General features: G+C 31.1%; 428 protein-coding genes, 1 other RNA gene, 1 pseudogene, 12 riboswitches and 1 other annotated feature (2 of these 443 running past the window's edge). Of the genes and pseudogenes, 125 read left to right on the forward strand and 305 right to left on the reverse strand.

Annotated features, from left to right (window positions below; translation table 11 throughout):
- Together ACWJJ7_RS07910 and ACWJJ7_RS07915 are read right to left on the reverse strand one after the other, a co-directional pair.
- Positions 1–483 carry the 5' portion of an alpha/beta hydrolase gene (locus ACWJJ7_RS07910; RefSeq protein WP_462964695.1) on the reverse strand. 450 nt of this gene lie to the left of the window's left edge, so the window shows 483 of its 933 coding nt (coding positions 1–483); it begins with the start codon at positions 481–483; the stop codon falls past the left edge of the window.
- Positions 484–715: 232 nt separating this feature from the next.
- On the reverse strand, positions 716–1,078 hold the full coding sequence (locus tag ACWJJ7_RS07915; RefSeq protein ID WP_462964696.1) for a hypothetical protein: 363 nt from the start codon (positions 1,076–1,078) through the stop codon (positions 716–718).
- 176 nt (positions 1,079–1,254) lie between these two features.
- On the opposite strand from ACWJJ7_RS07915, the gene ACWJJ7_RS07920 reads away from it, so the two are divergent.
- Positions 1,255–1,857 carry a flavin reductase family protein gene (locus ACWJJ7_RS07920; RefSeq protein WP_462964697.1) on the forward strand — a complete coding sequence of 201 codons (603 nt, stop codon included), beginning with the start codon at positions 1,255–1,257 and terminating at the stop codon, positions 1,855–1,857.
- A gap of 28 nt (positions 1,858–1,885) precedes the next feature.
- Here ACWJJ7_RS07920 and ACWJJ7_RS07925 read toward each other — a convergent pair whose 3' ends face one another.
- Both ACWJJ7_RS07925 and ACWJJ7_RS07930 read right to left on the reverse strand, forming a co-directional pair.
- Positions 1,886–2,854, reverse strand: coding sequence for an SPFH domain-containing protein (locus tag ACWJJ7_RS07925; RefSeq protein ID WP_462964698.1), 969 nt, complete (start codon positions 2,852–2,854; stop codon positions 1,886–1,888).
- A 30-nt stretch (positions 2,855–2,884) separates the two neighbouring features.
- Positions 2,885–3,313, reverse strand: a complete 429-nt coding sequence (locus ACWJJ7_RS07930) for an NfeD family protein (protein WP_462964699.1) — start codon at positions 3,311–3,313, stop codon at positions 2,885–2,887.
- 315 nt (positions 3,314–3,628) lie between these two features.
- Between ACWJJ7_RS07930 and ACWJJ7_RS07935 the strand changes: the two genes are divergently transcribed.
- Positions 3,629–5,539 carry an NAD(+) synthase gene (locus ACWJJ7_RS07935; protein WP_462964700.1) on the forward strand — a complete coding sequence of 637 codons (1,911 nt, stop codon included), beginning with the start codon at positions 3,629–3,631 and terminating at the stop codon, positions 5,537–5,539.
- A gap of 69 nt (positions 5,540–5,608) precedes the next feature.
- Here ACWJJ7_RS07935 and ACWJJ7_RS07940 read toward each other — a convergent pair whose 3' ends face one another.
- Positions 5,609–6,031, reverse strand: coding sequence for a YaaR family protein (locus tag ACWJJ7_RS07940; RefSeq protein ID WP_462964701.1), 423 nt, complete (start codon positions 6,029–6,031; stop codon positions 5,609–5,611).
- Positions 6,032–6,338: 307 nt separating this feature from the next.
- Here ACWJJ7_RS07940 and ACWJJ7_RS07945 point away from each other — a divergent pair, with 307 nt between their 5' ends.
- Genes ACWJJ7_RS07945 through ACWJJ7_RS07955 form a run of 3 tightly spaced genes read left to right on the forward strand, consistent with a single transcriptional unit; the run spans position 6,339 to position 10,090 of the window.
- Complete coding sequence (locus ACWJJ7_RS07945; RefSeq protein ID WP_462964962.1) at positions 6,339–6,857, forward strand: chromate transporter; 519 nt, start codon at positions 6,339–6,341, stop codon at positions 6,855–6,857.
- Positions 6,858–7,382 carry a chromate transporter gene (locus tag ACWJJ7_RS07950; RefSeq protein ID WP_462964702.1) on the forward strand — a complete coding sequence of 175 codons (525 nt, stop codon included), beginning with the start codon at positions 6,858–6,860 and terminating at the stop codon, positions 7,380–7,382.
- A 44-nt stretch (positions 7,383–7,426) separates the two neighbouring features.
- Entirely contained in the window at positions 7,427–10,090 is a 2,664-nt protein-coding gene (locus ACWJJ7_RS07955; protein WP_462964703.1) for a cation-translocating P-type ATPase, read from the forward strand.
- Between the two features lie 67 nt (positions 10,091–10,157).
- Here the strand turns inward: ACWJJ7_RS07955 and ACWJJ7_RS07960 are convergent, their stop codons facing one another.
- A complete protein-coding gene (locus ACWJJ7_RS07960) occupies positions 10,158–10,997 on the reverse strand; it encodes a CvfB family protein (RefSeq protein WP_462964704.1) in 840 nt (279 codons plus the stop codon).
- Positions 10,998–11,177: 180 nt separating this feature from the next.
- Positions 11,178–11,696 carry a gamma carbonic anhydrase family protein gene (locus ACWJJ7_RS07965; protein ID WP_462964963.1) on the reverse strand — a complete coding sequence of 173 codons (519 nt, stop codon included), beginning with the start codon at positions 11,694–11,696 and terminating at the stop codon, positions 11,178–11,180.
- A gap of 348 nt (positions 11,697–12,044) precedes the next feature.
- Here ACWJJ7_RS07965 and ACWJJ7_RS07970 point away from each other — a divergent pair, with 348 nt between their 5' ends.
- A complete protein-coding gene (locus ACWJJ7_RS07970; protein WP_462964705.1) occupies positions 12,045–15,077 on the forward strand; it encodes a vitamin B12-dependent ribonucleotide reductase in 3,033 nt (1,010 codons plus the stop codon).
- Between the two features lie 392 nt (positions 15,078–15,469).
- Here the strand turns inward: ACWJJ7_RS07970 and ACWJJ7_RS07975 are convergent, their stop codons facing one another.
- On the reverse strand, positions 15,470–15,856 hold the full coding sequence (locus ACWJJ7_RS07975) for a hypothetical protein (RefSeq protein ID WP_462964706.1): 387 nt from the start codon (positions 15,854–15,856) through the stop codon (positions 15,470–15,472).
- A gap of 422 nt (positions 15,857–16,278) precedes the next feature.
- Between ACWJJ7_RS07975 and ACWJJ7_RS07980 the strand changes: the two genes are divergently transcribed.
- On the forward strand, positions 16,279–16,500 hold the full coding sequence (locus ACWJJ7_RS07980; RefSeq protein ID WP_165411517.1) for a DUF378 domain-containing protein: 222 nt from the start codon (positions 16,279–16,281) through the stop codon (positions 16,498–16,500).
- 72 nt (positions 16,501–16,572) lie between these two features.
- Here ACWJJ7_RS07980 and ACWJJ7_RS07985 read toward each other — a convergent pair whose 3' ends face one another.
- Positions 16,573–17,013, reverse strand: coding sequence for a hypothetical protein (locus ACWJJ7_RS07985; protein ID WP_462964707.1), 441 nt, complete (start codon positions 17,011–17,013; stop codon positions 16,573–16,575).
- A 59-nt stretch (positions 17,014–17,072) separates the two neighbouring features.
- Between ACWJJ7_RS07985 and ACWJJ7_RS07990 the strand changes: the two genes are divergently transcribed.
- Positions 17,073–17,381, forward strand: a complete 309-nt coding sequence (locus tag ACWJJ7_RS07990; RefSeq protein ID WP_462964708.1) for a hypothetical protein — start codon at positions 17,073–17,075, stop codon at positions 17,379–17,381.
- 142 nt (positions 17,382–17,523) lie between these two features.
- Here the strand turns inward: ACWJJ7_RS07990 and ACWJJ7_RS07995 are convergent, their stop codons facing one another.
- Complete coding sequence (locus ACWJJ7_RS07995) at positions 17,524–18,246, reverse strand: lysophospholipid acyltransferase family protein (protein WP_462964709.1); 723 nt, start codon at positions 18,244–18,246, stop codon at positions 17,524–17,526.
- Between the two features lie 190 nt (positions 18,247–18,436).
- Between ACWJJ7_RS07995 and ACWJJ7_RS08000 the strand changes: the two genes are divergently transcribed.
- Positions 18,437–19,303 (forward strand): ComEC/Rec2 family competence protein, encoded by an 867-nt coding sequence (locus ACWJJ7_RS08000; RefSeq protein WP_462964710.1) that lies wholly within the window; start codon positions 18,437–18,439, stop codon positions 19,301–19,303.
- A 126-nt stretch (positions 19,304–19,429) separates the two neighbouring features.
- On the opposite strand, the gene ACWJJ7_RS08005 is transcribed toward ACWJJ7_RS08000, so the two are convergent.
- From ACWJJ7_RS08005 to pckA, 3 genes are all read right to left on the reverse strand, one after another.
- Positions 19,430–20,257, reverse strand: coding sequence for an undecaprenyl-diphosphate phosphatase (locus ACWJJ7_RS08005; protein WP_462964711.1), 828 nt, complete (start codon positions 20,255–20,257; stop codon positions 19,430–19,432).
- 53 nt (positions 20,258–20,310) lie between these two features.
- Positions 20,311–21,423 carry a transglutaminase domain-containing protein gene (locus ACWJJ7_RS08010; RefSeq protein WP_462964712.1) on the reverse strand — a complete coding sequence of 371 codons (1,113 nt, stop codon included), beginning with the start codon at positions 21,421–21,423 and terminating at the stop codon, positions 20,311–20,313.
- A gap of 123 nt (positions 21,424–21,546) precedes the next feature.
- On the reverse strand, positions 21,547–23,124 hold the full coding sequence (gene pckA, locus ACWJJ7_RS08015) for a phosphoenolpyruvate carboxykinase (ATP) (RefSeq protein ID WP_462964713.1): 1,578 nt from the start codon (positions 23,122–23,124) through the stop codon (positions 21,547–21,549).
- Between the two features lie 603 nt (positions 23,125–23,727).
- On the opposite strand from pckA, the gene ACWJJ7_RS08020 reads away from it, so the two are divergent.
- Positions 23,728–25,086, forward strand: coding sequence for a MurT ligase domain-containing protein (locus ACWJJ7_RS08020; protein WP_462964714.1), 1,359 nt, complete (start codon positions 23,728–23,730; stop codon positions 25,084–25,086).
- A 32-nt stretch (positions 25,087–25,118) separates the two neighbouring features.
- Positions 25,119–25,844 carry a type 1 glutamine amidotransferase gene (locus ACWJJ7_RS08025; RefSeq protein WP_462964715.1) on the forward strand — a complete coding sequence of 242 codons (726 nt, stop codon included), beginning with the start codon at positions 25,119–25,121 and terminating at the stop codon, positions 25,842–25,844.
- A 66-nt stretch (positions 25,845–25,910) separates the two neighbouring features.
- Here the strand turns inward: ACWJJ7_RS08025 and ACWJJ7_RS08030 are convergent, their stop codons facing one another.
- From ACWJJ7_RS08030 to ACWJJ7_RS08050, 5 genes are all read right to left on the reverse strand, one after another.
- Positions 25,911–27,215 carry a helix-turn-helix domain-containing protein gene (locus ACWJJ7_RS08030; RefSeq protein ID WP_462964716.1) on the reverse strand — a complete coding sequence of 435 codons (1,305 nt, stop codon included), beginning with the start codon at positions 27,213–27,215 and terminating at the stop codon, positions 25,911–25,913.
- 67 nt (positions 27,216–27,282) lie between these two features.
- Positions 27,283–28,581 carry a helix-turn-helix domain-containing protein gene (locus ACWJJ7_RS08035; RefSeq protein WP_462964717.1) on the reverse strand — a complete coding sequence of 433 codons (1,299 nt, stop codon included), beginning with the start codon at positions 28,579–28,581 and terminating at the stop codon, positions 27,283–27,285.
- Between the two features lie 197 nt (positions 28,582–28,778).
- Entirely contained in the window at positions 28,779–28,955 is a 177-nt protein-coding gene (locus ACWJJ7_RS08040; RefSeq protein WP_462964718.1) for a YtxH domain-containing protein, read from the reverse strand.
- A 207-nt stretch (positions 28,956–29,162) separates the two neighbouring features.
- Entirely contained in the window at positions 29,163–31,550 is a 2,388-nt protein-coding gene (locus ACWJJ7_RS08045) for an ATP-binding protein (protein WP_462964719.1), read from the reverse strand.
- 23 nt (positions 31,551–31,573) lie between these two features.
- Positions 31,574–32,503, reverse strand: a complete 930-nt coding sequence (locus ACWJJ7_RS08050; protein WP_462964720.1) for a ribonuclease H1 domain-containing protein — start codon at positions 32,501–32,503, stop codon at positions 31,574–31,576.
- A gap of 493 nt (positions 32,504–32,996) precedes the next feature.
- Here ACWJJ7_RS08050 and ACWJJ7_RS08055 point away from each other — a divergent pair, with 493 nt between their 5' ends.
- Positions 32,997–34,754, forward strand: a complete 1,758-nt coding sequence (locus ACWJJ7_RS08055; protein WP_462964721.1) for an ATP-dependent metallopeptidase FtsH/Yme1/Tma family protein — start codon at positions 32,997–32,999, stop codon at positions 34,752–34,754.
- A gap of 194 nt (positions 34,755–34,948) precedes the next feature.
- Here the strand turns inward: ACWJJ7_RS08055 and ACWJJ7_RS08060 are convergent, their stop codons facing one another.
- The 9 genes from ACWJJ7_RS08060 to ACWJJ7_RS08100 form a co-directional block, all read right to left on the reverse strand.
- Positions 34,949–35,953 carry a rhomboid family intramembrane serine protease gene (locus ACWJJ7_RS08060; RefSeq protein ID WP_462964722.1) on the reverse strand — a complete coding sequence of 335 codons (1,005 nt, stop codon included), beginning with the start codon at positions 35,951–35,953 and terminating at the stop codon, positions 34,949–34,951.
- A gap of 28 nt (positions 35,954–35,981) precedes the next feature.
- Positions 35,982–37,040 carry an HD-GYP domain-containing protein gene (locus tag ACWJJ7_RS08065; RefSeq protein WP_462964723.1) on the reverse strand — a complete coding sequence of 353 codons (1,059 nt, stop codon included), beginning with the start codon at positions 37,038–37,040 and terminating at the stop codon, positions 35,982–35,984.
- Between the two features lie 69 nt (positions 37,041–37,109).
- Positions 37,110–37,508, reverse strand: coding sequence for a DUF6762 family protein (locus tag ACWJJ7_RS08070; RefSeq protein WP_462964724.1), 399 nt, complete (start codon positions 37,506–37,508; stop codon positions 37,110–37,112).
- A gap of 15 nt (positions 37,509–37,523) precedes the next feature.
- On the reverse strand, positions 37,524–37,931 hold the full coding sequence (locus ACWJJ7_RS08075; RefSeq protein ID WP_462964725.1) for a Fur family transcriptional regulator: 408 nt from the start codon (positions 37,929–37,931) through the stop codon (positions 37,524–37,526).
- Positions 37,932–38,099: 168 nt separating this feature from the next.
- Positions 38,100–39,560, reverse strand: coding sequence for an aminoacyl-histidine dipeptidase (locus ACWJJ7_RS08080; protein WP_462964726.1), 1,461 nt, complete (start codon positions 39,558–39,560; stop codon positions 38,100–38,102).
- A 17-nt stretch (positions 39,561–39,577) separates the two neighbouring features.
- Positions 39,578–40,126: a manganese efflux pump MntP gene (locus tag ACWJJ7_RS08085; protein WP_462964727.1), complete on the reverse strand. Its 549-nt coding sequence runs from the start codon at positions 40,124–40,126 to the stop codon at positions 39,578–39,580.
- Between the two features lie 285 nt (positions 40,127–40,411).
- Positions 40,412–40,825 carry a hypothetical protein gene (locus ACWJJ7_RS08090; RefSeq protein WP_462964728.1) on the reverse strand — a complete coding sequence of 138 codons (414 nt, stop codon included), beginning with the start codon at positions 40,823–40,825 and terminating at the stop codon, positions 40,412–40,414.
- Between the two features lie 47 nt (positions 40,826–40,872).
- Positions 40,873–42,639 (reverse strand): DEAD/DEAH box helicase, encoded by a 1,767-nt coding sequence (locus tag ACWJJ7_RS08095; protein ID WP_462964729.1) that lies wholly within the window; start codon positions 42,637–42,639, stop codon positions 40,873–40,875.
- 62 nt (positions 42,640–42,701) lie between these two features.
- Entirely contained in the window at positions 42,702–43,781 is a 1,080-nt protein-coding gene (locus ACWJJ7_RS08100; RefSeq protein ID WP_462964730.1) for an SNF2 helicase associated domain-containing protein, read from the reverse strand.
- A gap of 437 nt (positions 43,782–44,218) precedes the next feature.
- Here ACWJJ7_RS08100 and ACWJJ7_RS08105 point away from each other — a divergent pair, with 437 nt between their 5' ends.
- Positions 44,219–45,283, forward strand: coding sequence for a 3D domain-containing protein (locus ACWJJ7_RS08105; protein ID WP_462964731.1), 1,065 nt, complete (start codon positions 44,219–44,221; stop codon positions 45,281–45,283).
- 97 nt (positions 45,284–45,380) lie between these two features.
- Here ACWJJ7_RS08105 and ACWJJ7_RS08110 read toward each other — a convergent pair whose 3' ends face one another.
- Positions 45,381–46,406 (reverse strand): PTS sugar transporter subunit IIC, encoded by a 1,026-nt coding sequence (locus ACWJJ7_RS08110; RefSeq protein WP_462964732.1) that lies wholly within the window; start codon positions 46,404–46,406, stop codon positions 45,381–45,383.
- A gap of 500 nt (positions 46,407–46,906) precedes the next feature.
- Between ACWJJ7_RS08110 and ACWJJ7_RS08115 the strand changes: the two genes are divergently transcribed.
- Positions 46,907–47,926 carry a 2-hydroxyacyl-CoA dehydratase family protein gene (locus ACWJJ7_RS08115; RefSeq protein WP_462964733.1) on the forward strand — a complete coding sequence of 340 codons (1,020 nt, stop codon included), beginning with the start codon at positions 46,907–46,909 and terminating at the stop codon, positions 47,924–47,926.
- 108 nt (positions 47,927–48,034) lie between these two features.
- Positions 48,035–48,793, forward strand: coding sequence for an acyl-CoA dehydratase activase (locus ACWJJ7_RS08120; protein WP_462964734.1), 759 nt, complete (start codon positions 48,035–48,037; stop codon positions 48,791–48,793).
- A gap of 93 nt (positions 48,794–48,886) precedes the next feature.
- On the opposite strand, the gene ACWJJ7_RS08125 is transcribed toward ACWJJ7_RS08120, so the two are convergent.
- Positions 48,887–50,395 (reverse strand): DUF1846 domain-containing protein, encoded by a 1,509-nt coding sequence (locus tag ACWJJ7_RS08125; protein WP_462964735.1) that lies wholly within the window; start codon positions 50,393–50,395, stop codon positions 48,887–48,889.
- A 368-nt stretch (positions 50,396–50,763) separates the two neighbouring features.
- Between ACWJJ7_RS08125 and queD the strand changes: the two genes are divergently transcribed.
- Genes queD through queC form a run of 4 tightly spaced genes read left to right on the forward strand, consistent with a single transcriptional unit; the run spans position 50,764 to position 53,131 of the window.
- Positions 50,764–51,195, forward strand: a complete 432-nt coding sequence (queD, locus tag ACWJJ7_RS08130) for a 6-carboxytetrahydropterin synthase QueD (RefSeq protein WP_462964736.1) — start codon at positions 50,764–50,766, stop codon at positions 51,193–51,195.
- A 1-nt stretch (position 51,196) separates the two neighbouring features.
- Positions 51,197–51,862 carry a putative 7-carboxy-7-deazaguanine synthase QueE gene (queE, locus tag ACWJJ7_RS08135; protein ID WP_462964737.1) on the forward strand — a complete coding sequence of 222 codons (666 nt, stop codon included), beginning with the start codon at positions 51,197–51,199 and terminating at the stop codon, positions 51,860–51,862.
- 4 nt (positions 51,863–51,866) lie between these two features.
- Entirely contained in the window at positions 51,867–52,457 is a 591-nt protein-coding gene (folE, locus tag ACWJJ7_RS08140) for a GTP cyclohydrolase I FolE (RefSeq protein WP_462964738.1), read from the forward strand.
- A 17-nt stretch (positions 52,458–52,474) separates the two neighbouring features.
- On the forward strand, positions 52,475–53,131 hold the full coding sequence (gene queC, locus ACWJJ7_RS08145) for a 7-cyano-7-deazaguanine synthase QueC (RefSeq protein WP_462964739.1): 657 nt from the start codon (positions 52,475–52,477) through the stop codon (positions 53,129–53,131).
- 54 nt (positions 53,132–53,185) lie between these two features.
- On the opposite strand, the gene ACWJJ7_RS08150 is transcribed toward queC, so the two are convergent.
- From ACWJJ7_RS08150 to ACWJJ7_RS08160, 3 genes are all read right to left on the reverse strand, one after another.
- The gene (locus ACWJJ7_RS08150; protein ID WP_462964740.1) at positions 53,186–53,509 is read right to left on the reverse strand and encodes a thioredoxin family protein; all 324 of its coding nucleotides are present in this window, start codon (positions 53,507–53,509) and stop codon (positions 53,186–53,188) included.
- A 400-nt stretch (positions 53,510–53,909) separates the two neighbouring features.
- Positions 53,910–54,803 carry a GNAT family N-acetyltransferase gene (locus tag ACWJJ7_RS08155; RefSeq protein ID WP_462964741.1) on the reverse strand — a complete coding sequence of 298 codons (894 nt, stop codon included), beginning with the start codon at positions 54,801–54,803 and terminating at the stop codon, positions 53,910–53,912.
- A gap of 98 nt (positions 54,804–54,901) precedes the next feature.
- A complete protein-coding gene (locus tag ACWJJ7_RS08160) occupies positions 54,902–55,564 on the reverse strand; it encodes a hypothetical protein (protein WP_462964742.1) in 663 nt (220 codons plus the stop codon).
- Between the two features lie 340 nt (positions 55,565–55,904).
- Between ACWJJ7_RS08160 and ACWJJ7_RS08165 the strand changes: the two genes are divergently transcribed.
- Positions 55,905–57,992 (forward strand): helix-turn-helix domain-containing protein, encoded by a 2,088-nt coding sequence (locus ACWJJ7_RS08165; RefSeq protein ID WP_462964743.1) that lies wholly within the window; start codon positions 55,905–55,907, stop codon positions 57,990–57,992.
- 146 nt (positions 57,993–58,138) lie between these two features.
- Positions 58,139–59,557, forward strand: a complete 1,419-nt coding sequence (locus tag ACWJJ7_RS08170) for an MATE family efflux transporter (protein WP_462964744.1) — start codon at positions 58,139–58,141, stop codon at positions 59,555–59,557.
- Positions 59,558–59,646: 89 nt separating this feature from the next.
- On the opposite strand, the gene ACWJJ7_RS08175 is transcribed toward ACWJJ7_RS08170, so the two are convergent.
- Positions 59,647–60,297 (reverse strand): Type 1 glutamine amidotransferase-like domain-containing protein, encoded by a 651-nt coding sequence (locus tag ACWJJ7_RS08175; protein WP_462964745.1) that lies wholly within the window; start codon positions 60,295–60,297, stop codon positions 59,647–59,649.
- A gap of 514 nt (positions 60,298–60,811) precedes the next feature.
- Between ACWJJ7_RS08175 and gltX the strand changes: the two genes are divergently transcribed.
- Positions 60,812–62,467 (forward strand): glutamate--tRNA ligase, encoded by a 1,656-nt coding sequence (gene gltX, locus ACWJJ7_RS08180; RefSeq protein ID WP_462964746.1) that lies wholly within the window; start codon positions 60,812–60,814, stop codon positions 62,465–62,467.
- Positions 62,468–62,500: 33 nt separating this feature from the next.
- On the opposite strand, the gene ACWJJ7_RS08185 is transcribed toward gltX, so the two are convergent.
- The 7 genes from ACWJJ7_RS08185 to ACWJJ7_RS08215 all read right to left on the reverse strand — a co-directional run bounded on the left by ACWJJ7_RS08185 (position 62,501) and on the right by ACWJJ7_RS08215 (position 68,403).
- Positions 62,501–63,400, reverse strand: a complete 900-nt coding sequence (locus tag ACWJJ7_RS08185) for a sensor histidine kinase (protein ID WP_462964747.1) — start codon at positions 63,398–63,400, stop codon at positions 62,501–62,503.
- A gap of 39 nt (positions 63,401–63,439) precedes the next feature.
- Entirely contained in the window at positions 63,440–64,177 is a 738-nt protein-coding gene (locus tag ACWJJ7_RS08190; protein WP_462964748.1) for an ABC transporter permease, read from the reverse strand.
- On the reverse strand, positions 64,170–65,093 hold the full coding sequence (locus tag ACWJJ7_RS08195) for an ATP-binding cassette domain-containing protein (protein ID WP_462964749.1): 924 nt from the start codon (positions 65,091–65,093) through the stop codon (positions 64,170–64,172). Before ACWJJ7_RS08195 ends, ACWJJ7_RS08190 begins: the two co-directional genes overlap by 8 nt.
- A gap of 19 nt (positions 65,094–65,112) precedes the next feature.
- The gene (locus ACWJJ7_RS08200; RefSeq protein WP_462964750.1) at positions 65,113–65,826 is read right to left on the reverse strand and encodes a hypothetical protein; all 714 of its coding nucleotides are present in this window, start codon (positions 65,824–65,826) and stop codon (positions 65,113–65,115) included.
- 91 nt (positions 65,827–65,917) lie between these two features.
- Positions 65,918–66,679 carry a hypothetical protein gene (locus tag ACWJJ7_RS08205; RefSeq protein ID WP_462964751.1) on the reverse strand — a complete coding sequence of 254 codons (762 nt, stop codon included), beginning with the start codon at positions 66,677–66,679 and terminating at the stop codon, positions 65,918–65,920.
- A 1-nt stretch (position 66,680) separates the two neighbouring features.
- Positions 66,681–67,583: an ABC transporter ATP-binding protein gene (locus tag ACWJJ7_RS08210; protein WP_462964752.1), complete on the reverse strand. Its 903-nt coding sequence runs from the start codon at positions 67,581–67,583 to the stop codon at positions 66,681–66,683.
- A 127-nt stretch (positions 67,584–67,710) separates the two neighbouring features.
- Positions 67,711–68,403, reverse strand: a complete 693-nt coding sequence (locus ACWJJ7_RS08215) for a response regulator transcription factor (protein WP_462964753.1) — start codon at positions 68,401–68,403, stop codon at positions 67,711–67,713.
- 292 nt (positions 68,404–68,695) lie between these two features.
- Between ACWJJ7_RS08215 and ACWJJ7_RS08220 the strand changes: the two genes are divergently transcribed.
- Positions 68,696–69,130 (forward strand): cation transporting ATPase C-terminal domain-containing protein, encoded by a 435-nt coding sequence (locus tag ACWJJ7_RS08220; protein WP_462964754.1) that lies wholly within the window; start codon positions 68,696–68,698, stop codon positions 69,128–69,130.
- Between the two features lie 123 nt (positions 69,131–69,253).
- Here the strand turns inward: ACWJJ7_RS08220 and ACWJJ7_RS08225 are convergent, their stop codons facing one another.
- The 4 genes from ACWJJ7_RS08225 to ACWJJ7_RS08240 all read right to left on the reverse strand — a co-directional run bounded on the left by ACWJJ7_RS08225 (position 69,254) and on the right by ACWJJ7_RS08240 (position 76,885).
- A complete protein-coding gene (locus tag ACWJJ7_RS08225) occupies positions 69,254–71,086 on the reverse strand; it encodes an ABC transporter ATP-binding protein (RefSeq protein ID WP_462964755.1) in 1,833 nt (610 codons plus the stop codon).
- A 15-nt stretch (positions 71,087–71,101) separates the two neighbouring features.
- Entirely contained in the window at positions 71,102–72,904 is a 1,803-nt protein-coding gene (locus tag ACWJJ7_RS08230; RefSeq protein WP_462964756.1) for an ABC transporter ATP-binding protein, read from the reverse strand.
- Positions 72,905–72,957: 53 nt separating this feature from the next.
- A complete protein-coding gene (locus ACWJJ7_RS08235; RefSeq protein WP_462964757.1) occupies positions 72,958–73,770 on the reverse strand; it encodes an SWIM zinc finger family protein in 813 nt (270 codons plus the stop codon).
- An 85-nt stretch (positions 73,771–73,855) separates the two neighbouring features.
- Positions 73,856–76,885, reverse strand: coding sequence for a DEAD/DEAH box helicase (locus ACWJJ7_RS08240; RefSeq protein WP_462964758.1), 3,030 nt, complete (start codon positions 76,883–76,885; stop codon positions 73,856–73,858).
- A 237-nt stretch (positions 76,886–77,122) separates the two neighbouring features.
- Here ACWJJ7_RS08240 and ACWJJ7_RS08245 point away from each other — a divergent pair, with 237 nt between their 5' ends.
- Positions 77,123–78,028, forward strand: a complete 906-nt coding sequence (locus ACWJJ7_RS08245; RefSeq protein ID WP_462964759.1) for a chemotaxis protein — start codon at positions 77,123–77,125, stop codon at positions 78,026–78,028.
- 80 nt (positions 78,029–78,108) lie between these two features.
- Here the strand turns inward: ACWJJ7_RS08245 and ACWJJ7_RS08250 are convergent, their stop codons facing one another.
- The gene (locus tag ACWJJ7_RS08250) at positions 78,109–79,260 is read right to left on the reverse strand and encodes a Rossmann-fold NAD(P)-binding domain-containing protein (RefSeq protein ID WP_462964760.1); all 1,152 of its coding nucleotides are present in this window, start codon (positions 79,258–79,260) and stop codon (positions 78,109–78,111) included.
- 392 nt (positions 79,261–79,652) lie between these two features.
- On the opposite strand from ACWJJ7_RS08250, the gene ACWJJ7_RS08255 reads away from it, so the two are divergent.
- Entirely contained in the window at positions 79,653–80,435 is a 783-nt protein-coding gene (locus tag ACWJJ7_RS08255; RefSeq protein WP_462964761.1) for a hypothetical protein, read from the forward strand.
- A gap of 230 nt (positions 80,436–80,665) precedes the next feature.
- Here ACWJJ7_RS08255 and ACWJJ7_RS08260 read toward each other — a convergent pair whose 3' ends face one another.
- Positions 80,666–82,021 carry an MATE family efflux transporter gene (locus ACWJJ7_RS08260; RefSeq protein WP_462964762.1) on the reverse strand — a complete coding sequence of 452 codons (1,356 nt, stop codon included), beginning with the start codon at positions 82,019–82,021 and terminating at the stop codon, positions 80,666–80,668.
- Between the two features lie 186 nt (positions 82,022–82,207).
- Here ACWJJ7_RS08260 and ACWJJ7_RS08265 point away from each other — a divergent pair, with 186 nt between their 5' ends.
- A complete protein-coding gene (locus ACWJJ7_RS08265) occupies positions 82,208–83,428 on the forward strand; it encodes an amidase domain-containing protein (RefSeq protein ID WP_462964763.1) in 1,221 nt (406 codons plus the stop codon).
- A 291-nt stretch (positions 83,429–83,719) separates the two neighbouring features.
- Here the strand turns inward: ACWJJ7_RS08265 and ACWJJ7_RS08270 are convergent, their stop codons facing one another.
- Together ACWJJ7_RS08270 and ACWJJ7_RS08275 are read right to left on the reverse strand one after the other, a co-directional pair.
- Complete coding sequence (locus tag ACWJJ7_RS08270) at positions 83,720–85,036, reverse strand: ABC transporter ATP-binding protein (RefSeq protein ID WP_462964764.1); 1,317 nt, start codon at positions 85,034–85,036, stop codon at positions 83,720–83,722.
- Between the two features lie 23 nt (positions 85,037–85,059).
- Positions 85,060–86,778, reverse strand: a complete 1,719-nt coding sequence (locus ACWJJ7_RS08275) for an ABC transporter permease (RefSeq protein ID WP_462964765.1) — start codon at positions 86,776–86,778, stop codon at positions 85,060–85,062.
- A 388-nt stretch (positions 86,779–87,166) separates the two neighbouring features.
- Positions 87,167–87,356: riboswitch (M-box (ykoK) riboswitch) on the reverse strand.
- Between the two features lie 235 nt (positions 87,357–87,591).
- Here ACWJJ7_RS08275 and ytaF point away from each other — a divergent pair.
- Together ytaF and ACWJJ7_RS08285 are read left to right on the forward strand one after the other, a co-directional pair.
- On the forward strand, positions 87,592–88,206 hold the full coding sequence (gene ytaF, locus ACWJJ7_RS08280) for a sporulation membrane protein YtaF (RefSeq protein ID WP_462964766.1): 615 nt from the start codon (positions 87,592–87,594) through the stop codon (positions 88,204–88,206).
- Positions 88,207–88,726: 520 nt separating this feature from the next.
- Positions 88,727–91,225: a cation-translocating P-type ATPase gene (locus ACWJJ7_RS08285; protein WP_462964767.1), complete on the forward strand. Its 2,499-nt coding sequence runs from the start codon at positions 88,727–88,729 to the stop codon at positions 91,223–91,225.
- A 125-nt stretch (positions 91,226–91,350) separates the two neighbouring features.
- On the opposite strand, the gene ACWJJ7_RS08290 is transcribed toward ACWJJ7_RS08285, so the two are convergent.
- Both ACWJJ7_RS08290 and ACWJJ7_RS08295 read right to left on the reverse strand, forming a co-directional pair.
- Positions 91,351–93,054: a putative bifunctional diguanylate cyclase/phosphodiesterase gene (locus tag ACWJJ7_RS08290; protein WP_462964768.1), complete on the reverse strand. Its 1,704-nt coding sequence runs from the start codon at positions 93,052–93,054 to the stop codon at positions 91,351–91,353.
- 147 nt (positions 93,055–93,201) lie between these two features.
- Positions 93,202–93,366, reverse strand: coding sequence for a zinc-ribbon domain-containing protein (locus ACWJJ7_RS08295; protein ID WP_165413014.1), 165 nt, complete (start codon positions 93,364–93,366; stop codon positions 93,202–93,204).
- 312 nt (positions 93,367–93,678) lie between these two features.
- Here ACWJJ7_RS08295 and ACWJJ7_RS08300 point away from each other — a divergent pair, with 312 nt between their 5' ends.
- From ACWJJ7_RS08300 to ACWJJ7_RS08340, 9 genes are all read left to right on the forward strand, one after another.
- On the forward strand, positions 93,679–94,056 hold the full coding sequence (locus ACWJJ7_RS08300; RefSeq protein ID WP_462964769.1) for a GntR family transcriptional regulator: 378 nt from the start codon (positions 93,679–93,681) through the stop codon (positions 94,054–94,056).
- 2 nt (positions 94,057–94,058) lie between these two features.
- Positions 94,059–94,958 (forward strand): ABC transporter ATP-binding protein, encoded by a 900-nt coding sequence (locus ACWJJ7_RS08305; protein ID WP_462964770.1) that lies wholly within the window; start codon positions 94,059–94,061, stop codon positions 94,956–94,958.
- Positions 94,933–96,879, forward strand: a complete 1,947-nt coding sequence (locus ACWJJ7_RS08310; RefSeq protein ID WP_462964771.1) for a DUF6449 domain-containing protein — start codon at positions 94,933–94,935, stop codon at positions 96,877–96,879. Before ACWJJ7_RS08305 ends, ACWJJ7_RS08310 begins: the two co-directional genes overlap by 26 nt.
- A gap of 192 nt (positions 96,880–97,071) precedes the next feature.
- Positions 97,072–98,571 carry a spore germination protein gene (locus ACWJJ7_RS08315; protein WP_462964772.1) on the forward strand — a complete coding sequence of 500 codons (1,500 nt, stop codon included), beginning with the start codon at positions 97,072–97,074 and terminating at the stop codon, positions 98,569–98,571.
- Positions 98,568–99,728, forward strand: a complete 1,161-nt coding sequence (locus ACWJJ7_RS08320; protein ID WP_462964773.1) for a Ger(x)C family spore germination protein — start codon at positions 98,568–98,570, stop codon at positions 99,726–99,728. Before ACWJJ7_RS08315 ends, ACWJJ7_RS08320 begins: the two co-directional genes overlap by 4 nt.
- 18 nt (positions 99,729–99,746) lie before the next feature.
- Positions 99,747–99,962, forward strand: coding sequence for a hypothetical protein (locus ACWJJ7_RS08325; protein ID WP_462964774.1), 216 nt, complete (start codon positions 99,747–99,749; stop codon positions 99,960–99,962).
- 50 nt (positions 99,963–100,012) lie between these two features.
- Positions 100,013–101,113: a GerAB/ArcD/ProY family transporter gene (locus ACWJJ7_RS08330; protein ID WP_462964775.1), complete on the forward strand. Its 1,101-nt coding sequence runs from the start codon at positions 100,013–100,015 to the stop codon at positions 101,111–101,113.
- Positions 101,114–101,224: 111 nt separating this feature from the next.
- Positions 101,225–101,620, forward strand: a complete 396-nt coding sequence (gene mscL / locus ACWJJ7_RS08335) for a large-conductance mechanosensitive channel protein MscL (RefSeq protein WP_462964776.1) — start codon at positions 101,225–101,227, stop codon at positions 101,618–101,620.
- Between the two features lie 121 nt (positions 101,621–101,741).
- Positions 101,742–102,836, forward strand: coding sequence for a DUF3810 domain-containing protein (locus ACWJJ7_RS08340; RefSeq protein ID WP_462964777.1), 1,095 nt, complete (start codon positions 101,742–101,744; stop codon positions 102,834–102,836).
- An 81-nt stretch (positions 102,837–102,917) separates the two neighbouring features.
- Here the strand turns inward: ACWJJ7_RS08340 and ACWJJ7_RS08345 are convergent, their stop codons facing one another.
- Together ACWJJ7_RS08345 and ACWJJ7_RS08350 are read right to left on the reverse strand one after the other, a co-directional pair.
- Positions 102,918–104,171, reverse strand: coding sequence for a C40 family peptidase (locus ACWJJ7_RS08345; RefSeq protein ID WP_462964778.1), 1,254 nt, complete (start codon positions 104,169–104,171; stop codon positions 102,918–102,920).
- Between the two features lie 178 nt (positions 104,172–104,349).
- Positions 104,350–105,546 carry a serine/threonine-protein kinase gene (locus ACWJJ7_RS08350; protein ID WP_462964779.1) on the reverse strand — a complete coding sequence of 399 codons (1,197 nt, stop codon included), beginning with the start codon at positions 105,544–105,546 and terminating at the stop codon, positions 104,350–104,352.
- A gap of 487 nt (positions 105,547–106,033) precedes the next feature.
- On the opposite strand from ACWJJ7_RS08350, the gene ACWJJ7_RS08355 reads away from it, so the two are divergent.
- Both ACWJJ7_RS08355 and ACWJJ7_RS08360 read left to right on the forward strand, forming a co-directional pair.
- On the forward strand, positions 106,034–106,474 hold the full coding sequence (locus ACWJJ7_RS08355) for a cell wall hydrolase (protein WP_165413026.1): 441 nt from the start codon (positions 106,034–106,036) through the stop codon (positions 106,472–106,474).
- 65 nt (positions 106,475–106,539) lie between these two features.
- Complete coding sequence (locus ACWJJ7_RS08360; protein WP_462964780.1) at positions 106,540–106,986, forward strand: hypothetical protein; 447 nt, start codon at positions 106,540–106,542, stop codon at positions 106,984–106,986.
- A 166-nt stretch (positions 106,987–107,152) separates the two neighbouring features.
- On the opposite strand, the gene ACWJJ7_RS08365 is transcribed toward ACWJJ7_RS08360, so the two are convergent.
- Genes ACWJJ7_RS08365 through ACWJJ7_RS08375 form a run of 3 tightly spaced genes read right to left on the reverse strand, consistent with a single transcriptional unit; the run spans position 107,153 to position 109,213 of the window.
- The gene (locus ACWJJ7_RS08365) at positions 107,153–107,839 is read right to left on the reverse strand and encodes a peptidylprolyl isomerase (protein ID WP_462964964.1); all 687 of its coding nucleotides are present in this window, start codon (positions 107,837–107,839) and stop codon (positions 107,153–107,155) included.
- A 28-nt stretch (positions 107,840–107,867) separates the two neighbouring features.
- Complete coding sequence (locus ACWJJ7_RS08370; RefSeq protein WP_462964781.1) at positions 107,868–108,698, reverse strand: type I phosphomannose isomerase catalytic subunit; 831 nt, start codon at positions 108,696–108,698, stop codon at positions 107,868–107,870.
- Between the two features lie 20 nt (positions 108,699–108,718).
- Complete coding sequence (locus ACWJJ7_RS08375) at positions 108,719–109,213, reverse strand: hypothetical protein (protein ID WP_462964782.1); 495 nt, start codon at positions 109,211–109,213, stop codon at positions 108,719–108,721.
- A 239-nt stretch (positions 109,214–109,452) separates the two neighbouring features.
- Between ACWJJ7_RS08375 and ACWJJ7_RS08380 the strand changes: the two genes are divergently transcribed.
- Positions 109,453–109,596 carry a hypothetical protein gene (locus ACWJJ7_RS08380; RefSeq protein WP_462964783.1) on the forward strand — a complete coding sequence of 48 codons (144 nt, stop codon included), beginning with the start codon at positions 109,453–109,455 and terminating at the stop codon, positions 109,594–109,596.
- An 83-nt stretch (positions 109,597–109,679) separates the two neighbouring features.
- Here ACWJJ7_RS08380 and cysS read toward each other — a convergent pair whose 3' ends face one another.
- The 4 genes from cysS to ymfI all read right to left on the reverse strand — a co-directional run bounded on the left by cysS (position 109,680) and on the right by ymfI (position 112,972).
- Entirely contained in the window at positions 109,680–111,086 is a 1,407-nt protein-coding gene (gene cysS / locus ACWJJ7_RS08385; protein WP_462964784.1) for a cysteine--tRNA ligase, read from the reverse strand.
- A gap of 369 nt (positions 111,087–111,455) precedes the next feature.
- Complete coding sequence (locus ACWJJ7_RS08390) at positions 111,456–111,587, reverse strand: hypothetical protein (protein ID WP_411955877.1); 132 nt, start codon at positions 111,585–111,587, stop codon at positions 111,456–111,458.
- 177 nt (positions 111,588–111,764) lie between these two features.
- Positions 111,765–112,094: a hypothetical protein gene (locus ACWJJ7_RS08395; protein WP_462964785.1), complete on the reverse strand. Its 330-nt coding sequence runs from the start codon at positions 112,092–112,094 to the stop codon at positions 111,765–111,767.
- Between the two features lie 137 nt (positions 112,095–112,231).
- Positions 112,232–112,972, reverse strand: a complete 741-nt coding sequence (ymfI, locus tag ACWJJ7_RS08400; protein ID WP_462964786.1) for an elongation factor P 5-aminopentanone reductase — start codon at positions 112,970–112,972, stop codon at positions 112,232–112,234.
- A 272-nt stretch (positions 112,973–113,244) separates the two neighbouring features.
- Here ymfI and ACWJJ7_RS08405 point away from each other — a divergent pair, with 272 nt between their 5' ends.
- The 4 genes from ACWJJ7_RS08405 (at position 113,245) to ACWJJ7_RS08420 (ending at position 118,187) form a co-directional block, all read left to right on the forward strand.
- The gene (locus tag ACWJJ7_RS08405; protein WP_462964787.1) at positions 113,245–113,970 is read left to right on the forward strand and encodes a DUF624 domain-containing protein; all 726 of its coding nucleotides are present in this window, start codon (positions 113,245–113,247) and stop codon (positions 113,968–113,970) included.
- A 162-nt stretch (positions 113,971–114,132) separates the two neighbouring features.
- The gene (locus ACWJJ7_RS08410) at positions 114,133–115,479 is read left to right on the forward strand and encodes a chloride channel protein (protein ID WP_462964788.1); all 1,347 of its coding nucleotides are present in this window, start codon (positions 114,133–114,135) and stop codon (positions 115,477–115,479) included.
- A 133-nt stretch (positions 115,480–115,612) separates the two neighbouring features.
- Entirely contained in the window at positions 115,613–117,604 is a 1,992-nt protein-coding gene (gene tkt, locus ACWJJ7_RS08415) for a transketolase (protein ID WP_462964789.1), read from the forward strand.
- A 412-nt stretch (positions 117,605–118,016) separates the two neighbouring features.
- Complete coding sequence (locus ACWJJ7_RS08420; RefSeq protein WP_165414303.1) at positions 118,017–118,187, forward strand: DUF362 domain-containing protein; 171 nt, start codon at positions 118,017–118,019, stop codon at positions 118,185–118,187.
- A gap of 390 nt (positions 118,188–118,577) precedes the next feature.
- Here ACWJJ7_RS08420 and asnS read toward each other — a convergent pair whose 3' ends face one another.
- From asnS to ACWJJ7_RS08440, 4 genes are all read right to left on the reverse strand, one after another.
- Complete coding sequence (gene asnS / locus ACWJJ7_RS08425) at positions 118,578–119,969, reverse strand: asparagine--tRNA ligase (RefSeq protein WP_462964790.1); 1,392 nt, start codon at positions 119,967–119,969, stop codon at positions 118,578–118,580.
- A gap of 66 nt (positions 119,970–120,035) precedes the next feature.
- Positions 120,036–120,309 (reverse strand) — a binding site (T-box leader).
- 370 nt (positions 120,310–120,679) lie between these two features.
- Positions 120,680–120,931 carry a hypothetical protein gene (locus tag ACWJJ7_RS08430; protein ID WP_462964791.1) on the reverse strand — a complete coding sequence of 84 codons (252 nt, stop codon included), beginning with the start codon at positions 120,929–120,931 and terminating at the stop codon, positions 120,680–120,682.
- Positions 120,932–121,015: 84 nt separating this feature from the next.
- A complete protein-coding gene (locus ACWJJ7_RS08435; RefSeq protein WP_462964792.1) occupies positions 121,016–121,879 on the reverse strand; it encodes a YitT family protein in 864 nt (287 codons plus the stop codon).
- Between the two features lie 244 nt (positions 121,880–122,123).
- Positions 122,124–122,873, reverse strand: a complete 750-nt coding sequence (locus ACWJJ7_RS08440) for an MBL fold metallo-hydrolase (protein WP_462964793.1) — start codon at positions 122,871–122,873, stop codon at positions 122,124–122,126.
- Between the two features lie 184 nt (positions 122,874–123,057).
- Between ACWJJ7_RS08440 and ACWJJ7_RS08445 the strand changes: the two genes are divergently transcribed.
- Entirely contained in the window at positions 123,058–123,426 is a 369-nt protein-coding gene (locus ACWJJ7_RS08445; protein ID WP_462964794.1) for a VOC family protein, read from the forward strand.
- Between the two features lie 72 nt (positions 123,427–123,498).
- Here the strand turns inward: ACWJJ7_RS08445 and clpA are convergent, their stop codons facing one another.
- Both clpA and ACWJJ7_RS08455 read right to left on the reverse strand, forming a co-directional pair.
- Positions 123,499–125,796 carry an ATP-dependent Clp protease ATP-binding subunit ClpA gene (clpA, locus tag ACWJJ7_RS08450; protein ID WP_462964795.1) on the reverse strand — a complete coding sequence of 766 codons (2,298 nt, stop codon included), beginning with the start codon at positions 125,794–125,796 and terminating at the stop codon, positions 123,499–123,501.
- A gap of 2 nt (positions 125,797–125,798) precedes the next feature.
- Entirely contained in the window at positions 125,799–126,116 is a 318-nt protein-coding gene (locus ACWJJ7_RS08455; RefSeq protein ID WP_462964796.1) for an ATP-dependent Clp protease adaptor ClpS, read from the reverse strand.
- Between the two features lie 405 nt (positions 126,117–126,521).
- Here ACWJJ7_RS08455 and ACWJJ7_RS08460 point away from each other — a divergent pair, with 405 nt between their 5' ends.
- A complete protein-coding gene (locus tag ACWJJ7_RS08460) occupies positions 126,522–127,388 on the forward strand; it encodes a hypothetical protein (RefSeq protein ID WP_462964797.1) in 867 nt (288 codons plus the stop codon).
- 128 nt (positions 127,389–127,516) lie between these two features.
- On the opposite strand, the gene ACWJJ7_RS08465 is transcribed toward ACWJJ7_RS08460, so the two are convergent.
- The 13 genes from ACWJJ7_RS08465 to ssnA form a co-directional block, all read right to left on the reverse strand.
- Positions 127,517–128,668 (reverse strand): CsxC family protein, encoded by a 1,152-nt coding sequence (locus ACWJJ7_RS08465; protein WP_462964798.1) that lies wholly within the window; start codon positions 128,666–128,668, stop codon positions 127,517–127,519.
- Positions 128,669–129,059: 391 nt separating this feature from the next.
- Positions 129,060–129,851 carry a CsxC family protein gene (locus ACWJJ7_RS08470; RefSeq protein ID WP_462964799.1) on the reverse strand — a complete coding sequence of 264 codons (792 nt, stop codon included), beginning with the start codon at positions 129,849–129,851 and terminating at the stop codon, positions 129,060–129,062.
- A 517-nt stretch (positions 129,852–130,368) separates the two neighbouring features.
- Positions 130,369–131,199 carry a CsxC family protein gene (locus tag ACWJJ7_RS08475; RefSeq protein WP_462964800.1) on the reverse strand — a complete coding sequence of 277 codons (831 nt, stop codon included), beginning with the start codon at positions 131,197–131,199 and terminating at the stop codon, positions 130,369–130,371.
- A gap of 663 nt (positions 131,200–131,862) precedes the next feature.
- Entirely contained in the window at positions 131,863–132,675 is an 813-nt protein-coding gene (modA, locus tag ACWJJ7_RS08480) for a molybdate ABC transporter substrate-binding protein (RefSeq protein WP_462964801.1), read from the reverse strand.
- A 94-nt stretch (positions 132,676–132,769) separates the two neighbouring features.
- On the reverse strand, positions 132,770–133,555 hold the full coding sequence (locus tag ACWJJ7_RS08485) for an ABC transporter permease (protein WP_462964802.1): 786 nt from the start codon (positions 133,553–133,555) through the stop codon (positions 132,770–132,772).
- Positions 133,556–133,607: 52 nt separating this feature from the next.
- Positions 133,608–134,630 carry a molybdopterin-binding protein gene (locus ACWJJ7_RS08490; protein WP_462964803.1) on the reverse strand — a complete coding sequence of 341 codons (1,023 nt, stop codon included), beginning with the start codon at positions 134,628–134,630 and terminating at the stop codon, positions 133,608–133,610.
- 150 nt (positions 134,631–134,780) lie between these two features.
- Positions 134,781–135,590, reverse strand: a complete 810-nt coding sequence (gene yqeB, locus ACWJJ7_RS08495; protein WP_462964804.1) for a selenium-dependent molybdenum cofactor biosynthesis protein YqeB — start codon at positions 135,588–135,590, stop codon at positions 134,781–134,783.
- Positions 135,583–136,179, reverse strand: coding sequence for a molybdenum cofactor cytidylyltransferase (mocA, locus tag ACWJJ7_RS08500; protein ID WP_462964805.1), 597 nt, complete (start codon positions 136,177–136,179; stop codon positions 135,583–135,585). Before mocA ends, yqeB begins: the two co-directional genes overlap by 8 nt.
- 38 nt (positions 136,180–136,217) lie before the next feature.
- Positions 136,218–136,979, reverse strand: coding sequence for a selenium cofactor biosynthesis protein YqeC (yqeC, locus tag ACWJJ7_RS08505; protein WP_462964806.1), 762 nt, complete (start codon positions 136,977–136,979; stop codon positions 136,218–136,220).
- A 116-nt stretch (positions 136,980–137,095) separates the two neighbouring features.
- A complete protein-coding gene (gene xdh, locus ACWJJ7_RS08510) occupies positions 137,096–139,654 on the reverse strand; it encodes a selenium-dependent xanthine dehydrogenase (RefSeq protein ID WP_462964807.1) in 2,559 nt (852 codons plus the stop codon).
- Positions 139,647–141,020 (reverse strand): dihydropyrimidinase, encoded by a 1,374-nt coding sequence (gene hydA, locus ACWJJ7_RS08515; protein WP_462964808.1) that lies wholly within the window; start codon positions 141,018–141,020, stop codon positions 139,647–139,649. Before hydA ends, xdh begins: the two co-directional genes overlap by 8 nt.
- Before the next feature lie 20 nt (positions 141,021–141,040).
- Positions 141,041–144,043: a putative selenate reductase subunit YgfK gene (ygfK, locus tag ACWJJ7_RS08520; protein ID WP_462964809.1), complete on the reverse strand. Its 3,003-nt coding sequence runs from the start codon at positions 144,041–144,043 to the stop codon at positions 141,041–141,043.
- 30 nt (positions 144,044–144,073) lie between these two features.
- A complete protein-coding gene (ssnA, locus tag ACWJJ7_RS08525) occupies positions 144,074–145,405 on the reverse strand; it encodes a putative aminohydrolase SsnA (RefSeq protein ID WP_462964810.1) in 1,332 nt (443 codons plus the stop codon).
- 262 nt (positions 145,406–145,667) lie between these two features.
- Here ssnA and ACWJJ7_RS08530 point away from each other — a divergent pair, with 262 nt between their 5' ends.
- The 6 genes from ACWJJ7_RS08530 to ACWJJ7_RS08555 are packed head-to-tail and all read left to right on the forward strand — an operon-like array spanning position 145,668 to position 151,918.
- Entirely contained in the window at positions 145,668–146,306 is a 639-nt protein-coding gene (locus ACWJJ7_RS08530) for a helix-turn-helix transcriptional regulator (RefSeq protein WP_462964811.1), read from the forward strand.
- A 19-nt stretch (positions 146,307–146,325) separates the two neighbouring features.
- Positions 146,326–147,537 carry a diaminopropionate ammonia-lyase gene (gene dpaL, locus ACWJJ7_RS08535; protein WP_462964812.1) on the forward strand — a complete coding sequence of 404 codons (1,212 nt, stop codon included), beginning with the start codon at positions 146,326–146,328 and terminating at the stop codon, positions 147,535–147,537.
- 57 nt (positions 147,538–147,594) lie between these two features.
- Positions 147,595–148,794, forward strand: coding sequence for a YgeY family selenium metabolism-linked hydrolase (locus ACWJJ7_RS08540; protein ID WP_462964813.1), 1,200 nt, complete (start codon positions 147,595–147,597; stop codon positions 148,792–148,794).
- A gap of 36 nt (positions 148,795–148,830) precedes the next feature.
- Positions 148,831–150,024, forward strand: coding sequence for a knotted carbamoyltransferase YgeW (gene ygeW, locus ACWJJ7_RS08545; RefSeq protein WP_462964814.1), 1,194 nt, complete (start codon positions 148,831–148,833; stop codon positions 150,022–150,024).
- Between the two features lie 29 nt (positions 150,025–150,053).
- Positions 150,054–151,406, forward strand: coding sequence for a uracil-xanthine permease family protein (locus ACWJJ7_RS08550; protein WP_462964815.1), 1,353 nt, complete (start codon positions 150,054–150,056; stop codon positions 151,404–151,406).
- A gap of 47 nt (positions 151,407–151,453) precedes the next feature.
- Complete coding sequence (locus tag ACWJJ7_RS08555) at positions 151,454–151,918, forward strand: nucleoside deaminase (protein ID WP_462964816.1); 465 nt, start codon at positions 151,454–151,456, stop codon at positions 151,916–151,918.
- A gap of 90 nt (positions 151,919–152,008) precedes the next feature.
- Here ACWJJ7_RS08555 and xdhC read toward each other — a convergent pair whose 3' ends face one another.
- The 6 genes from xdhC to proB form a co-directional block, all read right to left on the reverse strand.
- Positions 152,009–152,497: a xanthine dehydrogenase subunit XdhC gene (gene xdhC, locus ACWJJ7_RS08560; protein ID WP_462964817.1), complete on the reverse strand. Its 489-nt coding sequence runs from the start codon at positions 152,495–152,497 to the stop codon at positions 152,009–152,011.
- Positions 152,490–153,377, reverse strand: a complete 888-nt coding sequence (gene xdhB / locus ACWJJ7_RS08565) for a xanthine dehydrogenase subunit XdhB (RefSeq protein ID WP_462964818.1) — start codon at positions 153,375–153,377, stop codon at positions 152,490–152,492. The genes xdhC and xdhB overlap by 8 nt, the downstream gene beginning before the upstream one ends.
- Before the next feature lie 19 nt (positions 153,378–153,396).
- Positions 153,397–155,676, reverse strand: a complete 2,280-nt coding sequence (gene xdhA, locus ACWJJ7_RS08570; RefSeq protein ID WP_462964819.1) for a xanthine dehydrogenase subunit XdhA — start codon at positions 155,674–155,676, stop codon at positions 153,397–153,399.
- 63 nt (positions 155,677–155,739) lie between these two features.
- Positions 155,740–157,083, reverse strand: a complete 1,344-nt coding sequence (locus ACWJJ7_RS08575; protein WP_462964820.1) for a nucleobase:cation symporter-2 family protein — start codon at positions 157,081–157,083, stop codon at positions 155,740–155,742.
- 505 nt (positions 157,084–157,588) lie between these two features.
- The gene (locus tag ACWJJ7_RS08580; RefSeq protein WP_462964821.1) at positions 157,589–158,845 is read right to left on the reverse strand and encodes a glutamate-5-semialdehyde dehydrogenase; all 1,257 of its coding nucleotides are present in this window, start codon (positions 158,843–158,845) and stop codon (positions 157,589–157,591) included.
- Positions 158,846–158,927: 82 nt separating this feature from the next.
- A complete protein-coding gene (gene proB / locus ACWJJ7_RS08585; protein ID WP_462964822.1) occupies positions 158,928–159,746 on the reverse strand; it encodes a glutamate 5-kinase in 819 nt (272 codons plus the stop codon).
- 315 nt (positions 159,747–160,061) lie between these two features.
- On the opposite strand from proB, the gene ACWJJ7_RS08590 reads away from it, so the two are divergent.
- Positions 160,062–160,475 (forward strand): hypothetical protein, encoded by a 414-nt coding sequence (locus ACWJJ7_RS08590; protein ID WP_462964823.1) that lies wholly within the window; start codon positions 160,062–160,064, stop codon positions 160,473–160,475.
- Positions 160,476–160,802: 327 nt separating this feature from the next.
- On the opposite strand, the gene ACWJJ7_RS08595 is transcribed toward ACWJJ7_RS08590, so the two are convergent.
- Complete coding sequence (locus ACWJJ7_RS08595; RefSeq protein ID WP_462964824.1) at positions 160,803–160,961, reverse strand: hypothetical protein; 159 nt, start codon at positions 160,959–160,961, stop codon at positions 160,803–160,805.
- Positions 160,962–161,239: 278 nt separating this feature from the next.
- On the opposite strand from ACWJJ7_RS08595, the gene ACWJJ7_RS08600 reads away from it, so the two are divergent.
- Both ACWJJ7_RS08600 and ACWJJ7_RS08605 read left to right on the forward strand, forming a co-directional pair.
- Positions 161,240–161,419 (forward strand): asparagine synthase, encoded by a 180-nt coding sequence (locus ACWJJ7_RS08600; RefSeq protein WP_462964825.1) that lies wholly within the window; start codon positions 161,240–161,242, stop codon positions 161,417–161,419.
- Between the two features lie 257 nt (positions 161,420–161,676).
- Complete coding sequence (locus ACWJJ7_RS08605; protein WP_462964826.1) at positions 161,677–162,852, forward strand: amidohydrolase; 1,176 nt, start codon at positions 161,677–161,679, stop codon at positions 162,850–162,852.
- Between the two features lie 81 nt (positions 162,853–162,933).
- Here the strand turns inward: ACWJJ7_RS08605 and ACWJJ7_RS08610 are convergent, their stop codons facing one another.
- The 3 genes from ACWJJ7_RS08610 to ACWJJ7_RS08620 all read right to left on the reverse strand — a co-directional run bounded on the left by ACWJJ7_RS08610 (position 162,934) and on the right by ACWJJ7_RS08620 (position 166,850).
- Positions 162,934–164,370: a carbon starvation CstA family protein gene (locus tag ACWJJ7_RS08610; protein WP_462964827.1), complete on the reverse strand. Its 1,437-nt coding sequence runs from the start codon at positions 164,368–164,370 to the stop codon at positions 162,934–162,936.
- 100 nt (positions 164,371–164,470) lie between these two features.
- Positions 164,471–165,172: a LytR/AlgR family response regulator transcription factor gene (locus ACWJJ7_RS08615; protein ID WP_462964828.1), complete on the reverse strand. Its 702-nt coding sequence runs from the start codon at positions 165,170–165,172 to the stop codon at positions 164,471–164,473.
- Between the two features lie 4 nt (positions 165,173–165,176).
- The gene (locus tag ACWJJ7_RS08620) at positions 165,177–166,850 is read right to left on the reverse strand and encodes a LytS/YhcK type 5TM receptor domain-containing protein (protein ID WP_462964829.1); all 1,674 of its coding nucleotides are present in this window, start codon (positions 166,848–166,850) and stop codon (positions 165,177–165,179) included.
- A 269-nt stretch (positions 166,851–167,119) separates the two neighbouring features.
- On the opposite strand from ACWJJ7_RS08620, the gene ACWJJ7_RS08625 reads away from it, so the two are divergent.
- Positions 167,120–167,728 (forward strand): 3'-5' exonuclease, encoded by a 609-nt coding sequence (locus ACWJJ7_RS08625; RefSeq protein WP_462964830.1) that lies wholly within the window; start codon positions 167,120–167,122, stop codon positions 167,726–167,728.
- A gap of 30 nt (positions 167,729–167,758) precedes the next feature.
- Here the strand turns inward: ACWJJ7_RS08625 and ACWJJ7_RS08630 are convergent, their stop codons facing one another.
- Positions 167,759–168,184 (reverse strand): acyl-CoA thioesterase, encoded by a 426-nt coding sequence (locus ACWJJ7_RS08630; protein ID WP_462964831.1) that lies wholly within the window; start codon positions 168,182–168,184, stop codon positions 167,759–167,761.
- A gap of 43 nt (positions 168,185–168,227) precedes the next feature.
- Complete coding sequence (locus tag ACWJJ7_RS08635) at positions 168,228–168,953, reverse strand: hypothetical protein (RefSeq protein WP_462964832.1); 726 nt, start codon at positions 168,951–168,953, stop codon at positions 168,228–168,230.
- Positions 168,954–169,187: 234 nt separating this feature from the next.
- Here ACWJJ7_RS08635 and ACWJJ7_RS08640 point away from each other — a divergent pair, with 234 nt between their 5' ends.
- On the forward strand, positions 169,188–169,352 hold the full coding sequence (locus ACWJJ7_RS08640) for a hypothetical protein (RefSeq protein ID WP_462964833.1): 165 nt from the start codon (positions 169,188–169,190) through the stop codon (positions 169,350–169,352).
- A gap of 235 nt (positions 169,353–169,587) precedes the next feature.
- Here the strand turns inward: ACWJJ7_RS08640 and ACWJJ7_RS08645 are convergent, their stop codons facing one another.
- Positions 169,588–169,755: a zinc-ribbon domain-containing protein gene (locus tag ACWJJ7_RS08645; protein ID WP_165412632.1), complete on the reverse strand. Its 168-nt coding sequence runs from the start codon at positions 169,753–169,755 to the stop codon at positions 169,588–169,590.
- Between the two features lie 248 nt (positions 169,756–170,003).
- Entirely contained in the window at positions 170,004–171,233 is a 1,230-nt protein-coding gene (locus ACWJJ7_RS08650; protein WP_462964834.1) for an aminopeptidase, read from the reverse strand.
- Positions 171,234–171,607: 374 nt separating this feature from the next.
- On the opposite strand from ACWJJ7_RS08650, the gene ACWJJ7_RS08655 reads away from it, so the two are divergent.
- The 3 genes from ACWJJ7_RS08655 (at position 171,608) to ACWJJ7_RS08665 (ending at position 173,679) form a co-directional block, all read left to right on the forward strand.
- Positions 171,608–172,162, forward strand: a complete 555-nt coding sequence (locus ACWJJ7_RS08655) for a hypothetical protein (RefSeq protein ID WP_462964835.1) — start codon at positions 171,608–171,610, stop codon at positions 172,160–172,162.
- Between the two features lie 367 nt (positions 172,163–172,529).
- Entirely contained in the window at positions 172,530–172,829 is a 300-nt protein-coding gene (locus ACWJJ7_RS08660) for a hypothetical protein (RefSeq protein ID WP_462964836.1), read from the forward strand.
- A gap of 295 nt (positions 172,830–173,124) precedes the next feature.
- Complete coding sequence (locus ACWJJ7_RS08665; RefSeq protein WP_462964837.1) at positions 173,125–173,679, forward strand: sugar O-acetyltransferase; 555 nt, start codon at positions 173,125–173,127, stop codon at positions 173,677–173,679.
- Positions 173,680–173,766: 87 nt separating this feature from the next.
- On the opposite strand, the gene ybaK is transcribed toward ACWJJ7_RS08665, so the two are convergent.
- Positions 173,767–174,237: a Cys-tRNA(Pro) deacylase gene (gene ybaK / locus ACWJJ7_RS08670; protein WP_462964838.1), complete on the reverse strand. Its 471-nt coding sequence runs from the start codon at positions 174,235–174,237 to the stop codon at positions 173,767–173,769.
- A gap of 233 nt (positions 174,238–174,470) precedes the next feature.
- On the opposite strand from ybaK, the gene yjeM reads away from it, so the two are divergent.
- Positions 174,471–176,000 (forward strand): glutamate/gamma-aminobutyrate family transporter YjeM, encoded by a 1,530-nt coding sequence (gene yjeM, locus ACWJJ7_RS08675; RefSeq protein ID WP_462964839.1) that lies wholly within the window; start codon positions 174,471–174,473, stop codon positions 175,998–176,000.
- A 395-nt stretch (positions 176,001–176,395) separates the two neighbouring features.
- A riboswitch (SAM riboswitch) is annotated at positions 176,396–176,507 on the forward strand.
- A 112-nt stretch (positions 176,508–176,619) separates the two neighbouring features.
- Positions 176,620–177,537: a homoserine O-acetyltransferase MetA gene (gene metA / locus ACWJJ7_RS08680; protein WP_462964840.1), complete on the forward strand. Its 918-nt coding sequence runs from the start codon at positions 176,620–176,622 to the stop codon at positions 177,535–177,537.
- A gap of 42 nt (positions 177,538–177,579) precedes the next feature.
- On the opposite strand, the gene ACWJJ7_RS08685 is transcribed toward metA, so the two are convergent.
- Entirely contained in the window at positions 177,580–178,443 is an 864-nt protein-coding gene (locus tag ACWJJ7_RS08685) for a polysaccharide deacetylase family protein (RefSeq protein WP_462964841.1), read from the reverse strand.
- A 341-nt stretch (positions 178,444–178,784) separates the two neighbouring features.
- Positions 178,785–178,889, forward strand: a riboswitch (TPP riboswitch).
- 87 nt (positions 178,890–178,976) lie between these two features.
- On the opposite strand from ACWJJ7_RS08685, the gene thiT reads away from it, so the two are divergent.
- Entirely contained in the window at positions 178,977–179,618 is a 642-nt protein-coding gene (thiT, locus tag ACWJJ7_RS08690) for an energy-coupled thiamine transporter ThiT (RefSeq protein ID WP_462964842.1), read from the forward strand.
- Between the two features lie 202 nt (positions 179,619–179,820).
- Here thiT and ACWJJ7_RS08695 read toward each other — a convergent pair whose 3' ends face one another.
- The 11 genes from ACWJJ7_RS08695 to ACWJJ7_RS08745 all read right to left on the reverse strand — a co-directional run bounded on the left by ACWJJ7_RS08695 (position 179,821) and on the right by ACWJJ7_RS08745 (position 192,630).
- Positions 179,821–181,011, reverse strand: a complete 1,191-nt coding sequence (locus ACWJJ7_RS08695) for an L-lactate MFS transporter (protein ID WP_462964843.1) — start codon at positions 181,009–181,011, stop codon at positions 179,821–179,823.
- Positions 181,012–181,153: 142 nt separating this feature from the next.
- Positions 181,154–181,516 carry a Na-translocating system protein MpsC family protein gene (locus ACWJJ7_RS08700; RefSeq protein WP_165412621.1) on the reverse strand — a complete coding sequence of 121 codons (363 nt, stop codon included), beginning with the start codon at positions 181,514–181,516 and terminating at the stop codon, positions 181,154–181,156.
- 125 nt (positions 181,517–181,641) lie between these two features.
- Positions 181,642–183,087 (reverse strand): FAD-dependent oxidoreductase, encoded by a 1,446-nt coding sequence (locus ACWJJ7_RS08705; RefSeq protein WP_462964844.1) that lies wholly within the window; start codon positions 183,085–183,087, stop codon positions 181,642–181,644.
- 298 nt (positions 183,088–183,385) lie between these two features.
- Positions 183,386–184,804, reverse strand: a complete 1,419-nt coding sequence (gene hydG / locus ACWJJ7_RS08710) for a [FeFe] hydrogenase H-cluster radical SAM maturase HydG (protein WP_462964845.1) — start codon at positions 184,802–184,804, stop codon at positions 183,386–183,388.
- Between the two features lie 72 nt (positions 184,805–184,876).
- Positions 184,877–185,140 (reverse strand): TM1266 family iron-only hydrogenase system putative regulator, encoded by a 264-nt coding sequence (locus ACWJJ7_RS08715; RefSeq protein ID WP_462964965.1) that lies wholly within the window; start codon positions 185,138–185,140, stop codon positions 184,877–184,879.
- A gap of 236 nt (positions 185,141–185,376) precedes the next feature.
- Positions 185,377–186,174, reverse strand: coding sequence for an alpha/beta hydrolase (locus tag ACWJJ7_RS08720; protein ID WP_462964846.1), 798 nt, complete (start codon positions 186,172–186,174; stop codon positions 185,377–185,379).
- A gap of 592 nt (positions 186,175–186,766) precedes the next feature.
- Positions 186,767–187,606 carry an HNH endonuclease signature motif containing protein gene (locus ACWJJ7_RS08725; protein ID WP_462964847.1) on the reverse strand — a complete coding sequence of 280 codons (840 nt, stop codon included), beginning with the start codon at positions 187,604–187,606 and terminating at the stop codon, positions 186,767–186,769.
- Between the two features lie 208 nt (positions 187,607–187,814).
- Positions 187,815–189,059 (reverse strand): group II intron reverse transcriptase/maturase, encoded by a 1,245-nt coding sequence (gene ltrA, locus ACWJJ7_RS08730; RefSeq protein WP_224578743.1) that lies wholly within the window; start codon positions 189,057–189,059, stop codon positions 187,815–187,817.
- A 508-nt stretch (positions 189,060–189,567) separates the two neighbouring features.
- Entirely contained in the window at positions 189,568–190,449 is an 882-nt protein-coding gene (locus ACWJJ7_RS08735; protein WP_462964396.1) for a reverse transcriptase/maturase family protein, read from the reverse strand.
- Positions 190,450–191,872: 1,423 nt separating this feature from the next.
- Entirely contained in the window at positions 191,873–192,061 is a 189-nt protein-coding gene (locus ACWJJ7_RS08740) for a hypothetical protein (protein ID WP_462964848.1), read from the reverse strand.
- Positions 192,062–192,213: 152 nt separating this feature from the next.
- Positions 192,214–192,630, reverse strand: a complete 417-nt coding sequence (locus ACWJJ7_RS08745) for a hypothetical protein (protein ID WP_462964849.1) — start codon at positions 192,628–192,630, stop codon at positions 192,214–192,216.
- Between the two features lie 452 nt (positions 192,631–193,082).
- On the opposite strand from ACWJJ7_RS08745, the gene ACWJJ7_RS08750 reads away from it, so the two are divergent.
- Positions 193,083–193,280: a hypothetical protein gene (locus ACWJJ7_RS08750; RefSeq protein ID WP_462964850.1), complete on the forward strand. Its 198-nt coding sequence runs from the start codon at positions 193,083–193,085 to the stop codon at positions 193,278–193,280.
- A 449-nt stretch (positions 193,281–193,729) separates the two neighbouring features.
- Here the strand turns inward: ACWJJ7_RS08750 and ACWJJ7_RS08755 are convergent, their stop codons facing one another.
- Positions 193,730–193,978, reverse strand: coding sequence for a hypothetical protein (locus ACWJJ7_RS08755; RefSeq protein ID WP_462964851.1), 249 nt, complete (start codon positions 193,976–193,978; stop codon positions 193,730–193,732).
- A 654-nt stretch (positions 193,979–194,632) separates the two neighbouring features.
- On the opposite strand from ACWJJ7_RS08755, the gene ACWJJ7_RS08760 reads away from it, so the two are divergent.
- Positions 194,633–194,881 (forward strand): hypothetical protein, encoded by a 249-nt coding sequence (locus ACWJJ7_RS08760; protein WP_462964852.1) that lies wholly within the window; start codon positions 194,633–194,635, stop codon positions 194,879–194,881.
- Positions 194,878–195,270: a transposase gene (locus tag ACWJJ7_RS08765; protein WP_462964853.1), complete on the forward strand. Its 393-nt coding sequence runs from the start codon at positions 194,878–194,880 to the stop codon at positions 195,268–195,270. The genes ACWJJ7_RS08760 and ACWJJ7_RS08765 overlap by 4 nt, the downstream gene beginning before the upstream one ends.
- A 34-nt stretch (positions 195,271–195,304) precedes the next feature.
- On the opposite strand, the gene ACWJJ7_RS08770 is transcribed toward ACWJJ7_RS08765, so the two are convergent.
- The 20 genes from ACWJJ7_RS08770 to ACWJJ7_RS08865 form a co-directional block, all read right to left on the reverse strand.
- Complete coding sequence (locus ACWJJ7_RS08770; RefSeq protein ID WP_462964854.1) at positions 195,305–196,384, reverse strand: HlyD family secretion protein; 1,080 nt, start codon at positions 196,382–196,384, stop codon at positions 195,305–195,307.
- Complete coding sequence (locus ACWJJ7_RS08775; RefSeq protein WP_462964855.1) at positions 196,371–196,754, reverse strand: hypothetical protein; 384 nt, start codon at positions 196,752–196,754, stop codon at positions 196,371–196,373. The genes ACWJJ7_RS08770 and ACWJJ7_RS08775 overlap by 14 nt, the downstream gene beginning before the upstream one ends.
- 583 nt (positions 196,755–197,337) lie before the next feature.
- Positions 197,338–197,526, reverse strand: coding sequence for a hypothetical protein (locus ACWJJ7_RS08780; protein ID WP_462964856.1), 189 nt, complete (start codon positions 197,524–197,526; stop codon positions 197,338–197,340).
- 8 nt (positions 197,527–197,534) lie between these two features.
- The gene (locus ACWJJ7_RS08785; protein WP_462964857.1) at positions 197,535–197,672 is read right to left on the reverse strand and encodes a hypothetical protein; all 138 of its coding nucleotides are present in this window, start codon (positions 197,670–197,672) and stop codon (positions 197,535–197,537) included.
- Between the two features lie 107 nt (positions 197,673–197,779).
- Positions 197,780–198,889, reverse strand: a complete 1,110-nt coding sequence (locus ACWJJ7_RS08790) for an HlyD family secretion protein (protein WP_462964858.1) — start codon at positions 198,887–198,889, stop codon at positions 197,780–197,782.
- A complete protein-coding gene (locus ACWJJ7_RS08795; RefSeq protein ID WP_462964859.1) occupies positions 198,876–199,148 on the reverse strand; it encodes a hypothetical protein in 273 nt (90 codons plus the stop codon). Before ACWJJ7_RS08795 ends, ACWJJ7_RS08790 begins: the two co-directional genes overlap by 14 nt.
- Positions 199,149–200,234: 1,086 nt before the next feature.
- On the reverse strand, positions 200,235–201,080 hold the full coding sequence (locus ACWJJ7_RS08800; protein WP_462964860.1) for a hypothetical protein: 846 nt from the start codon (positions 201,078–201,080) through the stop codon (positions 200,235–200,237).
- Positions 201,081–201,238: 158 nt separating this feature from the next.
- On the reverse strand, positions 201,239–201,586 hold the full coding sequence (locus ACWJJ7_RS08805) for a hypothetical protein (RefSeq protein ID WP_462964861.1): 348 nt from the start codon (positions 201,584–201,586) through the stop codon (positions 201,239–201,241).
- 181 nt (positions 201,587–201,767) lie between these two features.
- Complete coding sequence (locus ACWJJ7_RS08810) at positions 201,768–202,877, reverse strand: HlyD family secretion protein (protein ID WP_462964862.1); 1,110 nt, start codon at positions 202,875–202,877, stop codon at positions 201,768–201,770.
- Entirely contained in the window at positions 202,864–203,361 is a 498-nt protein-coding gene (locus ACWJJ7_RS08815; protein ID WP_462964863.1) for a hypothetical protein, read from the reverse strand. The genes ACWJJ7_RS08810 and ACWJJ7_RS08815 overlap by 14 nt, the downstream gene beginning before the upstream one ends.
- A complete protein-coding gene (locus ACWJJ7_RS08820; protein ID WP_462964966.1) occupies positions 203,348–205,015 on the reverse strand; it encodes a peptidase domain-containing ABC transporter in 1,668 nt (555 codons plus the stop codon). The genes ACWJJ7_RS08815 and ACWJJ7_RS08820 overlap by 14 nt, the downstream gene beginning before the upstream one ends.
- Positions 205,016–205,174: 159 nt before the next feature.
- On the reverse strand, positions 205,175–205,471 hold the full coding sequence (locus ACWJJ7_RS08825) for a hypothetical protein (protein WP_462964864.1): 297 nt from the start codon (positions 205,469–205,471) through the stop codon (positions 205,175–205,177).
- Positions 205,472–205,500: 29 nt separating this feature from the next.
- Positions 205,501–206,655 carry a thioredoxin domain-containing protein gene (locus ACWJJ7_RS08830; RefSeq protein WP_462964865.1) on the reverse strand — a complete coding sequence of 385 codons (1,155 nt, stop codon included), beginning with the start codon at positions 206,653–206,655 and terminating at the stop codon, positions 205,501–205,503.
- Positions 206,656–206,774: 119 nt separating this feature from the next.
- On the reverse strand, positions 206,775–207,359 hold the full coding sequence (locus tag ACWJJ7_RS08835; protein WP_462964866.1) for a thioredoxin domain-containing protein: 585 nt from the start codon (positions 207,357–207,359) through the stop codon (positions 206,775–206,777).
- Positions 207,349–207,630 carry a hypothetical protein gene (locus tag ACWJJ7_RS08840; protein WP_462964867.1) on the reverse strand — a complete coding sequence of 94 codons (282 nt, stop codon included), beginning with the start codon at positions 207,628–207,630 and terminating at the stop codon, positions 207,349–207,351. The genes ACWJJ7_RS08835 and ACWJJ7_RS08840 overlap by 11 nt, the downstream gene beginning before the upstream one ends.
- A gap of 19 nt (positions 207,631–207,649) precedes the next feature.
- Positions 207,650–208,528: a hypothetical protein gene (locus ACWJJ7_RS08845; RefSeq protein WP_462964868.1), complete on the reverse strand. Its 879-nt coding sequence runs from the start codon at positions 208,526–208,528 to the stop codon at positions 207,650–207,652.
- The gene (locus tag ACWJJ7_RS08850; protein ID WP_462964869.1) at positions 208,521–209,981 is read right to left on the reverse strand and encodes a hypothetical protein; all 1,461 of its coding nucleotides are present in this window, start codon (positions 209,979–209,981) and stop codon (positions 208,521–208,523) included. Before ACWJJ7_RS08850 ends, ACWJJ7_RS08845 begins: the two co-directional genes overlap by 8 nt.
- Positions 209,956–210,702: an ABC transporter ATP-binding protein gene (locus ACWJJ7_RS08855; RefSeq protein ID WP_462964870.1), complete on the reverse strand. Its 747-nt coding sequence runs from the start codon at positions 210,700–210,702 to the stop codon at positions 209,956–209,958. Before ACWJJ7_RS08855 ends, ACWJJ7_RS08850 begins: the two co-directional genes overlap by 26 nt.
- A gap of 164 nt (positions 210,703–210,866) precedes the next feature.
- Positions 210,867–211,082: a hypothetical protein gene (locus ACWJJ7_RS08860; RefSeq protein WP_462964871.1), complete on the reverse strand. Its 216-nt coding sequence runs from the start codon at positions 211,080–211,082 to the stop codon at positions 210,867–210,869.
- 305 nt (positions 211,083–211,387) lie between these two features.
- Entirely contained in the window at positions 211,388–211,537 is a 150-nt protein-coding gene (locus tag ACWJJ7_RS08865; RefSeq protein WP_462964872.1) for a cyclic lactone autoinducer peptide, read from the reverse strand.
- Positions 211,538–211,710: 173 nt separating this feature from the next.
- On the opposite strand from ACWJJ7_RS08865, the gene ACWJJ7_RS08870 reads away from it, so the two are divergent.
- On the forward strand, positions 211,711–212,313 hold the full coding sequence (locus ACWJJ7_RS08870; RefSeq protein ID WP_462964873.1) for an accessory gene regulator ArgB-like protein: 603 nt from the start codon (positions 211,711–211,713) through the stop codon (positions 212,311–212,313).
- Positions 212,314–212,526: 213 nt separating this feature from the next.
- Here the strand turns inward: ACWJJ7_RS08870 and ACWJJ7_RS08875 are convergent, their stop codons facing one another.
- The 3 genes from ACWJJ7_RS08875 to ACWJJ7_RS08885 form a co-directional block, all read right to left on the reverse strand.
- Positions 212,527–212,742, reverse strand: coding sequence for a hypothetical protein (locus tag ACWJJ7_RS08875; protein ID WP_462964874.1), 216 nt, complete (start codon positions 212,740–212,742; stop codon positions 212,527–212,529).
- Between the two features lie 562 nt (positions 212,743–213,304).
- Positions 213,305–214,621 carry a sensor histidine kinase gene (locus ACWJJ7_RS08880; RefSeq protein ID WP_462964875.1) on the reverse strand — a complete coding sequence of 439 codons (1,317 nt, stop codon included), beginning with the start codon at positions 214,619–214,621 and terminating at the stop codon, positions 213,305–213,307.
- Between the two features lie 2 nt (positions 214,622–214,623).
- Positions 214,624–215,364 carry a LytR/AlgR family response regulator transcription factor gene (locus tag ACWJJ7_RS08885; protein ID WP_462964876.1) on the reverse strand — a complete coding sequence of 247 codons (741 nt, stop codon included), beginning with the start codon at positions 215,362–215,364 and terminating at the stop codon, positions 214,624–214,626.
- Between the two features lie 273 nt (positions 215,365–215,637).
- On the opposite strand from ACWJJ7_RS08885, the gene ACWJJ7_RS08890 reads away from it, so the two are divergent.
- Complete coding sequence (locus ACWJJ7_RS08890; RefSeq protein ID WP_462964877.1) at positions 215,638–216,669, forward strand: DUF3048 domain-containing protein; 1,032 nt, start codon at positions 215,638–215,640, stop codon at positions 216,667–216,669.
- 50 nt (positions 216,670–216,719) lie between these two features.
- On the opposite strand, the gene ACWJJ7_RS08895 is transcribed toward ACWJJ7_RS08890, so the two are convergent.
- Complete coding sequence (locus ACWJJ7_RS08895; protein WP_462964878.1) at positions 216,720–217,154, reverse strand: hypothetical protein; 435 nt, start codon at positions 217,152–217,154, stop codon at positions 216,720–216,722.
- Between the two features lie 548 nt (positions 217,155–217,702).
- Between ACWJJ7_RS08895 and ACWJJ7_RS08900 the strand changes: the two genes are divergently transcribed.
- Complete coding sequence (locus tag ACWJJ7_RS08900) at positions 217,703–218,830, forward strand: ABC transporter ATP-binding protein (RefSeq protein WP_462964879.1); 1,128 nt, start codon at positions 217,703–217,705, stop codon at positions 218,828–218,830.
- Positions 218,830–220,422 (forward strand): ABC transporter permease/substrate-binding protein, encoded by a 1,593-nt coding sequence (locus ACWJJ7_RS08905; RefSeq protein WP_462964880.1) that lies wholly within the window; start codon positions 218,830–218,832, stop codon positions 220,420–220,422. Before ACWJJ7_RS08900 ends, ACWJJ7_RS08905 begins: the two co-directional genes overlap by 1 nt.
- 121 nt (positions 220,423–220,543) lie before the next feature.
- On the opposite strand, the gene ACWJJ7_RS08910 is transcribed toward ACWJJ7_RS08905, so the two are convergent.
- A complete protein-coding gene (locus tag ACWJJ7_RS08910; protein WP_462964881.1) occupies positions 220,544–222,019 on the reverse strand; it encodes a 4Fe-4S dicluster domain-containing protein in 1,476 nt (491 codons plus the stop codon).
- A 909-nt stretch (positions 222,020–222,928) separates the two neighbouring features.
- Here ACWJJ7_RS08910 and ACWJJ7_RS08915 point away from each other — a divergent pair.
- Positions 222,929–223,858, forward strand: coding sequence for a polysaccharide deacetylase family protein (locus ACWJJ7_RS08915; RefSeq protein WP_462964882.1), 930 nt, complete (start codon positions 222,929–222,931; stop codon positions 223,856–223,858).
- Between the two features lie 28 nt (positions 223,859–223,886).
- On the opposite strand, the gene ACWJJ7_RS08920 is transcribed toward ACWJJ7_RS08915, so the two are convergent.
- From ACWJJ7_RS08920 to ACWJJ7_RS08935, 4 genes are all read right to left on the reverse strand, one after another.
- A complete protein-coding gene (locus ACWJJ7_RS08920) occupies positions 223,887–225,356 on the reverse strand; it encodes a hypothetical protein (protein WP_462964883.1) in 1,470 nt (489 codons plus the stop codon).
- Between the two features lie 38 nt (positions 225,357–225,394).
- A complete protein-coding gene (locus tag ACWJJ7_RS08925) occupies positions 225,395–226,780 on the reverse strand; it encodes a HAMP domain-containing sensor histidine kinase (RefSeq protein WP_462964884.1) in 1,386 nt (461 codons plus the stop codon).
- 4 nt (positions 226,781–226,784) lie between these two features.
- Positions 226,785–227,474 carry a response regulator transcription factor gene (locus ACWJJ7_RS08930; protein ID WP_462964885.1) on the reverse strand — a complete coding sequence of 230 codons (690 nt, stop codon included), beginning with the start codon at positions 227,472–227,474 and terminating at the stop codon, positions 226,785–226,787.
- A gap of 422 nt (positions 227,475–227,896) precedes the next feature.
- Positions 227,897–229,342 (reverse strand): amino acid permease, encoded by a 1,446-nt coding sequence (locus ACWJJ7_RS08935; protein WP_462964886.1) that lies wholly within the window; start codon positions 229,340–229,342, stop codon positions 227,897–227,899.
- 379 nt (positions 229,343–229,721) lie between these two features.
- On the opposite strand from ACWJJ7_RS08935, the gene murI reads away from it, so the two are divergent.
- Positions 229,722–230,537 carry a glutamate racemase gene (murI, locus tag ACWJJ7_RS08940; protein WP_462964887.1) on the forward strand — a complete coding sequence of 272 codons (816 nt, stop codon included), beginning with the start codon at positions 229,722–229,724 and terminating at the stop codon, positions 230,535–230,537.
- A 60-nt stretch (positions 230,538–230,597) separates the two neighbouring features.
- Here murI and ACWJJ7_RS08945 read toward each other — a convergent pair whose 3' ends face one another.
- Positions 230,598–230,825, reverse strand: coding sequence for a hypothetical protein (locus ACWJJ7_RS08945; RefSeq protein ID WP_462964888.1), 228 nt, complete (start codon positions 230,823–230,825; stop codon positions 230,598–230,600).
- Positions 230,826–231,195: 370 nt separating this feature from the next.
- Here ACWJJ7_RS08945 and ACWJJ7_RS08950 point away from each other — a divergent pair, with 370 nt between their 5' ends.
- Positions 231,196–231,651 (forward strand): DUF441 domain-containing protein, encoded by a 456-nt coding sequence (locus tag ACWJJ7_RS08950; RefSeq protein ID WP_462964889.1) that lies wholly within the window; start codon positions 231,196–231,198, stop codon positions 231,649–231,651.
- Between the two features lie 73 nt (positions 231,652–231,724).
- On the opposite strand, the gene ACWJJ7_RS08955 is transcribed toward ACWJJ7_RS08950, so the two are convergent.
- The 10 genes from ACWJJ7_RS08955 to ACWJJ7_RS09000 form a co-directional block, all read right to left on the reverse strand.
- Complete coding sequence (locus ACWJJ7_RS08955; protein ID WP_462964890.1) at positions 231,725–232,582, reverse strand: DUF1186 domain-containing protein; 858 nt, start codon at positions 232,580–232,582, stop codon at positions 231,725–231,727.
- 74 nt (positions 232,583–232,656) lie between these two features.
- Positions 232,657–234,369, reverse strand: a complete 1,713-nt coding sequence (locus ACWJJ7_RS08960) for a bifunctional diguanylate cyclase/phosphohydrolase (RefSeq protein WP_462964891.1) — start codon at positions 234,367–234,369, stop codon at positions 232,657–232,659.
- Positions 234,370–234,437: 68 nt separating this feature from the next.
- The gene (locus tag ACWJJ7_RS08965; protein WP_462964892.1) at positions 234,438–234,572 is read right to left on the reverse strand and encodes a cyclic lactone autoinducer peptide; all 135 of its coding nucleotides are present in this window, start codon (positions 234,570–234,572) and stop codon (positions 234,438–234,440) included.
- Between the two features lie 7 nt (positions 234,573–234,579).
- Complete coding sequence (locus tag ACWJJ7_RS08970) at positions 234,580–235,233, reverse strand: accessory gene regulator ArgB-like protein (RefSeq protein WP_462964893.1); 654 nt, start codon at positions 235,231–235,233, stop codon at positions 234,580–234,582.
- The gene (locus ACWJJ7_RS08975) at positions 235,217–235,702 is read right to left on the reverse strand and encodes a hypothetical protein (protein ID WP_462964894.1); all 486 of its coding nucleotides are present in this window, start codon (positions 235,700–235,702) and stop codon (positions 235,217–235,219) included. Before ACWJJ7_RS08975 ends, ACWJJ7_RS08970 begins: the two co-directional genes overlap by 17 nt.
- A gap of 95 nt (positions 235,703–235,797) precedes the next feature.
- Entirely contained in the window at positions 235,798–236,370 is a 573-nt protein-coding gene (locus ACWJJ7_RS08980; protein ID WP_462964895.1) for a DUF5317 family protein, read from the reverse strand.
- Between the two features lie 50 nt (positions 236,371–236,420).
- Entirely contained in the window at positions 236,421–237,065 is a 645-nt protein-coding gene (gene ppaX / locus ACWJJ7_RS08985; protein WP_462964896.1) for a pyrophosphatase PpaX, read from the reverse strand.
- A 398-nt stretch (positions 237,066–237,463) separates the two neighbouring features.
- Positions 237,464–237,670, reverse strand: a complete 207-nt coding sequence (locus ACWJJ7_RS08990) for a helix-turn-helix domain-containing protein (RefSeq protein WP_462964897.1) — start codon at positions 237,668–237,670, stop codon at positions 237,464–237,466.
- A gap of 36 nt (positions 237,671–237,706) precedes the next feature.
- Positions 237,707–238,201, reverse strand: a complete 495-nt coding sequence (locus ACWJJ7_RS08995) for a DUF2975 domain-containing protein (RefSeq protein WP_462964898.1) — start codon at positions 238,199–238,201, stop codon at positions 237,707–237,709.
- A gap of 525 nt (positions 238,202–238,726) precedes the next feature.
- Positions 238,727–239,482, reverse strand: coding sequence for a DUF975 family protein (locus ACWJJ7_RS09000; protein ID WP_462964899.1), 756 nt, complete (start codon positions 239,480–239,482; stop codon positions 238,727–238,729).
- 247 nt (positions 239,483–239,729) lie between these two features.
- Here ACWJJ7_RS09000 and ACWJJ7_RS09005 point away from each other — a divergent pair, with 247 nt between their 5' ends.
- Positions 239,730–241,178 (forward strand): DEAD/DEAH box helicase, encoded by a 1,449-nt coding sequence (locus ACWJJ7_RS09005; protein ID WP_462964900.1) that lies wholly within the window; start codon positions 239,730–239,732, stop codon positions 241,176–241,178.
- Between the two features lie 255 nt (positions 241,179–241,433).
- Here ACWJJ7_RS09005 and mgtE read toward each other — a convergent pair whose 3' ends face one another.
- Positions 241,434–242,765, reverse strand: coding sequence for a magnesium transporter (gene mgtE, locus ACWJJ7_RS09010; RefSeq protein ID WP_462964901.1), 1,332 nt, complete (start codon positions 242,763–242,765; stop codon positions 241,434–241,436).
- Positions 242,766–243,099: 334 nt separating this feature from the next.
- Between mgtE and ACWJJ7_RS09015 the strand changes: the two genes are divergently transcribed.
- Positions 243,100–243,297 (forward strand): cold shock domain-containing protein, encoded by a 198-nt coding sequence (locus ACWJJ7_RS09015; protein WP_165413285.1) that lies wholly within the window; start codon positions 243,100–243,102, stop codon positions 243,295–243,297.
- Between the two features lie 337 nt (positions 243,298–243,634).
- Here the strand turns inward: ACWJJ7_RS09015 and ACWJJ7_RS09020 are convergent, their stop codons facing one another.
- The 6 genes from ACWJJ7_RS09020 to ACWJJ7_RS09045 all read right to left on the reverse strand — a co-directional run bounded on the left by ACWJJ7_RS09020 (position 243,635) and on the right by ACWJJ7_RS09045 (position 249,819).
- On the reverse strand, positions 243,635–243,892 hold the full coding sequence (locus tag ACWJJ7_RS09020) for a DUF6143 family protein (RefSeq protein ID WP_462964967.1): 258 nt from the start codon (positions 243,890–243,892) through the stop codon (positions 243,635–243,637).
- Between the two features lie 139 nt (positions 243,893–244,031).
- Positions 244,032–244,658 (reverse strand): group II intron maturase-specific domain-containing protein, encoded by a 627-nt coding sequence (locus tag ACWJJ7_RS09025; protein WP_462964968.1) that lies wholly within the window; start codon positions 244,656–244,658, stop codon positions 244,032–244,034.
- Positions 244,659–245,180: 522 nt separating this feature from the next.
- Complete coding sequence (locus tag ACWJJ7_RS09030; RefSeq protein ID WP_462964902.1) at positions 245,181–245,336, reverse strand: hypothetical protein; 156 nt, start codon at positions 245,334–245,336, stop codon at positions 245,181–245,183.
- Positions 245,337–245,553: 217 nt separating this feature from the next.
- Positions 245,554–247,566: an ABC transporter ATP-binding protein gene (locus ACWJJ7_RS09035; RefSeq protein ID WP_462964903.1), complete on the reverse strand. Its 2,013-nt coding sequence runs from the start codon at positions 247,564–247,566 to the stop codon at positions 245,554–245,556.
- Positions 247,563–249,338, reverse strand: coding sequence for an ABC transporter ATP-binding protein (locus ACWJJ7_RS09040; protein WP_462961825.1), 1,776 nt, complete (start codon positions 249,336–249,338; stop codon positions 247,563–247,565). The genes ACWJJ7_RS09035 and ACWJJ7_RS09040 overlap by 4 nt, the downstream gene beginning before the upstream one ends.
- A 40-nt stretch (positions 249,339–249,378) precedes the next feature.
- A complete protein-coding gene (locus tag ACWJJ7_RS09045) occupies positions 249,379–249,819 on the reverse strand; it encodes a MarR family winged helix-turn-helix transcriptional regulator (protein WP_462961826.1) in 441 nt (146 codons plus the stop codon).
- A 195-nt stretch (positions 249,820–250,014) separates the two neighbouring features.
- On the opposite strand from ACWJJ7_RS09045, the gene ACWJJ7_RS09050 reads away from it, so the two are divergent.
- From ACWJJ7_RS09050 to ACWJJ7_RS09060, 3 genes are all read left to right on the forward strand, one after another.
- On the forward strand, positions 250,015–250,281 hold the full coding sequence (locus tag ACWJJ7_RS09050) for a hypothetical protein (protein WP_462961827.1): 267 nt from the start codon (positions 250,015–250,017) through the stop codon (positions 250,279–250,281).
- A 297-nt stretch (positions 250,282–250,578) separates the two neighbouring features.
- Positions 250,579–250,950, forward strand: coding sequence for a CoA-binding protein (locus ACWJJ7_RS09055; RefSeq protein WP_462961828.1), 372 nt, complete (start codon positions 250,579–250,581; stop codon positions 250,948–250,950).
- Between the two features lie 260 nt (positions 250,951–251,210).
- Positions 251,211–251,558: a hypothetical protein gene (locus ACWJJ7_RS09060; protein ID WP_462961829.1), complete on the forward strand. Its 348-nt coding sequence runs from the start codon at positions 251,211–251,213 to the stop codon at positions 251,556–251,558.
- Between the two features lie 135 nt (positions 251,559–251,693).
- On the opposite strand, the gene ACWJJ7_RS09065 is transcribed toward ACWJJ7_RS09060, so the two are convergent.
- On the reverse strand, positions 251,694–251,897 hold the full coding sequence (locus tag ACWJJ7_RS09065; RefSeq protein WP_462961830.1) for a hypothetical protein: 204 nt from the start codon (positions 251,895–251,897) through the stop codon (positions 251,694–251,696).
- A 134-nt stretch (positions 251,898–252,031) separates the two neighbouring features.
- On the opposite strand from ACWJJ7_RS09065, the gene ACWJJ7_RS09070 reads away from it, so the two are divergent.
- On the forward strand, positions 252,032–252,418 hold the full coding sequence (locus ACWJJ7_RS09070; RefSeq protein WP_462961831.1) for a thioesterase family protein: 387 nt from the start codon (positions 252,032–252,034) through the stop codon (positions 252,416–252,418).
- 53 nt (positions 252,419–252,471) lie between these two features.
- Here ACWJJ7_RS09070 and ACWJJ7_RS09075 read toward each other — a convergent pair whose 3' ends face one another.
- Complete coding sequence (locus ACWJJ7_RS09075; RefSeq protein ID WP_462961832.1) at positions 252,472–254,136, reverse strand: ribonuclease J; 1,665 nt, start codon at positions 254,134–254,136, stop codon at positions 252,472–252,474.
- Positions 254,137–254,479: 343 nt separating this feature from the next.
- On the opposite strand from ACWJJ7_RS09075, the gene ACWJJ7_RS09080 reads away from it, so the two are divergent.
- Positions 254,480–254,941 carry a DUF3842 family protein gene (locus ACWJJ7_RS09080; RefSeq protein ID WP_462961833.1) on the forward strand — a complete coding sequence of 154 codons (462 nt, stop codon included), beginning with the start codon at positions 254,480–254,482 and terminating at the stop codon, positions 254,939–254,941.
- An 87-nt stretch (positions 254,942–255,028) separates the two neighbouring features.
- On the opposite strand, the gene ACWJJ7_RS09085 is transcribed toward ACWJJ7_RS09080, so the two are convergent.
- From ACWJJ7_RS09085 to ACWJJ7_RS09180, 20 genes are all read right to left on the reverse strand, one after another.
- A complete protein-coding gene (locus tag ACWJJ7_RS09085) occupies positions 255,029–255,421 on the reverse strand; it encodes a GntR family transcriptional regulator (RefSeq protein ID WP_462961834.1) in 393 nt (130 codons plus the stop codon).
- Positions 255,422–255,514: 93 nt separating this feature from the next.
- Positions 255,515–256,366 carry a YitT family protein gene (locus ACWJJ7_RS09090; protein WP_462961835.1) on the reverse strand — a complete coding sequence of 284 codons (852 nt, stop codon included), beginning with the start codon at positions 256,364–256,366 and terminating at the stop codon, positions 255,515–255,517.
- A gap of 200 nt (positions 256,367–256,566) precedes the next feature.
- Positions 256,567–256,754: riboswitch (cobalamin riboswitch) on the reverse strand.
- Between the two features lie 419 nt (positions 256,755–257,173).
- Positions 257,174–257,947, reverse strand: a complete 774-nt coding sequence (locus ACWJJ7_RS09095) for an ABC transporter ATP-binding protein (protein ID WP_462964969.1) — start codon at positions 257,945–257,947, stop codon at positions 257,174–257,176.
- A complete protein-coding gene (locus ACWJJ7_RS09100; protein ID WP_462961836.1) occupies positions 257,947–259,035 on the reverse strand; it encodes a FecCD family ABC transporter permease in 1,089 nt (362 codons plus the stop codon). The genes ACWJJ7_RS09095 and ACWJJ7_RS09100 overlap by 1 nt, the downstream gene beginning before the upstream one ends.
- A 2-nt stretch (positions 259,036–259,037) precedes the next feature.
- Positions 259,038–260,048, reverse strand: a complete 1,011-nt coding sequence (locus ACWJJ7_RS09105) for an ABC transporter substrate-binding protein (RefSeq protein WP_462961837.1) — start codon at positions 260,046–260,048, stop codon at positions 259,038–259,040.
- Positions 260,049–260,294: a GntR family transcriptional regulator gene (locus ACWJJ7_RS09110; RefSeq protein ID WP_462961838.1), complete on the reverse strand. Its 246-nt coding sequence runs from the start codon at positions 260,292–260,294 to the stop codon at positions 260,049–260,051.
- A gap of 33 nt (positions 260,295–260,327) precedes the next feature.
- A complete protein-coding gene (locus ACWJJ7_RS09115) occupies positions 260,328–261,605 on the reverse strand; it encodes an acetyl-CoA hydrolase/transferase family protein (protein WP_462961839.1) in 1,278 nt (425 codons plus the stop codon).
- 199 nt (positions 261,606–261,804) lie between these two features.
- Positions 261,805–261,992, reverse strand: a riboswitch (cobalamin riboswitch).
- Positions 261,993–262,160, reverse strand: a complete 168-nt coding sequence (locus ACWJJ7_RS09120; protein WP_462961840.1) for a hypothetical protein — start codon at positions 262,158–262,160, stop codon at positions 261,993–261,995.
- Between the two features lie 30 nt (positions 262,161–262,190).
- Positions 262,191–262,319 (reverse strand): hypothetical protein, encoded by a 129-nt coding sequence (locus tag ACWJJ7_RS09125; RefSeq protein ID WP_462961841.1) that lies wholly within the window; start codon positions 262,317–262,319, stop codon positions 262,191–262,193.
- Positions 262,320–262,352: 33 nt separating this feature from the next.
- A riboswitch (cobalamin riboswitch) is annotated at positions 262,353–262,540 on the reverse strand.
- Between the two features lie 116 nt (positions 262,541–262,656).
- Positions 262,657–263,196, reverse strand: a complete 540-nt coding sequence (locus tag ACWJJ7_RS09130; protein ID WP_462961842.1) for a cob(I)yrinic acid a,c-diamide adenosyltransferase — start codon at positions 263,194–263,196, stop codon at positions 262,657–262,659.
- A 45-nt stretch (positions 263,197–263,241) separates the two neighbouring features.
- On the reverse strand, positions 263,242–263,424 hold the full coding sequence (locus ACWJJ7_RS09135; RefSeq protein WP_462961843.1) for a helix-turn-helix domain-containing protein: 183 nt from the start codon (positions 263,422–263,424) through the stop codon (positions 263,242–263,244).
- 34 nt (positions 263,425–263,458) lie between these two features.
- Positions 263,459–263,647, reverse strand: a riboswitch (cobalamin riboswitch).
- A 40-nt stretch (positions 263,648–263,687) separates the two neighbouring features.
- Positions 263,688–264,011 (reverse strand): energy-coupling factor ABC transporter substrate-binding protein, encoded by a 324-nt coding sequence (locus tag ACWJJ7_RS09140; protein WP_462961844.1) that lies wholly within the window; start codon positions 264,009–264,011, stop codon positions 263,688–263,690.
- Positions 264,011–264,763 carry an energy-coupling factor ABC transporter permease gene (locus ACWJJ7_RS09145; protein WP_462961845.1) on the reverse strand — a complete coding sequence of 251 codons (753 nt, stop codon included), beginning with the start codon at positions 264,761–264,763 and terminating at the stop codon, positions 264,011–264,013. The genes ACWJJ7_RS09140 and ACWJJ7_RS09145 overlap by 1 nt, the downstream gene beginning before the upstream one ends.
- 63 nt (positions 264,764–264,826) lie before the next feature.
- The gene (locus ACWJJ7_RS09150; protein ID WP_462961846.1) at positions 264,827–265,654 is read right to left on the reverse strand and encodes an energy-coupling factor ABC transporter ATP-binding protein; all 828 of its coding nucleotides are present in this window, start codon (positions 265,652–265,654) and stop codon (positions 264,827–264,829) included.
- 12 nt (positions 265,655–265,666) lie between these two features.
- The gene (gene cbiQ / locus ACWJJ7_RS09155) at positions 265,667–266,434 is read right to left on the reverse strand and encodes a cobalt ECF transporter T component CbiQ (protein WP_462961847.1); all 768 of its coding nucleotides are present in this window, start codon (positions 266,432–266,434) and stop codon (positions 265,667–265,669) included.
- Positions 266,435–266,773: 339 nt separating this feature from the next.
- Positions 266,774–266,952: riboswitch (cobalamin riboswitch) on the reverse strand.
- Positions 266,953–267,121: 169 nt separating this feature from the next.
- Positions 267,122–267,895: an RNA polymerase sporulation sigma factor SigG gene (gene sigG, locus ACWJJ7_RS09160; protein ID WP_462961848.1), complete on the reverse strand. Its 774-nt coding sequence runs from the start codon at positions 267,893–267,895 to the stop codon at positions 267,122–267,124.
- 269 nt (positions 267,896–268,164) lie between these two features.
- Positions 268,165–268,731, reverse strand: coding sequence for a hypothetical protein (locus ACWJJ7_RS09165; RefSeq protein WP_462961849.1), 567 nt, complete (start codon positions 268,729–268,731; stop codon positions 268,165–268,167).
- Between the two features lie 84 nt (positions 268,732–268,815).
- Positions 268,816–269,520, reverse strand: coding sequence for an LrgB family protein (locus ACWJJ7_RS09170; RefSeq protein WP_462961850.1), 705 nt, complete (start codon positions 269,518–269,520; stop codon positions 268,816–268,818).
- Positions 269,513–269,866, reverse strand: a complete 354-nt coding sequence (locus tag ACWJJ7_RS09175) for a CidA/LrgA family protein (protein ID WP_462961851.1) — start codon at positions 269,864–269,866, stop codon at positions 269,513–269,515. Before ACWJJ7_RS09175 ends, ACWJJ7_RS09170 begins: the two co-directional genes overlap by 8 nt.
- A 584-nt stretch (positions 269,867–270,450) precedes the next feature.
- Positions 270,451–272,001, reverse strand: coding sequence for a nitrite/sulfite reductase (locus tag ACWJJ7_RS09180; RefSeq protein ID WP_462961852.1), 1,551 nt, complete (start codon positions 271,999–272,001; stop codon positions 270,451–270,453).
- A gap of 121 nt (positions 272,002–272,122) precedes the next feature.
- On the opposite strand from ACWJJ7_RS09180, the gene ACWJJ7_RS09185 reads away from it, so the two are divergent.
- Both ACWJJ7_RS09185 and ACWJJ7_RS09190 read left to right on the forward strand, forming a co-directional pair.
- Entirely contained in the window at positions 272,123–273,010 is an 888-nt protein-coding gene (locus ACWJJ7_RS09185) for a LysR substrate-binding domain-containing protein (protein ID WP_462961853.1), read from the forward strand.
- A gap of 74 nt (positions 273,011–273,084) precedes the next feature.
- On the forward strand, positions 273,085–274,599 hold the full coding sequence (locus ACWJJ7_RS09190; RefSeq protein WP_462961854.1) for a metallophosphoesterase family protein: 1,515 nt from the start codon (positions 273,085–273,087) through the stop codon (positions 274,597–274,599).
- Positions 274,600–274,645: 46 nt separating this feature from the next.
- Here the strand turns inward: ACWJJ7_RS09190 and ACWJJ7_RS09195 are convergent, their stop codons facing one another.
- Positions 274,646–274,849 (reverse strand): hypothetical protein, encoded by a 204-nt coding sequence (locus ACWJJ7_RS09195; protein WP_462961855.1) that lies wholly within the window; start codon positions 274,847–274,849, stop codon positions 274,646–274,648.
- Between the two features lie 280 nt (positions 274,850–275,129).
- Here ACWJJ7_RS09195 and ACWJJ7_RS09200 point away from each other — a divergent pair, with 280 nt between their 5' ends.
- The 3 genes from ACWJJ7_RS09200 to ACWJJ7_RS09210 all read left to right on the forward strand — a co-directional run bounded on the left by ACWJJ7_RS09200 (position 275,130) and on the right by ACWJJ7_RS09210 (position 277,725).
- Entirely contained in the window at positions 275,130–275,252 is a 123-nt protein-coding gene (locus ACWJJ7_RS09200; protein ID WP_263492332.1) for a hypothetical protein, read from the forward strand.
- Positions 275,253–275,476: 224 nt separating this feature from the next.
- Positions 275,477–276,178, forward strand: coding sequence for an ABC transporter ATP-binding protein (locus ACWJJ7_RS09205; protein ID WP_462961856.1), 702 nt, complete (start codon positions 275,477–275,479; stop codon positions 276,176–276,178).
- Positions 276,175–277,725, forward strand: a complete 1,551-nt coding sequence (locus tag ACWJJ7_RS09210) for a putative ABC exporter domain-containing protein (RefSeq protein ID WP_462961857.1) — start codon at positions 276,175–276,177, stop codon at positions 277,723–277,725. The genes ACWJJ7_RS09205 and ACWJJ7_RS09210 overlap by 4 nt, the downstream gene beginning before the upstream one ends.
- A 126-nt stretch (positions 277,726–277,851) precedes the next feature.
- Here the strand turns inward: ACWJJ7_RS09210 and ACWJJ7_RS09215 are convergent, their stop codons facing one another.
- The 4 genes from ACWJJ7_RS09215 to ACWJJ7_RS09230 all read right to left on the reverse strand — a co-directional run bounded on the left by ACWJJ7_RS09215 (position 277,852) and on the right by ACWJJ7_RS09230 (position 282,006).
- A complete protein-coding gene (locus ACWJJ7_RS09215; protein WP_462961858.1) occupies positions 277,852–279,063 on the reverse strand; it encodes a YgeY family selenium metabolism-linked hydrolase in 1,212 nt (403 codons plus the stop codon).
- Positions 279,064–279,294: 231 nt separating this feature from the next.
- The gene (yedF, locus tag ACWJJ7_RS09220; protein WP_462961859.1) at positions 279,295–279,891 is read right to left on the reverse strand and encodes a sulfurtransferase-like selenium metabolism protein YedF; all 597 of its coding nucleotides are present in this window, start codon (positions 279,889–279,891) and stop codon (positions 279,295–279,297) included.
- Between the two features lie 192 nt (positions 279,892–280,083).
- Positions 280,084–281,061, reverse strand: a complete 978-nt coding sequence (locus ACWJJ7_RS09225) for a 2-hydroxyacid dehydrogenase (protein ID WP_462961860.1) — start codon at positions 281,059–281,061, stop codon at positions 280,084–280,086.
- A 234-nt stretch (positions 281,062–281,295) separates the two neighbouring features.
- Complete coding sequence (locus tag ACWJJ7_RS09230; RefSeq protein ID WP_462961861.1) at positions 281,296–282,006, reverse strand: hypothetical protein; 711 nt, start codon at positions 282,004–282,006, stop codon at positions 281,296–281,298.
- 164 nt (positions 282,007–282,170) lie between these two features.
- On the opposite strand from ACWJJ7_RS09230, the gene ACWJJ7_RS09235 reads away from it, so the two are divergent.
- Positions 282,171–282,662 carry a metallophosphoesterase family protein gene (locus tag ACWJJ7_RS09235; protein ID WP_462961862.1) on the forward strand — a complete coding sequence of 164 codons (492 nt, stop codon included), beginning with the start codon at positions 282,171–282,173 and terminating at the stop codon, positions 282,660–282,662.
- 180 nt (positions 282,663–282,842) lie between these two features.
- Here the strand turns inward: ACWJJ7_RS09235 and ACWJJ7_RS09240 are convergent, their stop codons facing one another.
- Together ACWJJ7_RS09240 and ACWJJ7_RS09245 are read right to left on the reverse strand one after the other, a co-directional pair.
- Entirely contained in the window at positions 282,843–283,055 is a 213-nt protein-coding gene (locus tag ACWJJ7_RS09240) for a heavy-metal-associated domain-containing protein (protein WP_462961863.1), read from the reverse strand.
- A 256-nt stretch (positions 283,056–283,311) separates the two neighbouring features.
- A complete protein-coding gene (locus ACWJJ7_RS09245; RefSeq protein ID WP_462961864.1) occupies positions 283,312–285,057 on the reverse strand; it encodes a methyl-accepting chemotaxis protein in 1,746 nt (581 codons plus the stop codon).
- A 424-nt stretch (positions 285,058–285,481) separates the two neighbouring features.
- Between ACWJJ7_RS09245 and nuoE the strand changes: the two genes are divergently transcribed.
- The 4 genes from nuoE (at position 285,482) to ACWJJ7_RS09265 (ending at position 291,290) form a co-directional block, all read left to right on the forward strand.
- Positions 285,482–285,961, forward strand: a complete 480-nt coding sequence (gene nuoE / locus ACWJJ7_RS09250) for an NADH-quinone oxidoreductase subunit NuoE (RefSeq protein ID WP_462961865.1) — start codon at positions 285,482–285,484, stop codon at positions 285,959–285,961.
- Between the two features lie 14 nt (positions 285,962–285,975).
- Positions 285,976–287,871, forward strand: coding sequence for an NADH-ubiquinone oxidoreductase-F iron-sulfur binding region domain-containing protein (locus ACWJJ7_RS09255; protein WP_462961866.1), 1,896 nt, complete (start codon positions 285,976–285,978; stop codon positions 287,869–287,871).
- 50 nt (positions 287,872–287,921) lie between these two features.
- Positions 287,922–289,655 (forward strand): NADH-dependent [FeFe] hydrogenase, group A6, encoded by a 1,734-nt coding sequence (locus tag ACWJJ7_RS09260; RefSeq protein ID WP_462961867.1) that lies wholly within the window; start codon positions 287,922–287,924, stop codon positions 289,653–289,655.
- A gap of 174 nt (positions 289,656–289,829) precedes the next feature.
- The gene (locus ACWJJ7_RS09265; protein WP_462961868.1) at positions 289,830–291,290 is read left to right on the forward strand and encodes an IS1182 family transposase; all 1,461 of its coding nucleotides are present in this window, start codon (positions 289,830–289,832) and stop codon (positions 291,288–291,290) included.
- Positions 291,291–291,439: 149 nt separating this feature from the next.
- On the opposite strand, the gene ACWJJ7_RS09270 is transcribed toward ACWJJ7_RS09265, so the two are convergent.
- The 4 genes from ACWJJ7_RS09270 to hydF form a co-directional block, all read right to left on the reverse strand.
- Entirely contained in the window at positions 291,440–292,612 is a 1,173-nt protein-coding gene (locus ACWJJ7_RS09270) for a SpoIIE family protein phosphatase (protein WP_462964970.1), read from the reverse strand.
- A 1-nt stretch (position 292,613) separates the two neighbouring features.
- Positions 292,614–294,329: a [Fe-Fe] hydrogenase large subunit C-terminal domain-containing protein gene (locus ACWJJ7_RS09275; protein ID WP_462961869.1), complete on the reverse strand. Its 1,716-nt coding sequence runs from the start codon at positions 294,327–294,329 to the stop codon at positions 292,614–292,616.
- Entirely contained in the window at positions 294,322–294,576 is a 255-nt protein-coding gene (locus ACWJJ7_RS09280; RefSeq protein ID WP_462961870.1) for a (2Fe-2S) ferredoxin domain-containing protein, read from the reverse strand. The genes ACWJJ7_RS09275 and ACWJJ7_RS09280 overlap by 8 nt, the downstream gene beginning before the upstream one ends.
- A gap of 68 nt (positions 294,577–294,644) precedes the next feature.
- The gene (gene hydF, locus ACWJJ7_RS09285) at positions 294,645–295,847 is read right to left on the reverse strand and encodes a [FeFe] hydrogenase H-cluster maturation GTPase HydF (protein ID WP_462961871.1); all 1,203 of its coding nucleotides are present in this window, start codon (positions 295,845–295,847) and stop codon (positions 294,645–294,647) included.
- A 275-nt stretch (positions 295,848–296,122) separates the two neighbouring features.
- On the opposite strand from hydF, the gene ACWJJ7_RS09290 reads away from it, so the two are divergent.
- Both ACWJJ7_RS09290 and ACWJJ7_RS09295 read left to right on the forward strand, forming a co-directional pair.
- Complete coding sequence (locus tag ACWJJ7_RS09290; protein ID WP_462961872.1) at positions 296,123–296,893, forward strand: polysaccharide deacetylase family protein; 771 nt, start codon at positions 296,123–296,125, stop codon at positions 296,891–296,893.
- 308 nt (positions 296,894–297,201) lie between these two features.
- Positions 297,202–298,662 (forward strand): IS1182 family transposase, encoded by a 1,461-nt coding sequence (locus ACWJJ7_RS09295; RefSeq protein WP_462961868.1) that lies wholly within the window; start codon positions 297,202–297,204, stop codon positions 298,660–298,662.
- A gap of 191 nt (positions 298,663–298,853) precedes the next feature.
- Here the strand turns inward: ACWJJ7_RS09295 and pssA are convergent, their stop codons facing one another.
- The 20 genes from pssA to ACWJJ7_RS09395 form a co-directional block, all read right to left on the reverse strand.
- Positions 298,854–299,372, reverse strand: a complete 519-nt coding sequence (pssA, locus tag ACWJJ7_RS09300; protein ID WP_462961873.1) for a CDP-diacylglycerol--serine O-phosphatidyltransferase — start codon at positions 299,370–299,372, stop codon at positions 298,854–298,856.
- Between the two features lie 226 nt (positions 299,373–299,598).
- On the reverse strand, positions 299,599–300,777 hold the full coding sequence (locus tag ACWJJ7_RS09305; protein ID WP_462961874.1) for an acetyl-CoA C-acetyltransferase: 1,179 nt from the start codon (positions 300,775–300,777) through the stop codon (positions 299,599–299,601).
- 392 nt (positions 300,778–301,169) lie between these two features.
- On the reverse strand, positions 301,170–302,882 hold the full coding sequence (locus ACWJJ7_RS09310; protein ID WP_462961875.1) for a sigma-54 interaction domain-containing protein: 1,713 nt from the start codon (positions 302,880–302,882) through the stop codon (positions 301,170–301,172).
- Between the two features lie 219 nt (positions 302,883–303,101).
- Complete coding sequence (gene gltS / locus ACWJJ7_RS09315) at positions 303,102–304,310, reverse strand: sodium/glutamate symporter (RefSeq protein ID WP_462961876.1); 1,209 nt, start codon at positions 304,308–304,310, stop codon at positions 303,102–303,104.
- A gap of 449 nt (positions 304,311–304,759) precedes the next feature.
- The gene (gene gltS / locus ACWJJ7_RS09320; protein WP_462961877.1) at positions 304,760–305,968 is read right to left on the reverse strand and encodes a sodium/glutamate symporter; all 1,209 of its coding nucleotides are present in this window, start codon (positions 305,966–305,968) and stop codon (positions 304,760–304,762) included.
- 157 nt (positions 305,969–306,125) lie between these two features.
- Positions 306,126–306,995: a response regulator gene (locus ACWJJ7_RS09325; protein ID WP_462961878.1), complete on the reverse strand. Its 870-nt coding sequence runs from the start codon at positions 306,993–306,995 to the stop codon at positions 306,126–306,128.
- 2 nt (positions 306,996–306,997) lie between these two features.
- Positions 306,998–308,236 carry an ATP-binding protein gene (locus ACWJJ7_RS09330; RefSeq protein WP_462961879.1) on the reverse strand — a complete coding sequence of 413 codons (1,239 nt, stop codon included), beginning with the start codon at positions 308,234–308,236 and terminating at the stop codon, positions 306,998–307,000.
- Between the two features lie 142 nt (positions 308,237–308,378).
- Positions 308,379–309,278, reverse strand: coding sequence for a triphosphoribosyl-dephospho-CoA synthase CitG (gene citG, locus ACWJJ7_RS09335; protein WP_462961880.1), 900 nt, complete (start codon positions 309,276–309,278; stop codon positions 308,379–308,381).
- Positions 309,271–309,780, reverse strand: coding sequence for a citrate lyase holo-[acyl-carrier protein] synthase (citX, locus tag ACWJJ7_RS09340; RefSeq protein ID WP_462961881.1), 510 nt, complete (start codon positions 309,778–309,780; stop codon positions 309,271–309,273). The genes citG and citX overlap by 8 nt, the downstream gene beginning before the upstream one ends.
- 6 nt (positions 309,781–309,786) lie before the next feature.
- Complete coding sequence (gene citC, locus ACWJJ7_RS09345) at positions 309,787–310,830, reverse strand: [citrate (pro-3S)-lyase] ligase (protein WP_462961882.1); 1,044 nt, start codon at positions 310,828–310,830, stop codon at positions 309,787–309,789.
- A 168-nt stretch (positions 310,831–310,998) separates the two neighbouring features.
- Positions 310,999–312,537 (reverse strand): citrate lyase subunit alpha, encoded by a 1,539-nt coding sequence (gene citF, locus ACWJJ7_RS09350; protein WP_462961883.1) that lies wholly within the window; start codon positions 312,535–312,537, stop codon positions 310,999–311,001.
- Between the two features lie 50 nt (positions 312,538–312,587).
- Complete coding sequence (locus ACWJJ7_RS09355; RefSeq protein WP_462961884.1) at positions 312,588–313,460, reverse strand: HpcH/HpaI aldolase/citrate lyase family protein; 873 nt, start codon at positions 313,458–313,460, stop codon at positions 312,588–312,590.
- Positions 313,461–313,472: 12 nt separating this feature from the next.
- Entirely contained in the window at positions 313,473–313,736 is a 264-nt protein-coding gene (citD, locus tag ACWJJ7_RS09360) for a citrate lyase acyl carrier protein (protein WP_462961885.1), read from the reverse strand.
- A gap of 32 nt (positions 313,737–313,768) precedes the next feature.
- The gene (locus ACWJJ7_RS09365) at positions 313,769–314,326 is read right to left on the reverse strand and encodes a Fe-S-containing hydro-lyase (RefSeq protein ID WP_462961886.1); all 558 of its coding nucleotides are present in this window, start codon (positions 314,324–314,326) and stop codon (positions 313,769–313,771) included.
- A gap of 24 nt (positions 314,327–314,350) precedes the next feature.
- On the reverse strand, positions 314,351–315,193 hold the full coding sequence (locus ACWJJ7_RS09370; protein WP_462961887.1) for a fumarate hydratase: 843 nt from the start codon (positions 315,191–315,193) through the stop codon (positions 314,351–314,353).
- A 96-nt stretch (positions 315,194–315,289) separates the two neighbouring features.
- Positions 315,290–316,531 (reverse strand): methylaspartate ammonia-lyase, encoded by a 1,242-nt coding sequence (locus tag ACWJJ7_RS09375; protein ID WP_165414720.1) that lies wholly within the window; start codon positions 316,529–316,531, stop codon positions 315,290–315,292.
- A 52-nt stretch (positions 316,532–316,583) separates the two neighbouring features.
- Positions 316,584–318,041, reverse strand: a complete 1,458-nt coding sequence (locus ACWJJ7_RS09380; protein ID WP_462961888.1) for a methylaspartate mutase subunit E — start codon at positions 318,039–318,041, stop codon at positions 316,584–316,586.
- Between the two features lie 20 nt (positions 318,042–318,061).
- A complete protein-coding gene (glmL, locus tag ACWJJ7_RS09385; protein ID WP_462961889.1) occupies positions 318,062–319,456 on the reverse strand; it encodes a methylaspartate mutase accessory protein GlmL in 1,395 nt (464 codons plus the stop codon).
- A 20-nt stretch (positions 319,457–319,476) separates the two neighbouring features.
- Entirely contained in the window at positions 319,477–319,890 is a 414-nt protein-coding gene (glmS, locus tag ACWJJ7_RS09390) for a methylaspartate mutase subunit S (protein WP_462961890.1), read from the reverse strand.
- A 34-nt stretch (positions 319,891–319,924) separates the two neighbouring features.
- Positions 319,925–320,908 carry a GntR family transcriptional regulator gene (locus ACWJJ7_RS09395; protein WP_462961891.1) on the reverse strand — a complete coding sequence of 328 codons (984 nt, stop codon included), beginning with the start codon at positions 320,906–320,908 and terminating at the stop codon, positions 319,925–319,927.
- 296 nt (positions 320,909–321,204) lie between these two features.
- On the opposite strand from ACWJJ7_RS09395, the gene ACWJJ7_RS09400 reads away from it, so the two are divergent.
- A complete protein-coding gene (locus ACWJJ7_RS09400; protein ID WP_462961892.1) occupies positions 321,205–321,651 on the forward strand; it encodes a DUF2383 domain-containing protein in 447 nt (148 codons plus the stop codon).
- A gap of 46 nt (positions 321,652–321,697) precedes the next feature.
- Here the strand turns inward: ACWJJ7_RS09400 and ACWJJ7_RS09405 are convergent, their stop codons facing one another.
- The 9 genes from ACWJJ7_RS09405 to ACWJJ7_RS09445 all read right to left on the reverse strand — a co-directional run bounded on the left by ACWJJ7_RS09405 (position 321,698) and on the right by ACWJJ7_RS09445 (position 330,624).
- Positions 321,698–322,054 carry a NifB/NifX family molybdenum-iron cluster-binding protein gene (locus tag ACWJJ7_RS09405; RefSeq protein ID WP_462961893.1) on the reverse strand — a complete coding sequence of 119 codons (357 nt, stop codon included), beginning with the start codon at positions 322,052–322,054 and terminating at the stop codon, positions 321,698–321,700.
- 18 nt (positions 322,055–322,072) lie between these two features.
- Complete coding sequence (locus tag ACWJJ7_RS09410; protein ID WP_462961894.1) at positions 322,073–322,900, reverse strand: Mrp/NBP35 family ATP-binding protein; 828 nt, start codon at positions 322,898–322,900, stop codon at positions 322,073–322,075.
- A 114-nt stretch (positions 322,901–323,014) separates the two neighbouring features.
- Positions 323,015–323,467 (reverse strand): DUF134 domain-containing protein, encoded by a 453-nt coding sequence (locus ACWJJ7_RS09415; protein WP_462961895.1) that lies wholly within the window; start codon positions 323,465–323,467, stop codon positions 323,015–323,017.
- Positions 323,468–323,773: 306 nt separating this feature from the next.
- Positions 323,774–326,254, reverse strand: a complete 2,481-nt coding sequence (locus ACWJJ7_RS09420) for a CoA-disulfide reductase (RefSeq protein ID WP_462961896.1) — start codon at positions 326,252–326,254, stop codon at positions 323,774–323,776.
- A gap of 98 nt (positions 326,255–326,352) precedes the next feature.
- On the reverse strand, positions 326,353–326,676 hold the full coding sequence (locus ACWJJ7_RS09425) for a rhodanese-like domain-containing protein (protein ID WP_462961897.1): 324 nt from the start codon (positions 326,674–326,676) through the stop codon (positions 326,353–326,355).
- Positions 326,677–327,313: 637 nt separating this feature from the next.
- Positions 327,314–327,700: a YmaF family protein gene (locus ACWJJ7_RS09430; RefSeq protein ID WP_462961898.1), complete on the reverse strand. Its 387-nt coding sequence runs from the start codon at positions 327,698–327,700 to the stop codon at positions 327,314–327,316.
- Positions 327,701–327,985: 285 nt separating this feature from the next.
- The gene (locus ACWJJ7_RS09435; RefSeq protein WP_462961899.1) at positions 327,986–329,308 is read right to left on the reverse strand and encodes an IS3 family transposase; all 1,323 of its coding nucleotides are present in this window, start codon (positions 329,306–329,308) and stop codon (positions 327,986–327,988) included.
- 203 nt (positions 329,309–329,511) lie between these two features.
- The gene (locus tag ACWJJ7_RS09440; protein ID WP_462961900.1) at positions 329,512–330,180 is read right to left on the reverse strand and encodes a YczE/YyaS/YitT family protein; all 669 of its coding nucleotides are present in this window, start codon (positions 330,178–330,180) and stop codon (positions 329,512–329,514) included.
- A 375-nt stretch (positions 330,181–330,555) separates the two neighbouring features.
- Complete coding sequence (locus ACWJJ7_RS09445) at positions 330,556–330,624, reverse strand: helix-turn-helix domain-containing protein (RefSeq protein ID WP_462964971.1); 69 nt, start codon at positions 330,622–330,624, stop codon at positions 330,556–330,558.
- Positions 330,625–330,753: 129 nt separating this feature from the next.
- Between ACWJJ7_RS09445 and ACWJJ7_RS09450 the strand changes: the two genes are divergently transcribed.
- Entirely contained in the window at positions 330,754–331,161 is a 408-nt protein-coding gene (locus tag ACWJJ7_RS09450; RefSeq protein ID WP_462961901.1) for a VOC family protein, read from the forward strand.
- Between the two features lie 469 nt (positions 331,162–331,630).
- Here ACWJJ7_RS09450 and ACWJJ7_RS09455 read toward each other — a convergent pair whose 3' ends face one another.
- From ACWJJ7_RS09455 to ACWJJ7_RS09470, 4 genes are all read right to left on the reverse strand, one after another.
- A complete protein-coding gene (locus ACWJJ7_RS09455; protein WP_462961902.1) occupies positions 331,631–332,056 on the reverse strand; it encodes a HepT-like ribonuclease domain-containing protein in 426 nt (141 codons plus the stop codon).
- On the reverse strand, positions 332,053–332,472 hold the full coding sequence (mntA, locus tag ACWJJ7_RS09460; RefSeq protein ID WP_462961903.1) for a type VII toxin-antitoxin system MntA family adenylyltransferase antitoxin: 420 nt from the start codon (positions 332,470–332,472) through the stop codon (positions 332,053–332,055). Before mntA ends, ACWJJ7_RS09455 begins: the two co-directional genes overlap by 4 nt.
- Before the next feature lie 114 nt (positions 332,473–332,586).
- On the reverse strand, positions 332,587–334,005 hold the full coding sequence (locus ACWJJ7_RS09465) for a sensor histidine kinase (RefSeq protein WP_462961904.1): 1,419 nt from the start codon (positions 334,003–334,005) through the stop codon (positions 332,587–332,589).
- The gene (locus tag ACWJJ7_RS09470; RefSeq protein ID WP_462961905.1) at positions 334,002–334,721 is read right to left on the reverse strand and encodes a response regulator transcription factor; all 720 of its coding nucleotides are present in this window, start codon (positions 334,719–334,721) and stop codon (positions 334,002–334,004) included. The genes ACWJJ7_RS09465 and ACWJJ7_RS09470 overlap by 4 nt, the downstream gene beginning before the upstream one ends.
- Before the next feature lie 225 nt (positions 334,722–334,946).
- Here ACWJJ7_RS09470 and ACWJJ7_RS09475 point away from each other — a divergent pair, with 225 nt between their 5' ends.
- A complete protein-coding gene (locus tag ACWJJ7_RS09475) occupies positions 334,947–336,395 on the forward strand; it encodes an alpha/beta hydrolase (RefSeq protein ID WP_462961906.1) in 1,449 nt (482 codons plus the stop codon).
- A gap of 86 nt (positions 336,396–336,481) precedes the next feature.
- Here ACWJJ7_RS09475 and ACWJJ7_RS09480 read toward each other — a convergent pair whose 3' ends face one another.
- The 6 genes from ACWJJ7_RS09480 to ACWJJ7_RS09505 form a co-directional block, all read right to left on the reverse strand.
- Positions 336,482–336,844: a YccF domain-containing protein gene (locus ACWJJ7_RS09480; protein WP_462961907.1), complete on the reverse strand. Its 363-nt coding sequence runs from the start codon at positions 336,842–336,844 to the stop codon at positions 336,482–336,484.
- A gap of 52 nt (positions 336,845–336,896) precedes the next feature.
- Entirely contained in the window at positions 336,897–338,312 is a 1,416-nt protein-coding gene (locus ACWJJ7_RS09485; protein WP_462961908.1) for a sensor histidine kinase, read from the reverse strand.
- 2 nt (positions 338,313–338,314) lie between these two features.
- On the reverse strand, positions 338,315–339,034 hold the full coding sequence (locus ACWJJ7_RS09490) for a response regulator transcription factor (RefSeq protein WP_462961909.1): 720 nt from the start codon (positions 339,032–339,034) through the stop codon (positions 338,315–338,317).
- Between the two features lie 174 nt (positions 339,035–339,208).
- Entirely contained in the window at positions 339,209–339,964 is a 756-nt protein-coding gene (locus tag ACWJJ7_RS09495) for a hypothetical protein (protein ID WP_462961910.1), read from the reverse strand.
- Between the two features lie 3 nt (positions 339,965–339,967).
- Positions 339,968–340,855, reverse strand: a complete 888-nt coding sequence (locus tag ACWJJ7_RS09500) for an ABC transporter ATP-binding protein (RefSeq protein WP_462961911.1) — start codon at positions 340,853–340,855, stop codon at positions 339,968–339,970.
- Between the two features lie 23 nt (positions 340,856–340,878).
- Complete coding sequence (locus ACWJJ7_RS09505; protein ID WP_462961912.1) at positions 340,879–341,898, reverse strand: hypothetical protein; 1,020 nt, start codon at positions 341,896–341,898, stop codon at positions 340,879–340,881.
- Positions 341,899–342,194: 296 nt separating this feature from the next.
- Between ACWJJ7_RS09505 and ACWJJ7_RS09510 the strand changes: the two genes are divergently transcribed.
- From ACWJJ7_RS09510 to ACWJJ7_RS09525, 4 genes are all read left to right on the forward strand, one after another.
- A complete protein-coding gene (locus ACWJJ7_RS09510) occupies positions 342,195–342,524 on the forward strand; it encodes a PadR family transcriptional regulator (protein WP_462961913.1) in 330 nt (109 codons plus the stop codon).
- 1 nt (position 342,525) lies between these two features.
- Positions 342,526–343,494 carry a permease prefix domain 1-containing protein gene (locus tag ACWJJ7_RS09515; protein ID WP_462961914.1) on the forward strand — a complete coding sequence of 323 codons (969 nt, stop codon included), beginning with the start codon at positions 342,526–342,528 and terminating at the stop codon, positions 343,492–343,494.
- A gap of 76 nt (positions 343,495–343,570) precedes the next feature.
- Positions 343,571–343,681, forward strand: a riboswitch (SAM riboswitch).
- A 134-nt stretch (positions 343,682–343,815) separates the two neighbouring features.
- A riboswitch (SAM riboswitch) is annotated at positions 343,816–343,927 on the forward strand.
- Between the two features lie 112 nt (positions 343,928–344,039).
- Entirely contained in the window at positions 344,040–345,326 is a 1,287-nt protein-coding gene (locus ACWJJ7_RS09520; protein ID WP_462961915.1) for an O-acetylhomoserine aminocarboxypropyltransferase/cysteine synthase family protein, read from the forward strand.
- A 115-nt stretch (positions 345,327–345,441) separates the two neighbouring features.
- Complete coding sequence (locus tag ACWJJ7_RS09525) at positions 345,442–346,731, forward strand: homoserine dehydrogenase (RefSeq protein ID WP_462961916.1); 1,290 nt, start codon at positions 345,442–345,444, stop codon at positions 346,729–346,731.
- A 99-nt stretch (positions 346,732–346,830) separates the two neighbouring features.
- Here the strand turns inward: ACWJJ7_RS09525 and ACWJJ7_RS09530 are convergent, their stop codons facing one another.
- The 20 genes from ACWJJ7_RS09530 to ACWJJ7_RS09625 form a co-directional block, all read right to left on the reverse strand.
- Entirely contained in the window at positions 346,831–347,172 is a 342-nt protein-coding gene (locus ACWJJ7_RS09530) for a zinc ribbon domain-containing protein YjdM (RefSeq protein WP_462961917.1), read from the reverse strand.
- A gap of 190 nt (positions 347,173–347,362) precedes the next feature.
- Positions 347,363–348,238, reverse strand: coding sequence for an alpha-amylase family glycosyl hydrolase (locus tag ACWJJ7_RS09535; RefSeq protein WP_462961918.1), 876 nt, complete (start codon positions 348,236–348,238; stop codon positions 347,363–347,365).
- A gap of 870 nt (positions 348,239–349,108) precedes the next feature.
- Positions 349,109–350,002: a metallophosphoesterase gene (locus tag ACWJJ7_RS09540; RefSeq protein WP_462961919.1), complete on the reverse strand. Its 894-nt coding sequence runs from the start codon at positions 350,000–350,002 to the stop codon at positions 349,109–349,111.
- A gap of 364 nt (positions 350,003–350,366) precedes the next feature.
- On the reverse strand, positions 350,367–351,359 hold the full coding sequence (locus ACWJJ7_RS09545) for a tRNA dihydrouridine synthase (RefSeq protein WP_462961920.1): 993 nt from the start codon (positions 351,357–351,359) through the stop codon (positions 350,367–350,369).
- Between the two features lie 13 nt (positions 351,360–351,372).
- Complete coding sequence (locus tag ACWJJ7_RS09550) at positions 351,373–352,467, reverse strand: sensor histidine kinase (RefSeq protein ID WP_462961921.1); 1,095 nt, start codon at positions 352,465–352,467, stop codon at positions 351,373–351,375.
- On the reverse strand, positions 352,448–353,152 hold the full coding sequence (locus ACWJJ7_RS09555; RefSeq protein WP_165413564.1) for a response regulator transcription factor: 705 nt from the start codon (positions 353,150–353,152) through the stop codon (positions 352,448–352,450). The genes ACWJJ7_RS09550 and ACWJJ7_RS09555 overlap by 20 nt, the downstream gene beginning before the upstream one ends.
- 74 nt (positions 353,153–353,226) lie before the next feature.
- A complete protein-coding gene (locus ACWJJ7_RS09560) occupies positions 353,227–355,188 on the reverse strand; it encodes a serine hydrolase domain-containing protein (protein ID WP_462961922.1) in 1,962 nt (653 codons plus the stop codon).
- 223 nt (positions 355,189–355,411) lie between these two features.
- Complete coding sequence (locus ACWJJ7_RS09565; RefSeq protein WP_462961923.1) at positions 355,412–356,284, reverse strand: DUF1002 domain-containing protein; 873 nt, start codon at positions 356,282–356,284, stop codon at positions 355,412–355,414.
- Positions 356,285–356,751: 467 nt separating this feature from the next.
- Entirely contained in the window at positions 356,752–356,934 is a 183-nt protein-coding gene (locus tag ACWJJ7_RS09570) for a hypothetical protein (RefSeq protein ID WP_462961924.1), read from the reverse strand.
- 190 nt (positions 356,935–357,124) lie between these two features.
- The gene (locus ACWJJ7_RS09575; protein ID WP_462961925.1) at positions 357,125–358,591 is read right to left on the reverse strand and encodes a glycoside hydrolase family 1 protein; all 1,467 of its coding nucleotides are present in this window, start codon (positions 358,589–358,591) and stop codon (positions 357,125–357,127) included.
- Positions 358,592–358,762: 171 nt separating this feature from the next.
- Entirely contained in the window at positions 358,763–360,181 is a 1,419-nt protein-coding gene (locus ACWJJ7_RS09580; RefSeq protein WP_462961926.1) for a PTS transporter subunit EIIC, read from the reverse strand.
- 200 nt (positions 360,182–360,381) lie between these two features.
- Positions 360,382–361,185 (reverse strand): MurR/RpiR family transcriptional regulator, encoded by an 804-nt coding sequence (locus tag ACWJJ7_RS09585; RefSeq protein ID WP_462961927.1) that lies wholly within the window; start codon positions 361,183–361,185, stop codon positions 360,382–360,384.
- 166 nt (positions 361,186–361,351) lie between these two features.
- Positions 361,352–361,705, reverse strand: a transfer-messenger RNA (tmRNA) gene (gene ssrA / locus ACWJJ7_RS09590).
- Between the two features lie 225 nt (positions 361,706–361,930).
- On the reverse strand, positions 361,931–362,401 hold the full coding sequence (smpB, locus tag ACWJJ7_RS09595; protein ID WP_462964972.1) for an SsrA-binding protein SmpB: 471 nt from the start codon (positions 362,399–362,401) through the stop codon (positions 361,931–361,933).
- Positions 362,402–362,607: 206 nt separating this feature from the next.
- Complete coding sequence (gene rnr / locus ACWJJ7_RS09600) at positions 362,608–364,803, reverse strand: ribonuclease R (protein WP_462961928.1); 2,196 nt, start codon at positions 364,801–364,803, stop codon at positions 362,608–362,610.
- 487 nt (positions 364,804–365,290) lie between these two features.
- A complete protein-coding gene (locus ACWJJ7_RS09605; RefSeq protein ID WP_462961929.1) occupies positions 365,291–366,007 on the reverse strand; it encodes a pseudouridine synthase in 717 nt (238 codons plus the stop codon).
- Complete coding sequence (locus ACWJJ7_RS09610) at positions 365,916–366,107, reverse strand: hypothetical protein (protein WP_462961930.1); 192 nt, start codon at positions 366,105–366,107, stop codon at positions 365,916–365,918. The genes ACWJJ7_RS09605 and ACWJJ7_RS09610 overlap by 92 nt, the downstream gene beginning before the upstream one ends.
- A 32-nt stretch (positions 366,108–366,139) precedes the next feature.
- Positions 366,140–368,146, reverse strand: a complete 2,007-nt coding sequence (locus tag ACWJJ7_RS09615; protein WP_462961931.1) for a triple tyrosine motif-containing protein — start codon at positions 368,144–368,146, stop codon at positions 366,140–366,142.
- 325 nt (positions 368,147–368,471) lie between these two features.
- Entirely contained in the window at positions 368,472–368,918 is a 447-nt protein-coding gene (locus ACWJJ7_RS09620) for a YaiI/YqxD family protein (protein ID WP_462961932.1), read from the reverse strand.
- An 18-nt stretch (positions 368,919–368,936) separates the two neighbouring features.
- Positions 368,937–370,286, reverse strand: coding sequence for a glucose-6-phosphate isomerase (locus ACWJJ7_RS09625; protein ID WP_462961933.1), 1,350 nt, complete (start codon positions 370,284–370,286; stop codon positions 368,937–368,939).
- A gap of 386 nt (positions 370,287–370,672) precedes the next feature.
- Between ACWJJ7_RS09625 and ACWJJ7_RS09630 the strand changes: the two genes are divergently transcribed.
- Both ACWJJ7_RS09630 and ACWJJ7_RS09635 read left to right on the forward strand, forming a co-directional pair.
- A complete protein-coding gene (locus tag ACWJJ7_RS09630) occupies positions 370,673–371,953 on the forward strand; it encodes a LysM peptidoglycan-binding domain-containing protein (RefSeq protein WP_462961934.1) in 1,281 nt (426 codons plus the stop codon).
- A gap of 188 nt (positions 371,954–372,141) precedes the next feature.
- Positions 372,142–372,333 (forward strand): hypothetical protein, encoded by a 192-nt coding sequence (locus ACWJJ7_RS09635; RefSeq protein WP_462961935.1) that lies wholly within the window; start codon positions 372,142–372,144, stop codon positions 372,331–372,333.
- A 180-nt stretch (positions 372,334–372,513) separates the two neighbouring features.
- Here the strand turns inward: ACWJJ7_RS09635 and ACWJJ7_RS09640 are convergent, their stop codons facing one another.
- The 27 genes and pseudogenes from ACWJJ7_RS09640 to ACWJJ7_RS09770 all read right to left on the reverse strand — a co-directional run bounded on the left by ACWJJ7_RS09640 (position 372,514) and on the right by ACWJJ7_RS09770 (position 399,102).
- Positions 372,514–374,121, reverse strand: coding sequence for a hypothetical protein (locus tag ACWJJ7_RS09640; protein ID WP_462961936.1), 1,608 nt, complete (start codon positions 374,119–374,121; stop codon positions 372,514–372,516).
- Positions 374,114–374,824 (reverse strand): ABC transporter ATP-binding protein, encoded by a 711-nt coding sequence (locus ACWJJ7_RS09645; protein WP_462961937.1) that lies wholly within the window; start codon positions 374,822–374,824, stop codon positions 374,114–374,116. Before ACWJJ7_RS09645 ends, ACWJJ7_RS09640 begins: the two co-directional genes overlap by 8 nt.
- 206 nt (positions 374,825–375,030) lie before the next feature.
- Complete coding sequence (locus ACWJJ7_RS09650) at positions 375,031–375,459, reverse strand: hypothetical protein (protein WP_462961938.1); 429 nt, start codon at positions 375,457–375,459, stop codon at positions 375,031–375,033.
- A 580-nt stretch (positions 375,460–376,039) separates the two neighbouring features.
- Positions 376,040–376,489, reverse strand: coding sequence for a GTP pyrophosphokinase (locus ACWJJ7_RS09655; protein WP_462961939.1), 450 nt, complete (start codon positions 376,487–376,489; stop codon positions 376,040–376,042).
- A gap of 608 nt (positions 376,490–377,097) precedes the next feature.
- Positions 377,098–377,277: a hypothetical protein gene (locus tag ACWJJ7_RS09660; RefSeq protein WP_462961940.1), complete on the reverse strand. Its 180-nt coding sequence runs from the start codon at positions 377,275–377,277 to the stop codon at positions 377,098–377,100.
- Positions 377,278–377,482: 205 nt separating this feature from the next.
- A pseudogene (locus tag ACWJJ7_RS09665) lies at positions 377,483–377,584 on the reverse strand (GMP synthase (glutamine-hydrolyzing)); the annotation flags it as partial.
- Between the two features lie 320 nt (positions 377,585–377,904).
- Entirely contained in the window at positions 377,905–378,126 is a 222-nt protein-coding gene (locus ACWJJ7_RS09670) for a BhlA/UviB family holin-like peptide (RefSeq protein ID WP_462961941.1), read from the reverse strand.
- 16 nt (positions 378,127–378,142) lie between these two features.
- Entirely contained in the window at positions 378,143–379,015 is an 873-nt protein-coding gene (locus ACWJJ7_RS09675; protein ID WP_462961942.1) for a hypothetical protein, read from the reverse strand.
- Between the two features lies 1 nt (position 379,016).
- A complete protein-coding gene (locus ACWJJ7_RS09680) occupies positions 379,017–379,364 on the reverse strand; it encodes a hypothetical protein (protein ID WP_462961943.1) in 348 nt (115 codons plus the stop codon).
- 758 nt (positions 379,365–380,122) lie between these two features.
- Positions 380,123–381,478, reverse strand: coding sequence for a phage portal protein (locus ACWJJ7_RS09685; protein WP_462961944.1), 1,356 nt, complete (start codon positions 381,476–381,478; stop codon positions 380,123–380,125).
- 102 nt (positions 381,479–381,580) lie between these two features.
- Complete coding sequence (locus ACWJJ7_RS09690; RefSeq protein WP_462961945.1) at positions 381,581–383,143, reverse strand: terminase large subunit domain-containing protein; 1,563 nt, start codon at positions 383,141–383,143, stop codon at positions 381,581–381,583.
- Complete coding sequence (locus tag ACWJJ7_RS09695) at positions 383,143–383,547, reverse strand: hypothetical protein (protein WP_462961946.1); 405 nt, start codon at positions 383,545–383,547, stop codon at positions 383,143–383,145. The genes ACWJJ7_RS09690 and ACWJJ7_RS09695 overlap by 1 nt, the downstream gene beginning before the upstream one ends.
- A 591-nt stretch (positions 383,548–384,138) precedes the next feature.
- Positions 384,139–384,393, reverse strand: a complete 255-nt coding sequence (locus ACWJJ7_RS09700) for a helix-turn-helix transcriptional regulator (protein ID WP_462961947.1) — start codon at positions 384,391–384,393, stop codon at positions 384,139–384,141.
- 108 nt (positions 384,394–384,501) lie between these two features.
- Entirely contained in the window at positions 384,502–385,326 is an 825-nt protein-coding gene (locus tag ACWJJ7_RS09705) for a hypothetical protein (RefSeq protein WP_462961948.1), read from the reverse strand.
- A gap of 203 nt (positions 385,327–385,529) precedes the next feature.
- A complete protein-coding gene (locus ACWJJ7_RS09710; protein WP_462961949.1) occupies positions 385,530–386,048 on the reverse strand; it encodes a hypothetical protein in 519 nt (172 codons plus the stop codon).
- An 80-nt stretch (positions 386,049–386,128) separates the two neighbouring features.
- Positions 386,129–386,287, reverse strand: coding sequence for a hypothetical protein (locus ACWJJ7_RS09715; RefSeq protein ID WP_462961950.1), 159 nt, complete (start codon positions 386,285–386,287; stop codon positions 386,129–386,131).
- Positions 386,284–387,240 carry a hypothetical protein gene (locus ACWJJ7_RS09720; protein WP_462961951.1) on the reverse strand — a complete coding sequence of 319 codons (957 nt, stop codon included), beginning with the start codon at positions 387,238–387,240 and terminating at the stop codon, positions 386,284–386,286. The genes ACWJJ7_RS09715 and ACWJJ7_RS09720 overlap by 4 nt, the downstream gene beginning before the upstream one ends.
- Positions 387,241–387,421: 181 nt before the next feature.
- A complete protein-coding gene (locus ACWJJ7_RS09725; protein WP_462961952.1) occupies positions 387,422–387,622 on the reverse strand; it encodes a hypothetical protein in 201 nt (66 codons plus the stop codon).
- A gap of 18 nt (positions 387,623–387,640) precedes the next feature.
- Positions 387,641–388,567 carry a hypothetical protein gene (locus ACWJJ7_RS09730; RefSeq protein ID WP_462961953.1) on the reverse strand — a complete coding sequence of 309 codons (927 nt, stop codon included), beginning with the start codon at positions 388,565–388,567 and terminating at the stop codon, positions 387,641–387,643.
- Between the two features lie 427 nt (positions 388,568–388,994).
- Positions 388,995–389,186 carry a hypothetical protein gene (locus tag ACWJJ7_RS09735; protein WP_462961954.1) on the reverse strand — a complete coding sequence of 64 codons (192 nt, stop codon included), beginning with the start codon at positions 389,184–389,186 and terminating at the stop codon, positions 388,995–388,997.
- Positions 389,187–391,044: 1,858 nt separating this feature from the next.
- Complete coding sequence (locus ACWJJ7_RS09740; protein WP_462961955.1) at positions 391,045–391,425, reverse strand: hypothetical protein; 381 nt, start codon at positions 391,423–391,425, stop codon at positions 391,045–391,047.
- A 779-nt stretch (positions 391,426–392,204) separates the two neighbouring features.
- Positions 392,205–392,363, reverse strand: a complete 159-nt coding sequence (locus ACWJJ7_RS09745) for a hypothetical protein (protein WP_462961956.1) — start codon at positions 392,361–392,363, stop codon at positions 392,205–392,207.
- 132 nt (positions 392,364–392,495) lie between these two features.
- Positions 392,496–393,443, reverse strand: coding sequence for a tyrosine-type recombinase/integrase (locus ACWJJ7_RS09750; protein ID WP_462961957.1), 948 nt, complete (start codon positions 393,441–393,443; stop codon positions 392,496–392,498).
- 133 nt (positions 393,444–393,576) lie between these two features.
- Positions 393,577–395,106 carry a glutamine-hydrolyzing GMP synthase gene (guaA, locus tag ACWJJ7_RS09755; protein ID WP_462964973.1) on the reverse strand — a complete coding sequence of 510 codons (1,530 nt, stop codon included), beginning with the start codon at positions 395,104–395,106 and terminating at the stop codon, positions 393,577–393,579.
- A gap of 55 nt (positions 395,107–395,161) precedes the next feature.
- A complete protein-coding gene (gene guaB / locus ACWJJ7_RS09760) occupies positions 395,162–396,616 on the reverse strand; it encodes an IMP dehydrogenase (protein WP_462961958.1) in 1,455 nt (484 codons plus the stop codon).
- A 153-nt stretch (positions 396,617–396,769) separates the two neighbouring features.
- Positions 396,770–396,867: riboswitch (purine riboswitch) on the reverse strand.
- A 200-nt stretch (positions 396,868–397,067) separates the two neighbouring features.
- Positions 397,068–398,696 (reverse strand): chaperonin GroEL, encoded by a 1,629-nt coding sequence (groL, locus tag ACWJJ7_RS09765; RefSeq protein WP_462961959.1) that lies wholly within the window; start codon positions 398,694–398,696, stop codon positions 397,068–397,070.
- Between the two features lie 118 nt (positions 398,697–398,814).
- A complete protein-coding gene (locus ACWJJ7_RS09770; RefSeq protein WP_462961960.1) occupies positions 398,815–399,102 on the reverse strand; it encodes a co-chaperone GroES in 288 nt (95 codons plus the stop codon).
- Positions 399,103–399,384: 282 nt separating this feature from the next.
- Between ACWJJ7_RS09770 and ACWJJ7_RS09775 the strand changes: the two genes are divergently transcribed.
- Positions 399,385–400,095, forward strand: coding sequence for a TIGR01906 family membrane protein (locus ACWJJ7_RS09775; RefSeq protein ID WP_462961961.1), 711 nt, complete (start codon positions 399,385–399,387; stop codon positions 400,093–400,095).
- 58 nt (positions 400,096–400,153) lie between these two features.
- Here ACWJJ7_RS09775 and ACWJJ7_RS09780 read toward each other — a convergent pair whose 3' ends face one another.
- From ACWJJ7_RS09780 to ACWJJ7_RS09835, 12 genes are all read right to left on the reverse strand, one after another.
- Positions 400,154–400,867 carry a TVP38/TMEM64 family protein gene (locus ACWJJ7_RS09780; RefSeq protein ID WP_462961962.1) on the reverse strand — a complete coding sequence of 238 codons (714 nt, stop codon included), beginning with the start codon at positions 400,865–400,867 and terminating at the stop codon, positions 400,154–400,156.
- 77 nt (positions 400,868–400,944) lie between these two features.
- Positions 400,945–401,826 (reverse strand): DNA-3-methyladenine glycosylase family protein, encoded by an 882-nt coding sequence (locus ACWJJ7_RS09785; RefSeq protein ID WP_462964974.1) that lies wholly within the window; start codon positions 401,824–401,826, stop codon positions 400,945–400,947.
- Between the two features lie 14 nt (positions 401,827–401,840).
- Positions 401,841–402,260 (reverse strand): C-GCAxxG-C-C family (seleno)protein, encoded by a 420-nt coding sequence (locus ACWJJ7_RS09790; protein ID WP_462961963.1) that lies wholly within the window; start codon positions 402,258–402,260, stop codon positions 401,841–401,843.
- A 113-nt stretch (positions 402,261–402,373) separates the two neighbouring features.
- Positions 402,374–403,756, reverse strand: a complete 1,383-nt coding sequence (gene gltA / locus ACWJJ7_RS09795) for an NADPH-dependent glutamate synthase (protein ID WP_462961964.1) — start codon at positions 403,754–403,756, stop codon at positions 402,374–402,376.
- Positions 403,756–404,625, reverse strand: coding sequence for a sulfide/dihydroorotate dehydrogenase-like FAD/NAD-binding protein (locus tag ACWJJ7_RS09800; protein WP_462961965.1), 870 nt, complete (start codon positions 404,623–404,625; stop codon positions 403,756–403,758). The genes gltA and ACWJJ7_RS09800 overlap by 1 nt, the downstream gene beginning before the upstream one ends.
- 298 nt (positions 404,626–404,923) lie before the next feature.
- The gene (locus ACWJJ7_RS09805) at positions 404,924–406,090 is read right to left on the reverse strand and encodes an iron-containing alcohol dehydrogenase (RefSeq protein WP_462961966.1); all 1,167 of its coding nucleotides are present in this window, start codon (positions 406,088–406,090) and stop codon (positions 404,924–404,926) included.
- Positions 406,091–406,291: 201 nt separating this feature from the next.
- Positions 406,292–407,140 (reverse strand): 3-hydroxybutyryl-CoA dehydrogenase, encoded by an 849-nt coding sequence (locus ACWJJ7_RS09810; protein ID WP_462961967.1) that lies wholly within the window; start codon positions 407,138–407,140, stop codon positions 406,292–406,294.
- Positions 407,141–407,258: 118 nt separating this feature from the next.
- Complete coding sequence (locus tag ACWJJ7_RS09815) at positions 407,259–408,266, reverse strand: electron transfer flavoprotein subunit alpha/FixB family protein (RefSeq protein ID WP_462961968.1); 1,008 nt, start codon at positions 408,264–408,266, stop codon at positions 407,259–407,261.
- A gap of 20 nt (positions 408,267–408,286) precedes the next feature.
- Positions 408,287–409,069: an electron transfer flavoprotein subunit beta gene (locus tag ACWJJ7_RS09820; RefSeq protein ID WP_462961969.1), complete on the reverse strand. Its 783-nt coding sequence runs from the start codon at positions 409,067–409,069 to the stop codon at positions 408,287–408,289.
- 14 nt (positions 409,070–409,083) lie between these two features.
- A complete protein-coding gene (locus tag ACWJJ7_RS09825) occupies positions 409,084–410,223 on the reverse strand; it encodes an acyl-CoA dehydrogenase (RefSeq protein WP_462961970.1) in 1,140 nt (379 codons plus the stop codon).
- Between the two features lie 82 nt (positions 410,224–410,305).
- Positions 410,306–411,085, reverse strand: coding sequence for a short-chain-enoyl-CoA hydratase (locus ACWJJ7_RS09830; protein ID WP_462961971.1), 780 nt, complete (start codon positions 411,083–411,085; stop codon positions 410,306–410,308).
- Between the two features lie 194 nt (positions 411,086–411,279).
- On the reverse strand, positions 411,280–411,918 hold the full coding sequence (locus ACWJJ7_RS09835; RefSeq protein ID WP_462961972.1) for a redox-sensing transcriptional repressor Rex: 639 nt from the start codon (positions 411,916–411,918) through the stop codon (positions 411,280–411,282).
- A gap of 474 nt (positions 411,919–412,392) precedes the next feature.
- On the opposite strand from ACWJJ7_RS09835, the gene ACWJJ7_RS09840 reads away from it, so the two are divergent.
- Positions 412,393–414,318 carry an ABC-F family ATP-binding cassette domain-containing protein gene (locus ACWJJ7_RS09840; RefSeq protein WP_462961973.1) on the forward strand — a complete coding sequence of 642 codons (1,926 nt, stop codon included), beginning with the start codon at positions 412,393–412,395 and terminating at the stop codon, positions 414,316–414,318.
- Positions 414,319–414,380: 62 nt separating this feature from the next.
- Here the strand turns inward: ACWJJ7_RS09840 and ACWJJ7_RS09845 are convergent, their stop codons facing one another.
- Positions 414,381–415,652, reverse strand: a complete 1,272-nt coding sequence (locus ACWJJ7_RS09845) for a M14 family zinc carboxypeptidase (RefSeq protein WP_462961974.1) — start codon at positions 415,650–415,652, stop codon at positions 414,381–414,383.
- Positions 415,653–415,924: 272 nt separating this feature from the next.
- On the opposite strand from ACWJJ7_RS09845, the gene ACWJJ7_RS09850 reads away from it, so the two are divergent.
- Both ACWJJ7_RS09850 and ACWJJ7_RS09855 read left to right on the forward strand, forming a co-directional pair.
- Positions 415,925–417,274: a TIGR00366 family protein gene (locus ACWJJ7_RS09850; protein ID WP_462961975.1), complete on the forward strand. Its 1,350-nt coding sequence runs from the start codon at positions 415,925–415,927 to the stop codon at positions 417,272–417,274.
- 194 nt (positions 417,275–417,468) lie between these two features.
- A complete protein-coding gene (locus ACWJJ7_RS09855; RefSeq protein ID WP_462961976.1) occupies positions 417,469–418,815 on the forward strand; it encodes a TIGR00366 family protein in 1,347 nt (448 codons plus the stop codon).
- Positions 418,816–418,908: 93 nt separating this feature from the next.
- On the opposite strand, the gene kamE is transcribed toward ACWJJ7_RS09855, so the two are convergent.
- The 15 genes from kamE to ACWJJ7_RS09930 form a co-directional block, all read right to left on the reverse strand.
- The gene (gene kamE, locus ACWJJ7_RS09860; protein ID WP_462961977.1) at positions 418,909–419,697 is read right to left on the reverse strand and encodes a lysine 5,6-aminomutase subunit beta; all 789 of its coding nucleotides are present in this window, start codon (positions 419,695–419,697) and stop codon (positions 418,909–418,911) included.
- Positions 419,697–421,253: a lysine 5,6-aminomutase subunit alpha gene (gene kamD, locus ACWJJ7_RS09865; protein WP_462961978.1), complete on the reverse strand. Its 1,557-nt coding sequence runs from the start codon at positions 421,251–421,253 to the stop codon at positions 419,697–419,699. Before kamD ends, kamE begins: the two co-directional genes overlap by 1 nt.
- A gap of 1 nt (position 421,254) precedes the next feature.
- On the reverse strand, positions 421,255–422,724 hold the full coding sequence (kamC, locus tag ACWJJ7_RS09870) for a lysine 5,6-aminomutase reactivase ATPase KamC (RefSeq protein ID WP_462961979.1): 1,470 nt from the start codon (positions 422,722–422,724) through the stop codon (positions 421,255–421,257).
- Position 422,725: 1 nt separating this feature from the next.
- Positions 422,726–423,733 (reverse strand): lysine 5,6-aminomutase reactivase subunit KamB, encoded by a 1,008-nt coding sequence (gene kamB / locus ACWJJ7_RS09875; protein WP_462961980.1) that lies wholly within the window; start codon positions 423,731–423,733, stop codon positions 422,726–422,728.
- A gap of 37 nt (positions 423,734–423,770) precedes the next feature.
- Positions 423,771–425,024 (reverse strand): lysine 2,3-aminomutase, encoded by a 1,254-nt coding sequence (kamA, locus tag ACWJJ7_RS09880; RefSeq protein ID WP_462961981.1) that lies wholly within the window; start codon positions 425,022–425,024, stop codon positions 423,771–423,773.
- Positions 425,025–425,165: 141 nt separating this feature from the next.
- A complete protein-coding gene (kdd, locus tag ACWJJ7_RS09885) occupies positions 425,166–426,203 on the reverse strand; it encodes an L-erythro-3,5-diaminohexanoate dehydrogenase (protein WP_462961982.1) in 1,038 nt (345 codons plus the stop codon).
- A 15-nt stretch (positions 426,204–426,218) separates the two neighbouring features.
- A complete protein-coding gene (locus tag ACWJJ7_RS09890) occupies positions 426,219–426,884 on the reverse strand; it encodes a 3-oxoacid CoA-transferase subunit B (RefSeq protein ID WP_462961983.1) in 666 nt (221 codons plus the stop codon).
- A 1-nt stretch (position 426,885) separates the two neighbouring features.
- Positions 426,886–427,539, reverse strand: coding sequence for an acetate CoA-transferase subunit alpha (atoD, locus tag ACWJJ7_RS09895; protein ID WP_462961984.1), 654 nt, complete (start codon positions 427,537–427,539; stop codon positions 426,886–426,888).
- 48 nt (positions 427,540–427,587) lie between these two features.
- The gene (kce, locus tag ACWJJ7_RS09900) at positions 427,588–428,412 is read right to left on the reverse strand and encodes a 3-keto-5-aminohexanoate cleavage enzyme (protein WP_462961985.1); all 825 of its coding nucleotides are present in this window, start codon (positions 428,410–428,412) and stop codon (positions 427,588–427,590) included.
- 147 nt (positions 428,413–428,559) lie between these two features.
- Complete coding sequence (gene kal / locus ACWJJ7_RS09905) at positions 428,560–428,940, reverse strand: 3-aminobutyryl-CoA ammonia lyase (protein ID WP_462961986.1); 381 nt, start codon at positions 428,938–428,940, stop codon at positions 428,560–428,562.
- 203 nt (positions 428,941–429,143) lie between these two features.
- Positions 429,144–429,324: riboswitch (Lysine riboswitch) on the reverse strand.
- A 145-nt stretch (positions 429,325–429,469) separates the two neighbouring features.
- Complete coding sequence (locus tag ACWJJ7_RS09910) at positions 429,470–429,721, reverse strand: cysteine-rich small domain-containing protein (protein WP_462961987.1); 252 nt, start codon at positions 429,719–429,721, stop codon at positions 429,470–429,472.
- 38 nt (positions 429,722–429,759) lie between these two features.
- The gene (locus tag ACWJJ7_RS09915) at positions 429,760–430,863 is read right to left on the reverse strand and encodes a hypothetical protein (protein ID WP_462961988.1); all 1,104 of its coding nucleotides are present in this window, start codon (positions 430,861–430,863) and stop codon (positions 429,760–429,762) included.
- A 350-nt stretch (positions 430,864–431,213) separates the two neighbouring features.
- Positions 431,214–433,541, reverse strand: coding sequence for a methyl-accepting chemotaxis protein (locus ACWJJ7_RS09920; protein WP_462961989.1), 2,328 nt, complete (start codon positions 433,539–433,541; stop codon positions 431,214–431,216).
- Positions 433,542–433,583: 42 nt separating this feature from the next.
- Entirely contained in the window at positions 433,584–435,689 is a 2,106-nt protein-coding gene (locus tag ACWJJ7_RS09925) for an efflux RND transporter permease subunit (RefSeq protein WP_462961990.1), read from the reverse strand.
- Positions 435,690–435,713: 24 nt separating this feature from the next.
- Positions 435,714–436,337 (reverse strand): TetR/AcrR family transcriptional regulator, encoded by a 624-nt coding sequence (locus ACWJJ7_RS09930; protein WP_462961991.1) that lies wholly within the window; start codon positions 436,335–436,337, stop codon positions 435,714–435,716.
- Between the two features lie 323 nt (positions 436,338–436,660).
- Between ACWJJ7_RS09930 and ACWJJ7_RS09935 the strand changes: the two genes are divergently transcribed.
- Positions 436,661–437,767 (forward strand): AI-2E family transporter, encoded by a 1,107-nt coding sequence (locus ACWJJ7_RS09935; RefSeq protein ID WP_462961992.1) that lies wholly within the window; start codon positions 436,661–436,663, stop codon positions 437,765–437,767.
- Between the two features lie 105 nt (positions 437,768–437,872).
- On the opposite strand, the gene tsaD is transcribed toward ACWJJ7_RS09935, so the two are convergent.
- Positions 437,873–438,895, reverse strand: a complete 1,023-nt coding sequence (tsaD, locus tag ACWJJ7_RS09940; protein WP_462961993.1) for a tRNA (adenosine(37)-N6)-threonylcarbamoyltransferase complex transferase subunit TsaD — start codon at positions 438,893–438,895, stop codon at positions 437,873–437,875.
- Between the two features lie 256 nt (positions 438,896–439,151).
- Here tsaD and ACWJJ7_RS09945 point away from each other — a divergent pair, with 256 nt between their 5' ends.
- The 3 genes from ACWJJ7_RS09945 to ACWJJ7_RS09955 all read left to right on the forward strand — a co-directional run bounded on the left by ACWJJ7_RS09945 (position 439,152) and on the right by ACWJJ7_RS09955 (position 441,346).
- Complete coding sequence (locus tag ACWJJ7_RS09945) at positions 439,152–439,790, forward strand: RusA family crossover junction endodeoxyribonuclease (RefSeq protein ID WP_462961994.1); 639 nt, start codon at positions 439,152–439,154, stop codon at positions 439,788–439,790.
- 126 nt (positions 439,791–439,916) lie between these two features.
- Positions 439,917–440,060: a hypothetical protein gene (locus ACWJJ7_RS09950; protein WP_462961995.1), complete on the forward strand. Its 144-nt coding sequence runs from the start codon at positions 439,917–439,919 to the stop codon at positions 440,058–440,060.
- A 257-nt stretch (positions 440,061–440,317) separates the two neighbouring features.
- Complete coding sequence (locus tag ACWJJ7_RS09955; RefSeq protein WP_462961996.1) at positions 440,318–441,346, forward strand: branched-chain amino acid aminotransferase; 1,029 nt, start codon at positions 440,318–440,320, stop codon at positions 441,344–441,346.
- 56 nt (positions 441,347–441,402) lie between these two features.
- Here the strand turns inward: ACWJJ7_RS09955 and glgP are convergent, their stop codons facing one another.
- Positions 441,403–443,022: an alpha-glucan family phosphorylase gene (gene glgP, locus ACWJJ7_RS09960; RefSeq protein ID WP_462961997.1), complete on the reverse strand. Its 1,620-nt coding sequence runs from the start codon at positions 443,020–443,022 to the stop codon at positions 441,403–441,405.
- A 318-nt stretch (positions 443,023–443,340) separates the two neighbouring features.
- Between glgP and ACWJJ7_RS09965 the strand changes: the two genes are divergently transcribed.
- From ACWJJ7_RS09965 to ACWJJ7_RS10035, 15 genes are all read left to right on the forward strand, one after another.
- Positions 443,341–443,940, forward strand: coding sequence for a DUF4230 domain-containing protein (locus ACWJJ7_RS09965; RefSeq protein WP_462961998.1), 600 nt, complete (start codon positions 443,341–443,343; stop codon positions 443,938–443,940).
- A 238-nt stretch (positions 443,941–444,178) separates the two neighbouring features.
- Entirely contained in the window at positions 444,179–444,385 is a 207-nt protein-coding gene (locus ACWJJ7_RS09970; RefSeq protein ID WP_462961999.1) for a DUF1657 domain-containing protein, read from the forward strand.
- Positions 444,386–444,398: 13 nt separating this feature from the next.
- Positions 444,399–445,259 (forward strand): DUF421 domain-containing protein, encoded by an 861-nt coding sequence (locus ACWJJ7_RS09975; RefSeq protein ID WP_462962000.1) that lies wholly within the window; start codon positions 444,399–444,401, stop codon positions 445,257–445,259.
- A gap of 11 nt (positions 445,260–445,270) precedes the next feature.
- The gene (gene spoVAC / locus ACWJJ7_RS09980) at positions 445,271–445,750 is read left to right on the forward strand and encodes a stage V sporulation protein AC (RefSeq protein WP_462962001.1); all 480 of its coding nucleotides are present in this window, start codon (positions 445,271–445,273) and stop codon (positions 445,748–445,750) included.
- A complete protein-coding gene (gene spoVAD, locus ACWJJ7_RS09985; RefSeq protein ID WP_462962002.1) occupies positions 445,751–446,752 on the forward strand; it encodes a stage V sporulation protein AD in 1,002 nt (333 codons plus the stop codon).
- 21 nt (positions 446,753–446,773) lie between these two features.
- Positions 446,774–447,127, forward strand: coding sequence for a stage V sporulation protein AE (gene spoVAE / locus ACWJJ7_RS09990; protein WP_462962003.1), 354 nt, complete (start codon positions 446,774–446,776; stop codon positions 447,125–447,127).
- Between the two features lie 25 nt (positions 447,128–447,152).
- Positions 447,153–447,353, forward strand: coding sequence for a DUF1657 domain-containing protein (locus ACWJJ7_RS09995; protein ID WP_462962004.1), 201 nt, complete (start codon positions 447,153–447,155; stop codon positions 447,351–447,353).
- A gap of 504 nt (positions 447,354–447,857) precedes the next feature.
- On the forward strand, positions 447,858–448,751 hold the full coding sequence (locus tag ACWJJ7_RS10000; protein ID WP_462962005.1) for an ABC transporter permease: 894 nt from the start codon (positions 447,858–447,860) through the stop codon (positions 448,749–448,751).
- On the forward strand, positions 448,714–449,469 hold the full coding sequence (locus ACWJJ7_RS10005; RefSeq protein WP_462962006.1) for an ABC transporter ATP-binding protein: 756 nt from the start codon (positions 448,714–448,716) through the stop codon (positions 449,467–449,469). The genes ACWJJ7_RS10000 and ACWJJ7_RS10005 overlap by 38 nt, the downstream gene beginning before the upstream one ends.
- 13 nt (positions 449,470–449,482) lie before the next feature.
- Positions 449,483–450,442, forward strand: coding sequence for an ABC transporter substrate-binding protein (locus ACWJJ7_RS10010; protein ID WP_462962007.1), 960 nt, complete (start codon positions 449,483–449,485; stop codon positions 450,440–450,442).
- Between the two features lie 510 nt (positions 450,443–450,952).
- Positions 450,953–451,675, forward strand: a complete 723-nt coding sequence (locus ACWJJ7_RS10015; RefSeq protein ID WP_462962008.1) for a MurR/RpiR family transcriptional regulator — start codon at positions 450,953–450,955, stop codon at positions 451,673–451,675.
- A gap of 156 nt (positions 451,676–451,831) precedes the next feature.
- Positions 451,832–454,396 carry a glycoside hydrolase family 38 N-terminal domain-containing protein gene (locus tag ACWJJ7_RS10020; protein WP_462962009.1) on the forward strand — a complete coding sequence of 855 codons (2,565 nt, stop codon included), beginning with the start codon at positions 451,832–451,834 and terminating at the stop codon, positions 454,394–454,396.
- A gap of 68 nt (positions 454,397–454,464) precedes the next feature.
- Entirely contained in the window at positions 454,465–456,087 is a 1,623-nt protein-coding gene (locus ACWJJ7_RS10025; protein WP_462962010.1) for a PTS transporter subunit EIIC, read from the forward strand.
- A 20-nt stretch (positions 456,088–456,107) separates the two neighbouring features.
- The gene (locus ACWJJ7_RS10030; protein WP_462962011.1) at positions 456,108–457,430 is read left to right on the forward strand and encodes a 6-phospho-alpha-glucosidase; all 1,323 of its coding nucleotides are present in this window, start codon (positions 456,108–456,110) and stop codon (positions 457,428–457,430) included.
- Between the two features lie 61 nt (positions 457,431–457,491).
- Positions 457,492–457,656 (forward strand): hypothetical protein, encoded by a 165-nt coding sequence (locus tag ACWJJ7_RS10035; RefSeq protein ID WP_462962012.1) that lies wholly within the window; start codon positions 457,492–457,494, stop codon positions 457,654–457,656.
- 130 nt (positions 457,657–457,786) lie between these two features.
- Here the strand turns inward: ACWJJ7_RS10035 and ACWJJ7_RS10040 are convergent, their stop codons facing one another.
- From ACWJJ7_RS10040 to ACWJJ7_RS10050, 3 genes are all read right to left on the reverse strand, one after another.
- The gene (locus ACWJJ7_RS10040; RefSeq protein WP_462962013.1) at positions 457,787–458,650 is read right to left on the reverse strand and encodes a TPM domain-containing protein; all 864 of its coding nucleotides are present in this window, start codon (positions 458,648–458,650) and stop codon (positions 457,787–457,789) included.
- Between the two features lie 10 nt (positions 458,651–458,660).
- Positions 458,661–459,230 (reverse strand): LemA family protein, encoded by a 570-nt coding sequence (locus ACWJJ7_RS10045; RefSeq protein WP_462962014.1) that lies wholly within the window; start codon positions 459,228–459,230, stop codon positions 458,661–458,663.
- Between the two features lie 328 nt (positions 459,231–459,558).
- Positions 459,559–460,575: a MarR family transcriptional regulator gene (locus ACWJJ7_RS10050; protein WP_462962015.1), complete on the reverse strand. Its 1,017-nt coding sequence runs from the start codon at positions 460,573–460,575 to the stop codon at positions 459,559–459,561.
- A 573-nt stretch (positions 460,576–461,148) separates the two neighbouring features.
- Between ACWJJ7_RS10050 and ACWJJ7_RS10055 the strand changes: the two genes are divergently transcribed.
- Positions 461,149–461,373: the start of a SulP family inorganic anion transporter gene (locus tag ACWJJ7_RS10055; RefSeq protein WP_462962016.1), read on the forward strand. Its footprint extends 1,449 nt past the window's final position; only the first 225 of its 1,674 coding nucleotides appear in the window; it begins with the start codon at positions 461,149–461,151; its stop codon lies beyond the right edge, outside the window.

Raw genomic sequence — 461,373 nt, forward strand, 5'->3', positions numbered from 1 at the left:
TTTCTTAATCTCCCCTTTTGCTATTAGTCTTGCTATGTCTATAATAATTCCCTGCTTGCCGCAAGATCCTGAAATAATTGCACCCTTTAATCCACTTCCATATAAACAAATATATCTTTGTGTTAAAAAAGATCCCATACTATGCCCAAATAAAAATATAGGTAAATTTAAATTTTCTTCTTTAATTCTCTCATTTAGTTCATGCATATTTTCAACCATCGAATTAAATCCATCCTCACCTAATTCTCCTAGTTTTTGGACTTCCCCTGCAGTTTTTCCATGCCCTCTATGGTCATTAGCATAGACAATAAACCCATCATTTGTTAGCGCACTTGCAAAATTTTCGTACCTAGCTGCTGTTTCTGCCATTCCATGAGCTATCTGAACTACCCCCTTAACTTGTACGTTTACATCAGGTAGCCATTTGTATACAAATAACTCTAAATCACCCTTATCCTTAAACTTAAAATTTTCTACTATCATAGCTTCATCCCCTATTTATATTTTGAAATATCGTTAAACACAAAAAGCCACACTAATTAACCCATTATTCAACAGATTTGTTAGTGTGGCTCTCATTTTTTAGCAATATTTCATATTTCACATTTACTCTCATACAAATTATATCACTAAAATATATATTTGCAAAGTAATATTATTTAAATAATTAATTAATTATTATTGCATTAAAGTATCTTTTTTAACACATTGCCATTTATTTCTCCAGAACCTTATAGTCAACCTCTATATATTTATCTTCATCATAGAATTTCTCTGATTGCCCATAAATTCTCACCTTTGTTTCCACAGCATTTTCAGCAATATATTGCGCAGTATTTAAAGCTACATCAATAGTTTTATCTATAACAACAGCGGTTACTGCTGCTGTTATTTTCACAGTTTTATCAACCCCTTTAGAAGCTATCGTAGCATACTTCTTAGTGTTTACGGCTAATTTTTCATTACCTGAAATTTCAGCTATAGATGATATAACATTACCCGTTAGTTTAATACTATATCCCGCGGTATTTCCAACTAATTTTCCAAAACCATATATTATTTTTCCTGTCATCGTCATAATTATCACCATACCTATATTTATATACACTTATTATACCATATTATCAAAAAATTATTATTAGTAAACTTTTTTAAATACTTCTTTAAATGAATTTACTCTCATCTGTATAAATCTTTTAAGGTATTGTATAATGGGTAATGTTATACAATATAAAGATATAGGAGTGAAAATATATGACAAAAACTATATTTAAAGGCAGTGCAATGTTAAATCCTGTTCCCGTAGTATTAATTACCTCAAAAAATAAAGAGGGAAAAACAAATGTTTTTACAGTAGGTTGGATAGGAATGGCTTGTACAAAACCACCAATGATTACTGTAGCCATAAGACCCGACAGGCTTTCTTATGAATATATAAAAGAAAGTGGTGACTTTGTAGTAAATCTACCTAATTCTAGAATGGTTCGCGAAGTTGATTATTGCGGGGTACGCTCTGGTAAGCAAATAGATAAAATTCACGAAATGAACTTCACTATTGAAAACGGCAAGGATGTCATAGCGCCTCTAATTTCTGAATGCTCAATAGCTTTAGAGTGCAAAGTTAAAAGCATTACATCTTTAGGTACCCATGATTTATTTTTAGCTGAAATTGTGAATACTCATGTAGATAATAATTTAATAGATGCTTTTGGGAAAATTCATTTTGAAAAAGCAGATCTTATTACATATTCTCATGGTGAGTATTTTAGTGTTAATTCTAAACCTCTTGGTAAATTTGGTTACTCAGTTCAGAAAAAAAACAATAAATCTCATTCAAAAAATAAAAAGAAAGCCTGATTATATTTATCAGACTTTCTTCTTATTTTTATTTTTTTTCTAATGTTATATTTTCACAGTTCTTATTCATTTTTAACATATCAGCTATAGCTGCTATACTGCCTAAACTCGACAATGTTTCATTTGGAAGTATAAGTTTATTAGCTGGATTCTTTGCCATTTCTTTAAGAGCCTCTATCTGTTTTAATGCTATTACTGTTTCATTTGTACCTGACTCTATAATAGCTGTATTTATTTTCCTTATTGCATCTGATTCTGCAATTGCAATAGTCTCTATAGCACGAGCTTTACCTTCTGCTTCAAGAAGTTGAGATTCTTTAAGTCCTTCTGCACGTCTAATATTCGCTTGTTTTTCAGCCTCAGCATTTAGTATTTGAGCTTGTTTATGTCCTTCTGCTTTTTCAATTGAACTTTGTTTTTCACCTTCTGCTGTAAGAATAAATGCTCTCTTATCTCTCTCTGCTCTCATTTGTTTTTCCATAGCATTTTGGATTTCAGCTGGTGGAACTATATTTTTAATTTCTACAGATAATATTTTTATTCCATAAGCATCAGTGATTTCATCGATTATTTCAAGAAGTTTAGAATTTATTCTATCTCTTCCTGATAATACTTCATCTAAAGTCATGTCTCCCACTATATTTCTCATATTAGTAATAGTTGAATACACAATACCTGATTTATAATCTTCAATATTATACACTGCGTCCCTTGAGTTAATAACCTTATAAAATATAACATTATCAATCGATATATTAACATTATCCTTAGTTATAACATTCTGTGGCTGTATGTCTAATATTTGTTGCTTAGTAGAAATTTTTCTTCTAACAAAATCTACGAATACAATTGTAAAATGCCAACCTGGCTCTAGTATCCTTTGAAACTGACCAAATCTTTCTATTAAATACACGGATCCAGTATTAACAATTTTAATAGATGATACAACCATAATAACTATTATTAACAATATACCCAAACCTATAAATGATCCCATTATAAATTCCTCCTTAAATTTTAATACAACTTATACTTTAGATATTACTAGTTTATTTCCTTCAATACCAGTAATTCGAACCAAATCACCTTTTTTCAATGGTTTCCCAACATTTTTTACAGTCCAATAAATCCCTTCGAACTTAATATTTGCTTTTTCATCAATATCTTTTGTTATTGTAAATTCTTTTCCAATATACCCTTCCTCCATAGTTAACGTTTTTTTCACAGTTTTTTTTATAGTTTCCTTAACTATAGGATAACCCACAGCCATAACCACTACACTAACTGCTACAAAAACAACCGCTTGAACAACTACTGATGCGCCTATCCCAATAGCAATTATTGCCGCCATTGCACCTACAGAAAACCATACAAACATAAAACTACTAGTTGTAATGTCAATAACTAATGCTGCTAATGCTACAACTATCCAAAATATCATCGGCGTCCAGTCCATGTTGTGCCCCCCTTTCAAATATCAATTACTATTATACTCTCTTCTCACTTATAAAATTGCTAATTTATATTATAAATACCGTTCACACAATAATATTATACCAAAAACTTTTTATATTGTTGTTACTACATTATAGTGTATATTTAAAACTTAATAAAGACTTATTTTAACATATATTATATTATAACTGCTGCAATATTAACTGTCCCTACTAATCTACCTAAAATAATGCTATAATTCTAGTAAATATTTGTTATATAAAGTTTTTTTTGCATATACTATATTTGAAAAACTAAAGAAAGGTCGTGAATTAGTTTGGAAACTTCTTTTATAAAGGTTTCTGTTGCTTGTCCAATTGTAAATGTGGCAGATATAGAATTTAACTTAATCAACATACAAAACTGCATTAATCAGGCTTATGATGAGAAATCAAAATTCATAGTTTTCCCAGAACTTTGTATAACAGCTTATACATGTGCGGATTTATTTTTACAACATCAGCTAATTGAAAAATCTGAAAAGGCAATTAAATCTCTATGTGAGTTTTCTAAAAATAAAGATATGCTAATTGCTGTAGGGTCTCCTTTATATTATAATAATTCTCTATATAATTGTGCTTATGTAATATTTAACGGTAAACTTTTAGGAATAGTACCAAAAAGCTATATTCCAAATTACTCTGAATTTTATGAAAAAAGATGGTTTACTGAAGGTCTTGGCCTCATAAACAAAACTGTAAATCTTTCTTTTGCAAAAGGCATCCCTTTTGGGACAAATTTATTATTTACCAGTGGCAATATTAAATTTGGTTTTGAGGTTTGTGAAGATCTTTGGGTAACCATTCCTCCAAGTAGCTATTTAGCCCTTCAAGGCGCAAATATAATTGCTAATCTATCTGCATCTAATGAATTAGTTAGCAAAGCTGATTATAGAAAATCATTAGTTTCATCTCAGAGCGCAAGATGTATGTGTTCTTATTTATATGCATCCTCTGGTGTTTTTGAATCCTCTACAGATTTACTTTTCAGTGGCCATCTTTTAATAAGCGAAAATGGTTTAATATTAAAAGAAAATAATAGATTTCAAAGAGAAAATGAAATTGTTACTTCAATTATTGATATAGATAAATTAAACAGTGAAAGATTAAAAAATACCAGTTTTAGAAATAGTATTTCTATATGTCCTTTTGAAGCATGCGAAATTGCTTTTGAATTTGGAAGTGCAGATTATGGCGTTTTTGATAGAAATATTGATAAGCATCCTTTTGTTCCTTCTAATTTATATCAACGTGAAATACGTTGCAAGGAAATATTTAATATCCAATCCTCAGCCCTTGCTAAAAGATTCTCATATACTGGCCTTAACAAAGCTATTGTTGGGATTTCTGGTGGGCTTGATTCAACTTTAGCACTACTCGTTATAGTTAAAACCTTCGACATGCTAAAAATACCAAGAAAAAATATTGTTGCTATAACTATGCCTGGTTTTGGAACTACAGATAGGACCTATATGAATGCAATAAACCTATGTAAGAATTTAGGAACAGAACTTAGAGAAATTAACATAGTAGATGCATGTCTGAAGCATTTTAAAGACATAGATCATCCAGTGGAAAAACATGATATAACTTATGAAAATGTTCAAGCAAGAGAAAGAACTCAAATTCTTATGGATATTGCTAATAAGGAAGGTGGACTATTAATAGGTACTGGAGATTTATCAGAACTCGCCTTAGGCTGGTGCACATATAATGGTGATCATATGTCTATGTATTCCGTAAACTGCTCACTCCCTAAGACTTTGGTGAGATATTTAGTTAAATATGTAGCAGATAAAGAAGCTTCAAAGGAAGTAACAGACATTCTTTTAGATATCCTTAACACTCCTATAAGTCCTGAACTTCTACCCAAAGATAAGTTTGGTCAAATAACTCAAAAAACTGAAGACATAGTAGGACCATATGAACTACATGACTTTTTCCTTTATTATTTTATGAAGCAAGGTACTTCGCCAAGTAAAATATTATTTTTAGCTAAAGAAGCCTTCAAATCTGATTACTGCGAAAAAGATATACGCAAATGGCTAGATAAATTTATAAAAAGATTCTTTACTCAACAATTTAAGCGTTCCGCTCTACCAGACGGTCCAAAAGTAGGAACTATAAGTGTATCCCCAAGAGGAGATCTTAGAATGCCGTCAGATGCTAGTTTTAATTCTTTCCTTTAGACTTTTCAAAAAAAGTACATGTATTTTGTGAAGTTTATAGAACAAACTTTACACCATATGTGTATTTTTTTATTTATATATATCTACAATTAATCCTGAAATTTCATCAATAGTGTTTGCAATATCCAAATTTTCTTTTTCTTGATTCAACAACATTTGCGTAAGTTCTTCTAGTTTAACGTCTACAGTATCTACCGTTATGAAATATTGCGTTTGCCAAAAGCTAATATCCTTTTTAACCTCATACATGTGTTGCAAAACAGAATCCAAGTATTCTCTAATTAAATTTTTATACGCTTTTACATCTGAAAAACATTTTGTAATACTTAATCTATTTCCTTTCTTTTTTATGACATCCATCATATCTCTTAGCTGCTGCTCTGAGTTTTGCTGCCTAGCAAAACTAAAATTTTGTGAAAAATCTTTTTTACTAGATACAGTTTTTTTATCAGATGTGACAGTTGACTTTCTTCTAGCTCTTGATATTTCCATATTTTTTTTTCACCCCCTAATTTGTCAATATTAATATTATAAAAGTTTTCATGTCTTTCTTTTATTCTTATATATATTATATCGAACTTTCCACAAAAAAATATACACAAAAGAAAATTAATTCTTGTCACTTATGAGGATTTAATTCTATTTGATTATATATTTGCCAATTTTTTTTTATAATAGTATACTTATATGGTAAATATTATAGATTATAAGTATATGTTTATACTTTTAAGGACATTTCTGTTGATATAACCAAAAATTCAAACTATTTGAGGTGAGAAAAACGAAAAGATTACTGAATATGTTTTGGACTTTCTTTAAAATAGGAGCTTTTACCTTTGGCGGAGGTTATGCAATGATACCACTCATTGAGACTGAAGTTGTAAGTAAAAAACATTGGCTTTCAAAAGAAGATTTCATGGATATAATTGTTATTTCCCAAACCTTTCCTGGAGCTTTAGCAGTTAATAGTAGTATATTTATTGGTTATAGAATTAGCGGCCTACTTGGCGCTATCATTGGGCTTCTAGGTGTGATTTTACCTTCATTTTTCATAATATTATGCATTGCCGTTTTCTTTATGCAATTTAGAAGTTATTATTATGTTGATTTAGTTTTCAAAGGCATCTCTGCTGCAGTACCAGTTCTTATACTCATAGCTGTAGTAAGCTTATCCAAATCTTTAAAGAAAAGCTATGTAAATCTTATTATAATTTTAATTTCTCTGGTAAGTATATTATTTTTTAATGTGCATCCTGTTATAGTTATACTTTTATCTGGTTTGTACGGGATTATATTTCTTGGAAAGAAGGTGAAGTAAATGTCTATTTTAATTAAAATTTACCTATCCTTCTTTAAAATAGGTGCCTTTAGCTTTGGTGGAGGCTATGCTATGCTTCCACTTATCAAAAGAGAAATTGTATCCACTAATAATTGGATTACCTTTAAAGAGTTTGTTGATATTATTGGTATATCACAAATGACTCCGGGACCTATAGCAATAAATTCAGCTACTTTTGTAGGTTATAAAGTTTCTGGAGTACTCGGTGCTATTTCTGCAACCCTAGGTGTAGTTTCATTTTCTTTTATCTTAGTTTCCATAGCTAATCACTATATTTTAAAATTTAAGGAATCCTATATAATGAAGGCTGCACTATCCGGTATGAGGCCTGCACTAATTGGCCTTATAATCTCTGTATTCTTATCCATGGGAAGGGAATCATATAAAGATATTAAAAGTATAATAATTGGAATTATAATTTTAGGAATATTATTAACTAATAAACTCCATCCAATTTTAGTAATAATAATTTCAGGGATATTAGGTATTGTATTTTATTTTTAATAAATTAAACTGTAACAACATACACTATAGTCGAGGTGGTATTCATGTTTTTTAACAAACCTATAGATGAAGTACTAAAAGAATTAGATTCCAATCCAATAACAGGACTTTCCCAAAAAGAAACAGAACTAAAAAGAGAAAAATTCGGACTAAATCAGTTAGAAACTAAAAAGCCTAAAACTCTAATATCTATGTTTTTTTCTCAATTAAATGATATTTTAATTTACATTTTAATTGCAGCTGCCGTAATTTCTGCCCTCCTTGGTGAAACAAGTGATGCAATTATAATTGCTATTGTAATTGTTATTAATGCTACAGTAGGAATTATTCAAGAGTCAAAAGCTGAAAAAGCTCTTGATGCATTAAAAAAATTATCTACGCCCAAGGCTGTAGTTAGACGCGATGGACAGTTGAAAGAAATTCCATCGCAGGAAGTTGTGCCTGGCGATATTATAATTATTGACGCAGGAAGATATGTTCCTTGCGATTTACGCCTTATTGAAACTGCTAATTTAAAAATTGAAGAATCTACACTTACAGGAGAGTCTGTGCCAGTAGATAAAGATGCTTCCCTAGTCTTAACTGGCGATAATATCCCACTAGGTGATCAAAAGAATATGCTCTTCATGTCTACACTCGCAACTTATGGTAGAGGTATAGGCATCGCTGTATCTACTGGAATGAATACTCAAATAGGTAAAATTGCTAAAATGTTAGATGAAAAAGTAGACGACCAGACCCCCTTACAAAAAAAACTGGCTGAACTTGGCAAGTACCTAGGAATAGGCGCCCTACTCATATGTGCTCTTATGTTTATAGTAGGCGTTCTTCAAAAAAGAGATATTTTTGAAATGTTACTTACGTCGATCAGTTTAGCTGTTGCTGCGATACCTGAGGGTCTTCCTGCTATAGTCACTATAGTACTTGCTATGGGTGTTCAAAAAATGATAAAAAAGAATGCCATTGTACGTAAATTACCCGCAGTTGAAACTTTAGGTTCAGTAAACATTATATGTTCAGACAAGACAGGAACATTAACTCAAAATAAAATGACTGTAACAAAATTCTATGCAGATGGTCTCTTAGGCAATATAGACACTTTAAACATTAATGACAATGAGCATAAGCTCTTACTTGAAAATCTTATTTTATGTAATGATGCTACGTACTCTGAAAGTTCAAAAACTGGTGACCCCACTGAAATTGCTTTACTAGTAGCTGGGGTAAACTACAATATATTTAAAGACGACTTAGAAAAAAACCATAAAAGAATTGATGAGATTCCTTTTGAATCAGATAGAAAATTAATGACTACTGTAAATAAATATGAAAATGAATATTACGTAATGACAAAAGGGGCTATTGATAATCTGTTAAAACTATGTACTAAAGCCTGTATTAAAGGCAATATAATAGAAATTACTCCAGTCATAAAAAAAGAGATATTAGATGTGTCTAATAAAATGTCTGATGATGCTTTAAGAGTTCTAGGTGCAGCTTATAAAATTCTTCCAACTTCTCATGTGGATATTGATTCTTTAGAAAGTAATTTAATACTTATTGGCATGGTAGGTATGATAGATCCACCTAGACTGGAAGTTAAGGATTCTATTTCTGAGTGTACGAATTCCGGAATAAAAACTGTAATGATAACCGGGGACCATCAAAACACAGCTTTTGCTATAGCCAAAGACCTTAATATTACTAAAGATTCTCTAGCAGTTATGTCTGGCTCTGAGCTTGATAAACTTTCGGATGTTGAACTAAGTAGTAAAATTGATAATATAAGGGTATTCGCAAGAGTGTCCCCAGAACATAAAGTAAAAATTATAAAGGCTCTTAAATCCAAAGGAAACATTGTATCAATGACCGGTGATGGAGTAAATGACGCACCATCTTTGAAAATGGCAGATATAGGTGTAGCCATGGGTATAACTGGTACTGATGTATCTAAAGGTGCTGCTGATATGATATTAATAGACGATAACTTTTCAACAATTGTTTCTGCTATAAAGGAAGGAAGAAACATATTCACGAATATCAAGAAAACTGTAGTATTTCTTATTTCCTGCAATGCTGGAGAAATTATAGCGTTATTTCTTGCAATACTTTTAGGTTGGGCATCGCCACTTAGACCTATCCATATATTGTGGGTTAACTTAATTACAGATACGCTTCCAGCTTTAGCTTTAGGTGTAGATCCTGGTGACCCTGACGTAATGAAATATAAACCACGTAACCAAAATGATAGTTTATTTAAAGGTGCAACATTAAGTTTACTTCTTAACGGATTGTTAATCGGTGTAGTAACTTTAACAGCATTCATAGTAGGTGCAAAATATTATAGTGGAACAACTAATTTATTCCCACTATTCCCTAAAAACATTTCACAAGATGCTTTAAGGCATGCGCAAACTATGGCCTTTGTAGTACTTAGTGTTTCTCAGCTTGTTCATTCTTTAAATATGAGAAATGAAAAAAAATCCATATTCCAAATAGGTTTATTTTCAAACAAATATTTAATTGGGGCTATAGTTCTTGGTATACTGCTACAAGATTTGATAATAACTATTCCACCTCTAGCAAATGCTTTTAGTGTTCATGCTTTAAGTTTAGCAGATTGGGGTATCGTTACTATTCTAGCCTTAATGCCATTACTCTTTAATGAAATCACAAAAATATTTAAACGTAGCTCATCTAATGTATAAGTCACATTAAATAGTAAAAGGCTGATGAATTAATTCATCAGCCTTTTACTATTTTATAAAAATCTAATTATTTCAATTTAGTACCTTCTTCATCTTGAACAATTAGGTTACTTTTCATAAGGCCACCCAATGCCCTTTTAAAGGCGTTTTTGCTGGTTTTAAATGTTTTCTTTATATCATCTGGAGAACTTTTATCATTATATGGCATAAAGCCATCGTAACTCTTTAAATATTCTAATATTTGTTCCTCAACTACATCTCTTTCTTCTAGTCTTGGCTTTCTTGCTGTTACGTCCATTTTGCCATCTTCATAATATTTTTTCACTCGTACACTTAGTCTATCTCCTGGAATTATACTCGTATAATTCTCATTTCTTAGAATAACCGCTCTATAAATATCATCAATAGCTATCATTACGGTACCATTAGTCTGAATTCCGTATACTGTTCCTTCCACTTCATCATCAATATCATATGAATCTGTATCATATAAATATTTATCAATAAAAGTAGTGGCCGCTATTCTTCCAGTCTTATCTAAATATATATAGAAAAGATATTTTTTACCTGTTTCTAATTTGTAATTTTCTTCCTTAAAAGGAACTAATACGTCTCTTTCTAACCCGATTTGTACAAAACTCCCTATTGTAGTCATGTCAATTACCTTAAGGTAAGCTAAATCACCAACCTTTGCAAGAGGTTTTTTCAAAGTTGAAATTAACCTATCACTTGAGTCTCTATATACGAAGGCTTCAACTTCATCATCAATATTAAGTGCTCTACCTAAAGTGCTTTTCATTGGCAATAATATGTCATCACTAGTGTTTTCTGTCTCAGCGCCCAAATAGTACCCAAATTCTGCTCGTCGTACTACTTTTAAATTATTAAATTCTCCTATGTTTATCATTTACTATCTCCTACCTTTTTTAAACTTTTGACCAATCTATATATTTGTTAAATTTATCAACATATTGTACTGAATATTTTCTATGAACATATATTTATATTTCTGCTCATCCGTTATCTTTCCTATTCCATTTAATCTTATCATTTTTTGCACTCCATAACAATCTAAATTAAGGTATGATTATTCATTTATTTGTTTTGTACTATATTTCATTGAAAGCTCTACATAATGCTGAGCTGATTTTTTTAATCCTTCTTTTTCTTCTGTAGTTAGTTCACGAATGACCTTTGCCGGCACTCCCATACAAAGAACCCCGGTGGGTATTTTCTTGCCTTGAGTGACTAAGCTACCAGCGCCGATTATAGTATACTCCCCTATTTCAGCTCCATTTAGTATAGTGCTTCCCATTCCAATTAGAGTATAACTTGAAACTTTACAACCATGTATTATAGCATTATGTCCTATAGTTACATAATCTCCAATATTAACTGAAAATTCATCATCATTATGTACTGTACAATTGTCTTGAATATTTGTATATGCACCTATAGACAAAGAATTCAAATCACCTCTTAATACAGCTCCAAACCAAATGTTACTGTACTCTCCTATAGATACATTTCCTATAACGTCTGCACTGCTAGCAATATAAGAATGTTTATGTACATTAGGTATTTTTCCATTAAATTGATGTATCATAATTTCATCATCACCTCTTCCAAAATAATAAATAATATATATATATTTATTATACCCCTTTTTTATATAAATTTGCCGTTTATTCGTCATATTGTTGGTTAATATTTAATGTTGATTTTCATTTGATTTTATTATATAATACCATCTGTAGTAATAAACTTTTCTCAAATTACTACATATGGTATTACACTATTTTAACACATAATATTAAACTAGATAATCAAGAAAATTTTTTAGTGTAGTAATATAGACCATACAGAAGTATGTTTTACATAATTTAGATTTAATCTTAATTATTATGCAACTAATAGGAGGTGAATATACTAGCTTTTTAAGCTAGTATTAATTATGGCGGAGATAAAAAATTTAATCAAAAGATTTTACACAACGGAATTAGAAAAAGATAAAACTATTACTGTTTTTGATTTATTTAAATGGAAAAAGGTAAATGTTTTTTTAAAAGACCATAAAACTAATAAAGTACTTCTAGATATGAAGGATTTAGAATTTCCAGAGCATTACTCACAAAATTCTTGCGATATTATTGCTTCAAAATATTTCAGGAAATCTGGTGTTAATAATAAACAAGGTTATGAAGATAGTATGAAAATGGTAGCTCATAGGCTTGTTAATTTTTGGTGTGAATCCTTGACTGATGAGACCATTATTAAATCTCAAGAGGAAAAAAGCATTATTTATGATGAATTAATATATGCATTTTTAAATCAAATGTTTGCACCAAATTCTCCTCAATGGTTTAATACAGGCCTTAACCTATCCTATGGTATAAAAGGCGAATCCTTAAATAATTTTTATTATGATGAAAAAGAAAAGATGCTAGTTAAAAGCGAAGATGCTTATACAAGGACTCAAGCTTCAGCTTGTTTCATTCTCTCAATCCAAGATAAACTACTTGGCAATCATTCAATCTCTGAGCAGTATGTAACAGAGACTAAATTATTTAAAGGTGGCTCTGGCACCGGAACTAACTTCTCCTCCATAAGAGGTATAGGTGAAAGATTATCTAGTGGTGGTGTTTCATCAGGTCTTATGAGCTTTTTAAGAGGACTTGACAGAAATGCTGGAGCTATAAAATCTGGTGGAACTACAAGACGTGCTGCTAAGATGTTATGCCTTGATATCAATCATCCTGAAATAATGGAGTTTATGACTTGGAAAGCTAAAGAAGAAGATAAAGTACGTGCTCTTACTAAAATGGGTTATGATGGTAGCTTTGAAGGAGAGGCTTATGAGACTGTGTCTGGCCAAAACGGAAACAACTCCATAAGATTCTCAGATGAATTTATGATGAAAGTTGATACCTTATCAAAAAGTCCTAATCAGACTATTACTCTTAAAGGAAGATGTGATTCCTCAGTTGATGAAGAAATAAGTGTTAAGAAGCTATGGGATACCTTTAACAACGCTGCTTGGCAATGCGCTGACCCGGCTCCCCAGTTTGATGACACCTTTAATGCATGGCATACTTGCCCTGGTGGAGAAGATGGAGTAGTTAATGCTAAACATAATAGAATTAATTCGACTAATCCTTGTGGAGAATATGCTTTTTTAGATGATACATCTTGTAATTTAGCTTCTATTAATATTTATAAATTTTATGATGCTTTGACTAAGAAATTTGATGTAGATGGATATGTCCATCTAATAGGACTTACTCAATTAGTCCTTGAATCCTCCATTCATTGGGGCCAGTTTCCAACTGAAGATATAGCAAGGAAAAGTTATTTATTTAGAACCACAGGCCTTGGGCTTTCAAATTTAGCTTCTTTATTTATGGTAATGGGCTATGCCTATGACTCAGAAGATGCTAGAAATATAGCTGCATCTCTTAGTGGAATAATGACTGCACAGGCTTATTATGTTTCATCACTACTTGCAAAAGAACTAGCCCCTTTTGAAAAATATGAAATCAACAAAAAATATATGCAAATAGTTATAAGAAATCATGCAAGAGCTGCTGGAGCTCTAAATAGTAAATACGAACATTTAAATTATGATCCTATAAAAGTTAACCATGATATTTTAAGTAATGATTCCCTAGGGAATATAAGTGAAACCTTAAAAAACTGTTGGTCAAAAGTACTAAGCAGTGGTGAAAAATATGGTTTTAGAAATGCTCAAGTTACAGTTTTAGCTCCTACTGGTACTATTTCTTTTGCAATGGATTGTGGTGCAACCTCAGTAGAGCCATATTTTAGCCATTTTATTTATAAAAAATTATCTGGTGGTGGATTTATGACCATCGTAAACCCTGTAATTAAAGATTCATTGGATAATCTTGGATATTCCGAAATTGAAACAAATGATATTCTTGATTATATTCTAAGAAAAGAAAAGGTTGATGAAAACGGCTTTGAATATGAAAAAATTATTGATGGGAAAATCGAGGGTGCTCCCCATTTAAAGGTAGAACATTTGCCTATATTCGATACAGCAAACAAATGTGGTAGTGGAAAAAGATATATTTCATTTATGGGACATGTTCTCATGATGGCAGCAATAACGCCTTTGATATCAGGTTCTATATCAAAGACTGTAAATTTACCTAAAAATGCTACTATAGGAGACTTTAAAGAAGTAATATTAACTTCTTGGAGGCTAGGCGTGAAAGGAATCTCCTTATATAGAGATGGTTCAAAGGCAAGTCAACCTTTAAACACTACTTTATCTGTTGATAAAGAACTGTTACTTGAGGATTTATCATATGATGATCTTTTAAAGAAAGCAAAGTCATTACAAGAAACTTCAAATCAATCTACAAGAGAAAAGCCAATTGGGATACGTTATGGAACCACTCATCCTGCTCAAATTGATGATGTAAAAGTCTATACTACGGTAAACAGGCGTTCAAATGGAGAAATTTCTGAAATATATATAACTACAGATAGGGAAGGTACTATTATTACTGGATTGTTGAATTCTCTTTCGAAGGCAATTTCAGTAATGCTTCAGCATCATGTACCTGCGGAAGCTATTTCTAAAATGCTTCGCGGACAAAAATTTGAACCTTACGGCTTTGTACAAAAGCATCCTTATATTAAATCTGTTTCTTCTATATCTGATTTAATTAGTAAGATTATTGATATAGAACTAGGAGATTATAGTAGATGTCAAATTAAACCTGAAAATTACGGCAACACTAATATACCTAAAAATCCACTAATGCCTGATGAGACTGAAATTTCAACTGGCCTAGCAGAAGCTGAGAATGTTCTCTCCCCTACTAACATAAGCACAGGCACTATCCAAGGAGAAAGATTATACTCTGAAACCTGCTCTCATTGTTCAAGTACTAGGCTTGTTAGAAACGGTACTTGTAAAGTTTGCCTTGAATGTGGAACTACTACTGGATGTAGTTAACCGCGTCAAATCAAAATTTCACAATAGTACAAATACAATTAACTTATGTTATAAGACACTTAAGTTGTGTTCTGAAACAATTAATTTATGCTTTAATACAATCAGGTTACGTTCTATAAAAAAAATATGAAATCACTATTTATAATTTAAAAATAAATAGTGATTTTTTTATTTATTGCCGTTTTAAAATTTGTAGCAATTATAATTGTTCTAGAAATAAGTGATCCCAATGCCCATTTTTCTTTTTCAGAGAATAAACCTACAACTACTAGGATTGATCCATATATTTAAAAGAATAATAAAAACTTCTGAACATTTAAAAACATTCAAAAGGAGTACAATTTCCCTATGGGAAATTTGTACTCCTTTTTATTACTTTTTATTACTTTTTGTTACTTTTTGTTATTTTTATTCCTATTAGGTTTAGCCTTCGGCCTAATTACTATATCGTCCTTATTATCTTTTTTAGCATCAGTCTTTCCAGAACTTATGCTTGTTGAATTTTTTTTAAAAATACTTGTATTTTTTAAAAAACCTGATAAATCCGTAAACCATAAAATCATAATAGCAGATATTCCAGTCATTATATAGTAAACTGCATGATTTATAATATTAGGCCATATGAGCACAGGAACCACATATATTGCCATAGCTAATAAAAGCACTATCCACTTGTTAATATTTATCTTATCTAGTACATAATTTTTTAAAACATTATATATTACAATGACAATAATTGCAAATGCCACAACGCTAAGTATTTGTATTAAGATATTCATATTTTATCCCTCCCTTTTCTATAGATAGTGTTTAACTATCTTTCTATAAATAAATGTATACTATACATTATCAAACATATTTTAATATATATCAATAGCTTATGCATTAATTTATCTATTTATATTTGTATTAAAAAAAGTTTATGTTAAACAATTATTATATAATGCGATAAAGTGTTTTCTATGCTCATATCTTTATTAATGAGACAGTTATACAGGAATATCAGGCTCTCAGTTACTTGGGGTGTTTTTTAAAACCTTATTAAATTGGAGGCGATATTATGATTATCTGCTTTATAGGATCAGGGAAGGTAATCCACTGTGAAATACATGGTGAAATAATTTTTTTTTTTAATTTAGTAATAATTTTTTTAAAATTGTAAACAATAATACTAAGACTTATGAAAGAGGAGATGTTTACAATGAAAGCATTAGATGGTACTGCATTAGTATTAGTTATTATAGGCGCTATAAATTGGGGACTAATTGGATTTTTCAAATTTGACCTAGTATCAAGCCTATTTGGTACTGGAACAGCATTTACGAGAATTATTTTCGCTCTAGTAGGTTTATGCGGTCTATACTCTTTATCTTTCTTAGGAAGAGACAGAGCTAGCGACAGCGATAGAACTGAGGTTAAATAATTTTCAAATAAATATTTCTATACAATATAAAAGAAGCTGAAGTTTCAAATTCAGCTTCTTTTATATTAAGATTTAATTAAATCTTAACTGAACCAAAGATGTTTTATCTGTAACTCTTATCACAATTAAACTATAGGAATCTCTTTTCTTTATATCTTGTATAATACTTGAAAATTTTTCATCTAGCATTATTAAGCTACTTCCTGCTTTAGTTTGAATTTCATATCCCTTTGACGCTTTTATAATAAGTAAATTTTCCCATTGATGAGGCGTATATTTACTAAAATTCACCTCAAAAATTATTCCCTCTTTTTCAAGCAATGTTATTAGACTATTATATTGATCATGTAAAATACTATTTTCAAATTTTAATTTTTGGTTATCATAATTATTTTTCTCCAGACACTTGTTTTGCTGGACTAGTTGTACTTCATATTGCTTTTTTCTAAGGTCCAACCTATCAATTTTACTTTTAATACGCTCTAAATAATAATTTTTATTATTTTTATCCATTATTATTACCTTGCCTTTCGTAGTATTCTTTAGGTAGAATGTAATTGAGGTGATTATAGATGAATAAATTTATAGATTTTATTATTTCTAGCTTAAATTACATATGTAAAAAAATCAAATTATATATAATTGTATTTTATAATGAAATATACTTATTAATCAATAAGAATTTTACTCTAAGCAAAATATATAAACCAATTATCAAAGAAAAAGCAAGTACAAACAGGAAATTACAGAAAACTTTAAATGTTCTATCTCGTAAACATAAAGAAGGAGACAACGATATACTAAAACTAGAAAATGAAAACGCATTACTACAATGTAAAATATCTATTATTGAGGATTTAATAACCAAAAGACACGATTAATCATCACTTGCAGTGTGCTTATCTATTTTCAAGGCTACAATTATGCTAATAAATCTATAGCATAATTTAAAGAAGCAGCATTATGCTGCTTCTTTCTTTAGAAATATTTAAATAAATAACAAGTAATCATGTAAATCTATTTTTAATCACGTTCCTTATTTAAATTATTTTGGATTATATTTTGTACTACCTCTGAAATATTTGCTTTTTCTTCCTTTGACATACCCTCAAGATATATAGGTTTATCTATTATAAGCTTAGCATTTGCCTTTTTAATTTTCCCATTGTTACCTTCCATCGCTTTATAAGTATCATAAAATGTTATAGGAACAATAGGTACCCCTGCCTTTATTGCTAGCCTCATACTACCTTTTTTAAATTCCCCCATATCGTTACTTCTACTTCTAGTACCTTCCGGAAAAATAATCATAGAATATCCATTCTTTAAATTTTCAACACCTTCTGCAATTGCCTTCAAAGCCTCTCTTGGATTTTCTCTATTCATAAATACACAATGTATTTGCCTCATCCAATAGCTCATTATTGGTATTTTTTGCATTTCTTTTTTAGCAACTGCACCAGTAAGTCTATTCATATTAGATAATATCACCGGTGTATCAAAATTACTTTGGTGATTTCCCACAAAAACACAAGGCTCATTTGGTATATTTTCTTTTCCTACGACTGTTAAATTTAATCCTGCAACCCTCAGTACAAAATTAGACCAATCCGTAGCTACTTTAAATATATACCCATCTGCCTCTTCTCTAGTTTTATGTTTTTTTATGCTATTAAATTTTATTTTCTCAAAGCTTTTAGCGATCAAATTGATAATAAAACACAAATAAAAATATATATTTCTCATATCTCTGTTCCTTTCATTTCACGATTTAATTACAACTATAATTATACTAGTTTGTAAGACTTATTTCAAATTTCTCCTTGGATATTGATATTTTTTTATATAATTGGATAAAATCATTTATATGCTTCAATTACATACATGCATAATATTTTACATATATCTTTCAAATATTATATAGGAGATTAATCATATGCCAAAGAAAACCTGGTTAAACTGTATTTTACTTTGCACCATCTTAGTTTTTGTATCTGTCTGTGTAACTATAAGTTATAAATCTACTATAAAAACTAACTTAAATTTAGAAAATAATATGGTTACTCATTTTATTGATGTAGGACAAGGTGATTGTATACTTGTTCAAGTAAATAACAAAAACTTACTAATTGACAGTGGCACCGTTGATTCAACTCAAAAGTTAATTAGATATCTAAAAAAAAATAATGTTAAAAAACTTGACTATGTAGTTGCAACTCATCCCCATGAAGACCACATAGGCGGTATGGCTAAGATAATTAAAACCTTCGATGTAGATGAATTCTATGCCCCTAAAGTCATATCTTCCTCGCAGTCATTTGTTGATATGATCAATTCTCTAAGAAATAAAAATCTTAAAATAAAAGTATCTACCCCTAATATCTCTTTAGATTTAGGCCCTAATACAACCTGTGTTATGTTATCACCCAATAAAACAACTTATGAAAATACTAATAATTACTCCTGTACAATAAAGGTATCTTATAAAAATTCAACTTATTTATTTACGGGTGATATAGAGTCCCTAGCTGAGCAGGAACTACTAGACAATGGTTACGATTTAAAATCTCAGGTGCTTAAAGTAGCTCATCATGGCAGTAAGTCATCAACCTCACAAGAATTTCTAAATAAAGTTTCTCCAAAAATTGCTGTAATAAGTTGTGGAACTTACAACACTTATGGTCATCCAAATAAAGGAACCTTAACTAAATTAAAAAAGATAAATTCTATTGTCTATAGAACTGATTTAGATAAAAATATTATACTTATAAGCGATGGCATGAATACAAATAAAAAAAACTAGTTACCTAGTTTTTTTTATTTAAATCAAGAAAATATTAATATAAAACTCCTTCTGAAGTCATCAATTCATCTTCTTTTAAGCTATACAGCTCCGCAGGTGATGATCTAATTGCCATAATATTATTATTTATAATGAAATAGTACCAATTTTAATTAAAAATAGCAAAACTACACCAACAATTATTCTATAAATAGCGAAAACCTTCATAGGTTTTTTCTTTAAATAAGAAACAAATTTTTCAACCACAATTAATGCAACTAAAAAAGCTGTTATAAATCCAATAACCAAAGTTATGGTTTCTCCACTACTAAAATTCATTCCGCTTTTAAATAAAGTTAATGCTGTAGCTCCAACCATAGTTGGTATCGCTAAAAAGAATGAAAACTCAGTTGCAGCAACTGTAGAAACACCACAAACCCAACCTCCCATTATTGTAGATGCTGATCTTGACATACCTGGCCATAGTGCTAAACATTGAAAACAACCTATTTTAAATGATTGCTTAATATTTATTTTCTCTATACTTTCGGTTGTATACTTGTGCCTAAATCTACCTTCTATAATAACCATTAAAATCCCGCCAACTATTAACCCCACCGCTACAGTTCCTGAATTAAAAAGATATTCATTTATTTTATCATTTAGAAGAAAACCAAAGACTACAGCTGGTATAAATGCAACTATAATATTACTCCAAAACTTAATACCTGAGGGTTTCCCTTGAAAAAACTCCACAACTGATTTCCATATTTTATTCCAATATAAAACTATAATTGCAAGAATAGCTCCTAATTGAATGACTACCTCAAATTGATTTGCAAATGCCCCTTTGAAATTTATAACATCTCCTACAATGATCATATGTCCAGTAGAAGAAATAGGAACAAATTCTGTTACCCCTTCTACTATAGCTATTATTATAGCTTTTAGCACCAATATAATATTTAAATCCATTTAATGTCTGCTCCCTTCTAACCATAATTTATTATTTTTCTATGTTGATATGTTTATTTTTCTATGACTACTTCCCTAGATAAAGTTTCACCATCTTGTGATAATTTAATAGAGTTTGTCCCTTCCATGATTTGTAAATCATAAAAAGTATCTACTTTTATGTAATCGGAACCGTTAACGCTTACGAAATAATTGGAAAGCATATAGCTATTCATAAACGCTCCAATAGTAAAATTTTCCACTCCTTTAGGATCATTTTTCAAGTCTCTCTTTGCAAATATCAAAGTGGGAGTTTTATCCTTACCTGTATTTACATATTCAACCGTAGGGGATGTATTAAATACTTGCGGATTATTAACAAAAATAGTAGGCTCAATAAATCCCTCCTTTGTTTCTATATTAGGAAGCTGTTTCTCTTTCAAATAAGTAATTTTGGAATTACTTTTTAGCTTACCATATTTATTATTATCCACAGATATACTATAACTTTCATAGTAGCTTGACATGTTTTTTATATATTTACTAGTATTTTTTAAGTAGGCAATTTCAACTTTTCCTATTCCCTTGTTTAATATTTCAATAGCACTAAGTGGAATATCTTTTTCTCTCATATAACATCCATTGACACCATCTATCATTATCCACTTATGGTATTTATCACTCCATATTTCACATACATTAAAATATGTTTTACCTTTAATTATTTTATCAGTGCTTCGTAATACCCCACGCCTAACCCTTATTCCAATAGAAGCTAAACACTCTTCATACATAATTGTATAATCACTATCTGATATTTCATTTCCATCTAAAGCTACTTCCATTATTTCTAATGCATTTTTATCACTAGTCATTGAGGCAGTTCCTGCTTTTACTTTTTCATTAATAAATTGCATGATCTTTATGGAGTTATCAAATTGATCATCCTTATTATCTATAAGTTTATTTAGTCCATACTTGGTTTTAAGTTTTGATAAGTTCTCATTCTGAGAATTTAAGTAATAAAAATGAATATTATCTCCAATAAAAAAATTATCCCATTTAGTAATTTTCAAACCTGCATCCTTACTGCTCAAATCAGTTCTAGCTTTAAAATTCAAAAAAACTATAACTACTGTTATAATAGCAAAAATTAAAATTCTATAAAAAATACTATTCTTTCTCATTATTCCTCCTTGTTTGAAATGCCTAATGAATACTCATTTATTTAATGAGTATATCATATTTGCGCCAAAAATCACATAAAAACCCGACGGATTGTAAGACTTTCTACCCGTCAGGTTTTTATATTATTTATATATAGGTCCAGCTTTTTTTATGCTTTCTGGAACTCCTTTAAATTTGCTAAAGTTCTGAGAAAATTTGAAGGCTAATTCTTTAGCTTTTAAAGCATACTTTTCTTTATCCCCCCATGTATTTTCTGGATTCAATATTTTTGTTGGAACATTTGGCACCGCCACCGGCACCGCCACTTTAAATATTGGATGCTCTATATACTCAACTTCCTTAAGCTTACCTTCAAGAGCGGCTTTTACCATAGCCCTCGTATACGATAGTTTCATTCTTGAACCTACCCCATATTCTCCACCAATCCAACCTGTGTTTATCAAAAACACCTCCGTGTCATGTTTGTCTATTCTCTCACCTAAAAGTTTTGCATAAACTGAAGGTTTCATTAGCATAAAAGGTTCTCCAAAGCAAGATGAAAAAGTTGCTTTTGGCTTTGTAATTCCACGTTCTGTACCCGCAAGCTTACTTGTGTATCCCGAAATAAAATGATACATTGCAGCTTCTTTTGAAAGCTTTGAAATTGGGGGAAGAACGCCAAAAGCATCTGCTGTTAAAAATATTATAGTGCTTGGTTGTCCACCAATCCCACTTAACTGCGCATTTTCAATATATTCTATAGGATATGCTCCTCTAGTATTTTCTGTTAAGCTAGCATCATCATAGTTAGGCATATTATTATCATCAAGCACAACATTTTCAAGCAATGCACCAAATTTTAATGCTGAGTAAATTTCTCTTTCATTATTTTTATTGAGCTTTATAGTTTTGGCATAGCATCCACCTTCAAAGTTAAACACTCCTTCGTCACACCAACCATGTTCATCATCGCCGATAAGCTTTCTTTCTGGATCTGCTGACAATGTAGTTTTTCCTGTACCTGAGAGACCAAAAAATACTGCTGTGTCACCATTTTTACCTATATTGGAAGAACAATGCATTGGAAATACACCTTTTGCAGGCAATAAAAAATTCATTATTGAAAAAATCGATTTTTTAATTTCTCCTGCATATTGTGTTCCACCAATTAAAATAATTTTCTTTTCAAAATTTATTATAATAAAAGCTTCAGAATTTACTCCATCTACTGCTCCCTTTGCTTTAAATCCCGGAGCCGCAATTACTGTGAATTCAGCCTTATGATTCTCAAGCATTGTTTTATTTGGTCTTCTAAATAATTGATTAGAAAGTAGTGCCTCTGAAGCAAATTCATTTACTACTCTAATAGGTAGTCTATATTCTTCCATAGCACCAACATAACCATCAAACACAAATAAATCTTTATCACTTAGATATTTACACACCTGACTATATAAGTTATCAAAGATTTTTTCTTCAATCGGTAAATTTATATCTCCCCAATTTATTAATCCCTCAACACTTTCTTGTGAAACTATAAATCTATCCTTAGGCGATCTCCCTGTATATTTCCCGGTGTTTACAACCAATGCACCCGTCTCTGATAAAGTACCCTCTTCTCTTTGAACTGCAAAACTTACTAGATCAGATACAGGTAAATTCCTATATATTTTTTTTGATGTCCTTATGTTTAAATAATTTAAGTTTTCTATGTAAACCATAACATTACCCCCAATTACAGAATATAATTATTTTTATAGCTGATAATTTAAAAATAATTAGTATATTTAACATGCCTATAATAATATACTACAACATTCCAATAAAAATGCAAGGTGAAAATCATAAAAAAATTCTTTCGGTACTTTTCACGCATGAATTCCTTCATCATAGTGATCTATTATTGTTACAGCATATCTAAATCATATTAATATGCAAAAATATTTTCGGCCTCTGTTACTAAATTACTTAAATCTGACGTTTTGTGTGCTATAGTTATATTCTAACAAATTCATAACTAAAAACCCAAATTATTTAATTTTGAGTTACATTAATATGTAGACATTTATGCAACTATGTTATAATTATATATCGGCTTAAATATATAATTATTTAACATCTGTAGGTGTAAGTGTTATACCTTGCAGTATATCGCCAGTAAATTATACAAATGATTATTGCCCACCGCCTCTAAATGGCGATGCTAAGCTAGCCTTACTAAGTAGCTTAAATAACCTCTCCAAAGATTCAGGTTTTAAAATAAGTGATGAGTTTTTCTATATAAATGTCAATAATAACTAAGTGCATAAGTACAATTAAAGGATGTGTTCAACATTAAAATTCAGTCATTACTCAGTATATTAGTTTCAAAGTTTATTATGAAATTATCAAAATTTTTATTTCAAGGTGGCACAAATTTCCCTGGCAAAATCGCCTTAAAGCTTGATAAAAATATTTTAAAAACAATTGCTAATAATTATGAGGTTATACTCGTAACCGGTACAAATGGAAAAACCACAACAACAAGTATGATTTACAGCATCGTAAAAGATAGCAATAAGCAAGTAATTACTAACAATACTGGAGCAAATATGTATACAGGCATAGTTGCGTGTTTTATTTCAAATTATTCTTTTAAAAAGTCTTGCGAGAAAAAAATCGCTGTTATAGAAGTAGATGAGGCCAATGTAAAGTTTGTAACTGAATATATATCTCCGCGTGTAATTACTGTCACCAATTTATTCAGAGATCAATTGGACAGATATGGCGAGGTGTATACAACACTCAAGAAGATACTAGAAGGTGTAGAAAAAGTTCCCGCGACAACGCTTCTTCTTAATGGGGACGAATCTTTATTCGGAAACTTAAACCTTAAAAATGATATGGTATACTATGGTTTCGGTACTAAAGTTAATGATAACAACATTGTAGATATCAACGCTGATGCTAAATTTTGCACAATCTGCAAATCTCCTTATGAATATAATTTTATTACCTATAACCATCTAGGGGACTTCTATTGTAGCGGTTGTGGCTATAAACGTCCAAAACTTACATACTCTGTGGATAAAATTGTTGATTTAAACACAAGCGGTTCCACTGTTCATATTAATAATAAAGAGTATTACATAAACCAACCAGGTACTTATAATATTTATAATGCCCTGTGTGCATATTCCGTAGCTAAGTTATTAGGCCTTGAAGATACAACTATAGAGCACTCTCTTAAATCAGTAGCTAGCAGCTTTGGCAGACAAGAAACCCTAAATATTGAAGGCAAAGAGGTTAAAATAATATTAGTTAAAAATCCAGCTGGCTATGACGAAGCAGTAAACACTATTAATCTTGACAAAAGGAAAATAAATTTATCTCTTCTGTTAAATGATAATTATGCTGATGGGAAAGATGTTTCATGGATTTGGGATGTCAATTTTGAACGTTTAACTAGCCTTAATATTAACAAAATTATGATATCAGGAATACGTTTGTACGATATGGCCATAAGACTTAAAGTAGCAGGTTTTACATCTGAGTCCTTTCTCTTATGTAAAGATGAAGACTCCTTACTACATGAAATTAAAGCTTGTGATGGTGAAATAGTTTATATACTAGCTACCTATACTGCTATGATAAATTTAAGAAAATTTTTACACGCTAAAGGATACATAGATAAAATTTGGTAACATAAAAAAATTTTAATTAGAAGGTGAATATTATGGAAATTAACATTTGTCATTTATATCCTGATTTATTAAATGTATATGGGGATGTAGGGAATATTTTAATATTAAAACATAGAGCTGAGCTACGTGGCATTAGTGTAACTATTGTTAATGTATCTATGGGTGATAATTTTGAAGCAGAGGATTATGATATTGTATTTTTCGGCGGAGGACAAGATTATGAGCAAGCAATAGTTTCCCCTGATTTAATAGAATTCAAAAAATCTGCTATAGACGAATATATACAAAGTGGAAAAGTGTTTTTAGCCATTTGTGGTGGATATCAATTGCTTGGTAAATATTATACTACTCCCGACGGCCAAAAGCTTGAGGGCCTTGGTATTTTAGATATTTACACTGAAGGCGGAGATAAACGTTTCATAGGCAACACAGTTATTCATAATGAATCTTTTGATGAAACCTATGTAGGGTTTGAAAATCATTCTGGAAAAACTTATATTAACAACTTAGAACCACTTGGCACAGTTAAAGTTGGCTATGGTAACAACGGAGAAGACGGTCATGAGGGTTGCGTTTACAAAAATACCTTCTGTACTTATTTCCACGGCTCTCTTTTATCTAAAAATCCTGAGCTTGCAGACAGGATACTTACACTAGCATTAACTAATAAATATAATGAAGTAGCTTTAACCTCTTTAGATGATAGTTTAGAAATTAAAGCTAAGGAATTTATAATAAATAGAGAAACTTCTAAATAAAAGTCAAGAATACCTTTTATCAATATTAAGAATAAAAAAAGATGTAGGACTTGGATAATTCCAAACCTACATCTTTTTTTCTAATTGCACTGCTAAACTGAAATACTTTATAGAATCAGCCACATTACCCAGTTTATGGTACATGCTTCCCATTTCTAAGTAACGTGTATATATATTTTGCTTCGCACCGAATTTCAATAGTGAATCTAAAGATAAATTCATATACATCTCTGCATTAGATGCCTTTCCTTGTCTGTCAAGAATAATAGCTTTATAATAATAGCTTTTTTCAATTAATTTAATGTCATCTAAATTAATTGCATAGTTTAACACTTCATCAGAAATAGACTGTGCGAGCCCTATTACATCATTTTTAATAAGTTCTTTAACGATATCTAGCATAAATCTAACTAGTCCTATCTTATCTCCCCTAGGATATACGCTTAGACCCTTATTAATATATTCAACTGCTCTATCTTTCATATTACAGTCAAACATTGTTGATCCATAGTTAAAAATAGCTATTGCCTTACTAGAAGCTTCATCTTTATACAGCTTATATGACTTTTCTTCATATTCTTGAAACTTGCCAATGTTCATTCTTATGGATAGCATAGCCAACATATGATATATCTCTGCTGCTTTAAATTCTGTATCCACGTGTTTAACCAAATCTAATAATCTTAGCCCCACACCATAGGCGCGTTCAAAATTTTTCAGCATAATATTACAGGCAGCCTCATTATAAGTGACTATTATTAATTTTTTATAATTGGGCATCTTACTAGTTTTTAACCCTTTTCTCACATTACAATAATAGCTCGAGGCTTGAAGATAATCTTCTTTTATATATAAGTGTCTTGCCATATCTATATAGTAATTTAATTGATTATCCTCTATGGATGTTTTTAAGTGCAAATCATAATACTTTGAAGTAATTGATTGCGTCTTCTCAAAGTCTTTTTTGTCCAAGTAATAATTAAACAACATATGTATTAGTTCAATTGCTAAATCATAGTAATTATAATTTTCAGCAAACTTCAAATTATAAGACACATTAGCTTCAAATTCATCATCATTGATATCTTTTGTATCATTTGCATTCATGCCATCCTTGCCATGAATGGCATCCTCTTTCAAACCCTTAATATTTCCCTCAATTTGATCAAACACATTTTCATTTAAATATTCAAGATCTATGTCCAATTTATTACTAATCAGTTCTAGTACCCAATGTTCCGCCATGACCTTGTTGTTTTCTATACAGCTCATTTTAGACACTGAGATCTTGTCATCACATATTTCTCTCAAGGTAAACCCTTTATATATCCTAGTCCTTTTTATCTTTTCTCCCGTTGATACTATTTCCATCCTCATCACCTATCCACAAGTTAAATAACTAATTTATGAAGCTAACCATAAAATAGCTTTACTTAAACTACTTAATTACTCCTAGTTTTTTAAATAACTCTACACCTTCATTTAGATATTTAGCTGCGTCCGTTCCTCTACCACCTTCAATATAGAACTTTCCAATCATTATAGATATCTCAGCCGCTTCCTTTATTTGCCCTTGCTCTTTTACGAAATTTAGTGCCTTTAATAAAGTGTTTTCTGCCTCATTCTTATTGTCTTCTAATAAATCAACTCTATATTTTAATAAATAGTAGTGGCATAACTCCTTATAATTACCATCTTCTATATATTCTATGATACGCTCTAAAGCTTCCTTAGCTTCATTTACAGACTTAAGTTTAATATGATTTTCACAAATATTTGCTAAGGTCTCTATTAACTTTAAGTCATTAGTCTTTTGCCTTATTTCCTTGGCTTTATTTAAATGTATAAAGGATTCTTCCATGTTTTCAAACTCATAGAATAATCTTCCTAAATTATTTTCTATCTCTGACACATAAATTAAATTGTTAATTTCATAAAAAAATTTCAAAGTAATCTTCGAATATTTTATAGCATTCTTAATATCACCTTTTTTATTATATTCGTGTGCTAATAATAAAAGTGAATTAGCATATTCTTTCTTATTATCTATTTGCTTAAACTTTTCTTGAGCTAAATATGAATATTCTATAGCCTTTTCTATATTTTCTAATTTGAAATAAGTGAAACCTATATAATAATATATTTCACCTAATAAAAAATCATTTCCAATTTGATTATCCATAAAAACCTTTTCGGCTTGCTTAAAATAACTCGAAGCTGACTGATAACCCCTAAGTTCAAGTGTTATTTTCCCAAGTTTCAAAAAAGTTGTAATTATTTCTTCATAAGAGTTGTTTTTAATAAATATAACATTTGAGGAAATAAACACCTGTTGAGCTGATGCGATCTCTTCCCTAGCCATGTATATATCTCCTCTTAATGATAAATTTCTGGCTTTTCTATATTCCAATTTGTATTTTTCAGAATAATATATAGATTTTTCGATATTTTGCTCAGCTTGTATTAAGTCGCTATTTAGAATATATGCTTCAGCAATATTTTCATAAAACAAACATATTTTCTCAGCTTGAGCTTCCTCTGACTCCATTAGATATTCAACAGATGTATTTAAGGTATTGGACAAATATTCTAATAAGTCCATGCTTGGATTAGATTTTCCAGATTCAACCAGGCTAATTTGTCCTGGAGTTATTCTGTTTCCTGCAAGATCTTTTAATGTCATATTAAGATTTTTTCTTTTTCTCTTTATTTTTTCTCCTAAAGACAATATTTCCATAATCACTCTTCCTTTACAACATGGTAATATCTATATAATATTATTAATTTAAACAATCTTAGACAATTTTAATTCAATTATAACATAGTTTACCTATAAAATTAAAATTTTATGAACGATTCTTTAATTCTCATTAACAAAATTAAAAACTCCAAACTATATATTTATTAATATAGTTTGGAGTTTTCTAATTGTGTTTATAAAATATAATCCTTTACGCTATCATACATATCTCCTGCCATATTCATTACCATTTTACCAGTTTTTTTAGCTCTTCTTTTTGTGCTTCTGTCCATATTAGGAATTAGCATAACACCCGCTGCTACTCCAATTATTGCTCCTGCTGTAATTGTTGATATAAATTTACTACGCATAAGTTACACAACCTTTCCTTCTTTATTTTATTTACTCTTTATAGGATGTGCATTTTTAAAATAATTAATCTCTTTTTTTAAACTTTATCTTTATATCTAATACTAAAAAAGCTAATAATTCGCAAATATTTATGTCATAACTTAAATCTTTTATAAATTTTCACTAAGTTTAACGACTTCAGCTCCGCATGAGATGATTTAACGACATTAGGAATAAATATCTGAAAGTTCTACTTGTATACTTTCGTTTTTACTTCTCACGTTGCTACTATATATCATATTTTCATGAAGTACCTTTTTTGAAGGAAGCATAACTGTAAACTTACTTCCTTTTCCAAATTTACTTTCAACATATATATTACCACCATGTAATTCTACAATCGACTTAACTAAACTTAAGCCAATACCCGTGCCTTCTGCATTTCTTGATAGCGATTTATCTACCTGCTTAAATCTATCAAATATCATATCCAGGTGCTCTTCTTCAATACCAATACCATTATCCCTCACTGATATTTCGACGTATTTATTCTTTTCCTTAATATCCACAAATATTTCATCACCTTCATCTGAAAATTTTATCGCATTTGATATAAGATTCAATACTATTCTTTCTACCTTTTCTGTATCACAAGCAATAATTTTTTCTTCTATATCCGTATCGAAAATAATATTTAATCCTTTACTTTCAGTAAGTGCAGTTACAGACATAACTATTTCTTCTACAACTTCAACTATATTGCTATTTGATAGATTTAGTTTAAAGAATCCTGCTTCAATTTTTGACAAATCGACTATATTATTAATAATTTTAGATAATCTATAGGAATTTTGCTTAATTGATTCAATATATTTAATAATTGAATCCTTCTTTTCGTTCAGGGACCCACTAGTGCAATACATATTAAATAACTGAGCTGTTGCAAATATAACATTTAGCGGTGTTTTAAGTTCATGTGATATATTAACAAGAAATTCTCCCTGTAATTTCAATGCTTTTTCCATGATCATATTAGACTTTATTTCATTAGTAACATCTATTATTAAAATTAATATTTCTCTAACCTCTCCATTTAATTCAATCATGGGCTCAAAAATAATATTCCAATATACTTCGTTTCCATTTATTAAAAGATTTTTTTTATTCAAGTACTTAATTTTCTTTTCTTTTAACACTTCACTAATACACTGGTAATATTCTGTTGTTTTTAATATTTTAAATAACTCTTCAATCCCATTAGCTTTTATTTGCTCCATTGATTTAACGTTAGGTCTGAGCAACTTAATTATATTAAATGCCTTTTTATTAATATCCACAATCTTTAAATCAGGACATGATAATCTGACAAGAGGTAAATCAAAGGTATTTACCATTCTGTTCAAAAATTCATATCGGCTTCTTATAGCTTCTTCATGCTTTAAATAGGTTGTCATATCTTTGCTGCAAATCACACCTAAAGTAAATTTCCCTTCGCGGTCATATACAGGCGTTCCACTAACATCTAACTGCAATGTTTTATGAGACGACTTTACTATAATTCTCATATTTTTAAATTTTTCACCCCTCATAACTCTATGGGATGGAATATTTTCCGGGTCAATTTTTTCTCCAAAAGTATCATAAAACTCAGATGTTTTATACCCATCACCCATATTATCCATGCAATTATAAGATTGGAAAAACATTTCCCTTGATGCTTTGTTAATTAATACATATCGTTCTTTATTGTCAAAAATAGCAATAGAGTCAGATATATTTTCTATGATAGCTTCTAATTCTTTTTTCTGTTCTTCAATTTTTCTAGATTGTTTAATTGTTTCAGTAATATCATGAAAGCATGATACTATCATAGTTAGCTCTCCACTCGCATTATAAATTGGAACTGAACTAATTTCCGCAAAATACTCTTTATTAGGATGGCGTACGAATATCTTAATATTTTTTACTCTTTCACCTCTTAATGCTCTAACTGAAGGGAAATTTTCAAATGGTATCTCATTGCCTTTAATATCAAATGCTTTAGTGTTTTTATAAGCATCACCTAAGGTAATTCCTATGTCCGATTGACAAACTAACCTCTTCGCTTCTGCATTCACCATTATAACTTCACCTTTATTATCTGCAAACATTACCCCCTCAGATAAATTTTCAATTACGCTAATTAACTGTATATTCTGTTGTTCTAACTCCTCATTTTGCTGCTCTACTATCTTGTTTTGTCGTTCTATACTTTTTATCTCATCTACAAATGTTTGTTCTACAAAAATTAGCTTTTCATCAAGTCTAGAATTTGGTTTCTCAACAAAAGTATATTTTTTTGCATTTGCCTCGGTATCATGAAAAAGTGATATATTCACTTCTCTTGTACTGAGGAATTTTGTGAATATATATCCCGAATACTTACTACTTATATTATCAAGAAGTATTTGTGAATTGATTTTCAGCATTTCCCCTATTTCTATAAGTGATTTACCTAACAATTCATCCAATGCATATCCCGTAAAATCAAGAAACTCTTGATTAACCTCTGTTATAATACTATCACTACAATACAAATATGGTTCTATTATTCTATTATTAAAAGTATTTTCCAATGTATTCCTCCCCCATATTTCTATTATATTTGTGTTTTTTTAATTTGATCTAATAAATAAGTAATAAAATTTCTTTTATCGAAACTACTTAGATTATCTATTACCATATTTATATCTTCTGAGTTTAAAATATATTCACTAACAATATCGTTAAATCCATATGATTTAATTTCTTCTTTATTTTTTTCATCATTAGAATTTATAACAATTATATTCGCATCTCCACTAGTCGCTATTTTTAGAATTTCTTCTTTTACATCATCACTGGCTACATTTATAATGTTTTTAAGCAACCATTTTTCTATAACTTTATCTGATTTTATACCTAACCTTTCTTTACATTTTTCATCAACAAGTTCATTAAACAAATCTCCCGTGTGACTATCCACCTTAACAAATATAACTTCTATTCCTCTACTCATTAATTCTTGCATTTTCGTGTAATACTCTTTTGATGATTCTTCTTTTCTATCCCAAAATCCTGTAGCATGGTAACAAATCCCTACATAATCATGAAATATTACTACTTTTTTTTCACCTTTGTTCAGAGCATACTGCACACCTTTTAATGCACCTTCTAGTTCTCCCGCTATTTGTCTTATATTTTTTGCTGAATCACTTTTTCCTGCACCACTCTCTATATGTAGAACTACACCACTGCGCGTAGCTACCATTCCATAACTATACTCCTCCGTGGCAGAATTATAGCTGCCATCAACATAAATATGAAGACAATTTTCGGGATAATTATTATCTGTTTTTTTTAATACATCTCCTGCACCATTTAAGAACTTTTTAGCTTCATTTATATCCTCAAAACTCTTATATTTAGCGCCTTTTACACCTTTTACATATTTTAAGCACTCTGCCCAAGTGCCAACTATTTCATTCACTATTTTTTCATTAGTACTAAAATTAAATCCTTCCTTTATTGCATAAACTTTCTTTCCCATTTTAGACCTTCTCCTTTTTCAAATCTATTCCATTTAAACCATAACCTACGGTTCTGTTTATCTTCTCCTAAGCTGAAATTACGCTAAATTTTAGAAGTATTATAGATTACCCCTAAACCCATCATAAATAAATTATACAACAAATAATGAATTTATCAATTAATTTTTACATTATTTACATTTCCAAATTCTATTAGGTTCAATGGACAAGGCCTTATAAAAATATTATAATAGCCATTATAAGTTGATATTTCTTCAATACAATTCTGTATAACATTCAAAATTCACAAACTACTAAACAGATATATTAGTATAACATTTAAATATTAGAAATAAGAAAAAATATATTAGGCACATTCAAATAAATGAACTAGCCCAGTATAGTCCCCTATATTGACTTATTGTTTATTTGAATGTGACTTACACGAAAGGATGGTGAATGAGGCGATTCCACGATTGCTTTAAAAACATAGTGGTTTCTCGCTTCTATCATATGATTAAACTTAAGAACAAATATATTTTGCTTCCTGTTATCACCGCAATTTGTTCGTTAATATTTCTTGTTTTTGTGAGTAATACCTTTAAAACATCTACAAATAAACAATATACTGATTTTCTTAAAGATGCCTCGCTAAGGACTGTTTCAACTGTATACGTAACAAGCTCTCCTAAAATTCAAGTTAAACTTAAAGATGGCACTGTTTATGAAACTGATAATCCAAGAACTGATAATTTCAAAGAAGGTTTGTTAAAGAATGGTATAGATGTTTCTGAGCAAACTTTAACAAATCCTGCTGAAATAGCATCAATTGCAGGATTTGTACTTTCGCTTATAGCACTTGGAATTATGTCCTTAAAACATACAAAGATAAAATCTAAAAGTATGTTTTCATCTACAAATCTTGATGTTGCTGCAGTAAAGGATATAGGTTTTAACTTTGATAGTGTAGCAGGTAATGAGGAGGCTAAAGATAGTGTACAGGATGTAGTGGATTTTCTTAAGAACCCTGAAAAATATTCCGCATATGGTGCTAGAATGCCAAAAGGAGTAATTTTATATGGAGATCCTGGAACTGGTAAAACCTTACTTGCAAAAGCCGTAGCTGGAGAAGCAAACGTTCCATTTTATGCAGTATCCGGTTCTGATTTTGTTCAGATATATGTAGGGGTTGGAGCTGGGAGAATTAGAAGCTTATTTAAGAAAGCAAGAAGTCATGGCAAAGCAGTTATCTTTATTGATGAGATCGATGCTATTGGTAAAAAAAGGGATAACGGACGTGGTGGTGGCTCTGACGAAAAAGATCAGACACTTAACTCTCTTTTAACGGAGATGTCTGGTTTTAATGAAACAGAGGGAATAATTATAATTGCAGCAACTAACAGACTTGATATGCTAGATGAGGCTCTACTACGACCTGGACGTTTTGATAGGCATATTGAAGTTACTTTGCCTGATGTATCTGCCAGAGAGAAAATTTTAAAACTTCACCTTAAAAATAAACCTATTAAAGATATAGATTATAGTGAATGGGCACATAAAACTTCATCTTTTTCAGGTGCAAAGCTAGAGAACTTAACTAATGAAGCCGCTATTATTGCATGCAAAGACAATTCTGTGTTCATTGGAAATGAACATTTAGATAAAGCTTATTCAATAATGCTTGCTGGTTATGAAAAAGTTGATAGGGACTATATTAAAGATGAGGATAGAAAAATTACAGCTTTCCATGAAGCAGGACATGCTTTTGTTTCACTTAAGATGTTACCAAAGGATAAAGTATCTAAAGTAACTATAATTCCAACTACCAAAGGTGCAGGCGGTTATACTTTAAGCATTCCTCAAGACATGCTATATCAGAACAAGGAACATTTAAAGAAAAAAATAATGGTACTTTTAGGTGGTAGGGCTGCTGAAGAAATTATTTTTGGAGCAGACCACGTAACCACCGGCGCTTATAATGATTTACAAAGGAGTACACAACTTGTAACAAATATGATAACAGAATATGGTATGGGTGAATCTTTAGGACTACTTACTATGGACAAATTAAAGGACTCAGGCTTTACAAATCAAGAAGCAGTCTTTTCAGAATGTAAAAATTTAATCTCAGAGCTATATGAAGAGGTTAAAACTATCCTTTTAGGTGATAAAGAAACTTTAGAGGCTATGACTGCTTTATTAATTGAGAAGGAAACTATAGATCATGAGGATTTAATGACATTTCAGAAGGAAAGTTTCCCTCTTCTCTAAGTTGGAGTTAACTACCCTAGCAAAAATAAAACTTCATCGTGAGTATAAATCTCCTTCTGAAGTCATTAATATACTGCTCCGCAGGAGATGATTTAATTAATATTATCAGAGATAGACATAATAACGAAGTTGCCTAAAATTTTCAAGACCCTCGAAGTTAAATCTTCGAGGGTCTGTTTATTTAAGAGTGCCTATTAGATTTCTGCTCTAAAACTAATCAAAAATGATGTAATCATTCCACCAAGTAGTCCACCTATATGACCAAAATTATCAATATTTGGTAGAGTAACTCCTATAAATATATTTATAAATATAACTGATAAAATACTTCTTATAAAAGCATTTCCAGTTTTGCCTTTAGACTTAATTGCTAAAATAAGTACTGCACCGAGTAGTCCAAAGATTGCACCGGAGGCTCCAATAGAAACGCTTGTTGAAAATATATAACTAAGTATTGATGAACATATTCCAGAAACAAAATAAATAGCAATATACTTTGCCTTTCCATAAACCTTCTCAACCATTGGCCCAATGGCATAAAGTGAATACATATTGACCCCTAAATGCACAAGTCCACCATGTAAAAACATACACGAAATGAGCCTAAAATACTGACCTTGTGCAATTAGCTCATTAACCTTAGCCCCAAGCAAAATTAGAACTCTGGTATCACTATTAAATATGCTACTTTTCGCATAAACATAACTCAAATAAGCTGTAATTATATACATTATTACATTTACAGCTATAATTACCATAGTAACCCAAGGTTTATCTCTTGCACTTATTTTTTCACTATCGCTATGTAAATTTGCATTATTCATTACAGAAGCTAAATCTTGAAGCACTTGTGAATTTACATCCCCGGAATAATTTACTTTTTTTTCCGAAACATTCACTCTAATTAAGGATTTTTCTAATAAATTATTTATTGCAAGTTCTTCTGCAACTTCTTCCTTATTGAATTCATCATCAGAAAATAGTATGTATATATTGTTTTTGTCATCTGGAATGTCATATTGTATTAATTGATGCAGGCTAAGCGACATCATAAATATTAATCGATATGACGCCCCACTTATATCTTTGCTCACTGTCCACATATTCGAATTGTTATTCTTACTTCTTATTTCCTCTAAAAAATATTCATTTTGCTGAGTAAAACCATTTATAATGGTTTTTATATTTTTTTCTTTCATATTTTACTCCTACTCAAATTTATATTTTTTATATTATTGACTGCACTGAAATGTTATTGCATTTCAACAAATCTATTTCATAAAATTTAATAGGTTCCCTAGTTTCTATTTCATAAAGCACTCTTATTACAGGTCTATCAGGGAAATTCTTGTTTTGCTTAATCACATATCCTTCAACTCCGTTGGATAGTTTTAAACAAACCCCTAATGGAAATACTGAAAATGTTTTTTTGAAGTTTTTTACTATTTCTTCATCAAAGGCATTCCCACAACCTGCCAAAATTAGTTCATAAGCATCGCTAGGATTTAATTTTTCTCTATAACATCTATCATTACTTATAGCATCATAAACGTCACAAACACCAATTATTTTTGCAAACTTAGAAATTTGATTTTTAGTAAGTCCATAAGGGTATCCATTGCCATCAACTCTTTCATGGTGATGTTCCACTGCTTTTAAAATTTTATTAGACATAGAAAAATTCTTTTCCAAAATCTCTTTTCCATATATTGGATGCTGCTTGATTTCTTCAAATTCTTCAGTTGTTAGTTTTCCCGGTTTAGTTATGATGTCTTTATCAATTTTAGTTTTTCCTATATCATGTAGGATTGCTCCAATGCTTAGTTCTTTTAATTCACTTTCATTAAGTTTCATTGAAATACCTAGAAAAATCGCCATAATTCCAGTATCTATAGAGTGAATATAAGTATAGTTGTCAAATGTTTTAATATCGTACAAACTTTTATTTACATCACCCATCGCAACAATATGATTAACTAAGTCCTCCACAACTGATAATGAATCCTTGGTGCCTTTTTTATTTCCCTCAGTTACGTTTTTCATTATTTTAGACATATTTTTCATGGCTATTGATTTTAAATTACTTAGCTTTTCATCTTCTATTGATACATCATCTAATCTAGTATCTTCTACATATACGTAAAAAACACCTAACTCTTTAAGTTTTTCAATATATATTTCAGTAAATTTAACACCTGTTCTTAGCCATACACTTCCGTCATTTGTAAGTATATTTTTCCCTAAAATCTCGCCAACCTTTATCTTATTAATAAACTCAAGTCTCATGTCCACCTCTAAAAAGTTTTTTTACATTGCACTTTTTTATATATGTTTATAACATATTTGTTTACATCTCTATTTGTACTCTGCTTCTTTTTCTTTGATTTTAATAAAAACTTCTTTAAGTTCTTGCTTTATTAATTCACATATTTCGATTAAAGCTTCCCTAACAACCATATGGTCGTCAGAATATTTGAACTTAACTAACCAAGTTGGGTTATACTCATCATCTACCGCTTCAATAGAATAACCTTTAGACCTGAAAATTTCTTCATTAAAACAATCATAAATTGCTGTAAATTGCCACTCTTCCACATCATCATGAGTATCAAACGTCAAGTTAATCAGTTCTCCAGAATAATTTAATTTTGTAACAAATTCTGACCCTTCAGAAGTTTCATAACTTCCAAGCTCCTTAACAAATTGATTAGTTTCTTTATCTACTTCCATTAGTACCAATGAAGAAAATTGCATAAACCTCATCCTCCCTTATTTTTTACATTCTCTACATATGCCTTTTAAATAAACATGGCTTTCTGTAAGAGTTATTCCCGTCTTTGCTTTTATTTGTTCTTCTATTTGAGGTATTGGACAATCTATGACCATTTTCTTATGACATAAATCACACTCAATTACATGTTCGTGAGAATTATTATTTATAGTATAATTATACATATTATTTCCCAAATCAAATTTATTTAAAATCTTTTTACCCTCTAGCAAATCTAGAGTTCTATATACCGTGGACAAATCTATTTTTATACTCTCTTTTTTAAGTAGCGCATATATTAGGTTTGCATTTATAGCATCTTTACTGCAAATTATAATTTCTAATATGCTTTTTCTTGCATTAGTAACTTTAATATTATTCTCTTTTAAATATGAAATTATATTCATCTATATACATCACCTTACTACATTATTATAACAATTATAATATACCTCAATATGGTCATGAATACAAGCAATGCTTATAAAAAGGCTTCTACAAAAGTAGGAGCCTTTTTGAAATCCACTAAAGTAGCTTTATCCACTAAAGTGGCTTTATCTATTTCATGTACCTAATCATTTTATTTCTTTTAATATTGCTACTAAGTAATCCCATGTTCTCTCTGTTGATGAGATACTTAGGTGTTCACTCGGTGTGTGTACATCATACATATTAGGTCCAAAAGATATTTGATCAATATCGCCTCCAAATTTTTCACTAAATAATCCACACTCAAGGCCTGCATGAATAGCTGCTATTTCAGGCATTTCACCATATAAATCTGTATATGTCTTCTCCAGTATATTCCTTATTTTAGAATCTGGATTGTATTGCCACTCTGGATATTCAGCTTCAAATTCAATAGTTGCTCCTGCCATTTCTGCAAGCACTATAGTTTCATCACATATTGCTTTCTTTAAAGTCTTTACAGAACTTCTTATTGCAGAGTCAAATACTATGTTTTCATCACTCGTCGTAAGAATTCCTATATTTGTTGAGCTTTGCACTAATCCACCAATCGCCATACTCATACTTTTAACTCCATTTGGAATCAAGAAAAGTATTTGAAGTGCTTTTGTAGCAGTGTCATCAGAGAAAATCTTATCTACTTTATTTCCCAATATTTCAATAGTTAAATTAACATCTGGATCAATAGTATTTAATTCATTTTTCAATGTAGAATTCCACTGTGATATTTTTTCATTAACTATTTTTTTATCATTTTCTCTAAACAATATAATGGCATCAGCATCACGAGGAATTGCGTTATTTTTAGCTCCTCCATTTATAGAGTTTATTTTAAAATCTATAACTGATCTTAAATCCATTAAGAAACGTCCCATAATTTTGTTAGCGTTTCCTCTTTCTTTGTTTATTTCCATTCCAGAATGGCCGCCTTTTAATCCTCTTAATCTTATTGCACAGCTTATAAAGCTTTTATCTGCTTCTTTCCAAATTATTGGAAGCTTTATTTTTTCACGTACTCCGCCTGCACAACTTACTAAAAGTTTTCCTTCTTCCTCTGAATCTATATTTATTAATATTCTTCCATCTAAATTCTTAGGGTCTATTGCCTGCGCTCCTCCCATGCCCGTTTCTTCCTCTGTAGTTACTAATAACTCTATTGGTGGATGTGATATATCATTAGATGCAAGTACTGCAAGACTTAATGCTACTGCAATCCCATCGTCCGCGCCAAGGGTTGTTCCATTTGCCCTTAAAAAATCATCCTCTACAATAAACTCAATAGGGTCTCTTAAAAAATCATGCTTTATTCCTATATTTTTTTCACAGACCATGTCCATATGACCTTGAATTATTATCTTTGGAGCATTTTCTTGCCCTGTAGTACCGGGCTTTTTAATTATAATATTTAATGCGGTGTCTTGGATAACTTTCAAATTATGTTCTTTTGCAAAGTTTACTAACCAATCACTTACAGCTTTCTCATTACCAGAACCTCTTGGAATCTCATTCATCTCTTTAAAATATTTAAATGCCTTAAATGAATTTAAATCCTTTAATTTGTTTAACATTTTCATCATCCTTTCTTTTAAAAAAACATCATTTTTAGACCGAAAATTATTAAGATTATTCCTCCAATGTAGTCTGCATATTTCCCCACAATTTCTATTTTTTTTAAATATCTAGAAATTAGAAAGGCCATTGTTGACATTACTAGAGTTATTCCACCAATGAATAATGTATTTTTTAATAATATAACGTTGGTTATATTATTTAATACCGTAAATCCTACCACCATTGCATCTATACTTACGGATATTCCTAAAATAAAATACATTTTAGGTTTAAGTAGTGGACACTTTCCTTGATTTTCAAAACCTTCCTTAATCATAATCACTCCAACGAAAGATATAATCATACCACCAATTATGGTTGGCATTGAAGCTACATATGTATTGAATATGAATCCTGCATAAGCTCCTATATATGATAATAAAAATTGAAATAGTCCAAAAGAAATTGTAAAACCAACCTTATTTATAAATCTAGTTTTATTGTTTAATCCTATACATAAAGCTACTCCAAAAGCATCTAAAGATAGCGCTAAAGCTATCATAAATAATGGGTATTTATCCATAAATTACCGAACCCCCAAATAATACTTTACAATATGTTTAGTCTAATCTCTATACTATTATTCAAATTTTTTTAATTTTATGTTAATAACTTTATATATATTATTATCGATTATCCAAGCTTTCTTGTCAACTGTGATTTAGTATTCCAATACAGCTTAAGTAGCTGAGTTATATTAGCCAACAAATAAGATAAAGCCTCATACTAGATTCATAGTATGAGGCTTTATAATAAATAAGAATCACATCGTCTTATTTACTACTTACTTTCATTAGTTTATTTGTTACTACTCCACTTGTGTTATAAGTTTCCTCATAATATCCTTTAATTTTAATTCTGTAGTATCTTCTGAGGCTATAATTATAACTAACTTTATCCCATCATCTGATTTATCCCATTTATAAGCTTTAATGTCCATAATAGCACCGTCAGGAACGTATTCTTCAATATCCATTGCAATTTCTTCTGCCAGTGATAAGTATTCATCAAATAATTCATCTTCTGTTAATTCATTTAAATTACATTCACCTTCCATTAAGTCATTTAAAGTATTTATTTCTACACTTAAATTAAAAGCTAATATATCATTTCTCTTTGAACCTTTACTCATGTCTTTAACTACTTTAAATTCTGTATTTTTTTCAATTATATCTTTTATATCTTTGCTATCTACAATTTTATTATTAAACTCTACGTACATTTTTATATCTCCTTTTGGTGCTATATTTAGCGCGTGGCACCATCACTCTAAAATCTAAAAATCTCCAGAAGTTCTTTCTTTGTAAGTTTCCCTAGAATATCACTACTCGTAAGTTCCCCTGTAATTACACTGTCTATTAAATGTTTTTTGTTTTCTTGGAGTAGAATGATTTTTTCTTCTATAGTCCCCTTAGCAACTAACTTAATTACTTCTACTACATTTCTTTGACCAATTCTATGAGCTCTATCTGTTGCTTGATTCTCTACTGCGGGATTCCACCAAGGGTCAAAATGAATAACTAGGTTTGCAGAGGTTAAGTTTAGACCTGTTCCCCCTGCCTTTAGTGAGATTAAAAAAACTAATGATTCACAACTGTTATTAAATTCATCTACCAGTTTAATTCTATCCTTAGCTTTTGTTTTTCCATCTAAATAAAGGTACCGAATTCCCTTTTCATTTAAATTATCTCCTATATTTTTAAGTACTGACGTAAATTGAGAAAATAATAACACTTTTCCGTCTGTTTCTATATGCTTTTCTATAAGCTCAGTTGCAATTTTTAGCTTTCCACTTCCACCTTTGTATTCATCTATTACAAGTGAAGGATCTAAACAAATTTGTCGTAACTTAGTTAAATAAGAAAAAATCTCTATTTTACCATCACCGTTATTTTTCATTTTGTCCCGGGCAACTTTAATATAAGATTTATATACAGCCTTTTGAACTGATGTCATCTCAACTATAAATTTCTTTTCTATTTTATCTGGTAGCTCTTTCAATACCTCTTTTTTAGTCCTTCTTAAGAGAAAAGGCTTAATTAGCAATTTAAGTTCTTCTAAATCACCTTCTTTATTAATTATAAATTTTGATTCGAAAATTTCTTTAGAGTATAAATAATCTGGCATTATAAAATCGAAAATAGACCAAAGTTCTGTTAGATTATTTTCAATAGGAGTGCCTGTTAATGCGAATCTTACCTTAGCTTTAACTTCTTTAATAACCTTTGTATTTTGTGCTAAATAATTTTTTATGTTTTGGGCTTCATCTATAATACAATAATCAAAACTAATATCCTCATATAACTCTATGTCCATTCTTAAAGTTCCATAGGTTGTTAGTATTATATCATAATCCTCTAAATCATGAATCAATTTAAGTCGCTGGCTTTTTTCGCCATGTACAATAGCCACCTTTAGACTAGGTGCAAATTTTTCTAGTTCAGCCCTCCAATTATAAATAAGGGAAGTTGGACTAATAATAATAGATTTTTTATTTTCTTCTGATAATAGAAGAGCTATTGTTTGAATAGTTTTACCAAGTCCCATTTCATCGGCTAATATCCCTCCGAATCCTAACGTACTTAGACTTTTAAACCATCTGAAACCATCGATTTGATATTCACGAAGCGTGGCTTTTAAGTTTATTGGTACCCTTATATACATATTATTTATGTCCAATAAAGCGTTTTCTATATCAGTTAATACTTCAGTACCTTTTACAAACTGAATATCCTTATTTTTCATCTTTTCATTTAAATATAATGCCTTACCTTTATCCATATGTAGTAATCCATTTTCTATTTTTTTATTAGTATTAAATAATTCTATTAAATCAAAGAAATTTTTAACTCCCGCATCTTTAAAATCTAAAAAATTATTATTCTTAGTTTTGTAAAACCTTCTTTTTTGCTTAAATGAAGAGAGTACACTATTCAATTCTTTATTTTCGATATCATGTATCCCATAGGAAAAATCATAGTAGCCATCATTTTCTTTAATTTCTGCTTCAATAGCCGTGAAATCATATATTTCCATGTCTTTAATCCCTTTTCCAAATGTAACATTGCCAAGAGAATGTAGATTATTCTCGCTCTTACTTAAATCCTCTCATTTCTTTTTATAAACCTATACTTCTCTAGTTCCATAAGTATTTTGTCTTCTTTTTTATAGTTCCGTGTAATTATATTTTTACTTTTATCTTTCTTTAGTATATTTATTTTGTCATTACCGTAAATCACTTCTATATCACAATAAATATCACTGTCTATCTCATATATGTGAAACTCAGGTTTTATGAAATTTGCCGCAAAATCTTTTATCTCTTCACTAATATTAATATTATTTGAAATACTACTTAAAAATAAGATAATTTTGTTATAGTTTTCTATTCCGGCGAGGTATAGAATTTCACCATTTCTTTTTAACTTTTCACATAGCGTAACATATTTTCGAACTTGATTTTTTGATGGTATATAAAGTTTCCAATTAAATAAATACACATCATTTTTATCATTTAATGATACTGGAAACTGCCTATGAGTTGTTAAAACAAAATATTCATTTCTAATCTTTAATGTAAAGTTTAGCGGTAAATCTTTTAGCACTATTGGAGCTTCAAACTCAAAACTATCATAGTTTAACTTAATTTTCTTATGGTAAGTCCCAGTTAAAAAAGCTCTCAAGTCATTAGGCTCAATCTTTGTTTTTTCCTTACCTATTGCATACTGTGCTTCATAATAAGTTGGTCCTTTTGAAACCTTTCGAACTAACTTTATAATACTCTCAATTCCCTGATTATTCGAATTATTTCCTTTTAACTTTTCCAATTTTTCATTTTTGTCACAAATTTTTTTTTCAGTTATGCTAAAAAATCTATATGCCGTAGCCGTTAAATGGCTACACATAAATAAATATCCCACATTCGATGCTTCTTTGAAATCCTCACAAGTACATTTTATACCATCTAATTTTTTCTTTAATAAATCTATTTTTATATGTGTGTTTAATTCACTCCATCGAGTATTGCTCTTTACGCGACCATAAATATGATATATATTATCTATTTTTTTGCCTTTAATCTTAATAACTAATCCACTATTAAACGCATTTTCTCCCTCACTTCTCATAAGCTCTGAAGATGATTTAAATACTATATTCTCAAGCTCTTTTAATTTCATAAATGCCCCTCACTAATTATTTCTAACGTTTCTTGTCATATTTTTCCCAAAATTTTTAAGCACCTCGAAGAATAACATTTCTTTTGATTAATAGAATATATAAAAATCTAATATTTATAGTCATATTATATCATGGTGCCGCTCACGCTACAAATGAGTTGCTTGCACTCTACAAACTACTTGCAATAAAAAAATAGTTGCCTCTCACAAATAAACGTGCTACAATATAATTTATCATTCCATATATTGGTACAGACATAAGCGATTCCCCTACTTCTCATGCATCTTTTGAGAGTGATTTTAACTATAATATGTTTAGATTACTGTATTTTGGGCATCTGACACCAGTAGTTAAACATCAAAAAAATAGACTAAAATGATTAGTATTTATTTTTTAAAGATGCTTTCTACTGAATTTTATAATAGGAGATGATATTATGCTTAAATTTATGAAAGATAAGCGAACGAAAATTGTAATTGGATCTGTTCTTATCACCATAATTGCAACTTTAACTGTTTTCATGTGCTTTATCAGAAAAAATATTACAGTGGTTGTAGATGGCAAACCTACTAAATTAATAACTTACCAAAAAACTTTTGACAGTGCTTTAGAAAAAGCGGGTATAAATATAGCAGTAAAAGATAAGATTGATAAATCTTTAAATTCAAAAATAACTACTAATGATGTTATAACTATAGATCGCGCTGTAAATATTAAAGTCTTGGTAGACAATAAAGAGCTTAATGTAAAGTCTGCTGAAAAAGATGTTGCTCTAATGTTAACTACAGAAAAAATCGTTTTAAGTCCTACTGATAAAATTTCACCATCAGTAAAAACGAAGTTATCTAAAGGCATGGATGTCACCATAACTAGAGTTAAAATAGAAACACTAAAACAAACAAAACCTATTGATTTTAAAACTGTTATTAAAAATGATAGCGATACATTAAAATCTCAAAGGAAGGTTGTACAAAACGGAACAAAAGGCGAAAAAAGCATTACTTTAAATGTAACTTATGAGAATGGAAAAGAAGTAACTAGAAAAGTTGTTAAAGAAGCTGTAGTTAAAGAGCCTCAGAGTAAAATTATAGCTCAGGGCACTTTGGCACCCATAACCCCTTCAAGAGGAGACTCTTCAAAAATTTCTGGAAATCATCAAAATATTTCAGCTTCTTCAAGGACTGCTAATCTAAAAACTACTGCACCTTCTGGTAAGTCTTTTAGTGTAAAGGCTACTGCTTATTCGGCAGATAGTGGGAGTAATACCTATACTGCCTCTGGAAGAAAGACTGAGCGAAATCCAAATGGCTATAGTACCATAGCTGTAGATCCTAATGTTATTCCACTTGGAACAAGGTTATATGTTGAAGGTTACGGCAATGCAATTGCTGCGGACACTGGTTCTGCAATAAAAGGCAACTTTATAGATGTATTTTTCAACACCGGTGAAGAAGCTAGCAGCTGGGGCGTTAAATACTTAAACGTACAAATACTAGATTAATTATTTTGTAAATACTTCATATGTGATTAATGAGTATCTATCATAAGAACGGCCACAGAAATTATTTCTGTGGCCGTTCTTATTTTTCTATTTTAAGCTATAGCGTCTTCTTTTCTACTATTTTATTCCTTTTATTTCTAATATTAAGAACTACAGTAGAACCAAAGAGTCCACCAATAATTCCACCACATATAGCAAATAATACAGCAAAAATAACTGATTTAGGTTCGTTGAAACCAAACGGTGCTAACAATCCAGGAATAGGTGCAGCTGTACCTGGAGCATTATTTATTATTTTAAAATAAGCAGCACTTAAACCAGCTAGTGCACCTCCTATGAAGTTTGAAAAAAATATAGGAGGCGCATTTGAAGTTACTATATCAGCTTGTGTTAGCGGTTCAAGCATCACGCCTATTATGTTACTTTTATCACCAAGTTTAAGTCTTTTAAATACTATACCATCCGAAAAAGCTCCACCAACACAGGCAATAGATGCTATGCCCATTGCAAGACCTTGTAACCCAAGCATTGCGGTTAGTGCCATAGCACTTAAAGGAGATGTACATATCATTTTCATAATTCCACCTAATAAGAACCCCATAATATAAGGGGATTGATTAGCAGCGACAGTTATCATACTTCCAATACTAAGTAAAGTTGAATTTACTATTGGATCTATCCCTAAAGCGATACCCCTAGCAAGTGGTGCAATCAAAATTGCACCAACTATTATATCTAGTCCTTTGGGTAGCTTTTCCTCTAAAATTGGTCCGATAAATGCAATTATATATCCAGCTACAAAGCCTGGAAGAATACCATACCCAAATACTGCAGCACCCGCTGTTACAGCATATATAGGATTTAACCCCATATTTATACTAACTAATATTACAGCAGCGACTCCACCCATACTTCCAGAAGAAGCACCTACTTCACCTAAAAATTTAATATTTAATAAATTTCCGCTTATATATTTATGTATCGCTTCCACTAAAAATGTTGCTACAGCAGCATTTGCAAGTCCTGACATAGCTTTTTGACCTTTAGGCATTTTTAAACTGAAAAGTGAAAACAAGAACAATGTAAAAAGTAATAATCCTATACCTTTAATTAATACAAACATAATTTCCTCCTTTGCATTTTAGCATTTTTCATGCTATCTTCTAATATATTAATAATATCTTTAAAATACATACCTTTATCTTGAGTCTTATTTTCTGTTATGTCTTCAACTCCTCATACAACAAGACCATATTCTTTCTTTATTTCATGATCATCTTTAGCAATATTTATAGATATTATAATCATTCTTTTAGTTTGTTAGTTTTTATATTCGTCATATTTATCCTCACAACAAAATTCAAAGTTTTATATTTTAATAATAACATTGCGATATATATGTTACAATCTATTTTGTTCTTTCCGAATTTATAAAACAAAAACTTTATTATAATCTATTTGACATACTGAGTAACATATAGTAATGTTTATAAATATAAAACTTAAATAAGACAGTTCTAAACCATCCTGTCTATAAACAAAACTAGGACGTAACTACCGTTTTAGGTAGTTTTTTGTTTTAGGGTGGTTTATGCCCTTTTTTATTTTTTAGGAGGATTCATAATGAAGAAAATAGGCTTAACAACTACGGTACCAATAGAAGTCCTCATTGCAGCAGGTTATACGCCTCTAGATTTAAATAATATTTTTATAACCTCCAAGGATTATTTGAAATATATAGACATTGCAGAAAGAGATGGTTTCCCCAGAAGCCTGTGCACTTGGATAAAGGGGATTTATGGAGCATGCTTAGCAAACGGCATCAAAGAGATAATTGGAGTTGTGGAGGGCGACTGTTCTAATACCAAAGCCCTTATTGAAGTACTTACGTTAAGAGGAATTAAAGTTTATCCCTTTTCCTTTCCACACAGTCACAAATTAGATGATGTAGAACATGAAATAAATAAATTTATGAATGTCTTTAATGTAACAATTGAAGAAGTTGAAGTAGTTAGAAAAAGACTAAATGAAATTAGAGCCTTAGCTAAAACAATTGATGAATTAACATATATCCATAATAAAGCAACGGGCTTTGAAAATCACCTATATCAAGTAAGCTTAAGTGATTTCAATGGAGATATAGATGCCTTTGAAGTCGAACTAAAAAAGACTATTTGCGAAATGAAAAATAAAAAACCAGTAATTAGAAAGCTTCGACTTGGATACATAGGTGTCCCCCCTATGACCTCTGATATATATGAATTTGTTGAGAAGTTTAATGCTAATTTTGTATACAATGAAGTTCAAAGAGAATTTGCTTTTCCAAGAGCAGATAAATCACTAAATATATTTCAGCAATATTATGACTACACTTATCCTTATGATACTGACTTTAGGATCAAAGAGTTACAAAATCAAATTGACGAGCGTAAATTAGATGGAATAATTCACTACACTCAAGCCTTTTGCTATAGAGCAGTCGAAAATATTATTTTAAAAGAAAAATTAGATATACCCATATTAAATATCGAAGGTGACAAGTTAAATATCTTAGATGCAAGAACAAAACTTAGGTTAGAAGCCTTTCTTGATATGCTACTAGATTTAAAGACATTTCAGAAGGAAAGTCCCTCTCTTCTATAGGTGCGGGATCCATACTATAACAAATAGAAAGGTTTAATGTGAATATAAATCTCCTTCTGAAGTCGTTAATATTACAGCTTCGAATAAGATGATTAAAGGGGGCCAAAAATGCGAGTGTTAGGAATTGACCTTGGAAGTCGCGAAGTTAAAATTGTCTTAATGGAAGACAATAAAATAATACAGAAGGTGAAAGTAAGTACCATGACCTTTTACAGAAATTACTGCGACTTTGATGGTAAGATTATTGTAAATTTAGATAAGCTTGATATTAGGCGAATTGATAGGGCAGTGTCTACAGGCTACGGAAGAAATAATATTGATTTATTGTTGTTCACACCAATAAATGAGATAAAAGCCCATGTGTATGGAGGATTCTATCAAACTGGCTTAAAGGATTTTATTCTTTTAGATGTAGGTGGCCAAGATGTTAAGGTTGTAAAAGTGGAAAAAGGCATCACCACCGACCTAGAGCTTAATGAAAAATGTGCTGCTTCCTGTGGTAGATATTTAGAGAATATGGCAAATGTACTTGAAATATCACTTGATGACATGAGTGTGCATTATGAAAATCCTGTAGAACTTAATTCAACCTGTGCGGTGTTTTCTGAGTCAGAGTTAATTGGAAAAATAGCTGAAGGTGTAAGTATAGAAAACTTGTGTTCCAGTGTTAACTACTCACTATACAAGAGACTTCAACCTCTTTTAAGTAGATTTAAAGGTAAAAAATTAATTTTAACCGGCGGTGTTGCTAATAATACCTCACTAAAAAAATATTTAAAAGAAGATTATGAAGATATCGTATCCATTGAGCAGCCACAATTCAACGGAGCCATTGGATGCTGCTATTATGGGAGTAAGTTTTTATAAGACTTATTTCTTTTTCATCATAATAAGCCCACCCTATCTTTTGATAGCGGTGGGCTTATTATTCTATTAGATATAAGGAATCAAAAAAATAACTTAATTATTATAGTAAAGACTTTCAGTTGCATATTCTGCATCACAGGTTATATCTATTCCAAGTTTTCTGAAAGTTTGTTCGTCATTTGTACTTATAATTGTAGTTGAGTGTGCTTGACATCCTTTTATCATTGTTAACTTATCCATAGCTACCTTAGCTATCGGATTTGTAACAGCACATATACTAAGTGCAATTAACACATTTTCACAATCTAAAGCTGGTTTCTTACTACCTAATGTTTTTGATTTCAGATTTATAATTGGCTCAAGTATAACTGGAGAAATAAGATGAATTTCGTCATCTATATTTGCAAAATATTTAACAGCATTTAAAATTATTGCAGCTGTTGCATCCATTACAGCTGAACTTTTACTAGTTAATATTGTTCCATCATTAAGCTCCATTGCCATTGCCGGGCAAGTTTCATTTTTACTCGAACATTGTTTTAAAGCAGCCGAGCGTTCTCTTGCAGGAATAACAACCTTTCTATCTTGCTGTTTTAAATTAAGCTCTTCCATAAGAAGCTTTACCCGCTCGAAGGTTTCTTTATCTATGTAACCTTTTTTATACTCACATCCTGTTTTGAAATACCTTCTTATTATCTCTTGTCTAGATGCTTCTTTAATAACCTCATCGTCAATAATTCCAAAGCCTACTCTGTTAACTCCCATATCTGTTGGAGATTTATAAACAGCTTCTTCATTTGTTATCCTTTCTATAATTCTCCTAAGTACAGGGAAGGTTTCAATATCACGATTATAGTTTACAGATATCTTATTATAAGCATCAAAGTGGAATGAATCCAACATATTTACATCATTAAGATCTGCCGTTGCAGCTTCATAAGCTATGTTTAGAGGATGCTTTAAAGGAATATTCCATACTGGGAAGGTTTCAAATTTTGAATAACCAGCTGCTCTGCCTTGCTTATGTTCATGATAAAGCTGGCTAAGGCAAGTAGCTAGCTTTCCACTTCCTGGTCCTGGTGCTGTTACAACTACAATAGATTTTGTTGTTTCAATATATGGATTTTTGCCATATCCCTCATCACTTACAATTGCATCTACATCTGTAGGATATCCTTTGGTTGCCCTATGTTTGTATACTTTTATTCCTCTACGCTCTAGCTTATTTATAAAAATCGTAGTTGCTGGTTGCCCGTCATATCTGGTTATTACAACACTATTTACATCAAGATCATATTCACGTAAATCATCAATTAATCTTAAAACATCCACATCATATGTAATACCGAAATCCCCTCTAATTTTGTTTCGCTCGATATCTCCTGCATATACACAAATAATGACTTCAACTTTTTCTTTTAATTTATGTAGTAACTTGATCTTTGCATTTTCATCAAATCCTGGTAAAACTCTTTTTGCATGAAGGTCATTGAAAAGCTTCCCACCAAATTCTAAATATAACTTATCATAATTATTAACTCTTTCTAAAATATATTTTGATTGCTCTTCCAAATATTTTTTCTGATCAAATCCTATTTTCATTTTTACTCCTCACTAACAACATTATTTTTTAGATATATTATACCCAATATTTCTCCATAGTACTATAATTGAATATGCTTTTACAACTTTCTATTATTACACAATTTCAGTTTAAAGTAAACTTTATATTGATTTGACATACATCATAACTTATAGTAAAATTTATAATTATAAAACCTAATAAGACAGTTCTAAACCATCCTGTCTATAAACAAAACTAGGACGTAACTACCGTTTTAGGTAGCTTTTTTTTGTATGAGGGTAGATTATGCCCTTTTTTATTTACAAAAAATTATAAAATATAAAAATTTAAATGATTTTTTCGAAATATTAAGGATATTAACATAAATTTTGAGAGGAGTGAACACATGTATATTTTAAAGGCTGAACATAGCTTTGACAGCGCACATTTTCTTTCTGGTTATGAAGGTAAATGTTCGAATATTCACGGACATAGATGGAAGGTTGAAGTTTACGTGCAATCAGAAACCTTGGTACACGGCGGACAACTTGATGGCATGATAATAGATTTTGGTGATTTAAAAAAAGATGTTAAAGCTATGACGAATTTTTATGACCATGCCTTAATAGTGCAAGAAGGCACCATGAGATGCGAGACATTAAATTGTATAAATCAAGATGGCTTTAATGTAATTGAGGTTGATTTTAGACCGACAGCAGAAAACTTTGCAGCATTTTTCTTTAAACTAATGAAGGATAAAGGATATTCGGTAAAGAGGACTACAGTTTATGAAACACCTACTAATAGTGCAACATATGAAGAAAGTGAGGTAATTTAAAGTGAAATTTAAGGTAGTAGAAAAGTTCATAAGTGTTAACGGAGAAGGTCCTCTATCAGGGCAGCTAGTAGTATTTATAAGATTTGCAGGTTGTAATTTACATTGTAGCTACTGCGATACCACTTGGGCTAATAAGGAAGATGTTTGTTATGACTTAATGACGTCTGTTGATATATATAAATATGTAAAATCTACTGAAATTCAAAATGTAACCTTAACCGGTGGTGAGCCCCTATTACAAGAAGGAATTATAGAATTATTAGAAATGCTTTCTAAAGATATATCGCTTCATGTTGAAATTGAAACTAATGGCAGTATTCTTTTAGATAAATTTTCAAGTGTAGAAAATCCACCAAGCTTTACTATGGATTATAAACTACCCTCAAGCAATATGGAAGATAAAATGACTTTAAATAACTATAAGTATTTAAGTTATAAAGACACAGTTAAATTTGTTGCAGGTAGCATGGAGGACTTACATAAGTCCAAATTCATAATAGATAAATATGATCTAACTGGCAAAACGAATGTGTATATTAGTCCAGTATTCGGACAAATCGACCTAGAAGAGATTGTAGAATTTATGAAGGATAATAAAATGAATGGTGTTAATCTTCAAATGCAACTTCATAAAATCATTTGGGATCCAAATAAGAGAGGTGTATAAAATTATGGCAATTGATACAAAAGCAATTGAAGAACACATAAAAGGCATTTTAATAGCTTTAGGTGATGACCCATCAAGGGAAGGCCTTAAAGATACCCCAACACGTGTAGCTAAAATGTATGAAGAAGTATTCGCTGGCATGTGTTATAGCAATGACGAGATTGCAGAAATTTTTAACACTACATTTGTTGATGATTTAATAGTTAAAGAGGATTCCTCTGATATGGTTATAATGAAGGATATTCAAATCTTTAGCCATTGCGAACATCATTTAGCTTTAATGTATGATATGAAAGTTTCTGTTGCATACATTCCTACTAAAAAAATTATTGGTTTAAGTAAAATTGCAAGAATAGCTGATATGGTAGGTCGCAGATTGCAGCTTCAAGAAAGAATAGGAACAGACATAGCTGAAATTATGCAGATAGTAACTAACTCACGCGACGTGGCTGTTATTATAGAAGGTGAACATGCCTGCATGACAACTCGTGGAATAAAAAAACCAGGCACTAAAACATTGTCAACTACTTTTAGAGGAAGATTTAATACCGATGTAATTCTAAATAATAAATTAATGATGCTTTATACTAAATAAAAGGAGGCACGTGAATTATGAATAGAGAAAAAGCAGTGGTAGTATTCAGTGGCGGACAAGATAGCACTACTTGTTTATTTTGGGCGCTCGCGAAATATAAAGAGGTTATAGCTGTATCTTTTGATTACGGTCAAAAGCATATATTAGAACTCGATTGTGCAAAGGATATATGTAAAAAGCACGGCATTGAGCATCATTTTTTAGACTTAAACCTATTAAACCAGCTTGCACCAAATTCATTAACAAGGAAAGATATAAAAGTGGACAGGTCAGCACCTAAAGATAATGTACCTAATTCCTTCGTAGATGGAAGAAACTTATTATTCTTAAGTTTTGTAGCTGTGTTTGCAAAGCAAAGGGGTATAAGTAATATTATAACTGGCGTATCTCAAAGTGATTTTAGTGGATACCCAGATTGTAGAGATGTATTTATAAAATCTTTAAATGTTACCTTAAATTTAGCTATGGGCTATGATTTTGTAATTGAAACCCCTTTAATGTGGATTAACAAGGCAGAGACTTGGAAAATGGCTTATGATTTAGGTGTACTTGATATAGTTAAAGAGGATACTTTAACTTGTTATAATGGAATAAAAGGTAATGGTTGTGGAGACTGTCCTTCTTGTAAATTAAGAAAAAAGGGATATTTAGAATTCAAAGAAAAATATCTGTAAAAAAGAAAAGAGCGTTGGTAAATTCACTAAATTTGCCAACATTTTTTTAGTTTTTTAAAACAAAATATCATAATACCTTCCTATAGTTGTTTCTAGCATTTCAACACTAATAAATCTTGCCTCTCGAATAATCTCTTTACCTTCAATATAAACCAAAATTGCAGGCAATGTAAATATTGAGTACTGTCCCGCTGCCTCTGTAAATTCATCAATCTTAATTTTACTTATATTAAGTTTTGGAAATTTAGTAATCATTTTTTCAATTTTAGGAAGCAATGCACTGCACACACTGCAGCCTTCTGATGCAAAGTAAATCATAGCTATGGTATTGTTTTTTATGAACTCATCCATTTCATCTAAAGTATTTAACTCTATCATTTTCTTCTCCTTTTTCAACTAATTAATTAAGTATCTCTATGAATTGTTATCGTTAATCACCTTTCCATCAGAATTTTTCTCATCCGAGCATAATTACTTGCTATTATATATTATTAACTATAAAATCACCTTGCTGCGGCATTCCCACCTCGTCCATTGTACGTAAAGCTATTTATGACGCAAAACTTTTTTATTACATCCATTTATGTTTTCCCCCTATTCTTAATCAACTTAATATTTTAAAATACCTAGATTATAGATAATCTCCGCATTTGAATATATGTATGTACTAAATTATAGTTTATTACACCACAATTATAAACCTGTGTATAGTCGGTGGCAGCATATTTAATATAAAAAAGGACCTTCATCAATTCATCTGATGACAGTCCCTAATGTTTTAAGATATCACATAATAATCCATTACAGAAATCTCTTCAAAGCCACAGGATTCATAAAGGTCAAGTGCATTATTATTTTCTGTAGCAACTTCAAGAAAGATATTATCTACGTCTTTTTCCTTTAATATATTAAGGGTAGAACTTAAAATTTCTCGTCCATATCCCTTTCCACGGAAATCTGGAAGCACTCCAAACCCGTAAATAAAACCCTCATTATCAGTTATGCTAATATGAATTTTACCTATAATTTCGCCCTTAAGCTCAGCCAGATAGCTAATAAAACTATCATCTAACTGAATGGATGGTCTTTCTACGTCCTCTTTATCATCCTCTTCTACGGAAGCTCCAAAATAAATAGAAGTTTGCCTCTCAATTTCAGCCGAATCTTCACTAGTTGCCAATCTAAGTTTAATGACATAGTCATGAGTATCGTCTAAAACTTTTTTACTTAAGCACATTTTATACTCTGCGTAAGCATATTCAGCTCCAATAGAGTTTATAAAGGCTAAACCTAAAGTCGATGTATGGTCGCATAGCACTAACACCTCTGGAGCGCTTGTTCTTCGCCATTCTTCCTTAGCAATCAAATATAGTTTTTTGAAAATTCCTTTTCTGCGAAACTTAGGATGTACCATACCGCTGACTTCTACTGTATCTCCTCCGAAATTACATAAACCTAAATAACCTACTAAAATTCCATTTTCATAATAGAGAAACTCTGTCATAATTTTATTTTTTATGGGATTTTTTTCCCGGTGCATTTTAAAATCAAGTTCTAATTTTAAATTAGTTTTTTGCTTTTCATAGCAAACGGCTTCTAGATTTTTAATAGCTTCATATTCTTCTTCATTTAATTCTAACTTCATAGAAATAGTATGCTGCTGATTATCCATTGTTTTTCCCCCTAATTTTGAAATTCATATTTAAAATATAACTTATATTTTATCAAAGCTAAACATAAAAAACAATTATACTTCTCAATAACTCCAATCTAAACCCTACCCCTTTTGCTATGCCTATCTCTAGACATAACCTTCCAAAAGTGTCTAAGAGTATGTAACCCCTCATAAAGAAAGCCTGTTTTACAAAAGAAAAGCTCATCATCTTTTGTTTTTAACTTCTGTTTAAATGGATAGTCGTTGAGATTTCCCGAATAACAAATAAATTTTTCCATTATATCACAAATTTCTGTTGGTGTTATCTGATAGGGTTCTAATGAAGTAAGCTTGATTCCGCCTTGTATTAATGCTTCCATGACAAATTCAGAGCATATATATGTCTTGTAAACAGCATGCTTTTTATTAGAAATAATTCCAATAGCTTGGAGGAAATTATAGTAATATATCTCATCATCATTATATATATCATATATGAATTTACTTATTAATTCATATTTTCTACCAGTTACAGGTATCCGATATACATTAATAGGAACATCTTTTTCAAGTCCTATGGTAAGAGTAAATGCACTTTCTCTCACTATACCTCCTACAAGAGGGTTGCTAATTGAAAACCTACAAAAGGAATACATTTGAATTAAATTTTTATCCAGACTGATTGATGCATGATTATATTTTTCTTTTAAAAATTTTCTAACTATCTTACCTGTAGAAGTTGGTGTTCTTGAAATAACAATATAAATATATTTCCCCATTCCACTCCTCCTTACAACTTCAAATACATTTCAATTATTGAAGTATTACTATAGTATCGTTTCCATATTATTCATTTATTATGTAATTTTTCATTGACAAAACTTACAATTAAACATACCATCTCTTTATTGGCTATAATATAAAACTCAAATAGCTATTTTAAATAAAGGGGTGTGAACGACAAATAGAGCCCATAGAAAAAGTTAGGGAAGTTTAATAATTTTTCAGTAAATTGCTAACCATTCCTATTTATTCCTGCAACTTGCCATGTGGGTATAACTTTTAAATTCATGATGTATAATATATATATACATAATAATTAATGAAGAGGTTAATACAATGAGAAAAGAATACATAAGTTATATAAACGATTTACCTATAAGCATTTTCCTTGAGAATATAAAGGACTATCCATTCCATTGGCATAATTCTATAGAAATAATTTTTGTGCTTGAGGGTACCATTAATGTACTTATAGAATCAGGCAATTATGAAGTATACGAGCGTGAACTTAAGATTATAAATTGTGATGAAGCTCATAGAATTTACTCAGAAGTTGAAAATAAGGTTTTGATTTTTCACTTAGACCCCACATTTTTCGAAAAATATTATGATGATATGAAAAATATTTATTTTTATACAAACTCAAGTGAAGAAGGCGCACAAAGGGAAGAAAAGTACGATGCTCTCAGGAAATATTTATCTATTTTAGCTTGTGAAGTAATACAAAAGAGCGAGAATTTTGATGATCAAATAGAGGCTATTCTAGTAACGTTATTATTCCATTTAATAAACAACTTTCACTATCTTACCTATGATGAGAAAGATATAAAAGAAAATGTAATACAATTCCAAAGATATCATAGAATCAGCAAGTACATTTATAATAATTACATGAACAAAATTAGTTTACAGGATATAGCGAGTCTGGAATATTTAAGTTCTTATTATTTATCCCATCAAATAAAAGATATGACTGGAACAAATTTTAGTGAGTTAGTAAATATTGTACGAGTAGATGAATCTATTAAATTACTATTAGATACAGATAAAACTATCTCAGATATTGCTCTGGATGTTGGTTTTTCTCATGCTAGGTATTATAATAAGAGCTTTAAAGACCACTACAAATGTACTCCACTACAATTCAGAAAAAAACATCATATACCAGAGGAAGAATTTGATAGCTTTAAAAAAGTACAAACTTATGATTTATCTGGATCACTTCAGTATTTATCTTATTATTTAGAAGACTATGATAGATTTAACTATACCAACAAAATTATAAAACTCCAAACAGATTTTGTGCTTCCAAGTACAAAATTACAACATAAATGGAAGGAAAAAATAAATTTAGGGCAAGCAAAAGAACTTATTAAAGCGCGAGAACAGGGATATTTAAGAGCTATTCAAGAGTCTATAGGCTTTGAAAATGGTATAGTTCAAAACCTGTTTGGAAAAGAAATGAAAATATATTTCAATGAAAACGTAAAGTTTTTAAACTGGAATGAAGTTGAAAAGCTTTTAGAATTTTTAATGGATATATCCCTTGTACCATTAATAATTTTGAACCAGACTTTTGAAGATAAAAGTTCTTTCATAAAACTTTTAGAAAGCTTTATACTATATTTTGCTGATATATATGGAATTGAGGTAGTAAAGCTATGGAAATTCCAAGCCTCAATGGATTTATCTATAGAGTATATAAATATTACTCGGGAAATTTTCGAAAAATATAAATTGCAAAATTTAATAGAGGATCCGTTTAATGTTCCTAAAGCTATAAATACTATTTATGATTCTTCCTATATGCTTCCATATATAATTCATAATTTTATTAACAACAATAGCAGTCTGCTCACCCTAAAAGCTTTTGATACCGTGGAGGAAAACTCAATTTTAAACAACGAATTGTTTTTTGGTTCACCAGGCTTGCTTACTTTAGATGGGATAAAGAAAGCTTCCTACTATGCTTATTATTTATTATCAAAACTAGGAAATGAGGTTATAGACCAAGGTGATGGATATATTATCACAAGGCAAGATGAAGATATCCAGGTCTTGCTTTACAGTTACAGTGATGAACTTAATACCCTGATTAAGCTTGAGGATTTATCCAAAGGTAAGGGTATTAAAAATATTACTGAGAGAAAAATATCATTATCCATTAAAAATTTAGTGCATGACTATAAAGTTATTAAATATGAAATTGGAGAAAAAGTTGGCTCAGCTTATGATATTTGGTTACGCATGGGTAAGCCAAAAAGACTGGGTTATGATGAATGGAAAATTCTAACTAAGATTTCCGCTCCCAATATTTCTTTATCTTTTGCTAAAAAAACTGCAGTTTATAATAACATACTAAAGATTGAAGGCTATGGTTCTACCTTAATAGTTCTTCAAGAAGTACAAAAACACCTGTTTTAAGGTGTTTTTGTGTTATTTACGCATAATGTGTTCTCACATGTTAGCAACTTTGTACTTTTTATGTAGCAATTGCGTGAATGTTAAAATATTCATAATGGCGTATAATAATATTAAGGAAACAAATTGATTAAGGAGAAGTGGATTTCATGACAATGAGTAGCGTCACAGAAAGCAATAAAATGTTTGGCGAGGAAAAAATCGGGAAACTGTTATTAAAATTTTCCGTGCCAGCAATAATTTCTTTAATGGTAGCAGAAATGTACAACATGGTAGATTCCATGTTTTTGGGACAATCAATAGGAGCTAATGCTATCGGTGCTTTAACCATAGCATTTCCAATTCAAAGATTATTTTTAGCTATATCTATGCTTATAGCCATTGGTGCTTCCACCGCCGTTGCAAGAAGCTGTGGAGACGAAGATTTTGAAAATTTAAGAATTATTATACCTAATGCTATAGTTCTAATGTTTATAATCGTATCTGTGGTTAGTTTTAGCATCTTTATTTTTCAAGATAAAATTTTACTTAGCTTAGGTGCTTCACAAAATACATTTCCTCTTTCAAAAGATTATGTAAGTATAATATTAATGGGCGTTTTATTTCAATCCTTTACATTAATTGCATCTTATATTATAACTGCTTTTGGAGACACTAAAATAGTTTTATTAAGTACTTCTATTGGAGCAATTTGTAATGTAATTATAGATTATTTCCTAGTAAATGTATTTTCATATGGAGTAAAAGGAGCTGCTATAGCAACAGTAGCATCTCAGATAATAGCTTTTATATATGTTTTAATTGTATTTATGAAAATAAAGAAGGGATTAAAATTTTCTTTTAAATTAACTCTTAATAAAGCAGTATCAATTGGAATAATATGTATTGGATTTTCAACCTTTATAATAGAGATATCAGATGCAGTAGTCGCTGCTATATTAAACAATTTACTAGCCTCTTATGGCGGAGATTTGGCCATCGTAACAGTTGGTTTAACTACAAGAGTTTCAATGTTTTTGTTTATGACGATTATGGGTATAAGTTCAGCTATGCAACCCATAGCCGCCTATAATTATGGTGCTGGAAATTATACGAGATTAAAAGAAGTTGTTAAAACATCTATAATTGCAGTATCTGTAAGTTCAACTATATTGTGGGCAATATTCATGATCTTTTCAAAACAGCTTATAGGATTATTTATAAATGATCCTGCCATTATACAGCAGACAGCAAAGGCTTTCAGAGTAGTTATAGCTGTATTCCCTTGCATTGGAGTATATTATTTATCAATCTCCTATTGCCAAGCTATAAATAGAGTTAAAGCCTCTTTAAAATTATCTATTTTTAGACAGTTAATAGTATTTATACCACTAGTGTATGCCTTTGTAAGTGGTTTGGATATGGGTGTATTTGGAGCATGGCTTGCTTATCCTGTATCGGATATGATATCCTTCATTACAGCTGCTATATTCATTAAATATACTTATATTTCTTTAGAAATACTAGAGATGCATCAAATTTTCAAGAAGAATAAGGCTAAACTTAAACTTGCTAATGCAACTATTTAATTTGCACAATAAAATTTTATATTTCCAGTAAAAGTCGATGTACAAATTATTACATCGACTTTTAACGACTTCAGAAGGAGATGATTTAACTAAGCTTTCCTTATTTCACCCTCTTTTATCATTTTTATATCGCCATAAAAGTGCACTTTATTATCCATCACAATAATTCCATCGCCATCATTACATGTATAAACTGTATTACCCGTATTATTAGAATATTCCTTTAACTCATCTAAATAATGGCTGTGATGATTCCAATGTGGCATAAAGTCAAAATCAACTAGATCTAAAGATGATAAATCTGATAATCCAACTATATCTTCATCACTAAATTGTGCGGCTGATATGTCTTTTGCCATCATTATTGCACCTGCGCTTAATCCTATAACATAACCTCCATTTTCAACATACTTTCTAAGTCTAGTTATAAAATATCTTTTCTTTAAGCTATTTAAAAAGTAATAGGTATTCCCTGATGATAGATATATTACTTCCGATTTAAATATTTTATCTATTTTTTCTATATTACAAAAATAATCTATATCAAAATAATTAAATTCGAAATTTCCATATTCACTTAACTTATTTTTTGTTTTTTCAAAACACTTTAAATTTCTATCGGTCATTGAAGGTATATAGCTTAAAGTATATTTTTTATCTAAAAACATTTCTTTCATCTTTTTTCTCAAATTAACATTATCTTTTTCAGTAAAATCACTTAGCAGAACCAATGCTCCCATATTATCATCTCACTTCCATATTTTTTTTCTTAAGTCTTTACTTTTGATAACTTCTAATTATATGTTTCATTCATTTTATATATTATACCTTCTTTTCCAAAACCTAGACATCAGTATAGATTTATTGCTTTTTTCATTACCCTAGCTACACTTATAAAGCTTTGAGTTCTTGTAATTTTCCACTCGTGATGCTATTCTATTCCGTATAACTTCATCTTGACACCTTATATAATTTCTAAATGCTAGCCTTATTATAAAATTCACACCCAAATTTTCGCCTAATATATATATTGGTTGTTAATTTATGTTTAAAATATAATTTGTTTCATGTTGACATTCTAGATAATATATGTATAATTAATGTTAACTATAATGGAAAAGAAAAGTAATTGTAATTTCAATTTAAAGATAACCAATAAGTTTACCTTTCGTCCTATTATAGGATGATAGGTTTTTTATTTTTAATTAAATTATCACATACATTGCTTCACTTTTATAAGAAAGGATGATTAAAATGGATTATATAAAACTATCAGATTTACTGCTACCTAACATAACCACCACTCCAGAACACTATAGAGAATTTTATCCAAAAAGAAATCTCAACCCTAATGCTATGGTTACGAGATATGCGCCAAGTCCTACTGGATTTCAGCACCTTGGAGGTGTATTTGCGGCCCTTATATCTGAAAGACTAGCTCATCAAAGCGAAGGAATATTTTATCTTAGAGTAGAGGATACTGACAAAAAGAGAGAGGTCGCTGGTGCCATTGAAGACACCACTAACACTCTAAGGGATTTTGGAATTCTATTTGATGAAGGAGTTGTAGATTCGGATAATGAAAAAGGTGCATATGGACCTTATAAACAAAGCGTTCGAATTAGTATATATCATACTTTCGTAAAATCACTAATAAAAAAAGGCTTAGCTTACCCTTGCTTTTGCACTGAAGAATCTTTAGATAATACAAGGAAAATTCAACAAGAACTTAAAATCAATACAGGTTATCATGGAAAATGGGCTATTCACAGAAATTCTAGTCTTGATGAAATTAATTCTGAGTTATCAAAGGGCACACCTTATGTTATAAGACTTAGAGCTCCTGAAGAATCAGGTCGAAGAGTAGTTTGTAATGATTTAATTAAAGGTACTATAAGTATGCCAGAAAATGATCAAGACATTGTTCTCCTTAAAACTAACGGGATTCCAACATATCATTTTGCACATGCAGTAGATGATTATTTAATGGGAACAACCCATGTAATACGTGGCGAAGAGTGGCTTTCATCTCTTCCTATACATTTGCAATTATTTGAAATGTTAGGCTGTACTCCTCCAGAATATGCTCATATACCTACAATTATGAAAATGGATGGTACATCAAAACGTAAGCTCAGTAAGAGAAAAGACCCTGAAATTTCCGTAGATTTTTATAAATCTCAAGGTTATCCTTTTATAGCTGTAACTGAGTACCTTGTAAATCTTATTAACTCTAATTTTCAAGAGTGGAGAGATACTCATGAAAATGAACCTTGCACAAACTTTAATATCACCCTTGAAAACATGAGCAAAAGTGGAGCTCTATTTGATATTTTAAAACTTAATGATATTAGTAAAAATGTTATAGCTACTATGGACGCATCCACCGTATATGACCTTTATCTTAATTGGGCTAAATATTATGATACTTCAATTGCAAATGAGCTAATAGAAAATGAAGATTATTCGAAAAAAATATTTAATATTGAAAGAGAAAATGAAAAGCCAAGAAAAGATTTTGTAAAATGGTTAGATGTAAAAGAGCATATTGAATACTTCTTTGATGATCTTTATAAAAACAGCATAAAAGGTAGTTATAATTTCCCTACTCATATACCAATGGATGAGGTAAAAAGAGTTCTTACTAGCTATATAGATGTATATAATCATTCCCATGATAATGACACTTGGTTTGCAACCCTTAAAGAGCTAGCACTCGAACTTGGGTATGCGAAAAATGCGAAAACTTATAAAAAGAATCCAGATCTATTTAAAGGTCAACTATCTGATGTTGCCACAATTGTCAGAGTTGCACTAACTAATAGAACACAAACTCAAGATTTACATGAAGTAATGCAAGTTATGGGTGAAACCCGTGTAATTAAAAGATTAAGTCAAAACTTTATTTAAATAAAATTGCCACCTACATGTAGGTGGCAATTTTTATAGTCTTTTAAATTCACAACAAATACTTAACACATCATCATTAATATCCGCTGTTATGACTGCATTCATTTTTTCTACTAGTGTTTTTACAATAGAAAGTCCAAGTCCTGTTCCTTTTTCTGAGCGGGTTTTGTCTGCCATGTAAAATCTATCAAAGATTTTTTCTACATCTTCTGAAGATAAATTTATTACTGTATTGGTTATTTTTAATAGTACCACATTTGATTTAGCTTCTAAGTAAATCGATACATTATCTCTTGCGTATTTAATAGCATTACTTAACAGATTTTCAATTATTCGCTCTAAAGATTTTTTTTCGGCTATTATATAGATATTTTCATTTGGTATTTGTATATTGGACTTCAAATCTCTACTTATAAAATCATTATATTTACCAAGCAACATTTCTTGCAATATATTCGTAATGTTTGTTTTTTCAAGATTCAATTCAAAATCTTGGGATTCAACTAAAGATAGTTCATAAAAATCATTTAATAAGCTTTCAAGAGATTTAGTCCTCTGCTCCGCTATGTTTAAATATTCCACTCTTTCTTCATCACTTATATTATCTAGTTTTAAAAATTGAATATATCCCTTTATTGATGTTAATGGGGTTCTAAGGTCATGTGACATATTTGAAATGTTTTGTTTTTGCTCATTTTGAAATTTAATTTTGCTTGCTTCACATTGTTTTCTCATATTTATAGTGTCATTTATAACTTTAGTTAATACTTCAATTTCTGGATTTATAAGACCTATAGTTATTTTTTTATCTATATTATTTTCATTAATATCTATAAGTTGATTTGTTACACTTATTACTTGCTTTTTCATATAAAATAAGCGTGCAAACAAAATTACTGATATGATTATTAGTACTACAATTATAAATATCACTTTATCACCCACCTTTGCTATATATGTTTTTTTCTAAAATCACTTAATCTCTGCTTTGTTAAAAAAATACACACTTAATAATGTTGAAACTACTATTGTTGTTATAGCGACTCCTATTATTTTAAATCCCTGTGAAAATTCAACATACTTCGTGTCCAAAAACAATGATTGACCAAATATAGTTCTAGTGTAAATTTCACCACTAAGGTATTTTTGAAAAACTAAACTCCTGCAAACCCTATCAACTGTATCTATTAAAAAAAAGGCTACCACTGTAATTATGCCATTTCTACATATAAATGATATTAAAACTGCAATACTCCCTATGCCAATATATATAAGTACCATAAGAAATGATACTTTAAGTATAAATGCAAGTGAATTCAAAGTAAATACCTCACCATATCCGTTCATAATCGTATTTATTATTGTAATTAAAATTGGAGATATCAAACTAATACTTGCGATTCCAACATAATAAGATATACCTTTTGCTATAACAATGTCGCGTCTTTTATGTCCATAAGCAATTAAATTTTTTATACATCCTGATTTAAATTCATCTCCTATATAACATGCTGCAAACGCGCCTATTATCATTAATAAAGCTAGAAATTCTTGTGCCGCAAACACCTGTATTAATACTTGTTTTCCAGTCATTTCCCTACTATATAATACAGGACATAAAATTGATTGAAGTACCATAAGTACTAATATTAACTTAAATATTTTTGATGTTTTCAATTTATAAAATTCAACTTTTAATAAGTTAAGCATCTAATGCGCCCCCTATTACTTTAGTAAAGTAATCTTCTAAGTCATCTCCCATAGGCATAATTTCTTCTACTGAAATCCCTTCTCTTGAAAAGGCTTTAGACACTTTACCTGCATTATCTACATAATCATATAATTTAATAATATTATTAGGCAAAATTTCAAAATTTCTTGTTTGTAACTTTGTGTTGAGCACTACTGCTGCTTTAGCCGCATCGTCTACTTTAATGTGAAGAAGTTTTTTACATTTATCCTCTAATTCACTATCTGTAATTTGTTCTATGAGTTTACCATTATGAATTATTCCATAGCAATTTGCCAGTTGATGAAGTTCTGCTAATATGTGACTGGATATTAACATTGTAACTCCATTTTCAATGTTTAGCTTTTTTAATAACTCCCTTATCTGTATTATTGCAATAGGGTCTAATCCATTAATAGGCTCATCTAGCATTAAAAATTCTGGTTCACTAAGAAGTGCCATTGCTATGCCTAATTTTTGTTTCATGCCTTGAGAAAAATTCCTCACCTTTTTATTCTTTAAATCTACTAGTCCTACATCCGCTATAACTTTTTCTATACACTCTTTTCCTGGTATACCCTTTTGAATTCTTTCAATTTCTAGATTATCATAAGCAGTCTTATTAACATAAATCCCAGGTGTTTCTATCAAACACCCCATACGCTTTCGATTAGCTTCAACAGTCATTTCATCATTTTTACCAAATAACTCCACTCTTCCACTATCCTTTACGCAAAGGCCAGCTATAACCCTCATTACTGTAGTTTTACCGGCTCCATTTAATCCGATAAGTCCATATATCTGCCCCTTCTTAATAGTCATATCCACTGTATCTAATACCTTTATTCCTTTATATATCTTTGAAACTGCTGTAGTTTTTACTATTACATTATTCATAATGAGCTGCGCCCTTTCTTTATATATTTTTTTTATTAATTATAATGCAGGTTACTATAAGAAATATAGACCCACTGATAAGCATCACCATTGACTGATTAAAATTGTATTTCAAATGATAAAATCCCATATTAGCATTGTAAAATGGTGAATTTCTTATAGCACATTTTAATGTTTCATTTTTGCTTGATGATAGTGCCTGTGCCAGTAGTTCCAAAATCAAATCAAAATACAAGACATAAGTAATTATGCCCGTAAATATCCCATTAGCTGTACAGGCTGAAACCATCAATATAAAGGAACCTAATGTAAATGCATAAATTAAAAACACATACAAATTATTTCCTAAGATTTTAATATTTAATAAATTTGAAGAGTCTTGTCCACCATAAATGCTAAATATAACTACCATAATTTCATAAAATATGAAATAAACTAAAGCCATCATGCAAAAGCTAATCAATTTTGAAATAATTATTTCACTTCTACTAAATATACCAGTAAAAATTATTCTATCAGTCTTATTTTCAAATTCCTGTGCTAATGAAAAACAGAAACTAGTCAACCATATATATGGAATAACCGCAATTACTACAAAAGAAATATCTGTTGATTTATCTATTATTAAAATCAAAAGTAATATAGGTATAAGGATAACCACACTAATTACTATGTTTTTAATGAAGTTTTTTCTTTTCATTTCCAAGGTAAGAACCTTTAATATTCTTTTCAAATCTAATCCCTCCATAATTATAACATTTGACGAAAATAGCCATCAAAATATATCCTTTATTAAATGCTATCTTCATCAAACAATACTAAATTTATTTAATCTCTCTTTTATTTATAATAAACATTGAAAAAGCTAAAAAAACAACACCATAACCTACAGCTATTAATAATCCGTGTATATTGGCTCCTCCCCCTGTTAATCTCATTGTGCAATCTGTCCAAATGTAAAAAGGTGTTTTAGCGTAAACTGAAATTTTTTTAATAAATAATGGTTCCCTAAAGACTTTAACTACCAGTGCAGCGTTGTAAAAATTTATAGTACTTAAAGATAGTATGACAAACAAAATGCTTTTCTTTTTACTAAAGGTGATAGAAATTATAAAAATCATTAGTGATCCCATTGAAAATGTTACCACACTATAAGTGATAATTGTTTGTAAATGATCCATGCTTAGAAAGCCAGAAATCCCTATTTTTCTATATTGTAATATAGATACCAATAAACAATTTAATTCAACTAATATTGAAATAAATGCTGATAACATAATTAGTGATATTATCTTAGAAAACATTATTTCAATTCTTGTAAAAACTCCTGTAAAAAAAGTTCTAGTAGTATTAGCTCTTATATCATTTCGAAGAATTGACACACTCATATATAATATTGCAATAAATAGAAAGCGCCCAAATTCAGAAGTATGATCCATAATTTGAAATGATTTCATTGATCTTATCTGAACTAAAACAACCCACATAATAGAATAAGCATATGCAGACATAATGAGTAATATGGATTCTCTTGAATTTACTATATTTTTAACATTAAGGTACGATAACTTTAATAACTTAATCATTTTACTCATCTCCTATAGTCCTCAAATATTTTTCTTCTAAACTTTCCTTCACCTCATATACTCCTTTAAAAGGTATTTTTGCAGCACTTACCTCTAAAATCAAGTTTTCTAATTCTCCAGATTTTATAATTACATGAATAGTATCTTCCTTTAATATTTTATAATCTAGTTTTTTATTTTCAAAAAATACTTTCAGCTCTTGTAGCCTACTGGTTTCAAAAGCGACAATGTTATTACCTTTTTTTATTCCCTTTAAATTTTCCACCTTAATGAGCTTACCTTCTTGTATAAATGCAACTTTATCACACATAAGCTCGATCTCTGAAAGAATGTGACTTGACATCAATACAGCTGTTTGTTTTTCCTCAGCTATATGCTTTATAAATTTCCTAAGCTGAGGTACTATTGCAGGATCTAATCCATTAGTAGGTTCATCTAATATTAATATAGGTGGATATGATAAAACTGCTTGAGCCACTCCTAATCTTTGCTTCATTCCCAAAGAGTATTTTTTAACTTTCTTATCCATATATCCCTCAATACCTAATTTCTTAATAATTTCATCTATTTCTTTTTTATCATCGAGCCCTGATACTAGTGCAAAAAAAAGCAAATTTTCATAACCCGTTAAATCTGGATAAAAGCCTGGTGTTTCTATAACACACCCAATTTGTTTTGTCGTGCTTCTTTTAACACTTTTTATATTTTCGCCTTTTATATAAACATTGCCATCATATTTTTTAACAAGGCCAGTAATAACTTTCATTAACGTGGTCTTTCCTGCACCATTGGGCCCTACAAGTCCTATAATTTCTCCTTCATTTATTGATAAATCTACTTTATCAAGAACCTTTTGCCTTCCATAAACTTTACTTATTTTACTTAATCTTAAAACTTCACTCATCTTAACTCCCCCAAATATTTTATTTCTTATATATTTATCTTAATACCCAATACATAAGAGGAGTTAAAGAACTCCTTAAGAAAACCTTAAGAATAAAAAAATAACCAGCATATTCACTAGTTATTTTTTATGATACCTTATATCCCATACCCCATATTGTTTCTATGTATTGTTCATTAGGATTTGCCTTATGTAATTTATTCCTTAGATTGCTCATGTGAACATTAATTGTATTGTCATCTCCTAAATACTCACTTTCCCAAACACTTTCAAATAAATTAGCTTTACTAAATACTTTTTTAGTGTGAGATAAAAATAATTCAAGTATTGTAAATTCTCTAGCTGTTAATATTAACTCCTGATTATTTACAATAACTTCTTTAGTTTCTTTATTTAGAATTATATCTTTATAAGTTAAATTTTGATCACAATTATCGCCATTATTAAAAGCCATATATCTTCTAATATTTGCTTCAATTCTAGCTGAAACTTCATCTATATCAAATGGCTTAGTAATGTAATCATCTGCTCCAAGCTTTAGCATATCTATTTTATCTTGTTTATCTATTTTTGCTGAAATTACAATTACAGGCATTTGCTTAGTTTTTCTTATACACTCTAATACTTCGCATCCATTCATTCCAGGTAACATTAAATCAAGTAGTACCAATTGAAAATCATTGGTTTCAATATACATCATAGCCTCTGTACCTGAATAAGTTTGTCTTACATTATATTTATCTTTTTGCAAAAGTCTAGCTAACATATTATTTATATAATTATCATCTTCTACCACTAATATATTAATATTTTTATTCATACTCCCCCCCTAATTTGCAACCTTTATACCACCTATTTCATTATGTATTTATTTTTTTAAGGGTAGCCGAAAGGTTACTCTTATACTATATCATTATTTATACTTTTTTATTTTAAATATTGCCATTAAATCATCTCCTGCGGAGCTGTAACATCTTCTAGATAGTGTTTACACTATCCTACTCGAGAAGGGGGACAATAATGAAAATATTTTATAATCAAACATCAGAAGAAGTGATGAATGCTCTGGATGTTAATGTCAAAGGACTAAATGACCTTGCAATAAAAATATAATGGATGAAAAACCTAGAAATATAAACTCACCTATATTAAATAAATCCTTTTCAATAGGAGTACTACTTGAAGGACTCCTCATTGCATTAGGTACAATGACAGCATTCCATATAGGATTATCAACCGGCGATGCTGTGGTGGCAAGCACAATGGCATTTTCAACACTATGTTTATCAAGACTGCTCCATGGATTTAGCTCTAGGTCACAACAATCCATATTTAAAATAGGAGTTTTCTCAAATAAATACTTATGGATTGCCACTATATTAGGTTATTTACTTTTAGAATTTGTTTTAGGCTTTAAGCCTATTATGGAAGTTTTTGAAGTAGCTCCTTTAACAATAAACCAACGTGCTAAAATATATGGACTTTCTCTTATGCCTCTAATTCTTATTCAAATATATAAACTATTATTTGTAAAATCCCATAAGTAATATACTAAACTCTATAGCAGGGACGGTTAATAACTTCTAGTAAAGTTATTAACCGTCCCTTGCATTTATCATTTATTCCAGCCACGTAAGCGGCAGCCATTCAGTTCTAAACTGTGCTTTCTCTTAATAAAGCACCGTTTTACTATCCATTTCCTTATCTTCTAAGAGTTGATTTGTATATAGGGTATAGTAGTAACCTTTTCTTCTTAGCAATTCTCTATGAGTTCCTGATTCCGTAATCTTTCCATTTCTTATAACAAGAATTCTATCTGCAGATACAATAGTCGAAAGTCTATGAGCAACCACAAAACTAGTTCTGCCATTTAGAACCTTTTCTATAGCATTTTGTATTATTCTTTCTGTTTCCGTATCTATAGAAGATGTAGCTTCATCAAGAACAAATAGTGCTGGATCTGCTACAACAGCTCTAGCAAATGAGATAAGTTGTTTCTCTCCTGTGGATAGATTTCCTCCCCCTTCACCAACCTGCGTATCGTAGCCTTTTTCTAGTTTACTTATAAAACTATGAGCATTTACAAGCTTTGCTGCATTTTCAATTTCATCGGACGTTGCATTTAGCTTTCCATATCTAATATTTTCTCTGATATTTCCACTAAATAAATGTGGGCTTTGAAGCACATATCCAATACTAGATTGAAGCCACAACAGTGATCTTTCTCTATAATCTTTTCCATCAATTAATATTTCTCCACTATTTGGTTCATAAAATCTACAAAGTAAGTTTACTAAAGTGCTTTTACCAGAACCTGTTTCTCCAACTAATGCTATAGTTTCACCTTTTTTCACTTTTAGGTTAAAGTTTTGAAACACCTTTTCTCCATTTTTATAGGAAAAACACACATCTTTAAACTCAATATCTCCATGTATTTCTTCAAAGTTTTCTTGTTTTGCATTAAATAAATCTCCGTACTTTTCAATTACATCATTTTTATCCCATATATCTGGCTCAGTTTCTATTAAAGCTATAATCCTCTCTGCAGATGCTTGAGCATTCTGAAGTTCTGCGATGGTTCCAGCTAGCTGACTTACAGGGTCGAAGAACTGCACAGTATAAGCAATAAACATCACAAAAGTACCATAAGATAGCGATTGTGATATAACACTTTCCCCTCCTAGCCATAAAGCAAAACCTGCTCCTACGCTACCCATAGATATAACAATTGGAAGAAACAGAGCAGAGAACATAGCTGCCCTAACTGAAGAATTTCTCATATTTCCTGCATCTTGTTTAAATTCGTTTAAGTTTTCTTCTTCGCGAACAAGAGTTTTAGTAGTTTTAGCTCCAGATACCTCTTCACTAAAATCCGCAGTTAAATGTGAATTTAATTTTCTAACATTTCTATAGGATTTCAAGATTTTTTTTTGAAAAAATATCCCTATTAAAAATAAGAATGGCACCACACTCATACTTATAATGGTTAGGCGTACATTATTATAAAGCATTACTCCTATAAATCCAGTCATCATAACTATTGCCCATACCATATCAATTAATCCCCAGGATATTATTTCACTAAGCCTTGTTACATCTGAGGTCATTCTTGCCATAAGCCATCCCACTGATGAGTTATCATAATATGAAAAAGATAGCTCTTGAAGCCTTTTAAACCCAAGCTTTCTTATATGATAAGCCAGGTGTGTTTCAATTTTACCTGCATGCATTATAAATAATCTTACATTTAATGCTTGGAAAACAATTATGCAAAAGTAAACTAATGCAAATGTTGTAAGCCCATCTATAGTTTTCTTTGCTATAAAATTATCAATAGCATACCTTGTAAGTAATGGCATTACTACATCTACGCCTGCTACACCTACCATTAGAAAAGCCAAAAATATAAGTCCATTTTTGAATTCTGTAAGGTATTTAAAGAGCTTTGTCCATATACCTATATCTATTTTTTTAGTAGATTTATTTTCATCTATCCTATCCATAATATCACCTGCCTTTTACTCATTAAGCACCTGCTTCTCATCCTTTATAGAATCAAGTGATGTCTGTATATCCCATATTCTTTTATAGATACCATCTTTTTTAATGAGTATTTCATGGGTTCCTATGTCTTCAATCTTTCCATGATTTATTACAATAATTTTATCCGCAGCCATAACTGTAGAAATTCTGTGAGAGATTATGAAGGTAGTATTATTTTCACTTTTCTTTTTAATTTTTTGCCTTATAACTCTATCAGTCTCAGTGTCCACCGCACTTAGGGAATCATCAAATATCAATATAGGCATATTGTTTATAAGTGTCCTTGCTATGGCAACCCTTTGCCTTTGTCCTCCTGACAAGGTAACACCCTTTTCTCCTACAATAGTGTCATAACCCTTTTCAAAAGAAGATATAACATTATGCACATCAGCTACTGTAGCTGCATCATGGATTTCTATATCTTCAGAGTCTCTCTTTGCCATTTTGATATTTTCCTTTATAGTTCTTGAATAAAGAAAAGGCTCCTGAAGCACTATTCCAACATTACTTCTCATATGCTTTCTTTCAATATCCTTAAGCTCTACTCCATCAATCTTTATAGATCCACTATTGTAGTCATAAAGTCTCAATAACAGATGTACTAACGATGATTTACCTGAACCTGTTGGTCCAACAATAGCCACTGTTTCGCCTTTCTTTATCGAAAAAGTTATATCTCTTAAAATTTCATTATCTTTCTCGTATTCAAATTTTACGTTTTCAAAGCTTATATCACCTTTAATTTGTGGCTTAAGAGCTTTTCCATATTCCTGTTCCACGTGTGCTTCAAGAATATTCGTTATTCTCTTAAGAGAAACTGACATTTTTCCCATATCTGAAAGAATTCTACCCAGCTGCCTTACTGGCCATAATAACATTCCTTCATATGTGTTAAATACCACCAAGCTGCCCAAACTTATTTCTCCATTAACTGCAAAATATATGCCCGCTACTAAAACTAGACCAATTTGAGTCATACAAAGTATGTCTGATGTAGACCAATAAATTGAATGTAGCTTTACTAATTTGTAATTTAAATCTCTATATTTCATATTCTCTTTTTCATATTTTTCAATTTCAAACTTTTGCCTTCCAAAAGCTTTTACCACGCGGACTCCGCTTAAATTTTCTTGAAGTACTGAGGTTAGTACCCCCTCTTGTGCATCTGAGTTTTCAAAAGTGTCCTTTATTTTATAAAAGAACACATATGAAAATATAAATATAATTGGTACTATCATCATGGCAATAACCGTCATCTTTTTATTAAGTGATAACATCATTAAAATTGCAAATGTTACTATAAAAAATGCTCTTCCTATTTCCACCATTTGCGTCGCAAAGAATTTTCTAACGGTATCTACATCTGACGTACATCTTTGAATAAGATCACCTGATTCTGCTTTTACATGATATCCATATGGCAAATTCTGAATATGATCATACAGCTTAACTCTCATATTTCTTGCAATATTTTCAGCTGCACGAGCAGAAAGATTTCCTCTTAAGAATAAGAAAACCCCTCTTATACATGTTAGTATTACAAGACCCAAAGCACATATCCATAGATTTCTCGAAAGAACACCTGTGCCACCTAATAGCATAACCAATTTTTGCATAGGTAAAGGAACGTCCATTGGTTTATTTCCTATTATTGAATCTATTGTTACTTTTATAACCATAGGCTCCAGCATTGCTATGAAAGTAGCTACTGCTATAGAAATTATTGCTGCAATATATAATAATCTATTTCCTTTAGTTAACTTTAAAAGTTTTTTCATATAATTTATCTCCTTGTAGCTGGGCCTATTTGATAGTGATTATTAATCATTTTTCAATTTCCATGTATATACTTTCTAGTCTCCTCTTCTGTGCTAGTATATGCAGTCGCCATTTTGCACTTAAATTCATCTGTGCTTGTGCAAAAGTCTGGAATGCCCAACGTTTTTATAACTCCATGCTTAACTTCGGGTGTTGCATAAGAAAATGTCATGTTTGATACCTTATCATCTATTTTACTTAAATTTTCAAATTCTCTTTTTAAATCTTCGATAGTTTTTCTTGACCTACGGTGTATTTTTGCTTTTCGTTTAACCTTTTCACCTTCATTACCACTTCTTAAAGTTCTCAAAGCTTGCAGAAATTGTTCTTTGTCCATACCCCTCAGTTTCAAAATTACAAATGGATCCTTATCAAACTCAATCCCAAGCATATAATGAACTGCCGCAATATGTTTACATGGATTTGCAACGTCGTCACATGAACACTGAGTTACTAAATGTATTTGTTTTTTAGGAAAAAGAGAAACTCCGGCTTCTTTAAAAGCTTCCTCTATATTTTCAGGCATTTCTCCATTTAAAAGTTTAGCGCAAAATATAGCTTTTTGTGACATAATCTTCATGATTTTTTCCCATTCCTGCTTCGAAAAACTATCAAGCTCCATACTCACTTTATAAGGTGTTAAGCTACTGCCCTGAACTTCTGCCTCAATTTCTCCCTTTGAAACTTCTATGCTCAGTACATTTCCACCTCTTGCATATTCTCGTCCGCTGTCAACTCTAGAACTTATAGTAAAGCTCGAAATTGCATTATTCCATTTTTTAGACCACCAATTGCTACCAAATTCATTTCTTATTCTTCCAGCCACAGGTTTCCATCTCCTTGCCAATATCTATGTTTAGGTAACAATTACTAATTATCACCTTTCGTGTTATCATCTTCGATGTTATCTGTCAATTATAATCTTTGTTGCCCTGCTCTAATGTAAAGAGTTCGTGAAGCTCCTCATTGCTCATCTCTGATATCCAATTTTCATTTGTTGAAACTACACTTTCAGCAAGTGCCTGTTTCTTTTCTAGCATAACATCAATTTTTTCCTCAAGAGTTCCCATACATATAAATTTATGAACATGAACATTCTTAAGTTGCCCTATTCTAAAGGCCCTATCTGTTGCTTGATTTTCTACAGCAGGATTCCACCATCTATCAAAATGAAATACATGATTAGCCTTCGTTAGGTTTAGCCCAAGTCCACCAGCCTTTAAAGATAATATAAATACCATAGGCTCATTACTCTCATCTTGAAAAATATTAATTAGTTCTTCTCTTTTCTTTCTGCTGGTTCCACCATGTAAAAATAGTGTTCTTACCCCTAGTTTTCTCCCGATCTCTGATTTTAAAATATATCCCATTTCTGCAAACTGCGTAAATACAAGCGACCTATCCCCTTCTTCTATAACAATTTCCAACATTTCTAGAAGCCTTTCAAGTTTTCCAGAGCGTCCTTCAATGTCGCCATCGTCCTTTAAAAATTGCACAGGGTGATTACATATTTGCTTGAACTTTGTTAATGATGAAATAATAAGGCCCCTACGCTGAATACCTTCTGATTCATCAATTTTATTTATGCAATCATTTACCACAGCTTGATATAAAGTAGCCTGTTCCTTTGTTAAAGATGCATATTCCTTAGTCTCTATTTTTTCTGGCAAATCTTTGATAATGTTTGTATCAGTTTTCAGTCTTCGTAGTACAAACGGGGCAATTATTTTTTTTAGTTTATTACTTTTTTTAGGATCTCCATCCCTCTCTATAGGAACTGCAAATTCACTCCTAAATGTTGACCAATTATATAGATATCCTTTATTTAAAAAATCCATAATAGACCACAAATCTGAAAGTCTATTTTCAACTGGCGTTCCTGTTAATGCAACCTTATATTCTGCTTTTAGTTTTTTTATATATTGAGTTTGTTTGGACTCACTACTCTTAATATTTTGAGCTTCATCTAATATAATTCCTGCCCATTCTTCCTTTTGGAATAACTCCTTATCTCTTACTATTAGCGCATAGGTTGTAATCACAACCTCATTTTTATGTATTTCCTCGCTAAAAGTTTCATAACTCCACCTACTATTTCCGTGATGGATTGCTGATTTAAGATTAGGTGCAAACTTTTCAATTTCTTTTTCCCAATTTCCCACAACAGACGTAGGACATATTATTAAAGTAGGTTTATCCGTTAACCTCTTTTCTCTCTCATAAAGCATAAGGCATATGCTTTGTACAGTTTTTCCAAGCCCCATATCATCAGCAAGGCATGCTCCTATACCATGATTTCGCAAAAAAGTTAACCAGTAAAACCCTCTTTTTTGGTATTCACGAAGAGTACCTCTAAATCCTAATGGGATATCAACTTCTTCTATATTATTCAAATTAAATAATTTTTCAAAAAAATGTCCCACAGCTTCTTGATTATCTATATTATCAAGAGTAACTCCTGGAATTATTTCCTCATCACTTAAGTTGAGCCTTAATAATTCTCCGACAGGAATCTTCCCATTTAACCCCTTATTCATTTTCATCTTGGAAAGTGTTTTAATTTGATGTATATCAACCTGTACCCACTGACCCCTTAATTGAATAAATGGTATTTTTAAATTTGAAATTTTTTCAAATTCTTTCTCACTTATCTCATTCCCATTTAATGCCAATTTCCAGTCATATTCAAGAATAGTATCCATATTAAATGTACTCTTTACTGCTAAATTAGTATTTGCAATGTGCTTTTTATCCTTTAGTTTAACAGAGATCCTTGAAGGTTTTTTCCACCAAGCTGGTGCAATAATACCAAATCCTTTTTCTTTCAAAAAACAAGCTGATTCTCTTAAAAATGAATAGGCTTCCTCCATAGATAGCTTGCACTCTATGGGTACTGCATCATAAAGACTCCTTTCAATAGGAATAAATACTTTTGATGCAATTGCTAAATCCTCTAGAAGCCTTTCTTGGGGATTATTAAATTTTTTATTTAAATAAGTTATTGTATCCACAGATTCTTCAAAAATCATTTTTGCTGGTAGCACAAGGCTAAGATCATCCTTTGCTTGAAGCAAATATTCAATTGTCCAATCCTCTTCTCTTGTAGGTGGAATAACTTTGAAACATGTACGAAATTTAAAATTATTGTTTTTGATTTTTATTGGTTCTATCCATTTCTTATACTCATTTAGCATTTTAATCTGGTCACTTGTGTCTATTGGTATCTCAGGCAATTCTGAAAAAAGAGAATGCATCCAAGTACTACTTAAGTTATTAAAATCATACTCTAAGTAAGCATTATCTTTGTTTATTTCGCTACAACTGCTTCTTACCATACTGTCAATCATAGAATCCATAAAATTACTTACCAGTTTAGTACTATTTGTGTATATGAATTGCTGATCATCTAAATGAAAATATGCCTTACACTCTGTAGGCATATTGCTGCATAAACCTTTCTTTTTTTCAATATACTCAGGGTCGCTTGTGTGCCATCTCCACTGAGAATTCACTTTATTCTTTGCTCTATCGATGGTTAAAGAAGGTAAATATTTATGCTTTATAATTAGCTCAGCAGTAAACTTTGCCACTGTAATCCAAAACTTTATTTCCCCTGATAACTCTACCTGATTCGTGCAATTTCTTTCTATATTCAAAATCATATTAAATGCATCTAAATTATTAAAAGCAATACCTCTAATTTCTCTCTTGAAAAGCTCCTTTTTTATTGCATCATATTTATATTTCCCATGTTTTATGTCTATTGCTGAATTATTTGTTTTGCTACGCAATTCTACAACTGAAGCCATTTTTTCATATAGTGGAAGTGCATTTTTAGGTTTTCTACCTAGTCTTGTGCACTTAGTCTCTCCACTCTCGCCCCACAATATAAATGTGTGCATGCCTTCTGTAGTTTCTATCCATCCGCCATTTAATATCAATTTTACTTCACCCTCTAAATAATGCCGTTAACATTTTATTACATACTATATAGTTTACCATATTTTACTGTAAAATTTCACTTTTATATTCTGTTTTACTATTTTTAAATTTGACTTATTCCTTAAAGTTTTATTTTAACATTTAAAAGTAAAGTTATGGACATTTTGTTCGAAATATAAGTATAAATATTTTTAATACAATGCTATGTTTATATCTATTTGAAAGTGAGGAAAAATATGAGTAATAATATACTATTAGAATCTGGAACTGGCGAACTCGAAATACTAGAATTCATCATAAACAATAAACACTATGCAATTAATATTATAAAAGTTAAAGAGGTAATCCACACAACCAACTTAACGAAACTCCCTGAATCACATCCTGCCATAGCAGGACTTACATTATATAGAAATAAAATCATAACCTTAATAGACTTAAAATATGTTTTGGAAAAGCAGCATAAAAATGAAATCGAGGCAAAAATTATTCTTTGTCAATTTAACAAAATTGAAGTAGCATTTAGTATTGATAATATTGTAGGTGTCCATCGTATTCAATGGGAAGAAATAACTAAGCCTGATGACATCTCTATCAATTCACTAGTTATCGGAAATATTATTTTAGACAATAAAATAATATTATTGCTGGATTTCGAAAAAATAGTTACTGATATCAGCCCTTCTACAGGGATTACTGAGGATAAAATTCTTGATATAGCTTGTAAAGATAGATCTAAGGTTAAACTTGTTTTAGCTGATGATTCTCCATTAATCAGAAAATTATTAAAGGATACCCTTATTAAAGCTGGCTTCAATAACTTAAAAATATTTGATGATGGAAAGCAAGTTTTAGATTATTTATTAAATTTAGCTCAAGAAAAAAACGAAAAATTTATTGAAGATGTCAATGTACTTATAACCGACATTGAAATGCCCCAAATGGATGGTCATACTTTGACAAGAAAAATTAAAGAACATAATATTCTTAAAGCATTGCCAGTTATACTATTCTCATCATTAATTACAGGTGATTTGAAACATAAGGGAGAATCTGTTGGTGCAAATGCACAGCTGAGCAAACCGGAAATAGGAGAGCTCGTGACTTGTATTGATGGATTCGCTAACATTTGTTATAAGTAAAAAGTTTTTTGTAAATTACCCCTTTAAACTAAATCAAATAATAAAAGCTATTGAATGCTACCTGCATTCAATAGCTTTTATTACATTACCACATCTGCTATTTCATCCCCATAGCCAATTAAACTTTCTTCAAAATATTCAATAGTTCCTCTGTATATTGCTCTATTAAAATAGTCACTATTATATAAATTAAAATCATTAACAGAATATCCTATAAGATTTTGTGCAATATATATAAGCTGTTTACCATATAAATCCATGCAGCCTTTTGGGTTAACTCCCGGCCATGCATTACAACTTACTACTGTTCTTTGATTAAGTGATTTGAAACACTTTGGTATATTACTATACTCATCATCACCAGGATAAATAATAATTTTATCCAGTGTTCCATGCGGTATTCCTTCTATTGCCTTTACCTGCATAGGATAAATATCTGTTAAATATGGATCTGATGTTAAATCTAAAATTATAGAATGCTCCTTTAAATGTTCTAATAATTCATTGCTGACAATATACTCTGTTGCATCATCCCTAGTAGTTGCATCTACTAAAATATCCGTATTTTTTAGGATTTCTATCATATGTTTTTTATCATCAGTTATATTTCTAGGTAGCATCTTAACAAGAACACCTTTAGTTTTTCCCTTAAGTATATCCTCATTTGCTTTGTTATTCCCATATTTCCCTGCCAGTCTTGCTGCTGTTAAACCAACCCGTCCCATTCCCATTATACTCACAATTATAGGTTTTCTTTCTTCAATACAATTATTTTTATAGTTTTTTGCCAGCTCAGTAAATGCTGCATTAATTCCATTTCCTGAAGTTCCCTCATAATCTACAACAATTCTTTCCGAAAAATCATTTCTAATAGAATCCATAGAAACAGCAAATATGCCTTTTTCTTTAAGCTTTTCTACTCTGGTAGCTCTAGTTGGATAATGGAGCATACTTAATAAAGTACTTCCTTCTTTCATATAATCAATTTCCTCAAATTCTGGAGATCTTAAAACTACAACTATATCTTTTTCATAAGATTCTTTGTTAGATACAAATTGTATTGTATTATTCTTCTTTAAATAATCTTCTTCTGTATAACCTAAAGCCGAGCCATATCCTTCTTCAAGAAATATTTGTACTTTTCCCTCTTGAAGTAACTCAAAAAATGATGGCAAAAAATCTCTTTTTTCATTTATTTCTTTGTGCATTCTTGGAAAACCTATAGTTTTCAATATTATCATCCTCCCCGTCTTTCTTTAGTGTAGATAACAATTATTAATTATTATCTCTCCTAATACTTATCTGTTTTTATTTCATTATTGGTTTTCAAAAAATTGCAGCACCAAAATAGTTGTTATTTTAAAAATAACACCATTAACCTGCTTATTTTTAAATTTATTTGAAAATTAGATGTAACAATAATTGAATTATATTCTGAAATGTCGTTTAAAATTTGAAAGTGTTTATCTTTAAATTGTATTGTGAAGCAGTGTGACCCCGATTGTTACTAACTTTTTGACAAGTAACAATCTGCATTGTATAATTAAGTTGTTGCTTGCTATAATCTGATTATACAATGCAAATCGCAAGTTTGCAATATTATCTTAGGAGGTTGTGTTAATTTATGAAATGTTTTTTAGATGAGTATATAAAAAATCCAAATTTTGATTTTATTTTAACTATAGATTGTGAAGGATACAATTTCGATAAAAACTTAAAAAACAATGTAATGAATTTAGAAAGACTATTAAAGCTAAATTCCGATAATAATATATATACGCTTTTATTTATAACTCCATTTTTTGCGGAAATGATGAATGAACTAAATCTGGTAGAAAAGATAAAAAATAATTATAAGGTTATATTTGGCCTTCATATCCATCCAAATAATTTGCCAGAACATATTGAAAAGCTTTGTCCATTTATAAAAAGTGATGAAGATTTAATATCATACTACTCTTATGATCAGCAAAAACTTATTATAAAGCATTGTTACGAATATATTTTAAAACTAGGAATTGACCCTATTGAGGCTTTTCGTGGAGGATATTTTTCAATAGACGATAATACAGCAAAAATATTAAAAGAGTTAACTCCTATAAAGTATGAATCTAACAATATTCATAGACCAGAATATAAAGTGCGAAATAACATGTTAACTTCTTTACCAGTTTACGCACAAAATGAAAATGAAGAGTTAAGACTCGAATACTTTAATATTAAAAAGCTTTCAGAAATACTTGAGAAAGGTATTAAGGAAGATAAAAAAGTGTTTGGAATAACTCATAGTTATTTATTAGATCCATTTGATTTTCATTATACACGTGATAACATAGAACTAAATATCCATGAGAGAATGAAGATTTTAATAGATATTATAAATAAAAATAAGAGTTCATCTGTATAAACTTTCTGCGGCGTTACTCAAAATAAGAGCTTGAAACGTGAAATTCCATTAAATAATTCTAATCTTTTGCCAATATAAGAACTACTAAATGGAATTTCAATGTTTCTGCACTTCTTTTTTTGAATCACCGACTACTAAAATAAATGCTATAACCCCTACTGCTTCGTCTCTGCCTTCTTTAAGTAATAAAGTTTTTTCACCTGAAGCGTCAATAATATAATTTTTGTTATCTACAGCCTTATTGACTTTTTTGATAATTTACTAAATCTGTATTTAAAAAGGATAAACATAATCAATGCATCAATTCCCCATTGTAGCGCTGTAATCCACCATACCGCTGTAATTGGATATTTTAAAATATAAATAAAATAATATGTTAGTGGTAATCTTATAATCCAGCTTGTAAAACAACAAATAAAAAACGGACTCTTAACGTCTCCTAACCCTTTTAATGCACCAGCGAAGACTAGCGATATACCTATAAATGGTTGCTCTACTGCTCCGATTGCAAGACATTTCCCTGCTAAATAAGCAACTCTCTTTTCATTTCCATTCACAAAAAACTTTACCAGAATGTTGGACATAAATAAGAATATTATTGCAAATATACTCATCATAAATACAGCATAAAAAACACAATTGTAAGCAATTTTTTTTGCTTTTTTATAATCTTTTTTCCCTATATTTTGTCCTACTAAAGTAATAATTGCGATGCCAAATCCAGCACTGGGCATAACTGAAATTCCTTCTATCATATTAGCTATTTCATCAGCTGCAAATGAAACACTGCCAGAATGAATTATAATGGCAACGCACATCAATTTGCTAATGCTAAAAACTGCTTCTTCCAATGAACAAGGAATAGCAAGTGTTAATATCTTTTTCACATCTTTAAAATTAATGCTGAAAACAAAAAAAGGTTTAAACTTAATTTCCGCCTTGAAAACAGTATAATAAAATGAAAAAACAAATCCACATAAATAAGCAATTATAGAAGCTATAGCCAATCCTTCTATCCCCCTTGCTTTAAACACAATACCAAAAATCAACAAATAATTAAAAATCATTTTAAAAAAAATTACAATTAAGGAACATACGAATGGTATAAAAGTGTTTCCGTACCCTATTAAAATTGAATTTAAAAGCCTCATATTCATACAAAAAAACATAGCTATAGAGTTAATTCTTATAAATGAATATCCTATTTCTAAAATTTTATTCCTAGCTCCAAGTATATAAAGAAGCTCTTTTCCAAAGATGAAAATAAAAGCTGTAATAATTAAACAAAATCCAACACCTAAAATCAATCCTATCGCCGCTAATTTTTCAGCAATTTTATACTGCTTTGCACCTACCAGTCTAGAAACTATTGAAACAATACTTATACAAAATCCTCCTGAAATAAATATATTTATAAATGCATTTGTTAAATTATTACTTAACCCCACAGCACTTACTGCTATATTCCCGCCATATCTTCCAATCATCATTAAATCGAAAATAGACATTACCGTATATATTGTTATCTCCGCAACTACAGGTAAAGAAGTATTAAGGACTTCATTTGTTATATCCCTATTTGCCATACATATCCTACCTCACAAAAATTAATTGCCATTATTAAGTATATTAGATAACTTTATTTTGATGAATAATTTTCCAATATTTCAAATTAATTTTTTTTTAGTTTTGCAAGAAATCTTATTAATGTGGAATACTAAATTAGTGCTTATTTTAATATTGCTTTAAAAAGATTGGAGGTATATCAATTCATGAGAAAAAATATTCACCGAATTCGTATTTCTATTATCATTTTCCCTTTTATTTTATTGTTGTGTTTATTTTTCTATAAACCGGATAATTTTCACACCAATAAAGATATGGCTATTTCTACAATAGCTTTAGTAGATTCTGATAAAACTGAAATTACAAAAGTAATCGAAAATATTTATAAACAACGTTGCTCAATGTTTATTACTAGAGATCTTGCTAATCTCCCTAATTATTATGATACCTCTCAAAAGCTTGGAAAATGGAGTTTAGAACATGAGGTGAAAAGATTTAGTTATTTTAATGATTGGTCAACTCAAAGAGGTATGAATTTTATAAAAGTTGAATCTACTCCCAAAGTTAGAAAAATAACTAGTACCAAAAGAGGTTTTCGCTTGTTGGTGGATGAATATTATAAATTTCAGTATAATTACAAAAATGATATAGCGCCCACTACAAATATTTTTGGAGTAGGATTAACACACTCTATGGAACTGATAAAAAAAGAAGGAAAATGGATAATTTATTCTGATTGGTATTTAGATTGCTTTGAAGATGCATTAAAATCTTATTTAGGAGAAATAAAAGACGTCAAACTTAATGCTGATAAAAAGCCTATTTATAAACTTGAAAATTGTCCTAAAATACCATCCGAACACAAGACTGTTACCAATGGTCGTTATAACAAAATAAATGCTGTTAAATATGCGGACAAATACTGTGGGATACCGTGGGCAAGTGGAAATTCAACAAAATATAATAAAAGATACACAAACTATACCGGCATTGGTGGAAATTGCACCAATTACGTATCTCAATCCATGGGAGATAAAGAAGGTGGTGGTCTAAGATTTGATGGCACTTGGAACTGTACTTACAAAAAATATGATGGAGCTGATGGAAGCTCAGCCTGGGTTAATGCTGATGCCTTTAAAAATTATTTGCTTTATAGTGGTAGAGGAAAATTACTAGGAAAAGGGACATTTAAGGAATTAATTTCTCCCCTTCCGGGCTATCCATGTGGAGCAGTACAAAAATTGGATATAGGTGATCTTATATGTTATGCCAAAGGTAATGATATAGATCATTTTGCAATGGTTACTGGCTTTGATTCTCATGGCTATCCTCTTGTTAATACTCATACTATTGACCGATATCATGTGCCTTGGGATTTAGGCTGGGGAGATAAAAACATTAATTTCTACTTAATACATGTTAAATAGTAACTTCACCCCATGAAATGGACACAGCTAAAGAATAGTTGTAAAGTCCATTTGATGGGGTGTTTTTATATGTTAAAAAATCAACAATTTTATGCAACATAAATTAATATGAGAATAATATAAAGTAAAATATTATTCTCATTATCTAATTGATATTATTTAAAAAATATTAAATTTCATTATATGATGATACATTCTAATTCTTGCCAATAGTCCTTCTATTGCAAATGGCTTTGTAAGACCACTTTCGCTATATAATTAAATAGTGAGCTAGTAGCCCACTATTTAATACTAATTGATATAACCGTCATTATCCTCATTTTCTAAAAATAATTCTTCGGAGTCATGATCGTAATTAAATACCTCTGCATACCTACCCCAATCAATTATTGAAACCATTGTATTTTCTACTTCATAAGTTGAAAAATGCTGCATAAATAATTCCTTAAAAAATTCTTCTTTCATAGTCTTATTTCTCTTACTATTTAACACATTTTCAATAACTCTAAACGTTGAAATATTTTTAATTTGGTTCTTAAATATGGTTTTACTATCTTCTATATCAGCTTCAACGAATTCTTTTCCAAGTGTTGTAATAATTATATCTCCCTCTTTTATCTCAGCGAAATTAAGCATACATGTACCTTCAATATTTGGAAGTAAATCATCACTTTCCATCATTAAATCACGTCCAAGCTGATAGATATCCATTTTGCCATCATTATCGTCAATAAGTTCAAGAAGACCTGACATAACTCCTATAGGAGCTTTTGGTATTAGAACAGGTTTTTCTTTATTTTCATTTATAGCTTCAGTTACTTCTTTGTCTTCAATCTTTTCTTCTAATTTCCCACTGGTCAAAATCTTATAGATATTATCTACAATACTTTCAAATTCAGGAGACTTCCTATTTCTTGGGTGAGGAAGGTCTACCTTTAATTCTGCAATTACCCTTGCAGGATTTTTACTAAGTATTATTATTTTATTAGCCATAAGTACTGCCTCTTCAATATTGTGAGTTATCATTATCACACTTTTCATTGGCATTCTTTTATCTGTCCATAAATCTATAAGTTCAGTTCTTAAATTTTCAGCCGTTAAAAAATCTAGTGCAGAAAAAGGTTCGTCCAAACACAGAAGTTTAGGCTCAACGGCGAGTGCCCTAGCAAATCCAACTCTTTGTCTCATACCACCTGATAGTTCTTTAGGATAAGCCTCTTCAAATCCATCTAGTCCTATAAGATTTATTAAATCTTCTGCTTTCTCTCTTGTATATTCTTTAGGAAATTCTTTAGCTTTAAGCCCAAGTTCTACATTTTCAAGTACAGTTAGCCATGGATATAAAGCAAAGGTTTGAAATACTATAGATGCATAGGGATTAACGCCGTTAACTCTTTTACCATCAAATAAAACTTCACCTTTATCAGGTTGAATTAGACCTGTTATTGTTCTTAATATAGTGGATTTACCAGAACCAGATGGTCCGAGTATTCCAACAAAGTCCCCTTCATTAATATCTATATTTATATTTTCAATAGTAGGTTTATCCGAACCCCCAAAATATTTAGTTATTCCATTCACTTTAATAAACTCTTTTACCTTTTGCATTACTAACACCTCTTTCTATCTTACTATAGTTCTATTTTATACTTCACTTCTGCTAATTTATACAACGGTTTCCAAATCAACTTATTGAATGCAACTACCACTATACACATAACAATTGTACTAAGAATAAGCATTGGAAAATCTCCTTTATTAGTTGCATCTGATATTAATGCACCAAGTCCAATAGTGCTAAATGTTTTGTTACCAAAATCCACATATTCAGATACTATACTGGCATTCCAGCATCCACCTGTAGCTGTAATCATTCCAGTTATGAGATAAGGAAATATTGCTGGTAGTATTAGTGTCTTCCACTTCTTAAAGCCTTTAAGTCCAAAAGTCTTACTAGCTGATATCAAATCATCTGGTATTGCCATTGCTCCTGCAATTACATTAAACAATATATACCATTGTGTTCCCATTAACATTAGAAAGACTGATGCTATACTTAATCCACCAACAGCACTCATAAAGAAGCCTAGTACTACAGGAAATAGTGCTGTAGCTGGAACTGATGCTATAACTTGGATAATCGGTTGAAATATATTTGCTAACTTTTTATTCATCCCTATAGCAACTCCAACTGGTACTGTCCATATAAGTGCTATAACTTGTGCAGCAAGTACTCTTAATAATGAAGCTCCTACTGCTGGAAGCAGTTTGGCAAGTTCACTCGTAGAAACGGTAGCTATAAGTTTTAAAGCGTTAAATAACGAATAACAAAGTAAAATACCTATTACAATTCGTACTATTAAGCTTATAAATTTCCCTAAAATACCAACCTTCAAATATTTTTCATTACTAAATCTTTCTATTAAATTTTCAATAATATTATTAACAAAAAAGTTAATTTTGCTAAATACCTTTTCTGATATAAATTCAATAATCACTGAACGTCTTATCATTGTAAGAATGAAGGAATGGGATTTTTCATCATTTCCGGTAAGTTCTACTTTAAATTTATCAGCCCATACAATTACAGGTTTCCAAACCAATTCATTTAGCAGTACAATTACCATTATTAATGTAAATACTCCCCATAAAAGTGCTTTTGTATCTCCCTGATTAGCTGCTGTTTGAAGGTAAGATCCTAAACCCTCAAGTCTAAAATTTCTACCCTTTAAGGTAAACATTTCACATGCCATTAAAAAGAACCAACCACCAGCCCAAGACATCATGCTATTCCAAACGAGACCTATAGCTGAAAATGGAAGTTCCAGGGTTTTAAATTGTTGCCATTTACTTAATTGAAAAACTTCAGTTGCTTCTTTTAAATCTCTTGGAATATTCTTAATTGAATGATAAAAGCTGAAGGTCATATTCCATACCTGCCCGGTAAAAATCAAAATAATTGAAGCAATTTCAATTCCTATATTACTATGAGGGAATACTGCAACTAATCCCAAAACAACAGCTGGTAAGAATGAAAGTACAGGGATTGATTGCAAAATATCAAGTATAGGTACCAGAACCTTCTCTGCCTTTTCATTATGGGCAGCCATATATCCGTATATAAATGTAAATATCAATGATAAAATATATGCTACTGTCATCCTTCCAACTGACTTAAGCGCATAAATTGGAAGTTTTGATAAACTTGTTGAAATTACCACGTTTTGGCCGGTTGAAGCATGGTTGCTATTTGGTGACACTAAAATATACAATAATGCTATTATTGATGCAAATATTATAATATCAAATAGTCCAAATTTTCTTTTAATAAAATTCACTGTATGTTTCATTTTAAAACCTCCTATGATTTGTATTATGAATTAACACATCTCGTAGTAATCTAAATAAACTTATACTTCTACCATAGCTAATATCTATTTAATAAAAAACACCTTTTAAATAGTAGTTGGCTATGGTGAGGATATAAAATCCCTTAAATTCGTTTATTAAATCACTATCCGCAGGGCCATCATCCATGCCAATCACCTCCTTAAATCATCTTCTGCGAAGCTGCAATATCACTGACTTCTTGACGGATATTTAGACTCCCACTGAAGTTTTTTCTTTGTTATAGTATGTAACTTCCACTTATAGAAGTGGGATACTCTCCTTCTAAAATGTCATTAAAAGAATAAAATCTCTCCACAACAAGTGAAGAGATTCAATACGAATCAAATAATGCCTTCTCCACTCGTTGAGTTTTAGCACTGTAAAGCGTAGAACATAATCATTCATATTATCTATGAAAGTTGTCAGCTACATTAGGTAAAACCTTAATCCGGTAGTACCTGCTGACCCATTGGCGTCTCTCGACGTTTCTGGGCAGTAGCATATTTCTATACAGTAACCTCACCTAACAAGAATATTAAATTATTATTCCCAATTAGTTTTAATCTTATACTTTTATACTATGCGTAAAACTAAAGTATGTCAATGATTTTCAACAGTTTCCAATTAATGTTATCAATTGAAAACCGTTATCTTCATTTCACACAGATACTTTCTATCATTAACTGTTAAATAAGTTTTCCAGTATAGCTTAATCACCATATAAGTTTACAACCCATATATTGAAATATAACTAATAAAAGGAGAGAACATATATGGCATTAATTTTATCAGCATTATCATTTAGCTTATCCAATAACCTAGATAATGCAGTTGTAGGAATAGCTTACGGAATAAAGAAAGTAAAGATAGGGAAAATTGCAAATCTTATAATAGCAATTGTATCATCTATAGGAACACTTTTATCAATGCTCGTTGGAGTATATATATCAAAATTTTTACCTCACTCTGTAGCTAATGCTTTAGGTGCTATAGTTATTATTACCTTGGGAGTATATTTTGTAATCCAGAGCATAATAAAATTTGCAAATAAAACCAAGTCAAAGGAGCTCGCCTTAAAAAACATTACTGATATGATTAATTATGCTGAAAAATCAGATTTAGATAACTCTGGTGATATAGATATGAAAGAGGCTTTCGTTTTAGCATTAGGATTAACCTTTAACAATTTAGGAACCGGAGTAGCTGCAAGTATAACAGGAGTTAGTATTAAATTAACAGTCATATCTACATTTATATTAAGTATCCTTACAATTAAATTTGGTGTAGCTATAGGTGATCATATGTTAGGTGAAATTCTAGGTAAATATGCACCATTATTTTCAGGTATATTGCTAATAATACTTGGTATTACTGAATTCCTTAATTAACATTTTTACATTTGTAAATAAGACTTTGTTAAACTAAAATACGAAAATAAGAATATTAAAATTTGGTATTCTTATTTTTCGTATTTTTCTTATAACAGTTAATATAGCTATGGTTAAATCCGAGATACTGATAAATATGTGTATAAAAGTGCCTCTTTTGAAAAGTGGATAATTCGTAAGGCTTAATAAACATACAAAATATTACGCTAAATATAATTTGCATTCTGTTATAGGATATTTAGTTCAGCAAATGTCCATTAAACAGATAGGTCCAAGCAAAACTTCAATTTTTATTAATTTGGTACATATGGCAAAAAAACTAGCACTGAAAGTGATAATTAATAAGGACTATCATATGTTAATGCATGTTATTCACAATTAATTCCCATTAATAACTATATTTGATTCTCAATTGATAATATTTTCTTGTATAATATTATTCAAAACTGCTTAACATTTCTATGTTTATAGCATATAATAATTAATGTATTAGTTATTAATTGATAATGAGGTGTAATAAATGCAAAATAATTCATTAAAGGGTTTGAGTAAGGTCGAGGTAAAAACTCTTAGAGAAAAATATGGTTTTAATGAGCTTGTGAAAGTTAAAAAGTCTAATCCCATAATGAAATTTTTAAGTGTATTCAAAGAGCCTATGTTTTTATTATTAGCAGGAGCAGCAACCTTATATTTTATATTAGGTGAACCTCGCGAAGGTAGTATAATGCTTATTTTTGTTGTTTTTGTAGCAACTATAACTTTTGTTCAGGAATGGAAAACTGAAAAAACTATGGATGCTTTAAAAGATTTGACCTCGCCCCATGTTATAGCCCTTAGGGATGAAAAAAAACAAGTAATCAAAAGTTGCGAGCTTGTACCCTCTGATATAATTTTTTTATCAGAGGGAGATCGTATTCCAGCAGATTGTGAAGTGGTCGAAGAATCAAATTTCTCAGTGGATGAATCTTCCCTTACTGGAGAAAGCGAACCTGTATATAAGGTGCCTACTGGAGCTATAGATTACTCAAATGAATACTGGAAACAAGATCATTTATATGCAGGTACTTTGTCTAATTTTGGGAAATGTACTGCTAGAGTAAAGACAATAGGCTTTGAAACAGAATATGGTAAAATAGGAAAAACTATAAGTGAAACAAAGCAGGAACCCTCTCCTCTTCAAAAGAAGGTATCTCATTTAGTAAAAACATTAGCTATTGCTGGTTTTATTTTATGCATTATAGTAATAGTTTTTTCCTATATGCATACTGGTGAGTTTGTTAAGAGTATATTAGATGGTGTAACCTTGGCTATGGCCATTATTCCAGAGGAGTTCCCCATGGTACTTACAATATTCTTATCCCTAGGTGCATTTAGGTTAGCTAAAAAGAACACCTTAATTCGCAGCATACCTGCTGTGGAAACTTTAGGTTCTACCACCGTTCTTTGCGTCGATAAAACAGGAACAATCACACAAAACATTATGAGGGCAAAAGCTATATATAGCAATGAATTTATAGACCCAGATAAACTTCAGGATAAAGATTTAGCTAAGCTTTTAGTTTTAGCTTGCGAAAAGGATCCCTATGATCCTATGGAAAAAGCAATCGTTGCAGCTGGCAATGATAAAACAGATGTAAATGAACTTTACAATCTTGAGCTAGCTAAAAAATTTACTTTTGATTCTAAAACCAAAAGAATGGCAAACATTTATAAAGAAAATAATACCTATTATATAGCAGCTAAAGGTTCCCCAGAAACTACATTACCACTATGCAATTTAGGTCCAAATGAAGAAACAAAAGTTTTAAATATTATCGATAATATGGCTAGCAAAGGCTTAAGAGTTATTGCCCTGGCAGATTTAGTAACTTGTACTCTTAAGGATGATTTAGAACAGTATAGTTTATGTTTTAAGGGATTAATCGGACTTCAAGATCCACCGAAAGAAGGCGTACAAGATGCTATAAATATATGTAAAAAAGCTGGAGTAAGAGTAATGATGATAACAGGAGATTATTCTAAAACAGCTATAGCCATAGGAAATGAAATAGGTCTTAATTTTAATGACTCTGCTATTACTGGAGATGAAATTGATGCTATGACTGGCGATGAACTTTGCGAGGCAGTGAAGCATTGTGATATTTTCTCAAGAGTAATTCCAGAACATAAAATGAAGATAGTTAAGGCACTTAAAAAGAATGGTGAAATTGTTGCAATGACCGGCGATGGCGTAAATGATGCCCCAGCCCTAAAAAATGCTAATATAGGTATTGCAATGGGCAAAAGAGGAACAGAGGTTGCGAAAGAAGCCGCCGATATGATTCTAATGGATGATAATTTCACAACTATAGTTCATTCCATAGAAGATGGAAGGAGGGTTTTTGATAACATTCGCAAAGCTATGGTATATATAATGATAATTCATATTCCCATTATGGCCTTAGCATTATTTTCACCTATTTTTAACTTACCACAAATATTGTTACCTGTTCATATTGTACTTTTAGAGTTAATTTTGGATCCAACCTGCTCTATAGTTTTTGAGGGTGAACCAGCAGAAGATTATATAATGGAGGAGCCTCCTCGCTTGCCGGATGAACCTCTACTAACAAGAACATTAACAAAAAAAGTTTTATTACAAGGTACAACAATGTTTTTAGCAGCATTTTTACCTTTCCACTATATGGTTGATTCAGGTCTAAGTGCAGACTATGCAAGAACTTTTTCTTTAATGAGCTTGATAGTCGGAAATGTAATTTTAGTCTTAGTTAATAGATCCAACACTAAGTATCTAATTAGTGTTTTCAAGGACAAAGGTAGCAAAGCTAGATTTTACATTAATAGTTTAGCCTTGGTAATGTTATTTTCAATAGTGTATATTCCAGCTGCTCATCCTATTTTTAAAACTGTAGCGCTGAATTTTAAAACCGCTATACTAGCCTGCATCCTTGGTGCTGCTTCTACTGGTTGGTGGGAAATCGTTAAATTTTTTAACAATTCAAAGTGCAATAAAATATAGGAAAATACTACAATTAAGATAATTGAAAATTTAAATAAAATGCCTTAAATCATAACCCGTGAGGCTGATATATTAAAAACACCAAACACTTAAATCATTTAAGTGTTTGATGTTTTCCTTACTTACTATTTTTCCTTAAAATGCTCTTTTCTAAGCATTTTTTCAAATTTCTCGGGCAAAACTGGAGGGCTAAAATAATACCCTTGAATTTGGTCACATTTATTTCCCCTTAAAAAATCAATTTGTTCCTCTGTTTCTGCACCCTCTGCTATAACTTTAATTTCTAAACTTTTAGATAAATTTATAATTGTTTTTGCTATAGTACCATCATCATCTTCCGGATAATCTTTAATAAATTCTCTATCTATTTTTATCTTATCAAATTTAAATTTTCTTAAATAGCTTAAAGAAGAATACCCTGTACCAAAATCGTCCATCACAAGTCTTACCCCAATATTATTAAGGCTATTGAGCTGTGCCATTAAATCCAGATCATTACCTAGTAGTAATCCCTCTGTAACCTCTATTTCTAGTGATTCACCTAATAAGTCATACTTCTTTAACTTATCTTGTATCATTTTAAAAATATCCACTTTTTTAAATTGCACAGGAGAAATATTTACTGACATTAAAATAGGTTTAAGCTTCTCATCGGTCCAATTTTTATTTTGCCTTAAAGCTTCATCTAATACCCATTCACCAATTGGCAGAATAAGTCCTGTTTTTTCGGCAATAGGAATAAATCTAACTGGTGATATATTTCCGAGTTCTGGGCTTTTCCATCTTATTAAAGCCTCTGCTGCCACTATTTCCTCAGATTCCAAATCCACTTGAGGTTGATAAGTTAAATATAACTCACCTCTTTCTAATGCTCCGCTTAGTAGATGTTTCATTTTAATATTTTCTAAATACTTTTCCTTAAGATCAGTCTTATAAAATTGAACACTACTCTCTGTTTCCTCTGCTGCACATGCCTTTGCTATATTAGCATTTTCAATTGTTAATTCTACAGTATCTAAATAATTATCATAGCTTGCAACTCCTATAGCTAATTGAACATATATTTCTAGGTCCTCTATTACAAAAGGATTTTTGAATTCATTTAATACATTATTAACAAACTCCAATATATTATTATCACTTTTACTATATTCTAAAAGAATCATAAATTCATTTTTCCCTGGAGAACCTATAACAAAATTATCCTTCATATGACCTTTTATTCTTTTTAGTGTAGTTATTATTAAGCAATCAGCCTTTTTTAGGCCTAAACCAGCCTTTACAATATCGTAATTTGTAATTGTTAATGATACTAAACTATATTTATAATCTTTCTTATTAGAATTTTCACTGATTTTTTCACTGATTAACTCTTTCATTAAAGATAAATTAGGAAGTGAAGTAAGCCCATCATAATTTTTTAGAATATTAATCCTTTCTTCCCTTTCTTTTAATAAAGTTAAGTCTTCAAATATACCTACATATTGCATATCCTTATCATTATCACCTTTTATTTGTAGTATGTTTAACCACTTAGGATAAATTTCTCCAGTTTTCTTTCTGTCCCAGATTTCACCCTGCCAATTTCCATAGACTTCTATAGTTTGCCACATTTTTCTATAAAATTTACCGTCATGCTTTCCTGATTTAAAGGCTGAGGTTTTTACATTTAAAACTTCTGCTTCTTTATACCCTGTAATATGTAAAAAAGCTTTGTTTACATATCTAATACGAGTTTCTGCATCTGTAATTAATATTGCTTCCTTAGAATTTTCAAAAACATTCACTACTATTTTCTTGTACCAATTTTTACTTTTCTTTTTAATCATTTAGCCCCACTCCCTAATGATTATTATATTATTCTTCAATAATTAGTATACTATATATACCACTATTGGAAACATATATTTTATAATTTTCTACAAAAAAATAAACCCTATAGGTTTAATCCTATAGGGTTAATAATACGTTTTTTACTAGTTTCTGAATCCTCTGTCATTTTGTTGTTTTCTTGCTCTTCTGCAATCAACACATCTTTGAGGTTCATTGTCGAATCCTTTTTCTTTGTAGAATTCTTGTTCGCCTTCAGTGAACACGAAGTCTTTACCACAGTCTTTACAAACTAAAGTTTTATCTGCCATTTTAAATATTCCTCCTTTTTCAAATATTAAGATCTAACAACCGATTAACAATTATATTCTAAAAAGAGGATATGTTGTTATCTAGTTTAATCTCAATAATAACTGGTATTAACCAGTTATTATAAATGTATCTTACCATATATATTAGTGAATAACAATACATTTTTGATTGTTTGCGGTGAATTAAACTATTTATAACTTTACAATGTATTATTTATCCTTTATACTATAACTGTATTGTGTTCAATAATACAGTTGACACACTAATGTTATACCTTTAAAGTTTTAAATAAGAAAGAAAGGAGGAATAAGATGTTTGAATTAGATTTAAGAAGTCGTCTGCCCCTTTACGAACAACTTGTAGAAAAGTTTAAGCAACTTATAATTAGTGAAATATTGAAGCCTAATGAACAGTTACCTTCTGTACGCACTATCTCAATGGAGCTTACTATGAATCCCAATACTATTCAAAAAGCGTATAAAGAACTAGAAATACAAGGATATATACACTCCATAAAAGGAAAAGGCAGTTTCGTTACTCCCTCAGCACAAGTAGCAGATTCTGAAAAACTAAAGAAAATAGAAAATGAATTAACAAAAATACTATCTGAGGCAATGTATATGGGGATGACAAAAGAATATATTTTAAAAATAATTTCACAAATACAAACTAATAAAAAGGAGGAATAAATATGATTTCAGTAAAAAATGTTTCTAAATCCTTTGGTGATTTAGAAGCATTACAAAATGTAAACTTAAATGTTAATAAAGGCTCTATTTATGGCCTTGTCGGTTCAAATGGCGCCGGTAAAACAACCCTTTTAAAGCTTTTAGCAGGTATCTATAAGCAGGATAATGGAGAAGTTCAAATAGCTGGTGAAAATGTATTTGAGAATGTATTAATCAAATCAGAAACTGTATTTATACCAGATTCTCTTTATTTCTTTTCCCAATATACAATAACTAATATGGCTAACTATTACAAAAATATTTATCCATCATGGAACAATGAAAGATTTGAAAAGCTAATAAAAATATTTAATATAGATGTAAATAAAAAAATAAATAGTTTATCTAAAGGCATGCAAAGACAAGTTGCCTTTTGGCTTGCACTATCAACTATGCCTAAGGTTATGATTTTAGATGAGCCACTTGACGGTTTAGATCCAGTTATGAGACAAAAGGTTAAAAACTTAATAATCCAAGATGTTGCAGACAAAGAAATGACTATTATTATTTCTTCCCACAATTTAAGAGAATTAGAAGATATATGTGACCACATAGGAATTCTTCATAAAGGAACTCTCATAGTAGAAAAAGATTTGGATGAGTTAAAATCTGATGTGCATAAAATACAAATTGCCTTTAATGATAAAGTACCAGAAGAACTTTTTAGTGGTGCTGATATACTACACAGAGAAGAACGAGGAGTAGTACTTCTTCTAATCGTTAGAGGAAATAAGTCTGATGTTATTAATTACTTTAATAAATTTAATCCTGTTATTATGGATGTTCTTACTCTCACCTTAGAAGAAATATTTATATATGAAATGGGGGACGTTGGCTATGAAATTGAAAACATCATGCTTTAATAAAGGGATACTCGTAAATGATATAAAGCGATTTGGCTGGATAGGCATATGTTACACAATATTTTTATTATTCGAAGTACCTTTTAAAATATTAATGATCAATGCTAGTAATGCTTCTCATCCAGAGACTTCTACCTCAATGCAAAATATTTTTAATAATGGGGTGTTAATGACCTCAATAGCAGTTATACCAGTTTTAACTGCTATACTATTATTTAGATATATACAAAACAAAAAATCTGTAGATATGATTCACGCTCTTCCTATAAAAAGGGGAAAGTTATATGATAACCATATATTTATTGGAATACTGCTTCTTGTAGTCCCAGTAATTATCGCTGCACTTTCTGCATTATTACTTAAAGGTGCTTTAAATTTAAGCACTACAGATATTCACTATACGGTTAAAAATGTCACTTCCTGGGCTGGAATAACAATTTTATTTAATATAGTTATTTTTCTTTCAAGTGTTCTGGTTGGTATGCTCACAGGACTTTCAACTGCACAGGGAATACTTACGTATATATTTTTATTTTTACCGATTGGATTAACTGCCTTAATTAATTATAATCTTAAATTCTTTATTTATGGTATTGCCAGTGACTATTACATAGGCAATAGGATAGAATTTTTTTCTCCAATTACAAGATTTCTAGAGAATAGACCAATGACTTCAATGGAAATATTTATATATATAATTTTATGTATTATTCTTTACCTTGTAGCTAGATTTGCATACCACAAAAGAAATTTAGAAGCTGCATCTAATGTTGTTGCTTTTAAACATCTACAGCCTGTATTTAAATATGGCATAACCTTCTGCTTTATGCTAGTAGGTGGAATGTATTTTAGAGGACCTAAATATGGTGTCCGCTTTTTAATACTCGGATATGCTATAGCCTCTCTAATTGGATATATTATTGCAGAAATTATAATAACTAAATCCCTAAGAATCTTTAGAAATCTGAAGGGGTATTTCATGTATGCAGGTATTATTGCCCTAATCGCACTTGTTATTAATTCTGATATTATTGGATATGAAAGACGGATTCCTGCTCTAGAAAATATAAAGAGCATCTATCTGGATAATAACTTCTATCCTTTAAATGATAAGGAGAACAACCCAATACCAGCTTATTCCGAAATACAAAATCTTAATAACATTGAAAGTTTGCATAAGAAGATTATAGAGGATAAAAAAACTTTAAAGTACTATTCAAATTCAGATAAGCAAGTTGCTATTTTATATAATTTAAAAAATGGAAAACAAATAAAAAGACAATATAATATTCCAAAACAAATGTATGGAAAATATCTAAAACCTATATATGAATCAAAAGAATATAAAAAAATGAATAACAGTATTTTAAATACTGATTATAAATCCATTGATAAAATTTCAATTGGATCAAGATATTTAAATAAAGATGGATTAACAATAACAAATCCAATAAAAATTAAAGAGGCAATAAAAATTTTAAAAAATGAAGCCTTGAATGAAACTTATGAAAGCATCATAGATTCAAGGGATACATGGGCAGATATTGATATATTACTATCAAATGATAAAAGAATAGATTTATCTTGGAAAAGATCCTATAAGGAATTTGAAAACTGGTTAAAACAAAATGGATACTATTCTAAGGCTAGAATAATGCCTGAAGATATAGATTATGCTATTATACAAAAGAGAAATCCTAGTAACCTTAACGGTGGAATTACTCCTTTGGAAGAAAACAAAAATGTAAAAACACTTAAAATTACTGATAAAAACAAGCTTGAAACCTGTTTAACAAACTACTCACAAAATAGTGACGGACAGTATGTTTTAGGTCTATATGCGAAAAATGGTCAGGATATTACTTATTTAAATATTGAAGACGCATACGTTCCTGATTTTGTTAAGGCGTATTTCAAATAAGTAAGTAAGTAAAAACAATGGGACGGTTAATAACTAATTGTACTTAAAGGCAATTAGTTATTAACCGTCCCTCTTTGTTTCATATCCATACTTTTTTATAAACTTGATCTAAAAATGTATGTGAATAAAGCATTTACAAGTTGGCTAAAATATCTATATGTGGTCAATTATAATATAAAGGATGTTTAATTTATGAATACAAATGACTTTTCAAATATAAAACTAGTAAAATCATTAGATGAAAATATTAATATGATAAAAAATATTTTTATTAATGACATAACAGTCGTATATAGAGAGCTATCAGTTGGAAAACCTACTAGCACTAAGTGTACGCTTGTTTATATTGATGGAATGGCAAATTCCCAAATAATTAATGAGAATATTATAAAGCCAATTTTGTTAAGTGATATATCTGATATTAACAATAGTAACATTATGGATGTTTTAATGCAAAAATTACTTTTAACCGGCAGCAATAAAAAAACCTCCATTATTGATGATATTATAAGTGAAATTATATACGGAAAAACTATGCTTTTCATAGATGGTTTGGCCGAATTAATTTCTATTGATACTATCGGATGGGAAAAAAGGTCAATTTCAGAACCTCAATCAGAAACTATAGTTAGGGGTCCTCGGGAAGGCTTTACTGAATCAATGAATTTAAACCTTACACTTATTAGACGGAAGCTTATTAATCCTAACTTAAAATTCGAATTCATGAGAATTGGGAAACAAACTAAAACTCAAATATGTGTATGTTATATTGAAGGCATAGCAATGGAACCTATACATGAAGAGCTAATGGCTCGGCTTAATAATATTGATATTGATGGTATTTTAGATACTGGTTATATAGAAGAATTAATTAAAGATGCTCCTTATTCTCCCTTTAGGACTATTATTAATACGGAAAGACCTGATGTGATAGCAGGTAACCTTCTAGAAGGAAGATTTGCAGTTCTCTGCGATGGAAGTCCCGTTGTTTTAACTCTTCCAACTCTCTTTGTTGAGGTTTTTCAAAGCAATGAAGACTATTATAATAACTTTATATATTCCTCCATTGTCAGATCTCTTCGATGGTTATGTTTTTTTATTAGTACTAGTATTCCAGCCATATATGTAGCACTTGTTACCTTCCATCAAGAACTTATTCCAACTCCACTTCTTCTAAGTATATATTCTGCGAGACAAGGATTACCTTTTCCTTCAATTATAGAAGCCATGGGTATGATGATTGTGTTTGAGATACTTAAAGAAGCAGGTCTTAGAATGCCTAAACATATTGGTGGAGCAATTAGTATAGTAGGTGCCTTAGTGCTTGGTGATGCCGCTGTTAACGCAAGACTAGTCAGTGCTCCTATAGTAATAATTACTGCACTAACTGGAATTTCAAGCATTATGCTACCTAAAATGTTAGGAGTAGTAGAGATACGAATAATTTTTTTATTATTATCTTCCTTCCTAGGTTTATATGGTTACATTTTTGGCGTAATGGGTTTAGTTCTTCATATGATGTCTATTCGTTCCTTTGGTATACCTTATATGACTAACATCCCTTCTTTTTCCACTCAGGATATAAAAGATTCGGTAATTAGAGCTCCCTGGTGGGATATGTATTTAAGACCGAAGCTGTTTACAAAAAACAAAAAGCGTCAAAAAAAGTGCAGAAAGAGGGACTTCAAATGAAAAAAAAAAAAAAAATTGTAATCATAGTTTTTATTATAGCTATGTGTCCTATTATATTATGTGGGTGCTGGAACTATAGCGAAATAGACACACTTGCAATAGTAGCTGGTGTTGCTATAGATAAAGATATATCAACAAATAAATATATTGTTACAACAGAAATTATAACCACGCAACATCAAGGGGGCTCCCCAACCATCGGTTCTGAACTTTACAGCTCCGAAGGTGACAGTATATTTAACGCGGTGAGAAATATGATAGAAAAAACCGGTTTAATGCTTTTTTGGGCTGATGAAAAAGTGCTAATTATAAGTGAGCCAGTCGCAAATGAAGGGGTAATTCCGGTAATTGATTGGGCCCACAGAGACCCCAGCCTTAGATCAGATATGTGGATACTAATAGCAAAAGGTGATAGTGCTGCCAAAATTTTAAAAAATAAGGTTAATCTTAATGCCGTATCTTCCTTTCATCTTAATGATGCCATGACTTCATGGAACACACTTTGTAAATTTCCTGATTCAATGTTATGGTCATTTGTCGATGGAATATCTTCGGGAGGTAAGTCTGAAGCAGTAGCTACAGTTGAAGATAAGCTTAATGCTGGCACTATAGTCCCTAATTTAAATGGCTCTGCTATTTTTAAGTCAGATAAGCTTGTAGGATATATAGACGGGGACGAAACCCTATACATGCTTATGGTTCAGAATAAAATAAAACAAGGATTAATTACTTTGAAAAATGTTTCAGGTTCTGACACCAGCATAACCTTAGAAATACATGAAAATAAAACTAAATTTACCCCCATTTATAACAATGGAACATCATCGCTTAAAATTGATATATACCCAGTTGTAAGTATAGCTGAAGTTGGAGGAACTAAAGATTTTATTAAAGAGGAAAATTTAAAAATACTTAAAAGTGAAGCAGAAAAAAAAATTGAAGATAATATACAATCTTTAATTAGTAAATTACAGAAAAATTACCATAGCGACGTTTTAGATTTTGGAGAGATTTTCAAAAAAGAAAAACCAAAAGTAAGTGAGATTTACAAAAATAATGGAGAAGATATTTTGCTAAGTCTAAAGACTGAAGTTAACGTGCACCTAAAAATAAAGGGTAGTGGTACAATAACAAATCCTATTCCAATAGAAAAATAATTAAAGGAGAATTTATAAATGTTTTTACTTGTAATAATTTTTTATATCATAGTAATATTATTTGAAACTGTCGTACTATTAAAAGAAAAAAAAATTGGTAAAATAGCACTATATTTTTCTCTGATTATATTTTCAATGATAATTAGCATTCTTCTAACTTTAGGAGTACAGTTACCAAGTCCATCGAATAAAATAAAAGATATTGTAGTTGCAATATTTGGTAAAATGAATTAGTTTTTTTTATTTACTGTTTATCATTACAGTAAATAGTATGGGAGGCATAAATGAAAAATGAAGTTATTTCTGAAAGACAAGCTACAATACTTATAATACTTTTTATAATTGGAACTAGTTTCTTAAATGGATCTGGAGGCGCTGCAAAACAAGATGCCTGGATTGCAATAATTATCGCCATTTTATGGTCTATTATATTGTTACTTATGTTTTCTAAGATTTTATCTTTATATCCTGGAAAAGATTTATTTGATATACTTCAAATCGTTATGGGGAATTTTATAGGAAAAACAATAAGTATACTAATGATATGGTTTGCCTTTCATGATGGATCCTTAGTTCTTAGAAGCATATCAGAATTTACTGATACCTCAGTGTTACCTGATACACCAGTTGTAGTGCCTATGATTTTTTTTACTATACTTCTTATATGGAGTTTAAAAGAAGGTATTGAAGTCTTAGGAAGGTGGTCTGAGTTCTTCATTTGGATTGTAATTCTAATATTTTTTACTATCTCTATATTTTCAATTTCACAAATGGACATAAGCAGATTAAAACCAATACTAAGTAGCGGTGCCGCTCCACTTCTAAGAGGTGCTTTCTCAAGTTATACTTATCCATTTGGTGAAATCATAATTTTTACAATGGTATTTTCTAATATATCTAAAGTTAAGAATTATAAAAAAACATTTATGGTAGGGTTACTTGTGGGTGGAGGTCTTGTATTTTTAGCAACATTAAGAAATATTTTAGTATTAGGTAGTGAAACCTTATCAAGATTATATTTCCCTTCTCCCATGGTAATAAGCATTATCCACCTAGGTAATTTGATTCAAAGACTTGAAATGACAGTAGCTATTGAATTTTTAGTATGCGTCTTTATTAAAGTAAGTATATGTATTTTTGCAGTTTGCAATGGAATTTCCAAGGTTTTTGGATTTGATGATTACAAGTTTATTGCAACACCTATAGCTCTTCTGATGCTTAGCTTCTCTTTTTTTGTTTACGAAAGTAACATGGAAATGGCATACTGGACTTTGAATATATGGCCATATTATTCCTTTGTATTTGAAGTTATAATACCTTTATTTATTTTTATTGTGGCGGAGATTAGGAATAGAAGTTCAGTAGATACAATCGTAACTAAATAGTTTTTTAGTATTTCTTCACCTAAGGTACATAAAACTAAATATACATTCTGATATATTTAAAAATCCATCTGAAACTTGATAGACTATACGTTGAAAGGAAGTGTTACATATATGTTGAAAGAATTTAAAGCATTTGCTCTTAAGGGCAGTATTTTTGATTTAGCAATAGCTGTTGTTATAGGTGCGGCATTTTCTAAAATAGTTACCTCTTTAGTAAATGACCTTATAATGCCTATACTTGGCATATTAGTAGGTGGTATTAATTTTAGTAGTTTACAATATTATATACCTTCATCTATAGCTGGTGGAGTAGGATTATCAATTAAATACGGTTTATTTATTCAATCTATCATAGACTTTTTAATAATTGCATTTTCGCTTTTTATATTTATAAAAGCTATATACTCTGTTAAAAAGAAAGAAACCAAAGAAGTTATTGTGCCTTCGCTCTCAAATGAAGAAGTGCTATTAAGTGAAATTAGAGACTTACTACAACAAAAAAAATAATATAAAAAGGCTCCAAGTAAATATTTCACTTGGAGATTTTTGTATAATTAATTATATTTATATTCAATTTATACAAATAGCTAAAATAAAAAATTATAAATATATAAAGAAGGTGCTTAATTTGAAGACATTTTTCTCTAAGAAGCAATCTTTTTTGATCTTGCTTTTACCATTAGGTATTCTCCTTACTCAATTGTCTAGAATATTTCCGAATTTTATAGAAAAATCCTATTCATCATTTTTTTATAAAATAATTGCTAGTATTTTAAGTACAATTACTAGATGTTTGCCATTTTCTCTTGCAGAACTTATAATTGTGTTTTTTGCAACTTTCGCATTATTGTATATTTCAAAAACAATTTTTGACTTATATAAATACGAAAATAAAAGATTAAGTATTTTTAACAATTTTGTTTTAAATATACTTGCTGCATCCGGACTAATATATTTTTCATTCCAACTTTTATGGGGATTTAATTATCAAAGACTTACACTTAATAAAATATTTCAGTTAAATATTCACACGTCATCTTCAAATGAACTTACTTTGCTTTGCTCGAGCCTTATAAATAGTTCAAATTCTCTAAGAAAAAAAACAAACGAAAATCAATATGGCGTAATGAAACTTTCTTGCAATAAAAAGTATATCCTAAAAACTGCTCAATTAGGATATAATAAAGCTTCTCTCCAATATGCTACATTAAAAGGTAACTATGGGATACCTAAGGGTATATTACTTTCAAGTCCAATGTGCTATACAGGAATTACAGGTTTTTATTTCCCTTTTACAGGCGAAGCAAATATTAATATGGCAGAACCTGATTCATTCCTTCCATTTACCACTGTTCACGAAATGGCTCATCAAAAAGGCTTTGCCAAAGAAGATGAAGCAAACTATATTGCATATATAGCTTGTATAAATCATCCGTATATAGATTTTCAATACTCTGGAACACTTGCAGCATTATCTTATTCATTAAATGCATTACAAAAAAGTGATTCTCAAAAATATAAAGAATTGATTTCAACTTGTAGCACAGGTGTAATTAATGACTTGAAGTACAACCAATCTTTTTGGGAAATGTACTCTGGTCCTATAGAAAAAATAGAAGATAAAATTAACGACACTTATCTTAAATCTCAAAATCAACAATCTGGAACAAAAAGCTACGGTGCAATGGTCGACTTACTTCTTGCTAATTACAGAAAAAAATGATTTTATAAACACCGTGTTTAAAATTAAACATGGTGTTTATAAAATCATCAATCAAACATACTTATATTATTAAATCATCTGTTATCTAACCCTTCTTGCGGACATGTAATCAGTTCTTGTTAATTGTGATATTTTAACCACATCCCCTGTGTGTGGTGCATGTATGTATGAATTATTTCCTACATACATACCAACGTGGTGAGGACTTCCTGAACCAAAGAATATCAAATCTCCTGGTTGTAAATTTTCTCTAGACACGTATGATCCTTGAGTTATCTGATCATATGTGGTCCGTCCTGTACTAACTCCAAAATGTGCATACACATATTGAGTAAAACCTGAACAATCAAATGAACTTGGACCCGTTGCTCCGTACACATATGGTGTTCCCAGGAAAGTTTTAGCATATTCTATTACTTCATTTGAACCAACTGGTGAATTTGGTTTTGGTAAAATTGGTTTTGGTACATTTGGTTTTGGTATATTTGGATTTGGTTTACTTATCTCTTCTACTATTTCTTTTTCAACATTTGCTTCATTTTTTACTACATTGCTCACATTACCTCTTGACGGAGTAATTTCTTGAGTTTTTTTAGTAGCTATTGCCATATCATCTTTACGTTTTTGATCTGCTTCATCTTTTATTTGATTCGTAGTACTATCTAATGAAGCCTGTGTTTTTATCATTTCATTTTTATTCAATTCTTGCTGTTTATTAGCTTCTACTACTAGTAGTTCTTGTTCTTTTTTCTTTGCACTAAGCTTGTCCAATTTAATTTCATTATTAGCTTTTAATGCTAAAACTTTTGCTTTGTTGTCATTAAGAACTTTTTTTCTATCATCAATAATTTTCTTTTTCTCATTTAATTCTTTAATAATTTTGTTATCATATTCTACAATTTTCTTAACATTTTCTACTCTTGAGATAAGGTCTTCTATTCCTTCAGAATCAAGTAATATCTCTAGATAACTATCTGCTCCGTTCATATACATAGCTCTCATTCTTTCATTAAATAAAACTTCCTCGCCCTTTATATTGTTCTGCGCAACTACTATATCTTTTGTAGTCTGTTCTATTTTTTTCTCAGTACTATGTATCTCATTTTTGGCTTTATCAATTCCTGCGTTCATATTTCCAATATCTGAATCTAACATTTCAATAGATTCCTCTAATTGGTCAGAATTCTTTTGTGACAAACTATATGAACCCTGTTGTTCTAGGAGCTGCTTCTTTTGATTATTTAACTGCTGTGTTAGTGACACAGCGAAAATCGGCTTACTTACTGACATAACTAGTCCAATAGCTATAAGTAAAGGTAATATTCTTCTTTTCATTGTTACTCCCCCCACATCTTATGTTGTAAAATCATTATTATTTCTATTAATATTATAGCACTATATTAGGCAATTGGAACGATTAATATGAATTAACCCTTATTAACAGTCCAAATTAATTTAAATTATTATTACCTGTCCATCTCTATACATCTACATCCATTTCTAACCATATCATTTATTTAATCTTTTTTACTATGTTTGTTTGTTTGTTTTTTCGTTTTTCTTTATCCTTTGCTTTAGATAATTGCGGCGTTTTTTCTTTTATTGAGCTATCTTGTGTAATAGGACTAGTTGCTACCTTTAGAGGGCTTATAATAGGTGTCTTAACAGACTCCTTAATAGCATCTTTCTCTATACTTGATGAACCTACTACGGGACTCACTATTTCGGTCCTCTCTACAGTGTTCATAACTGTACTTTCTTTTTTATTCCCATGCAAAATATAAATGCTTGCTAAAGTTACAACTAGACAACAGAAAAACCCATTTTTAATTATTGTTAGCTTACCTTTATTTGTGATTTTTGTTTTAGCTTTTTTAGTCCCCATATTTGTGCTAATATTATAGTCACTCAAACCTGCTGTTTTTTCATATTTATCTTTTTTTAATACCTCTAAAATTTCTTTTTTTAAATCTTTAACCGAAATATATCTATCCTTAATATCAATCTTAACGCATTTCTGTATTATTATTTTTAATTTATCATTAATATCAGTCCCATAATTTTCGTCCAAAAGAGGCTCGATACCTGTGAAAGGTGTTTTCCCTTTCACCATAAAGTATACTAACATTCCGATGCCATATATATCTGTTTGCGTACAACATTTCCCTAAGCCGTATTGCTCTGGAGCCGCATATCCATTAGAACCTGCACACACTGTGTCTTGCGACTTGTCACCTTTGTAAATTTTCGAAATACCAAAATCAATCAAAACAACTTTTTCACTGATTGTTATAATTATGTTCGACGGTTTTATATCTCTATATATAATAGCTGGCTTTTGATTATGTAAATATCCTATAATATCACATAAATCAGATGTAATCCGACAAGTTCTTTCTGTCTGTATTCTACCATTTACCTTAACATACTCCTTTAGTGTTTGACCCTCTACGTAGTCTTGAACCATATATAGATTGTTATTTTCATAAAATGTATCAACTATTCTCCGAATACCTGGATGGCTTAGATTTTTTAAAATGTTAGCCTCTGTTAAAATATCTATATTTTTTGTATTTTTTATTACTTCTTTTATAGCCCAAAAATTACCATGAATTATATTTTCGCATAAATAAACGGTGCCCATTCCACCCTTGCCTAAAATTTTAATTACTACATATTTTTTGTCTAATATATCTCCACTATTTAGCATAATTCACCTCTTGTATAAATGTTTCATAACTTATTCATCTAATAACATATGTATAAATATAAAATTTTAAGTGATATTTTCTTTTTATAGTCATACCTTATCCAATAATAATATATATATAAATATAGGTATATTGGGTATCTAATATCCTTTACGCGAAAGTATATACAAAATATAAAATGCATTTGCTATTATTGTTTTACCACAAATAATAATAGCTTAACAAAAGAGAACACAAATACAAGGCAATTATATCAAACTTCCCATTGATTTACCATATATTCATGTTAAATGTTACTAAGAATATGACAATAGGATTTTTATTAGAGTTTCTTTAATGTTATATAGCTATCTCTCACAATTTATTAAATACCCAATAAATCTTATAATTTCCTTGTAAATAAAAAATTTCTTTGTTTTTTTAAGTACCATTATTAACTCCCTGAATATAATAACACTGTAGAGCGAATTAAGGAGATGACTATTTATGGCTTTCAGTGCTAGGGAGTTATTGGCTAGAATACTACAATGTGAGGCTGGTGGAGAAGGCGAAAATGGGATGAAAGCTGTTGCCTCTGTAGTTATGAACAGAGTGCACGTAGCAGATGGTGAATATCTTAGGATAGGTCAAGGTGATTTAAGAAGGATTATATTTCAGGAAGGACAATTTGATTGTGCAAGATCTGAAATTCGTGGCGTGATTAACCCACAAACCATTTGGGCAAGTCGACCAGAGCAGATACATTATGATATTGCTGATTGGGCTTTAGCTGGCAATAGATTATATACAACAGGTGAGTCCTTATGGTATTTTAATCCCTATGCACCATGTCCAGATGAATTCCCTTTCAATGGTAGTGGTATCTATCAAGTCAGTGTAGGTCTACATTGCTTTTACAATCCCACAGCGAAGTATTTTACTACTTAATTAAAAAGCATTATTAACAATACCTTTAGATAATGATTTAATATAATTTTTAAGGAGGATATTTTATGTTTATAGCACCACCTAACAATTTTAATCAAATTCCAATGTGGGACAGTGTTCCTGTGTTTTCTGAACCCCCAATGACACCTATTCCAAAATTTGGTACAGATGATAATACAAGAGAAAGACCTGCGATGCCAACCCCTGATAATAACCAGCACCGTGAAATGCCACCTGTCTCACCCATAGTAGATAATCCACTTTATAATCAAGGTTGGTTATCTGCCCAAATAGGCAAATATATAAAAGTAGAATTTTTAATTGGAACTGGTATGTGGATTGATCGCGAAGGCATATTAAAAGAAGTTGGCATTAGTTTTATTGTCATTCAAGAAAGTGGTTCAAATGATATGGTAATGTGTGATATATTCTCTATTAGATTTGTAAGAATTTTTAAAAACCAGTCTAAATGTACAGATAATTATGAAAAACAGACAAAATCCTCGTATTAATGTAATTTAAAATCACGAAACATATAAATTTATAAAGCTTTGAACTATTAAATATAGATTTGATTACTGTTTATATTATTGCTTACCTTATCATTCAGATGGTGAGGTGGAGTAAAATAAAATATGCCTCTAGTGAGTTTGACTTACTAGGGGCATTTCATATGCTTTATTTTACCTTCTCAACTTCACCATACTTTACTCCAAACGTGTCCACAGTAACTTTTTTCATCTTTTGATCTTTTTTAGGTTTATCATTACTCCCAGTCTCAACAGCTACTATTTTATCCACTGTTTCCATACCTTCTGTAACCTTACCAAAAGCAGCATAATCACCATCTAAGTTGCCACTTTCCTTAATCATTATAAAAAATTGTGAACCAGCTGAGTCTCTATCAGCACTTCTAGCCATAGATATTACTCCTCTTTCGTGTTTTAAAGGGTTATCAAAACCATTATTACTAAGCTCGCCACTTATTGTATACCCGGGTCCGCCCGTACCTGTTCCTTCTGGGTCCCCCCCTTGTATCATAAAATTTGGTATTACCCTATGGTAAATTAATCCATTATAAAAACCACTCTGAACTAAAGAAACAAAATTTCTAACTGTATTCGGTGCAATTTCTGGATATAATTCTACCTTAATAATCGAGCCATCTTCCATTACTATAGTAACTATTGGATTTTTGTCATTAGCTCCTTTTTCTGTTTGTTTTTTAGCTACTACGGAAGGTTCTTCCTTTTGCGCTACCTTAGGTGTACTATCGACCTTGTCTTTTTCTTTATTAGCACATCCAGCTGCAAAAAATACAAAAATCACTGTACCAAATATCATTGTGTTTTTTAAAAACTTCATTCTTTTCACTTTTAAACGCTCCTTTATACTACACACTAGATTTAATTAATTCCATATTACCTTCAAGTGTATACCCTATTCCTTTTGATATATAAATTGTTTCTTCTTCTTTTAATTCTATTTGACCATTATTAGCTTTTATTACTCCCTCACCGCATATTACAGTGTAGCTATGGAAACTATCATTAACCTTATCTATATAATTGTTATTGACAATAATTTTTTCCACTTTAAAATAAGGTGTCTCTAATTTATTAAAATTATCAATTCTTCCACCTTTATTTTCACCTTCATAATCTATCACGTCTAAGGATTTTTCAATATGCACTTCGCGACCACGTCCCCAGTCATGAAGTCTATAAGTAATATTGCTGTTTTGTTGCACCTCAATGAGCTTCACCCCAGCTTCTATAGCATGTACCGTACCCGCTGGTATGTAGATGAAATCCCCCCTACTTATATTGATTCGCTCTAAATAATCTTCTAGTTTACCTTCTTTTATAATTTGCCTTAGCTTTTCTTTATTTAAACCTTTCTTTATTCCTGATACTAAAGTCGCTCCCTCTTTCGCTTCCAATATATACCAACATTCTGTTTTTCCATTAGCATTTTCAACCCTTTTAGCATAATCATCATTTGGATGTACTTGTACTGATAAGGTATCTTCTGCTTTTATAATTTTATTTAGTATAGGAAAATCACTACCACATCCTAATATTTCAGACAATTCTCGTCCTTCATAAATCCCTTCTTGCACCGTAGAATTTCCCTCTTCATGACATGAAAGTACCCATTTCTCCCATCCCCATATTTTTTCACTTAAGTATGGCTTTAATTTTAAAATTAATTCTTTAGACAATACACTTCCTCCAATACACGTTAATTATTTTTTCCCATATTTGATATTATACCTTTTGCCTCTTTCACAGTACTACTTGGCCCACAAATATCAAATTTACCATTATATTTGTTATCTACTTCAGCTACTCTTATAAGTATTTCATTGAAGTTCTTTGATGTATTAAGCGTTCCAGTCACTTCATATTGCCCTGTTTTACTATTTTTAGCTTCTATAAAAGTGCTATATCCCGTAGTTTTAAAAACATTGTTCTTCGCCCATATTCTCTTTAGAATAACCTTCTCTTTAATACCATCTACTTCTACACTTCCAGTAAATTCATAATTCAAAGATAATTTCTTTTTTAATTCTCCAACAAGTTTAATTTCAGTTGATTTGTTAAATTCACTATTCTCATCATACATATATCCACCATAGTTTCTTTCAATGCTCACTGGTCTAAAATATATAACTGATATTAAAATCATACCAATAACTGCAATTACTATTGACGCTTTTAAAGCTGCTCTATCCATATTTATCACCTCAGATTTTAATTGTTTTATTTAAAAATATTACTTTCTACCTTAATGTACACATAATATAATAAACTAAATTTTCTTATCACTTCCTTTTTTAAAATTTTATCACATTATTAATTTAATTTCTATTATTTTATAAAAACATTGGAAATTTAGTAATAATTTAGATGCATTATACTATGAATATTGGAGAAACTAATATCTTATTAAACTTTAGAAAGGTGGGAATATACATGGCAAGAAAAGATTCAAAAAACTACAATTTCACTACCCAGGAGCAAATTATGATTAAGAAAAATGATGATGCTAGATTACCAAAACGACTTGGCAGCGATGAAAAAATCCAGGCTGCTTCAGAGAGAAGTAAAATAGAATAATTTCTACTCGGCCCATCCTATTTCTTTAATTTAGATAAAACAAGGCATCTATTATTACTCATAGATGCCTTGTTAATTCATACTTATTTAACTTTCCAAGTTGTTCCTTCCTTAGTATCAAGAAGTTCAATATTCATAGCTATAAATTCATTTCTTATCTCGTCTGCTCTTGCCCAATTTTTACTTGCTCTTGCGTCAGTTCTTTCAATTATAAGCTTATTTATAAGCTTCTCATCTATATTTGTATCTTCCTTTTCAATTGTCATAAGACCTAATGAGAATATTTTATCAAAATCTTCTATAAGTATAGCCTTTTCACTATTATTAAGTTCAGCATCTTTTAAAACATCAAAAAGTACAGTGAAAGCATTTGCTATGTTTAAATCATCACTGATATATGATGAGAATTTTTCTTTGTATGCTCTAACCTTCTCATCACTAGTTACATCATTTTTATTAATAGAAATTAGAACAGTAGCAATTCTCTCTTTAAGTTTTTTGTAGCCATTCCTAGCGTCATTTAAACTCTCGAAACTAAACATTAACTGTTTTCTATATTTAGATTGAAGACAGAAATATCTATAATCAAGAGGACTATATCCTTCTTCTTCAAGTCTTGATACAGTTAAGAAATCACCAGTAGATTTTGACATTTTACCACTATCTACTACTAGGAATTCTCCATGCATCCAGTATTTTACCCATTTATGTCCTAGTACTCCTTCTGATTGAGCTACTTCATTAGTGTGATGTATCGCAATATGATCTACTCCACCACAGTGAATATCTAAATATTCACCAATATATTTAACAGACATTGACGAGCATTCTAAATGCCATCCTGGAAACCCCTTGCCCCATGGTGACTCCCACTGCATAATTTGATTAGAAAACTTAGAGTTTGTAAACCATAATACAAAATCAAGTGGGTTTTTCTTATTATGATCTATTTCTATTCTACTTCCTGCTTTCAGTTCATCTATACTAAGGTTTGCAAGCTTAGTGTAATCTTCAAATTTTTCAATTTCAAAATACACATTTCCATTAGAAACATAGGTGTATCCTTTTTCTTCAAGTTTTTTTATAAAATCTATCATATCTTGTATATGATCTGTAGCTCTACATACAATAGTTGGTCTTTTTATATTAAGTTTTTTACAATCTTCAAAAAAAGCATCTTCATAAAACTTAGCAATTTCCCATACTGTTTTATGCTCACGGCTTGCACCTAAAGCCATTTTGTCTTCCCCTTCATCCCCATCCGATTGAAGATGCCCTACGTCAGTGACATTCATTACATGCTTAACTTTATAATTAAAATACTCTAAGGATTTTTTAAGTACATCTTCAAAAATATATGTCCTTAAATTGCCTATATGTGCATAGTTGTACACTGTAGGTCCACAAGTATACATTCCCACCTTACCTTCTTTATAAGGTATAAACTCATCTTTATTTCTAGTCATAGTATTATAAACATTAAAACTCAATATATTCACTCCTTCTTAAATAGTACAAAAGTATCCAAAGCTTTCCGGAAACTCTTACTAATAATCTAATCTTTGCATTTAAAATATAAAAAGCTACAGGCATGCTGCAGCTTTAAACTTCAAAGTATAAACAACCACAGATTTTCAAGTACAAAATTAACTCTAATTATTTATAATCTTAAAACAATAATATATATATAAATTCTAACATAATAATAAGATAATGCAATAAATTATGTTAATAATCTTTTATTTGCTTCAAAATTATAAAATTGTAGATACTTTTATTAATTTATTTATAATTCTACAATTTCCTATAAAATAAAAGTAACAGAGCATATAAACAAAAGTTTATATGCTCTGTTCTTTTTATTTCCTGTCTGCAGACTGTTTTTTTGTTGTAGCATTTTGGTTTTTTGCAGATTCTCTAGTTATAGGAGTATCATAGTTACTCTTAACTAATCTAGAAAATTTATTATCAGGTTGGCTATCTTTAGGCATAAAAACATCTCCCTTATCTGTATTGATATTTATATGTTTTGCTATTTTTAAAAAAATATTCTACTTACCTATAGAATTTAGAAAACAAAAACCAATCTAAAATATAGACTGGTTTTTAAAACTTCATTTATATACTTCATCTCCGCAAGATATGATTTAACTTCATTAGTATGTGCCTTATCGTACCTCTTCATAATCCACATCAACAATAACACTATCATCATAATTAATATCAATGGAATCTGAAGTGTCTGTATCACTTCTAAACATATCAGCTTTTGCAGCAAAATTTTTCTTTGTACTTAATTTGTAGATCAAATTTTTAATACCCTTTATTAGTTTGAAACTATACCATACTAAAGCTCCAAAAACTACAATTGCAAATAAGGCTTTAATAACAAAGATAGCTATATAAGGTAATGTTATTATTAAAACAATAAATGTACCAATTGATAAAGCTGATTTAAATAACTTTGAAATTATATTTCTGCCCTTTGTATATTCCATGATAACACTAGCCTTCTTTCATTTCATACGATTTATTTATTAAATATTAATCTAATTATAACATATAAATAGAATCTAATATTAGAGATTCCTTAAGAAAGTATTAATAAATTATTAATAAATTTATTTTTAAATAACTATTGCATTCCTCCGTCTATTGTTATAACTTGTCCCGTAATGTATTTTGAATTTTCACTGGCTAAAAAGGTTACAAGCATGCCAACATCGCGCACTTCTCCAAATTTCATCATAGGTATTTCATTAGCTAAAGATTCGCGTTCGTCCTGCGTTAACCAACCATTCATTTCTGTATCTATAACCCCTGGTGCTATTGCATTAACCCTAATATTAGATGGGGCCAGTTCCTTAGCTAGTGCCTTTGTAAAAGAGTTAATTGCGCCCTTAGATGCTGAGTAAATCACTTCACAAGAAGCACCCACATTCCCCCACATTGAAGATATATTTATTATGCTTCCACTTTTTTGCTTTATCATCTCTTTAACTGCACTATGCGAACAATTAATTGCACCCTTAAGATTTACGTTTAAAATATTGTCCCATTCTTCTGGCGTAGCATCCATAAACAATCCTACCTTGGATATTCCTGCATTATTTATCAAAATATCTATTTTACCTAATTTTTCAACAGTAGTTTTTATCATCCCATTTGAAAATTCATAATTACTTACGTCACCTTTAATTTTCAAGGCATAAGCTCCTAGCTCTCTAATTTCCTGCAAGGTTTTTTCAGCTGCTTCATCGTTGCTTTTATAATTTATAACCACGCAAGCTCCAGCCTTAGCTAGTTCTATAGCAATACCTTTCCCAATTCCTCTAGATGCTCCTGTAACTATAGCTACTTTACCTTTTAAATTCATAAATATCGCCCCTAACTTAAAATGTTTTCATTTTTATTTATTATACCGCTAATTTACTAAATATTAAAACATCCCTTCATTTAATATCTTGTAAATAATTATCCATTATTCAATTACTCTGTTCAGAATTCCAAAATTCAATCAACTTTTATATGGCTTCTACCTATTTGCATTTCACACAATTTATGTTACATTTTAGTTAGTTATAAAAAATTTCAAATTATTATATCTATTTACACAGTAGCATTTGATAAATGCAGTTGGAGGAAAAAATGGCTAAATTAAAAAGAGAATTTGGCGAAGGACCTATATATACGATAACTAATTATATATTTTGGTTTTTCTTGGGCAATTTGTACTTTCTACTTCTCAATATTCCACTACTTTTCATATTAATTGCACTTTTATCTAATGGTGCAAATACAATTCCACAGGGGTTTATTCCTATTATTATTATTATTATTATATGTTGTATCCCGATAGGACCTGCCGCAACGGCTCTTCTTAGTGTGATGGGAAAACTTATCCGGGAAAAAGATATAAATATTACGAAAGACTTTTTTAAGGCTTATAAAGTTAACTTTTTTCAATCATTATTCTTTTGGTCTCTAGAAATAATTATATTATCTATACTATTTATTGACATCAAATTAATTATTTTAAGTAGTTACCCAAAATTTTTAACTGTTTTTATTTTTATAGTTATAGCTTTTATTTTTTCAATGAGTCTTTATGTATTCCCAATAATCTCAAGATTTTATTTAAGTACAAAAGATATTCTTAAAACTGCTGCATACTATACTATTCGTAAATTTCATATTACAATTTTGAATTTCACTAGTTTTTTGGTTGTAATACTCATATTTTTTAAAGTTTCTACCTTTATATTAGTATTTATATCAAGTATTTTCTGTTATTTAATAATGTTATATCAACAAAAAATACTATTAGAAATTGAATGTAATCTTAAAAAAAATACTGAGAAAATTCAAGAATAGAGCATTTTCTAAATATAAAAATAGGGGACGGTTCATTACTATTTAGCAAAACAGTAATGAATTGTCCCCTCAATTTTCTTTCATATGTACGTTTATATATGCTAAAATATATAATACAAGGTAAGTAAATGTTTGTCACCTTAAAACAGGAAGAAGGCCAAAATGGATAAAAACATTAAAAAATACTTCAAATCAGAATCAATCTTTTTCATAAGTGCTGTAAAATGGATAAGTATTTCAACTTTAATTGGCGTTATAGTAGGAACTGTAGTAGCTCTTTTTATAAAACTAGTTTCATTTGGAGTTAAATATGTGTCAAGTATAAATTATTATTATCTCTTCCTTCCTATCGCCTTATTTTTAAGTTCTTTTATAATAATAAAACTTGCCCCTAATGCTAAAGGGCACGGAACAGAAAAAGCAATTGAGGCTGTTCATAAAAATTCAGGAAGAAGTGATTTTAAAATTGTACCAGTTAAACTTGTTTCCACTTTAGTCACTATCATTTTTGGTGGCTCAGTAGGAATGGAAGGACCTGGAACTCAGATAGGAAGTGGAATCGCATCACTTGTGAGTAAACTTTTTAAAATGGATGACATAGACACAAAGCGACTAGTAGTCTGTGGGATAAGTGCAGGGTTTGTTGCAGTTTTTGGTGCCCCTATTGGTGCTGCAGTATTTGCAGCTGAAGTTTTATATATTGGAAAGATTTCATATGTGTCCCTTCTACCATCAGTTATAGCATCTTATGCCAGCTATTTTACGGGCTTATATATAGGGACTAATGTATTGAATTATTCAATAACATATATCCCCAAAATTCATATGTTAATGTTTTTAAAGATAGTTGCATTCGGTATATTCATTGGGATCGCCGCAAGATTATTTATTACCTTTATAAATTTTACAGAAAAGATATTTGGAAGAATAAGATTTTTAAATCCTCTTAAGGGCATAGTAGGTGGAGTAATTATTGTTATATTTGTACTCCTTGTGGGATCTAATGACTACATTGGAATAGGCGAAAATGTTATAGATAAGGCCCTTTCTGGTGGAAAACTAAATAATCTTTCGTCTTTATTTAAGGCCTTTACCACTTCTATAACCCTTTCAAGTGGAGGAAGTGGAGGAATTTTAACACCTATGCTTTACATAGGCGCCTCACTTGGTAATACATGGGCGGTTATTTTCAACCAAAACATAGCATTTTTCTCGGCTATTGGCATGGTAGCGTTTTTTGGTTGCTGTGCTAATACTCCTATTGCCGCGATTATAATATCCTTAGAACTTTTTGGACATTCCACTAGTATATATACATCTGTAGCATGTATGGTTGCGTATTTGATTATGGGACATATGAGTATTTATCCAACTCAAATTCTTGTAACAAGTAAATCGCCATCAATTAAATATGATGCTAACAAAGAAATTTGCGATTGCAAAAACAGGGATGTTAAATTAAAGTATGGGTTCCAGAAAATAATGTTTGGAGATAAAGATAAGGATTAAACTAAATTCTTTTAAAAAACAATATATCCTTGCAATACAGAGAGTAATCTTTTATATTAAATATAGGACATACATCTATTATAAATAATTTAAAATATCATAAGAATTAAGATATATAAAGGAGGAATTTACATTGAGTAAAATTGAACAACTAACCGTAGATACTATAAGGATTTTATCAGCTGAGGCAATAGAAAAAGCAAAATCGGGACATCCAGGGCTTCCGCTCGGATCGGCACCGATGGCATATACGTTATGGGCGAAGCATATGAAGCATAATCCTTGCAATTCAAAATGGCAGGATAGAGATAGATTTGTATTGTCAGCAGGACATGGATCAATGCTAGAATATTCTCTACTTAATCTTTTTGGATATGGTCTAACTATTGAAGATTTAAAGAATTTTAGACAATTGGGAAGTTTAACACCCGGTCATCCAGAGTATAGTCATACAAATGGTGTTGAAGTTACCACAGGGCCACTCGGGCAAGGTATTGCTAATGCAGTAGGTATGGCAATAGCTGAAAGCCATCTTGCGGCAAAATTTAACACAAAAGAACATGCTATTGTAGATCATTACACCTATGCTCTATGTGGTGACGGATGTAATATGGAAGGAATCTCTGGAGAAGCAGCATCCCTGGCAGGTACCTTAGGCCTTGGAAAGCTTATTTTAATGTATGACTCAAATAGTATAACTATAGAAGGAAATACCGATATTGCTTTTAGAGAAGATGTGGGTAAACGATTTGATGCCTATGGATGGCAAGTTTTATCTGTAGAAGATGGCAATGATATGGACGCAATAAGTAGTGCCATTGAAACTGCAAAACTTGAGTTAAATAAACCTTCCTTTATTAAAATTAAAACTATTATCGGATTCGGTTGTGCTAAAAAACAAGGTACTGCCTCAGCACATGGAGAACCATTAGGAGAATCTAATATAACTGAAATGAAAAAATGCCTAGGCTGGAACCTCGATCCATTTACAATTCCCAATGAAGTAACTACTCATATGGAAACTATAAAGTCAGATCTTAGGAAAAAAGAAGAAACTTGGAACACACTTTATGCGCAGTATAGTGAAAAAAATCCTGAACTTGCTAAGGAATATGAAGCATGGCAAAGCGGAGAACTTTCTGTTGATTTACTTAAGATCGAAGATATGTGGAAGTTTGATGGCACAGCAGCAACAAGAAACTCTTCTGGCGCAATAATAAATATATTAGCAAAACATGTACCAAACCTTATAGGCGGTTCAGCAGATCTTGCTCCTTCTAATAAAACATATATGAAGGGTAAAGGTGATTTTTCTATGGAAGATAGAACTGGCACTAACCTTCATTTTGGAGTAAGAGAGCATGCAATGGCTGCTATTGCAAATGGAATATATGTTCATGGAGGTCTTAAACCCTTTGTTTCAACTTTCTTTGTATTTAGTGATTATATGAAGGGTGCAATGAGATTGTCTTCCCTTATGAGTCTTCCAGTAGTTTATGTTTTAACTCATGATAGTATAGCAGTTGGTGAAGATGGTCCAACTCATGAACCAATTGAACATCTTGCAGCTTTGCGATCTCTACCAAACTTTACGGTGTTTAGACCCGCTGATTCAAGAGAAACAGCTGTTGGTTGGTATGCTGCACTGACTTCAAAAACAACTCCTACTGCGTTAATACTAACAAGGCAGAATCTTCCTTTGTATGAAGAAACCTCAATCGAAGCTTTAAAGGGTGCATATGTATTAAAAACCTATGAAGAAAAAGGCAGAACTCCTGATATAATTTTAATGGCTTCTGGTTCTGAGGTAGAATTTATTTATGAAGGAGCTAAGATATTAAATGATCGTGGTATCAAGGCTAGAGTGGTAAGTATGCCATCCTTAGATTTGTTTGAAGCACAATCAAGAGGGTACAGGGAATCTATATTACCATCAGACATAAGAGCCCGCTTGGCAGTTGAAGCCGCTTCTTCCTTTGGTTGGCATAAATATGTTGGAATAGACGGAGATGTAATCTCTATTGATAGATTTGGAGCTTCAGGTAAAGCCGACGATTTATTCAAAGAATTCGGATTTACAACAGAAAATGTTGTTAATAGAGCAATTAAATTGCTATGTAAATAATTTAATTAAGTTATAATTTTATACTGAATAATTTTTTAAATTTTACACATAATATTATTAATAGTTATTAACTCTCAGCTAGATAGATGAGCTCATCATTAATATATATACAGCTAAAAGTTACTAACTACCATATGTATTAAATGAACTGTTTTAAATTTAGTTCTAGCTGTAACTATTATTTAATACAGTTCATTTAATATTGTATTTTAAAAACATTTATAAATTAATAATAAATATTTATTTAATTTAACATATAAAAATAAGCAGAATGGTTATGCTATATAGAATTACTAATAAACGTGTCAATTATGAGATATGTTCCACCATCTTCTATTTCTAAAAAACTCTTTATTTATTAGCTTAATTATGATATTATGTAGTAAATTAGTTAAAAAGGAGGTTGATTATTATGTCATATAAAATTACTGATGCATGTGTAAGCTGTGGAGCTTGCGAACCTGAATGCCCAGTTAACGCTATAAGCCAAGGAGATTCACTATTTGTTATCGATGCTGATACTTGTATCGATTGTGGAGCTTGTGCAGGTGTTTGTCCTACAGGCGCTCCAGTTGAGGCTTAATTAGAACATATATCTTATGATTACTGTACAAGCTACTGACTTTTGTCAGTAGCTTGTATTTTTTTATTCTGTTATATCATGAAACCCCTCCCCAAGGGTTTCATGATTTTTACAATATCCGAAACATCTCTTAAATATCATCCATGGGCGTTGTTAACGCCAAATAACTTAAACATATTCCTGATGACAAGGTATGCTGCTGCTAAAAATACTGATTATAAATAAGGCATGTTTAGCCTGTTATTTTTTCAGATTTCTAAATTAAAAGCAGAAAAGCAGCTCCTATTCTACACATAAGGAGCTGCTTTTAAGTATTATAATTTACTATTAAATTATCACCTGCGAAGCTGCAATCGCTCCGCAGGTGGTCACCTTCCTTCTGAAATGTCGTTAAAACTCAGCAGACCCAGTTGTTCTTGGGAATGGAATAACGTCTCTTATGTTGCTCATACCTGTAATATACATAATAGCTCTTTCAAATCCTAGTCCAAATCCAGCATGCTTAGTTCCGCCGTATTTTCTTAGCTCTAAATACCACCAGTAATCTTCTTTATTAAGACCACATTCTTCCATTCTAGCTTCTAAAATATCTTGTCTTTCTTCTCTTTGGCTTCCACCGATAATTTCTCCTATTCCCGGTACAAGTAGGTCCATTGCTGCAACTGTCTTATTATCATCATTTATTCTCATATAAAAAGATTTTATTTCCTTTGGATAATCCGTTACAAATAATGGTTTTTTAAACACTTCTTCTGTTAAATATCTTTCATGCTCAGTTTGAAGATCGCAGCCCCAAGTTACCGGATATTGGAATTCATTTCCTGATTTTTGTAGGATATCCACAGCCTCAGTATATGTTACCTGACCAAACTCTGCATTTACAACACCATTTAATCTTTCAATTAAACCTTTATCTACAAAACTATTGAAAAACTCCATCTCTTCTGGAGCGTTTTCCATAACATAATTTATTATGTATTTCATCATGTCTTCTGCGAGTTCCATATCATCTTTTAAATCCGCAAATGCTATTTCAGGCTCTATCATCCAGAACTCAGCTGCATGTCTTCCTGTATTAGAATTTTCTGCTCTAAATGTTGGCCCAAAGGTATAAACATTTCTAAAAGCTAAAGCAAAAGCCTCTGCTGCTAACTGTCCACTTACAGTTAAGCTAGTTTCTTTACCAAAGAAATCCTTTGAATAATCAACTTTTTTATCTTCTCCTAGTGGCATGTCATTTACATCAAGAGTAGATATTCTGAACATTTCACCCGCACCTTCGCAATCGCTACCAGTAATTATTGGTGTATGGGTATATACGAATCCTCTCTTTTGAAAAAACTCATGGATAGCAAAAGCCGTTAGTGAACGCACCCTAAACACTGCTGAGAAAGCATTACTTCTTGGCCTTAAGTGTGCAATAGTTCTTAAATACTCAAAAGAATGTCTTTTCTTTTGCAATGGATAATCAGTATTTGACATCCCTTCTAAAACTATTTTAGTAGCTTTAATCTCAAATGGCTGCTTAGCTTCTGGCGTTACAACAAGTTTCCCTTCTATAGTCAAAGATGAACTTATAGGTAATTTAGCTATTTCAGCAAAATTTTCTAAGCCTTCCTCAAAAACTACCTGAATGTTTTTGAAGAAACTTCCATCATTAACTTCTATAAACCCGAACGCTTTAGAAGATCTTAAAGTTCTTATCCATCCAGAGATAGATACTACTTCATCTGCATATTTTTCTTTTTCTCTATAAATTTGTTTTACTAACAATTTTTCCATAAAATTGCCCTCCTTATAATTTTATATTTACCTTAATAATAAAAAAAGCCTTCCATCCCCTAATAATAAAGGGACGAAAGGCTATAATTTCGCTATGCCACCCAGTTTGTCATATAATATGACCAATCTAATCAGTACAGAATTATACATTCGTTGCTACGAATTATATATTTGATACTGCCCAACAGTTAACGGATTGGAACCGTCTAAGCCTACTTTCTTAAAGATTTCGGTTAGAAACTCTGAGATGTTCTTCAATATAACCCTCGTATTGGTCTTTCACCATCACCAAATCGCTACGACTACCTTTTATATCTACTCTTCTCTTCACAGTCTTTATATTTAAATATTAGTATATGTATCAATTATTTTTATATTCAATTAAAATTATAATATTTTAAATAATAAATGTCAAATATTTTTATAATCTAATTGCCATTGACGCATCTACAACAATCAATAGAGAAGTTTTTAGTTATTTTCCTAAAATTAATTAAATCATCTTCTGCGAAGCTGCAATATTGATGACTTTAGGAGGATATTTATACTTCCACTGAATTTTTATTTTTGTTATAATACGAAACTCTCTTTCCGTAATATCGTTAAAAATAGGTGCCTAAAATAATTTTCCAATCATTTTAGGCACCCCTTAAGTAAGTATTTTCTTTTAATTAAATAGAATTATAATTCTTTTTAACAAGGATATCTATTTAATCAAATTCTTCATCTTCATCTTCATCTTCATCTTCATCTTCATCTTCAACTATCTCACCAATAACTGCATCTCTCTTTGCCATTTTTCCAGTAGCCTTATTTTCAATAACGATGTTAGATTTTACACATCCATCTTCTTCATTAATGAAAGCCTTTGCTACAACATCGCCTTCTTCTAAAGATACACCCTGTGTAAGTTTCTCTGGGTGATCAAATATAATAGGTTTACTATTTAATTCGTCATTCATGTATAAGCACTTCCTTTCTAAATTTAGTCTTTGCATGAAGACTTCGAAATATACTCTGAAAATGTTTCCTATTATACTTCCTTTTTATTTAGTAAATCCTTCTCCTAATACTTCCCTTACATCTGCAACAGTTATAAATGCGTTGGCATCAATTGATTTAACAATTTTTTGAAGAGGTACTATTTCATTTTTACCCACTACTATATATAGTACCTGTTTGGGCCCATTTGTATACATTCCAGTAGCATTTATTCCTGTAACACCTCTCTCTAAATCCTTCATTAATATTTCCGCTATTTCTTTAGACTTATATGAAATAATAAATACCTCTTTAGAATAATTTATACCTTCAAGTATACCATCTATAACTTTAGTAACAATATACGTGGCTATTAACGCGTACATAGCTTTTTGAACACCAAATAGAAAAGCACCTATTAGTATTATAATTGAATCAATAGCTAATATAATTTTAGCTATTGAAATATCCTTTAAATAAACCTTTATAATATTTGCAGCTAAATCAGTTCCGCCAGTGCTAGCAGATGCTCTTAATACAAGTCCTAACCCTGTGCCAACAAGCACTCCACCAAATATACTAACCAACAAAATATCAACCTTTGGCGCTGGTATAAAGCTTGTATAAAACAGTGCAAAAGATAGATATGCTGAAGCAAACATAGATTTACCCACAAATTCTCTGCCCTTAAGTTTTCTAGCAATGATAAGCAATGGTATATTTATCACAATATTAGTAAACCATAAAGGCACTCCTATTCCATAATATTTTTCTGCGATATATTGGATAACAATAGCAATACCTGCTACTCCACCTGTTACTAATTTAAACTTTGCAAAAAACACATTTATGCCTGCTGCAAGTATTGTAGTCCCGATAATAATGTAAATATAATCTAAAACGTTTTCATTTTTAGTTTTTCTTCTCATTTAATCTACCCTACTTTCTATTTCATAATAATAAAGCTATCACAATTATCAAATTATGTAAATAGAAATTTCACTTTTAATTACAGTTTTAGTGATTTTATAAGTTTTGCATCATAACTCCATCTAAATATAAAAAGCATCACATGTAATATTAATTTAGGGGGACTAAAAAATACTGCATGTGATGCTTTTTTATTTGGTTATTTAAATTATAGACATAAATGACTATTTCTATCCATATATATTAAAAATATTTTTTATATATTATCTCTTGCCTAGGATGATTTATTTCGACTGCTTTTATGTTAATTTTTCTCATTATACTAGCAAATTCTTTAGTAATAGCTACTTCATCTCCGAAATGCATAGGTATAAGCAGTTTAGGCCTAATTTCTTCTGCAAAATATTCTCCGCCTATATAATAAAACTCTTGCAGTCTTGGATCTACAGGAAAAAAAGCTATGTCGATAGATTTTTCTTCTTTTAATTTCTCTATGTGAGTTTTAAATGAAGCCTCTGCTTCAGATTGCTCCTCTGGACTATCCTCTTTCCAGTGCCACCAATTAAGATCCCCAGCATGAAAAATAGTTAATCCATCAACTTTTACTAAAAAAGATATTCCAATATCAGTTGAACCATAAGCTTTTACATAAACGCCTTTAAATAATTTATCTTCACCTTCCTCTATAAAGCTATAATTCGATTTATTTTTATCTACTTTTATATCACTACTAAGTATATATTGTATATCACTATTATAATTTTCCCAATCCAAAATACAAGAATTAAAATGGTCCTCATGACTATGTGATGAAAACACATAAACATTTTCCATGTCTTTAATATTTTGAGGTAATAACAACGCTGACTGCTTATGGGCTTTATCATTTATTACAGGTTCTTTATAGTAATCAAATATTAAAAAATGATTTTTAGTTTTAATGGCAAACCCACTATGGTATATATAGTATATTTTTGTTTCTATCTCTTTCATATATTTTCACTCCTTCATATTTCTCTGATAGTAAAATAATATCATACATTCTATGTAAATATAAATATATTCCAAGTCGGATATTTTTATTTTCAAACTTCTATGAATAAAATTTAAGTAAGCATATAATGATTCTATGGCATATGTGATATATTAAATTTTTTAGAAAAGGTGGTTATATTAAATGAAGTTTTCTTTTGATCATAATAATATAAATGTATTGAATTTAGAAAAAAGCGTGGAATTTTATAAAAATGCTTTAGGATTTATAGAAACTAGGCGATTTCATTCATCAGATGGTAGTTTTACTCTTGTATTTTTAGGTGATGAAACAACTAATCATAAGTTAGAGCTTACTTGTCTTAAGGACAGAACGCAATCATACAATTTAGGGGAAAATGAATTCCATCTTGCTGTAGTTACAGATGATTTTGATGAAGCCTACGCATACCATAAAAAAATGGGTTGTATTTGCTATGAAAATAAATCTATGGGAATATATTTTATTATAGATCCAGATGGTTACTGGACAGAGGTTATTCCTAAAAAATAAAAATAATATAATACAACTTAACACTAATTCAAATAAAAAGATGTCGCTATTTTTATTAGCAACATCTCTTTTTTAATTTCCTTTAATAATTGTAAGTTTACCATCCACAATATCAACTGTTGCACTCCCGCCTGTGCAAAGGTCTCCAAACAGCACTTCATCTACAAAATAAGCCTTTATTTCTTTTTGGACCACTCTATTGATTTCTCTCGCGCCATACTCCTCGGAAAAACCCTTTTTACTTAACCAATCATATAAATTATCTGTAACCTTTAATTTTATATTTTTAGTTAAAAGTTTTTCTTCAAACTGTTTCATTGCCTTCTTAGCTATTTGAAGAGCCATAGCTTCATCAATTTTATTAAATGCAATTATGTTATCCAATCTATTCCTAAATTCGGGTGAGAATACTCGCTCCACTTCTTTAGTAATTACTTGCCCAGACTCCATTTTGTCTCCAAACCCAATTATATGTTTGCTAGCCTCTCTCGCTCCTGCATTAGAAGTCATTATTAAAATCACATTTCTGAAATCCGCCTTTTTACCAGTATTATCTGTTAAAGTTGCATAGTCCATAACCTGCAATAACACATTAAATATATCAGGGTGAGCTTTTTCAATCTCATCTAGAAGTAGCACGCAATAAGGATTTCTTTTAATAGCCTCAATTAGCATTCCACCCTCTTCATAACCTACATATCCCGGTGGTGCACCGATAAGCCTTGCAACAGTATGTTTTTCCTGGTATTCACTCATATCAAATCTAATAAGTGGAATAGCTAAGCTAATCGACAATTGTTTACTTATTTCTGTTTTCCCAACCCCTGTAGGACCAACAAAGAGGAGAGACGCTATTGGCTTATCTTCTTCATTAAAACCTGCCCTAGATCTCTTTATAGCCCTTACTAAAGTGTCTATAGCGTCTCTTTGCCCAAAAACTTGTTTCTTTAAATTGTTGTCTAGATTTTTCAGTATATCTATTTCATTATTTGATACACTTTGCTCTGGAATTTTTGCAATAGAAGCTACTATTTTTTCCACTGCACCCACCGTAATAATAATAGTTTCTTCATTGTCTTCAGCATAAAGCCTTGCATAAGCACCTGCTTCATCCATAATATCTATAGCCTTATCTGGAAGAAATCTGTCCTTAATGTACTTGCTAGATAATTCTACTGCTGTTTTTAAAGCTTCATCTTTGTATGTAACATTATGGTAAGTTTCGTATTTATCTTTTAACCCCATAAGAATATCGAAAGTATCCTCAATTGAAGGCTCTGGCACCTCAATTTTTTGAAATCTTCTAGCCAGTGCACTATCTTTTTCAAAATGCTTCTTATATTCATCATAAGTAGTCGATCCAATAAATCTTACTTTACCATCCGCAAGAAAGGGTTTTAAAATATTAGAAGCATCCATAGAACCTCCAGAAACTGCACCTGCTCCAACTATAGTATGGATTTCATCTATATAAACTATAGGTTTTTCTTCTTTACTAATTTCGCTTAACACTTTTTTAATACGTTCTTCAAAATCTCCTCTATACTTTGTACCTGCGAGAAGAGCGCCCATATCCAAATAATATATTCTACTCCCTTGCAATAATTTTGGCACTTTATTTTCTACAATTAATTGTGCAAGCCCCTCGGTAATAGCAGTTTTTCCTACTCCAGGTTCCCCTACATGTACCGGATTATTTTTAAGCCTCCTGCACAATACCTGTAAGGTTCTTAGCAGAATATCTTGTCTCCCTATAAGAGGATCCATCTCTCCTTTGCCCGCTTGTTCTGTTAACTCTACAGTAAAATCACTTAAAAAATTTTCATTATCATTTGGATTTTCAATTTCCTCTTCATAGGTGTATTCTATATCTTCTTCATTTTCAGTAAATCTCACCGGCTCTTCTATCTCATTATTTGTTGTAGACGCAAAATCAAAAGTATCTACTACAGAGATACCATGAGCTATATAATTAAGAAGATCTCTTCTCTTTATTTGCTGTTTACGCAAAAAATAAGAAGCAAAGCTTTCATCATCATCATACATGGCCACAATCACATCGCCTATCTTAACTATCTCTTTACCCGAAAGCATAACGTGATCTGCAGCCGTTGATAGGATGGTTTGAATTCCAATTGTTTGGATTGGCTCTGCATCTTCAACGATTTCTATATTTTCCTTTAAAAATTTTGTTATTTGTTTTTTAAGTCTTTTAACATTACCACCACTATTCTCTACTATTTCAATTCCCTCTTCAAAAAATAAAGAAGCGTAAAGAATATGTTCTGGTGTAAAATATTCATGTTTTGACATTTGAGCTTCATTAAAAGCCGCAGTAATAATCTCATTTACTATATTATCTAATTGCATAATTACTCCTCTTCTAAGGTTAGTTTCAGTGGAAAGCCACTTTCCTCACACATCTCCATAGCTTGATCAATTTTTGTTATACCTACATCATAACTATATATTCCTGCAATGCCGCTACCTTTTTTATGGACTTCAAACATGATTTTTGTGGCTTCCACAACCTGTTTTTTAAAAACTCCAACTAAAACCTGCACAACAAATTCCATGCTTGTATAATCATCATTATGAATGATTACCATGTACTTACTAGGCTTCTTAACCTTCATTTCTGTTTTTTCTTTAATACTAATTTCCTCATCAAATGTCCTTTTTTCTGACATAATTAACAACCCCACCGTTTTAATCAAAATTTATATTTATGCATCTAAAAAAAATAGCTAGCAAGCGTGCTCGTCTATTTTATTTTCTATTCTTGCTCCAATACTATTATATCCTACTTGTTTATATATTACTGCATTTACCTATACTATTTCAACTATTTTAAACTTTTATATTTCATATCTAGAATCTAAGATTACCGATGTTTAAAGTAACACTTTTTTTATTTTCCACATATTATATAATATGTCTTAGGACACAAAAAATAAGAAAAATTACGGTTGAAAAATAATCAAATTTTTCGCCCTAATGATATTTAAATACATAAGACATCTTAAAAATAAAAAGTCAGTATCTCGTCTATTTTACTTCTATGCCTAATCTCTATAATAAAGGAGTATTTTTCTATGATACCAAACAATAATTGTGACAAATTAAACTTGCTGAAATTGTCTATAATCATTACAATTTTACAAGAATCATGTTGTAATGAAAATATTAATAAAACATATAAAAAAAACTCAACAAATGTTAAGCATAAAAATAATGTAATCCCACATAATTTAAGCGTGAAAAAAAATGCAAAAGACAAAATGAATACAGAATGTATACATCCAGTGCAACAAGTAAATGTTGAAGATGATTCAGAATGTATACCTCTAGTGCAACAAATAGATGTTAAAGATGATCCAGAATATATACTTCTGGTGCAACAAGTAAATGTTAAAGATGATTCAGAATGTATACCTCCAGTGCAACAAATAGATGTTAAAGATGATTCAGAATATATACTTCCGGTGCAACAAGTAAATGTTGAAGATGATTCAAAATATATACTTCCGGTGCAACAAGTAAATGTTGAAGATGATTCAGAATATATACTTCCGGTGCAACAAGTAAATGTTGAAGATGATTCAAAATATATACTTCCGGTGCAACAAGTAAATGCTAAAGATAATTCAGAATATATACTTCCGGTGCAACAAGTAAATGTTGAAGATGATTCAGAATATATACTTCCGGTGCAACAAGTAAATGTTAAAGATGATTCAGAATATATACTTCCGGTGCAACAAGTAAATGTTGAAGATGATTCAGAATGTATACCTCTAGTGCAACAAATAGATGTTAAAGATGATTCATACTTCATATCAACACTTCCCATAATAATATCAGAAAAAAGCCACATATATTTAACTAGTAGTAAGGTACTACCTATGTATGAAAATCATGATAATAAATCTTTTATTAACATACAAAAAACAAGAACATAAGATTTACTCTTATGTTCTTGTTTTTTGTATGTTAGCATATAGGCTCATTACCAGTTAGCATTCCTTGTAGGGTAGCATAACCTCATAAAACTTTATAGAAGTTACACTCTTTAGTTATTTCATTATCGCTACTGATGTTTTTTGGGAATTTCCACATGCTGATTTTGCAATAATTTTATTGTTAGAAATAGTACTACCTTTTCAGTAATATCATGAAATCCTTGCTCTAAAGGTATTCTACACTCTTTATTTATTGGATTTTCAAGAATGTCAGATTCAACAATTTCAGCACTAACTAATTCACAGAATACTTTTTCATTAAAGAATTCAATCATTTTAAAACCTTGCTCTCGAATATCTCTTCCAGTTATATCTGCTCCGCAAGGATCGAAAACTTTAATGCTAGTTTGTAGTATTTCCACTTCATCTTGATAAGTATTTGGTTTAAATTTAGGGTAAGTGTTGAACGTGACTCTGGTAGTGCATTTAAAAGGAACTTTAACTGTAGCATGTTTAACCTTTCCGCATGATACTCCTTCATCATTATGGTCTTTAGTGATGTATTCTATATTCTTCCTAATAAAGCCATCTATAAATAGTATTCCGGTATTCGGCTTGCCATTTTCAGAATTAGGAATAAGTTCGCACTGATTTAAATATACATTTTTTTTAATGTGTTTAATTTGTAATACAACATCATCTAGCTTAAGAGAAGACTCAATAGTAATAGCTATCGTACTTTCTGTTAACACCACCGGAATTTTTACCGTTACAGCCTCCACAGTGACTTCAGAAGTATGAGGGATATTCTCACAAAGAGGTAGCATTTCAGAAGTAACCGTTGTTTTACAATTTTTAATTGTAAGCTCATCCACTTGATCTTTATAGGTTTCTTTAGATAACTCTTCTTTTTCAATGGTATTATGGTTTTCTTCTAGTAAATCTTCATTATATACATCTTCAAACCTAGTATAATTCTTATTTTCTAAGCCATCATCCTTGGATACATCTTGGTCTTTATTTTGCACATTATTTTTTAAGGAAACATACTTGAATAAATCTTGCTTTTTATCTTCTACATTATTTTCTAAGGGAATATAGTTATTGATTTCCGCAATAAAGGTTTTAAAAGAATTAAGAAAATCTTTTTCTGGATGATAATTTTTATCATATTTTCTTTTAAGTCGCTCATCATTATGTTCCTTTTTATGATGTTCTTCATCATATTTTCTCTTATGTCGATTATTATCATATTCTCTTTGATTGCGTAATCTGGACACAGCCTCTCCTCCTATTAAAAATGTTATAAATTAAAGTATTTGAAAGATATTATTACTTTTAAAACAAATCGGTAATAGGTCCTTTGGGATTAATAATATTTTTTATGAAGTTTTTCGTCGTAACTAAAATTACATTATTAATTTTATGTTGTACTTTTTTATGTTTTATTTTAACTAAGGGTAAGCTATATCTACATAATAATTCTAGTTATTTCCTTCGTATGTCCAATATTTATCTCATCCTAAAAACAGACCCAAAACCACTCTTAGTAAGCTTTGGATCTACAGCATGTAAATTAATTAATATCTAATAGAATGATTATGATATTAAATTCAGTTATCAATTTAAATTTTAGTGCTAATAACCTTATATAATTATGGTGGATATGGATTAGATTGCTGTAACTCTTACCTGCTGGTTTTGTAATACTTTTAGTGTTAAATTTACTACTATTTTCTCAGTGAGTTGTGTGAACGTTTGTTCTGTTGTAGTTTCAGTTGGATTTGTGTGAATATCAATTTCAGTAATATCTGCCTTTACTAATTCAACATAAGGTTTTTCATTAAAGAATTCTGTTAAGAAGAAATTCTGATCGCAAGGATTACGTCCAAGTACTGAATCTGCACAATTATCACAGCCTTCAAGTTTATCTGCAAAGAATTCTAGTTCACTTGGAGTAGTGTTTTCATTAAAAACAGGTGCCCTAAGGAAATTAACTCTAGTAGTGAAATTAAAAGGGACTTGAACTGTACAGTGCCTTATATCTCCACATACATTTACGCTTGTACCTACCGGACAAGTTTGAGTTGCATACTCAATATTCTTTCTAACAAAACCTGCTATAAATAATATTCCAGTGCAATTATGGCTGTCTTGAGAAAATGGAATAAGACGAGATTGAGTTAAAAATACATTTTTTTTAATACGTTTAATCTCCATGACTGTTTGGTCTAATGTGATAGTAGCCTCAACAGGAATTGTTATATTGGTCTCTGCTAGTACAACTGGGATCTTAACTACTACAGGTCCAGCATTAATAACGTCAGGCGATGAATCAATTTGTTCAGTTATTGATTCAGATTGAGTAGTAACGTTTGCACAAGGATCGCTTGGTTTATAACAATCTTCAGTAAACACATCATCTATTTGCCTTTCTTGATCTGGTTCAGAGTCAATATTCATAATAATGGAATCCTCCTTTTTATCTAACCAAATTATAAGTATAATCAGTGAATCTTGTATATATAGATTACACTAAATTTATTACATTCTGCCCTCTATTCTCCCGGTTGAAGCTTTCGTTAGCTACTCAATAAAATGTAAGATTTTTAGCATGACCTTTATAGTATATACTATACTAATTTATGGTTTTGTGTTACTGAAAAAGGGGTTAAAAAATAAAAATAAACTATTATATCCTTTGGAGATGAAATTTAAAATTGTTTTAAGACAAAAAACACCGGACTATTTTTGTCCCATTCACTTAAAAAAGCACTCCTTTTATATATTTATAATAAAAAAAGTAATTATAAAATTTAGTATATAATACTCGAGAATTATTTAATAAACAAAGAGTGAATTTTAACCATAAATATGGGATAAAATCCACTCTTAATCCAAAAATCATAATATTACTTAAATTCAGTTTCTAATTTAAATTTTATTTCTAACAACCCTATGCAGTTATGCTAGATATAGATTAGATGTCGATTGCTGTAACTCTTACCTGCTGGTTTTGTAATACTTTTAGTGTTAAATTTATCACTATTTTTTCGGTGAGTTTTGTGAACTTTTGTTCTATTGGAGTTTGGCAGTTTGAAGTTGGATTTGTGTGAATATCAATTTCAGTAACATCTGCCCTTACTAATTCAACATAAGGTTTTTCATTAAAGTATTCTGTGAAGAAGAAACTCTGATCGCAAGGATTACGTCCAATTACTGGATCTGAACAAACATCGCAGTCTTGTATTTTATCTGTAAAGAATTCTAGTTCACTTGGAGTAGTGTTTTCATTAAAAACAGGTTTCTTAAGGAAAGTAACTCTAGTAGTAAAATTAAAAGGAACTTCAACTGTACAGTGCCTTATATCGCCACATACATTTACACTTGTACCTACCGGACAAGTTTGAGTTGCATACTCTATATTTTTTCTAACAAAACCTGCTATAAATAATATCCCAGTGCCATGACGGCTGTCTTGAGAAAATGGAATAAGACGGGATTGAGTTAAAAATACATTCTTTTTAATACGTTTAATTTCCATGGCTACTTGGTCTAATGTGATAGTAGCTTCAACAGGAATTGTTATATTTGTCTCTGCTAATACAACTGGGACCTTAACTACTACAGGTCCATCTTTAATAACAATAGGTTTTACATCCATTTGTTCAGTTATTGATTCAGCTTGAGTAGTAACTGTTGCACAAGGATGACTTGGTGTACAACAAGCTGCAGTATAAGAATCATTACTCGTAATTTGATTTTCTTGATTTTCTTGATTTTCTTGATTTGATTTATAATTAATATTCATAAAAATATTATCCCCCTTATTATCTAACGAAAGTATTGGTAAATCTTGTATATATAGATTGCACTAAATCTATTACATTCTGACCTCTACTCTCCCTGTTGAATATTACGCTAGCCGATCGGTTTAATGTAAGATTTCCTGTGCAATCTTTACTGTATATACTATTACGATTTATGGTTTTGTGTTACTGAAAAATGGACAAAACCATAAATTCTATCATGATTAAATAAAAATAATATGGCAAAACTATCAAACCATCTACAAGCAATATATTGTCAATATCAACCATTTTGAAATCTTTATTTTTTTGATTATGCGCATCACAAATTCTGAGGTTTAAATTCTTTTCTTTTTTATCACCAGTCTTAATTAAGAGTAGTACATTTCCTTGTAAATCAATATTAAACAACTAATAATCCATCGAGGCTTATTCTTGTTTACATACTCCATTTTGTATGATAAAAACTTTAAAATACCGATTTCTAAATTCATTTACCAACTAATTTAAATGAATATTTATTCGTATATTTGCATGTTTTTTTATTGATAAATTAAATATAGTGCATTATAAAATGAGCAACTTAAATACCCCTTAATAACCTTATCCTATCATTAGTTAATAATTTATTCTTATATCAAATAAAAAACAGCCCTATAAACTTATTAAGGCTGCTGCTTTGCACTATTAAATCCATATTTTCGAAAAATTTCCTTACCTTCTTTACTCAATAAAAATGAAAATAAATCCTCTGCATATTTATTTTCTTCTTCATTCTTTAATTTAGAAGTCCAGTACTCTGCCTTTACATTATATTTAGGATCAATATCAATTATCTTAACTTTATCCTTCACTCCTTTGGTAATATCTGATGAATAAACAAATGCTGCATCTGCTTCTCCTATTACAACCTTATTTACTACCTGTTTTACGTTACTCTCCTCTGATACTATGTTGCTTAGTACTTTTCCCTCATATTGTGTTCCTAATTGCTGATTTAGAGAATGAATTATCTTTCTCGTGTACTCTCCAGCTGGCACCTCCTTTTGAGCTATAACAAATTTACATTTATTCTGTAAATCATCAAGCTTTTCAATCTCAGCTGGATTACTTTTTGGAACAATCAGAACCATGGAATTATGTAAAAAGGCTTCTCCTTCTGAAATATATCCTTCTTCTTTTAAGGCATCATAATGCTCTTTATTTGCTGATAGAAACAAGTCAGCTTTTATTCCCTGCTCTATCTGAACTCTTAATCTACTTGTACTGTCCAGATTCAGCGTTACTTTTACCTTAGGATTTTCTTTTTCAAATAATTTAATAATTTCTTCAAGGCTTTCTGTTAATGAAGATGCTGCTAAAACAATAATTTCTCGTTTTGAGGCTTTATCTGTCTGTTTTGCTTTGCATCCCCCGCTTAACATAATTAATAACAAAGTCATCACTATTAATATTGTTCTCACTAACTTCTTTTTCATTATTTTCCTGCCCCCCCGACTTAACAATTCTATATATCTCATTTAAAGTCAAATTCTAAATCAATCAATTTTTCTCCCGTATTGATAAATCCTCTTAATCCTTCTCAGTTCTAGTGATATATTTCAATATACCCAAAACTCCAATTGATACAATAACCAACAATACGGCCATTCCCATAGATAAGTTTAAATCCTTTTCCATTGCCGTATATATAGCTAGAGGCAGTGTCTGTGTTTTTCCTGCCAAATTTCCTGCGAATAAGATAGTCGCTCCAAACTCCGCAAGGGCTCTTGCCCAAGAAAGAATAGCACCAGTTAACAATGCATTTTTAGATAACGGGAGTGTAACATAAATAAAAATCTGAAAATACGAACCTCCCAAAACTGCTGCTGAGTTCTCTAGTTCCCTATCCACCTTTTTGAATCCAGCCCGTGCTGCTTGAATAAATATGGGCATTGCTATAAACACCTGCGCTGTAACCACAGCTATAAAAGTGAATGGTAGCTGAATACCAAATGGAGATAGATATTTTCCTATAAGTCCATTTCTCCCAAAAGTAACTAATAATAGTAAACCAGCCACTGCTGGAGGCAGTACAAGAGGCAACTGTACAATGATTTCAACAAGCCTCTTTCCCCAAAATGAGTACCTTTCCATATAATATGCTGTTGGTATACCTAATGCAATAATTATTAGTAAAGAAAGAAAAGTGCTTTTCAAGCTTATTATAAGTGCCTGTAAGACAAATGAGTCTAAAATCAACTCTAAAGATTTCTCCCATGGAAATATAAAAAGTGCAATGATAGGGCTTAATAAAAACAAAACACATATACTGCATGTTAAAGCTAAAATTACCTTGAATAATCCTTTATCCTTCATAAAAAACCTCTATTCATTATAAGTCCATGTGTCACTCTTAATTTTAAATTTATTATACTCCCTTTCCAAAGGTACAATCAGGATATCTACATTCCTCACACTCCATACAAAGTCCCCCATGACCATATGCTGCTATATCAGCAAAACTCAATTTTTCCTTTACGAGTACCCTTGGTAATACCAAATCAAATATAGTTCTCTTAGAGTACATTACACAACCCGGCAGTCCTAAGATTGGAATATTACCTTTATAAGCTAGCAAGAACATTGCGCCTGGAAGCACGGGCGATCCATATGTTACAATTTCTGCCCCTGTATTTTGAATTGCCGTAGGCGTAACATCATCTGGATCTACTGACATTCCACCGGTACAGATTACCATTTCAGCCCCCTGCTCTATCCATGCGTCTACTGCTTCTGTTATCTTATTCTCATCATCTGAAAGTATAGCTTGTCCAAGTATTTCACAACCGTATTCTTCCACCTTACTTCTTATTACAGGACCAAAAGCATCCTTTATTCTACCATGATATACTTCATTCCCTGTAGTAACAATTCCAACTTTCATTGGTGCATACGGTATGATGCTTACAATTTTCGCGTCACCGATTAAATCCTCTGCTTTTTTTATCTTATCCTCCTCAATTACAAGTGGAATAACCCTTGTTCCTGCTACCTTCTGTCCCTTTTTTACAGGATAGTTATTATGTAATGTAGCTAAAATTATCTCACCTAAGGAATTAAGTCCATATAACAATTTTGTATTAATTATAAGAAGTCCATCGTATTCTGCTATGAAATTAATTTTACCTTCTTTTACTTCGCTAAATGTAAGTCCTACTCCTGCTGTAAGGCGTCGCAATCGTTCTGCTGCATAATTTTCATGAAGGTATCCTTGTTTCTCCTCCCATACATATATGTTGTCTTTTCCTAATGAAAGCAATAATTGAATATCTTCTTCTTTAATTACATGTCCCTTTTTAAATGCTCTATCCTTTACTACTCCTGGGACAATTTGAGTAATATCATGACATAAAACGGACCCGACTGACTCTCTTACAGGTATTTTTTTCATATCAATCACCTCTAATTTATATTTTAAAATAAATTTTATTTAATCCAAACTCACCAGTATGCCCAAGAAGAATTTGTAATCCATGATGAACACTATCTAATATACACTTTAAAGATTCTCTAACTAATTCTGTCTTTTTCTTCCATAATATTAGCCCTCCTTCTGAAATGTCGCTAAATAAAGTACCGCCTCTAATACTCCACCTGCTATATTTCTTGCTTTATCAGAAATAGTATAACAATTCATTTTTTCTGACACCCTTGGATCGATATCTGCAATCTTAAATCCCTCTTTTACAGTGCTTCCACTACGTATAATTCCTCTTAATAATCCTGATATTGTTGCTTTTATTGGCATCTCTCCTATATAGGCAATAACTTCATCTTTTTCAACCACAGCACCAATATCAAGAACATTCTTAATTATTCCAGAGCAGGTTGAATGTATAACTCTTTCTTTAGAGTACCCCATGATATTTCCTGGAATCCCTGTGTTTTTAGCAGCTTGTCCATAAAAAATAAGTCTACCAAGATTATGTCCTCTAGTGGTCTCTATTACAGCATCTACATCTTTACCCGCTGTAAACCCAGGCCCAATAGCAATAGTTATATCTGCCATATTCTTTGTTGTTCCCATATTTTTCTTAGCAATAATAGCATCAACTACAATTGTAGGTTTTATTTTTTGAATATATTTACCTTCTTCATCTATAATCACTGGAATTTTTTTATTACTCCAGGCATTTTCTACTCCACTTAAAGAGCACACATGTACAGCTATAATTCCTTCTATTTCTACTTCTCTTTCATATACCGCTTCACTAAAAGAGACACTTCGTCTAATAGCAGTAGGTTTTGCTACTTCTAAAACTAATACCCTAAATCCACTTCTATACAATTTTTGAATTATGCCAGATGCTAAATCTCCTCCTCCACGTACAATCACAATATCATTAAACATACTCATTATTCTCCTCTAGTTTTAGAATATACTCATAATTTTCATTAGTATCAATATCAAATAATTTTGCACTATCATGTATTTCTACAAATTTAACTTTCTCTAAATTCTTATTTATTATTATTTTCCCACCAACATCTCCCTCTAACTGCAAAAAGTCTTCCTTAAACACATATGGAAATATTACAGGATTACCACGTCTACCCTCACACCTTGGAACAATTATATAATTTGAATTTTCTCTAAATTCGTCAATTAATTCTTTTATCGTATCTACATCTAAAAAAGGCTGATCTGCCATAAAAAACATATATCCATCTGTTTCTGTTGTGTGAATTACACCTAATTTAATAGATTCACTTATTCCTTTAACTGCATTTTCATTTTTAAAAACCTTTAAACCATTTTTATTGCCAATTTCTATTATTTCTTCTTCTCTAGCTACAATAATTACTTCTGAAAAATCACATTGTGTAATTACTTCTATAGTGCGTTCAATTAGCATTTTACCTCTATATTGTAAAAAAAGCTTATTTTTTCTCATTCTCCTTGAATAACCTGATGCTAATATTATAGCACTTATCGTCATTATATCACCTACTCTCAGCTACAACTACATAGTTCAAACTAAAATTCATTTTTCTTACAGTCTCTTCGTTTATGTAATAAAAAATATATGTCGATTTTTAAACTTCCAATAAATACTTTATTTAATAACTTTTTATTTCTTAAATTTATTTCCTTAACTAACAACCTGGCTAACATTAAATGATTGGTGTCTTCTATTTTATTCATGAATAATATTTTTTCTCCTTGCGCTACCTTGAACAACCCCTTAGGATGAAATATTAGCTTAGATAGGTGTTCAATTGTAACAGTTTGTCCCTCCTTTGCCCCAGTTATTTCACAAAATATCTTAGTTCTATGAATATTATCCTCATTAATTAGAATACCACATGACTGTATATCTATAATTCCTACAGTTTTTGTAGTTTTTCCGTATATAACTGGCTCAAATTCATTGCACCCCTTCAATTGCTTTTTCTTCGCTCCATCTGCTTCTATTAGTATATAATCAAAATGTGGTGCTAACTCATCTAATTCTTTTTTGCTTAGCCCCAATATTTTATTTTTGCCATTTACACCTAATCCTAAAATATAAATTCCATTTTTCTTCATATCAATATACCTTGTAAACATTTCTTTATCAGTACATATAAAGTCATACTTATCATCTAATGGAATGTATATCTTAGTGGTTGTGGTTACTAATATCTTATTACTTAATCTAAGTTCTTCTGCAAGTTTAAACATCATTGTTGTTTTCCCACCTGCACCTACAAAAGATATAATATCTTTTTTCTTTAGTCCAATATAATCACTTAGCATTATAATATCCCCTTAATTCAGTAGAAAGTTGAGGGTGAAGGGTGGAAAGTTAATGGTGGATTTTTCCATTCACAAAAATCCCCTTCACTCTCAACTTTCAATTCTCAACTCTCAACTTATTTTTTCTTACTATACGGTGTATTCGAAATAGGTAGCTTTGTTCTAAACTCCCCATCATAGTTATAATACGCACCAGCAACAGCAGGCGCAGTAGGTATTGAACATATCTCCCCTATTCCCTTTGCCCCATATGCAAGGTTCATATTTCCTCTACCTAATATAATAGATTCTATTTTTGGTACTTCTGTTGCTTTAAACAATCCTAGTGTTCCAAATTTTGCAGTTGGTACGCTATCCCTAAGCGGATAATCTTCTGTTAGAGCATATCCAAGACTCATAACAACACCGCCTTCAATCTGTCCCTCAATATTTTTAGGATTTATAGGAGTACCAACATCGTGAACTGCAATAACCTTCAAAAGTTTACCCTCATCATTCAAAATAACGACCTGCGTAGCATAGCCATAGGCTACATGACTTACAGGGTTTTGTTTAATTGAGCTCATTTTATCAGTTATCCCTTTAAATTCTCCATAAAATTCTTGACCATCTAAGTTTTCTAATGTTTGATATGTTAATGCATCAAGAAGTTCTCTAGCTGCTCTTTTTACTGCCTCACCTGTGAATAAGGTTTGACGGGAAGCTGTTGTATTCCCTGAATCAGGGCAAGTCAAAGTATCTGGTGCTGCATGTACCACTTTATCAGGTGACATATTAAGAGTTTCACAAACTATTTGCGTTAATATAGTCCCTAGTCCTTGTCCAATACAAGCCGCACTGGTATGAATATATACGCTACCATCTTTTATAACCAGCATGCAACGTCCAATATCAGGAATTCCAACCCCTAGTCCACTGTTTTTAATAGAACAAGCTATTCCTGCTTTAGGATTTTGCTTACATATTTCTTTCACTGCTTCCAAAGTTTCAACAATAGATGTTGATGAATCTGCAATTTGACCATTAGGAAGTACTTGACCTGGTCTAATTGCGTTTCTATATCTTATTTCAAAGGGAGTTATTGAAGCCAAATGCGCAAGCTGATTTAAATTGCTTTCTATTGCAAAACAGCTCTGCGTTACCCCAAACCCTCTAAATGCACCAGCTGGTGGATTATTTGTATATACTGCTTTTCCAATTATATCAATATTATGATAGTTATACGGTCCTGCCGCATGGGTGCATGCTCTTTGCAGCACAGGTCCACCCAGCGACGCATATGCTCCTGTATCAGCTATTATGATGGCTTTCATAGCAGTCAAATATCCATTTTCATCACAGGCAGTTGTAACCTCCATCTCCATAGCATGACGTTTGGGATGTATCATCATGCTTTCCCTTCGGCTTAATGCAACCTTCACAGGTTTGTTACATAAATAAGCAAGAATTGATGCATGGTGTTGAACGCTCATATCTTCTTTTCCACCAAAACCACCACCAACTATTTTACTTACAACTCTTACTTTACTTTGATCAAGCCCTAAAGCTTCTGCACATTCCTTTCGAGTTTGATAAATCCCTTGGTCACCGCAATATATTATTATTCCATCATTACCATCTGGCTCAGCCACTGCCGTTTCGGTTTCTAAAAAAGCATGTTCTGTAAATGGCGTGCTGTATTTATTTGTTACGCTGTATTTCGAACTTTTTATATATTTATCTGCATTCCCAAATACCATGTTTTCAGTTACTAATAAATTACCGCTTGCATGTACCTCCGGCGCATCTCCCTTCAGTGCATCTTCCGGACATGTAACCGGTGTTAATTCTTCAAAATCAATTTTAACTAAAGATTTAGCTTTTTCTAGTATTTCAGGAGTTCGGGCAGCTATTAGCACAATAGCATCTCCTATGCAGTGAGTTATCTTTCCCCTTGGTATTAATACATCCCAATCCTTTACAATATGACCAACTTTTTGGCTTCCAGGAAGCTCATCCGCTGTAATTACTAGATAAACACCTTGTAGCCTTTTAGCTTCACTAATATCTATACTTTTTACTAAGGCACGTGGATATTTAGTTCTAACCGCTCCACCGTAAATCATACCATCTATACGCATATCATCTACATATTCTGCTGTGCCAAGCACTTTGTCTACAGCATCAATTCTATTTAAATTTTCTCCTATTAAACCTTTACAAGTAGATTTAGGTACCTTTGTATTTTCTCGTAATAGTTTAGCCGCGAGCTTTACCGCTTCAATTATTTTCACATATCCCGTGCAGCGGCAGATGTTATTTTTCAAAGCATTTCTTATTCCGAACTCAGTTGGATTTTCTACCTTATCAATAAGACTCTTTGCACTTATGACCATTCCCGGAGTACAAAAACCGCACTGTACTGCTCCTGCTTCCATAAAAGCATGTCCATATACATCTTTTTCTCTATCCGTTAGGCCTTCAACCGTTATAATATTTTTATCTACAAGCTTGCTTGTTTTTAATATACATGCTTTTTTTGCCTCACCGTTTACTAAAACCATACATGTTCCACAGGCACCCTCAGAGCAACCATTTTTAACTGATGTTAAATTCAAATCTTCCCTTAAGAATGTAATTAACTTTTTATCTTCCTTAGCCCTAACTTTATTCCCATTTACAACAAAGTTAAACATTACAGCCACCCCGTTTTATATATTGCCCAAAATTCTGCTTTATAATATTTCCATTCTCCAGAATCTGTGTCCCTCTTAGAAAAACATGCTTAGCTGATCCTACAGTTCTAAATCCTTCAAAAGGTGTATAATCTACATTTTGTGTTTGATTATCTTTAGATATAATTCCTTGATTTTTTATATCCCATATAACTATATCCGCATCACTTCCAACTTGTAATGCTCCCTTTCTAGGATACATTCCAAAAATCTTTGCAATATTTTCGCTAAGCACAGAACACATTTGTTCTTTACTTATTCTACCTTTATCCACTCCATATGTATACATAAGGGTTGGCCTATGTTCAACCCCTGGTATACCATTGGGTATTTTACTGAAATCGTTTATGCCATGATCTTTTTGACCTTTAAAATTAAAACTGCAGTGATCCGTTCCAATTGTATCAATATCTTCCTCTGATAAAGCTTGCCATAATCTTTCTAAATCATCTTTTTTTCTTAAAGGTGGTGATAGAACATACTTAGCACTTTCAAAATCCTCTAACAAATATAAGCTATCTTCTAATAGCAGATATTGAGGACATGTTTCTACATATATTTTTTGTCCTCTTTTTCGCCCTTTTACTACCTCTTCTAAGGCTTCTTTTGTACTTAGATGCACAATATATATAGGTGCTCCTGCTAAATTTGCAATATCTATATATCTTGATACTGCTTCTGATTCCACAATATTAGGTCGTGATAGTGGATGGGCAGCCGGAGTCATATTTCCACTATTAAGTTGTTCTTTAATCATCGTATTTACAAGATCTCCATTTTCACAATGAACACAAAGTAAACCATTATACTTTTTCAAGCACTTTAAAAGATCATATATCTCTCCATCATTAAGACGCAAATTGTCATAGGCCATATATGCTTTAAATGATGTTATTCCCTGGTCTTTCATTTTTTTAAGTTCATCTTTTATATCTGCATTCCACTGCGTTATTGCCATATGAAAGCCATAATCGCAACTTGAAACACCTTTAGCTAAATTATTCCAATTTGTTAGTGCTTCACTTAGAGTTTCTCCTTTGTTTTGCGTTGCAAAATCCAAAATCGTTGTGGTTCCACCTACAATAGCCGCGGCAGTACCTGTTTTAAAATTATCTGCAGTTCTAGTGTATCCTGTATCTAAATCAAAGTGAGTATGAGAATCAATAAATCCTGGAAATACTAAACAACCTGCTGCATCTATAATTTGTGCTTTATCATCTTCTAAATTCTCACCAATAGAGGTAATTATTTCATCTTCAATTTTAATATCAGAAATATAGCTTTTTCTAGGAGTTACAATAGTTCCACTTTTTATAATAATTGACATTTAACCCACCTCTTCAATTTTTAAATCATATAACTATAATTCGAAATTACAGCCCAAATCATATTCTCAATGTCTTTAGATATAACTGTATTGCTTTCCTTAAGATTAACTTCTAAAACTTCGCCATCTAATCTAAGTTTTATAATTTTCTCTTCTTTATTAATTAATACAAATCCGAAGTTTTTGCTATTTTCAAAATCAACTTCTGTAGCAAATAGTGTAAATTTTTCTTTATATGGAGCGCTATTATATGGGCAGAACATTTCACAGTTTCCACACTCATTGCACATTTTATCAAGATGAATTATTTGATGCATTTTATTACCTTTTACTTTTATAGTAACATTTGCACGGTTAGGACAGACATCAACACAAGCTTCACATATTGTTGAACACTCAAGACATCTTTCACACTCTTTAGGACCGCACGTTTCCATTTTGAGTATCCCTTTTTTAGCTGTTGGTGATTCGCTATTTGTGCTTACTTTTGGCAAATTCATTGTCAAATCACAATTTTTCTCTTCTTTAACTACAGCCCTTGCAAATTTTGTTGCATCTGCTATACCCTCAACTACTGTAGCTGGTCCATGTAACCCATCTCCGGCAACATATACTTTTTCAATATTTGTTTCGAGCGTTGTTAAATCTACAATAGCTTGCGCCTTTTCATTTACTTTAATATTATTTTCTTCAAATATCTTAGTATCTATCTTCTCACCAACTGCCGATATAACAATGTCTGCTGGTATATCTACCATGCCTCCGCTTGAAACTGGTCTTCGTCTTCCACTCTCATCTGGCTCTCCAAGTTTCATAACCTCACATTTAAGAACACCGTTACTAACTTTTACAGGTGATAATAATTCCTTAAATTCTACCCCTTCTTCAATTGCTAATTGCAATTCTTGGGTATCCGCTGGCATGTATTTTTTAGTTCTACGATATACTACATATACATGTTCTACTCCATCTACTCTTTTAGCTGCTCTAGCTGCATCCATAGCAGTGTTACCGCCACCTACAACTACTACATTTTTACCAATGTTTAATTTTTTATCATTATTCTTTAATCTCTCTAGAAAATCAATTACATTGATTACATTTTCACCTTCAATATTAAGTTTACCTGGTTTCCATGCGCCAATTGCAAACAAGATATATTTATATCCTTGCTTTTTCAATTCATCTACAGAATTCTGCTCTGAATTTAATTCAACTTTAATTCCCATGCTACAAACAAGTTCAATGTCCTTTTGAATAGATTTTTTTGGTATTCTAAATTCTGGAATAACATGTTTTACTATTCCTCCTAATGAGTCTCTTTTCTCGAAAATTGTTGCATCTACTCCTTCTCTTGCAAGGAAATATGCTGCTGCAAGACCTGTAGTTCCTCCGCCAACAATTGCTACCCGTTCATTTCCTTTTTCTGTTATCTTAAGTTCCTTAATTAAACTTTCATATGCTTTTTCTGCTGCTCGTAATTTTATATTTCTTATATTAACAGATTCATCGCAGAAATTTCTGCTGCATTTGCTCATGCAAACATGGCTGCATATTGTTCCTGTAATAAATGGAAGCGGATTTTTTAGAACTATTACCTTTAGTGCTTCAAGATGTTTACCTTTGGAAACAAGACGTATATATTCTGGAATATCTTGTGATATAGGACATCCCTTCTCACATGGTGCAATAAAACAATTAACTAATGGTACTTTTTCATTTATTTTGCGATTAAGAATTGGTTTTATAGGCTTTATATGATGAATATCTTTTACTGATCTATCTTTAAGCTCTCTTAATTTTTCATTATCCATAACATACTTATTAGTATATTCTGACTTGTTTAATTTTTCAGCAATTTGTACACATCTTTGATATCCACCAACTTTTAAAAGTGTTGTTGCTATAGTTATAGGCCATATACCCGTTTCAAATATATCATTTATATTGAAAACGTCCGCACCTCCTGAATAAGAGATCTTAAGTTTTCCATCAAATTCTTTTGAAAGCTTATATGCAAGTGCTATTGAAAGAGGATATAGAGATTTTCCTGACATATACATCTCATCGCCTGGTAATTCAGCATTTTTAATCTGAGCTGGAACTGTATTCGTTAATTTAACACCAAATGACAATCCTTTTTTACTTGCCAAATCTTGTAACCCTCTAAACATAGAAGTAGCATCATTAAATTGCAAGTCCTCATTGAAGTGATGTTCATCAAATGAAACATAATCATATCCCATACTATCTAAAGTTTTACGTACAAATTTATAACCTAATAATGTGGGATTACATTTTACATAGGTGTTTAGTCCTTTTTCATTTATTAGGTATGTTGCAATGCGTTCAATTTCTTGTGATGGACATCCATGTAATGTTGATAATGTTATCGATGTACATACCTTAGGTGATATATGCTCAACATATTCTTTATCAATATTTTGGAATTTATCCATATTTCCAAAGACGTATGACCTGCATTCACTCCATATATCACTTTTAGATGCATCTTTAAGACCCATAATAAATTCACCTATTTTAGGTGAAGAAATTCCTTCAAAATCATATCCTACGCTCATATTAAAAATAAATCCATCAGGACTTCCTAGTTCAAGCTCCTTTGATAATATTTTTAGTGCAAACCACGCTTTAACATACTCCGCATATGCCTCTGGAACTCTAAGCTCAGTTGACCACTCTACGTTATAGCACTCATCTTCTGCTTTTATGCATGGCTTTGATACAGGTAAATCTTCACCGTCAAGAGTTTGTACTGTTTTTAATTCAAAAAATCTACACCCAGAAACGTATGCTGCAATTATATTTTGTGCTAGCTGTGTATGCGGACCAGCTGCTGGACCAAAAGGAGTTTCAATTTTTTCTCCAAATATTTCAAGAACCTTATTATCCTGCTTTTTGAAAAATTTGTTTACTCCAAATATCTTGACCTGCTTTTTATTTTCGTAAATTATCCACTCCATTAAGTTTTTAAATGGAATAGGCGTCATTCTATCACCCATAGGTAATGCCCCCTTATTTTTATTTGTTTTTTAACTATTGATTTTATTCCATAATTCATTTGATAATTCTCTTGATTTCGCCATGATTTGTTCAGAATCAACACCGATTATTTCACGGTCTTTCATAAGAACCTTACCATTTATCATTGTAGTTGTTACACATCTCCCATTAATTCCAAATAAAATATGAGCGTTTGCATTATTTGCATTAAATGGCGTTAGTGGATCGTATTCTGCTACTATGATGTCAGCATAAGCTCCTTTTTGTATAACTCCAAGAGGTTTTTCAAAAAATCTATTAGCAATCTTTGCATTGTTTTCAAATGTCATTAAAGGAATTTCACCCCAACCAACAGATGAATTACAGTTATTATGCTTATGCAAAATATTTGCAACCTTCATGGATTCAAACATGTCGCTTGTATATCCATCAGTTCCAAGCCCTACAGTTAGTCCTTTTTTTACAAACTCTAGCACAGGTGTACATCCTACAGCGTTACCCATATTAGATTCTGGGTTATGAACTACCATTGTATCTGTTTCTTTTAATAAATCCATTTCAGCAGGATTTATGTGTATACAGTGAACAGCAATAGTTTTTTCACCCAAAATATCAAGATCAAATAAACGATTTACTATTCTTTTATTATATTTTTTTAAAGAATCATATACATCCTCTATACCTTCTGCTGTGTGCACATGATAACCAGCACCATACGGCGTATTTCGGGCGCAATATTCAAGAGTTTTATTACTTAATGTAAAAGATGCATGAAGTCCCATCATACCCTTTTGCATATCAGAGGAATCCTTTTTAGCTGCATTCATAAATTCAACATTTTCTTTTACAGCTTGTCTCATTTTTCCCTCTCCATCTCTATCAGAAACTTCATAACATAAAGATGTACGAATTCCTAGCTTTTTAGCAACACCAGATATTTGAAATAAACTTCCTTCAATACTACCGTAACTTGCATGATGGTCAAAAACAGTTGTAACGCCATTTCTTATACAATCTAAGTACGTTCCATATGCACTATATTTTGTATCTTCGAGTGTCAGTAATCTATCTATTTTCCACCACATTCCAGAGAGAATATCTAGAAAACTTTTAGGGTTATTTCCTTTAATGGAAAGACCACGGGCAAATGCACTATATATGTGATGATGAGTATTAATCATTCCTGGCATAATTAAACCTTTTTTAGCATCTACAAACTCAGTATCCTTATACTTTTTCTTCATTTGCTCTGTGGATCCGAGGTCAAATATAATATTAGCATCAATACATACACAACCATCCTCAATAAATGTATTATTATTATCTCTAGTCAATAACCTACCATTGCCTATTAAAATCATAATATGCCTCCTCTAATATATTAATATATTTTTAACATAACACAGAGTTAATTGATTGTTCTCATTGTTTTTATTATTCTAAATTTATTCTACCATTTTTTTCCGACTTTAGTCAATTTGTTATTTTAATTTTTTTGTAAACTTAAAAAATTTTTGTATTTCTTGTTGATTTATAAAAAAAATACTGATATACTGAATTTATAAAATATTTGTAAAATTTTAATAATTATGACTTATTATATAACTGATTGAGAGGTTTATTATGGATATTAACAGTAATTTAGATTTTTTAAAAAAATTAGCCAAAGGCATTTCATCCCAATTTGGGCGAAATTGTGAAGTGGTTATACATGACTTATCTTCCGGTAATCCAGATTATCCAATTCTCTTTATTGAGAATGGCGATGTTACAAAGAGAACAACAAGCACCAGTAGTGCTTCTCGCGTTGTATTAAACGCTTTGAAAAATAATTGTGAACAAGTTGAAGATAATTTAAACTATATTACCAAAACTCATGATGGCAGGGTTTTAAAATCAAGTACTATATATATACGAAATGATGAAAACATTCCTGTTGGTATATTTTCTATTAACTATGATATTACTGAACTAACTATGGCTAGTAATTGTATAGAATCCTTGATTAGTCATAAAGAGAATATTTACGACGGGAATAAAATTCCTCAAAATGTAAATCAACTACTAGATGATTTATTAGAGGAATCTGTAAAAAAAATAAATAAACCAGTTGCTTTAATGAGTAAAGACGAAAAGATACAAGCTATTCAATATCTTAATGATGCCGGCGCTTTCCTAATCACTAAAGCAGGCGATAAAATAGCAAGTTTTTTCGGAATTTCAAAGTATTCAATCTACAATTATGTAGATATAAAAAAATAAATTTTCCGGAGGTTTTGTTATGAATAAAATAAAATGGGTACGGAATGATCTCACTAAAAACAGTAATAAAATGTTAAATATAATGTCCCTTGAAAAAATTGATAAGGCATCTTCTTTCCATAAGAGCTTCCCACAGTATAGTCAAACACCCTTAGCTAAACTAGATAATATGGCTAGATTCCTTGGCCTTAAAAATCTGTATGTAAAAGATGAGTCTTATAGATTTGGCTTAAATGCTTTTAAGGTCTTAGGTGGTTCTTTTGCTATAGGTTGTTACATTGCAAAAAAATTAGGCAAAGATATATCAACGCTTCATTATAATACTATTACATCAAAAGAACTTCTTAAAGAATTCGGACAAACAACTTTCTTCACAGCAACTGATGGAAATCATGGAAGAGGTCTTGCTTGGTCTGCTAACAAATTAAGCCAAAAATGTGTTGTTTTTATGCCAAAAGGCTCATCAGAAACTAGACTAAGGAACATTCAAAATGAAGGTGCTACAGCTACAATCGAAAATGCAAATTATGATGAGTGCGTCCGCATCGCAATAGCCGAGTCAGCAAAAACTCCTAATTCTGTAGTTGTTCAAGATACTGCATGGGAAGGTTATGAAGAAATACCTTCTTGGATTATGCAAGGTTATGGAACAATGGCAATGGAAGCTAATGAGCAGCTTCATGATGATAACTGTGATGCACCAACTCATATTTTTCTACAAGCTGGTGTGGGTTCTCTTGCTGGTGCAGTTCAAGGCTATTTTGCAAATGCTTATCCTGAAAATCCACCAATAGTTACTATAGTAGAGCCGAATAAAGCAGATTGTATATTCCGCTCAGCATCAGCAAAAGATGGAAATATAAGAATTGTTACTGATGATATGCAAACAATCATGGCAGGCCTCGCATGTGGTGAACCAAACACAATATCATGGGATATTTTAAAAAATAATAGTTCATTCTTTGTATCTTGCCCAGATAATATTTCTGCTAAAGGAATGAGACTACTTGCTGCACCTATTAAGGGAGATCCTACGGTTACTTCTGGTGAATCTGGCGCTGTAACAATGGGTATTCTCTTTAATATAATGAAAAATAATGATTTAAAAGATTTAAAAGAGGCTCTAAAACTTGATGAAAATTCAAAAGTACTCTTGTTCTCAACAGAGGGAGATACTGACCCAGATGTTTATCGTAATATCGTATGGGATGGTAATTATTCATCATTATAATGCATATCACTTTAGCTAGAAATTTAATATTTATTCAAATTTAAGGGGGAATAAAAAATGGATTTTAATAGTATTAAGGAAAAAGCAGAGGGCTATAAAGTTCCAATGACAAAGTTCTTACGTGATTTAATAGCTATACCAGGTGAAAGTTCAGGAGAGGGAGGCGTTATAAGACGAATCGCCGCGGAAATGGAGTCCCTTGGTTTTGAAAAAGTAGAAATTGATAAGATGGGAAATATTTTAGGTTACATGGGATCCGGTAAAACTCTTATAGCTTATGATGCCCACATTGATACTGTTGGGCTTGGTGAATTAAGTAACTGGACATTTGATCCATACATTGGTTATGAAAATGATGAAGAAATTGGTGGACGTGGCTCCTCAGATCAACTTGGTGGTATAGTTTCTGCTACTTATGGTGCAAAAATCATGAAGGATATGGGACTTTTATCTGACAAATACACTGTTTTAGTTACTGGTACAGTTCAAGAAGAAGACTGTGATGGATTATGTTGGCAATATATTCATAATGAAGATAATATAAAACCTGAATTCGTTGTTATAACAGAACCTACAAACGGAAATATATATAGAGGTCATCGTGGTCGTATGGAAATACGTGTTGAAGTTAAGGGAGTATCTTGCCATGGTTCAGCTCCAGAGCGTGGTGATAATGCTATATATAAAATGGCTGATATTCTTCAAGAAATTAGAGGTCTTAACGATAATTTGCATTATGATGAGTTCCTCGGTAAAGGAACTGTTACTGTTTCTGAGATATTCTTTAATTCTCCATCGCGTTGTGCTGTTGCTGATATGTGTGCAATTTCACTTGATCGTCGTTTAACAGATGGTGAAACTTTTGAAATGGCTCTTGAACAAGTTCGTACGCTACCTTTTGCTAAAAAATATAAAGCTGAAGTAACAATGTACAAATATGAAAAACCAAGCTGGACAAGTCTTGTTTATCCAACTGATTGTTATTTCCCTACATGGGTTCTGCCTGTTGATGCCCCCGCTACAAAAGCAATGGTTGAATCATACGAAGGTATGTATGGAACACCGATTGTTGATAAATGGACCTTCTCTACAAATGGAGTTTCTATAATGGGTAGATACAATATTCCTTGTATTGGTTTTGGACCTGGTAAAGAGGAGGAAGCTCATGCTCCAAATGAAAAAACTTGGAAAGCTGACTTGGTTAAATGTGCTGCTGTATATGCTGCTCTCCCAACGATTTATTGTAAAAATAAATAATTTTAAATAATATTAAATAAAAAGGAGTTTTTTAAAATGGCTTTAATGGATAAATACATCAGCAAACTTAACTCCCTAGATTTCAATAATATGTATAATAATGATTTTCTTCTCACATGGGAAAAATCAAAAGATGAACTCGAGTCAGTGTTCACAATTGCAGAAGCTCTTAAAGAATTAAGAACAAATAACATATCATCAAAGATCTTTGATAGTGGCCTTGGAATTTCACTGTTCCGTGACAATTCAACTCGTACAAGATTTAGTTTTGCTTCTGCTTGTAACCTTCTTGGTCTTGAAGTTCAAGATCTTGATGAAGGAAAATCTCAGGTTGCTCATGGTGAAACAGTAAGAGAAACTGCTAACATGATTTCTTTCATGGCAGATGTTATAGGCATCCGTGATGATATGTATATTGGAAAAGGTAATGCTTATATGCGTAAAGTTTCTAAGGCTGTACAAGAAGGTAATGATGAAGGAATTTTAGAACAACGTCCGACACTTGTTAGTTTGCAATGTGATATAGATCACCCTACTCAATGTATGGCTGATGCTCTTCATATTATAAATGAATTTGGTGGCATTGAAAATTTAAAAGGCAAAAAGATCGCTATGTCATGGGCGTATTCTCCATCCTATGGTAAACCACTTTCAGTTCCTCAAGGAGTAATTGGACTTTTAACTCGTTTTGGTATGAACGTTGTTCTTGCACATCCAGAAGGTTACGAAGTTATGAGTGAAGTCGAAGAAATTGCAATAAAAAATGCTGCGAAGTCTGGCGGTTCATTTACAAAAACGAATTCTATGGAAGAAGCATTCAAAGATGCCGACATAGTTTATCCTAAGAGCTGGGCTCCTTTTGTTGCTATGGAAAAACGTACAGATTTATATGCAAAAAATGACCAAGCTGGTATAAATACGCTTGAAAAAGAACTCCTTGCACAAAATGCTGAGCATAAGGATTGGCAGTGTACTGAGGAACTTATGAAAACTACAAAAGATGGGAAAGCACTTTATCTTCACTGTTTGCCCGCTGATATCTCCGGTGTTAACTGCATAGTTGGAGAAGTTGATGCTTCTGTATTTGATCGTTACCGCATACCACTTTATAAAGAAGCAAGTTATAAACCTTATACAATAGCTGCTATGATCTTCTTAAGTAAAGTTAAAAATCCACAGGAAGTTTTAGCTACGCTTGAAATAAGCGATAAAGAACGCAAAGTAAAATAACCCAAATTAAATCATGGGGGGGAGTTTTTATGAGTTCTAATCAAAAATCCTTACTATTCCAATATGATGGTAAACCTTCATTTAAAGAAATTATACCACTGGGCCTGCAACACGTTGTTGCTATGATTGTTGGTTGTGTTACACCGGCTCTCATTATTGCTAGTGTTGCAAATCTCACCGCCTCTGACAAAATTTTACTTGTACAATCCTCACTGTTTTTTGCCGGTATAGCAACTTTAATTCAAATTTTCCCACTCGGTAAAGTTATTGGTTCACGATTACCTGTAATTATGGGAGTAAGTTTTGCATATGTTCCAACATTAACGGCTATTACTGGTGAATTTAACATTGCTACTGTTTTTGGGGCCCAAATAATAGGTGGTTTAGTTGCTATACTTTTCGGAATGTTTGTGAAAAAACTTTTAGTATTCTTTCCACCGCTTGTTACTGGTACAGTTATATTTAGCATAGGATTATCACTCTACTCAGTCGCTATTATGTATATAGCTGGTGGTGCTGGTTCTCCAACTTTCGGCTCTCCTAAAAATTGGGCTGTTGCCCTAACAACACTTGCTGTTGTAATGTTTTTAAATTATTTTACTAAAGGAACTCTCAAACTAGCATCTATTTTAATAGGTATAATTGTGGGATATGTTATTGCTATGTTTCTTGGAATGGTATCCTTTGATGCGGTGGCTTCAGCTGGATTGTTTCAAGCTCCAAAGCTACTACACTTTGGTATAAGCTTTAATATTACAGCTATAATATCTATGGCTATAATGTATATTGTAAATTCTGTTCAAGCTATAGGTGATTTATCTGCTACAACAAGTGGAGGTATGGATAGAACTCCTACTGACAAAGAGCTTTCTGGTGGTATTATTGGAAACGGATTTTCAAGTATAATTGGTGCTTTCTTTGGTTGTATGCCAACTGCAACATATAGCCAAAATGTAGGTATAGTAATTACAAATAAAGTTATCAATAAGTGGGTATTTGCTTTTGCTTCTTTTGTTGTAATTTTAGCAGGTCTTATTCCTAAATTTGCCTCACTGCTTACAACTATCCCTCAATGTGTTCTTGGTGGAGCAACAATCTCTGTTTTTGCCACAATAACAATGACAGGGGTTAAGATGATTGCTTCAAATAATCTTACAATGAGAAACTCAGCGGTTGTAGGCATTGCAGTTGCGTTAGGTCTAGGTATAGTTCAAGTACCCAATGCATTTGCTCTATTCCCAGGATGGTTTATATCTATATTCGGAAAATCATCTATTGTTGTTACAACTATAGTTGCAATAGCATTAAACCTTATCTTACCTAAAGATAAACCTGAAAACATTATTATTACTAATAATAAATCTGAATCAAAAAACATTTAAAAAAGAATTAAGCCACTTTAGTGGCTTTTTAATAAGGTGGTATAAAAATGAATAAGTTTATGAAAATCGCTATAGAAGAAGCTTTGGCTGGAATGGAGAACAATGATGGTGGGCCTTTTGGAGCCGTTATTGTAAGAAATGGTGAAATTATAAGTTCCGCCCATAATCAAGTTATTAAGACCAATGACCCTACTGCACATGCTGAGGTTACAGCCATTAGAAAAGCTTCCAGTACACTTGGTAAATTTGATTTATCAGATTGCATAATATACTCCTCTTGTGAACCTTGTCCTATGTGTTTTGCAGCAATTCATTGGGCAAAAATAAAAACACTTTATTATGGTTCAACAAGGCAAGATGCTGCAAATATAGATTTCGATGACCAATATATTTATGATGTAATAAACGGAACTGCAAAAAATTTGCAAGTTGAAGTGCTACAAATAGATAGGGAAGAGAGCCTTGAAGCTTTTAAAAAATGGAAATTTAAAACAGATAGGGTTCAATATTAGAAATGAAAAACAAAGCACTTTCATCGCATTGATGGAAGTGCTTTGTCTTGCAAAATTTAATGACATTTCAGAAGGAAAGTCTCCCACTTCTTAACTTTCACAATTTTTGCAGCGATGCTTTTTAACTTTTTCTACAGCATTCAATATATTTTCATAGCCTGTACAACGGCAAAGATTACCTGAAAGTTCTTTTTTAATTTCATCGGTTGTATACTCTTTACTGTCTTCAAGAACAGGTATAGATGCCATAACAGCTCCACATGTACAAAACCCGCATTGGACAGCACCTTCATCAATAAATGCTTCTTGAATATCTGATATATTTCCATCATCATCCATCAAACCCTCAATTGTACGAATTTCTTTACCCTCTGCCCAAATTGCAAGGTAAATACAAGAATCAAAAGCTTCACCATTTATAAGAACAGTACAAGCTCCACATTCTCCAACCTCACAGCCTTTTTTAACACTCGTAAGATGAAGATGATTTCTTAGAACATCCGTAAGTGATTCTCTATCATCTATCATAAGTTGTTTAGGTTCATCATTTACTGTGAAATTTAAAATTGTATTAGCCATTGATCATACCTCCCGATAGTCTTATTGATTCCTTTAAAGCCCGTTTACATAATTCGTAAACAAGCTGGAGACGAAAATCTTTAGATGCACGCCAGGAAGTACGTGGATTAACTTCTGTCTTTGCTACTTCTCCAAAAATATTGAACATTTCATCAGATATTTTCATTCCCTTTATAGCTTCTTCAGCTTTTGGACATCTCATAGGAATAGGACCTGCAACCCCAAAGGCAAGATGTACATCGTAAACCACATCTTTTTGCACATTAAGTTTGCAAGTTACACTGCATCCAAGGGTTGCAATATCCATTGCATTACGCATAGAATATTTAATATAATTACCTGTGAAATTCTCATAATTTTCTTTTGTAATATATATAGCCGTAAGTATTTCACCATTTTTTAGACTAACTTTTCCTGGGCCTACATAATACTGCGAAATAGGAATAACTCTCTTCCCCTTTGGGCCTTCTATTTCAAGAATAGCATTCAGTGCAAATAACGTCGATGCACTGTCGGCACTTGTAACACCATTTGAAATATTTCCTCCAATTGTGCCAATGTTTCTTAATTGTGGGCCTCCTATTTCATCAACCGCTTCTCCTAAAACAGAAATATATTTTTTAATAATACTGTTTTTGGTTATATGTGAAAAACTCGTAAGAGCGCCTATTTTTATACTACCATTTTCCTCCATCGATACTCCTCTTAGCTGATCTAATCCATAAATACTTATAAGAGAACATCCAGCAAGCTTTCCATGGCGAATCTTAATAAGTACATCACTTCCACCTGCAATAATTACAGCATCAGGGTCATCTACAAGGTGCTGTATTGCATCTTGAGTTGAAGTTGCACTGTATATTTTTCCGATATCATACATTGTTATGTCGCCTCCATCTTTATATCAAATTTTGATTCTTAAATTTTTCTACAAGTCTTTGTGGCGTTAACGGAGCAACATTAAACTGAACTCCTGTAGCATTTAGCACAGCATTTCTAATTGCAGGTGCAACGGGTATTGCAGGCGGTTCTCCTAGTGCCTTGTTACCAAAAGGCCCTGACACATCATATGTTTGCGCAAACTGGGCTTCCAAATGTGGTGTATCCATAATAGTTGGAAATTTATAATCAAGTAAATTGTCATTAAGTAATTTACCAGTCTTTTCATTAAACAATAGCTGCTCACTTAAACCATAACCGAGTCCCATGCTCATACCACCATGTACCTGTGCTTTAGCAAGTGCTGGATTAAGAACTTTACCACAGTCATGAACGTTAATAACTTTAATAACTTTAATTTTACCAACGGGAATATCAACTTCAACATCAACAAAACATACTCCAAAGGAAAATGTATTTGATTTACATTGGTTCGTTTCCTCAGCTGTTATATGAACTGATCTTTCTACATTGTAAAGTGCATGCATAGCAACTTCTTTAAGTGAAGCTAAAACTTCACCAGTTTCCTTATTTATAATGTTATTATCTTTAAGATCAATGTTGCCTGATGGAAGTTTTAAAATGAAATTTGCATGTTCGATTATTTTTTCTTTGAGCTTTATAGCAGTTTTTTTAGCGGCCATCCCCGATACATAAGATTGCCTAGATGCATAAGCACCTGTGTCAAATGGTGTAATATCTGTATCTTGAGTTGATATCATATGGACATTTTCAATTGGAATATCTAGAACTTCTGATACCATTTGACTAAATACCGTATCTGCCCCTTGACCTATCTCTGTCGCACCCATTTGAACTTGAACAGAACCATCTTGATTAAGCACGATCCTGCAAGATGCTGTTTCGAGTGATATTGGATAAACACCTGTTGCATAACTAAATATTGCCATACCAACCCCTTTTCTTATGGGTCCTGTTTGATTTTGGTATTCTTTAAGTTTATTGTCCCACTCAATATATTTTCTACCTTTTTCGATGCATTCATTAAGACCATTACTATTGCATTTAACCTGATTATCAACAAAACCTACTTTCATAGCATTAAGTTTTCTTATTTCAATCCTGTCTAACCCAAATTTTGTTGCAATATCGTCCATATGGGATTCAAGCGCAAAAGTTATTTGTGGTATCCCATAACCACGCATGGCACCAGATGGAGGCATATTCGTAAATACTGAATACATATCACCTTTAGTTGCGACCGCATCTTGATATATCTGTTTAAATGCGTGGCCAGCTTTATTTGTTACACTATGTCCATGTGATGCATAAGCACCTTTATTCCCATATATCTCAACTTTTCTTGCAACAAATCGTCCATTTGGTCTTAGATAACTTTTTATTTTGATTTTCATGGCAGTACGCACGCGGGTATTAGCAAAATCCTCTTCCCGGGTCAGATCAAGTTTGACACATCTACCACCAACAACCTTACATAAATATGCATTAAGTGGTTCATAAAGAACATCTTGTTTATTCCCAAATCCTCCACCTATATATGGCTTAATAACTCTGATTTTACCCCAATCAACACCAAGTGCTTGAGCAATTACACGTCTTGCAATATGAGGAATTTGAGTTGATGAAACAACAACAATTCTTTTTCCCTCCTCATATGCATAGGAAATTGGATTTTCAATCTGGCAATGTTTGACGGTTGGAGTTTCGTATTCCCCTTCAAAAACAATAAGTCCTTGTTCTTTTATCGCATTATCATAATTACCCATTTCATAACTTGTATGCGAAAGAATATTATCAGGGTAATCTTCATGAATTGCTTTTGCCCCTTCTTTTAAAGCAGCTTCAATGGACATTAATGGTTTATATTCATCATATTCAACTTTTATAAGATTAATTGCTCTTATTGCCGTTACACTATCTTTAGCAACTACAGCTGCTATGTCATCACCATAATATCTAACTCTTTGATTAAGTAACTTCCTGTCTGCAATATCCGCATGACTAGGGTCAATTGAAAAAGGATGCCCAGCTGTTGGAAATTTAATATCAGGAACATCAAAGCAAGTTACAATTTTCACAACTCCTGGGAGTTTAATTGCCTCTGTAATATCAATAGCCTTAACAAATCCATTAGCTATAGTACTATGAAGAACTTTAGCAACTAGAGAATTATTTAATTGAAAATCATCTGTATATTGTGCACGCCCAGTTACTTTATCAAAAGCATCAACCCTTTTAATACTTTTCCCAATACTCATGTTTTTCCCTCCTCGTATGATAAATGCGTCCTTATTGTATTCAATAACCTCTTATTTGATTTTTCATTGTGAAATTGTTTTTGAATATAACTTAGCTTTCGATTCTTCTTTTAATATAAAATTAAGTAATAGAGCTGACACTGTACCTGCACTTATACCTGAAGAAAAGAAACTTTTAACTACCGACGGCATACTATTTAAAAAATCTGGCCTTACAGTAACCCCTAACCCTATTCCAATTGAAATAGCAAGTATAAGCATATTTCTATTGTTAAGTTCTACACCTTTAATAGTCTTAATTCCCGCTGATACTATCATTCCAAACATTATAATACCTGCACCACCTAAAACCGGACTTGGCATAATTGCAATCAGGGCCCCAATTTTAGGAAATATACCTAATCCCATTAAAATAATTCCAGCAACAGCAACTACAAATCTACTTGCAACTTTAGTAAGTGGTATAAGCCCAACATTTTGTGAAAATGATGTATTAGGCCCAGCATTAACAAATCCTGCTATAAGAGACCCAATACCATCAGCAAGTATACCTTTTGAAAGTTCTTCTGATGTTACCTCTTTTCCCGATGCTTCACCAACAGCCATAAGACATCCTACTGTCTCAACAGTTGTTACTAAATAAGCTGTAATAAATGCAGCAAATGCACTGAGCTTAAAGGTAATACCATATTTGAAGATTGTTGGGAAAGCAATCCAACTAGCATTTGTAATTGCTGAAAAATCAAGCATTCCTAACGGAAAACATACTGCGTATCCAAATACCAGACCAATTATAACTGATGCAGATGAAATAAGTCCTTTACCATATCTGTTTAATAAAGCAATTACTAACATGACCGCAAACGCTATGCATACATTCCTTACGCTTCCATAATCTTTAGCTCCGACTCCGCCAGCAGCCCAATCTATTGATACAGGTATTAAAGTTAAACCAATTAACATAACAACAGTTCCTGTTACAATTGGAGGAAAAAATTTCCTTAGAGGTTTAATAAAATAACTTAAAAAAATCTCAATGAAAGATCCCATTATTGTTGCACCAAACATTCCCGGTAACCCGAAAACAGAACCTACCGCTATAGATGGTCCAACAAATGTAAAATCGGTTCCCATAACACATGGAAGTTTAGACCCTACAGGCCCAATTCCTTTGGCTTGAATAAATGTAGCAATGCCCGCTGCAAATAATGCAGCACTTACTAAAAATGCAATGTCCTTCACTGGTAGTCCTAAAGCACCTCCAACTATTAGTGGAACTGCTACAATCCCTCCGAACGCTGCCATAATGTGTTGAAAAGCAAGTATGATTGTAATGTGGATTGGTGGTTTGTCATTTATCTTATACAAGATACCATCGTTGTTCCTAGGTGAATTTACTGTACTCATAGAATATATCCCCCTTTTATAATTAAATTATAAATAAACAAACTTACAATATTTGGAGACTATATTTGTATTCTAGACATTGTGGTAATTCAAAATGCTACAAAGAAATGAATAATCCTACCTCCTATATTCACTACGCCTTTTTTTAGGATGAATAGCAATAAATATAGTTACCTTTTGTATACGTTTTCTAGATTCATTTAAAATATTTATAAATAACTAACACTCTGTTATTTATTTGTAAAAATATTGTTTTTTATCCTATTATATCCTTTTTTAAGATTACCATCTTGATAAATAAAAGTCAATGATTCATAAAATGTTTTTGCAATTCAAAAACATTTTTTATAAGGCATATAAATCTGTTAAAATCATTCTAAAGTCTAAAAAAGCACTATCAATATTATTGAAATTCAATAATATTGATAGTGCTTTTACTATTTTCAATTTAAAGTATTAATGCGATTTTAGCTACCCCCATAAATTTTACTTTTAATGTAGGGCATTATTTTCTAACTTGTCCATCTCCATATATAAGATATTTTGTAGTTGTTAACTGCTCAAGTCCCATTGGCCCCCTAGCATGAAGTTTTTGATTGCTTATACCTATTTCTGCACCAAATCCAAATTCTGCACCATCTGTAAATCTTGTAGAAGCATTTACATATACACAAGAGGCATCTACTTCCATTAAAAATCTCTGCGAATTTCTATAACTATTAGTTATTATAGCTTCTGAATGTTTTGTTCCATATTTAAAAATATGGTCAATAGCTTCTTCCATCGACTCAACAACTTTGATTGAAAGTATTAAATCCAAATACTCGGTAGCCCACTCTTCATCATTTGCAACCTTCGCATCTTTAATAATTTCAATTCCTTTTTCACATATTCTAATTTCTACACCTAATCCATAAAGTCTTTGTGCAAGCCTTGGTAAAAATTCACTAGCAATATTTTTATGTACAAGTACTGTTTCTACTGCATTACATACTCCAGGTCTTTGAGTTTTAGCATTTACTATTATTTCTTCTGCCATACTTAAATCAGCCTCTGAATCCACATATATATGACAAATCCCTGACCCTGTTTCGATTACTGGTACAGTAGCATTTGCTATAATAGCTTTTTTAAGGGAGGCGCCGCCTCTAGGAATAATTACATCTACGTAATCATTCAGCTTTACTAATTTATTTACTAATTCTCTATCCACCATTTCAATAAGCTGAATACACCCTTCTGGAAGTCCTACTTCAATGGAAGCTTTTATAATAACTTTAGCTAATGCCATATTAGTATTTATAGCCTCTGTTCCTCCCCTTAAGATTATTGAATTACCAGCCTTTAAACATAAAGCTGCTGCATCTACAGTTACATTTGGCCTTGACTCATATATCATACCTATAACGCCCAATGGAACTCTTACCATGGAAATATCTAAATCATTTGGTCTTTTCCATCTTTTTATTCCTTCACCTATAGGATCAGGAAGTGATGCCACATTTTTAAGTCCCTTAGCCATATTTTCAATTCTCTGCTGATTAACCATTAATCTATCTAGCATTGCAACAGACAAATTATTTTTCTTACCTAATTCCATATCCTTAATATTTGCTTCAATTATAACATTTTTACTGTTTATTAAAGCTTCTGACATATGTATAAGTGCATTATTTTTCACATTAGTGCTAGCAGTAACCATAATTCTAGATGCCTCTTTAGCACGTCTGCCTATATTGGTAATATAATTTTGAAAATCCAATTTCTCTCCCCCTAATCGCCTTATAGAATAGATAACAGTTATTAACTATTATCTTAATTTTATTAAAGTGATGTATTCTATTCTACCTATCATTCATAGTTTTTGTATTTCTTTCAAATAATGTCCCTATTTCACGTCCTTCTAAAATATCATTAATAATATTAGGTTCAGAGCCTTCCGCGATAATCATAGAGGCATTTGCAGCTACTACAATTTCTGCTGCCTTAATCTTAGTTGCCATACCACCAGTTCCAAGATTTGACCCTGCACCTTCTGCGGATTCCTTAATTTCATCAGTTATCACGGATACATTATAAATGATTTTTGCATCGCGATTTGTTCTAGGGTTTGAATCGTACAATCCATCAATATCAGAAAGTAGTATCAATAAATCCGCACCTATTAGACTTGTTACCATTGCAGATAATGTGTCATTGTCTCCAAACATTATTTCATCAACAATTACAGCATCATTTTCATTTACTACAGGAATAACCCCTTGAGATAGTAACGTCAAAAACGTATTATGGGCATTTATATATCTTGCATTATCTACGATATCCTCTTTTGTTAAAAGAATCTGCGCTATCGTCTTTCCATATTCCGAAAAAAACTTCTCATACATATGAATTAAAATACCTTGACCTACAGCGGCGGCGGCCTGCTTTTCTGGTATTGTTTCCGGTCTTACCGCAAACCCTAGTTTTCCCATACCAGCCCCTATCGCTCCAGATGTAACTAGTACAACCTGAATTCCCTGATTATGAATATCTGCTAATTGTCTTATAAGATTTTCAATACGCTTTAAATTTAATAATCCTGTAGAATGAGTTAATGTTGATGTTCCTACCTTTACCACAATTCTTGTTACATCTTTTAAATATTCTTTTCTATTATTCATACAAACAATCCCCATCTCATTTTAATATTTAATTTAATTTTCTGTTTTTATAAATTTACCATACTTTTAAAAATTTTAAAAGATATTTTATACATAATACTAATTTTATTTTACACCATATAAAAATAATGAAATATTTACTCTATAGTTTAGTTAAGTTTTGTATCATAGTCAATTTAATGATATAATTAATCTATTGTCATTAAACATCTAAAAAATAGACAGGGCTAGAATAGACAAGTATACTTACTAGTTATTTTTTTAAAAATGCCTTAATTAATGACTAAATAAAAAATGTAAAGTGGGAAGATTAAAATGAGAAATACAAAATTAGAAAGAGCAATAATTAAAATAGATAATGAGATTGCCGCTATGAAAATAGCTAAGAAATACTTATCAAATTTAAAAGAAATTAATGTTGTACAGGATACTTTAAATAATAAAAGACAGCTAATCGCCGACGATTTGTATGCTGAAGATAAAAAATGTTATGAGACGTGCTGTGATACTATAGAAGAAATGCTAGATAAAGAACTCGCAGAAGAAGATCAAATAGAATTACTCGAAATGATAAGACAAACATTTGGAAGACAATCCCCAAATGTAAGCAAAAAAAGTAGTGGCCTTAATGCCTGGTTAAAAGAACTTTGTATTGAATACAATTGGATTAAAAATGAAGAAACTGATTGGGATACAGTTATTATTACTGGATTTGGGTTATATGAATAATCGCCAAATTTTCGCTTACAATTAAATCATCACCTGATAATTAAACACCATGTTGAGGTAACATTCAACATGGTGTTTAATTAATTTATAATAAAAAAGATGCCTATAAAATAAGCAGTTTTTTATATTTTCTTTATTTACCTACTTCTGGAACTCTTTTAGCATCGTCCTTCTTCATTTTCTTATTATTATCACCTTTAGGCTGAACTTGCGGTCTACTCATTCCTTTTTTCGCCATAACTTTGCCTCCTTAAATTTATTTATTATATTGCTTATTACATCTATTATCTTTTACATATTATTTTGTTTAATACATTTGATTTTCTATTATTTTTCTCTAATATCATTATTAATATTTATGACTTCCTCTTCATTTAGACTTGTCAAGTCTAGAATTTCAATCATTCCTTTGCCTTCTTCAAGCAAATTTTTTATATTTTCAACTTCCTCTTCATGCTGTCCTTTTGGCAATTTTGTTTTTTTCATAAACTTTTATTTACCTCCTCTAAATATTAATACTATCTTCTAATATTTTATTGCGATACTTTATTTTTACCTAGAAGATAACTTTTATTCTAAAAGTGCTAAAACTTCCACTTATAAAAGTTGAAAACTTTCCTTCTTAAATGTCGTTAAAAATATGCATATGAAATGTGCATACATTATAAGTCATAACAAACCATATGTAGAATATATTCTATAGTATTAATAATCTCATATTTGTAAAAGCTATTAAAATGTTATTAAAAAGGAGGTCTTTTAATATGCGTGAAGGATTAATTCCAACTATGTTAGGTGCAGTTGTTACTACTGCTGGAGCATCATTTTCAAAAAATAATATGAATAAAAAAAATATGCTTCCTATGATTGAAGCAGGTGTTATAGGATTTGGACTCGCTCACATTATACTAGGAGCTATTGATCTTGTTGAACACAAAAGTTAATCTGCTTTGTTACATTTGTTGTAAATACTTGAAAAGTCTATAATTATTCAAAAGAATTATTTAGAATATAAGAAAAAACTGATTAGAAATTGAAATTTCTAATCAGTTTTTTTATAGACTTTTCCTTTACCAATATTTACTATTTTATGTTATAATAGTATTAATATAATATTTTTATAATAAGAATATTAATATAGCTAAATAAATATTTTTATCTTATTTTGCTACAAATCATTAATAAGTGAGGAGTTTTTTATATGATTTTAATTAAAAATGCCCATATACATAGTATGGGAAATAATAATTTTGAAAATGGAATGATTCTAGTTGATCATGGTAAAATTATTGCTATTGGAAATGATGTAAATCCACCCCGTAATGCAGAAATCATTGATGTTAAAGGTAAGTTCGTTATGCCAGGAATGATTGATGCTCACTGTCATCTAGGAATGTGGGAAGACGGAATGGGCTTTGAAGGTGCTGATGGCAATGAGGCTTTTGACCCTGTCACTCCTCATTTAAGAGCAATTGACGCCATTAATCCTATGGACATATGTTTTAAAGATGCAATCGGGGCTGGAATAACAACTGTTGCAACTGGTCCAGGTAGTGCCAATGTAATTGGTGGACAGTTTGCGGTTATTAAAACCTATGGAAATAGAATTGATGATATGATTGTAAATGAGTGTCTTGCTATGAAAGTAGCTTTTGGTGAAAATCCTAAAAGAGTGTATCATGCTCAGAAAAAATCTCCAAGCACAAGAATGGGCACTGCTGCAATTTTAAGAGAAAGTCTTATTAAAGCGAAAATGTATGTAGAAAAACAAAATAAAGGCTTAGAAAATCCTGATAAAACACCTGAATTTGATATGAAAATGGACGCTTTAGCAAAAGTTATAAGAAAAGAAATACCTTTAAAAGCTCATGCCCATAGAGCTGATGATATCCTTACTGCCCTTCGAATCGCAAAAGAATTTAATATAGATGTAACCCTTGACCATTGCACAGAAGGCCATTTAATTATAGATTATTTAAAAGGAGGCATTCAAAAGGGTGTAATATTAGGTCCTTCTCTTTCTAATAGATCAAAAGTAGAACTTAAAAATCTAACTTTTAAAACGCCTGGAATTTTATCAAAGGCAGGTATAAAAGTAGCTATAATGACAGACCATCCTGTTATTCCACTTCAATATCTCCCAGTATGTGCTGGTATTGCATCAAGAGAGGGTATGGATGAAGAAGAGGCCCTTAAGGCAATAACTATAAATGCTGCAGAAATACTTGGCATAGATGGCATTGTTGGAAGCTTGGAAATTGGAAAGGATGCCGACATTGTTATATATAGTGGACATCCCTTTGATTTAAGAAGTAAAGTAGAATTGGTAATGGTCAATGGTGAAATTGTAAAAAATGAAATTTTAAAGGAATTTTAAAGGAATTTTAAAGAAATAAAGGCTGTCAACATAAAATTTATGTTAACAGCCTTTACTTTATAATGGGATTTAAAAGAAATTTTACATATTAACGTTGCTTTTTACTTCTACCTTTTTTGCTGCAATCAAGAAAATTATCATTGTTGCAATTGCTCCTATAACCCCAAATGTGTATGAAATGCTTTGAGAGAGCTTAAATCCCTCTGGGGCAATCAAAATGTAGGAAGTACATACGGCTGTCATAAATGTAGCCGGCACCGTTGCCATCCAGTGTTTTTTACCCAGACTAACCATATACATACCTGCTGTCCATAATACTATAGTAGCTAAAGTTTGATTAGACCATCCAAAGTATCTCCATATTATTGCAAAATCCATCTTAGTTAATATGAACCCTACCACAAATAGTGGAATACTAATTACAAATCTATTTTTAATAGGACCTTGACTAAATTTAAATGCATCAGCCAAAGTTAATCTTGCACTTCTAAATGCTGTATCACCAGAAGTTATAGGACATGCTACAACTCCAAGTATAGCCAAGATTCCACCAATTTTCCCAAGCAAACTAATTGAAGATTCGTTTACTACCCATGCTGCTGTGTGGCCGCTAATTGCCATAGTAGCATTTAACTGGTCTACTCCTCCAAAGAAACTCATTGCTGCCGCTGCCCAAATTAATGCAACTATACCTTCTACTATCATTGAACCATAAAATATTTTTTTTCCTTGTTTTTCACTACTTATACACCTTGCCATCAAAGGTGATTGAGTTGCATGGAACCCCGAAATAGCCCCACAAGCAATAGTTATAAATAACATAGGGAATATTGGATTTTTATCTGGATTTGAATGCATATTAGTCAAATTGGATAGTGTTACTTCTGGAATATGGTATCCACCAAAAATCAAGGCAAAAGCAATACCAACTGCCATAATTAACAAGCAAAACCCAAAAACAGGATATATTTTTCCGATAAGCTTATCTATCGGAATCATTGTTGCCAGTAAATAATATGCAAATATAATGTAAATTAATAATTCAAAATTCATACCTGTTAAATCTTTTAATATACCTGCGGGTCCAGTTACGAAAACTACTCCTACTAGTATTAAAACTATTACTGAAAACACTCTCATAAAGTTTTGAAATCCTTTACCAAGATATTTTCCTACAACTTCAGGAATACTTGCACCATCATGTCTTACTGATAGCATACCTGAAAAATAATCATGAACTCCACCTGCAAATATGCATCCAAATACAATCCACAAAAACGCTACCGGACCCCACATTGCTCCTGCAATTGCCCCAAATATAGGTCCTAATCCTGCAATGTTAAGAAATTGAATTAAGAAAATCTTCCATTCAGGCATTTCAACAAAATCTACACCATCCGCTAGCCTTATAGCGGGAGTTTTAATTGACTCGTCTGCTCCAAAAGCTTTTTCTACAATTGTGCCATAAATAAAATAACCTGCTATAAGAGCTATAATTGCTAAAATAAATGATACCATTTGAACTCCTCCTAATTACTTATTAACTGAATTATAATATATTTCTAGATTCGAATACGGTTTCATACATGAAAAAACAAAAAAAGCACATGGAGTGCTTTTATATGCCCATTAGTTGTTTAAACTCAATTATATTATTTCTGCTTACTGGTATATCTGCTTCTTCACCTTGCAATTTTAACATAAAGGTATTGTTAAACCATGGAATTATTTCCGTTATTTTATCAGTATTTATAATATATGATCTATGACTTCTAAAAAAGAATTCTTCTGGAAGCTTTTTATAGAATTCAGAAATGCTACAATTTATATTGTATTGCATTCCTTTAATATAAATTAATGTTTCTCTTTCTCTTGCTTCACAATAAGAAATATCAATTATACTCCTCACCATCATTTTATTATCTTTCCAAAGTGTTATTTTATTATTTATACTTTTTTTATCCAAAAATTTCTCAATATTTTTTAATGTACTAACTATACGCTCTTCTGAATACGGCTTTAATATATAATCATAAGCCTGAATTTCAAAGGCATCTACAGCATAATCTTTATGGGCCGTAATAAAAATGATAAGGGAGTGTTTGGGGAAGTGATTAATAATTTTACCTAATGCCATTCCATCTAATTTAGGCATATTGATATCCAAAAAAATAATATCTGGTTTGTTTTGTTCAATGAACTCTAATGCTTTAATAGAATCATCAAATTCATCCATTATTTTAATACTACTGAAATTGTTTATGAAATACTTTAGTTCCTCTCTTGAAGGATATTCATCATCCACAATAATACAATTCATATCATCACTCCCTTATTTCCCTCACATTGAAATTAATTCTAGTACCACTCGTAAGTCTTTCTATTCTTAATCCTTCACCATAAATATATTTTAGCCTATTATGAACATTTGACATGCCTATTTTATTTTCTTCCATTTTACCTTCGTAGACCTTTTCTATAATTTCTTTTGAAATACCAACTCCATCATCTTCAATCACTATACTAACGTTTCCATCCATAATTTTTTTAATTTCAATTGTAACTGTACCGTATCCTTTACCTTCTAAAATACCATGTTTAATAGAATTTTCAACCATTGGTTGAATAATCAGATTTGGAATCTTGACATCTAAATCATCTTCAATATTATAAACTACATGAAGTTTTTCTCCAAACCTTGCTTTTTCTATTTCTATATATGCTTTAACCTGCTCTAGTTCACGGTAAATATCTACGAGATTTTCTCCTGTTTCTAAATTATATCTCAAGTAAGTGGATAAATTTATAATTAACTCTCTTGCACGATTAGGATCAAGTCTAATAAATGAAATTATAGTATTTAGCGCATTAAATAAAAAGTGAGGATTTATCTGAGCTTGTAACGCCTTTATTTCAGCCTTACTTGCCATATTCTTTAGCTCTCCTAATTTACTAATTTCTAATTGAGTAGAAATTAGTTGGGATAATCCTACGGCTAAGTTTATATTTCTAAAGGAAATTGCATCCTCGCTACAATAATATATTTTTAATGTTCCTATCATTTCGTCTCCTTCCTTCAAAGGAGCAATAATTGCGGATTTCAAATTGCAATTCAAGTTAGGACACTCTATCTGATTTTCATTAGTTAAAGAAAGCAAGTTTCCCTCTTTAATAACTTTTTTTGTAGCTTTTGTTTCAATCCTGTGCCCTTTTATATGATGATCAGCTCCCACACCTACATGAGCTAATATATACTTCTTATTTGTTATAGCTACTGCATCCGCGTGAATCGAATCCTTTATTATTCCACATATATCTTCTAATGAATTTTCATTCATTTCTCTAAAATATGGCAAGGTTTTATTAGCTATTTCTAAAGCAATTTGTGCTTGTTTTGCTGCAATCTCATCCTTTTCCTTATGTATTTTTTGAAATATTAATATTAATATTGAAATTCCTATGGCATTAATAACGCTCATAGGAAAATATATACTTTTCACAATGGTAATGGCACTACTAAACGGATGTGCCATTACAAGTATTAAAATCATTTCTAAAGTTTCAATTAGAACCCCACCAATTAACCCATACAACCACTTGTTATTTTCATTTGATTTTTTATACATTATACTTGCAACTATTCCTGAAATTATAGTAACAATTGTACAAGGTATTGATGTAATTCCTCCTACATCTACTAGTAGCCTGTGCATTCCAGCTATAACCCCTGAAAGTATCCCTACAAAAGGACCACATAATATTCCCCCTGCCATTACTCCAATAATTCTAGTATTGGCAATAGCTCCATTAAACTCTGTTCCTGTGTATGTCCCCAAAATTCCAAATGTGCCAAAAATTATTGAGAGCATAATTAAATCTCTTTTTTTTAATTTATCTTTTTGCACAATCTTCTTAAAGCTCCCTATCCTAGAAACAAAAAAAGCAATAAGAATCACATACCCTAAATTATTAGTAAGATTTCTTAGCAATTCGATCATACATATTAACTCCATTTCACCCATACATCTAAAAAATAACTAGTCAGTATATTAGTCTATACTTGTCTATTTTTATCGCATAATTAAATAAGGTTTTATAAATAGTATATACAACATTGTATAATATATAAAGATATATTATCTATGTTATAATTACTACAAGGTTATTTTTAATTAATACGAAATGTTGGAACACTTTAAATAACTTTTATATATTATTCTATTAATTGTAAATATACACCTAGGTGATAACTACAGGAGGGTCTCTAATGAGAATGATTTTTTTTGATACAGAAACTACTGGCATAAGGCCAGGAAATATATGCCAGATTAGCTATATCCTTGTTGATACTAATTATAAACCAACAAAAACAATAGGTAAAAATATCTTCTTTACAGTAGATTATATAGAACCATCTGCGCAAGATGTGCATGGTTTCAGTGTAGATGCTTTGTTTGAACTAAGCAATGGCAAAACTTTTGAAGATTCTCACGAAGATTTTATTGATGACTTTTTAACCGCAGACATTCTTATAGGACACAATGTTAATTTTGACATAAAATTTTTAACTCATGAACTTGAAAGTTGTGGTCATAGTCTAAATCCTAGCCATACCTTTTGTACAATGAAATATTATAAAGATATATGCAAACTTCTTACTTCAAGAGGGGGCCATAAAAACCCAAAATTATCAGAAACTATTAAATTTCTTAAGTTAAATGAGACTCATATAAATTTAAAAAGCATTGAATATTTTGGAGATACTTCAAATTTTCACGATGCTAGATTTGATACTACTGCAACCTATTTGCTAGTTACAGAAGGTATTAAGAAAGGTTTTATCCCTAAACATTATTTTTCAAATCTTGTTAAATAATTTATAATGAAAAGATAGAATAATATTACATTATTCTATCTTTTCAAAGAGTTTTTCAAATCTGCTCCACATCTCCATATTAACCTTTTTAAGATTTACAACTCTAAATTTTTCATTAACAAAAGCATGAGTTGTACTGCCTTTAGCTAAGATTTTCCCGTCATTTTCTCTAATAACATTATAATTGAATATTACCTTAGCCCCATTTAGCTCTTTCATGAATGTTTGGATTATAATTATATCCTCATATTTAGCTCCTTCTATGTATTTGCAAGAGCTCTCTACCACCGGTAACATAATATTATTTTCTTCCACCTGTTTATAGGTCATACCTATTTCTGTTATATACTCTGTTCTACCTACTTCAAACCAAGCGTAATAATTTGAATGATGCACAATCGCCATTTGATCCGTCTCAACATACCTTACTTTTAGTTTTGTTTCATTGATATACATTTTCATTTCTCCAGTCTTCATTTGTGTTAAGCTCTAAAAATTATTAGAATTCATATATTATACCATCACAAAATATCCTTTTAATAACTCTATTATATACATATATTTGAATTATATCACCCTTTTTTAGGTATAATTCTACAGGCAAATTAAGGTCACATACAAAATTTCCTGATTTTATTTTTAGTTTTGTCCTGTGAATATGGTTTCTTCCCGCCAAATCTGCAATGTCTGCACCTAATAGCAACCCCTGTCCTGAGGTCATGCTATCAATTTGTATTCTTGGATAATCAATAATCTTTGCAACCATAGGAATATCATTTCCTATTTTTTCATTGCTAACATCTACTGTATCCTCATTCATAATTATGGAATCATTTTCAATTATAACATTATTAATATCCACCAAGAAATATGCATTGATCTCTGCATTTGGAATACTTTTATAATGGAAATTTTCTTCATAACGTAATATTCTAAGATATACCAATTTCAACAATTCTTCATAAGTATTATTTTTAAATTTGCCAAACTCTTTAATTATTATATTGTCTATACTTTTGCTTAATCTTGGTTCATTAATTTTCCCTAAAATGCTTTTACAGCCCAAAAAACTGGCTAACTCCGATTTTATTTTGCTTTTATTAAAATCCTTATCTTCCAGTTTAATATCTGTGTTAGCAACCATAAATACACTTGTATATTGTGGATATGCAGATTGAATGAATCCTAAATATTTCCTGTTTCTATCGTATACATTAAAAGGCATATTACGTCACTTCCTCATAACCTATTTTTAAATCATCTAAATAAAATACTCTATATTAATATTATACCTCTATTTATAATTGTTAAATACAAATTTCACAAAATATTATTTTATTCAATTATTTAAAAAGGTAAAAATGATTCTATCATTTTTAGTAATTTTCCGCTGTAAATATTTTTATGATATTAGGTTATATTATTATTATATAACCCTAAAATAAAAGGAGGTATATTTATGCACAATAATAAAAGTCACATGAAAACTGATAAAAAAACTAATGCTGAACTGAGAAAAATGTTCCCTCAAAGCGGTGGTGATATAGGAATTGAAAATGGTGTGAAAATTGATGCAAATAATGACAAATTGACTAAACGTTCTAAATTATCTCATAACAAATAATATTTTTCTCGTTAAATAATCTTCATTTTTGCTAGGGTAAGTGTCCTCCACTTATATAAGTGGAGGATTCCTTTTTCACAGATAAGAATTCTTAAAATATTAATTGATGCTTCAACTTTTTTATATTACATATTTTCTCTTATTTTATCTAAACTATCCACTTTTATTTTTCCTAGAAAATAAAAAAAGCCCTATAAAACTAAAATTTTATAGGGCTATACACTACTTATTTATACTATCTTCTGAAAGATGAATTATCATTTTGTTGTTTTCTTGCTCTTCTGCAATCAACACATCTTTGTGGTTCATTTTCAAATCCTTTTTCTTTGTAGAAAGCTTGTTCGCCCTCAGTGAATACGAATTCTTTTCCACAGTCTTTACAAATTAAGTTTTTGTCTTCCATTTTAAATATTCCTCCTTTTATTTGAAAATTAAAATCTAAATTTGATTAACAATAATGTCCTAAAAAGAGGATATGCTGTTTATCATATTAGATTCCCTAGATAGCAATTATTAATTACTATTATATACTTATATTAACATATTATGAATGCATGTACAATATTTTTTACTTTTTTATGCAATCATTTTTTATATCATTATAAAATCATACCCTAGGTATTTTACAAAAATAATATTTATCTCTACCCTTTAAAATGCAAAATTACCACTCTTAAATATAGGTATTTCTTTTCCATCTGCTGTAATACCTATTATTTGCAAATCTTCTGTGCCAACCATAAAATCTTCATGCACAAAGGAATCATTAACCCCTAGTTTTGCAAGTTCCTCACTACTTAAATTTTCACCATTTTTTATGCATACTGGATATGCTTTTCCAATAGCCAAATGGCAAGATGCATTTTCGTCAAAAAGTGTATTGTAGAATAATATATTTGAATTTGATATTGGAGAATCATATGGCACTAATGCTACTTCACCAAGGTAATAAGATCCTTCATCAGTTTCAATAATGCTCTTTAAGATATCGTAGCCCTTTCCTGCTTTGAAATCTACAATTCTCCCTTGTTTAAAAGTAAGTGAGAATTTTTCAATTAGATTTCCATTATAGTTTAAAGGTTTTGAGCTTACTACTATTCCATTAACCCCATCTTTTTTAGGAAGTGTAAATACCTCTTCAGTGGGCATATTAGCTATAAACTCTATGCCTTCAGGTGTATAATCCGATCCTCCAAGCCATAAATGATTTTCTGGAAGCTCAATTTTAAGATCAGTACCTAATGAATTTTTATATTGTAAATACTTAAAGTTATTCAAATTTAAAAAGTCCATACTTTTTTTTAGATTGCTTTTGTGAGTTTCCCATGAAGCAACAGGGTCCTCTGTATCAACTCTTACTGTTTTAAATATAGAGTTCCAAAGTTTTTCCATTGCTTTATCCTCTGATAATTCCGGAAAAACTTTTTTTGCCCAGGATATAGTTGGAATTGATGCAACACACCATACATTTTTATTACTCATAAGCCTCTCTCTATATTCTTTTATTGCAGTACTAGCTGCTTTATGTGCTTTTGACATTCTCTCTGGATTAACATCCTTCATAAGCTCAGGGTCTGAAGCTGAAATACTTAAAAAAGCAGCGCCAATTCGCGCATTCGATAGGTAAAAATCTCTCTGCCATTCTGGATACTCTAAAAATACTTCTTCTGGCGCATTCATGAATTTAATTTTTGAAGATAATTCATCCCTCCAGTTTACTACTACTTCCCTAGCACCTTCTATATAAGCAATTCTAGAAACAATTCTAGTAAAAGAAGCGCACTCTATAGGAGAATTGATTACAAGTGTTTGATCCTTTTGAATATTAATTCCTGTTTTCACCAATAAAAGAGCATATTTTTCTAATAATTCGTTATCCATTAACTATCTTTAGCGAGTATGTGTACAACAAGTACCCAAATTCACTAAATACTCACTTCCTTCCAATATCTCACGTAGCACCTGCTACACGGATTGATTTTGCTTACTTTATTTGTAATTTATTATTGGTATCATCTAAGAAAATTATACCATAAAAAACAGCGTATGAAATCTAATGTTTAGATTATTACATTCTCTTAGTTGTTTTATTGCTTTTTCCATAGCCTTTACTTTTTTCTGTTAAATACAATTTTCTCCAAAATAATCATATCTGCCTTTTACTTAAATATAATTTATTCAAAACATTAATTTTTATGATTTAGGTTATACTACATTTAAACCGATAATTATTTTACTAATAAGGAGGATTCTTCATGAAATCAAAAATTGTATTATTAACATCAGCTCTATTAACTGTATTGTTTGTAGGATGCGCTAAGCAACCTGCGATCCCAAAACAAACAACACCACCAGAAACAACTCCAAATGTAGTAACCACAGCTTCAATAGTAAATACTTCAGCTGCTTTTGAAAAGTCTATAAGTAGCAAGGGGACATGGATTATTGCAATAACAAAGGATTTAGCTATTGATAAAGAGCTTGTAGTTGATGGTGAGTATAAAAACGGTAAAAAAGATGATAGTGGCAAAGATATTATACAACGTAAGATAGCTCTCTACAGCCAAGATGAAAATAAAAACATAACTGCTAGATTCACTTTAACTGTGCCAAAATTAACTATTAATAGTGCTAACGGCAGTATAGAACATGGGACTTTCAAAGGTGATCTTTATGTTTCTGCAAATAACTTTCAGTTAAAAGATGCTACTGTTGACGGAAATGTATATTTTACTACTGATGAAGCTAAATCTACATTCAAAATGGATGCTAAAAGTAAATTGACTGGAAAATCAGAATTAAAAAAATAGTATAAAATATAAATAAATCAGCTAACCAATTAATTAGTTAGCTGATTTATTACTTGAGTTTGATCAAATACATAATATCTTCCTTCAAATTTTACACCCCCTTCTATCCATTTTTTTAAATTAATTGACAAGTCAACCTTATTGCAACGAAATTTTGTTGACTTGTCAATTATTAAACACTTCATCTTTATTGAATTAATTTATGAATCTTTGTTTGGTATGTATTTGTCTTTAGACATTCACAATAAAGGTTATACAAAACAATAAAGATTAATTATAAACTATGTTTATAACTACAAAAATCAGTAACATAAAATGTTATTTTACATAATAATATATTATATATAACTTTTATAAGGAGAATTTTATGAAAAATTATTCAATGAATGGTAAAGATATGAATGAAATGAACCCTATGATGTCAATGAATCAAATGGATTCTATGATGCCGATGATGCCTATGAGTCAAATGACGCCAATGAATCCTATGATGCATATGAATCAAATGAATCCTATGATGTCGATGATGCCTATGAATCAAATGACGTCAATGGATCCTATGATGCAGAACTGTATGATGCACATGATGCATATGATGTGCATGATGTGTATGATGCATATGCATAAAATGATGCCTATGACCGACAAAGACAATGTAAAAAAATAATTTTTTACTTAGATTCAAGCAAAATCATATAATTAGACTAAGTCACATAAATAATCTAAGTGACTTAGTTTTTTTTGTTCTTCCATGTTTATTTTTCCATAATTTCCATTCCAAATTTTTGTGAAACACCCCCCTTATTCTCGATATCTACCATATGCTTTAAAGACATATCACATAGTTCCATTTCTAAACACTTTACTTTCTATATTAAGCTTTATTGACTCTTTAATTCTACTGTTTACTCTACTATGTTATACTCATACTTACTAAGTATATAGAATAAGGAGTGTATAAAATGAGTGAAAAACAAAAGATGCTAAATGGTGAAATATATAATGCCTATGATAAAGATTTAGTGCTCTTAAGAAATAAAGCTAGACATCTTACAAAATTATATAATAATACTGACCCCGAGGAAACAATCCAGCGAATAAATATTATTAAAAAACTATTTGGAAAAATAGGAGAGAATTTTGAAATAGAACCTCCCCTTCATTGTGATTATGGCACTAATATTGAAATTGGAGAAAATTTCTATGCCAATTTTAATTTTTTGATTTTAGATGATGGGCTTGTAAAAATTGGACATGATGTATTATGTGCTCCTAATGTAAGCATATTTACTGCAACTCATTTGATTGATCCCAAATTAAGGCCCAAAAATGCTGATTATACAAAAGCTGTAACTATAGGAAATAATGTATGGATTGGCGGTGGATCTATAATAAATCCTGGTGTAACTATTGGAGATAATAGCGTAATAGGTTCTGGTAGCGTGGTTACAAAAAATATTCCAGCTAATGTTATCGCTGTTGGAAACCCTTGTAGAATAATAAAAAATATTGTTTAATTAATAAAAGTTACTTAATAAATCATAGCGCTTGGTTCAGCGATAATTGAGGTGCTTCACTTAATTCATCATGGAATAATTGTTAGTTTACTTTACTAAAAAAGCAAACTCACCCTCCACAATATTCTTTAATAAATTTGCGTTAATTTCTATTTGAACTCCTATTTTTCCAGCACTTACAATTATCGTTTCTATTTCGAGAGCACTTTTATCAATAAATGTTTTATACTGTTTCTTCATACCTATAGGGGAACACCCCCCTCTAACATATCCTGTAACCTTTTGAAGATCCTTTAAATCTAACATTTCTATTCTTTTCTCGTTAGTTACTTTAGCTACTTTCTTAAAGTCTATTTCTTCTCTAACTGGAATTACAATTACATAAATATTTTTAGAAATTCCATGTGTCACTAAAGTTTTATAGACATACTTTTCATCTCTACCTATCTTATTTGCCACAGACACTCCATCTATTTTATCATCTTTGATATCATAAGTTATAACATTGTATTCTACATTCACTTTATCTAAAATTCGCATAGCATTTGTTTTTATCATCATTTTCCCCTTTATTTAAATGGATTTACAATAAAACGATAGTTTCAAAGCTTCCTTTATTATATCCTCTTTTCTTACCTTATGCACTATTTACCTAAGCACTATAGTATACATTCTACTAATTCCTAATTATTAACTGAAATTTATTTTTTTGCCATTGAATTTTCTGGAAATTGTTATATAATGATATTAGTAAAGTAAATTAAATCGTCTACATTAAAGGGGGAAAAAACATGTCAGAAAAAGTTAAAAATACTAAACATTTAACATTGGTATCATTAGTTTTAATGATTTTCACTTCAGTTTATGGCTTTAACAACATCCCCAGATCATTTTATAAAATGGGATATGCTGCCATACCATGGTATATCTTATCAGGAATAACATTTTTTATTCCTTTTGCTTTCATGCTAGCTGAGTTTGGTGCAGCTTTCAAGGACGAAAAAGGTGGAATCTACTCATGGATGGAAAAATCAGTGGGAGCCAAATTTGCTTTTATGGCAACGTTTATGTGGTACGCATCTTATGTAATCTGGATGGTTAACGTTGCATCAGGAGTATGGGTCCCAATATCAAATGCAATATTTGGTAAAGATACAACACAGACTTGGGCCTTATTTGGAATAACTGGATTAACTGGCCCTAAAACTCTCGGACTACTTGGAATACTTTGGATAATATTTGTTACAGTTATATCAACTAAGGGATTAGATAAAATTAAGAAGGTAACTTCACTAGGTGGCACTGCAGTTGCATTGTTAAACGTAGTCTTATTAGTCGGATCACTACTAGTCCTTATAGGAAATCATGGCCAGTTAGCTCAGCCAATAGTTGGGCTTAATTCATTCATATCTTCGCCAGATCCTGCTTATAGCGGAAATATGATTTCATCATTTGCTTTCGTAGTATTTGCTATATTTGCTTATGGTGGTATCGAAGTTGTCGGAGGACTAGTTGACGAAACAGAAAATGCTGAAAAAAACTTCCCTAAGGGTGTTGTTATTTCAGCAATTATTATCTCAGTTGGATACGCACTTGGAATATTCCTTGTTGGTATATTTACTAACTGGTCAAAGGTTATGACTGGCAACGGCGTTCACTTAGGTAATGTTGGTTATGTGGTAATGAGCAACCTAGGATATTCTCTTGGTAGTGCATTCGGTGCAAGCGAAGCAACGAGCATGGCTATGGCGCATGGAGTAGCTAGATTCGTTGGAATTTCAATGTTCTTAGCTTTAGCCGGTGCATTCTTTACATTAATGTTTTCACCACTAAAACAATTAATTGAAGGTACTCCAGCTAAATTATGGCCTGGAAAAATGGCAGAAATGAAAAACGGAATGCCTCAAAGGGCTATGTGGATTCAAGCTGTAATAGTTTGTGTTATGATTGCTCTTGTATCCTTTGGTGGAGAGAATATGTCTGGTTTTTTCGTTGTGTTAGTAGCAATGACAAACGTAGCTATGACTCTTCCATACATGTTTATAGCTTTTGCTTTTGCACCATTTAAGAAAAATAAAGATATTATCAAGCCTTTTGAAATATTCAAAACCGACAAGAGTGCTTTAATATGGACAATAATAGTTATGTTCACTGTTGGCTTTGCAAATTTCTTCTCAATAATACAACCAGCACTGGAAGGAAAATTAGCTATAACACTTTGGAGTATAGCTGGTCCAATATTCTTTGCGGCTGTCGCCTGGGTAATGTATAGCAGCTATGAAAAAAAATATTTGAATAAAAAACATACCATTTGTAAATAAGAATTTTAAATAAGTCTATGCTGAATTAAAAAGATGATTTCTGTATTATTGACAGAAATCATCTTTTTAATTTTCACATTAAAATCAAATAATTTCCTCAACAAATAATATTATTATTATTATTATTATTATTATTATTATTCCATTTACCTGATTTCATGTAGAATATACAAATGATAGTTCCAACTGACTTCCTCCTAAAATAAAAAAATGCTGGATAAGGCAGTTGGCTTTATCCAACCATCTTATCAAGCATATAATTATCTATATACCCTACGATGGACGGTAGCAATAGTAACACATATGTGCAATATTGTCAAAAATAAAATTAAGACATTTTTAACTATTGACAATTACTTTTATGAGTAATATACTAAGCAATAACAACTGAATACAACTTATCCAGAGCGGCAGAGGGACTGGCCCGATGATGCCCGACAACCAGCATTCTTAAGTGGAGTGCAATGGTGTCAATTCCATCAGATTATAAAATCTGAAAGATAAGGACGATAGCAAATTTTATGATACAATTTTATTGTTTATTAAAGTTAATCATGCTGCTTTCCTTATAGGAAAGCAGCTTTTTTTTAGAAAATGCCTTATTACAAGGAGGATGTAAATGCCAATAAAAATACCTGACAATCTCCCAGCATTTAAAACTTTAAATAAAGAGAACATTTTTACTATTACAGAGCACTGTTCATTTCACCAAGATATTCGGCCTTTAAAAATTGTGATTTTAAACCTTATGCCAACAAAAATCGATACTGAAACGCAAATTTTAAGACTCCTTGGGAACTCTCCACTACAGATTGATATAGTTCTTCTTCACCCAGCAAGCCATGCATGTAAAAATATATCGCAGGAACATTTAATTAAATTTTATAATACTTTTGAAGAAATAAAGAATTCTAAATTTGATGGAATGATAATAACGGGAGCCCCAATTGAAAGTGTTCCCTTTGAAGAAGTGGATTACTGGGATGAACTAAAAAAAATTATGGAATGGAGTGTTCACAATGTATACTCTACCTTACATATTTGTTGGGGTGCTCAAGCAGGACTTCATTATCATTACGGAGTGCAAAAACATAAACTTGATAGTAAAGTATTTGGAGTATTTAAACATAAAATAACAAAACAAAATGTTAAACTTTTGAGTGGATTTGACGATGAATTTTATGTTCCACATTCAAGACATACTGAAATAAGAAAAGTTGATATTGATAAAATAGATGAGCTTGAAATTTTATCAGAATCTGAGGAATCAGGAATTTACATTGTATCAGCAAAAAAGGGACGCCAAATTTTTATAACCGGGCATTCAGAGTATGATCCATTAACGTTAAAAAACGAATATGACAGGGATATAGCAAACGGATTAAATATAAATGTTCCAGAAAATTATTATCCAAAAGACGATCCATTAAAAACGCCTATCGTAAAATGGAGAGGTCACTCAAGTTTGCTTTTTTTAAACTGGTTAAATTATTATGTTTATCAGGAGACACCTTACAATTTGGTGTACCTAGAATAACATATATAAAAGCGGGCCCCTAGTAACTTAGGGACCCGACTTTTAATTTGTATTAGAAATTCGTTTTTTAAATTCTTCCCTATCATGGAATGAACTTATATATACTCTATGTAATGAAAGTATACCGTCATTTTTGGAAGACCATCTGCCGTCAGTGCTGAAAGCCATTGTGTAACCAGCTTCGCGCACGGCCTCAATTGAAGTTTTGCTGTATCCGCCATAAGGGTAGGAAAAGAATTTTATTTGTTTATTTAATATTTTTTCTAAATCTTTTTTAGATTTAACTAAAGTTTCTAGTTGTTTATCCTTAGGCATCTCTTTTAAATTTTCATGCTTTACGGTATGACTTCCTATTTCTACTCCATATTTCTCCATCTCTACAAGTTGTTTAGAAGTCAAATAGTTAGGACTTTTATCAATGCTAGCAGTAATAACAAAAATTGTTGCTTTAAAATTATATTTTTTCAAAACAGGGAACATATCCGTATAATTATCTTCATACCCATCATCAAAAGTAAGAACTACAGATTTTTCAGGTATTGGTATATCCTTAATAAGATAATCATATAAATCAGTAAGTGTAATAGTGTAATAACCATTATCTTTTAAATATTTAAATTGCTCCTCTAATTTTTTAGCAGGAAGACGGATAGGATTATCTTTTTCGTAAGCAATTGAGTGGTACATTAAAACTGGAACGCTCTTTCCTGAAGCCTTCATAACAGCAGTCTTGTCAAAAGCGGGTATCGAAGAGGTTTGAGCTGGTTCAGCCGGTTTAATGGGTTCAACTACAGTGCTTGGTATAACTGGGGCAGTTTTTTTTATTGTAGCAGTCTTAGATCTTGAACAGCCTAAAAGAGACATTAAAATAATGAGTGTAAATATTAAAAATATTTTTTTTCTCATAATAACCTCCTTGTATGTATTTTTTGGAAACACATATTATTTTTTAATCTTGATCACCTAATACAAAACCCCTTAATAATAAATTCCCTGGGTATTTTGTAACCCTAATGCTAAATTGATCACCTTACATTTATTAACTTTATACCATCCAGATTATAAAATCAATCTTTTCCGGTATTTTCTTTATTTTATTATTTCCCCCTCCGATTTGTAAATTTAAAATTAACTGCTTCCCTCACTACAATAATTGATAGGCTATGCATAAGGCTTATATATTAAATATTTAAAACCGGTTGTAAAATATAATATATTGCTATATAATTAAATGATAATAATAATAATATATGTGCTAGGGGTGCCTAATGGCTGAGATATGAATATTTAATTCATTGACCCTTATACCTGATCTGGATAATACCAGCGGAGGAAAGCGGTTATGATGTATAAGTACATTAACTATATTCCTTTTGTGAATATAGTTTTTTTTGTTTTTACCATAATACTTCTGTAGCACAATACATGGAGGCTATAAAATGACTTTTAACGAAAGAATCGCTGAAATTACAAAAACTCCCATTAATCTTTTTGCACTATTGGGAGTTCTCTTATTAATCTTTGCAGTTTTGAAAGTTAGGAAAATTAAATTTACTACGCAGATGATAACTTTAGTTGGTATATCTCTTGCATTATCTACTGTATTGCAGTTTATTACAATTCTAAAATTACCACAAGGTGGTAGAATTACTGCTGGAAGCATGGTTCCAATCATACTTGCATCTTTATTTTATGGTCCTGAAGTTGGTTTTTTAACAGGTTTTTTATTCGGAATTATTAATTTTTTAGTAGAGCCCTTCGCACTCCATCCAGTGCAAGTACTATTTGATTATCCGCTTCCTTTTATGGCTATTGGAATAGTTGGTTACTTTAGATCACGTGATACTAAGGGCATACTTATTGGCGTAGTCGTAGCAATGCTAGCTAGATTTGCATGCCATTTCATATCTGGAGTAGTGTTCTTCGGAAGCTATGCTCCAAAGGGAACTTCTGTTTATTTATACTCCCTTTTATATAACGGTTCATACCTAAGTGTGGAAACCATTATCACCTGTGTAATTATTGGACTTCTACCTTTAAAACGATTATCAAAGTTAGCTATAACCAAAGTTCTAAATTAACCTCAAAATATATCTACTACCTACTTCAGGTTTTTCTTCAACCAAAAATTATACTAATACATTATTCTGTTCATCATGAAGTTTACTGTATTATATTTAATGCTACGTAATATAATATTACGTAGCATTAAATATAATAACTTTGAAATTACTATCACTCATTTCTTAACTCTAGCCCACTAAAATCAGCAATTGTGTTAGATTATGTTTTAATCATTCTTTGAGATGAAAGAATACCCATAATACATAAACCAATTATAAAATAAAAGATATAATTATAATTCGCAAGGATATCCATTAGAAGTCCCGAAACTAACACCCCGATAATGGCTCCTATACCATATGCCGTAAACACAACACCATAATTCTCACTATAATGTTTTGTTCCATACATATCAATAGTTGAAGTAGGCGCTATAGCTAACCATCCTCCAAGATTAAACCAAAATATCGAAAACGCTATACTAAATAATGCTAAACTACCTTCATTTGCCACTAGCATTAATAATGCTGCAATAATAATTAGTGCGTAAGAAATTAGCATGGCATTTTTAGACGAGTACTTATCCGTAATCAATCCAAATATAGGTCTACCTATTCCATTAAAAACTGCAAATACGATCATTAATAAAGCTACTGTTTTGGGGGATAGCTTTATTAGTTCTACACCAACATTACTTGTCATTCCAATTAACATTAGTCCAATCATTGATCCAATCATAAAATTTACATATAGCCCTTTAAAGTTTTTTGATTTAATCATTTTAGCAGTATTCGTACCATTCATATGAATTTTTGTGCTTGAAGTTGTTTCAAGACTTTTACTTTCCACCTCAGACGGATATCTAAATGGATACGAAAGCAAAGGTATTATTACCCCAAAAGATACACCTAATATAAGGAAAGCTTTTGTTATTCCATAACTTTCTATTAAATTTCTTGCAAGTGGAGCTGTTATAAGTGGTGACAAACCAAATCCTATTAATACAATACCTACTACTAAGCCTTTTTTTTCTGGAAACCATTTTGCTACTACCGTCATCGGAGCTCCATATGCTATACCTACGCCAGCGCCAATTATTACCCCATATGTTACAGTTAAAATATATATATTTGGTGCATATGCAGATAATATCCATCCTAATGCTACAAGAAGTGCGCCCATAGAAATAATCATTCTTGGACTGTATTTTTCTAAATATTTTCCAGTTATAAACATAAAAAATGAATAAGCTGCTAAAGAAACCATGTAAGGAAAGCCACTTTGAGTAGATCCTATATTAAAAGCCTTTTCAATTGGAATCCTAAAAACACTCCATGAGTATACAGTGCCTAAGCACATCATAATTATAATTCCCAAAATCACATATATCCACCTTTGCTTAAATTTCATATTATCATTCCCTTCGTCTTTTATAATACTTCTCTAAAATTAAAATCAATAAAAAAGCCAATAACAAAAACTCCTCACTCAGAGTTATTGTTATTGGCTTACCCCTTGACTGGTCATTGACCCTTCAATGCATCTTCCATAATTATTTTATTAATCGTTCTTCAATATCTTGGTCTACAATTATAGCTATAATTTTTTCACCTGTTTTGGTACTCACATCAGAATAAGTACTTACTATATTAACATCAATTATAGATTTTATAGTTTCTTCCAAATTTTCTCTTGCATTCTCAAACAAAGCAATATTCAGTCTTTTAATTAAATCGACGCCTTCCTTGCTTTGAGCCAAGCTTTTTTCTGATTTACTTAAAAATCCTTTAAGTCTTACTAATATTAAATCTTGAAATATGATTGTCCGAATTTTTTCTGGACCTCTACCCATGTGTTCAATCTCAAATTTACTAATTGCTTCGCTTAATTTCGCTTCAATTTGTCCTTTTGTCATTGAGCTCCTCCATAAATCATATAAATAGAATCAAAGTCTTGATATAATAAATAATTTTAGCATATCAATTGATAATTGTAAATAATAATATTTAAGGTTGTATTTTGTTACTTTATCATCCTTTGCTAAGGTCTAAATTTCCTAATCAAATTTATTTCTGCTCTAACAGGTGGTTTAGAAGCACTTTTGCCTCGCACACTCACTTTATCTTCGCAAATATTCAGTTCTCTTGCTATTATACTTCTAACTTTAGATTTACAGAAATTCCCTTGGCAAGTTCCCATTCCTGCCCTTGTACGTCTTTTAATCGCATCTATAGAGTTAATTGGTATATTTCTATGAAGAGCATCTACAATCTCTGACTCTGTAACCTGCTCACATCTGCATATTATATTTTTTGCTTTATCTTCATGATTAACTGTTCCATCAAAACTATTATCCTTTTTTACTATTATTCCTTCTCTATAAGGATTAAAATTATTATTCTGTACAAGATTTATTCCTGAATTCTTAAGTATTTCTACCACCATCTCAGCAATTGCTGGCGATGATGTAAGTCCTGGAGAATCTATCCCAGCCACATTAATAAATCCTTTAACCCTGCTTTCCTCAATGATAAAATCCCCCGTATTGCTACTAGCCCTTATCCCTGAAAAAGTAGTTAATGCGCCTCGCACATTAAAATCAGGTATGGACTTTCTAGCCGCCATAATGACATATTTTAAAGTTTCAGCGGTAGTTGACACATCATCTCCATTACTCACTTCTTCTGCATTAGGTCCTATCATAAAATTGCCATGATAAGTGGTAGCTACTAATATCCCTTTCCCTTTTTCTGTAGGCACTTGAAAAATAACAGTATTTACAAGGTGACCTTGATCTTTTCCCATTAAAATATATTGACCTCTCTTTGGTGTTATTTTAAAATCATAAATCCCTACCATGTTAGATATATTATCACTATGCATCCCAGCAGCATTTATAATATATCTTGCTTGAATATCCTCCTTGTTAGTATGTACAATAAACTTATCTTCTAATTTTTCTATGGATATTACTTCATTTTCAAGCTTAAGTTCTACCCCATTAGTTATAGCATTTTCTACTAATGCAATTGTAAATTCATAAGGAGACGCTACCCCTACGCTTTTAGCATAAAGTGCTACACTTACTTCACTATTTAAGTGTGGCTCTATTTCTTTTAGTCTCTCTCCTCTTATCACCTCTAAATCATTGCACCCTAATTTTAGACCATTTTCATAAAGCTCAGTAATTTTCGCCTCGTCACCTTCATTAAATCCAATCACTAAAGCTCCTGTTTGTCTGTATCCAAAATTTAATTCTTTCTCAAGACTTCTATACATTTTGTTTCCTTTTCCGCATAATTGCCCTTTTAATGTACCGTGCTTTGCAGCATACCCACCATGAACTATGCCACTATTTGCTTTTGATGCTTTAGTTGCAACATCATCTTCTTTTTCTAAAACACCTATTTTTAGATTATATCTTGAAAGTTCCCTTGCTATAGCTGCTCCTACTACTCCTGCTCCTATAATAATTACATCATACATAAATATCCCCTCTCAACATACATTAATATTTAAAACCTTTTAATATTTAATCTTTGTTAATATCTATTATAATATAATTATTTACATTATAATAGATATTTCCAATGAATTCGTTTTCTTTTATATTTCAAATCCTTACAAAATCCCTATAATTGTTTAGTACTATAATCCTATAGTATATAAAATGCTATATATGAATTCTTATACTGATGGTTCAGACTTACTAATAGAAATACCTGTATAGACCCATAACATTAAAAAAGATATAGCAAAACTTTGCTATATCTTTTTTGTAATATTAGAAACGGAAATCTCGCTTTCCTTCCTTAAGCTCTTTTAAATGCTCTATTGCAATTGCACGAACCTTTTCATTTTGTATATTAGGAATCTCATTTTCAATTACCATTTCGCCCTTTTTCTTGGTATCAAGTGAAGCATAATCCTCTAAATATTCTTTAAGTGTCATTAGTGCATTTGGCTGACAGCAGTTTCCAATTTGACCTGACTTTACAAGGCTCATAAAACGGTCACCTGTGCGTCCTTCTCTATAACAGGCGGTGCAAAAGCTTGGAATATACCCAAATTCCAAAAGCCAGTTTACAATCTCATCCAATTTTCGGGTATCGGTTACTTCAAATTGCTTCGAGTTATCTTCTTCCGTTTCATTCTGCGAATATCCGCCAACACTGGTGCATGAGCCTCCGCTTACCTGAGATATTCCCAGTTCCAGCACACGCTCACGAGTTATTTTCGATTCACGGGTGGAAACAATCATGCCAGTGTATGGAACAGCGATACGAATAATAGCCACAATTTTTTCGAACATCTCATCTGAGATTGAATTTGAAAACGCATTTGGGTCAATATCATCAGCAGGGCAAATGCGTGGAACACTAATTGTATGTGGACCCACACCCATAGATGCCTCTAAATGCTCTGCATGCATGAGTAGTCCAACAAAGTCATAACGGTACATATTTAAACCGAATAAAACTCCGATTCCAACATCATCAATACCGCCTTCCATGGCACGATCCATAGCTTCAGTATGATATGCATAATTGTGTTTCGGTCCTGTTGGGTGCAACTCCTCATAACTTTTTTTGTTATAAGTTTCCTGGAAAAGTATGTAGGTACCTATGCCCGCATCCTTAAGTTTCTTATATTCTTCCACTGTAGTTGCAGCAATATTGACATTGACGCGTCGGATATCTCCATTTTTATGCTTAATACTATAAATGGTCTTTATACTTTCAAGGATATATTCAATTGGATTGTTCACAGGGTCTTCTCCTGATTCTAAAGCCAATCGCTTGTGTCCCATATCCTGAAGTGCTATAACCTCTTGCGCTATTTCTTCTTGCGTAAGTTTTTTACGGGATATTGTTTTATTTTTAGCGTGATATGGACAATATACGCAACCATTTACGCAATAGTTCGAAAGATATAGTGGAGCAAAAATAACAATACGATTACCATAAAACTTCTGCTTAATCTCTTTTGCCAGTTTGAACATTTTTTCTTTTTCATCTTCCAAATCACATTCAAGAAGTACTGCTGCCTCCCTATGTGTTAGACCCTTACAGTCTTTTGCACGTTCTATCAGACTATCAATTAGCTCACGATTCCTTTTATTTTCTCGAGCATAAGCAAGGGTAGATAGAATTTCATCGTCATCAATAAACTCAGTTGCATTTTTAGACTTATTATCATACATAGCATAAACTCCTTTTATTATTTATTATTTATAAATTTTCAAACTCTTTTAATCCTTAATTTAATCATCCTTTTACTGCTTCGCTATAGGTGGCGCCTTAGAATAAATCGTTTTTATGTTTACATTTGGTAGCATTCCAAGCTTACCTGACAGGGCACTGATAACATCATTCGGCGCATCCACAACGATACTTATTACCGAAATATTGCGTTTCAGATATGGTACTCCCATTCTTCCTACTATGTATTCTCTGTATTCGTGTAGAATAGAGTTAAGCTTTGGAGCCGCATCTGTGTTTTCAACGATAATTCCAATTAGAGCAATTCTTGTTTCCATTGGCAACATCCTTTCTTTTAAACAATTAAAAAAACCCCTGCACCCGAAAAGGCACAAGGATAGTACGTTAAAACCAAAGGTACAACCAATAAAGGTATGTTCTTTGGAATATACCAACTATTCTCTCGCCTTCTCATTCGGGACGAACCCTCGTGCATTCAGAACGATAACTTTGTTAATTTAAAATCAATCTAACCGTACCACTCCTGATAGTAAAAAGCAATACAACAATTTATTTACTTATTTTTAACTGCCCATCTGATTCCTTTTTCAATATATTCATTCCAAAAATCCCATGTATGGCTGCCACGACTTTCTACATATGTTACATCTATATTTTCTGAAATTAAAAAATCACGATATTTATGATTTACATCTAACAGAAAGTCGTTTGTACCGCACGCCATATATATTTTAGGAATTGGAGCATTTTTCTTCTTCAATTTAATAATAAGCGCCTCTGGATCTTTATCACTACCCAAAAGTTGATTCAGATCACCAAATACTCTAGTATAAAATTTATAGTCACGAACTTCGTCCTTAAAATCACTAGAAGCTCCAGCAATATTGTATGTAACTATAGCAGAAGATAATGCAATTATACGGCTAAAGTTGTCACAATATTTTAATCCATTTCGAATTGCTCCATATCCACCCATAGATAACCCACCTATAAATGTATCTTCTCTTTTCCTTGATAACGGAAATATCCTGCGTGTAAATTCCACTAAATCATTTCCAACGAATTCACCAAACAATTCGCCTTTATCAACATCGTCTAAATAAAAATTATTTTCTCCAGAGGGCATAAACACTGCGATATTGTGTCTTAAAGATAGTTCCTCAATTTTACTACTACAAACCCAATCAGTGTAATTTCCAGTTAACCCATGCAAGAGATACAGCGCTTTCATTGGTTTTTTCTTAATTATTTCTTGCTCTGGTATTTCCATTGTATCAATTGGTATAAGAGCATTGAAAGTAACATCTCTTTTTAAGGCTTTTGAAGCAAATCTCACTTGTAAAAATGCCATTTTTTATTCCCTCCTCTAAGGTATTTTTAGCATTAGTATAATACTATATACACTATATTTCGAATAGTTCTTCTCCCTGGCTTTCCCTATTTTTGCTTTATGCTTCATTAAATTATCTCCTGCGGAGCTGAAACAGCTTCACAGAAGCTGCATTGACGACTTCAGAAGGATATTTATACTCCCACTGGAGTTTTCTGTTTGTTAATGTATGTAGCTCCCACTTATATAAGTGGGACTTCCTTCTAAAATGTCGTTAAAATAGGACTCACTGTCTTATGACTGTTTTTTACGCAAATCGTTTCTGTTTTTATATTTTTCATCCAAAAAAATTTTATCTACAAACGTAAATAATAATGAAGGTACCAACACATACGGGATTATTGTGTATAAATCGATAATTGAATGTTTTAAAAAATATTGACCAACTTTTCGAAGCTCAATACCATTCACTGCTGGGTTACCATGAGAATAGGTAAAGCTCCGATATTTTTACCTCGGCCTTTTCCCCTCTCCCAAACTGTACGGGCGACTTTCATCGCATACAGCTTTCCAACGTTTCTATGAATTTCCAACATATTTATATTGCTTATTTCTAAGCTACTAAATCAATCAATTCTTTAACTCTTTTATGAAATTTTTTATTTACTATTGTTAATAGTCTTTCGGGAGTTTTACTATGTAGTATCCTATGTTCTTCTACACTTAATACACACAAGTTATCAAACGCATCTTTGCCGTTTTTACCACGTGGTGTTTTATGGTGACAATGATATTCTTCAACAGACACAAAATCGCCCGACAAATAGCTTTTACCTTTGCAACTACTATATTTGCTAATTCTAAACTCACAATACTTACTGCTCTCATTTGACCACTTCGCATTTTCTACTAGATATTTTATATCTTCCAGTGAAACTCCAGGTTTATGATTTTTCTTTTCTCCATAATCATATGGGTTAGGCCTAGTTACTTTACCTCTAATAGCATGTGTTAGATTACTATCCCAATTAGCCCAACCTATCTGCACTATAGGAATTTTACTACTTCCATACAAATAGTATCCAGTTTTACCCCAACTATTATATTTTCCATTCATAAAGTTATCCTTAAATTCTTGATTAGTTGTAAATGTAGTTTTATCCTCCATTGTGTTATAAAATTTCTTGTAAATCCGCCATCCTAGCTCTCCAAAGCTTTCGTTAAATTCATTCATCCCTCTAAAATAGTTATGTAACCCTATTATATAGATATTCCAAGCCATTATGTTTTCATATTTAGGTTCTTTCTTAATCTTACTCAACTTTTTTCTACATTCATTAACAATTATATCTGCTTTATCTTCTGGTAAGTCATTGACACAATGCATATTTCTAGTCTTATTATATTTATTATTCACTTTCCTTAAACTAAAGTTATATACTAGATATTTCATTTTATCATTATTCAAATCATATATTTTCGTCTTATTTTGATTGATTTTCAATTTCAAGTTCTTTGTTAAGTACCTATTTACGCTATATTTAAATTTTTCAGCGTGATATTTACTTTCACAAAGTATAAGTAAGTAAGTAAACCAAGGGAACTTCACCCTTAGTTTCTCTCAGAACCGTACGTGAACCTCTCAGCTCATACGGCTCCCATCATTCAGTCGTTGGTAATATTCCCATTTTCCAGTGTGCAAACAAATTTCTATCTCTTTTCGCAATACTTCCCAACCAATATTCTGCTCTTCGTTTATGTTTTCGTTTCTTATACTTTCTTCGAACCCATTTTACTAAAGCATTATTGATATATCTTAATACTGAATACATTTCCGTTTTATAGAAATGTGTATAATAGTTAATCCACCCCTGTATCTTTTTATTAAACATACTTGATATATCCCACAAGTCTTTATCTACCTTCAACTGTACTCTCCAACTTCTTACTTCTTTCCTAATTCTTTTCTTTGCATTATCTGCTATCGCTGGTAAGAAACTTGTAAAATACTTTCCATATTTACTTTTTGCGCCTCTAGGCTTAAATGTATACCCTAGGAAGTCAAATGATATATTTGGATAATCTCCCTTTCTATCATCATCTTTACAGTATACAATCTTTGTTTTATCAAGGTTCAGTTGCAATCCGTATTCTTCGAACCTTTCTTGCAACCGTCTTTGTAGATATTTAGCCTGTTTTAGGGATACACAGTGTGCTATTCCATCATCTGCGTATCTTGCCCACGGAATTGTTTTGAATTCTTTTGTTATAAAATCATCAAACACATAATGTAAAAACAGATTCGCAAGTACTGGACTTATGACACCCCCTTGCGGAGTTCCAGAGATTCTTGGCACTAGTTTTCCCGTTTCCATTTGAAATGGTGCAGTTAACCACCTTTGAATATATAGAATAATCCATTCTTCATTTGTATGTTTTTTTACCATTTTAATTAAAATGTCATGTTTGATATTATCAAATAGTCCCTTTATATCAAATTCAAGGACCCAATCTTTCCTCCAACACCTTTTTCTTGTAACATCAAGTGCCTGTATTGCAGATTTATTAGGTCTATATCCGTAGGAATCCTCATAAAACATAGTCTCTACTTCTGGTTCAAAGTATAGTTTAACTAGCATTTGTGCAATTCTATCCTCAACAGTCGGTATCCCTAGTAATCTAGTTCCTCCACTTTTCTTTGGAATTGCAACTGCTTTTACAGGTTGGGGAAAGTAACTTCCTGATGACATCCTATTCCAGATTTTATATAGATTATTTTTCAAGTTCTTTTCAAAATCTTCAATTGACTGTCCATCAACTCCATATGTTCCCTTGTTTGCTTTCACCTTTTCGTAAGCTGTAACTACAGCTCTTTTAGAAATATTAAACGGCTTTGTTTCCATCATAAGCTCCTCCTCCTTTTCAAAGTTGACTTATTTCTGAAACTGAATAACTTGAAGTCCTTTGCTCCACTTCCATTACAGAAGTTTCTTCACTACTACGACCCAATCTGCCCCTATGCTTGCATCGATACTCTTTTCTCACAGTTCTTCTGCTTGAAATACTCTCTTAACATCAAGCCGTAGGTTCCCACGTTCCATACAAATGCCCATACTAAAGTCATGCCACCTTTATGCCGCCCACCGCCTAGCCAGTAAACAGGTTTCCTCTAGGCTTATCCCAAGTTAACGACTACCCCCTGGTTTTGATGGAGTCTCTACGCTTTCGACATTTTCGTAAGTGATTCACATGCTCGTTCATCTCTTTAGTACATACTTGACAGATTTACCTCTGCCTTTTCCTTAACGCTAAGCACCATAACTTTTGATTACAGCACCTTAAGGTAGTTTGAAATCTCCACCTGCATGGCGATTTCGGAGGACCTTCCTCCATCATCTGTATAGCACAGCTATATTAATCAACTCTTGCGAGTTGATTACCACGCTTTCGTGGCGCACTATCGTCAGCATATCTTACATGAATACCAATTTTCAAATTAGTATATCTCATATTTCTTCTACAGTTACCATTACTATTAACAAACTTTTTCGTACTCTTATCATGCCAATCATCACCTTGGTCTCTTAACCAAACGTCAAATCTATGCAAATAAATATTAGATAGTAAAGGTCCTAATATACTTCCTTGTGCACTTCCTTTAGGGTCATATATCTTACACCCTTTTTCAAAGTATCCTTTTTTAATGAAACGATATATATAATTCAAAATCACTTTATCTTTAATACCGATACTCCATAACTCTCTATACATTACATCAGCATCTAATGTTCCAAAATAGTCTTCCATATCAACTGATAATACATAAGGCATAGTTGTGCATTGATTTTTAACTTTAGCTATTGCATTATGTGTAGATACTTGCTCCCTAAATCCAAATGAACTAGGAACAAATTTAGTTTCGCAGTACGGTTCTAGAACTAATTGTATACATTTCTCAACTAGTTTGTCCCACACACTGCAAATACCTATTGGTCTTCTCTTTCCATTCCCCTTAGGAATATACACACGTTTTACATAATCCATTTTCTTGTTATATAGTCTCTCTCTAACTATTACTGCTAGTTCACAAAAACATCGTTCCGTTAAAGTATCATAGTTTGAGCCATCAGGGCCTTTTGTCATACGACCTTTACTTTTCCCTAATTGTCTTACTGCTAACATAACATTCTCTTCCGAGCAAACTAATTCGTGCAGTTTACGCATATCTATTCTATTATTCTGGAAATTTTCAAATCTTTTTTTCATATCTACATAATAAATATTGTTTGTACTCATAGGAGTCTCCACCTCCTTTCTGTACGAATAGTCTCTTTCATCTAATTTGGCGAATTAGAATTTACAAAAATAATTTTATACACTAAAACGTCTAAGGCCCTTTCCTTTACCACATTTCTTAATATGATATCCAAGCGGTACTACGGCCCCTCTGTTAACCTATTAATATTCTTTCTTAGCTTACCCTTTCGGTGCAACTAGTCCTCAAACATTGCAGAATCGACTTATTAATCCTTATCCGTTAGGTCAATCACCTTTACCGATATATTCTCCTTAAATATTGCACTTAGAACTCCTCTTTACTCCGTTTTTCTCAGTTCTTACCTGGTTAGGTTTTACACCTAATCTATAACCACCATAAGGTTATCCTCCATCTGTACCCAGGTATATACATTGAAGTAGAAAAATTAATTCAACCTCCCATCTGAACTAGGGATAGGCATCATTGATTACGAAATTTAACAACAAGGAAATTATATTCATATGCAACAGTACCCGAAGTGTGACTTTACAGCCAGTGTCTCCGTCTTCACCTATGCTTCGCAACATTACATTACTGCAACGCTGGCAGGAGTATTAGTAAGCCTCAGTATCCATAAGATTATTGGCTCCTATGCCGGACTCGAAAATATCAGTTAACTAACAGAAACCATTTCTTAAGTAACTATTCTATCAGCCTAGAAAGCTTATCGTCACTACTACACAACGTTTTCGCTAACTAAAAAGGTCGCACACCCAGTCAATTCTACCTCGCTAACTTTCTGTCTACGCTTAAAATGTTACGTTACCGCAACATCTCTAAGACTCGATACAAAGCGATTTGCTAAATCTTAACTTGACAGGATTCCCACCTGCTATAATATACGCCCTGTCGCGACGCACCACTAATCGTTGCCGTACCCCATAGCCATCAAGCTAAGAAAATTCTATAAAAATAAAGACCCCCATTTGTAAAAATGTTATTATTTAAAAGATAATAAAAACACATCAATGGGGGTAATTTACAAATGATATAAGAAAACTTAAAATTGGATAAAGATATAAAACTTTTTGCAACTTTGGAATTTGTTATAAACGAACATCAGTGCAGGCTAAAGTTGCAGCATAAACCAACTTAAAAAAATTGCGAATATTCCCACTATATAGTGGTTTTTTTGGCATGCCATGAAATTATTTGAATACTAATATGAACTTAAAATACACCATTCAAATTCACGAAAGAAAAATTAATGGTAAAATATTGTAGATGGTGATAGTCCGATATTATTTAATGTGGCTTAGCTTGATGGCTATGTTGCCGTACCCCAAAAAAGTAGGTTACATTATGAAAATTTCGATTTAATGATAATATTGCTTAGATTTATGTCTATGTGGACTCCCCCCTAGTGTAAATTATTTAAATTACCCTTAGTAAGGCTAATGTTCATTTTTTCTTTCTTACTACTTTTCTTATCCCTAAAATTATCAAGTCTAGTAAATTAAATATCACTGCAGATGCAAATGCTTCTTTTATGCTCATTTCAAAAAAAATATTGTTCATTGAAATTACAACAAACACAATAGAAGTAATAATAAAATTTATAAAAATTGTACACAGACTATTATTTCTCATAACATCACTCCTAAATTAATTAGTTATTTGTATCCAATAATTTATTTATAATGATTCAATCATCGGTTTAATGCCTTGGTTTCGTAAATATTTAATAATAAAAAGAATACAAAGCTATTAATCTAGATTTGTATTCTTTTTATTAAAAAATATTATATTTTAGGGGTAGGTGAAGTTGTAAACATATTATTATTTCCATATCTTAAAATATATGCACCTTTATGATTATTTTTACCACATGCACTGTTTAAATTGCATACGCCCATTGCTACGGTAAGATCAAAGAAAAATAAAATAGCATCTCCCCTCGATATCCCAGTAATACCCTTTTTCATCATTTCTTTAACAAGAGGATAACCTCCTCTTGCTGTAGTTCCACTTCCGGTCCATGCTGCAATGTTTGTGATTGTTGTAATCTGGCTATGAGATAAATAACCAACTTTTCTCCATACTCCAGGAGTTACATCTCTTTTACTTCTTTGGTTAACTTTTGAAATTTCAAATGTATCATTAATTTTAATTTGATTATTTGTAATCAGTTCATTTATAATAGCTACATAGTCTTTCATACTCTGTTCTTCATTTTTAGGAAGTTCTCCCTTTAATTTTAAAAAACCATTATCATATTTTAAAAAATCTTCAATATTTGTTTCTGAATTAGTAACGGATGCTACTATATACTTACTTGAAGTAGAAGGAGGTTATTTAATCCCTTTTCTGCTGCAAAAACATTTGTAAAACTTGAAACACAAAATGTACAGATTAGTAATGACGTAATAATTTTTTTATTCATATGTATCTTCCCCTAATATAACGTAATTTTTGAAAATTTTATGATATATATTTATTATAAAGGGAATATAAGGGGAAGTAAAGTTGTTTTTTACATATTAATTCTAAGTTAAAATATTTAAATAATAACACCGAATTGTAAATAACTGGTTTAGCGTTGTGAATTTACGCTTTGCGAGCACTACCCATTTATTGATTTATAACTAGAAAGACATAGGAGGGAGTAATTTTGAAAAAAACAAGAGCCATTTATATTGGAGATATTAACCATAACCAATGTCCCGTATTTGAATTAAATACAGAAACTGGATGGTTTGAAATGTTGGAGGATACTAGTTTTAAATATAAAAAAGAGTGTATTTTTGATGACCACTCTTTCTTAATTTTTGAAGTTGAAAATAAAGATGTTAACTTGTTAATTCGATAAAACATTCCAGTTTTAAAGGGCAAAGGTTATTATGACCTTTTTTAACATTTAGCACAAATTCACGAAAGAAAAATTAATGGTAAAATATTGTAGATGGTGATAGTCCGATATTATTTAATGTGGCTTAGCTTGATGGCTATGTTGCCGTACCCCTGTTAGTCTAAACTATCTATTCGCTATTTATCATACTCTATTTAAAGCCTCACTCTAGAAATCACTTTCTATTTTGAGACGCCTCTATTCAAAATACAAAAAAACATCCATAGATTTGATTTACACAAATCTATGGATGTTCCCAACTCTTTATTAAATGTGTGATAATAGAATTATCTTGTTTATACTCTTTTATTCATTTTTTTATGATATATAGGAGCAATCCTGCTACAATCGCCATTATTTGTATAAATGCATCCTTTATTTTGACATAAATGATCTATCATATTTACTTCTTACAAATGACATATAACCCAATAAACAGTATAAATTACTGCATATAATCCAATCAGAGTAGCAATCATATCTTTACTAAAATCAACATTTGTTGAATAAAAACCCAAACCTCCACTAGAAAACATTACGTTTACTAATTGATTTATTTGAAATGTATCTTTCCCTTTTTTAAGGTTTTTATTATACCTAAAAACGTCTATTCCCAACCAAATCATATATGGTATAACTGAATAAATTAAAATGCCCATAACAAAAACTCCTCAAAAATATTTTTTTCCTTTAGCTTACGCTAAATAAAGCAACGGATTAGTAGTAGTTGTTATTGTAAATCTTCCTTTCCTACCCATGTTCCATAAAGCTGCCTCTCCAGCACTTGCCATCTGATAACTAACAAGAGCCCTCATTTTTTAATCCTCTTCCCCATTATTATAATATTTTTAATTGTTTACTACAATTAATAATTACATTAATTGCATTATTTATATCAAAGGCACCTGCAGACACCTAAAATAGCTAATTCTATAAATGAGCGAAAATGGATCCATTAATTTCCATATATCAAAAAAAGGAAAACATCTATGCATTCTCCTGTTATAATTAAGTCACTACACAAAAACATAACTAAGGAGAAAACATAAATGTTTAACAACTCAATTGTAACAAAATCATCGGCAATATACAAATTTTTAATTGAATTAAAGATAATTCTTTATCTTACAACGCCCCGAATTCATCATCTGATATTATTTATAAATTCGATGGTAACAAAAGGCTACTGCGGAAAAGTAACTGACGTTTCAGACTTTATGCCGGTTAGGCATCGGACTAATACTTAAAAGTTCTTATCTGAGAGTCCATGGGATGAAAATTTTGTTGAAAAAGCTCTTAAAAAACGTGTAATTATGAGAATATGGGAAACATCTAAAATAACTGGTAAGCCTATTTATATTGTAATATATGACACTATTTCAGAGAAGACTGTGCCCTCGTCAAAGGCTAATAAACCTACTGAAAAATTTGGATTTCACCATTCTCATTTAAAAGGTAAAACAGTTTATGGTCATCAATTAGTTACAGTTATGTTATTGTGCGATACTCTTTTAATGTCTACACATACAGGGGCAAACTTAATGATGCAAAGGATTCGTTGATAGCTCTTTGTTGGCCTAAAGAAGCTCTATTTAAAATCGGTTGCTTAAGAGCATTTATAAGTCTAGATACCACTATCACAACTGAAGAACTCCTAAATCACTATAAATTTAGATGGCCAATTGAGACCTTTTTCAGAGAAACTAAAAAACATCTTGGATTAAATCATTACCAAGTAAGAGGTAACCGTAGTATAAATAGATATTTCTTGTTACTAATGATTACCTACGTATACTGTGAATTAGAAGTAAGTAATGGTACGTTGAATTTCAACGTTGGAATTAAGAGTGCAAGAAATCAATCTAAAAAAGAACGAGTATCCTGGATCTTTAACCAAGCTGACCTAGGAAGTTCTCTTGAAGCTATTTTTAAAACACTAAAAATAGCTTAGGATAATTGACATTAATTCTTAATGGAATAATTTGTTAGGTAATTCGCTCATTTATAGTTTCATACTTAACTCTAGTTTCTGTAACCATACCTAGTGTAAGGTTAACCTTTTCCCCTTTTTTATCTGCAAGGTAATTTTTATCAAGTTTTACTTTAACCTTGAAATATACATTCCCTTTTTCGCTATCTATAGTAGCATCTCCATCTATATTTAAAACCTTTCCCTTAATAGTGCCATACTCTGCTTGGTTTAATCCAGCTACAGCAACTGCAACTTCGTCACCTATATGTATCCGCGGCCTTTCATTTGAAGGCAGTAAAGTTTCTATCATTAATTCCTCTTCTTTACCAGTTATGCTTCCAAGTACATTTCCAGCTTGCAAAACCATTCCTTTTGTGATCGTAGCACTTAAATGGATCTTACCATCCTTTGGCGCAACAACTTTGTATTCTTTTGCACTCTTTCCTATTGTGGCCTTTTGAATCTCAAGTTTATCTTTCTCAAGTTCTAGCTGCGTTCTTTCAGTAGTGAATTGTAAAATCGTATCGTAGTAATTTCCATCCAATTTAATCTTTTGTGTCTTTTTATATTCTTCTATTTGATCCTCTGTACCGCCTTGTTTTTTTAAAGATTCTTCGTCTACTACAAATTCTTTTCTTTTTATGTAGCCGTTTCTTAATTTGTTATAAAACTCTTTTTCATCATCATATTTTTCAAATGTATTTGTTTGGTTAGTAGCATCCTTTTCTGCCCTTATAAGTAATGCTATTCTCTTATTAAGCAGTACAATTTGATCCTCTGCTTGTCCTGATTGCAGATTGGACTCTACTGGATTTAATGTAAAGAGTACTTCCCCAGCTTTTACTTCTTTACCTTCTAATGCATTTACATCTACTACTGAACCAGATACAGCAGCCATAATTTGCGACTTATTTTCTGTAGTTACTATTCCTTGGCCTTTTACCATATAAGTTTTGGCTGATTTATTTGCCCATACCAAAAACATTACTAAAAGTACTGTAACTAGCGCAATTATGTATATCATGAATTTGGGAGGATTTTTATCATAAAGAAGCCTACTGTCAGTTAATTCGTTTAGATTATATACCTTCAAGCTCATCTACTCCTTGTTTTAGCTCCATAAATACATCTGCCACAATTCCATCTTCATTTTTCTCTACGAAAACCGTGTAGCTGTCGCCTTTTAATTTCATATTATTTTCAAAGGCGAATAATCCTAATTTAGAATAAGCATACCGAAGATTTTCTTCTTTTTCAGTAAATCTTGCAAGCAAACAATCTTTTACTCTTATTTGAGTTTTTAATTCATAGGGTTTTTCTATATTATGAGTTGAATTCTTTAGCTGCACCATAAGCTTTATTGTTATTTTAGTTTGGCCATTTTCATAACCTTCTACAGATGAATAACTTATCATTGGCCCCACTGTAGAATTTCCCTTTGACTTTATATAACTATCCATCATATATGTAATTTTGTTTATATCTATAAGTTCGTTTTGGCTTACTTCTCTTATAAATACATTGTTTAATTTCAGGATTTTGTTTTGTTTTACAAAGGTCCTCCCTTCATCTGCAACGACGAAAAAGCCACTGAATTATAGTTAACTATACTTCAGTGTTTTCCACTCCTGGCTATCTCCAAGTCTTTTCGTTCCTATTCTTTTTACAGTTCCGGAACTTCTTCACCTAACTCCACATTACTTTCTTGATTTTCGATCAAATAATTTGTCAATATAGTCCCATATAATCACTGAAGCTGAGATGGCTATAATAATAGAAACGTACTTAAATATCCCTTCTTTTAATAAACCATTTCAATCATGAAAGAACTATCACGTAACATAATACTTATACGTTTAGTTATTTACACAGCTGGTGTTGCAATATTCCAGTGTATTTTTTTAAGATATGAGATTAGAATTTCCAACGAAATACAGGTCAATTTATTCAATAAATAAATAAATAAATAAATATAAAAAAAGGAACTGCCTTCGCAAATGATTTGAAAATCATTTACAAAGGCAACGCCTCTAGCCTCTATCTAAGTTACTTCTTTCTGCTAATTACATTATTAACTACAAACACAAGAAGTGCTAATTGCGTGCATCCAAGTATTACCATTGATGGTGCAATTGAGAAATTATACTTTAATGCTAAAATTATAAATAAAAAAGAAGCTAATAATACTAAAGTTTGCATTATAATATAGGCCACAAGTTTACTTTTCTTATCCATAAATCCTCCTAAAAAACACGATTTAATGCTACAATTGCAGTTGCTACCAAAGCCTTCTGCCATCCTGTATATCCCCCATCAATATATTCCATTTCATTACTTTCAATTTCAACATAATTAACTGGTAATCTTAAAGTCATTTCCATTTTTTAATCCCCTCTCCATTATTATATTATTTTAACTGTTTACTACAATTAATAATCACATTAATTGCATTATTTATATCAAAGATACCTGCAGATACCTAAAATAACTAATTAAGTTTTATCCCAATCTGTTCCATGAAATACTTCATATAAGTTATTTTTTCATACTTAACTCTAGTTTCCGTAACCATACCTAGTGTAAGGTTAACCTTTTCTCCTTTTTTATCTTCAAGATACGTTTTATCGAGTTTTACTTTAACCTTGAAATATATATTCCCTTTTTCGCTATCTATAGTAGCATCTCCATCTATATTTAAAACCTTACCTTTAATAGTGCCATACTCTGCTTGATTTAAACCTGCTACAGCAACTGCCACTTCGTCTCCGGCATGTATCCTTGGTCTATCGCTAGACATCAGTAAAGTTTCTATGAGTAAGTCTTCTTCCTTACCAGTTATGCTTCCAAGTACATTTTCATCTTGCAAAACCATTCCTTTTGTAATCGTAGCACTTAAATGAATCTTACCATCCTTTGGCGCAACAACTTTGTATTCTTTTGCACTCTTTCCCAGGGCAACTTTTTGAATTTCAAGTTTATCTTTCTCGAGTTCTAGCTGTGTTCTTTCAGTAGTGAATTGTAAAATCGTATCGTAGTAATTTCCATCCAATTTAATCTTTTGTGTCTTTTTATATTCTTCTATTTGATCCTCTGTACCGCCTTGTTTTTTTAAAGATTCTTCGTCTACTACAAATTCTTTTCTTTTTATGTAGCCGTTTCTTAATTTGTTATAAAACTCTTTTTCATCATCATATTTTTCAAATGTATTTGTTTGGTTAGTAGCATCCTTTTCTGCCCTTATAAGTAATGCTATTCTCTTATTAAGCAGTACAATTTGATCCTCTGCTTGTCCTGATTGCAGATTTGGTTCTACTGGATTTAAGGTGAAAAGTACATCCCCAGCTTTTACTTCCTTACCTTCTAATGCACTTACATCTACTATTGAACCAGATACAGCAGCCATAATCTGCGACTTATTTTCTGTAGTTACTATTCCTTGGCCTTTTACCATATAAGTTTTAGGTGATTTATTTGCCCATACCAAAAATATTACTAAAAGTACTGTAACTAGCGCAATTATGTATATCATGAATTTGGGAGGATTTTTATCATAAAGAACCCTACTGTCAGTTAATTCGTTTAGATTATATACCTTCAAGCTCATCTACTCCTTGTTTTAGCTCCATAAATACATCTGCCACAATTCCTTTTCCGTTTTTATCTACAAAAACCGTGTAGCTGTCACCTTTTAGTTTCATATCATTTTCAAAAACAAATAGTCCTAATTTTGAATAAGCATACTGAAGATTTTCTTCTTTTTCAGTAAATCTTGCAAACAAGCAATTTGTTACCCTTATTTGATTCTTTAATTCATAGGGTTTCTCTATATTATGGATTGAATTTTTTAGCTGTATCATAAGCTTTACCGTTATTTTAGCCTGTCCATTTTCTTACCTTTTTCAAAGAGCGTATTGTATATTTTTGCTTCACTTATAAAATCTAGATTACTTGTAGCTTCATCCAGTATTAAAAAGTTTGCTTTTTTTATAAATACTCTGGCAAGAGCTATTCGCTACCTTTCTCCCCCCTATAATCCTCCTCCTGTTTTAAATCCGATTCTAAGATTTCTTACATACTCAATTTCTAACTTTTCTAAGGACTTTACTTCGGCCAAAACGACGATAAAACCACTAAAGTATATTTAACTATGCTTCAGTGGTTTTCTCATGGCTACCGCCAAGTTTTTTTGTTTCTATTCTTTAAGACTTTCAATTTTTCTATCTAACTTCACTTCTAATAAATCCGCATAAGATGTCCCATATTTCACTAAACATTCTCCTGTAAATTTTTATCATCTATATTATTGACAGTTTTTAATTTGTTAACGTTTTTTTACATCGTTTTACAAATGCCTGTCACCTTAGCGAGGAGGAATTTGCCGACGAACTTACTGCATTTCACCTCTTTCTTATTCTACTTACATTCTCATCAGCTGATCTTGAATTTTAGTTTCTCTTGATTCATAAACCATTCTTGCATCTCCATCTTGCTTTATAATGTATCCATGTTTTTAAGAAGGTAGTGCTAGAAAGAATCTACTGTTTCATATGTGCTAGATTAATTATGTTATATCTTATTTCATCAATAGTTTTTACAGTTCACCTAATAAATTATTTAAAAGCCAGTGAATAATAAAGTAAAATAAAATCATTTGACATTATAAATTACTATTTTATTGAGTTATATACAATTTTTTTCAAAATCAAAATGACCTTATATCTAATATTTCACCGTATATTAACTACCATTAAACTACATGGTAAAAAATCCGTTAAAGAAGGTAAAAAGACTACTGTTTCAATAATGTCAACACAAAAGTAAAGTTTTTGTAACACCATCCTCTCCTCTGTAAGTGCTTATTTTAAGTGGATAGAACGCTAATAACCGTCTTATTGCTGTTTTTTCAACATATCGTTGCCCTATCTCAATTTTAATCGGACTAATTATAATTTTTCTTTAACTTTGTTAAATCTAAGTGCTATTTTTCTATCGGTACGTATTGTTGGATATAGTAATAAAAACCCACCAAACGTAACTATAGATTCAAGCAAAGAACCGATTCCAAAAAATCCGAATGCAGCTATTAAAACTATTATATATCCAAGAGATGCATATAATGCATCTCTAACAAAAATTCTCTTCGCTAAAGATTTATCTAAATAAAATAAATAACACTTTCTATAATTAGTAATTAAAAACCACATAAATGCATAAATAGAAATAAATACAATAATAATTCTTAATAATTTAATATCAATTTGTTGTATTTGTGTTATACCCATCCCCAAACCCGCAAATACAAAAAGTGAACTCATCCCAATAGTTGTTGCTTTACCCATTCCTTCAATATTTTGTTTTTCTGCTTCAGATATTATTTCAACTTCCATATTTTCTTTTTTTATAATTATATGTATTTTTGCTTTTTTATACATTTTACATTCCAAATATATATTAATAATTAGTAATGAGGCTAATACGACTTGTTGAATAATATACTTTGATGATAAAAATTGAAAAGTAAATTGAAAAGTAACATAACATGATGCAACTCTTATAAACCAATCGATTATTGCCTCTATTTTAAATATTTTATATTCTTCTTTGTTATCAGTAGCTAGTATAAATGATGTAACTACTAAAAATACAAATGGTGACAATACCCACATTACTTCTATTCTTAAATTACTTTGTAATGCTATTTTGTCGTATGAATATATAAATGCAAATGCAAAATTACTTATATAACCCATTAAATTTAATAGCATTAATAGCTTAACAGACTTTTTCATTTAATCTATCTCCCATTTTTATAATTAGTTTTTTTTGACATAGGTATTTAGATGTATCTCAATAATTTTTGTTTATCATAACTAATACAAAAGTAATAAAATCCTCTTAGATTAAAGTCGAAGTGTTAATTACTAATTTTTTTATGCAGCCTTAATTATTAGCAAACTTTAAAAGTCAACCCTGTTGGAAAACCTGTATTAATAGCAATACCTTGATTTTTAATTACTGCATTAACACATGCCCATGCAAATTGAGTAGCATTAGCAGCTAATAATGCTCCAGTAATCCATCCTGCTCCTGGAATAGTTGCTGCCATAGTACCTGCTATACTATATATGCCAGCTGTTATAACAGGTATAGAAGCTGCTGAAATACCAGCACAACCTATCGACATAACTACACCTTTAACTTGTGTTGGATTTAGGTATACGCCTCCATCTATATATTCCATTTCTTCTCTATCAATACCAACGTAACTAACTGGTAATTCTAAACTCATTATCATTGTATATTTCCCCCCTAAATTATATATTACATTTTTCTACTAAATACAAGTTATTGTTTTGCTACATAATACAAGCATCTTACACTTCGACTTTAATCTAAGAAGACTTTAGTATACTTTGTATGAGTATTTATTGATTAATTTACATAATATAATTACCTTTTGATTTATTACACGAAAACTAAGTAAGTTTTATCTCAATTTGTTCCATAAAGTATTTCATATAAGTTATTTTTTCATACTTAACTCTTCTCTCTGTAACCATACCTAGTGTAAGGTTAACCTTTTCTCCCTTTTTATCTGCAATGTAATTTTTATCAAGTTTTACTTTAACCTTGAAATATACATTCCCTTTTTCGCTATCTATAGTAGCATCTCCATCTATATTTAAAACTTTCCCTTTAATAGTGCCATACTCTGCTTGATTCAAGCCTCCTACAGCAACTGCAACTTCGTCACCTATATGTATCCGCGGCCTTTCATTTGAAGGCAGTAAAGTTTCTATCATTAATTCTTCTTCCTTACCAGTTATGCTACCCAGTACATTTCCAGCTTGCAAAACCATGCCCTTTGTAATATTACTGCTTAAATGCAGTTTGCCTTCCTTTGGCGCTACAATTTTATATTCTTTTGCACTCTTTCCTAAAGCTGTTTTTTGAATTTCAAGTTTATCTTTCTCAAGTTCTAGCTGCGTTCTTTCAGTAGTGAATTGTAAAATCGTATCATAGTAATTTCCATCCAATTTAATTTTTTGTGTCCTTTTATATTCTTTTATCTCATCATCTGTAGCTCCCCGTTTTTTTAAAGCCTCTTCGTCTACTACAAATTCTTTTCTTTTTATGTAGCCGTTTCTTAATTTGTTATAAAACTCTTTTTCATCATCATATTTTTCAAATGTATTTGTTTGGTTAGTAGCATCATTTTCTGCCCTTATAAGTAATGCTATTCTCTTATTAATCAGTACAATTTGATCCTCTGCTTGTCCTGATTGCAGATTGGCCTCTACTGGATTTAAGGCAAAGAGTACTTCCCCAGCTTTTACTTCCTTACCTTCTAATGCATTTACATTGACCACTGCACCAGATACAGCCGCCATAATTTGCGACTTATTTTCTGTAGTTACTATACCTTGTCCTTTTACCATATAGGTTTTGGTTGATTTATTTGCCCAAACAAAAAACATTACTAAAAGTACTGTAACTAGCGCAATTATGTATATCATTAATTTGGGAGGATTTTTATCATAAAGAACCCTACTGTCAGTTAATTCGTTTAGATTATATACCTTCAAGCTCATCTACTCCTTGTTTTAGCTCCATAAATACATCTGCCACAATTCCTTCTTCATTTTTATCTACAAAAACCGTGTAGCTGTCACCTTTTAGTTTCATATCATTTTCAAAGGCGAATAAGTTTAATTTAGAATATGCATACTGAAGATTTTCTTCTTTTTCAGTAAATCTTGCAAACAAGCAATTTGTTACTCTTATTTGATTCTTTAATTCATAGGGTTTCTCTATATTATGGATTGAATTTTTTAGCTGTATCATAAGCTTTATTGTTATTTTAGCCTGTCCATTTTCATCACCCTCAACAGCTGAATAATTAATCATTGGACCCACTGTAGAATTCCCCTTTGACTTTATATAGCTATCCATCATATATGTAATTTTATTTATATCTATAAGTTCGTTTTGACTTACTTCTCTTATAAGTACATTGTTTAATTTCAGTACTTTATTTTGTTTTACAACTATTTTTTCAATTGTATTCATATTCTTCACCATCCTTAGTAACTTCTTTTACATCTGATTTTTCGTCAGTTATTTCTTGTTCAATATCCTTTACTATTATAGTTTCATCTAATTCATCTATTTCTCCAACCTGGCTTACATAAAGCCTGTAATAATATCCTTTTTTCTTTAAAAGCTCCTTATGGCTTCCCTGCTCCACTACACTTCCTTTATCCATAACATAAATTATGTCGCAATTTCTTATGGTGGAGAGTCTATGTGCTATAATTAGCATTGTCGTATTCTTACCTTTTACAAAGAGAGTATTGTATATTTTTGCTTCACTTATAAAGTCCAAATTACTTGTAGCTTCATCCAGTATTAAAAAATTAGCTTTCTTTATAAATGCTCTGGCAAGAGCTATCCTCTGCCTTTCACCTCCTGATAAGCCTCCGCCTGCTTCCTCTAAAAATGTATCATATTTACCTGGAAGCTTTTCTATAAATGAGCTACATCCTGCATTTTCGCAGGCAACCTTAATATCCTCATAGGTGAAACTTTCTTTACCGAGTGTTACATTTTCTTTTATATTACCAGAGAACAATTCTATGTTTTGAGGTACATAGGCTATTTGCCTTCTTAAATCATATAAATCAAGCTCTTCTATATCATAGCCAGCTATATTTATATTACCTTCCTCTGGTGAGTAATATTTCAAAAGTAGCTTTGATATAGTGCTTTTACCACTTCCGGACTCACCAACTAAGGCTACCTTTTTACCCTCTGGTATTTTTATATTTAAATTCTTTAGAACAGGTGCTCTACTACCATACCTAAATGTAATATTGTTGAGTTCTATATCTCCATTTATTTTATCTATTTTAATTTTATCTTCCTCAGCCTCATCCTGTTCTTTTTCTACTTCATATATCTCTGATATTCTCTTAAGAGATATGCTTGCCTCTTGTATACTAAGCTGAAGCCCTACCAGTCTTCCTATTGGTCCCATAAAATAACTTGATAATGAAGTAAATGCCATTAAACTTCCTAGGGTAGTTTTCCCTTCTATTACCATTGTTGCTCCTAAAAACATAAGCACTAAATTTCCTATAGTTGATATCGCTGAGGATATTGATCCTTGTATATTAGAAAGTACTCCCGTTTTGAACCCAATTCTAAGATTTTTTACATACTCACTTTCTAATTTTTCTAAAGACTTTTCTTCAGCTGCATTAACCTTTATTGTTTCTATTCCTTTTAAGCTTTCAATAATATGGCTACTTAGCCTTGCTTCTGACTCCATTTGCGCAAGATTAATTATTTTGTATGGTGTTTTAAATGTATATATAAGTGCTGCACTAACAATTGTAAGAATCAACACAACTATAAATAATGTTTGATTCATTATATATAGTACTACTGCAGAAACTAACGCTAAGGTAACATCCATAATTAGTGACAATGAAACTGATGTTAATATATCTTGTATAGTAGTAGCATCCCTAAATCTCGTGAGAATGTCTCCTACCTTTCTTGATGCAAAAAATTTCATAGGTAATTTGTATACATGCCTGAAATAACCTAACAATAATGAAATGCTAATTTTTTGTGATAAATATAAAAGCATTTGTTGCCTTATAGCAGATATCAATATTTGAGTTATCCCAATTACTAAAAATCCTATGGTAAAAGTTATAACCTATTCTAAGATAAATATTTCTTAAAAGAATAGAAGTTAATATCAAAATAAAAAAGATGAGCAATCAATAATAATTAATGATTACTTATCTTTTTTAAAAGAAATTAGTTTATTGGTATATTAATTAATAGATTCATCCACATCAAATATGCCATACTACAAGTAAATGCTTTTAGCATTTCCAATCTTCTCAAGAAGACGTTGCAAAATTAATGGAAATTCATCTAATTTTATTTCTCTAGTGCCAATGTTATCTTTTTCTTGAAAAAAATCTTCAATTTCGTAATATATTTTTTTTGTAACTGCGCTTTTATGTAAAAAACAGGGTTCTGAATCATTGAAGTATTCAATACTTTTCTCAACAATAATATTTTCTGCAACTGGTAGTTTATAAAGATTACCCTCATATAAAATGCAATTATCGTTATCTATTATTTTAATGTTTCTCGGCATATTTAATAAACTCCTTTCTATTTACTATATTAAATTATAAAAACTATAAATAAACAAAACAGGAACATCACTAGTGCGGTTAATAATTTTATTAAATACATTTTCTCTACAAGGAATGATGATACTTTGAACATATCAGTCCCTTTATCAATAATAAAGACAATTATTATTGGTGGTATAATAAATACTAAATCATACAAGAATAAATAAGAAAAGGCCTTAAGAGAGTACATGCTATTTTTTTGTATCATATAACTTATACTTGCAAGATATACTTGTCCTGTACATAAAAATTCTCCTAAAGAAATGACTCCGCCTAATAAAAAACTTATAATAATTAATATTTTTCCACTTTTATTTTCCAAAAAACTTTTTATTACATTGTGATTAAAACGTCTAACTTTTCTTGGGAGTTGATTTTTAATTTGTCCAAACCTTTCCTTTCTTGCTTTTAAAAAATCATTTACATTCAAATAAATAATTATAGCAGAAAATACTATAAATATTTCTTTCATTATTGTATTATATAATCCTATATTTATTTTAGATAGATACGTGTATAAAACTGAACCTATTAATAAATATGTTATAAATTTCCCTAAAATAAAACTAAAACCAAGCTTCTTTATACCAACATTTTTGACACTAATAAGCGATATGAAAAATAAAAACATAGATATAGAGCATGGGTTAAGCCCATTAACAAATCCTGTAAATATAAAACCTAAAATATCATAATTGAATGAATTGGTATTTATCTGAATTCCCTCCAAAATAGGTGTTTCCTTAACCTTCTCATTCTGTAATATTTCTCTTATTATAGACTTTATTTCAGACGGCTCTTTTATATATCTATCTGATACGAATATAATTGGTGCTTCTCCATTCTTTTTGTTTATCTTATATTCATTATTATATCTAACAAGCATCTCATAATTTTGACTTTTACTTATATCGTATTTATATATTTTAATATTTTTATATTCTTTCTGTAATTTATTTAGTTCATCTTCAAACTTATTGCATGTATTGCACAGAGGTACATTAAAATAAATCAAATTTAATTCGTTAGTCTTTGCATGAATTGTTTCAACCATTAAGACATTAATTGTAAAGACTATTATTAGCAAAAAAAATATTCTACAGTATTTTTTTACTACTTTATTAATATTCATATTTCTCATATATTAACCTCACTTGGATTATTTATTATTTAAATTTCACTATGAATATGATAAAGTTCCTACCAAGATTTATTTACGATTAAAACATCTTAATCATAATTCCACCACAATTTATTTTCCTAATTGGAGTTTAATATACCTTCAACAATTTTTTTAAATTCATCTTTTTTATAAATACCAACCATTTTTTCATTACCTACATACATTGTTGGTATTGTATTAATCTTGAGATAGTCTATTTCTTTCTTTATTTCCTTGCTATCGTTTTTCCTTTTATTATATAATTTTTCTCCTAAATATGATTTTAAGTACTGCTCCGATTTTGGATTAATATACTTTTCTTTTTCATTGAAAATCTTTCCAATCTCTTTATAATCCTCTGTATTAATTTTAGGCATATTTAAATGCATATTTTCATTAACATTCTTAAATATTAAAACAACTTTTTTATTAGCTATGTATTCTAATAGGATTGGCTCAATATTTTCATTCATTTTTTTACAATCCGGGCAATTAAAGTCTGTATACTCAATTATCTTAACAGGTGACTTAATATCACCAAAAGTAATTCCAGCATTAGATACAGTCTTAATATCATCTTTTTTATTTAATCCCTCGGATTTCATTGTAAAAATACCTACCATTGCTAATAGAACTAAACTTATTGTAATAACAGCATATTTTTTCTTTCCTTTAAACTTCATTTTTCCTTAATCCTTTCAATAAAATATTAAATATTATTGATAAGACAATAGTCGCCAAAAATACAACCAAAACTAATAATAAAAATGTAATCTTTATACTAAACGTATAGCCATTGTTTCCAATTTTAAGAATCTCCATTGTGTTAAAAAGGATTTTACCACTTTTATTACTAAACATTTTAAGAAAGATTAAACTCATAGCAGTTATAGGTAAAATAATTATACTTAAAACAGCAGCTAAACCATATGTTTTTTCACTAATTTTCATCATATTAATCATCCCCTAGTATCTAAATTATTTTTTTATTGTATATCATTAATAATATATAGTGAAGAATATTTTTACCATCACCTGTAAATGGTAGTAAATGCACTAGTTGAATAATAAACATTGCCGCAAAAATATTGATATACACAGAATATTGCCATTCTTTAAATATGGTAAAACTAATGATATACATTAAAACCCCTAAGATTCCAGGAATTATTGATCCTGATAAGGCTATAATAATATTGTTCTTAGAATTAGTTTCTGCTGGTCTTACAAATCTCACTCCCAATGGACTTATCCCTAAAAATCCTATATTTTTATTTTTCTTTTTTATCCATAGAGAATACATGTGAGATAATTCATGAATGTTTGTGCTCAAAATCAATCCAACAAAAGCGATTAAAAATCCAAATGCTACACCTGAAGCTAAACTATCACTAGTTAAAACCACGCTCAATATATATAGAACTAATGTCCATATAAATAATATTCCTATTTTTTTAATTATTACATTATTAATACTATTAAATACTGAAAAAAAATTGTTGTTTTTTATAGTAACTCGTTCTTTATACCCTTTTTTATATTGTGAAATAAGGTTGATAAATATATTTTTTATCCTTATATTGGTGTTATATTTCCAATTTAAAAGATAATTTGTATTTAATTCATAGAATAAATTATTTATATCAGTATATAGAACATCATAATTGATTTTGATTTCTTCGTTTAAATGTTCTGTAATCTCACTTACACTTTTAATTCCATCAACTAGTAATAATATTTTATAAGCCGTTTCATTTATTGGAATATCAGCATGTAAATTATGATCAAAAATGTGATCTTTATTAATCTCAATGTTTTGAGGTATATATGGTATTCTTTTTAATTTATTCATATTTTATCCTCCATCTAGCCACTAAATAAAAAGTAGTAAATAATATAATTGTGAGTACGACTGCCACAATTATCAAAGACATATTTGTTGTAATTATTTGATTTAATATAACTACTATAGGAATCATCGTAAAAAAGAGAATAAAAAAAGCAAATACACCCATATAAGGGTTTTTATTATCTACTGGGATTAATATTCCTAAGATATATAATGACATTATTGAACTAATAACTATTGGAATGCTAATTAATACTTGATATATATCCATATTAATTCCTAGTATTATTATAGTTATAAGTAGAAATAAAACATATCCAATAATACACAAGCCTAATGCCTTTGAAATCAACACCTTTAACAATTCAACCCCATTAGCTTTATACATTATAAAGTAATTATTTTCATTTCCAAAGGAGTTTAGCGCCAACATACTAGAAACTAAGCTTACTATCCCTATTATCATTATATTCGACTCTAAATTTCCAAATTTAAATCTTACTAAAATTGCCATCAGCAAAAAAATTATTATATTTATGAAATTTTCTTCATTTCTAATTTGAACTTTAACTTCTTTTATAATTAATGATCTATTAAACCCTTTTGACATAGGCAGAAATTTTAATATTTTAGAAGAGTTGTTATTCTGAACTTTTTCATAGCAAAATAAAGTGCTTAAAGCTAAAAATGCAATAATTAAGATATAAATACTTATCCTTAAATAGCTTACAGAATTAAATGCTGCAACTTTTACTGATTTCATAAGAACTCCACTAATTAAATAAAGTATATTATAATCAAATTTAGTGTATGAAGATAAAATCCCTTCCACCGAAAAATTTTCTATAAAATAATAAAATACTGACATTAGTAAAATTAAAAGCGTTATTAGTTTTCTATAAGGGAGTCCAATCATAGATATAATAAATATACAAAAGTCATATATTATAGTATTTAAAAAGAATACAAAAGTAATTTGTATAATAAAAGCTAATATACTGGCTAGTAAAAACCCTCCCTGTAAATCATTCATAACCAATGACGGTACAACTAATAAAGTATTTATAAACAATTCGCTGACAAAAACAACAAAAAATATTGGAAGCTTGTATCCTAAATTTCTTTCGAATGTAGTAAGCGGAAACCAATTTAACTGCATTTCAAATTCACCGCGTTCTTGTATTACAGATTTCACAAGTACAAACAGTGCCGTTGTTACCACAGAAATATTTACTAATATACCAGAAAACAATAAATATAGTGACCTAGTATCCCCATTCACAAACATTACTATCACAGGATTTACAACACAATATCCTGCTATTACGGATAATACGATGATAAATAATAAAAATGAAATTACTCCTACAACCTTACTTTTAGTATTCAATATTTTTCTTAGACTTCTCTGCCATATTTTAAAAATTAATTTACAAATTATTAATGACTTCGTCAATTTTATCACTCCTACTTTTATCAAGGGATGCTTTAATAAAAACTTCTTCAAGTGAATTACAGTTATATTCTTTTTTTAATATATCACTAGTATTTTCTGCAACTTTTCTACCTTTAGAAATTATTACAATTCTATCACTCAAACTATCAGCTAAAAGAAGATCATGAGTTGACATTAAAATACTTTTCCCATCTTTCAAAAATTTGTTTAACATTTTTTTTGTTGTTATTATCGATTCTACATCTAATCCTCTAAATGGCTCATCTAACACTATTAATTTGCCTTCTAACATAAAGGCCGCAATTAATTGAAGCTTTTTCTTCATTCCATGTGAATAATTTATTATTATTTGCTCCATAGCTTCTGCCATATTGTATATTTGTACAAGGTTTTTAATCTTTTCGTCATTTACATTTTGATACATTGATTTTACGAAGTTAATATATTCTTTACCTGTCAAAGACTCAATAAGTAATAGTTCGTCCGGTACATATGCAATATATTCTTTAAATTTCTTGGTATTATTTTTTTGACCGTATAAAGACAAAGTGCCTTGGGTTGGAGAAATTACTCCAAGTAAACAATTAATTATTGTAGTTTTTCCAGAACCGTTTGGACCAACAATTGAAACCAATTCTTTTTCTTTTAGATATAAATCAAATTTTTGAATGCCCCAAAAATTATTTGAATACTTTTTACTAAGGTTTTTAATTGATAACATAATAAAAGTTCTCCTTCCTAAATAGAATATTGTTTTTGTAAAATTTTATTTTGCAATCAACTATAAATTCAAATGAAACTTAGACAAGCTTATTAATTTATTATAGGCTTGTCTAAGTTAAAGGATGATGCAATAAAATAACTTTTTTATTGCATTTTATTCATTTAATAACATTCAAATTTGACTTTTAATCCCCATTCAATTATGTTATAATCACCAGTGAAGCCACTGTAACCATTAGCAAGACACCACACTGACATACCTATGAACCATGAAACACCAATTACTAGTAATACTGCCATAAATACTATAACCCACGCTTGGTCTTCAGTATATTCAACTGAAGTACAGTCAATTTTTGGACATAAATAAGTTTCCATACAACACCCCTTTTTTGTGGTATTGTCAAAAATATTAATCTATCTTTGACTTACCCAATTATATTTTAATAATTTATATAAATAACTTGCTTCCCGCTTAAGATTTGGTATTTTAGTTTCGCGAGAACTAAAATACCTAAATAAAAGAAAGGAACAAGATATCATCATGATTAATAATTCTTCAATTCAGTCAATCGTTTACATACAATAATACTACCATTATCTCTCTATCACCATATTATAAACCTTTAAGGGTTATCCTTTTAATATTCTCACCCAAGATTACAAAGCCATATCAAATCTCCTTATAATCTTTCATCAACCTTATATAATGATTTAGGCATCTTACATTCATTAAATAACCAAACTATACACATTGATGATGAAGCTTTAGCCACTGCGGTTACACCAGAACAAGTTATTAACGCTACTTTTTTTAATATTAAGTTTTTCATTTTTCCACTCCTTATTATTCAGTTTTTTATTGCTTTACTTGAATTACCATGATATTATTCTACCATATTGTAATTGCTTAATTCTACATTATTTCCTAAGATGGGCTTTTTTGCGCGTGAAATGTAATTAATATTAATTTTCATCAATAAATTATTGTTTAGGATGGGGTTATATGAATATAAATAAAAAATTAAGCAACTTATTTATGGAATTTATCAAAAAAAATTTAGATAAGACAGAGGAAGAACTTGAAATACTCCATTATGGTACTCAAGTTATATTAATTAATGTTTACAAATTAGTTATTTTGTTTGTGACATCATATTTTCTTAAAATATTCACCTATACATTAATAGCGTTTATAGTTTTTGGCATCCTTAGATCATTCGCTAATGGAGTTCATGCAGACTCTAGCATAAAGTGTATTTTTTTAAATTATATAGTTTTTTTGGGAAATGTGTTTTTAAGTCTAAATTTCACCCTAAATAGAACTTTAATAATTATCTTATTTTTAATAAGCTTAATTTTAGTTGTTAAATATGCTCCTGCTGATACAGCTGAGCGTCCTCTTGTAAGCAAAAAATTAAGAAAAGCTTTGAAACTAAAAGCCATCGTTATTGTATTAATTTCATATTCAGTAAGTCTATTATTATCAAATTCAATTTATAAAAATATAATTATTTATTCTATCTTCGAAGAATCCTTTTTAATTACCCCCCTAGCCTATTTTATTTTCAGAAAACCTTATAATAATTATGAAAATCTACAACTTTAAAGCACTAATTATTAACAATAATTAGTGCTTTTGTAGAAACGAAGTTATAAATACTATTACTTAAATATACATTATTATATTTTTCATTCAAGATATCCTTAACAGTATCCAAATATAGATTATAAATGAAACTTAGACAAGCATATTAATTCATTATAAGCTTGTCTAAGATGTTGCTATAATAAAATAGCTCTTTCATTGAATTTTATTCATTTATTTACATTCAAAATTGACTTTTAATCCCCATTCAATTATGCTATAATCACCAGTGAATCCCTTGTAACCATTAGAAACACACCACACTGACATACCTATCATCCATGTAACGCCTACTGCTAGTAACGCTGCCATAAATACTATAACCCACGCTTGATCTTCAGTATATTCAACTGAAGTACAGTCAATTTTTGGACATAAATAAGTTTCCATACGACACCCCTTTTTGTGGTATTGTCAAAAATATTAATCTATCTTTGACTTACCCCCTTATATTTTAATAATTTATATAAATAACTTGATTCCCACTCAAGATTTGGTATTTTAGTTTCGCGAGAACTAAAATACCTAAACAAAAGAATGGAACAAGATATCATCATGATTAATAATTCTTTAATTGAGTCAATCGTTTACACACAATGAAATTACTAGTCTTATTTCTCTAGCATCAAATCCAAGCTTTTAGCACCATATTATAGACCCTTAAGGGTTGTCCCTTTAATATTCTATCAGAACAAGTTATTAAAGATACTTTTTCTAATATTAAGTTTTTAATTTTCCCACCCCTTATTACTCAGTTTTCCTATTGTTTTACTTGAATTACCATGATATTATTTTATCATATTGCGATTACTTAATTCTACATTATTTCCTAAAATGGTATTTTTTGAGCGTGAAATGTAATTAATATTAATCTTCATCAATAAATTACTCCCCTAGCCTACTTTATTTTCAGAAAACCTTATAATAACTATGAAAATTTACAACACAAGAACTAATTATTAACAATAATTAGTTCTTGTGTAAAAACTAAGTTATCAATACTAGTATTTAAATATACATTATTATATTTTTCATTCAAAATATCTTTAACAGTTTTTAAGCCTATTCCTCTATTTACACCTTTTGTAGAAAAATTTTTTTCGTATATTTTATGAATAGATGGAGTATTTTCCGGGCAAGAATTATTTATAATAAAGGTAGTACTATTATTATTTTTATATACTAAAAATTCAATAAATTTGTTATCGCATAATATCGCAGCTTCTATAGCATTATCAAAAATAATTCCAGTAATTCTACAGATATCTATTAAATATATTGATAATTCATTAACATCGTCCACAATCTCTATTTTGACTTTTATGTTTTTTGATTGAGCCTTAATAATTTTAGAAGAAAGTAGTCCTTTTAACGAATCAATTTTTATGTGCATAAGTAATGTATAAGAGCGATTCTTTTCCAATATTTTTTTACTTTCAGGCATTAATTCTGTATAATAGAATTCCTTCAACTCTTTTATATTTTCTGACTCGATATATGCCCCTATTGTTTGAAATATATTAATTTGGTCATGTCTAAAACTTCTCAAGTCATTTGAAAGATTTTCTAAATTTACAGTATATTCTTTAAGATGGGTCAATTCTTTTTCTCTGTAATCCCATTCCAAATCTTTTTTAATACTTTCATTATTTGTATGAGTTAATATTAATATCACAATAAAATAACTAATTATCAAAAAAAGGTTTAATGAAATGAAAATTTTATTAGGCTTATTAAACATCATTTTTAATGATAAAGAATAAGAATATATAGAAATAAATGAAATTATTATTGTGGAGAATAAAATAGAAATATTTTTTGATTTTATTTTCAAAAAATTTTTAATAAAGTTATTTTTTAAAATTTTACATGAAAATTCACTTACAAAATAACATACTATTAAAATTAATAAAGCTGATAATAATTTAATTTTAGGATTATTTAATATATCTGAATATTTTAATTTTAAAATAAAAACTAAGATAACTCCAGAAATAGCATCTCCAAAAGCAAAAATTAATTGTATAAAAATAGAAATTACTAGAGAATAGTATACTTTTTTAAAAAGTATATATAAATATATGGTCATTATTATGGTTGTAATAGGCACTATTAACTTGTTTTCATTATAATTATTCGATAATACAATTACAGGGAATAAAATACTATTAATAACTAAAAAGTTTTTTCTAGTTATTTCAATATAACTTATATTAATCATAATAACACCAAAATTTAATGTAATAATAAATATATATAATAACTCCATAATCATATTAAACATTTTTTAATTAATCCTTTTAGATATAATGCTGAGCTATAACAGATTTCATCATTTATCATGTAGATAGTTTTATTTTTTTTATCAAATAATTTAATTTTAGTGGTATTAACTATATAAGATCTGTGACATTTATAAAAATATGAAGGTAATTTAGCTTCTATATCCTTCATTTTTCCATAGAACTCAAATTGGCCATTAATCGTATGACCCCTTAATTTATGACCAATATCTGATGTTTCAAAAAATAGGATTTCATTAAATAGAAAATTTTCAATCCTATTCACTAAATTTATTGAAATGACTTCTTTTTCTTTAACATTAACATTTTTGTAATTATTGTATGCTCCACTTAAGCATTCTGAAATGCTGCTTTTAAGGGCCTTATCATCAAATTTTAAGATATAATCAAAAGCTCGCACTTTATATTTAAAAGTTAAAAATGATAACTCAGCATGTGAAGTTATAAAAACAATATATCCTTTTGTATCATAATTTCTTATCTCTTTTGCAAGGTCTATTCCATTTGATTTAGTGCCTAAATCTACATCTAAAAAGTAAATAAAACTTTTTTCTATGTTGTTCCTAAGATGATTAACTACATCTTTAGAATTATCAGCTGATAAAACTATCTTTAAATCAAGCTTTAAATCTATTAATTTATTTTGTATAATACATTCAATCTTTTCCCTTTGCATCTCGTTATCTTCACAAATAATTATATCAAGCATTTTAGCACCACCTTAATAAGAATTCAAACTAAACCTTATAATAATATGACAATTTATATTATTATTATACCATTTCCTACAAAAAAACACTACATCGCTAATTAGTTACATGATCTATGCTCGCGGTGGTTTTTATGAGCGAAGCAAATTTAATCCTCCTATAGCATTTTTAGTTTTTGTATTATTCTATATACACAATATTTCGAATAGATTAAAATAAAGGAATGAATGTAATGACGTTTTCCCATAAAATTTACTAAGGAGATGTTTACTTTGAAAAACAAGTCTAAACTATTATTATGTATAATTATTTCAATAAGCTTTATTTTACAGGGTTGTAGCAAAAAAGCTGAATCTATTGCTACGCCAAACCAACCAACCCCTACAAAAACAGAATCCTCTGTAAAGACCTCACAAAAGTACCTCTCTCCTTATACAGGTGAAGAGGTAAAAAAAGAAATATTAGATAATATTGCTGTGCTTGCCATAGTAGAAAATTCAGTAGCTGCAAGACCTCAATCGGGTTTGAATGCTGCGGATATAGTTTATGAGACCATGGCCGAAGGTGGCACTCCTAGATTCATTGCATTATTTCAAAAAAACAATGCTGAAAAGGTTGGACCAATTAGAAGTGCCAGGCCTTACTTCTTAGATATTTCAAAAGAATATAACTTGCCCTTTGCTCATTGTGGTGGAAGTTCGGAGGCTCTTGTTAAAATAAAAAGTGAAAACTTAATGAGTATGAATGAAATGGCATATGCTTCTACTTATTGGAGAGATTCCATACGAAAAGCTCCTCATAATCTTTATACCTCCACAGAAAAATTAAGAGATCTTGTTAAAACAAAAGATTTTGTCAAAGCTCCTATTGTAAAATTAAAATTTGACAAGAGCTATTGGGATAACGCTAAATCACCTAAAGCTATAGATGTACTTTTAAAAATAAACAAAAATTACAACACTAGTTACAACTATAAGGATGGGCTTTACATCAAAAGCATGGATGGAAAATCATCAACTAATAAAGAGAATAAGCTTCCACTAGCATTTAAAAACATAGTGGTGCAAATCACCTCCATTAAAAAACAAGCAGATGGGCAACATTTAGACATTTCCCTTGTAGGTAAGGGGGATGGTTATGTTATTAGTAATGGTAAATTTATAAAAATGCATTGGGCTAAAAAAGATGCCACTTCGCAAACACTTCTAACTGATGAGAAAGGTAATAATTTACCATTAAATCCTGGAAAAACTTGCTGGAACATTGTAGATAAAAATACCATTGTAGATATTAGTAAATTATAAAAGAAGACTTGCCTCAGTATAATGAGACAAGTCTTTTTGTTGTATTTCGATTAAGATTCTTGAATTTTTCCGTCAATTTCTTCCTGCTTAGTTGTTTCTGAATTTTCTACGAAAGCAACATTTTGATCTACAATATCTTCTTCAACAATATCATTGCAAACCTCAGCTTTCGTTAAGCGTATTAAACATTTTGAAACTTTTTTGTTTACTACACCCACTCCTAATAGAAGAAATGCGATACCTCCATATATTGCAACTGGTTCAAATATTCCTGGCAACAATTGTGATGGCACTAACGCATTCCTTACAGTAGCGGCAGAATAACCCTGAGCTACAGCTTGATCAAAGTTAGTTTTATATAAGAAAACATTATTAACTAATAATGCAACTCCCATAATTGCAACAACTGAAGCGACAACATACAAAGTAATTGAAATAGCAGATTTTCCTGATTTTTTAGACGCATTTTTTGCTTTAATTCCCATAATAATTCGTCCCCATTTCCGCCCTTAAAGGCTATATTATAAATTTCGTTTTAATACTGATATTATTTTGTAGCACTTCTGCTTCTTTTAATAATAGTAACAAATAATTGTTGCATTTAAGTGTCAATATTATGAACAATTTATAACTAGACCATTGTTCCCTTATATATAATCCAATAAAGTGAACAAATCAGTTCATCTGTAGAATCCATATAATCGCCTATACTTAGCATAGTGTACTACGTACACTATTATCAACTTAATATCATTAAAATAAACTAGATTTGTACTACAAAAACAAAATATAAAATGTTTAAACCATAAATAGCCTATATTCTACACCTACAAAAGACCATATAGCCAGCAATGGTACTATTATGTAGCATATGTTTCATTTTTATCTCTATATCACCTATACCCTAATATTGATAGAACTGTCACATTTATTCTCAGTTTATGGAGTTTTGTAAACAGACAAGCCTATGATAACATATAGGTTGTTAGTTTAATTTAACTGACATTCTATTATTTTATTGAGGAGAGGTTATATGTTAGAGTTTAGGAATATAAGGAAGGTTTTCAAGAACAAAACCGTAATTAACGACATTAGTTTTACTGTAACTAAGGGAGAGTTTATAGTTATAGTAGGACAAAGTGGTTGCGGGAAAACCACAACTTTAAAAATGATTAATAGGTTAATTTCACCAACATCAGGGAGTATAAACTTGGATGGTAAAAATATATTAAAGGAAGATGCAATTAAACTACGACGGAATATGGGATATGTCATACAGCAAACAGGACTTTTACCGCATATGACTGTAGGTGAGAATATTGGAATAATACCAATGCTGGAAAAATGGCCAGAAGATAAGATACTTGCCAGAACATCTGACCTTTTAAAAATGGTAGGAATGAAGCCAGAAGAGTATATAGACAGATATCCATGTGAATTAAGTGGAGGTCAGAAGCAAAGAATTGGAGTGGCAAGAGCCTGGGCAACAAATCCTGATATAATCCTTATGGACGAGCCTTTTAGTGCACTAGACCCAATTACGAGAAATCAGCTTCAAGATGAATTGTTTAATCTTCAGCAAGAGTATAAAAAGACAATAGTTTTCGTAACCCATGATATGGATGAAGCACTTAAACTTGGTGATAGAATTTGTATTATGAAGGACGGAAATATTGTTCAGTTTGATACTCCAGAAGAGATTCTAAATAACCCTGCTAATGATTTTGTTAAAGAATTTATAGGTAAAAATAGAATATGGCAGCAACCAGGGTTTATAAAAGCTAGGGATATTATGATTACGCAGCCAATTACAACTAGTGGTAATAGAACAGTAGTCCAGGCCTTAGAAATTATGAAGGCAAATAAAGTAGACAGCCTATTAATTATTAATAAAGAAGATAAGCTGGAAGGAATTATTACAATAAAAGATATTATAAGGAATTACATAGGTTCTATAAAGGTAAATACTATTATGGGCACAGAAATTAAAACCGTTAATTTAGATGACTCTTTAATAGATATATTAAATCTAATGAATGAACTTAAAATTGGATATGTTCCAGTTGTAGATGACAGTTCAAAATTAGTTGGACTAATTACTGAGAGTAGCTTGTTGATTGTTTTAAGCAACCAGTATATTAACCAGGAGGATGATGAATAATGGTCATATTAAATGGAATAGTTAGTTTTAAAGACTTTGTAGTTTCAAGGCAGAGTCAAATAATAGATCTAACACTTCAACATATTGAATTAACCATATTTGCTGTGGTTATAGCCATAATTGTTGGAATCCCTTTGGGTATATTAATATCTAGAGTTAAGAAGTTATCGGGGCCAGTTATCGGTTTTGCAAATTTAATACAAGCAATACCTAGTTTAGCTTTATTAGGGTTTTTAATACCAATACTTGGAATAGGTAGTACACCAGCAATACTTATGGTGTTTTTATATTCACTACTTCCTATTATAAAAAATACCTATACTGGACTTATGAATATAAATCCCGATGTAATTGAGTCATCTAAAGGCATGGGTATGACAAATAAACAAGTACTTAAATTAGTTCAATTACCACTTGCATTCCCAGTAATTATGACTGGTATAAGAATATCAGCAGTTACTGCTGTTGGGCTTATGACAATTGCAGCATTTATAGGTGCAGGCGGACTTGGATATATGGTATTCTCAGGTGTGCAAACGGTAGATAACAATATGATTCTAGCTGGAGCAATTCCTGCATGTTTATTAGCACTGTTAATGGACTCTATTGTAGAGAGAATTGAACAAGGGGTAACACCTCCAGGAATCAGAAAAGCAGATGGAACAATTAAACTATCTAAGAGAAAAAAACATAAGTTTAGTAAAACTCAAAAAATCATAGCTAGTAGTTTAGCTATTATATTGATATCTAGCGGTGTGTATATGACCACTAAAAAAACTGACACTATTGTGGTAGGTTGTTACAACAGTTCTGAACAAATTATATTAGGTAATATACTAGCAACACTAATAGAAAAAAATACAGATATCAAAGTAGAAACACATTTAAATTTAGGAGGCTCAGGACTCGCTTATTCTGCATTAAGAACTGGTGAAATAGACATGTACCCTGAGTATACTGGAATGAGTTTAGTTGGTATTATGAAGAGGACCCCCATTAATGATCCAGCTAAAGCTTATAAAATTGTAAGTGATTATTACATTAAAAACTACGGTATAACTTGGCTAAAACCTTTTGGTTTTAATGATACTTATACATTATCGGTAAGACAAGACACTGCTAAAAAATACAATCTAGAGACTATTTCAGACCTTGCAAAGGTAGGAGGCGAGCTTAAGCTTGGTGCTACATTAGAATTTTGCAATAGAGCAGATGGTTATTCAGGATTAACTAAAGTATATAACCTGAAATTTAAAAGTGCTAGTGCAATTGATGGAGGACTTCGGTATGCAGCCATAGATAATAAAAAAGTAGATGCTATAGATGCTTTTAAAACCGAAGGGTTATTAAAGTCATATAAACTTAAGGTTTTAAAAGATGATAAACACTTCTTCCCAAATTATGATTGTGTACCAATCGTTAGCAGTAAAACTCTTGAAAAACATCCAGAACTTAAAACTTTAATTAATAAATTAGGTGGCAAGATTACGGCGGAAAAAATGATAGAGTTAAATTATAAAGTTGATAAACTTTCCGAGGAACCAGCCAAAGTTGCAGAAGATTTTTTGAGGGAAAATAAATTGATTAAATGATTAAGATACCCGATTTCTATAGTTTATGTGAGAGTCTAAGACAGATATAAAAATTGTCGAATAGCTTTTATAAGAAGAGGTATAGCAAAATTTTGCTATACCTCTTCTTATAAATTAAATATTATTTAGACATGAAGTTTTTACCACGGTGCATGTCAATTTCATCTACCATTATTACTTTGAGTGAATCACTAGCATCTTTTTCTAACGCTAATTTTCCATACTTATTTACTTCATTTTTATCTCTTGGACCGTGTTTGAGGGATGCTGCGCCACCAATGCATCCACCAGAGCAAGCCATTCCTTCTATGAAATTACCGTTTGATCTATTAAATTTCAATAATTTCAAGGCTTTATCACATTCAATAAGACCATCACAACTTATAGGTTTAAAATCAACTGCAACATTTCCAGCATCAACTAAGTGTTTTACTGCTTCGGTAAGACCACCCGATTTAGCAAAAATCCTTCCATAATAAGAAGCATTATTTAAGGGAAGTTCTTCACACTCTTGAAGATCTATTTCAAACGCATCAAGCATTGCCTGAAGTTCTTCAAACGTCATTACATAATCAGTAATGCCTTTTATATCTGCTTGCTTTATTTCCATTTTTTTAGCTGTACAAGGTCCAATAAATACAACTTTTGCTAAAGGATCTGTATTTTTAATAAGCTTAGAAATTGCTATCATCGGAGAAACTGTGCTTGACACATGCTTACCGAGCTCTGGGTAATTTTTCTTAATATAAGAAACAAAAGCTGGGCAACAAGAGCTTGTCATAGTTTTGAGTTCCTCGATAGTTTCTATAAATTCTTTTGTTTCATTTTGCACTACCATATCTGCACCAATGGCTGCTTCTACAACATCATGAAAGCCCATTTTTTTTATACCTGAAAGTACTTGTCCAATATTAACATCGGTAAATTGGCTAGCTATTGCAGGTGCAACGACAGCATATACATGCATATTTTTATCTTCTTTTGATTTTATTAATACATTAGTAATATCTACTACTGATGATTTATCCATAATTGCACCGAAAGGACATTGATAAACACAAGCACCACATTGTATACATTTTGCATTATCAATTACTGCTTTCTTATCTTCATCAATACTTAATGCACCTGCACTACAAGCTCTACGACACGGTCTCATAACATCAGAAATTGCGTTGTACGGACAAGCAGCTTTACATTTGCCACATTCAATACATTTATTTGTATCAATGTAAGATCTACGATTTATAGAGTGAATTGCACCCACAGGACATACTTGAATACATTTATGTGTTAAACAACCTCTACAAGCTTCAGTAACCGTAAATCGTTGTATAGGACATTCATCACAGGCAATATTTATTACTTCAATAACATTTTTATTTTTTTTACATCCACCCATTACAAGTTTTATTCTTTCCCCAATAATTGCTCTCTCTTTATGAATACAACAACGTGTTCTTGCTTTAGGGCCTGGAACAAGAACCTTAAATAGATTTTTACCTTCTTTTTTTAGAGTTCCTTTAATAGCAAGTTTAACTACCTCTGTTATTACCTCGTATTTTATAAGTTGTATATCATTATCAAATTCTTTCAAATTTATCACTTCTCCTATTTTTATAATGTAAAGCTGTAAATGTTAAATTTCAAATTTTAAACATTTATAAAGATGAATAAAAGATATTCAATGCATATTATTGAGAATATGTATATCGTTCCTAATAATTAGTTTTAGTTAGGGGCATAAAAATAAATAACAAGTCAAAGATGTGAAGGATATTTTGTATCAGACAAGAAGACAGGTTCCGTTGCTAGTTATACTAACATCGGATTCTGCCGACGAAGTATTATACAAAATAGACTCGCATACTGACTTGTTATTTACTTTAATGTCCCTTATGTTAAAATAATATCACTATGTTAAGAAATCAGCAAGTGGGCCCCTTCAGTACCCGCAATGTTACCAGTCACCTGTTAATTTAAACTCTTTACTCATTAATAAAGTTTAAAACCTTTCACAGCCTTGTCCCCATATTAATAATTACTTCCATTTAACAATCAATACCTTCCCTTGACAAAACCCCTTTATTGTAACAGTGTTTAACTTTCTGATTTATTTTTTATTAATTTCAATATACATTCTATATCTATTAATTTAAAATATAATGCTATAGTAAGCTCTTATAATATAACTACATCATATTTATTATTTTTTATTATATCTTTCACTTTGTTATTACTTTATTTTACCACATTTCTATCGAAATTTCGTTTAAGCCTAATTTTTCTAAATGCTTAGCAATCAAAATTTAAATGTAATATGTAATGAAATCGTAATAATTCTGTAATCTCTTAAATTAGAATAAGTAGTATTATAAATGTATAGATACGACAACATTTTACATAGAATATGATCATATTACAAAATATATACAAGTTGTATTTAATTGTAACGATCACCAGCGTTTATTATTTACAAATAAGATGTTAAGGAAGTGTTAAATAAGTGTTAAATATTGACAAAAAAAAGATACCTAATAAAAGAACTCTAAGAATAAATTTATTATCTGGCTGCATTTTTTTAATTTTAATAGGTGCACTCATAATAGGTAAAAGTTTTCTTAAAGAAGAAGCTAAAGCTGAACCAGTAACTATACCAGTTACTACGAATAATGCTGCATTACAGCAAAATAATAAAACCAGTAATAAACCAACAAAAAATTATACCGTAAATAAAGAAGGACAAAAGTACATTTATGATGCTACAAAGGTAAATTCCATAGTAAATTACAAAGAAAAAAATGATGGTAAGAAGATAGCATTTCTTACCTTTGATGATGGTCCATCTACCACTGTAACCCCCAAAATACTAGATATTCTAAAAGAGTATGACGTTAAAGCAACATTTTTTTTGATCGGACAAAATATAGAAGAGAATGAAAAAAGTAAAGAACTTGTAAAACGTGAATTTAATGAAGGACATGCAATAGGCAATCACACTTATTCTCATAGCCTGAATGTGTTGTTTCCTAACAACAAAATTAATATACCTGTTTTCATGAATGATGTGAAAAAAACCGAGGACGCTTTAAAAAATATTCTTGGCCAGGATTTTAATACAAATATTTTAAGAGTGCCAGGAGGATATATGTCCAGGACATATTATAAAGATCCAACTTTACCAGAGTTTGATACACGATTAAAGGAAAAAAACATGGTTAGTATAGATTGGAATGCTCAAATTAAAGATGCGGAAGGTAAGCGCAATAAAAGTCCTGAAGAGTTCCTTAGTATATTAAAGGAAGAGGTTGGAACAAAAGAAAAAGTAATTATATTGATGCATGATACTTATGGTAAAATAGGAACTGCTAATGCATTACCTCAAATTATAGAATATTTAAAGGGCCAAGGATATGAATTTAAAACAATAAAATAAGTGCTAACGCGACTAGTCGCGTTAGCACTTATTTTACTTTTTTTTGCCAATCATCCACATAACTACCCGTAGCCCAATGGGCCATTACTGGCAGTTCTCCTGATTTAAACTTCAAAGTTAATGAATTTTCTCCCAGCTCATATCCTTTTATAGTAAAAACCATTAATTCTGTATTGGTTAGAACAACAACAAAGTCTCTATTAGGAGAGGAATAAGCATCCACTGCACTAGGAACCTTTGTTTTTATTACGTTAAAAGAAGGAAATAAATTATCATAGGTAGTTAAAGATTTAGGTGTAGCATAAGGAATATCAAAATCTATAAATGAATTCTTACTATTTATTTTCGTTTCCATTCTTCCCCTTAGAATCCATCGTCCACTCCTTCTTATTACACCCCAATTAGTATCCACTTTTTTTAGATTTTCATCTTTAATGTTTTTAGGTGCGTTTAAAAGTGTCCCTGCCAAAGTAGACTTTTCTATTTCCCTTCCCAGTATGCTTGTAAGTTTTATGGATACTCCCAATAGATTATCCATTGGAAGTATTTTAAGCTGATTATTAGGGTATTTATTTTCTGAATCATTATTATTTACATCCTCTAAAGTATCAATTGAAACATAATTGCTACCTACAAATTTAATAGCCATACTACCTTCTGTTTTGGTATACTTTATTTGTTTTGAATTTGTATTTATCGGTTTAGTCGGATTAATTGGATACGACCAAAGTACATCCTTAGCATCTCCATTTTCTATTTTCTTACTTATCCCTACCTTCCAAAATCCATCTTGCCTTGGAAGTAGCAAATCTTTAGTTTCCATAATGGGTAGAATTTTATCATTTACCGAACTAATCATTAAGGTTTTATACAAATATTTGCTAAGCCCAGCTTCCGCTTTAGGGTTTTCATACCTTAGCCCAAGTAATAATCCTGACTTAGATCTTATTTCTTTTTCTGCCTTGCTGATTAAAATTTTTGTGTTATCTTCTTTATTTCTATCATATGAAGGCGTGGCACTAGAATCTTTTGCCTTATGAAAATATAACAAATTGCCCTCATAATTTTTTATTAAAGTTACCTCATCCAACTTTATGTATTCATCAAAAAAAATATTATTGGAGCTAATTGTTATAATTTTCACATCATCACTTTGTATTCCTAAACTTTTAGCACTTATTTTTACAGTATTCCAAAAATAATTTTTAGTATTCACAGACTTAACTTTATATTTAGGATTCTTAGAGATGTCACCATTAAAGTCAACTGTATCTTCACTGAAATAAGCACTCTTTCCAATTAATTGTTTTGCCTTTTTATCATCTATTGTAGCTCCACCAATAGAAACATATTTTTCTACTGTCCAGGTTCCTTCTATAGGAGACACAGTGAGTTTTTTATGTAATACTTGAGAGTTTAAAGTTAATCCTACATATTGACTCCATATAAAAACTATAATAGAAAATAAAATAAAAAATAAACATAACGCTTTTTTCACTGGGAGTCACCTCTTATATATCTAAATTTTATTATTTATTATGCCAACGGTAATGATATTCTAACATCTGTACCCATGCCGTATTCACTTATTATCTCAAGTTTACCATTGTGCATTTCTACAATTTCTTTACAGAGAGAAAGTCCTATTCCATTTTGTGACATACTTGTTCTGCCTTTGAAAAATTTTTCTGTGACTTTAGGCAAATCCGTTGGTGAAATTCCTATTCCGTTGTCCTTTATAATAATGCAAATATTATTACCGACAATGCATGCTTCGAGTGTTACATTGCCCCCTCCTTTTGTAAAATTAAAGGCGTTATCTAAAACGTTAATAATAACTTGATTCACCCTTTTTTCATCTGCAAAAACTGGAGATAAATCCTCTTGTATTTTAACAGTAAAATTAATATTGTGACGTATTGACTTGGGCATAAATTGTTTTTCTATATAGGCTATAACGCTTTGAATATTTATATATTCTTTTGTAAGTGGTACTTTTCCAGATATAAATTTAGAAAAATCCAACAATTCTTCCACCATTCCTGTAAGTTTATCACTTTCCTTTTCTATGATGTTAAGTCCAACTAGAATTTCTTCCTTATCTTCTAAACTACCAGAACTAATAGTTGCAGCCCACCCTTTTATGGATGTCAATGGAGTTCTAAGTTCATGAGAAACCGATGCAATAAATTCATTTTTTAAATTATGATTTTTTTCAATTTCTTCTGCCATAAAATTAAATGTATCGGATAGTTCTCCAATTTCATCATTTCTTCTTTTTTCTAGTCTTTCCTTGAAGTTTCCAGACGCAAATTTCTTAGCTAGGTTCTTTACTTCCTCTAAGGGTTCCACAATAGTATTAGATATAAATATACTAGAAACACCAGAAATCACAATTACCAGAGCTCCAACTCCTAAGAAAAGAAATATTATTTTACGAATCAGTGCATCTACCTCAGATAAGGAAGTAACAAAACGCAGTACACCCTCTATTTTATTAGAGGATTTTAAGGGGTAGGAAACGTACATAAAATTTTCTTTTGTAGACTTATCTTTCTTAGTAAAAGTTCCAAGTCCACCTAGCAATGCTTTTTTTACATCATCGTCTTCAATAGGTTTCTCATTAAAATTACCAATGGAATCCATTAACATCATTCCTGAGTTATCAATAATTTGGACCTCAGCAGAGGTGTTTTTCCAAAAAATATCAGCATTATTCTCCACATTTTCCTTTAAACTAGATGAAGAAAAATAATTATTATAAAAATCAACAGATCCCTTGATTTGTTTTGAAAGCAAAGACTCCATGTCTTTGTAGTAATATTTTTCTATAGAAACGGTAAGAAAAACTTCTAAGGTGATTACCGTAAAAAAAATCACTAATAGATAACTCCAAACAAGTCTGGCTTTTATACCTCTCAAAAAATCACCTCTTTTTCCATCTATATCCAACACCCCATACTGTTTCTATATATTCTGGCTTAGAAGGAGTATCTTCAATTTTTTCTCTAAGACGTCGTATATTAACATCTACAATTTTAGAGTCTCCAAAGTATTCATAATTCCATACTAAGTTTAATAAATCATCTCTACTAAAAGCTTTTTCCTCATTTTCCATGAAAGCCTTCAAAATCAAGTATTCTTTAGGAGTTAAATCTAGAAGTTGGTGATTTTTATATACCTTCATTGAAACAGTATCTATGATGAAGCACCCAGAGATTAATTGCTCAGGATTTTTATCTTCACTATGACTCATTCGTCTAAGTAAAGAATTTGCTCTGGCAATAAGTTCTAAAGGATTAAATGGTTTTACCATGTAATCATCAGCACCATACTCTAGGCCCATGATTTTATCCATATCTTGTCCTCTAGCAGTAAGCATGATAATACCCAAATTCGGAAAATCATCTCTTAACAATTCACAGGTTTTAAACCCGTCAATACCAGGAAGTGTTATATCTAAAATTATTAAATCCGGGCTCTCCTGATGTACTTTAACTAAACCTTCTTCTCCAGATACAGCTTCAATTACTAAAAAGTTATTTCTTTGAAAATTAATTTTAATAAATCCTCTAATAGATTCCTCATCTTCTATTAGAAGCACTTTTTTTTTCATAATTTCACCTCTTACAATGAAAGCAATATTCTACTACAATCTGCTTTACATATTATTAGTTATAATTATAACATAATGCATCTATAAAATATTATAAGTAATAATATTGTAATTATTTTGTAATAGTTTTTCACTGCATTTATATATAATAAAACAAAAGGATAAAACTAATTTTTTAGCTTTATCCTTTTGCTTTTACAATATTATCATATAAAGTTTTAGCACCAAATTATTATAATTTAAAACTTTTCATGGAATTTTAGAGATCTGCCGATTGCTCTGCTATCTTAGTATAATTAATCAATTTAGTTTCAATCAGAACGAGGTATAGCAAACTCTGCTATACCTCGTTCTTTGTAACTCTTGTATATAATCCTTAAAAAATAGGATGTCCGTTTAAACAAACGTCCTATTATAATTATTTATTTCATTGGCAAGTTATCTTTAATATCACTCTTAGCAAATATTTTTGTTAAATATGTTATAAAAAATCCAAAAATTATAAATCCTACTGGCCCACCATAATTCTTTAACATTGGAACTATTGCTTCTTTGAAACTTGTAGCTCCTGCAATATCTCCCCAGCCAGCGCCAAAGAATGCTAATACACCTAATACGAAAACAACAGTTGAAGATATAACTACAGCTGTTTTTGATTTTAACATTACAAATGGAGGTACATTACCTTTAAGCCTAAATGTTAAATATGCGGCTGAAAGAACAATATAAGGTATTGCAAGGCATAAACCTGATAAATTAGTTAATGTGTTAAAAAAAGCATCTATTGAATTCAATCCTATTAGTGGTACTATTATTAATACTGATAGGATTCCACATTGAACCCAAAGTGCATTAACTAGTGTTCCATCTTCACGTTTCTTAGTTAAAAATTTAGGAAAGGTGCCACTCGGAACCTCTGAGAACATAGCCCTGATTGGAGATTCTAACCAAACCACAAATGCGGCTATAGACGATACGGTTAAAATAAAAGCATATATTTGGACAAATATTTTACCATTTAAGCCCCAGGTTTCTGCTAATATCTTATAAACAACATAACCTGCATCCTTAACACCAGCTTTGGTTATTAATTCAGGTGATGCAACTAAGCATATTGCAAGTGATCCTAGTACATACGCTCCAGCTATAAATGTAGTTGCTATAATAACTGCCCTTGGGAAAACTTTTTTAGGATTTTCAACATCTTTAATATAAGTTCCTGCCACCTCAGCCCCTGCAACAGCAAGAATCAGCCATGAGAAAGTTGAAAAATAATCAGCATCAAACTTGGGTATAACTGTTGCTTTTGTGAAGGTTGTAGCTGATGGTTGTTTGCCAACTAATACTCCAACAACTGCAAATAATATAAATATAACTGTAACTGCTAAAGTTAATTTCCCACCTAAATCACTAATTTTCGAGAATCTTTTAACTCCAGTTGTAGCTATATAGGTTAATAGTACTGCTAGTCCCAATCCTATCCAAGGTAACAAATATGCATTGGCATCGTTGAATCTGTTTTCACCAAAAAGAGTCCATGATACCATCACTGGTATTCTTGCAAAAACCATTTGCAAATAGAATAAATTAGCAACAAAGTATGACCAAGTACCTATAAACGCCCATCTTGGACCAATTGAGCATTCTATCCAGGTGTATAACCCTCCCTCTTTGTCTTTATTAGAGGACGCTAACTCTGCTATCATTACTGATAAAGGTAGGAAGAATAATAAGGCAACTATAAGCCATGACGGAATAGCTGCCGGTCCGAGTGCCACTGCATTTGAAGCAATATTCCCAAATCCAAAAGTCGGAACAAAAATTAACATTACCAAAGTCCATAAGCCAAGTTTTTTTGTATTATTCATAATTTACCTCCCTAATTTTAGAGGTTAGTGCAATCACTAGCCTTGTTTTATACAATTATACCAATATTAGCTACCTATAATCAACTAATACTTTCACCTATAAATCAATTGTTTGATTTTATTGTAAAAAATGCACCTCTATAGTCCTCAAAATACGATATTACCAGCCATAATGTATCTCTGTCTTAGTCCTATAAATCACAATGTAATTCTTTACATTAAATAAATTTTATGTTATATTTACTTTAGTTTAACATGTTCATTAATGGTACATAGATACCTTACATATATATAAATAAGAAAAACCAATTAAATCAAATATGAGAGGTATTTCTAAGCTTTTTCCTAAAAGACAAATTTAATTTTAAGAGGTGATATCGTGGTTAATAATAATAATAATAATAGGTCTATCGGAGTTATTGACTCAGGAATAGGAGGTTTATCAGTTGTTAAAGAACTTCAACTTCTCCTGCCTTATGAGAATATAATATACTTTGGAGATAATAAAAATGTACCCTACGGGAACAAAACAGTAGGCGAGATTACGAGTTTAACAAAACGTATGATTGATTTTCTAATTAGTAAAGACGTAAAGGTAATAGCAATTGCTTGTAATACAATATCCAGTATAATAGAACTATTTAGTATGGATTATGACATTAAGATAATTGGTATTATTAATCCTGTTATTGATACTATAAGCAAAAGTACAGACAAAGATGCTGTTGGTTTAATAGCTACATGTTTTACAGTAAATACTCATTGTTATAATAAAGCTCTATTAAAAGTGAATAGCAAAATAAAAATTATATCAGAGGGAAGTGCAGAACTAGCAGAAATTATTGATAGTTATGATTATAAATCTGAGGATGTAAAGTGCATAGTAAAAAATCATATCACGTCTATTATTACTAAAGAAAATGTTGATGCTATTATTTTAGGATGCACTCATTACCCACTAATAATGAATATATTTAAGGAATGTTATCCCAATATAAACTTTATAAATCCTGCTTTACAGCAATGTTCTGAGTTAAAGCAATATTTACTAGAAAATAATATTATTAATAATGATAAGACTAACGGTTCATTTGAGATTTATACAACAGGCGATATTAAAAAGTATGAAAAAGGTGTGGATTTATTAGCACTAAAAAAGCCTGACAATATCATAAGCTATATTGAAGAGAATTAATTATATAATAGAAAATAAGATAGGCAAATTCCTTAGGATTTTGCCTGTTTTTAATGTACCTTATAAAAAATTTGAAATTTTATAACTTCCATCACTGTTATCTTCGCTCTCATCTTGTTTTCTTCTCACATTACTTACATTTTCTAATGACTCAATATCCGAGCGTTTTTTAAGAAGTAGATCTTTTATACTATGATTTTCTGCTATATTATTTAAAACCTCTAGTTCCTCAGCTTTTTGGATTTTACCACTGTCTTCAGTATAAGATATATTGTTATTGTGCGGCATAAAATACCTCCTTTTTTTTAAAAAATCATTGTTATTATTTTGGCCTTTTTGCCTTGTTGTCATACTATGAAATTCTTGGCATTTAATATAAAAGAAATAATAAACTTTATTCTCTGCCATTACTACACAATAAACGGTATGAACATTTTTGTTTCTTTCATATATCCCCTATACTCAGCTCCAACAGCGGAGTTACTATGATACTTTTCATTTCACCAAAAAATAACAGTTTTTTAAAAAATCAAATGGGCTATTTTACTATTGTCCCCTAAATCACTATAGAGTCAAGATTGTACATTATGAATAGTATATTTTAAGTTAATAATTTATTTTAATATATTAATAAATAAATTTTAGGAGATGATTTGTTTTGAGTTCTAGTATTATTTTATTGTTAATTCTTGCTGCTTCCATATTGGGGAGAGCCAATTCAGTTGCTATTGCTACATGTATTTTACTTATGCTAAAACTCTTAGGTTTAGACAAATATGTGTATCCATCTATAGAAAAAAGTGGAATGACATTTGGACTTATATTTCTTATAGCTGCCATAATGATACCTATTGCAAATGGCCGCATTACAGTAGAAAATATAAAAAGCGTATTCACATCCTGGATCGGCGTAACAGCTTTAGTTCTTTCATTTTTAACAACATATTTAAGCGGACAAGGCTTGAACTATCTTACTGTTCAAGGCCATAGCGATATTATGCCTGCCATGATACTAGGAGCAGTTGCGGCTGCAGCCTTTTTAGGAGGAGTTCCTGTAGGGCCTCTTATTACATCGGGAATGCTAGCTATATTTGCAAAATTGATTCATAAATAAATTCAATTTAACGTATCATATTAAAATAAACAAAGCATGCCAAATTTGTAAAATTAGGATGCTTTGCTATCTTCTATTTTTTTCTTTGCTTCTTTTTAGTAGCTTTTACCTGCTTTTTTTTATTTTTATTTTTACTTTTATTTTTATTCATCTTGTTAATTCCTAGCATATATTGTGACTTAGACTCAATACTATCTCTAGGAAAGCATCTCCAGCAACCTAACTCTTCTATCGTATCCTTAAGAAATGAGTACCCCTCATCTTTTAACTTCGGAAATTTTTCTTTATCATGGATTTTAATAGCTCCATCCACTTCTTCTAAGGATATACACTCCTCATCTACCAATCCATCTTTATAAGCTTTCTTTATGTATTCATATAATTCATTAGGGCCCGCTTCACAAGAATCATATATAAGTTCATTCCAAACTTGTGAAAATTCACGTTCAAGTTTTTCTTCAAATAAACTTTTATAATATTCAATAACTTCACTTTGAGATATAGAACCTTCGCCCAAAAGTACAATAAAGGATTTAATAGCAGCACTTCTAACATATTCATTAACACTGCTATCTTCCACTAATCTTTTTATTGGCTGCGTGTCTCCACCACAAACTGATGCTAAAATTTTGTGTAAATCCTCTGTAAGAAAATCGCCAAAAATATCGTCTGAAATTTCATTTTGTAAACTAATTAAATCTATAATCAACTTAAAACTTCGATTTTCTTTAAACTGTGCTAACAAGAAAGTTGCATATATATGTGCAAAATAATTAGGTTTTTCTAAAATCTCTTCATAATTTTCTTTGGCATTTTTTAATATCTGAAGTAATTCAGGTATGAACTCTTCTTTGTGGTTTATTATTTCCTTTAATTGTGCCTCTGGGAATTTCCCATTATTATACTCAATTTCTTTAAGTAATTCATTCATAAAATAAAACTCCTTCTTCATTTCATTCGTTACCAATATATTATCTTATAGTTTCTTTATAATATCAATGCTTTTTATATTTTCAAGGAATTTCTATTACCAAGTTCATTTTCACTTTCCATAATAGCCTGAATAAAGGAATCAGCAATGTCTTTATCAAACTGACTACCACTACATCTCCTAAGCTCATCTATAGCTTCTTTATAAGTTTTTCTTTTATTGTAAGGTCTGCTAGAAGTCATGGCATCAAAGCAGTCCACTACTGTTAACATCCTCACAATGTAAGGTATATTATCCCCTTTTAAATTATCAGGGTATCCTTTGCCATCATATCTTTCATGATGATATAATATTAGAGGAATAATTTCCTTAAGTGATTCAACAGATTTTATAATCTCTACTCCATTTAATGAATGTTGTTTCATTATTTCCCATTCTTCTGAAGTTAATGGCATATTCTTATTTAGTATTTCTTTTGGAATATTTATTTTTCCAATGTCATGCATATAAGCACCATATATTAACTTTTTTTTATTTTTCTCATTAAGTTCAAGTTTATCTGCCAATAATCTACTATAAATAACTACCCTTTCAACATGACCATATGTATATTTATCCTTAGCATTGATGACGCTTATCAGAGTTTTTATTGATGTAATAATATCTATATGTTCATCTTCTATATCAATTTTTAATTCATCTAATATAGAAGTATAAGTTTCCACTTTATTTTTTTCAAAAAACTTGGCCCTATAAAGTGCATCATCCGCACTTTTAAAAAGTTCAATAGCATTTTTAGCTTTATCAGGATAAATTGATATGCCTATTGAAACTGTCAATTTACCATTTGGCTGATTTTCTTCGCCATGAAAATAAGTTTTTTCTATCTTACTTCTTAATTCTTCTGCCACCTTAATAGCATCCACCTCAGAAGTATTTGGAAGAATTATTGCAAATTCTTCTCCACCATATCTTGCCACTATATCATTTTTTCTAAACCTGTTCTTTAAAATTAATCCTATGCTCTTAAGTACTTCATCACCTTTTTGATGTCCATAAATATCATTGTAGTGCTTAAAATAATCTATATCCATAAACATCATTGCAACAGGTTTATTTTCTTTTTCACAGATTTTCATTATTTTCCCTAAGGCATCATAAAAATACCTATGATTATAAAGCCCCGTGAGTCCATCTTCATTTGCCAACCCCTCCAGCTTTCTTATATGTCCGCTTTCAATTTTTACATAAAATCCCAATGGCCATGCAGTAAGAATAAAAACTCCAGCTAAAATTAAATCATTTTCAAAGTACTGATTAACCTGTGCATTAGGCGTACCCATAATAAGATCTAATGCTAATATAAAAATTGAAGAAATGCAGGCCACTATCATGCCTTGTTTCATACCTTTTTGCAGCGTTGAGGTTATTATAATAAATAAAAATAAAAATTTATAATCACTTGAATTTTTACCTGAATAAAGTATAACAATAATAAAAAACAAAATAAATATAAGCTTTTCCAACAATTGTACAATATTAATATACTTCAAATTTATTTTTTTAACAGTTGAAAATGACCATATAAAGTATATGGACAATAATATTAATATTAATACGAAAAATGAAACAAAACTATAACTAGTATTTGGTGTGGTTTTTGCTATGTCATTACCATTAAATATGTATCTTAGAAATACTATTCCTGAAAATAATAATGAAGACAACTTTACTATTGAAACTATTTCCCTTATTTTCGTCTGTTTATCATCTTTTAAATTACTCACATTATCACTACCTCATCAAATTCATTATAATAAAATAATGAGATCAGTAAATCTGACCTCATTTTTCATTATTTTTCTCTTAGGCACTTTGGTTCTTCAGGCTGATAAGAAAACCACCAGCATGCTGAAGAAGCTACAGAAACTGCCACAAATGTAGTTAATACTGCAATTAAAGTGAATAGATGTTTGTTTAAATTTTTCATACTATTTTTACCTCCTTTTCTTAATTTTATGATTTAAAAAAGTATCTACTTTACCTACTAATAAGTGTCCTAACGATGTAAGTGTAAAAGTTTGCCATAATATGCCTGAATATAAGCATAGGGCATAAAAAAGAGACTTTCTTTCGCCACTATTTATATACAACAGGACAAAAAATACTGTTATGATTAAATATGCACTTAAAAGTATTATAGATCCTTTTTTCATCCGCTTTCTTTTTTCTTCTTTTACTATAGGCTTTGAAGTGCTGTCCACTGGGGATAATTTGTAAATTATGTAATATGACCATATAAAAATCACTATTCCAAGTATTATAATTAATTTTATATTACCTACTGAGCTCATTAAAAGTGATATTAATACTGCCTGTCCTACACATACAATTGTGCCTATAAAATTACAATTTCCTGGTGAACTTGCATGAACACCTCCAGAATATTTCCTAAGAATACTGGCTGTAAAGGAAATTATTAGAGCTTCAAAAGCTACATGAAACAATAATCCAAATAAAAATACAAGAATTATAGAAAGAAGCATCTGCATTAAAGCAAAAGTGCCATAGGCAATTACCTCTTTATTATTCTGATCAAGGGATAATTCTGATGCTACTTTATTAGCAATATCATTAGATAACTTCTCCATTTATTACCTCTCTCAACTTTTTTCTTCTATCCGAACTGAAGTGATAAATGGATACTATAGTTGCAAAAATCAACAGTGATGGAATACCATATAATATCTTTAATAAAGGTTCACTTAATAGATACACAATATTTACTTTAAATATATGCTGAATTATAAATATATTAATTCCTTCACAGATAAATTCCAGAATCATTGCCATGATGCTTGCTTGTATGGATTTAATTATGCTAATTTTATTTATATTAACTGTTAATACAATTAACACTATAATATTGAGAATAGTATGTACACCATATTGAATTGGTAGTAATCTTATTGAAGTAATTGCAATAAGAACAATAATACTTGATACTATATATCTTTTTATATTAATAACAGTGTTTGAAAATGCATAAACTGCAAAAATAATTAAAAACCCTTCCGGCAGACCTCTAAAAAAAAATTCTGATAACGTTATTCTCAACATGTTTTACCTCTCCTCTAACAACCCTGTGAATATTTATATATATATTGACAATTATATCATTAATATTACAAAATAGGATATAATTCAATAAAATATCAGATACTATTCGTGCAACTCTCAGACTTCATTATCTCTGTTTTATTAATGACTTTTATGGTATTAAATATAATAATAAATGCAAAAATTCTTATACATACATCTCCAATGCTCATAACGCTGTAACCCACATCAATTATATCTGTTAAAAACTTCAACTTAGTTACTCCACTTCCCAAAATATGTATATCATTAACCTTCATAAAAGAATCTGGTTTTACATAACCAGTTAAGTATGATAAAGTTGGAAATACTGGCATTTTACCATTATTAGCTTTTATTGCAACATTATTCAAATGACTTCCAATAAAAATAAATATTGACCCTATAATTGCGCTAATATTGAGTTTATATTTAATAATCAAAATCAAAAATGTTAAAAGATAAAAATAGTGAAAAGTGCTAGCATACTTTATAAATGCATAATTACCACAAAACAGCATCGCCTCTAAAATTACATACGTTAGTACAAAAGCCAACACAGGGTATATTGCCCACGTCTTAAAAAGTGGCCTTACTTTATATCCCTTTATTTTTGCAAAAAAAATGGCTAGAATTATTGGTTCAATCATACATATTCCTCACATTCAAAATTTCAATATTTAATCTATTTCTATTTAAATTATACTAATTTTTCAACCAATCCCATAAGTTCCTCCATGCTCTCTACAACATAATCGGGCTCATACTTAAGGATCATGTCCATAGGCAGTGCACTCCACCCAACAACCACAGATAAAATTTCTGCATTTTTCCCACATAAAACATCAAATGGACTATCCCCCACAATGATGGTCTCCTCTGGCCTTCCTTCCAATTCCTTTAAAGCCATAAGTGCTGGGGTCGGGTCTGGCTTATGTTGGTCTGTATCGTCTGCCCCTATAATGCTTTCAAAATAATCCATTAATCCGAAATGTTTTAATCCCTTAATGGCCGAATCATTTAAACGGGAAGTAACGATTCCAAGCTTATAGCCTTGTTTATGAAGCTCCATTACCCCTTCCCTTACCCCTTTGTGGATTGTAATCAGCTTTTCGAAGTTTCCAGTTTGGAAGCTCCGATAAGTTTTAATGGCTTCTTCGCTGTCCTCACCAAATTCCCTATCTAATGTAATTTTTAAAATTTCTCCAAAATTTTTAATAATATCCTCTTTATCTACTTGCTTGTTCAAGTGCATTTTATAAGTATGCTGAAAAGATTGTATAATTAATTCATTTGTATCTAACAAAGTTCCATCCAAATCAAACAAAATATTTCTAATCGTCATAAAAATATCCTCCTTAGCTCCAATTGCGGAGTTACTCCGCTAATTTCATTCTACCAAAATAACAAGCATTTTAAAAGAAAAATAAAAGCACTCACTTCTTATATTTGTATTAATGTTTATAAAAAAATCATTCTTTTTCACTGGGGTGAAGTTCAAGTCTGTTATACATTTTTATAAAATCTTATCACCTATATTAAACTAGACAATTCCGACACGATTATTAAGGTTTTTGAGCAAATACATTTTTACTTCATCAATGCTAACTAAGGCCTTCTATTAAAGCCTTAGTTAGCCTACAAATGTTATTAAATGAACTATATTTAAACGACAAAAAAACTACCGAAATATTTGTATATTTCAGTAGTTACCTTCGCTAACTTTCACTAAGTTTTTTGTTACTATTCTTCTCTGTATTCTAAAATATCTCCTGGCTGACACTGAAGCTCCTTGCATATAGCCTCAAGTGTAGAGAATCTTATTGCCTTTGCCTTATTGGTTTTTAATATAGACAAATTCGAATTTGTAATTCCCACTCTATTTGCCAGTTCAGATAAAGAAATTTTTCTTTTGGCCATCATTACATCTAAATTCACTATTATTGCCATGTATTTCACCTCAATTTGTTTATATAACGCAAATATCTATACCGTAAAATCATTTTCTTCTTTAACTTCAATCGCATGTTTAAAAACTTTAGAAAGGACCAACGTAAAACAACCTGCAAAGAAGAAAATTATAAACTCAATGTCTGTGTGAATCCCTTTAGCATCAATTGTTATTAACTTCAAATTTAAATATTGATTATTAATAAAAAAATTGAGCACATAACAAGCAGAAATTATAAAACATGAGGCAGCAACAATTTTTAAACTTTCAACATTTTTCCATACAAAAGGGTTTGCTTTAACTAATGAATTCATAATGCATCTAAGATAATACATTATACAAAGTAATGCAAAACCACCTAAAACGAATAGAATGCAGGTGATAATATTTTTAAAGTTAAGTAAATTTACCTGCTCAGTCACCAATGCTTTTCTAAGTATTAATAAATACACAATAAACCCTATAATAATTAAACCATCTAGCATTAACTTTAGTAGGGATGATAAAGAAGTTTTTCCATAATATTTCATAAAATTCCCTCCATAACTTGTAATTTTTTTAAAATTAAAGGCTACTTTATATAAACAATTAAGTATAAATCAATGTGATTAATATCAACATTTTATGTTGTTCGCTATTTATATCCAGACCTTTAAATGATATAAAATTGTGATTTAACGACATTTCAGAAGGAAAGTCCCCCACTTCTATAAGTGGGAGTTCCATACTCAAACAAAGAGAAAACTTCGGCGGGAGTATAAATCTCCTTCTGAAGTCGTTAATGCATCTTCCATGGAGCTGTGCAGCACCGCAGGTGATGATTTAACTTATATGAACTTTAAAACAATATTATCACATTAGTTTTTTTTTTACAATGCAAATTCACTGTTTATCAATGAATTTATATTGTAAAACATTAGTACCCTGCTATTATCAATAATAGCAGGGTACATTGTATATAAATATATACCTAAAACAATAACAATGAACAATAAAAAAATACGCAAGCTAATAATATATTGAGTATATTTTTTTATAAGTGCGGTTTCAACTTCTTATATATCAGTGTATAATGTTGGATTTAAGCCAAGCTCCTCATAACTGCAAAGACCACAATCCAGTGCTTTTTTACGTAATACCAAATATAGCTCCGCTTTTGTTGCATTTTCATAAGGTATTACAAATAATACCCCAACAAGAAATAATAATTTACCTAATAAATACCATCCAATAAATGAAAGATCCAATATCCACATATCCATTTTTTCACCATCAGTCATTTTATTACTTAATTCTACCGCACGGTTATATCCAATGTTTGGATTATCTGCTAATATATAAGGAACCATTCTATAAGCATAAGATTTTACAATTCCAGGTATGATAAATAACAAGAACCATAAAAAATTTAAAATACTTCTCCATAGCATTGTTTTTATAATATCAAAATATTTTTCTTTACCAAAACTATAACCCAGATAATTCATATTTATATCATTTTGTGCAGATTGAACAAAGTACCGTCTTCCACTAACTTCAAATGCATAACCTAGAAATATACGAAATGCTACTACAAATATAATCACAGTAATAATACCTTTAAAAACCATACCCCCAAATGGAAACATTCCGATATTTTGTCCCAAAACCGAATTAGATCCATCTTGGGAGTTATGGCTGATAATATCCCAATTATAGCTAGTGTCCCCCCCACCAACAATAACTATAATCAAACTAACTAAGAATGCTTTCAAATAAGATACTTTCAAAACTGCTTTTGCCCTATCTTTCAAAATTTCACGACTCCACATTTTATACTCCTTTTAAGTTCTTTACTTTAATATATACTTACAATGTTTATATGTTATTCAATTTAGTTATTGGATTTAGAAAAGGCGTTGGAATCGTATAGGACACTCTTACATTTTTGTTAGCTTCTTTGTGAATGACACGTTGGTAATATTTACGTTGAAATACAGAGGTGTGATATAATAAAAAAGTTAGTATATATATTCCTAACAATAATAGTAATAGAATTATAAGGAAAGAGATGATCAAATGATAAATGCAAATTTCAACGATTGTAAGTTAAGCAGTGACTTATTAAAAGCAATTAACATGTTAAATTTCAAGAATTTCACAGAAGTCCAAAAGCAGGTTATACCAGCAGTACTCGCGCAAAAGGATGTAGTAGTAAAGTCCCAAACCGGAAGTGGGAAGACTGCCGCATATGCCATTCCTATTTGCCAATTAGTAGATTGGGAAGAAAATAAACCTCAAGCATTAGTACTTACACCAACAAGAGAACTTGCTATCCAAGTCAAAGAAGATATTTTTAATATAGGTAGATTTAAAAGACTTAAAGTATCTGCACTTTATGGAAAGTCTCCTTTCTATGATCAAAAAAAGGAACTTAAACAAAAAACGCATGTAGTAGTTGGCACACCTGGCCGCATTATAGATCATTTAGAAAAAGGTACATTTGATACATCAAATATAAAGTATCTTGTAATAGATGAAGCTGATGAAATGCTTAATATGGGATTTGTAGATCAGATAGAAACAATAATAGGTGGCTTATCAAAAGAACGCGTGACTATGTTATTGTCAGCCACAATGCCGAGAGACATAGAGACTCTATGTAACAACTACATGAAAGATCCTATATACATAGAAATAGAGGACCAAAATAAAGCAGAAAGTACTATATGTCAAGAAAGATATAACGTAGATGAACTGGATAAAATAGACCTTTTAAGAGATATAACGATAGTAGAAAACCCTGATAGCTGTATAATATTCTGTAATACAAAACTAAAGGTAGATGCAGTTTATAATAAGCTGGCAAATCTCGAGTATACATGTAAAAAAATACATGGCGGAATGGAACAAATTGATAGATTAAGAGTAATGAATGATTTTAAAAAAGGTTATTTTAGATATCTAGTAGCTACAGATGTTGCAGCTAGAGGGATAGACATAGATAACATTAGCCTCGTAGTTAATTATGATACACCTTATGAAAAAGAAAGCTATGTTCATAGAATAGGAAGAACTGGACGCATAGGCAAGATAGGCCATGCAATTACCTTTGTAACTCGAAACGAAGGTAGATTTTTAAACGATATACATCAATATATTGGTAAAGAAATTATTTTGAATGAAAGACCTTCAACCGAAATCGTAAGTAATGCCAAAGAAGAATTTACGCAGAAAATGAATACAAGACCTGAAGTTAAAGAAGCAAAAGGCAGCGAGTTCAGCAAAGAAATTATGAAATTACATATTAACGCAGGTAAGAAAACAAAGATGAGAGCAATGGATATTGTAGGTACACTTTGCAGTATTAACGGCATGACAAAAGACGATATAGGAATCATCAATATAATTGATATATCTACTTTTGTAGAAATATTAAATAATAAAGGTGAGTTGGTGTTTAAGGAATTACAAGAAACACCTATCAAAGGTAGACTTCGTAGCGTAAGTAAAGTGATATATGAATAGAAAAGATATCTATAGCACTATATCTTTTTTTCTTTTGATACTGTCGTTTTAGTTGTTCTATATTTATTTTCCATAATATTATTATGATACTCTTTGTGTATGTTAACAATATATTTATACACATATTGTTAAATTAATTTTTATATCATTATGCTATCCATACCACACCACAAGGAGTGGGCTTTCTGCACAATCCTTGTAAATATAGCGCCACCCACATTGAAAATGACAAGTGGGTGGCACTATCTCCTATTGTTATAATCCTAAAAACCAAGTAGCAAGTGTAAAGTACACCATCAATGCTACAGCATCCACTATTGTGGTTATTAATGGACTTGCCATTACAGCAGGATCCAGTTTAAGCTTTTTTGCAGCTATAGGCAAGATTCCTCCTATTACCGTTGCTAATAATATAGTTATAAACATAGTAATACAAACCGTAATCGCAATAAAAAATTCTACTTTTTCAAAATAAAATATTCTCAAAAAGTTAAATAAGGCTAGAACAATTCCAACAACAAAACTTACCCTAAACTCTTTAAATATAACTTTGAGTATATCCTTTAATTTTATTTCACCAAGTGCCAATCCTCTAATAACTAGCGTTGATGATTGTGAACCAGCATTACCAGCAGTATCCATAAGCATGGGAATAAATGCCGCCAAAATTACTACAGATTGAATAACATCATCAAATTTTTTTATAATGTTACCTGTGAAGGTTGCAGATATCATTAATACGAGAAGCCATACCATTCTATGTTTTGCATGATTCCACACGCTGGTTTTTAAGTATTCCTCCTCTGATGGAGCCATTGCAGCCATTTTTTGAAAATCTTCTGTATTTTCTTGATCTATAATATCAACTATATCATCTATTGTTATAATGCCTACTAATTTTTTCTCATTGTCAGTTACCGGAATTGATAACAAATCGTATTTTTTAAATAATCCAGCAATGTTTTCTTGATCATCAATTGTATTAACATAAATAACTGCTGTCTTCATAATATCTTTTATAAGTACAGTAGACTCACTTAAAATAAGTTTTCTTATAGATACAATTCCTTGTAAATATCTATTCTTTCCAATAACATAACAAGTATTTATTGTCTCTTTATCTGTTCCAACTTTTTTAATATGACTTATTGCTTCTTCTACTGTCATTTCTTTTTTTAAATCAACGTACTCCACAGTCATTATACTTCCAGCTGAACTTTCAGGATACTTTAATAATTGATTTATTATTTTTCTTCTTTTTTCATCTGTATTTGTTAATACCCTATCAACTACATTGGCTGGAAGTTCTTCTAAAAAGTCGACTGTATCATCTATAAATAAATCATCAATAATACTTGAAACTTCTTTATCCGTTAAGGCATCTATTAAAAAAACCCTTTGTTCATGTTCCATATACGCAAACACATCCGCCGCTATATCTTTAGGAAGTAATCTAAATACCTTTACAACACTTTCTTTATTCAGCTCTTCAAATAATGCTGCTATATCAACTACATTTTTTCTTTCAAGCTCTCGTCTTGCTTCAATAAACTTATTTTCATCTATAAGCTGTAATACTTTTTTCATTATAGTCACCTCCAAAACAATAAAAAACCCCGTCAAACCTAACTACATAGTGATAGTATCCTTCTTTTAATTGCATGTCAATATTTTGTAAGATTGTATTCTCATTATCATCATAGCAACTGAATTTTATGCTAAACATAAAGCGATTAGTTAATATAACTTGCTTTTTATAATAAACTGTGATAACATAAGAATTGACTTAAATGAATAGTAATTAATGTAGCACATATATATTTCAATTGGTACTTTTAAATATAGTATTTTAATATCGAAATTTTATTAGTGAGCTATTACAAAGCATTTAAGAAAATAAAATTTCGGAGGTATACATTATATGAATGGTACAGTTAAATGGTTTAATGGAGAAAAAGGATTTGGTTTTATTACAGGAGAAGACGGAGTAGATGTTTTCGCACACTTTTCTCAAATAAATTCAGATGGTTACAAATCACTTGATGAAGGTCAAAGAGTTTCTTTTGACATCGTTAAAGGACCTAAAGGACCACAAGCAGAAAACATTTCAGTTTTATAATTAAAAAAAGACCATTAAATAGTTATACTATTTAATGGTCTTTTTTTATTTGTATGATTTATAAAGTACGCATTTGTAGCTTAGAAAAGCGAATTAATTTTTGCGAATGCCTGAGTCATAACGAAAATCCTAATGAAATTATCCTTTTATATAATAAGGTTTATAAATTGTATTTAAAAGACACGTTTCCTTATCCTCCATAACTTTAGCATCAACCTCATACAAATATTTTATTAATCATTATATTTGCATTTGTTGCTTATGCTTTCTTCCCACCAACCAAAAGCTATCCTACCCGAAGTTAAGAGTTCTAGTGTTTCTGGATTTGATAGAAATACTAAGAAGTTTCCACCAATGTTGCTTCGGGCTGGGCACGTCTTACAAATGCTTTAATTCCTCCAATTGGCTCACCCATAACATTAGATGCGTACTCTAATTTCACCTTTGCTCTAGGTTGTGGTTTGATATTTAAATTTGTAGGAGTTACAAGTGCATATTTAACATCTGACTCAGGAGGAGTTGCATTAAACCAAAACTGTGCACGGAAAGCTGACTCTACAACATCAGTTACAGTCCAGACATTCACATGTAAAATAACACCTTAATTAATTGGATTGTATAATCTTGCCCAGGCACTTGTACCTTTTCCAAATACTAAGTAAGTAAACCAAGGGAACTTCACCCTTAGTTTCTCTCAGAACCGTACGTGAACCTCTCAGCTCATACGGCTCCCATCATTCAGTCGTTGGTAATATTCCCATTTTCCAGTGTGCAAACAAATTTCTATCTCTTTTCGCAATACTTCCCAACCAATATTCTGCTCTTCGTTTATGTTTTCGTTTCTTATACTTTCTTCGAACCCATTTTACTAAAGCATTATTGATATATCTTAATACTGAATACATTTCCGTTTTATAGAAATGTGTATAATAGTTAATCCACCCCTGTATCTTTTTATTAAACATACTTGATATATCCCACAAGTCTTTATCTACCTTCAACTGTACTCTCCAACTTCTTACTTCTTTCCTAATTCTTTTCTTTGCATTATCTGCTATCGCTGGTAAGAAACTTGTAAAATACTTTCCATATTTACTTTTTGCGCCTCTAGGCTTAAATGTATACCCTAGGAAGTCAAATGATATATTTGGATAATCTCCCTTTCTATCATCATCTTTACAGTATACAATCTTTGTTTTATCAAGGTTCAGTTGCAATCCGTATTCTTCGAACCTTTCTTGCAACCGTCTTTGTAGATATTTAGCCTGTTTTAGGGATACACAGTGTGCTATTCCATCATCTGCGTATCTTGCCCACGGAATTGTTTTGAATTCTTTTGTTATAAAATCATCAAATTCAATTGACTGTCCATCATAAGCTCCTCCTCCTTTTCAAAGTTGACTTATTTCTGAAACTGAATAACTTGAAGTCCTTTGCTCCACTTCCATTACAGAAGTTTCTTCACTACTACGACCCAATCTGCCCCTATGCTTGCATCGATACTCTTTTCTCACAGTTCTTCTGCTTGAAATACTCTCTTAACATCAAGCCGTAGGTTCCCACGTTCCATACAAATGCCCATACTAAAGTCATGCCACCTTTATGCCGCCCACCGCCTAGCCAGTAAACAGGTTTCCTCTAGGCTTATCCCAAGTTAACGACTACCCCCTGGTTTTGATGGAGTCTCTACGCTTTCGACATTTTCGTAAGTGATTCACATGCTCGTTCATCTCTTTAGTACATACTTGACAGATTTACCTCTGCCTTTTCCTTAACGCTAAGCACCATAACTTTTGATTACAGCACCTTAAGGTAGTTTGAAATCTCCACCTGCATGGCGATTTCGGAGGACCTTCCTCCATCATCTGTATAGCACAGCTATATTAATCAACTCTTGCGAGTTGATTACCACGCTTTCGTGGCGCACAGTCATCAGCATACCCAATAAAATATTGTCCACGCATAGATTCGTACAGCTCTATAGGAATATTAACAGTTTTTGAAAGTGATTCGTATATATTTTTACAATTTTGACTCATTAAATTACCACCTCACTATATTATATTTTTATTATTAGCATATCGTGACATTATAAATTTTCAACACATATCTACTCAATAATTCACAAACCATTTAACATTTTGTATGCTAGCAACCCTTGCTAATTACACATAAAAATGCCCTATAGGGCAGACTTTTTTTTACTTGTCTACTCTATAGGGTATTTAAAAATTTCATTTATCATTATTCTTTTATTTATACTACTTCATTATCTAAGTTTGCTCCACTAAACTGACTATTATAAAGATCTGCATAGAAGCCATTCTTAGCAAGAAGTTCATTATGACTCCCCATCTCAATAATACTTCCTTTATTCATAACTAATATTAACTCTGCATCTTTAATTGTAGAAAGTCTATGTGCAATTACAAAACTTGTTCTATTTTGCATAAGTTCTGTCATAGCCCTTTGTATATAAACCTCTGTTCTTGAGTCAACGCTACTTGTAGCTTCATCAAGTATCATAATAGTTGGATTTGCAAGTATTGCCCTAGCTATAGTAAGAAGTTGTTTTTGACCCTGTGATATATTTGAAGCTTCTTCATTTAGTATTGTATTATATCCATCAGGAAGAGTCTTAATAAAGTGATGCGCATGAGCTGCTCTTGCAGCTTTAATAACGTCATCATCTGTTGCTCCTTCTCTGCCATAAGCAATGTTTTCCATTATAGTACCATTAAAGAGCCAAGTATCTTGGAGTACCATACCAAACATACTTCGTAGTTCTCCACGTTTTATATCTCTTATGTCCACTCCATCAACTGTAATCCTACCCGCATCTATCTCATAGAACCTCATTAGTAAGTTAACAAGTGTAGTTTTACCAGCACCTGTTGGTCCAACTATTGCAATTGTATGACCTCGTTTTACATCAAGGTTCATATTCTTAATAAGAGGTTCATCTGATTTATAGCTAAAGTCAACATTTTCAAACTTAACTTCGCCCTTCGGAATCTCAATTACCTTAGAATTATTAGTTTCTACAATCTCCTCAACTTCATCAAGTAATTCAAAAATACGTTCAGCTGAAGCTACCGTTGATTGAATAATATTTGCAATATTTGCAGTTTGAACTATTGGTTGAGTAAACTGACTAGAATATTGAATAAAGGCTTGTATATTACCTATAGTAATTTTCCCTTGGGTTGCTAAATATCCACCAACAACGCAGACTACTACATAACCTATATTACTAACAAATCTCATCATAGGCATTATTATCCCAGATATGAACTGAGCTTTCCAACCTGCATTGTATAACCTATCATTAATATTTCTAAACTCTTGTATTGAATCCTTCTCATGTCCAAAAGATTTAACAATTTTATGACCAGTATACATCTCTTCAACATGGCCATTAAGTTCTCCAATTTCTTTCTGCTGAGCTGCAAAATATTTTTGAGATCTTTTTGCTACAAAAGCTGTCACAACAATATACAGTGGCAAAGTTAAAATAACAACCAGCGTCATTAATGGGCTTATTGTGAGCATCATAATGATAATACCTACTATTGTAACAATAGACGTAATAAGCTGTGTAAGACTTTGTTGAAGCGTTGTTGATATATTATCAACATCATTTGTTACACGACTTAATATCTCACCATGAGTTCTTGAATCAAAAAATTTAAGTGGTAACCGCGAAAGCTTATTTTCAACTTCCTTACGCAAATTATAAACAGTTTTCTGTGCAACTCCAGCCATTATATATTGTTGAAGAAACGCAAAAGCTGTACTTACTAAATATAATGCAATTAATAAAATAATAATATTTCTAATGTATGTGAAATCTATCTTTCCACCATTTACATTCATTATTTTAGAAATTCCAGTTTTAATTTGAGCGAGGCCCTCAATTACTTTGGGACTCTTTGCAGCTGCTGGATCAGACTTTATTAAATCTGCTATTTTGCCCTGCTGAGCATGTAGTTGAAGTAGAGCAAATTTATTCATTATACCTTGAACTAATCTATCTATAGCTTTTCCTGATATCTTAGGCCCAACTATTGTAAAAATAGTGCTTATGATCGCAAATATAAATACCAGAATAAAATTAGTTCTTTGAGGCTTTAAATAACTTAAAAGCCTTTTTAATGTACCTTTGAAGTCCTTTGCTTTCACTACAGGACCTGCGAAGGATCCCATTGGGCCACCACCTTGGCGTCCCGAACCTCCGCCTGATTTGTTATTCTTGTTGTTTTCACTCATGATAATTCCTCCTCTGAAAGCTGTGAAGATACAATCTCATGATATACCTTACAACTAGTTAAAAGTTCCTTGTGAGTTCCCATTCCTGCAATTTTACCATCATCTATTACTATAATTCTATCCGCATCCATAACTGTTGCAACTCTTTGGGCAATAATTATTACTGTAGATTTTGCTGTTTCTTTTTTAAGTGCTGCACGTAGTTTTGCATCAGTTTTAAAATCAAGTGCTGAAAAACTATCATCAAAAATATATATTCCAGGTTTTCTAACTAAGGCACGCGCTATAGAAAGGCGTTGCTTTTGTCCACCGGAAACATTCGTTCCTCCTTGGGCAATAAGATGGTCATATCCTTCTTTCATTCCATTAACAAAATCTGTAGCTTGTGCTACCGTAGCTGCATGCTGAATTTCTTCAATAGTAGCATTATCCTTGCCGTATTTAATATTCTCGGCAATAGTTCCAGAAAAGAGTACAGTATTTTGAGGAACAAAACCAATCTTAGACCTTAGAGCTTCCTGACTCATTTCGCGAACATCTACTCCATCAACCAATACCTGGCCACTAGTTGCATCATAAAAACGTGGTATTAAGTTTATAAGAGTTGATTTACCAGAACCTGTACCACCAATAATAGCTGTTGTTTCACCAGGCCTTGCACTAAATGTTATATTACTAATGGCCGGCTGATCTGCACCTGGATAGCTAAATGTTACATCCTTAAACTCAACATATCCACTTTGTTTATCAGCTAATTTAATAATCTTTGGATCAATAATTTCAGATTCCATTTCTAATACTTCATTTATTCTTATTGCAGATGCTTGCGCTCTTGGTATCATTATAAATACCATAGCAAGCATTAAGAATCCCATTAAAATTTGCATTCCATATTGTATAAATGCTATTAATGAACCAACTTCCATGCTTCCAGCATCTATTCTTTTAGCACCGAACCAAATAATAGCAACCGTTGTGACATTCATAATTAACATCATTACTGGCAATAAAAACGCCATAATTTTATTCACCTTTACAGCATTATTCATAAGATCAATGTTAGCATCATCAAATCTATCCTTTTCAGTATCTATACGGTTAAATGCACGTACAACCCTAATACCAGTAAGTCCTTCACGTAATACAAGATTTAATTTGTCTATTTTCACTTGCATTAATTTAAATAATGGCATAGCGAATTTAAGAGTTACTCCAATAATAATCCCAAGAAGCGGAACTACAACTGCAAAAATCCAGGTTAGTGATGCATCCTCTCTTAAAGCCATAACAACACCACCTAGGGCGGTTAAAGGGGCAAAAAGCATAATAGAAAAAATCATTACTGTTGCCGTTTGAACCTGAGTAACGTCATTTGTAGTCCTTGTTATAAGGGTGGCAGTACCTACCTTATCAAACTCATGAAGCGAAAATCCTTCGACTTTAGCAAATAATTTATTACGAATAATCCTACCAAGTCCTACAGCAGTTCTTGACGATAGGAATGCAGCTACAACTGAGCATATAACACCGCCTGCTGAGATTAATAGCATAAGTCCACCTATTCTAATAATATAATCTATTCCTTTATAAGTTCCACTAAATCCTAAAAATGAAATAGTTTGAACTATATCCTTGTGTACTATACCTTTATCAACTATATCAGCCATTAATGTTGGCAAATATAGATTTGCAAGCACTTGAGTAAAAATCAATATAACTATTAGCACTATTTGCAATGTGTATTCTTTTAAAAATCTAAACAATTTAATCAAAAGTATCATCTCCATTCATTGTTATTGCATTGTTATTGCATTATTTTTGTTGGTCATTTAAAAGCTTCTTAAGTGTATCTAAGCCTTCAAATATTTTATGAAGTTCTTCTGTACTTCCCTTACTCATTATATCTGCAATGTTTTTTTCAAATTGGTTATGAAAATTTTTATGCATCTCTTTAAAGTTTGGTGATATACTTACGTAAACTACCCTCTTATCCACATCGCTTCTTTCTCTTACTACCATTTCCTGCTTCTCAAGCCTATCAATAATTCCAGAGACTGTACTATTTGATAAACAAAGCTCATTGCTAAGTTCTGTTATCTTAAGTTTCTTTTTTTTCCTTAAAAGCCCCAAAACCATACCTTGAGGCGCAGAAATACCTGTGTCACAAAGAACTTTACTCATATTATGTTTAAATAGCTGCATGACCTCTTGAAAAAGTCTTGCAACTTCTACGCTCTCATTTATTTTTTCCACTTAATTACCCCCTTAAATGTATTTCGTCTACTAATATTTCGCATACGTATATTTAGCTTGCGAATTATATTATAATCCCATAAATATTTTATGTCAATACATTTTCACATACCCTTAACTTAGGCTTTAGGATATTTTACCTTTGCCAACCCATAAAGTTTAAGTTATAATTTTATAAATAATGGAGGTGTGTTTATGAACGTTGATTTTTCTAATATTAATCTGAATACCATTATTATGATTGCATTAGCTATATTACTTGCTTATCTTGGTATTTCAGTATTTAAAATATTTGGAAGGATATTAAGTATTACACTTGGTATATTCCTTTTAATATATGTCCTTCAACAAATAGGTATTACAATACCTGTGTTAACCGATTTTCTTAGCTATCTTTTACAGGTAATAAATCCAATTATCGATAATGTAAAACATATAATTGATTCTATAAAGATTAAATAGGCATATAATGCCTATTTATTTTTTTTTATGTTTTCTAGCGAAGGTGATGAACAGCTCTGTAAGTGATGATTTTAAAATTTCAGCTAAAAAATAATCCTGAATGAAAAAGGGAATAATAATATTATAAAAAAATTTAGAATGAAATGGGTGATGCAGATAGTGGAATAGCACCAGGTACTAAGTCTTAGGAATTCCAGAAGATTGGATTCGTCCATTATGTGGAGTTTTAAAATCAGAATTGGAAAAATATAATATAAAGGTTCTTATAAATACTAATTTTATTAGGAGATGATACCATTGAATGCTAGTCGATTTTTAGATTATAAAAACTGGGTTGTAGTTGGGGATGTATTAACCCCTTCAAAATATGCTTATAAAATATTGAATTCTTTGAAAAGAGACGGATTTAATGCAGTAGGTGTAAATCCATCTATTGAAAATGAAGGGATTTATAACAGCCTAAGTGATATACCCTACAAGGTAGAAGTTTTAGATTTATGCATTAACCCATATAAAGGTATTAAAATTCTTCATGAAGCTCATGAGTTAAACATAGATAAAATACTTATTCAGCCGGGGGCTGAAAGCCCTGAAATAATTGACTTTTGTAAATCAAATACAATGCAAGTAATAGAGGGATGTGCGCTAGTAGAATTATCAAAAATATAGAATTCAACGACATTTCAGAAGGAAAGTCTCCCACTTCTATAATTGGTAATTGGCAATTTCATATTATAACAAAAATAAACCTTGCATATTTTTAAGAATATTGCAGAAATTTGCAGAATATTTTTTTTCCAATGATAACACAATATTACAAAATATTGTATTACCTTGTGGTATAATTAAAATATTGTGGATAGGCATTTTACCTTTATATGTAAACTATCTAACAGATATTGTTTTATACTATAGCGGGAGGGGAATATATGGAATTAAATACATTAGAAAGTGAAATGCTAATTGACATTTACGATGCTGATATGTTGCCAGGAATGTCATTTGAAATTGAAAATTACAATTTAACAGAGGAACACCCAAAAGACAAGAATCAAGAATTTGCTTCCTATTTAGGAAAATTAAAAAGATTGGGTTTTGTAAAATATGAAGAAAAAGAAGCCTTTGTAAAATGTGGAAGTCGTAGCTCTAAATATAATAATAATGTAGTTATGATTTGTGAAGATAAAATACACATTGATTCTAAAGGAATAAAATTAGTAGAGTTGTATAATTATAGTAATTCTGAAATTCAAAGAAAACTGTATAGATGTAGCTAAATGATTAGCCAAAACAGTAAGAAATGAATTAATCGATATGATATTATTTCAATTTGAATATTTTTAAAAAAATCATATAACAATCTAAACAATAGAATTCCAGTAATGGGATTCTTTTTTTGATGTCGCTCTCATTTATAAAGTTTCATCATATTTTCTCTCTATTTTCTTCCATAATTGTAGTGTTATAAAAAGTACAAATACTAGACAACACTGGATTATTGAAATTATAAAATATCCTCTTCCTTTTTCCCATTCATTATTCTTAGATATATATAAAGGCATGATAACCGGCTCTAAAGTTGCACCAACGCCCCAAAAACAATGAATCCAACTCATATGCTTAGCCTTATAATGAATCCGATAATCCAAGGCTAATAAATGCCAAATAAATAATAATCAAAAGTAATGTTAACATGGTATAATAAGGTATTGGTATAGTTAAAAATAATTAACAGAATGGAGTGATGAAATTGGAATTCAATTTTAATAAAGACTTGAAATTTACTATGGAGCAGACTGTTAACAGCAGTGACACAGCAATTTCTTATGGATCTGGAAATCTAGATGTTTATGCTACTCCAGCTATGATAGCGCTAATGGAGAATGTAGCAACGAATTGCGTTCAACAAAAGCTACCTGATGGTTTCACAACCGTTGGTATAGAGATTAATGTTAAACACATAAAGGCAACACCTGTTGGCGTGAAGGTTAGAGCTGAAGCTTCATTAACAAAGGCAGAAGGTAAAAAATTATTCTTTAAGGTGGAAGCCTATGATAACATAGGTAAAATAGGTGAAGGAATTCATATAAGGTACATAGTAAATTCTGAAGAATTTATAAAAAAAATAGTACGTTAAATCACTTTATTGTACAATTAAGACTGCACCTAATAGCGCAGTCTTTTGTTATGTTAAATTTCCATAATAATTGGAAGAATAATTGGTCTACGCTTTGTTTTTTCATACAAATATCGCTCTATGGATTTTTTTATATTAGATTTCAATACATACCATTCAATAATTTTATTGTCTAAGCACTTATTAAGTTCAACTCTAACAATTTCTTTTACTTCACTAATCAATGCATCCGATTCCTTTGCATATATAAATCCGCGAGTTATTATGTCTGGTCCTGCAATAATACTATAAGATTCGCGTTCTAAAGTAACCACAACAGTGAGCATGCCGTCTTCCGCTAAGTGCTTTCTATCTCTAAGCACTATGCTTCCAACATCCCCAACACCAAGTCCATCTACAAATACAGATCCAGTGTGTACCCGTCCTGTTACTGTAGCTTCATCCTTTGTAAGTTCTAAAACCTGACCTGTTTCCATAGTAAATATATCTTTGCCTTGCATACCTAATTTTTGTGCTAACTTAGCATGGTGACTTAAATGTCTGTATTCACCATGAACTGGCATAAAATATTTAGGATGAACTAATGCATGAATTAATTTTAATTCTTCTTGATAGGCATGACCGGATACATGCACTTCTTCTAAATCCTCATAAATTACCTCTGCTCCTTTTTTAAATAGCTCATTGATTACTCTAGATATAAGTTTCTCATTGCCTGGAATTGGAGATGCAGAAATAACAAACAGATCCTCTGGTTCAAGGGTGATTTTCCTATGAGTAGCAAAAGCCATTCTAGCAAGTCCTGCCATAGGTTCGCCCTGACTTCCGGTAGTTATTATTGTAATATTTTTATTGTGGTAATTCCGCATATCATCTATACCTATAATGTAACCTTCTGGTACATGAAGATATCCGAGTTCAATAGCTACTTGTGAGATATTGTCCATACTCCTTCCACTAAAAACAATTTTTCTACCATATTTCACAGAGGCGTCTACAATCTGCTGGATTCTATGAATATTTGAAGCAAATGTAGCTACAATAACTCTTCCCTCTGCATTAGAAATTATTCTAGTTAGAGTCTTCCCTATAGTTTTTTCAGAAATTGTATGCCCTTCACGTTCCACATTTGTGCTATCCGCCATAAGAAGTAGCACGCCCTCTTTACCTAAATTTGAGATACGTTCAAGATCCATGACTAATCCATCAATGGGGGTATAATCAATTTTGAAATCACCAGTATGTAATATAACACCTAGTGGCGAGTGGATGGCAATAGCACAGGAGTCTGCTATGCTGTGAGTAACCCTTATGAATTCAATTTTAAGATTTTGTAGTTCTATCGTTTCTCCAGCATTTACATTGTGAAGTTCACAACTAGATAATATATTGTGCTCCTTTAGTTTATTTTCAATTAGCCCTAATGTTAACCTAGTACCATAAATAGGCACATTCAATTGTTTTAGAATGTACGGAAGCGACCCTATATGATCTTCATGTCCATGGGTTAAAAAAATACCCTTTACTTTTTCCCTATTATTTTTTAAATAAGTTATATCTGGAATTACTAAATCTACACCATACATTCCCTCATCAGGAAATGCTATACCACAGTCTATAACAATGATTTCATCCGCGTATTCAATGGCCGTTATATTCTTACCTATTTCTCCAAGGCCTCCTAAAGGAATAACCTTTATACTTTCCTCGTTTTTCACCAAATTCTCCCCTTCATTTATATCGATTATATTATTAATATCATTTTCTTTATTTTGCCTTGAATTATAAAATTAATACCTTTATGGGAGAATTTTTATTGTAAACATATTATTATAACTTAATTGGGCTTCGTTCAATTAATAGGCTTCGTTTTTATTTTAAAATTATCAAAAGAATTCAGCTTTATCTTCAATATAATTAACAAATCAATTTAGTCCTGTTCCTATCAATATTTATTTGGGCTAAAAATAGAATATACATAAACATTATAGTATAATAATGTTTATGTATATAAAAATAGATATCATCACATTATAAATTTTATTTTTTGGAGGCATTACCATGAAAATAGCTGTAATAGACGCACAAGGGGCAGGTATTGGTCAAACAATCATAAAAAAAATTCGTAAAGAAATCAACCTAGATATCTATATTATTGCACTTGCTACAAATACATTTGCTTGTTCAAATATGATAAGAGCTGGTGCAAATATTGGTATAAGTGGAGCGGAATCAATTTGCTCATTTTGCAAAAAAAATAAAGTTGATAGTATAATCGGTCCAATTGGAATAATCTGTAGTGGTGGCATAAACGGTGAAATTACTCCCATGATTGCCACGTCAATATTTAATATGGATTGTACCAAATATATACTTCCACTACAAAAACATGGTATTTATATACCGGGCACAAGGAATATGCAAATCAAAGATATAATTGAAGAAATTGTACTTGATATAAAAAGTAATATAACTGATGCGTATACAATGAATCCAATTACAACTGATGTAATTATAAGATAAAATTGTCGATACTTCTGCAAATTTGTACCTAAAGTTATAGAAACTTCATCAGCAAGCAGCATCATACTATATTCTTATTGCTAAATTTTATCTAATATATGTTTTTACATCTACCCTTTGATCTACTATCTCTAAAAACTCTTCTAGTTTCATTCCACTTTTCAGAGCTTCCCCTAGTCCTAAGTCAATGAATTTTATTATTTTGTTTTTACTTTCCCAAGATATAAAATCTTCAGTTACAAACGTTCCCTTGCCTTGCTGGGCTTTCAAAGCCCCCTCTTGTTCCAAGTCATTATATGCAGTGCTTACAGTATTTCTGCTTACTTTAAACATTTCAGATAATTCTCTTTCTGTAGGTAATTTTGTTCCAACTTTGAGAGTTCCTTTTTCTATTTTATCTATAATCTGTTGTTTAATTTGAATATAAAGTGGTACTCCACTTTTTTTATTTATTATAACGTCAATAAAAATCCCTCCCAAAGCATATTGAATTAATCGACTAATCCACTACAATCATTGCTACGACCTCTGAAGTGTTAAATCAGTTAATATTACAGTTTCCCAGAAGATGATTTAATGTGTTAAGGACTTAAATCCATGTCCAAAGACTTCATAAATATTATTCACTGTTACAAAAGCATCCCTGTCAACAGATTTTATGAATTTTTTAAGTGTTATAAATTCCCTTCTTCCTAGTATAACCACAACAACTTCTTTATTCTCATCTGAAAAATCCCCTACTCCGTTATATACAGTAGATGTTTTATCTAGCTCTTCTCTTATATATTTCCTTATCTTATCGCTATTCTTGCTTATAATTGTAACTTCTTTGCACATGTTTATTCCCTCTATAATGTCATCTATAAGAAAACCATTAATTATAACTCCAAGCATTGCATATAATGATAGCTTAATTCCAAAAGCAAAAGCTGCCATTAAAGTTATGATTAAATCACACATTAAAACTCCTTTACCTAGATTTATATGGAAAAATTTATTTAATATCTTAGCTAAGATATCTGTACCCCCCGTTGAAGCATTTTGATTAAATACTATAGCCATACCTATTCCTGATATTAGTATTCCAAATATAAGTTCCAATAAAATATCTCCTGTAAGTGAATTATTAATAGGTATAAACTTTTGAAACATAATTATAATACCCGATACACCAAAGCTTGCATATACACTTTTTCCACCAAAACTCTTTCCGATAACAATAAATGCTATTACAAACAAAACAAGATTTATTATTATCATTATCCAACCTACGGATAATCCCCCTGTAAATTTATTTATAACTATAGCTAATCCATTCGCCCCACCTGTCGCTAAATTATTTGGCATTAAAAAGAAATATAAACCTGCTGATACCATAGACATTCCTATGTTTATAAGCACAAATTCCTTTATCTTTGTTTGCATAATATGCCTCCTTATAATTATCAATTATATTACCTTTCCTCAGTAAAATAATCATAATTTCTTTCTCAACTAAAAATTAAGCCCTTTAGCATTTATGCTAAAGGGCTTGATAACAGTACTAACCATATTTGTAAAAAACACAAAGTATAAAATGCATTTTCATACAAATATGCGTCACACCCCCTATCACTCGTAGCGTTCTTGGTGTATTAATAAAGGCAGTTCTTCTGACTTTGGCTCATAGTCGCTTTAATCCTTCCCAACAAAATTGTCAGTGGTATAATTTAGAGCTTCTCACCATTACAGCGGCGGGACCGTTCAGGCCTTTCACCTGGTTCCCTTTTAAATGAAATGCAAAACATCTCATACCTTTAAATTCAATATTAAGTTAAATAAACTATATTATTCCATAAACCAAGTATACATTTTAAATACTTGATTGTCAAAATTTCTTTAACGAAATTAAGTGTTCTATTTGAATTTTTTTGAAAAATGAGGTAATTAATGTTTGATTTTATGACACCTACATAAGATAAGTAATTTATTTAATCTAAGAATCTACAATATTATCGATTAACTTAACTATATTTATCTTGTATTTAATCATTCCACAAATTTCACCTTTAGAATTTAAACTTTCCTTATTTTCAGTAAGCTGTAATAGACACACAAGGGGCAGGTCTTGGTCAAACAATCATAAAAAAATTTGCTTGTTCAAATATGGTATTTATATGCCAGGCACAAGGAATATGCAAATCAAAGATATAATTGAAGAAATTGTACTTGATATAAACACAATATAGACTATCATTTTATATAAGAAGGTTTATACATAATATTTAAAAGACCAGTTTCTTTATCCTCTGTAACGTTAGCATCAACCTCATACAAGGACTTTATTAATTCTTGGGTTAAGACCTCTGTCGGTGTTCCATAACTAACAATTTTACCTGCTTTCATAGCATAAATTTTATCACAATATAAAGCAGCAATATTTAAATCATGAATAGCAGATATAACTGTGACACCAAGTTCCTTTACAGTAGCCATAAACTGAAGCTGATACTTTATATCTAGATGATTTGTAGGTTCGTCTAAAATAAGACATTCTGTTTTTTGTGCTAAGGCTCTTGCAAGAATTATTCTTTGCTTTTCTCCCCCTGATAAGGTTGAAAAGCTTCGTTTAGCATACTCTGTCATACCCACTTTTTCTAAAGACTCTTCCATAATTTTATAATCCCCCGCATTGTCTTTTTCTATAAACTTTTTATGTGGTGCTCGTCCCATTAGAACCATATCCGAAACAGTAAAATCAAAATTATAATTATTATGTTGAGACACCACTGCCATTTTTTTTGCACTTTCTTTCATAGCAAAATCTTTAATATTTTTATCATCTAAAAATACAGCTCCTGTAGAAGGCTGTAATGTTCGGTATATACATTTTAAAAGTGTACTTTTACCACTTCCATTAGGTCCTATAATGCCTACGAATTCTTTTTTCTTTGCATTTATACTTAAACCCTTCAAAATATGACTTCCACCTAAATAAGCTTCTACATCTAAAGTCTTTATTTCCATCAATTATTACCTCCAAATCCGTATGATTTACTTACCATAAGATATATAAAAATTGGGGCACCAATCATAGAAATTAATATTCCTATTGGAAGTTCACTTCCTGGTATTATAATTCTAGATAAAACATCTGACCAAATCAAAAATATAGCTCCCGTTAATGCAGATAGTAGAATAATTCTTTTATGATCTGTTCCAAATATCATTCTTATAAGATGAGGAATAATAAGTCCCACAAATCCAATTATCCCTGATGCATATACAATAAATCCAATTACAACTGATGTAATTATAAGATAAAATTGTCGATACTTCTGCAAATCTGTACCTAAAGTTATAGAAACTTCATCACCAAGCAGCATCAAATTAAGCGTTCTATATTGAGTAATAAAAAATAGTGTAGCTACTATTACAACCGGAAGAATTATTCTTATATTTTGCCATTTTGCGCCTGTAAGGCTTCCCATAAGCCAATATGTTATACTCTGCATACCCTCTCTATCATTGGCAAAGTATACAATAAAACTTGAAAATGCTGAACACACACTACTTAATGCCATACCCGCCAGCAAAAGCTTTGTTGAATTAGCTCTCCCATTTACATTTGCAAGGGTTAATACAAGTATTGATATTGCAAACGCTCCTAGAAAAGCACATATGCCTACATAATTACTGCCAAAAAAAACACCTACCCCAAGCAGGATAGCTAAGGTAGCACCTAACGACGCTCCTGAAGAAATACCTAATATATAAGGATCTGCTAATGGATTTTTTACGATTGCTTGCATGATGACCCCACATACTGAAAGACCTATTCCTACAGCAACTTCCAAAATAATTCTTGGAAGCCTTATAAACCAGACAATATCATGTATAGTACCGCTTGATAAAAACTTTGCATCACCAATGCTAAATAACTTATACATTATGATTTCATATACATCTTTTATAGAAATCTCAACAGAGCCCATAGTTACGGTTATTAGAATGGAAAAAATCAAGATAATAACAAGTATAATGGAAACACATATATAAGTAGGTGTTCCATTGAGCAAACCATTTTGTGTGTTATTCTTATAAATTCGCTTCATTCTTATTTATTTCCATATAATTCAGGGTATAATCCTTTTGAAATTGTTTCTATACCATCTAAAGTTCTAATACCACTAGCATAAACTTCACTTAACATTATAGGATGAACCCGTTTTGACTTTATTGCCGAAATGCTTGAAAGCCCAGGATTGTTTGTAATGCTTTTTAATGCAGCGTCTTTATCAATTTCTTTGCCGTAATAGACAGTGAAAATTACATCAGGATTAAGCTTTATCAAATCCTCATTTCCCATTTTATCATTTGATTTTGCTACTAAATTTGCTCCAACGCCTTTTGCAATATCTCCACCAATACTGCCTTCTCCATAAATTCGATATACTCCATCTTTTTCTGCTTCTAAAATAACCGTTTTAACAGCTTCTTTTCCTTTAACAAAACCCTTAGCCTTTTCAATTTCCTTTTTCATTGTGTTAACAATTTCATTAGCTCTATCCTCTACATTGAAAATTTTACCCATATTTAAAATATCATCATATTCATTTTGTAAAGTATTTGGTTTAATAACACCACTGTTTTGTGACATATATGTATTTATACCTCTTTCATGCCAAAACCCTACATCTCCAAGATTTTTTTCACCAAATAGAGAATACCAGCTCAATATGAAATCAGGTTGCAATGCAATAACCTCTTCTTTTGCGGGTGCTTTTCCATAATACTTCAATTTGCTGAAAGCACTTTTATATTCATCTTTAACATCATGATCTAATCCAGATGCTGCAATTATTTTATCCTGCAACCCTAATGCTAATAATGTTTCTATTGAATTCTGATATACTGCAACAACTTTTTCTGGTGATTTTTCAAAAGTAATTTTAACAGGTTGCTTTGCATAATTATATGTTGTAATTGTAACAGGATAATGTGATAACTGTTTATTACTATTTTCTACTTTAGTTTCTGTAGGTGCGGTTGATGCCTCTTTATTGCTGCATCCAGTTGCTCCAAATACCATAAATCCTGATAAAATCATAATTATTATCTTTCTCATTTAAATTTTCTCTCCTTTGTGTATCGCTTGTATACTATGATATATTCGTTGATATTGCAGTTTCGCAGTGCTTACAGTATTTCTGCTTACTTTTAACATTTCAGATAATTCTCTTTCTGTAGGTAATTTTGTTCCAACTTTGAGAGTTCCTTTTTCTATTTTATCTATAATCTGTTGTTTAATTTGAATATAAAGTGGCACTCCACTTTTTTTATTTATTATAACGTCAATAAAAATCCCTCCCAAAGCATATTGAATTAATCGACTAATTCACTCCAATCATTGACACGACCTCTTAATCATTAAATCATCACCTGCGGTGCTGCTAAATCTTCTTTTCCACTCTTTGATTAATTCTTTCCTAAATTTAGGGTGAGCTATATTTATTAAAGCTCTCCCTCTTTCTTTTAATGTCTTTCCCCTTAGTTCCGCTATACCATACTCTGTAACTACATAATGAACATCCGCCCTTGATGTCGATGCTGTAGCTTCATTATCTATTAATGGAACTATTCTAGAAACTTTACCATTAAAATCTGTTGATAGAACTGCTATTATCGCTTTACCACCTTTGGATTTATTTGCACCTCTAATAAACTCTACTTGTTCGCAAGGTCCACTAAACTGCTTTAATTCTATAGGCTCTAATGTTATTTGTCCCATCAAATCTATTTGTGTACATGAATTTATTGATACCATTCTATCGTTTTGGCTTATAACATATGGATCATTTACATAATCAACAGATAACATATCTATCATTGGGTTATTATTAGCAAAATTATATAGTTTCTTTGTTCCCATTAAAAATGCAGCCACTATTTTATTTTTATGAATAGTTTTTCTCTTGTTATTTATAACTCCAGCTTCTACAAGTTCTACTACTCCATCCGATATCATCCCTGAATGTATGCCTAAATCCTTTTTATCCTTTAAATTTAAAAGAACAGCATCTGGTATAGCACCTATTCCAAGTTGTAATGTCGATCCATCCTCTATAATTAATGAGCAGTTTCTTCCTATTTCATTTTCTACGTCTCCTATTTCACCTTTTTTTAGTTCCATAACTTTATAATCGGCCTCTACCATGTAGTCTATATCTTTAACATGTATAAAATTATCTCCTAAAACTCTTGGCATCTTCTTATTAACTTCTGCTATAACAATATCTGCACACTCTGCAGCTACTTTAGTGTATGCACTTGAAACTCCGAAGCTACAAAAATTATGTTCATCAGGCTCCGAAACTTGGATTATAGCTACATTGACCTTTAAATACTCTTCTCTGAATAATCTTGGCATTTCCGAAAAAAAGCAAGTTATTAAATCTCCTCTAACACTATTTAAAGCTTCCCTCGCATATGTTCCTTTTCCCATACCTACCATGTGAATTATTTCTACTTCTCCGTACCTTTCCTTATTTTCAGTCATAGCACCTATAACTAATTTAGGTTCTCCAACTGCGTGACCAACAATTACCCTATCCCCAACTTTTATTTTTTCTGAAGCTTCTTTAGCAGTAACTACCTTTTCTTTATATCTCTCTTGCCACTCCATGATATTCCACTCCTTGCAATTATCAATTTTATTACCTTTCTCTGTAAAATAATTATAAATTTCCCCCACAAAAAATTAAGCCCTTTAGCATTTATGCTAAAGGACTTGACAACAATACTAACTATATTTGTAAAAAACACAAAATATAAAATGCATTTCCATACAAATATGCGTCACACCCCCTATCACTCGTAGCGTTCTTGGTGCATTAATAAAGGCAGGTCTTCTGACTTTGGATCATAGTCGCTTTAATCCTTCCCAACAAAATTGTCAGTGGTATAATTTAAAGCTTCTCACCATTACAGCGGCGGGACCGTTCAGGATTTTCACCTGATTCCCTTTTAAATGAGATGCAAAACATCTCATACCTTTATATGCTATATCAAATTACTTTCTTTTAAACGTTTCTTTTAATCTCTTCCATAAAACCTTTTTTAATTGAGCTTTATTTATAACAGAGTTTTTATTAAATTCTTTCATAATAACCCTATCGGCTTCTCTATTTCCCGTTATATTTACAATAAATTCTTTGCCTAAGTTTTTGTACATATTCATAATAATTCCCCCTTCAAACTCTAAATATTATTAACTTAATTTTAGAATTTGAGGCGGTTCTGGGAAACATCCATATGCACCAGCTCTTTTTAAATTTAAATACATAGTACTGAATAAATCATCTAATGAAAATTTCTTTAACTTATTTATTTTACCCATATTTATAACACCTCCCAACATCCACGTGAGTAATCAGTATTGTTACTTATGGCAGGTCTCCTGACTTAGTATCATTACAATTCGCATCCTTCCCATTTTATAAATAGTGGATATATAAGCGAATTTGCTCCTCATTACAGTGACGGGTTCGTACAAGATTTTCACTTGTTTCCCTTTTAATTTTAAGATACAACTTTAAAACCATAAATCGTTTATTTAATTTTCAATATAAACATGATGATACATCAATCATAAGTTATGCTTGTTATTCCTTTTGCCTTAAGCTTCTAACTTATTTTTTCATAATTAAATCATCACCTGCGGTGCTAAAATGTCGTTAAAACTCTATACCCTCTCTAGATGGTACTCCTTCATTAAAATAATGCTTAATGTCCTTCATCTCAGTTACAAGGTTTGCTTTATCTATTATAGCTTTAGGTACATCTCTTCCTGTTAAAATCAACTCTATATTATCAGGTTTATTATCCATTAATTCTAGTAGTTGTTCTTCACTTATTAGTTGGTTGTTCAATGCTCCCATTACCTCATCCATAATAAGTATGTCGCATTTTTCTTCTTTTAATGCTTCCTTGCAAAATTCATAACCCTTTTGTACTTCTTCTTTTAATTCATTTTTTTCCTCTGCATTTAATGTCCAAAAAAACCCTCTTTTTTTCTCAAACCTAAATATATTAAAAAATGGAGCCAGTTTTTTTGCACTTTCAATTTCACCAGTTTTACTTCCCTTTAAAAACTGTACCATAAATACAGTATATCCATTTCCTGCTGCACGTACAGCTAGTCCTACAGCTGCAGTTGTTTTCCCCTTGCCATTCCCCGTATAAATTTGAACATATCCATTTTTTAATTTTCCCATTATATTCATATCTCCTTGTTTCAGCATATGCATACATATACTTTATTATCTCAGGGTTATATTATATTTTTTTATTTTATATTGCAGGTCTTGTCTTGAAATACTTAGCTCTCTTGATGTTCTGCTAACATTATTTTCGTTTTTATTCAGTGTTTTTTCAATAATTTCCTTTTCAATATTAGCCATATAACTAACCAACTCGAATTTTTCTTCTATATTTACCACCATATTTTGAAAACACCTCCCTATCTCTCGTAGAGTTAACTGTGTATAATTATAGAAAGGTATTCTGGCTTAAGTCTCATTGCCCTTAAAACCTTCCCAGTTTCCCAGTGGTATTTTTTATAAGGACTCCTCTTTTACAGCGGCGGGACCGCGCAGGATTTCCACCTGTCTTCCCTTTTAAACCAAAGCAATTAATACTTTAATTACCCATAATTATAATATTAAATCAATAAATGATACTTTCATCCCAATTATATGAAAAAGCATTATTCAATTTTATTCCCCTGATTTTCTTTTTTAGTTCTCTCTACGAATCTTCCCAGGAAAAAGAATAGAACACCGACTCCAATACCTGTCTGTAGACAAAAGAGTAAACTCTCAATTTCGCCTGGTAATTCTCCGCCAACCCAAGTTTCCATAACCGGTTCAAACCAAGGCTTATACTCAGTACCTGTAATCTCGGAAACTACTTTACTTCCTGCATCATCTGAGCCACCGAATTCAGCACCCTTTAATGCGAATAATGGTATAATGGCAATTAATGCAGCAATAATTAATAAAATGATAACCTTTTTTTTCGTCTTTACCATTAATTTTCGCCTCCCTTTAGGAATCCAAGTTCTGTTAATTCGGATTTTGCATATGTTTCAAGACCCATAATGATGACAACGGTGAGAATACCCTCGATAATTGCCAGTGGAAGCTGTGTCGGTGCAAATACTGCAAGGAACTTGACTACAGATGCTGCGATACCACCGTTCGCAGACGGATACGCAAGTGCAAGTTCAAAACTTGTTACACAATAGGTTAATAAGTCACCGATTGATGCTGCCAGAAAAATACCTACATATTTATTGACTTTGAGCTTCTGGCATGATTTGTAGATTACATAAGTAATAAGCGGTCCTGCAATAGCCATAGAAAACGTATTAGCACCAAGAGTGGTCAGTCCGCCATGAGCAAGCAAAATTGACTGGAAAAGTAGTACAATGATCCCCAGTATGCTGACTGCCATTGGTCCGAATAAGATTGCACCAAGTCCAGTACCCGTCATATGTGAGCAACTTCCTGTTACTGACGGAATCTTTAAAGATGAAAGCACGAAAATGAATGCGCCTGACATAGCAAGAATAGTGATGGATTTACGGTTCTTTGCTAATGTTTTCTTAATTGATAAGTAACCTGCTACTAAGAATGGAACGCATATAACACCCCATATAATACAGGATTTTGGTGGAAGGTACCCTTCCATGATGTGCATTGCATTAGCTGCCGGGGCTACCCCGAAAATTAATGCGAAAGCAATCGCAATAAAGACAATTTTCTTTTCTTTCTGATTCATTCTTTTCCTCCTCTATTGTTTTTAATTTATATTAATCTAAGCTAAAACGCCTAGAAAATCCAACTATTTTTCAAACATTTCCTTGAACTCTTGCGTACTTTTCGGATAGGCTTTAGTATCTTCCAACAGATGTTTTTCTACAAGTAATTCATAGATTTCCAGCACGGTTGGCTGTTTTAGATTTGCCTGTTTCAAAATTTCTGTGTTTTGAAAAATCTCTAAAGGTGTTCCATCAGCGATAATTTTCCCTTGGCAGAATACAAGGATTCGCTTAGCCCATCGGTATGCGAAATCTACATCATGGGTGGAAATGAGCATTGTCTTGCCCTCTGAACCAAGCTTGGCCAAAACTTCTTCTAACATCAGTGCATTTAAAGGGTCCAGTGATGCAGTCGGTTCATCAAAGATAATGATTTCTGGTTTCATAGCAATGATGCCCGCAATGGTGACGCGCTTCTTTTCACCGCCACTCAAATAGTGTGGCGGACGATCCTTGAAATCTGATATGTTCATGTATGCTAGTGATTCCTCAACTCGCTTGAGTACTTCCTCTTTTGGAAGCTTTAAATTCATCGGCCCGAATCCAACTTCTGCCCTAACTGTAGATGCGATTATTTGATTGTCCGCATCTTGAAATACAATTCCGATATTTTTTCGAAGTCCTTTTAAATTCTTTTTATTAACGATAGTACCCCGGTAAATTATTTTTCCCTGTTCAGGTGTAAATACACCGTTTATGTTCAAGAAAAATGTAGATTTTCCAGATCCATTGGAACCAATGACGGCGATTTTCTCACCTTCATAGATATCCACACTTACGCCGTCCAATGCAGACTTGCCATTTCCGTAGACGTAGTATAGATCTTCGACCTTTAATATTGATTTCCCCATAATAGCTCCTTTCTATCTTGTAACGCCCCATATCAGAATCAAAAAAATTATAAATGCTACTGCAGAGGCTATCTGTATTGTCTCTACCTTTTTATCTTCATCCAAAAATATAAGATCTCCATCATAGCCTCTAGCCTCCATGGCATCATAATAAGCGTTTGCCTTTTTCAACGAAATAACCAGCATATTGCTTGCAATGCTTCCAAATGTATAGCAGGAAGTTTTAAAATCACAGTAGCCCTGACGGGATTCTGCAGAATTTTTCATTTTAGTATAGACATCCATTAAAATGAAAATGTAACGATAAATGAGGTTCATCAGCTCTACAATAATCTTTGGCACATGTGCCTTTCGAAGCACATAGATAATCTCGGAAGATGGAGTCGACAGTGTCATCATCTGTAGGGCACTGATAGCTGCAAAAACCTTCAGAATCAAAAATGCCACTTCCTTAAGCTTTGCCTGGGAAGTAAACACATAGCAGAAGCCAAGATACATGTTATACTGCCCCATCGGCTGCTTTGAAAAATCAATAGCAATTGTAAAAGTGCCAAGGAGGATAAAGATGATTGGAATCGCCAGTATTGACAAGTATTCGTTTACTGGAAGCTCTCCTTTTACAATAGTCAGGTAGGCCATTGCAATAATGACCACAACGGATACATAGGGGTTTTCCAACACAATACAAAGAATCAGTATCGCAGCAGAAAGAGATACTTTAAAAGTAGCATTCCAGTGTCTGATTTTAGAAGTATAAGCATAAAAATCAATTTTGCCCATTTAACATCTCCTTTAAATTTTTACCCCATGGCAGCATTCTGGAATAATTCAGAATAATTAACGGATGAAGCATAGTAAACAATGACACAGACAATCTGATTTAAAACTCCAAGTCCAGATAATTTAACTCTAATTGCATTGACGCAACAGGCCAAAACGATGATATTCTGCCTAATGATGTTATAGACCCGTTTTGACAGTTCATAATATAGGCCTGTCTACAAAACAAAAAGCCTTCTAACTAAAGCGTTAGAAGGAAACGATTCAAAAATATGCTTAATCATATAAAATCAACAAACAAATTTTCATTATAAAGCCTTCTCTATCACTCGTAGAGTTTTTAGTGCAAAAATATAGGCCGGTATTCTGACTCAAGAATCATTATTTAAGTACGCCTTCCCCGTTTACGAGTGGCATAATGCACTTAAATTCATCTATTACAGCTACGAGATAGTTCAGGATTTTAACCTGATTCCCTTTTAATTAATCTTAATTAACCCTATATTTTATTATTTAATTTTTATAATTCTTTCACGCATGTCTCAATACATAATAAGCTTATTATTACAAAAAATCAACTACTTTAGTTGCAAAAAGATAATATTTTTCAAATTTTCACAAAATAATACATTATACTGTATTCTGAAATAAATGCTACAATAAAAAAAAGGGACCCACTAGGGGACCCTATACATACTTTCTCATGTGCTTTAATGCAGTTTTTTCCAGTCTAGAAACTTGTGCTTGGGATATACCTATCTCACCTGCTACTTCCATTTGAGTTCTTCCATCGAAGAACCTTAAATTTAAGATTAACTTTTCTCTAACATTTAATTTTTTCATTGCCTCTTTAATTGATATATTTTCAAGCCAATTATCATCTAAATTTTTTGTGTCACTTATTTGATCCATTACATAAATTTCATCTCCACCAGCGTGATAAATTGGTTCAAATAAAGATACAGGATTTTGTATAGCATCTAAAGCAAACACTACGTCTTCCCTTGGTAATTCTAATTCTTTTGCTATTTCAGTTACAGTAGGCTCTTTATTGTCTTTATTCACCAATCTGTCTCTAACTTGTAATGCTTTATATGCAATATCCCTTAATGATCTACTAACCCTTATTGAGTTATTATCTCTTAAATATCTTCTTATTTCCCCAATAATCATAGGAACTGCATATGTTGAAAATCTAACATTTAGACTTAGATCAAAATTATCAATGGACTTCATTAAACCAATACAGCCAACTTGAAATAAATCATCTACGTTTTCTCCTCGATTATTAAAGTGCTTTATCACACTTAAAACCAATCTTAAGTTTCCTTTAATAAATTTTTCTCTACACTCATACTCGCCATTTTGTATCCTAAATAGTAGCTCTTTCATTTCCTTTTCTTTTAGTACAGGTAATTTCGAAGTATCTACACCACATATTTCTACTTTATTGAATACCATAAGGTCATCATTCCCTTCAGAGTAATTGCTTCTAAATTATGTCCTTATGGTTTGCTTTTTATACTACAGACAACCTTATATCATTTTATTAATTATATATCTTGTTTTTTCATTTATATATTTTGATTTGAAAAGCATACATAACAACGTATCTATATCCACTCTAGTTAAGTAGTTAGAGAAAAATTAAAAGAAAACTTCAGTGGGAGTATAAATCTCCTACTGAAGTCTTTAATATTGCAGCATCGCAATTTCTTTAATTCTACGCATTACTTAAACTTATTTAAGCTATCTATTAATTCATTAAAATTCTTTTTAGCTACTATTTCTCTGTTCTTAAAATTGCCCATTTTTTGTTTATTAAATTTTTCACTTTTATCCAGATTTACTAGTTCCTCTTTTATAGTTTCTCTAAGACTTGGAATAATATTTATTATCTTTTTTATTCCATAAATATATTCATCATCATAAAGCTTGAAACATTTAAACAAACCTGATGTAAGTCTCCCATCTGAAAATATGTAAATATATCTATCACTCATTTCATCTGATAAATCGACTTCAATTTTATGCTTATACAACCTAAATATAACATCTTCTTTCTCAATGAAAACAGGAAATATCATAGAAAAAAGTACCTGTATTTCTTCTTCTTGCGCAACCAATCCTGAAAAATCGCTTTCATTAAGTTTTTTAACTATATCATCTGTAAAAATACATTTGCGTATTTCTTTTCCCAACTTACTCCTTAGTTTTTGCTCCTTTTCATCAGATAATAAATTGTCTATTGAATCAATTAATTTATTTAGTGGACCTATAATCTCATTTTTTTTCATAATGAAAAAACCTCCTTAATCATACATACACTATATATATAAACTTAATTTGATCGAATCCAAAATATAGCGTATTTCAAGAAATTATTTTAAGAACGCAAGAAACATATTCCATAAAAGAGGATATAAAAGGACAGCTACAATTCCTGAAATAGCCATAGTTATACCACTCATCGCTCCCTCTGTTTCTCCTATTTCCATAGCCCTTGCTGTTCCCAGTGCATGAGAAGATGCTCCCATGGCAATTCCTAGGGCAACTTTATCATTAACTTTAAAAATTTTATATAAAAACGGTCCTACAATTGAGCCTACAACACCTGTCATTATTATAGCTACAACTGTAATTGATGAAAGTCCACCTAATTGATTTGACAACGCTATTCCTATAGGCGTTGTTATAGACTTAGGTATTAAAGATTCAATAAGTACATTGGAAATCCCAAATAATTTAGAAAGAAATACTACACATACAATACCAGAAATAGCACCACTGAAAATTCCTATAAGTATTGGAATAGCATTTTTTTTAAATAAAGAGAATTTCTTATACATCGGCAAAGCTAATGACACTGTAGCAGGATATAAAAAAAATGAAATTATTTTACCTCCATTATTATAGTCTTCATATTTAATATGTAGCTTTGTCAAAAAAAATATTAATATAATAATGGCTATCAATAGTGGATTGAAAATTGAAAGTTTCCCTTTCTTCTTTATGTAAATCCCAATTTCATAAGCAATAAGGGATATTATTACACCAAAAACTGGTGAAGTAATTAAATCATTCATATAAACGTCCTTTCCTTAAAAATTTGACTACGAGCGCTGTTACAATCCAAACTAAACATGTGGAAAGAACAACTATAATTATAAATGGTATCCATTTTCCTTTTAATACACCAAATGCTGTCATTAGACCTACTCCAGCGGGAATAAAGAAAAAAGACATATTTGATAGAAGGAACTCACAAACTTCTTCTATCATTTCAATCTTAACTATTCCTATTTGCAGCCCCAAAAACAGTAAAATAAGTCCAATAACCGCCCCCGGAATTGGCAATTTGAATATAATTTGTAATATAGTTCCAACAATATATGGAATCAAAATAATCATTAATTGTCTTAAGTACTTCATTATTTCACCTACTTATTATAAAATGTTGTCATGCACATAATTCAAAAATCTATTTATGTACTTTTCTTATTAAAGATTATAAAATTTTTACCTATTTATAAATGTAATCTCTTGTCAGAGGTAAATCATTATTTACACCTTTAGCAAATAATAAGACTCCCATCCCAAAACTTAATTTCAAATGGATCAGAAAACATATTTTTCAATAAAGTTTTTTAAAATAATTTATCAGTAATCAAAATTTATCACCCCTTAATTAAATATTAATATAATTTACTAGTAATTAGTTACTTTCTTCACAATTATATCAACTAGTCTTCTTAGGTATACCATTTTTTTAACTAGCGGTCAAAAGCAACCCATAGAAGGCTAGTACTTAGTAAACGATAATCATAATATAATTAATATCAAACTCTATCATATACTTACTTTTTCTAATCAAAACTCTATTATCATAAACAACACTTACTTCCAACCGTTACATCTTAATTAACCACTTTTCTAACAAAAAAGATAGCAATCATCCATATTACCTCATTGTTAATATTATCTCCACAAATAAATATCAGTATAGGAATAAATCCCTATACTATATATTTATTTATAATTTCATTAACCTCATATGCATTTTTTTCAGCCCAACTAGTGAAGCCTTTATTATCATTAGATGCAGCACTCGCAAGTTCAAATAAAAATTTTGGTACCTCAGCTTGCTTAACATCACCGTAATATTTACCTAGCTTTGTTTTACCTATCCCAAGCTCTCCCCCAAAATGTAATTCGAATACATTTATAAGCTCATCTTGAACCTTTTTCTTTTTACCGCAAAACCCAATTGTTCCTATTTCGTGTACAGAACAAGAATTAGGACATCCTGATATATGAACACGAGGCAATATATCTTTTGTTAAATTATTTTCTTTAAAATAGCTTAGTATTTCCCTTAAAGTATGCTGACTTTCTAAAATCCCCATCTGACAAGTAGGAACTCCTATACAAGCAATAGAACATTCCAGTGAAGTATTTCCGCCCATTTTATCTGTTAGCTCAAGAAATATTTCAGCTTCTTTCCCATTCAAATTTCTAATGTATAACCCCTCTGACATAGCTAGTCTTATCTCTACTTCATTCATGACTTCTATTTTATCTATTATTAGTTTCAAATGCTCACTTTTTAATTGCCCACCTATTGGATGTACATACACACTGTATAATCCCTTTTGTTTTTGAGTAAATAGTCTTGGACTTCGCATCGAGGTTTCAATTCCAACTTTGTCGTAGATTTTGGTTTCTACCTTGATTTTTAAATTTTCTCTAGTCTTAACTTTTTCCAAATAACTATTATAGCAGTTCACAAATTTCTCCTCGCCCATTCTTTCCATAATATATCTTACGCGAGCTCTTCCTTTGTTAATGTGGTCGCCTTCATTAATAAAAAGATCTGTTATTGCTTCAACATGATATAAAATATCTTCTGGCTTAATTAACTGTTCTCTCTTCGCAGAGAGTTTTGAATTGTTCCCCATTCCACCACCTAAATATACTTTAAAATATTCCGTTCCATTTTCTTTAACCGCTAAAAATCCCAAATCAGTAGCAGTTACATGTGCCTCATCTTTTTCATTACTTGAAAATGCAACTTTAAATTTTCTTGGAAGTTTATATGTATATATCTTACTTAAAAAATGGTCGCCTACAGCAGTTGCATAAGGTGAGACATCAAACACATCTTTTTCCTCTACTCCAGATAGCGGTGAGACTGACACATTTCTAGGAAAATTACCGCCGGATCCCCTTGAATATAACCCTTTCTTTATACCTTCTTCCATTGAATCACAAACTTCATCAATAGTAATTCCATGTAGTTGTATTGCCTGACGAGTAGTTAGATGTATACTATCTAATTTATATCTTTGTGCAAATTCATATATTAATTTAAGATCTTTTATAGAAGCTATTCCTGATGGTATTCTAAATCTTATCATAAATTTCTTGCCACTACGCTCGGCATACACGCCCATACCACCTGAGGCGCCTTTAAAGTCCATTTTACTTGTTTCCCCATTTAAAAATTTATGTCCAAGCGCTCTAAAACCCTCAACTTCCCCAAGAAGAATTTTATTTAAAGTTTTCATCTATATCAATCCTTTCCTATTGCAACATTATTATGACTATAGTATACTGTTTTTTAACCAATAAGTATAATACAGATTTTATATAATACTTATTAATATTTCTGATAGGTAGGTGATAATTTTGATTGAGGAATTAAAAACTTTTATTGCTGTTGTAGATAAAAAAAGTTTCACAAAGGCTGCGAAGAGCATCAACATATCTCAGCCTAGCGTAAGCTTACATGTTGTAATTTTAGAAAAACACTTCAATACAAGACTAATAGAAAGATCAAATAAACAGAGAAGTATATTAATTACACAAACTGGAGAAATGTTGTACAAAAAAGCTAAACAAATAATCTCCCTAATAGATGACACAAAAGAAGAACTTAACAATTATCATAATTCCACCTCTGGCACTTTAAAGATTGGCGCAAGCATGACTATAGGTGAATTTTTACTGCCCTCAATACTAGGAGATTTTATTAAAGAGTTCCCAAACATAAAACTAGAAGTTGCTATTGAAAATACCCATAATATTTATGAAAAATTTATAAACTATGATATTGATATTGCTTTAATTGAAGGCAGCGTCCCTGTGCATAACTATACTTTCAAAAATTTTTATAAAGATACAATGGTTCTTGTAACTCCAAATTCCTTTACCTATGACCAAAATATTGGACTTAAAACCTGTTTGTCAAATCAAACTTGGATGCATAGAGAAGAAGGTTCTGGCACTGGTGAATATCTAAATATATTTTTAAATACAGAAGGCATATCTCCAAAAAATTTCATTATTCTCGGAAGTAATTACTCCATTAAAGAAGCTGTTAAAAACAATTTAGGTGTAACTTTTATTTCATCTTTAGTAGTAACTGAGGCCGCTATTAACAATGAACTTAAAATTATACCTACCAAAACAAAATACAATAGATTTTTCTCTTATTTAGTTCATGAAAAAAATCTATCTAGGATTGCAACATTATTTGTTGAGAAATTAGAAAAGTGTAGCCCTATGAATAAATAATGCTTAATTTTAATTATCAAGCATATCAATAATAGAAGTGCTTTTATTTTATAAATAAATGGAGGACTGATATTATGTCAATAGCTTCAATTAATGGTGACTCGTATACCCATATTTATACCACTCCTAATACAGGTAAAATAACCGTATTTGAACAAGAAAGAATAAACCATGGAAATATATACATTAAATTCACTCAATATATTCACATCAGAGGTACACAATATGCAAAATACACAAACAAAGATATAAGTTTTGAAACAACTAGAATCGAGTTAAATGATAAAGCAAGATTTATAACTTCACCATCTAATATATCAGATTGTCTTTTGTTAAGAGATTTAGAAGCACTTGTTATAGATCATAAATCTAGAAAAGTTAAAATAGTAACAAGAGATCAATATAATTGTATTATACACACTTTATTACTTCTTAATGTTTCAGGGAAGGCAACTACAGGTCTTTTACTAGATATATATAATCAACAATATATTGATAATTTGCAACAGAACGCTCCACTTACGGGAGGATTACAACAATATGCAATCAATGATATTCAAGAAACACAAAAGAAAGTAGTTGATATTAGTACAAATGATACAATACAATTTGCTTTTGCAACAGACCTTCATGCTGATGATTATTTAAGTTATTATGACCAAATTCAAAGACATTTAAAATCAATCGTAGATATTCAAAAATATGGAATATTGGATTTTATTGCTATAGGTGGTGATTTACATTCCGGTGTTTATCCAGATAAAGAAAATCCTAAAGGGAAATTAAGCGAACTTACTAAGACTTTAAAAGAGTCTAAAATACCAGTACTTATACTTCATGGAAACCATGATGATAATAGTTATAATGTTGTTGCACCTGTTAATCCTATTTTATCTAGTATAATAACTAAAAAAGAATGGTTCAACAGAATGATTAGACCTTTTATGAACGGAGAAATACATGATACATGCGATAGTATGAGTCTTTATTATTATAAGGATTTTTATGATAAGAAAATTAGAGTGATATGCCTGGATTCAACAGACTATCCAATAATTATAAATGATGATGGCACTATGAAATGGCACGGACAAAACTTTTGGGGATATGGAGCAAGACAAGTACAGTGGCTACAAAGTGAAGCACTTAATACATTAGAAAAAAACGATTGGTCAGTTGTAGTACTATCCCACATGGCTACAAGAGATACAGATTTAATGTTTAATGGATATGATCCATATAACGGTAATCTAGTTGAAGGATTGTTGAAAGCATTTATGAAGGGCTTAACATTTACAGGAACTACTACAGGCGATTATGGTGTTACAGTAAATGGAAACTTCATGAGCCAAGGTCCAAGAAAAATACTATGTTATGTCTATGGACACACTCACACTGATAATAATAATAAACCTATTGATTTGGGATGGAATTTTATTAATACTGCTTCTTGTTATAGTGCAGGAGTTGCAGGAAGAGCTATAGGTACAAGTACGGAAGACTTATGGGATGTTATTGTTGCAGATAAAAGTTCGAGTGTTGTCGATTGCTTTAGGTACGGATATGGTGTTGATAGACATATAATATAATCTATACTAAAAAATGATTTTAAGGCAGGATTATCCTGCCTTAAAATTATTTTTTAGTAGTACCTTTAGATGCTTCTGAACGTTCATTTAATTGTTGCTTTTCTTCTGGAGTAGCATCACTAGGGCCACTAGTCATGTTGGACATATTATACATACTAGTCACATCGCCGTTTGAAGCACCGCTAACACCTTTATTTGATTCCGATTGTTTATTCATTTTTTTTATTTCTTCTAAATCATTTTTATTCATAAATATTCTCCCTTCTAATGTACAAAATACACTGCACATATCCAATGCATTATATAGTTTACCCATTTTGTGATATAATATTATGGTTATAAATTGTTAACAATATTGACACTTAAATGCAACACTTATTTAGTAGTATTAATTTATATAGGAATATGTTGCTGCAACGATAGTATAAAACAAGACACGCAAAATATAGCTAATAAGAATTTACATCATACCAGTATTAGATTGAGATTTATAGTATGGCCAATAATTGCTGAAATGGAGACAAATAATTATGAAACCTGAAAACGAAAATGTGTCTGAAATGTCGGAAAATACTTCTATTTTAATTACTCTGTGTGTTGTCGCCTTAGTTCTAGCACTTGTTGGGGTTAAAATAGTAATAACAACTATGTAACTCAAGGGTATGCTAACGCTACCATTATAAATTAATATTCTTGCAATTAACCCCAAGAATATTTGAACCACCTTTGGATCTAAATCAAATATATTTCACAATAAATTAGAACCATCCTAGATATTAAATTTAGGATGGTTCTTTCTACTTAAATACAGACCTTGCCTAAAGATAACTGTTTTGTTATAATTATGGTGATTTTACCTATTTAAGGAGATGAACATATGCTTACTGTACAAAACCTAAGTAAAAAATATTCTAAGGAATTAGTTGTAAACAATATTAGCTTTCAAGTAAATGAAGGTGAAATTGCTATTCTTTTAGGCCCAAATGGTGCTGGAAAAAGCACCACAATAAAATGCATTGCTGGACTATTAAAATATGATGGATATGTTGAAATTTATGGTCACAAAAATAAGAGTGTTGAGGCAAAAAAGTTATTTTCCTATGTTCCAGAAGTTCCAGCTATGTTTGATTTGCTCACAGTTTATGAGCATATAGAATACATGGCCGCCGCTTATGGTATAAATGACTATAAGGAAAAAGCTGAAGAATTACTTAAAAGATTTGATTTAAGTGATAAAAGAAATAAGCTTGGAAAAGAGCTATCCAAGGGTATGATGCAAAAGGTAAGTATTTGCTGCGCCTTAATAATAAATCCTAAGGTAGTATTATTTGATGAGCCTTTAATGGGCTTAGATCCTAAAGCAATAAAAGAGCTAAAGAAAGCAATAAAAGAGCTCAAAGAAAAAGGTTCGGCTATTATAATAAGTACCCACATAATAGATAGCGTTGATGATTTCTGGGACAAGGTATTGGTAATGAAAAACGGAAATATAGTTCTCTCTGGTACAAAGCAAGAGCTTATGAATAGGAATGAGACCTTGGAAGAACTCTTCTTTGATGTAACTGAGGATGACTTATGAAGCCATTATTTTATATAATAAAAAAATCTATAAGAAATTTTTTATTAGAACTAAAGCGAAAGCCAGCAAAGCTAATTGCCTATATTATAGTTCTTATACTTTTGTCACTAACTTTTATTTTTGGCAGCAGTAATAGCAGCGAACAAAAGATTTTAGATCCGGCGTTGTACACTACTATTGTAGTAATTATTATTTTACTGTTCACCGCACCGGACCTCTATTCCTCAATAAATAATGGGGCCACTTTTTTTAGAGGTGCAGACATAAATTTAGTATTTACATCTCCTACTAGTCCTCAGAAAGTTTTAGTATATGGATTTTTAAAACAAATATATACTTCATTTATAGCGGTATTTTTTATTTTATTTCAAGGACCTAACCTTTATCGTTTTAGTAATATCAAGCCCTATGGAATTATAGTAATTATCTTTGGATTATTCATTATGCTCATTTTTAACTCAATACTAAAGATATTATTATATTCAATAGCTTCTAAATGTGAAAAAAATAAGATTATGTTAAGAAACACTTTTAAATTTTTAGGAGTATCTCTAATTATAGCGTACTTTGTAGAATTATATATATCTAGGTCACCAGCTAAGGCTATTATGTCATTGCTAAATAGTCCTGCCATTGCTTATATTCCTGTATACGGTTGGATAAGATCAATTATAATGTCTTCAATGAATGGCATACATCCAATATTATTTGTTTATATAGCTCTGATTGTTGCGTCTGGAGGCCTTTGCAGTTATTTAATTTACTCTATGGAACTTGACTATTATGAAGATGTTTTAGCTTCAACTGAATTAAAAGAAACAGCTATCTCCGCCACGCGTCGAGGTGAGCGAGTATTTGTACAAACGGGTAAAAAAACTAAAATAAGAAAAGTTCAGTACACTAAAAAAGGAAAGTTTGCCTCTGCTATATTTTGGAGACAAATATTAGAGTATAAAAAGACTGGTTTTGCATTGATAAATATAGTGTCTATTATTTACGCAGTTATAGCGATAACTGCTGGATTATTTAGCCCTATAAAAGATTTAAAAATAGTCTTAGGTGGCATGATATATCTTCAATTATTTTTCACCTTTGCTAGTAAGTGGCAAAAAGATATATCAAACCCATATATTTACACATTGCCAGACCATGCCTTTAAGAAGGTTATCTATGCAACTGTAGTTGATAACCTTAAAAACCTTATTGATGGAACTATAGTGTTTGCAATAACAGGAATATTATTTAAAAGTAGTATCATTCTTATTCTTCTTAATATAATAGCATTTGTATCAATAGGTTCTCTTTTCGTCTATGGTGGAATCCTTACTAGAAGAATTTTAGGCAGTGGTAATAACATAGTATTTACATCTCTTATAAGAATTGCAATCTTACTTTTAATACTAGCACCTGGTATAGTTCTTCTGATAGCATTATATAGTTCTAAAGGAATGCTCATAGCCTACACCACGTTTATCAGCTATAATCTTATATTTAGCAGTTTTATAATATTCTTGGGTAAGGGAGTATTTGAAAATATTGAATTATAGTGATATATGCAGTATTATCCGCCTTTAAAAAGCCGGAAATAATATTTAGTTTTTACAATTTTATTTTTTTATGTTAATTAGGTACAGGCGACATATATATGTCGCCTGTACCTAATTAATCTCTATTTAAAATTCCTCTCTGCTTACATATAAACTAGGAATAACTGCATACATAGCTGCTGCCTTTACTAACTCACTTTTCCAAGTTCTTTCATTTGGAGAATGTGCCTCTTCTTCATGCCCTGGCCCAAATCCAATACAAGGTATATCATATCTACCCATGATAGAAACCCCATTTGTAGAAAGTGTCCCTTTGTCAACTACAGGCTCCTCATTAAATAAACCTCTATAGCCGACTACTAATGTTTCGCAAACTGGATGGTCCTCATCTATTACCCAAGCTTGAAAATAAGCAGCTGCTGGGTAAACAACTCCCTTATAGGAAGGTTTTTCGTAATCATACATAGAAACCTCAGCTTTCATATCTTCCACTGATGGAAGATTTCTTATTTGCTCTAGGGCATCATCATACGTTTCTCCATTGGTTAATCTCCTATCTATTGATATAGTGCAACTGTCTTCCATCGCACTTCTTGATGAAGAAGTAAAAAACACCTCAGAAACAGTTAAAGTTCCTTTCCCCAAAAAATCATCATAATGTAATCTTTCATTAAGCTCTTTCAAATCATCTAAAAAAGGTGCCATTTTATAAATAGCATTTTCTTCTCGCTCTGTTGTGCTGCCATGACAACTCAAACCATGAGTAATTACTTTTATCTCCATTCTTCCTCTGTGCCCTCTATATATATTGCAGGAGGTAGGTTCTGTAATCACAACAAATTCGGGCTGAATCTTATCTTCATTTATCATGTACTGCCAACAAAGCCCTTCACATTCCTGTTTTTGTAGCGTACCTGTAATAAGCAGAGTATAGTCACCTTGTAAGTTTAAGTCTTTAATAATTTTCCCAGCATAAACCATAGAAGCCATACCACCCTTTTGGTCACTTCCACCACGTCCTACGATTACTTCCATGTCTTCATAGCCTTTGTATGGGTCATACTGCCATAGTTCCTTATCTCCTATCCCTACTGTATCTACATGTGCATCAATAGCAATAACATGTTTACCATGCCCTATAGTTCCTATTATGTTTCCCATATTATCTATGTCTACCTTATCAAATCCTACTTTCTGCATTTCCTCTTTTATTCTCTCAACAACTCTACGTTCATCGCAGCTCTCACTAGGAATAGCAATCATGTCGCGAAGAAACCTTGATATGTCGCCTTTGTATTCTTCCGCTTTCTTTAATACTTTTTTAAAATCTAAATTCATAGAAAACCCTCCTTCTATTCATCTATATTTTTTGTTATTTATTTGAATGTGCCTCAATCATAGTTTAAATGTATTACTATAGTCTCTGCACCTAATTTTCTAATAGCTTGGACATAGCTCATATTCTATTTTCGTGTTATTTTACATTTATTTTTTTACTACTACCAATATCATATTAATTAATATATAAAAAAATTACTTAACAGAGAAAATAAAAAAAAGCCTTATAATCTAAGGCTTAATAATTTTATGAGCAGCATTCATTTTTTCAACAATGTTATACATATTTGTAATTTGTCCAACAGACAGCTCATCTTCTAACTTATAATAATTTAAACATGTTCCGCAAGATAAAATTTCCACTCCCAAACTTTCTAATTTTTGCAAGCTATCTAACACTGAAGATTGTTTAGTTGGAAGTTTTACCCCTCCATTATAGAAAACAATAGTAGATGGGGTTTGTTCTGCTTCTGCCAAAGCATAAATAAAACCTTTAATTAGAACTTGTCCTAATTCATCATTCCCTTCTCCCATTTTATCAGAAGATATAACAACTAATGTGCTTTCCTTTTTCTCATTTTCTAACCCTTTAACAGGTTCATCTGAACCTAATCCTTTTATAATTTTAACCTCATGATGATATTCATTAATAGTTTTAGAATCCCATTCATATCCCATTTCCTTGGCCATTTTTTCTAAATTTTTCTTAGCCATTTCATTATCTACAATAACTAATATGGTTTCATCTTTTTCAACTGCTTTAAGCGCGTTTATAGCTTCTATAACTGGCACGGGACAAGTTTTTCCTTTAGCATCAATTCTTATCATATAATTTGCCTCCCATGGTAAAGTCAAGATTTTGAAGTTTAATTTCATCCTATAAATGTTTTCTATTTTTCTGAATCATTTCATTATATTACCATTCTATAAAATAAAAGTCAATAAAGTTCTCAGAATGTTTTTGCAATTAAAAAATCACTTCCCTTCACTGGTCTGAATGGGAGTGATTTATTGGAAACATTATTTTAATACTTCCACATTAACACAAGTATCCGGCTTTTCACCATTCAATACTTTAATAATATTATTGGCCGCAGTTAATCCCATATTTGTTCTTGTTTCCATCGTAGCCGAAGCAATATGTGGAACAATTGCAACATTGTACATATCGAGAAGCTCTGGTTCAATGTCTGGCTCATGTTCAAATACATCAAGCCCAGCTCCCCATATTTCACCTTGCTTAAGCGCTTTAACTAATGCTTTTTCATCAATTACTGGACCACTACATGTATTAACAATAACTGAAGTGTTTTTCATCATAGAAAATTCATTTTCACTAATATAGTGTCTGGTAGAAGGTGAAAGTGGTACATGTAATGAAACGAAATCCGCTTCCTTTAATAATGTTTCTTTATCCACATAAATAGCACCCAATTCTTTTTCCATTTCATAATTTCGCAACAAATCAGTATAAAGTATCTTCATATCAAAAGCCTTGGCTTTCTTTGCAAAATTAAAACCAATTCGCCCTGATCCTACAAGTCCCAACGTCTTACCCGTGATTTCACGTCCAAGAAACATCATAGGATCGCAAGATTGAAAAGCACCATTTCTTGTAAATTTATCTGCTGCAATGATTCTTCTAGATACAACCATAAGCAGTGTCCATGCTAAGTCAGCAGTAGCATCGTCTAGCACCTGCGGAGTGTTTGTAATTATTACTCCTCTCTGGGTCGCTGCGGCTATATCAATATTGCTGTACTCTACTGCGTAGTTAGCAAATATCTTACATTTTTCACCAGCTGTCTCAAATACCTCTTTATCAATATTATCAGTCAATAGACATAAAACTGCATCCTTACCTTTTACCTTTTGAAGCAGCTCTCCTCTTAATAAAACTCTATCTTGTGGATTGATTTCTACATCAAAATGCTTTTTTAAAAGCTTAATAGCATCATTGGGAATCATTCTTGTTACGTAAACCTTCTTCTTATCCATATATTACTCCTCCTATAATTCTAAAATTGACCTCCGACTTGTAGTAATAGTTTTTTATTAATTTTTAACTTTTTTCATTATATATATATATATAAATTGCAGAGGCTATAATAAGCGATGTTCCCATAAAACTTAAAAAATCTGGTACTTCTAACCAAACTATAAATCCTATAAGTGCAGAAAAGACTATACTAGTATAGTCATAAATTTAGCTTTAGGTTTGTTGTCCATTCTTCACAACTTCTCAAATATAAGTTCATTTTTAATCTTTCCTACTTCTTTTATAATCTTCATTTTTCTAAAACAATAAGTAATTTTTCTTGCCTTATATGCCGTAACTTTCAATGTTTTCGCTAATTGTTTATTGGTAAAATTCACTGGTAGTTCTTTTGGTAAAAATTCTAAAAAATCTTTTACTTCTCTAAATGTTATTTTATCTACTACTTCTAAAAGCTTTCTATCCACAATACTTATACCTTTTCTTCTCCAGCTTCCTTTGCCATCCTTGCACCGTATCTCTTCTTCTTTAGTCATTAAGATTTCTAGTATAAAATTTTCTTCCGCCATTAAATCAGGTATTCTAATTAGCTCATCAAATAAATCAACCACTTTACCTTTTTTAGGAGATTTTCTTCTACTAATTACTTTATTAGGTTTTTCTGTTGTTACTATATATTTTTCAACAGCTATAGGGTGTACTAGCATAACCTTATTGTACTTAACCAATTCTCTAAGCTTGTTGCCAATTGCACTAAAATTTTTCGTTTGTATTTCAATTAATGAATCTTCCCTTACTAAATCAATTATATATTTGTCTACTTTTACTTCTAATCTATCCCCTTGCACCGCATACCATTGCTTAATGGACGAGTGCAATGATTTCTCATTTTTTATATTTATTCCTGTTTGCTCTAAAATTAAGACTGTATCTTCTATTTCCCCCATTTTTTCTCCTTGCGCTTTAATAAATATTTAAAAGTTCACAATAAATCTAAAAATATACTCTTTTTATTTATACAATAATTATAACAGAAATCTTATATACCGCACATACTAATTATGTAGCAAATAATAATATAAAATACTATAATATTATAAGGTGATGAAATATGAAAATTGCGATATTATCTGATACTCATGCGAAAAAACATAATGATAAACTTTTTAAATTAATAAATAATATATCTAAAGAAGCTGATATGATAATTCATACAGGTGATTATATTTCCTCTAGTGTAGTGTCAAAATTAAAAGAGCATAAGAACTTTGTTGGAGTATGGGGAAATAATGATAAAAGATACATCAGAGATTTACTAAAAGAAAAAGTAATTATATCTGTGGAAGGATATAAAATTGGTTTATACCACGGACATGGCAATAGCAAAAACACACTAAATACAGCCTATGATAAATTTATTGATGATAAAGTAGATATAATCATCTTTGGACACACTCATCAGCCACTTATTTTAACTAAAAACAAAGTGCTCATGATAAATCCTGGTTCGCCCACGTGTAAGAGACGTGAACCATGGTATTCTTATGTTATTTTAGAAATACAAGATAAGAAAATAAATGTTCAATTAAAATTTTATAATTAATATTTTTATATTGATTAAAGAAAATACATCTGTACCTTCTTAAAAAAGTTCATATAAATATTGGGTAAATAATTTTTTATAATTATTTACTCAATATTTATAGTTTCCACGTATAATGGACATGAAAAAGTAGACAGAAAAAAAGCCTACCAATATTGGCAAACTTTTTATTTTTTTATATTAATCTTCTTCTACCTCAGTAACTTCATATCCTATTTCTTCAATAGCTTCCGTAATGTCATTATCAGTTACTTCATCTTCAAATTCTGCTACTGCAATTTTTTCTTCTAAATCTACTTTTACTTTACTAGCACCAATATCAAGTAATGTCTCCTTTACATGGCTTACACAATGTGAACAACTCATTCCATCAATATATATTTTTTTCTTCATTTAAACTACCCCTTTCTATTGTTAATTCATATTATTATATATGTTACATTCTAAATTATATAATCAATAAGTCAACTTATTTTTTTAAATTTTTTTTATCTACCTGTATTTAATAATAATCCTGAACTAAAATTAATATTTAGTATTGCAACATAAACTCAAACAATATATACCAAAAATAGTCAAAAATTCAATGATTATGGGTATATCTAAAGTATTATATCCAAAAATTTAAAATAAATTCTCTTTTTTTCCTTTATTTTAACTTTAATTTTGACAGCCTCTTCATTAATTCTAATGTAGAATTATCCAATTCATTTAATACAAGTTTCAAATTTGTTACCTCATTTACTTGGTTCTCGATGCTTGCTGCCACACTTTCTGTAGCCTGATTATTTTCTTTTGAAATATTTGATAAATTTTTAATTTGGTTATTAATAGTAGCTGTATTGGCCGACATTTCCTCGGTGGCGGATGATACCTCTTCTACTTTTTGTGAAACAGTGCTAATAGAACTAGCTATTTTATCAAATTTACTAGCTGCTATTCCCATATAACTATATACCTCTTTGACTCTGTGTGCAACGCCTTCCATAGAACCACCCGCATCTGATATTCCTCTTTGAACCTGTTTAATAAGTTCAGATATTTCTTCAGCCGATTTTGATGATTTTTCTGCTAATTTTCTTACTTCATCTGCAACTACTGCAAATCCTCTTCCTTGTTCTCCTGCTCTTGCCGCCTCTATGGAAGCATTTAGTGCTAATAAATTGGTTTGCTCAGATATAGCTGTAATAGCATCTACTATACCATTTATTGCTTCTGATTTTTTATCTAGCACTTTAACTAATTGTGAAGTACTCCCTACTTCCTCTACTATTTCTTTAGATTGGCTTGCAAGTTCCATCATAGTCTTATTTCCTTCACTTGCATTTTCTTTAGCTTCAATTGCTTGTTCTGTAACCATTTGAGAGTTATTAGCAATTTGAGCTACTACATCATTAATATAATGAATGTTACTAGCAGAGCTATTCAATTCTTCTGTCTGCTGATCTATTTTTGAAGCAATGTTTCCTGTCAACATGTTCATTTCTTTAAAACCTTCTACATTTCTATCGAATGCATCCGTAAATTTACCTTTAATCTCATAAATTTTGTTAGAAGTTTTGCTAACATGAACTAAAAGTTCTTGGAATGTATCTAACATTTTATTAGTACATTCTGCTAATTCACCTATCTCATCATTACTATCTATTTGGATTCTTTTTGTTAAATCACCTTCTAAATTAGACATATCCTGCATTTTTTCTACTAACATATTTATTGATTTAGTGTGTCTTTGGGTAATCTTATTCACCATTAATTTTATTATTGAAAGAACTATAATGGAAAGTATAATTACCCCTAGCAAAATTAATAGTTGCATTTTCAATATAGCATCTAATTTAATTTTCAATACAACTAATGTATTCTTTCCCTTTTGTGTCTTTATAGGGATATAAGTACTCACTGAGGATGTCCTATCAATTACATCCCTCTGCACATCTGAAATTGTTGATTTACCAGTTTTTAAAGCCTCTTCAACTATTGCTTTATTAGGATTGTCTTCAAAAACATCTCCAAATTTAGCGGGATGTTCTATAGATTTATCTACAATGTATGTCCACTTGTTATCTTCATTTAAAGTAACAATAGATATTTCTTGTATAAAATTCTTTCCCTTATCACCTAAAAAAGTTATTCCATCATTAAGCTCCTTGTAAACTTCACTATTCTCTTTTTCACTTAAAAGCTTATCATAATCTACTTTTTCTAGCCTGTTTGTAATTGTTGTAGTGATTGTTGGCCCTACAGCTACAACTATTTTGCTAATAGCCGATTGAAGCAATAAATATGTAGCAATACCTATTATTAAAAATATAGAAATTATTAGTATCATTATTCTTTTGCTCAATTTACCACTTATAGAGGTTTTCTTTTTCTTATTCACAACTTTGCTCATGTTAATTCTCTCCTTCTATGAAAAAAATTCCTTTCTTTATATACTTATTTTGTTAAAGTATTACTTACTAACCAATATTATCATATTATTCAAAATTAATATACAAAAATCGCTTTGAATTTCACTGTTTTTTCTGCGTTTTGACGGCTAAATCTAAACTTCGATTTTATTTTACATTATATAATTTTTAATATAATTCCACTTTATTTTAAAATTTTTATAATATTCTTACTTTTGTTTATATTAATATAAATTAACTTAATATGTTAGTAGATTTTTCGATTAAATTCTATTATACTATATTTAATGCATCATGCTTGAAATTTGTACAATATATAAATAATAATTTTTCTATATATATATTCAATGTAATCGTTAACTTTTAAATATATGTAATCATACATCTTAAAGGAGGTATATTTTAGTGTGTTGTAATAGTTTAACCCAAGAGAATTTTAAAATTTTAGAAAAATTTGTTAATGACCTTCCAAATAAAGAAGGTGCCCTTATCGAAGTACTCCACAAAGCACAAGGTTTATTTGGATACTTACCTCAAGAGGTACAATCTTTTGTAGCTGAAAAATTAGACATTTCAGTTTCTAAGGTTTATGGCGTTGTAACATTCTATTCTTATTTCACAATTAAGCCAAGAGGAGAGAACGTAATAAATGTTTGCATGGGAACTGCTTGTTTTGTTAGAGGTTCTGCAGATGTACTTGAAGAGTTTCAAAAGAAGTTAGAAGTTAAAAATGGCGAAACTACTGGTGATGGTAAATTTACATTAGGCTCATTAAGATGTGTAGGTGCTTGTGGTCTTGCACCTGTAGTAACTATAAACGATAAAGTTTATGGCCACGTTACAGTAGACCAAGTAGATGAAATACTAGCTGAATATGCAAAGTAGGAGGGGGAAATACATTGAATAAAATTAATTCAATTGATGAACTTAAAAGTATTCAAAATAGATATAGTACATTACTAGAAATGAGAAAAATAAATGAAGAACTTGAGCAGGCTTCTGTAGGTAATAGATGCTTAAGGTCTTTATCAATTTGTGGTGGTACAGGATGCATGTCAGCTCAAAGTGATGAAATATTATCAAATCTTCAAAAAGAAATTGTAGCCAATGGATTAAGTGATGAAGCAACTGTTAACATAACTGGTTGTTTTGGATTCTGTGAAAAAGGTCCAATCGTTAAGGTTTCTCCCGATAACGTATTTTATGTTAATGTTAAACCTTCTGACGCTGCTGAAATAGTTAAAGAACACTTATTAAAAGGCAACGTTGTTGATAGACTTTTATTTGAAGACCCCAGTGTAAAAGTAAAAATAAAAAAACAGGAAGATATGCCTTTCTATAAGAAGCAAGTAAGAATTGCTCTTAGAAACTGCGGACTTATTAACCCTGAAAATATAAAAGAATATATATCTGAAGATGGTTATTTAGCATTAGGTAACGTAATTACGAAAATGTCCCAAGATGATGTTATAAACCTAATGATTGATTCAGGTTTAAGAGGCAGAGGAGGCGGTGGCTTCCCAACAGGTAAGAAATGGGCTTTTGCAAAAATATATGATGCTGATCAAAAATATATAATTTGTAATGCAGACGAAGGAGACCCAGGAGCTTTCATGGATCGTTCTATTCTTGAAGGTGACCCACACAGTGTTCTAGAAGCTATGGCGATAGCTGGTTATAGTATTGGTGCTTCAATTGGCAATATTTATATAAGAGCAGAATACCCACTTGCAATTAGTAGGTTAAGAACAGCTATAGGCCAAGCTCGCGAACTTGGCCTTCTTGGAAAAAATATTTTGGGAACTAATTTTAGTTTTGATATAGAGATTAAATATGGTGCTGGCGCTTTCGTATGCGGAGAAGAAACTGCTTTGATTCAGTCTATTGAAGGTGAACGTGGAGAGCCAACTAATAAACCACCATTCCCAGCTCAAAGTGGATTATGGGATAAACCAACATGCGTTAACAATGTTGAAACCCTTGCAAATATCCCAGCTATCATTAACAAAGGCGCCGCTTGGTATAGTTCTATAGGAACAGCAACATCTAAAGGAACAAAAGTTTTCGCTCTTGCTGGTAAGATTAATAACGTTGGGCTAGTAGAAGTTCCAATAGGCACTACCCTCCGAGAAATCATTTACGATATTGGTGGCGGAATTAAAAACGGCCGTGAATTTAAAGCTGTTCAAACAGGTGGTCCATCAGGCGGATGTATTACAGCAGAATTTCTAGATACTCCTATTGATTATGAATCACTAAGTACTATAGGCTCTATGATGGGTTCTGGCGGTATGATTGTTATGGATGAAGATAATTGTATGATTGATATAGCCAAATTCTACTTAGAATTCACTGTAGAAGAGTCTTGTGGTAAGTGCACTCCTTGTAGAATAGGAAATAAACGCCTTCTTGAAATGCTCGAAAAGATTTCAAAAGGAAACGGAACAAAAGAGGACTTGCACAAACTAAACTCACTTGCAAATACCATCAAGGATACTTCACTATGTGGGCTCGGACAAACTGCTCCAAATCCAGTATTAAGCACTATTAAATACTTCCTTAGCGAATATGAAGCTCACATATATGATAAAACTTGCCCTGCTGGGGTATGCAAGAACTTATCGAAATATTATATCACGGGTAATTGTATCGGTTGTACAAAATGTGCAAGACAATGTCCTGTTAAGTGTATCAGTGGAAACATTAAAACATTACATGTTATTGACCAAGATAAATGTATTAAGTGCGGTGCATGCCTAGTTGCATGTCCAGTTAATGCAATTATTAAAAAATAATATGGCAATAGATATTAAAAATATAAAAATATAAGAAAGAGGTGCACGCTGTGAGTTTAATTACTCTTACTATAAACGATAAAAAAGTCTATGTAGAAGAAGGTTCGACTATTTTACAAGCTGCTAGAATGTTAAATATAAATATCCCCACATTATGTCATTTAAATATGCATGATGGAAAAACTACAAACCATCCAGGTTCCTGCCGTGTGTGCGTGGTTGAAGTTTTCGGACGACGTAACTTAGCACCTGCCTGCTGTACTCCTGCTACAAATGGAATGTTTATTAGGACCAATTCAATAAGAGCTATTAAAGCACGTAGAACTGTACTTGAATTAATTCTATCTGACCACCCACAAGATTGTTTATTATGTGAAAAAAATAATCATTGTGAATTACAAGAATTAGCTGCTGAACTAGGTATTCGTGAAATTCGCTATAAAGGTGAAATGTCAACTTATCCTATAGATAATTCAAGTAGTTCTATCGTTAGAAATTTAAATAAATGTATATTATGCAGACGTTGTGAAACTGTATGTAACGAAATTCAAACTGTCGGCGCTATATCTGGCGTAGGCAGAGGTTTTAACACTGTTGTATCCACTGCTTTTTCACTACCAATAGGAGAAACCACTTGTACTTTCTGCGGAAAATGTGTTTCTGTATGTCCAACTGGTGCATTAACCGAAGTTAATAATACTTCTAAAGTTTGGAATGCTCTTGACCAACATGAAAAAGTTGTTGTTGTTCAAACTGCACCTGCAGTTAGGTCTGCACTCGGTGAAGAATTTGGACTTGAGCCTGGCACTTCTGTTACCGGAAAAATGGTTGCTGCATTAAGGGCTTTAGGCTTCAAAAAAATATTTGATACAGATTTTGCAGCTGATTTAACAATAATGGAAGAAGCTAGTGAATTTGTTCATAGATTACAACATGGCGGCAGACTTCCAATGCTTACAAGTTGTTGTCCTGCTTGGGTTAATTTCTTTGAGTATCAATTTAGTGATTTATTAGATATTCCATCCACTTGTAAATCACCACAACAAATGTGGGGTGCTGTTGCTAAAACATACCTTGCAAAAAAAATGAATATTGAGGCAAAAGATATGATAGTTGTATCTGTAATGCCTTGTCTTGCAAAGAAATATGAAGCTACTAGACCTGAGATGTCTACAAATGGCGTGCCAGACGTTGATATAGTTATAAGTACAAGAGAACTCGCTAAAATGATAAAAGAAGCTGGAATTGACTTTAATGGATTATCAGAAGAAGATTTTGACAGTCCACTCGGAGAATCTACTGGTGCTGGCGTTATATTTGGTACCTCTGGCGGAGTTATGGAAGCTGCATTACGTACTGCTTATGAGTGGTTAACAAATGAGACACTCGAAAATGTAGATTTTGAAAAAGTAAGGGGAATGGAGGGTATAAAAGAAGCTTCTGTAAAAATTAATGACATTGATGTTAAAGTTGCTATAGCTAGTGGACTTGGAAATGCTCGTAAATTGTTAGAGGCTATTCGCGCAGGCGATGCTGATTATCACTTAATTGAAATTATGGCTTGCCCTGGCGGATGTATTAATGGTGGTGGACAGCCATATTCCGTTAAACATGAAGATATATTATCAAAGAGAATGTCCGTTCTATATAGCGAAGATAAAAACAAGAGTATAAGAAAATCTCATGATAATCCATACATCAAAAAAATATATAAAGAATTTCTAGGAGAGCCATATGGTGAAAAAGCTCATGAACTTCTTCATACCAATTATGTAAAACGGTAAATAAGGCAAATAAAAAAACAGCAGATATAACGAGGCCACTGAAAAACTATATGAAAAATCGTCATCGAATTAAAGATGGCGATTTTTTTTATGTAAAAGACTAAAAACAAAAAGGAATTTTAAAAGATATGTCGAATTAGTATAGTAGACTAAAATAAAAGGGGCTATACTATTATGCTAAAAGGACAATTGGAAATAAAAATAAATACATACCATAGCTTATATTCGTTAATTATTCCGGAAGATAACATTTTAAAGCAAATTAATGACCTTGTTGACTTTTCATTTGTTTATGATGAATTGGTGGTTAACTATAGTTCATCTATGGGTAGAGGTGCTATTAACCCCATAATGCTATTTAAATATTTACTTTTGAAAGTAATATATGAATTGTCTGATGAAGATGTTGTTGAAAGAACTCTTTATGATATGTCCTTTAAATATTTTCTAAATTTAGCCCCAGAAGAAACAAATTTAATAAACTCAAGTACATTAACTAAATTTAGAAAGCTTCGCCTTAAAGACATGAATTTATTGGATTTATTAATAAACAAGACTGTAGAACTTGCTATAAAAGAGGGAGTTTTAAAAAGTAAAGCAATAATAGTTGATGCTACGCATACCAAGTCACGTTATAACCAAAAGTCAGCAAGCGAAGAATTATTGAAACGTGCAAAAAACTTAAGAAAAACATTGTATGGAGTACATCCTGGTATTAAAGAAGAGTTACCTAATAAAGTTACAACTGGAGTACTTGAAGATATTCTTGAGTACTGCAAATTATTAATTGATAGCATAAACGAGAAGCCAGAAACTGCAGCAAATCCAGCTGTGAAAACTAAATTAAACTACTTAATGGAAGCTATTAATGATGACTTAGAAAATCTAAAACTATCAAAAGATGAGGATGCAAAAGTGGGGCATAAAACTGAAGATAGTTCTTTTTTTGGATATAAATCACACCTTGCTATGAGTGAAGAACGTTTAATTACAGCAGCTGTTATTACAACTGGCGAAAAAAGTGATGGAAAGGAGCTCATAGCCTTAATAGAAAAAAGCCGTGAGGCTGGTATAGATGTTAATGAAGTAATTGGAGATACAGCTTATTCTGAAAAGAAAAACTTAAAATATACAAAAGAAAATAAAATTGTATTAATTTCAAGACTAAATCCTGTAATTTCACAAGGAATGCGAAAAAAAGAAGATGAATTTGAGTTTAATAAAGATGCTGGTTTATTTGTATGTCCGGCAGGCCATATGGCTATTAAAAAAGCAAAACAGGGAAAGAAGAATGTTGGTAAAAATCAAGTGCTAACTTACTATTTTAATGTAGAAAAGTGTAAAAATTGTGTTCATAAAGATGGGTGCTATAAAGAAGGTGCTAAATCTAAAACTTATTCGGTTTCAATAAAGTCAAATACTCACAAAGATCAAATAGAGTTCGAAAAAAGTGAGTATTTTAAAAAACGTGCTAGAGAACGTTATATGATAGAGGCTAAAAACAGTGAACTTAAGCACCAGCATGGCTATGATGTAGCAACATCGTCAGGTTTAATTAGCATGCAAATGCAAGGTGCGTTATCAATCTTCACTGTGAATCTAAAGAGAATAATCAAGTTGAAAGGCATGAAATAAGGCTTTTTTAACTTAAATATAAAAATATAAAAAGAAAAAGCATGAAACATCCAAAAATATGGGTATTTCATGTTTTTTCTGTTCAAGCCTAAAAAACTTACTGAAAAGAGAGTGCTTTTTTCAGTGGCCTCGATATAACTGCTGTTTTTTTACAAATAATTTATATTAACATATTTCCCTAACTTTTTCATGTATTCAACTAGTTGATTTACAAGCTTGAGCTTAATACTCAAATCTATTGGGAAATTCGGGTTTTGATGTGCCGGATTTATAGCCTTTCCTACCCATAAGTTGAAATGAGTACAATCTTCTATTAGCATTTTAACAAGTCTGCTAGCTCCGTCGAAACCTTCTAAATTACAGGAATACTCCTGTGATGCAAAACTTGATTCATAATTTTTCAACTTTTCTATTGCCTTGCTTAAAGTTAGAACCCCTTCAGTTATTAAATCTATTCCGTCCATAGTTGCCGTAGGTGGTACATCTTTATCAAAAAAGTCAAAGTTAACTTTAAGAACGCGGCCTAGTTCTCTGCTTGCAATGTTTGATGCGGTTCCCCCACAAATTATTTTTTTCCCAGTTCCTTTTATGAATTCTTTAATAACATAGCTATCATTTCGTTCATCCTCAGGTGGGCCAGTAAATAGATCTATAGTCTCAGGCTTTCGAGCTTTTACACATACGACAGTAGTATCGTCTCCAGGTTTTCCTCCATATAAATCCCAACATACCTGAATTAAATCCTTAGCAATATTTTTTGCACTTCGCCTATATTGTGTATTCCTAATCAAGTAATTTTCTACATTATCCCAGCTCCAACCTAAATTTAATATATTTCCAATGCCTGCATGAATACATCCATCACTCACTACCGTAAGTACATCGCCCTCTTGCAGTATAAATTGACTTTCAACTACTTTCTTTTCATTAATAATACTTTCTTTTTTCTCTATTTTTATACCCTTATTGTTGCCTATCAAAAAGAAAGGTGGATTATCATATTCTGCAATATATGCCCTTCCATCATTATAAATTTTCATTAGCGTAAAAGTACAATAGGCAATATTCCTCACCTTACACACTGGTAGCGTATTTACTATAGTATCTACAGTTTCATAGATATCTGCCCCTTCTTTAAGCATAGTACTGGCAATTTTCGCAGTTAAAGATGCTAGTATATTAGCTTTTACTCCACTGCCTAGACCATCTGCCATAACAATTATAGTGCTGTCCTCTAGTCTTATTATATCTACCCTATCACCACAGAGTTCCTCATCTTTTTTTATCAAGCTATCATAAGCTACATCAATAAACAAACCCATTTTACTCACCATCTTCTCCTGCTACTATTTTCTTTAGCTTAGTTAAAATAATCTTTGTTTCTGCAGTTGTTTCACCAAGTAAACTTGCTATTTCTTGAGCAACTCTCATTTGCTTTTCTATAACCTCTTGAGCAGCATTTAAAGTATTTTCTTTAACCTTCATTAGTTCTTTTTTATTTTTCTCTTCAGCCATAATATTAACCATACTTGCAAGTACCATGTCTAGCTTCGGAAGATATACTATATTCTCTATAAATACTACGCCATACTTTGGATAAGCAACCTTTTTACCTATTATCTTTTCTCCAGATTCTCTTACCTTTTTAAAATCCTCATCATCAATAAGTAACGATATAGGTTTGCCTATGATATTTTGAGATTGTATTTTAAATATAGCCTTGGCCGCAGGATTTATCTCTCGTACATTCATCTCTCCATCTAATAAAATTAAATTACTAGCAGTATTTTCAACTATTTCATTAGAAAGACTCTCTGCTTTACTTCTCATATAATGAAGACACATAGTAGTTTCAGCCATACCTTCGAATACAGCTTGAGCCTTTTGCCTACAAGAATTATATCCACACACGCCACAATTTAGTTCATCCTTAAGTTCATATTTGCCCATTTCTTTCATAATAGCTTTAATTTCTTTTTTAGTAGCTATAGACTTTTTAATAGGTTTTTCAATAAAATCTCTGTGAAAATTTATATCTCGTGGAATCTTTGTAACTGTAGGTTCATTATAATTTTTGCGACTCTTTATATAGTTTTTAACTTTTCGTAATTTTGCATAATAATTCTCACCATTTTTAACCATGACTGGTCCACCAATGCAACTCCCCTTACATGCGCTAGCCTCAATTAATACTTCTTTTAAATCACCATTCTTAATACTATTAAATGCTTCTATGCACTCTTCCATACCACTTACAGTAATAACATTAAGTGGGCTTTTCTGTAATGCATTCCCCATTGCCTCAATAATACCTCCCTCTATAGTAAACCCTTGACCTTTACTATATGGATTAACATTTAAATTTTCTTCTATCTTAGGTATTTCTATACCTAATCCAGCGATCCAAGAATTTAATTCATCAAAGGTTAATTCTGCATCGATTATATTATATTTTGAATAATAATCAAACTCAGATTTTTTTGCGAGACATGGCCCTATAAACACGACAAAGCAATCTTTTCCAAATTTACTTTTTAATACTTTACCATGAGCCATCATTGGGGATACCGTAGGAATCAAGTATTTAATTAGTTCTCCAAAATATTTTTCTACCAAATAGTTAGATGATGGACATGCTGTGGTTATATAAACATCTTGCTTATTATCCGCAATATACTCATTATATAATTCAGCCACTATTTCTGCCCCTACTGCGGTTTCTTCTACTATACTAAATCCTAAACTCTTTAAAGCTGACACCACGATGCCTTGCTGATCATCAAAAAAACCAGCAAAGGAGGGTGCTAAACTTGCTATAACTCTTTTACCACAATCTATAGCTTTTTTAACAGTATCCAAATCACTTTTAATTTTTCTAGCGTTTTGTGGACATACGGTGAGGCAATGTCCACATTCTATACATCTTTCTTCGTCTATTGCAGCTTGTTGATTTTCAAATTTTATTGCCTTCACAGGACATGACCGAAGGCATTTATAACAATTTTTACAATCTGCTTTAGAAAAATCCATGTTACTCATCTTTTATACCTCTCATGATAGTTTCATGAAAAAATGAATCTACATTATTCTCATTTAACGAGAAAAACCCTTCATCACTCACAGTTACAGAAACTCCTTCTGTGCATCTACCAATACAAAATGCACCTTTGAGCTCAACAATATCTGAAACCTTATTTTCTCGGATTAACTTTTGTAACCCCTCTATTACTTTATAAGACCCTTTTAAATGACAGGCACTACCTACACAAACACTAATAGTAATCATTATTATCATCCCCTCAAGTTAAGTTTTCCTTATATTAATTTTATACAATACTTTTCAAAAAACTATGTTTAAAAAGAATCTTCTTCAAAAGCGCTAAGTACTCTATCCAATATACCGTTTATATGTGCTATAGCTATACCAAAATTAGTAATAGGTAGCTCCTCTATATTAGCCTTCTTAATCCTTGACATGAATTGCTGTCTGTTAACCATACAGGCTCCACAATGAATTATTAGCTTATATTCGCTTAAATCATCTGGAAAACTGCTGCCGGCGCAAATCGTTATATCTAGCTTTCCATCTACTTTTTCCCCCAGCCATATAGGAAGCTTTTCTCTCCCTATATCTCCAACAAGTGGATGATGGGTGCAAGCTTCTGCTATAAGTACCTTATCTCCTGGTTTCAATGTATCTATAGCTTTTGCCCCTTTAACTAAGGTGCGTAAATCTCCTTTATACCTAGCCATAAGTATAGAAAAAGAAGTAAGTGGTACATCTTTTGGTACTATAGAATTGACTTTTTTAAATACCTGCGAATCCGTAATCACTAAATCTGGTTCGTCCTTTAGCGCGGCTAAAATGTCCTCTAGTTCACTATCCTTTACCACTAGTGCCATAACATCATTATCAAGAAGATCTCTTATTACTTGAACTTGTGGTAGTATTAATCTCCCTTTTGGTGCTTGGATATCTTGTGGTGCTACAACTATTACTCTTGCCTTTGGTTTTACTATGTCACCAACAATTGTGCTTTTTTCAAAATCCTCTGGCGCATTAGCCATAATTGCTCTTTTTAACTCATCAATATTGACTTTATCTTTAGCGCTAACCTTAACAAAAGTTAGCTCTATTACCTTTTGAATATCTTTGAGTGATATTTCATTTTTGTCTATTTTATTGATGACTCCAACTACAGGTATTTTTCTTTTTTTTAAATCTTCATACCATGTTTTTTCAAATAATAAATCTTCATCATTACCATCAATAACCAAAAGTGCTAAATCAGTTTTATCCATAACTTCTTTAGTTTTCTTTATTCTAAGTTCTCCGATTGTGCCTTCGTCATCAAGTCCCGCAGTATCTATAATAACAACAGGACCTATTGGAAGTAGCTCCATTGCCTTATAAACTGGGTCTGTTGTGGTTCCTGCTAAATCAGATACTAATGCAATATCCTGCGACGTAAGTGCATTAATTAAACTTGATTTCCCTACATTTCTTTTTCCAAATATAGCTATATGAAGCCTATTAGCATTCGGTGTTTGCTGCATAATATATGATTCCTCCTATCTTTTAGGCTCAAATTTATAATTTTAAAATTTTATCAATTAATTTTTCCATACAATCAGAAGATTCCAACTTTATCAAGCAACATAATTATACAAATTTCAGTATTGATTGTCAATGATTCATCAGCTATGCTTGAGGCGCTAATTACACCTAATTAAATCATCACTTGCGGAGCTATTGCAGCTCCGCAAGTGATGATTTAATACTTTTTCTTTGGGTATACTAACTACAACAAAAACTAAAGGTGAGTGATAATATGAATTTTAGAAAAAAAAGTATTTTCCTTGTTTTTACTACCACTATTATTTGTTTATTATTAGCTATCAGTCCACATATAAACAATGCACAGAAAAATAACCAGGCATTTATGCCACGTAATACTTCATTAAAAGATGCTGGCGATATTGAAACTTCAAAATTTGTTTATTTAACTTTTGATGACGGTCCTACATACGTTGTTACCGATGCTTTATTAGATGTATTAAAAAAACAAAATGTAAAAGCTACTTTTTTTATAGTAGGAAAAGAAATTGAGGGAAAGGAATCAATTCTTAAGAGAATATATAATGAAGGTCATGGTATAGGTCTTCACACATACAGTCATAATTTAAAAAAAATATATAGAAGTACAGACGAATTTATTTCAGAAATGAAAAAGGATTCTAACAAAATTGAAGAAGTCACCGGCTTCGCTCCTAAGGTTATTAGGTTCCCTGGTGGTAGCGCTAAACGCTTAAATGCTTCTAATTTAGAGAAACTTCATGAAAATAATTTTAAAGTATATGATTGGAATGTTAATTTATCTGATGGTGTAAACCCTAATTTAAGCGTCTCACAACTTATTAAAAATTCAAAAATAATTAAAGGCAATAAAAATGTAGCCATACTCCTAATGCACTGCAATTTTAATAATAAAAACACTGTAAAAGCTCTGCCTGAAATCATAAAATACTATATGGATTTAGGTTATGAATTTAAAGTTATTACTGAAGATACCCCTGAATATTATTATAAATTTAGAAATTAAATCATCTCCTGCGAAGCTGCAACAGCTCCGTAGGAGATGCATTAATGACTCCAGAAGGATATTTATACCTCACTGAAGTTTTATTTTCACTATAATATGTGCCCCACTTATATATGTAGGAAACTTCCATTCTGAAATGTCATTAAAAAAGACCTCACTATAAAGGAGGCCACTGAAAAACTATAAAAAAAATCGTCATCGAATTAAAGATGGCGATTTTTTTTATGTAAAAGACTAAAAACAAAAAGGAATTTTAAAAGATATGTCGAATTAGTATAGTAGACTAAAATAAAAGGGGCTATACTATTATGCTAAAAGGACAATTGGAAATAAAAATAAATACATACCATAGCTTATATTCGTTAATTATTCCGGAAGATAACATTTTAAAGCAAATTAATGACCTTGTTGACTTTTCATTTGTTTATGATGAATTGGTGGTTAACTATAGTTCATCTATGGGTAGAGGTGCTATTAACCCCATAATGCTATTTAAATATTTACTTTTGAAAGTAATATATGAATTGTCTGATGAAGATGTTGTTGAAAGAACTCTTTATGATATGTCCTTTAAATATTTTCTAAATTTAGCCCCAGAAGAAACAAATTTAATAAACTCAAGTACATTAACTAAATTTAGAAAGCTTCGCCTTAAAGACATGAATTTATTGGATTTATTAATAAACAAGACTGTAGAACTTGCTATAAAAGAGGGAGTTTTAAAAAGTAAAGCAATAATAGTTGATGCTACGCATACCAAGTCACGTTATAACCAAAAGTCAGCAAGCGAAGAATTATTGAAACGTGCAAAAAACTTAAGAAAAACATTGTATGGAGTACATCCTGGTATTAAAGAAGAGTTACCTAATAAAGTTACAACTGGAGTACTTGAAGATATTCTTGAGTACTGCAAATTATTAATTGATAGCATAAACGAGAAGCCAGAAACTGCAGCAAATCCAGCTGTGAAAACTAAATTAAACTACTTAATGGAAGCTATTAATGATGACTTAGAAAATCTAAAACTATCAAAAGATGAGGATGCAAAAGTGGGGCATAAAACTGAAGATAGTTCTTTTTTTGGATATAAATCACACCTTGCTATGAGTGAAGAACGTTTAATTACAGCAGCTGTTATTACAACTGGCGAAAAAAGTGATGGAAAGGAGCTCATAGCCTTAATAGAAAAAAGCCGTGAGGCTGGTATAGATGTTAATGAAGTAATTGGAGATACAGCTTATTCTGAAAAGAAAAACTTAAAATATACAAAAGAAAATAAAATTGTATTAATTTCAAGACTAAATCCTGTAATTTCACAAGGAATGCGAAAAAAAGAAGATGAATTTGAGTTTAATAAAGATGCTGGTTTATTTGTATGTCCGGCAGGCCATATGGCTATTAAAAAAGCAAAACAGGGAAAGAAGAATGTTGGTAAAAATCAAGTGCTAACTTACTATTTTAATGTAGAAAAGTGTAAAAATTGTGTTCATAAAGATGGGTGCTATAAAGAAGGTGCTAAATCTAAAACTTATTCGGTTTCAATAAAGTCAAATACTCACAAAGATCAAATAGAGTTCGAAAAAAGTGAGTATTTTAAAAAACGTGCTAGAGAACGTTATATGATAGAGGCTAAAAACAGTGAACTTAAGCACCAGCATGGCTATGATGTAGCAACATCGTCAGGTTTAATTAGCATGCAAATGCAAGGTGCGTTATCAATCTTCACTGTGAATCTAAAGAGAATAATCAAGTTGAAAGGCATGAAATAAGGCTTTTTTAACTTAAATATAAAAATATAAAAAGAAAAAGCATGAAACATCCAAAAATATGGGTATTTCATGTTTTTTCTGTTCAAGCCTAAAAAACTTACTGAAAAGAGAGTGCTTTTTTCAGTGGCCTCCTATAAAGTGAGGTTTTACTATAATTGCGTTATGAATTTTTTTTTATTATAATTGCTTAACTATTGTTTTTTGAATTTTAATTTACTTACCATCAAATAAGATAATGTAACTATTAAAATCATAGTAGGCCCTAAATTTGAAGCTTTGTTAAACATCAATAAAGCATACAGTGCTAAAAATATGCCTGCAATGGTAATAGGAATCCCTGAAAAAACCCCATCAAAATCTGTAATATTATATTTTGCTAACCTATATGCGCCTGCTACTGGGAAAATCAAAACCATTAAATACCCAATTGACCCAAGTCCTGCAAAATTATAAATATTAAATATTAATATTGAAGGTGCTAAACCAAAAGACACTAAATCACATAATGAATCTAGTTCTTTACCTAAATCGTTATCCACATTTAAAAATCTAGCTATTTTACCATCATATCTATCAAATATTCCTGCTAAAAGAATAAATATTGCTGCTAATTTATAATTTCCGTCAAAGCTCATAAGTATAGACAAAATTCCACAAGACATATTGCTTAAGGTGAACATGTTTGGCACAGCATTTTTTATTTTAACCATCTATATCACTCCTATCCTTATAATTATACCATATTATTAGCAGTTATTCTTTAGTATTATATAACATTATTATTAAAATCATCTTAAATTTTACTTAATCTTAATCTACAACAAAATTTTAAATTAAATTCTTACTTTATTAATATTCCGAATGTTAATTAATAATTACTTTATTCCCTATCAACTAAAAAAGGACCAGCATTTTTTTGCTGATCCTTTTTTGCTATTATCTTTGAACTATAATCGCAGTTCCTTGACCGCCACCTATACATAATGTAGCAAGTCCTGTTTTAGAATCTCTTTTTATCATTTCATATATTAATGTAATAAGTATTCTTCCACCTGAAGCTCCTACTGGATGTCCAAGTGCTATAGCTCCGCCATTAACATTTACTATTTCTGGATTTAAGCCTAAATCTTTAGCTACAGCTAATGATTGAGAAGCAAAAGCTTCGTTAGCTTCTACTAGATCTAAATCAGCTACAGTCATTCCTGCTTTTTGTAATGCTTTTTTACTTGCTGGAACTGGACCATATCCCATTATTTTCGGATCTACTCCACCTGATGCATAAGATTTTATTGTAACTAGAGGTTTAAGTCCTAATTGATCTGCTTTAGCCCTTGACATTACTACAAACATAACTGCACCGTCATTTATTCCTGATGCATTAGCTGCTGTTACAGTACCGCCTTTTTTAAATGCTGGTTTTAATTTTCTTAATTTTTCTATAGTTGAACCGAATTTTGGAAATTCGTCTGTATCAAATGTTATTGGGTCACCCTTTCTTTGAGGGATTACCACTGGAACGATCTCATCTTTGAATTTGCCTTCTTTTATAGCTTTTTCAGCTTTTAATTGACTTTTCAAAGCAAATTGATCTTGATCTTCTCTAGTTATGTTCCACTGCTCTGCAATATTTTCTGCTGTAACTCCCATATGATAGTCATTAAACGCATCCCATAGAGAGTCTTTAATCATAGTATCAACTACTTTTCCGTCTCCCATTCTTGCACCCCATCTGTTGTTTGGAAGTGCATATGGAGCGTTGCTCATGCTTTCAGTTCCACCTGCTAAAACTACTTCCGCATCTCCACACATTATAAATTGTGCTGCCATGCTTACAGCTCTAAGTCCTGATCCACAAACCTTATTTATTGTAAGTGCTGAAGCCTCATCTGGAATACCTGCATGTATTGATATTTGTCTTGCAATATTCTGTCCAAGTCCTGCTTGTATTACATTACCAATGACAACTTCTTCTACAAGTTCTGGTTTAATTCCTGCTCTTTTTATAGCCTCTTTAGCTGCAACAGTTCCCATTTCTACAGCTGATACTTTTGATAATGCTCCACCAAAAGATCCTATTGCTGTTCTTGCTGCTCCTACAATTACTACTTCTCTCATATTATAACCCTCCATTTATTTATTTTCTCTAGTATATTATTACCACATAATAGGAATTTATTATATGCTTTTGTTTTTTTCCTATATGTATATATTACTAGCAATTTTCATGCCAAATGTACAAACTCTTACAAAGCTTACTATACCAACCTCTGCCAATTTTTTAAAACAAATTATAGCTATGACTGTAAACTTAGTTAACACTAATAGCCCCATACACTTACCCGTTTTGCGCTTGTTAATATTATAACCTAATTGTTAAAAAAATCACTAAAAGTATTTTCAACGTATTGATACACCTAAGCATATATTTTTTTTTACAATTTCCATTTATGCCACTGTAACTATTTTTTATATAAAAACAACACATGTAACCATAGTTTACATGTGTACTATTGTAGATTTGCTGATTTCATTAAATTATACCTGTTTAATTTCTTATACAATCCAGCCCTACTAAGTCCCAATATTTTTGCAGTTTCCTTTTTATTTCCCCCTGTTTTTTTTATACATTCCATGATAATGTCTTTTTCAATAGTTTCAACAACATCTTTTAAATAATTATTTTCTAATGAATATTTTTTTAATTTACCATTAATTATCTTTTCTGTCAAATGCTTCGGCATTATATAAATATCTGTATCAAGCAGGTTTATAGCTCTTTCTATTACATTTTCAAGTTGTCTTATATTGCCCGGCCAGCTATAAGATTTCAAATAATCAATAGCCTCACTTGAAATGCCCTCCGTGTAAATATTATATTTTTTACATATTTTCACCCTTAATGCATTAGACAATTCATCAATGTCTTCTATTCTTTCTCTTAATGACGGTAATTTTAAATGCATAACATCCAACCTATAATACAAATCTTCTCTAAACTTTCCATCTTTAATTAACTGCTCTAATGACTTATTAGTTGACGCAACAATTCTTATATCGACTTTGATAGCATCATTTCCACCAACCCTCACTAATTCTTTTTCTTGAATAACCCTTAGGAGTTTAACTTGCATATTCATAGGCATATCACCAATTTCATCTAATAAGACGGTACCGCCATTTGCATGTTCAAACTTACCTTTCTTCCCTGATCTTTTAGCGCCAGTAAAAGCGCCTTCTTCATAACCAAACATTTCTGACTCAAAAAGCTGTGTTGGAATAGCTCCACAATTAATTTTTATAAAAGGTTTTTGGCATCTCCTACTAGCATTATGGATGGAGTGTGCGAAGAGTTCTTTACCCGTTCCACTTTCACCAGTAATTAAGACGTTTGAATCTACCTTAGCTACTCTTCTGGCGAGTTTCATTACCTCGCGGCTTTTAGCGCTATCTCCTATAATGTTATTAAAAGTATATACTGCTTTTTGATCTGTACTTAATTCATTTTTACAACATTCAACATCTTTTTCCAAATTGCTTAGTTTATTACCTAGTATTTTAAAATTACTCAAATCCTTAAACATTACTTTCCCAATGGCCCCAACAATTTTGCCATCTTTCATTATAGGGACTCTCATAGAAATCATCTTATGCCCATTTGCTTCTTGAATTTCTCCAAACTCTTTTTTACCAGTCTTTGCCACTATATGTAATTTTGTGTTTTCTATAACATCAGTTACATGCTTTCCCTCTGGATTTTCGCAATTAATAAATTCTTTATATTCATCGCTCATCATAGTTATTATTCCATTTTCATCTACTACAACTACACACTCTTTTACAGTATTAAAAATTGTATTCAAAATATTTTCGTCTATTCTGCCATTTTCTTGTGAATTCATCAATATCTTATTTTCCGTTTTTTTACTAAATATTTGGAGTGCACCTATGACTTCACCATTTTGAGTTATTACTTTGCGGGTTATAATAAATTTACCCTCTTTTATATTTAATTGTTCTTCTTTATTTTCAATTATACTTAATAGTTCACCATAAGGAAATATTTTTAAAATATGCTTTCCTATGCTATTTTCTGCATTAACCTTCAACATTTTTTCAGCAGCATTATTAATGATTTTTATGATGCCTTTCTTATCTATAACAATAACACCTTCATTAATATTGCATATAACTTGGTTATAATAATCATTAATTGTACCCATTTGTCACCTTCCCCTAAGCTTATAATACAATTATAAAGTCCATAGTTTTTTTTATCAAGATATAATTAAAATAGCAAGATTTTTTCTCGCTATTTATGACTATTTTCCTCTGCCTCCTTATCCACGTAAGCTTTTTCATAAAAAGAAAAGTATGTATTTTAAGCAATACATACTTTCCAACATATTAAGGTGTAGAATTTGTAATATTAAAAGTGTTTATTATTTAATAAAGAAATTCATAAACGTTGTAATGACTCCAGCGTTAACGAAATCTACAAATAAACCTCCCACTAATGGAACAACAAAGAATGCACGTTCAGCATGACCATATTTTAATGTCATAGCGTTCATGTTCGCCATTGCATTTGGGGTAGCTCCCATACCAAATCCACACTGTCCACAAGCCATTACCGCTGCATCATAATCTCTTCCCATAACATTAAAAGTTACGAAATATGCAAATAACGCCATTAGAATTGCCTGAGCAAATAACATTATTACTAGAGGTAAAGCTAAATCTGCTAACTGCCATAGCTTTAATCCCATTAATGCCATAGATAAGAACAAAGATAATGAAATACCTCCTATAACATCAATTTCATCTAAATGGACCTTATAAGCCTTTGTAACATCAGCTATATTTCTTAAAATTGCGGCAGCCAACATACCACCTATATATCCTGGAAAAGTCAATCCTGCTTTTTCAAAAAGACTAGATATAATTGTACCTATTCCCATAGCTAATAAAATCTGAGATGCGGCACCCATAAAATTGTCAGGTATCATTTGTTTTGTAGTGTCTTCATTAGATACCGTTACATCTTTATAAATTTTTGAATTAACCGTTTTCATAGGGTACGAAATATTATTTTTTTCAAGTAATTTTTTACCTATAGGTCCTCCAATCATGCTGCCCATAACTAGTCCAAATGTCGCTGACGCCAATGCTACTGTGGTGGCACCTACTATACCTTTTGATTCAAATAATGGACCAAAAGCACCTGATGTTCCGTGTCCACCTACCATAGGGACAGAGCCAGTACAAAGCCCTATAATTGGACTTAATCCAAATACCTTAGCAAGTGTAACTCCTGTAATATCTTGAAGAATTATAAGTACCGTAGTTATTGCTAAAAAAATAAAAACTTGTTTTCCACCTTTTTTTAGTAATTGAAGACTTGCTGTAAACCCAATAGTTGTAAAGAACGCCGTCATAAATATTGCTTGAAGCGTTATATCCATATCAAAAGTCAATATGTTAGTTATTTTTAGTATTAAAGTAAGTATTACAAACAGCAAGCCACCAACTACTGGTGCTGGTATACAATATCTTTCTAAAAATTCTACCTTATTCTTGATTCTTTGCCCTATAAATAGAACGATAACTGCTAATGCTACTGTTTGGATCATGTCTAATTTTATAACCATTTTTTATCCCCCTTGTATTATATTGTATTATATTATATTATATATTATAATTATAACAAGCTTATACAAATAAAAACACAATACTACAAAATACTTCTTTTAAAAAATTAAATTTTCAGACTTTTATGTTTTTTTATCTAACCAAGCAATATGCATTAAATAATTGTCTCTTTGATTGTATAATAATGTAATTCATCCCGTAAAACTCCTTTTAATGTATATGATGATATATTTTCAGTACCCTCTGGATTTTCACAATTAATAAATTCTTATACACATACTCATTATAATAATCAATAATTGTATCCATTTGTCACCTTCCTTTAACCTTATAACGCAATAAAAAATAGCGAGATTTTTTCTCGCTATTTTAACTATTATATTAGGAACACTCAAGCAAATAAGCTTAGTTACCATAAATATTTAATATGTACAATTTAAACGAGCTATTATTTTCCAATAAAATTCATAAACATTGTAACTACTCCAGCGTTACAAAAATCTATAAATAAACTTCCAACTAACGGAACAATAAAAAACGCTCTTGGAGCAATACCATATTTTGCTGTCATAGCTCCCATGTTCGCCATTGCATTTGGTGTAGCGCCCATACCAAATCCACAATTACCAGAGGCCATTACCGCTGCATCATAATCTCTCCCCATAACATTAAATGTTATGAAATATACAAATAACGCCATTAAAATCGTCTGAGCAAATAACATTACTATTAGAGGTAAAGCCAAATCTGCTAATTGCCATAATTTTAATCCCATTAACGCCATAGATAAGAATAAAGATAATGAAATACCCCCTATGACATCGATTTCATCTAAATGGATTTTATATGCATTTGTAGAATCAGATATATTTCTAAGAATTGCAGCTGCAAACATAGCACCGATGTATGGTGGAAAAGTTATCCCTGTTTTTTCTAGAAGTGTTGATATAATTGTACCTAGCCCCATAGCTAATAAAATCTGAGATACAGCTCCCATAAAATTCTCGGGAATTATCTGTTTTACAGTGTCTTCTTTGGTTGTTGCTGCCTCTTCATGTACCTTTGAATTAACCGTTTTCATAGGGTATGAAAGATTATTTTTTTCAATTATTTTTTTCCCTATAGGTCCTCCAATGACGCTGCCCATAATTAAACCAAAGGTTGCTGATGCCATTGCTACCGTGGTAGCACCTACTGCACCTGCTTTTTCAAATATTGGGCCAAATGCACCTGCAGTTCCATGTCCACCTACCATAGGTACTGACGCCGTTGAAAGACCTATAAGTGGATTTAGACCAAACATCTTAGCAAGTGCGACTCCTGTAATATCTTGAAGAATTACAATTGCGACACCTAACCCTAAAAAAATAAAAACTCCTTTTCCACCTTTTTTTAGTAGTTTAAGACTTGCAGTAAAGCCAATAGTTGTAAAGAATGCTGTCATAAATAATTTTTGTAGCGTTATATCCATATCAAAAATCAATATATTACTTACTTTTAGTAGTAAAGTGATTATTGCAAAAATCAATCCTCCAATTACTGGTGCTGGTATGCAATATTTTTCTAAAAAAGTTAACTTGTTTTTAATTTTTTGTCCTGTAAATAGAACGATAACTGCCACTGCTACTGCTTGAATCATATCTAATTTAAAATCCATTTTTTTGTACCTCCTGATAATATTTTATTATATACTATATATTATAAGGAAGTTATACAAATAACGACACAAAACTACGAATTCTTCTACAAATAAATTAACTTTTCATACTATTAATATTATTTTGTTATCTATGTAAGAATTATGCTTTGAATACTCATGGGCTTAATTTGGTAATAATGCTTTCAATAAATTTTTTTGTATTTATTTTCCCAGGCTCATCTGAATGGTTGTTTATATGTCTCATTTCCTGCCTTACTTGTTTGAAGTCAAATAATAATGTACTATATTCCATAAAAATACTACTACTATAATCATCACAACCGATCTCTGCTATAGTTTTTAAGGCCTTCTGAATAGTTCTCCTAATCCTCTGTTCTAATGCCTTTTTATTTATATTTACATCTCCACATTCCTCCTGTGCGATTTCACTGTATATTTTTTGTAGCTTATATGTAGATGATGGATTTCTTTTTTTAAAATCTATTATTTTATGTATAATCTTTATTAGCTCATTACTCCCTACAGCACCTGTAATACCTATATCGGCAAAAATATTAGTTATTTGATTATCTAAAAATAATTCTTTTGTTACACTTTTATCATTATTTAAGCTTGATACTGCATTTTTTATAAGTGCTAACGAATTTTCAAGCTCAATATTATGACATATTCCTCTTATAACATTAATAACTTCTATACTGTTTATAGGTTTACTTATAAAAAAGATTATTCCATTTTCATAGGCTTTTGAAACCAATGACTCATCCTCAACTTGAGATATCATAATAAACTTACCCTTATACCCTTGCCTCTTAGCAGACTTAATTATTTCAATTCCATCCATTATAGGTAACAAAAAATCAATAAGCACTATATCTGGACTATAGAATATTATGTCTTGCACAGCATCTTCACCACTATCTATTTCACATATAACTTTCCCAAGGTTATTTTTCTTTATTAAAAGCCCTAGCATTTTCCTAATATTAACATCGTCATCAATAATCAAAAAACTTTTTTCCACAGTTATCCTCCATTTAATGAGTTTTTAGGTATTTTCAATATAAATGTAGTACCCGTCATTCCATCTGATTTTACTTCTATATCGCCTTCTAAGTCTTCAATAATATTTTTTACATGTGAAAGTCCGATACCCGTAGATGCTTTTCCGGTTATATTATCATACTTAGTAGTAAACCCTGGATTAAAAATATAAGGAAGAATCTCTTCATCAATTCCTTTTCCTGTATCAGTTACTTCAAAATACATATTACTTTCATCCTCTTTTTCAGATATTTTAATGAACCCTTCATTTTCACAGTCATCTATACTATTAATTATTAAATTATTAAGAATAACAAACAAATTATAATAAGCCCTAATAGTAAAATCATTCTTAAAATGGAATGATATTACTATTTCTTTATTGCCTTCTTTTATATATCTGCTTGTATTATCATTAATAATAGTAAAAATACTTGAGAGTGTCATTGCATCTTGATTTTCAAAATTATCTATAAGTGATTCAAATCCTTTTAAAATTCTATAATGATCTTTCTTTATTTCATGTACCTCTCTAGCGATGTCCAATGTTTTTTCTCTTAAATCGTCATTCTCCTTATAAGTTTCATATAAACAATAACTTTTTGACATCACCTTTTCAATATCTTTCATAGACTTCTTTAAATAAAACATTTCTGCCTGTATATTTGAAATTAACAAATTGAGCTCTGTATATCTCTTCTGATGTTCACTATCTATGATAAATAATTTTTGTTTATTATAAGTGAGGTAAACGAGGTAAGATAAAAATGCTCTAATAAATCCTGCCAAAAATATGATTCTTATAATATGTAAATTAATGTTATTTCGCATCATAGCTTCAAATATGTTACTTATCGAATCTATTAATGTTAATAATAAAATTGTATTAACTATATGGTCTTTATATTTTCTAACTTTAGTAAGCTTAATAAAAGCTCCATAGATTAAATAATATACTAATGAAGGAAAATTAGAAGCTATTATATCTATAATTCCATACTGTGATAGTAATATTCCAAAAATATTTCTCATTACGAATATTCCTAAGCCACATAAAAACGCCATTTTTAATTCTGACATATCGTCCATTATAAGTACACTTAAGTTGAAAATAATTACCCCTACTGAAAATTTGAGTTGACTTTCCAATGGGTAAAAATATATTTCTGCGAATAGAGATACAATTAATGATATGACTATATATTTCTTTGTCTTTAGCATAAACCCCTCCAAGCAGGTAACTATTATAGTCAATTACGAGATTCCGTTAAATCATCTTCTGCGAAGCTGCAATATTAACGACTTCATATGAAGATTTAGTCTCCCACTGAAGTTTTCTCTTTGTTATAGTATATAACCCCTCTTATAGAAGACGGAGACTTTCCTTCTGAAATGTAGTTAAAGTACTCAAATATTCCTCTACAGAATTAAAGAATACAGTTACGGCTAGCAAATCTGCTGATCCTCCCGGACTTATGTTGCTTTTTATAAATTCTTTGTCCAGTTCTTCTACTGCCGTTTTACCACTTTCTGTAGCCATTCCGCCTAAAGAAATTATATGAATTGCCTTTTTCTTTACTTCTTTTAACGTATCCATCGAATGTCTGTGAAGAACATTCGAATCCTCACAATGTTGCATAATGGATATGAGAGTATGTATTAATCTATTATTTAATTTTTGAGCCTTATTTTCCTTATATACTCCAAGAGAATAATCAAATACTAGTGGTATACCTCTCTCTACTTGCCCCCTTATTCCTTCTACATTATATTTTAAAAATAATTTTTCTCCATAGCTTGTGGCTTTATCTTTATTCATATAAAATAATTCATCCTGAACAAGCCCTCTAGTCATTTGCTTTATTATATTTTGAATTTCCCCAAAACTTTTCTTATCATACATCCCTTTGGTCACGGCTGCACAACTTATACCTAAGAGAAAAATCATACCTTTATGAGTGTTTACACCCTTTGTAGCCTTAAACATCTCTTTTTCCGCTTCTATTCCAATATTTCGAATAGCCTTAAATATTTCTTTAGGGGTTCTCTTTGAGTATCCCTCCTGCGCAAATAACACCATATACTTACTTAGAGCCGAGGTGCTTTTAATAAAAGAATAGTGATCCATATCTATATGAGCCCCTTTTGATATAGATGATACTAGTCCGGGTGACGGATATGCAGCCACTTCACATAGCATTGCTTCAATTGCGTACCCTGCTATAACAAACGCTTCATGGGATATTAAATATTTATTATTCATAAAATTTCTCCCCATATTCTGCAAATCTACTTTTAATAAATTCTTCAACTTCTTCTTTGTTGTGTTTTTTACTTCTTACACAATTATGAGCTATGTCGTCACAAATATAACATTTTCTCATATTTAACCCGAAATCTCTCCTACTAATACCTCTACCTTTTTCATCATATACATCTAAGTCTACACATCTTCCTAAAATGTGATTATCTTCTAAATTAAGTGTCATTGATTTAATATCCCTTGCTTCCTTATTTATGCACATAATCACAATGGGACCTTCTGCAGTTGTAACTATTTTTTTATAATTAATAGAATCAGAAAGTATTTTACAAATTATTTGATCCATAATCACAGTTATTTCTTGTGAGTAATGATTGTCCTTATTTATGCCTGGATAATTAACCCTAACAACCAGTATTGGCATTTTATATCGCTTCACTAGTTCTTCTTGATAATCAATTCTTTTCTCTCTTGCTAGCAATATATCTTCTGCAGTATACATATCATATTAATGTGGAGAATCGCTGAGCCTTATTCTCTCCATTATCTCCCTTCCTACCAAAGTATTTAAAAATTCCCATGTTGAACTAGGGACTATATTCTTAATATCATCTATTTGTTCTTCCTTGATTAATCTTCTAACCTTTGAAGCACTGATAATGTCTCCCATAAGAGCTTTTCTTTTTACCTCTACAACTTCTACCCCATAGGTGGGTAGTATTTCCTTTAAAGCCTCATTATAAGAATTTGTAACGATGCAATAAGGCTCTTCTCCTATAAATCTCTTAGTTATATTTAAAGTTTCACAAAAATATCTTCCAAAAATCAATGCATCGAGTGTTGTATATGCCTTTAGTATTACATCTTCTTTTCTTAAAAAATAGGATGGAAAAGTAGCCTCCGAAATAATATATTCTCCACCTTTAATCACCCGTACATTATGCAAATGGGAAACGCCTTCTTTAACCATAGCATATCTATAGATAAATGGGAATGAAGATTTATCTTCTTCAACTATAAATACCAGGACTTCTGTGCTTTGCCTCGCGGCCTCTTCTATTAAATACTTATGTCCTAAGGTGAATGGATTGCAATTCATAACGATTGCTGACTTGCGAGTATTTTCATCTATATCGTATTCCTTTTTCATATCATATAAATACTTTTTTATATCATATATTCCACTTTCAAGTAGAGCTACATTTTCTATTTTATGTATAAGTTTGTACCCAAGTGACGTAAATATATCTGTGTTTTCTACCTTAGTAAATATAAAACTATGATAAATTCCTTCCTCAAAAAGCTTATCCGATAATGCTCCCATCAATATAGCGGATACCCCTTCTCCTCTTAAATCATCTGAAACTGCAAAACATTTAAACACGTTTTTTGACTTAGAGCAAGTTGCTTTAATCTCTTCATTTTTTCTAATAACAATGGTATAATCCACATTATCATCAAGTAGTAGCTCAAATGTTTGCAAAAAATCTTTTACTTTCTTTACCTCATCTTCATCCTTTAGATTAATTTTTTCAGCGTTAAATCCATACATAGAAATCCTCCTTATGAAAGCTTCTGGCACACCCTAAGACCTATTATTGCTACACTCTATTATATCTTTATTGCGCAATAAAATCCAATATATATAGTTTTACCATTTCACCATTTAATATAAATAAAATAAAGCTGAAAATTATTATTTTCAGCTTTATCTTATGCCTTATAGTGGTCTTCTAACCACATCAATCACCGAACCATCTCTATATTCTATAACTGCAACTATTTCCTGCGAAAGTTCAATTGCCTTTGGTTTACCTGTCATCTTTTCAGCTATTGCTTTCATCTCTTCAATCGTCATTATAGGAAGATTAGTTTTCTTTAATTTCTGGATTATGTCCGTCCTTCTTGGATTAACGGCTATTCCTCTTTCTGTTACAATAACATCAATGCTTTCTCCTGGAGTTGTTATCGTAGTTACACTATCCTTTATAATTGGAAGTCTTGCCTTCGTTAATTGTGTAACAATTATTGTAAGCTTAGCTCCTGCTGCTGTATCACTATGGCCCCCAGAGCCACCCATGATAGCCCCATCTGAACCAGTGGTTACATTAACATTAAAATTCGTGTCTATTTCTGTAGCACCTAAGATAACTATGTCTAGGTTATTTACAACTGCGCCTTTGTTATCTGGATTTCCATACATGGAAGCAGACATTCTTTGATGTTTATGAGTGCTTACATAAGATTGTATTGCTTGTAAATCAAAACACTGCACATCAAATAATGATCTAAATAATCCTTCTTTAAACATATCTACAAGATATCCAGTTATTCCACCTGACGCAAAGCTACCAACTATACCATTCTCTTTCATATACTTTCTTAATTCTGCAGCTACAGCTAAAGAAATCCCCCCTGCACCTGTTTGAAATGACATTTCATTTTTAACAAGCCCTGACGCAACCATAACATCATTCGCCATTTTAGCTATTTTAAGTCCCACTGGATCCTTAGTAATTTTTGTAGTACCTGATACTATTCCAGCTGGATCACCAATGGAGTCTACCTTCAGAATATAATCTGTATATATTTGACTTATTTCTATAGGGCAAGTAGGATAAGGCACCAAATTATCTGTTATTGCTACTACCTTATCTGCACACTGGGCATCTGATACTGCATATCCTAAGGCTCCGCAGGCTGCTTTTCCATATAGTCCATTAATGTTTCCATATGTGTCTGCTGTAGGTGCTGCAATGAAAGCTACATCTATGTGTAGATCTCCACTTTCTATTGCTCTAGCACGTCCACCATGGGTATGCATTATCACTGGTGTTTTTAATATTCCTCTGGAAATTTCTTGTGCCACAGGACCTGACATATAATTAGTCACTATTTTAGTAATTACACCGTTTTTTATGTGCCCAATTAAAGGCACATTGTTTGGGAATAGAGAGCTTGCTGCTAAGGTAATATTCTTTATTCCTCTTTCTGCGATAGCATCCACCACCAAATTCAATACATGGTCTCCATTTCTTAAATGATGATGGAATGAAATTGTCATACCATCCTTTAAGGAAACCTTCTCTAAAACTTCCTCTATACTATGTAAAACTTTTTCGTCACTAGGAGTTACAGAGCTTACTTTTACTTCTTTTTTTACTTTAATGCCAACATATTTAAATGCACCTTCGAAAGGGGTTACTTTTCCATAACCCTCTATATATTCAGGTATTTCCCTACCTAGTATATTTTTCATTACTATCACCTCAATTAACTAATCCACTAAAGTAGTTTTAAAAAAAGCTTTTATATAAGACCTAAAAGCTTTGCTAATTCTACTGTGTTTTTAGCTCTATTTATAACTGGAGCATCTACCATTTTCCCATCTAGGGAAAATACTCCTTTTCCTTCTTTTTCTGCTTCTTCCATAGCCTCTAGGACTCTTTTGGCGTGTTTTACTTCTTCTGAAGTTGGAGCATATACAGAATGAATTGTATCAATCTGTCTTGGATTTATTGCCGCTTTACCTGTGAATCCTAGGCTTTTAGCTTTAAACGTATCTTTTGATAATCCATCAAAATCATTAGTATCTGTAAATGGAGTATCAATAGAATCCACCTTCATTGCCCTGCATGCAATTGCTACTCGGTTTCTTGCATAGAAAACTTCTTCTCCTTCTTTGGTTCTTTTTATACCTAAATCTGAAGTTAAGTCCTCTCCTCCAAGTAAAACAGCTACTATCCTATGGCAAGATTTTATTATATTATAAACATTTTCAACTCCATAGGCTGTTTCCACTATTGGAATTAGCTTTATACTTCCCTTTGCAAACCCTTCCTGAGCTTCTATGTTTGTAAGTATTTCATTTATAGCCTTTAGTTCTTCTTCTGTAGCTTTTGGTATCATTAATGTATCTGGTTTAACTCTTGCAATTATATCAATATCCTTTTGTGCAAATTCAGTACTAAATGGATTTACCCGAACTACCACTTCTACATTACTATAATCTACATTTTTTATTGCTTCGCTTACCAAAATTCTAGCACTGTCTTTTTCTGTTAGACTTACAGCATCCTCTAAATCTAATATAATTGAGTCTGCGCCTAAAATTCCTGCATCCTGAAGCATCGCTGGAGTATTACCAGGCATAAAAAGCATAGTTCTTCTCAACTTTTTCATATACGTCACCTCTTATTGAGCTCTTTTTGTAGCTGTTTCTATTCTAGCTTTTATTGTATAGTTTAATGCACCTTTATCTTGAGCATTTACTATAATATTTTCTACTTTTAATTCCTTAAGTGTATCTAGTATTACTCTTTCTATTTCTTCTCCAAACTGTTTCATAACAATACTTTGAAGATTTATTTCAATACCGCCCTTAGGGTTTGGCATAATCATTACATATATATCGTTAGATTCCATTGTTCCCGCTTTGGATGGTTTATTAATTTCCATGGTATCACCTCACACTATAACTTAAATCAAATTTATTGTACACTTTCTAAATAAGCATTTTGTCCTTGTTTATATAGATTGTTACCTTTACTATCTATTACTACAACTATAGGTAAATCCTCTACTTCAAGTCTTCTTATAGCTTCAGAACCTAAATCCTCATATGTTACTATTTCTGCTTTTTTTACGCATTTACCTATTAGAGCCGCTGTTCCACCAATGGCTGCAAAATATACAGCACCATTTTTAATCATAGAGTCTACAACCTCTTGTGATCTTAATCCCTTACCTATCATTCCCTTTAAGCCTTTTTCTAAAAGCTTTGGAGTGTATGCATCCATTCTATAGCTTGTAGTTGGTCCTGCTGATCCAAGGGCCTTTCCAGGCTTTGCTGGAGTTGGTCCAACATAATATATGACTGAGTCTTTAATATCCATCGGAAGTTTTTCTCCCTTATCTATAAGGTCCACGAGTCTTGCATGAGCTGCATCTCTAGCAGTATATATAACACCAGATAATAGCACACTATCTCCTGCTTTTAAATCTTTAACCTTATCTTGCGTAAGTGGCGTAGTTATTCTTTTCTCCATAACATTTTCCTCCCCTTATCCTTATTATAACTCTTTACTCGCATGTCTTGCCGCATGACAGTTTATATTTACCGCAACTGGTAGACCTGCTATATGAGTTGGATAAGTTTCAATATTAACAGCTAATGCGGTAGTTCTTCCCCCAAAACCTTGAGGTCCTATACCAAGCTTATTTATTTCCTGCGTAAGCTCTTTTTCAAGTTCTGCATAGAAAGGGTTTGAGTTTGCCTCTTCAGTAGGTCTAATCGCTGCTCTTTTAGCAAGATTAGCTGCCTTATCAAAAGTCCCACCTAATCCTATACCTACAACTATTGGTGGGCATGGGTTAGGACCAGCTTCTTTTACTACTTTTAGAATAAATTCCTTAACCCCTTTAAGACCATCTGAAGGTTTTAACATTTTAATCTGACTCATATTTTCTGAACCAAAACCCTTTGGAGCTACAGTTATTTTAAACTTATCCCCTGGAACTATATCATAATATATAACTGCTGGAGTGTTATCTTTTGTATTTACTCTGTCTATTGGGTCTTTAACTACTGACTTTCTTAAAAATCCATCTTCATATCCTGCTGCTACACCTTTATTAATAGATTCGTAAAGGCTGCCTCCTACTATATGGACATCTTGGCCAATTTCTATGAATACACAAGTCATCCCTGTATCTTGACACATTGGCATTTTTTCATTTTTAGCTATATCTGCATTTATTAAAATCTTATCTAAAACACCTTTAGCTATATCCCAAGTTTCCTCTTCTCTAGCCTTTGTTAATTTATTTCTCATGTCATCAGAAAGATAGTAATTAGCATCTATACATAAATTTCTTACGGTTTTTGTTATTTCAGCTACATTTATTTCTTTCATTGTTACTCTCCTTTTAAATCAATATTTCAATATAGGAAAAGGGGAAAAGGCAGTTTAAATAAACCGCCTCTGAAAATCATCCCATATTTATTATGCTTATTTTTTTCTATTAACTAGAGCTACAACTCTATTCATTTCATTGTTAACTATCATGTAACCTTCATCTACACCCATACCTGGTTTTGCTAAGCATTGATCTGCTCCACAAGCAATAGCTATGTTTGTGCAAACTTCTGCAGATCTGTTAGTTTCGTTACATGTTCCACCACAGTATGCTCCACGGCCCTGTTTTTTGCAGTATAGTATTGATTCAATTATGTTGTTAACTCCACCTAAGTCTGGAGTTTTTATTTGAAGCATGTGGCCTGCTTTCTTATCAGCAAATAATACTACGTCTTCGTATGTGTTACACCATTCGTCTGCAACTAGTTCCACATTAATTTTTCTATTATCAAGTTCTGCTGTTAATCCAGCTAATGATTCAACTTGTCTTTCTCTATGCTCAACATCCATAGGTCCTTCTATCCTTAACTTAAATGGTTTTGCAGCTTCTTCGAGTGTTGCTATATAATCTGCCATAGCTTTTATATCATTATTAAAAGCTAGTCCTATTGTTCCATATACATCTATGTGGAATATTGGATTATAATTCTCGCTAGTTCTTATTTTTAATACTCTATTTTTTAACCATTCAACATAAGCGAGTAATTTTTCACCCTTAAGTCCTAATTTTTCTTCTACGTTGTTTATAAGTGCGTGAGGCATTACGTCTGCACCCTTAATTATCATTTTATCTGCACTAGCATATCTATCATCACCTGATTGTGTGAAAATATCAATTCTCTTGATATCTACTCCAGTTTTATATTCATCACGTACAATCTCTGCCATAGTTACTTTTTTAGCTTTTGCTACAGCGTCTAGAATAGCTTGAGTTATTCCGTATCTCATTGCTGTATGAAGTCTTTTACCGTTAACTAACATATGATCAAACTCTTCTGCAAGTGCTTTAAAGCTTTCTAATTCTCTACCTATTAACTTTGGTGCTATTTCTTTTTCTATAATTGGTATAAAATCTTTTGCAAGGAATAATGGATCTCTTCCACCTGCTCCTGAATATTGTACTGCTGCACAGTCTCCGTAAGCTACTTGACCATCTTCAAGTATAATCATTACTGATATTGATTCTCCTGCTTGTCTAATTGATGTAAATCCTTCTGTTACTGGCGCACCTACATATGTAAATCCATCATGGTCTGCACCTTTTTTTATAGCTCTTTGGTCGTCAAAATAAAATCCTGTTCTTCCTGTTGAACACACTACATCAATAATTTTCATAATATACACCTGTCCTTCTATAAATTTTTGTAACTTTGAATCATCTATACATTTATTTCTTTTGTGGTCTTCCTATAAGTACACCTTTTCCTACTGCAAATATATCATCTATAGTCATTTGAAAGCTTATATCCCTGTTTTCAAATTTTGCTCTATCTTCAAGTTTTTTCATATTGAAATTTTTCAATTCTTGTGTAAATGGTAGATTCCCAAATTTCAGGTATCTTATTGCTCCATTATTATCTCTTGCAGGCATCATTTTACCAGCATTATATTTACTTGGTGCAAATGGTACATCAATAATCCCCATTTCAAATCCTTTAACTGTTGCTATAGCTAAATCGCCTTTTCCGATTTCATACATCTTATCTAACATACACTTTGTTTCAGCCTTTATTACTTCTATCTCTGTTTGCAACTCTTTAGACATAGGCATCCTTTGGCCTTTTAATAAGTTTAAAGTCATCTTTGTACATCTTATTCCCATAGCATTAGCTTCTTTAGTAGGAATTCCTATAGCCTCATGAGGAGTTTTAACTATTACTTTTGTTGCTCCTGCAAGTGCTGCTGTTGCAGCTCCCGTAGCTATAACTCCAAAAGCTTTCGCTTCATCTTCAGGGAAGCCTCCCATCCATTGATGTAATACTGTAGTTAAATATATATCTTTATATCCATTAGCTTTTAAGTATTCGTCGCATTGCTCTTCTAATGCTCTTATAGCTGCAACATCTTGTATTAAATTTCCACACTGACCATATCCAACTGTAATATTTTTAACTCCTTGCTCTGCAGCAAGTAAAGCTTCAATTATTGCAATTGCATTTGACGTACTAGGTGGCACTAAAGTTCCTGTTAATGGTCCAAAAGGCTCTCTATTAAATGAGACTCCTTGTTCTTCATAAAAGCCAACAAGTCTATCACAATATTGCCAATCTGAAACTGATTTTGCTAAAGTTACATTTTTAGCATATGGAATATTGTAAGAAATGCCGCCTCCTTCATTTGAAGTCCAACCTGAAGCATGAGTGATTTCAGCTAATAATCTTCCATCTGGAGTTCCGTGTCTTGCTTGCAATGGAGAATTTACAGCTTCAAAAACTTTTCTACCACCTTTAACTCCATGATTAACTCCTGGGAATCCGTTTAGTAAAGATCTTCCTGCCTTTAAACTTTCTTGTATTCCAATTTCACATTCATCATATCTATTCAGTCTTGTATAACTATCTATTGTAGTTGGTAGTAAATCTGCTCCGCCTTGTTCCTCTAAGTGTTTTAATAATTCGATATGCTTATCAATTAACGCAACACCTGCTCTTGGTTGTGCGAGTGTTACTCCTTCTTCTTTAGCTTTTATTAATTTTTTTGCAAAGTCTTTATGCTCTGGAATTCTCTTGTTATATTCTACAGCTTCTTTTAAATCTACCTCTTTACCTGTTGGCCATTGACTTACTACTTCTTTTCTAACCTCAAAGAACTCTTCATCCGTCCATTTTTTATTTCTTAATTCCACTGAAATTACCTCCTAATTAATTATACTTTTACTAAATACTTTTTCATGATTCTAACAGCTTTATCTGGGTAATCTTGAGACAATAAACCCATTGCAGATAATATATAAGTTTTATCAATCAAATACATTGCATCCCGCGGCTTTAAATACGTTGGATTCTCTGCACTAAAGGCTCCCGCTTTTAAAATTCCTTGTGGATTATCACTATGTATTAATGCTCCACCTGTACCTATCATATACTTTACTTCCATAAGATCTTTTCCTGTTTGAGTGTACATAGCTCCCATAGGAGTGTTTGTGTGTTCTATAGTACCTACATGTCGCTCCATAGATATATCTGTGGCTACTTTCGCCATAGCCTCATCAAATTCTATTTCTTCCTTAGTTGTAGGAACCATTTTTATATGCTCTATTCTATATTTACAATTTGCTTCAATATCAATTTTTCTTTCTGTGTCGCCTAGATATTTCCTCATTTTCCTACTACCAGCTGCTTCCCTCAGAGAAACTGCTGAATATCTCATACCAAGATCACCTTCGACAGTTCGTTTTGCAAAAGGTTCTTCTAGACCTCTTGTTGTAACACCGGCCTTTGTAGGTTCTCCTTCTGCTATAGAATGCACATCTGTGGTTGCTCCACCAATGTCTATAACTACCAAATCTCCTAGGCCTTTTTCTTCATCACTGCCTTCGCTGAGTACCGTAGCCGCCTTTAGAACTGCCGCTGGCGTTGGCATTAAAATGCCTTTCACTAAATCCTCTGCATTGCTTAACCCTTTAGCATCTATTATTTTTTCCATAAAGACTTTTCTAATTTCTTCTCTGGCTGGCTCTACATTTAGTTTACTTAACATTGGCATTACATTTTTAGTAATGCTGAAATACATTTTAGCATCAGTGAATATTTGTCTTATTTCATCGCTTGCTACTTTATTCCCAGCTACTACTATCGGTAATTTAACTTCATTATCAGCTAGCATTTTTGCATTGTGTATAATGCATTCCTTGTTGCCACCATTAGTTCCACCTGCAAGAAGTATTATATCCAAGTCTGAATTTTTGATTTCTTCAATTTCAGTCAATGTTAATTCATAGCTATATACTTTTAATACTCTAGCCCCAGCTCCAAGTGCTGCTCTTTTAGCAGCTTCTGCAGTTAAATCTGGTACTAGTCCAATAGCAATCATCTTAAGACCTCCTGCAGCTGAGGAGCATGCTAATTTATTAATAAAATTAACATTTTTATCTTTCAATATTGGTTCTATTTTTGCATAGGCTTTTTCATAGCCAATCATTATATTGTCTTCGATTGTTGTTATATCTTTAGCCGTAGCAATTATTTCTTCTTTTGCTATATCTACAACAGTTAATTTCGTATATGTACTCCCAAAATCTACAAGCAAATATGCATCCACTTATATCACTCCTATTGATTTTATGATATTTTCAAATCTTCATTTAAATCATGTATTGTTGTTTCGAGTGTTGTTCCTGGTGGATATACTCTATCAAATCCCATTGCACTAAATCTACTGTGCACTTCTTTCCAATCTTGTTTTCCTACAACTATATTTCCACCTACAATAAGTAATATTCCTTTTAATCCTGCTTCATCACATTTTTCCCTCATACCTCTGCAATCGATTTCTCCTTGCCCATAAAGGGAAGATACTATTATTGCATCTGCATTAGTTTCAACTGCTGCATTTATAAAATCCTCTTGTGGCGATAGTACTCCTATGTTTATAACATTAAAACCTGCTTCCGTTAAAGCATAATCTAAAATCTTATTACCAACAGCGTGACAATCTGAACCTATTACTCCTAAAATTAAAGTCTTTTTTTCCATTTTTTAAAAGCCTCCTAAATAATTTTTTAACACATTATTTTTTGAACTTTATTTCAATAATCTTTGACCTAAGCGCTTTTACTGAGCCCTCATCTAGACTATATAGAAATTCAATTATTTCCTTATTATCTGAATTTGCACGTTTAACATCTCTATATCTACCTGGGGACACTATCAACACATCTGATTTTTGGATAATATCCTTAAGTTCATTGTCATCAGTAGTATTAGCATATATTATATCGACATCAGATAATCCTGCCTTTTCTAAAGCTCCCCTTATTTTGAATATAAACTCTTCAGAGATACATATAAAGCTAAACTTTGTATTTGCACCATATCTAGCTATCTTAACTATTGGTTCTAAATTTGGAGTTATAGAAACTCCTAAAATTTCTTTATTAAGCCCAGCAGTTAAATTTGTAACTTCATTAATGTGATTGAATGTGGTTATTATAAACTCGGCACTTTCAATCTTATCTTTAGTATCCTTGTCCATCTTTATCAAATCGTTTACCATTAAGAACATTACATCCATATTACTATTTTTACTAAGTTGCTTACTAAACATTTTAGCTTGTTCTATATTACACTCTACGTATATCGCTATGATTTTATCCATTATTTGTTTTTTTTCATTTACCCTTTGATTTACTAAATCTAGAAATTCTTCTGGTTTCATTCCAATTTCTAGTGCTTCCTCTAATCCTAAATCAATGAATTTCATTATCTTATTTTCGATATCTAAACTTTCCCAAGATATAGATTCTTCAACTACAAAAGTTCCCTTCCCTTGATAGGATTTTAACGCACCTTCTTGTTCCAAGTCGTTATACGCAGTGCTTACAGTATTTCTGCTTACTTTTAACATCGCAGACAATTCTCTTTCTGTAGGCATTTTTCTTCCAACCTTGAGAGTTCCTTTTTTTATTTCATCCATGATTTGCTTTTTAACTTGAATATAAAGTGGTATTCCATTTTTTTTGTTTATCTCGATGTTAATAAAAATTCCTCCCAAAGCATATTGGATTAATGGACTAATCCATTACAAGATTTATTATACTATATGGACCAATCCACTTCAATCGTTATTTTACGAGCATTTGGTTGTGTTATTCGTATTTTAGGGCAATTAGACACAATTATCTAACTTGTTCTTAGATTTAATACTATTTCCATGTAAACGTACCAATTTTGCATGTAAACGTAATATATCTATCTTTCTATATAACATATTTTTATTTTTATTTTTATTTTTATTTTTTTAATAAGTATCATCTATTTGGGCAAAATAAATATTGAGGAGTTGATAATATGAATAGTGAAAACATTAAAAATTTGAATTCAATTCTAGAAGGCGAATATATGGCTATTAACAGTTTTGATGAGCTAATCGAGCATGCTAATGATGCTAATACAAAAAGTGAACTACAAAAAATACAACAAATTCATAAGCAACATACCACCCAACTCTCTACTAAAATACAGGACCTTGGAGGTAATCCATCAAATGGTATAGGTATTCAAGGTGTCGTAGCGGAAACTATATCAAATATAAAACATATTGGTACTACTGATACTACCAGTTATCTTAAAGAAGCAGTCCAAGGTGAGCACATTGGACTCAAAATTGTTAGTGAGTTATTAGCTGGCAGTTCTGATTCTAATAACTCTGAGTTCTTAAATACTATGATAACCGAATATCAAACTAATATTAATTCACTAGATAATCTTATTAATACTTCAGTTGATGTGCAATAAAATTTTAGAAATAACAGAAGAAAGGAGCACAACTGTGCTCCTTTTTTTATTGGTGATGATGTTCACCATGATGATTGCAGGTTACATCTTTATCTGTAAGTGTTCCATTAATATATTCGCAAAGAACCTTTTTATATTCACCAGATGCTCCCTTTATTACTTCAAGGCCATTCTGCTGTAGACCGCTAATTGCGCCTCCACCAATTCCACCAGTAATAACTACTGTTGCTCCATGCTTTGTAAGTAAGTCTGCCAATCCCTGATGCTGATGTGCAAGTTCCACTGCAGATATTTCTTCAATGCTTACTATTTTTTTGTCTTCTATAGTTGCAATTACAAAACTTTCACTCATTCCAAAATGTTGATTCACCATATTTCCATTATTAGGTATTGCTATTTTCATATTTTTTACCCCCATTTTTTATTTTTTTATATTATTAATAATTTTATTAATAATATTTTCAGCTATCTCTGTTAATTCAGGATTTAAGTTATACTCTCCTTTGTTAGAAATATTAACAATTTCCCTACACATTGGAATTTCTCCAAGCAAATCCAAGTCATTTTTATTTAAGAATTCATCTATGTTATCTGATTCAAAGATTCTTATTTTCTCACTGCATCCTGGACAAATAATATAACTCATATTTTCTATTAATCCTAATATATGTATGTTAAGCTTATGGGCCATATTAATTGCTTTTCCAACAATCATAGACACTAAGTCCTGTGGCGTTGAAATCATTACTATTCCTGTAATTGGTATTGATTGCATTACTGTTAAAGCAACGTCTCCAGTGCCAGGAGGCATATCTATAATTAAATAATCAAGTTCTCCCCATATAACGTCAGTCCAAAACTGCTTAACAACCCCAGAAACTGCTGGTCCTCTCCAAATAACTGGATCCTCTTCATTTTCCACAAGAAGATTCATTGAAATAACATCAATACCCTCAGCAGTCCTAACTGGTATAATACCAGATTCACTCATTACAGGTTTCACATCTTTAATACCTAACAACCTTGGTATACTTGGACCTGTAATATCCGAATCCATAAGACCAACCTTATATCCTTTTTTATTAAGTTCATGCGCAATAAGCGCTGATATTGTTGATTTACCTACGCCGCCTTTACCACTCATGACACCAATAATGTTTTTAACTTTATTTAATGGATTATTTTCTATGCTACATGTGTCTTTGTTATCACATTCACCATTTGATGGACAACTTTTACAATCAGCCATACACTATCACCTCTTCTTTTTTATTTGTCATATGCCATTTATATTATAATGCTATTGATTATTATTGTCAATTTATGATAAATAAAAATCTAATTTAAGCAAAAACTTATAAAATTATTTATCAGTGATAGTCTGTTTATTACATTTCCCGTGACAAAAACTGTTTCTTTTATTACAAGTAACTTGCTGCGAACCACATGATGGACAAATTTTTCTATCTTCTTCATATTTTATTTCATAGGTATTATCGCAGGATGTACACCTAAATTGACATATATTTCTTGTGTAGTTTCCACCACTTATATTTATAGCTTTTCCCTCTATTAAAGCTATAGCAATCTTTTTTCGTGCACTATCGATTATGTTTTGAAAAGTTTGTCTTGAAACTAGCATTCTCTTCGCACATTCTTCCTGATTTAGTTCTTCAACATCTTTAAGCCTCATGGCTTCAAACTCTTCAACTTTTATAATTATTTCTTCAATTTCACATTTCCTTCTACCTGCAGGTACAAAGTATGTATATTGTGGTAAATTTTCCACTCTTCTATTCTTAACTGGTCTTGCCATTAATGTTCTCCTTACTTTTCATATACTTTTTTAAATTCTTAAATGTTCTTCGTTGGTGGCATATGCTAATAAAATTTTACATCCTATTTCTATTAATGTCAAACGACAATATTTAGTATGATATAAATTTTCTTTATTTTGCCCATTTTACATCAACATGTTGAAGATACAAATATAAATACAGATAATTATAGGTTGAAATTTCAATTAGCATAATTAAAAAAAGTATGGGCACAAAAATATGGCACCTACAGAATAGACACCTTGAAAAAGGTGTCTATTCTGTAGGTACTTTTTTATATATTATTAAATAAATAGATTTACATTTGAATCTTCAGTTTGACCTAGGTAATAACCTACTCCACCAATTTTTACTCCATCAATAAGTTCTTCCTTTGTAATTCCCATAACATCCATGGACATTGAGCAAGCTACTACTTCCACTCCGCTATCAATTGCTGATTTTATTAAGTCCTCAAGAGAACTTATATTTTTATTCTTCATTACTGATCGGATCATTTTAGCTCCAATTCCCATCATGTTCATTTGTGAAAGTTTAAGTTTCTTACTTCCTCTTGGCATCATAACTCCAAACATTGAATCTATTAAACCTTTTTTTACAGATACTTTTTCAGGTCTCCGTATGATGTTAAGACCCCAGAATGTAAATAAAATAGTAACTTTACTACCCATTGCAACTGCTCCATTTGCAATAATAAATGCCGCAATAGCTTTATCTAAATCGCCACTAAAAACTACCATTGTTTTATTGTTTCTCTCCACTACATCTGATGGAAATGATTTATTTACTTTGGTAAGATTATTACCTTTTTTTTTAATAAATGCATAAACCATGCCTTTTTCTTTTCTTAAATCTATTAATTCATTATTTGTTTTATTACACCACGATTTAATATCCTCATAAAAACCAAGGTCAGTTGCTGTTACTTTTAATATTTGCCCTTCATTTAAATCGTCAATACTAGCTTTAACTTGAATTAGTGGTCCAGGACAACATAGTCCACATGCATCGAGAGTTTTATCATAATTGTCAATTTCAATAGCTACTTCGTCCTTTATAACTTGAGTATCAAGATTTAAACTCTGCCTTTTCGCCTTATCACTAATTTTAGCTTTATTTAGTTTAAAATTTAAACTTGAAGCTGATTTATATCCCCCAGTTAAGTTTTTAACCTTAAATTCCTTTTGAGCTAAAATTCTTGCAGCTACATATCCTCTTAATCCTACCTGACAATACTCAATAATTTCTTTATTTGTGTCCAGTTCACCAATTCTTTCTCTTAAACTATCTACAGGAATATTTATAGCCCCTTCAATATGTCCATTATTAAATTCCATTTCAGTACGAACATCTAATAACGTGGTATTTTCTTTATCATAGGCCATAAACTGATCTGGAGTTAATACATCCATTCTTCCTTCTAACACATTTTCAGCAACAAAGCCTGCCATATTTACTGGATCCTTAGCTGATGAGAAAGGCGGTGCATAGGATAGTTCTAATTCAGTTAAATCAGTTACTGTTCCCCCTAGTCTAATAACTGTAGCAAGTACATCTATTCTCTTGTCCACTCCATCATAACCTACACCTTGAGCTCCAAGTATTTTACCTTCATCATTAAAAATAAGTTTTAATGTCATAGAAAGAGCCGCTGGATAATATGAAGCATGACTTGCAGGGTGTACAAATATAACTTTATAAGGGATATTAAGTCTTGTTAAAGTTCTTTCATTATTACCTGTACTTGCAGCTGTTAAACCAAATACCTTTATAATTGAAGTACCCTGAGTTCCCTTATACGTAGTTTTTAAACCAGCAATATTATCGGCTGCTATTCTACCTTGCTTGTTTGCAGGACCAGCTAGTGGTATTGCAGTATTTGTTTCGTTTATAAAATCTACAACTTCAATAGCATCACCTACTGCAAATACCCCCTCTGCACTAGTTTCCATTTTATCATTTACTAATATATGACCCTTAGCGCCTACTTTAATACCAGCTTTTTTCGCAAATCCAGTATCAGGAAACACGCCTATTGCCAATATAATCATATCAGCGCTTAATTTTGCACCACTATTTAAAGTTATTTCAACACCATCTTCAGTATCTTTAAAAGCTTTAACTCCATCATTTAAAATTATTTCTACACCATTATCTGAAATTTCTTTTTCGACGGTTACAACAATATCTGTATCAAAAGGAGCCATTATATGAGGTGCTGCTTCTACTAGAGTAACCTTAAGACCTCTTTCTTTTAAGTTTTCAGCCATTTCCACACCAACATATCCTCCACCAATAACTACCGCACTATTAATACCCTTTTTATCCACATATGCTTTAATGTTATCAGTGTCTGGTATATTTCTTAAAGTAAATATTCTTTTACTGTTTATCCCTTCTATATTAGGTTTAATTGCTTTTGCTCCTGGTGATAACACTAAATAATCATAACTTTCTTCATAAGTGCCTTTAGCCTTACTATTAACTGTTACAACCTTTTTACTCGCGTCAATGGAAGTTACTTCACTGTTATTTCTTACATCTATGTTAAATCTAGCATTCATACTCTCAGGTGTTTGTACTAAAAGCTTATTTCTTTCTTTTATTACCTCACCAATATGATAAGGTAACCCACAATTTGCAAAAGAAATGTATTCATCTCTCTCAAACATAATTATTTCTGCATTTTCATCTAGTCGTCGCAGCCTTGCTGCTGCTGAAGCTCCACCAGCTACCCCGCCTACAATTAATATTTTTTTTATCACAAATATTCCCCCCTCTTATTCTTTTAATTGATTTACTAGCTTTATCATTATTTCATCTTTGATTTTATACTGAGCATCATGTGAATTTTATCCGAGCATCATCTAGTTAGACCATATCTCCAAGAAGATATTCCACGACTTAGATGGTAAATATTTTTAAAATCATTATTTGCCAAAGTATCCACTGCTCTTGGGCTTCTTCCACCAGATGCGCAATAAACTAGTACCGGCCTATCTTTATACTTATCAAATTCAGCAAGTTTCATAGGAAGAATCTGAACTGGAACAAGTCTCGCTCCTTGAATATGACCATTATCATATTCCTCTTTAGTTCTTACATCTAAAATAATAAATTCTTTATCACCACTTATAAGCTTATATGCCTCTTCTGCACTGACATTTTTAATCTTTGAGTTAAACATAGTTTATGCCTCCCTAGAAAATCTATATTTATATATTATTATTTTTGTATATTATTATATCTTAATATTACGTTATAATAATATGATAACACATATAAAATAAAAAGCAATAGAAATTTAAAATTTCATTAAGTATTCATTTAATCCATATTAATTTTGTTTTCTTACCGCTAACCATAATGCCTTTTTTAATAGTCCCATCATCATTATAGTTATCAAGATTATCTGCCCTTCTTTACCTATTCTTTAGATTCTAACATTAAATTTATTCTTTTCAATTTCATAAAAAAAGATACACGAAAGTTATTCGTGTACCAAACTATTTCATTATTTTAATTTCTCTTAAATCAAAGTTTAATGATTCTCTGCTGTTTATCTACAACCTTTAATATAGAATCATCGACCGGAACATGTATTTCACGATTATGTATGAGAAACTAATCAACAATATCTGATAGACCATATCTTGCAGAACTGTCTTCATACTCTATAGGTAGACCATTATAACAAAGCATTAATAAGGCTGCAATCCTTTAAACCTATTTTAAAGGATTGCAGCCTTGTTATGTGGAATGATGTTAGTACGTGTGTTAGCATTCACTGCCTTTTACAGCAATACCTTAACTTAACTCTTATATTAAGCTTCTTCTTCAAATATCGGAGCTTCTATAAGTGTAGCAAATATTAATTCATGGAAATGGTCATCAACGACATTAGTTTTAGCCTTTACAAAATGAACATGCTTACCACAGCCAACAGGTATTGCTAAACCTGAAGTTGCTTCAAATTCATGAAAGTGGTCAAAAAAGTCTGTTCTTGATTTAACTTTATGAACATGCCCACCTTGAACTGGTATTGCAGGACTTGATACTCCAGCAAATCTATGATTATGAGTATCTGCACTATTTAATTCTGCTAATCTAGTGCTTCCTAAGAATTCATGATCGTGGAATTGCTTTTCTTTTTTACAACAGTTATCCTCATGCTTTTTTTCACAACCACAGTTATCTTCAAACTTTGACATTAACATCACTCCTTTTTCTATTCAGTAATTATTATATGTATCTTATTTTAAAAGAGAACTAAATATAAAAAAGACTTTATGTATTTATTTCTACTACTCTCTATACTCTCCTAAAAGTGCCATTGCGGCTGTAAAAGAAGCTGGTTATAAAATGGTTTTCACCATTGATGGTCGTTGGTCTAGCTAACGCCACTTTATTCCTTTCAATAATAGAGTTATAGTAAACCAATAAAAACAACCATCTGAGCTTAAAATGGATCCTATGTCAAGGACATTTAAAAAAGACTATGCAACTAAAAGTTGATTTCTGTATTGTACAGGAGTCAACTTTTTTAATCCCCATTGATATCTATAGTTGTTATAATAATCCATATAATTATCAATTAGATTCTGTAAATCAGTAAATGTATCACAACTTTTATAGTCAATCTCATCCTTCATATGACCAAAAAATGATTCTTGTGGGGCATTGTCCCAACAGTTTCCTCTTCTAGACATTGACTGTCCAAGTTTATATTTTTTAAGTAGTTTTTGAAATTTGGGACTGGTATAATGAGCCCCTTGATCAGAATGTATAAACGATTCTGAAGTCAATAATTTCTTATGACGTCTAATTAATCTTTCAATCGTTTCCGTTGCAATATCTAATGTAATGCGCTTAGACAGGTGGTATGAAAGTATTTCGTTTGTAGAAGCATCTTTAATTGTTGATAAATAAGCCATACAAGAAGCTCCATATGGCATATAAGTGATATCCGTTAACAAAACCTTTCCAGCTATGTCCTGTTTGAATTTTCTATTTAAAAGATTTGGTACAACAGTATGTTCTCGAGTTGCTTTCATCATCCTACGATAAGGATTTGCTTTCCTAATTGGACATTTGATATTATATTTACGCATAATTCTTTGAATACATTTTCTATTAATAATTAAATTGAACTCTTGCTCGAGTACCATCTTAATAGAACGTGAACCCTTCTTGTAACCCCTATGTTCAAATGCCTTAAGAACTATTTTCCTTAATTGTAAATCTCTTTGTTCTCGAATATTACGTGTAGATTCTGATTTTAGGTAATTATAATAACCTGATCTTGATACTCCAATTACACCACATAGATGTCTAATCATATTTTTATATTTAGATTTAGAGAGAATGTTCTGAATAAGTGCAAAAATTGAAGAGATCCTTAAACTACCGTTTTTCACCTGCCTTTCTTGCAGCTCGATTTTTTTTAATAGTTCTGCTTCTGCCTTCCAGTATTCAATCTCAGCATCTTTTCTTGTGATTATTTCTTCTAGGGTTAATTCACGTTTAAGTGGGCGTCCACTGCTGAATTTTCTAGTATCTCTAAGGCCTAATTCGCCAGATTCCTTATAAGCCTTGCGCCACCTCTTACTAGAAGACTTGATTCTAGTATTACCAAGTGTTTCTATATCGAACCCTGCATCTTGAAAAATCTGAGACGATAATTTCCCCATTATATGCTCAGCTACAAATAAGGATTTGAACTCATCTGTATATGTAATTCCTTTTTCACTAACTCGTTTAATATATCTGTTTTTTGAGAGCGCTAAAATTTGTTCATTAGTAAATACTTTTTTACTCATAATGCTCACAACCTTTCTAATTTAATTGTACAAAAAAAATCCCATATGAATAGACTTTTTTAGTGTCTATCATATAGGATCCATTTTAGCTCCAGATGGTTGTTTTTATTATTATTTTGCTCTTTTAATATCCTTAAATATTCCTATAGTCCTGCTATCATTATAGAAAACCTTTCTTTTACAATCCATTATTATAATTAAATTTAAGCTTCCAAATATACATTTTCTTCCTTCACATCTTCATCTTGATTTTTAACAATGGCATTTACCAACTTTTCTCCATATGGAAGGCAAAATTGTATGCATGGACCTGTTAACAATACAGATATTATTGTACCTATACCGAATATCCCGCCTAATGCAAATCCTATTATTAAAAAGATAGCATCTAATGCCATACGAATCCAACGATATTCTAAATTAGTTTTATCTTTTATTATAAATGGAATAATATCATTTGGTGCAACACCTAGATTACTTGCTGAAAGTATAGAAAATCCAATTGCAATTAGAACACAGCCGAGTACAACTAAAAGTATTTTTATAACAATATTTAAAGATTCAATTTGTAAAAATGAAACAGCCTTTACTCCAAGGTCCATAATGGGGCCTACTCCAACCACGCATATAATTGTTCCTATATTTATACGAGTTCTTTCAACTAAAAGTATTATGCAAACCACTACAAATAAAATAATCATATTAGCATTCCCAGGCGTTTTCTTTAATAAAAATGCTAATCCTTGAGTGAATAAGGTAAACGGATCAGAACCAATATTAGTTTTTAAAAACAAAGCTACCCCAATCTGTATTATACTCATTCCTATAAAAAATAAAATTAGTCTTTTAATTAGATTTAGTTTTTTAGTCATATTTTTCATCCTTTTCTTTATATTTTATAGTTTCTCTCTATAATATTTTCAAGATTTTATTATAAACTACCCAAAATGCCAATTTTAATTATACAATGATACAAATTTATATACAAGTATATATTATTTATGTAATTGTTTTAAAAATATAGTTATATTAAGTATACTTTAAAATTGTTAAAGCTATTAGTTCGCGTTCGTCTGCTGTATACCGTAAATGAGCTAAAAAACGAGCATTTATGCTCCTGGTGTCTCACAATATATTTGATAAGTTAGATGTTTCTTCTTCATTAGAAAGTGTTGTAATATAAAAAGGCATTACTGCCTTTTTAGTTGATGCTCGAGTAGGAATACGTTTAGCAACTTATACATGTATTATTCTTCATATTCTAATAAATCACAAGGTTGACATTGCAATTCACGACAAATTGCTTTTAAGAACAGTTAAATCAAATAGCTTGGTAAAAGTTCTAATGCTTTAATATTGGTAAATATGATATAATTATAAAATGATTATAAAAATACAGCTTATATAAGAAAGTACAAAATTAGGAGAAGTTAGGAGTTGAGAAAATGATTCAATCAATTATCCACATAGCTCTAGTTGTGAAGGATTATGATGCAGCAATAGAATTTTATACGAAGAAACTTAATTTTACATTAATCGAAGATACTTATCAGCCAGAACAAGATAAACGTTGGGTAGTAGTATCTCCACCTGGTCCAATCGGCACTACAATATTACTTGCAAAAGCATCTAAATCTGAGCAAGATCCATTTGTAGGTAACCAGGCAGGTGGTAGAGTTTTTCTATTTTTAAGCACTGATGATTTTTGGAGAGATTATAATGAAATGATCTCAAAGGGAATAGAATTTGTGAGAGAACCAAAAGACCAATCTTATGGAATTGTTGCAGTATTTAAGGATCTATACGGGAACCTATGGGATCTGGTTGAGCTGAAAAAAGATCCTCCAATTTAGAAAATGAATTGATACTTTTGTTCCATGTCCATATTCAGACGAACCAGTAATATTATACCCAAGCTTTCTTGCACTGTAAAAAGCAAGCATTTATTAGTATAAAGATCATATATTGTTTATATATAAACAATATTAAAATCAATTGTCTAAAATGTTTGCTTTATTTGTTTTTTAATATGTATCTTTACTTACCCTTGGAAAATCTATTCTTCTTAACTTCGTTTGTAATTTCAATAGCAACCGAACCTAATACAATAACTTCTTCAGAAGGAGATTTATATTACATAAAGCCTTTTCACCATATGGGAATATATACAATATCGCTATTTATGTCTAACATAACCTATATTAAAAGCAATAACAAAAGCATTAAGGGATGAATTGAATTTATTAATTTTAAATGTCGATAGAACAATTACCCTGGCTGAACGGGGTATAAATATTACTGAGCTTGCCTAAACAACCTCTTCTATCGTACATATGACTTAGATATTTTAACTATATCCTCCAAGTTGTTATTATACTTCAAAATATGCTCAAGTAGCTCTTCATGTTTAGGCTCCTTATATCTATGTGATATTCTATTTCTAATAAGCCTGGATCTTTCAAGAAATATATATGTGTCCTCTTTTATAATTCCACTTTCCTTTAATATATTTAGACTTTCATGTAGCGTTACTCCTATTCTATACTTTTTTATTTCTTTAAGAACTATAGAGCAAAAGTCTTCTAATATGGTATGAAAGCTAACAAATAATTGTCTTAAACTTGATTTTGATAATTTAATAATTAGTTTATCATCTTTTCTATTCGCGAGTACCTCTACGCATTCATTTATATCTGCAATGCATTCTTGCATGTCTTCAATTATTTTCATTAATCTTTCTTGATTCATGATAATACATCCCCCTTTCTAAAATATATAAAGTTCTCATTTTCTTTATATATTCTATCAGTTTCATCATATAATATATCTAAAGATTTACTATTATCTTGTGAATAAATAACCTTTCCAGTATTTAAAATATTTATCTTTACGAATAAATCTAGGACTTCACTCCTCAAATCTAAAACATCTATTTCTCTATTTAAAAGATTCTGTAGGCATAACTCCAAGTCTAAAATATTATCTAACTCAATTTCTTTATTTGCTAGCAGAGCTAAGTCAACATCTGACTCCTGATTGAATTCATTATTAGTTATACTTCCAAACATAATTATAGTTGTAATATTGTATTTATTTACAAAATCAATTACCTCTTTAGATTTTAATTTTTTTATTATTTCTACTTTATCATATACTTTGCCCACTTACCCATCACCTACTTTACAAATTACTTATTTTAAATAAATAACACACCCAATATAATACTGTCACTAATTTCCTATTTTAATTAACCTTGTATTAATTATACCCATCCCTAATTATTGTATCAACAAATATTTAAAATCACCAATCCAAGTAGTAACCTCTAAAGGTTCTCTATGAATTGTTATCGTTGAGATTACCCCCTTATTCTTTCCATTTTCAATTATAAATTTTCCATTGTGAGCCTTTACAATATTTTTAACAATAATTAACCCAAGTCCATGCTCTTGATTTATATGGGTATTAAAATCTTCCTGCTCATTTAACTTTTTAATTTTATCCTCTGAAATACCGCACCCATCATCTAAAATAATTATAGAAGCATCAGAATCATTCTCCTTTGATTTTTTTACAGTGGCGATTATATGGCATCCATCTTTATTATGCTTAGCACTATTCATTATAATATTAATAAGAGCCCTTATCATGAGTTTTTCGTTTACCATAGCAGCTACTTTTTCATCTTCTAAAACTATTTCAGTGCTACAATGCTTAAGCACTCCACTATTAATACTGCTTACCATTGCTTCTCTTACTATGTTAGATAATTTTGCATGTGTTAAAATCAAGGGTTGCATGTTGTATTGTAGAGATGTTGCAAGATTTAAATTTGTAATAAGTTCTCTTAACCTTAAAGAATTCTCCGTTATAATCTTTGCTTGTTCCTGAACTTCCTTTGGTAAAACTTTATCCTCTTCAATCATCGCAGAATAACCCAAAATCATAGATAAAGGTGTTCTTACATCATGAGAGATTGCACTTATCCAATTTTTAATAGCATTATCACGAAGCTCAATTTTGTTGTTTTTCTCAATAATGCTTTTTGATGTTTCATTTATGCTTTGGGCTAAATCTATATATACACCTTTCTCTTTTAAAGACACTTCTTTTTCATCTTTAAGTAAAAAAACTCCATTTATTATTTTTCTCAAGGGCTTGTTAAATATTCTACCTAAACAAATGGATACTAAAATAGTAATTATTACATTAAGTAAAATTATATATACAATGGTCATTGGAATAGATTCTTTATTATTTGTTGGAATAAACCAATTATATTTTGTTATTGAATCTTTGGGGTATCCTAAAATAACTAAGTTTTCTTTACTCTCCCATACAAAAACAGGATAATCTTTTAGATAACTTCTAGATAATTTGGCAATATCTTCAAGAGAATAATAATCTCTTATATCTCTGGGCTTGTTACAGCTATAAATAACCTTTCCATCAGAATTTACAAGTTGTACCCATAAGTTATTGTTTTTTATCATTTTTGATGTCTTTAAAGATACTTTATTGCTATTTCCATTCAATTCTTCTGCAATATTCTCTACGTTTTTTTGTGGTTCATCAATATAGGAACTACACCGTATAACATAAAGAATACCCGCATAATTCAATGCAATTGCTATTAGTGTAATTAAAATAATCATAATGATGTAATTTGCAATTATTTTAAATGATTTATTTCTCATTCTGCTGACCTACTCTTAGTAATCAATGTATATCCGAGTCCCTTAACTGTTATAAGTGATTTAGGATAAGATGGTTTTCCCTCTATCTTCTCACGAATATGTCTTATATGTACCATTAAAGTATTTTCATACCCATATGTCTCGCCTTCCCAAGCACGAAGGCAAAGTGTATTCGTAGTAACAATTTTATTAGCATTTTCATACAAAACACTCAAAATCGAATATTCTTTAGCAGTTAAACAAAATTTCTCCCCATTTTTTATACATTCTGCTTTACTTAAATCCACAATAGAATACTCAAGATTAATAATTGGCGCTTCCTCTTGCATTGATTTAGAATAAGTTCTCCTTAAAATAGCACTTAGTCTTAAAGTAAGTTCCTTAGGTAAAAATGGTTTAACTATATAATCATCAGCTCCAAGACCAAGCCCTAAAATTTTATCTGCGTCTTCCCCTTTTGCTGTTAGAAACAAAACTGGAATTTCACTATACTTTTTAAACTCATTGAAGAGTGAAAATCCATCTCCATCTGGTAACATTACATCAAGCACTGCAATATCAGGCTTATTACTAGCTAGCTGAGTTATAGCTTCCCTGCAAGATGAGGCTGTATATATATTAAAGAAACCCTCTTTTTTAAATATAGTTTCTACCATCTTCAATATTTGGGGCTCATCATCTACAATCAATATTTTTTTATCCTTTATTAAATACATAGCATATCCTCTTTGTTTAATTATTTTTATTACTAAGCCGTCAAGGGTTTTATTAAAATCAACTCTTTTTTACAATTTTATTATAACATATTTGTATATTTTATAAATAATTTAAGGTTATCTTAAGGTAGAATACAGGATGCTATAAGGCAAAGCTAATACAATATAACATGAGTACTTACTGTTTACTAAATTATCAATCAACTTAAGAAAGGATGATGTTATATGAGACCTTTAGAAAATATATTTCTATGTCTAATTCTATTTTCTTGCTTAAATATTATTTTATTTAAAAACAAGAAAATACAATTTTATTTACCTTTAATCACAATTGTAACTGGTATATTCAGTATCATTTTTGAGGGATATCGTGTCCATATGGTTCCAGCTTTTATACTTTCACTTGTGATTTTAACCCATGTAATATTAAATCAATTATTACAAAAAAAGAAAACCAATAAAGCACTTAATATAGTTGGCGCAAGCTTACTTATTTTAACACTCTTTATATCTATTGCTATCCCATTAGTTTTTCCTGTGGTTCGCCTACATAAACCTACGGGGCCTTACCTAGTTGGGACTAAAATTATGTCATTTACAGATTTATCAAGAGTAGAAAGACTTTCCAATTCTAATGAATATCGAAATGTTCCTGTGCAAGTATGGTATCCCACCTCAAATACTAATGGTAAAAAAACTGCCAATTGGATTGATAGTAGCGAATCTATGACTTTCTTCTCTGAATCTATGAATTTACCAGATATTTTCGGACATTTTTCCTTAGTAAAAACTCACAGCTATCTTAATGCAGATATTTTAGGCCAAGAAAAAAAGCATCCAATTATCCTTTTCTCAGGTGGTGCTGGAATGTTTAATGGACTTAATGTAGTTCAAATGGAAGAATTAGCTAGTCAAGGTTATGTAGTATTTTCAGTTGGTCATCCTTTTGATGATTTTGCATGCATATATCCTGACGGTAAAATAACTCCCTACAGCAAAAAACAATCCACTATCTTATCTAATGATACGAGTAAAGCTATCGATAATGCAAAGAAATCTAAGATTAATGAGAATGATGCTGAATTTGATAGAACAATTATCAGAAATGCAAAATTATCTAATGCTAATGTTCGGCTATGGAGTAGTGATATGAGTTTCATAATAGATAAAATAATTGATATGAATAGCGGTAAGATAAGTAGTATCTTCCTTAATAAATTAGATATAGAAAGTATTGGGGCTTTCGGTCACTCCTTTGGTGGAGCAGCCTCAGGTCAACTTTGTATACAAGATAATAGAGTAAAAACATTTATAAATATGGATGGCACACCCTTCGGTGATTCAACGGATAAAGTTATAGATCAACCATTTATGATATTAACTCATGGAAAGCCTTACATTCCCAATGGGTATTCAAAGAAACAAAAGAATTTCACAGTAGTATATATAGCTGGTGCAAAACATATGAATTTTTCTGACCTTAACTCTCTAATGCCTTTCTTAGGTAAAATCTCTGGGGTTTTGGGTGATATAAAGGAAAATCGTCAAATAGAAATTATGAATGATTATATCTTAGGTTTTTTCAACAAACATTTAAAAAGTACAAGAGCTCCAAGCTCTGTTATTGAAGGTTCTTCCTCAAAGTATCCTGAGGTTACTGTAGATGTGAAATAAAATATAAATAAAAAAAATAGATAGAGCATCATAGAATACTATGTTGCCTACCTATTTTCTATGAATAATCTGAAGCTAATTTATGTCTATTGTATTTTCGCCCCAAAAGGTATGAGCCCAAGTTGAGCAAATTTAAAATGCTGAAGTCCAAATGGTATTCCTACAATTGTTATACAAAATATTACACCTGTAATGAGGTGTGCTATGGCAAGTTCCCATCCTAAAAAAATAATCCAGATGACATTAAAAATCAATCCTCCAACCCCAAAATCACCAATCTCTATTTCTTTTCCAAAAGGCCACAATACAAATATTGAAATCTTAAAACATTGAATACCAAACGGTATTCCAATAATTGTAACGCATAAAATTAGACCTGATAAAAACCATGCAATAGCTGAAATGATTCCGCCAAATAATAACCAAATAATATTACCTATAAAATTCATTATCCATCTCCATTCTTATTATATTCATAAAATCTTTAAATCGAATACTTATTTATAAATTGATTTCTATTTCTGTACCACGTCCGAGCTCACTTAGCACCTTAATTTCTCCATCATGTGCTTTTACTATATCACTCGCAATAGCCATTCCAAGTCCCGAGCCTTCATGACCTTTTCCGGTATTTGCACCCCTATAATATCTTTCAAATATAAGGTTTAGTTCTTCCGGTCTTATTCCCTTTCCGTTGTCACTTATAACAATTCTTAGATTATCCTTCTTTTCAACCAATACTTTTATATTTACGCCCTCCTTATTATGAACTATTGCATTGTATACCAGATTTTTTATAGTCCTCGTTATAAGAATATCGTCCACAATCACTTCTACAACTTCATTATCACAAATAAAGTCAATATCTACTTTATAATTCTTAGGATCGTTTAGTATGTCAATTACAGCATTTCTTGCCAAGCTAACCATGTTTACTTTTTTCTTGTTTAACTTCAATACTTTATTTTTCAATCTTGTTGTTAAATTTAAATCATCTACAAGTTCTTTTATATAATTAGACTTACTCTCTATTATTTTTGAATACTGATTTATCTCTTCTTTTGATAAATCATAATCATCACTACTTAAAATTTCCGCATATCCTTTTATAGATACCAGTGGTGTCTTAATATCATGTGACATATTTGAAATCCATTCTTCTCTCATTTGATCCAGTTTTTTTCTTTCTATTTCATTACTCCTAAGAGTTGATGAAAGATTGTTTAAGTTGCGGTAGACCCCCGTATATAGTCCCTTTTCAGGTAAATTTAAATCATATTTTCCATCCGACAATACTAGAACCCCATTTATTATGTTGCTAACAGGTCTCGTTAGTCTTCTAGAGAATAAATATGCAAAAAATAATGCAATTAATGCATCTAATATCAAAATAATATAAATAAATTTACCTATAGTTTCTGCAAGATCATGATTGTTAATAGTAAATACTTGTCTTTGAATATTATCACGTGGAAATCCTATTATATAACTGTATTTACGTCCCCCTATTTGTTTCTCTCCTATAAAAGTAGTTGCCAAGGTTTTTTCTTCCGCATATTTATATTGATTAATCAATTCAAAAGGAGTATATCTTTTTTTTACACTCTCTGGCTTTTTATAACTATATATTTCTTTACTTTGCTCATCCAATATTTGTATCCATACATTGTTATTATCTAGGCTTAATTTTCCATCACTATCTACATAAACAGCCTCTTTATTACCTACAATACATTCACTAAAATTTCTAGTATATCCTTCTGCCCCTAAGACTTCTGATTCTTTCTCTATCGCGGTGCTTTTTGTAGTATCACGGTAAATCACAAAAGAAAAGACTGCAACAATATTTATAATCATTACAATTATAACTACAGAAACGACAGTTCCCATGAATCTAGCCATTAATTTGAATTTCATATCTATTCATCCTTTACAACAAATTTATATCCGAGCCCCTTAATATTAACTATGTATTTTGGCATTGAAGGATTATCTTCTATTTTTTCTCTGAGCCTTCTTATGTGAACCATAATTGTATTATCAAAACCTATATAATCTTCTCCCCAAACTCCACTACAAATTTTTTCCTTGCTCAGAATTTGGTTCGGATTTTTTGCAAAGTATGCTAACATCTTAAATTCTTTTGGTTTTAACTCTATTAACTCCCCATTCTTTTTAAGCTCTATCTTTTCCTCATTTAATTCAAAAGGTCCAAAAACTATGGGTTTGTTTTTTTCAACATTATCTTCACCAATGTAATTATTTCTTCTTAAATGAGCCCTTACTCTATATGCAACCTCTTTTGGACTAAATGGCTTTGAAATATAGTCATCAGCCCCTAGCGCAAATCCTAAAATCCTATCTATCTCTTCCGTTTTAGCCGACATAAACAAAATTGGCGTTCTAGAAGTCTTTCTTATTTCTTTGCATACGTCATACCCATCTCTATCAGGCATCATTATATCCAAAAGAATAATATCAGGGTTTATTCGCGCTACTAAATCTAATGCTTCTTTTGCTATTCCTGCAGTATATATATTTTCAAAACCTTCTTTTCTAAGCACAGTAGATAAAAGTCTCAATATATCCTCTTCATCATCAACTATTAGTATTTTACTTTTATTAATTGATTTATTCATAATTACCACCTCTTAAATCATCTCCTGCGGAGCTGCAACATCTTCATAGAAGATGCATTAACGTTTTATATTAAATATTTCAGAAGACTAAACAATTAATAATTGTTTAGTCTTCTGAAATGTCTTTGAGTCTCTTACTTATATAATACCATAGAAATTCTCTTATTATATTTTTTATTCCTTTATAAATGATTTGTAGGTAAGCTTTGGTAAAAATATAAAGCCTGCAATAACTATTACTATTTGAATCATAATTAATGAGATCGGAACTTGATATCTTATTAATTGCATAGACATCATTCCGAAAAGTGGAGTTACCCCAAGATATTTTGCATTTACAAATCCTTCTAATACAAATGGCAATCCCATAAGTAACCCTCCAAAAATAAAGGGTATAGAAGCTGATTTACTTATTGCTGATAGATACAATCCTAATTGTGAGAAAAAGAATGAACCTATTATAACTGTTATTATAAGTATAATCATCATTTGCAATACAGTTATGTTTGAATCACTATTTCCAAAATACCAAAGTTTTTTTAATGGTAAATCTAGCCCTTTAAAATTAGATTTTATTAATCCATCTATACATATTGTAAGTACTATTGATAGATTAACTATTGATGTTGCTATGCCAGCCCCAATCCCTTTTGCCATTACAACCTTTTTCTTTCCATTTTGGGTCGTATTTATAAGTTCATTCATATTAGAACTATATTCAAGAGTATATGCAGCTGAAATTATCATAAAGGTTATCAATCCTATCAGTGGTACGATTCCTGGGATTTTACTAAAGACATCTGCCCAAACCTTTGCACCTGTATCTGCCCTAATTAAAATTCTACTAAATAAAAGTAAAACAATCCAAGTTATTATGATGCTCTTTTTAAATAACATTTTCCTTATTTCTGATTTTATAAGAGTTCCCACAAGCTACACCTCCTTAGTATTTTCTAAATCAAAGTAAAACATATATACATCTTCGAATCTTGGTTCTATGCTTTGCGCTGATGCATATAAAGGCATTTTATCGCTTACTACTCTGAGCTCTGTAACATCTGCACCCCTTTGAAGGTTAACTACTTTATAATCTCTTTGTATATCCATAACTTCATTTTCTTTATTCGTTGTAATCTTATATACTTTTCCATTCATGCCAGTTAATATATCTTTGTGATTTCCTTTTATTATAACGCTACCATTTTTAATCATTATAGTCTCTCTTGCTACTGATTCTATATCTGAAATAATATGAGTTGAAAGTATTATTATTTTTTCCTTAGACATATCAGCTATAAGATTTCTAAATCTTGCTCTTTCTTGTGGATCAAGACCCGCTGTTGGTTCATCAAGTACAACTATTTTAGGATCATTTAATAATACTTGTGCAATTCCAACTCTTCTTTTCATACCACCTGAAAACTTACCAACCGCCTTATTTCTAACCTCATATAAACCAACAAGGTTTAGTAATTCATCAATTTTTTCACAGGCTTTATTTTTGTCTATTCCCTTTAATGCAGCCACGTATTTCAAAAATTGTTTTGCGGTAAAATTTTTATATGCACCAAATTCTTGTGGTAGATATCCAATAATATTTCGGTACTCATCCTCTTTATCATAAATACTTTTTTCATTATAAATAATTTCTCCACTAGTAGGTCTTGTTAATGTTACTATTTGTTTCATTAATGTAGTTTTACCCGCTCCGTTTGGTCCTAGAAGTCCATATACACCATTTTCTAAAGTAAGTGTTATATTATTATTTGCATTCTTTTTTCCAAAGGTTTTTGTTAAATTTTTTATTTCAAGCTTGTTCATAATTATTCCTCCTATAATTTTGATTATCTTACTAATATTTTTTTAAATGATACTATGCTTAATGTAATTGCTGCCACTATAGTCACCGCCAGTATTCCAAGGCAAAGATTTATTAAGTCAAAGTTAATACCAAAGAATTTTACATTTCCATAATATGCCCCAGCAAACCCCTGAAAAAAGAATAGTAAATTTACGAAATTAATATTATTTAATACCATTCCAACATTACTTGGAATTACACTTACCATAGTTAACACTTTTCCAATAATAACAAAAACCAAAAACCCACTCGTTGATGCTATTGAGCTTTTTGTTATAAATGAACATAAACATGCAATCACACCTAAAACAACTAGTATTAATAACATTACGCCTATCTTAACTGCTATAAATTGAATTATAGTATATGCATCCCTTACTAAAATGGGATTATCTATTATTCTTATTGCTTGTAGCTTCCCATTTATGGGCATGCCATATTGAATCACTGTCACTATGAATTGAATTGCTAGATATCCTCCATATAGAACTGTTGGTATTAATATTCCAAGTCCCAATTTTGAATATAAAGCCCTATTTTTGTTTTTTGATGTAAGAATCAAATTTTCTACTGTAGAAACAATTTCATCCGTATATGTATTACAGCAAACTATAATTAGAATTACCGCCATACAGAATGCCATAAAAGTATTGGTTGCTCTATAATCAAATACCTTCCAGAAACTAACTTCTTTATACATGGTGCCTTCCATACTTTTTAGCTTTTTAGCGGATATTTCTTTTATACCTTTACTAAAGTCATCCTTCTGCTGATTATTTGCGGCTTCCTTTATTGTCCCTATTTTTGCATCTAATTTCTCTTGTGCAATTACCTCTGCTTTTCTTGTATCTTTAATTAATTCATATTGCTGATTTCTATGTGATTTCTGTGTTTCCATTTCTGGTTTTATAAACGCCATTGCTCCGCAAAGTAAAATAAATATTGCTACTACAATTATTCCAGTTTTCGATTTGAACATTTTTTTAAGTTCCCAATATATCATTTTGTACCTCCTTGTATTCCTTTAAGTAAATATTTTCCTTCGGTAAATAACAATCATAAAGTGTTATCTTGCTATAAGTACATTATATAAGGCTAATCTTATCTCTTGATAACATTAACCTTAAATAAACCTTACATTTTTTTATTATGTCATTGATTGTAAAAACAAATAAAAGCAACGACTATTACTGGGCAAGTTTCAAAAAATACTTTACCTGTCGTAGTAATTGTGTTATTCTTAAATTACTACGACAGACAAAGTACTACAGATGCAGTAAAATCAAAGGAGGATATAATTTGATAAGCAGCGATGTAATTCGAGGATATAATGATACAATTATTCTTTTTATGCTTCAAGATGGCGAATCCTACGGATATGAAATATCAAAAAATATTAAGAAATTATCAGAGGAGAAGTACGTTATGAAAGAGACCACACTCTATTCGGCATTCAACCGTCTTGAGAAGAACGGCTATATCGAATCTTTCTATAAAGATGAAACCTTTGGTAAAAGACGCACATATTATAGAATTACCCCCGTAGGTCTAACCTACTATAAAGAGAAATGTGAAGAATGGCTCTTAACGAAAGAAGTTATTAATAAATTTATTAGGGAGAGGGATTAGAATGGAAACTATAAAAAGTTATTTAGATAATATGTTTAAAGTCCTACCAAAAACAAACCAGACGGTTAAATTAAAAAATGATTTATTATGGAACATGGAAGAAAAATATAACGAACATAAAAATAATGGAAAATCGGAAAATGAGGCTATTGGTATTGTAATTTCAGAATTTGGCAATATTGATGAATTAATTGATGAACTTGGAATTGAGTACACGAAAGATGATGTTATACTTAAAACCATTACACAAGAAGAAGCAGATAATTTTATGGCTGCAAAAAAGAAATCTGGCTTATTGTTGGGTATTGGTGTTTCTTTATGTATTGTAGCAACGGCTATATTAATATTAATTACCACTCTCGTAGATAATGGCATTATCGGTAAAGGTATTTCAAAAGATTTCAGCGATATGTTTGGTATTATTGCACTGTTTATTCTACTTGTACCCGCTGTAGCCTTATTCATTTACTCTGGTATGAAGCTCGAAAAATACAAATATCTACAAAGTGGTTTTGATTTACCTCTTAATGTAAAAGCAATTATAGAGCAAAAATATAATGCTTTTTCATCAACATATATGGTATCTGTAATAACAGGTGTATGCATATTTATCATATCACCAGTTACACTTTTCGTATCATCCGCTTTTGGCGACAATGCATCTAGCTATGGAGTAGTTGTTTTACTTATGATGGTTACTATTGCCGTTTTCATCTTCATATATTTTGGAAATATTAAGCAGAGTTTTAGTATACTTTTACACATTGGTGAGTTTTCAAAAGAAAAAACCGAAGCTAATAAAGTTATTGGTGCAGTTGCTGCTATCGTATGGCCATTAGCAGTCTGTGTCTTCCTTGTCAGTGGATTACTTTTTAATTTATGGCACATTAATTGGATTATATTCCCGATTACAGGCATTTTATTTGGTATGTTCAGTGCAGCTTATAGTATTATAAAAGGTCATAATTAAAATATCTTTATCTTTTTAAAAAAAGTATTGACAATTGTTTTTATGAGTAATATACTAAATACTAATAACCGAATACAACTTATCCAGAGTGGCAGAGGAACTGGTCCGATGAAGCCCGACAACCAGCATTCTTATTCGAATGTAGTGGTGTCAATTCCTGCAGATTGTAAAATCTGAAAGATAAGGATGTTAGCAAATTTTATTATACAATTTTATTGTTTATTAAAGTTAACTATTGCTACTTTCCTTATAGGAAAGTAGCTTTTTTTTCTTTTCCAAAAATCTAAATAAATAATGTACTAAATACTAACAACTGAATACAACTTATCCAGAGCGGCAGAGGGACTGGCCCGATGATGCCCGACAACCAGCATTCTTAAAAAGAGTGCAATGGTGTCAATTCCATCAGATTATAAAATCTGAAAGATAAGGACGATAGCGAATTTTATGATACAATTTTATTGTTTATTAAAGTTAATCATGCTGCTTTCCTTATAGGAGAGCAGCTTTTATTTAGAAAAATAATTATAAAAGGAGAAATTAATATGAGCGAGCGAAAATTAAGTTTTGAAACATTACAGGTACATGCAGGGCAGGTTCCAGACCCTACTACAGGATCAAGAGCAGTTCCAATTTATCAAACATCATCTTATGTTTTTAAAAATGCAGATCATGCAGCAAATTTATTTCAATTAAAAGAAGAAGGAAATATATATTCAAGAATAATGAACCCAACTACAGACGTTTTTGAAAAAAGAGTAGCCGCTCTTGAAGGCGGAGTAGCAGGACTTGCTACAGCTTCAGGAATAGCTGCAACATTCTATGCAATACTTAATGTAGCAAATTCAGGTGATGAAATAGTAGCTGCAAGCACTCTATATGGTGGTACTTATGAACTATTTAATGTTACTCTTAGAAAACTCGGAATTAACGTAACATTTGTTGATCCAGATGATCCTGAAAATTTTAGAAAAGCTATCTCGAATAAAACAAAAGCACTTTATGCCGAAACAATGGGAAACCCAAAAATAAATGTTCTAGATATAGAAGCAGTAGCGAATATTGCTCATGAAAATAAAATACCCCTTATTATTGATAATACCTTTGCAACTCCCTTCCTTTGTCGTCCAATTGAGTATGGTGCAGATGTAATTATTCATTCAGCAACAAAGTTCATTGGAGGACATGGAACTACTATTGGTGGAATTATAGTTGATGCTGGTAAATTTGATTGGGCAGCAAGCGGTAAATTCCCTGATTTTACAACTCCAGATAAAAGTTATAATGGAATAGTATATGCTAATTTAGGTGCTCCAGCATTTGCTTTAAAGGCTAGAGTTCAACTTTTAAGAAACACTGGTGCGACGCTTAGCCCTCAAAGTGCATTTTTATTTCTTCAAGGTTTGGAATCATTATCGTTAAGAGTTGAGAGACATGTAACAAACGCTAGGAAAGTTGTTGAATTTTTGAGTAAGAATCCAAATGTTTCATGGGTGAATTATCCTGAACTTGAAGGAAACAAATATAAAGAATTAGCTGAAAAATACCTACCAAAGGGAGCAGGATCAATATTCACTTTCGGAATAAAAGGCGGTCTTAAAGCTGGAAAGAAATTTATTAATAGTGTAGAATTATTCTCACTACTTGCAAATGTTGCAGATGCAAAATCTCTAGTAATTCACCCCTCAAGTACAACTCATGCAGAGCTTAACGCAGAGGAGCAAAAATCTGCTGGAGTTACTCCAGATTTGATAAGACTTTCAATTGGCGTTGAGGGTATCGATGATATTATATACGATTTGACGCAAGCTCTAGAAAAATCAGTTCAATAAAAAGTTAATGGTTCTTTGGCAGTTGGTTTCAAACTAAGGACTTGTTCCTAACTATATTCCTCCATCACCTTCGGTGACGGAGGAATAACTTTAAAGTTTAGAAAGGAAAATTAATATGAAAAAGGTGAAAATAGCAATTTTAGGTTTTGGAAATGTTGGGACAGGTGTATGGAAGATACTTCACGAAAATAGAAAAGAAATAATGAAACGTTCAAATTATGAAATAGAGGTCGCTAAAATACTCGTAAAAGATATAAATAAAAAAAGAGATATTATTATATCTAAGGAAATATTAACAGATAATGTTGATGATATTATAAATGATGAAAGCATAAAAATTGTGGTTGAACTTATTGGTGGAAGAAAAGAATCTAAGGAGTACATGATACGCGCAATGAAAGCTAAAAAACACATTGTAACTGCTAACAAATTAGTTATTGCAAACTGTAGTGAAGAGTTATTTAAAACGGCAGAGAAAGAAAACGTATTATTTTATTATGAAGCAAGTGTAGCTGGTGGGATTCCAATAATACGTGAAATTAATGAGAGCCTTACAGCCAATAGGATTGAGCAAATAATTGGAATTATAAATGGAACAACTAATTACATATTAAGCAAAATGACAATGGATGGAATTAGCTTTGATGAGGCACTAAAAGAGGCTCAAGAAAAGGGTTATGCTGAAGCAGATCCAACCTCTGATGTTGATGGCTTTGATGCTGTATATAAGCTTGCAATAATGTCTTCTCTAGCATTTGGAACTAAGATAGATCATGATTGTATTTATAGAGAAGGAATAAGAAGTATTAGTGACATAGATATCGAATATGCTAAAAAACTTGGTTATACAATAAAACTTTTAGCAATAGCTAAAGAAGAAAATAACAAATTAGAGCTAAGGGTACATCCAACCCTAATCCCATCGAACCACCCAATGGCAAATGTAGCCGATGCATTTAATGCTATTATGATAAAAGGAAATGCAGTTGGAGAGTTAATGCTATATGGAAAAGGAGCTGGAGATTTACCAACTGGAAGTGCAGTTGTAGGTGATATAATATCCATATTAAGAAACAATGTAAAACCTTCTGACTTATTGGGCCTAAATGACAAAGATGATTTCAAACAAGTAAAAAAATCAGAAGAAAATGAATCAGAATTCTATATTAGACTTAATGTTAAAGATACAGCAGGCGTTTTAGGAGATATAGCGAAAATATTTGGGCAAAACAATGTTAGCATTATGTCCGTTACTGGAGATGTAAGGCACGATGATCATGGACCACTAGGATTTATTACACATAAAAGTTCAGAAAAAAACATAGGAAATTCATTAGAAAAAATAAAAGAGCTAGAAAATGTCAACAAAATAGAAAGTATAATAAGAATAGAATCATTTATATAAAAAAACACCCTATCAAATGAATTTTACAACTCTTTTTTAGTTGTGTCCATTCAATGGGGTGAAGTTCACTATTTCGATTATATTACATTAAAACTTAATTTATACCTTTTTAACAAATTCAGATTTTAATTCCATAGCTCCAAACCCATCAATTTTGCAATCAATATTATGATCTCCATCAACCAAACGTATATTTTTTACTTTTGTACCTTTTTTTATGGCTGATGAACTTCCTTTTACTTTAAGGTCTTTGATTACCGTTACAGAATCACCATCGTTTAATACATTTCCATTTGCATCTTTGATAATCTTTTTATCTTCACTATTTTCGGTTTCTAATTCTAAAGTCCATTCATGAGCACATTCAGGGCAAACAAAAAGACTTCTATCTTCGTAAGTGTATTCTGAATTACATTTTGGGCAATTTGGCAAATCCGACATAATTTCATTTCCTCCATTCGTTATTGTTAACTTTAATATATAAGAATTATTGTCAATTCCTTTTTAAAATTTCATAATAATAGCAATTACAAAGTTGAAATTTACAAAAAAAAATATAGGGAGTTCCTCATATGCTTATATACTATCATAGTCTCTTCATATTGACAAACTCTCCTCCACAGGCAATCATTTATCCTGCCAAATTGATATTTTTAATATTTTCCATTTTCCATAAATCTGAATATGGCCTAACATAAAATAATACATTACTTTCTTTATAATTTTTTAATAGTAACTCCCATTTTAATGTTATCACATTATCATCCATGCTTTTAGTAAATCCCCAGCTTTCCTCGGTGTCATGGGACATTACATAAATAACCATCTTGCTCTGGTTGGTTGCCTCACTATCAGTTAACACATTTATAAAAGGTGTATACTTGTTTAATAGTTCTTCACTGGATTCAATACATTCAGCATAGTTGAACATATCTTTAAATTCGCCAAATACCCTTGTCCAAAAGTAACTTCCTTCACTCTCTAATGCAAAATGCTTACCCATGTCGATTCTGAACCCACCAACTCCACAATTCTTTAGTTCTTTTAAAAAATTTATATAAATATTTTGTAATTCTGCGTCATTGTAATTGAGCATTGGTAATCCAAAAGCACCGTTAACTATTGCATTTCTATTGTCATAATCTACTGTATTCTTTGCGTTAGTCCAAAATCTAGGATTATCTCGTAGATTTTGGTCTACGCTTTTACTTGGTATTAGCTTTCCACTTTCATCACCTGCTAAATGTCGTAACACCACGTCAACGATAATTTTAATTCCTATTTTATTAGCTTTATAACATAATTCTGTTAAATCTTCCTTTGTGCCACTTCTATTGCCTATTTTAAATGATAGAGGTTGATAGTATGTCCACCATTCATCTCCTTTTTTGCAAGGTTGCACGGGAGTAACCTGTATGGATGTATATCCACACTCTTTTACTTTATCTAAAATTTTAGTTATATCAGAAATTTTCCATTGAAAACAGTGTAATATTATTTCTCTCACATTATTATGTCCTTTCATGAATCATTTATTTTATAATGTATTTAACCATTTGACCAATTTTAACTTAAATCATCAGCCGCGGTGCTGTTCATCTTCTTCGAAGCTGCAATATTAATTAAATTATTACTATTACAATCAGATAATATTTTAAAGAAAATAGATTTAACATAATGTAGTTCCTATAGATAATGATGTACTTAATTACCATTAAATATACACAGAATAATTTTTCAAAAAATATATAATCATTAGGCTTAGAGTGAATTCGTGTCTTTTCTCAATTTTTTTCACCTTATGTAACTTCATTTTATTAATAACATATTTATATACTGTTAAATACTAGTTTAACAAAGGAGTAATAATGTGAGATTTAAAGGATTAACAGGTAAAGTTATAACCCCTTTTGATAAGGAATACGATATCCTAAGACTTGAATACAACCTAGACATTAATAAATCCCCTTTAGCGATAGATTGATACTGAACATGATATTGCAGTAATCCAGAGGTTCATAAAGTGGACAAGATTACTGTTATACAGCTTAGGTGGAATGAAGTTTCGAGATAAGATTTCTTCGACGTATGGCAATGCTTTTTAGAAACTGCCAATAAAAAGATTAGTTGTTTCGCTGGTTTTAATAAGGAGGGCATATATCTGAATGGATTTTTCTATGGAGATAAATCAGAGGCTGAAAAAGTTTTGAGAAAGTTTTTATTACTTCCTGGTTTATTTCAACAATCAATAAAACCTTAATATCAAAAATTAAACTATAAGAGGACCCTCACTAATTAATTAGTGAGGGTCCTCTTATGGAGGCGATGAATATTGCTCAAATCTCCTTTTTATTTCCGCAAGTTACTTAGATTATCTCTAAGCGTCAAAGTAATCCTTTAATTTTCTTGGTCCTGCAAGTACTTGCCTGTCTACGAACAAAGTTCCATCCTCCTTTGTGTTAACATACCATTTTACAAGTTTGATATTACCAAAATCAATTTCCATTGCTGTTATGCATCGAGGATGAACACAGCTTCCATCGTTGAAATATGGAGGCTCACCTACTTCAGGAAACATAGGCCTATGTGTATGCCCTGCGACCATCATCTGTTTTTCTTTTATTACCCATTCAATAAGCTTTTTTTCTACTGCTTGTTTTTTATGATAATTCTGTGCTGTTCTAGTTGGATCATTTACTCCAAAGAAGTTAAGGGGTCTCCATAAATACCTTACTAAAAATCTGGTTAATCTCCACATTTTATCATTTAGACAATCCACTTGATGCCCGTGTATTAGAAAGATTTTATCATTAGTAACTTTATGCCTCAATACTATCCCCTCATGAAGCCTAATATTACTGAATAAAGGAATATACCTTTTCTTGAGTTCATCAAAGTATTTATATAAATTATTTTTTACAAATTTATCGTTTCTTTTTACTATATCATGGTTCCCAAAAATAAAATTGAGCCTATCTTCATTAAAAAATTTAGACAGCAGCCAGAAAACATCGCTGTGTACCCTCTTAATCTCAGAAAGTCCTTTATTCTCCCAAAGTTCATCTCCATCACCAATCTCTATATAAGTATAATGTCCGTCATAGTAATGAGTTAAGGCCGCAAAATAAATATTTTGATTCTTTGAAAAATTATCTGACCAGTTTCCATCACCTCTATGGCAATCACTCATTAAAACAATCTTGGAGGAATCGTCAAAAAGAATTTCCTCCGATGATTCAAAAACTTTAGATAAATGTTTTAATGTATTCATCTTTTACCCCTCTAACCCACAAAATTCTTTTTATATTTAAATATATTACAATATTTACTCATAAAGAACACTTAGAGGCCCGTAAAAAAGGATATAGACATATTTCACCTCCTAAAATATTTATTAAAAAATAAGAGCCTTGGAAAAGTCCAAGGCTATCCTAAGGTGATTAACTGAAAATTTATTTTAAATAACTATACCACTTAAAGTCTTTATCTGATCTCTTACATACTGAATGAATAATTAATATAAGCAATAAACATATAACTGCTGCGTAGTATCCATTTATCACTCCTTTAGAATTTTTTTACATTTAAATATAATTTATCCCAGTATATTTTAAAGTCTTGAAGTTCCTTTTCACCTACTTTTGTTTAGTGGGAGACTTTCCTTCTGAAATGTCGTTAAATAATCCAGCCCCTTCTATGATTTCCTGCTCCGCAAATAAACTTAAGACAGCTTCATTATAATCACTTAAATTTTGTGACTTCTTTATTTTCTTAGCATATTTTTTATTATCTGAAAATATGTAAATCATATACCCCCATAGTTCTTTCATTCTAAATATTGCATTTCTATCTTCATCAAATAATTCTATATATTTATTTAAAATTTCATCATGAAAATCTTTTAATACTTTTTTGTCTATATTAGTATTATTTTTAATCTCATTCATTAACCTTGGATTGGCTATTATCCCTCTTCCTAGCATTACTGTTTTTACCTCTGGAAAAGCTTTCATTAATTTATTATGATCATCAATAGTGAAAATATCCCCATTATAACATACTGGATTAATGCTTAAAGATAATGCATCTTTAAATACCTGTAAATTAGGTTTATTTCCATAAAAATCTTTTTGTATTCTCGGATGGATAATTAATTCTTCTAAAGGATATTTATTGTAAATTTTTATTAGCTCATAAGATTCTTCTGGACTATCTTTTCCTATTCTAGTTTTTATAGAAATTTTCATATCATCTATTTTAAATATTTCATCTAAAAACATATCAAGTTCTTCTCTTTTGGCTAGAAATCCTGAGCCTCTATCTTTTGAAACAACAGTTCCAGCAGGACATCCTAAATTTAAATTAACCTCGTTATAACCCAATTGCTGTAATTTTCTAGAAGTAATAATAAAACCTTCTGAATCGTTAGTAAGTATTTGGGGAATTATATTCATCCCTTTATTATTTTCAGGCAAAACATCTCTTAATTCTTTAGACTTAAGACTTCTACTTTTATTGGTAACAATAAAAGGTGTAAAGTATTTATCAATACTATTAAAAAATTTTTCGTAAGAATTTCTATATATGTATCCCGTAATTCCTTCCATTGGTGCTAAATAATATTTCATTTATTAACTCCTTTTAATCAAATGGTAATTTTATTTTAAATTCTGTTTTTCCCTTAGAGCTTGCAACCTCTATATTGCCATTATGTAATTCTACTATTGTCTTTACAATTGCGAGCCCAAGTCCAGTTCCCTCTTTTTTATTACAAGATTTTTCTACCCTATATAATCTTTGGAATAAATTCTTCAAATTCTCTTCTTCTATTATATCTCCATAATTAACAAATCTAACTAAGGCCATATTATTTCCTTTTTCTATATTTATATTTAAATGTTTTCCCTCACTACCGTACTTAATTGCATTAGATATTATATTTTCAAAGGCTCTAACTAATAAAATAGCATCTCCAGTTATTATTAAACCTGCATCCTTTGAATATATTTTATATTCCATTCCAACATTCTCAAAAGACGGTATAAATCCAATGATAACTTGTTCTATTAATTGATGTAGATTTATGTTAGATTTATTTAAATTTACATCTCCATTACTTATCTTTGTAAACTCAAAAAGTTGATCTACTGAGCTCTTTAATTCCTTTGCTTTACTTAACGAAACTTCACAATAATGCTGCAGCTCATCATCATTTTTATAACTTCTCTTTTTAATTAACTCTAAAAACCCAAGGACAGATGTAAGTGGAGTCCTTAAATCATGAGATAAATTCGTAATCAAGTTATTGTTCTGCTTTTCCCACTGTCTTTCTTTTTTCATAAGTTCTTTTATACTATATGCCATTTTATTAACATCTGAAGCTAATCTTCCTAGCTCATCCTTTGTTTTAACAGGTATATTTATATCCATATTTCCATTAGTTACTATATTTAAATTCTGTGATATTTCTTCTATATAATCAGTAATTTTATTCATTCTTTTTATAAATATTAAACACATTAGCACTATAAAAGTTACAAAAACTCCTATACTAAACCCTAACATAACTAAACTATTTGTATTATACTCATTAGTAAATTTCATATAAAGGCTTGGCCAGAAAATATGTAGCCATATAATCACTAAAAAAACTCCTACTAATGTTGATATTATAGACATTAACATAGCTATAAAGAAATTTATGAGTATATTGTATTTAATACTCGTACTCTTCAATCTTATATCCAACTCCCCACACTGTTTCTACTATTTTAGGCTCCTTAGGATTATCCTCTAATTTTTCTCTCAACCTCCATATATGCACCATAACAGTGTTATTTCCTTCAAAATATTTTTCCTTCCAAATCTCTTTAAATATATCCTCAGCACCAAATACTTTTCCACTGTTACTTGCCAATAATAGCAATATCGCATATTCTGTTGGAGTTAATTTTAACTCTGCACCAAATAAATTAACTTTATGATTTCTTTTGTTTATAGTAATCCCTTTTATTTCAATTACATCTTCATTATCAAAGGGTTTATGATTTTCATTAAGATATACATATCTTCTTATTTGGGCTTTCACTCTAGCAATGAGTTCCATTGCATTAAATGGTTTTACCATATAGTCATCTGCACCTGTAGATAAACCTTGTATTTTATCTATGTCTTGACCCTTTGCACTCACCATTATAATTGGAATATTGTACTCTTTTCTAATCTTCATGCAAACCTGTAACCCATCCATTCCTGGCATCATTATATCTAAAATCACAAGATGAATCTTTCCTTTATTAATTATATTAAGTGCATCTACGCCATTTGTAGCTTTAAATACCTTATACCCATCATTTAATAAGTATACTTCCATAAGTTCAATTATTTCTACTTCATCATCTACAATCAGTACATTAAACATAGCGCTTATTTCTCCCATCAAATATCTGTTTTTAATAAAATTATACCACATTTCAAAATAACTGATGTTCAGGTTTATATTTTAAATCCTAAAAAATTAAAGTAATATATAAACCATATAAAAATAAAATTAGCTATAGTTATGATTGTAAAATAAATTTTTTCTGCTTTTCTCCCTCTCTTTTTAGCCCAATTATATATTAAAATAATTAATCCACAAATACTTAAAACCGCTCCTACTATTAAAAACCCTAAAAAGGTATAAAGTAACCATGCAAAGGTAAAATCATTAGTACTAATCATAGTCATTGCCATTACAGTTGCACCAAGCATTCCAACTACATTAAATGTACTAATAACTAAGTTTGCTGTTCTAATTAATTTTATGCCCCTACAACTTTTGCACCCTGTTTGTTTAAACTTCCTTTTTATAAACAAAACTATTGTTCCAATTATATTAATAATGAACATAATCATAGCTATAGCAAATATAGATATATTAAAATTTGCTTCATCAAAAAAACTTATCTTTTCATAGGAATTATGGCTTACATCATTAAATGCATAAGTTACTTTACCACTATCATTTATTTTAAATGCAAAATCTCCTCGTCCATCTTCCCTTGCAAATACTCCATCTTCCTTTTCAACAAGAGTTGTATTGATTTCCTCTTTAGCAGACGTATATTCATTAAGTGTTAATGTACCATCTTTGTTATCTTTAATTTTCATATTCATATCAGGCATCATTAAACTAAAAATCTTCATAATATTACTTTTTGCTATTCCATCATAGCTTCTATATGTTCCTTCATATTTACTAAAATCCTTAGATGGATTTTTCTTTATTTCATTAAACTTATTATTAGTGGTAGGATAAAATTCATTTAAAAACTCTTCTTCAAAGTTAAATGGAAGTGGATTTAATGAATTAGTTGCAATATATATCCCTAAACCTTCCTTTGGCATTAAAAATAATGTAGTAGTACTACCTGCAATTAATGCACCTTCATGTTTTAATATTTCTTGTACATTTCTATTGCTTCTTATGAATCCATATCGCATTCCAGGCAAACTATTATTATTTGAAAATTGTTTATTCTTCATTATTGTTGATGTTTTTTCATTTAAAATTTTATTTCCTTGAAACTCTCCATTATTTAAGTGAGCTATCATAAAGTTTTCCATATCTTTAACTGTTGTATTTATTCCTGAAGATCCGGAAGTATATTGATAATCTAAAGGACTTTCATTATAATCTCCGCCTATTCCTCCATACCCATAACACTTAACTGTATTATTATTTTTTAATCTAACTAAGCTATTATCCATTTTTAAAGGTTCTAATATGTTTTTCTTTATATATTCCTCATAACTAATACCAGCTACCTTTTCTATACCATACCCTAGAAGGTTATAACCTTGATTAGAATATCTACTAACAGTATTAGGCTCTCTTACTACCCTCGGAGTATGGTTATCAAAATAATACTCCTGTGATTTTATTGACTTTTCATCTCTCGTACCAACATTAAGCTCACTAGCTTCATCAACTCCACTAGAATGCGTTAATAAATTACCACAAGTTACTGGTTCCTTATAATTATTAATAACCTTATACGGTTTTATATAATTATCAATATTTTCATTAAGATCTATTTTCCCCTCTTCATACAGTTGCATAATAGCTGTTGCAGTAAACATTTTGCTTACTGATGCTGCTGGGAAAACAGTTTTATCTGGATCTACTGATATCTTTCCTGCAATATTACTATATCCATATCCCTTTTTAAACACTTCTTTGCCATCCTTAACAATCGCTATAGCTGCTCCTGGGATTGAATACTTCTCCATATTTTTCTTAAAAAAATCATCTGTGAATCGCTGTAAATTCTGACTGTTATTCACCGCTAAATGTTTCTTATTGACTTCCTTTTTCTTCTCTATTTCCTTTCCAAAACTATTACTATGTATACCTAAGCTTATTAACATAACACTTAATAATATTGTCATAAATCTTTTTGCTTTCATATTCACAAATTCCAACTCCTTAACTATTCTTTAGTTAAATTTTACATCAAAATAAATTTCTAATTTTAACTTTTTTCTTACGAAAAAATAACATTTATGTTTTAAATTAAGGCATAAAAAAATCCTGAACATCTCTGTTCAGGATTTTACTGGTGGAGGCAAGCATAATGTATGAAATCCACTATATAAAGATGCCTTCCTTAGGTACAGAAGACATCTCATTCTCATCTCATTCACCTTTTAAACCATCTGCTATTCCTTTAAAGAAATTTCCAATAGAAGCACACACACTTGCGAACCCACTTTTAGCCTTATCACTCTCTAATGTATTTTTCATTGTACTAGCTACACCCTCAAGCTGTCCTTTTACTTTGCTGTAATCCAAGTTTAATTTATTTACATTTTTCATTAATCCAACAATACCACTTACATCATCTTTAGATAGATTGTAATTGTAATTATTTGTTACATTATTTACTATTTTTGTTATACCTGCCTCAGTCTTAGGTTTATCTTTTATAACTTCACTCTTTACTTCATTGATTAATCCCGCAGCTTTATCTTGTCCAATTTTTTCACCTAGTTGGCCTGTAACTGCGACCTCTTCATTAGCTGTTTTTTTTGTGCTTTCATCTAATTTCTTACCGTCTTTACTATTTTCGAATCCCTTTAGTATGCCAGTCATAGCGGCTGTACCTGATACAAGAAATGGTGCAGAAACTTTAACATTAGCATTCTCAATTCCTGCTGTAATTAGGGCATTCTTTATCATACTAGCATTTACCCAAGTTACATTATTTGTATTCACTACTAAACCACCAGTAGTTGTCGGCTCAATATAGGAACAGGATATCGCCTTATTACCTAATTGATCTCTAGATACTGTACCTCCTAGATATTTCTTCTCCTCAGCAGATGTAACTTCAACAACACTCGCACTATTCCTATCTACACCAAAATACTTTAGCATGTTCTCTTCCTGTTGATTCGTCAAATCATACCCTATAGTAACACTCTTATATGAATCAGCGTATACATTGTGTATAGGTGTTACAAACAAACTTGCTGCTAACATTACACCTAAGACTAATTTCTTATTCATTTAACAAGACCTCCTTATTATATTGAGTTTTAGAGTATATTACTTTTATACCAACAAAGCTATTTTACCGGCTAGGGCTGAAGCTGAGAGAGTGTCTATGAATAATTTTCCCACTCACTAATGCTTCAGTGCTAATACCGGTATCCTTGGTAGTTGATAGTGCTATGGGGGATTTCTGTTCGTCACGCTTTTGTATCGATATTTGCACCAGCTTTAACGCTATTTAAATTTCCACATTATTTTACTATTGTGACTTAGATATATTATACCCTAAATTATATTAATTTGGTAAATGGATTCTTTGATATTTAATTGTATGAACTATAGATACCCTGCGGTTTAGCTTATGTATAACTTTCACTTCATTAAACAATTATTTTCCATTTTATTTCAAAAGTTATCTTAGTTTATATCAATTTAATTAAAAATGACTATACAACCATAACTACTGCTCATATCATATTAGGTTAATCTCCTAAAGGTTCATAATCCTTTAAAATAGTAAAGACCACATTGAATGTCACTTCAACATGGTCTTTATAAACAATTACTTTATCAACATAATTCCGAATAATTTTTTTACACTCTGGCATAATCCGCTCTTTTAGAGTTACTTCCAGTTTAGTTTCCCTCTCCTTTAAGCCACTCATCTTTTCTTTAAATTCATCATAGGCAAAACCTTGGGTAATTGCATTTACTAATCAGAAACTGATTAATATATCTCATAATGCTTTCACCTCATCCGTTACTAAAATTGCTTTGCATATTTATAACTTATAAAAAAAGCAGAGCAATCCTTATTAATCATAAGAATTCCCCCACCATAACTTAATATTATTATTAATCTAAATCTTTTCCATTAGTTTCAATTACTTTTTTATACCATTCAAAAGATTTCTTTTTCCTTCTTTCATAACTTCCATTACCAAGGTCATCAGCATCTACATATATAAATCCGTATCTCTTAGTCATTTGACATGTTGACATACTTACCATATCAATACATCCCCATGGCGTATATCCCATAACCTCAACTCCAACTTCAATGGCATCTGCAATGGCTTGAATATGCTCTCTAAAATATTTGATTCTATAGTCGTCAATAATTGTTCCATCATCCTCAAGCTTATCTTTACATCCAATACCATTTTCTACGATGAATAATGGTTTACGATATCTGTCATATAGCTCTACTAAAGAAATATGAAGCCCAGTAGGATCAACTTGCCAGTCCCATTGTGTTGTTTCAAGATATGGATTTTTAACACCGCTAGTTAGATTCCCACTTACCTTTTCTCTTTGGTCTTCATCTTTACTTGCAACCTTGCTCATATAATAGCTAAATGATACAAAATCTGCTGGATAGCATTTAATTATTTCTTCATCCCCTGGGGCAAATTCTACATTAATATTATTTTGTTCCCAGTAATTTTTCACATGTTTTGGATACTCTCCTAATACTTGTACATCTGAGTAGAAATAATTCTTTCTATTCTCCTCTAAGGCTAGTAACATATTTTTCGGATGACAATTTTCTGGATAAGTTAATGTTCTTGTTAACATACATCCCATCTGTGCCTCTGGCATTATTTCATGTAAATATTTAGTTGCCAATGAACTAGCTACAAATTGATTATGAACTGACTGATAAATAACTTCTTCTAATTTATCTTCAGGATATCTGTCAGCTACAATCCCAACTGTAGTAAATGGATGACGAAACACACTATCTATTTCATTAAAAGTTAACCAATATTTTATTAAACCTTTATAGCGATTAAATACTGTTTTACAAAAACGAATAAAGAAGTCAATCACAGGTCTTTGATACCACCCATCATAGTGGTTACATAAATATAGTGGCATTTCATAGTGATGAAGTGTTACTAAAGGTTCAATGCCTCTTTTCTTCATTTCAATAAACATTTCCTCATAATGTTTAAGCCCCTTTTCATTTGGTTCTTCTTCAATACCATTTGGATAAATTCTAGCCCATTGAATTGATACACGAAGAACTTTAAATCCCATTTCCTGAAATAAATCTAGATCTTCTTTGTACCTATGATAAAAATCTATTCCATGACGTTTCCCATATTTCGAAACATCTGTACTTTTCATAGCTTCTGCTATGTCATCACTACTAATCCCATGTTGTGCCTTGTAATCCTTGGGATCAACATTTGCCTTATAGGTACTGCAATCAGCTACAGATAATCCTTTACCATCTACATCCCAAGCACCTTCGCATTGATTTGCCGCAGTGGCTCCTCCCCATAAAAATTCTTTCGAAAACTTGTTTTTTTTCATATTATTTCCTCCTTATAGATAACGCCTTTGTGTCCTTAGTAACCGATTCTTTTTCTAATATAGACATCTCTTCAATCTCATCCATATTAGTAACTATCAGCATTGTAGTAAGATCATATCCAGCCTCTTTAATTTTGTCGATATTAAACTTTACTAATGGCTGACCTTTTTTTACTCTCTTTCTTTTATCTTTTCATCTACATCACTTGTTCCTACTTCATCTTCCCCCACCTCTTCTTCAAAACCTAAGAAATACGTAAGGGTCGCTGTGCCAAAGAATGCTAAACAAATTCCGATTATATAGTAAACAAATGTATCTCCAATGAAAGCTGGTAAAGTTGTTAATGCGGGGAATACATAAACAATAGCTTTAGTATGCATACCGCCGATAAATCCTCCTGCAATAGCACCCCCAATAATTTGTGCAATAAATGGTTTCTTAAACTTTACTGATAGTCCATATATAATTGGCTCTGTAACACCACCAAGTAATGCCGGAACTGTTGCAGATAATGCAAATGTTTTATTTTCTTTGTTTTTACTTTTTAAAAACACACCAAATGCTGCTCCGGCGCTTGCAAATGTAGCAGCGGCAACCATTGGACGAATGTAATCGAATCCGTAAGTAGCAATATTATTAATCATAATTGGAACAACACCCCAGTGAATTCCTAACAGTACTAAGAATGTCCAACCTCCACCAACGACCACACCTGTGAGAACTCCACTCTTCACACTAAAGAAATTAACTGCATTTCCAATACCATTTGCTAAGTAAACACCCATAGGTCCAATTACAATAATGGTCAATGGAACCATAATAAGTAATGCCACGAAGGAAAGTGCAAAAAGCTCTATGCTCTTAGGAATAAATTTCTTTAATAGTTTCTCCAACTTAGAATAAACTAAAATCGATAATATGGCAGGAACTAAAGTACCTGAATAACTCATTAGTACAACCGGTATTCCTAAAAAGCTTGTTACATCCCCAGGTGCTTGCATAAGTCCTGTGAACTTGGGCTCCATTAGAGCTGATACAATTGCTAATGAAATAAAAGGATTACATTTGAAAACTTTTGCTGATGAATATGCTAAAAACAAAGGTAAGAAATAAAATACACTGTTTCCAGCTGCTGATAATATTTTATAGGTACTTCCTGAAGTATCGATTATTCCTAATGTAGTAGTTAAAATTACAAGAAGTGCCTTTATCATACCTGCACCTGCAAGAGCTATTACTATTGGATTTACAATAGCTGACATTATATTAAACGCACGTGTTAATGCACTTCCAGTAGGCTTTTCTTCCGTTATTGGATTTCCACCATCATGTTTAATTGGATATAAACTTACCACTGTATCGTATACATCTGTAACTGCATTTCCAATAACAACTTGGAACTGCCCATTTCCTTCTACAACTGATAAAACTCCACTTAATTTTTTAATTCTATCTTTATCTGCCTTTGAATTATCTTTTAATTTGAATCTTAAACGTGTTACACAATGAGTTAGATCTGAAACATTATCAACTCCACCTATATTTTTAACAATTTGCTTTGCTAGATTTTCATAGTTCTTTTTTGCCACGATTTTTTCCCCCAATATTATTAAATTTTTTTATAATTCTTGTTGTTCACTTATGATAAAGTAACCAATTTAAGTTTAGTTCTCTAATGTATTTTGATTGTAACATAAGTTTTTATGAATCAATGAAAGTTCTCAATTTGGAAACTTTAATAAAAAAAATGAATTGTGAGCTATAATATATAGAGCTCACAATTCATTTATTATTCCTTTTTACGTGTCAATTGGCGATATCTAAGAGTAATATAATCATTAATTAATTGAAAAATAATTGAATGGGTCTGAACATTAGTTGTATGCTTAAAATTAATACACAAATCTACTTTTTCGAATTCTTCCATTTCCTTATTTGATGTAATCAAAACAATTTTAGCTTTTGTATTCAAAAAACTCTTTGTAATTTGAAACTCCGATAGCTGATATCTTTGCATATAGCTTCCTGAATTTGAAAAAATTATAATTAAAGTATCTTCTTTAGCATTATTTATAAACTGATCTTGTTTTACATCGTTCAAATTAGTAATTATAAATTTACCATTATAAGCTAATTTAGTTTGTAAATCTAATGTAGCAATTTCAGAAAATAACAACCCAAAACTTGCAACTTTTTTATACTTAATTAAATCTTTTGCCAATTCATCAATTTTATTCATATCAATGAATTTTTTACATTCTTCAATATCCTTATGTATAATTTCTAAATAAGAATCCATTCCCTTTTCTTCAATATACTCTACAATATTCTGATTATAGTTTAGCTTGAATCCATATTTATTTTGTTTAAAGGTTGCCGCTGTCCTAAAACTAGCATAATCTTCAAAATCTATACTACGAATAAATTTTGAAATAGTAGATTTTGAAACAATACACAACTTGGCTACTTCGCTAATAGTCATATCGTATAAGGAATGAAAATTCATAAGTAAGGTCAATACAATATGATAGTCTGTTGACTTTGGAGGACTATCATTTAACATTGTCAGTAAACGATTTAATAAAACTCCCATAGAAATTCTCCTTTGTATAAAAAAATATACTATTCTTTATAAGTAGCATATTTTATTATTTAATATAGCACCATTTTATTAATATTTCACTACATTCATTTTTTTATATAACCAAATTTAAGCATAAGAAAACCCTCAACTAAAGTTAATTAGTCGAGGGTTTCACTGGTGGAGGCGAGGGGTGTCGAACCCCTGTCCGAAAGCCATAACACCTAGGCATCTACGAGCGTAGTCAGTACTTTAAAATTCCCGTCTCCTAACCCCTACTGACGGGGTTTAGGTTCCGGTAGCTTCATATTTTCCGTTTCTGGGTCAAAGCTTTCCCAGACTCGGTTCACCGCTGTCGGCGCCCTATCCTAAGTCGCGGTATTCAAAGGTAAGACGTAGCAGAACTAAGCTGCTAGTGCTAAATTATCGTTTGCGTTTAAATTGTTCCAATAGTTTTTTAACGCGGGTCCATAGGTTCCCTCGGCTCGCTTCCTCGATGCAACGTACCCCCGTCGAAACCAAGTACGCCCCCTAATATGTCAAAAGATTAAACTAAAATCTTTTGTACTACAATAATATATAACTATTATTGTATGTAATTACGCAAATTTAAATTATTAAATTTTTATGACCCATAAATCAATTAGATATCAACTGTTAATCTAATTTCTTGTTACTTACTATAAACCTAATGATACACTATATTATATCCTTTATCAAGTGCTAATATCATGGAATGTATGTGCATTATTGCTAGTTATCTCATTCTCTCTTTTATCTGCCTATCCATGTCTCTCTTAGCATCTTTTTCTAGCATTGCATCTCTCTTATCATAATCTTTTTTACCGCGAACAATACCAAGATTAACTTTTACCTTAGTATCCTTAAGATATAGGGATAATGGAACTAGTGTAAAACCCTTTTGAGACGTAAATGATGCTAGTTTATTTATTTGCTCTTTATGAAGCAATAATTTTCTTACTCTTAAAGGATCAGTATTAAATTGATTCCCATTTTCGTAATGACTAACATGCATATTTTTTATAAATACTTCCCCATTTATAACATCTGCATAAGCATCTTTTAAGTTCGCCTTTCCAGCTCTAATAGACTTTACTTCTGTACCAACAAGCGCTATACCAGCTTCCATTGCTTCTTCTATAAAATAATCATGTCTTGCTTTCCTGTTTTCTGCTAGTGTTTTGTTTTCCGATTTCTTTGCCACAATTTCACCTGCTTTATTCTTATTAATATATATAAGAATACATTATATATACTATGTATAATATATCTTATTATACTATACTATATATTCTTTTTCAAGAATATATGGTTTATTTTTACAGTGTTTTTTAAAATATAATACACAGATGAAGCTGTTAACTTCTTCTGTGTATTTTCAAATTATTCTATATTATAGTCTTCTTTCTTTGACTAATCTTCCTTTATAAGTTCATTTAAATCCTTAACGGAGTATTCCACTTCTTTATCCTCTTCGTTCTCTTCTTTATCCTCATCAGGTTCAATTATATCAAAATAAACTTCATGTGAAGTTAAATCAACTTTACTAACTACAATTCTTACTTCTTCTCCTAGTTTATACATTTTCTTAGTTCGCTCACCAATAAGTGTTAAATGTCTTTCATCAAAGACATAATAATCATCATCCAAGCTAGTCATATGAACTAACCCTTCTACAGTATTGGGAAGTTCAACAAACAATCCAAAATTAGTTACTGAGGATATAATCCCATCATATTCTTGACCAATTCGCTCACTCATATACTCAGCTTTCTTTAAGTCATCTACTTCTCTCTCAGCTTCCATCGCTACTCTTTCCATATCTGAAGATTGTTTTGACGCTATCTCTACTTCTCTATCTAATCTATCTGTTCTCGCCTGACTTAATCCTCCATTTATAACCTCTTTAATTATCCTATGGATCATTAAGTCAGGATATCTTCTAATTGGTGATGTAAAATGACAATAATATTTGGCTGCTAACCCAAAATGCCCAACACATTCTGGAGAATATTTCGCTTTCATCATAGAACGAAGTAATAAAGTACTTAGTACCATCTCTTCTTTTTGACCTTTTACTTTTCCTATTACTTCTTGAAGCATTCTAGGATGTATATCCTTTCCCCACTTCATAGAATATCCTAAATTATGAGCAAATTCACTAAATCGCATTAATTTCTCTTCATCTGGGTCCTCATGAATTCTATATACAAATGGCACATTTAGCCAGAACATATGCTCAGCTACAGTTTCATTAGCCGTTAACATAAATTCCTCTACTAATCTATTTGCAATTGCTCTCTCATAAGGTACAATGTCTACAGGTTTTCCTAATTCATTTAATATTATTTTGCACTCAGCGAAATCAAAATCTATAGCGCCCCTATTCATTCTCTTCTTATTAAGAATGCCACATAACTCTTCCATGTATTTAAAATCTTCATACAAATAATCATATTTTTTGATAGTTTCAGCATCTTTATCCCTTAGTATTTTCGTAACTTCTGTATAAGTCATTCTCTCATTAGTTTTTATAATACTTTCCATTATTTCATGATCTACACATTTACCATCTTTATCTATTTCCATAATGCAACTAAGAGCTAGTCTATCTACTTTAGGATTCAAACTGCAAACCCCATTAGATAATTTTTTAGGAAGCATCGGTATAACTCTATCAATTAAGTATACTGAAGTTGCTCTTTTAAAAGCCTCTTTATCCAAAGGATTTTTATCTTTTACATAGTGAGAAACATCTGCTATATGAACTCCTAAACGATAGTTTCCATTAGCTAAAACTTCAATAGACACAGCATCATCTAAATCTTTAGCATCCTCTCCATCTATGGTTACCATACGTAAATCCCTTAAATCTGTTCTGCGCGTATACTCTTCTTGTGGAATTACTTCAGCTATATTATCGGCATATGCTTCAACATTTTGTGGGAACTCCTCTGGTAGCTTATGTTTTTTAATTATAGTTAATATATCAATGCCAGCGTCACCTTTGCTTCCGAGAACTTCTATAATTCTCCCCTCGGGATTTCTTTTTTGTTCTGGCCACTGAGTTATTTCAGCTATTACTATTTGCCCTGTTTTTGCGCCATTTCTTTCTGATTTAGGAACAAATATATCCTGAGCAATCCTCTTGTCATCAGCTACTACAAAACCAAAATTACTACTGTCTTCATAAGTCCCTATTATTGTTTTATTAGACCTTTCTATTACTCTTACAATTTCACCTTCACATTTTTTTCCACTATTTTCTTCTTTTAAAACTTTTGCAAGAACTTTATCGCCATTCATTGCTCCATTTACATTATCCGCTGGAATAAATACATCTGGTCTTTCTACTTCTGCTATTACGAATCCAAAACCTCTTTGATGACCTTGGAATTTACCAATTACAAGACCCATCTTCTCTGGAATACCATAATATTCGGTATGTGTTTTAACTACGTCCCCATTTTTTTCCATTCCAGTTAATAACTTAGAAAACTCCTTCATGTCTTTTTTCTTAATATCAAACACTCTAGAAAGTTCTACTATATTCATGGGTTTATATGCTTGCTCTGTCATAAAATTTATTAAATTTTCTTTTATATCCATAAGTTTTCCTCCTATATAATTTTCGTATTAATATATTTTTCAAATTTTTAAAAAATATTTATTATTTCTTTAGTTTTTACTAGATATTACGTTAAATTATTCATGTGTTTCTATATTTACTCACTTTTATTATAATCCAAAAAATACATCTAGTATATACTATGTCCTTATATACTTCCCTATTATCAAATAAAAAATGCCCACATTAAATAACGTTATTTAATGTGAGCATTTTATCGAAATATGTTATATCAAGAATTCTTCACAGAAATCGACTTTTTTATACAAAATAAAACAGCCCTTGGGGTTGGGCTGCTTTATAACAAATAAAAAGGGGGCTATTTATCTCTCTATTTATCTTTACTAGTTAATTATATTAAATTTAACTAAGGTTTGCAAGCGTTTTTTACAAATTTCATTGTAAATATATTTTAAAATGAAGATATTTCACTCATTTTTTCCATATAAAATGATATTATTAACTAAATTAAACCTGTTTTAATAAATCCAACTCTTCTTCCGACAATTCTCGATATTGTCCTTCGGATAAATTTTCATCTAATTTTAATGGTCCAAAACTAATTCTTCTTAAAAATGCAACATTTTTATCAACACTTTCGAACATTCTTTTTACCTGATGAAATTTACCTTCTTGAATAGTAATCATTACCTCAGATCCATTTTCATTTGCATTTAATACTTCTAATATGGCCGGCATGCATTTATATCCATCATCCAATACAACACCTTTCTTAAAGGTATCTATATCCTTTTCATCTACAAATTTATTAATCTCAGCATAATACGCCTTATCTACATGATTCTTAGGTGCTATCAATTTATGATTTAATTCACCATCATTAGTGATTAGCAATAACCCTACTGTGTCTTTATCCAATCTTCCTATAGGAAATGGATTAAAAGCATGGTATTCTTGATCTATTAAATCAATAACAGTTTCATCATACTTATCTGCTGTAGCAGAAACTACCCCAGCTGGTTTATTCATGACTATATATATGTATTTTCTATATGTTATTTCTTCACCAGCTACCTTTATTACAGCCTTATCCGGATCAATCTTCATTGTATTATCAGAAATTATTACTCCATCAACCTCTATTTTCCCCTTTTTTAACAATGCCTTCACTTCTTTTCTTGTTCCATGACCTAAATTCGATAATATTTTGTCTATTCTTTCCATATCTATTCATCTCCTTAACTATTTCTAAAACTTCAGGTAAATTATCACCTGCGGTGCTATTCATCTTCTTCGAAGCTGCCATATTAACGACTTTACTCATAAAAAAAACAGCCTTTAAAAGCTGTTTTAAAGTTATTCTTTTACTTCAATCTCCATTATATCATAATCTTCATATGAAATACTCTTATAAGCACTTTTTGATAATACTAATATTCTGTAAATTCCTTTAGTAAAGGGCATAAAGATGTAATCATTTTTCCTGCTAAATTTTTGTACCAAACTCCAGTCCCCTTTTTCCATAAGATAGACCTCATATTCAACATTCTTGCCGCCCTTACTTTGTGCTACAAATGTTATTGTTTCATTAGCCATAAAATTTGCCTTATCACATAGAATCTTTGTATCTCTTACAGGTAGCGTCTCATGTATTTCTATTCTTATTTCCTTCTTACTATCATATGCATTTGTGCTCAATTTATTCTTTGCTAGAAGTTCTATTAAATAGTTCCCACTACATTTAGGTTTAATCTCATAATTTTTATGTTCCACAAAATTTGTTTGTTCTACTAAATGACCATCTATTTTCAAAACGTAATTCACAAGAGTATTTTTTGTATTTTCAGATATAACTTGGAGAGAAATAGTATCTCCAACCATAAAGTATTCTCTTGTTGGCATTAAAACATAGTCTATTTTAGCTGGAATGCATTCTAAAGCTTGAATACATAGAACTTCGTGACAATCAAATTTCCTTTTGGAATATTTATCTTTTACCCTTACCTCCAGTTTGAATTTTCCACTTTCCTCTGGAGTAAACTCTACAAAATCACGTGTTCCAAATTGCATTTTTTCTATCTCTTTATCATCTTTAGAAACTATAAAACTATATCTTAAAGAATTCCCTCCTGTTGCTTTAACTTTTACATGAACAGTTTCACCTATTAGTACTGTCTCTTTATTGTCCAAAATTATATCCTCAATAATCACATTTTCATTACCTATATCGTCAATTATAAAGTCTAAAGAAACTTTCTTCTCATATTCTCCTTTAAAGGATGCATCCTTCACCCATAAGTAAGCTTTATATTCTCCCGCTTCTTTTGGTATCCAAAAAAAATTATTTTCCTTAATATAACCAGAATCCTCTAAACAGTTTCCATCAATTTTGAATTTATATAATAACTCTTTCCCGCCTCTAGCAATACACTTAAAAATAATAGGTGTACCACATACTTGCGGTGAACTCAAATCACTAGTGAAACTATGAATATTTATTTCTTCATAAGGTTTAACGCTATAATGAATCAATGCTCTATCATCAAATTCATGAAGTGAATACATATCCTTTGCCAAACATAGTAACTTATAATCCCCCTTATTCTCTTCAACATAACTAACTAATTTCTTAGTTGAATAATCTTGTATGCATTTGGTATTTCCCTTAGGATTAATTTTTACAAATTTGTATAGAACCATTCTATTATCTCCATAGTTTGCCTCAACCTCAAAAACTAGTTCCGCACCTTCTACCATATCATCCGTCAAACATTTAAAACTTACAATTTCTACTGATTGTATGGCTTGTACATTGAATTGTATTTTCATAGAGTCATCAAATGTATTTTTTGAATCTAAATTCCTGCACTCTACCAAAAACTCTTGCTCTCCACAATATTTTGAAGTCCAAGTCAGTATATTTTCTGGTGAATAGTCCTTTATAAGTAGCCAATTCCCCCTTTCATGTACCCAATATCTATACATAATAGGAATCTTTGTGGAATCTACTGTTAAGGTGATTTTTTCACCTGCCATTATTTCTATTTTATCTATGTAAATATCATTTATTAACTTTTCGTAAGCCTCGCCTACCATATAATCTGTTTTTGACATAAAATCAAAGGGCTTGTTACTTTCTTTTCTTTTAGCTTGTACCATTATAGAGTACTTACCATCTGCCTGTGGTTTCCATAAAGCATCACTAGCCCCACTTAATTTCTTCAAAGTAGTCCATGTTCCGTCGAGCCCTACAAGGAATTTATAGTCCAAATTATCCTCTAATTTATTTTCAACACTTATTCCGATTTCTTTATATTTTTCCTCAGGTTTTTCTAAGCTAAACGATATATTCATTTCATTCATTTAAATTCACCTACCTTTATAAATAAGCTATACAATACAAAAGTATTATTAAAAAGCTAACCTCTATAATAATATATTATACTATAATCCCATTATTTGTAACAGTGTGTGTTCCATTTTTTTTCTTTTATATATAGACATAAACTTTCAATGTTTTATTATAAAATAATAAAATTTTAAATTTCATAGCTTTTTATGTTACTAAATTTGTTATTATAATTTGAATGTTGCATCCGAAAATTCTTCTCATTACTGAAGTCACGGGTATTCTTTTCAATTTTATAAAAACAGCTAGTAATTTTCATTACTAGCTGTTTTGTATATTCTAAATGCATGATTGCGTTTTTATAATCAATTTAATTAAATTATTATAAAGCTTTTCATCATCTTCGTTTGTTCGTTTTTTAGGACCAAAGGTTCTACCTCCGCTCCGTCTTAGTTTGCCGGACAAATGCCTCTCAAATAATAATTTATCAATATTATCATCATCATATATATGTCCTTTAGGTCCTATTGCATATGCACCTTTAGCTAAAACCATAGCAGCGACCCCAAAATCTTGAGTAATTACTATGTCATTAGATTTCGCCTCATTAGCTACTTTCATATCAACACTTTGAAATCCACTATCCACATACCTTATTGAGGCATAATCACTACTCAAAACATGATTAATATCACAATACATAATAAGCTCTATAGAGTTTTCCTTAGCTGCCTTTTCTATTAGCTGTTTGCCAGGGCAACCATCTGCATCTACAATAATTCTCATATGCTTTTTCTCATTTCTTTAAAGCCTTTTTTCAAGTGCTGCTTTGGTTTCTTCATATCCTGATTTTCCAAGAAGAGCAAACATATTTTTCTTATATGCTTCAACTCCTGGTTGATCAAAAGGATTTACACCTAATAAATATCCGCTTATTGCTAAAGCCTTTTCAAAGAAATAAACCATATGTCCAAAATTATACGCTGTTAATGCTGGTACATTTAAAATAATATTAGGTACATCTCCATCATTATGAGCAAGTACCGTTCCTTGGAAAGCTTTTTTATTAACGAAATCCATAGTTTTACCCGCTAAAAAGTTCAATCCATCTAGATCTTCATTTTCCTTTTCTACTACAACTTCTTTTCTTGGCTTTTCTACATTAATAACTGTTTCAAATATATTTCTTACACCTTCTTGAATATACTGTCCCATAGAATGTAAGTCTGTAGAGAAATTAACTGCTGCTGGAAATATTCCCTTTTGGTCTTTTCCTTCACTTTCTCCACAAAGTTGTTTCCACCACTCACCAAAATATTGAAGTGATGGCTCATAGTTAACTAAAATTTCTGTAACCTTGCCTTTTCTATATAATGCATTTCTAGCTGCTGCATATTTATAACAATCGTTATTGTTTAAATCCTCTATACTGTATGCTTCTCTTGCATCCGCTGCACCCTTCATCATTTCATCAATGTCAATGCCAGCTACTGCTATCGGAAGTAAACCTACAGCTGTTAACACTGAGAATCTTCCTCCTATATCATCTGGAATCACAAAAGTTTCATAGCCTTCTGCATCTGCTGATTTTTTTAGAGCTCCTTTAGAAATATCTGTAGTGGCAAAAATTCTTTCTTTAGCTCCTTCTTTTCCGTATTTCTTTTCCAATAATCCTTTGAGTATTCTAAAAGCAATAGCTGGTTCTGTAGTAGTTCCTGATTTTGATATTACATTTATAGAAATATCTTTTCCTTCTACAGCATCAATTAAATCTGCCATATATGTAGAACTTATATTATTACCAGCAAAGAATATTGCCGGCGATTTTCTCTTATCACTTGAAAGACTGTTATAAAAACTATGACTTAACGTTTCTATAGCCGCTCTAGCTCCTAAGTAAGACCCACCTATTCCAATTACTATTAAGACTTCAGAATTATTTTTTATCTTTTCTGCTGCCTGTTTAATTCTTTTAAATTCTGATTTATCATAATTTAAAGGAAGGTCCATCCATCCTAAAAATTCATTCCCCGCACCTGTTTTATCTGCAAGCATTTTGTGTGCAGCAGATACCATTGGCTGTAAATAAGAAACCTCATGTTCACCTAAATATGGAATTGTTTTGCTTAAATCTAATGATAAAATCTTTCCCATTAATATTCCTCCTTGCTTATATCTCGAAGCAAAACAATCATTGATTATTTTGCTTCATTGCATTGCATTGCCTCGCTAAAACAATATAATTTAATTTTAGTTTATTCATTTAAATAAATCAAGTTTTTTAATAAAATCTTGTATTTCTAACAAACTATGTTATTTTTATTTATTAAAACTTTGAAAATTAAATTTAAATATAAAACTCCCTAAAATTGGAGTTGCCTATACATGATAGCTATAGTATTATCTATGAATGCTTAATTTATTCCAGTGACTTTTCAAGATAATAAACTGTGAATTTTTTCACCAAAAATATATTATGTACTCCCTTGTATTGTATCGCATATATTAAATTATATTACTAAAAGAGGTGTGATTTTTTTTTGATTATTCATGTTGTAAAAAGTGGTGAAACCCTATATATAATTTCTAAATTATATGGAGTTCCATCTAATAAAATTGCTTCTGATAATGAACTTACAAACCCAGATGAACTTGTGGTAGGCCAAACGCTTGTAATACTCCAAGGTATGCGATGGCATAAAATCCTTCCTGGTCAATCACTTTACATGATAGCTAAAATGTACGGTGTAACTATTTCAGATTTATATGATGCAAATCCTAACCTTAAAAATTCTATACTAATTTATCCTGGTGAAATTATTATTATACCACCCTTAACTCAAAAATTAGGCCCACTTGAAGTTAATGGTTATGCACTTCCTACTACAGATATGGATGTTCTCGTAAAGACTCTTCCAAGTCTCACATACCTTAGTATATTCAGTTATCAAGTGCTACCTAATGGAACCCTAAAAGGAATAAATGATGTCCCTTTAATAGAGGCTGCTAGAAAAGCTAAAGTAGCTCCTATGATGGTAATTACGAATTTAAACGAAGGTGGCGGTTTTGATAGTGACCTAGCCCATATTATACTTGCAGATGAAAATATACAAAACACTTTATTAGATAACATAGTCAGTACCTTGAAAAATAAAAATTATTACGGTTTAGCTATAGATTTAGAATATATTTTCCCAAAAGATAAACAAAACTATAGTGATTTTTTACGCAAAACAGTAATCAAACTAGAGGCTTTAGGCTATATTATTACTACGGCTTTGGCCCCTAAGCCAAATGGTGATATAAAAGGATTACTTTATGAAGCGCATGACTACCCATTTCATGGTACCATAGCTTCCCATGTTATACTGATGACTTATGAGTGGGGATATACTGCTGGTCCAGCAATGGCAGTTGCTCCAATTAATGAAGTGAAAAAAATCCTTGATTATGCTGTAACCGTAATTCCAAGTAAAAAAATCTTTATGGGAATACCTAATTATGGGTACGATTGGACCTTACCTTACGTAAAAGGAACTAAAGCACCTGCACTCGGTAATGTAGAAGCTGTAGATCTTGCAAGAAAAGTATTTGCATCTATTCAATATGACTATATCGCTCAAGCGCCATTTTTTAACTATTACGATTCTAATGGAAAAAGACATGAAGTTTGGTTCGAAGATGCTAGAAGCATGAACGTCAAACTTAGGACTGCTAATGCATATAATTTAGGCGGAGTTAGTTATTGGACTATCGGGAAATACTTCCCTCAGGCCTTTCTAGTTCAAAATTCATTATTCGATGTAATAAAGGTGATTTAGTTAAGCGTTGCATTTTTTGTATTTTATTGTATTATACTAAATATTGAATTAAAATTATTAAAGGTATATATTATAGTTATACCACATATTTACATTAGTTTTATGTAATTGGTATTTTCACAACAGATTTATCACCTCCCTATTTATGGGATACCTCAGGAACAAAAATTAAGGGAGGTGAGAATTAAATGTCGGAGATTACCCAAATGTTCAAGCTGTTTTGTATGACCTCAATAGCTGTTCTTGGTATAACTTCCGCAGTAGTATTTTTTTCAAAAGATAGAATAAGTTTTAATATAAAAGCGCGTACAAAACTACCTGATCAGTCCGAAACAGAATTTGGTATCGAAGTTCATAAGGATGATAAAAAAACAAAATAGATAGTTATGCGTACTATCTATTTTTTTACTACTAATTCTTAATCTGTTGTGTCCTCTGGTATCCCTATTTTATTAAATAAACTAATTGTATTATATGCAATTTCACCATAAAGTGTGCATGTTTTTAAGAATTCAGTATAATATTTATTTTTTCGCCCAGCGATTTTGCTTATGTTATCACTATTTTAACTTAAAAGTTCTTGGCGCTACTCTATATGTTAAAATCAACGCAACTACCATATATACAATAGTTGTTATAATAATCCCTGATGTGAAATAATATGAAGTCGTCTTAACTTGAAGACACGTATAGCTACCAATATACATAACCATGTTTACGACTTTAAATAAGGGACTTTTCACTGTTAACTCTGTTGTATAAGGCTGCAATACATAGTACATGAACAAATGATGTATGGAGAAGAAACAAGCTAAACAAATAATACACAAAAATAGTGGTATCATTCCAATAATCTGAGAACTATAGCCACTAGCTAATATAATACAAATTATTGCAGCGCATAAAGTTAAAGCTGGTATCAGGTTAAGAATAACTACCCTCTTAAGTCTCGAAGTGAAGTTTGATAAAATCACATTTGCCTCTCGATAATATCCATATTTTAATAGACTTGCATCACAATTAAAAAACATAGCCTTGCAAATTCTTTCTCCCGTTGACATGCTGTACATTATGAATACCAATGGGGGAATGCTTTTTTTAGTTATGTTCACTATATCCACCCTTTTACTAGGTATAAAAATCACAAAATACATGGTAATTAAAAATATAACACCTATGAAGACAACCCTTTCCTTTACAGGTTTTACCATTATTCCTCTAAAACGAAGAAAAAATAATGAGTTTAAATATTCATATCCCTTCTTTTGGTCATATTTTTTTGTATTTAATTCTTCCTTACTCATTCTCTTTTCATCCAATTTTACAGTTGAAAAAGTCGCTTGATTTCTAATAGCTTCTACATTAAATAATTTATCTTTATTTAATAAAGTTTTTGCTATTGATGTATATTCTTTATATTTCCATAAGTATATAAAAGCTGCCACGCCTAGAATTAATACAATAATCGCCACAAAAGTATTGAATAATATTAAATTAAAATTAATAGTAAGTCCTAATAAAGGTAATGCATAGGCAAGGACAAGTCCTCCAATTATTACTAGTGACATAAATAAATCTTTATGTTTTTGAAGCCCTTCAGTCTTATCATATATGAAAATCTGTAAACATTCACCAATTAATCTAAACGCTATTATTTCCGCTACAAGCACTATGCCTTTTAATGGCGAAAATCCTATTATTAAACCTATAATTATTACTGGAGGAACAAAGTATATAAAGTCTGTTATATTTCTATATAATATTTTTACAAGATAGTATTCTCTTGCATCAGACCTCATTAGTGTTATCATATTAAAAGCCGCTTGGTTAGTTTTATCAAAAATTACGTTTTTCATAAATGGTCCCACCACAAAGCTTAAAAAGAAAAATATGTGTAAAAAATAAGGTTGTAACTTTGCTATGTCTTTAGTCATTAAATAGGATGGCAAAATAATCATTAGACCTAAATATATAGCTTTTCCAATAAATTCGCCTAGTACTCCTAAAATTTCACGTATAACACCTATAGCCAGTTTAGCATGAGTTCTTTTATATAAATTTTCAGGAATTTTTTTACCCAAAATTGGTATCCTTTTAAGAAAATATATAAAAGTATTAGCCTGCTCTGCAAAAGATACCTTAAAACTATTTATAAATGTACTAATCATTGTCCTTCTCCCTTAAAATCTCCATGATTTTCTCTTCAAATTCAGGACTCTTTAGAACCTCACTATCCACTTCTTCTAAAATACAATTATTTAAAACTAATATTTCATCACATAAATCTGTAGCCAGCTGAAGAATATGAGTAGAAAAAATAATGATGTGCTCACTTTTCATTTTCTTTAACAAATTTTTAATTTCTAGAGCCACCACTACATCAAAAGAGGTTAATGGTTCATCTAGCAAAATTACAGCAGGTCTAGTTATTAAAAGACAAACCATTTGCATTTTGTTTTTCATTCCATGGGAATACCCCTTCATCAAGCGATATCTGTCTTCATCCTTAATTTTTATAATATCAAAATACTCATCTATTGTAAGCAAATTTTCAATTTTATCCTTGTTAATATCAATATAAAATTTTAAAAACTCATATCCAGTTAAAAACTCCGGTATCACTGGATCTGAAAAAACATATCCCACCTTACTATAATCTATTTCCACTGCTGCTTGTCCATCTTCTACGATACTCACGCTACCATTCTCATATTTAAGTTCCCCACTGATGCAGTTAAAAAGAGTTGTTTTACCTGCTCCATTTCTTCCTAAAAGTCCATATATTTTCCCTTTTTCAAAGCTAAATGATGCTTTTTTCAATACCTGTTTTTCTCCATAACTCTTTTCTATATCTTTAATTACTAGTTTCATTTCATTCTACCACCTTCATTATTTATTATTTTACATTATTCCATAAATGTTCTTTCATGTGTTATTACCCCGAAAACTATTTATATATACAATATTATACCATTTTCTATCTATTCAGAGGTCATAATTACCTTTTAAATCCGTTGTAAAAATAAAAAAAGGGTTCAGCCTAAGCCAAACCACTTTACATACTAATTGCCGGATAATCAGTCTTTGTATTTCTCAATATATTCTAGAAGTGCCATGCTAACTAAATCCATACTTTTATACTCTTTATATGTCTCTGCAAAATCTTTAAACTCCCCCCAAACTTCAGAATACAATCTAATAGTAGTCGTCATCTTAAATTCTCCATTAAGTATATCTTCATCAATTTTTAATTCTTGTGGTTGCGGTGCATCAATTATACTTTTATAATCCTTTATTTGCTTTGCTGTTTCAGTTTCTGTTTCAGTTTTATCTGCTGCTGTTTTCATTTCTTTTACAAAGTAATAAGCTGAATCAATAGCTTCCTCTATGTTATCCGCATTAAAACTCACACAAGGGACTGTATCCTGCAAAATTAAACAAAATTTGGAATTTGATTGAATTTCTATCTTATATCCTGCATCTATTAGTGTTTCTAATTTATTCATTTTTTTCACGCCCTTTTCTTATCTATTTATTTTTTGAATAATTTCTTATTAACTCCTTTGGTGGTATATTACATTTTTGCATTTCCTCCCTAATATTTATAAATTTATTATGCCACACTTTAATATATATTATGTTTTATAATCCTCTTCTTATATATCAATTAAATCATCTCCTACGGAGCTGCAACATTTTCTTGTTTTAAACTTAGCTCCCTTGTTTCTACTGAAAAACACCTTTAGTTAGGGAGCTTCAAAAAAATAACAAGCCAGTTTCTGGTCTATTTTGCGACATGCTTCATTGCCACAACCCTTACAGAGAGAAACTATGCGCGGTTTATGTCGCTTCGCCTGTCACAAAATATCCTCAGAATCTTTGACTTGTTATTTTCTTTCAGCTCCCTTAACTTATTTTATTAATATATCTAGGTATAACAACGTTCTTACCTATTCCCATTCAATAAAACTTATATTATTCAATACCTGATATAATCTAGACTTACAATACACCTTTGTATTTTGGGGGGGATTATAGGGGGGATTACTTCATTTATTTATTTTAAAATTACTATCTAGGTTTGAACTATTTCCTTTTCGGGTCATCAATTTGTTCATCATAAATATCATCATCTTCATTAACCCAAAATTCATAGGAACTGTTAACATCAAATATATCCGTTTGCAACTTATTTGTTAAATCATATTTTTCTTTAACAAGCATTAAATAGTTATAAGCTTTAAGATACTTCACAGTACGTTTTAAATCCTTATCCGATATTTCTGACAATCTTGTTAGATCCATATTATGCTTTAAATCAATTAACTTAATTTTTCTAGCAATAGGATTGCTTCTAACACCCTCAATATAATCCCGATAATTTTTATTTTTAGACTTAGTTAATATTTCAACTGCATTAACTATATTATCAGAGAAATCCAAATTCAATAAATCATCCTTAGTTATATTTGTATCTTCTAAAATATCATGCAAAATACCTACTACTTTATCATTTAAATCATCAACATTATTCATTACATAAATTAAATGAAAAATATAAATCAATAGTATCTATACTACTGATAAATCCACCAGCAGTTAAATAGGAATAATATATTTTTCCTTCATTAAAATGTTTAAGAACATTTGGATTTAATTTAAAATTTTTTATTAGTCCTTTTATTCTTAAAATTGCTTCTTTTTACATTTCATCCCCAGAATTTTTGTCTAAATTTAATTTATCACTCATTTAGCTTTCTCCCTTCTAATATATAAGAATTTTTTCTCATTTAATCATCAAAATTATCAAATGCTTCGTTATTATCATCATCAACATCTTCATCATTACAAAACATCTCACAATACATATATTCCAATTCTTCTTTATTGGGATTCATTAGAACACCTCCTTTTTCTTTTTATTCATTTAGTTTTCAAAGAACGTAAAAATTTTTCAGATTTTCAACCCATAAAGAGTTTTAAAGAGTTTTAAATCTTCTTTAAGGTGATTATATACCCTGAAAAAATAAAATCAAGCATAATTTTATAAATCCTCCCAAAATGTTCTTTAAAACCTTTAAATATTCCTTTTGAACTATAATTTAAACAAAAAAAATATACCCAGATTTGCTGGGTATATTCTCCTACTCTTTTTTATCTTCATTTGGAAATTCTTTTTCATATAAAAGAGCCATTGCTTTATTTAAAACATATGCAGTAGTAACTCTTCCTCCTTCTTCTTCCCACTTTTCTCTAACTTTTCTTTCTTTCTCTTCATTAGCCAATGTTAAATTGTAAGATACCTTTCTTCCCATTTTAGCCATACTTACACCTCCTTAAAATTATAATCCGTTATCGTATATAATATGATTCTATCATCTTTTTGTAAAAAAATAAATTATCTTTTTAAATTTTTTATTTGGTGGTGAATTTAGGGGGGAACTATTTAAATTAAAGCCTATTTTACAAGTTATTAATCATAATAAACACTGTAAAATAGGCTTTCTCATTTTTAATTATATTTATGTTTTATTCCCATTCAATAGTTGAAGGTGGTTTTGAAGTTACATCATAAACAATTCTGTTTACTCCTTTAACTTCATTAACAATTCTTCTAGAAACTTTATCTAACTGAGTGGTTTAGATTTTATACAAATTATGTTTTTGATTTACATTTAATATTCTCAATTATAACACTATTATATTTATAAAATCAATACCTTATTCAGAAATGTTTCCATTGAAGTAATTATATGTACAAAAAATATAAAATTAAAAGGGTCTTTTTCAATTATTCCTACATTAATATATACATCAATTTTAAGCATTAATAATATTTAATTAAATCTAATTAGGGTTTAGTTAAATCTAATTAACCTTAATTAAGTATTATTTATAAAAAAGGAGAAATGTATAGGGAATTACTCCTATACATCAATACCATTTTACAACTACATTATTTTTAATTTTATTTCATCTACATCAACTTTAATTTCCTTAACTATACTAAAATTATCTGTCATACTCATTATTACTAATTGATTTTCTTTGATAGTACCTTGATATGCAGACTCTCTTGCTTTACCATCTTTCCTAGTATCTATAAATAGCCATATAAAAAGGGCACAAAATATGCCCTGTGTTAATGCTAATTTAATTACTTCACTTTCCATTAATAAATCCCTCCTCTTATTCTATTGTTATTTCTATTGTTCCTGTTGCTACTATTATAGGATTACCGTCACCATCCCAACCACCGTCTGAATATCCAACTGTAATTGTGGCAGTACCTCTTGCAGCCACAAATATATATCCATAAGAATCTACACTAATTATAGATTTATTACTTGATGTGAAAATTAGTTCAGAATTATCTACTTCAAATACTTTACCATCATTACTAACTGTGATTTCCAATAGTAAAGTGTCTCCTAATGTGGCTGATATTGGATCTATGACTATTTGATAACCAACAGGTGTATTTGGATCATAAGGTATAACACCATCTGGTATTTCAGTTTCCCAATCCCCACCACTCACACTAACGTCACAAGTAAAAGTTATCAATCCATCTACTGTTTTATCTATTCCACTTATACGCCATGCGCTATGAAATTTAATGAATTCTTGTCCTTCTAAAATAGTGTCGGATACTTTTGTGTAAGGTATGGTCATCGTCATACCTCTAATTGGCATAATACCAAAACTTCCAGTAGTAGGGGAACTTAAATAAAACGATTGACCATCACAGAACATTGGATATAAGCCTAATACATTATCTATATATATTTTAACGTTTGCTGTACATTTTCTAATACAATACATTGCGTATACATCATTTGTACTTTCATTCTTAGTTATTATAATGTAGGAATTTTTATTATATGAAATTATGTCACCCTGTTTGAGGGCTTCATCTGTGATTATATACTTGCAATCTGTTCCTTTAGTTCTATCAAATATCTCTTTGAATACACAAGTGATATTATCTGTATCATTGACTAAACAAACCTTCCCACTCCTCTTTAGTGACTGTTTAAATAGGTTAAATTGAGTATTCATGTTATCGCCTACTTCTTGTAAATAATAAGGACACATTGGAGTAATCATCTATAATAGAAATACTTGCAATCTTAATTTTAATATCCTGTATTCTAGTTTTAATTAGTTTATATGCTTCTGATATTGCTAATCCTGTAGTACCATCTGATACGTTACGCATAAGGTCAACATCATTTGATACTGCTTCAAGTACATCTACTACAGTTAAAAGTAGGTCACGTTGGTGAGTTGACTTAATGTATGTTATAGTTGGTGTAAGGTCATTCTCGGATAGGAATACAATTAGTTCAACATCTGTGAAGTAGTCTTTGTTGCTAAGTTCTAATTTTAATCGTTCTATAATTGTCATGTGGCATCATTCCTTTCATATTTAATTTGTATAAGGGTCGTGAAATACGAGGGGCTTCTAAAATGGAAACACCTATATAAGTCAATTTTGTCTGTGGGTAAATTTTGGGTTAGGAGGGCGATTGAATGGCTAATAGGGGGAAGCGAGTGATAGCAATGGGATTGATGACATATCACAACCTTGTAATCTCTTAGGCTATTCTAGGTAATATGTCTATAATATACCCTTGACTGACCTTCATAGCGATGACTGGTTCATAGGCTTGAACCCTACAATATATATACATATTATTAAAACATTGAACTAAATACTTATTTAATTGCATGTTTATGACTATACCCATATACCTCTAACGTCAAGCACATAGCCAGTTACAAGGGTTTAAACACTACATACTTATAGTAAACATCCCCTATGTCATGGGAACAGTCGTTCTTTTGTTCATACTTTATTCATAAAGCAGTATAAAACCATTCAATATAATAAAGGTTATATTGAATGGTACTATTCATGACATAGTAGTATGGTATAAATTTTTATATATAATTGTTGGATAGTTTGTATAAAAAACTAACTACATTGTCAACATATATAAGAGGAAATTGCTAGAATGTGCTAGACATTTCTATTAAGACGCTTTTTTTTAAATAGTTGTATCACCCCTATTCTCACCAATAACTATTAACTAACAATCATTATCCATTAGTTATATCCTCCACTTACCCTCTATCCATTGGTACACATAGGTTCCCACTATATTACACTACCTTATCTTCTACTACCTTTGTATCCTTTTCCTTAGTATCTACTACTACATCCGCCTTAGCAGTACTCTCTTCTTCTAATCTATCCATCTCTGTTGTAACATCTGTAGTCAATGGACTCTTCTCTATAATACTCTTGCGACTTATAGCACCCATACTAAACTGTGATTGTAGTTGTGCTAACACTTCTTGATTGTTGACTGGTCTACTATAATTAAACTCTACATCAATATACTCTTCATCATTCAATGGTACACCTAATAACTCTAATAACTTATCAAACATCTTATTCCTTTGTGTTAATCCCCTTCTTAGCCATCTCTCATTCAGCATTGCAAGTACATCTGCTAATTGATATAGTAACTTCAAGGAGACCTCGGATACATTAGCAACATTGCTACTACCAATTGCTACACTTGGCATATGACTTATAATGTTGAGTTCTTGTTGTAGTTTATCTAAGTATAGTTTAACTGTACCACTATCTATTACTGCATTCTTATAATCAAATGTACCATTGTCTAGGTTTATACAGAACCCTACTGCATCAGCCGGTATGCTCCCCTCTACTCCTTGACCTACTACTACTGGCATAGGATTAAGCGTTAGAGTATATATACTATCCGACATCTTACTATACATATCCTCAAATTCATCAAAGATAGGCTTTAGATCCTCAAGTATACTAACACCAAAGTTATCGTAGGCACTCTCATCATTACTATAATGAATAGGTAGTCCACTAAGGTTCTTCTTACTCTCTAGCAACTGCAACTCTGAACCTTCATTACTGAACATATCAACTCTATCTTCATAGTATACGTTGTAGTAACTAACCTTATTGCTATCTGTGATATAACTCTCTATAAATCCAATATACTCACCTGCATCTTCTGAATATATAGGGTAGCCATCCTCACTCTTAATAACCTTGGATACTATGTTCTTATCCTTATCTATATAGACATATTCGTATGAATCTGCAAATTTAATAGCATTTTCTAGTATCTTAAAATTTATATCATCATAATTTCCTTTTCTATAGATATTTTGATATGCTTTAACCTTATTCTCTGAGCCTGTCAACGTAATTGGCTTACCCAGTAAGTAAGTAGTATGGAAATTGAGTATTGTTTTGGCTTGATTGAGCATTAATTTCTTAGTAATGAACTCTTGTCCCTTCCATTTAGCATCCTCTTTTAATAATATCTTATGACTACCTAGTAAATAGGTCATATTATTTACAACTTTGCTTATTCTCTGTAAATGATTGCCTTGGTTTACTTCTTGCTCAAACCATAGTGAATCATTACTGTATTTATCTTGAATATAACTTTCTAGTGTTTGCATTTTATAACTTCCTTTCTCTTTATATTTGATGACTGCACCGAATTGTGCTGTCCTATATCTATGGAACTGACCTTTAACCTTCGTCTAATATCGGACTAATGTTTAATAGTAATATTTGTTCTTAATTGATACTATAGCCAAAGCCATACTCATGACTAAATCATCATGATTACTACCACTAGCAGACATACTTCCATTCTCTTTTACTACGAATACTTTCATCTCTTGGAGTAACTTTCTGCTATTGATTTTTAATAGTCCTTTGCTAAACATTTCAACATAGTCATTAATAATAATGCTCTTTGTTTTAACATTGGTATCAAATCCTACCTTCCACCTCATTATTTGAAATTCATCATATGCTTGATACTTTGTCATATTCATGTAGTGATATTCGTATCTCATTTTTTCTATAACACTGTGACCACCACTGGCTTTCTCTACCGTAACTAATCCTGTGTTGTAATATTTACCTACCGCATTAATTATCTCTGCCATTTCAAATGGTTTCAATTTATTATTATAGAACTCTGCTACCTGTTCTCCATCTTTACTTAATACCTCCACAACACTGTAGTCGTTCCCACAGCCTTCTGACAAATCACAACCAATGTAATATCGCTCTCCTACAACTGGTGTTTTGTATATAAAAAAAGACCTACCTATATGACTCTTTAGTAGGACTGGCAAATCTAAAATATTCTCTTTTAGGATATGTGTTGTCTTGTTTGAGACCAATGCCATCTCAAATGTTACAATTCTCTTATTATCAAATACACTTGCCCCAGAATTTAGGAATGCCTGTACATCGGTAGCAGGGTATTCTTGATTGAATGAATCTAGTCCACTACTGGAAATCTTTAATTTTCTCCACATTAACTGTGGTATACTTGCTCCCAGTGCTACTAATCCAATCTCCTCCTCTGTCAAATCTTCCGTACTCAACTCTTTTCCGAACCTACTTCTGTATATCTCAGCAGAGTTGATGTAGTCTTTTTTAAACAGAGTGCTTCCACTTATCCAATTAAAGAAATAACTCTTATAACTATTCTCATTATTTTTTGCTTGGAAATATAAGTCATGGAAATAATTTAATCCATTAGCCGTACTCTCAATAACGCATTTAGAATCGGCAGTAAGTGATTGGGTTATACTATTTAGTTGTTTCTCTGGATTCTTCCAAAAGGCAAATTCTGACATATGACAAAATGAGATTGTGCTGCCCCTCGCTACATCACGATTACCGGCACATGAGCACGTAATCTTACTTCCATTAACCATCTTAATTTCCATTCTATTATTTGCTAAGGTCTTAGGTCGTAACCAATCTGGTAGAGAATCAAATTGTTGTTTTAGTTTATCAAATATAGCATTACAACTCTTTTGATCGTGTGATACTAACAAACATGAACTGTTAGGATATACTATTGATTGTCTTATTGATAGTGCAACGGAACATACGCTCAGGCCGAGTTGGCGGCTCTTTTCGACAATATTAAACTTCTCTAATCCTTCAACAAATTCATGTTGTTCAGGTGTCAACATAAATGGTACTAGGTTAGTATCCTTGTCAACTATCTTAATAAATGATTGTATCCAGTCCACCTCATGACCATCTTGCCATAAGTATTTAATCTTCTTAGCATTTTCTACGGATATTCCCATTATTTATCACCTACACTTAGTCCCGGGATATTAATACCACCTAAATATTTATCTGCTTCGCCTTCTGTATTCTTAAAAAACTCTGATTTACTAAAATCTATTACAAATTTAGCAGCCTGTACATCACCTTTTAATAGTGCTTTCTCACACATTGAATTATATATATCTACTATCTTAATGAACTTCTTTTGTTTCATATATTCAAGGATGCTCTCTTGCACATCTGAACGAATTAACCATTCCGACATGGCAAATTCAAACTCTACTGCCGTACTTCCTTTACATTCCTTATCATAGTTAGCCTTTGTTTTTTGTTTGCAATCAGAATCAACGTACCATTGAACAAAATAAGCAACCTTGTTTTGGTTTGATGTTATTTTATCCTTAAAATTTCCGTATCTCATTCAAATACCCCTCCTTAATTATTATTTATTTTTGTAAACATTTTTGTAAATATCACGTAAACTTCTGTAAACATTATGTAAACACGAACTTATGTATTCGTTTTATGATTCCTTTTAACCTCTTTTTGAGAGAGCGAAATTTTACTCCCTCTCAAATCTCTGTATCGTGTAATTTTCCACATGAAAATGGAATAATTAATAGACTGGATAAATAACTTATCGTATAGCGTACGTATGGAGCGGGCGATAAACCTTGACTATTCCCTAAAATGGAAGTAGTTTTTTTATCGGAGTGGCAGATTTCTGCACATCCGTTTTTTATATCAACCAATTCTTTTACCCCTTTTGGAAAAGCCGTAGTGTGTTACGGTTTAATTCCTATCTGTTTACTAGGCATTTAAGGAATTGTAGACCACAAATCACTTTTGGTAATATTACCAAACCCGATTTCTCAGATTTTTACTTGACCTCTTCTTTTGTTCTCCACTTCCTTCTAATAACTTCCAATAAATTATAATAAATATATAAAAGTTATAAGTAATTTATTGAATATCCCACCAAGGACTTCTAATAAATTGTAAAAACTTCATATTATTTCACTTTCTTTTTAACTGTTGCCCCTACATCTTCTAAAATCTCAGTTAGATTTTCTAATTGAGCCTTCTTTTTCTTTGAAACTATGTATATTGCATTAACAATCTTATCGTGCTGCACTTGTGAATATTGTGATTTACCATTTTCTAATTCTGATATGTAATTCTTTGATACTTTAATCTCTTTAGCCACATCTGTTTGTGTCAAATTATGTAGTAATCTTAAATATTTTATTTTACTTGGACTTAGCATTAATAACATCTCCTTTTTACTTAACTATTTCCTTTAAAAAAAAGAGAAGGGCATCCGTTATGGACACACCTTCCTTAAATTTGACAATGGCACAAAATTGTGCAACTGTTATGCTATTGTCTTTCTAATCATTACAACACCTGTCTCGTCAGTTAATTTACAAGCGTAAACGTAATCCCCAACTATATCAGTAGCGTGTAATTTTTCCTCTCTTTCTTCCTGTATATTGATTGCTTTCTTCTCCATGTAAGATAAAGCACCTTTCTTGATTATGAATGATACGCATTCAGAATTTACAAGAGTATTTTTGTCTGTATGAAATATTCGAATGCCTCTAAAAGTACCGATACAACCGTTTCTAACGATACCATTACCCATAGCATTATAAGTTTTAGCAGCATCTACGAACTCAGGCATAGCATAAAAAGAACTATCCAATAAACTATGAATAACGATACCTCCAATATCGTCGATATCACATTCATCACCAAAATTAGCAAGTCCAGCATTAAGTTCCGCAGCAGTAATTTTCTTTGCATCAGCAGTAGCAGTTTTTAATGGAGTTTTCATTGCTTCAAGTATGAGATCACTGTCTAATTGTCTAGCAAATACTATTGCTTGTTGACTAGCAGATTCCTCTATACCTCTTCCTAATGCAGTCATATCGTCGATATCGTAAACTCTGATTATTTTGTCTATCATTTTGATAGTTGCTTGAGAATTTACTTGATTTAAACTTTCAATAGGTGATACTGTTCCTTTAACTACTAGGTTTGCATCTCCTATTGTCTTGAATACTGGGAAATTAACTGTTTCTCCCACAGTTGAGTTTGAAAGTATTCCTAAATTAGTGGATAATGTTGCTACTTTCATTCTTCCTAGGAATTTTTCTCTTACAAGTTGTGAATATATTTCTGGTACTATTAAAGCCATAATTAATTCTCCTTCTGTGCCGGTCACAACCCTATGTTTTTTGTTTATTAATATAAAGTTCCATTGGTGGAGCCAAAATTGTCCTCACCAATGGAACTCAGTGATACCAACGTCTCTCTCGAAGATGTCAAAATGAACTCTTCGGTTAAACTTAGTTAATATAATAAAAGTAGCCCGACCTCTCCAATTTTGGTGAGGTGGAACTACTTCGATAATCTTCCATATAAATCTGGGTTTGTTTTAAATAAATTTGCTCTTTCTACATAACCCATCTTTCCAAACTGTTCTTTACTTATACTATCTCCACTACCATTATGATTTTTAGGAACAAAACCACCTTCTATAGTAGAATTATTGAACATTTCCTTTAAGCCTGTGATTTCTAAGTCCATATCCTCTGCACCTACCAAGTATTTTGATAGTGACACCGGAAGTCCTTGTTCCTTTAGCCTATTGTTTATGTCTAATAGTTTCTCCTTGCCTAGTAATACCTTCTCCTTGTCCTCTAGTGCCTTCAATCTAGCATCCATTGCTAATTCACTATCTGTTTTATCCACTGGCTTATATTTACCTATCTCGTCCTCATACCCTTTGATTTTCTTTGAATATTCTGTCCTAACTTTATCTGTTTCGCTTTGTGATGCTTTACTATTTGATTCTGTAATATGCCCCTCTAATGCAGTCATTTGCTCCGTTGTTAATCCTAACGTACTTAAATCCATAATATATCTCTCCTCTTAATTAGTTCATTATACTACCCCTCAACGAGTTGTAATATGATGCCCTATTAGTAACTTAAATTCTAGCCATGTAATTGTACTAGTTCCCGTTGAATGTTCACTGTAGGCTTCATATGACTCTTGTAGACACCTCTCAACTCTAACCTTTCTCTTAATGTTTCAACTTGTAATTCTAACAATGCAATCCTTATATTCTTTTGATTTTTTAACAAATTCATCATAATAAAATCTCCTCTTCATATAATTTAGCACTCTTGTCATTTATACAATTTTCTATTTCAGTTTTACGTAATAATTCCGTAAATGTAGCAGTTCCTAACTTTTCTTTCTTAATAATGGAACCTAATTCTCCATTAAGTATCTTATTATTATTCTTGTACTTTCTACTATTAGTAAATATCTTATTAAGGTTTTCTATTCCATAAAACTTATATGTTTCAATCCCTTTTCTTAAATTCATTTTCCATATTTCTGTCTCTTTATTAAATAGGCAAGTAATATTAGCACTTTCTCTAGGAAATTTATTCCTATCCTCTGCATAATACCAAGTTCCGGCATTAGCAATACGAATCATGTCTAAAGCAACCAATATTTTATTGTACTTAGTAATAGTTTCATCGGATAATCCTAAATCTTCATGTATCCTTTTATAACCAACAAAACATACCTCTGCTCTTCCACCATCAGAAAATAGTCCTAATTCTTCCGGTGACCGTTTATATATCCTACATTTTGTATAAGCATAATAAACAAGCAATTTATAGTTATCAATTTTCTCACTTGTTTGATTGAGTATCTTTTCCTTCTCCGAGTCAAACAGTTGAAAAAACTTACCAGTAAAATCAATACTCAATGTACATATAACTAAATCTTTAGGTTTGATGTCCTTCATATCACAATCAGAAATTATATATTTCAATTCTTGTAATTTAACTAACATCTCTCTAAATTTAGGTACTGTTTCACCTTTCTTCTTTCCAATTCTGAAACCACAATCAATAATCATATCCTCTAATGTAAACTTGATGATACTTTTTCTATTCATGTTTGTATAAAGGTAATCTATAATACTCATAACCTTGTCATTCTCAACTTCTTGTATGATGCTCTTTCCTACCTTTTTATAAAATACATCATTGGGTACCTTCGTAAAATAATCTAATTTTTCCATCATAATATCTCCCTCACATAATTTCCGAAACTAAGGTTGCAGATTTTCTGCACACTTGTGAACTTATTCTCTTTTATTAATAGATTAGTCTCTCTTATTACACCTCAGTAGCCCCCCCTAATTTGGGGGGTGTAATTTGAGATTACCTTATGTTGTACCCCCCAAATTAGGGGGGTGTAGTTTTTTACCTTACACGACTATTCCATATTTTAAACAGTTCTTGTAACTTTTCGTTATTTAGAAACTTCATAAATATGTTGCCACTCTTAGGATTGATTGCATTGGCTTCTAATAGGCCACCATTGTTTGCAAAGTAAATTCCTTGTTCCATGTTGTATACGAACTTAAATTCTTTATCTAAATAATTCATAATAATCTCCTTCATATATATTGACTTTTTATTTTAATGTGTTATAGTAAACGGGTAAGGATTATCCTCTACCTGTTTGACTTGTTGGTAACTGTAACTAATATTTCTTTTACCTGTCATTGCTAACGAATGAATATCGAATCCCATTTCTAACTGGTAAGTTTTAGTTAATATTGTAGGATTAACGTTGTATGGTATTTCAAAAAAACCTATTTTGTATTCATCTATTGGAATAAGTGTTTCATCCGATAGTGTAATATCTATATTTAAAAAAATAAATAGTTTCTTCTGTAATAGACTTACATCATTTGTGTATGTCATTTTGTCGTTAACAATTTTAATGTTAGTTTTCAGACTATACTTTTCAATAATCTCTTTGAAATCCTCTACTGTTTTCCTACCTAATAAATCATATAACTGTTCAAACCCTAATATATCTCTTAGGTGCTTTCTGTTGCTCTCTCTGTACTGTTTGCTACCATAGAAACCTAAATAAGTACTATCAATGGCAAGTAAAATCATCTGTGTGTCCTCGTCTGTTGGGACTGGTATATTCAATAAACTCATTACAGTTAATAATGTACTACCACAGTATTTACTGTAATAATAATCATTGCAGCCTGAAAATCTACCTACATTGTTTAGGTTAATACTATTCTCATTGTGCGTATCACACCCATATATGGCTTGTACATGGTTATCTATGCTCTTATCTTTTACAGTTGCTACATCTATATATAATTTCTCATTGTTTAAACCTAAAAAGTTGTTAACATTTTGAGTTTGAGTAGCATACATAGTTCTAAAGCCATAAAAATATCCTATATTGAATCCATATTTTTGTTGCATGATTATACATGAAATTAAACTATCAAAATCATCTGATAATACTAAATCATATTTAACTCCATCCTCAAATCTACTCCATTTTGGTAATTCTTCTCTTAATTCTTCTTTCATAATTTCTCGTAATTGAACGAAAAACTGTAAATTCCTTTTGCTATGTATTCCGTACATAACAATAATATTTTCACTGTTTGGGTATCCCTTAATTCCTTAAAAACAGAAATTAAGGAACCTAAGTTTTTGTTATTTTCACGATTTACACTTCCTTTCACATATTATTTTATTATTACAGAAGGAACACACAACTCTTTTTTCAACTTAGGAGGTGAACGGTTCGTTGTGTGTTGAATCTATAATGGCTAAGTATTAAATGCTGTACTATATGTCTAAATGCACATAGTTAAAGCACTCATATCATTACACCTAAATTTCTAATGTAATCATATCAGTGCTTTCTAATTTACTTCATATAATAAAAATATCAATAATTCTGCAAACGTAGTTATATCAACGAGTTGAGGGCATTTTCTATTTCGTGACATTACATCCTATCTTGTAACCAGGTCTCTAATTTATCTAGTACATTCTTATACATTGGCTTCTCAAATTTATCATTCAGCATTCTACTTAGTAAACTTCTATTTACTTGCGCTGCTTCTGCAATTTTAGATGTTGGTGTATAATATTTCTCTTGAATCTTTAATATTCCTGTTCGGATCTCATCTTCACTCATCTTAATACAACTCCTTCTTCATTAATAACAGAAACGTTTATGTTTATAAAAAAATATATATGTATTACTGTTTATTTTATACTCTTGCAAGTGGTACTTTGTGCCACTTGGGAAGTAATATATATGTATTACTGTTTATTTTATACCTCCCCTTATCCGCGAAGATAGCATTTGTCTGAGGCGTTGGTATTACTAGGCTACGGTCATCCTCAAAATAAAAAGACTGACTTTTTTGCTCAAAAGTGACTTTTACTGCCTTACATATGGTAACTCTTTTATACCTCTTAAACCTAGTAATATCAACGTGTCTATAAAAAAGGTGTGTCTTTTTATTGATTTATTGTTTTTTCTATACATATTATGCAGAGCAAAATAATTTTAAAAATCAACCCTTAGAGTATATATATCAACACCTACAGGGTTCGGAGTAAATCAATATTTAAAGTGTTTTAGCACTATTCGTCTTTTCTATATTTGCTCTCTTAGCACAAATAATACAATATTTTTTAGAATTATCTTAATTTTATTTTTATCCCCTCTCACTATAGAGATTTTTGCCCACCATTCGTAAGTGTAGTTATACCAACGGTTTAAGAGGTGTTTCTACTAGTCGAGAATTATATTTATTTTTTTGGTACTCCCTCTCACATTAGAATATTTTGCCCACCTATCGTAAGTGTAGTTATATCAATGGTTTAAGAGGTGTTTCTGCTTTTCGGATTCTTTTATTTTCTCTTATCATATTACGGAGTGGAAAATGTTAAATAAAAGTACCTCCAAAGCCAGTTGTATCAATGTGATTAAGCAGTATTTCTAATTGCGAGAATTGTTACTTCTCCCTTAGAGACCATCCATTTTTTGAACAGAATGGGGCTATGACTATAGTTACTAATTTTTTTATAAAATAGTAAGTCTGTAAACCGTTGATATAACTAGGCTACAAAGGTTTTGGTCGCATCGAACATCCTTATCTTTCTCATACGTTCTTTTGCCTTATTCCTATCTATTTCCTTACCACAATCTTTACAATACCATATTAGGGAACGATATATAGTCTACATGCTCCCTTAGAGACTCTTTAACTTTTGACGTATTTACCGTTCCAATGGGTTTGTAGACACTTTTATTTTTTTCTGATTTTCTGTAATCAAGTCATATCAACGTTCTACAAAGATATGGTCGCTTCAAAGTTTTTTTAGTTTTTCTTTATTCTTGTGCCAATTCTCCAGTGTTTTGATTCTATTTATTTCCTTACTACATTCTAAACAATACTTTTTATTTGATGTATTATCCTCTATCACTATAGAGATTTTTGCCCACCCCTCGTAAACCCACTCATTTCAGCATCGGAGGAGTAGTTTCTGCTTCGTGACATATTATCCTTCTCACATTGCGTTTAGTGGATACTACTTGCAAACCCAGTGATAGCCACGAACATACAAGTAAACCCATTGATTTATTGATATACAAAAGACACTAAACCCAGTCATATCAACGTATTAAGTCACTTTTAATAATCAAACATATATAATGTCTCCCTTAGAGACTATCCAACTTTTGGGCAACTTTAACAAACCCAGTCATATCAATGGTTGTAAAAAATGTTTCAAATTAAAATATGCTTAAAACTCAGTAATATCAACCATTACGTGGACTGTACACACTTTTTAATAGAATATGTCTTGTGGTCACATTTTTTACAAACTTTTAATGATGATTCGCCAGAAATATATAAATATTTCTTATTGCATTTTTACAAACTTTTATAGTGTAGTTATTCGAATTGTATTGGCAAATTTTAAGTTTATTATATATAATCAATTACTTTCTATATTCAAATCTTTGTAATGTAACCCTCCTATAATTCTTTCTTATGTACGGACTTCAATTTGGGAGTTAATGCAAATGTATCAATTAACATTGCAATTGGAAAAGGGCATATAAATATAAAAGCAATGAACTCTGTCCATTTATCATAGTCACTAATTGCATATAGAAACTTTCTAGGAAAAATATTCTCCGGGCCTACTATAAGTAAAATAAATTCTACTACCAATGCTATATATAATGCGATTTTTCTCTTTTTAGGTTTACCTTCTTTTTTTCTATAACATCTATATAGTAACCATCCTACTAAACCTATACTAAGTATAATCAGCATTATAGGAATTAACCACGCAGCAATTAGCAATGCTAATGGGAAAAATAAAATTATAAGTATTATTATTAATATCGGCATCCTTGTCCACCCACTTTCATACATATTTTATTCTACAAGTTTACATATATTCCTTTAAATTATATAAATTATCACATACTATATTATTACTATATTCGATAAATAGAGAATTGTATGTAATTCTGTATAACTTGCCTACTGGATACTGTTTCTGCTTATCTAACGTGTCCTAGGAACGACTTTGCCCTCAAACATGTATAATTACATACCTCTTAGTTACAATCGCTTGTATGTTTGTGAATCATTAGGTTATAATGTTTTGAACTTTTAATATTTGGGAAGTTAGGAAATGACGTAGTTACCCTAAAAAAATAGGATAAACGAATATTTGGTTTGTGTCGAGGTTTCCGAAAATCTGTTTGTTGTAATACTTTTATACACGCTCTACTTCCACGTATACTTGTCTACAAATTGCTAACAATTATATTACACCCTTATGTCTTGCGACCAGTAGCGACCACCCTAGATAATTTATTAGTCGATCATCTATACTCGACTCAGGGGATTGAATACAAACAGATTTAAATATTACAATACCCAATAGATTTTATACGTTGGCTCTACCACACCACTCTAATTTTTTAGACTTGCTAGAGTGCCTATACAAGTAACCTACACCCTTATTTTTGGGCGTAGGAAATAAACCCTTGAAATCCTTACTTTTTTGATTTATAATAAGGGTAGTGGTTTTTTTCAAGAAGGTTATTAATCAATATTCAATTTTCCAAAGGCTTCGTAACTACAATTACAGAGCCTTTTATTTATTTTTTGTTTTAATCTTATTGTCCATTATTAACTATATATTTTATCCTTTGTCTACAAGGTTCTATTCCTTTACCACATTCATCACAAAGTATTTTTCCATCTTCTGCGGTAAAGTGTTGTTCTTCGTCGACCTCAATTTTACATTTATAACAACAGCATTTAATATTACTCATGATTCTTTCACCATCCTATCTCCAATATTGTGTTATTAAGTTGCTGAACCTTTTAACGCTATTGGTGTAATCTTTTTAGCATACTAGATACTTCTATAGTTCCAATATAAACCACCAATTCTATTATTTGTTTTATTTAAATATACTTTTTTTATTGTTAAAGGCTGGTGCTATCTCATCTATCACATTAACCATATCAATTGTTTTTGCATTGTAATACTTACTTAATTGTTTCATGGTTGAGTGACCCGTTATCTTTTGTAATATCAATGGACTAACATTTTTATTTACTGCATTGGTAATAAATGTATGTCTAAACAAATGAAGTGAACATTTCCCTATACCTCTCTCATTACAATAGTTTTTTATACATTTCTGTAGCGTACTTTGTGCTAATATATCACCATAAACCGTAGGAAATAAGTAACTGTCATCTTCTCCATTTCTTAATCCTAAATACTCTATCAAAACCTCTGCTAACGAATTTGAAATAGGTAAATATCTAGCCTTTTTATTTTTAGTAACATTGACTGCAATAGTTCTATTAAACATATCTACATTCTTCACTCTTAATTCTCTGAGTTCTGTTGCTCTTAACCCCGTTGAAGCAAACGTCCAAATCATACTCCATGTCCTTATTGTTATAAAATCTTTTTGTCTAGGTTTTGTTAATAATTCTGTCAATTCTTCTTGTGTATAAATTTCTTTAAATGTTTCTTGATATTTTACTTGGGGTATCTCAAAATCTTTCAAATATCCTTTTTTAACACCATATTTAATTATTGGACTTACATTGTGTAAATAACTATTTAGTGTTACTCCATTTTCCAAACCTTTTTTATCTTGCATATACGAAATATATTCTTCGAAAGTTTTTTGAGTTATAGTATTAATCAAAGTATCCTGTCCAATAAATTCCATAAAATATTTGTTATGGTAATAATAACTTCTTAGTGTATACTTGCTTCTACCTTTAATTTTTATAGATAAAATAAATTCCTCAAATACTTCTTTAATAGTTTTTTTACATTCTTGTTTTTGTTTGAAAAACTGAGTACCTTTGACTTCTCCATTTCTCACCTTTAAACTACCTCCTAATTTAATATCAAAAAAAGCAAAAAAGTGTCTACAATTCACTTATATTATTAAGTAAATCATAAACACTAATCTTGTACTTAAACCCTTATATATCTAGGTATAATAACGTTCTTACCTATTCCCATTCAATAGTTGAAGGTGGTTTTGAAGTTACATCATAAACAATTCTGTTTACTCCTTTAACTTCATTAACAATTCTTCTAGAAACTTTATCTAACACATCATATGGTATTCTAGCCCAATCTGAAGTCATTCCATCCGAACTAGTTACAGCTCTTAGAGCAACTGTATGACAGTATGTTCGTTCATCTCCCATAACTCCAACGGATTGGATGTTTGGTAGACATGCAAAGTATTGCCATATTTCACTTTCAAGTCCAGCTTTAGCTACTTCATCTCTGAATATTGCATCGGCTTCACTAGTTATAAATAATTTTTCAGGTGTTATTTCTCCAAGAACTCTTATAGCGAGACCTGGTCCCGGGAATGGTTGCCTCCATACTAGGTAATGAGGAATTCCAATTTCTTCTCCAACTGCTCTAACCTCATCTTTAAATAATTCTCTTAAAGGCTCTATTAGTTTAAAGTGCATATCTTCTGGAAGTCCGCCAACATTATGGTGACTTTTTATAGTAGCTGAAGTATCAGTCCCACTTTCAACTACATCCGGATATATTGTTCCTTGCACAAGGAAATCTAATTGTCCGAGTTTATTAGATTCTTCTTCAAAAACTCTTATAAATTCTTCGCCAATTATCTTTCTCTTTTGCTCTGGATCACTTATTCCCTTAAGCTTACCTAAAAATCTATCTTGAGCATTAACTCTTATTATATTCATCTTAAATTCACCTTTGAATATTGTTTCAACTTGGTCGCCTTCATCTTTTCTTAAAAGACCATGATCAACAAATACGCAAGTTAACTGATTTCCTATTGCTTTATGTACAAGCATTGCGGCAACTGATGAATCTACTCCGCCTGAAAGAGCACAAAGTACTTTTTTATCTCCAACTAATTCTTTTATAGCCTTGATTTTTTCCTGCGCAAAAGATGACATTGACCAATCGCCTTTAACCTCGCAAACATCATATAGGAACTTTCTAATCATTTCTTCACCAAAAATAGTATGTTTTACTTCTGGGTGAAATTGAACTCCATAGAGTTTTTTAGAAACACTCGCCATAGCAGCTACTGGACAATCTTTAGTAGTTGCAATTATGTCAAAGCCTTCTGGCACTTTAGAAATATGGTCTGTATGACTCATCCAGCATTGATTCTCTTTTATTCCTGTAAAAATAGTAGCATCTTTGCATAGGTCAACTTCTACTTTTCCGTATTCTCGAACATCAGGTGTTATAACTTCTCCACCAAATACTCGAGCCATTAGTTGAGCACCATAACATATTCCCAAAATAGGAACGCCTAGTTCGAATATTTCTTTTTCAACCTTTGGAGCACCTTTTGCGTATACACTATTGGGTCCGCCAGTGAATATTATTCCTTTTGGGTTCATGTTTTTTATTTTTTGGGCAGAAGATGTATATGGTATTATTTCGCAATATACATTATTTTCTCTAACTCTTCTTGCAATAAGTTGATTATATTGACCACCAAAGTCAACTACTAAAATTAATTCTCTATTAATCAATGTATTTTCCTCCTGTACACTTAATCATTTTACTTAGCTATTCTTATCTATACTAGCTGTTAATACTATAATTCGGTGCTTCTTTTGTAATTGATACATCATGTGGATGACTTTCTCTTAACCCTGCTGAAGTTTGAACAACAAAGGTTGAAGTCTCAAACAATTGCTCTAGCGTAGCTGAACCTAAATATCCCATTCCTGAACGTATACCGCCTATCATCTGATATATAGTTTCTATAACACTCCCTTTGAAAGGTATTCTTCCTTCTACCCCTTCTGGAACTAACTTTTTATTTCCTTCTTGGAAATATCTATCCTTACTTCCGCAAGCCATAGCACTTAGAGAACCCATTCCTCTATATACCTTATAGCTTCTTCCTTGATAGATTTCCGTTTCACCTGGAGCTTCCTCGCAGCCTGCAAACATAGAACCCATCATTACCACTTTAGCACCTGCTGCTAATGCCTTAACTATATCTCCTGAGTATTTTATGCCGCCGTCTGCAATAACAGGAACTCCATATTTATTCCCCTCTTCAACACAGTCCATAACTGCTGTAAGTTGTGGAACTCCTACTCCTGCTACAACCCTTGTAGTACAAATCGATCCAGGACCTATACCTACTTTTACGCAATCCGCCCCTGCCTCAATTAAATCTCTAGTTGCTTCTCTCGTTGCAATATTTCCTGCTATTATTTGAAGGTCTGGGTACACAGATTTAATTTTACGTACCGCGTCTAGTACTCCTAAAGAATGGCCATGAGCTGTATCTATAGTTATTACATCTACTCCAGCCTTTACTAAAGCATCTACTCGCTCAATTATGTCTGCAGTTACGCCAACAGTTGCACCACATAATAATCTTCCTCTAGAATCCTTTGCAGCATTAGGGAATTTTATAGTTTTCTCTATATCTTTTATAGTTATAAGTCCTCTTAAATAATTTTCGCTATCTACCAAAGGTAACTTTTCTATTTTATGTTTTTTAAGAAGTTCCTTAGCCTCATGCATGCTTGTTCCTTCTGGTGCAGTAATTAGATTCTCACTTGTCATTATATCTTTAATTTTCTTACTATAATCAGTTTCAAAAACTATATCCCTATTAGTAATTATTCCAACTAATTTACCATTTGTTGTAATTGGAACTCCCGATATTCTATATTTACTCATTAATGATAAAGCGTCTTCTAAAATATTGTCTGGAGATAGGTAGAAAGGATCTGTAATTACACCATTTTCTTGTCTTTTAACTCTGTCTACTTCAATAGCTTGGTTTTCAATACTCATATTCTTATGTATGATACCTATTCCGCCCTCTCTAGCCATAGCAATAGCCATTCTAGACTCAGTAACAGTGTCCATCGCTGCACTCATTAGAGGTATGTTAAGTTTTATTGTCTTTGTAAGGTAAGTAACTAAACTAACATCCTTAGGTAATACTTTAGACTTATTTGGAACTAGCAATACATCGTCGAAGGTATATGCTTGTTTTAATATTTTTGCCATTTAATTAACACCCTTTCACAATTTTATTTTACATTCGTCTTTATAATTAGCATAAAAATATTTATATATACTATATTTTAAAATAAGGTATAAAGTATAAAAAGGCATACTAATCCTACCTTAACTAAAGTAAAATTAGCATGCCAAAAATAAGCTCATACTAAGATTACTCATAGTCGGAAATTTGCGGCTTCCGGTAGATACTCCTTGCCATATTCAAGGTATATATGAGTAGCGTCATTGTTCTTTGAATTTGTTATTACAATAATGATAGTTAATGTTTAAGCATTTGTCAATGAATATTTCTAGTATGTTCATTAACTAGTTCACGAACATACTAGAAACATAATTATACGACTTAACAAAACAAAAAAAATTAACTAAGGCAAACCCCTAGTTAATTTTTTATTTGAATATACTTTATTTATAATAATTATTGTTTAAATTATTTTTAGTACATTCCATCCATTCCCATTCCTGGTGCGCCACCCATTGGTGCCGAATTCTTTTCTGGAATATCCGCAACTGCAACTTCTGTTGTTAAGAATGTTGCTGAAACAGATGCTGCATTTTGAAGTGCTGATCTTACAACTTTTGTTGGATCAACAATTCCAGCTTTTATCATATTTACCATTTCTCCACGTAAAGCATCATATCCAGTTTCTCCAGCGCTTTCTCTTACTTTTTCTATTATAACTGAAGCTTCCGCGCCAGCATTTGTAGTTATTTGTCTTAATGGTTCTTCTAATGCTCTTTTAATTATGTTAATACCCACTTGAACATCTGGTGTATCTGATGATAATTTTGCAATCTCAAGAATAGCATTAATATAAACTGTTCCACCACCAGGAACTATTCCCTCTTCAACTGCTGCTTTTGTAGCTGCAAGAGCATCTTCTATTCGGAGTTTCTTTTCTTTTAATTCAGTTTCAGTAGCGGCTCCAACTTTAATTACAGCTACTCCTCCTGCAAGTTTAGCGAGTCTTTCTTGTAATTTTTCTCTATCAAAATCTGATGTAGTTTCTTCAATTTGTACTTTAATTTGGGAAACTCTATCATGTATTGTATCCTTTTCACCCTTACCATTTACTATAGTAGTGTTTTCTTTAGATATTTTAACACTTTCTGCTTTTCCAAGCATGTCAACAGTAACGTCTTTTAGTTCTCTTCCTAATTCTTCACATATAACTTCTCCACCAGTTAGGATGGCAATGTCTTGAAGCATTTCTTTTCTTCTGTCACCAAAACCTGGTGCTTTAACAGCTACACAAGTAAAAGTTCCTCTTAATTTATTAACAACTAATGTACTTAAAGCTTCACCTTCAATATCTTCAGCAATTATTAATAACTTTTTGCCTTGTTGAACGATTTGCTCAAGTATTGGAAGTATATCTTGTATATTAGTAATTTTCTTATCAGTTATTAAAATATATGGTTCGTCAAGATTTGCTTCCATTTTTTCTGCATCTGTAACCATATATGCACTTAAATATCCTCTATCAAATTGCATTCCTTCAACAACATCAAGTTCTGTTCCCATAGATTTTGATTCTTCTACAGTTATAACACCTTCGTTGCCTACTCTTTCCATAGCATCAGCAATTAGAGCTCCTGTTACTTCATCACTAGCTGATATAGCAGCTACTCTCGCTATATCTTCCTTACCATTAACTGGTTTAGAAGACTTTTTAATTTCTTCAACAGCTTTATCTACAGCCATTTTTATACCAGTTCTTATTAACATTGGATTGGCACCAGCTGTAACATTTTTTAAACCTTCTCTTATTATAGCTTGGGCAAGCAATGTAGCTGTAGTTGTTCCATCTCCTGCTACATCATTTGTCTTTGTAGCAACTTCTTTAACAAGCTGTGCTCCCATATTTTCAAATGCATCTTCTAGCTCTATTTCCCTAGCTATAGTAACGCCATCATTTGTTATTAATGGTGATCCAAACTTTTTATCTAAAATAACATTTCTCCCTTTGGGTCCGAGTGTTATTTTAACAGTGTTTGCAAGTTTATCTACACCTCTTTGCATAGCTCTTCTTGCTTCTTCTCCAAACAATATATCTTTAGCCATTTTAAACCCTCCTATACGCTAACAATTAAATAATAATTTATTAACAATTAAACGAAAATTTGATATTATTGTTCAATTGTCACATTATTGTTTAATTGTTGATTGCGTTTAATTAAAATTATTTTTCAATTACAGCTAATAATTCGTCTTGTTTTAATATGATATACTCAATACCATCATATTTTATTTCATTTCCTGAATATTTAGAGAATAATATTATATCCCCTGCCTTAACTTCCATCCTGATTACTTTTCCATCTTCAACTTTTCCTGGTCCTACTGAAACTACTTCAGCCTCTTGTGGTTTTTCCTTTGAAGCTCCCGCAAGAACAATTCCGCTTTTTGTAGTTTCTTCCGCATCTAATCTTTTAATTAATACTCTATCACTAAGTGGTCTAATGTTCATTTTAAACCCCTCCTTTTATAATTTTGTTAGCACTCATCACATCTGAGTGCTAATGAGTTCCATACCTAATATTCTAATTAATAATCAATATAATATCAACTTCATCTATTCTATATATTATACCATTTATAAGCAATTAAACATATTATGTTTAGTTATCACTGCATTATATAGTTTTTCTCTTATTTACTTAGCTTTTATTAAAATTGTAGTTTTTGCACATTTTTATTATTATTGAATATATTTCGATTTATTGTTAGAATCACTATTAGAGGTGATTTTATGAATAGTCTATATAAATGGATTAATAACTATTTTTCTGCAGGCTCTATTTTCAGAAATATAAAAACGCTTATTAAATTTTCATTTAAAACATTTTTTATTTTAAGTTTTACTTTTTCTTTTATAATTTTAAGCGTAAATCTTACTTTGCTTTTTAAGCCATTATATTATAAGGATATTGAGGTTTTAAAAATTGAAGAATCTTCTAATTTAAACAAAAAAGAACTAAAGACTAATTATGACTATATAATCACTTATTTAACTCAAAATAAAAATGAAGAATTTAATCTTCCAACACTACCCTCATCCAATAATGGTAAAATTCATTTTAAAGAAGTTAAAATAATATTTAATACTCTTAAAGTAATGCTATTTTTCTCCATATTAATAAGTATTATAGGTATACTCGTAAATAAGAGACGCAAAACAATAAGATACTTGTTAACTAGTTCCATTTTACTTATTATCGTACCGATAATATTACTTATACCCTTTTTAGTTAATTTCGATAAAAGCTTCACAGCTTTTCACCATATTTTCTTCAAAAATGATTACTGGTTATTTGATATTAAATATGATCCAATAATAACAATCCTTCCACAGAATTTTTTCTTCCATTGTGCAATATTAATAATTATTTTGATTACTATAAGTAGCATAATATTAAGGTGTATATATAAATCACAATATAAAAAGCTACACTCTTTATAATTTTATAATAATCTACACTCTTTATAATATTTATAAAAACATGTGTTACCGTAATTTTTCAATAAGATTTTTTCTTTTTAATTACATTTTTGATTATAGTATTTCCTTTAAAAATTCCTAATATTGATATAATACTCATTGTTATGCCTATAGTTATTAAGCTTGTAACATCCCATGCATCTATTTTTTGACCAAAATAAGAAGAAATGAAAATCCCTGGAATTCTACCGAGTGTTGAATATATAAAGAAATCTTTAAAAGAAACATCAGATACTCCACATATATATATTAGAGCATCTTTAGGTATTCCTGGGATTAAAAAAAATATGAATATAACATTTTTTTTGCTTCCTATTTTTAATATTTTTCTAAAAAATTTCACTTTCTTTTTTAATAACAACTTCTCCACAAAAGGCCTACCATAGCTATTAGCAATAAAATATACTATTATACCTCCTAAAGTAATACCCATTAAAGATATTATACCACCTAAAAATGTGCCGAAAATATATCCTCCAGCAATTTGTATAAATTCTCCTGGAATAAAAAAAACTACCACTTGTAAAACCTGCATAAGAATGAAAATTAAAACACTGAAATTTCCATAAGAAAGAATAACTTCTTTTAATATATTCGGATTTTTCAATATATATGAATACTTGAAATAATATTCATATCCTATGTATGCGAAAGCTAGCAAAACTGCTGATAGTAATATATATTGTTTATATCCTGATACCTTCATTCTAATACTATTCCACATTTTTTTCATTGTTATTGACCCTCTTCATTCTTATATTATTCAATAGTAACCCATAGTTTTATATAGTATTACTTATTTTGCTTAGTTTATTCTATTTTAATATTATTTTCTCTTGCATAATAAAACAGATACTGCTGTGCAAAACCTGCTAAGTTTTCAAATTTATCTCTAGCAAAGGTCCTTATTTTAGGTAGAGATACATCTGGTGCTAAATAAAAAAATTGCATTGCCCTCTTAACCCACACATCCACAGGGAACGCGGAATATTTCTGCATAGAAAATAACATAATACAATCCGAAACTTTTGGGCCTATTCCACTAAGCTTTTTTAGTTCTTCATGGCAAATATCATCTTCTGCTGCTTTAATAAGCTCCAAATTCACTTCACCAGTATATACCTGATGCACTGTGTTTTTTACATATCTAGATCTAAACCCCAGACTACAACTCTGAATTTCTTCTACAGAAGCTTCTTCTAAATCTGCAGCCGTTGGAAACGTGTAGTACGTTTTCCCTTTATATTCTATTGATTTTCCCCATTTTTCGCTCAAATTGTTTATAGCTCTTTTTATCATTGGGATTCTATTATTTGAAGAAATTATAAATGATATGGTAAGCTCAAAAGGCTCCTGCTGCAATAATCTAATGCCATACCCGAAATCAACAGATTTTTTAAGAAGAGGATCCATCTTAAATTTCTCTTTGATAACTGTATAATTTCTTTTAAGGTCAAAATAACCACACCAAATCTCATTAAATTCTTCCTCATTTATATTATATATCTTTACTTGCGTCCCCTTTTTTTCTACTTCTATTACCTTCCCATATGCTACTCCTATGTAATTACCATTAGGCTCCTTGTTCCATCTAAAGCATTGCCCACATTCGAATATATGGTCTAGTTCAAAGTTCTCTACGTCTTTTATTATAATGCCTTCATTAAATGATTCAATATTTTTGTAATCCATAATTTTTCCTTTCATTAAATTAAATTATTAACTTTTAATTCGCGTATCACAATTTCATCTAATATTTCAGTAGCAGTTTCAATCATCACCCTGCAACCAGTATCCTCTTTTTTATATTTTGCTTTAAGCGCCGCACAATTATTCGTGCTTAACTTTGATTCAAATTTTCGGAAGAATTCCTGACATAGCCTTTTAACTCTATCACCTTCATGTGCTTTTTCTTTAGTAAATAATATACCTATAACTGCCAACGAACCTGTTATTGCTCCACATACGCTCTCAATACCCATTCCTCCCCCAAATGATGACATAGTTTTAAACGTTTCGCTTTTTAAATTCATATTATATTCATCACTAGCAGCATAAATCATTACCTCAGCACAACTTAAATCATATTCCTTAGTGTAATATTTATTTATCTTATCTATTAACATAATATACCTCCTCATGTACAACATTATTATACCAAATAGTTGTTACCTGTCCCCACTTTTTTTAAAACAAACTCCATAAACCTTTGTTTATGGAGTTTGTAATTTAAAATCTATTATTTTGTTAACATTTCATCTATAGCTTTAGCAGCTTTTTTGCCTGCTTCCATAGCTAATATAACTGTAGCAGCTCCTGAAACAGCATCTCCACCAGCATATACATTCTTTTTAGATGTTAATCCAGTTTCATCTTCTGCAACTATGCACTTCCATTTATTGATTTCTAACCCTTCTGTTGTTAAAGGAATTAATGGATTTGGTGATGTCCCTAAAGACATTATAACCGTATTTACATCCATTATGAATTCCGAGCCTTCAATCGCTATAGGTCTTCTTCTTCCTGATGCATCGGGTTCTCCTAGCTCCATTCTTATACACTTCATGCCTATAACATTTCCTTTTTCATCTCCTAGGATTTCAATTGGATTCACAAGTAAATCCATTATAACTCCCTCTTCTTTTGCGTGATGCACTTCTTCGGCTCTTGCAGGAAGTTCTGATTCTGATCTCCTGTACACTATGTGCCCTTCTGCTCCAAGTCTCACTGCTGTACGCACAGAGTCCATAGCAACATTTCCTCCACCTACAACAGCAACCTTTTCACCTGTTCTTATAGGAGTCTGATATCCCTCTTTAAATGCCTTCATCAAATTGCTTCTAGTTAAATATTCATTAGCAGAAAATACGCCATTTAAATTTTCTCCTGGTATTCCCATGAACATTGGAAGTCCAGCACCTGAACCGATAAATACAGCTTTAAAATCTTCTTCTTCCATCAGCTGATTTATTGTTACAGTTCGTCCTACTATCACATTTGTTTCTAATTTAACTCCTAATTTCTTAACATTTTCAACTTCATGTTTAACAACTGTATCTTTTGGCAACCTAAACTCTGGAATTCCATATACCAAAACTCCACCAGCTTCATGAAGTGCTTCAAAAATAGTTACATCGTACCCAGCTTTAGCTAAATCTCCTGCGCAGGTAAGTCCTGAAGGACCACTTCCGATTACCGCAACCTTAATGCCATTTTTAGGTTTTGTTTCTGAAAGGTCAACATTGTGCTCTCTTGAATAGTCACCTACAAATCTTTCAAGTTTACCAATAGCTATGGCATCTCCCTTTATTCCTAATATACATTTGCTTTCGCATTGAGTTTCTTGTGGACAAACTCTTCCACAGACTGCTGGCAACGCACTATATTTTGCAATTACCTTAACTGCCTCTGTAAATTGTCTATTTTTTACGTGAGCTATGAACCCGGGAATATCTATTGCTACTGGGCATTTTCCAACACACATTGGCTTTTTACAATTTAAACACCTTGTAGCTTCCTCAACTGCTTCGTCCTCTGTATATCCTAAACATACCTCTTCGAAATTAGTTGCTCTTACTTTTGGATCTTGTTCCTCTATTGCAACCCTGTTCATTTTACCCATTATTTGGTACCTCCTAAACCGCAGCCTGCTTTAATGCCTTCATCATTAGAACTCTCTTGAGTTTTGTACATTGTTTGTCTTCTCATTGCCTCATCAAAATTAACCTTATGTCCATCAAATTCTGGACCATCAACGCAAGCAAACTTAGTCTCACCATCTACAGTAAGTCTGCAAGCTCCACACATTCCTGTTCCATCAACCATAATAGGATTCATGCTTACAATAGTTGATATTCCAAGTTCTTCAGTCAATTTGCATACAAATTTCATCATTATCATTGGTCCAATTGCAACAACTAAATCGTATTTTATACCATCATTTTGAACTAATTCTTTTAATTTATTTGTGACAAGCCCCTTATATCCATATGAACCATCATCAGTACATGGATATACATTTCCTGCTACTTTCTTCATTTCTTCTTCCATAATTACATAATCTTTAGCCTTTGCGCCTATTATTACGTCTGCCTTAATGCCTTGCTCGCTGAGCCATTTAACTTGAGGATAAACTGGTGCAGTTCCTAGCCCGCCAGCTACAAACACAATTTTCTTTTTCTTTAAATCTTCAATGCTTTCACTCATTAATTCAGATGCTTGTCCAAGTGGTCCTACAAAATCTGAAAATGAGTCACCAATTTCATACTTTTCCATTTCTTTTGTTGAACAACCTATTGTTTGAACTACTATAGTTACTGTACCTCTTAACGCATCATAATCACTAATTGTTAAAGGTATTCTTTCGCCTTTTTCATCCATCTTTATAATTATAAATTGACCTGGTTTTGCTGATTTAGCTACTCTTGGAGCCTCAATATCCATTAAAAATATCTGAGGTGCTAATGCTCTCTTTTCAACTATTTTATACATTTTTAATCCTCCATATTCATCTATGATTTTGGTCTACCTATGTCCCTACACTAAAACCTTTATTATTATATATTTATTTTACCACAAAAATTTAAATTATATATTTGTTAATTACATTGTACATTAAATCTCTATTTTGTTAAAATAAATTTTACATGAAATTTTTATTAGAATGAGAATAATAAATCAAAATAGACAGGTAGTAAAGAGCATTACAATACTAATGCTCTTTACTACCTGTCCTCTTATTAATCATTTAATTATTATCTATTGGCACAATTTCATAATATACCTAAGATTAAAATTTAACTTTTTCTCCTGTAAATGTACAAGTTAATATTTTTTTCATTTCACAAGCATTTATTGGTCTTGGATTAGATCCTGTGCATGCATCTTTTATAGCGTTTTCAGATATAAAATCTACATTTGCATCAAACTCTTCTTTTGTCATTCCATTTTCCTTTAAAGAAGATGGTATATTCATAGCTTTATTTAAATCTCTTATCATATCAGTTAATGAATCAATTAATTCATCTTCTGTATTTCCAGCTAAATTAAGACTTCTAGCAATTGTAGCATATCTATCTCCACAAGATTTTTTGTTAAAATCTACAACATATGGAAGTAATATTGCATTAGCTAAGCCATGCGCAACATGAAATACACCACCTATTTTGTGTGCCATGCTGTGAGCTATTCCTAGTAATGCGTTCGAAAATGCCATTCCAGCAAGACATTGTGCAATATGCATTTCATTTCTCGCCTGCACATCACCTTCAAATGACTTCACTAAATTTTCTTTAATCATAGTTATAGCTTGTATTGCAAGTGGGTCTGAAAAGCTCGAATGGAGACCTGCTACATAAGCCTCAAATGCATGTGTTAATGCATCCATACCTGTATGCGCTACTAATTTAGGTGGCATTGTTTGAGCTAGTGCTGGGTCTACTATTGCTATATCTGGAGTTAAGTTGAAATCCGCTAAAGGATATTTTATTTTTGCTTTATAGTCAGTAATTACTGAAAATGCTGTAACCTCGGTTGCTGTTCCACTAGTTGATGGTATAGCTATAAATTTAGCTTTTTGTCTTAAGTCAGGAATACCAAATGGTATAACCGCTTGTTCAAAAGTAAATTCTGGATACTCATAAAAAATCCACATAGCTTTTGCTGCGTCGATTGGTGAACCCCCACCAATTGATACTATTAAGTCCGGCTGAAATTCTCTCATTACTGCTGCACCGTTCATAACTGTTTCTACCGATGGATCTGGTTCTACTCCAGTAATATGCTTAACTTCAATTCCAGCTTCTTTTAAATAAGCTTCAACCGTATCTAAGAATCCGAATCTTTTCATAGAGCTTCCACCAGTAACTATTACTGCTTTTCTGCCTTTTAAAGTTTTTAACACCTCCAATGAATTTTCTCCAAAATAAATATCTCTTGGTAACGTAAATCTATTCATTATATTTCCCCCCATTTTTAAAAAATATTATATACTTTAATACGTTTATGCTTAGTTTTTTATACCAACTTTTGTCATTTATATATTATATTGTTAATGATATATCATTAACAATGCAAAGTCAACATTAAAACAAGAGCATTACAACCTTCTACAAGTTGTAACGCTCTCTAAATTCATTGTTCATATTAAAATGATATCTTATTTCGAATAATCGAATATTCCTTTTTTAGTTTTTCTTCCTAGCAATCCGCCTCTAACATATTTTCTTAAAAGACTATGAGCTCTGTACTTATTGTCTCCTGTTTCAGTATATAAAACATCCATGATAGCAAGACATACATCAAGACCTATAAGGTCTCCTAGTGCTAGAGGTCCCATTGGATGATTAGCGCCAAGTTTCATTGCTTTATCGATATCCTCTGCAGATGCAACCCCTTCTGCAAGTATTCCTACAGCTTCGTTAATCATTGGTATTAATATTCTGTTTACAACAAATCCAGGAGCTTCAGCAACTTCTACCGGATCCTTACCGATAGCAATTGCAATTTCTTTAACTGCATCGAAAGTTTCAGTGGACGTGCCCATTCCTTTAATTATTTCTACAAGCTTCATCATTGGAGCTGGATTAAAGAAATGCATTCCTATAACTTTGTCAGGTCTATTTGTAGCAGCTCCTACTTCTGTTATAGAAAGTGATGATGTATTTGATGATAAGATAGTTTCTGGTTTACAGATTTTATCAAGTTGTGCGAAAATTTCTTTCTTTATTTTCATAATTTCTACAGCTGCTTCAACTACTAAATCACAGTCTGCTGCTAATTCCATATCAGTAGTTCCTGTAATTCTTGAAAGTATTTCTTCCATTTGTGCTTCAGTAATTTTTTCTTTTTTAACTAATCTTTCTAAATTCTTTTTAATTGTAACAAGTCCTCTATCAACAAATTCATCTTTAATATCTCTCATTATTACTTCGCAACCACTTACTGCGAATGTTTGAACAATACCCGCTCCCATAGTTCCAGCTCCAAGTACAAAAATCTTTTTCATAATAACACACTCCTTTTATTTTATTAAAACCTAAAAGTAATAAATATTTTTAAAACTTACTCTAATACTAAATTTCAGCATTAGAGCAAGTTCATTTAAATACTATTTTAAAATCTAATTATTTGTTTCTTAATGTATTAATCTGAGCTATCATTTCTGGAATAACTTTTATGAAATCCCCAGCTATTGCTACATCAGCAGCTTTCATGATAGGTGCTGTTGCATCTTTATTTATAGCTATTATGAAATCAGAATCTTGCATACCAGCTAAATGCTGAATTGCTCCTGAAATACCGCAAGCTATATATACAGTTGGTCTAACAGTTTTTCCTGTTTGACCTACTTGAACTGCTTTATCTATCCAACCATTCTCAACTGCAGCTCTTGATGCTCCAACAACTCCGCCCATGGTAACTGCAAGTTTTTCAAGTAACTCGAAGTTTTCTTTACTTCCAACTCCACGACCACCAGATACTATAATATTAGCTTCTCCGATATCCGCTAAAACTGAAGCAACTTTTACAACGTCTAAAGTTTTAGTTCTGATATCTGATTCTTTTAAGTTAACGGTGATTTTTTCAACTGGGCAACTTCTTTTTGTATCTCTAGCTAATTTTTCAAAAACTCCTGGTCTAATTGTAGCCATTTGTGGTCTATGTTCTCCACAAACTATTGTAGCCATTAAGTTTCCTCCAAATGCTGGTCTTGTCATCATTAAATTGTTGTTTTCTGTATCTATATCTAATGAAGTACAATCAGCAGTAAGTCCCGTTGAAAGTCTTGCTGATACTCTTGGTCCTAAATCTCTTCCTAAATAACTTGCTCCTACAAATATAATTTCTGGTTTTCTTTCATTTGCAAGATCACATATTACTTTTGTATATGCATCAGTTGTAAAGTGACCCAATAATGGATGACTAGCAACTATTACTTTGTCAGCGCCATATGCTACTAATTCTTTAACCATATCATCTGTTTTATCTCCAAGTAATACAGCTGTTAATTCTTCCCCTAATTTATCTGCAATTTCTCGTCCCTTACCTAAAAGTTCAAATGAAATCTTTTGAAGTTCTCCGTCTCTTTGCTCAGCAAAGACCCATACGCCCTTGTAATCTTCTATATTCATAACTTAATCCTCCCTGCTTCTTAGATAAAGTGATTTTCTTTTAATTTTGAAACTACATATAAAGCAGCTTCATTAGCTGGTAATTGTATTAATTCGCCTTTTCCCTTAGGTTCTTTAGTCATAGACTTTTTAACCTTTGTTGGTGAACCTTTAAGACCGAGAACAGCTTTGTCTGCTCCAATATCATCTGCATTCCAAACTTTTACTTCTTTATTTTGGAACATTTCAAAAATACTTTTTATGTTCATATATCTTGGTTCATTTAACTCTTTTATAGCTGTTAAAAGAACAGGAGTTTTAACTTCGATATCTTCATATCCGTCTTCCCAAGCTCTTCTAACTTTTAATCCATCCTTAATTATGTCAACCTTTTCAACATATGTTATTTGTGCAAGATTTAAATGTTCTGCTATTTCTGGTCCAACTTGCGCGGTATCTCCATCTATAGCTTGTCTACCTGCGAAAACTACATCGTAGTCTAATTTCTTTAAAGTTGCTGCTAGTGCGTGAGATGTAGCTAATGTATCTGCTCCTGCAAACGCTCTGTCAGATACTAATATTGCTTCATCAGCTCCCATAGCTAGTGCTTCTCTCAAAGCTTTTTCTGCTTGTGGGGGTCCCATGCTTATTACTGTTACATGCGCACCATGTTCATCTTTTAATCTTAAAGATTCTTCCAATGCATTTTTATCATCTGGATTTATTATAGATGGAACTCCTTCTCTTATAAGTGTTCCTGTTTTCGGGTCTATTTTAACTTCGTTTGTATCTGGAACTTGTTTTAAACATACAACTATATTCATTCCTTACTCTCCTCCTACTTTAATAAATTTCCAGCTATAACCATTCTCTGAACTTCTGAAGTTCCTTCATATATTTCAGTTATCTTAGCATCTCTCATCATTCTTTCTAATGGATATTCTTTTGTATATCCATATCCTCCGAAGATCTGAACGGCTTTAGTTGTAACTTCCATAGCTGTTTCTGAGGCAAATAGTTTTGCTCTAGCAGCCTCTACTGTATATGATAAGCCATTATCTTTATTCCATGCTGCCTTATATACTAAAAGTTTAGCAGCTTCAATTTTAACATCCAATTCAGCAACCATCCATTGTAATCCTTGGAATGCTGAAAGTGGTTTTCCAAATTGTTTTCTTTCTTTCATGTACTTAGCAGCTTCCTCGAGTGCGCCTTCTGCAATTCCTAGGGCTTGAGCAGCTACTCCGATTCTTCCTCCATCAAGAGTTTTCATTGCAATACCGAAACCTCTTCCTTCTTTTCCAAGCATGTTTTCTTTAGGAACTATGCAGTTTTCAAATACAAGTTCTGTAGTTGACGATGCTCTTATTCCTAATTTATCTTCGTGTTTACCAATTGAGAATCCTGGAAACTCTTTTTCAACTATGAAAGCAGTGATTCCTTTTGTTCCCTTAGTTTTATCAGTCATTGCAAAAACTACAAATGTATCTGCTACTCCACCGTTTGTGATAAATATTTTTGAACCATTTAATATATAGTTATCACCATCTAAAGTTGCTGTAGTTTGTTGACCTGACGCATCTGTTCCTGCATTAGGTTCAGTTAGTCCAAAAGCTCCTAGCTTTTCACCTTTTGCAAGTGGAACTAAATACTTCATTTTTTGGTCTTCTGTACCGAAGGCATCTATTGGGCTAGCACATAATGAAGTATGAGCTGATAGTATAACTCCTGTAGTTGCACATGCTTTTGATAATTCTTCAACAGCAATAATGTATGATAGATTGTCTCCGCCTGCTCCACCGTATTTAGTAGCAATTGGGATACCCATCATATGGTATCTAGCCATTTTTTCTACAGTTTCGCTAGGAAATCTTTCTGTAACATCTATTTCCGCAGCTAAAGGTTTAACTTCGTTTAATGCGAACTCACTTACCATTTGTTTTACAAATTCTTGCTCTTTTGTCAATCCGAAATTCATGAACCTTCCTCCTCACTATTCTCTGAGGCAAATAATAATTATTAATTATTATCTACCTATTCTTTTTACAGAATACTTTTAATTACTTATTTTTAAAGCATTTTTCTGTTTTTTCAATAAATGCTGTCATTCCATTTTTTTGATCTTCAGTCGCGTAACATTCTCCGAATATCTCTGATTCGTATGAAAGTGCTGAGTCTATATCTATTTGCATCCCTTTATTGATTGCTGCTTTACAAAAACTTACAGCAATAGGTGCTTGCCCTGCAATTGTATTTGCAAGTGCTTTAGCTTCTGATAATAAATTTTCAGGATCAACTACTTTATTTACAAGTCCAATTCTAAATGCCTCGTCAGCATTAATAATCTTCGCCGTATAAATTAGTTCTTTAGCCATTCCAAGTCCTACAATTCTAGGAAGTCTTTGAGTACCTCCAAACCCAGGAGTTATTCCAAGGCCTACCTCGGGTTGTCCAAATTTTGCTTTTGAAGAAGCTATTCTAATATCACAAGCCATAGAAAGCTCACATCCTCCACCTAGCGCAAAACCGTTTACTGCAGCTATTACAGGTTTTTCTAAGGTTTCTAGTTTTCTAAAAACTTTATTCCCTAGATTTCCAAATTTTCTTCCACCCATAACATCAAGATCTTTCATTTCGGCGATGTCAGCCCCTGCCACGAAAGCTTTTCCTTCTCCTGTTAAGATCACTGCATAAATTTTATCATCTTCAGCAATTTCATCTATTGCTAAATCTAACTCCTTTAATGTTTCTGAGTTTAATGCATTTAGAGCTTTCGGTCTACTAATTGAAAGTACTGCAACTTTGTCTTCTTTTTGAAGAACAATATTTTTGTATTCCATAACAATCAACTCCTTACGAATTAATCCATCCATTAATTATTTGTTAATAATATAACAAATAACCCTAAATGTAATTGAAGCCCTTCGCCTCAATTACATTATATCTCTTTATAGTAATTATTTCAACAAGAAATATTCATGATTTTTTTAATTAAGCTTGATAAATTTTACTAATCACATAAATTTCATAGATTTTATGAATAAGATTTGTCATTCATTAAACAACTAAGTGTTAGCAAACTCTCACTTAAATGGACATTCTCCACAATTGTTTCTACAGGTACCTCTAAATCCACAGGTGCAAAATTCCATATACCTTTAACCCCATTTGCTACCATTATGTCACTAACTTTTTGAGCCCTAATACGTGGCACACATATTACGCCAATATCTATTGGTGTCGCTTTAAGGAAACGCGCTAATTCATCTAAGTCTATTACTTCAACATCTCTAATTTTTAATCCTATAAGCTTAGGGTTAACATCAAAAATACCCGCCAAGTTAAATGATAGCTTTTCAAAATTGGTATAATTGGCAATAGCTTGCCCTATGTTTCCCGCACCTACTATTATCATCTTATATTCTTTTGATAGTCCTAGTATTCCGCTAATTTCATTTAACAATTCTTTAACATTATAGCCGTATCCCTGTTGTCCAAAATCTCCAAAACAATTTAAGTCTTGTCTAATTTGAGATGCTGTAAACCCAATCTTTTCACCTAATTCTTTCGAGGATATCCTATCTACATCATTTCTTAAAAGTTCTTTTAAATATCTATGGTATTTAGGCAACCTTTTAATAACTGCCATTGATATATTCTTTTTTCTTTCCACAACTTACACTCCCCTACGAACATCATAAATTTCATACTATCTAGTTTACTATCTAGTTTAACACACAATTGTAAATTAAAACTGCTTTTCGGTATAAATTTAATAGTTATTGTAAATTTTTTACCATTTTAGTTTTTTATATACTATTATAAAAAATTAATGCTATATATATTTCTTTTTTACTACAAAAAATTAAATATAAATAGTACAATAATATAGTAAGTAGCTTTAACGACATTTCAGGAGGAAAGTCTCCCACTTCTATAAGTGGGAGTATAAATCTCCTTCTGAAGTCGTTAATGCATCTTCTATGAAGATGTTGCAGCTCCGCAGGAGATGATTTAATTAATATTTATAACTAATAAAGCTGAATTTCTTTAATAGCTTCGATGCATAAAATATTCTGAGTAGATTATATTTTATTATTTTGAGACTATTTTATAATTTTACTACACAACAGGGAAGGTGAAAATAATGATAGTTCTAAGTTGCAAGGACATTCACAAAAGTTATGGTATAGATGTCATTTTAGACAAAATAACTTTAAGTATAAATGAAGGTGAAAAAATTGGTTTTATTGGCGCTAATGGGGCAGGTAAATCTACACTTTTTAAAATACTCACATCACAATTGGATTACGATAATGGTGAGCTATTTATAGATAAAAATAAAAGAGTTGGTTATTTATCTCAAAATCTAGGATTAGATTTAAATAGTACTATATACGAAGAAACTCTTTTAGTATTCGACAATCTATTAAGCCTCGAAAAAAAACTTAAAGATTTAGAGGCAAAAATGAATGAACCTTATGATAATTCCAAAGAAGAATATAATAATAGAATAATAAAAGAATATACATTAACCTCTGAACTTTACAATAACAGAGGAGGATACACATATAAAGCTGAAATTAGTAGAATCCTCAAAGGTCTTGGCTTTATGGAAGATGATTACAATAAGCCAATAAATATATTAAGTGGAGGGCAAAAGACTAGAGTTGCATTAAGCAAGCTATTACTTAAAAACCCCGATATTCTTTTATTAGATGAACCTACTAATCACCTAGACTTAGATGCTATAGAATGGTTAGAAGATTATTTAAAATCCTATAAAGGGACTATTTTTATAATATCCCATGATAGATTCTTTTTAGATGCTATTACCAATAAAACTTTTGAACTTATTAAGGGTCATGTCGATTGTTATAATGGAAACTATACAAATTTTATTGATTTAAAGAAAAAAAATTATGAAGTTCAATTAAAAGCATACAATTTGCAACGCTCAGAAATAAAAAGGCAAGAGGATATTATAACTAGATATAGATCCTTTAATAGAGAAAAAAGTGTAAGAGCTGCAGATAGCAGACAAAAGTCCTTGGACAAAATCGCCCGGGTTGATTCACCCGACACAGCTCCTAGGGAAACTAAGATTAAATTTGAAACAGAAATCAAAAGTGGAAATGACGTTCTCCATGCAGAAAATTTATCAAAACGGTTTGGAGACAATCTTTTATTTGAGAATTTAAATTTAGATATAAAAAGGTCAGAAAAGCTTGCTCTTATTGGTGAAAATGGTCGTGGCAAAACCACTCTTTTAAAAATTATAATGGATAAAATTTCAAGTGATACAGGCATAAAAATATTAGGCAAAAATATTTTTGTAGGATATTATGACCAAGAACAATCAAATTTGAATGAAGAAAAAACTATAATAGATGAGGTTTGGGACGAATTCCCTAAACTTACTACCACAGAAGTGCGTACTGCATTAGCTGCATTTTTATTCATAGGAGAAGATGTATTTAAAAGTATATCCACATTGAGTGGTGGTGAAAGATGTAGAATTAATCTTCTAAAAATAATGCTATCAAAATCTAACTTTTTACTATTAGATGAGCCAACAAATCACTTAGATATTATGTCTCGTGAAGCTTTAGAAGATTCAATACTTGGATATGACGGTACCGTTCTTGTAATATCTCATGATAGGTATTTCTTAAACAAGGTAATTACTAAAATACTTGAATTAAAACAAGATGGTCTTAAAGAGTATTTAGGTAATTACACATATTATATAGAAAAAAAGAAAAACCCTCTAAGATTTCAAGTAGAAGAAGCATACGACGGCATGTCAAAAACTCAAATTAATCTTGATAAAAAAAAGAAGAGAGATGAACAAAAACTAGAAAAACAAAAGAAAATAGATTTAAAAGACCTAGAAGATAAAATTGCCTCATCGGAACAGCGATTAGAAAAATTAAATAGTGATCTTTGCCTTGAAGAGATTTATTCAAGCCCTAGTCGGAGTGTTGAGACAAACAATCAAATTTCTAGTATTAAAATCGAACTTGAAACTCTTTATGCAAACTGGGAAGACTTTATATCGGAAGTGGAATAAAAATTTAGGCTCTTAGCACACAATCAAACATTTGTGGTCTAAGAGCTTTTTCTTTTAGATATCTAAATTAATGCTCCTTCTAATAAAACTTTAATGTTATCTATATAAATTTTATTAAACTGACTTATTGGAAGAGGGTTTTTTCCAAGTCCAACCTCAATGGTATAACCCGGTCTCCTATATTTTTTTATAAACCAGTCCTTGTATCCTGCATAGCTTGTAATTCCATAGGGTTCACCTAGCTCATAACCACTTAACCCGGAAAATATCTCTCCTATTTTTCTAGCTTCCGCGCTAGCCAAATTTTGGAAATTCCAGTATATTACCTCCCCTTGACTGTGATACGCTATTACTAATCTAAAATTATTTTTTCTTGTAAAGTCTGCTACAGCCTTAGACTCTGATTCTGATTCTGGCGAAGTACCCGAATATCTTGTAGGCCCCGGTCCATATACTCCATAGCTTTTTTCTGCATCCTTTGATTTTTGCCACATAGCATCATAGTTATGATTAAGGTCTACACCGCGAATATTAGCACTCCATGTTTTAGAAAAATCAGAACTCCCATTATTCCACTTAATTAAATCATTGTAGTATGGGTTACTTCTCTCTAAACCATTAAGCACTAAGTCAACTCCATCTGGATTTACCATAGGCATAATGTATATTGTACTTTTATTCCATATGTCTAAGGCACTATACCCTTCTATATTTTCACCTGTCGCATAGGCTTTAGAAAAGTTTTCAATAAACTTCATTAAAAGCACCGTAGTTATCCATTCAATAGCATGATGAGATCCATTATAAAAAACTTTATTAGGTCCATTTCCGAGTTTCACATAATAAAGTTCTTTTCCAAGCTCACTCTTGCCTCCACTTGAAACTTCAATAAATGGATATCTAGCCTTTAGTCCTTCTAAATCCTTTTTCATAATATCATAAGTGTAATCAATATTTGTATAAACCACATCCAATGAATATGGAACTATGATCACCTCTCCAACTTGCAAGTTATTAGGATTTATTTGAGGATTTGCAGTAATTATACTTGCTACGGTCACAAAGTACTTCCTTGCTATAATGTATATTGTATCACCCGGTCTAATTCTATAAGTATCATAACCCATTAAAAATCTATTCATAAGTTTATAAGTATCCTCGTTTACTACGCCTGTAGGTTCTAAACCAAAATATCTTTGGAACATCAATACTGCCTGTGCCGTTTTAGTTCCGTAAATCCCGTCTATTGCTCCCACATCATAACCTAATTTATTAAGTAGTGCTTGTATTTCCATTACCGATGTTCCCCTTGAGCCTATTCTTAGGGTTTGCAAATTTTACCCTCCTAAATTTTTCTATAATACTATTATATGAAAATTTTATAAAAATGTTGCAGGTTTTAACGAATAAAATACCACACCTATTTTTTTTGCCAACTCCTTTGTATATAAACCTTACACTCACAAAAATATATTTCTCCTTTTTTGACTTATTATATGATGTCATGTATAATTTTGGAGTACATATTAATATTTTTTTCACAAACAATCATAAATATGTTTTCTTGTATAGATCAAATTCACATAATAAAACGGGAGGAATAAAAATGTTTAAAAAATTTACAAATGGTTGTGTTAATCTTGTCCAAAAGTATTTGCCAGACCCATTCATATTCGCTGTAATCCTTACCTTTCTAGTATTAATTTTAGGGATGGTATTTACTGGTCAAGGACCATTAGCTATGACTATTCACTGGAGTAAGGGTTTGTGGACGCTCCTCGCTTTTTCAATGCAAATGGCGCTGGTATTAGTTACAGGCCATGCACTTGCCAATGCACCATCTTTTAAAAAAGGTCTTAAAACTCTTGCAAAAATCCCTAAATCACCAGCTCAAGCAATTATTCTTGTTACAATTATTTCTACTATAGCTTGCTGGATTAACTGGGGCTTTGGTCTAGTTATCGGAGCTATTTTTGCTAAGGAATTAGCTAAAGAAGTTAAAGGTGTAGATTATAGGCTTTTAATAGCTTCTGCTTATTCCGGCTTTTTAGTATGGCATGCCGGTCTTTCTGGTTCTATACCACTAGTAGTTGCTACAGGTGGTCCTGAAGTTGTAAAAGCTACTGCAGGTGTTATTACTTCACCTATACCAACCAGTGCTACATTGTTTTCAGGTTATAATTTAATCATATTAGGTATACTTTTAGTAACCTTGCCGCTTATAAACAAAGCTATGCATCCTAACAAGGATAATACAGTTACTATAAATCCAAAGCTTTTGGTAGAAGAACCAGAGATTATAATAGATAAAGAAAATATGACTCCTGCTGATAAACTTGAGAATAGCTCTATTATCTCAATATTATTAGTAATTATGGGCTTTAGTTATATTATTTATTATTTTGTTAAAGGTGGTAGTCTTGATTTAAATATTGTTAATGCTATCTTCTTGTTCCTAGGAATTGCTCTTCATGGAACTCCTATAAGGTTTGTTAACGCAATTACAGCCGCTGCTAAAGGAACTGCTGGAATTATACTTCAATTCCCATTCTACGCAGGTATTATGGGGATGATGGTCGGTACAAGCGCTAGTGGGATTTCTCTCGCAGGGGTTATGTCTACTTCTTTTGTTAGTATATCTAATCAACATACCTTCCCACTATTTACTTTCCTAAGCGCAGGACTTGTTAACTTCTTTGTACCATCTGGTGGTGGACAATGGGCTGTACAAGCTCCTATTATGATGCCCGCTGGTGCAGCTTTAGGTGTGCCTGCTGCAAAAACTGCTATGGCTATTTCATGGGGAGATGCATGGACTAACATGATTCAACCTTTCTGGGCATTACCTGCTCTTGGAATTGCTGGGCTCGGTGCTAAAGACGTAATGGGCTTCTGTATAATTGACTTATTATACTCAGGTGTTATTATTGGACTAGGATTAATGTTTTTATCCTAATAGCTAAGATATTGTCCCAAAATGGTCAAAAAAAATTCATTTTAAGATTATATTGGTACCTGTAGAATAGACACGTTGGAAAAAGCGTCTATTCTACAGGTACTTTTTTTGCATAATATAGAATATTATTATAAAGAAGCATTGTAAATTTACATTATAGTTTAAATTTATATAATTAGTAAGGAGGAATCAAAGTGTTTAAAAAATTTACAAATGGTTGCGTTAATCTTGTCCAAAAATTTTTACCAGATCCATTCATATTTGCTGTACTCTTAACATTCTTTGTATTAATTTTAAGCGTAGTGCTTACTGGACAAAGCCCTTTAGCTATGACTATTCATTGGAGCAAAGGTTTGTGGACATTACTTGCTTTTTCAATGCAAATGGCATTAGTATTAGTTACAGGCCACGCTCTTGCCAATGCACCCTCTTTTAAAAAGGGTCTTAAGACTCTTGCAAAAATACCTAAATCACCAAGTCAAGCAATTATTTTGGTTACACTTATTTCTACTATAGCTTGTTGGATTAACTGGGGCTTTGGTCTAGTTATCGGTGCTATTTTTGCTAAGGAATTAGCTAAAGAAGTTAAAGGTGTAGATTATAGGCTTTTAATAGCTTCTGCTTATTCAGGCTTTTTAGTATGGCATGCTGGCCTTTCTGGTTCTATACCACTAGTAGTTGCTGGAGGTGGTCCTGAAGTTGTAAAAGCTACTGCAGGTGCTGTTACTTCCCCTATACCAACTAGTGCTACATTGTTTTCAGGTTATAATTTAATTATATTAGCTGTACTCTTAATAACATTGCCTCTTATAAACAAAGCTATGCATCCCGACACGGAGCATACTGTTACTATAGATCCAAAGCTTTTGGTGGAGGAACCAGTAGTTATAATATCTAAAGAAGCAATGACTCCTGCTGATAAACTTGAGAATAGCACTCTTATCTCAATGATATTAGCAGTTATGGGCTTTACTTATATTGTTTACTATTTTATTAAAGGTGGTAGCCTCGATCTTAATATTGTTAATGCCATTTTCTTATTCCTAGGAGTTGCTCTTCATGGAACTCCTAGAAGATTTGTTAATGCAATTACAGACGCTGCCAAAGGCGCTGCTGGAATTATACTTCAATTTCCATTCTACGCAGGTATTATGGGGATGATGGTAGGTACAAGTGCTGCTGGAGTTTCTCTTGCAGGGGTTATGTCTACTTCTTTCGTTAGTATATCTAATCAACATACCTTCCCACTCTTCACTTTTTTAAGTGCAGGACTTGTTAACTTCTTTATACCATCTGGCGGTGGTCAATGGGCTGTTCAAGCTCCTATTATGATGCCTGCTGGTGCTGCTTTAGGCGTACCTGCTGCGAAAACTGCTATGGCTATTGCTTGGGGAGATGCATGGACTAATATGATTCAACCTTTTTGGGCATTACCTGCTCTTGGAATTGCTGGACTTAACGCTAAGGACGTAATGGGTTTTTGTGTAATTGACTTATTATACTCAGGTATTATTATTGGGTTAGGATTATTCCTTTTCTAGGAAGTTTTTATTATAACAACTAAGGGGGTACAGCTTTAAATGATTAAATAAATCATTTAAAGCTGTACCCCCTATTTTTTCAATATAAATTTATTAAATTAAACCTCTCTCAACCATTTCCGTAACAGCAAAACTTGCTACGTCTCCAGCAAATTTACCAGGTCCAAAGCCTGCATCGTATCCAAGTTCTTTCGCAAGTTCGTGTGTTATTCTTGGGCCTCCACAAATTAATATAACTTTATCTCTAATTCCTTCTGCTTCTAATAATTCTACTAGATTTGTAAGGTTTCCGATGTGTACATCCTTTTGAGTTACTGTTTGAGAAACTAGAAGAACATCAGCCTTAAGTTCTATAGCTTTTTTGATAAATTCTTCATTTTCAACTTGGCTTCCTAAGTTTAAAGCTTCTATCATAGGGTATCTCTCAAGACCATAGTGTCCTGCAAAACCCTTCATGTTCATTACAGCATCTATACCAACTGTATGGGCATCTGTTCCTGTACTAGCTCCAATTATTACAACGTCACGTTTAATGTTTTCTTTTATATATTCTCCAATTTCTTTCATATCCATTACGTCACACTCTACAGTTTGAACATGAATTTCTTCATAGTTTACAGTATGCGATAATGAACCATAAATAACATAAAAAGAAAATTCTTTATCTAAAGATGCATGATGAGCACAGTTTGGATTTTCAAGTCCCATAGATTTAGCAAGTTGAAGTGCTGCCTCTACTCCTCTTTCATTATCTTCTACTGGAAGTGTAAGGCTCACTTGAACCTTACCATCATTCATAGTATCTCCATAGGGTTTAATCTTTGTTAAATCCAAATTTTGATCATACTCTTTAACTTCTAATGAATATTGTCCTTCACTCATTATTTATTTCCCCCTAACATTAAATCTATAAATGGGTTAAAGTAAGCTTTTTCTTTTTCTACAACTCCTGCAAGTCCTTTTCCACCAGTATAAGGTCTCTTAATTCCTGCAAATTTTCCTTGCTGTATTGTACTGAATAAACCTTCTTTTTCAATTTCTCCAATTAAATCTGTTGCTTTATTTAATACTTCATCAACTCTTGTTTCCATCATGCCACCTTTTTTGAAGGTGATTTCTGATCCTAAATCCTTCATAGTTCTAAATATATATTGAGCATTGTCTATTGATAACGCTCTATCTGACATAAATGGAGTGTGTATTGCTTCTGTAAGCATTCCAAGAAGATGTAATTTTTGTCCTGTCATAATAGTAACCATGTTAAATAATGCATCTTGTACTTGTCCTTTAAATATATCCCCAGTCTTAAACTTAGTTGGAGGCATATATTTGAGTGGAGCTTTCGGGAAGATTTCTCTTGCCATTTGTGCTTGTGCTAATTCAAATACAAATCCATTTTCAACATCTGGACTTATTTCAAACGCATGGCCAAGTCCCATTTGTTCTTCTGGAATTCCAGCAACTAATGCAAATTGTTCATTTATAAATTGTGAAGCAAGCACAGTATGAGCTTCTTCTACTGCATCTGCAGTAGTTAAATAATTATCTTCTCCAGTGTTTATAATAACTCCAGCAAATCCGTTTATTACTCTTGAGAAATATTGGTCAACTATAGTTCTTTGCATATTGATATCGCGGAAAAGTATTCCGTATAGAGCGTCATTGAGCATTACGTCTAATCTTTCTATCGCTCCCATAGCAGCTATTTCAGGCATACATAATCCAGAGCAGTAATTACAAAGTCTTATATATCTTCCCAACCCTTCTCCAACTTCATCAAGGGCTGCTCTCATAAGTCTGAAGTTTTCTTGTGTTGCAAGAGTTCCTCCAGTACCTTCTGTTGTAGCTCCGTATGGAACGAAGTCAAGTAAGCTTTGTCCTGTACTTCTTATTACGGCTATTACATCTGCACCTTGCTTTGCAGCTGCTTTTGCTTGGATTATATCTTCATAAATATTACCTGTAGCTACTATTACATAAAGGTATGGGCCACTCTTATCTCCAAATTTTTCAAGGTATGATTCTCTTTTACCTCTATTTTCTTTGATTTTAGCAACCATTTCTTTAGCTACTTTATCTACAGCCATTTTTATTTCGAATTCTTCATGCATAGGAATTTTAGTTAAATCTATTTCACCTTTTGCTACTTTCTCAGCAACTTCTTGTGGTGAAAGACCAGTTTCAACCATAGCATTTCCTATAAACATCGAAGCACCAAGTGCTAATCCATTACCATTTTTAATATTATCTACTACTACATTCGGAATTGGTACTCCAACTTCATCTACCCCATCAATACCTAAAAGTCTACACACAGTTCTTTCTACTGTTACTGTAGTATGTACGTCAATAAATTCTTGAGTATCTTTTGCTATGTTTTTAGCTGATTGTCTAGCTTTTTCAACAACATCCCAATTCATATTTAATTTGCTTTCCATATTATTCCTCCTCATTATAAAACCCTTTTGCTATATCCACTATTTCCTTTTCAAGGCCTAGTAATACCGCTATATTAAGTGCATCTTTTGGTACTTCGTTTTCTTTTGAAACCTTCTCTAGCTTATAATTCATATGTTGTTGTATTATTTCAACGGAATGAGTTTTATTTAAATCTATCTTATACTTTAACGCATCAAAGTCTACATTTTTAAGTCCCATTACTTGATAATGTTCCATATTATCCTCAACTACTCCGTCGTAATGAGTTGAAATTAAGCTTATTGATTGAAATTTAGTTAAGTATTTAGAAAGAGATTTCATAAGATAGTATCCTTCTTTTGGATTAGTACCTCTTGCAAACTCATCTAGAGCTATAAATCCATTTCCTATTTTTGCAGACTCTACCACTTCTTTTAACTTTATTATTTCTGCACCAAATGTACTTAAGCCTTTGGATATGGACTGCATATCATCTGAAACAAAATGAATAAAATTAAGAATTGGGAATTGTGCTTTTTTTGCAAATACAAAAAAACCCATTTGTCCAAGCAGTAAATTCAGAACAATAGTCTTAAGGGTAACACTTTTACCACCCATATTAGCACCAGTTATAATAGTTGTACCACCAATTAGATCTATAGTAACTGGGGTAAATACCTTTTTACCTTTTTCTAATATTTCTTTTATTTCAGGATTAAAGCCTTCATCAAGATTAATCTTCATTTCTTCACAAATTTTTGGCCGAGAACCATTAAAATCTATGGATAAATTCGCTTTGGCAATCAAAAAATCTAATATACCTATGGCTTTTATATTTTGGTTTATGATCTCAGTTTCTTTAGAAATCTGTAGTGTTAACTCTTTTCTAATTCTTAGTTCTTCCTCTTCCTCTTCTATAACCAAATCTAACCTTTGCTTCTTTAGTCCATTTACTTCTTCCTCGGTTTTTACAGTAAAAATTTCTTTTTCCTTTTGTTTTTTCTTTTCCCTTATATATTGCAAAGTTTTAGAATACTCATCATAAACATAAAAAGTAGACATTCCCTTCTTCTGTGGGTCTAGGAGGGAGATAATCTCATCTAAAGAGTTTAGATGAACCTCTTCTATATCAAGCTGTAATTTATCCAAGATATTTTTTAGATCTGTTACTAATATTGAAAAATATTTAATTTCATATAATTCAACTTCATCTAATGTTTCTGATTCACTACATCTTTTAATAGAATTTCTAATATCTTTTAGTTTACAAAATATTCTTCCTATTCCATTATACTCTTGACTATGAGTTCTCATTGATTTAATCATATTTTCTAGACTATTTAATTCATGGGTTAATTCATTTATTTCTGAATCTTTAAATGGTCTAATATTTTTTTTCTCCTCAAGCCCATAAGAAGTAGTTATCCCCAGTTTATCCATAACAAAAGAAAAACCAATTTGATCCCTCTGCTGCTTATCTAAAAATTTCATCTTACTCCCCTCCAATTACATCAAATACAGGTATATTTAATTTATTCCTAAGCCCATCTAAAAACTTATGCTTATCAAATTCATACCCATAAGGTGATTTTGGATTGGATGTAACACATACTATATTAATGGGATTTATTGTTTTTATAATTCCACCTTGCTTTTTAAATTTATAAAGGGTTTCCCTAGTTAAAAAGAGCTTTGTTCCATCTTCAACTAGGAAAATTACACCTTTATACTTATTTGTAGATGTCATAATATCTTCTAGTAGGTTATCTGAAACTACCCCTTTAATAACTACATAGGAGGCATTTTCATCTAAGAACTCAACAATTTCCTTAGAAGATCCCAATGCTGTAATTGCATCTAGCATTTTTATAGTATTATCTTTGCGAATAATACCTATCCTGCCAATGCGTAAAACTTCATTAGCGAGATTTAATACTTCATCATTCTTTTCATTTTCTAATGATAGTAATTTAACAGTATGACTAGTTTCTTCTATAACCTTAGCCATACTCTTTGACAGCGCCGCTCCAGTTGATAAAATTGTAGCATTTGTAATTGATGGAGAGGCGAAGGTTTTTCTATTAAGGGCACCATCCACAATTACAAGCTTACTTCCAAACCTTTTAAGATCATCACATATTAAAGTCATATAAGAATTTACGGATGGACCTCCTAAATCTACATATCCGTCACTTAACGCTCTGCATATAATTATTTCACCCATAGGAGTGTTAAAACCAGTAGTTTTTAAAATCTCCCTGGTAATATCACTATTTAATAAGCATTGTTTTGCAGTAGCAATTATAGTTCCTTCTTCTATGTAAATTTTAGGTTTTTCAGTGGCAGTTACCTGGTCCAATTCTTCTCCGTCTCTTCCTATAGAGGTAAGCCCAAGGGATATTTCCCCTCTGGCTTCTCTCAATATATGATTTAAGGTGGTTGTTTTTCCTACATTTTTATTCATCCCTATGATAGAAACACTGTCATATTTTTGAATCATATTGAAAATGCTTGGTTTGTTTATGCTGTCCTTAATTTTACTCGTGATGTCCTCTTAAATTTCTCTCAAGTCCAGCTGGTTCCATAGACATTTGCTGACCGTTTAATAGTCCTGCTACTCCTACTTTGTGAACCTTTTTCTTTCCTTCGCAAACTTCACATTTGCAATCTGAAGTATAACTAGTTGGTTGTTCATAAGTAGTTATAACTCCTTCAAAGTTTCTAAGTACTACTTTTTCAGGGCTTTGAGAAATAATATAAGTTGGCATTACTGGTATTTTACCACCGCCACCTGGAGCATCAACAACAAATGTTGGAACACAGAATCCTGAAGTATGGCCTCTTAAAGCTTCCATAATTTCTATTCCTTTAGATACTGGTGTTCTAAAGTGTTCAAGTCCCATTGAAAGATCACATTGATAGATGTAGTATGGTCTTACTCTAATTTTAACAAGCTCATGTACAAGCTCCATCATTATATGTGCACAGTCATTAACTCCTCTTAAAAGAACCGATTGATTTCCTAGAGGTACTCCTGCATTTGAAAGCCTTTCACATGCAAGTTTTGCTTCTTCTGTAATTTCATTTGGATGATTAAAGTGAGTGTTTAACCAAACTGGGTGATATTTCTTTAACATATCAACTAATTCTTTTGTAATTCTTTGTGGTAGAACTACTGGTACCCTTGAACCCATTCTTATTATTTCAACGTGTGGAATTGCTCTTAATTTTTTAATTATATATTCTAATTTATCATCTGAAACAAGTAGAGCATCTCCGCCTGATAATAATACATCTCTAATTTGTGGAGTATTTTTAATGTACTCGATTGCTTTATCTATTCTTTCCATTGGCATAGCACTATCACTTTGACCTGCGAATCTTCTTCTTGTACAGTGTCTACAGTACATTGAGCATTGATCAGTTATTAATAGTAATACTCTATCTGGGTATCTATGAGTTAACCCTGGTACTGGAGAATCTGAATCTTCATGTAATGGGTCCAATAAATCAGCATGTGCCTGATGTAATTCAAGCCCTGTTGGTATAGCTTGTTTTCTTATTGGATCATTTGGATCATTAGGGTCTATTAATGATAAGTAATAAGGAGTTATAGCCATTCTTAATGTTTGAACGCATTTCCTAGCTCCTTCTTCTTCCTCCTGCGTTAACGGTATATATTTTTTAAGTTGATCCACGTTTTCAATTCTATTTTTAACCTGCCATTTCCAATCGTTCCACTCTTCATCTGTTACATCTTTAAATAATTCAAATCTTCTATTAACTTTCATATTAGTACCTCCAGCGTATAATAATTTTAATTTATTAATATGTAGTTGATATATTATTATGGTTTAGAGAGAATACAATATAGCTTTATATTGTATTCTCTAAATCACAATTAAATCATCTTCTTCGAAGCTGAAATGTCATTAAACGTATAATTCTTCGAATACTTTTCTTAATGTTTCATTTTCTCTTAACTCTTCAAGAGTTATTTCAGCATGTCCTTTAGTGTATCCATTTCCTACGATCATAGTAACGTCTTTACCTACACCTTCAGCTCCAAGTGCTGCTTTTGTAAAGCTTGTAGCCATTGAGAAGAAGTACACTATTCCGTCATCTTTTACCGGTAAAATTGATGACATTTCAGTATTTGGAACATTAACCATGTTAATTGCTACATCTACTTCACATCCATTGTTGTGCTCTAGAGTAGTGTTCATTACATCAATAGCGTTTCTAGCATCTCCAATAACTATTTGCATTTTTAGACCTAATCTTTTTAATCTCGCTTTCTCTTCTTCATTTCTTACAAGACCTATAACGTTTCCTGTTGGTCCTACTCTTTTAACTGCTTCATAAGAGCAAATCATTCCTGATTTTCCTGCTGCGCCTAGTAAAAGAACTGATTGACCTGGTTTAACAAGTTTAGCAACTTGAGCTGGTGCTCCTGCAACGTCTAACGCTGCTAATGCTAGATTTTCATTCATGTCTTTTGGAAGTTTTGCATATAAGCCACTTTCAAATAAAATAGCTTTTCCTTTTATTTCAACTCTATCGATATCTGGTTTAATATCAACAATTTCATCTATTTTTAAAGGTGTTAATGATAGTGAAACTAATGTGGAGATTTTGTCTCCAACTTTAAGATCTGTTGTTCCTTTTAAATCTTCGCCTATTTTTTCAACTGTTCCAATAAGCATTCCACCTGAACCTGTTACAGGATTTTGCATTTTCCCTTTTTCAGCAACAATTGCAATAATTTTAGATTTTATTTTTTCAATGTCATGTCCAGCTTCTTCCTCTATTTGAGTAAAGCTCGCTGAATCTATGTTTAAAGCCTGAACATCAATTAAAATTTCATTATCAAATATATTCATATCATTTGATATTTTAGTTGCTGGTTGCGGTAATGCACCTTTTGGTTCAATTGACCTGTGAGTTCCGTATTTACATCCTTTGTTCATAATAAATTCCTCCTCTTATACATCCATTATTTTTAGATCTTTTGATATGATTAATTCAGCTTCAGTAAGTGATTTAACTTCCTCAACTGTTGTATCTTTATTAATTTCAATAAGTACAAGCCCTTTATCAGTAAATTCCATTACCCCGAGTTCTGTAACTATAAGGTTAACTTGTGCTTTTGCTGTTAAAGGTAGTGTACATTTTTTTAATATTTTAGGAGTTCCTTTAGCTGTATGTTGCATTGCAATAATAACCTTTTTAGCTCCTACTACTAAATCCATTGCTCCGCCCATACCTGGAACCATTTTACCTGGAACAATCCAATTAGCTAAATTTCCTTCTTGGTCTACTTCTAATGCTCCAAGAACTGTCATATCAACGTGTCCGCCCCTTATTAAAGTGAAAGACATTGCGGTATCAAAGTATGCTCCACCAGGAAGTATTGTAGTAAATTGGCCACCTGCATTAGTTACATCCTTGTTTTCTTCTCCTTTTGCTGGAGAAGCTCCCATTCCAACCATTCCATTTTCTGATTGGAGGGTAACATGGACACCTTCTGGAATATAATTTGTAACTAAGGTTGGAAGCCCTATGCCCAAATTAACAAGTTGTCCGTCTTTTAATTCTTTACCAATTCTTTTTGCAATAATTTGTTTTGCAAGCTTGCTATCTGTAATCATATTAGTTAGCCTCCCCTATAATATAATCAACCAATACACATGGGGTAACAATATTATCTGGATCAAGTTCTCCAACTTTAACAATCTTTCCAGCTTCTACTATTACGATTTCTGCAGCAGTAGCTATAATTGGATTAAAGTTTTTTGTTGTTCCATAATAAACTGCATTTCCAATTTCATCTACGGCGCTTGCATAAACAAGTGCTAAATCTGCTTTAATTGGGATCTCTAATAGATATTCTTTTCCTTCTATTGTAAGTTTTTGTTTTCCTTCTTCTATCATAGTACCAACCCCCGTAGGTGTGAGCACTCCACCAAGGCCAGCTCCCGCTGATCTTATTCTTTCAATTAGTGTTCCTTGTGGCACAAGTTCTACTTCCATTTTCCCTTCTGTCATAAGTCTTCCAGTTTCAGCATTTGTTCCTATATGAGAAGCTACGACTTTTTTAACTTGACCGTTTACTATAAGTCTTCCTATACCTCTATCTACATAGCTTGTATCATTTGCTATTATAGTTAAATCTTTAACATTCGTTTCTATTAGTAGGTCAATCATCTTTTCAGGTGTTCCACAGGCTAAAAATCCACCTATCATTATTGACATTCCATCTTTAAGTAGTGGCCTAACTTGTTCTAAAGATACAACCTTATTCATTTATTTTACCTCCTCTTATTTATCCTGAAGATATAACAATTATCAGTTTTATATTTTCTTTAAACCCAATATCTCTCTTGCTTCTTGTGGAGTGGCAATTTCTCTGCTAAGTTCTTTCGCAAGTCTAACTACTCTTTCTACTAATTCTGCATTTGATTTAGCTGGTACGCCTTTTTCAATATACACATTATCTTCAAATCCGACTCTTACATGACCACCCATAACAATAGTCACAGCTGCCATTTGAAATTCAAATCTACCAATACCTGATACAGTGTATGTACTTCCTTGTGGCACGCTTCCTGCCATAAATACTAAATCTCTTGGCGAAGCAGTTATCCCACCATTTACACCCATCACAAAATTAAAATGCATTGGTGTTTTTATAAAACCTTTCTTTTGAAGTCTTATAGCCATGTCTACCATTCCCTTATCAAAAACTTCAATTTCTGGCTTTACTCCAAGTTCCATCATCTTTTTACCAAATTCTTTAATAGTGTTTTCAGTGTTTACGAATATATCATCTCCACCAAAATTACAAGTACCTGCATCTAAAGTTGCCATTTCCGGCCTTAGATCAACAGGTTGTAATCTTTCCTCATTACTCATACCAACAGCTCCACCTGTTGATGGTTGAACAATTGCATCCGGACATCTTGCTTTAATAGCTTCCATACAAGCTTTAAATCTTTCCCTATCTTGAGTAGGTGTTCCATCATCTTTCCTTACGTGTAAATGAATGATGCTAGCTCCTGCTTTATATGCTTTTTCAGCTTCTATTGCTACCTCCTCAACAGTATATGGGACGTTTGGATTATGTTCTTTTGTAACTTCCGCTCCGGATATAGCTGCAGTAATTATTAATTTTTCCATGTTGTTTCCTCCCTATAGTTCTCCGTGATGCAAAAATAATTATTATCTACCATAAGCTTATGATAATTTATCTATATTATTGCAATTTTGCACAATTTTTTTTAGCAACCACCATCTGAAAAAGTTTACATTAACTTCTCTTGCATATTATTTTCTTTGGTTATTTTTTAAAACTACACAAGTTCCGCTTGCCTTGCAAACTACTATTGGTTCTTCTAATACATCACAAGCTGAATCATTTATATCTGGTCTTGGTACTATAACTTTTCTTGCTTCAAAAATCATTTTTCTTGATGAACTTCCTACCTTTACTATTTCTCCAACAGCTTCTATATAGTCTCCTGCATAAACTGGCGCTAAAAATTCTACAGCATCGTATGCTTTGAATAATCCTTCATCACCATCGTTCATAATTAAAAGCTCTGTAGCTACATCCCCAAATAATTGAAGCATTCTTGCTCCATCCACTAAATTTCCACCATAATGTGCATCATGGGCACTCATTCTTAACCTTATTAAAGACTTCATTTTATTTTCCCCCTCGTTCATTGTAGTTATTTGTTTTGTAATTTTTAGGAATTTTGTAAAAAACAACAGATAATTATATTTGTCTATCTTTTAGAAAATGCCTTATGTTAATATATTTTGAAATAAAAAAAGCACTGAATTTTCAGTGCCTTAATTAACCAAAGTAATAGGTCTATTAATGCAATGAAAAAATATCTTTTCATTACATAAATAGCTCTCCATAAGAATTCTTATGGCAGTGATAGAAATACTACTTTCTATCCCCAAGAATATATTGAAGAACCAAAATATTCTTTCGGCAAATAAATACTTCATTTTTGACATTGGATGTTCATATCCTTATCATTCAAAAATTACCTCTTTATCTGCACCTCTATTTATGTGAAACTATTAAATTTTATTTTTTAACTCTTATTTAATTATAATACGTAAACGTTTCAAATGCAATGCTTTTTTTAAAAAATTATACTTTTTTTACCTCTGAGCAGTAAGTATTAAATTGAATTAATTGATTTCCACTCACTCTTAGTCATTTTCTTTTTGTTTTATTTACTTCCACTATCTTGTTTACTATATAGTCATATCCATTTTTAGAATGTGGAATCATGCAAGTTGAGCAATCTTTAACACCATTTACGAATTTTCCATTTCCACCACACTCCTCGAGGAAATACAGTGGACAATAGCAAAACAGACAATTAAATTTTTCATCATCTTTAACTTCATGACATGGAAAATATTCACAATCTTTATTTCTAAAAAATTTATAGTTATTATTCATTTTTAACCCTCCTTTAATTTCTAAGTTAGTTTCGAATTCTAAAAAGTTACCACATTATATATATCTATATCTTCTAATACTGTTTGCTCTAAAATAGTTTCTTCGGGGAATTGCTTGATAAAAATTTGTTTAAACTTTTTAAGTTGCTCAGCAGAAAGTTCTGCTTGCTTTGCCAAATTATTTTCTTCCTTAATAATATTGCCTTCTTTTAATTTATATATAAATTCGACACCTATAATACTTATATCATTTTTATCATCAAATTTTAAATCTCCAGTTATGTCATTGTTTATTCCTATCTTCTTTAAATCACTTAGTGATTTTCCATCATTACTAATTTTAGCTATGTTAATGTAAGCACTTATTTCACCATTCGAATTCTTTGAACCTGAAAGCAAACTTCTAAAGGCAAGCATTTTACCATCTTTAGATATCACTCCATCATATATTTCTTCTTTATCCTCTGTACTTTCAAAAATTTTATTACCATTAATATATAAATTGGCCCTAGGTTGTGGAAATGTATGCGGTGTTACGCTATAAAGAATGCTTTTTTTATTTATAATAATATCTCTTATGGTGCCTTCGCATGATATTAACTCCAATTTGTTTTTTATGTTATATACCGCATAACCTGAAGCTGACGGATTAATATGACCCGTAATCAAAATATTTTCATTATCTATCCACTTGAGTTCAATAATTTGTTGAACATTTTTATTATTTATGTCAATCTCTGTTGATTTTTCAGTTTTAATATCATAAACAATTATATGTGGAGGATATGTCTCTTTTTCTTCATTAAAAGCTCTAAAAACTATTTTTGTTTTATCTGGAGAAAGTCGTAATAGATCTTTTGAATTTGAATTATCCCCTAAAGATTTAATCTGTTCATTTATTTCATCATAAAGATAAACATTATTATTCTTCTCGAATGCTATCTTTGTCAGCTTAGCATTCTTTGTATTTTGATCCTTACTTTTAATTTCAGTATCTTTACTAGATATAGTTTCTATATTTTTACTCGAATTTTTATTAATTTTATTTAAATAAGCCCTCGGTGTCAATATGCTTAGAGATAAACACATCGCTATAATGAGTAACTTTAAATTTCTTTTCGTTATTTTTTTATGGCCAGTCATAATTTTGCTCCTCGTTTAAATTCATAATAATTATTATTTTAAATCATTGAAACTTAGATTATTATACTCCACTTATATTAGTGTATCAACTGGAATTGTATTGTGTTTTACACTGTTATTTATATGTTTACAATTTTAAAATATACAATGTTTATTTTATCTTTGAGTTGTGAATTTTTTGTAAATATTAGCAATGGTTTATACGTACAAAAGTAATAAAAGGTACCAGTTTAAATTTAAACTAATACCTTTTATTACTTTTAAAATGTTTTTTTCATTTGTTACACATAATTTCCATAAATATGTTTTATGTTTTAAATCGGTATATATCTTCATTTTTAAATTTATTATTATTTTATTACTTGATCATTACTGCCAAACAAGTTCTTTACCCATGTTAAAAAGCCCTTTTTTTCTTCTTTTATTTCTACAACTTTTTTATCTTCTTTAGTTGCCTCGATCTTTACTTTTATCCCATCAGTTTTCATAACGAATTTAACTTTACCATCCATCTTATCGCCTACACCTGAAAATGTACCATAATTATTAGATATTTTTACAAGTTCGTCTTTCACATCAATAATTTCTTGTAAATCTCCCATTTCACTGTCAATTCCGCCACTTATCTTTTGAATACCCTCTTTATCGAATTTTTTCATATTTTCATCTAATTCTTTATTTCCATTTGCTAATTTATCGGCACCTTCTTTTAATTTTCCTGACCCTGCAGAAAGCTCACCCACTGCCGAATTTAGTTTACTGGATCCTTGTGTTAATGGCTTTATCCCCTCATTATTTAATTTTGTTAAACCATCTGCCACGCTTTGAGATCCTACCACTAATTTATTAGTACTTTCCCCCATAACTTTTGTTCCTGCACTTAAGTCTTTAGCTGCAGTATTTAACTTATTTGCTCCGCCTGCGAGTCCCTGACTACCAATTTTAAGCTTTCCTGCAGCTGTCCCTAATTGTTCTGTGCCTTGCGCAAGTCCTCCCGCTCCCTTAGCTAATTCACCAGTCTTATCTGATATTTGTTTTGTAGCCTTAGCTAATTCTTTTGACCCTGCCACTGCATTTTTTTGTCCTTCCTGAAGCTGACCCATACCTGTATCTACCCGTTCTGAACCAGTTTTGATTTTTGATATGCCTTGTTCAAGTTCATTTAATCCTTGTAATAATTCATTGCCGCCATCCTTTAAAGCTACAAGACCCCCTTTTTCATTTTCTAATCCAGCATTTAAATTTCCTGCTATTTCACCTGTACCAGGAATTTTCCCGAGGAAACCAACAAGTCCCTGTAATTTTTCAATTCCTGATATTAAGGAATCCGTAGCTTTTATCTCTGATTCCTTACCTTTTTTTAGTTTATCTATACCTTTTAAGCTTTGCTCTGTTCCATCTATTACTTGCTTTTGACCTTGCTGTAGTGATCCTGTAGAATCCACCATTGTATCTAGTCCCTTACTTAGTGATTCCATTTTAGTCGACACTGTATTAGTCCCTTCAGCTAACTTATTAGCTCCATCTGAAAGCCCTTTAGAACCTGTAACTAATTTGTCTGTTCCATATGCTACCTTACCTGCTCCATCAGCAAATGCTTTTGAATTTGCAGCAAATTCTACTGTACCTGATCCAAATTGCTGTGCTCCACTACCGAGCTTTGCAGTGCCCGCCTCAAATGTTTTTAATCCACTCGCCACCTTCTGAGCACCGCTTTGTGCTGTATTCGTACCGTCACCAATCTTCGCCATACCAGTATTTAATCCTGAAGCTCCAACTTCTAGCTTAGTTACTCCGCCATTAAATAATGTCATATTATCAGCCAAAGCCTTTTGACCAAGGGATAATTTGCCTGTTCCCTCAGCTAGCTTGGTACTAGCATCTTGTATGTCATTAATGCCTTTAGTTAAATCTTCTAAAGATGATGCATTTTTAAACTCTTCCATATCAGGAAGTTCGGGAGTCCCTGTTATCATTATAGGACCCATTTCAAAGTTTTCTGCCTGTGCAGTAATTTCTAAATTTTCTTTTAAGTCTAAAGTATTCTTTTCTAAATCCAAACTTTCCTTCATACCCGGAATAGAAATGAAAGTAACTATTTGATTATTTCCATCATTAACTATTTTACCGCCGCTAATTTTAACATCTTTAAACTTATCTATTGGTAAATCTAGTACAGTTACAGTGCTAAATGGAGTATATATTTTTCTGTTTTTTCCTTTAATATTAACCATATGGTTTTCATTATTCTTATAATCAATTTTTATTTTCACTTCTCCACTTTTGCCTGCCAAATCCTCTGGCTTAATTTCTTTTCCATCAAGCAAGTATTTAACATTTACATCAATAGGAAGTTTTTTATCAGTAGTTCCTTTATAATAAACATCATTACCACTTAGCTTCCAAATTAAACTCTCACCAATACCATTTGGTTTTTCTTCACCCTTTACATTTTTTATATCCTTTAATATAGATTTATCATGAATTTCAATATTTTTTTCGTTAGAGTGAAGCCAATCACTTACTATTTTTTCTTTAACCTCCCCTTGCTGATTTAACGTAACATAAACAGTCTCATCCTTTTGAATTAGTTCAGTAGCATAAGTCATATTTGGAATAACTAATGCACCTATTAACACAATACTTAATAATCTTTTTGACATACATTTATTTTTCACGTTAATACATCTCCCCTATAGTTTAGCTTTCAAAAGTTCTTCTTAATTTTCTGATTCTGCTTTTAGCTCGCTACTTGCTTGTGGTTTAGATTTAAAATTTCTACTCGTAATTATTATTAATTTTTCACTTACTAATAGTATAGATGGAAGAACAAAAAGGATAATTCCCATACTTATTACTGCTCCCCTTGCCATCATTGTGCATAGTGAACTTATCATTTCCATATCAGAAATGATTGCTACCCCTGCAGTAGCTGCGAAAAAGGTTAATGCGCTGGTTACGATAGATTTAGCAGAGCCCTTAACTGCGATTTCCATAGCCTTGCTTTTCTCATATCCATTTCTCATTTCTTCTCTAAATCTTGTTGTCAGTAATATTGCATAGTCAACTGTAGCCCCTAACTGTATAGTTCCAATAACTATAGATGCCACAAATGGAATCACATTTCCCATATAACATGAAATTGCCATATTTATGAATATTGCGAGCTGTATAGCTAAGACCAGAATTACTGGCAAAGATACAGATGTAAATACTAAAAGTATTATAGCGAATATCGCACCAATAGATGCTATGCTAACATGTTTAAAGTCAACATCTGCTATTTCAGTTAAATCCTTAGTAAGAGGTCCTTCTCCTGAAACCATTGATTTCGGATCATATTGTTTTGTGATTTTAATTACTTCATCTATCTGATCATTTTCTTCTTTTGTAGCTGCTTTATATTTAGAATTTGCCATTATTAGTTTATATCCGCCCTCTTGAACAAGAGCTTTAATATCTTCTGGGATAAAGCTTTCTGGAATAAGTGGTCCTAAGTACTTATCTGAAGCAAGTACCTTGTCAATTCCATCTACCTTTTCTAATTTCTTTACCATTTCCTTGACTTTATCAGTTTCAACCTTATCATTTATTACAATAAAGTGTGTTGAAGTCATATTGTAATCTTTCTTTAGTTTATTTGTTGCCACGATAGAATCCAAGTTCTTTGGTAGCGATTCATCTAAGTTGTAATAAACCTTAGTGTGGTTATTTCCATAAATAGCTGGTATAAATGCAAGTAAAAATACTATAGTGATTATTTTATAGTGTTTCGTAGCCAGTTTTGATGTTTTATTGAATTCAGGTAATATTGTTTTGTGACTAAATTTATGAATAGGTTTATCAAATACTAAAATTAATGCAGGCAATACCGTCACTGTAGTTACAACCCCTAGTAAAACACCCTTTGCCATTACTAACCCAATGTCCTTACCTAATGCAAGCTGCATGGTACATAATGCTAAGAAACCTGCTATAGTTGTTAGTGAACTTCCTGATATAGCAACCATGGTATTTGCTATAGCATCTCCCATTGCTCCTATATGATCATTTGGCATAAGTTCTCTTTCCTCGTCGTATCTATGAAGTAAAAATATTGAATAATCCATAGTTACACCAAGTTGAAGTACTGCTGCTAATGCCTTTGTTACATAAGAAATTTGCCCTAATAATATATTTGTTCCCATATTATATAATATGGCATACCCTATCCCTAACAAGAAAATAAATGGAATTATAACCGATTGCATTGTTAAAGACAAAACTACGACTGATAGTATTACTGCAATCATTACATAAAATGGTGTTTCTTTATCCGATAAATCTTTAGTATCCTTTACAATTGCCGATATACCACTTAAATAACACTGTTTATTTGTTACCTTCCTTATACTAGTTATCCCATTTTGAGTGGCTTCTGAAGATGCTGATTCTTTAAATTTAATTATTAACATAGTAGAATTGCCACTATAAAAAGAACTTTTAATTTCATCAGGCAAAATTTCCTTAGGTACAGTGGTATCTAAAATATCATCTACCCAAATAACCTTTTCTACACCTTTAACCTTTGAAACCTTTTCTTTTATTTTTAAAATATCCTTAGCTTCCATATTATCAACAATAAGCATTGAAGTGGCTGCATTTGAGAATGTTTTATCTAAAATATTTTGTCCCTTCATGGAATCAAGTTCTTGTGGTAGATAGGTTAGAAGATCATAATTTATTTTTGTATTTACCATTCCAATTACGGATGGAACCAGTAGTAATGTAGAAATAATTAAAATTATTATCCTGTTTTTAGCTATAAAATGTCCGAACTTTTTCAATTAGGTCACCCCTCTCTTAGAAAATTAATTTTGTAATACCTTCTTAATAGTTTTAAATAACACAGGTTTCATATTATCTATAGTATCAGGTTCCTCTAAAATAATTGAGCTATAGCAAACCGAACCTGTTAGTTCAATAATCATAAATAATATTTTTTCAGCTTCCGTTATACACATCGTTTCGCTCACTATATTATCCATAAATACTTTTGCGATTTCCTTCATTTCGTTGTACTCCAAAGGTTCTGCTATCACCTTTCTATAAATACCCCAAGAAAGATTTTTATATATAAGCCTTAAAAGCTTTTTATCTTCCCTTAAATATTCAATTATATAATCTACAAAGAAGATTACTTTATCATTAAATTCTTCAAACTCCTTATTCATAGATACCTCAATAGCTTCTTTTAAAACTTTTGAACTCTTTCTTAAAACTATCAAGTCAATAATGTGATATTTGTCTTTAAAATAAAGGTAAAAAGTTCCTTTAGCAACTCCTGCTCCTTTTACAATATCATTTATAGCAGTGTCATTAATCCCTTTAGTTGTAAAAAGTTCATAAGCTGAATCGTATAGGTTCTTTTTCTTCTTTAACTTATTCATTTCTGATTTACTTTGTTTTTCTTTAATAGTTTTATCTTTTTTCATAGTGCATTTACCACCTAGTTTTCAATTTTAAATTATGACCGTCGGTCATTTGTTCACTACACTTATTCATTATATACCTTTATGACCATTAGTCAATAATTGCATTGTTAATATTTTGTAAACATCCATGATATTTACAATTAATATTAATTGCTAATCTTAAATACTTGTTAACTGTCCCTTAAAAACAAAAATAGCTACTATAAACCTTATAGTAACCTTAAAGATGTTATAAATATCTTTTAAATTTTATATTTATGATATACTTATATCATCGTATTATTGCTAAAATAATAATTATTAATTAAGGAAGTGAATTGAACTTGTTCAAAGATAAAAAAATCCCTTATTTAAATTTAATCCCTATAATCTTATTATCGCTTATTTTATTTCGAATAGTATACCACATAGAATTAGTTACCAATGCCCTTAGTATTTTTATATCATACATAAGTTCATTTATATGGGCATTCGGTATAGCCTACTTATTAAACCCCATAATGGTCAATATTGAAAAAAAGTTTCATACAAAGCGTAATCTAACTCTACTTATTATGTACATATGTGTTTTAGGCATAATAGTTTTTAGTATCACTATACTAACGCCTAGTATAGGTGAAAGTATTCGCGAATTAACAGTTTCAACTCCCGAATATATATCTAAAACTCGAATTTGGTTTTATGAAAATATTGATAAGGTTCAATTGCTTGATAAATATGGTATAACTAAATATTTAGACGAAACTACCTTAACACTTATGTCTAACTTAAGTAAATATCTAAATACCGGTATCAGCGTTGCTCTGCTAACAGCCGTAGGCTTTACCTCTTCTTTTATGAAATTCTTGCTTGGATTTGTTGTATCTTTGTATCTTTTAAAGGATAAAGAATCCTTAATATTAAATATAAAAAGACTAATTTATGCTATCTTAAAAAAAGAAAACGCAGATGATTTTATAAAATTTAGTAAAGAAGCCAATTATATCTTTTCAGGTTTTGTTATCGGAAAATTTATTGACTCTGTTATTATTGGTATTATATGCTTTGTGGGACTTAGTATACTTAGGATTCCTAATGTTATACTTATGAGCTTAATAGTTGGAATTACAAATATGATTCCTTATTTCGGACCATTAATTGGAATGGTTCCTGCTTTTTTTATTACTCTATTCTTTAGCCCTATAAAAGCTTTTTGGGTGCTTATATTCATTATTATTCTTCAGCAATTTGATGGATTATATTTAGGGCCAAAGATCCTTGGAAAATCTGTTGGTTTAAGCCCTTTACTTATTATCCTTGCCATACTCATAGGTGGTGGAACCTTTGGGGTTCTTGGAATGTTCCTTGCAGTACCCACAATGGCGATTATTTTACTAATAGTTGAAAGATTCATTAACAGGAAGCTTGCGGAAAAGGATATTGAATTATAAGGATATTTTCAAAAAGGAATGCAGATATATTGTAATATATCCGCATTCCTTTTTTATATAAAATTCACTATGTTTGTTCTTTAGTAACCCTATATTTATATTATCCTATCTTTCTCCAAGTTTTAAGTTCGGTATCGCATTTAGCGTTAGCGGCGAAATTCTTCCTTTAATTAATTCAAAGTAAGCTGCACTTCCAATCATAGCTGCGTTATCAGTGCAAAGTATCATTTCTGGAAACAAAACTTTTATATTCTTCTTTTGCCCTTCTTTTATCATTGTCTCTCTAAGGCAAGAATTCGATGCCACACCACCCGCTATTGTTATTTTATCTACACCTTTAATTTTACATGCCTCTAAAGCATTATGAACCAAAACATTAACCACTGCCTTTTGAAAAGATGCGGCCACATCCGGTACATTAATTGTTTCCTTCTTCATATTCATTTTATTCAGGTAATTTAACACCGAAGATTTAACTCCACTAAAAGAAAAGTCTAAAGTAGCTTCATGAAATTTAGCTTTTGGAAATTTTATAGCATCTGCATTGCCTTCTTTTGATATTTTATCTATTTTAGGACCACCAGGATATCCTAGCCCAATTGCCCGAGCTACCTTATCAAAGGCTTCTCCCGCTGCATCATCTCTAGTTTGAGCCATAACCTCAAATTCACCGTGGTCCTTCATATATACAATAAATGTATGTCCACCCGAAACTACCAAACACATAAATGGTGGTTCAAGTTCTTTATATTGAATAAAATTTGCACTTATATGACCTTCTATATGATTAACTCCAATTAACGGTTTATTAGTTGCATATGCGAGTCCCTTAGCATATTGAACTCCTACCAGTAGTGCTCCTACTAGCCCTGGCCCATAAGTTACTCCTATTGCATCTATATCATCTAATGTAACTTTAGCTTCATCCAATGCCTCTTGAACTACAGCACTTATTGCTTCTATATGCTTTCTAGATGCTATCTCAGGAACAACACCTCCAAACTTTTCATGTATATCAATTTGTGATGCAATTATATTTGATAGAATCTCACGACCATTTACGACTACTGCCGCCGCTGTCTCATCGCAACTCGATTCAATTGCAAGTATTTTAATATTCTTTTCCATTGCGTTTACCACCTTTAATATAGTTTATATAATTTTTTCTCTATATTCATAAAAACATTCTAAGAACTTTATGTTCACTGAACCTTGTGTTCAATGAATGTTTACATCTGTTAACAACATAAATTAATTATACTTTATTAACTTTAGCACATCAAGTGTGCATAAATACATTTAAGCTTAGTATCTCTCTTTCTATGATATAATTGTACGTGATTATATTATAGAAAGTTTAATTAATAGATCCTAGGAGGAACATATGAGCAACACCTACGCAAAGGTCATAATAAAAGGCTCACCCATTTCAAAATCTAATTTTAAACTTTTCAACATGAATGGCAGAGCTATTTTACCTTATAATTCTGGGAAGTACCATGATAGATACGCTCTGTATGAGGAAGAAATCGCTTATCAATGCAGAATTCAAAATTCCAATATTTTTTTAACAGAATCTCTTATTGCCGTTCTAAAGGTATATTATAAAAGTATAAAAAGACATCCTGATACAAACAACATAACAAAAAGTATTTTCGACGGTATAGAGAAAAGTGGTCTTATAGTAAATGATGCCCAAGTTACAAGACTTATTATTGAGGAGTTTTATGATAAAGAAAATCCTAGATTTGAATTAGAACTTTTTGGTGAAAGTACATATGCTATGAATTACGCAATAGTTGAAAAAAAAGAAAAACAGCAGTCCATAAATTACGATCCACCCTCAAATAAAAAAAACACCATAGGCGCTAAAGTAAATAAGCCAAAATCTGTGGATCTTAACAGTTCTACCTCAAAACTAATATGTGAAATATGTAGAAAGCCAGTGTCAAAGGATGAATGTATTTCAGCCAATAAGGGTAAAACTACTATATGCAAAAACTGCTTCAAAAAATTATTTTAGTAAAAGTTCAATCCATTCTGCAAGTTAAAATGGTTTGAACTTTTGCTATTTATATATACATATTACAAAAAAATCTGGCTATGCTATTAATATACCCACTGCAAAATATGAAGGGAGATATAACTCATGAACAGAAATAAAAAGACTAAAAACAAAAAGGTAAATGACGCAATAGCTAATATGGAAAACAGCACAAGTTTTCAACCTTTAAATGATATCAATAGCAATAAGAGTAAAGATAAAAATAATATTCCCGAAGGTTCAAATTAATAACTTAATCATCTCAAAATAACATATAAATAATCAATAAAAAGTTGCATTAATGCAACTTTTTATTCGTTTTATAAATATTTTGAATTTAGCTTATTAAAATACTGAAAATGCTATTGCCGTACATATTTTATGTTACAATAATACTCATATTCTATCTTATACGAGTTTTTACAGCATTTAGAATTTATTATTATCTTTCTGCTGTTGTATAAAACATTTTTTAAATCAAAAAATTACAAAATGGGGGGATTAATATGACCGAAAATGTTAACATCGATTGGAGTAAATTAGGTTTTAGTTATAGCAAGACAGACTTACGTTATATTTCAATATGGAAGAATGGCAAATGGGATGATGGAAAACTAGTTGAAGATAACAAGCTTTCTATAAGTGAAGCTTCAACAGCTCTTCATTATGGTCAACAATGTTTTGAAGGCTTAAAAGCTTATCGTACAAAAAAAGGCAGTATCCAACTGTTTAGACCTTACGAAAATGCCAAGCGTTTGATGAACAGTTGTTCACGCGTTCTCATGCCTGAGATTTCCGTTGAAAAATTTGTTGATGCATGTATACAAGTTGTTAAAGCAAACGAAAAATTTGTTCCACCATATGGAACCGGAGCAACACTTTATATTAGGCCTTATGTGATAGGTATTGGTGATAACCTTGGCGTAAGTACAGCTCCTGAATTTTTATTTGGAGTATTCTGTTGCCCTGTAGGCGCTTACTTCAAAGGAGGACTAGCCCCAGTAAACTTTATGACATCTGATGACTATGATAGAGCTGCCCCTTATGGAACCGGAGATGTAAAGGTTGGAGGAAACTATGCTGCAAGCCTTCTTGCATATGAAAAAGCTAAAGAAAAAGGTTTTGCTGACTGTGTCTACCTTGATCCAGCAACTCATACCAACATCGAAGAGGTTGGTTCTGCAAACTTCTTTGGAATTACAAACGATAATATATTTGTAACTCCAAAATCACCATCAATACTTCCCAGCATAACTAAGCACTCATTACTTTACCTCGCAAAGGAATATTTAAAAATGGAAGTACAAGAAAGAGATGTTCCAATAAATACTCTTAGTGAATTTAAAGAAGCAGGTGCTTGTGGAACTGCTGCTGTAATAACGCCTATCGGTGGTATAGAATATAACGGTAACCTTCATGTTTTCCACAGCGAGACAGAAGTGGGCCCAGTTACTACAAAGCTTTATGATACTCTTTACGGAATCCAATTCGGAGAAATAAAATCTCCTGAAGGCTGGATTGTAGAAGTAAAATAATAATTTTCACAACAAAAACAACTTCAAAACCATAGTTTTGAAGTTGTTTTTATATCTTATTTTATATACATCTTGTTATAGTATTCGTCTAACATTCTCTCTACTGAAAATTCATAGCTTGTAGTTTTAATACTTTCTTTCATCATCTCTATCCACTTTTCTCTATTATCATAATAGGTAGTCATAACTCTATTTATTAAAGTATCATAAAGAGCTTCTGTATCATGTTTATCTAATTCTACTTCTGATAAATCATCAAGACCCACTGCATCTCCAAACTGCCATCCATTTACACCGTCCTTGCAAGCTTCCGGCCACCACCCATCTAGAATAGAGCAGTTAAGTACACCATTCATCGCAGCTTTCATTCCCGAAGTTCCGCTAGCTTCTAAAGGTCTTCTTGGATTATTTAACCAAACATCTGAACCTCTAGTTAGCATCCTTCCTATATTCATATCATAATTTTCTAAAAATACTACACTATTTGGATACTTCTTCATCATTCTTACAAGTTTTGCTACTATTTCTTTTCCTATATCATCAAGGGGATGAGCTTTTCCTGAGAATACGATTTGAACTTTTCCACTTTGGAGCAGCGGAGAAATAATTTCTTCATCAGTAAATATCAAATCGCTTCTCTTATACGGTGCAGCTCTTCTTGCAAATCCAATAAGTAACTTATCCGAATCAAGCGTTATTGCCGTTCTTTCTTTAATAAATGCTATTAATTCCTTTTTAACAGTTATATGAGTACTCCATAAGTCCCCATTATCTTCATACGCCTTAGTGATTCGATCATCTACCCAAGTAGGTTTATGAATTCCATTAGTTATACCAATAATAGATGGCCTTCCAGCAACAGTTTTCCACATTTTATTTGCAGTTTCCATGTGAAGATGAGCTACGGCATTAGCCTTTCTCGAAAGTCTAAGTCCTGCTATTGTCATATTAAATGGTTCTCCACCAAATCTAATCATTTGCTGCCTAGTTAATCCATTAAATGCTCCCATGTACTCTAATTTGGAAACATCATGAGATTCATTGCCTTCCACTATTGGAGTGTGAGTTGTAAATACTACTTCTTCACGAGTTTTACTCCAAGACTCCTCAAAGCTATATCCTGATTGCATTTTTTCTTTAATAAGTTCTGTAGCCGCAAGTGCTGCATGCCCTTCATTGAAATGGTATACATCTATAGGAATATCCATTGCTCTTAAAGCTTTTACTCCCCCAATGCCCAATACCATTTCTTGAGCAATTCTTTCTTCTCCAAACCACCCATACAACTGTCCTGTTATCCAATTGTCACCATTTTCCGGTATATCAGTATCTAAAAGGTATATTGGGTTATTCCCAAATTCCTCTAATTTCCAAACCTTACACACTACATCTAAATTTCTGATTTTAACAGTTACTTTTACCCCAGTATCCTCTAAAAAATCATAATTATAATTATGATATGTATCGTATACTTTTCCATTTTCATCTACAAGTTGCTCAGTATATCCTTGTTTCCACTTGAGCCCTATTCCCACTAGTGGTAGATTTAAATCTTTAGCTCCTTTTAAATGGTCACCTGCAAGTATTCCTAGTCCACCTGCATAAGTTTTAAAGTCTGATTGTAGTCCATACTCCATACAAAAATAAGCAACTCTTGGAAGATTGTTAATATCCATTAATTTTCCCTCCTATACTTTTTAACACTAAACAATTATTAAATTTAATTTTTTATTGGTTATTTTTTTGCATTTATTATAACTGTATCTTTTAAATCATTATACATAATTTTTCAGATTAATGCAACCGTTTGCATAGAATTATGGTACATCCAAGTACTTTAATAAGTTTCCCTTTTAATTAAAATTATTAATTCTTTCTATATTTTTAGTATTAAACCTATGCTTAAATACCATATAATACAATAACTGTACTTGTTTTTTACTTATTTTAAATTTTTTTAATCTTTACCATATATTGTAAGGAGTTGTATTAATATGAATTTAAAATCAGCCTGTAACCCCCTAAATCGCAAAAATAAACTTATTTTTTTAATTTTAATAATCGGGGCAATAATGGTTTATTCGATTATAATCAAATTTAACAATGATAACATCACAACTTCTACCGTTATCTCCGAAAGATTGTCCAAAATTTCAGAACTTTCCACATTAATGTACAATTATTCAAACATAATATCTCTAAAAAATAATAAAAAATTGAAGGATTACTCTATTCCATTTACTGAGAAATCCTTTTTGATAAAATACAATGGCTATATTAAAGCCGGAGTAGATTTAAAAGATTTAGATATTCTTGTCACTAATGAGAGCATTACTATAACCTTAAAAAAAGCTAAAATCTTAGATCATGTAATAGATAGTAAAGACTTATTCATTTATGATGAAAAATCCTCAATGTTTAACAAGCTTAGTATGCAAGATATGATAAATGAAATCAGTGTTGAAAAAGTTAAAGTTGAAGCTGCTTTAATAAAGACAGGATTTTTAGACGCAGCTAACGCTAATACCAAATTACTTTTACAAGGTATTCTATCAGATATGGGTTTTAAAAATATAACAATAATTTTCAAATAAAAAATATTATTTCAACATCAATACCCGCCTATTTTATCCAAATTCATTATTTATATGTTATAACGGCTACAAATTTATGTGAAAATCAAAAGGCGTAGTTTGGGATAATTAATAATTCTAAGCATTCTTTATCATTTTTCTGAGTCATTGCACATTTTATTTTAAATTAAATGAATTAAATTTAAGTATATTAGTTAAACTAGGTAAGACAAATTTAAAAAATATAAAGGAGATTCATATGACTGTTGGTTCTAAGGTAAAACAAACATTAGCAGCTTTAAAGGGCTCTGAAGCTACTTTAAGATTATATTCATTGCAGGAACGCGATAAAGAAGCTAGGACTATTTATACTGAGGCATTTGAACAAATAAGTAAAATAAAAATAACTTTAGAAGAAAAAGTAGGCTCTATTGAGTTTGAAGAGCCCCAATACAAAGGTGACTAAGTGAGGTGAAATGATGAATAATTGGTTGATAATATTATTCAACTCAATAATTTTATTTTTTGTAACATTGATTTTAACAAGATTTATGAAAAAAGGAAACTTATCTAAGGTTACTCCTTTTGATTTTATTTCTTATGTAGTTATTGCTCTTATAGTTACTTTAATTTCAGTAGGTATCATTGCTAACATTTACTTTGGACTAACAGCACTAGTTGTTTGGGTATTAATCCCTATTATTTTAGATTATGCCTCAATGAAAAGTAAATGGATTTACAACATAATAAATGGTAAGGAAAGAGTATTAATTAAAAATGGTAAAGTTATGGAAGATAATTTAGCTAAAGAAAGAATGACCGGTCAAGAATTTATGCAAGAAATGCGTTCCCAAAAAGCATTTAATTTAGCCGATGTTGAATTTGCTGTTATGGAAACAACTGGAGATATTAATGTTAGTTTAAAAGCTGATAAAAAACCTGTTACTTCATATGATTTAGGAACAAAAGTTGCATCTAAGACTGAACCACAGACAATTATTTTAGATGGAACTATGTTAAATGAGGGTCTTACTAATATTGGACTTAATAAAAGTTGGCTTAAAACTGAGTTAGAAAACAAAGGAGTAGCACTTGAGAATGTTTTTATTGGCCAAGTAGATTCTTCCGGAGATTTATATCTGGATCTTTTCGATGATTTGATACAAGTACCAAAATCACAGATTAAAGAAATGCTATATGCTAGTATTCAAAAAAGTCAGGCAGACCTTATATCCTTTGCTTTAGAAACAGAAAATGAAGAATCAAAAGCTATGTACTCAAAAAATGCTGAAAATCTAGAAGAAATCTTGGAAAAACTAGAACCATATTTATTACGTTAGAAGGTGAAATAATGTCCAATATGAAAAAGAAAAAACTAACTCCAACTCAACTACAATATGATGAATTAGTAAAAAGTATAGAACCTAAAAGACCTATTGTGAAAAATTGTATTAAAGCATTTCTAGTAGGTGGCATCATATGCACCATTGGTCAATGCTTACAGTTATTCTTTATTACTTACTATAATTTTAATGAAAAAACAGCGGTTGGTCCGACATTAGTCGTTTTAATCTTTGTTGCAGCGTTACTTACTGGGCTTGGAATTTACGACCATCTTGGTCAATGGGCTGGAGCTGGGTCTGCCGTTCCAATTACAGGTTTTGCTAACTCTATAGCTTCTGCTGCAATTGAGCATAGAAGTGAAGGATATGTACTTGGGGTAGCTGGAAATATGTTCAGGCTTGCTGGAGCGATTATTGTTTATGGAGTTTTTTCTGCTTTTGTGGTTGCTACGATAAAATTTACAATAATATGGTTGGGGGCGATGTAGGTGATAAAAGGACATCAATCATGGATTTTCAACTCTAAACCTATAATATTAGGTTCTGCAGCAGTTGGTGGTCCTTTTGAAGGTAATGGTGCTTTAGCTGATGACTTTGATATAATTCATGAAGATTTATGGGTTGGACAGAATAGCTATGAAAAGGCAGAAAAAATTCTTCTTGAACACGCTTGCGCAAGAGCAATAAAAAAATCAAATATAAAAAATGAAGATATTAATTTTTTTATAAGTGGAGACTTGATGAATCAGATTACATCTAGTAGTTTTACTGCACGAACTTTAGGGATACCTTTTTTAGGAATTTTTAGTGCTTGTTCAAGTTCCATGGAAGGCTTAGCTATGGCTGCTCAATTGATAGAAAGTAAGGCAGCTAAATTTGTTATAACATCTGCAAGTAGCCATAATGCTGCTGCAGAAAAACAATATAGATATCCTACAGAGTATGGTGGACAAAAACCACCTACAGCTCAATGGACAGTAACTGGGGCTGGAGCCGCAGTACTTGGCGGAGAAGGAATTGGTCCTAAGATTACTTCTTCTACAATAGGGAGAGTAATTGATATGGGGATTTCAGATCCATTTAACATGGGAGCGGCTATGGCCCCAGCGGCTGTAGATACCATTGAAGCACATTTTAGAGATTTAAATATTGATGCCTCCTATTATGACCTTATTGCTACTGGTGATTTAGGAAAGGTAGGACATGAGCTTGCTATTAGTTTATTAAAAAAACACGGTATAGAAATGCCACCAGATATATTTACAGACTGTGGACTTTTAATATATAAAAAAGATCAACCAGTTTTTTCTGGTGGTAGTGGCTGCGGTTGTTCTGCTACTGTAACTTATGGACATTTTCTTAACCGTATGCGAAAAGGGGAATTAAAGAGAATATTAATTGTTGCAACTGGTGCTTTAATGTCTCCCATATCCTATCAGCAAAAGGAAAGCATACCTTGCATTGCTCATGCAGTTTCTATAGAAATGTAAAAAAGAGGTGTGAGTTTAATTATGAATAAGTTTATTTTTGCATTTGTAATAGGTGGTTTAATTTGTGTTATTGGGCAGCTTATAATGGATATTTTTAAAATTACTCCTGCACATACTACCTGCACATTAGTCGTAATTGGAGCAATTTTAGGAGGACTAGGTTTATATGACCCTTTAGTAAAGCTTGCAGGTGCAGGTGCATTTGTACCTATAAGCAGCTTTGGGAATACTCTTGTAACAGGGGCCCTAATTGATGCGCAGGAAACAGGATTTATAGGCATATTTACTGGTATTTTCAAGGTAGCAGGCTCAGGAATTTGTGCTGCGATAACCTTTGGCTTTATTGCTGCAATAATATTTAAACCTAAAGGCTAAATATACTTGAAGGGAGGTGAACACTATGACTGTAGGAACTCAAATGCAACAAGCAATTGCAGGAATGCAAAGCGCTTCTGCTACAATGAAGACTTTTTCTCTAGAAACAGAGGATCAACAAGCAAAAAATGATTTTACACAAATTGCAGAACAACTTGACTCTGCAATGGATACTCTAAAGGGAAGACAGCAATATATTCAAAAACAAGAACCTCAATATAAGTAGTATTAATTTTTATAATACAATATAAAAAGAATTTCTTGAATTCACAAAAATAATTATTTCACTACTTAGGTATCAAATAGCTGTATAGATGGGGAATAACAAAAGCACTTATTATATAAGTGCTTTTATTTATGTGATTTTGAATTTATAAACTATAGCTTGATTATTTAGAGAAACTGTGGTATTGTAAATATAATATTTTTTTAAGGAGAGATTAGTTATGAAAAACTTATTAAATCAAAAAATACAATTTGTCTTTACTAGCCAATTTAGATAGGATTTGTACCTGGAAATTAAACATAGGTACAGGTCCATTGATGCTTGCATCAAATGATTTGTATCTATGTTGGCTATGATTGTAAGTTTTTCATTAGTTATATGAAAAAAGCCGCATAGATTATCTATGTGGCTTTTTTTGTTTATTATCCTAAGTCACATGGATTTCCATGTGACTTTTTTTTGTATTTTAAATATCTTACCTAAATTTTAGAAGGAGGTTTTTTAATGGAAGTTGTAGTAGGTGTATTAGTACAAGGTTTAATTTTATCAATCATGGTATTGGGGGTGTATATAAGTTATAAAATTTTAGACTTCCCAGATTTATCAGTTGATGGAACTTTTTCCTTGGGAGCAGCAATAATAGCTGTAACCTTAAAAAGTGGAATTTCTCCTATTTTAGGTTCAGTGCTTACGCTAGTTGCAGGCTGTATAGCAGGGTTACTAACAGGAATACTCCATGTTAAATTTAAAATATCAAATTTACTTTCAGGTATCTTAGTAATGGGGATTTTATATTCTGTAAATTTACGAATTATGGGAAAAGCAAACATTCCTATTTTTAGTGATACAAATATATTTTTCGATTTTAACCCTTTAATTGTAGCTTTAATTTTTGTTGTAATATTTAAAATTATCATTGATATGTTTTTAAAAACGGGATTGGGATATTCATTAAAAGGGGTTGGAGATAACCCACAAATGATTAAATCACTTGGAGTAGAAATAGGAAAAATAAAGATATTTGGACTTATGATATCTAATGGACTTGTAGCTTTTTCTGGAGGTATGATGGCCCAATATCAAGGGTTTTCAGATATATCTATGGGTATAGGTACATTAGTTTTAGGTATAGCTTCTATAATAATTGGATCATCTATTATTAGAAATGGAAAGTTTATAAAACAGACAAGTAGTGTGATTATGGGAACTCTAATTTACCAAATCACCATATATTTAGCTATGAATATTGGACTTACACCTATGGATTTAAAAATGGTCACATCTTTTGTAATAATTTTATTTATAACAATTGGGGCTAGAAATAAAAGTGAAACAACCAAAACGGTAAGGGGGCTTTTAGATGTTAAAAATACAAGATTTATCAAAAAGTTTTTATAATTCATATTTAGGCGAAAACGTGTTATTTAAGCACATTAATTTAGATGTTAAACAAGGGGAATTTATAATAATAATTGGTAGTAATGGAACGGGTAAGTCCACATTATTAAATATAATTTCTGGATTAGTTAAAGAAACATCAGGTAATATTTTTCTTGAAGGAAATGATTTGACTAAAATGCCTGAACATAAAAGAACAAAAATTATAAGTAGAGTTTTTCAAAACCCGTCATTAGGAACATGTCCAACCATGACCGTTAGAGAAAACTTATCTCTGGCTTTGAATAAGGGGAAATTAATTAATTTGAAATATTGTCTTAGATATAAAACTAATGAATTGGAAGAGCTTTTAAATGGGGTATCATTAGATTTAAAAAAACTTTTAGATGTGGAGGTAAAGTATTTATCAGGGGGTCAACGGCAAGCGTTATCATTAATAATGGCAGGTTTATCTACTCCTAAGTTATTGCTACTAGATGAACATACTGCAGCATTAGATCCGAAGACATCTAATGAGATAATGGAGTTAACTCAAAAGATTGTAAAAGAAAAAAATATTACTACAATAATGATAACTCATAATTTAAAGGATGCACTTGCGTATGGTACTAGACTAATAATGCTACACAAGGGTGAAGTTCTTTTAGATTTAAACCAAGCTGAGAAGAAAAAATTAACAATAGAAAACATATTGAAAAAATTTGAATATGCAGTATAAAGGAGAGATTATTATGAAAAAAATTGTAGCTATCGCAGTAATAATTACATGTATGTTAACAGGTTGTGCAAAAATAGATAAAAAGGAGAAAGTTATAAATATCGGTATAAGTCAAATAGTAGAATATACTGCACTAGATCAAAGCAGAGAGGGATTTATAAAAGCCTTAGAGGAGAAGGGGTATAAGGATGGAGACAATATAAAGATTGATTATCAAAATGCCCAAGGAGATATAACTACAGCTCAAATTATCGGTAAAAAATTTACAGCTGAAAAGAAAGATTTAATTTATGCAATCGCTACCCCTTCAGCCCAAGGGGCATATAATGCTACAAAAAAAATTCCCATAATAAGTACGGCTGTTACTGATCCTGTACAGGCTGGAATAGTAAGGTCTTTAAATAAGCCAGGAACCAATGTTTCAGGCACTTCAGATTATTTGCCAGTGGAAAAACAATTGGCGTTAATAAAGGAATTGATGCCTAATGCCAAAAGAATAGGAGTTTTATATAATACAAGTGAAGTGAATTCGGAAGTACAAGTAAATGAACTAAAAAAAGTCGCTAAAGGATATGAAGTTATTACTTGCGGAGTAACAAATACTAATGAGGTTAATAGCGCCATAAGTAGCTTGCTGAAAAAAATAGATGTTTTATATGCACCAACTGATCAGTTAATAGTGTCATCCATGCCTATAATAGTAAAAAACACATTGGAGGCAAAAATACCTGTTATAGCATCTGAAAAAGGCTCAGTGGAATCTGGCGCATTAGCTACTGTAGGAATTAATTATTATAAGCTAGGATATGAAGCAGGAAACATGGCAGCGGACGTACTAAAGGGTAAGGACATATCCAATATGCCAGTTAAAATCTCAGAAGAAACAGAAGTGTATATAAATAAAAATACATTAAAATTTTTGAATCTATCTATTCCCAAAAATGAAAATATTAAATATATATCCAATAAATAAAACCAACAAGTAATTGGCGCTTTTAATTTCAAATATATTTGAGTCGTATAATCAAAACCTTACATTCGTAAAAGTAGTACAAGTGGTACAGCATGTTGGGGTATGGCACCCATTCATGTAAAAAAACAGCCACAAGACAGCATTTTCCATTCTTGATGAACTATAAATCAAAATCGGAACTACTATTTTGTGGCTGTTATGAAGTAAAATTAGAAAGATACGAAACAACTTCTTAGTTTGTAATTTCCATTTATAAGTTTTGAACTTGTGTCAGATTAATCCAATATTCTCTTAAAATTGCATAATGAACAATGTCATAAAAAGTACCTTATACATGTGCGATGTTTGAGTATAGTATGATATACTTTTATTGGGGTTCCTTTTGGTATAACATGTGAGCAGGCTTTTGAAAATGGATTAGTTGAAAATAATGAAATAAGTGATGAGAATCTTCCATTTTAACAAGAAAGAGCACGAACCAGGTGGGTGGAAGATTAGAGGAGGAGAGCTTTGCAGTATAGAGTGATTCATAAATTGAAAGAGCGTAGGTTTATTAATAAAATTTCTAAAAGTGAAGAGGCAGTATTTGACTATTTAGAAAAACATTTTAATTCTATCCCTCGGTTGTCAGTTATAGAACTAAGTGAGAAAAGTTTTACATCGCAAGCGACCATTAATCGTGCATGCAAAACTTTAGGGTTTAATGGTTATAGTGAACTGAAGTATGCAATTAAAGAAGATTTATCATTTATCGGAACTCACAGTCAAGAGCGTATTAATAAAACAGAATTTTTTCTAGAAAAAATAAATTTCGAAAGTGCAAAAGATATTATTAAATATTTCAAAGGGAGTTATGTGAAATTATTGATTTATGGTCTTGGAGGATCAGAAATCTCAGCTAAATATTTTCAAAGACAGCTATTATACCTCGGAATTCCTACAGTATTGGTTAGCGAAATAAAAATGCTTGATCAATTTAAGGATTATGTAATTGTTATTTTTTCAAGCTCTGGGGAAACTCTTAGGATAAATCAAATAGCAAGGAAAGCTAAGAGTTACAATATGCAGCTGGTATCAATTACTAAAAAAGATAGTAGCCTTGCTCAAATTAGTGATGGTGTTTTTTACCATGAAGTTAATATGGATAAACTAGATGGTATTTCTAGGGAACAACAAATTCATATGATTATTATGGTAAATGAGCTTATTGATCAAATAGCCAAGGTATTATAAAAAAATAAATTGTAGTCTTTTCACATAGTAGAACCGCTACTATGTTTTTTTTTGCACGATTTTATGTATAATTATCCGTAAACTTGGAGATAACAAGGTAATAAAACCTCGTATAATGAAAATGTAAAGAGTTACAACGCAGTTAGGAGGGTCACAATGAAAAGAGATATAAAGATACTTATGCATACGCATTGGGATCGTGAATGGTATTTTACAAAAGATGAAACACAGGTGCTACTCAGAAACCATTTCCAGGAAGTAATTCAGTTTTTAGAGGAACATGAAGATATTATATATATATTAGACGGTCAAAGTGTCATGATAGATGATTTTTTGGAGGTGGCACCAGAATGGGAAGATCGGTTGAGGGCGGTAGTACAGTCAAAACAGCTTCGCACTGGACCATGGTACACCCAAACAGATTTACTTATTGTCCATGGAGAATCAATAATTCGTAATTTATATTATGGGATTAAAACCGCACTTAAATATGGAGACGTGATGAAAGTTGGGTATGCGCCAGACACTTTTGGGCATTCCAGTCAGATGCCACAAATTTACAAACAGTTTGGTATTGAAAGTACAGTCTTTTGGCGAGGGTTTAGTGAATTAATGGCCCCAAAATCAGACTTTATTTGGGAAGGAATTGATGGAAGTAGAATTTATGGAATTAATCTTGCCACTGGTTATCAAGGAGCCAAATATTTAGAGTCTGATTATGATGCTTTGAAGCAGCGTACGGGGAAAATTCTAGGGGTACTAGATAACTACAGTGCAGGTAATGCCAGGCTTGTTATGAATGGTCACGATCAGATGCCTATCCAAAAAGATATACATCTTATTATAAAACACTTAAAAAAAATGTATTCCGACGATAATATAAGCGTTAGTGATTTTGAGAGTTACGTGGATTCTTTAAGGGATTGTAATCTTGAAGTTGTAGAAGGAGAGCTTATCCACAGCAAGCATGCACGAATTCATCGAACCATCAATTCTACAAGGATGGATATTAAGCTACTTAATACTGAAATTGAATATAAAATGTACAATATTTTAGAACCTTTAGCAGTTTTAGCATCGCATTTAAAATTAGACTACCCTCATGCACTGTTCGCTAAATGTTATAAACAGATGTTTGGTGCTCATGCTCATGATAGTATAGGCGGTTGTAATTCAGATTATGTAAATCAAGATATTAAGAAAAGATTACTAAATGTGAAAGAGGCCGTGGATACACAAATTGAGTTGTATATGAGGTTAATCTCTTTAGGAAATAAGAATCAAGATGAAAAAACCATTACAATTTACAACTTTTTACCGCATTTAAGAAAAGATCAATTTGTAGAAATTGAATTGATTACGCGTTCAAGTAATTTCGAGATCCTAGATGAAGCAAGTAATCATATTGAATATGTGTTATTAGAACAAGAATTGGTTGATGCTGGACTTATTGATCGTCAAGTGGCTGCTCGCTTATTGGATATAAAAGTCTATAAAAATAAAGTAAAAGTAAAAATAGATGCAATAGATGGGCTTAGTATTCGCTATTTAAGTTATAAAGACCTTGAGGGGAATAAGCAGATAAATATAAACAATGATGAATCCATTGAAAATGAATTTTATAAACTGCTAGTTCAGGAAAATACAATATCATTGAAAAATAAATCTACCGGTCAAGTTGTACAAAATGTAATTTCCATTGAGAATAGTGGGGATGCAGGTGATAGTTATGATTATTCGCCGCCACACAAAGATATACTTATAAATCATCAAAATGTTAATATTACAAATATTACTACCATTAAAGGTAGTAATTTAGAAGTACTCAAATATAAGCTTAATTATATTGTACCAAATGACCTTAAGGAAAGAGCAGAAGGCACGCTTACCACAGAGGTATGTTTTGAAGTTAACATAACCTTATATAAAGGAGATGCAAAAGGTTATGTGCAAATAAGGCATACCAATATGGCCATGGATGCCAGGTATCGATTGGTATTTAATACAGAGATTGTTTCCGATACAGTCCAGGTAGATTCTCATTTATCTGTTGTTAAAAAGCCTGTGTATAACCATAAAGAACTTTCAGTTTGGAAAGAGGAAAAATGGGTGGAAAAACCTGTTTCTATTGAAACTTTTCAATCCTATATTTCTTTAGAAAATGAAGATAAGCAAGGAACTATTTTTGCCTGTGGATTAAAAGAATATGAGGTTTACGATAAAAACATTTATATTACACTATTTAGATGCTTTTCCCACCTTGGAAAACGTGAACTTATAAATCGGCCAGGAAGACCTTCAGGCATTGAAATTGAAACACCAGATAATCAACTTCAAAATCAAAAATTTACATTTAACTTAGCATTTACTTTCCATAAGCCAAAGGTTAATAAAGCTTTTGAAGGAAAAGAATTTTTAACTCCTATTATGGGGTATCAATTAAAGGAATTTAATCGTTTTAATGTTAATGTACCTAGATTTACAACCAATATTAATACAAGTTTAAATTTGGATTTAAATGGATGTGTTGTATCTGCACTAAAGCTTACAGAACAAACAAATGATCTTTTTATACGGATGTTTAACCCTAAGGATGAGAATGTTTCACTTGTTTTCACAGAAGAAACTTACTTAGCAACTCCAACAGAAAACAAATTAGAGAAGATAACAACCTACACTATTAAACCACAAGAAATTTTAAACATTATAATTAAAAAATAGAATTCTTTTAGTTATAACTAATTAAAAATATAGATTTAAAATTTAAACTAAATATTAGGGGGCTATTAATGTCAAATTTTAAGAAGAATTTTCAAAGCTTTGGAAAGTCATTATTATTTCCAATTTCTTTATTGTCCTTTATGGCAATATTTTTGGGGCTGGCTGCAGCGCTTCAGAATCCAAACATTATTAAATCGGTACCATTTTTAGGAAATGAGCCATTACAAATCTTTTTAGGACTTATCCGTAAAGTATCCGGACTACCATTTGCACAACTTCCTTTATTGTTTGCTATGGCAATCCCACTAGGAATGGTAAAACGTGATAAAGAAGTTGCAGTGTTTTCTGCAGTTGTTGGCTATATTGCAATGCTTGTTGGTATAAGTTATATTTTAAGCATACAAGGACTTACACCATTAACAACAACTGTTGAATATTTAACGGCGAATAAATCAATGAGTCAAGTGGATGCAATCTTGAAGAATTCATTATTTACAAATATGCTTGGAATATTTGTCTATAACATGAATGTGATTGGCGGTATTATAGCTGGTCTTATGGGAGTGCTAATCCATAATAAATTCAGAAAAACGGAATTACATCCAGCCTTATCATTTTATAGTGGTAAGCGATTTGTTCCAATTATCTCAGCACTTATCATGGTAATTGTGGGTATGATACTAGCATTTGTTTGGCCAGCGATTAATGCAGCAATTATTTCCACAGGAAAGCTTATCAGTGAAGCAGGATTATTTGGAGTTTTTCTTTATGGGTTTACAGAAAAGATCATCAATCCTACAGGATTACATCATATTTTAAACCAAACCTTCCGTTTTACGGCATTAGGTGGGATAGAAACCATCGATGGGAATAATTTAGTTGGTGCAATGCAGATTTATCTTTATCAACTAGATAACAATTTACAGTTTTCAACAAATGCAACACAGTATTTAGCACAAGGTAAAATCTTACACATGGCATTTGGAATGCCAGCTGTAGTATATGCTATTTACCGTAAATCTCTTCCAGAGAAACGAGACAAAGTGATTAAATTCTTTTTAGCTGGTTTAACTGCGGCTATTTTAACAGGAATTACAGAACCGATTGAATTTACATTCATATTTATTTCTCCTATCTTATGGATTGTGAATTCTGTTTTTGCAGGTCTTTCATTTTTAGTGCCTGCCATGTTTCATGCTGCTATTGGAAATATTCAGGGTGGAATCATTGACTGGTTTGTTTTCGGAGTATTACAAGGTGCACAAACGAAATGGGTTATTTACTTGTTTTTAGGTCCGATTTTCTTTGCAATGTATTATTTCTCATTTAGCTTTATTATCTCTAAATTCAACGTAATGACAATTGGAAGAAGTGAATCTGACTTTGAAGATTCTGAAGAAGAAACGGGAACTGGAGAAGCGTTAAAGGGTGATGATAAAATTTCAGCACGTAATATTATTGAAGGCTTAGGCGGTCTTGACAATATTGTGGAAGTAGATAACTGCATTTCACGTTTGCGTGTTGAGTTAATGGATGGTTCGAAAATAAATAAGGATTTAATAAAAAAGACAAAACCAAATGGGATAATTATTCCTGATCCAAATACAATTCATATTGTTTATGGGGGAAGAGTTACAAAAATACGAAACATGGTAGATGATTATATTTACAATTTAAAATCAGTAAAATAATTTAAATAGGAGTGATTCAATTGAAAAAGTTTAACGTAACGCTTGTTGGAGGAGGAAGTACATGGACTCCAGGACTATTACAAAGCCTATGTAAAATGAAAGAAACATTCCCAATGAATAGGTTAGTCCTGTTTGACATTGATGCGCAAAGACAATCAATTATTGGTGAATTTGCAAAGGTGTTATTTTCAGAAAGCTATCCAGAATTAGAATTTTATTATACAACAGATGTAGAAGAGGCTTATAAAGACGTGGATTTTGTGTTTATGCAGATGAGAACTGGCGGATTTAAAATGCGTGAAAAAGATGAAAAAATACCATTAAGTATGGGGCTTGTAGGACAAGAAACTTGTGGTGCAGGTGGATTTGCTTATGGATTACGTTCTATAGGTGATATGATAAAAACTATTAATGATATTCGTAAATACTCAAAAGATGCATGGATTTTAAACTATACAAATCCAGCAGCTATAGTGGCAGAGGCAGTTAGAAGAGTATTCCCGGATGATAAAAAAATATTGAACATATGTGATCAACCTGTAAATTTATTAAGATCTTACGGTAAAATTTTAGGAATGGATTCTAGTGAGTTTGAACCAGTTTACTTTGGATTAAATCATTTTGGATGGTTTACACATTTATTTGATAAAGATGGAACAGACTTAGCTCCGAAGTTAAGAGAATTAATATGTGAAAATGGGTTTAAGCCTGTTGATGCAGAGCAACGCGACAAATCTTGGCTTGCAACTTATGAGAATGTTTCAAAGATGCTTAAAGACTTCCCAGAGTATCTTCCAAATACCTACTTACAATATTATTTATATCCAAGCGAAAAAGTAGCACATTCAGATCCAAATTATACTCGTGCTAATGAAGTAATGGATGGTAGAGAAAGAAAAGTATTTGAAGAATGTATACGAGTTACACAAGTGGGTACTTCAAGGGGTTCTGTACTTGTACACAATGATGCACATAGTGAATTCATGATAGAAGTTGCCCAGTCTATTGCTTATAATAAGCAACGTATATATATAGTAATAACTGAAAATAACGGTGCGATTTCAAATATTCAAGATGATGCAATGGTAGAAGTAGCAGCTGTAATGACAGCTAATGGACCAAGACCACTCGCTGTAGGAAATATATCTACTTTCTATAAAGGATTAATGGAGGGACAATTAGCTTATGAAAAGCTAACTGTTGATGCATATATGGAAGGTTCATATCAAAAAGCTTTACAAGCTCTAACTTTGAATAGAACAGTAGTATCTGCTGAAAAAGCACGTAAAGTACTTGATGCGTTAATTATAGCAAATAAAGAATATTGGCCAGAACTTAAATAAACTTTGCTATTGATTTATAAGCGATTTATAAATAGAATAAAACTTAAAATTGGATAAAGATATGAAACATTTTGCAGCTGAAATTAAAAGATGTTTTTCAAAAGAGGAGATTATTGAAGAAATAGCAAGAGTAACAGGTTTTGTGAAAAGAAAAGGTAAACTTAAAGCATGGGAATTCGTTTGCTTATGCTGCTTTATGGATGCAGAGGTTGCGAATAACACTTGAGAACCTGATAATTATCCCTTCGATACCAATACCACTCAAAAGCTTTCATAGTGATTATTTCTAAATATTAAAAAGCAGAAAACACATTGTTTTTCTGCTTTTTAATATTTAATTCCACCAAATTATTTTATTACCAACCTCCAGAAGATCCTCCGCCACTTGATGAACCGCCTCCAAAGCCTCCAGAACCACCTCCGGAACCTCCGAAGCCACCACCATTTCCGCCACCACGTCTACCGATTGAACTCCAAAATAGCAATGTAATAATAAATCTAGTTATTCTTCCTCTGTTAAGAACAAAGTCAAGAAAAACTAATACAATAAATCCTATTACTAGAATTCCACTTCCCTTTTTAGAGACGTTTGAACTTTCAACATATTGTGGAACATTAACGTTCTTATCTAGTTTTACATTGTATTCTTTAGCTATATTATCTGACAAAACTGAATATGCTGCCCTAAGACCCTCTCCATATTGATTTTGCTTAAATTTTGGCACTGCAAAATCATTCATAACTCTTGAGGAGTATATATCCGTAACAGCCCCTTCTAGACCTGTACCTACCTCTACTCTCCACTTTTTTTCCTTCATTGATAATAGAATTAATAGCCCATTATTTTTATCCTTTTGTCCAATACCAAAACTTCTGAAAATGCCAGTAGTATAAGATTCTATAGGCTCTCCCTGCAGCGAATCTATAACCACAACAGCAGCCTGTGCACCTGTTTTAGCTTCTAATTCCTTACCTACTGACAAAATATATTCTGCAGATTTACTATCTATTACTCCAGCGTAATCATTAACATACTTTAATTCTGTAGCTTTAGGATATTCGGTCTCTGCATTCACTATATTCATAACTGTTACTTGACTCAGTAAAAATACGCTTATCATAACTGCAAAAATAATTTTTGTGTTCATTTTTGCTTTCGTAATCATGTTTGGTGAAAAATTATGAATGTTCCTAATTAATTTCATTAGATAAGTCTTCATATTCTATCTCCTACTTAGTAAAGTCAACTTTTGGTACTACCTTAGCTGATTCACTAGCCTTATAATATGCCTTTTCATCAAATCTAAAAATCCCTGCAATAACGTTGGTAGGAAATTTTTTAATTGTGCTGTTGTAATTAGAAACATTTGTGTTATAATCTTGCCTTGCTGTTCCTATTCTATTTTCTGTACCTTCTAGAGCTACCGTTAAATCCCTAAAATTCTGACTAGATTTTAAATCCGGATAGTTTTCTACAACTACTAAAAGCCTTGAAACTGCACTTCCAAGTTCGCTATCCGCTTGTGCTTTGTCTGGCACCGTTTTTGCTCCTGCAAGTTTAGCCCTGGCATCTGCTATTTTTATAAATATATCTTTTTCCTGAGAAGCATAACCTTTCACCGTTTCTACCAAATTAGGAATTAAATCAGATCTTCTTTGCAATTGTGTATCTATGTTTCCTTCTGTCACTTTTACCTTTTGTTCTAAACTTACAATTTTATTGTAACCTCCAATAATAGGCATTGTTATTACTAGAAATATTGCTGCGACAATTGCAATTGTTCTTAACGTTTTATTCATTTCTATACCACCTTTTTGTTTTATAGAATATCTAATAGTTATTAACTATTTATGTATCTAATTATAATAGATATAATTATTAAAGCAAATTTATCCTTATATAATAATTTATGAATTTATTAAGCGTACTATACTACTTTGCTATTTATTCTTTGAAATTATGTATTATTTCAAAAATATATTATTTAAATTTATCCTTTAGCTAATTAACTTTTATTAAATTTTAAATAATTATAAAATTTAATTAGAATATAAAATAAAGGACCCCATTATAGCTTCCTTTATTTTACTAAATTATCAACAGCATTCTTAAACAGACCCTAAATTTTCACTCTCCCAATGCACTACTTTCGATAAAAGCAAAGGTTTTTTTTATGTATTCTTCTGTTTTGTAATTACCTAATCTATCATTCATTCTCACTAAAAGAGAATTTAACTTTACAATATCCTGCGGACTAATCTCTTTCAATTCTTCAAAGATTAGTAAAGTTTTTTGATTCTTGTTATAATCTTCTATTATTAACATTTCACCTTGCTGAGATATATCTAAGTAATAGGCATTTTTTATTAGAGCTTTTTCTTTATGAATAAAATGCTTACTATTTAAATTCTTTACTATTACATGAACTGTAGAAGGTGACCAAAAGCTAATTTCACTTAATTCACTTGATGTAATACCTGGGAATGCAGCAATTATCCACAATGCTCTAAGCTGAGCATAAGTTACATTAAATTCCTTAAGTGGTTCGCTATGATTGCTTTTAATAGTTAAGATGAATGTTCTTAAAAGGTTATATACTCTAATAGTCTTTTTTATAATACTAACTGCATTTGCATCAAAATCTGTTAAATCAATCTTTAAATTCATTTCATTAATCTTCTCAATATAATCAAAAATAAACTCTTTCTTTTCTTTTATTATAATTCCAGTAAAAATTTCTATAATAAAATCTAATTCTTTATGTGAAAATAAGCCTATTAAGTCAAAAAGATAGATCTTTTTTTTCTTATCCTGTTTATTTATATTAATAAAGCAATTACCCATTTCTGTTAATTGAAATTTATATGCCTTTTTATTATTAGCTTCTTCTTTGAATATCAACTTTTTGCTCATCAAAATTTTAATCATATTACTAACAGTAGGTGAAGTCCAGCATCCAATCCTTGCGACGCTACTTAGTGAAATTCCCGGAAACACTTTGATAATCCAAAGAATTCTAAGTTGTGGCAAAGTTATACCTGAAGTTTCTACCATCCTTGCGTAATTAGATTCAATTTTTAAAAAAGCATATCTTGCTAGATTATATAACGAATGTATATTTAACAAATATTCATTTTGTTCCATAAAATGTCCCCTTATATGTTAGTTTAGCATTAATAGGAATTATTATTTTCACACGCCTATCTAACATTCAATATTGTATCAAAAATGTTATACCAAATCAATAAAAATCATATATTCTCTCTTATAACAAAATATATGCTTTTTATTGTTTTTTGTGTAAAATATGATATAATAAACATGTTATATAGTATTTATTATCACGTATACTTAAATACGCTTTCATTATTTATAAAATTTTAATATCAAAAACTAATATATTTGGAGTAAAGTAATATTAAGTATAATAATATTAAAAATAATTATATTTGGAGTAAAGTAATACTTCTATATATCTATTTTTAATATTCGAATGCTAATTAAAACAATACTCTTTTATAGTTATTTTTAATATTCGAATACTAATTAGATCATCTCCTGCGGAGCTGCAACATCTTCGTAGAAGATGTATTAACGACTTCAAAAGGAGATTTATACTCCCACTGAAGTTTTTTATTTGTTAGGGTATGTAACTCCCACTTATAGAAGTGGGAGACTTCCCTTCTGAAATGTCGTTAAAATAGAGGAGTGAAAATTATGTTCGTCCCAAAACTATTTACCTGTTTAAAAAATTATTCTAAAGAGCAGTTTATCAAAGATTTTGTTGCTGGAATCATTGTTGCTATTATTGCTCTCCCCTTATCTATAGCTCTTGCCATAGCTTCTGGTGTCTCTCCCGAAAAAGGGATTTACACAGCAATTGTCGGTGGATTTGTAGTCTCTTTGCTGGGAGGAAGCAGAGTTCAAATTGGTGGTCCTACT

It is taken from the genome of Clostridium sp. CM042 (assembly GCF_055080995.1).

Bases quoted from the DNA above. Each gene is read 5' to 3' on its own strand.
- ACWJJ7_RS07915 (WP_462964696.1), bottom strand. From the start codon at position 1,078: ATGACGATGACAGGAAAAATAATATATGGTTTTGGAAAATTAGTTGGA.
- ACWJJ7_RS07920 (WP_462964697.1), top strand. From the start codon at position 1,255: ATGACAAAAACTATATTTAAAGGCAGTGCAATGTTAAATCCTGTTCCC.
- ACWJJ7_RS07925 (WP_462964698.1), bottom strand. From the start codon at position 2,854: ATGGGATCATTTATAGGTTTGGGTATATTGTTAATAATAGTTATTATG.
- ACWJJ7_RS07930 (WP_462964699.1), bottom strand. From the start codon at position 3,313: ATGGACTGGACGCCGATGATATTTTGGATAGTTGTAGCATTAGCAGCA.
- ACWJJ7_RS07940 (WP_462964701.1), bottom strand. From the start codon at position 6,031: ATGGAAATATCAAGAGCTAGAAGAAAGTCAACTGTCACATCTGATAAA.
- ACWJJ7_RS07945 (WP_462964962.1), top strand. From the start codon at position 6,339: ATGTTTTGGACTTTCTTTAAAATAGGAGCTTTTACCTTTGGCGGAGGT.
- ACWJJ7_RS07950 (WP_462964702.1), top strand. From the start codon at position 6,858: ATGTCTATTTTAATTAAAATTTACCTATCCTTCTTTAAAATAGGTGCC.
- ACWJJ7_RS07955 (WP_462964703.1), top strand. From the start codon at position 7,427: ATGTTTTTTAACAAACCTATAGATGAAGTACTAAAAGAATTAGATTCC.
- ACWJJ7_RS07960 (WP_462964704.1), bottom strand. From the start codon at position 10,997: ATGATAAACATAGGAGAATTTAATAATTTAAAAGTAGTACGACGAGCA.
- ACWJJ7_RS07965 (WP_462964963.1), bottom strand. From the start codon at position 11,696: ATGATACATCAATTTAATGGAAAAATACCTAATGTACATAAACATTCT.
- ACWJJ7_RS07970 (WP_462964705.1), top strand. From the start codon at position 12,045: ATGGCGGAGATAAAAAATTTAATCAAAAGATTTTACACAACGGAATTA.
- ACWJJ7_RS07975 (WP_462964706.1), bottom strand. From the start codon at position 15,856: ATGAATATCTTAATACAAATACTTAGCGTTGTGGCATTTGCAATTATT.
- ACWJJ7_RS07980 (WP_165411517.1), top strand. From the start codon at position 16,279: ATGAAAGCATTAGATGGTACTGCATTAGTATTAGTTATTATAGGCGCT.
- ACWJJ7_RS07985 (WP_462964707.1), bottom strand. From the start codon at position 17,013: ATGGATAAAAATAATAAAAATTATTATTTAGAGCGTATTAAAAGTAAA.
- ACWJJ7_RS07990 (WP_462964708.1), top strand. From the start codon at position 17,073: ATGAATAAATTTATAGATTTTATTATTTCTAGCTTAAATTACATATGT.
- ACWJJ7_RS07995 (WP_462964709.1), bottom strand. From the start codon at position 18,246: ATGAGAAATATATATTTTTATTTGTGTTTTATTATCAATTTGATCGCT.
- ACWJJ7_RS08000 (WP_462964710.1), top strand. From the start codon at position 18,437: ATGCCAAAGAAAACCTGGTTAAACTGTATTTTACTTTGCACCATCTTA.
- ACWJJ7_RS08005 (WP_462964711.1), bottom strand. From the start codon at position 20,257: ATGGATTTAAATATTATATTGGTGCTAAAAGCTATAATAATAGCTATA.
- ACWJJ7_RS08010 (WP_462964712.1), bottom strand. From the start codon at position 21,423: ATGAGAAAGAATAGTATTTTTTATAGAATTTTAATTTTTGCTATTATA.
- pckA (WP_462964713.1), bottom strand. From the start codon at position 23,124: ATGGTTTACATAGAAAACTTAAATTATTTAAACATAAGGACATCAAAA.
- ACWJJ7_RS08025 (WP_462964715.1), top strand. From the start codon at position 25,119: ATGGAAATTAACATTTGTCATTTATATCCTGATTTATTAAATGTATAT.
- ACWJJ7_RS08030 (WP_462964716.1), bottom strand. From the start codon at position 27,215: ATGGAAATAGTATCAACGGGAGAAAAGATAAAAAGGACTAGGATATAT.
- ACWJJ7_RS08035 (WP_462964717.1), bottom strand. From the start codon at position 28,581: ATGGAAATATTGTCTTTAGGAGAAAAAATAAAGAGAAAAAGAAAAAAT.
- ACWJJ7_RS08040 (WP_462964718.1), bottom strand. From the start codon at position 28,955: ATGCGTAGTAAATTTATATCAACAATTACAGCAGGAGCAATAATTGGA.
- ACWJJ7_RS08050 (WP_462964720.1), bottom strand. From the start codon at position 32,503: ATGGGAAAGAAAGTTTATGCAATAAAGGAAGGATTTAATTTTAGTACT.
- ACWJJ7_RS08055 (WP_462964721.1), top strand. From the start codon at position 32,997: ATGATTAAACTTAAGAACAAATATATTTTGCTTCCTGTTATCACCGCA.
- ACWJJ7_RS08060 (WP_462964722.1), bottom strand. From the start codon at position 35,953: ATGAAAGAAAAAAATATAAAAACCATTATAAATGGTTTTACTCAGCAA.
- ACWJJ7_RS08065 (WP_462964723.1), bottom strand. From the start codon at position 37,040: ATGAGACTTGAGTTTATTAATAAGATAAAGGTTGGCGAGATTTTAGGG.
- ACWJJ7_RS08070 (WP_462964724.1), bottom strand. From the start codon at position 37,508: ATGCAATTTTCTTCATTGGTACTAATGGAAGTAGATAAAGAAACTAAT.
- ACWJJ7_RS08075 (WP_462964725.1), bottom strand. From the start codon at position 37,931: ATGAATATAATTTCATATTTAAAAGAGAATAATATTAAAGTTACTAAT.
- ACWJJ7_RS08080 (WP_462964726.1), bottom strand. From the start codon at position 39,560: ATGTTAAACAAATTAAAGGATTTAAATTCATTTAAGGCATTTAAATAT.
- ACWJJ7_RS08085 (WP_462964727.1), bottom strand. From the start codon at position 40,126: ATGGATAAATACCCATTATTTATGATAGCTTTAGCGCTATCTTTAGAT.
- ACWJJ7_RS08090 (WP_462964728.1), bottom strand. From the start codon at position 40,825: ATGTACGTAGAGTTTAATAATAAAATTGTAGATAGCAAAGATATAAAA.
- ACWJJ7_RS08095 (WP_462964729.1), bottom strand. From the start codon at position 42,639: ATGGAAATATATGATTTCACGGCTATTGAAGCAGAAATTAAAGAAAAT.
- ACWJJ7_RS08100 (WP_462964730.1), bottom strand. From the start codon at position 43,781: ATGAAATTAAAAGAGCTTGAGAATATAGTATTTAAATCATCTTCAGAG.
- ACWJJ7_RS08105 (WP_462964731.1), top strand. From the start codon at position 44,219: ATGCTTAAATTTATGAAAGATAAGCGAACGAAAATTGTAATTGGATCT.
- ACWJJ7_RS08110 (WP_462964732.1), bottom strand. From the start codon at position 46,406: ATGTTTGTATTAATTAAAGGTATAGGATTATTACTTTTTACATTGTTC.
- ACWJJ7_RS08115 (WP_462964733.1), top strand. From the start codon at position 46,907: ATGAAGAAAATAGGCTTAACAACTACGGTACCAATAGAAGTCCTCATT.
- ACWJJ7_RS08120 (WP_462964734.1), top strand. From the start codon at position 48,035: ATGCGAGTGTTAGGAATTGACCTTGGAAGTCGCGAAGTTAAAATTGTC.
- ACWJJ7_RS08125 (WP_462964735.1), bottom strand. From the start codon at position 50,395: ATGAAAATAGGATTTGATCAGAAAAAATATTTGGAAGAGCAATCAAAA.
- queD (WP_462964736.1), top strand. From the start codon at position 50,764: ATGTATATTTTAAAGGCTGAACATAGCTTTGACAGCGCACATTTTCTT.
- folE (WP_462964738.1), top strand. From the start codon at position 51,867: ATGGCAATTGATACAAAAGCAATTGAAGAACACATAAAAGGCATTTTA.
- queC (WP_462964739.1), top strand. From the start codon at position 52,475: ATGAATAGAGAAAAAGCAGTGGTAGTATTCAGTGGCGGACAAGATAGC.
- ACWJJ7_RS08150 (WP_462964740.1), bottom strand. From the start codon at position 53,509: ATGATAGAGTTAAATACTTTAGATGAAATGGATGAGTTCATAAAAAAC.
- ACWJJ7_RS08155 (WP_462964741.1), bottom strand. From the start codon at position 54,803: ATGGATAATCAGCAGCATACTATTTCTATGAAGTTAGAATTAAATGAA.
- ACWJJ7_RS08160 (WP_462964742.1), bottom strand. From the start codon at position 55,564: ATGGGGAAATATATTTATATTGTTATTTCAAGAACACCAACTTCTACA.
- ACWJJ7_RS08165 (WP_462964743.1), top strand. From the start codon at position 55,905: ATGAGAAAAGAATACATAAGTTATATAAACGATTTACCTATAAGCATT.
- ACWJJ7_RS08170 (WP_462964744.1), top strand. From the start codon at position 58,139: ATGACAATGAGTAGCGTCACAGAAAGCAATAAAATGTTTGGCGAGGAA.
- ACWJJ7_RS08175 (WP_462964745.1), bottom strand. From the start codon at position 60,297: ATGGGAGCATTGGTTCTGCTAAGTGATTTTACTGAAAAAGATAATGTT.
- gltX (WP_462964746.1), top strand. From the start codon at position 60,812: ATGGATTATATAAAACTATCAGATTTACTGCTACCTAACATAACCACC.
- ACWJJ7_RS08190 (WP_462964748.1), bottom strand. From the start codon at position 64,177: ATGCTTAACTTATTAAAAGTTGAATTTTATAAATTGAAAACATCAAAA.
- ACWJJ7_RS08195 (WP_462964749.1), bottom strand. From the start codon at position 65,093: ATGAATAATGTAATAGTAAAAACTACAGCAGTTTCAAAGATATATAAA.
- ACWJJ7_RS08205 (WP_462964751.1), bottom strand. From the start codon at position 66,679: ATGATTAAGTTATTAAAGTTATCGTACCTTAATGTTAAAAATATAGTA.
- ACWJJ7_RS08210 (WP_462964752.1), bottom strand. From the start codon at position 67,583: ATGAGTGAAGTTTTAAGATTAAGTAAAATAAGTAAAGTTTATGGAAGG.
- ACWJJ7_RS08215 (WP_462964753.1), bottom strand. From the start codon at position 68,403: ATGAATAAAAATATTAATATATTAGTGGTAGAAGATGATAATTATATA.
- ACWJJ7_RS08220 (WP_462964754.1), top strand. From the start codon at position 68,696: ATGGATGAAAAACCTAGAAATATAAACTCACCTATATTAAATAAATCC.
- ACWJJ7_RS08225 (WP_462964755.1), bottom strand. From the start codon at position 71,086: ATGGATAGGATAGATGAAAATAAATCTACTAAAAAAATAGATATAGGT.
- ACWJJ7_RS08230 (WP_462964756.1), bottom strand. From the start codon at position 72,904: ATGAAAAAACTTTTAAAGTTAACTAAAGGAAATAGATTATTATATATT.
- ACWJJ7_RS08245 (WP_462964759.1), top strand. From the start codon at position 77,123: ATGAGTAATAATATACTATTAGAATCTGGAACTGGCGAACTCGAAATA.
- ACWJJ7_RS08255 (WP_462964761.1), top strand. From the start codon at position 79,653: ATGAAATGTTTTTTAGATGAGTATATAAAAAATCCAAATTTTGATTTT.
- ACWJJ7_RS08260 (WP_462964762.1), bottom strand. From the start codon at position 82,021: ATGGCAAATAGGGATATAACAAATGAAGTCCTTAATACTTCTTTACCT.
- ACWJJ7_RS08265 (WP_462964763.1), top strand. From the start codon at position 82,208: ATGAGAAAAAATATTCACCGAATTCGTATTTCTATTATCATTTTCCCT.
- ACWJJ7_RS08270 (WP_462964764.1), bottom strand. From the start codon at position 85,036: ATGCAAAAGGTAAAAGAGTTTATTAAAGTGAATGGAATAACTAAATAT.
- ACWJJ7_RS08275 (WP_462964765.1), bottom strand. From the start codon at position 86,778: ATGAAACATACAGTGAATTTTATTAAAAGAAAATTTGGACTATTTGAT.
- ytaF (WP_462964766.1), top strand. From the start codon at position 87,592: ATGGCATTAATTTTATCAGCATTATCATTTAGCTTATCCAATAACCTA.
- ACWJJ7_RS08285 (WP_462964767.1), top strand. From the start codon at position 88,727: ATGCAAAATAATTCATTAAAGGGTTTGAGTAAGGTCGAGGTAAAAACT.
- ACWJJ7_RS08290 (WP_462964768.1), bottom strand. From the start codon at position 93,054: ATGATTAAAAAGAAAAGTAAAAATTGGTACAAGAAAATAGTAGTGAAT.
- ACWJJ7_RS08295 (WP_165413014.1), bottom strand. From the start codon at position 93,366: ATGGCAGATAAAACTTTAGTTTGTAAAGACTGTGGTAAAGACTTCGTG.
- ACWJJ7_RS08300 (WP_462964769.1), top strand. From the start codon at position 93,679: ATGTTTGAATTAGATTTAAGAAGTCGTCTGCCCCTTTACGAACAACTT.
- ACWJJ7_RS08305 (WP_462964770.1), top strand. From the start codon at position 94,059: ATGATTTCAGTAAAAAATGTTTCTAAATCCTTTGGTGATTTAGAAGCA.
- ACWJJ7_RS08310 (WP_462964771.1), top strand. From the start codon at position 94,933: ATGAAATTGAAAACATCATGCTTTAATAAAGGGATACTCGTAAATGAT.
- ACWJJ7_RS08315 (WP_462964772.1), top strand. From the start codon at position 97,072: ATGAATACAAATGACTTTTCAAATATAAAACTAGTAAAATCATTAGAT.
- ACWJJ7_RS08320 (WP_462964773.1), top strand. From the start codon at position 98,568: ATGAAAAAAAAAAAAAAAATTGTAATCATAGTTTTTATTATAGCTATG.
- ACWJJ7_RS08325 (WP_462964774.1), top strand. From the start codon at position 99,747: ATGTTTTTACTTGTAATAATTTTTTATATCATAGTAATATTATTTGAA.
- ACWJJ7_RS08330 (WP_462964775.1), top strand. From the start codon at position 100,013: ATGAAAAATGAAGTTATTTCTGAAAGACAAGCTACAATACTTATAATA.
- mscL (WP_462964776.1), top strand. From the start codon at position 101,225: ATGTTGAAAGAATTTAAAGCATTTGCTCTTAAGGGCAGTATTTTTGAT.
- ACWJJ7_RS08345 (WP_462964778.1), bottom strand. From the start codon at position 104,171: ATGAAAAGAAGAATATTACCTTTACTTATAGCTATTGGACTAGTTATG.
- ACWJJ7_RS08350 (WP_462964779.1), bottom strand. From the start codon at position 105,546: ATGCTAAATAGTGGAGATATATTAGACAAAAAATATGTAGTAATTAAA.
- ACWJJ7_RS08355 (WP_165413026.1), top strand. From the start codon at position 106,034: ATGGCTTTCAGTGCTAGGGAGTTATTGGCTAGAATACTACAATGTGAG.
- ACWJJ7_RS08360 (WP_462964780.1), top strand. From the start codon at position 106,540: ATGTTTATAGCACCACCTAACAATTTTAATCAAATTCCAATGTGGGAC.
- ACWJJ7_RS08365 (WP_462964964.1), bottom strand. From the start codon at position 107,839: ATGAAGTTTTTAAAAAACACAATGATATTTGGTACAGTGATTTTTGTA.
- ACWJJ7_RS08375 (WP_462964782.1), bottom strand. From the start codon at position 109,213: ATGGATAGAGCAGCTTTAAAAGCGTCAATAGTAATTGCAGTTATTGGT.
- ACWJJ7_RS08380 (WP_462964783.1), top strand. From the start codon at position 109,453: ATGGCAAGAAAAGATTCAAAAAACTACAATTTCACTACCCAGGAGCAA.
- ACWJJ7_RS08390 (WP_411955877.1), bottom strand. From the start codon at position 111,587: ATGCCTAAAGATAGCCAACCTGATAATAAATTTTCTAGATTAGTTAAG.
- ACWJJ7_RS08395 (WP_462964785.1), bottom strand. From the start codon at position 112,094: ATGGAATATACAAAGGGCAGAAATATAATTTCAAAGTTATTTAAATCA.
- ymfI (WP_462964786.1), bottom strand. From the start codon at position 112,972: ATGAATTTAAAAGGTAAAGTAGCTATAGTTACAGGAGCATCTAGAGGA.
- ACWJJ7_RS08405 (WP_462964787.1), top strand. From the start codon at position 113,245: ATGGCTAAATTAAAAAGAGAATTTGGCGAAGGACCTATATATACGATA.
- ACWJJ7_RS08410 (WP_462964788.1), top strand. From the start codon at position 114,133: ATGGATAAAAACATTAAAAAATACTTCAAATCAGAATCAATCTTTTTC.
- ACWJJ7_RS08420 (WP_165414303.1), top strand. From the start codon at position 118,017: ATGTCATATAAAATTACTGATGCATGTGTAAGCTGTGGAGCTTGCGAA.
- asnS (WP_462964790.1), bottom strand. From the start codon at position 119,969: ATGGAAAAATTGTTAGTAAAACAAATTTATAGAGAAAAAGAAAAATAT.
- ACWJJ7_RS08430 (WP_462964791.1), bottom strand. From the start codon at position 120,931: ATGAATGACGAATTAAATAGTAAACCTATTATATTTGATCACCCAGAG.
- ACWJJ7_RS08435 (WP_462964792.1), bottom strand. From the start codon at position 121,879: ATGAGAAGAAAAACTAAAAATGAAAACGTTTTAGATTATATTTACATT.
- ACWJJ7_RS08440 (WP_462964793.1), bottom strand. From the start codon at position 122,873: ATGAAAGAGATAGAAACAAAAATATACTATATATACCATAGTGGGTTT.
- ACWJJ7_RS08445 (WP_462964794.1), top strand. From the start codon at position 123,058: ATGAAGTTTTCTTTTGATCATAATAATATAAATGTATTGAATTTAGAA.
- clpA (WP_462964795.1), bottom strand. From the start codon at position 125,796: ATGCAATTAGATAATATAGTAAATGAGATTATTACTGCGGCTTTTAAT.
- ACWJJ7_RS08455 (WP_462964796.1), bottom strand. From the start codon at position 126,116: ATGTCAGAAAAAAGGACATTTGATGAGGAAATTAGTATTAAAGAAAAA.
- ACWJJ7_RS08460 (WP_462964797.1), top strand. From the start codon at position 126,522: ATGATACCAAACAATAATTGTGACAAATTAAACTTGCTGAAATTGTCT.
- ACWJJ7_RS08470 (WP_462964799.1), bottom strand. From the start codon at position 129,851: ATGAATATTGACTCTGAACCAGATCAAGAAAGGCAAATAGATGATGTG.
- ACWJJ7_RS08475 (WP_462964800.1), bottom strand. From the start codon at position 131,199: ATGAATATTAATTATAAATCAAATCAAGAAAATCAAGAAAATCAAGAA.
- modA (WP_462964801.1), bottom strand. From the start codon at position 132,675: ATGAAAAAGAAGTTAGTGAGAACAATATTAATAGTGATGACTTTGTTA.
- ACWJJ7_RS08485 (WP_462964802.1), bottom strand. From the start codon at position 133,555: ATGAAGGATAAAGGATTATTCAAGGTAATTTTAGCTTTAACATGCAGT.
- ACWJJ7_RS08490 (WP_462964803.1), bottom strand. From the start codon at position 134,630: ATGAAAAAAATACCTGTAAGAGAGTCAGTCGGGTCCGTTTTATGTCAT.
- yqeB (WP_462964804.1), bottom strand. From the start codon at position 135,590: ATGTTTAATGATATTGTGATTGTACGTGGAGGAGGAGATTTAGCATCT.
- mocA (WP_462964805.1), bottom strand. From the start codon at position 136,179: ATGACGATAAGTGCTATAATATTAGCATCAGGTTATTCAAGGAGAATG.
- yqeC (WP_462964806.1), bottom strand. From the start codon at position 136,979: ATGCTAAGTGATTATATTGGACTAAAGAAAAAAGATATTATATCTTTT.
- xdh (WP_462964807.1), bottom strand. From the start codon at position 139,654: ATGTTTAACTTTGTTGTAAATGGGAATAAAGTTAGGGCTAAGGAAGAT.
- hydA (WP_462964808.1), bottom strand. From the start codon at position 141,020: ATGTCAATTATTATAAAAAGTGGAACTATTGTAACTCCTAGAAAAAGC.
- ygfK (WP_462964809.1), bottom strand. From the start codon at position 144,043: ATGGGTGATAGAATGACGCCTATTCCATTTAAAAACTTAATGGAGTGG.
- ssnA (WP_462964810.1), bottom strand. From the start codon at position 145,405: ATGATTTTAATAGGCAATGGTAGGTTATTGACTAGAGATAATAATAAT.
- ACWJJ7_RS08530 (WP_462964811.1), top strand. From the start codon at position 145,668: ATGGATATTAACAGTAATTTAGATTTTTTAAAAAAATTAGCCAAAGGC.
- dpaL (WP_462964812.1), top strand. From the start codon at position 146,326: ATGAATAAAATAAAATGGGTACGGAATGATCTCACTAAAAACAGTAAT.
- ACWJJ7_RS08540 (WP_462964813.1), top strand. From the start codon at position 147,595: ATGGATTTTAATAGTATTAAGGAAAAAGCAGAGGGCTATAAAGTTCCA.
- ygeW (WP_462964814.1), top strand. From the start codon at position 148,831: ATGGCTTTAATGGATAAATACATCAGCAAACTTAACTCCCTAGATTTC.
- ACWJJ7_RS08550 (WP_462964815.1), top strand. From the start codon at position 150,054: ATGAGTTCTAATCAAAAATCCTTACTATTCCAATATGATGGTAAACCT.
- ACWJJ7_RS08555 (WP_462964816.1), top strand. From the start codon at position 151,454: ATGAATAAGTTTATGAAAATCGCTATAGAAGAAGCTTTGGCTGGAATG.
- xdhC (WP_462964817.1), bottom strand. From the start codon at position 152,497: ATGGCTAATACAATTTTAAATTTCACAGTAAATGATGAACCTAAACAA.
- xdhB (WP_462964818.1), bottom strand. From the start codon at position 153,377: ATGTATGATATCGGAAAAATATACAGTGCAACTTCAACTCAAGATGCA.
- xdhA (WP_462964819.1), bottom strand. From the start codon at position 155,676: ATGAGTATTGGGAAAAGTATTAAAAGGGTTGATGCTTTTGATAAAGTA.
- ACWJJ7_RS08575 (WP_462964820.1), bottom strand. From the start codon at position 157,083: ATGAGTACAGTAAATTCACCTAGGAACAACGATGGTATCTTGTATAAG.
- proB (WP_462964822.1), bottom strand. From the start codon at position 159,746: ATGAATAATAGAAAAGAATATTTAAAAGATGTAACAAGAATTGTGGTA.
- ACWJJ7_RS08590 (WP_462964823.1), top strand. From the start codon at position 160,062: ATGAGAAATACAAAATTAGAAAGAGCAATAATTAAAATAGATAATGAG.
- ACWJJ7_RS08595 (WP_462964824.1), bottom strand. From the start codon at position 160,961: ATGAAAAAAACAAAATTGCCAAAAGGACAGCATGAAGAGGAAGTTGAA.
- ACWJJ7_RS08600 (WP_462964825.1), top strand. From the start codon at position 161,240: ATGCGTGAAGGATTAATTCCAACTATGTTAGGTGCAGTTGTTACTACT.
- ACWJJ7_RS08605 (WP_462964826.1), top strand. From the start codon at position 161,677: ATGATTTTAATTAAAAATGCCCATATACATAGTATGGGAAATAATAAT.
- ACWJJ7_RS08610 (WP_462964827.1), bottom strand. From the start codon at position 164,370: ATGGTATCATTTATTTTAGCAATTATAGCTCTTATAGCAGGTTATTTT.
- ACWJJ7_RS08615 (WP_462964828.1), bottom strand. From the start codon at position 165,172: ATGAATTGTATTATTGTGGATGATGAATATCCTTCAAGAGAGGAACTA.
- ACWJJ7_RS08620 (WP_462964829.1), bottom strand. From the start codon at position 166,850: ATGATCGAATTGCTAAGAAATCTTACTAATAATTTAGGGTATGTGATT.
- ACWJJ7_RS08625 (WP_462964830.1), top strand. From the start codon at position 167,120: ATGAGAATGATTTTTTTTGATACAGAAACTACTGGCATAAGGCCAGGA.
- ACWJJ7_RS08630 (WP_462964831.1), bottom strand. From the start codon at position 168,184: ATGTATATCAATGAAACAAAACTAAAAGTAAGGTATGTTGAGACGGAT.
- ACWJJ7_RS08635 (WP_462964832.1), bottom strand. From the start codon at position 168,953: ATGCCTTTTAATGTATACGATAGAAACAGGAAATATTTAGGATTCATT.
- ACWJJ7_RS08640 (WP_462964833.1), top strand. From the start codon at position 169,188: ATGCACAATAATAAAAGTCACATGAAAACTGATAAAAAAACTAATGCT.
- ACWJJ7_RS08645 (WP_165412632.1), bottom strand. From the start codon at position 169,755: ATGGAAGACAAAAACTTAATTTGTAAAGACTGTGGAAAAGAATTCGTA.
- ACWJJ7_RS08650 (WP_462964834.1), bottom strand. From the start codon at position 171,233: ATGGATAACGAATTATTAGAAAAATATGCTCTTTTATTGGTGAAAACA.
- ACWJJ7_RS08655 (WP_462964835.1), top strand. From the start codon at position 171,608: ATGAAATCAAAAATTGTATTATTAACATCAGCTCTATTAACTGTATTG.
- ACWJJ7_RS08660 (WP_462964836.1), top strand. From the start codon at position 172,530: ATGAAAAATTATTCAATGAATGGTAAAGATATGAATGAAATGAACCCT.
- ACWJJ7_RS08665 (WP_462964837.1), top strand. From the start codon at position 173,125: ATGAGTGAAAAACAAAAGATGCTAAATGGTGAAATATATAATGCCTAT.
- ybaK (WP_462964838.1), bottom strand. From the start codon at position 174,237: ATGATAAAAACAAATGCTATGCGAATTTTAGATAAAGTGAATGTAGAA.
- yjeM (WP_462964839.1), top strand. From the start codon at position 174,471: ATGTCAGAAAAAGTTAAAAATACTAAACATTTAACATTGGTATCATTA.
- metA (WP_462964840.1), top strand. From the start codon at position 176,620: ATGCCAATAAAAATACCTGACAATCTCCCAGCATTTAAAACTTTAAAT.
- ACWJJ7_RS08685 (WP_462964841.1), bottom strand. From the start codon at position 178,443: ATGAGAAAAAAAATATTTTTAATATTTACACTCATTATTTTAATGTCT.
- thiT (WP_462964842.1), top strand. From the start codon at position 178,977: ATGACTTTTAACGAAAGAATCGCTGAAATTACAAAAACTCCCATTAAT.
- ACWJJ7_RS08695 (WP_462964843.1), bottom strand. From the start codon at position 181,011: ATGAAATTTAAGCAAAGGTGGATATATGTGATTTTGGGAATTATAATT.
- ACWJJ7_RS08700 (WP_165412621.1), bottom strand. From the start codon at position 181,516: ATGACAAAAGGACAAATTGAAGCGAAATTAAGCGAAGCAATTAGTAAA.
- ACWJJ7_RS08705 (WP_462964844.1), bottom strand. From the start codon at position 183,087: ATGTATGATGTAATTATTATAGGAGCAGGAGTAGTAGGAGCAGCTATA.
- hydG (WP_462964845.1), bottom strand. From the start codon at position 184,804: ATGTATGATAATAAGTCTAAAAATGCAACTGAGTTTATTGATGACGAT.
- ACWJJ7_RS08715 (WP_462964965.1), bottom strand. From the start codon at position 185,140: ATGGAAACAAGAATTGCTCTAATTGGAATTATCGTTGAAAACACAGAT.
- ACWJJ7_RS08720 (WP_462964846.1), bottom strand. From the start codon at position 186,174: ATGGCATTTTTACAAGTGAGATTTGCTTCAAAAGCCTTAAAAAGAGAT.
- ACWJJ7_RS08725 (WP_462964847.1), bottom strand. From the start codon at position 187,606: ATGAAATATCTAGTATATAACTTTAGTTTAAGGAAAGTGAATAATAAA.
- ltrA (WP_224578743.1), bottom strand. From the start codon at position 189,059: ATGATGGAAACAAAGCCGTTTAATATTTCTAAAAGAGCTGTAGTTACA.
- ACWJJ7_RS08735 (WP_462964396.1), bottom strand. From the start codon at position 190,449: ATGAGTACAAACAATATTTATTATGTAGATATGAAAAAAAGATTTGAA.
- ACWJJ7_RS08740 (WP_462964848.1), bottom strand. From the start codon at position 192,061: ATGAGAAATAATAGTCTGTGTACAATTTTTATAAATTTTATTATTACT.
- ACWJJ7_RS08745 (WP_462964849.1), bottom strand. From the start codon at position 192,630: ATGAAAGACTATGTAGCTATTATAAATGAACTGATTACAAATAATCAA.
- ACWJJ7_RS08755 (WP_462964851.1), bottom strand. From the start codon at position 193,978: ATGGGCATTTTAATTTATTCAGTTATACCATATATGATTTGGTTGGGA.
- ACWJJ7_RS08760 (WP_462964852.1), top strand. From the start codon at position 194,633: ATGAGAATATGGGAAACATCTAAAATAACTGGTAAGCCTATTTATATT.
- ACWJJ7_RS08775 (WP_462964855.1), bottom strand. From the start codon at position 196,754: ATGATGGATAGTTATATAAAGTCAAAGGGAAATTCTACAGTGGGGCCA.
- ACWJJ7_RS08780 (WP_462964856.1), bottom strand. From the start codon at position 197,526: ATGGATAAGAAAAGTAAACTTGTGGCCTATATTATAATGCAAACTTTA.
- ACWJJ7_RS08785 (WP_462964857.1), bottom strand. From the start codon at position 197,672: ATGGAAATGACTTTAAGATTACCAGTTAATTATGTTGAAATTGAAAGT.
- ACWJJ7_RS08795 (WP_462964859.1), bottom strand. From the start codon at position 199,148: ATGATACAGCTAAAAAATTCAATCCATAATATAGAGAAACCCTATGAA.
- ACWJJ7_RS08800 (WP_462964860.1), bottom strand. From the start codon at position 201,080: ATGAAAAAGTCTGTTAAGCTATTAATGCTATTAAATTTAATGGGTTAT.
- ACWJJ7_RS08805 (WP_462964861.1), bottom strand. From the start codon at position 201,586: ATGATAATGAGTTTAGAATTACCAGTTAGTTACGTTGGTATTGATAGA.
- ACWJJ7_RS08815 (WP_462964863.1), bottom strand. From the start codon at position 203,361: ATGAATACAATTGAAAAAATAGTTGTAAAACAAAATAAAGTACTGAAA.
- ACWJJ7_RS08825 (WP_462964864.1), bottom strand. From the start codon at position 205,471: ATGCCGAGAAACATTAAAATAATAGATAACGATAATTGCATTTTATAT.
- ACWJJ7_RS08830 (WP_462964865.1), bottom strand. From the start codon at position 206,655: ATGAGAAATATGAATATTAATAAAGTAGTAAAAAAATACTGTAGAATA.
- ACWJJ7_RS08835 (WP_462964866.1), bottom strand. From the start codon at position 207,359: ATGAAGTTTAAAGGAAAGAAAAAATATGCTGTTATTACAATAAGTTTA.
- ACWJJ7_RS08840 (WP_462964867.1), bottom strand. From the start codon at position 207,630: ATGATGAAAATTAGTGAAAAAACATATGGTTTAGCTGCTGTTTTAAGT.
- ACWJJ7_RS08845 (WP_462964868.1), bottom strand. From the start codon at position 208,528: ATGAATAAATTAAAAAGAATACCATATATACCTCAAAACATTGAGATT.
- ACWJJ7_RS08855 (WP_462964870.1), bottom strand. From the start codon at position 210,702: ATGTTATCAATTAAAAACCTTAGTAAAAAGTATTCAAATAATTTTTGG.
- ACWJJ7_RS08860 (WP_462964871.1), bottom strand. From the start codon at position 211,082: ATGGAAACTTATTTATGTCCAAAAATTGACTGTACTTCAGTTGAATAT.
- ACWJJ7_RS08865 (WP_462964872.1), bottom strand. From the start codon at position 211,537: ATGAAAAACTTAATATTAAAAAAAGTAGCGTTAATAACTTGTTCTGGT.
- ACWJJ7_RS08870 (WP_462964873.1), top strand. From the start codon at position 211,711: ATGAATATAAATAAAAAATTAAGCAACTTATTTATGGAATTTATCAAA.
- ACWJJ7_RS08875 (WP_462964874.1), bottom strand. From the start codon at position 212,742: ATGGAAACTTATTTATGTCCAAAAATTGACTGTACTTCAGTTGAATAT.
- ACWJJ7_RS08880 (WP_462964875.1), bottom strand. From the start codon at position 214,621: ATGGAGTTATTATATATATTTATTATTACATTAAATTTTGGTGTTATT.
- ACWJJ7_RS08885 (WP_462964876.1), bottom strand. From the start codon at position 215,364: ATGCTTGATATAATTATTTGTGAAGATAACGAGATGCAAAGGGAAAAG.
- ACWJJ7_RS08895 (WP_462964878.1), bottom strand. From the start codon at position 217,154: ATGGGAATTAAAGCAAAAAATGCGTCTAAAAAATCAGGAAAATCTGCT.
- ACWJJ7_RS08900 (WP_462964879.1), top strand. From the start codon at position 217,703: ATGTTAGAGTTTAGGAATATAAGGAAGGTTTTCAAGAACAAAACCGTA.
- ACWJJ7_RS08905 (WP_462964880.1), top strand. From the start codon at position 218,830: ATGGTCATATTAAATGGAATAGTTAGTTTTAAAGACTTTGTAGTTTCA.
- ACWJJ7_RS08930 (WP_462964885.1), bottom strand. From the start codon at position 227,474: ATGAAAAAAAAAGTGCTTCTAATAGAAGATGAGGAATCTATTAGAGGA.
- ACWJJ7_RS08935 (WP_462964886.1), bottom strand. From the start codon at position 229,342: ATGAATAATACAAAAAAACTTGGCTTATGGACTTTGGTAATGTTAATT.
- ACWJJ7_RS08945 (WP_462964888.1), bottom strand. From the start codon at position 230,825: ATGCCGCACAATAACAATATATCTTATACTGAAGACAGTGGTAAAATC.
- ACWJJ7_RS08955 (WP_462964890.1), bottom strand. From the start codon at position 232,582: ATGAATGAATTACTTAAAGAAATTGAGTATAATAATGGGAAATTCCCA.
- ACWJJ7_RS08965 (WP_462964892.1), bottom strand. From the start codon at position 234,572: ATGAAAAATTTAAACAAACATCTATTCACTTTAATTGCAGTATTAACT.
- ACWJJ7_RS08970 (WP_462964893.1), bottom strand. From the start codon at position 235,233: ATGGAGAAGTTATCTAATGATATTGCTAATAAAGTAGCATCAGAATTA.
- ACWJJ7_RS08975 (WP_462964894.1), bottom strand. From the start codon at position 235,702: ATGTTGAGAATAACGTTATCAGAATTTTTTTTTAGAGGTCTGCCGGAA.
- ACWJJ7_RS08980 (WP_462964895.1), bottom strand. From the start codon at position 236,370: ATGATTGAACCAATAATTCTAGCCATTTTTTTTGCAAAAATAAAGGGA.
- ppaX (WP_462964896.1), bottom strand. From the start codon at position 237,065: ATGACGATTAGAAATATTTTGTTTGATTTGGATGGAACTTTGTTAGAT.
- ACWJJ7_RS08990 (WP_462964897.1), bottom strand. From the start codon at position 237,670: ATGGCAATAATAGTGAATTTAGATGTAATGATGGCCAAAAGAAAAATT.
- ACWJJ7_RS08995 (WP_462964898.1), bottom strand. From the start codon at position 238,201: ATGAAATATTATGGAAAAACTTCTTTATCATCCCTACTAAAGTTAATG.
- ACWJJ7_RS09000 (WP_462964899.1), bottom strand. From the start codon at position 239,482: ATGTGGAGTCGTGAAATTTTGAAAGATAGGGCAAAAGCAGTTTTGAAA.
- ACWJJ7_RS09005 (WP_462964900.1), top strand. From the start codon at position 239,730: ATGATAAATGCAAATTTCAACGATTGTAAGTTAAGCAGTGACTTATTA.
- mgtE (WP_462964901.1), bottom strand. From the start codon at position 242,765: ATGAAAAAAGTATTACAGCTTATAGATGAAAATAAGTTTATTGAAGCA.
- ACWJJ7_RS09015 (WP_165413285.1), top strand. From the start codon at position 243,100: ATGAATGGTACAGTTAAATGGTTTAATGGAGAAAAAGGATTTGGTTTT.
- ACWJJ7_RS09030 (WP_462964902.1), bottom strand. From the start codon at position 245,336: ATGAGTCAAAATTGTAAAAATATATACGAATCACTTTCAAAAACTGTT.
- ACWJJ7_RS09035 (WP_462964903.1), bottom strand. From the start codon at position 247,566: ATGAGTGAAAACAACAAGAATAACAAATCAGGCGGAGGTTCGGGACGC.
- ACWJJ7_RS09050 (WP_462961827.1), top strand. From the start codon at position 250,015: ATGAACGTTGATTTTTCTAATATTAATCTGAATACCATTATTATGATT.
- ACWJJ7_RS09060 (WP_462961829.1), top strand. From the start codon at position 251,211: ATGGAATTAAATACATTAGAAAGTGAAATGCTAATTGACATTTACGAT.
- ACWJJ7_RS09065 (WP_462961830.1), bottom strand. From the start codon at position 251,897: ATGAGTTGGATTCATTGTTTTTGGGGCGTTGGTGCAACTTTAGAGCCG.
- ACWJJ7_RS09080 (WP_462961833.1), top strand. From the start codon at position 254,480: ATGAAAATAGCTGTAATAGACGCACAAGGGGCAGGTATTGGTCAAACA.
- ACWJJ7_RS09090 (WP_462961835.1), bottom strand. From the start codon at position 256,366: ATGCAAACAAAGATAAAGGAATTTGTGCTTATAAACATAGGAATGTCT.
- ACWJJ7_RS09095 (WP_462964969.1), bottom strand. From the start codon at position 257,947: ATGGAAATAAAGACTTTAGATGTAGAAGCTTATTTAGGTGGAAGTCAT.
- ACWJJ7_RS09100 (WP_462961836.1), bottom strand. From the start codon at position 259,035: ATGAAGCGAATTTATAAGAATAACACACAAAATGGTTTGCTCAATGGA.
- ACWJJ7_RS09105 (WP_462961837.1), bottom strand. From the start codon at position 260,048: ATGAGAAAGATAATAATTATGATTTTATCAGGATTTATGGTATTTGGA.
- ACWJJ7_RS09115 (WP_462961839.1), bottom strand. From the start codon at position 261,605: ATGGAGTGGCAAGAGAGATATAAAGAAAAGGTAGTTACTGCTAAAGAA.
- ACWJJ7_RS09120 (WP_462961840.1), bottom strand. From the start codon at position 262,160: ATGAATATGTACAAAAACTTAGGCAAAGAATTTATTGTAAATATAACG.
- ACWJJ7_RS09125 (WP_462961841.1), bottom strand. From the start codon at position 262,319: ATGGGTAAAATAAATAAGTTAAAGAAATTTTCATTAGATGATTTATTC.
- ACWJJ7_RS09130 (WP_462961842.1), bottom strand. From the start codon at position 263,196: ATGGGAAAATTAAAAAATGGATATGTTCAAATTTATACGGGGAATGGC.
- ACWJJ7_RS09135 (WP_462961843.1), bottom strand. From the start codon at position 263,424: ATGGTGGTAAATATAGAAGAAAAATTCGAGTTGGTTAGTTATATGGCT.
- ACWJJ7_RS09140 (WP_462961844.1), bottom strand. From the start codon at position 264,011: ATGGTAAAGACGAAAAAAAAGGTTATCATTTTATTAATTATTGCTGCA.
- ACWJJ7_RS09145 (WP_462961845.1), bottom strand. From the start codon at position 264,763: ATGAATCAGAAAGAAAAGAAAATTGTCTTTATTGCGATTGCTTTCGCA.
- ACWJJ7_RS09150 (WP_462961846.1), bottom strand. From the start codon at position 265,654: ATGGGGAAATCAATATTAAAGGTCGAAGATCTATACTACGTCTACGGA.
- cbiQ (WP_462961847.1), bottom strand. From the start codon at position 266,434: ATGGGCAAAATTGATTTTTATGCTTATACTTCTAAAATCAGACACTGG.
- sigG (WP_462961848.1), bottom strand. From the start codon at position 267,895: ATGGTATTCAATAAAGTAGAAATATGTGGTGTAGATACTTCGAAATTA.
- ACWJJ7_RS09165 (WP_462961849.1), bottom strand. From the start codon at position 268,731: ATGAAAAAAAATGAGATTATAGGTCCACTAAATAAATTAATTGATTCA.
- ACWJJ7_RS09170 (WP_462961850.1), bottom strand. From the start codon at position 269,520: ATGAATGATTTAATTACTTCACCAGTTTTTGGTGTAATAATATCCCTT.
- ACWJJ7_RS09175 (WP_462961851.1), bottom strand. From the start codon at position 269,866: ATGAAGTACTTAAGACAATTAATGATTATTTTGATTCCATATATTGTT.
- ACWJJ7_RS09180 (WP_462961852.1), bottom strand. From the start codon at position 272,001: ATGAAAACTTTAAATAAAATTCTTCTTGGGGAAGTTGAGGGTTTTAGA.
- ACWJJ7_RS09190 (WP_462961854.1), top strand. From the start codon at position 273,085: ATGTCAATAGCTTCAATTAATGGTGACTCGTATACCCATATTTATACC.
- ACWJJ7_RS09195 (WP_462961855.1), bottom strand. From the start codon at position 274,849: ATGAATAAAAATGATTTAGAAGAAATAAAAAAAATGAATAAACAATCG.
- ACWJJ7_RS09200 (WP_263492332.1), top strand. From the start codon at position 275,130: ATGAAACCTGAAAACGAAAATGTGTCTGAAATGTCGGAAAATACTTCT.
- ACWJJ7_RS09205 (WP_462961856.1), top strand. From the start codon at position 275,477: ATGCTTACTGTACAAAACCTAAGTAAAAAATATTCTAAGGAATTAGTT.
- ACWJJ7_RS09210 (WP_462961857.1), top strand. From the start codon at position 276,175: ATGAAGCCATTATTTTATATAATAAAAAAATCTATAAGAAATTTTTTA.
- ACWJJ7_RS09215 (WP_462961858.1), bottom strand. From the start codon at position 279,063: ATGAATTTAGATTTTAAAAAAGTATTAAAGAAAGCGGAAGAATACAAA.
- yedF (WP_462961859.1), bottom strand. From the start codon at position 279,891: ATGATAAGAATTGATGCTAAAGGAAAAACTTGTCCCGTGCCAGTTATA.
- ACWJJ7_RS09225 (WP_462961860.1), bottom strand. From the start codon at position 281,061: ATGGATAAGAAGAAGGTTTACGTAACAAGAATGATTCCCAATGATGCT.
- ACWJJ7_RS09230 (WP_462961861.1), bottom strand. From the start codon at position 282,006: ATGGGGGAAATAGAAGATACAGTCTTAATTTTAGAGCAAACAGGAATA.
- ACWJJ7_RS09235 (WP_462961862.1), top strand. From the start codon at position 282,171: ATGAAAATTGCGATATTATCTGATACTCATGCGAAAAAACATAATGAT.
- ACWJJ7_RS09240 (WP_462961863.1), bottom strand. From the start codon at position 283,055: ATGAAGAAAAAAATATATATTGATGGAATGAGTTGTTCACATTGTGTA.
- ACWJJ7_RS09245 (WP_462961864.1), bottom strand. From the start codon at position 285,057: ATGAGCAAAGTTGTGAATAAGAAAAAGAAAACCTCTATAAGTGGTAAA.
- ACWJJ7_RS09265 (WP_462961868.1), top strand. From the start codon at position 289,830: ATGCTAAAAGGACAATTGGAAATAAAAATAAATACATACCATAGCTTA.
- ACWJJ7_RS09270 (WP_462964970.1), bottom strand. From the start codon at position 292,612: ATGGGTTTGTTTATTGATGTAGCTTATGATAGCTTGATAAAAAAAGAT.
- ACWJJ7_RS09275 (WP_462961869.1), bottom strand. From the start codon at position 294,329: ATGAGTAACATGGATTTTTCTAAAGCAGATTGTAAAAATTGTTATAAA.
- ACWJJ7_RS09280 (WP_462961870.1), bottom strand. From the start codon at position 294,576: ATGATTACTATTAGTGTTTGTGTAGGTAGTGCCTGTCATTTAAAAGGG.
- hydF (WP_462961871.1), bottom strand. From the start codon at position 295,847: ATGCAGCAAACACCGAATGCTAATAGGCTTCATATAGCTATATTTGGA.
- ACWJJ7_RS09290 (WP_462961872.1), top strand. From the start codon at position 296,123: ATGAATTTTAGAAAAAAAAGTATTTTCCTTGTTTTTACTACCACTATT.
- ACWJJ7_RS09295 (WP_462961868.1), top strand. From the start codon at position 297,202: ATGCTAAAAGGACAATTGGAAATAAAAATAAATACATACCATAGCTTA.
- pssA (WP_462961873.1), bottom strand. From the start codon at position 299,372: ATGGTTAAAATAAAAAATGCTGTGCCAAACATGTTCACCTTAAGCAAT.
- ACWJJ7_RS09305 (WP_462961874.1), bottom strand. From the start codon at position 300,777: ATGAGAGAAGTAGTAATTGTAGGAGCAGCAAGAACAGCAATAGGATCT.
- ACWJJ7_RS09310 (WP_462961875.1), bottom strand. From the start codon at position 302,882: ATGGGTACAATTAATGATTATTATAACCAAGTTATATGCAATATTAAT.
- gltS (WP_462961876.1), bottom strand. From the start codon at position 304,310: ATGGTTATAAAATTAGACATGATCCAAACAGTAGCATTAGCAGTTATC.
- gltS (WP_462961877.1), bottom strand. From the start codon at position 305,968: ATGGATTTTAAATTAGATATGATTCAAGCAGTAGCAGTGGCAGTTATC.
- ACWJJ7_RS09330 (WP_462961879.1), bottom strand. From the start codon at position 308,236: ATGCTAAAGACAAAGAAATATATAGTCATATCATTAATTGTATCTCTA.
- citG (WP_462961880.1), bottom strand. From the start codon at position 309,278: ATGAATAATAAATATTTAATATCCCATGAAGCGTTTGTTATAGCAGGG.
- citX (WP_462961881.1), bottom strand. From the start codon at position 309,780: ATGTATACTGCAGAAGATATATTGCTAGCAAGAGAGAAAAGAATTGAT.
- citC (WP_462961882.1), bottom strand. From the start codon at position 310,830: ATGTATGGATTTAACGCTGAAAAAATTAATCTAAAGGATGAAGATGAG.
- citF (WP_462961883.1), bottom strand. From the start codon at position 312,537: ATGAAAAATATACTAGGTAGGGAAATACCTGAATATATAGAGGGTTAT.
- ACWJJ7_RS09355 (WP_462961884.1), bottom strand. From the start codon at position 313,460: ATGAAAAAGTTGAGAAGAACTATGCTTTTTATGCCTGGTAATACTCCA.
- citD (WP_462961885.1), bottom strand. From the start codon at position 313,736: ATGGAAATTAATAAACCATCCAAAGCGGGAACAATGGAATCTAACGAT.
- ACWJJ7_RS09365 (WP_462961886.1), bottom strand. From the start codon at position 314,326: ATGGAGAAAAGAATAACTACGCCACTTACGCAAGATAAGGTTAAAGAT.
- ACWJJ7_RS09370 (WP_462961887.1), bottom strand. From the start codon at position 315,193: ATGAAAGAAATAAATGTAGCTGAAATAACAAAAACCGTAAGAAATTTA.
- ACWJJ7_RS09375 (WP_165414720.1), bottom strand. From the start codon at position 316,531: ATGAAAATTATTGATGTAGTGTGTTCAACAGGAAGAACAGGATTTTAT.
- glmS (WP_462961890.1), bottom strand. From the start codon at position 319,890: ATGGAAAAAAAGACTTTAATTTTAGGAGTAATAGGTTCAGATTGTCAC.
- ACWJJ7_RS09400 (WP_462961892.1), top strand. From the start codon at position 321,205: ATGAATAGTGAAAACATTAAAAATTTGAATTCAATTCTAGAAGGCGAA.
- ACWJJ7_RS09405 (WP_462961893.1), bottom strand. From the start codon at position 322,054: ATGAAAATAGCAATACCTAATAATGGAAATATGGTGAATCAACATTTT.
- ACWJJ7_RS09410 (WP_462961894.1), bottom strand. From the start codon at position 322,900: ATGGCTGATTGTAAAAGTTGTCCATCAAATGGTGAATGTGATAACAAA.
- ACWJJ7_RS09415 (WP_462961895.1), bottom strand. From the start codon at position 323,467: ATGGCAAGACCAGTTAAGAATAGAAGAGTGGAAAATTTACCACAATAT.
- ACWJJ7_RS09425 (WP_462961897.1), bottom strand. From the start codon at position 326,676: ATGTTTAACTCAAAGATTAAAAATGTCAGTGCAGAAGAGGCATATAAG.
- ACWJJ7_RS09430 (WP_462961898.1), bottom strand. From the start codon at position 327,700: ATGTCAAAGTTTGAAGATAACTGTGGTTGTGAAAAAAAGCATGAGGAT.
- ACWJJ7_RS09435 (WP_462961899.1), bottom strand. From the start codon at position 329,308: ATGAGTAAAAAAGTATTTACTAATGAACAAATTTTAGCGCTCTCAAAA.
- ACWJJ7_RS09440 (WP_462961900.1), bottom strand. From the start codon at position 330,180: ATGACTAAAAAACTAAATCTAATTAAAAGACTAATTTTATTTTTTATA.
- ACWJJ7_RS09450 (WP_462961901.1), top strand. From the start codon at position 330,754: ATGATTCAATCAATTATCCACATAGCTCTAGTTGTGAAGGATTATGAT.
- ACWJJ7_RS09455 (WP_462961902.1), bottom strand. From the start codon at position 332,056: ATGAATCAAGAAAGATTAATGAAAATAATTGAAGACATGCAAGAATGC.
- ACWJJ7_RS09465 (WP_462961904.1), bottom strand. From the start codon at position 334,005: ATGAGAAATAAATCATTTAAAATAATTGCAAATTACATCATTATGATT.
- ACWJJ7_RS09470 (WP_462961905.1), bottom strand. From the start codon at position 334,721: ATGTATTTAATAAAGGATAAAAAAATATTGATTGTAGATGATGAGCCC.
- ACWJJ7_RS09475 (WP_462961906.1), top strand. From the start codon at position 334,947: ATGAGACCTTTAGAAAATATATTTCTATGTCTAATTCTATTTTCTTGC.
- ACWJJ7_RS09480 (WP_462961907.1), bottom strand. From the start codon at position 336,844: ATGAATTTTATAGGTAATATTATTTGGTTATTATTTGGCGGAATCATT.
- ACWJJ7_RS09485 (WP_462961908.1), bottom strand. From the start codon at position 338,312: ATGAAATTCAAATTAATGGCTAGATTCATGGGAACTGTCGTTTCTGTA.
- ACWJJ7_RS09490 (WP_462961909.1), bottom strand. From the start codon at position 339,034: ATGAATAAATCAATTAATAAAAGTAAAATACTAATAGTTGATGATGAA.
- ACWJJ7_RS09500 (WP_462961911.1), bottom strand. From the start codon at position 340,855: ATGAACAAGCTTGAAATAAAAAATTTAACAAAAACCTTTGGAAAAAAG.
- ACWJJ7_RS09505 (WP_462961912.1), bottom strand. From the start codon at position 341,898: ATGATATATTGGGAACTTAAAAAAATGTTCAAATCGAAAACTGGAATA.
- ACWJJ7_RS09515 (WP_462961914.1), top strand. From the start codon at position 342,526: ATGGAAACTATAAAAAGTTATTTAGATAATATGTTTAAAGTCCTACCA.
- ACWJJ7_RS09520 (WP_462961915.1), top strand. From the start codon at position 344,040: ATGAGCGAGCGAAAATTAAGTTTTGAAACATTACAGGTACATGCAGGG.
- ACWJJ7_RS09525 (WP_462961916.1), top strand. From the start codon at position 345,442: ATGAAAAAGGTGAAAATAGCAATTTTAGGTTTTGGAAATGTTGGGACA.
- ACWJJ7_RS09530 (WP_462961917.1), bottom strand. From the start codon at position 347,172: ATGTCGGATTTGCCAAATTGCCCAAAATGTAATTCAGAATACACTTAC.
- ACWJJ7_RS09540 (WP_462961919.1), bottom strand. From the start codon at position 350,002: ATGAATACATTAAAACATTTATCTAAAGTTTTTGAATCATCGGAGGAA.
- ACWJJ7_RS09545 (WP_462961920.1), bottom strand. From the start codon at position 351,359: ATGAAATATTATTTAGCACCAATGGAAGGAATTACGGGATACATATAT.
- ACWJJ7_RS09555 (WP_165413564.1), bottom strand. From the start codon at position 353,152: ATGTTTAATGTACTGATTGTAGATGATGAAGTAGAAATAATTGAACTT.
- ACWJJ7_RS09565 (WP_462961923.1), bottom strand. From the start codon at position 356,284: ATGAATAAGAAATTAGTCTTAGGTGTAATGTTAGCAGCAAGTTTGTTT.
- ACWJJ7_RS09570 (WP_462961924.1), bottom strand. From the start codon at position 356,934: ATGAGTGGCTTAAAGGAGAGGGAAACTAAACTGGAAGTAACTCTAAAA.
- ACWJJ7_RS09575 (WP_462961925.1), bottom strand. From the start codon at position 358,591: ATGAAAAAAAACAAGTTTTCGAAAGAATTTTTATGGGGAGGAGCCACT.
- ACWJJ7_RS09585 (WP_462961927.1), bottom strand. From the start codon at position 361,185: ATGGGAGTTTTATTAAATCGTTTACTGACAATGTTAAATGATAGTCCT.
- rnr (WP_462961928.1), bottom strand. From the start codon at position 364,803: ATGGATATAAAAGAAAATTTAATAAATTTTATGACAGAGCAAGCATAT.
- ACWJJ7_RS09605 (WP_462961929.1), bottom strand. From the start codon at position 366,007: ATGGAAAGAATAGACAAAATATTATCGAATTTAGGTCATGGAACAAGA.
- ACWJJ7_RS09610 (WP_462961930.1), bottom strand. From the start codon at position 366,107: ATGAGTAAAGTCGTTAATATGGCAGCTTCGAAGAAGATGAATAGCACC.
- ACWJJ7_RS09615 (WP_462961931.1), bottom strand. From the start codon at position 368,146: ATGAATGAAATGAATATATCGTTTAGCTTAGAAAAACCTGAGGAAAAA.
- ACWJJ7_RS09620 (WP_462961932.1), bottom strand. From the start codon at position 368,918: ATGAGAATTATTGTAGATGCAGATGGTTGCCCTGGCAAACAGCTAATA.
- ACWJJ7_RS09625 (WP_462961933.1), bottom strand. From the start codon at position 370,286: ATGGGAAAGATTTTATCATTAGATTTAAGCAAAACAATTCCATATTTA.
- ACWJJ7_RS09635 (WP_462961935.1), top strand. From the start codon at position 372,142: ATGTCGGAGATTACCCAAATGTTCAAGCTGTTTTGTATGACCTCAATA.
- ACWJJ7_RS09640 (WP_462961936.1), bottom strand. From the start codon at position 374,121: ATGATTAGTACATTTATAAATAGTTTTAAGGTATCTTTTGCAGAGCAG.
- ACWJJ7_RS09645 (WP_462961937.1), bottom strand. From the start codon at position 374,824: ATGAAACTAGTAATTAAAGATATAGAAAAGAGTTATGGAGAAAAACAG.
- ACWJJ7_RS09650 (WP_462961938.1), bottom strand. From the start codon at position 375,459: ATGAATAAATTAGAAACACTAATAGATGCAGGATATAAGATAGAAATT.
- ACWJJ7_RS09655 (WP_462961939.1), bottom strand. From the start codon at position 376,489: ATGAATAATGTTGATGATTTAAATGATAAAGTAGTAGGTATTTTGCAT.
- ACWJJ7_RS09660 (WP_462961940.1), bottom strand. From the start codon at position 377,277: ATGGCTAAAATGGGAAGAAAGGTATCTTACAATTTAACATTGGCTAAT.
- ACWJJ7_RS09670 (WP_462961941.1), bottom strand. From the start codon at position 378,126: ATGGAAAGTGAAGTAATTAAATTAGCATTAACACAGGGCATATTTTGT.
- ACWJJ7_RS09675 (WP_462961942.1), bottom strand. From the start codon at position 379,015: ATGAATACTCAATTTAACCTATTTAAACAGTCACTAAAGAGGAGTGGG.
- ACWJJ7_RS09680 (WP_462961943.1), bottom strand. From the start codon at position 379,364: ATGACAATTATAGAACGATTAAAATTAGAACTTAGCAACAAAGACTAC.
- ACWJJ7_RS09685 (WP_462961944.1), bottom strand. From the start codon at position 381,478: ATGCAAACACTAGAAAGTTATATTCAAGATAAATACAGTAATGATTCA.
- ACWJJ7_RS09690 (WP_462961945.1), bottom strand. From the start codon at position 383,143: ATGGGAATATCCGTAGAAAATGCTAAGAAGATTAAATACTTATGGCAA.
- ACWJJ7_RS09695 (WP_462961946.1), bottom strand. From the start codon at position 383,547: ATGAGATACGGAAATTTTAAGGATAAAATAACATCAAACCAAAACAAG.
- ACWJJ7_RS09700 (WP_462961947.1), bottom strand. From the start codon at position 384,393: ATGCTAAGTCCAAGTAAAATAAAATATTTAAGATTACTACATAATTTG.
- ACWJJ7_RS09705 (WP_462961948.1), bottom strand. From the start codon at position 385,326: ATGGCTTTAATAGTACCAGAAATATATTCACAACTTGTAAGAGAAAAA.
- ACWJJ7_RS09710 (WP_462961949.1), bottom strand. From the start codon at position 386,048: ATGGATTTAAGTACGTTAGGATTAACAACGGAGCAAATGACTGCATTA.
- ACWJJ7_RS09715 (WP_462961950.1), bottom strand. From the start codon at position 386,287: ATGATGAATTTGTTAAAAAATCAAAAGAATATAAGGATTGCATTGTTA.
- ACWJJ7_RS09720 (WP_462961951.1), bottom strand. From the start codon at position 387,240: ATGATGGAAAAATTAGATTATTTTACGAAGGTACCCAATGATGTATTT.
- ACWJJ7_RS09725 (WP_462961952.1), bottom strand. From the start codon at position 387,622: ATGAAGGAGATTATTATGAATTATTTAGATAAAGAATTTAAGTTCGTA.
- ACWJJ7_RS09730 (WP_462961953.1), bottom strand. From the start codon at position 388,567: ATGAAAGAAGAATTAAGAGAAGAATTACCAAAATGGAGTAGATTTGAG.
- ACWJJ7_RS09735 (WP_462961954.1), bottom strand. From the start codon at position 389,186: ATGAGTGAAGATGAGATCCGAACAGGAATATTAAAGATTCAAGAGAAA.
- ACWJJ7_RS09740 (WP_462961955.1), bottom strand. From the start codon at position 391,425: ATGCCGATATTAATAATAATACTTATAATTTTATTTTTCCCATTAGCA.
- ACWJJ7_RS09745 (WP_462961956.1), bottom strand. From the start codon at position 392,363: ATGAGTAATATTAAATGCTGTTGTTATAAATGTAAAATTGAGGTCGAC.
- guaB (WP_462961958.1), bottom strand. From the start codon at position 396,616: ATGGCAAAAATATTAAAACAAGCATATACCTTCGACGATGTATTGCTA.
- groL (WP_462961959.1), bottom strand. From the start codon at position 398,696: ATGGCTAAAGATATATTGTTTGGAGAAGAAGCAAGAAGAGCTATGCAA.
- ACWJJ7_RS09770 (WP_462961960.1), bottom strand. From the start codon at position 399,102: ATGAACATTAGACCACTTAGTGATAGAGTATTAATTAAAAGATTAGAT.
- ACWJJ7_RS09775 (WP_462961961.1), top strand. From the start codon at position 399,385: ATGAATAGTCTATATAAATGGATTAATAACTATTTTTCTGCAGGCTCT.
- ACWJJ7_RS09780 (WP_462961962.1), bottom strand. From the start codon at position 400,867: ATGAAAAAAATGTGGAATAGTATTAGAATGAAGGTATCAGGATATAAA.
- ACWJJ7_RS09785 (WP_462964974.1), bottom strand. From the start codon at position 401,826: ATGGATTACAAAAATATTGAATCATTTAATGAAGGCATTATAATAAAA.
- ACWJJ7_RS09790 (WP_462961963.1), bottom strand. From the start codon at position 402,260: ATGTTAATAGATAAGATAAATAAATATTACACTAAGGAATATGATTTA.
- gltA (WP_462961964.1), bottom strand. From the start codon at position 403,756: ATGGGTAAAATGAACAGGGTTGCAATAGAGGAACAAGATCCAAAAGTA.
- ACWJJ7_RS09800 (WP_462961965.1), bottom strand. From the start codon at position 404,625: ATGTATAAAATAGTTGAAAAGAGAGCATTAGCACCTCAGATATTTTTA.
- ACWJJ7_RS09805 (WP_462961966.1), bottom strand. From the start codon at position 406,090: ATGAATAGATTTACGTTACCAAGAGATATTTATTTTGGAGAAAATTCA.
- ACWJJ7_RS09810 (WP_462961967.1), bottom strand. From the start codon at position 407,140: ATGAAAAAGATTTTTGTACTTGGAGCTGGAACTATGGGAGCGGGTATT.
- ACWJJ7_RS09815 (WP_462961968.1), bottom strand. From the start codon at position 408,266: ATGAATATAGAAGATTACAAGGGCGTATGGGTCTTTGCTGAGCAAAGA.
- ACWJJ7_RS09820 (WP_462961969.1), bottom strand. From the start codon at position 409,069: ATGAATATAGTTGTATGTTTAAAACAAGTTCCAGATACAAACGAAGTT.
- ACWJJ7_RS09825 (WP_462961970.1), bottom strand. From the start codon at position 410,223: ATGAATTTCGGATTGACAAAAGAGCAAGAATTTGTAAAACAAATGGTA.
- ACWJJ7_RS09830 (WP_462961971.1), bottom strand. From the start codon at position 411,085: ATGGAATACAAAAATATTGTTCTTCAAAAAGAAGACAAAGTTGCAGTA.
- ACWJJ7_RS09840 (WP_462961973.1), top strand. From the start codon at position 412,393: ATGATAGTTCTAAGTTGCAAGGACATTCACAAAAGTTATGGTATAGAT.
- ACWJJ7_RS09850 (WP_462961975.1), top strand. From the start codon at position 415,925: ATGTTTAAAAAATTTACAAATGGTTGTGTTAATCTTGTCCAAAAGTAT.
- kamE (WP_462961977.1), bottom strand. From the start codon at position 419,697: ATGAGTGAAGGACAATATTCATTAGAAGTTAAAGAGTATGATCAAAAT.
- kamD (WP_462961978.1), bottom strand. From the start codon at position 421,253: ATGGAAAGCAAATTAAATATGAATTGGGATGTTGTTGAAAAAGCTAGA.
- kamC (WP_462961979.1), bottom strand. From the start codon at position 422,724: ATGAAATTTTTAGATAAGCAGCAGAGGGATCAAATTGGTTTTTCTTTT.
- kamB (WP_462961980.1), bottom strand. From the start codon at position 423,733: ATGATTCAAAAATATGACAGTGTTTCTATCATAGGGATGAATAAAAAT.
- kamA (WP_462961981.1), bottom strand. From the start codon at position 425,024: ATGAAAGTTAATAGAAGATTTGAATTATTTAAAGATGTAACAGATGAA.
- kdd (WP_462961982.1), bottom strand. From the start codon at position 426,203: ATGAACAAAGGATGTAAATACGGAACTCACAGGTCAATTGAACCAAAA.
- ACWJJ7_RS09890 (WP_462961983.1), bottom strand. From the start codon at position 426,884: ATGATTACAGATAGCAAGCTTGCAAAACAAATTATTGCAAAAAGAATT.
- atoD (WP_462961984.1), bottom strand. From the start codon at position 427,539: ATGAATAAGGTTGTATCTTTAGAACAAGTTAGGCCACTACTTAAAGAT.
- kce (WP_462961985.1), bottom strand. From the start codon at position 428,412: ATGGAAAAATTAATAATTACTGCAGCTATATCCGGAGCGGAAGTTACA.
- kal (WP_462961986.1), bottom strand. From the start codon at position 428,940: ATGAAGTCTTTAATAAGGTTAAGAATGAGTGCCCATGATGCACATTAT.
- ACWJJ7_RS09910 (WP_462961987.1), bottom strand. From the start codon at position 429,721: ATGAATAATAACTATAAATTTTTTAGAAATAAAGATTGTGAATATTTT.
- ACWJJ7_RS09915 (WP_462961988.1), bottom strand. From the start codon at position 430,863: ATGACTGGCCATAAAAAAATAACGAAAAGAAATTTAAAGTTACTCATT.
- ACWJJ7_RS09930 (WP_462961991.1), bottom strand. From the start codon at position 436,337: ATGAAAAAAGATAAAACTATTAAAGAAAAACAAAGTAAATCAGAAATG.
- tsaD (WP_462961993.1), bottom strand. From the start codon at position 438,895: ATGGAAAAGAATATTAAAATACTTGCAATTGAATCGAGTTGCGATGAG.
- ACWJJ7_RS09945 (WP_462961994.1), top strand. From the start codon at position 439,152: ATGAGCAACACCTACGCAAAGGTCATAATAAAAGGCTCACCCATTTCA.
- ACWJJ7_RS09950 (WP_462961995.1), top strand. From the start codon at position 439,917: ATGAACAGAAATAAAAAGACTAAAAACAAAAAGGTAAATGACGCAATA.
- ACWJJ7_RS09955 (WP_462961996.1), top strand. From the start codon at position 440,318: ATGACCGAAAATGTTAACATCGATTGGAGTAAATTAGGTTTTAGTTAT.
- glgP (WP_462961997.1), bottom strand. From the start codon at position 443,022: ATGGATATTAACAATCTTCCAAGAGTTGCTTATTTTTGTATGGAGTAT.
- ACWJJ7_RS09965 (WP_462961998.1), top strand. From the start codon at position 443,341: ATGAATTTAAAATCAGCCTGTAACCCCCTAAATCGCAAAAATAAACTT.
- ACWJJ7_RS09970 (WP_462961999.1), top strand. From the start codon at position 444,179: ATGACTGTTGGTTCTAAGGTAAAACAAACATTAGCAGCTTTAAAGGGC.
- ACWJJ7_RS09975 (WP_462962000.1), top strand. From the start codon at position 444,399: ATGAATAATTGGTTGATAATATTATTCAACTCAATAATTTTATTTTTT.
- spoVAC (WP_462962001.1), top strand. From the start codon at position 445,271: ATGTCCAATATGAAAAAGAAAAAACTAACTCCAACTCAACTACAATAT.
- spoVAE (WP_462962003.1), top strand. From the start codon at position 446,774: ATGAATAAGTTTATTTTTGCATTTGTAATAGGTGGTTTAATTTGTGTT.
- ACWJJ7_RS09995 (WP_462962004.1), top strand. From the start codon at position 447,153: ATGACTGTAGGAACTCAAATGCAACAAGCAATTGCAGGAATGCAAAGC.
- ACWJJ7_RS10000 (WP_462962005.1), top strand. From the start codon at position 447,858: ATGGAAGTTGTAGTAGGTGTATTAGTACAAGGTTTAATTTTATCAATC.
- ACWJJ7_RS10005 (WP_462962006.1), top strand. From the start codon at position 448,714: ATGTTAAAAATACAAGATTTATCAAAAAGTTTTTATAATTCATATTTA.
- ACWJJ7_RS10010 (WP_462962007.1), top strand. From the start codon at position 449,483: ATGAAAAAAATTGTAGCTATCGCAGTAATAATTACATGTATGTTAACA.
- ACWJJ7_RS10020 (WP_462962009.1), top strand. From the start codon at position 451,832: ATGAAAAGAGATATAAAGATACTTATGCATACGCATTGGGATCGTGAA.
- ACWJJ7_RS10025 (WP_462962010.1), top strand. From the start codon at position 454,465: ATGTCAAATTTTAAGAAGAATTTTCAAAGCTTTGGAAAGTCATTATTA.
- ACWJJ7_RS10035 (WP_462962012.1), top strand. From the start codon at position 457,492: ATGAAACATTTTGCAGCTGAAATTAAAAGATGTTTTTCAAAAGAGGAG.
- ACWJJ7_RS10040 (WP_462962013.1), bottom strand. From the start codon at position 458,650: ATGAAGACTTATCTAATGAAATTAATTAGGAACATTCATAATTTTTCA.
- ACWJJ7_RS10045 (WP_462962014.1), bottom strand. From the start codon at position 459,230: ATGAATAAAACGTTAAGAACAATTGCAATTGTCGCAGCAATATTTCTA.
- ACWJJ7_RS10050 (WP_462962015.1), bottom strand. From the start codon at position 460,575: ATGGAACAAAATGAATATTTGTTAAATATACATTCGTTATATAATCTA.